Annotated in this window: 335 protein-coding genes, 2 pseudogenes and 1 riboswitch (1 of these 338 running past the window's edge); of the genes and pseudogenes, 144 read left to right on the forward strand and 193 right to left on the reverse strand. The window is 66.6% G+C overall.

Annotation, left to right across the window (positions count from 1 at the left end; translation table 11 throughout):
• From gshB to ACSQ3Q_RS22855, 7 genes are all read right to left on the reverse strand, one after another.
• A protein-coding gene (gene gshB, locus ACSQ3Q_RS22825) for a glutathione synthase (protein ID WP_436136587.1) crosses the window boundary here: on the reverse strand, window positions 1–714 show its 5' portion. Its footprint begins 246 nt before the window's first position; the window shows 714 of its 960 coding nt (coding positions 1–714); the start codon lies at window positions 712–714; its stop codon lies beyond the left edge, outside the window.
• A gap of 127 nt (window positions 715–841) precedes the next feature.
• Entirely contained in the window at window positions 842–2,029 is a 1,188-nt protein-coding gene (locus ACSQ3Q_RS22830) for a benzoate/H(+) symporter BenE family transporter (RefSeq protein WP_436136588.1), read from the reverse strand.
• A 138-nt stretch (window positions 2,030–2,167) separates the two neighbouring features.
• Window positions 2,168–4,036 (reverse strand): potassium transporter Kup, encoded by a 1,869-nt coding sequence (locus tag ACSQ3Q_RS22835; protein ID WP_436136589.1) that lies wholly within the window; start codon window positions 4,034–4,036, stop codon window positions 2,168–2,170.
• A 297-nt stretch (window positions 4,037–4,333) separates the two neighbouring features.
• Complete coding sequence (gene gshA / locus ACSQ3Q_RS22840; protein WP_436136590.1) at window positions 4,334–5,629, reverse strand: glutamate--cysteine ligase; 1,296 nt, start codon at window positions 5,627–5,629, stop codon at window positions 4,334–4,336.
• A gap of 131 nt (window positions 5,630–5,760) precedes the next feature.
• A complete protein-coding gene (locus ACSQ3Q_RS22845) occupies window positions 5,761–7,227 on the reverse strand; it encodes a TrkH family potassium uptake protein (protein WP_436136591.1) in 1,467 nt (488 codons plus the stop codon).
• Window positions 7,228–7,248: 21 nt separating this feature from the next.
• A complete protein-coding gene (gene trkA, locus ACSQ3Q_RS22850) occupies window positions 7,249–8,703 on the reverse strand; it encodes a Trk system potassium transporter TrkA (protein WP_436136592.1) in 1,455 nt (484 codons plus the stop codon).
• 60 nt (window positions 8,704–8,763) lie between these two features.
• Entirely contained in the window at window positions 8,764–10,044 is a 1,281-nt protein-coding gene (locus tag ACSQ3Q_RS22855; protein WP_436136593.1) for a glutamate-5-semialdehyde dehydrogenase, read from the reverse strand.
• 89 nt (window positions 10,045–10,133) lie between these two features.
• On the opposite strand from ACSQ3Q_RS22855, the gene ACSQ3Q_RS22860 reads away from it, so the two are divergent.
• Window positions 10,134–10,418, forward strand: coding sequence for a hypothetical protein (locus ACSQ3Q_RS22860; protein WP_436136594.1), 285 nt, complete (start codon window positions 10,134–10,136; stop codon window positions 10,416–10,418).
• A gap of 186 nt (window positions 10,419–10,604) precedes the next feature.
• Here ACSQ3Q_RS22860 and holA read toward each other — a convergent pair whose 3' ends face one another.
• Window positions 10,605–11,663, reverse strand: a complete 1,059-nt coding sequence (gene holA, locus ACSQ3Q_RS22865; RefSeq protein WP_436136595.1) for a DNA polymerase III subunit delta — start codon at window positions 11,661–11,663, stop codon at window positions 10,605–10,607.
• Window positions 11,664–11,924: 261 nt separating this feature from the next.
• Between holA and rocF the strand changes: the two genes are divergently transcribed.
• Window positions 11,925–12,878: an arginase gene (gene rocF / locus ACSQ3Q_RS22870; protein WP_436136596.1), complete on the forward strand. Its 954-nt coding sequence runs from the start codon at window positions 11,925–11,927 to the stop codon at window positions 12,876–12,878.
• Window positions 12,879–13,184: 306 nt separating this feature from the next.
• Here the strand turns inward: rocF and ACSQ3Q_RS22875 are convergent, their stop codons facing one another.
• The 6 genes from ACSQ3Q_RS22875 to ACSQ3Q_RS22900 form a co-directional block, all read right to left on the reverse strand.
• Window positions 13,185–13,682, reverse strand: coding sequence for an LPS assembly lipoprotein LptE (locus ACSQ3Q_RS22875; RefSeq protein WP_436136597.1), 498 nt, complete (start codon window positions 13,680–13,682; stop codon window positions 13,185–13,187).
• 171 nt (window positions 13,683–13,853) lie between these two features.
• Window positions 13,854–16,565: a leucine--tRNA ligase gene (gene leuS / locus ACSQ3Q_RS22880; RefSeq protein ID WP_436136598.1), complete on the reverse strand. Its 2,712-nt coding sequence runs from the start codon at window positions 16,563–16,565 to the stop codon at window positions 13,854–13,856.
• Window positions 16,566–16,710: 145 nt separating this feature from the next.
• On the reverse strand, window positions 16,711–17,169 hold the full coding sequence (locus tag ACSQ3Q_RS22885; protein ID WP_436136599.1) for an ExbD/TolR family protein: 459 nt from the start codon (window positions 17,167–17,169) through the stop codon (window positions 16,711–16,713).
• Entirely contained in the window at window positions 17,166–17,921 is a 756-nt protein-coding gene (locus tag ACSQ3Q_RS22890) for a MotA/TolQ/ExbB proton channel family protein (RefSeq protein WP_436136600.1), read from the reverse strand. Before ACSQ3Q_RS22890 ends, ACSQ3Q_RS22885 begins: the two co-directional genes overlap by 4 nt.
• A 21-nt stretch (window positions 17,922–17,942) precedes the next feature.
• Complete coding sequence (gene dapB, locus ACSQ3Q_RS22895; protein ID WP_436136601.1) at window positions 17,943–18,779, reverse strand: 4-hydroxy-tetrahydrodipicolinate reductase; 837 nt, start codon at window positions 18,777–18,779, stop codon at window positions 17,943–17,945.
• A 59-nt stretch (window positions 18,780–18,838) separates the two neighbouring features.
• On the reverse strand, window positions 18,839–19,399 hold the full coding sequence (locus tag ACSQ3Q_RS22900) for an outer membrane protein assembly factor BamE (RefSeq protein WP_436136602.1): 561 nt from the start codon (window positions 19,397–19,399) through the stop codon (window positions 18,839–18,841).
• 87 nt (window positions 19,400–19,486) lie between these two features.
• Here ACSQ3Q_RS22900 and fur point away from each other — a divergent pair, with 87 nt between their 5' ends.
• Entirely contained in the window at window positions 19,487–19,903 is a 417-nt protein-coding gene (gene fur / locus ACSQ3Q_RS22905; protein WP_436136603.1) for a ferric iron uptake transcriptional regulator, read from the forward strand.
• Window positions 19,904–20,219: 316 nt separating this feature from the next.
• Here the strand turns inward: fur and hprK are convergent, their stop codons facing one another.
• From hprK to ACSQ3Q_RS22925, 4 genes are all read right to left on the reverse strand, one after another.
• Window positions 20,220–21,176, reverse strand: coding sequence for an HPr(Ser) kinase/phosphatase (hprK, locus tag ACSQ3Q_RS22910; protein WP_436136604.1), 957 nt, complete (start codon window positions 21,174–21,176; stop codon window positions 20,220–20,222).
• 44 nt (window positions 21,177–21,220) lie between these two features.
• Entirely contained in the window at window positions 21,221–21,688 is a 468-nt protein-coding gene (locus ACSQ3Q_RS22915) for a PTS sugar transporter subunit IIA (RefSeq protein WP_436136605.1), read from the reverse strand.
• Between the two features lie 111 nt (window positions 21,689–21,799).
• Window positions 21,800–22,135, reverse strand: coding sequence for a ribosome hibernation-promoting factor, HPF/YfiA family (gene hpf / locus ACSQ3Q_RS22920; RefSeq protein ID WP_056411430.1), 336 nt, complete (start codon window positions 22,133–22,135; stop codon window positions 21,800–21,802).
• A gap of 255 nt (window positions 22,136–22,390) precedes the next feature.
• Complete coding sequence (locus tag ACSQ3Q_RS22925) at window positions 22,391–23,659, reverse strand: MFS transporter (RefSeq protein ID WP_436136606.1); 1,269 nt, start codon at window positions 23,657–23,659, stop codon at window positions 22,391–22,393.
• A 271-nt stretch (window positions 23,660–23,930) separates the two neighbouring features.
• Between ACSQ3Q_RS22925 and ACSQ3Q_RS22930 the strand changes: the two genes are divergently transcribed.
• Window positions 23,931–24,854: a phosphoribosylaminoimidazolesuccinocarboxamide synthase gene (locus ACSQ3Q_RS22930; RefSeq protein ID WP_436137060.1), complete on the forward strand. Its 924-nt coding sequence runs from the start codon at window positions 23,931–23,933 to the stop codon at window positions 24,852–24,854.
• Window positions 24,855–24,892: 38 nt separating this feature from the next.
• Here the strand turns inward: ACSQ3Q_RS22930 and ACSQ3Q_RS22935 are convergent, their stop codons facing one another.
• Together ACSQ3Q_RS22935 and trxA are read right to left on the reverse strand one after the other, a co-directional pair.
• Complete coding sequence (locus ACSQ3Q_RS22935; RefSeq protein ID WP_436136607.1) at window positions 24,893–25,648, reverse strand: META domain-containing protein; 756 nt, start codon at window positions 25,646–25,648, stop codon at window positions 24,893–24,895.
• Window positions 25,649–25,772: 124 nt separating this feature from the next.
• Window positions 25,773–26,681 carry a thioredoxin gene (trxA, locus tag ACSQ3Q_RS22940; protein ID WP_436136608.1) on the reverse strand — a complete coding sequence of 303 codons (909 nt, stop codon included), beginning with the start codon at window positions 26,679–26,681 and terminating at the stop codon, window positions 25,773–25,775.
• Between the two features lie 160 nt (window positions 26,682–26,841).
• Between trxA and purE the strand changes: the two genes are divergently transcribed.
• The 4 genes from purE to ACSQ3Q_RS22960 all read left to right on the forward strand — a co-directional run bounded on the left by purE (window position 26,842) and on the right by ACSQ3Q_RS22960 (window position 30,644).
• Window positions 26,842–27,333 (forward strand): 5-(carboxyamino)imidazole ribonucleotide mutase, encoded by a 492-nt coding sequence (gene purE / locus ACSQ3Q_RS22945; RefSeq protein ID WP_436136609.1) that lies wholly within the window; start codon window positions 26,842–26,844, stop codon window positions 27,331–27,333.
• Window positions 27,334–27,412: 79 nt separating this feature from the next.
• On the forward strand, window positions 27,413–28,585 hold the full coding sequence (locus ACSQ3Q_RS22950) for a 5-(carboxyamino)imidazole ribonucleotide synthase (RefSeq protein ID WP_436136610.1): 1,173 nt from the start codon (window positions 27,413–27,415) through the stop codon (window positions 28,583–28,585).
• Window positions 28,586–28,592: 7 nt separating this feature from the next.
• Entirely contained in the window at window positions 28,593–29,609 is a 1,017-nt protein-coding gene (locus ACSQ3Q_RS22955) for an L-threonylcarbamoyladenylate synthase (protein ID WP_436136611.1), read from the forward strand.
• Window positions 29,610–29,690: 81 nt separating this feature from the next.
• Entirely contained in the window at window positions 29,691–30,644 is a 954-nt protein-coding gene (locus ACSQ3Q_RS22960) for an SGNH/GDSL hydrolase family protein (RefSeq protein ID WP_436136612.1), read from the forward strand.
• A 101-nt stretch (window positions 30,645–30,745) separates the two neighbouring features.
• On the opposite strand, the gene ACSQ3Q_RS22965 is transcribed toward ACSQ3Q_RS22960, so the two are convergent.
• The 3 genes from ACSQ3Q_RS22965 to dacB all read right to left on the reverse strand — a co-directional run bounded on the left by ACSQ3Q_RS22965 (window position 30,746) and on the right by dacB (window position 34,007).
• A complete protein-coding gene (locus tag ACSQ3Q_RS22965; protein WP_436136613.1) occupies window positions 30,746–32,047 on the reverse strand; it encodes a lipase family protein in 1,302 nt (433 codons plus the stop codon).
• A 138-nt stretch (window positions 32,048–32,185) separates the two neighbouring features.
• Entirely contained in the window at window positions 32,186–32,455 is a 270-nt protein-coding gene (locus ACSQ3Q_RS22970; RefSeq protein ID WP_436136614.1) for a SemiSWEET transporter, read from the reverse strand.
• 76 nt (window positions 32,456–32,531) lie between these two features.
• Window positions 32,532–34,007, reverse strand: a complete 1,476-nt coding sequence (gene dacB / locus ACSQ3Q_RS22975; RefSeq protein WP_436136615.1) for a D-alanyl-D-alanine carboxypeptidase/D-alanyl-D-alanine endopeptidase — start codon at window positions 34,005–34,007, stop codon at window positions 32,532–32,534.
• Window positions 34,008–34,119: 112 nt separating this feature from the next.
• Between dacB and ACSQ3Q_RS22980 the strand changes: the two genes are divergently transcribed.
• From ACSQ3Q_RS22980 to corA, 5 genes are all read left to right on the forward strand, one after another.
• Window positions 34,120–35,118 carry a DMT family transporter gene (locus ACSQ3Q_RS22980; protein WP_436136616.1) on the forward strand — a complete coding sequence of 333 codons (999 nt, stop codon included), beginning with the start codon at window positions 34,120–34,122 and terminating at the stop codon, window positions 35,116–35,118.
• Between the two features lie 46 nt (window positions 35,119–35,164).
• Window positions 35,165–35,872 carry a tRNA (adenosine(37)-N6)-threonylcarbamoyltransferase complex dimerization subunit type 1 TsaB gene (tsaB, locus tag ACSQ3Q_RS22985; protein ID WP_436136617.1) on the forward strand — a complete coding sequence of 236 codons (708 nt, stop codon included), beginning with the start codon at window positions 35,165–35,167 and terminating at the stop codon, window positions 35,870–35,872.
• A complete protein-coding gene (gene rimI / locus ACSQ3Q_RS22990; RefSeq protein ID WP_436136618.1) occupies window positions 35,869–36,351 on the forward strand; it encodes a ribosomal protein S18-alanine N-acetyltransferase in 483 nt (160 codons plus the stop codon). The genes tsaB and rimI overlap by 4 nt, the downstream gene beginning before the upstream one ends.
• Before the next feature lie 29 nt (window positions 36,352–36,380).
• Window positions 36,381–37,178, forward strand: a complete 798-nt coding sequence (locus tag ACSQ3Q_RS22995; protein WP_436136619.1) for a uracil-DNA glycosylase family protein — start codon at window positions 36,381–36,383, stop codon at window positions 37,176–37,178.
• Between the two features lie 413 nt (window positions 37,179–37,591).
• The gene (corA, locus tag ACSQ3Q_RS23000; RefSeq protein ID WP_056166718.1) at window positions 37,592–38,581 is read left to right on the forward strand and encodes a magnesium/cobalt transporter CorA; all 990 of its coding nucleotides are present in this window, start codon (window positions 37,592–37,594) and stop codon (window positions 38,579–38,581) included.
• A 377-nt stretch (window positions 38,582–38,958) separates the two neighbouring features.
• Here the strand turns inward: corA and ACSQ3Q_RS23005 are convergent, their stop codons facing one another.
• From ACSQ3Q_RS23005 to ACSQ3Q_RS23050, 10 genes are all read right to left on the reverse strand, one after another.
• Window positions 38,959–39,747 carry a 5'-methylthioadenosine/adenosylhomocysteine nucleosidase gene (locus ACSQ3Q_RS23005; RefSeq protein ID WP_436136620.1) on the reverse strand — a complete coding sequence of 263 codons (789 nt, stop codon included), beginning with the start codon at window positions 39,745–39,747 and terminating at the stop codon, window positions 38,959–38,961.
• Window positions 39,748–39,824: 77 nt separating this feature from the next.
• Complete coding sequence (locus ACSQ3Q_RS23010) at window positions 39,825–41,504, reverse strand: long-chain-fatty-acid--CoA ligase (RefSeq protein WP_436136621.1); 1,680 nt, start codon at window positions 41,502–41,504, stop codon at window positions 39,825–39,827.
• Window positions 41,505–41,831: 327 nt separating this feature from the next.
• Window positions 41,832–43,256, reverse strand: coding sequence for an NAD(P)(+) transhydrogenase (Re/Si-specific) subunit beta (locus tag ACSQ3Q_RS23015; RefSeq protein WP_436136622.1), 1,425 nt, complete (start codon window positions 43,254–43,256; stop codon window positions 41,832–41,834).
• Entirely contained in the window at window positions 43,253–43,579 is a 327-nt protein-coding gene (locus ACSQ3Q_RS23020) for an NAD(P) transhydrogenase subunit alpha (protein ID WP_436136623.1), read from the reverse strand. The genes ACSQ3Q_RS23015 and ACSQ3Q_RS23020 overlap by 4 nt, the downstream gene beginning before the upstream one ends.
• A 24-nt stretch (window positions 43,580–43,603) precedes the next feature.
• Entirely contained in the window at window positions 43,604–44,143 is a 540-nt protein-coding gene (locus tag ACSQ3Q_RS23025) for a phenylacetic acid degradation protein (RefSeq protein ID WP_436136624.1), read from the reverse strand.
• A gap of 34 nt (window positions 44,144–44,177) precedes the next feature.
• Window positions 44,178–44,924, reverse strand: coding sequence for a hypothetical protein (locus ACSQ3Q_RS23030; protein WP_436136625.1), 747 nt, complete (start codon window positions 44,922–44,924; stop codon window positions 44,178–44,180).
• Window positions 44,921–46,036 carry a Re/Si-specific NAD(P)(+) transhydrogenase subunit alpha gene (locus ACSQ3Q_RS23035; protein WP_436136626.1) on the reverse strand — a complete coding sequence of 372 codons (1,116 nt, stop codon included), beginning with the start codon at window positions 46,034–46,036 and terminating at the stop codon, window positions 44,921–44,923. Before ACSQ3Q_RS23035 ends, ACSQ3Q_RS23030 begins: the two co-directional genes overlap by 4 nt.
• 189 nt (window positions 46,037–46,225) lie before the next feature.
• Window positions 46,226–47,290 carry a class II fructose-bisphosphate aldolase gene (gene fba, locus ACSQ3Q_RS23040; protein WP_436136627.1) on the reverse strand — a complete coding sequence of 355 codons (1,065 nt, stop codon included), beginning with the start codon at window positions 47,288–47,290 and terminating at the stop codon, window positions 46,226–46,228.
• Window positions 47,291–47,369: 79 nt separating this feature from the next.
• On the reverse strand, window positions 47,370–48,761 hold the full coding sequence (locus ACSQ3Q_RS23045; RefSeq protein ID WP_436136628.1) for a histidine kinase dimerization/phospho-acceptor domain-containing protein: 1,392 nt from the start codon (window positions 48,759–48,761) through the stop codon (window positions 47,370–47,372).
• A complete protein-coding gene (locus ACSQ3Q_RS23050; RefSeq protein WP_436136629.1) occupies window positions 48,758–49,462 on the reverse strand; it encodes a response regulator transcription factor in 705 nt (234 codons plus the stop codon). Before ACSQ3Q_RS23050 ends, ACSQ3Q_RS23045 begins: the two co-directional genes overlap by 4 nt.
• A 76-nt stretch (window positions 49,463–49,538) precedes the next feature.
• Between ACSQ3Q_RS23050 and ACSQ3Q_RS23055 the strand changes: the two genes are divergently transcribed.
• Window positions 49,539–50,264, forward strand: a complete 726-nt coding sequence (locus ACSQ3Q_RS23055) for a phosphatase PAP2 family protein (RefSeq protein ID WP_436136630.1) — start codon at window positions 49,539–49,541, stop codon at window positions 50,262–50,264.
• A 70-nt stretch (window positions 50,265–50,334) separates the two neighbouring features.
• Here ACSQ3Q_RS23055 and pyk read toward each other — a convergent pair whose 3' ends face one another.
• The 3 genes from pyk to ACSQ3Q_RS23070 all read right to left on the reverse strand — a co-directional run bounded on the left by pyk (window position 50,335) and on the right by ACSQ3Q_RS23070 (window position 54,217).
• Window positions 50,335–51,771, reverse strand: a complete 1,437-nt coding sequence (gene pyk, locus ACSQ3Q_RS23060; protein WP_436136631.1) for a pyruvate kinase — start codon at window positions 51,769–51,771, stop codon at window positions 50,335–50,337.
• 242 nt (window positions 51,772–52,013) lie between these two features.
• On the reverse strand, window positions 52,014–52,799 hold the full coding sequence (locus tag ACSQ3Q_RS23065; RefSeq protein WP_436136632.1) for a CPBP family intramembrane glutamic endopeptidase: 786 nt from the start codon (window positions 52,797–52,799) through the stop codon (window positions 52,014–52,016).
• Window positions 52,800–52,819: 20 nt separating this feature from the next.
• On the reverse strand, window positions 52,820–54,217 hold the full coding sequence (locus ACSQ3Q_RS23070; protein WP_436136633.1) for an aminopeptidase P N-terminal domain-containing protein: 1,398 nt from the start codon (window positions 54,215–54,217) through the stop codon (window positions 52,820–52,822).
• A gap of 148 nt (window positions 54,218–54,365) precedes the next feature.
• Here ACSQ3Q_RS23070 and ACSQ3Q_RS23075 point away from each other — a divergent pair, with 148 nt between their 5' ends.
• The 5 genes from ACSQ3Q_RS23075 to ACSQ3Q_RS23095 all read left to right on the forward strand — a co-directional run bounded on the left by ACSQ3Q_RS23075 (window position 54,366) and on the right by ACSQ3Q_RS23095 (window position 58,870).
• A complete protein-coding gene (locus ACSQ3Q_RS23075) occupies window positions 54,366–54,878 on the forward strand; it encodes a hypothetical protein (protein ID WP_056411365.1) in 513 nt (170 codons plus the stop codon).
• Window position 54,879: 1 nt separating this feature from the next.
• Window positions 54,880–55,551, forward strand: a complete 672-nt coding sequence (locus tag ACSQ3Q_RS23080) for a PspA/IM30 family protein (RefSeq protein WP_436136634.1) — start codon at window positions 54,880–54,882, stop codon at window positions 55,549–55,551.
• Window positions 55,548–56,180 (forward strand): YqiJ family protein, encoded by a 633-nt coding sequence (locus ACSQ3Q_RS23085; protein WP_056170875.1) that lies wholly within the window; start codon window positions 55,548–55,550, stop codon window positions 56,178–56,180. The genes ACSQ3Q_RS23080 and ACSQ3Q_RS23085 overlap by 4 nt, the downstream gene beginning before the upstream one ends.
• Before the next feature lie 52 nt (window positions 56,181–56,232).
• The gene (locus tag ACSQ3Q_RS23090) at window positions 56,233–57,936 is read left to right on the forward strand and encodes a flotillin family protein (protein WP_436136635.1); all 1,704 of its coding nucleotides are present in this window, start codon (window positions 56,233–56,235) and stop codon (window positions 57,934–57,936) included.
• Window positions 57,937–58,105: 169 nt separating this feature from the next.
• Window positions 58,106–58,870, forward strand: a complete 765-nt coding sequence (locus ACSQ3Q_RS23095; RefSeq protein ID WP_436136636.1) for a hypothetical protein — start codon at window positions 58,106–58,108, stop codon at window positions 58,868–58,870.
• A 34-nt stretch (window positions 58,871–58,904) separates the two neighbouring features.
• On the opposite strand, the gene ACSQ3Q_RS23100 is transcribed toward ACSQ3Q_RS23095, so the two are convergent.
• Complete coding sequence (locus ACSQ3Q_RS23100) at window positions 58,905–59,687, reverse strand: nucleotidyltransferase family protein (RefSeq protein ID WP_436136637.1); 783 nt, start codon at window positions 59,685–59,687, stop codon at window positions 58,905–58,907.
• Window positions 59,684–60,097 (reverse strand): S-adenosylmethionine decarboxylase family protein, encoded by a 414-nt coding sequence (locus tag ACSQ3Q_RS23105; RefSeq protein ID WP_436136638.1) that lies wholly within the window; start codon window positions 60,095–60,097, stop codon window positions 59,684–59,686. The genes ACSQ3Q_RS23100 and ACSQ3Q_RS23105 overlap by 4 nt, the downstream gene beginning before the upstream one ends.
• Before the next feature lie 134 nt (window positions 60,098–60,231).
• On the opposite strand from ACSQ3Q_RS23105, the gene tkt reads away from it, so the two are divergent.
• The 4 genes from tkt (at window position 60,232) to gap (ending at window position 64,964) form a co-directional block, all read left to right on the forward strand.
• Entirely contained in the window at window positions 60,232–62,283 is a 2,052-nt protein-coding gene (tkt, locus tag ACSQ3Q_RS23110; RefSeq protein ID WP_436136639.1) for a transketolase, read from the forward strand.
• A gap of 356 nt (window positions 62,284–62,639) precedes the next feature.
• Entirely contained in the window at window positions 62,640–63,116 is a 477-nt protein-coding gene (locus ACSQ3Q_RS23115; RefSeq protein WP_436136640.1) for a hypothetical protein, read from the forward strand.
• A 17-nt stretch (window positions 63,117–63,133) separates the two neighbouring features.
• Entirely contained in the window at window positions 63,134–63,922 is a 789-nt protein-coding gene (locus tag ACSQ3Q_RS23120; protein ID WP_436136641.1) for a hypothetical protein, read from the forward strand.
• Window positions 63,923–63,965: 43 nt separating this feature from the next.
• Window positions 63,966–64,964 (forward strand): type I glyceraldehyde-3-phosphate dehydrogenase, encoded by a 999-nt coding sequence (gene gap, locus ACSQ3Q_RS23125; RefSeq protein ID WP_436136642.1) that lies wholly within the window; start codon window positions 63,966–63,968, stop codon window positions 64,962–64,964.
• Between the two features lie 132 nt (window positions 64,965–65,096).
• On the opposite strand, the gene ACSQ3Q_RS23130 is transcribed toward gap, so the two are convergent.
• Window positions 65,097–66,251, reverse strand: a complete 1,155-nt coding sequence (locus ACSQ3Q_RS23130) for a mechanosensitive ion channel family protein (RefSeq protein ID WP_436136643.1) — start codon at window positions 66,249–66,251, stop codon at window positions 65,097–65,099.
• A 521-nt stretch (window positions 66,252–66,772) separates the two neighbouring features.
• Here ACSQ3Q_RS23130 and ACSQ3Q_RS23135 point away from each other — a divergent pair.
• Together ACSQ3Q_RS23135 and ACSQ3Q_RS23140 are read left to right on the forward strand one after the other, a co-directional pair.
• On the forward strand, window positions 66,773–67,150 hold the full coding sequence (locus ACSQ3Q_RS23135; RefSeq protein WP_436136644.1) for a DUF4398 domain-containing protein: 378 nt from the start codon (window positions 66,773–66,775) through the stop codon (window positions 67,148–67,150).
• Window positions 67,151–67,209: 59 nt separating this feature from the next.
• A complete protein-coding gene (locus ACSQ3Q_RS23140; protein WP_436136645.1) occupies window positions 67,210–68,130 on the forward strand; it encodes an OmpA family protein in 921 nt (306 codons plus the stop codon).
• Window positions 68,131–68,259: 129 nt separating this feature from the next.
• On the opposite strand, the gene ACSQ3Q_RS23145 is transcribed toward ACSQ3Q_RS23140, so the two are convergent.
• The 3 genes from ACSQ3Q_RS23145 to ACSQ3Q_RS23155 are packed head-to-tail and all read right to left on the reverse strand — an operon-like array spanning window position 68,260 to window position 70,346.
• Window positions 68,260–69,279, reverse strand: coding sequence for an aldo/keto reductase (locus ACSQ3Q_RS23145; protein WP_436136646.1), 1,020 nt, complete (start codon window positions 69,277–69,279; stop codon window positions 68,260–68,262).
• Between the two features lie 45 nt (window positions 69,280–69,324).
• Window positions 69,325–69,717, reverse strand: coding sequence for an iron chaperone (locus tag ACSQ3Q_RS23150; protein ID WP_436136647.1), 393 nt, complete (start codon window positions 69,715–69,717; stop codon window positions 69,325–69,327).
• A gap of 20 nt (window positions 69,718–69,737) precedes the next feature.
• On the reverse strand, window positions 69,738–70,346 hold the full coding sequence (locus tag ACSQ3Q_RS23155) for a YdeI/OmpD-associated family protein (protein ID WP_436136648.1): 609 nt from the start codon (window positions 70,344–70,346) through the stop codon (window positions 69,738–69,740).
• Between the two features lie 204 nt (window positions 70,347–70,550).
• Between ACSQ3Q_RS23155 and ACSQ3Q_RS23160 the strand changes: the two genes are divergently transcribed.
• On the forward strand, window positions 70,551–70,985 hold the full coding sequence (locus ACSQ3Q_RS23160) for a hypothetical protein (protein ID WP_436136649.1): 435 nt from the start codon (window positions 70,551–70,553) through the stop codon (window positions 70,983–70,985).
• On the opposite strand, the gene ACSQ3Q_RS23165 is transcribed toward ACSQ3Q_RS23160, so the two are convergent.
• Window positions 70,977–72,020, reverse strand: coding sequence for an N-acetyltransferase family protein (locus ACSQ3Q_RS23165; protein ID WP_436136650.1), 1,044 nt, complete (start codon window positions 72,018–72,020; stop codon window positions 70,977–70,979). The two genes, ACSQ3Q_RS23160 and ACSQ3Q_RS23165, sit on opposite strands and share 9 nt — an antisense overlap.
• Before the next feature lie 204 nt (window positions 72,021–72,224).
• Here ACSQ3Q_RS23165 and ACSQ3Q_RS23170 point away from each other — a divergent pair, with 204 nt between their 5' ends.
• Together ACSQ3Q_RS23170 and map are read left to right on the forward strand one after the other, a co-directional pair.
• Window positions 72,225–72,479, forward strand: a complete 255-nt coding sequence (locus tag ACSQ3Q_RS23170; protein ID WP_436136651.1) for a ParD-like family protein — start codon at window positions 72,225–72,227, stop codon at window positions 72,477–72,479.
• Window positions 72,479–73,270, forward strand: a complete 792-nt coding sequence (gene map / locus ACSQ3Q_RS23175) for a type I methionyl aminopeptidase (RefSeq protein ID WP_436136652.1) — start codon at window positions 72,479–72,481, stop codon at window positions 73,268–73,270. The genes ACSQ3Q_RS23170 and map overlap by 1 nt, the downstream gene beginning before the upstream one ends.
• A gap of 183 nt (window positions 73,271–73,453) precedes the next feature.
• Here the strand turns inward: map and ACSQ3Q_RS23180 are convergent, their stop codons facing one another.
• The 9 genes from ACSQ3Q_RS23180 to ACSQ3Q_RS23220 form a co-directional block, all read right to left on the reverse strand.
• Window positions 73,454–74,416 carry a Gfo/Idh/MocA family oxidoreductase gene (locus ACSQ3Q_RS23180; RefSeq protein WP_436136653.1) on the reverse strand — a complete coding sequence of 321 codons (963 nt, stop codon included), beginning with the start codon at window positions 74,414–74,416 and terminating at the stop codon, window positions 73,454–73,456.
• 1 nt (window position 74,417) lies between these two features.
• Window positions 74,418–75,284, reverse strand: a complete 867-nt coding sequence (locus ACSQ3Q_RS23185; RefSeq protein ID WP_436136654.1) for a class III extradiol dioxygenase subunit beta — start codon at window positions 75,282–75,284, stop codon at window positions 74,418–74,420.
• A gap of 2 nt (window positions 75,285–75,286) precedes the next feature.
• A complete protein-coding gene (ligA, locus tag ACSQ3Q_RS23190; protein WP_436136655.1) occupies window positions 75,287–75,751 on the reverse strand; it encodes a protocatechuate 4,5-dioxygenase subunit alpha in 465 nt (154 codons plus the stop codon).
• 4 nt (window positions 75,752–75,755) lie between these two features.
• Complete coding sequence (locus ACSQ3Q_RS23195; protein ID WP_436136656.1) at window positions 75,756–76,688, reverse strand: amidohydrolase family protein; 933 nt, start codon at window positions 76,686–76,688, stop codon at window positions 75,756–75,758.
• A 16-nt stretch (window positions 76,689–76,704) separates the two neighbouring features.
• Entirely contained in the window at window positions 76,705–77,694 is a 990-nt protein-coding gene (locus ACSQ3Q_RS23200) for a Bug family tripartite tricarboxylate transporter substrate binding protein (protein WP_436136657.1), read from the reverse strand.
• Between the two features lie 120 nt (window positions 77,695–77,814).
• The gene (locus tag ACSQ3Q_RS23205) at window positions 77,815–78,828 is read right to left on the reverse strand and encodes a Bug family tripartite tricarboxylate transporter substrate binding protein (protein ID WP_436136658.1); all 1,014 of its coding nucleotides are present in this window, start codon (window positions 78,826–78,828) and stop codon (window positions 77,815–77,817) included.
• 192 nt (window positions 78,829–79,020) lie between these two features.
• Window positions 79,021–79,704, reverse strand: coding sequence for a 4-carboxy-4-hydroxy-2-oxoadipate aldolase/oxaloacetate decarboxylase (gene ligK / locus ACSQ3Q_RS23210; protein ID WP_436136659.1), 684 nt, complete (start codon window positions 79,702–79,704; stop codon window positions 79,021–79,023).
• Between the two features lies 1 nt (window position 79,705).
• Window positions 79,706–80,740, reverse strand: coding sequence for an amidohydrolase family protein (locus ACSQ3Q_RS23215; protein ID WP_436136660.1), 1,035 nt, complete (start codon window positions 80,738–80,740; stop codon window positions 79,706–79,708).
• Window positions 80,741–80,933: 193 nt separating this feature from the next.
• Window positions 80,934–81,593, reverse strand: a complete 660-nt coding sequence (locus ACSQ3Q_RS23220; protein WP_436136661.1) for a substrate-binding domain-containing protein — start codon at window positions 81,591–81,593, stop codon at window positions 80,934–80,936.
• Between the two features lie 240 nt (window positions 81,594–81,833).
• On the opposite strand from ACSQ3Q_RS23220, the gene ACSQ3Q_RS23225 reads away from it, so the two are divergent.
• Window positions 81,834–82,754 (forward strand): LysR substrate-binding domain-containing protein, encoded by a 921-nt coding sequence (locus ACSQ3Q_RS23225; RefSeq protein ID WP_436136662.1) that lies wholly within the window; start codon window positions 81,834–81,836, stop codon window positions 82,752–82,754.
• Window positions 82,755–82,761: 7 nt separating this feature from the next.
• On the opposite strand, the gene ACSQ3Q_RS23230 is transcribed toward ACSQ3Q_RS23225, so the two are convergent.
• The 8 genes from ACSQ3Q_RS23230 to ACSQ3Q_RS23265 all read right to left on the reverse strand — a co-directional run bounded on the left by ACSQ3Q_RS23230 (window position 82,762) and on the right by ACSQ3Q_RS23265 (window position 90,708).
• Window positions 82,762–83,664 carry a DUF1932 domain-containing protein gene (locus ACSQ3Q_RS23230; RefSeq protein WP_436137061.1) on the reverse strand — a complete coding sequence of 301 codons (903 nt, stop codon included), beginning with the start codon at window positions 83,662–83,664 and terminating at the stop codon, window positions 82,762–82,764.
• 60 nt (window positions 83,665–83,724) lie between these two features.
• A complete protein-coding gene (locus ACSQ3Q_RS23235) occupies window positions 83,725–84,702 on the reverse strand; it encodes a tripartite tricarboxylate transporter substrate binding protein (RefSeq protein ID WP_436136663.1) in 978 nt (325 codons plus the stop codon).
• Window positions 84,703–84,720: 18 nt separating this feature from the next.
• Complete coding sequence (locus tag ACSQ3Q_RS23240; RefSeq protein WP_436136664.1) at window positions 84,721–85,449, reverse strand: ABC transporter ATP-binding protein; 729 nt, start codon at window positions 85,447–85,449, stop codon at window positions 84,721–84,723.
• Complete coding sequence (locus tag ACSQ3Q_RS23245; protein WP_436136665.1) at window positions 85,442–86,215, reverse strand: ABC transporter ATP-binding protein; 774 nt, start codon at window positions 86,213–86,215, stop codon at window positions 85,442–85,444. The genes ACSQ3Q_RS23240 and ACSQ3Q_RS23245 overlap by 8 nt, the downstream gene beginning before the upstream one ends.
• Window position 86,216: 1 nt before the next feature.
• The gene (locus tag ACSQ3Q_RS23250) at window positions 86,217–87,212 is read right to left on the reverse strand and encodes a branched-chain amino acid ABC transporter permease (RefSeq protein WP_436136666.1); all 996 of its coding nucleotides are present in this window, start codon (window positions 87,210–87,212) and stop codon (window positions 86,217–86,219) included.
• 1 nt (window position 87,213) lies between these two features.
• The gene (locus ACSQ3Q_RS23255) at window positions 87,214–88,086 is read right to left on the reverse strand and encodes a branched-chain amino acid ABC transporter permease (protein ID WP_436136667.1); all 873 of its coding nucleotides are present in this window, start codon (window positions 88,084–88,086) and stop codon (window positions 87,214–87,216) included.
• Window positions 88,087–88,476: 390 nt separating this feature from the next.
• Window positions 88,477–89,667, reverse strand: a complete 1,191-nt coding sequence (locus ACSQ3Q_RS23260) for an ABC transporter substrate-binding protein (protein ID WP_436136668.1) — start codon at window positions 89,665–89,667, stop codon at window positions 88,477–88,479.
• Between the two features lie 261 nt (window positions 89,668–89,928).
• A complete protein-coding gene (locus tag ACSQ3Q_RS23265; protein ID WP_436136669.1) occupies window positions 89,929–90,708 on the reverse strand; it encodes a GntR family transcriptional regulator in 780 nt (259 codons plus the stop codon).
• 277 nt (window positions 90,709–90,985) lie between these two features.
• Between ACSQ3Q_RS23265 and ACSQ3Q_RS23270 the strand changes: the two genes are divergently transcribed.
• Together ACSQ3Q_RS23270 and ACSQ3Q_RS23275 are read left to right on the forward strand one after the other, a co-directional pair.
• Window positions 90,986–92,041: an aromatic ring-hydroxylating dioxygenase subunit alpha gene (locus tag ACSQ3Q_RS23270; protein ID WP_436136670.1), complete on the forward strand. Its 1,056-nt coding sequence runs from the start codon at window positions 90,986–90,988 to the stop codon at window positions 92,039–92,041.
• Window positions 92,038–93,003 (forward strand): PDR/VanB family oxidoreductase, encoded by a 966-nt coding sequence (locus ACSQ3Q_RS23275; protein ID WP_436136671.1) that lies wholly within the window; start codon window positions 92,038–92,040, stop codon window positions 93,001–93,003. The genes ACSQ3Q_RS23270 and ACSQ3Q_RS23275 overlap by 4 nt, the downstream gene beginning before the upstream one ends.
• Window positions 93,004–93,321: 318 nt before the next feature.
• Here the strand turns inward: ACSQ3Q_RS23275 and ACSQ3Q_RS23280 are convergent, their stop codons facing one another.
• The 3 genes from ACSQ3Q_RS23280 to ACSQ3Q_RS23290 form a co-directional block, all read right to left on the reverse strand.
• The gene (locus ACSQ3Q_RS23280; RefSeq protein ID WP_436136672.1) at window positions 93,322–93,672 is read right to left on the reverse strand and encodes an HPF/RaiA family ribosome-associated protein; all 351 of its coding nucleotides are present in this window, start codon (window positions 93,670–93,672) and stop codon (window positions 93,322–93,324) included.
• Window positions 93,673–93,900: 228 nt separating this feature from the next.
• A complete protein-coding gene (locus ACSQ3Q_RS23285) occupies window positions 93,901–95,982 on the reverse strand; it encodes a CHASE2 domain-containing protein (protein WP_436136673.1) in 2,082 nt (693 codons plus the stop codon).
• Window positions 95,954–99,535, reverse strand: coding sequence for a TonB-dependent receptor domain-containing protein (locus ACSQ3Q_RS23290; protein ID WP_436136674.1), 3,582 nt, complete (start codon window positions 99,533–99,535; stop codon window positions 95,954–95,956). Before ACSQ3Q_RS23290 ends, ACSQ3Q_RS23285 begins: the two co-directional genes overlap by 29 nt.
• Before the next feature lie 289 nt (window positions 99,536–99,824).
• Between ACSQ3Q_RS23290 and ACSQ3Q_RS23295 the strand changes: the two genes are divergently transcribed.
• The 3 genes from ACSQ3Q_RS23295 to ACSQ3Q_RS23305 all read left to right on the forward strand — a co-directional run bounded on the left by ACSQ3Q_RS23295 (window position 99,825) and on the right by ACSQ3Q_RS23305 (window position 103,121).
• Entirely contained in the window at window positions 99,825–100,700 is an 876-nt protein-coding gene (locus ACSQ3Q_RS23295; protein ID WP_436136675.1) for a gamma-glutamyl-gamma-aminobutyrate hydrolase family protein, read from the forward strand.
• Window positions 100,701–100,971: 271 nt separating this feature from the next.
• Entirely contained in the window at window positions 100,972–102,255 is a 1,284-nt protein-coding gene (locus ACSQ3Q_RS23300; protein ID WP_436136676.1) for a putative DNA modification/repair radical SAM protein, read from the forward strand.
• Window positions 102,256–102,266: 11 nt separating this feature from the next.
• Window positions 102,267–103,121 (forward strand): TIGR03915 family putative DNA repair protein, encoded by an 855-nt coding sequence (locus ACSQ3Q_RS23305; RefSeq protein ID WP_436136677.1) that lies wholly within the window; start codon window positions 102,267–102,269, stop codon window positions 103,119–103,121.
• Window positions 103,122–103,173: 52 nt separating this feature from the next.
• Here ACSQ3Q_RS23305 and ACSQ3Q_RS23310 read toward each other — a convergent pair whose 3' ends face one another.
• Together ACSQ3Q_RS23310 and ACSQ3Q_RS23315 are read right to left on the reverse strand one after the other, a co-directional pair.
• Window positions 103,174–104,175, reverse strand: coding sequence for a pyridoxamine 5'-phosphate oxidase family protein (locus ACSQ3Q_RS23310; RefSeq protein ID WP_436136678.1), 1,002 nt, complete (start codon window positions 104,173–104,175; stop codon window positions 103,174–103,176).
• Window positions 104,172–104,813: a glutathione S-transferase family protein gene (locus ACSQ3Q_RS23315; protein WP_436136679.1), complete on the reverse strand. Its 642-nt coding sequence runs from the start codon at window positions 104,811–104,813 to the stop codon at window positions 104,172–104,174. The genes ACSQ3Q_RS23310 and ACSQ3Q_RS23315 overlap by 4 nt, the downstream gene beginning before the upstream one ends.
• A gap of 108 nt (window positions 104,814–104,921) precedes the next feature.
• Here ACSQ3Q_RS23315 and ACSQ3Q_RS23320 point away from each other — a divergent pair, with 108 nt between their 5' ends.
• Both ACSQ3Q_RS23320 and ACSQ3Q_RS23325 read left to right on the forward strand, forming a co-directional pair.
• On the forward strand, window positions 104,922–105,845 hold the full coding sequence (locus tag ACSQ3Q_RS23320; RefSeq protein WP_436136680.1) for a LysR family transcriptional regulator: 924 nt from the start codon (window positions 104,922–104,924) through the stop codon (window positions 105,843–105,845).
• A gap of 305 nt (window positions 105,846–106,150) precedes the next feature.
• Window positions 106,151–106,681, forward strand: coding sequence for a response regulator (locus ACSQ3Q_RS23325; RefSeq protein ID WP_436136681.1), 531 nt, complete (start codon window positions 106,151–106,153; stop codon window positions 106,679–106,681).
• Between the two features lie 101 nt (window positions 106,682–106,782).
• On the opposite strand, the gene ACSQ3Q_RS23330 is transcribed toward ACSQ3Q_RS23325, so the two are convergent.
• From ACSQ3Q_RS23330 to ACSQ3Q_RS23340, 3 genes are all read right to left on the reverse strand, one after another.
• Window positions 106,783–107,340, reverse strand: coding sequence for a prolyl hydroxylase family protein (locus ACSQ3Q_RS23330; RefSeq protein WP_436136682.1), 558 nt, complete (start codon window positions 107,338–107,340; stop codon window positions 106,783–106,785).
• Window positions 107,341–107,373: 33 nt separating this feature from the next.
• Window positions 107,374–107,850, reverse strand: coding sequence for an FKBP-type peptidyl-prolyl cis-trans isomerase (locus ACSQ3Q_RS23335; protein ID WP_436136683.1), 477 nt, complete (start codon window positions 107,848–107,850; stop codon window positions 107,374–107,376).
• Window positions 107,851–108,010: 160 nt separating this feature from the next.
• Window positions 108,011–109,012 (reverse strand): pirin family protein, encoded by a 1,002-nt coding sequence (locus ACSQ3Q_RS23340; protein WP_436137062.1) that lies wholly within the window; start codon window positions 109,010–109,012, stop codon window positions 108,011–108,013.
• A 631-nt stretch (window positions 109,013–109,643) separates the two neighbouring features.
• On the opposite strand from ACSQ3Q_RS23340, the gene ACSQ3Q_RS23345 reads away from it, so the two are divergent.
• Window positions 109,644–110,354, forward strand: a complete 711-nt coding sequence (locus ACSQ3Q_RS23345) for a hypothetical protein (RefSeq protein ID WP_436136684.1) — start codon at window positions 109,644–109,646, stop codon at window positions 110,352–110,354.
• Between the two features lie 183 nt (window positions 110,355–110,537).
• Here the strand turns inward: ACSQ3Q_RS23345 and ACSQ3Q_RS23350 are convergent, their stop codons facing one another.
• The 4 genes from ACSQ3Q_RS23350 to ACSQ3Q_RS23365 form a co-directional block, all read right to left on the reverse strand.
• Window positions 110,538–110,906 carry a DUF1428 domain-containing protein gene (locus ACSQ3Q_RS23350; RefSeq protein WP_436136685.1) on the reverse strand — a complete coding sequence of 123 codons (369 nt, stop codon included), beginning with the start codon at window positions 110,904–110,906 and terminating at the stop codon, window positions 110,538–110,540.
• A 91-nt stretch (window positions 110,907–110,997) separates the two neighbouring features.
• Window positions 110,998–111,480 (reverse strand): DUF1579 domain-containing protein, encoded by a 483-nt coding sequence (locus tag ACSQ3Q_RS23355; RefSeq protein WP_436136686.1) that lies wholly within the window; start codon window positions 111,478–111,480, stop codon window positions 110,998–111,000.
• A 45-nt stretch (window positions 111,481–111,525) separates the two neighbouring features.
• A complete protein-coding gene (locus tag ACSQ3Q_RS23360) occupies window positions 111,526–111,873 on the reverse strand; it encodes a GFA family protein (RefSeq protein WP_436136687.1) in 348 nt (115 codons plus the stop codon).
• Between the two features lie 5 nt (window positions 111,874–111,878).
• Window positions 111,879–112,307 carry a VOC family protein gene (locus ACSQ3Q_RS23365; RefSeq protein ID WP_436136688.1) on the reverse strand — a complete coding sequence of 143 codons (429 nt, stop codon included), beginning with the start codon at window positions 112,305–112,307 and terminating at the stop codon, window positions 111,879–111,881.
• A gap of 112 nt (window positions 112,308–112,419) precedes the next feature.
• Here ACSQ3Q_RS23365 and ACSQ3Q_RS23370 point away from each other — a divergent pair, with 112 nt between their 5' ends.
• The gene (locus ACSQ3Q_RS23370; protein WP_436136689.1) at window positions 112,420–113,085 is read left to right on the forward strand and encodes a TetR/AcrR family transcriptional regulator; all 666 of its coding nucleotides are present in this window, start codon (window positions 112,420–112,422) and stop codon (window positions 113,083–113,085) included.
• Between the two features lie 27 nt (window positions 113,086–113,112).
• Here the strand turns inward: ACSQ3Q_RS23370 and ACSQ3Q_RS23375 are convergent, their stop codons facing one another.
• Both ACSQ3Q_RS23375 and ACSQ3Q_RS23380 read right to left on the reverse strand, forming a co-directional pair.
• On the reverse strand, window positions 113,113–114,567 hold the full coding sequence (locus tag ACSQ3Q_RS23375; protein ID WP_436136690.1) for a metal-dependent hydrolase: 1,455 nt from the start codon (window positions 114,565–114,567) through the stop codon (window positions 113,113–113,115).
• Window positions 114,568–114,768: 201 nt separating this feature from the next.
• The gene (locus ACSQ3Q_RS23380) at window positions 114,769–115,827 is read right to left on the reverse strand and encodes a helix-turn-helix transcriptional regulator (RefSeq protein ID WP_436136691.1); all 1,059 of its coding nucleotides are present in this window, start codon (window positions 115,825–115,827) and stop codon (window positions 114,769–114,771) included.
• 132 nt (window positions 115,828–115,959) lie between these two features.
• Between ACSQ3Q_RS23380 and ACSQ3Q_RS23385 the strand changes: the two genes are divergently transcribed.
• From ACSQ3Q_RS23385 to ACSQ3Q_RS23410, 6 genes are all read left to right on the forward strand, one after another.
• Window positions 115,960–116,820 (forward strand): NIPSNAP family protein, encoded by an 861-nt coding sequence (locus ACSQ3Q_RS23385; RefSeq protein WP_436136692.1) that lies wholly within the window; start codon window positions 115,960–115,962, stop codon window positions 116,818–116,820.
• 39 nt (window positions 116,821–116,859) lie between these two features.
• On the forward strand, window positions 116,860–117,495 hold the full coding sequence (locus tag ACSQ3Q_RS23390) for a glutathione S-transferase family protein (protein WP_436136693.1): 636 nt from the start codon (window positions 116,860–116,862) through the stop codon (window positions 117,493–117,495).
• Between the two features lie 82 nt (window positions 117,496–117,577).
• Window positions 117,578–118,123 carry a hypothetical protein gene (locus ACSQ3Q_RS23395; protein ID WP_436136694.1) on the forward strand — a complete coding sequence of 182 codons (546 nt, stop codon included), beginning with the start codon at window positions 117,578–117,580 and terminating at the stop codon, window positions 118,121–118,123.
• Window positions 118,124–118,356: 233 nt separating this feature from the next.
• Window positions 118,357–119,001, forward strand: coding sequence for a (2Fe-2S)-binding protein (locus tag ACSQ3Q_RS23400; RefSeq protein WP_436137063.1), 645 nt, complete (start codon window positions 118,357–118,359; stop codon window positions 118,999–119,001).
• Window positions 118,998–120,086 (forward strand): FAD binding domain-containing protein, encoded by a 1,089-nt coding sequence (locus ACSQ3Q_RS23405; RefSeq protein ID WP_436136695.1) that lies wholly within the window; start codon window positions 118,998–119,000, stop codon window positions 120,084–120,086. Before ACSQ3Q_RS23400 ends, ACSQ3Q_RS23405 begins: the two co-directional genes overlap by 4 nt.
• On the forward strand, window positions 120,083–122,428 hold the full coding sequence (locus tag ACSQ3Q_RS23410; protein WP_436136696.1) for a xanthine dehydrogenase family protein molybdopterin-binding subunit: 2,346 nt from the start codon (window positions 120,083–120,085) through the stop codon (window positions 122,426–122,428). The genes ACSQ3Q_RS23405 and ACSQ3Q_RS23410 overlap by 4 nt, the downstream gene beginning before the upstream one ends.
• A 61-nt stretch (window positions 122,429–122,489) precedes the next feature.
• Here ACSQ3Q_RS23410 and ACSQ3Q_RS23415 read toward each other — a convergent pair whose 3' ends face one another.
• The 3 genes from ACSQ3Q_RS23415 to ACSQ3Q_RS23425 form a co-directional block, all read right to left on the reverse strand.
• Window positions 122,490–122,909 (reverse strand): hypothetical protein, encoded by a 420-nt coding sequence (locus ACSQ3Q_RS23415; protein WP_436136697.1) that lies wholly within the window; start codon window positions 122,907–122,909, stop codon window positions 122,490–122,492.
• A 14-nt stretch (window positions 122,910–122,923) separates the two neighbouring features.
• Window positions 122,924–123,952, reverse strand: coding sequence for an SDR family oxidoreductase (locus tag ACSQ3Q_RS23420; RefSeq protein ID WP_436136698.1), 1,029 nt, complete (start codon window positions 123,950–123,952; stop codon window positions 122,924–122,926).
• Between the two features lie 279 nt (window positions 123,953–124,231).
• On the reverse strand, window positions 124,232–125,131 hold the full coding sequence (locus tag ACSQ3Q_RS23425) for an oxidoreductase (protein ID WP_436136699.1): 900 nt from the start codon (window positions 125,129–125,131) through the stop codon (window positions 124,232–124,234).
• Window positions 125,132–125,317: 186 nt separating this feature from the next.
• On the opposite strand from ACSQ3Q_RS23425, the gene ACSQ3Q_RS23430 reads away from it, so the two are divergent.
• Window positions 125,318–126,313, forward strand: a complete 996-nt coding sequence (locus ACSQ3Q_RS23430; RefSeq protein ID WP_436136700.1) for a LysR family transcriptional regulator — start codon at window positions 125,318–125,320, stop codon at window positions 126,311–126,313.
• A gap of 33 nt (window positions 126,314–126,346) precedes the next feature.
• Here the strand turns inward: ACSQ3Q_RS23430 and ACSQ3Q_RS23435 are convergent, their stop codons facing one another.
• Entirely contained in the window at window positions 126,347–127,135 is a 789-nt protein-coding gene (locus tag ACSQ3Q_RS23435; protein ID WP_436136701.1) for an SDR family oxidoreductase, read from the reverse strand.
• A 145-nt stretch (window positions 127,136–127,280) separates the two neighbouring features.
• Between ACSQ3Q_RS23435 and ACSQ3Q_RS23440 the strand changes: the two genes are divergently transcribed.
• Window positions 127,281–128,204: a LysR family transcriptional regulator gene (locus tag ACSQ3Q_RS23440; RefSeq protein ID WP_436136702.1), complete on the forward strand. Its 924-nt coding sequence runs from the start codon at window positions 127,281–127,283 to the stop codon at window positions 128,202–128,204.
• Between the two features lie 53 nt (window positions 128,205–128,257).
• On the opposite strand, the gene ACSQ3Q_RS23445 is transcribed toward ACSQ3Q_RS23440, so the two are convergent.
• Window positions 128,258–128,854, reverse strand: a complete 597-nt coding sequence (locus ACSQ3Q_RS23445; RefSeq protein WP_436136703.1) for an exopolysaccharide biosynthesis protein — start codon at window positions 128,852–128,854, stop codon at window positions 128,258–128,260.
• A 314-nt stretch (window positions 128,855–129,168) separates the two neighbouring features.
• Here ACSQ3Q_RS23445 and ACSQ3Q_RS23450 point away from each other — a divergent pair, with 314 nt between their 5' ends.
• Window positions 129,169–130,221, forward strand: coding sequence for a serine hydrolase domain-containing protein (locus ACSQ3Q_RS23450; RefSeq protein WP_436136704.1), 1,053 nt, complete (start codon window positions 129,169–129,171; stop codon window positions 130,219–130,221).
• Between the two features lie 105 nt (window positions 130,222–130,326).
• Here the strand turns inward: ACSQ3Q_RS23450 and ACSQ3Q_RS23455 are convergent, their stop codons facing one another.
• On the reverse strand, window positions 130,327–130,899 hold the full coding sequence (locus ACSQ3Q_RS23455) for a DUF1439 domain-containing protein (RefSeq protein ID WP_436136705.1): 573 nt from the start codon (window positions 130,897–130,899) through the stop codon (window positions 130,327–130,329).
• Window positions 130,900–130,995: 96 nt separating this feature from the next.
• Here ACSQ3Q_RS23455 and ACSQ3Q_RS23460 point away from each other — a divergent pair, with 96 nt between their 5' ends.
• Both ACSQ3Q_RS23460 and ACSQ3Q_RS23465 read left to right on the forward strand, forming a co-directional pair.
• Window positions 130,996–131,898, forward strand: a complete 903-nt coding sequence (locus tag ACSQ3Q_RS23460) for a helix-turn-helix domain-containing protein (RefSeq protein WP_436136706.1) — start codon at window positions 130,996–130,998, stop codon at window positions 131,896–131,898.
• Between the two features lie 73 nt (window positions 131,899–131,971).
• Window positions 131,972–132,886, forward strand: coding sequence for a DMT family transporter (locus tag ACSQ3Q_RS23465; protein WP_436136707.1), 915 nt, complete (start codon window positions 131,972–131,974; stop codon window positions 132,884–132,886).
• 62 nt (window positions 132,887–132,948) lie between these two features.
• Here the strand turns inward: ACSQ3Q_RS23465 and ACSQ3Q_RS23470 are convergent, their stop codons facing one another.
• Window positions 132,949–133,200 (reverse strand): hypothetical protein, encoded by a 252-nt coding sequence (locus ACSQ3Q_RS23470; protein WP_436136708.1) that lies wholly within the window; start codon window positions 133,198–133,200, stop codon window positions 132,949–132,951.
• Between the two features lie 188 nt (window positions 133,201–133,388).
• Window positions 133,389–133,874: a GNAT family N-acetyltransferase gene (locus ACSQ3Q_RS23475; RefSeq protein ID WP_436136709.1), complete on the reverse strand. Its 486-nt coding sequence runs from the start codon at window positions 133,872–133,874 to the stop codon at window positions 133,389–133,391.
• Window positions 133,875–134,157: 283 nt separating this feature from the next.
• On the opposite strand from ACSQ3Q_RS23475, the gene ACSQ3Q_RS23480 reads away from it, so the two are divergent.
• The gene (locus ACSQ3Q_RS23480; protein WP_436136710.1) at window positions 134,158–134,823 is read left to right on the forward strand and encodes a DNA-3-methyladenine glycosylase; all 666 of its coding nucleotides are present in this window, start codon (window positions 134,158–134,160) and stop codon (window positions 134,821–134,823) included.
• An 88-nt stretch (window positions 134,824–134,911) separates the two neighbouring features.
• On the opposite strand, the gene ACSQ3Q_RS23485 is transcribed toward ACSQ3Q_RS23480, so the two are convergent.
• On the reverse strand, window positions 134,912–135,787 hold the full coding sequence (locus tag ACSQ3Q_RS23485; protein WP_436136711.1) for a PA4780 family RIO1-like protein kinase: 876 nt from the start codon (window positions 135,785–135,787) through the stop codon (window positions 134,912–134,914).
• A 185-nt stretch (window positions 135,788–135,972) separates the two neighbouring features.
• On the opposite strand from ACSQ3Q_RS23485, the gene ACSQ3Q_RS23490 reads away from it, so the two are divergent.
• Window positions 135,973–136,824: a hypothetical protein gene (locus ACSQ3Q_RS23490; protein WP_436136712.1), complete on the forward strand. Its 852-nt coding sequence runs from the start codon at window positions 135,973–135,975 to the stop codon at window positions 136,822–136,824.
• A 124-nt stretch (window positions 136,825–136,948) separates the two neighbouring features.
• On the opposite strand, the gene ACSQ3Q_RS23495 is transcribed toward ACSQ3Q_RS23490, so the two are convergent.
• The 3 genes from ACSQ3Q_RS23495 to ACSQ3Q_RS23505 all read right to left on the reverse strand — a co-directional run bounded on the left by ACSQ3Q_RS23495 (window position 136,949) and on the right by ACSQ3Q_RS23505 (window position 139,024).
• On the reverse strand, window positions 136,949–137,365 hold the full coding sequence (locus ACSQ3Q_RS23495; protein WP_436136713.1) for a hypothetical protein: 417 nt from the start codon (window positions 137,363–137,365) through the stop codon (window positions 136,949–136,951).
• Between the two features lie 217 nt (window positions 137,366–137,582).
• Entirely contained in the window at window positions 137,583–138,419 is an 837-nt protein-coding gene (locus ACSQ3Q_RS23500; RefSeq protein WP_436136714.1) for a tRNA-uridine aminocarboxypropyltransferase, read from the reverse strand.
• Window positions 138,416–139,024 carry a class I SAM-dependent methyltransferase gene (locus ACSQ3Q_RS23505; protein WP_436136715.1) on the reverse strand — a complete coding sequence of 203 codons (609 nt, stop codon included), beginning with the start codon at window positions 139,022–139,024 and terminating at the stop codon, window positions 138,416–138,418. The genes ACSQ3Q_RS23500 and ACSQ3Q_RS23505 overlap by 4 nt, the downstream gene beginning before the upstream one ends.
• A gap of 124 nt (window positions 139,025–139,148) precedes the next feature.
• On the opposite strand from ACSQ3Q_RS23505, the gene ACSQ3Q_RS23510 reads away from it, so the two are divergent.
• Both ACSQ3Q_RS23510 and ACSQ3Q_RS23515 read left to right on the forward strand, forming a co-directional pair.
• The gene (locus ACSQ3Q_RS23510) at window positions 139,149–140,384 is read left to right on the forward strand and encodes a helix-turn-helix domain-containing protein (RefSeq protein ID WP_436136716.1); all 1,236 of its coding nucleotides are present in this window, start codon (window positions 139,149–139,151) and stop codon (window positions 140,382–140,384) included.
• A 67-nt stretch (window positions 140,385–140,451) separates the two neighbouring features.
• Window positions 140,452–141,174: a Vgb family protein gene (locus ACSQ3Q_RS23515; RefSeq protein ID WP_436136717.1), complete on the forward strand. Its 723-nt coding sequence runs from the start codon at window positions 140,452–140,454 to the stop codon at window positions 141,172–141,174.
• A 13-nt stretch (window positions 141,175–141,187) separates the two neighbouring features.
• Here the strand turns inward: ACSQ3Q_RS23515 and ACSQ3Q_RS23520 are convergent, their stop codons facing one another.
• The gene (locus ACSQ3Q_RS23520; protein WP_436136718.1) at window positions 141,188–141,568 is read right to left on the reverse strand and encodes a VOC family protein; all 381 of its coding nucleotides are present in this window, start codon (window positions 141,566–141,568) and stop codon (window positions 141,188–141,190) included.
• A 297-nt stretch (window positions 141,569–141,865) separates the two neighbouring features.
• Here ACSQ3Q_RS23520 and ACSQ3Q_RS23525 point away from each other — a divergent pair, with 297 nt between their 5' ends.
• Window positions 141,866–142,441, forward strand: coding sequence for a flavin reductase family protein (locus ACSQ3Q_RS23525; protein WP_436136719.1), 576 nt, complete (start codon window positions 141,866–141,868; stop codon window positions 142,439–142,441).
• A 203-nt stretch (window positions 142,442–142,644) separates the two neighbouring features.
• Here the strand turns inward: ACSQ3Q_RS23525 and ACSQ3Q_RS23530 are convergent, their stop codons facing one another.
• Entirely contained in the window at window positions 142,645–144,054 is a 1,410-nt protein-coding gene (locus ACSQ3Q_RS23530) for a DUF2130 domain-containing protein (protein WP_436136720.1), read from the reverse strand.
• Window positions 144,055–144,246: 192 nt separating this feature from the next.
• Here ACSQ3Q_RS23530 and ACSQ3Q_RS23535 point away from each other — a divergent pair, with 192 nt between their 5' ends.
• Window positions 144,247–145,395 (forward strand): Fic family protein, encoded by a 1,149-nt coding sequence (locus ACSQ3Q_RS23535; RefSeq protein WP_436136721.1) that lies wholly within the window; start codon window positions 144,247–144,249, stop codon window positions 145,393–145,395.
• 30 nt (window positions 145,396–145,425) lie between these two features.
• Here ACSQ3Q_RS23535 and ACSQ3Q_RS23540 read toward each other — a convergent pair whose 3' ends face one another.
• The 5 genes from ACSQ3Q_RS23540 to ACSQ3Q_RS23560 form a co-directional block, all read right to left on the reverse strand.
• On the reverse strand, window positions 145,426–145,983 hold the full coding sequence (locus tag ACSQ3Q_RS23540; protein ID WP_436136722.1) for a Fic family protein: 558 nt from the start codon (window positions 145,981–145,983) through the stop codon (window positions 145,426–145,428).
• Between the two features lie 62 nt (window positions 145,984–146,045).
• The gene (locus ACSQ3Q_RS23545; protein WP_436136723.1) at window positions 146,046–146,249 is read right to left on the reverse strand and encodes a hypothetical protein; all 204 of its coding nucleotides are present in this window, start codon (window positions 146,247–146,249) and stop codon (window positions 146,046–146,048) included.
• An 11-nt stretch (window positions 146,250–146,260) separates the two neighbouring features.
• Window positions 146,261–147,769 carry a hypothetical protein gene (locus ACSQ3Q_RS23550; protein ID WP_436136724.1) on the reverse strand — a complete coding sequence of 503 codons (1,509 nt, stop codon included), beginning with the start codon at window positions 147,767–147,769 and terminating at the stop codon, window positions 146,261–146,263.
• Window positions 147,770–148,669: 900 nt separating this feature from the next.
• Window positions 148,670–148,942, reverse strand: coding sequence for a hypothetical protein (locus ACSQ3Q_RS23555; protein WP_436136725.1), 273 nt, complete (start codon window positions 148,940–148,942; stop codon window positions 148,670–148,672).
• Between the two features lie 214 nt (window positions 148,943–149,156).
• Window positions 149,157–149,921: a tyrosine-protein phosphatase gene (locus ACSQ3Q_RS23560; RefSeq protein ID WP_436136726.1), complete on the reverse strand. Its 765-nt coding sequence runs from the start codon at window positions 149,919–149,921 to the stop codon at window positions 149,157–149,159.
• A 114-nt stretch (window positions 149,922–150,035) separates the two neighbouring features.
• Between ACSQ3Q_RS23560 and ACSQ3Q_RS23565 the strand changes: the two genes are divergently transcribed.
• Entirely contained in the window at window positions 150,036–150,893 is an 858-nt protein-coding gene (locus ACSQ3Q_RS23565; protein ID WP_436136727.1) for a helix-turn-helix domain-containing protein, read from the forward strand.
• Here ACSQ3Q_RS23565 and ACSQ3Q_RS23570 read toward each other — a convergent pair.
• The 6 genes from ACSQ3Q_RS23570 to ACSQ3Q_RS23595 all read right to left on the reverse strand — a co-directional run bounded on the left by ACSQ3Q_RS23570 (window position 150,854) and on the right by ACSQ3Q_RS23595 (window position 157,006).
• Window positions 150,854–151,192 carry a DUF2834 domain-containing protein gene (locus ACSQ3Q_RS23570; RefSeq protein WP_436136728.1) on the reverse strand — a complete coding sequence of 113 codons (339 nt, stop codon included), beginning with the start codon at window positions 151,190–151,192 and terminating at the stop codon, window positions 150,854–150,856. The two genes, ACSQ3Q_RS23565 and ACSQ3Q_RS23570, sit on opposite strands and share 40 nt — an antisense overlap.
• 305 nt (window positions 151,193–151,497) lie before the next feature.
• A complete protein-coding gene (locus tag ACSQ3Q_RS23575) occupies window positions 151,498–151,848 on the reverse strand; it encodes a DUF4124 domain-containing protein (RefSeq protein WP_436136729.1) in 351 nt (116 codons plus the stop codon).
• A 249-nt stretch (window positions 151,849–152,097) separates the two neighbouring features.
• On the reverse strand, window positions 152,098–152,715 hold the full coding sequence (locus ACSQ3Q_RS23580) for a YbhB/YbcL family Raf kinase inhibitor-like protein (protein WP_436136730.1): 618 nt from the start codon (window positions 152,713–152,715) through the stop codon (window positions 152,098–152,100).
• Between the two features lie 229 nt (window positions 152,716–152,944).
• On the reverse strand, window positions 152,945–153,721 hold the full coding sequence (locus tag ACSQ3Q_RS23585) for a helix-turn-helix transcriptional regulator (protein WP_436136731.1): 777 nt from the start codon (window positions 153,719–153,721) through the stop codon (window positions 152,945–152,947).
• Window positions 153,722–153,860: 139 nt separating this feature from the next.
• A complete protein-coding gene (locus ACSQ3Q_RS23590) occupies window positions 153,861–154,082 on the reverse strand; it encodes a hypothetical protein (protein WP_436136732.1) in 222 nt (73 codons plus the stop codon).
• Entirely contained in the window at window positions 154,079–157,006 is a 2,928-nt protein-coding gene (locus ACSQ3Q_RS23595) for a DNA topoisomerase III (protein ID WP_436136733.1), read from the reverse strand. The genes ACSQ3Q_RS23590 and ACSQ3Q_RS23595 overlap by 4 nt, the downstream gene beginning before the upstream one ends.
• Window positions 157,007–157,154: 148 nt before the next feature.
• Between ACSQ3Q_RS23595 and ACSQ3Q_RS23600 the strand changes: the two genes are divergently transcribed.
• The 3 genes from ACSQ3Q_RS23600 to ACSQ3Q_RS23610 all read left to right on the forward strand — a co-directional run bounded on the left by ACSQ3Q_RS23600 (window position 157,155) and on the right by ACSQ3Q_RS23610 (window position 159,516).
• Complete coding sequence (locus ACSQ3Q_RS23600; protein ID WP_436136734.1) at window positions 157,155–157,787, forward strand: SET domain-containing protein; 633 nt, start codon at window positions 157,155–157,157, stop codon at window positions 157,785–157,787.
• Window positions 157,784–158,713, forward strand: a complete 930-nt coding sequence (locus ACSQ3Q_RS23605; protein ID WP_436136735.1) for a biotin--[acetyl-CoA-carboxylase] ligase — start codon at window positions 157,784–157,786, stop codon at window positions 158,711–158,713. The genes ACSQ3Q_RS23600 and ACSQ3Q_RS23605 overlap by 4 nt, the downstream gene beginning before the upstream one ends.
• 65 nt (window positions 158,714–158,778) lie before the next feature.
• Window positions 158,779–159,516: an SPOR domain-containing protein gene (locus ACSQ3Q_RS23610; protein ID WP_436136736.1), complete on the forward strand. Its 738-nt coding sequence runs from the start codon at window positions 158,779–158,781 to the stop codon at window positions 159,514–159,516.
• A 268-nt stretch (window positions 159,517–159,784) separates the two neighbouring features.
• Here ACSQ3Q_RS23610 and ACSQ3Q_RS23615 read toward each other — a convergent pair whose 3' ends face one another.
• Both ACSQ3Q_RS23615 and ACSQ3Q_RS23620 read right to left on the reverse strand, forming a co-directional pair.
• Window positions 159,785–160,780, reverse strand: coding sequence for a tripartite tricarboxylate transporter substrate-binding protein (locus ACSQ3Q_RS23615; protein ID WP_436137064.1), 996 nt, complete (start codon window positions 160,778–160,780; stop codon window positions 159,785–159,787).
• Between the two features lie 220 nt (window positions 160,781–161,000).
• Window positions 161,001–162,044, reverse strand: a complete 1,044-nt coding sequence (locus ACSQ3Q_RS23620; protein ID WP_436136737.1) for an MBL fold metallo-hydrolase — start codon at window positions 162,042–162,044, stop codon at window positions 161,001–161,003.
• Window positions 162,045–162,152: 108 nt separating this feature from the next.
• Between ACSQ3Q_RS23620 and ACSQ3Q_RS23625 the strand changes: the two genes are divergently transcribed.
• On the forward strand, window positions 162,153–163,625 hold the full coding sequence (locus tag ACSQ3Q_RS23625) for a M20 family metallopeptidase (RefSeq protein WP_436136738.1): 1,473 nt from the start codon (window positions 162,153–162,155) through the stop codon (window positions 163,623–163,625).
• Window positions 163,626–163,782: 157 nt separating this feature from the next.
• Complete coding sequence (locus ACSQ3Q_RS23630) at window positions 163,783–164,649, forward strand: lysophospholipase (RefSeq protein ID WP_436136739.1); 867 nt, start codon at window positions 163,783–163,785, stop codon at window positions 164,647–164,649.
• 16 nt (window positions 164,650–164,665) lie between these two features.
• Here the strand turns inward: ACSQ3Q_RS23630 and ACSQ3Q_RS23635 are convergent, their stop codons facing one another.
• The 4 genes from ACSQ3Q_RS23635 to ACSQ3Q_RS23650 form a co-directional block, all read right to left on the reverse strand.
• On the reverse strand, window positions 164,666–165,160 hold the full coding sequence (locus tag ACSQ3Q_RS23635) for a hypothetical protein (protein WP_436136740.1): 495 nt from the start codon (window positions 165,158–165,160) through the stop codon (window positions 164,666–164,668).
• Window positions 165,141–165,575: a DUF2628 domain-containing protein gene (locus ACSQ3Q_RS23640; RefSeq protein WP_436136741.1), complete on the reverse strand. Its 435-nt coding sequence runs from the start codon at window positions 165,573–165,575 to the stop codon at window positions 165,141–165,143. The genes ACSQ3Q_RS23635 and ACSQ3Q_RS23640 overlap by 20 nt, the downstream gene beginning before the upstream one ends.
• Window positions 165,576–165,789: 214 nt before the next feature.
• The gene (locus tag ACSQ3Q_RS23645; protein ID WP_436136742.1) at window positions 165,790–166,665 is read right to left on the reverse strand and encodes a YidB family protein; all 876 of its coding nucleotides are present in this window, start codon (window positions 166,663–166,665) and stop codon (window positions 165,790–165,792) included.
• On the reverse strand, window positions 166,580–167,761 hold the full coding sequence (locus tag ACSQ3Q_RS23650; RefSeq protein ID WP_436136743.1) for an MFS transporter: 1,182 nt from the start codon (window positions 167,759–167,761) through the stop codon (window positions 166,580–166,582). Before ACSQ3Q_RS23650 ends, ACSQ3Q_RS23645 begins: the two co-directional genes overlap by 86 nt.
• A 186-nt stretch (window positions 167,762–167,947) precedes the next feature.
• Here ACSQ3Q_RS23650 and ubiU point away from each other — a divergent pair, with 186 nt between their 5' ends.
• From ubiU to ACSQ3Q_RS23690, 8 genes are all read left to right on the forward strand, one after another.
• Complete coding sequence (gene ubiU / locus ACSQ3Q_RS23655; protein WP_436136744.1) at window positions 167,948–168,997, forward strand: ubiquinone anaerobic biosynthesis protein UbiU; 1,050 nt, start codon at window positions 167,948–167,950, stop codon at window positions 168,995–168,997.
• 297 nt (window positions 168,998–169,294) lie between these two features.
• Window positions 169,295–170,203, forward strand: coding sequence for a U32 family peptidase (locus ACSQ3Q_RS23660; RefSeq protein ID WP_436136745.1), 909 nt, complete (start codon window positions 169,295–169,297; stop codon window positions 170,201–170,203).
• A gap of 157 nt (window positions 170,204–170,360) precedes the next feature.
• Window positions 170,361–170,903, forward strand: a complete 543-nt coding sequence (ubiT, locus tag ACSQ3Q_RS23665) for a ubiquinone anaerobic biosynthesis accessory factor UbiT (protein ID WP_436136746.1) — start codon at window positions 170,361–170,363, stop codon at window positions 170,901–170,903.
• Between the two features lie 5 nt (window positions 170,904–170,908).
• Complete coding sequence (locus ACSQ3Q_RS23670) at window positions 170,909–171,325, forward strand: putative zinc-binding protein (RefSeq protein ID WP_436136747.1); 417 nt, start codon at window positions 170,909–170,911, stop codon at window positions 171,323–171,325.
• Window positions 171,318–171,914, forward strand: coding sequence for a UbiX family flavin prenyltransferase (locus tag ACSQ3Q_RS23675; protein ID WP_436136748.1), 597 nt, complete (start codon window positions 171,318–171,320; stop codon window positions 171,912–171,914). Before ACSQ3Q_RS23670 ends, ACSQ3Q_RS23675 begins: the two co-directional genes overlap by 8 nt.
• A gap of 65 nt (window positions 171,915–171,979) precedes the next feature.
• Window positions 171,980–173,467 (forward strand): 4-hydroxy-3-polyprenylbenzoate decarboxylase, encoded by a 1,488-nt coding sequence (ubiD, locus tag ACSQ3Q_RS23680; RefSeq protein ID WP_436136749.1) that lies wholly within the window; start codon window positions 171,980–171,982, stop codon window positions 173,465–173,467.
• Window positions 173,468–173,630: 163 nt separating this feature from the next.
• On the forward strand, window positions 173,631–175,265 hold the full coding sequence (locus ACSQ3Q_RS23685; protein WP_436136750.1) for a long-chain-fatty-acid--CoA ligase: 1,635 nt from the start codon (window positions 173,631–173,633) through the stop codon (window positions 175,263–175,265).
• Between the two features lie 68 nt (window positions 175,266–175,333).
• Window positions 175,334–176,581, forward strand: coding sequence for a branched-chain amino acid ABC transporter substrate-binding protein (locus ACSQ3Q_RS23690; RefSeq protein WP_436136751.1), 1,248 nt, complete (start codon window positions 175,334–175,336; stop codon window positions 176,579–176,581).
• A gap of 103 nt (window positions 176,582–176,684) precedes the next feature.
• Here ACSQ3Q_RS23690 and ACSQ3Q_RS23695 read toward each other — a convergent pair whose 3' ends face one another.
• Complete coding sequence (locus ACSQ3Q_RS23695) at window positions 176,685–177,512, reverse strand: SOS response-associated peptidase (RefSeq protein ID WP_436136752.1); 828 nt, start codon at window positions 177,510–177,512, stop codon at window positions 176,685–176,687.
• A 196-nt stretch (window positions 177,513–177,708) separates the two neighbouring features.
• Here ACSQ3Q_RS23695 and ACSQ3Q_RS23700 point away from each other — a divergent pair, with 196 nt between their 5' ends.
• Both ACSQ3Q_RS23700 and ACSQ3Q_RS23705 read left to right on the forward strand, forming a co-directional pair.
• On the forward strand, window positions 177,709–178,263 hold the full coding sequence (locus ACSQ3Q_RS23700) for an acyl-CoA dehydrogenase family protein (protein ID WP_436136753.1): 555 nt from the start codon (window positions 177,709–177,711) through the stop codon (window positions 178,261–178,263).
• Window positions 178,264–178,468: 205 nt separating this feature from the next.
• Window positions 178,469–179,287, forward strand: a pseudogene (locus ACSQ3Q_RS23705) (acyl-CoA dehydrogenase family protein); the annotation flags it as partial.
• 167 nt (window positions 179,288–179,454) lie between these two features.
• On the opposite strand, the gene ACSQ3Q_RS23710 reads toward ACSQ3Q_RS23705, so the two are convergent.
• The 3 genes from ACSQ3Q_RS23710 to ACSQ3Q_RS23720 form a co-directional block, all read right to left on the reverse strand.
• A complete protein-coding gene (locus ACSQ3Q_RS23710) occupies window positions 179,455–180,606 on the reverse strand; it encodes a diguanylate cyclase (protein WP_436136754.1) in 1,152 nt (383 codons plus the stop codon).
• Window positions 180,607–180,854: 248 nt separating this feature from the next.
• Entirely contained in the window at window positions 180,855–181,610 is a 756-nt protein-coding gene (locus ACSQ3Q_RS23715; RefSeq protein ID WP_436136755.1) for a 16S rRNA (uracil(1498)-N(3))-methyltransferase, read from the reverse strand.
• A gap of 82 nt (window positions 181,611–181,692) precedes the next feature.
• Window positions 181,693–182,868, reverse strand: coding sequence for an aminoglycoside phosphotransferase family protein (locus ACSQ3Q_RS23720; RefSeq protein ID WP_436136756.1), 1,176 nt, complete (start codon window positions 182,866–182,868; stop codon window positions 181,693–181,695).
• A 104-nt stretch (window positions 182,869–182,972) separates the two neighbouring features.
• On the opposite strand from ACSQ3Q_RS23720, the gene ACSQ3Q_RS23725 reads away from it, so the two are divergent.
• From ACSQ3Q_RS23725 to rsmA, 3 genes are all read left to right on the forward strand, one after another.
• Window positions 182,973–185,393 carry an LPS-assembly protein LptD gene (locus ACSQ3Q_RS23725; protein WP_436136757.1) on the forward strand — a complete coding sequence of 807 codons (2,421 nt, stop codon included), beginning with the start codon at window positions 182,973–182,975 and terminating at the stop codon, window positions 185,391–185,393.
• A gap of 11 nt (window positions 185,394–185,404) precedes the next feature.
• Window positions 185,405–186,826: a peptidylprolyl isomerase gene (locus ACSQ3Q_RS23730; RefSeq protein WP_436136758.1), complete on the forward strand. Its 1,422-nt coding sequence runs from the start codon at window positions 185,405–185,407 to the stop codon at window positions 186,824–186,826.
• A gap of 133 nt (window positions 186,827–186,959) precedes the next feature.
• Complete coding sequence (gene rsmA / locus ACSQ3Q_RS23735; RefSeq protein ID WP_436136759.1) at window positions 186,960–187,739, forward strand: 16S rRNA (adenine(1518)-N(6)/adenine(1519)-N(6))-dimethyltransferase RsmA; 780 nt, start codon at window positions 186,960–186,962, stop codon at window positions 187,737–187,739.
• Window positions 187,740–188,128: 389 nt separating this feature from the next.
• Here rsmA and ACSQ3Q_RS23740 read toward each other — a convergent pair whose 3' ends face one another.
• The 6 genes from ACSQ3Q_RS23740 to ACSQ3Q_RS23765 all read right to left on the reverse strand — a co-directional run bounded on the left by ACSQ3Q_RS23740 (window position 188,129) and on the right by ACSQ3Q_RS23765 (window position 195,540).
• On the reverse strand, window positions 188,129–188,554 hold the full coding sequence (locus ACSQ3Q_RS23740) for a barstar family protein (protein ID WP_436136760.1): 426 nt from the start codon (window positions 188,552–188,554) through the stop codon (window positions 188,129–188,131).
• 136 nt (window positions 188,555–188,690) lie between these two features.
• On the reverse strand, window positions 188,691–189,098 hold the full coding sequence (locus ACSQ3Q_RS23745; protein WP_436136761.1) for a ribonuclease domain-containing protein: 408 nt from the start codon (window positions 189,096–189,098) through the stop codon (window positions 188,691–188,693).
• Window positions 189,099–189,340: 242 nt separating this feature from the next.
• Window positions 189,341–191,689: an NADP-dependent malic enzyme gene (locus tag ACSQ3Q_RS23750; protein ID WP_436136762.1), complete on the reverse strand. Its 2,349-nt coding sequence runs from the start codon at window positions 191,687–191,689 to the stop codon at window positions 189,341–189,343.
• Between the two features lie 238 nt (window positions 191,690–191,927).
• Window positions 191,928–193,448: a CoA-acylating methylmalonate-semialdehyde dehydrogenase gene (locus ACSQ3Q_RS23755; protein ID WP_436136763.1), complete on the reverse strand. Its 1,521-nt coding sequence runs from the start codon at window positions 193,446–193,448 to the stop codon at window positions 191,928–191,930.
• Window positions 193,449–193,520: 72 nt separating this feature from the next.
• Window positions 193,521–194,879 (reverse strand): aspartate aminotransferase family protein, encoded by a 1,359-nt coding sequence (locus ACSQ3Q_RS23760; RefSeq protein ID WP_436136764.1) that lies wholly within the window; start codon window positions 194,877–194,879, stop codon window positions 193,521–193,523.
• Between the two features lie 175 nt (window positions 194,880–195,054).
• The gene (locus tag ACSQ3Q_RS23765; protein WP_436136765.1) at window positions 195,055–195,540 is read right to left on the reverse strand and encodes a PaaI family thioesterase; all 486 of its coding nucleotides are present in this window, start codon (window positions 195,538–195,540) and stop codon (window positions 195,055–195,057) included.
• Window positions 195,541–195,635: 95 nt separating this feature from the next.
• Between ACSQ3Q_RS23765 and ACSQ3Q_RS23770 the strand changes: the two are divergent.
• From ACSQ3Q_RS23770 to ACSQ3Q_RS23780, 3 genes and pseudogenes are all read left to right on the forward strand, one after another.
• Window positions 195,636–196,563 (forward strand): annotated as a pseudogene (locus tag ACSQ3Q_RS23770) (LysR substrate-binding domain-containing protein).
• A gap of 37 nt (window positions 196,564–196,600) precedes the next feature.
• Window positions 196,601–197,554 (forward strand): LysR family transcriptional regulator, encoded by a 954-nt coding sequence (locus tag ACSQ3Q_RS23775; RefSeq protein ID WP_436136766.1) that lies wholly within the window; start codon window positions 196,601–196,603, stop codon window positions 197,552–197,554.
• A gap of 94 nt (window positions 197,555–197,648) precedes the next feature.
• Window positions 197,649–197,954, forward strand: coding sequence for a flagellar basal body protein (locus tag ACSQ3Q_RS23780; RefSeq protein ID WP_436136767.1), 306 nt, complete (start codon window positions 197,649–197,651; stop codon window positions 197,952–197,954).
• A gap of 263 nt (window positions 197,955–198,217) precedes the next feature.
• Here ACSQ3Q_RS23780 and ACSQ3Q_RS23785 read toward each other — a convergent pair whose 3' ends face one another.
• A complete protein-coding gene (locus tag ACSQ3Q_RS23785; RefSeq protein WP_436136768.1) occupies window positions 198,218–198,487 on the reverse strand; it encodes a DUF2061 domain-containing protein in 270 nt (89 codons plus the stop codon).
• 409 nt (window positions 198,488–198,896) lie between these two features.
• On the opposite strand from ACSQ3Q_RS23785, the gene ACSQ3Q_RS23790 reads away from it, so the two are divergent.
• The 5 genes from ACSQ3Q_RS23790 to ACSQ3Q_RS23810 all read left to right on the forward strand — a co-directional run bounded on the left by ACSQ3Q_RS23790 (window position 198,897) and on the right by ACSQ3Q_RS23810 (window position 205,610).
• Window positions 198,897–199,952 carry an SPFH domain-containing protein gene (locus ACSQ3Q_RS23790; RefSeq protein ID WP_436136769.1) on the forward strand — a complete coding sequence of 352 codons (1,056 nt, stop codon included), beginning with the start codon at window positions 198,897–198,899 and terminating at the stop codon, window positions 199,950–199,952.
• Between the two features lie 106 nt (window positions 199,953–200,058).
• On the forward strand, window positions 200,059–201,570 hold the full coding sequence (locus ACSQ3Q_RS23795) for a DUF4178 domain-containing protein (protein ID WP_436136770.1): 1,512 nt from the start codon (window positions 200,059–200,061) through the stop codon (window positions 201,568–201,570).
• Between the two features lie 88 nt (window positions 201,571–201,658).
• On the forward strand, window positions 201,659–201,880 hold the full coding sequence (locus ACSQ3Q_RS23800) for a DUF350 domain-containing protein (protein WP_370627755.1): 222 nt from the start codon (window positions 201,659–201,661) through the stop codon (window positions 201,878–201,880).
• Between the two features lie 225 nt (window positions 201,881–202,105).
• Window positions 202,106–203,764 (forward strand): polyamine aminopropyltransferase, encoded by a 1,659-nt coding sequence (locus tag ACSQ3Q_RS23805; protein ID WP_436136771.1) that lies wholly within the window; start codon window positions 202,106–202,108, stop codon window positions 203,762–203,764.
• Between the two features lie 142 nt (window positions 203,765–203,906).
• The gene (locus ACSQ3Q_RS23810) at window positions 203,907–205,610 is read left to right on the forward strand and encodes an FAD-dependent oxidoreductase (protein ID WP_436136772.1); all 1,704 of its coding nucleotides are present in this window, start codon (window positions 203,907–203,909) and stop codon (window positions 205,608–205,610) included.
• Between the two features lie 25 nt (window positions 205,611–205,635).
• Here the strand turns inward: ACSQ3Q_RS23810 and ACSQ3Q_RS23815 are convergent, their stop codons facing one another.
• Window positions 205,636–205,887 (reverse strand): hypothetical protein, encoded by a 252-nt coding sequence (locus ACSQ3Q_RS23815; protein WP_436136773.1) that lies wholly within the window; start codon window positions 205,885–205,887, stop codon window positions 205,636–205,638.
• A gap of 247 nt (window positions 205,888–206,134) precedes the next feature.
• Between ACSQ3Q_RS23815 and ACSQ3Q_RS23820 the strand changes: the two genes are divergently transcribed.
• The 4 genes from ACSQ3Q_RS23820 (at window position 206,135) to ACSQ3Q_RS23835 (ending at window position 211,700) form a co-directional block, all read left to right on the forward strand.
• Window positions 206,135–206,701, forward strand: a complete 567-nt coding sequence (locus tag ACSQ3Q_RS23820; protein ID WP_436136774.1) for a L,D-transpeptidase family protein — start codon at window positions 206,135–206,137, stop codon at window positions 206,699–206,701.
• Between the two features lie 223 nt (window positions 206,702–206,924).
• Window positions 206,925–209,051, forward strand: a complete 2,127-nt coding sequence (locus ACSQ3Q_RS23825) for a TonB-dependent receptor (RefSeq protein WP_436136775.1) — start codon at window positions 206,925–206,927, stop codon at window positions 209,049–209,051.
• A gap of 250 nt (window positions 209,052–209,301) precedes the next feature.
• Window positions 209,302–210,663, forward strand: a complete 1,362-nt coding sequence (locus ACSQ3Q_RS23830; RefSeq protein WP_436136776.1) for an esterase-like activity of phytase family protein — start codon at window positions 209,302–209,304, stop codon at window positions 210,661–210,663.
• A 335-nt stretch (window positions 210,664–210,998) separates the two neighbouring features.
• Window positions 210,999–211,700, forward strand: a complete 702-nt coding sequence (locus ACSQ3Q_RS23835; RefSeq protein WP_436136777.1) for a riboflavin synthase subunit alpha — start codon at window positions 210,999–211,001, stop codon at window positions 211,698–211,700.
• 98 nt (window positions 211,701–211,798) lie between these two features.
• On the opposite strand, the gene ACSQ3Q_RS23840 is transcribed toward ACSQ3Q_RS23835, so the two are convergent.
• On the reverse strand, window positions 211,799–212,212 hold the full coding sequence (locus ACSQ3Q_RS23840) for a nuclear transport factor 2 family protein (RefSeq protein ID WP_436136778.1): 414 nt from the start codon (window positions 212,210–212,212) through the stop codon (window positions 211,799–211,801).
• 158 nt (window positions 212,213–212,370) lie between these two features.
• On the opposite strand from ACSQ3Q_RS23840, the gene ACSQ3Q_RS23845 reads away from it, so the two are divergent.
• Window positions 212,371–212,886, forward strand: a complete 516-nt coding sequence (locus ACSQ3Q_RS23845; RefSeq protein WP_436136779.1) for a GNAT family N-acetyltransferase — start codon at window positions 212,371–212,373, stop codon at window positions 212,884–212,886.
• A 15-nt stretch (window positions 212,887–212,901) separates the two neighbouring features.
• Here ACSQ3Q_RS23845 and gcvA read toward each other — a convergent pair whose 3' ends face one another.
• On the reverse strand, window positions 212,902–213,777 hold the full coding sequence (gene gcvA, locus ACSQ3Q_RS23850) for a transcriptional regulator GcvA (RefSeq protein ID WP_436136780.1): 876 nt from the start codon (window positions 213,775–213,777) through the stop codon (window positions 212,902–212,904).
• Between the two features lie 79 nt (window positions 213,778–213,856).
• On the opposite strand from gcvA, the gene ACSQ3Q_RS23855 reads away from it, so the two are divergent.
• Window positions 213,857–214,792, forward strand: coding sequence for a DMT family transporter (locus ACSQ3Q_RS23855; RefSeq protein ID WP_436136781.1), 936 nt, complete (start codon window positions 213,857–213,859; stop codon window positions 214,790–214,792).
• Window positions 214,793–214,870: 78 nt separating this feature from the next.
• Entirely contained in the window at window positions 214,871–215,359 is a 489-nt protein-coding gene (locus tag ACSQ3Q_RS23860) for an NUDIX hydrolase (RefSeq protein ID WP_436136782.1), read from the forward strand.
• 26 nt (window positions 215,360–215,385) lie between these two features.
• Here ACSQ3Q_RS23860 and ACSQ3Q_RS23865 read toward each other — a convergent pair whose 3' ends face one another.
• Together ACSQ3Q_RS23865 and ACSQ3Q_RS23870 are read right to left on the reverse strand one after the other, a co-directional pair.
• Window positions 215,386–216,384: a Bug family tripartite tricarboxylate transporter substrate binding protein gene (locus tag ACSQ3Q_RS23865; protein WP_436136783.1), complete on the reverse strand. Its 999-nt coding sequence runs from the start codon at window positions 216,382–216,384 to the stop codon at window positions 215,386–215,388.
• Complete coding sequence (locus ACSQ3Q_RS23870) at window positions 216,369–217,289, reverse strand: N-formylglutamate amidohydrolase (protein WP_436136784.1); 921 nt, start codon at window positions 217,287–217,289, stop codon at window positions 216,369–216,371. The genes ACSQ3Q_RS23865 and ACSQ3Q_RS23870 overlap by 16 nt, the downstream gene beginning before the upstream one ends.
• A 107-nt stretch (window positions 217,290–217,396) precedes the next feature.
• Here ACSQ3Q_RS23870 and ACSQ3Q_RS23875 point away from each other — a divergent pair, with 107 nt between their 5' ends.
• Window positions 217,397–218,338, forward strand: a complete 942-nt coding sequence (locus ACSQ3Q_RS23875; RefSeq protein WP_436136785.1) for a LysR substrate-binding domain-containing protein — start codon at window positions 217,397–217,399, stop codon at window positions 218,336–218,338.
• 96 nt (window positions 218,339–218,434) lie between these two features.
• On the opposite strand, the gene ACSQ3Q_RS23880 is transcribed toward ACSQ3Q_RS23875, so the two are convergent.
• Together ACSQ3Q_RS23880 and ACSQ3Q_RS23885 are read right to left on the reverse strand one after the other, a co-directional pair.
• Window positions 218,435–219,580 carry a DUF1501 domain-containing protein gene (locus tag ACSQ3Q_RS23880; protein ID WP_436136786.1) on the reverse strand — a complete coding sequence of 382 codons (1,146 nt, stop codon included), beginning with the start codon at window positions 219,578–219,580 and terminating at the stop codon, window positions 218,435–218,437.
• Window positions 219,581–219,585: 5 nt separating this feature from the next.
• Complete coding sequence (locus tag ACSQ3Q_RS23885; RefSeq protein ID WP_436136787.1) at window positions 219,586–220,944, reverse strand: DUF1800 domain-containing protein; 1,359 nt, start codon at window positions 220,942–220,944, stop codon at window positions 219,586–219,588.
• Window positions 220,945–221,100: 156 nt separating this feature from the next.
• On the opposite strand from ACSQ3Q_RS23885, the gene mnmA reads away from it, so the two are divergent.
• From mnmA to ACSQ3Q_RS23920, 7 genes are all read left to right on the forward strand, one after another.
• Window positions 221,101–222,222: a tRNA 2-thiouridine(34) synthase MnmA gene (gene mnmA, locus ACSQ3Q_RS23890; protein ID WP_436136788.1), complete on the forward strand. Its 1,122-nt coding sequence runs from the start codon at window positions 221,101–221,103 to the stop codon at window positions 222,220–222,222.
• A gap of 315 nt (window positions 222,223–222,537) precedes the next feature.
• The gene (gene bcsD / locus ACSQ3Q_RS23895; protein WP_436136789.1) at window positions 222,538–223,014 is read left to right on the forward strand and encodes a cellulose biosynthesis protein BcsD; all 477 of its coding nucleotides are present in this window, start codon (window positions 222,538–222,540) and stop codon (window positions 223,012–223,014) included.
• Between the two features lie 40 nt (window positions 223,015–223,054).
• Complete coding sequence (gene bcsP / locus ACSQ3Q_RS23900) at window positions 223,055–223,648, forward strand: cellulose biosynthesis protein BcsP (protein WP_436136790.1); 594 nt, start codon at window positions 223,055–223,057, stop codon at window positions 223,646–223,648.
• Window positions 223,645–224,427 carry a cellulose biosynthesis protein BcsQ gene (gene bcsQ / locus ACSQ3Q_RS23905; protein WP_436136791.1) on the forward strand — a complete coding sequence of 261 codons (783 nt, stop codon included), beginning with the start codon at window positions 223,645–223,647 and terminating at the stop codon, window positions 224,425–224,427. The genes bcsP and bcsQ overlap by 4 nt, the downstream gene beginning before the upstream one ends.
• Window positions 224,424–226,610 (forward strand): UDP-forming cellulose synthase catalytic subunit, encoded by a 2,187-nt coding sequence (gene bcsA, locus ACSQ3Q_RS23910; protein WP_436136792.1) that lies wholly within the window; start codon window positions 224,424–224,426, stop codon window positions 226,608–226,610. Before bcsQ ends, bcsA begins: the two co-directional genes overlap by 4 nt.
• Window positions 226,611–226,641: 31 nt before the next feature.
• On the forward strand, window positions 226,642–228,957 hold the full coding sequence (gene bcsB, locus ACSQ3Q_RS23915; protein ID WP_436136793.1) for a cellulose biosynthesis cyclic di-GMP-binding regulatory protein BcsB: 2,316 nt from the start codon (window positions 226,642–226,644) through the stop codon (window positions 228,955–228,957).
• Window positions 228,958–229,111: 154 nt separating this feature from the next.
• A complete protein-coding gene (locus ACSQ3Q_RS23920) occupies window positions 229,112–233,455 on the forward strand; it encodes a cellulose synthase subunit BcsC-related outer membrane protein (protein ID WP_436136794.1) in 4,344 nt (1,447 codons plus the stop codon).
• A 210-nt stretch (window positions 233,456–233,665) separates the two neighbouring features.
• Here the strand turns inward: ACSQ3Q_RS23920 and ACSQ3Q_RS23925 are convergent, their stop codons facing one another.
• The 5 genes from ACSQ3Q_RS23925 to ACSQ3Q_RS23945 all read right to left on the reverse strand — a co-directional run bounded on the left by ACSQ3Q_RS23925 (window position 233,666) and on the right by ACSQ3Q_RS23945 (window position 239,296).
• The gene (locus ACSQ3Q_RS23925; RefSeq protein WP_436136795.1) at window positions 233,666–235,306 is read right to left on the reverse strand and encodes a hypothetical protein; all 1,641 of its coding nucleotides are present in this window, start codon (window positions 235,304–235,306) and stop codon (window positions 233,666–233,668) included.
• Window positions 235,307–235,692: 386 nt separating this feature from the next.
• The gene (locus ACSQ3Q_RS23930; protein ID WP_436136796.1) at window positions 235,693–236,406 is read right to left on the reverse strand and encodes a Bax inhibitor-1/YccA family protein; all 714 of its coding nucleotides are present in this window, start codon (window positions 236,404–236,406) and stop codon (window positions 235,693–235,695) included.
• A 90-nt stretch (window positions 236,407–236,496) separates the two neighbouring features.
• On the reverse strand, window positions 236,497–237,069 hold the full coding sequence (locus ACSQ3Q_RS23935) for a hypothetical protein (RefSeq protein ID WP_436136797.1): 573 nt from the start codon (window positions 237,067–237,069) through the stop codon (window positions 236,497–236,499).
• A 302-nt stretch (window positions 237,070–237,371) separates the two neighbouring features.
• On the reverse strand, window positions 237,372–237,947 hold the full coding sequence (ssb, locus tag ACSQ3Q_RS23940) for a single-stranded DNA-binding protein (protein ID WP_436136798.1): 576 nt from the start codon (window positions 237,945–237,947) through the stop codon (window positions 237,372–237,374).
• Window positions 237,948–238,117: 170 nt separating this feature from the next.
• Window positions 238,118–239,296 (reverse strand): MFS transporter, encoded by a 1,179-nt coding sequence (locus ACSQ3Q_RS23945; protein ID WP_436137065.1) that lies wholly within the window; start codon window positions 239,294–239,296, stop codon window positions 238,118–238,120.
• Window positions 239,297–239,566: 270 nt separating this feature from the next.
• Here ACSQ3Q_RS23945 and uvrA point away from each other — a divergent pair, with 270 nt between their 5' ends.
• From uvrA to ACSQ3Q_RS23960, 3 genes are all read left to right on the forward strand, one after another.
• Window positions 239,567–242,644, forward strand: a complete 3,078-nt coding sequence (uvrA, locus tag ACSQ3Q_RS23950; RefSeq protein WP_436136799.1) for an excinuclease ABC subunit UvrA — start codon at window positions 239,567–239,569, stop codon at window positions 242,642–242,644.
• 396 nt (window positions 242,645–243,040) lie between these two features.
• On the forward strand, window positions 243,041–243,481 hold the full coding sequence (locus tag ACSQ3Q_RS23955; protein ID WP_436136800.1) for an acyl-CoA thioesterase: 441 nt from the start codon (window positions 243,041–243,043) through the stop codon (window positions 243,479–243,481).
• A complete protein-coding gene (locus tag ACSQ3Q_RS23960) occupies window positions 243,478–244,437 on the forward strand; it encodes an EamA family transporter (RefSeq protein ID WP_436136801.1) in 960 nt (319 codons plus the stop codon). The genes ACSQ3Q_RS23955 and ACSQ3Q_RS23960 overlap by 4 nt, the downstream gene beginning before the upstream one ends.
• A 100-nt stretch (window positions 244,438–244,537) precedes the next feature.
• Here ACSQ3Q_RS23960 and ACSQ3Q_RS23965 read toward each other — a convergent pair whose 3' ends face one another.
• The 11 genes from ACSQ3Q_RS23965 to def form a co-directional block, all read right to left on the reverse strand.
• Window positions 244,538–245,731, reverse strand: coding sequence for an ABC transporter substrate-binding protein (locus ACSQ3Q_RS23965; RefSeq protein ID WP_436136802.1), 1,194 nt, complete (start codon window positions 245,729–245,731; stop codon window positions 244,538–244,540).
• A 184-nt stretch (window positions 245,732–245,915) separates the two neighbouring features.
• Window positions 245,916–246,932: a succinylglutamate desuccinylase gene (locus ACSQ3Q_RS23970; protein ID WP_436136803.1), complete on the reverse strand. Its 1,017-nt coding sequence runs from the start codon at window positions 246,930–246,932 to the stop codon at window positions 245,916–245,918.
• Window positions 246,929–247,918: a Bug family tripartite tricarboxylate transporter substrate binding protein gene (locus ACSQ3Q_RS23975; RefSeq protein ID WP_436136804.1), complete on the reverse strand. Its 990-nt coding sequence runs from the start codon at window positions 247,916–247,918 to the stop codon at window positions 246,929–246,931. Before ACSQ3Q_RS23975 ends, ACSQ3Q_RS23970 begins: the two co-directional genes overlap by 4 nt.
• Window positions 247,919–248,152: 234 nt before the next feature.
• Window positions 248,153–249,055, reverse strand: a complete 903-nt coding sequence (locus ACSQ3Q_RS23980) for a LysR family transcriptional regulator (protein WP_436136805.1) — start codon at window positions 249,053–249,055, stop codon at window positions 248,153–248,155.
• A gap of 63 nt (window positions 249,056–249,118) precedes the next feature.
• Window positions 249,119–249,946: an orotidine-5'-phosphate decarboxylase gene (gene pyrF / locus ACSQ3Q_RS23985; RefSeq protein WP_436136806.1), complete on the reverse strand. Its 828-nt coding sequence runs from the start codon at window positions 249,944–249,946 to the stop codon at window positions 249,119–249,121.
• A gap of 83 nt (window positions 249,947–250,029) precedes the next feature.
• Window positions 250,030–251,220 (reverse strand): phosphoglycerate kinase, encoded by a 1,191-nt coding sequence (locus ACSQ3Q_RS23990; RefSeq protein WP_436136807.1) that lies wholly within the window; start codon window positions 251,218–251,220, stop codon window positions 250,030–250,032.
• A gap of 228 nt (window positions 251,221–251,448) precedes the next feature.
• Window positions 251,449–251,784, reverse strand: coding sequence for an AzlD domain-containing protein (locus ACSQ3Q_RS23995; RefSeq protein WP_436136808.1), 336 nt, complete (start codon window positions 251,782–251,784; stop codon window positions 251,449–251,451).
• A complete protein-coding gene (locus ACSQ3Q_RS24000) occupies window positions 251,781–252,605 on the reverse strand; it encodes an AzlC family ABC transporter permease (RefSeq protein ID WP_436136809.1) in 825 nt (274 codons plus the stop codon). Before ACSQ3Q_RS24000 ends, ACSQ3Q_RS23995 begins: the two co-directional genes overlap by 4 nt.
• On the reverse strand, window positions 252,602–253,591 hold the full coding sequence (gene fmt / locus ACSQ3Q_RS24005; RefSeq protein ID WP_436136810.1) for a methionyl-tRNA formyltransferase: 990 nt from the start codon (window positions 253,589–253,591) through the stop codon (window positions 252,602–252,604). Before fmt ends, ACSQ3Q_RS24000 begins: the two co-directional genes overlap by 4 nt.
• 22 nt (window positions 253,592–253,613) lie before the next feature.
• On the reverse strand, window positions 253,614–254,087 hold the full coding sequence (locus ACSQ3Q_RS24010; protein WP_436136811.1) for a hypothetical protein: 474 nt from the start codon (window positions 254,085–254,087) through the stop codon (window positions 253,614–253,616).
• Window positions 254,088–254,122: 35 nt separating this feature from the next.
• Window positions 254,123–254,632, reverse strand: a complete 510-nt coding sequence (gene def / locus ACSQ3Q_RS24015; RefSeq protein ID WP_436136812.1) for a peptide deformylase — start codon at window positions 254,630–254,632, stop codon at window positions 254,123–254,125.
• Between the two features lie 198 nt (window positions 254,633–254,830).
• Here def and ACSQ3Q_RS24020 point away from each other — a divergent pair, with 198 nt between their 5' ends.
• Window positions 254,831–256,051 carry a LysM peptidoglycan-binding domain-containing protein gene (locus ACSQ3Q_RS24020; RefSeq protein WP_436136813.1) on the forward strand — a complete coding sequence of 407 codons (1,221 nt, stop codon included), beginning with the start codon at window positions 254,831–254,833 and terminating at the stop codon, window positions 256,049–256,051.
• A gap of 75 nt (window positions 256,052–256,126) precedes the next feature.
• The gene (gene dprA, locus ACSQ3Q_RS24025) at window positions 256,127–257,314 is read left to right on the forward strand and encodes a DNA-processing protein DprA (protein WP_436136814.1); all 1,188 of its coding nucleotides are present in this window, start codon (window positions 256,127–256,129) and stop codon (window positions 257,312–257,314) included.
• 75 nt (window positions 257,315–257,389) lie between these two features.
• Here the strand turns inward: dprA and ACSQ3Q_RS24030 are convergent, their stop codons facing one another.
• From ACSQ3Q_RS24030 to ACSQ3Q_RS24050, 5 genes are all read right to left on the reverse strand, one after another.
• Window positions 257,390–259,738, reverse strand: a complete 2,349-nt coding sequence (locus tag ACSQ3Q_RS24030) for a DUF1631 domain-containing protein (RefSeq protein WP_436136815.1) — start codon at window positions 259,736–259,738, stop codon at window positions 257,390–257,392.
• Window positions 259,739–259,755: 17 nt separating this feature from the next.
• Window positions 259,756–260,706: a protein translocase subunit SecF gene (gene secF, locus ACSQ3Q_RS24035; protein WP_436136816.1), complete on the reverse strand. Its 951-nt coding sequence runs from the start codon at window positions 260,704–260,706 to the stop codon at window positions 259,756–259,758.
• A gap of 12 nt (window positions 260,707–260,718) precedes the next feature.
• On the reverse strand, window positions 260,719–262,602 hold the full coding sequence (gene secD, locus ACSQ3Q_RS24040) for a protein translocase subunit SecD (protein ID WP_436136817.1): 1,884 nt from the start codon (window positions 262,600–262,602) through the stop codon (window positions 260,719–260,721).
• Window positions 262,603–262,765: 163 nt separating this feature from the next.
• Complete coding sequence (gene yajC / locus ACSQ3Q_RS24045) at window positions 262,766–263,101, reverse strand: preprotein translocase subunit YajC (protein WP_436136818.1); 336 nt, start codon at window positions 263,099–263,101, stop codon at window positions 262,766–262,768.
• Between the two features lie 302 nt (window positions 263,102–263,403).
• On the reverse strand, window positions 263,404–266,979 hold the full coding sequence (locus ACSQ3Q_RS24050) for an indolepyruvate ferredoxin oxidoreductase family protein (protein ID WP_436136819.1): 3,576 nt from the start codon (window positions 266,977–266,979) through the stop codon (window positions 263,404–263,406).
• 190 nt (window positions 266,980–267,169) lie between these two features.
• On the opposite strand from ACSQ3Q_RS24050, the gene ACSQ3Q_RS24055 reads away from it, so the two are divergent.
• From ACSQ3Q_RS24055 to ACSQ3Q_RS24080, 6 genes are all read left to right on the forward strand, one after another.
• Window positions 267,170–267,652, forward strand: coding sequence for an Lrp/AsnC family transcriptional regulator (locus tag ACSQ3Q_RS24055; RefSeq protein WP_436136820.1), 483 nt, complete (start codon window positions 267,170–267,172; stop codon window positions 267,650–267,652).
• A gap of 381 nt (window positions 267,653–268,033) precedes the next feature.
• Window positions 268,034–270,991, forward strand: coding sequence for a DUF2339 domain-containing protein (locus ACSQ3Q_RS24060; RefSeq protein WP_436136821.1), 2,958 nt, complete (start codon window positions 268,034–268,036; stop codon window positions 270,989–270,991).
• A complete protein-coding gene (locus ACSQ3Q_RS24065; protein ID WP_436136822.1) occupies window positions 270,988–272,484 on the forward strand; it encodes a DUF3999 domain-containing protein in 1,497 nt (498 codons plus the stop codon). Before ACSQ3Q_RS24060 ends, ACSQ3Q_RS24065 begins: the two co-directional genes overlap by 4 nt.
• Window positions 272,485–272,660: 176 nt before the next feature.
• Window positions 272,661–274,427, forward strand: a complete 1,767-nt coding sequence (locus ACSQ3Q_RS24070; RefSeq protein ID WP_436136823.1) for an MFS transporter — start codon at window positions 272,661–272,663, stop codon at window positions 274,425–274,427.
• A 100-nt stretch (window positions 274,428–274,527) separates the two neighbouring features.
• Complete coding sequence (locus ACSQ3Q_RS24075) at window positions 274,528–274,992, forward strand: bifunctional diaminohydroxyphosphoribosylaminopyrimidine deaminase/5-amino-6-(5-phosphoribosylamino)uracil reductase RibD (RefSeq protein ID WP_436136824.1); 465 nt, start codon at window positions 274,528–274,530, stop codon at window positions 274,990–274,992.
• Window positions 274,989–275,498, forward strand: coding sequence for a hypothetical protein (locus tag ACSQ3Q_RS24080; protein WP_436136825.1), 510 nt, complete (start codon window positions 274,989–274,991; stop codon window positions 275,496–275,498). The genes ACSQ3Q_RS24075 and ACSQ3Q_RS24080 overlap by 4 nt, the downstream gene beginning before the upstream one ends.
• Before the next feature lie 240 nt (window positions 275,499–275,738).
• Here ACSQ3Q_RS24080 and ACSQ3Q_RS24085 read toward each other — a convergent pair whose 3' ends face one another.
• A complete protein-coding gene (locus tag ACSQ3Q_RS24085) occupies window positions 275,739–277,703 on the reverse strand; it encodes a DUF2868 domain-containing protein (protein ID WP_436136826.1) in 1,965 nt (654 codons plus the stop codon).
• 63 nt (window positions 277,704–277,766) lie between these two features.
• Window positions 277,767–278,993 carry a murein transglycosylase A gene (mltA, locus tag ACSQ3Q_RS24090; RefSeq protein ID WP_436136827.1) on the reverse strand — a complete coding sequence of 409 codons (1,227 nt, stop codon included), beginning with the start codon at window positions 278,991–278,993 and terminating at the stop codon, window positions 277,767–277,769.
• Between mltA and ACSQ3Q_RS24095 the strand changes: the two genes are divergently transcribed.
• The gene (locus tag ACSQ3Q_RS24095; RefSeq protein ID WP_436136828.1) at window positions 278,926–279,126 is read left to right on the forward strand and encodes a hypothetical protein; all 201 of its coding nucleotides are present in this window, start codon (window positions 278,926–278,928) and stop codon (window positions 279,124–279,126) included. The two genes, mltA and ACSQ3Q_RS24095, sit on opposite strands and share 68 nt — an antisense overlap.
• A gap of 203 nt (window positions 279,127–279,329) precedes the next feature.
• The gene (locus ACSQ3Q_RS24100; RefSeq protein ID WP_436136829.1) at window positions 279,330–279,980 is read left to right on the forward strand and encodes an OmpA family protein; all 651 of its coding nucleotides are present in this window, start codon (window positions 279,330–279,332) and stop codon (window positions 279,978–279,980) included.
• Between the two features lie 106 nt (window positions 279,981–280,086).
• Here ACSQ3Q_RS24100 and ACSQ3Q_RS24105 read toward each other — a convergent pair whose 3' ends face one another.
• From ACSQ3Q_RS24105 to ACSQ3Q_RS24120, 4 genes are read right to left on the reverse strand one after another with little or no spacing between them, the layout of a single operon-like run.
• Complete coding sequence (locus tag ACSQ3Q_RS24105) at window positions 280,087–280,716, reverse strand: response regulator transcription factor (protein ID WP_436136830.1); 630 nt, start codon at window positions 280,714–280,716, stop codon at window positions 280,087–280,089.
• Window positions 280,716–282,770 (reverse strand): two-component system sensor histidine kinase NtrB, encoded by a 2,055-nt coding sequence (locus ACSQ3Q_RS24110; RefSeq protein WP_436136831.1) that lies wholly within the window; start codon window positions 282,768–282,770, stop codon window positions 280,716–280,718. Before ACSQ3Q_RS24110 ends, ACSQ3Q_RS24105 begins: the two co-directional genes overlap by 1 nt.
• Window positions 282,767–283,582 (reverse strand): carbon-nitrogen hydrolase family protein, encoded by an 816-nt coding sequence (locus ACSQ3Q_RS24115; protein WP_436137066.1) that lies wholly within the window; start codon window positions 283,580–283,582, stop codon window positions 282,767–282,769. Before ACSQ3Q_RS24115 ends, ACSQ3Q_RS24110 begins: the two co-directional genes overlap by 4 nt.
• Window positions 283,582–287,772 carry a YhdP family protein gene (locus ACSQ3Q_RS24120; protein ID WP_436136832.1) on the reverse strand — a complete coding sequence of 1,397 codons (4,191 nt, stop codon included), beginning with the start codon at window positions 287,770–287,772 and terminating at the stop codon, window positions 283,582–283,584. Before ACSQ3Q_RS24120 ends, ACSQ3Q_RS24115 begins: the two co-directional genes overlap by 1 nt.
• Before the next feature lie 98 nt (window positions 287,773–287,870).
• On the opposite strand from ACSQ3Q_RS24120, the gene glnE reads away from it, so the two are divergent.
• From glnE to ACSQ3Q_RS24195, 15 genes are all read left to right on the forward strand, one after another.
• A complete protein-coding gene (glnE, locus tag ACSQ3Q_RS24125) occupies window positions 287,871–290,645 on the forward strand; it encodes a bifunctional [glutamate--ammonia ligase]-adenylyl-L-tyrosine phosphorylase/[glutamate--ammonia-ligase] adenylyltransferase (RefSeq protein ID WP_436137067.1) in 2,775 nt (924 codons plus the stop codon).
• Between the two features lie 119 nt (window positions 290,646–290,764).
• Window positions 290,765–291,490 carry a TetR/AcrR family transcriptional regulator gene (locus ACSQ3Q_RS24130; RefSeq protein WP_436136833.1) on the forward strand — a complete coding sequence of 242 codons (726 nt, stop codon included), beginning with the start codon at window positions 290,765–290,767 and terminating at the stop codon, window positions 291,488–291,490.
• Entirely contained in the window at window positions 291,487–292,926 is a 1,440-nt protein-coding gene (locus ACSQ3Q_RS24135; protein WP_436136834.1) for an efflux transporter outer membrane subunit, read from the forward strand. The genes ACSQ3Q_RS24130 and ACSQ3Q_RS24135 overlap by 4 nt, the downstream gene beginning before the upstream one ends.
• A gap of 65 nt (window positions 292,927–292,991) precedes the next feature.
• Window positions 292,992–294,212 carry an efflux RND transporter periplasmic adaptor subunit gene (locus ACSQ3Q_RS24140; RefSeq protein ID WP_436136835.1) on the forward strand — a complete coding sequence of 407 codons (1,221 nt, stop codon included), beginning with the start codon at window positions 292,992–292,994 and terminating at the stop codon, window positions 294,210–294,212.
• Between the two features lie 12 nt (window positions 294,213–294,224).
• Entirely contained in the window at window positions 294,225–297,335 is a 3,111-nt protein-coding gene (locus ACSQ3Q_RS24145; RefSeq protein WP_436136836.1) for an efflux RND transporter permease subunit, read from the forward strand.
• A 108-nt stretch (window positions 297,336–297,443) separates the two neighbouring features.
• On the forward strand, window positions 297,444–298,655 hold the full coding sequence (locus tag ACSQ3Q_RS24150) for an HD-GYP domain-containing protein (protein ID WP_436136837.1): 1,212 nt from the start codon (window positions 297,444–297,446) through the stop codon (window positions 298,653–298,655).
• 355 nt (window positions 298,656–299,010) lie between these two features.
• Window positions 299,011–299,607 (forward strand): glutathione peroxidase, encoded by a 597-nt coding sequence (locus ACSQ3Q_RS24155; protein WP_436136838.1) that lies wholly within the window; start codon window positions 299,011–299,013, stop codon window positions 299,605–299,607.
• Window positions 299,608–299,851: 244 nt separating this feature from the next.
• Window positions 299,852–301,159: an NAD(P)/FAD-dependent oxidoreductase gene (locus ACSQ3Q_RS24160; protein WP_436136839.1), complete on the forward strand. Its 1,308-nt coding sequence runs from the start codon at window positions 299,852–299,854 to the stop codon at window positions 301,157–301,159.
• Window positions 301,156–301,989 carry a DUF1365 domain-containing protein gene (locus ACSQ3Q_RS24165; protein ID WP_436136840.1) on the forward strand — a complete coding sequence of 278 codons (834 nt, stop codon included), beginning with the start codon at window positions 301,156–301,158 and terminating at the stop codon, window positions 301,987–301,989. The genes ACSQ3Q_RS24160 and ACSQ3Q_RS24165 overlap by 4 nt, the downstream gene beginning before the upstream one ends.
• Window positions 301,990–302,010: 21 nt before the next feature.
• Complete coding sequence (locus tag ACSQ3Q_RS24170; protein WP_436136841.1) at window positions 302,011–303,288, forward strand: class I SAM-dependent methyltransferase; 1,278 nt, start codon at window positions 302,011–302,013, stop codon at window positions 303,286–303,288.
• 26 nt (window positions 303,289–303,314) lie between these two features.
• Entirely contained in the window at window positions 303,315–303,887 is a 573-nt protein-coding gene (locus ACSQ3Q_RS24175; RefSeq protein ID WP_436136842.1) for a chalcone isomerase family protein, read from the forward strand.
• Complete coding sequence (locus ACSQ3Q_RS24180) at window positions 303,884–305,203, forward strand: MFS transporter (RefSeq protein WP_436136843.1); 1,320 nt, start codon at window positions 303,884–303,886, stop codon at window positions 305,201–305,203. The genes ACSQ3Q_RS24175 and ACSQ3Q_RS24180 overlap by 4 nt, the downstream gene beginning before the upstream one ends.
• A complete protein-coding gene (locus ACSQ3Q_RS24185) occupies window positions 305,200–305,745 on the forward strand; it encodes a DUF3833 family protein (RefSeq protein WP_436136844.1) in 546 nt (181 codons plus the stop codon). The genes ACSQ3Q_RS24180 and ACSQ3Q_RS24185 overlap by 4 nt, the downstream gene beginning before the upstream one ends.
• Window positions 305,742–306,524, forward strand: a complete 783-nt coding sequence (locus ACSQ3Q_RS24190; RefSeq protein ID WP_436136845.1) for an SDR family NAD(P)-dependent oxidoreductase — start codon at window positions 305,742–305,744, stop codon at window positions 306,522–306,524. The genes ACSQ3Q_RS24185 and ACSQ3Q_RS24190 overlap by 4 nt, the downstream gene beginning before the upstream one ends.
• 5 nt (window positions 306,525–306,529) lie before the next feature.
• Window positions 306,530–306,985, forward strand: a complete 456-nt coding sequence (locus ACSQ3Q_RS24195; RefSeq protein WP_436136846.1) for a nuclear transport factor 2 family protein — start codon at window positions 306,530–306,532, stop codon at window positions 306,983–306,985.
• A gap of 15 nt (window positions 306,986–307,000) precedes the next feature.
• Here the strand turns inward: ACSQ3Q_RS24195 and ACSQ3Q_RS24200 are convergent, their stop codons facing one another.
• The 8 genes from ACSQ3Q_RS24200 to ACSQ3Q_RS24235 all read right to left on the reverse strand — a co-directional run bounded on the left by ACSQ3Q_RS24200 (window position 307,001) and on the right by ACSQ3Q_RS24235 (window position 314,417).
• The gene (locus ACSQ3Q_RS24200; RefSeq protein ID WP_436136847.1) at window positions 307,001–307,906 is read right to left on the reverse strand and encodes a sugar phosphate isomerase/epimerase family protein; all 906 of its coding nucleotides are present in this window, start codon (window positions 307,904–307,906) and stop codon (window positions 307,001–307,003) included.
• Window positions 307,907–307,937: 31 nt separating this feature from the next.
• Complete coding sequence (locus tag ACSQ3Q_RS24205) at window positions 307,938–308,837, reverse strand: 4-hydroxyphenylpyruvate dioxygenase (protein ID WP_436136848.1); 900 nt, start codon at window positions 308,835–308,837, stop codon at window positions 307,938–307,940.
• A 37-nt stretch (window positions 308,838–308,874) separates the two neighbouring features.
• On the reverse strand, window positions 308,875–309,783 hold the full coding sequence (locus tag ACSQ3Q_RS24210) for a shikimate dehydrogenase (protein ID WP_436136849.1): 909 nt from the start codon (window positions 309,781–309,783) through the stop codon (window positions 308,875–308,877).
• Window positions 309,784–309,838: 55 nt separating this feature from the next.
• Complete coding sequence (locus ACSQ3Q_RS24215; RefSeq protein WP_436136850.1) at window positions 309,839–310,843, reverse strand: TRAP transporter substrate-binding protein; 1,005 nt, start codon at window positions 310,841–310,843, stop codon at window positions 309,839–309,841.
• Window positions 310,844–310,921: 78 nt separating this feature from the next.
• Window positions 310,922–312,202: a TRAP transporter large permease subunit gene (locus ACSQ3Q_RS24220; RefSeq protein WP_436136851.1), complete on the reverse strand. Its 1,281-nt coding sequence runs from the start codon at window positions 312,200–312,202 to the stop codon at window positions 310,922–310,924.
• 25 nt (window positions 312,203–312,227) lie between these two features.
• Complete coding sequence (locus ACSQ3Q_RS24225; RefSeq protein WP_436136852.1) at window positions 312,228–312,815, reverse strand: TRAP transporter small permease; 588 nt, start codon at window positions 312,813–312,815, stop codon at window positions 312,228–312,230.
• Between the two features lie 197 nt (window positions 312,816–313,012).
• Window positions 313,013–313,744: a TetR/AcrR family transcriptional regulator gene (locus ACSQ3Q_RS24230; protein ID WP_436136853.1), complete on the reverse strand. Its 732-nt coding sequence runs from the start codon at window positions 313,742–313,744 to the stop codon at window positions 313,013–313,015.
• Window positions 313,745–313,802: 58 nt separating this feature from the next.
• Window positions 313,803–314,417, reverse strand: coding sequence for a glutathione S-transferase N-terminal domain-containing protein (locus tag ACSQ3Q_RS24235; protein WP_436136854.1), 615 nt, complete (start codon window positions 314,415–314,417; stop codon window positions 313,803–313,805).
• A gap of 134 nt (window positions 314,418–314,551) precedes the next feature.
• Between ACSQ3Q_RS24235 and purB the strand changes: the two genes are divergently transcribed.
• The 3 genes from purB (at window position 314,552) to ACSQ3Q_RS24250 (ending at window position 317,679) form a co-directional block, all read left to right on the forward strand.
• The gene (gene purB / locus ACSQ3Q_RS24240; protein WP_436136855.1) at window positions 314,552–315,931 is read left to right on the forward strand and encodes an adenylosuccinate lyase; all 1,380 of its coding nucleotides are present in this window, start codon (window positions 314,552–314,554) and stop codon (window positions 315,929–315,931) included.
• Window positions 315,932–315,975: 44 nt separating this feature from the next.
• Window positions 315,976–317,007, forward strand: a complete 1,032-nt coding sequence (locus ACSQ3Q_RS24245; RefSeq protein ID WP_436136856.1) for an acyltransferase family protein — start codon at window positions 315,976–315,978, stop codon at window positions 317,005–317,007.
• Window positions 317,008–317,118: 111 nt separating this feature from the next.
• On the forward strand, window positions 317,119–317,679 hold the full coding sequence (locus ACSQ3Q_RS24250) for a YaeQ family protein (protein WP_436136857.1): 561 nt from the start codon (window positions 317,119–317,121) through the stop codon (window positions 317,677–317,679).
• 94 nt (window positions 317,680–317,773) lie between these two features.
• Here the strand turns inward: ACSQ3Q_RS24250 and ACSQ3Q_RS24255 are convergent, their stop codons facing one another.
• The gene (locus ACSQ3Q_RS24255) at window positions 317,774–318,079 is read right to left on the reverse strand and encodes a DUF2007 domain-containing protein (RefSeq protein WP_436136858.1); all 306 of its coding nucleotides are present in this window, start codon (window positions 318,077–318,079) and stop codon (window positions 317,774–317,776) included.
• Window positions 318,080–318,157: 78 nt separating this feature from the next.
• The gene (locus ACSQ3Q_RS24260; protein WP_436136859.1) at window positions 318,158–318,601 is read right to left on the reverse strand and encodes a DUF3717 domain-containing protein; all 444 of its coding nucleotides are present in this window, start codon (window positions 318,599–318,601) and stop codon (window positions 318,158–318,160) included.
• A gap of 496 nt (window positions 318,602–319,097) precedes the next feature.
• On the opposite strand from ACSQ3Q_RS24260, the gene ACSQ3Q_RS24265 reads away from it, so the two are divergent.
• The 3 genes from ACSQ3Q_RS24265 (at window position 319,098) to ACSQ3Q_RS24275 (ending at window position 320,921) form a co-directional block, all read left to right on the forward strand.
• Window positions 319,098–319,832 carry a TerC family protein gene (locus tag ACSQ3Q_RS24265; protein ID WP_436136860.1) on the forward strand — a complete coding sequence of 245 codons (735 nt, stop codon included), beginning with the start codon at window positions 319,098–319,100 and terminating at the stop codon, window positions 319,830–319,832.
• Between the two features lie 75 nt (window positions 319,833–319,907).
• Window positions 319,908–320,363, forward strand: a complete 456-nt coding sequence (locus tag ACSQ3Q_RS24270) for a hypothetical protein (protein WP_436136861.1) — start codon at window positions 319,908–319,910, stop codon at window positions 320,361–320,363.
• A gap of 204 nt (window positions 320,364–320,567) precedes the next feature.
• Window positions 320,568–320,921 carry a phage holin family protein gene (locus ACSQ3Q_RS24275; protein WP_436136862.1) on the forward strand — a complete coding sequence of 118 codons (354 nt, stop codon included), beginning with the start codon at window positions 320,568–320,570 and terminating at the stop codon, window positions 320,919–320,921.
• Here ACSQ3Q_RS24275 and ACSQ3Q_RS24280 read toward each other — a convergent pair.
• Window positions 320,889–322,406, reverse strand: a complete 1,518-nt coding sequence (locus ACSQ3Q_RS24280; RefSeq protein ID WP_436137068.1) for a M48 family metalloprotease — start codon at window positions 322,404–322,406, stop codon at window positions 320,889–320,891. The genes ACSQ3Q_RS24275 and ACSQ3Q_RS24280 overlap by 33 nt on opposite strands.
• Window positions 322,407–322,548: 142 nt before the next feature.
• On the opposite strand from ACSQ3Q_RS24280, the gene moaC reads away from it, so the two are divergent.
• The gene (gene moaC / locus ACSQ3Q_RS24285) at window positions 322,549–323,046 is read left to right on the forward strand and encodes a cyclic pyranopterin monophosphate synthase MoaC (RefSeq protein WP_436136863.1); all 498 of its coding nucleotides are present in this window, start codon (window positions 322,549–322,551) and stop codon (window positions 323,044–323,046) included.
• Window positions 323,047–323,110: 64 nt separating this feature from the next.
• Here the strand turns inward: moaC and ACSQ3Q_RS24290 are convergent, their stop codons facing one another.
• From ACSQ3Q_RS24290 to sucC, 9 genes are all read right to left on the reverse strand, one after another.
• Window positions 323,111–323,929, reverse strand: a complete 819-nt coding sequence (locus tag ACSQ3Q_RS24290; RefSeq protein WP_436136864.1) for a TfpX/TfpZ family type IV pilin accessory protein — start codon at window positions 323,927–323,929, stop codon at window positions 323,111–323,113.
• A 125-nt stretch (window positions 323,930–324,054) separates the two neighbouring features.
• Window positions 324,055–324,603 (reverse strand): pilin, encoded by a 549-nt coding sequence (locus ACSQ3Q_RS24295; protein WP_436136865.1) that lies wholly within the window; start codon window positions 324,601–324,603, stop codon window positions 324,055–324,057.
• Window positions 324,604–324,800: 197 nt separating this feature from the next.
• Complete coding sequence (locus ACSQ3Q_RS24300; RefSeq protein ID WP_436136866.1) at window positions 324,801–325,592, reverse strand: MBL fold metallo-hydrolase; 792 nt, start codon at window positions 325,590–325,592, stop codon at window positions 324,801–324,803.
• Window positions 325,593–325,621: 29 nt separating this feature from the next.
• Entirely contained in the window at window positions 325,622–327,841 is a 2,220-nt protein-coding gene (locus ACSQ3Q_RS24305) for a CHASE2 domain-containing protein (RefSeq protein WP_436136867.1), read from the reverse strand.
• Between the two features lie 106 nt (window positions 327,842–327,947).
• Window positions 327,948–328,598: an FHA domain-containing protein gene (locus ACSQ3Q_RS24310; protein ID WP_436137069.1), complete on the reverse strand. Its 651-nt coding sequence runs from the start codon at window positions 328,596–328,598 to the stop codon at window positions 327,948–327,950.
• A 43-nt stretch (window positions 328,599–328,641) separates the two neighbouring features.
• A complete protein-coding gene (locus tag ACSQ3Q_RS24315; RefSeq protein ID WP_436136868.1) occupies window positions 328,642–329,430 on the reverse strand; it encodes a Stp1/IreP family PP2C-type Ser/Thr phosphatase in 789 nt (262 codons plus the stop codon).
• Between the two features lie 17 nt (window positions 329,431–329,447).
• Window positions 329,448–332,162 (reverse strand): CHASE2 domain-containing serine/threonine-protein kinase, encoded by a 2,715-nt coding sequence (locus tag ACSQ3Q_RS24320; RefSeq protein ID WP_436136869.1) that lies wholly within the window; start codon window positions 332,160–332,162, stop codon window positions 329,448–329,450.
• 287 nt (window positions 332,163–332,449) lie between these two features.
• Complete coding sequence (gene sucD, locus ACSQ3Q_RS24325; RefSeq protein WP_436136870.1) at window positions 332,450–333,346, reverse strand: succinate--CoA ligase subunit alpha; 897 nt, start codon at window positions 333,344–333,346, stop codon at window positions 332,450–332,452.
• Between the two features lie 15 nt (window positions 333,347–333,361).
• A complete protein-coding gene (gene sucC / locus ACSQ3Q_RS24330) occupies window positions 333,362–334,522 on the reverse strand; it encodes an ADP-forming succinate--CoA ligase subunit beta (protein WP_436136871.1) in 1,161 nt (386 codons plus the stop codon).
• Between the two features lie 204 nt (window positions 334,523–334,726).
• Here sucC and argC point away from each other — a divergent pair, with 204 nt between their 5' ends.
• Window positions 334,727–335,677 carry an N-acetyl-gamma-glutamyl-phosphate reductase gene (gene argC / locus ACSQ3Q_RS24335; RefSeq protein WP_436136872.1) on the forward strand — a complete coding sequence of 317 codons (951 nt, stop codon included), beginning with the start codon at window positions 334,727–334,729 and terminating at the stop codon, window positions 335,675–335,677.
• Between the two features lie 248 nt (window positions 335,678–335,925).
• Here argC and recX read toward each other — a convergent pair whose 3' ends face one another.
• A complete protein-coding gene (recX, locus tag ACSQ3Q_RS24340; protein ID WP_436136873.1) occupies window positions 335,926–336,405 on the reverse strand; it encodes a recombination regulator RecX in 480 nt (159 codons plus the stop codon).
• A gap of 392 nt (window positions 336,406–336,797) precedes the next feature.
• Window positions 336,798–337,874, reverse strand: coding sequence for a recombinase RecA (gene recA / locus ACSQ3Q_RS24345; protein WP_436136874.1), 1,077 nt, complete (start codon window positions 337,872–337,874; stop codon window positions 336,798–336,800).
• Between the two features lie 140 nt (window positions 337,875–338,014).
• Between recA and ACSQ3Q_RS24350 the strand changes: the two genes are divergently transcribed.
• Window positions 338,015–338,536, forward strand: a complete 522-nt coding sequence (locus ACSQ3Q_RS24350) for a MarR family winged helix-turn-helix transcriptional regulator (RefSeq protein ID WP_436136875.1) — start codon at window positions 338,015–338,017, stop codon at window positions 338,534–338,536.
• 54 nt (window positions 338,537–338,590) lie between these two features.
• Here the strand turns inward: ACSQ3Q_RS24350 and ACSQ3Q_RS24355 are convergent, their stop codons facing one another.
• The 3 genes from ACSQ3Q_RS24355 to ACSQ3Q_RS24365 form a co-directional block, all read right to left on the reverse strand.
• Entirely contained in the window at window positions 338,591–339,088 is a 498-nt protein-coding gene (locus tag ACSQ3Q_RS24355) for a Clp protease N-terminal domain-containing protein (RefSeq protein ID WP_436136876.1), read from the reverse strand.
• Between the two features lie 22 nt (window positions 339,089–339,110).
• A complete protein-coding gene (locus ACSQ3Q_RS24360; protein WP_436136877.1) occupies window positions 339,111–339,332 on the reverse strand; it encodes a helix-turn-helix domain-containing protein in 222 nt (73 codons plus the stop codon).
• Window positions 339,333–339,403: 71 nt separating this feature from the next.
• A complete protein-coding gene (locus ACSQ3Q_RS24365) occupies window positions 339,404–340,381 on the reverse strand; it encodes a LysR substrate-binding domain-containing protein (RefSeq protein WP_436136878.1) in 978 nt (325 codons plus the stop codon).
• A gap of 109 nt (window positions 340,382–340,490) precedes the next feature.
• On the opposite strand from ACSQ3Q_RS24365, the gene ACSQ3Q_RS24370 reads away from it, so the two are divergent.
• The 4 genes from ACSQ3Q_RS24370 (at window position 340,491) to ACSQ3Q_RS24385 (ending at window position 344,936) form a co-directional block, all read left to right on the forward strand.
• The gene (locus ACSQ3Q_RS24370; protein WP_436136879.1) at window positions 340,491–341,456 is read left to right on the forward strand and encodes a tripartite tricarboxylate transporter substrate binding protein BugE; all 966 of its coding nucleotides are present in this window, start codon (window positions 340,491–340,493) and stop codon (window positions 341,454–341,456) included.
• A gap of 204 nt (window positions 341,457–341,660) precedes the next feature.
• Window positions 341,661–342,590 (forward strand): N-formylglutamate amidohydrolase, encoded by a 930-nt coding sequence (locus tag ACSQ3Q_RS24375; RefSeq protein ID WP_436136880.1) that lies wholly within the window; start codon window positions 341,661–341,663, stop codon window positions 342,588–342,590.
• Window positions 342,591–342,729: 139 nt separating this feature from the next.
• Window positions 342,730–343,404, forward strand: a complete 675-nt coding sequence (locus ACSQ3Q_RS24380) for a response regulator (protein WP_436136881.1) — start codon at window positions 342,730–342,732, stop codon at window positions 343,402–343,404.
• An 80-nt stretch (window positions 343,405–343,484) separates the two neighbouring features.
• Window positions 343,485–344,936: a sensor histidine kinase gene (locus ACSQ3Q_RS24385; RefSeq protein WP_436136882.1), complete on the forward strand. Its 1,452-nt coding sequence runs from the start codon at window positions 343,485–343,487 to the stop codon at window positions 344,934–344,936.
• A 433-nt stretch (window positions 344,937–345,369) separates the two neighbouring features.
• On the opposite strand, the gene ACSQ3Q_RS24390 is transcribed toward ACSQ3Q_RS24385, so the two are convergent.
• Both ACSQ3Q_RS24390 and otnI read right to left on the reverse strand, forming a co-directional pair.
• Window positions 345,370–346,620 carry a GGDEF domain-containing protein gene (locus ACSQ3Q_RS24390; protein WP_436136883.1) on the reverse strand — a complete coding sequence of 417 codons (1,251 nt, stop codon included), beginning with the start codon at window positions 346,618–346,620 and terminating at the stop codon, window positions 345,370–345,372.
• 296 nt (window positions 346,621–346,916) lie between these two features.
• Window positions 346,917–347,807, reverse strand: coding sequence for a 2-oxo-tetronate isomerase (otnI, locus tag ACSQ3Q_RS24395; RefSeq protein WP_436136884.1), 891 nt, complete (start codon window positions 347,805–347,807; stop codon window positions 346,917–346,919).
• Window positions 347,808–347,980: 173 nt separating this feature from the next.
• Between otnI and ACSQ3Q_RS24400 the strand changes: the two genes are divergently transcribed.
• Both ACSQ3Q_RS24400 and ACSQ3Q_RS24405 read left to right on the forward strand, forming a co-directional pair.
• A complete protein-coding gene (locus ACSQ3Q_RS24400) occupies window positions 347,981–348,436 on the forward strand; it encodes a MerR family transcriptional regulator (protein ID WP_436136885.1) in 456 nt (151 codons plus the stop codon).
• Between the two features lie 82 nt (window positions 348,437–348,518).
• A complete protein-coding gene (locus ACSQ3Q_RS24405; protein ID WP_436136886.1) occupies window positions 348,519–349,172 on the forward strand; it encodes an NAD(P)H-dependent oxidoreductase in 654 nt (217 codons plus the stop codon).
• Here ACSQ3Q_RS24405 and ACSQ3Q_RS24410 read toward each other — a convergent pair.
• From ACSQ3Q_RS24410 to ACSQ3Q_RS24425, 4 genes are all read right to left on the reverse strand, one after another.
• Window positions 349,153–350,286, reverse strand: a complete 1,134-nt coding sequence (locus ACSQ3Q_RS24410; protein WP_436136887.1) for a glycerophosphodiester phosphodiesterase — start codon at window positions 350,284–350,286, stop codon at window positions 349,153–349,155. The two genes, ACSQ3Q_RS24405 and ACSQ3Q_RS24410, sit on opposite strands and share 20 nt — an antisense overlap.
• A gap of 68 nt (window positions 350,287–350,354) precedes the next feature.
• On the reverse strand, window positions 350,355–350,939 hold the full coding sequence (metW, locus tag ACSQ3Q_RS24415) for a methionine biosynthesis protein MetW (RefSeq protein WP_436136888.1): 585 nt from the start codon (window positions 350,937–350,939) through the stop codon (window positions 350,355–350,357).
• Window positions 350,936–352,066 (reverse strand): homoserine O-succinyltransferase MetX, encoded by a 1,131-nt coding sequence (gene metX, locus ACSQ3Q_RS24420; protein ID WP_436136889.1) that lies wholly within the window; start codon window positions 352,064–352,066, stop codon window positions 350,936–350,938. Before metX ends, metW begins: the two co-directional genes overlap by 4 nt.
• Window positions 352,067–352,223: 157 nt before the next feature.
• On the reverse strand, window positions 352,224–352,877 hold the full coding sequence (locus tag ACSQ3Q_RS24425; protein WP_436136890.1) for a TMEM165/GDT1 family protein: 654 nt from the start codon (window positions 352,875–352,877) through the stop codon (window positions 352,224–352,226).
• 4 nt (window positions 352,878–352,881) lie between these two features.
• Window positions 352,882–353,073, reverse strand: a riboswitch (yybP-ykoY riboswitch).
• Window positions 353,074–353,396: 323 nt separating this feature from the next.
• Here ACSQ3Q_RS24425 and ACSQ3Q_RS24430 point away from each other — a divergent pair.
• A complete protein-coding gene (locus ACSQ3Q_RS24430) occupies window positions 353,397–353,801 on the forward strand; it encodes an RNA recognition motif domain-containing protein (protein ID WP_436136891.1) in 405 nt (134 codons plus the stop codon).
• A 276-nt stretch (window positions 353,802–354,077) separates the two neighbouring features.
• Entirely contained in the window at window positions 354,078–354,653 is a 576-nt protein-coding gene (locus ACSQ3Q_RS24435; RefSeq protein ID WP_436136892.1) for an RNA recognition motif domain-containing protein, read from the forward strand.
• 171 nt (window positions 354,654–354,824) lie between these two features.
• Here the strand turns inward: ACSQ3Q_RS24435 and ACSQ3Q_RS24440 are convergent, their stop codons facing one another.
• The 4 genes from ACSQ3Q_RS24440 to ACSQ3Q_RS24455 form a co-directional block, all read right to left on the reverse strand.
• On the reverse strand, window positions 354,825–355,607 hold the full coding sequence (locus tag ACSQ3Q_RS24440) for an SDR family oxidoreductase (RefSeq protein ID WP_436136893.1): 783 nt from the start codon (window positions 355,605–355,607) through the stop codon (window positions 354,825–354,827).
• A 54-nt stretch (window positions 355,608–355,661) separates the two neighbouring features.
• Window positions 355,662–356,282, reverse strand: a complete 621-nt coding sequence (gene lptC / locus ACSQ3Q_RS24445) for an LPS export ABC transporter periplasmic protein LptC (RefSeq protein WP_436136894.1) — start codon at window positions 356,280–356,282, stop codon at window positions 355,662–355,664.
• A gap of 91 nt (window positions 356,283–356,373) precedes the next feature.
• Window positions 356,374–356,922 carry a KdsC family phosphatase gene (locus ACSQ3Q_RS24450; protein ID WP_436136895.1) on the reverse strand — a complete coding sequence of 183 codons (549 nt, stop codon included), beginning with the start codon at window positions 356,920–356,922 and terminating at the stop codon, window positions 356,374–356,376.
• A gap of 121 nt (window positions 356,923–357,043) precedes the next feature.
• The gene (locus tag ACSQ3Q_RS24455) at window positions 357,044–358,045 is read right to left on the reverse strand and encodes a KpsF/GutQ family sugar-phosphate isomerase (protein WP_436136896.1); all 1,002 of its coding nucleotides are present in this window, start codon (window positions 358,043–358,045) and stop codon (window positions 357,044–357,046) included.
• Window positions 358,046–358,172: 127 nt separating this feature from the next.
• On the opposite strand from ACSQ3Q_RS24455, the gene ACSQ3Q_RS24460 reads away from it, so the two are divergent.
• The gene (locus tag ACSQ3Q_RS24460) at window positions 358,173–360,158 is read left to right on the forward strand and encodes a monovalent cation:proton antiporter-2 (CPA2) family protein (protein WP_436136897.1); all 1,986 of its coding nucleotides are present in this window, start codon (window positions 358,173–358,175) and stop codon (window positions 360,156–360,158) included.
• A 123-nt stretch (window positions 360,159–360,281) separates the two neighbouring features.
• Here ACSQ3Q_RS24460 and ACSQ3Q_RS24465 read toward each other — a convergent pair whose 3' ends face one another.
• Window positions 360,282–363,335, reverse strand: coding sequence for an EAL domain-containing protein (locus ACSQ3Q_RS24465; RefSeq protein WP_436136898.1), 3,054 nt, complete (start codon window positions 363,333–363,335; stop codon window positions 360,282–360,284).
• Between the two features lie 219 nt (window positions 363,336–363,554).
• Between ACSQ3Q_RS24465 and ACSQ3Q_RS24470 the strand changes: the two genes are divergently transcribed.
• Window positions 363,555–364,109 carry an adenine phosphoribosyltransferase gene (locus ACSQ3Q_RS24470; protein WP_436136899.1) on the forward strand — a complete coding sequence of 185 codons (555 nt, stop codon included), beginning with the start codon at window positions 363,555–363,557 and terminating at the stop codon, window positions 364,107–364,109.
• A gap of 62 nt (window positions 364,110–364,171) precedes the next feature.
• Here the strand turns inward: ACSQ3Q_RS24470 and ACSQ3Q_RS24475 are convergent, their stop codons facing one another.
• The 7 genes from ACSQ3Q_RS24475 to rpmH all read right to left on the reverse strand — a co-directional run bounded on the left by ACSQ3Q_RS24475 (window position 364,172) and on the right by rpmH (window position 370,271).
• On the reverse strand, window positions 364,172–365,134 hold the full coding sequence (locus ACSQ3Q_RS24475; RefSeq protein ID WP_436136900.1) for a hypothetical protein: 963 nt from the start codon (window positions 365,132–365,134) through the stop codon (window positions 364,172–364,174).
• Window positions 365,135–365,245: 111 nt separating this feature from the next.
• Window positions 365,246–365,737 (reverse strand): Crp/Fnr family transcriptional regulator, encoded by a 492-nt coding sequence (locus tag ACSQ3Q_RS24480; protein ID WP_436136901.1) that lies wholly within the window; start codon window positions 365,735–365,737, stop codon window positions 365,246–365,248.
• Window positions 365,738–365,909: 172 nt separating this feature from the next.
• Entirely contained in the window at window positions 365,910–367,355 is a 1,446-nt protein-coding gene (gene mnmE / locus ACSQ3Q_RS24485) for a tRNA uridine-5-carboxymethylaminomethyl(34) synthesis GTPase MnmE (protein WP_436136902.1), read from the reverse strand.
• A gap of 164 nt (window positions 367,356–367,519) precedes the next feature.
• Window positions 367,520–369,229 carry a membrane protein insertase YidC gene (yidC, locus tag ACSQ3Q_RS24490; RefSeq protein WP_436136903.1) on the reverse strand — a complete coding sequence of 570 codons (1,710 nt, stop codon included), beginning with the start codon at window positions 369,227–369,229 and terminating at the stop codon, window positions 367,520–367,522.
• Window positions 369,226–369,528 carry a membrane protein insertion efficiency factor YidD gene (gene yidD, locus ACSQ3Q_RS24495; RefSeq protein WP_436137070.1) on the reverse strand — a complete coding sequence of 101 codons (303 nt, stop codon included), beginning with the start codon at window positions 369,526–369,528 and terminating at the stop codon, window positions 369,226–369,228. The genes yidC and yidD overlap by 4 nt, the downstream gene beginning before the upstream one ends.
• Window positions 369,525–370,073 carry a ribonuclease P protein component gene (locus ACSQ3Q_RS24500; protein ID WP_436136904.1) on the reverse strand — a complete coding sequence of 183 codons (549 nt, stop codon included), beginning with the start codon at window positions 370,071–370,073 and terminating at the stop codon, window positions 369,525–369,527. The genes yidD and ACSQ3Q_RS24500 overlap by 4 nt, the downstream gene beginning before the upstream one ends.
• Window positions 370,074–370,136: 63 nt before the next feature.
• Window positions 370,137–370,271, reverse strand: coding sequence for a 50S ribosomal protein L34 (gene rpmH / locus ACSQ3Q_RS24505; RefSeq protein WP_005798102.1), 135 nt, complete (start codon window positions 370,269–370,271; stop codon window positions 370,137–370,139).
• Window positions 370,272–370,760: the final 489 nt, after the last annotated feature.

Raw genomic sequence — 370,760 nt, forward strand, 5'->3', positions numbered from 1 at the left:
CGCCGCCAGATTGCCGCGCACTTCAGTGCCTTGCGGAATCCGCGCCAGGCAGTAAGGGACAGGCTTGCCGCCGATGACGAGCACCCGCTTGTCCCCCTCGGCGATCTCAGGCAGAAACTTCTGCACCATCACGCTTTGCGCGCCATTGCGATTGAGCGTCTCCGTGATGCTGCCGAGGTTGAGCCCGTCTGGCCCCACGCGGAAGATGCCCATGCCACCCATGCCGTCGAGCGGCTTGAGGATGATGTCCCGGTGCTCGGCATGAAAACGCTTGATGTCTTCCGGGTTGCGCGTGACAAGCGTAGGTCCGATGAACTGGGGAAACTCCATGATCGCCAGCTTTTCCGGATGGTCTCGCAAGGCGCTGGGCTTGTTGAACACCTGCGCCCCTTCACGCTCGGCCTGTTCTAGCAGATGGGTGGCATAGAAGTACTCGCTGTCGAACGGCGGGTCCTTGCGCATGAGCACCGCGTCGAACTCCACCAGCGCAGCGGTGCGTTCGGGCTGCGCCTCGTACCAGTGGGTGGTATCGCCAGTCAGGCGGATGTCGATCACCTGCGCCGTCACCTTGCCGCCCCGCTGCCAGGAGATGTGCTGGGGCTCGCAGACCGCCAGCGTGTGCCCGCGCCGCTGCGCCTCGCGCATCATGGCGAAGGTCGTGTCCTTGTAGATCTTGAAGCTGTGCAGGGGGTCGGCGATGAAAAGCAGTTTCATGGTGTCGGATCAGAGAGCGCTAGGGAACACGGCTTGCGCCGCGCCCCTATCTATATAGAGAGACAAACACGGCAACCTCAAAACCTGATCTGTCCACCCGCGCCGCCAGTGGCAACCCGGGCTCGCGTCAGGCACCTCGGGCCGGCGAACGCCTGTACTGTTGCACAAATAACGCGAAGCTGCCCGCGACCACGCCCCAGAAGGCGGACCCCACACCGCCGATCACCACCCCACTGAGCGTGACGAGGAAGGTGATCAGCGCCGCCTCGCGGTGCGACTCGTCGCGAACCGCTGCCGCGAGGCCATTGCCGATGGTGCCCAGCAGGGCCAGCCCCGCAATCGCCACCACCAGCTCCTTGGGAAAGGCCGTCAGCAAACCCGTGATCACCGCGCCGAAAAGGCCAATCAACACATACAGCGCACCGCACGACACCGCGGCCGTGTAGCGCCGGCGGCGGTCTTCGTGCGCCTCGGGGCCCATGCACATGGCGGCGGTGATGGCGCTGAAGCTCAGCGAGAACGCGCCAAAAGGGGCCAGCACCAAGGTAGCGAGGCCTGTGAGCGTGAGAAGGCGAGATATGGGCAGCTCGTACCCCGATGAACGAATCACCGCCACACCTGGCAGGTTCTGCGACGCCATGGTCACCACACAAAGGGGGATGGCCAGGCTGATCACGGCCGACAGGCTGAACTCGGGCGCCGTGAACACCGGCAAGGCCAACTCAAGGCGCACGGCCGACCAGACCATCTGCCCTTGCAGCGCGACAAAAACCACCGCCACCGCAAGGGTGACCACCACCGCGTAGCGCGGCGCGAACTTGCGCGCGAAGAGATACACCACCAGCATGGTCAGCACCAGCGGCAACGCCGTCTGTGCCGCGGCAAACGCCTGCAGGCCAAACCGCGCGAGCACGCCTGCCAACAGGGCCGCAGCGATTTCCATCGGAATGCGGTTCATGGCCCGCTCGAACCAGCCGGTCATGCCCGCCAGTGCCACCAGCACCGCGCTGACCATAAAAGAGCCCACCGCCTCGCCCATGCTGAAGCCGCCTGCAAGCCCCGCCGTGGCCAACACCGCCGCCCCGGGCGTGGACCAGGCGATCATCACGGGCTTGCGCAGCACCAGCGATGGCACCAGTGTGGACAGCCCCATGCCCAGCCCCAGCGCCCAAATCCAGGAGGTGATTTGCGCCGGCGTGGCGCCAAAGGCCTGCGCGGCCTGGAAAACAATAGCCACCGAGCTGGTGAAGCCCACCAGCACCGCCACGAAGCCTGCGGTGAAGGCCGACAGGCTCAGGTCTTTGAAAAATTGCATGGGCTGGATTCTGGCACCGCGCCAGCGCCGCAACCTCTGACAACGCCTTCAAACCGCCCGCGGATCAACTGCTATAGTTTTTATAGCTATAAACGCTTTATAGACAAGCGCTGGAGCCCAAAAAGACTTGGATATTGATCAGATTTCAATCTTCGAACCTAGCTCCACGACCGCATTGTTCGGGAGGTGCAGGAAGTCCGCCGCGCCGCTCGCGTTGTGGTGCATCTGGGCAAACAGCTTTTCGCGCCAGGGCGCCATGCCACCACCCATGGTAGGGATGACCGTGTCGCGCGACAGGAAGTAGCTCGTGGTCATGGGCTCCAGTTCGCAGCCCCGGCCGCGTAGCAGCTCCAGCGCGCGCGGCAGATCCGGGTCGTTCTTGAATCCGTAGTGGATAACCACCTGCCAGCAGTCATGGCCGAGCGGCTCTACCTGCAGCCGCTTGTCGAGCCCGATCCACGGCGTCTCATGGTTGTGCACGGTGACGAACAGGTTCTGCTGGTGCAGCACCTTGTTGTGCTTGAGGTTGTGCAGCAGCGCGTTGGGCACCGCACCGGCCTCGGCAGTAAGGAACACCGCGGTGCCTTCCACTCGGGTGGGTGGGCTCACGAACACCGATTCCAGAAAATCCTTGAGGTCGATCGCATCGGCACGCAGCTTGTCGTTGAGCAGGCGGCGCCCTTCCTTCCAGGTCATCATCAAGGCGAACACGATGCCGCCAATCAACAGTGGGAACCAGCCACCCTGGAACAACTTGAGCAGGTTGGAGGCAAAAAACGCCAGGTCCACCACAAAGAAGCAGCCCGTGGCGGCGATGCACAGCGCCAGCGGGTAGCCCCAGCCGTAGCGGATCACGAAGAACGTGAGCGTGGTGGTGATCAGCATGTCGAGCGTGACGGCAATGCCATAGGCGGCGGCCAGATTGCTGGACGAGCGGAACATCACCACCGCCAGCACGATGGCGGCAAACAGACCCCAGTTGACCAGCGGCATGTAGATCTGGCCCGTGTCGCGCACGCTGGTGTGCTGGATGTTCAGGCGCGGCAGGTAGCCCAGCTGGATCGCCTGCTTGGTGACGCTGAACGCGCCGGTGATCAGCGCCTGCGACGCGATCACCGTGGCCATGGTGGCCATGATGACCAGCGGGATCAACGCCCAGTCGGGCGCCATCATGTAGAACGGGTTCTTGACGGCTTCGGGCTCGGCCAGCAGCAGCGCGCCCTGGCCAAAGTAATTGAGCGTGAGGGCCGGCATGGCCACACAAAACCAGGCCAGGCGAATGGGCCGTTTGCCAAAGTGGCCGAGGTCGGCGTACAGCGCTTCGGCACCGGTCACGCACAGCACCACAGCACCCAGGATGATGAAGCTCGTGCCCGGGTTGGCCCACATGAAGCGCAGGGCATGGTGCGGGCTCATGGCCCAGAGGATTTCGGGGTGGCCGACGATGTGCGACACCCCCAGCAGCGCGATGCTGATGAACCAGATCAAGGTGATCGGGCCGAAGAACTTGCCGATGCCCCCCGTGCCGCGCTTTTGCACCACAAACAGGCAAAACAGCACCACCAGGGTGATGGGGATCACGTATTGCTTGAAGTGGGGCGAGACGACTTCGAGCCCCTCCACCGCCGACAACACCGAGATGGCCGGGGTGATGACCCCATCGCCGTAGAACAGCGAGGTGCCAAAGATCCCCACCGCCAGCAGCACCCCGCGCAGCCGGGGCTTGTCTTTGACGGCCTGCGAGGCCAGCGCAAGCATGGCTATGAGCCCGCCCTCGCCGTGGTTGTCGGCGCGCAGCACCAGCACCACGTACTTCAGCGAGACGATGACCGTCAGGGTCCAGAAAAAGATGGAAAGAATGCCGTAGATGTTGTCCTGCGTGAACGGCACATGGCCGGACCCGAAGACCTCCTTGACGGCGTACAGCACGCTGGTGCCGATATCGCCATACACAACACCGATGGCGCCCAGCGTGAGCGCTGAGAGCGAGGATTTGGAGCTTTGCACTGACCGCGCCGGCACGTGGGGGCTGCCGGGTTCCGTTACTTTTGGGAACGCTATTGTGCTCCCACGCGGGTGCCGCAGCGCACCAGCGCAGGGCATGTTGCAGCGCAGCAACTTCCCTCTGGCGCGCCCCTGGCAGACGTGGCAGGGAGCCCGCCCAGACGCCACTGGTCGATCTCTTTAGAGGGAAAACCTCATACGAAAGAGCTCCCAGCCGGATCAACCCGAAGTGAGCCCAGGCTTACCGCAACAGCGCAACAGCGCGACGGCAAGTGGGATCGACAGGTGCGTCGACACGCCTCAGTCGTAAACCTCGGCGTCGGGATTGGTGGCTTCCAGCTCGTAGCTGGCCGCCAGCATCGCCAGGCGCGCGACCACGCCGTACATGTAAAAGCGGTTGGGCGCGCTCACCCCCGGGCGCACGCCCGGCTGGGGCATGTGCGTGCTGTGCTCAAACGCCAGCGGCACAAAGCTCGCGCCGGGGGCGTTCAGGTTCTCGTCCACGCCGCGCTCGGCGTGCATGCGATAGAAGCCGCCCACCACGTAGCGGTCCATCATGTAGACCACCGGTTCGGCCACGGCCTCGTGCACGCGCTCCTGCGTCAGCACACCCTCCTGGATGATGAGGTCACTGATCGGCTGGCCGTCCTTGATGATGGCCATCTTGTTCTTGGTCTTGCGGTTCACCGCGTCGAGTTCCTTGGCGTCGCGCACGGTCATGATGCCCATGCCATAGGTGCCGTTGTTCGCCTTGACGATGACGAACGGCTTCTCATTGATGCCGTAATCCTTGTACTTGCGGCGCACCTTGGTCAGCAGGGCGTCGACCGAGGTCTGGAGCTTGTCCATCCCCGTGCCTTCGGTGAAATCCACCCCGTCGCACTGGCTGTACATCGGGTTGATGAGCCAGGGGTCGATGCCCAGCATCTTGCCGAAGCGCTTGGCCACTTCTTCGTAGTTCTTGAAGTGGGTGCTTTTCCTGCGCACGCTCCAGCCGGCATGCAGCGGGGGCAGCAGGTACTGCTCGTGGATGTCTTCCAGGATGCCCGGCGGCCCGGCGGAGAGATCGTTGTTGAGCAGGATGGTGCAGGGGTCGAAGTTCTTGAGGCCCAGCCGGCCCTTGGTGCGCACCACTGGTTCCAGCGTCACGGTGTCGCCATTGGGCAGCTCGATCAGGGTCGATTTCTTGATCTCGGGGCTGATGGAGCCCACGCGCACATTCAGGCCCGCCATGTTGAAGATGCGCTGCAGCTGCACCACGTTGGCCAGGTAGAAGGTGTTGCGCGTGTGGTTCTCCGGGATGATCAAGAGGTTGCGCGCCTCGGGGCAGATCTTCTCGATGGCAGCCATGGCGGCCTGCACTGCCAGGGGCAGCATTTCCTTGGTCAGGTTGTTCCAGCCGCCGGGGTAAAGGTTGGTGTCCACAGGGGCAAGCTTGAAGCCGGCATTGCGGATGTCCACCGAGGTGTAGAACGGCGGCGTGTGCTCCATCCACTCCAGGCGGAACCAGCGCTCGATGGCGGGCATCGAGTCCAGCACACGCTGTTCAAGTTCGTTGATCGGCCCGGTGAGGGCCGTGATGAGATGCGGAACCATAAATGCCCTCGGCAAGCGAATTGCGACGAATTGTAGGGAGTTGGGGCCGCCGCCCGATTTCGCAAGGCGGCGCGCGCTCTTCGCGCTCCTATGCGGCCCTCATACCCCGCTCACACCGCCCTCACGCCACCTCAACGGCGCCAGAACGCAGGCGTCAGCAGCGCCATGAAGCTCAGTATCTCCAGCCGCCCCAGCAGCATGCCGAGCGTACACACCCAGATCTGAAAATCCGTGAGCACGGCGTAATTGGAGGCCGGCCCCACCAGGCCCAGCCCCGGCCCTGCGCAGTTGACGCTGGCCAGCACCACCGAAAACGCGGTGACCGGGTCCAGGTCGGTGAGCAACATCACCATCGACAGCCCAAACACCGTGCCGCCGTACACCAGCATGAAGGCCAGCACCGAGAAGATCACCCGGTTGTCCACCACCGCGTCGCCCAGGCGCACTGGCTGCACGGCGCGCGGGTGCACTAGGCGGTTCATCTCGCGCCGCGCCTGCTTGAGCAGGATGAGCATCCGCACCATCTTGATGCCACCGCCCGTGGAGCCCGCGCTGGTAGCCACCCCCGACAGCAGCAGCATGAACACGGGTGCAAACACCGGCCAGGCCAGGTAATCCACCGTGGCAAAACCCGTGGTGGTGGCCAGAGAGACCGTGTTGAACATGCCGTGGCGCAAAGCGGCAAGCGGCTCGTACACGCCCTTGGCCCACAGCAGCAGCGACACCAGCAGGCCGCCCGCGATCAATGAAAACAGCGTGGCGCGCAACTCGGGATCGCCCCAGAACCCGCCCCAGTGTCCTTTTCTGAGGGCCACGAAATAGAGCGCAAAGTTGCAGCTGGCCACGAGCATGAAAAAGATGCAGATCGCCTCCAGCAGCGGGGACTGGAACTGCCCGAAGCTCGCGTCGTATGAGGACAGCCCGCCCAGGCTGACGGTCGCAAACATGTGCATCAGCGCGTCCAGCGGCTGCATGCCCCCGGCCCAGAACGCCGCCCCGCAGGCCACCGAGAACATCGCGTACACACCCCACAATCCCTTGGCCGTGCCGGTCATGCGCGGCGTGAGCTTGGAATCCTTGAGCGGCCCCGCCGCCTCGGCCTTGAAGAGCTGGCTGCCGCCCACGCCCAGCAGCGGCAACACGGCCACCGCCAGGATCAGGATGCCCATGCCACCCATCCACTGCAAAAAGGTGCGCCACACGTTGATTGACACCGGCAGCGTGTCGAGCCCCGCCAGCACCGTGGAGCCCGTGGTCGTCAGCCCCGACACCGCCTCGAAGTACGCATGGGTGAACGACATCGGCCGCCCAATGTGGTGGCCGGCCAGCATCAGCGGCACCGCGGCCGACAAGGGCAGCAGCAGCCAGACCAGCGACACCAGCATCACGCCGTGGCGCGGCTGCAGCTCTTGCCGGAACAAACGCAGCCGCCACCACAGCCACGCGCCCACGGCCAGCGTGGCCACCATCGCCATGGGGTACACATGCCACACCCCGTCGCGCGTCCACAGCGACACCGCCAGCGGCACGCCCAGCGACAGCGAGAAGATCATGACCAGGATGCCCAGTACGCGCAGGACGGGAAACATGTCCGTCATTGGGTATGCCTTGCCAGGTGATCAGAAGAAAGTGGCGCTCACGCGGAAGAGCTTTTCCACGTCGCGCACCAGCCGCTTGTGCGGCAGGAAGAAGACCACGTGGTCGTTGCTCTCGATGACGGTGGAGCTGCGCGGGATGATGACCTCGGGCTCGCGCAGGTCCTGCACGGCACCCTCGGTGGCATCGGGCAGGCCGCGCACGATCAGGCCCATGTGCACGTCGCGCGGCAGCTGCAGCTCGCTCACCTTGCGGCCGATCACGCGCGAGCTCTTCCTGTCGCCGCGCGCCACGATCTCCAGCGCCTCGGCCACGCCCCGGCGCAGGCTGTGCACCGCCTGCACGTCGCCCTGGCGCACATAGGCCAGCAGCTCGCCCAGCATCGCCTGCGCGGGCGACAGTGCAATGTCGATCTGCGTGCCGTGCATCAGGTCGGCATAGCTGCGCCGGTTGATGAGCGCCAGCACCCGGCTGGCGCCCATGCGCTTGGCCAGCAGGCACGACATGATGTTGTCCTCGTCGTCGTCGGTGAGCGCGAGGAACAGGTCCACCTCTTCGATACCCTCGTCGCCGAGCAAATCCTCGTCGGTGGTGTCGCCCTGCAGCACCAGCACATTGGTGGGCAGGGCCGAGGCCAGCTCCACGCAGCGATCCGCGTGGTCTTCGATGATCTTGATGTTGAAGCGCCCCGGCGACTGCGCCAGCTGCCGCGCCAGGCGCAGCCCCACGCGGCCGCCACCCGCGATCATGATGCGGCGCACGGGTTGGGACGGCTGTGTGCCCGGGCGGTGCAGGGCGCCGAGCACGGCGGCAATGTGCTCCTGCGCGGCCAGCACAAAAACCTCGTCGCCCGGCTCAATGCGGGTGCGGCCATCGCAGGCAATGAAGCGGTCGGGCTCGTCGGCAAAGCGGCGGTAGATGGCCACCATGCGCATCGCCAAGTCGGGGGAGTTCTCGCGCAGATCGCCGATCACCTGGCCCACCATAGGGGCGCCGGCGCGCGCACGCACTGCCACCAGACAGGCACGGCCGCCGGCAAACTCGCGCACCTGCATCGCCTCGGGGTAGTCGATGAGCTTGCCGATGTAGCGGGTGAGCGATTCCTCGGGGCAGATGATGCGATCCACCGCAAAACCCTCGGGGCCCACCAGGCGCTCGTCGCACTCAAGTCCCGTGGAGCGCACACGCGCGATGCGTTTGGGGATGTTGAAGAGCAGCTGTGCCATCTTGCAGCACACGAGGTTGGTCTCGTCCTGCGCGGCGCAGGCGATGAGCAGATCCGTGTCTTGTGCGCCGGCCTCGGCCAGCACGCTCGGCTCGATGCCGCTGCCCACCACGCCGCGCAGGTCGTAGCGCGACTCCAGGTCGCGCAGGCGCTCGGCGTCGGTGTCGATGACGGTGATGTCGTTGCGCTCGGACACCAGGCTGTCGGCCACGCTCTGGCCCACGCGGCCCGCTCCGAGGATGATGATTTTCATGTGTTTTTGGCTGCTACCGCTTGACTATGGTGCGCCAACAGCTATCAAAACAAGAGCAAATCAAGCCCGGACTTCGCCGTCGCCCAGCACCACGTACTTGAGCGACGTTAGCCCCTCCAGCCCCACCGGCCCGCGCGCATGGAATTTGTCGGTGCTGATACCGATCTCGGCGCCCAGCCCGTACTCGAAGCCGTCGGCAAACCGCGTGCTCGTATTCACCATCACGCTGGCCGAATCCACCCCGCGCAAAAAACGCTGGGCGTGCACATGGTTGGTGGTCAGGATGGCGTCGGTGTGGTGGCTCGAATAGCGGTTGATGTGCGCGATCGCCTCGTCCACGCCGGCTACGACCTTCACGCTGATGATGGGTGCAAGGTATTCCTCACTCCAGTCCTTCTCGGTGGCCTGGGCCAGCAGGGCGCCGGGCACGTTCTTCAAGATGGCCAGCGACTCGGTGCAGCCGCGCATCTCCACGCCCTTGGCGGCATACACGGCGCCGATCTTTGGCAAGAAGTCGGCCGCCACACCGCGCGCCACCAGCAGGCCTTCGCTCGCGTTGCAGGGGCTGTACTTGTTCGTCTTGGCGTTATCCGCCACCTTCACCGCCATGGCGATGTCGCAGGGGTCGTCCACATAGGTGTGGCAGTTGCCGTCCAGGTGCTTAATGACTGGCACCTTGGCATCGCGGCTGATGCGCTCGATCAGGCCCTTGCCGCCGCGCGGAATGATCACGTCCACGAACTGCGGCATGGCGATGAGCTGGCCCACGGCCTCGCGGTCGGTGGTCTGCACCAGTTGCACAGCGTCTTGCGGCAGGCCGGCTTCGGCCAGCGCCTGCTGCACCAGCTTGGCCAGGGCCTTGTTCGAATCGATGGCCTCGGAGCCGCCGCGCAGGATGCAGGCGTTGCCGCTCTTGATGGACAGCGACGCGGCCTCGATGGTCACGTTGGGCCGGCTCTCGTAGATCATGCCGAACACGCCGATCGGCACGCGCATCTGGCCCACGCGGATGCCGCTGGGCTGCTGCTTCATGCCCAATATCTCGCCAATGATGTCGGGCATGGCGGCGAGTTGTTCGCAGCCCTCGGCGCAGGTCTCCAGCACCTTGGGGGTCAGCTTCAAGCGGTCCACCATCGGCTCGGCCAGGCCAGCGGTGCGGGCACGGTCCAGGTCCCGGGCGTTGTCGACCTGCAGCGCATCCACGTTCTCGCGCAGCAGGCGGGCCAGCGCCTTGAGCGCTTTGTTTTTGATAGCTGCCGGCGCTTTGGCCATCAGCGCCGAGGCCGTTTTGGACTGCAGGCCGAGGGTGTGCGTGTATTCAGCGACGTTGAGGGCGTTCATCCAGCGATTTTGCCGCACTTGGCCTTGGCCGCTTTTGGCGCGGCGCAGGGCTGCTTTACCCTTGGGCCTTAAAAATTCGTCTGCCGCCGATGACCGACACACCCCAAACCGAACTTGCCACCTTGTCCGAAGCCCTGCAGGCCTTCGCGCGCGGCGACTGCACCGCTGCCCACCTGAGCACCCTGGCCCGCGAGCAAACCACCGCGCTCGCCGCCCTGCCGCCGCGCTACACCGAGGTGCTGCTGAACCTGCTGGACCGCCTGGAATCGAGCGCGTTGTTTTCGGAGGAAAGCTGCTCGTTCAGCCAGAAGGACCTGGTGGCGAGTTTGCAGATGTGGGTGGACAAGGCACGCACAGCGCTGGACGCTGCGTGAACGATTGCTCCTGTTTCGATAGCTACAAGCGCTTGATAGATAAGCGCTAGGGCTATTTTTGGCTTGATACCGGCTTCGTTTGGCAACTCCAGCCGGTGTCGACACACCGTGGAAGCGACGTCGCCACCGATGGTGCCCCCTCACAGGGAGGGCCTCGAAGCTGGCGTCAGAGGGAAGCCGCCTCCCTCACCGCGCCGCTTGCTGCGTCAACCTGCACATCTGAAACGCCAACCGCTGCAGCGCCTGCCAGCCGTTCTGCGGCCAATCGGGCACCTTCAGTCCTTTGACGATGCCGTCCACCGTGTGGGCCGACTGCAGCAGGCGCGCCAGCGCGGCGTCGCTGACCTTGGGCAGTATGCGTTCGTACAGGCGCTCCTTGGCGCCCCAGACGCGGTTTTCGCGCAGTGCCATGGGCAGGGGGCGGCCAGCGTTCATCGCGTCCTTCACGCGCTTGAGGGCGCGGATGTCTTCGGCCAGCGCCCAGTGCACCAGCACTTCCGCCTCGCCCTCGGCCTGCAGGCCGTCGAGCATGCGCTGCACACGCGCGGTCTGGCCCGACAGCACGGACTCGGACAGCTTGAACACGTCGTAGCGCGCCACGTTGAGCACCGCCGCCTCGACCTGGGCCTGGCTCAACTCCCCCGCCGGGTGCAGCAACGCCAGCTTGCTGATCTCCTGGTGCGCGGCCAGCAGGTTGCCCTCCACGCGGTCGGCAAAGAACTGCAGCGTGCGCTGGCCCTCCTCGCCCGCCACCACGCGCTGGCCTTGTGCGGCCAGGCGCTGGGCAATCCACTGCGGCAGCATGCCGCGCTCGATGGTGTCGATCTGGATGGAGGTGCCGTGGCCCTCCAGCGCCGCAAACCAGGCGCCGCTGCGGGTGGCCTTGTCCAGGCGCGGCAGCATCACCAGGGTGAGCGTGCTGTCGTTGCCCCGGGCCGATTCGGCCACCTGCTGCAGCGCCACGCTGCCGTCCTTGCCGGGTTTGCCCGAGGGGATGCGGATCTCCACGATCTGCTTGTCGGCAAACAGGCTCAAAGACCCGCCCGCCGCCAGCACCGCGCTCCAGTCGAAGTGCGCGCCCGCCACGGTGTAGCTGCTGCGCTCGGTGTAGCCCTGGGCCCGCGCCGTGGCCCGAATGGTGTCCGCCGCCTCCTGCTGCAGCAGGGGTTCGTCGCCGTGCAGCACGTACAGCGGCGACAGGCCCTTTTGGAGATGGGTGGGAAGTTGGGCCAGGGCGAGTTGCATGCGGCAAAGTTTATCGCCTCGCCCGGACGTGCTTTACCCCCGCAGTATTGGGCGGGAGCGTGTGCAGAGGGCTTTTGCGATGACCTGCGCTGAGGCCACTGCGCAGATCGCCAGCAGCGGCCCTCACATTGCGCAGCCCGCGCGCCCGATTGCGCAGGTGTCTTACTTTGCATTGGCGCCCGCTGCGCAGACAATGCCGCCACCACGGCAGGCCCGACCCGGGCGTGCCGCCCGTTCAGCTCCCCACAAAGGCCTTCGCCCATGACCCCGACCCTCTCCCCTTCCCCGGCGCGTGCCGTCAGCCTCATTGGCGCCCCCACCGACGTGGGCGCGGGCGCACGCGGCGCGTCCATGGGGCCCGAGGCGCTGCGCGTGGCGGGCCTGCAGCCGGCGCTTGAGAGCCATGGCCTCACGGTGGTCGACCGCGGCAACCTCAACGGCCCCGCCAACCCCTGGCAGCCGCCCGAATCGGGCTACCGCCACCTGGCCGAAGTGGTGGCGTGGAACCAGCACGTGTTCGACGCGGTCTCTGCCGAGCTGAAACTCGGCCACCTGCCCATCCTGATGGGCGGCGACCACTGCCTGGGCCTGGGCAGCATCAGCGCCGTGGCGCGCCATTGCCTGGATGTGGGCAAGACCTTGCGCGTGCTGTGGCTTGATGCGCATGCCGACTTCAACACCAGCGCGCTCACCCCCAGCGGCAATGTGCACGGCATGCCCGTGGCCTGCCTGTGTGGCTTTGGCCCGGTCGAGCTCACGCAGCTGGCGGGCATGCCCGGCGGCGCCCCCGCGCTGCGGCCCAACCAGATCCGCCAGATCGGCATCCGCAGCGTGGACGCGGGCGAGAAGCGTTTTGTGCACGAGCAGGGCCTGGAGGTCTTTGACATGCGCTACATCGACGAAGTGGGCATGCGCGCCACCATGCAGCAGGCCCTGGCGGGTGTGGACGAGAACACTCATTTGCACGTGAGCTTCGACGTGGACTTTCTGGACCCGGAGATCGCCCCCGGTGTGGGCACCCTGGTGCCCGGTGGCCCCACCTACCGCGAGGCCCAGCTGTGCATGGAAATGATCGCCGACAGCGGGCGCCTGGCCTCGCTGGACATCGTGGAGGTCAACCCGGCGCTGGATGTGCGCAACCGCACGGCGGTGCTGGCGGTGGACCTGGTGGAGTCGCTGTTTGGCAAGAGCACGCTGGTCAGGCGATCGATATGAGGCGATCCCCCTGAGCGGCTGCGCCGCTTCCCCCTTCTCTCGAATCGCTGCGCGATTCGGGAAGGGGGACATGCCCTCGCTGCGGGGCGGCCCTTGCTAGGCATCCTTCGCGTTGGGGGCGCGCCAGTTTTTACGGGCAGGGGCAACACAGCAATTCCGGGCGGTCAGCACTGCACAAATGGACGCTCACATTGAAATGCAAGCTTATTGAGCCTTCGCGTGGGGCGTGCCGTTTTGTTTTTATAGCAGGGCCTAAATACAGAACCAAACCCTGTCCGCGCCGAGGCGCTGCAGTTCAGAAAAGGCTCAAAGCCGCACGACCGCCAAGCGGCGCAACAGCTGCTGCACGATGTCCGTGCGCATGTTGCGGTAGAGCAGTGCCTCTTCCGCTTCCTTGGCCAGGGCAATGGTTTCGTTGTAGCTGATGTCGCGCTGCTGCAGGATTTCCGTCTCGGGGATCAACTCGGTGCCGGCCAGGGTGCGCAGGCGGAACTTCACGCGCAGGCGCAGCTGCAGTTCGCGCACCTGGCCCGACGCGCTTTGGCCTACCACCACGCGCTCTTGCTGCTCTTGCAGCAGGTCCATGATGGCCTGGGCCGTGGTCATGCCGGCAGCATCGCGCAGCACCCGGAGGTTGCCGCCCGAGCCGGCCAGCGTGCGCTCCAGTTCGCGCGCCAGTGGCGAGCTGGGGGGCGCGGCGATGTAGAGCGTCTCAAAGCCGAACTCCGGCACGCCCCGCAGGCGAAAGCCGCAGCCTGCCAGCAAGGCAACGGGGGCGAAGGTCAGCAGCGTGCGTCTTTGCATATCAGTTTTCCATTGCGTTCACGCGACCACAGCCCTGAAGCTGGCGCGGCCCAGGCCAAAAGCGCATTGGAGCGCCATGGCACTGTTGGGGCGGGCCACCGGCGCCGCGCCCTGTCTCCGCGCTCGGCGCGAGAGACGGGAAACGGCGCAGAGCCCACGGGTTTCGGCCCACTAGATCACCACGTTCACCAGGCGGCCCGGCACGATGATCACGCGCTTGGGGGCTGCGCCCGCCGCCTGTGCGGTGAAGGCAACGCTTGCCAGCGCCACGCGCTCGATCTCGGCTTTGTCGGCCTGGGCCGGCACGTGGATGGAGCCACGCAGCTTGCCGTTGACCTGCAGCATGAGTTCGATCTCGTCCTGCACCAGCGCGCTGGCGTCGACCTGCGGCCAGGCCGCGTCGAGCAGGTCGCCCAGGTGGTTGGAGTAGCCCAGGCTGCTCCACAGGGTGTGGGCGATGTGCGGCGTGGCGGGGTACAGCACGCGCAGCAGTATGCCGAAGCCTTCGATCAGCGCGACCTGGGCGCCGGCGGAGTCGGCGGCCTTGAAGTCCTCCAGCGCATTGATCATCTTCATCGCGCCGGAGACCACGGTGTTGTACTGCATGCGCTGGTAGTCGTAGTCCACCTGCTTGAGCACGTTGTGGATTTCCAGGCGCAACGCCTTGGCCTCTTTGCCAAATTCAACGTCTTTTAGGCTGCTAGCGCTTGCTACGCTTGCACTGGCTGCTTCCATATCCATAGCAGACAGCTTGAAGCCGAAGTTCCACACGCGGCGCAGGAAGCGGTAGCTGCCTTCCACCGCGGCGTCGTTCCACTCCAGCGTGGCCTCGGGCGGGGCGGTGAACATGGTGTACAGGCGGGCCGTGTCGGCGCCGTACTTGGCGATCAGGTCCTGCGGGTCGACGCCGTTGCGCTCGGTCTTGCCCATCTTGCCGACACCGCCGTATTCCAGCACCAGGCCTTGCGGGTACGGGCCTTCGGCCTCGGTCAGCTTGCCACCCACGATGCGGCCCTGCGCATCGAGCACCTGCGTGACGGCCTCGGGCGGGAAGTAGTTCTTGCCGCCCTTTTCATCGCGCCAGTAGTAGATGTGGTTGAGCACCATGCCCTGCGTGAGCAGTTGCGCAAAGGGCTCGTCCACCGTCACCAGGCCCAGGTCGCGCATGACCTTGGTCCAGAAGCGCGCGTACAGCAAGTGCAGGATGGCGTGCTCGATGCCGCCGATGTACTGGTCCATGCCGGCGCCGCCGGTGGCCGACTTCTGGTCGCGCATCCAGTAGGCCGTGCCTTCGCCCACCATGGCACCGCTGTTCTTCGGGTCGCAATACCGCATGAAGTACCACGAGCTGTCCACGAAGGTGTCCATGGTGTCCGTCTCGCGGCGCGCGGCCTTGCCGCACACGGGGCAGGTCACGCCGGCATGGAAGCCCTCGTGCTTGTGAAGCGGGTTGCCGGAGCCGTCGGGGATGCAGTCCTGCGGCAGCACGACGGGCAGGTCCTTCTCGGGCACGGGCACGGCGCCGTGCTCCTCGCAGTGGATGATCGGGATCGGCGTGCCCCAGTAGCGCTGGCGGCTCACGCCCCAGTCGCGCAGGCGCCAGGTGGTCTTCTTCTCGCCCAGGCCCTTGAGTTCGAGCGCATGGGCCACGGCGTTCACGGCGTCCTTGAAGGACAGGCCGCTGAAGCTGTCGGAGTTGATGGTCACGCCGCGCTGCTTGTCGCCGTACCAGTCTTGCCACTGGTGGTAGTTGAAGCTCTCGCCGTCGACCAACACGACCTGCTTGATCTCGATGCCGTACTTGAGGGCAAAGGCGAAGTCGCGCTCGTCGTGCGCGGGCACGCCCATCACGGCGCCATCGCCATAGCTCATCAGCACGTAGTTGCCGACCCAGACCTCGACCTGCTCGTCGGTCAGCGGATGGGTGACGAACAGGCCGGTGCGCAGGCCCTTCTTCTCTTGCGTGGCGAGCTCGGCTTCGGTGGTGCCGCCGTTCTTGCATTCTTCGATGAAGGCTGCGAGCGCAGGGTTGCTCTTGGCGGCATGCGCGGCCAGCGGGTGCTCGGGCGCCACGGCGCAGAACGTCACGCCCATGATGGTGTCGGCGCGCGTGGTGAACACGTACATCTTGCCGTCGCCGATCAGCGCGCCGTCGTCGCCGCGAACGTCGTGCGTGAACGCAAAGCGCACGCCTTCGCTCTTGCCGATCCAGTTCTCCTGCATCAGCTTCACGCGCTCGGGCCAGCCGGCCAGCTTGTCGCCGGTCACGAAGTCGAGCAGCTCGTCGGCGTAGTCGGTGATCTTGAGGTAGTAGCCCGGGATCTCGCGCTTTTCGACCGTGGCGCCGGTGCGCCAGCCCTTGCCGTCGATGACCTGCTCATTGGCCAGCACGGTCTGGTCCACCGGGTCCCAGTTCACGACCTGGGTCTTGCGGTAGGCAATGCCCTTGTCCAGCATCTTCAAAAACAGCCACTGGTTCCACTGGTAGTACTCGGGGTCGCAGGTGGCGATCTCGCGGCTCCAGTCGATGGCCAGGCCCATGGCCTGCATCTGCTGCTTCATGTACGCGATGTTCTCGTACGTCCACTTGGCGGGCGGCACGCCGTTCTTGAGTGCCGCGTTTTCGGCCGGCAGGCCAAAAGCGTCCCAGCCCATGGGCATCAGCACGTTGTGACCATTCATGCGCAGATAGCGCGCGAGCATGTCGTTGATGGTGTAGTTGCGCACATGGCCCATGTGCAGCTTGCCGCTGGGGTAGGGCAGCATCGAGCAGGCGTAGAACTTCTTCTTGCTCGTATCTTCCGTCACCCGGTAGGCGTCGGTGGCGGTCCAGTGGTCGTGCGCGGCGCGTTCGACGTCTTGGGGAGAATATTTGTCTTGCATGGGGGCTCGGGGTGAGAGGGGGGTGCAGCCGCGTGCTGCGCTGCGCGGATTTTAGGCGGTCATGCGCCCAGGGTTGCCGCGCGCGGCCCACCGCACGGGGCGCGCGCCGTGCGGTGGGCGATCCGAGGGCGTATGTACGATCTTTTCAGGGGGTGCTGGGCGGCTGCGTGGCGCGGGCTGGACCACTGCTGGGCGCAGGCTCGGCCACAAAGCCGATGCGCTGCAGGCCCGCCAGGTGTGCGGCGCCCATGACTTCGACCACCCTGCCGTAAGGTACTGCGGCGTCGGCCCGCAGCTGCACCTCGGTGTCGGGCCGTTCGGCGCCGATGCGGCGCAGGCGCTCGGCCAGCGCGGCCTGCCCCAGGGGCTGGTCATCCAGATAGGCCTGGCCCTGGGCATCAACCACCAGCGTGACGAATTGCGGCGCAGTGCCCGGCACGGCCCCGTCGCTGCGCGGCAGGTCCAACCGGATGGAGCTGGCCAGCAGCGGCGCAGTCAGGATGAAGATGACCACCAGCACCAGCATGACGTCTACGAGCGGCGTCATGTTGATGTCGCTCATGGGCTGGGGCCCGGTGGTGCGCTCGAGCCTGCCAAAACTCATGCCCGCATGCTCCCCGCTGCGTGGGGTTCGCCGCCGCCCAAGGGGCGGCTTTCCGTGGCGCCGGCCGTGCTCTGGGGGTGCGCCGTGTCGATGAGCAGTTCGCGCAGGTCGCGCGCAAAACCTTCCAGGTCGGCCTCGATGCGCCCGATCAGGCGACCGAAGACGTTGTAGGCCAACACGGCCGGGATGGCGACAGCCAGGCCCGCAGCCGTCATCACCAGCGCCTCGCCCACGGGGCCCGACAGCCGGTCGATGGTGATCTGCCCTGCCCCGGCCATGGCCGTGAGCGCATGGTAGATGCCCCACACGGTGCCGAGCAGACCGACAAAGGGGGCGGTGGAGCCCACGGTGGCCAGCATCACCTGGCCAAACTGCAGCCGCCCCAGCACGCGGTGCAAGGCGTCGCGCAGGACGCGCGTGAGCTGCTGCGACAGGCTGCCCTGTGTGGCCAGGCTGCGGGGGGCGGCGGAGCCTGCTTCGGACCCTGGGGGATTTGCTATTGAATTTGCAGCAACCACCAAAGGAAGGACCAGCACCTCCCGGTCAAAAGACTCCAAACGCTGCGCCGCCAGGGTAAGCGACGGCGCCTGCCAGAACGCGGCCGTGCAACGCGCCACGTCGGCGCTGGCGCGGCGCATGAGGCGCAGCTTCCAGACGATGACAACCCAGCTCGCCACCGACATGGCCAGGAGCAGCAGCGCGGTGCTTTGCGTCACCGCATCGCCCTGTCGCCACCAGTGCAGAGCGTCCATGGTGCTATTGCGCCCGGGGTGTCAGTGCAGATCGAGCACGTCGAACATGTCGAACATGCCCGTCGTGCGGCCCACCAGGAAACGCACCGCGCGCAGGCTGCCCTGTGCGTAGCCTGAGCGGTTGGAGGACTTGTGCGAGATCTCGATGCGCTCGCCCACGCCGGCAAACAGCACGGTGTGGTCGCCCACGATGTCACCGCCGCGGATGGCCGCGAAACCAATGCTCGACGGGTCGCGCTCGCCGGTCACGCCTTCGCGGGCGAACACAGCGCAGTCCTTGAGGTTGCGGCCCATGGCCTCGGCGATGACTTCGCCCATCTTGAGCGCGGTGCCCGAGGGCGCATCCACCTTGTGGCGGTGGTGTGCCTCGATGATCTCGATGTCGTAGCCGCTGGACATGGCCTTGGCCGCCATCTCCAGCAGCTTGAGCGTGACGTTCACGCCCACGCTCATGTTGGGCGCCATCACGATGGAGGTGCGCTGCGCGTGGGCCGCGATCTCGGCCTTTTGCGCATCCGAGAAACCCGTGGTGCCGATGACGGCCTTCACGCCCAGCTCGCTGCACACGGCCAGGTGGGCCAGCGTGCCTTCGGGGCGGGTGAAGTCGATGAGCACATCGGCGTTCTTGAGGCCTGCTGCGATGTCGGCGGTGATGGCCACGCCGCTGGCGTGCCCAAGGAATGCCGTGGCATCCGAGCCAATGCCCGGGCTTGCGGGCACGTCCATGGCGCCCGCGAGCACCAGGTCGTCAGTGGCGCGGATGGCTTCGATGAGCATGCGGCCCATGCGGCCGGACGCGCCCGCCACGGCCACACGGCAAGGGGCGGTGGCGCCAGCGGGTGTCAATGTCCCAGTCATGAGAGTCCTGTACGTTGGTGCAGCGCAGGCCGTGCCGCGCGCTGCAGTTGCCAGTCTGGTCAGCGCGCAGGCGATTCCAGAGGCGGGTAACTGACGGAGCCGGGCTCCAGGGGTGCCGCGGTGGGCGGCGTGGTGGGGCGTGCCGACGCAGGGAAACGGGCCAATTGCTCGGGCGTGGCTTCGAGCGCGGGCACCTTGCCCTTGGCACCTTTGGAGCCCAGCGTGGCCACGAACTCGGTCTCGGTGGGCATGGTGTCGCCTTCGGAGCGCTCGAGCGCATCGCCCTTGAAGAACACGGTCAGCTTGCGCGTCTGCACTTCTTCGCCAGGGCGTTTGAGTGTGAACACGTATTCCCAGCGGTCGGCATGGAACAGGCTGGTGAGCAGCGGCGTGCCCAGGATTTCGCGCACTTGCTGGCGGCTCATGCCGGGCTGCAAGGCCTCAACCTGCTCGCGCGACACGAAATTGCCTTGGACAACGTCAATCTTGTACGGGGTGACGATATTGGCGATGCGGGTGCTGGCGCCGTTGAAGCTACCGCACCCGGCCAGGGTGGCCACGCCGGCACCGATCAACAGGACCAGGCCCAGGCGGGCGCTGCAAGTGGCTTTGACGGGCATGGATAAAAGGGCAGAGGATATGATCGCCCCATTGTAGCGGCAGGCCCTTTGGACACCAGGCCAAGCCGGCATTCCGAAAGACCAGCCATGACCAACATCGACGAACTCAAAAGCACGGGACTCAAGGCCACGCTGCCCCGCCTGAAAATTCTGGAAATCTTCCAGAAGGGCGGCCAACGCCACATGACGGCCGAAGACGTGTTCCGGGTGCTGCTCGAAGAACGGTCGGACATCGGCCTGGCCACCGTCTACCGGGTGCTCACCCAGTTCGAGCAGGCCAGCATCCTGATCCGCAGCAACTTTGAAAGCGGCAAGGCGGTGTACGAGCTCAACGAAGGCCAGCACCACGACCATTTCGTGTGCACCTCGTGTGGCAAGGTGGAAGAGTTCTACGACCCTGAGATTGAAAAGCGCCAGCAGGCGGTGGCCAAGGCCAAGGGCTGGCTGGTGCAGGATCACACGATGGCGCTGTACGGCCAGTGCGCCGATTGCGCTAAAAAATAAGCCCCCCTGAGTCGCCTTCGGCGCCTTCCCCCGAGGGGGACGCACCCGGTGGCCCGGCAAAGCCGGTTCCACGGGTGCGCTGGCGTCGGGGGCGCGCCAGTTTTTACGGACTGGGTCGCAAATGGGTCGTGGCGCTCAGGCTTGAGGCTTGAGGCTTGATGCCTTCGCGCTGGGGGTAGGACGTACCCGTGATCCGCGAATCCCAGGGCAATGTTCGGTAGGCCGAGGCACGCTGACCAGGCACAATTTGAATCAAAACAGGCCCTAGCGCTTATCCATCAAGCGCATGCAGCTACTAAATCAATAGCAAGCTAGCCTAGCCGCCGGTGTCGCGCTCCATGGCGCGGCGGTGGCGCTCCACGAATTCCTGGTAGGTATCGATGCCGCGCAGCTGCAGGATGGTGTTGCGCACGGCGGCTTCGACCAGCACGGCGATGTTGCGGCCAGCCACCACCTGAATCACCACCTTGAGCACGGGCACGCCGAGCACGTCCTGTGTGAGCGGCTCGTACGGCAGGCGCTCGTAGTCGCGCTCCAGCGTTTCCTTGCGCACCAGATGCACGATGAGCTTGAGGCGCATCTTGCGGCGCACGGCGGTCTCGCCAAAGATCGCGCGGATATCGAGCAGGCCGATGCCGCGCACTTCCAGCAGGTTTTGCAGGAGCTCCGGGCACTTGCCTTCGATGGTGGTCTGGTTGATGCGGTACAGGTCCACCGCATCGTCGGCCACGAGGCCGTTGCCGCGGGAGATGAGTTCGAGCCCCAGCTCGCTCTTGCCCAGGCCAGATTCACCCGTGATCAGCACCCCCAGCCCCAGGATGTCCATGAACACGCCGTGCATCGTGGTGCGGTCGGCAAAATGCTTGGACAAATAAGCACGCAGCACGTCGATGACAAACGCCGAGGACTCGTGCGTCGAAAACATCGGGATCTGCGCGCGCTCGCACATCGATACCAGGGCGTCGGGCGCGGTCTGGTTGTCGGCCAGCACCAGCACTGGCGGCTCCAGGGTCACGATGCGGGCGATGCGGCGCTTGCAGTCGTCGGGTGAGGCGCTGCTCAGGTAAGCGATTTCGCGCTCGCCCAGGATCTGAACCCGATAGGGGTGGATGTAGTTGAGGTAGCCGACGAGATCGGCGCCAGAGCGTGCGGACCGTACGGCGACTTCATCGAAGCGGCGCTCGGAGGCCCCCAGGCCTGCCACCCATTCCCACTTCAGGGGGCCGCGGAATTCCTCGAACAGGACATCGGCACTGACAACATTGGGTTTCACGGCGTACGCGGCTGGCGGTGGAGGTTTGCAGCGCCGGGGGCGGCTCAGGCGGTCTGCGTGGACTGCCAGCCTGCAATCATTCCGTGCAGCTCGGCGGCATCGGTGCAGGACTTGAGTCTTTCGCGCAGCGCGGAATCGCTCAGCAGTTCTGCGATCTCGGAGAGGATCTCAAGGTGTTTTTGGGTGGCGGCTTCGGGCACCAGCAGAAAAATCAGCAGCCCCACAGGTTGCTCATCCGGCGCATCGAAGCCGATGGGCTGCAGCAACTGAAACACCGCCGCCATGGGGGCCTTGAGCCCCTTGATCCGGCCGTGGGGAATGGCCACGCCATGGCCGAGGCCGGTAGAGCCCAGCCGCTCGCGGGCAAACAGGCTGTCGGTGATCAGCGCACGCGAGAGGGCGTGCTGGCTCTCGAACAGGAGACCCGCTTCTTCAAAAGCACGCTTCTTGCTGGTGGCGTCGACGCTCACGAGCACTTGAGCGGAAGGCAGGATGGAGGCGAGTCGGTTCATGGTCAAGGGTAACAATTATGCACATGTTGGCGAAAACCCTGATGGAAAGGCAACAGGCAACAAAAAAACCGCCCAGTGGGCGGCTGCGATGCCAGGCTCAGGGCTGGCGCATCACGCGTGCAGTTCGCGCTTGGCGGCTTCGTGATGATGGTCCTGCAGGCGATCCTTGTGGCGCACGACTTGGCGATCCATTTTGTCGACCAGCTCATCCACCGCAGCGTACAGGTCCGAGTGGGAACTTTCGGCAAAGAGGTCGTTGCCCTTCACGTGGATGTTGCATTCCGCTCGCTGTCTCTTTTCCTTTTCCTTTTGCTTCTCTACCGTCAGCAGTACCTTGACATCGACAACCTGGTCAAAATGGCGGGTGATCCGATCTAGCTTGGTGGTGACGTAACTGCGCAAGGCGGGGGTAACTTCGAGATGGTGACCGCTGATCGTCAAGTTCATAAATAAGTCTCCTGTAGCACTCTCAGTGGAAAATGCCGCCCTGGATCAGAGAAGCGGCTCGGGAACCTGGATGCATCCGTCAACGTGAGTTCACTATGCCCCTGCCCTCCCCGAAAAGCAATCCCATACCGACCTTCGCCGCTGGGTTATGGCCGCGCAGGTGCCAAGCGCCCCAAAAGGGCGCACAATGGAAAAGTCAGCCCCGAGCCGGCTAGCGCGCAGCCCGTGCAGGGACTGCAGCCCTTGTAGACACGCTCAGCGCGCCGACGGTGTCGCACCATGCAGCGTGAGGCGCCCCACCACCACCATCGACAGCACACTGGCTGTGATGCCCACCGCGGCGGACATCCAGTAGTTCTGCACCATCCCCTGCGCATCCCGGCTGATCAATAACCCGCCCACCAGCGATGCCACGCCCATGGCCGCCGATTGGACGGAGGCGTTCAAGGTCATGAAGGTGCCGCGCACCGAGGGCTGCGCGGCGGACGAGATGATGGCCATGCCCGGAATCATGCGGCCGCTCATGAGCGCAAACATCAGCGTCGACACGGCCAGCACGCCCCACAGCGGCACGCCGCGCACCAGCGTGATGCCCATCAGCGGAAACGCTCCCGCCACGGCCAGGCAGCGGAACACCAGCACCTTGCCCCAGCGGTCCGTGAGCACGCCAAACAGGCGCGCCGTGAACAGCGTGACCACCCCGCCGCACAGGTAGACCAGCGGAATCTGGTCGGGCCGCACGCCCGCATTGGCCTGCATGTAGATCGTGATGTAGGGGATGACCGTGAAGCCGGTGAACATGATCAACCCCGAGAACAGAAACGCCCACCGATGGTTGGGGTCCCGCAGCACCTGGGCGATGCCGCCAAAGACCGTGCGGCCACGGGCGGCATGCACATGGGCCGTCATCGTTGGCATGGTGCTGGCGGCCAGCACGGCCAATATGCCCACCAGCACCGCGATGGCGATGAACGGCAGGTGCCAGCCACCGTAGTCGGCCAGCAGCAAGCCCAGCGGCACACCCGCTACGGTGGACAGCGAAAACGAGGTCATCACAATGCCCATGGCCCGGCCGCGCCGCTCGAACGGCACCACATCGGCCACGATGGTCTGCGACAGGGCCGACAGCACCCCGCCGAATGCGCCGGCCAGCACCCGCGCCACCATGAGCGTGAGGTACGTGGGCGCAAGGCCGCAGGCCAGCGTCGCCAGGCCGAACAAGACATACAGCGTCAGCAGCAAACGCTTGCGGCCAAAGCGGTCGATGTAGGTGGACGCAAGAAGCCCCGAGGCACCGGCCGACAGCGTATACGCCGACACCAGCAAGCCGAACTGCGCATCGCTGATGCCGAACAGCTGCGTCAACTGCGGCCCCAGCGGCATCATGATCATGAAGTCCAGGATGTGCGTGAACTGGATGCCGGCCAGGGTCAGCAGCAGCCACAGCTCGCGCCGGGGTGTGAGTGCGGGAGCGGGAGAAACCGGGGCGGTGGCTGGGGATGGTGCGGGCGAGGAAGATGCCACAGAAAGTCGCGCGGGGCGGCCAGGTGAAACGGGCCGCACAGTGTGCCGCAACGTGGTGAAACAAGCGAGTCATTCGGTATGCGCCGTGAGCCGCAGAGTCTGCAATTGGCAGCTTGGACGCACCTCCGTCCAAGACAGTCGTCCCGGCCAGCCTTGGCCTTGGCGCGTAAAATCCGCAGGTTGCGCGGAATGCTCCCGCATCTCCCCACGTTGTAAGTTTCACCGGCCTGCCCGTGGCGGACACGACATGATCGACCGCCCCCACCGAACCATGACCCAGCCCAGCTCCACCGCCCTGCACACCTCCGCCCTCACGTCGCTGCCTTTGCTGGCCCGCGGCAAGGTGCGCGACAACTACGCCGTGGGCGATGACCGCATCCTGATGGTGGCCAGCGACCGCCTGTCGGCGTTCGACGTGATCATGGGCGAGCCCATCCCCGGCAAAGGCGAGCTGCTCACGCAAATGGCGCTGTTCTGGTTCGACAAGCTGGGCTACATCTGCCCCAACCACCTCACGGGCGACGCACCGGAGAGCGTGGTCAGCGCCGAAGAGGTGGCGCAGGTGCGCGGCCGCTCAATGCTGGTTCAGCGCCTGAAGCCCATCCCGGTCGAAGCTGTGGTGCGTGGCTACTTGGCTGGTAGCGGCTGGAAGGAATACCAAGAATCCCGCGCGGTTTGTGGCGTGCCCCTGCCCGAAGGACTGACCAACGCCGCCAAGCTGCCCGCCCCCATCTACACGCCTGCGGCCAAGGCCGCCGCGGGCGAGCACGACGAGAACATCACGTTCGAGCGCACCGTGGAGATGATTGGCCTGGACTTAGCCACGCGCATCCGCGACTTGAGCATTGCCATCTACGAGGCGGCGGCCGCGATTGCTTTACGCAAGGGCATGATCATTGCGGACACGAAATTCGAGTTCGGCCTGGCACCGGACGGCGCGCTTGTGCTGATGGACGAGGTGCTGACCCCCGACAGCTCGCGCTACTGGCCGGTCGAAGGCTACGCCGACGCGCTGGCCCGCGGCGAAAACCCCCCGAGCTACGACAAGCAGTTCGTGCGCGACTGGCTGGAACAGGCCCAGGTCAACGGCAAGCCCTGGGACAAGACGGCCCCCGCGCCCCGCCTGCCGCGCGATGTGATCGAGAAGACGGCGGCCAAATACCGCGAGGCGCTGGAGCGCCTGGCAGCGCAGTAACTGGAACCTGGGGCGCGCTGGACGCGCCCCAGAAACGCCTATTTCAACGGTGTCTCGGCCGCTTCAAAACGCAGCAGGGGGTTGCCTTGCGCATCGCGCAACAACAGCTGCGTGCCCTGCTGGCGAAAGCTCGCCACGCCTTCCAGTGCAGTAAAAAAGCGCGTTTCCAGCGCTGCGCTGTCCAGGCAGAGCGCAATGTTGGACACCGCCCGGCCAAAGTACAGCTGCGCGCCGTCCAGGGCGTAGTCGGTCAGGAAGCGGTTGCAGCCCCCAAACCCCGTGGCGCGCGCCTCGTCCGTCTGCAGCACCAGGTGCGGCGGCGTGCCGCCTTCTGCCGCGCGCGGCACTGCCTCTTCTTCTATCGAGACAAGGCGCCAGTGCGTGAGGGCCAGGGGCACACCCGCGTCGGCCACAGCTGCCAACGGTGGCTGGCGCCGCAGCTGCACATCCACATGGCGATAGGCGGCGTCCTGCGGCACGGGATGGCGCGCCTGGGTGGCCAACAGCAGGCGGCCGTCCAGGGTCACGGTGGCGCGGACCTCGTAGCGCCCCTTGGGCAAAAAACGCACCGTGGGGTAGGGGATTTGCAGCGCATAGGGCGGCTGGCCTGCGGGCTCGCGGCGCTGGCGGCCCAGCACCACCGGGGGCGCTTCGGGCTGGCTCACGTCCAACAGCGTGGCCTCAAAGACTGCCTCGGGGGGCAGCACCACACGTTCGCGCGACAAGGCCACGCCGGTGACCACCGCATCGGGCTGCGGGGGGCGCGTGCCACAGCCAGCAACCAGCAGGGACAAGGCCGCAGCCGTCAGCAGCAGGCGCGGGGGAACCTTGGTAGTCAGAGCCCTGCTCCCTCGGGGATCGGACCACGCTCGGGGCATCGACAACATCAGCCCTCCCGCGCCAGCCCAAGGGCAAAGGTCAGCTCAACACCACGCTCGACAGCCGGCGGCGGTAGGTGGCGACCACCGGGTCGTCGGGCGGGATCTGGCCATCGGCCACCTTGACCTTGGGCGGCTCGATGATCTCGAGGATGGCCACATAGGTCTTGCGGGCGAGTTCTTCGCTCCAGGCCTTGTCGCGCATCAGGATTTCGAGCAGTTCGTCCATCGCCTCGGTCCAGCGCTGGTGGGCCATGAGCCAGCGGGCGCGGGCGTAGCGGGTGTCAAAGTCGCGCTTGTTGGCGGCGATTTTTGCATCAAAATCGGCCCCAGCGCTTTCTCCATAAGCGCTAACAGCTACAAAATCGATAGCATCCATCCAAGCTTTGAGCGCACCCAGCTTGCGCGAGCCCGGGGCCTTGGCGATCACCGGCGCAAAGGCCACCTTGGCGTCGTCCTCGCGGCCCAGTTGCAGCAGCAGCTTGACGTAGTCGAAGCGCGCGTCATCGTTGGCAGGATCGGTCACCACCGCGTGCTGCAGTTTTTCCAGCGCGGTGTCGGTGTCGCCGTCGGCCAGGGCCTCCAGCGCCTCCTCTTCCTCGGCCTCGGCCACCAGTTCGTCGGCGGAGGGCACGTGTTTGTCGAGGAAAGCGCGCACCTGGCCTTCGGGCAGCGCGCCCATGAAGCCGTCTACCGGCTGGCCGTTCATGAGCAGGACACAGGTGGGGATGCTGCGGATGCCGAACATGCCCGCCAGTTGCTGCTCCTGGTCGGAGTCGATTTTGACGAGCTTGAAGCGGCCGGCGTATTCGGTTTCGAGTTTTTCCAGCACGGGGCCGAGCGACTTGCAGGGGCCGCACCAGGGCGCCCAGAAGTCCACCAGGACGGGCACATCCATGGAGGAGGCAACGACCTCGGCTTCAAAATTCTCTACGGTGACGTCAATCATGATGGGGGGCCGGGCCAGGCCGGTACAGCGGGTGGATTCGCGCTATTTTGTCCCATCGAAATGCCCGGCCGCCGCGAAGGGGAGCGCAAAAAGTAAAATCGCGGGTTCCACCTACAGCCGTGCAGCGGGCGCAACCCGCTGCCGCGCACCCCCAAACCACATGAAACCCATCCAGATCGGCGTGGTCATGGGCTCCAGCAGCGACTGGGACACCATGCAGCATGCAGTGCAGATTCTTGAACAGTTCGGCATCGCGCACGAGGCCCGCGTGGTCTCGGCCCACCGCATGCCCGACGACATGTTCGCGTACGCCGAAGCGGCTGCCGGCCGGGGCCTCAAGGCCATCATTGCGGGTGCGGGCGGCGCGGCCCACCTGCCCGGCATGATCGCGGCCAAGACCACCGTGCCGGTGCTGGGCGTGCCGGTGGCCAGCCGCCACCTGCAGGGGGTGGATTCGCTGCACAGCATCGTGCAGATGCCCAAGGGCATTCCGGTGGCGACCTTTGCCATCGGCACGGCCGGGGCTGCCAATGCGGCGCTGTTTGCAGTGGCCTTGCTGGCCAACGAAAGCCCGGAGCTGCGCGCGCGGCTGGACGCCTTCCGCGCCGAGCAGACCGAGGTGGCGCGCAACATGACCTTGCCACCTGCATGAACAAGACCCTCACGCTCCACCGCTGCGCGGGTCGCTGCCCTTCGAGAGGGCCGTTTTTTCATCTTGGGGCGGCCCGGTGATGAAAAAATTCACCCACCAGCCTCTTCTGCCCGGTAGCACGCTGGGCGTGCTCGGCGGCGGCCAGCTGGGCCGCATGTTTGTGCATCAGGCCCAAGCCATGGGCTACTTCACGGCGGTGCTCGATGCCGACCCCGACAGCCCTGCCGGCCTGGTGAGCCACCACCACATCCAGACCGGCTACGAAGACCCGGCGGGCCTGGCCGAGCTGGCCCGCGTGTCGGACGCGGTGACCACCGAGTTCGAGAACGTGCCCGCCACTGCACTGGCCACGCTGGCCGGCGAGCGCCCGGTCTCGCCCACAGCCAGCGCCGTGTCGGTGGCGCAGGACCGCGCGCGGGAGAAGGCGCACTTTGTCGGCTGCGGCGTGCCCTGCGCGCCGTATGCCGTGATCGAGACGGCGGAGCAGTTGCAAGCCATCTCCCTCGACCTGCTTCCGGGAATATTGAAAACCGCCCGCATGGGCTACGACGGCAAGGGCCAGGTGCGCGTGAAGACCGCCGCCGAGCTCGCAGCTGCGTGGGATGCCGTGGGCAAAGTCCCTTGCGTGCTCGAGAAAATGCTGCCGCTGGCGCTCGAATGCTCGGTGATCGTCGCGCGCGGTGCCGATGGCGTGGCGGTGCACCTGCCCGTGCAGCGCAACCTGCACCGTGACGGCATCCTGGCTGTGACGGAGGTCTATGAACAAAATCTGCCTCCAGCGCTTGCCACACAAGCGGTAGCCGCTGCGAAATCTGTAGCAGAAGGCCTGCAATACGTCGGCGTGCTGTGTGTGGAGTTTTTTGTGCTGCAGGACGGCAGCCTGGTGGTCAACGAGATCGCCCCACGCCCGCACAACAGCGGCCACTACAGCCAGAACGCCTGCGACGTGTCGCAGTTTGAGCTGCAGGTGCGCACCATGGCCGGCCTGCCGCTGACGCAGCCGCGTCAACACAGCCCGGCCGTGATGCTCAACCTGCTGGGCGACCTGTGGTTTGCACAAGGCGATATGCAGCAGACCCCGCGCTGGGCCGACGTGCTGGCCCTTCCCGGCACCCACCTGCACCTGTACGGCAAGCGGGACGCGAAGCGCGGCCGCAAGATGGGCCACCTGAACATCACCGCGGCCACGCCCGAGACGGCGCGCGCCACTGCCCTGCAGGCTGCCGCGCTGCTGGGCATCGCGCCTTTCTGAGCAAGCCATGATTCTGGACGGCAAAGAGCCCGGATCCATCGCCACCGCCGCCCGCGCCGTGCGCAGCGGCGCGCTGCTGGGCCTGCCCACCGAGACGGTGTACGGCCTGGCGGCAGACGCCAGCAGCGATGCCGCCGTGGCGCAGATTTTTGCCGCCAAGGGGCGCCCCAGCGACCACCCGCTGATCGTGCATGTGGCCAACGCCGAGGGCATCCGGCACTTTGCCAGCGATGTACCGGCATTTGCCCAGGCCCTGGTCGACGCGTTCTGGCCCGGCCCGCTCACGCTCATCCTTCCGCGCCTGCCCGGTGTGGCCAACGCCGCCACGGGCGGCCAAGGCAGCGTGGGCCTGCGCTGCCCGGCCCACCCCGTGGCGCATGCCCTGCTGGTGGCTTGCGCCGCCCCCGGCGACAGCGCCGAGCTGGGCGGCCCGCCCGTGTGGGGTGTGGCAGCCCCCAGCGCCAACCGCTTTGGCCGCGTGAGCCCCACCACGGCGCAGCATGTGCAGGATGAGCTCGGTGCCGACCTGCTGGTGCTTGACGGCGGCCCCTGCGCGGTGGGCATTGAAAGCACCATCGTGGACTGCACACGCGGCGTGCCCGTGCTGCTGCGCCCGGGCGCCATCACGCGCGAGCAGATTGCGGCCGCGTGCGGCACCGCGCCGCTGTCTAAAGAAGACCTGCCCGACCACACACCCCGCGCCTCTGGCACGCTGGAAGCGCACTATGCCCCCGCCGCCAAGGTGCGCTTGATGGACGCCAAGGCCTTGCAGACGGGGCTGGACCTCCTGGGCTCGGAAGCCGCCAACATCGCGGTGTACGCACGGGCCATCCTGCGTACCAAGTCGTCCAGGCTGGTCATGCGCCGCATGCCGGACGACGCGGCCGCCACGGCGCAGCAGCTTTTTGCAGTGCTGCGCGGCTTTGACGATGACGGCGTGAAGCTGATCTGGATCGAAACCCCGCCACCTGACCCCGACTGGGAAGGCGTGCGCGACCGCCTGCAGCGCGCCGCCGCGGCCTGAGCCAGGGGCGGGGCCAGGGCCGCTTTACATGGCTTGACCTGGCGCCGCTAAACTACCCCTCACTTTTCTGGAGAAATATACATGGCAGCAAATTGGATGCGCCGCACCGTACTGGTCGCCGCATGTGCGTCGGCCGCGTTGCTTGCGGCTTGCGGTTCCAGCACCACCGAATCGGCCATCACGCCGGAACGATTCATTGCGTTTGGTGACGCCAACAGCGACATCGGGCAAAAGGGCTCGCGCTACACCGTCAACGACGGCAGCGTGAACAACTGGACCCTGCAAGTCGCTGCCAACTACGGCAAGCCCCTCGCGGCCGCCTCGGCAGGTGGCAAGAGCTATGCCGTGGGCAACGCCCGCGTCAAGGCCAAGCCCGATGCCGCGGGCAACACCAGCACGGCCACCATCACCGAGCAGATCGACACCTTCCTGGCCAGCAATACCTTTGGCGCCAGCGATGTGGTCTTCATCAGCGGCGGCATCAGCGATGTGATTGCTGGCATGGCCGCCGTACAGGCCGGTACGCAGACAGAAGCCGCCATGGTGGCCGCCTCCCGCCAAGCCGGTGAAGACTTGGCGGCCCAAGTGCGCCGCCTGGTGACCGCCGGGGCCAAGTACGTGGTGGTCACAGGCACCTACGACCTGAGCAAGACGCCCTGGGCCAAGACCATCAACCGCGAAGCCCTGCTGACCAACGCCAGCAGCCGCTTCAACGATGGCCTGCTGGTGAACATCGTGGACCTGGGCGCAAATGTCCTGTACATCGACTCGGCGTACTACGTGAACCTGTACACCGGCGTGCCCGCCAACTACGGCTTCAACAACGCCACGGCGCCGGTTTGCACTTCGGTCGATGCGTCGAACGGCATCGGCATCGGCGCGGGCCAGGTCAACTCGGCCCTGTGCAATACCTCCACTCTCGTGTCGGGCGCCAGCCAGAACTCGTTTGTGTTTGCCGACCCGGTCTACCTCACGCCGTCGGCGCAGCGGCAGTTCGGTACCTACGCTTACGACCGCCTGCGCGCGCGCTGGTAATTCGCCGCCGACTCTGGTGTCAAGCTGCCGCCCCGTGATGGGACCGGTGGCCCCACAAAAAAGCCGACCCTGGGGTCGGCTTTTTGCTTGGGGGGCTTGCCTTACTTGACCGTATCGAAGACGGCCCGGGCCTGCGCGTGGCAGAAGGGCGGCTCGTAGGTGCCGTGGTAGGAACCGTAGTACGTGGCGAACGCCGCAGAGGTCGGGTCCGTGGGCGCAGCGCCACCGGTTCCGAACGTGGCCTGAATGGCAGCGTCCACATCCACCGACGTCACGTTGGTCAGGCCGCGGCTGTCGAAGTCGGCCTTCATGACTTGCTGGTGGATGGCTGGGGGAACGGTCGGGTCACCGGCGCCGCCACACAACAGCACGCGTGCCTTGGGGTTCCAGCCCAGCAGGTCGTTCTTTTTGGCGGCCAGGTACAGCGGGTGGGTGGTGCTGGTCTGGGAGCCGGTGATGAAGTCGGACTGGAACAGCGCATCGCGCGCCTGGTTGGGCGTGCCCGCCGGCAAGGTGCCCGACGTGAGCAGCGTGGTGTAGTTCAGCGTAGGGTTGGGCAGCAGGTTCTCGATGTAGCCCGAATACGGCGCCTTGAAGACCTGCTTTACGTCCGTGTAGACGTCGCCGTACACCTTCTGCCATGAGGTGACCAGGTAGGGCACAAAGAACTGCACGCCGGCAATCGCGTTGGGAATGCGCAGCGATCCCGACAAGTTGTACGGGCCCGCCAAGTGGGCGCCTGCAACCACATTGAATTCACTGCCGTAGTCGCGCTCTGCCGCGCGCTGTGCCGCCATCGACGAATGCCCGCCCTGCGAGTAGCCCGTGAACATGACCTTGCCCGACAGGCTGGCGCCCACCGTGCCCGCCGCATTGCGGGCTGCGCGCACGGAATCGATCACTGACGTGGCTTCGGAATCGGCATGCAGGTAGGGGTGGTAGCTGTAGCCGGACTTGGCAAAACCCAGGTAGTCGGTGGCCACCACGGCATAACCCTGGGCGGCGTACATCGCAGCCAGCAAGAAGGTTTCGCTGTCTTGCGGGTTGGCCAGGGTGCGGGGCTTTTGCACGTCGGTGCCCTTGGCATAGGCAATGAGCGGTGCGGCGGCGGCCGCGCAGCTGCCGGCGGGCACGAGCATCACGCCCGAGGCATTGGTGTTCTCGCCACCCTTGGCGCCCACGGTGGCGTAGTTCAACGAGACCACCTTCACGTCGCATTTGGCCTTGCCACTGATGGCCTGCAGGCCACTGCTGTTGGTTCCCGCATCGATCTGCGCCGCGGTCAGCGTGGTGAGCACCGCAGGCGGGTCAATCAACGCGCCGCGATCGGGGTCGTCAGAGCCCCCGCAGGCAACAAGCAGGACCGCAGCGGCGGCAACACAGGTAAGGCGGAAATACGTCATGGATGGATACCTCAGGTCGTAAAGAACGACGCATCGTGCGCGCACCTGCACTGCAGCAGCATTGGGGATAACGAGAGCCCCACCGCGCACCGGTGACACCTAGGCGACAGAGCCGCGCCGGGCCTGAAGCGCCGCCGTTCAGCGTGGGCCGCGCGCCCCGTAGATGACCTTCATCCCCAAAATCGTGCCGGCCAGGGCCAGCGTGATGGCATTGGCCGCCACGATGGGCCAGGCCCCGAGCGCCAGCCCGTAGGCCAGCCACAGCGCAACGCCCAGAGTGAACACGCTGTACATGCCCAGCGAGATGCCGCCCACGTCGCGGGTGCGGAAGGTGTGCAAGGCCTGCGGCACAAAGCTGCAGGTGGTGAGGGCGGCGGCTAGGTAGCCGATGAGATCGTGAAGGGTCATGGCAGGGGTCAACAGGGCCAGGGCACATGCCCACGGCAGAGAGAAGTGAAAACCAGCGGGTACCGGACCAGGCCGTTCATTGGTCGCGCGCGGTCCAGTCGACCAGGCTGTCCAGCACCGGCCGCGCAGCGCCGGCATTGGCATGGTTGACCACGGCCACCAGCACATAGCGCCGGCCGCTGGCGGCATGCACGTAGCCGGCCACCGCCATCACATCGCGCAGGCTGCCGGTCTTGAGGTGGGCCGCGGCGCGGCTTTGGGTGCGCCGGAGCGTGCCGTCCACGCCCGAGATGGGCAGCGAGGCGACCAAGTCCGGCATCACGGGCGACTGCCAGGCCACCTGCAGCATGCGGGCCAGTGCCTGCGCCGTCAGCCGCGCATCGCGGCTCAGCCCGGCGCCGTTGTCGGCCTGGGGCAGCTCGGCGTCGCCCATGCGCGTGAGCCACCACTGGCGCAGGGCTTCGCGCGCGCCGTCGAACGTGGCCACGCCATTCTTCTGCAGCGCCAAGGTCAGGAAGACGTGCTGCGCCATCACGTTGTTGCTGTACTTGTTCACGTCGCGCACCACCTCTGCCAGCGCTGGTGACGTAGCCACAAACGCGGGCTTGAGCCCGGGGGGCACCTTGCCATCGCGCACGCTGCCGGTGAGCTTGCCGCCGAGCTCGCGCCACATGCCTTCGACCGCACGCGCCGCAAAGCCGCGCGGGTCGGCCGCTGCCACGGGCCACACACGCTCGCCACAGGTCGCCGGGTACACGCCTTGGAAAACCACCTTGGTGGGGTCTGCCAGTTCGGCGCGCAGGGCGCCGCGCCAGTCGCCACATTCGGCGCCGGACGCAGCCAGCGCCACCGTGGCCTGGCGCTGCACGCCGGCCAACGGCGGGTCGTACTGGATGCGCGCCAGCCCGGCAGGCACATCGGGCACAAAGGTCATCACCGACGACTTGTAGTTGAGCAGCAGCGCATCGGGCGACGCGTTGTAGGGACGCAGGGGCTCGCCGTCGAAGCGCGCCGGGTCGTGCTCAGGCACGTCGAAGGCCGTGCGATCCAGCACGATATCGCCCACGATCACCTGGATCCCCTGGGCCTGCAGGCGCCGCATGAGCAGCCACAGCCGCTCCATCACCAGCTTGGGGTCGCCCTGGCCCTGGATGTAGACGTTGCCGCGCAGGCTGCCGTCCTGCACCGTGCCCTGCACGTACACCGGGGTGTTCCAGACATAGGCGGGGCCCAGTTGCTCCAGCGCGGCATAAGTGGTCACCAGCTTCATCACCGAGGCGGGGTTCACAGCCACCTGGGCACGGTGCGCCAGCCGCGCCTGCGCCCTGCCGCCCTGGGCGTCCACCACCATCACGGCCAGCGCTTCGCGCGGAATCTTGGCCCGCGCCAAGGCCGCGTCGACCTCTGGCGGCAGCGGCGTCTGGGCCGCTGCAGGGCCGTTCTGGGCCCACCCAGCGCCGGGCACACCCGCCCAGCTGGCACACACCACAGCCGCCACCAGGGCGCCACGCACCGCCGGGCGACGCCAGAAATCGTTAAGAACACTCAGCATGTCGGGAGTCTATCGTCCGGCCCAACCCCATTGCCCACCGCAGCATCCAGCAGGTTCGCGCGAGCGACGCGCCCTTGACGGCCCGGCTCCCGGCGGCACCGATAATCCCCGGATGCGTTTTTCTCCCCGTGCCGCGGGCCTGCTGGCGGCTGTCGTGACCGTCACCATCTGGACAGGCTTCATCGTCATTGCCCGCGCCTCGGCGCAGCGCACCCTCACCCCGTTTGACATCGCGCTCTTGCGCATCGTTGGCGCCAGCCTGGTGCTGCTGCCCTGGGGCTGGTGGATCGTGCGGCGCCGCGCGGCGGCCCTGGGCGCTGCGGCGCCGGCCTCCAGCCTGGCAGGCATCTCCCCGCTGCCCTGGCGCACCACGGCGCTGCTCGGCACGTTTGGCGGGCTGCTCTACGCGATGCTGGCCTATGCGGGCTTTTTCCATGCGCCGGCCACCCACGCAGCCGTGCTCATGCCCGGCAGCCTGCCGTTATGGACCGCACTGCTGGCCGCCGTGCTGCTGCGCGACAACATCACGCCGCTGCGTGCCGCCGGGCTGGCGCTGATCGTGGCGGGCGACCTGCTCGTGGGCGGCAGCAGCCTGCTGGCCGCCTTCTCGGGCGGAGATGTATGGAAGGGGGATCTGCTCTTCATGGCGGCAGCGGCCTGCTGGGCCACCTACAGCGTGATGGCCCGCCGCCACGCGGTGGATGCGGTGCAGGCCACCATCGCGATCACCGCGTTTGCGTTCTTGGTCTACGTGCCGTCGTATGCGCTGCTCGCGGGCCTGGGCGCCGTCGCCAGCCGCCTCACGCTGGCGCCGTGGAACGAGATCCTGTTCCAGATGGTGTTCCAGGGCGGTGGTTCGGTGGTGATCTCGGGCATCGCCTTCACGCGCATGATCCAGCACTTCGGCCCGGTGCGTTCGACCATGATCACGGCGCTGGTGCCGGGGCTTTCGGCCATTGGCGCGGTGATCTTTTTGGAGGAGCCGATGCACTGGAACCTGGTGGCCGGGCTGCTGCTGGTGACGGCGGGTATCCTGCTGGGCGTGCTGCGCAAAGCCCCGCCGGCGCCGGCCACCCTGCCCACATCGGCGCCCAGCCGCACCACCCCGTGATCCAAACCGACCCGCCTTCCCACACCCGCGCCACGTACTCCCGCCCATGAACCTGCTTGCCTTCGACACCAGCACCGACACCCTGTCCATCGCCGTGCAGCGCGGCGGTGATGCCGTGCTGCTGCACCAGGGCCCCGGCGGGGCGCAGGCCTCCGCCACGTTGATCCCTGCGGTGCGCAGCCTGATGGCGCAAGCGGGCATCACCTTCGACACCTTGGATGCGGTGGTCTTTGGCCGCGGGCCGGGCTCGTTCACCGGCCTGCGCACGGCCTGCGCCGTGGCGCAGGGCCTCGCTTTTGGCGCGCGCGGGGGCCAAGGCGTGCCGGTACTGCCCGTCGACACCTTGCTGGCCGTGGCCGAGGAGGCCCGCGTGCAACATGGCTGCACCCAGGTCGTCGCCGTGCTGGATGCGCGCATGAACGAGGTCTACCACGCGCAGTGCGAATGGATCCCCGCCGAGGCACGCTGGCACACCGACGCAGACTTTGGCCTGGGCGCCCCGGAAACCGTGCAGCCGCCCCCGGGCTGGACCGTGGCCGGCAACGCCCGCACGCCCTACGGCGAGCGGCTGGCCCCGGCCGCAGCGCATGTCGTGGCCCTGCCCACGGCAGCTGCGCTGCTGCGTTTGGCCCCGGCGCTGCTGGCTGCGGGTGGCGGGGTGGCTGCCAGTGATGCGCTGCCGCGCTACATCCGCGATAAAGTGGCGCAAACCACGGCCGAGCGCGCCGCCCAGCGCGCTGCCTCTGCACCATGAGCGCCCAGCCCAGCAACCCCAACCCCGATGCGCCTGAGGCGCGCTTTGAACACCTCACGCTGGCGCGGCTGGATGCCGTGCTGGCGGTGGAACAGCAGGCCTACACGCACCCCTGGACGCGGGGCAATTTCACCGACGCCTTGGCCTCGGGCTACCAGGCCCAGGTGCTGATGGCTGGCGACCACCTGCTGGGCTACTTCGTGGCAATGCTGGGCGTCGACGAGGTGCACCTGCTCAACATCACCGTGACCCCCGCATACCAGCGCCAGGGCTGGGCGCGTGTGCTGCTCGACGCGCTGGCCCTCTGGTCCCGCGGGCGCGGAGCCCAATGGCTGTGGCTGGAGGTGCGCACCAGCAACCAACGCGCCCAGCAGATCTACCAGGTCCACGGTTTTCGCCGCGTGGGCGAGCGCAAGCGCTACTACCCCGCCGCCGATGGCCAGCGCGAAGACGCGGTGGTCATGAGCTTTGCGCTATGAACCCGGCCATCTCCCGGCCCCATCTTCTTATGAGTCTTCACCTCGATGCGCGGCAGCGCGCCATGCTGCAGGAAATGGGCGTCACCGTCTGGGGCCCGCCAGAGCCTGCAGAAGTTGCACCGCCCCGGGCAGGCAGCACGGCCGCTGCGCAGGCTGCGCCGGTGGGCGCGGCGCCGGCGCCGTCCACACAGGTCACCGCCGCTGTGCCACAACCGGCCAGCCCTGCGGCCGCCCCTGTGGCCTCCGGCGCCCGGGCTTCGGCGCAACCACCTGCCCCCGCCGCAGGTGCTGCCGCGGGCACCATGGCGGCGGCGCCCGCGTTGCGGATGCACCCTGCGCAGGCACTCTACGCACAGGCCGATCCCGGCAAGACGCCGACCGAGCTGGGCGCTGGCTGGCTCATCGTCACCGAAAGCACGACCCCCGCCGATCCGCTCTCCGGCGACGCGGGCAAGCTGCTCGACAACATGCTGCGCGCCATGCAGCTGCACAAACATCCCCGGGTGTTTGTTGCTGCGCTGGAGCGCGCTCCCGCTGGCACGGCTGGCACCGCCGGCAGTGACAGCATCCCCGACGACCTGGCCGCAATCGTTGCCCAGCTCCAGCCTGCCATGGTGCTGGTGCTCGGCCATGTCGCCGCGCGCGCGGCGCTAGGCCGCACCGAACCGCTGGGCCGCCTGCGGGCGGAGATGCACCAGCTGGCTGGTTGCCCGGCCGTGGTCACCTACGACCCGGCCTTTCTGCTGCGCTCGCAGGACGTCAAGGCCGCCGCCTGGGCTGACCTGTGCCGGGCGCTCGCCACCGTGCGCGCCGGCCAAGGGGGCTGACCCCGCGGTGTTCCCGCTAGGGCACCGGGCAACTACCGTGTCCGCAGGGCAATGAAGCTGCCGCCCCCGAGTGCGCGGCCCGTGAGCGTTGGCTGCGCAGGGACGACATTCGTCAAATGACCAGCGCTTGCGCGCCCTCCACAGGGGGGCCCATGCCCCTTCAGTACGGAGCGTCATCTCCCCGCCGGGGTTGAAAACCGCACTGCCGGTGGTCCCGCCAGCCCTGTGTCCGGTGCCATAATCCGCCGCTTGCCGAATTTTTCGGCACGTTTGTATTTGTGTATTTGACTTACGGAGAAAGCTCCTTGGAAACCTACCCCAGTTGGTAGCTTTCAGCTCCCCGGCCTGCCGTGGGGTTTGAAAGCACCCCATGCCCCCCCACCGCAGATGCCACATAACAAGGGAGTGAGCCCATGCTCAACATCTTTTCGCTCGCCAATGGCCGGCTGGTCCAGGAAGAAATCGAATCCCTGGAAGAGCTGACCCGCTTCCAGCCGATCTGGGTGGACCTGGAAGCCCCCACCCTCGAAGAAAAACGCTGGATCAAGCAGCACTACGGCCTGTCCATCCCCGAGGATGCGATGGACGAGGACATCGAGGAATCCGCCCGCTTCTACGAGGAAGACAACGGCGAGCTGCACATCCGCAGCGACTTCTTGATCGACGACGATGAAGACCCCCGCTCGGTGCGCGTGGCCTTCATCCTGAACCAGCACAACGCCAACCTCAAGAGCCGTGGCGTGCTGTTTTCCATCCACGACGAAGACGTGCCCGTGTTCCGTCTCTTGCGCATGCGCGCGCGTCGCGCCCCGGGGCTGATCGAAGACGCCAAGGAAGTGCTGCTCAAGCTGTTCGACGCCGACGCGGAATATTCGGCCGACACGCTCGAGAACATCTATGACGAGCTCGAAAAGGTGAGCAAGCAGGTGCTGGCCGGCGACGTGACCGACGCCCTGGCCGGCGAGGTGCTGGGCGCCATCGCGCGCCAGGAAGACTTGAACGGGCGCATCCGCCGCAATGTGATGGACACCCGCCGCGCGGTGAGCTTCATGATGCGCAGCAAGATGCTCAACTCCGACCAGTTCGAGGAGGCCCGCCAGATCCTGCGCGACATCGAGTCGCTGGACAACCACACGGCGTTCCTGTTCGACAAGATCAACTTCTTGATGGACGCTACGGTCGGTTTCATCAACATCAACCAGAACAAGATCATCAAGATCTTCTCGGTGGCCAGCGTGGCGCTGCTGCCGCCCACGCTGATTGCGAGCGTGTACGGCATGAATATGAAGTTCCCCGAGCTCGAACTGCTGGGGCCAGCGGCTTATCCGTATGTGATCGGGCTCATGCTGGCCAGTGCACTTGGGCCCATGTGGTACTTCCGCAAGCGGGGCTGGTTGAAGTAGCCCCCCTGTGGCGCTGCGCGCCTTCCCCCTGAGGGGGACGCCTCCAGCGGCCCGGCGGAGCCGGTTCCGCGGTGGCGCTGGGATTGGGGCGCGCCGGTTTCTACGGACGGTTGGCGATGGGCTCCACAAGTCTTGGGCAGAGTCGCGGGATAAACCGTCCAGGGCAAAGCCTGAAACGTCATGGGACCATGTGGCTGGCCAGTGGGCCGGGCGCCTGAATTGGCTGCGTTGCCCGGCCCCTCGGCAATTCTGGTCGAGCCGTTGCTCTTTTGGTAGCCCTTCGGCCGGCCCGTGGTGACACGCCTGGCCTGGGGCGATCAAAATAGAGCCAAATTGGCCTCTAGCGCTTATCTATCAAGCGCTGACAGCTACACATTTCATAGCATTCGTAGCAAACCCAGCACCATGTGCTCCGCATACCGGCTGGCCACGGTCTGCACGAACAGGGAGAAGTCCACGTGGGCGGTGTCGTCGGCGCGGTCGGAGATGGTGCGCACGGCGGCAAAGGGCAGGCCGTAGTCGTGGCAGACCTGGGCGACGGCGGCGCCTTCCATTTCGACCGCCAGGATGTCGTGGCCGGCTTCGCGCAAGGTGCTGCGCAGGCGGTGCACTTCTTCTGCGCCGGACACGAACCGGTCGCCGCTGGCAATCAGGCCGTGGTGGACGCAGCGCGCTGCGCGCACGTGGCCAAAAGCCGGCCCACCAGAAGCAGGCCGCGCCTCGGATTTCAAGCCAAATTGGCCTCCAGCGCTTGATATACATGCACTAGCTGCTTCCAAAATCAGAGCAGACAGTGCGCCATCACAAACAAGGCGGCTGCGGCCATAGCCCGGGACCTCCCAGCACGGGAACAGGGGCGATGCGTCCATGTCGTGCTGGATGTAGTCCTGGGCTACCACCACGTCGCCCACATTCACCCCATCACCCACTCCACCCGCCACGCCGGTGAACACGATGCGCGCGACGCCAAAGCGCTCGATGAGGGCCGTGGCCGTGGTGGCCGCGGCCACCTTGCCGATGCCCGAAAGCGCCAGCACCACCGGCCGGCCCTGCAGCCCGCCCGACCAGAAAGCGCGGCCCGCGTGCACTACGCGCTGGGGGTTTGCCAGGTGCTGGATCAGCGAGCTTTGCTCTTCAGGCAGGGCACTGAGGATGGCGGTGGTCATGCAAACGGTTCTCCAAAAACACGAAGGCGGCCGAAGCCGCCTGCGATCATGAGCGGGGCGTCCGCCCCAGCCCATGGCTACTTCTTGTCGCGCAGCTCGCGGCGCAGGATCTTGCCCACGGGCGTCTTGGGCAGCTCGGTGCGGAACTCAATCACGCGGGGCTGCTTGTAGCCGGTGAGTTCGGCGCGGCAGAACTCCTTGACCTGGGCTTCGGTGAGCGCCGGGTCCTTCTTCACGATGACAAGCTTCACGGCCTCGCCAGTCTTCTCGTCAGGCACGCCGACCACCGCGCATTCGAGCACGCCGGGCATTTGTGCCACTACGTCCTCGACCTCGTTCGGGTACACGTTGAAGCCCGAGACCAGCACCATGTCCTTCTTGCGGTCCACGACCTTGAAGTAGCCGCGTGCGTCCATCACGCCGATGTCGCCGGACTTGAAGTAGCCGTCCTCGGTCATAACCTTGGCGGTTTCATCGGGGCGCTGCCAGTAGCCCGCCATGACCTGCGGGCCCTTGATGGCGATCTCGCCGGGCTGGCCGAGGGTGGTGACTTCGCGGCCTTCGTCGTCCAGCAGCTTCATGTACGTGCCGGGGATGGGCACGCCGATGGTACCGGTGTACTCGGTGCTGGTGGTCGGGTTGCAGCTGGCCGAGGGGCTGGTCTCCGACAGGCCGTAGCCTTCGCAGATGGGGCAGCCGGTCTTCTCCAGCCACAGCTTGGCCACGGCGCCCTGCACGGCCATGCCGCCGCCCACGGACACCTTGAGGTTCTTCCAGTTGACGGTGTTGAAGTCCGGGTGGTTCGCCAGGCCGTTGAACAGCGTGTTCACGGCCGGGAAGCTGTGGAAAGTGTGCTTGGACAGCTCTTTGAGCACCGCGGGCAGGTCGCGCGGATTGGGGATCAGGATGGTCTTGCCGCCGGTGCGCATGCTCAGCATCATGTTCACGGTGAACGCGAAGATGTGATACAGCGGCAGCGCGCAAATGCTGGTGGGCTGCTCGCCGGCAGGCACCTTCTTCATCACGGGGTCGTTCCAGGCTTCGGACTGCAGCACGTTGGCGATCACATTGCGGTGCAGCAGCACGGCACCCTTGCTCACGCCCGTGGTGCCGCCGGTGTACTGCAGCAGCGCGATGTCGTCGGGCTTGATGTCGGGCTTTTTCAGCGTGCCGCGCGTGCCCTGGGCCACGGCGTCGTTGAAGCGCACGGCGCCCGGCAGGTTGTATGCCGGCACCATCTTCTTGACGTTGCGCACCACGTAGTTGACGAGCGCACCCTTGAGCAGGCCCAGCTGATCGCCCATGGCGCACAGCACCACGTGCTTGACCGGCGTATTGGCGATGCAGTTTTGCAGCGTGGTCGCAAAGTTTTCGATGATGACGATGGCTTTGGCGCCCGAATCCTTGAGCTGGTGCTCCAGCTCGCGCGGGGTGTACAAAGGGTTCACGTTGACCACCACAAACCCAGCACGCAGGATGGCCGCCACCGTGACGGGGTACTGCGGCACGTTAGGCATCATGATTGCGACCCGGTCACCCTTGACCAGGCCCAGGCCTTGCAGGTAAGCCGCAAACGCACTGGAGAGCGAGTCGGTCTGGGCATAGGTCACGTCCTTGCCCATGAAGCTGTAAGCCACGCGGTCGGCGTACTTGGAGAACGCCTCGTTCATGAGGGCCACGAGGGACGGGTATTGCGAGGGGTCGATGTCTGCGGGGACGCCTTGCGGATAGGCGGCCAGCCAGGGGCGGTCGGTCATGGTGCGTGTCTCTCCAAACTCTTCTGAACGGAATGCAATGAAACCCCGGCATTGTCCCTGCCGGTGTGGGTCCGTGGATGTGTGGTTTCCCTAGGGATAACCTGCACAAACCTGGCGTGTCGGTGGTGGGGCGAATCAGGATGGGCCACAAGGCGCTTTTGCAGACGACAGCCTGGCTCTTAGCTATCGGCTAGTGGCAACAAAAGCACCGCAGTGGACCGCCCGAGCGCGCCGTCACGGACCGCAGGGATTCATTCGTGCAGGCCACCCGAGCGCGGTAGGCTCTGTGGGGCGCCTTACCGAGGGGGGCGGGAAACCGGGGTTCGTTTACTCGATGGCCTTGCCGATGTCCTCGACAACCTTCTTGGCGTCGCCGAAGACCATCATGGTCTTGTCCATATAGAACAGCTCGTTGTCCAGGCCGGCATAGCCCGCCGCCATGGAGCGCTTGTTCACGATCACCGTCTTGGCCTTGTAGGCCTCCAGGATAGGCATGCCGTAGATGGGGCTGCCCTTGGTGTGCGCGGCGGGGTTCACCACGTCATTGGCACCGAGAATGATGGCCACGTCGGCCTGGCCGAACTCGCCGTTGATGTCTTCCATCTCGAACACCTGGTCGTAAGGCACTTCGGCCTCGGCCAGCAGCACGTTCATGTGGCCGGGCATGCGGCCCGCCACGGGGTGGATGGCGTACTTGACGGTGATGCCCTTTTCAGTGAGCTTGGCTGCGAGTTCTTTGACGGCATGCTGGGCGCGTGCCACGGCCAGGCCATAACCGGGCACGATGACGACTGTCTCGGCGTTGCCCAGCACGAAGGCCGCATCGTCCGCGCTGCCGGTCTTGACGGGGCGCTGCTCGGTAGAGCCCGTCGCCGCACTGGTCGCGTCGCCGCCGAACCCGCCCAGGATCACGTTGAAGAACGACCGGTTCATCGCCTTGCACATGATGTAACTCAGGATCGCGCCCGAGCTTCCCACCAGTGAGCCGGCAATGATCAGCATTGAGTTGTTGAGCGAGAAGCCAATGCCCGCCGCCGCCCAGCCCGAGTAGCTGTTGAGCATCGACACCACCACCGGCATGTCGGCCCCGCCGATGGGGATGATGATGAGCACGCCGAGCACAAACGACAGTGCCAGCATCGCGAAGAACGCCGTCCAGTTCTCGGTGAACATGAACACCAGGCCCAGCCCCACTGTCGCTAAGCCAAGCACGAGGTTGAGCATGTGTTGCCCGGCAAACTGCACCGGCGCGCCCTGGAACAGGCGGAATTTGTACTTGCCCGAGAGCTTGCCAAACGCAATGACCGAACCGCTGAACGTGATGGCACCGATGGCGGCACCGAGGAACAACTCCAGCCGGTTGCCTGCCGGAATAGGCTGGCCCTTGGCCACGATCTGAAAAGCCCAGGGCTCGGCCACGGCGGCAATCGCAATGAAGACTGCGGCGAGACCAATCATGCTGTGCATGAAGGCCACGAGCTCAGGCATCTTGGTCATCTCGACCCGGTTGGCCATGAAGGCGCCCGAGGCGCCACCGACCACGAGCGCAGCCAGCACGTAGACCATGCCTTGCGCCTTGCCACCCGACAGCTCCACGATGAGTGCGGCGGTGGTGATGATGGCGATCCCCATGCCGATCATCCCGAAGAGGTTGCCGCGGATGGACGTGGTGGGATGCGAGAGCCCCTTGAGCGCCTGGATGAAACAGACGCTGGCCACCAGGTACAGCAGCGTGACAAGGTTCATGCTCATGCTTGGCCTCCTTCAGCCTGGGGGGCTGCCTTCTTCTCTTTTTTCTTGAACATCTCGAGCATCCGGCGCGTCACAAGGAAGCCGCCGAACACGTTGACCGCCGCCAGTGCCACCGCCAGCACCCCCATGGTTTTGCCCAGCGTGGTTTCGGTGAGGGCCGCGGCCAGCATGGCGCCTACGATCACGATGGCCGAAATCGCATTCGTCACGGCCATCAGCGGCGTGTGCAGGGCCGGCGTCACCGTCCACACCACGTGGTAGCCCACGTAGATCGCGAGCACGAAGATGATCAGGTTGATGAGGGTCGGGGAGACGGCGTCCATGAAGAGTCCTTCGTTCAGTGCGTTTCAGGAAGACCAGGGGCCAGAAGACGCGTTCTTCTTGGCAAAGTAGGCGCTCACCGCGTCGATGAGCTGCTGCTGGGCGGCGTTGATGGGTGGCTCCACCATTGCAGCGCCGCGCATCACGGCTTGCAGCGTCTGCACGTGGTAGTCGGTGAATTTGTCGGCACTGCGCTCTAGCAATGCAGGCAACTCGCGCACATCCAGGGCCCGGCTGCGCAGCAGGTGCGCGCTGGCCAGCCAGAGGCTGCCCGCGTCCGATTCGCTCAGCTTTAGATGCTCTTGCAACAGGGCCTGGACGCCGGACTTTTGCTGGACCGTGATGGCACCGGTGGTTTGCACCGTGGCCAGGGCCAGCACCGCCACGACGTCGACCGGGTGATCCAGCGCATACAGCGGCGGCGTCTGCACCTTCTTGCGCCAGGCTCTGCGGTGGAAAAAGGTCAGGGGATTGAGCCATCCCACATCAATGCCGAAGCGGCGCAGTGCCTCCATCGCCATCGTGAATGTGATCACCAGCCCCAGAATCTGCAGAACGACACCCATATTGAAAGCTCCAGTCGGGACGGTGTGGCTCGGATCAGTTCGGCACGGCGAAAGGAAATGGCGGAACAGCAAAGAAGCCGTCGACCATGCCGGTGCTCAGCCGGGCCGCCTCAGCCACCTTGTGGCTCCACTCCTGAGCGGGGTAGCCTGCACGCAGAAACTCCTCGTTGTTGCTGGTCTTGGGCCGCAGCAGGCGCTGGTCGACCATGGCGTTGACCTCGACGTACGAGCCGCCTTGCGTCGCAAAGCGATAGTTCAGGTGCGAATAAGGCTGCTGCAGCGTTGCCTTGTGCTCCGCCATCCAGCGCACCACGCCGGGATGGTTTTTCTCCATCCAGTCGGCGTTGTTGGCCCAGCGTTTGAATCGCAGGCAGTCGATGCGTACCGGGCTGCCCGCCGTGGTGTCTTCCACCGTCATACCTTGCTGAAGAGGGCAGCTGCCCGTCCAGAGCGTGGGGTCGCGCGGAATGTCCGTGCGGTTGGTCTGCACCAGCATCACTGCCAGCAATTCGCGCTTGTCGCCGCGCAGTGCCACAGCGCGCGTCTGCAGTGGAAAGGCCCCAGGCAGTGGGTGCAGAGGGAAAGCTTCGTTCGTTGCGCCCAGGTCCTCCCACGCCACAGAGGGCAGCACCACCCGCGTGCGGCCGGCGCTGTACTCGGCGGGGCCCGCCGGAATGGGCGCGCAGCCGCTGACGGCGAATACGCCACAGGCGGCCAGCAGCCATGCAGCATGGCGCTCTTTGGCAGACAACATCTTTTGCAAATTCTTCAGCAGACTCATGCGCGCTTTACCGTGCCCTCGTGCGCCATGAGGCAGGCGGCAACGATGTCGTCCTGCAGGTCCATGTGCAGGGCACCTTCCTTATTGATGATAAGTTTGAGAAAGTCGAGCACGTTGCGCGCATACAGCGACGACGCATCGGCCGCGACCAGCGCGGGCAGGTTGGTTTCCCCGACCAGCGTCACGCCGTGCTTGACGACTGTTTGGCCCGCTTCGGTGAGCGGGCAGTTGCCCCCTTGCGGGGCGGCGATATCAACGATGACGGACCCGGCCTTCATCGACTTGACCATGTCCTCGGTCACGAGCACTGGCGCAGCACGGCCGGGGATCAGCGCGGTGGTGATGACTACGTCAGCCTGGGCCACGCGCTTGGCAACTTCTGCCTTCTGACGGTCCAGCCAGCTTTGCGGCATGGGGCGGGCGTACCCGCCCACGCCTTCGGCGGCGTCTTTTTCTTCCTGCGTTTCGTACGGCACGTCGATGAACTTGCCGCCCAGCGATTCGACCTGCTCCTTGACGCTGGGGCGAACGTCTGAGGCCTCGATCACCGCGCCCAGGCGCTTGGCCGTGGCGATGGCCTGCAGACCCGCGACACCCACCCCCAGGATCACCACGCGCGCGGCCTTGACGGTTCCGGCTGCGGTCATGAGCATGGGGAAGAAGCGCTGGTAGCGGTCTGCCGCAATCATCACGGCCTTGTAACCCGCGATGTTGGCTTGCGAAGACAACACGTCCATGCTTTGGGCGCGCGTGGTGCGGGGGGCGGCTTCCAGCGCATAGGCCGTGACGCCGGCCGTGGCCAGCCGCTGCAGGCCCACGGCGTCAAAGGGGTTGAGCATGCCCACCACCGTGGACCCTCCGCGCAAGCGCGGGGCTTCCGCCTCCGAAGGGCAACGGACCTTGAGCACCAGATCGGCACCCCAGGCGCCAGAAGCATCGGAAATCTCGGCGCCGGCCGCCTCGTAGGCGGCATCGGTCACGCTGGCGGCAACACCTGCGCCTGACTCGATGCGCAGGGTGTGGCCCTGCGCCTTCAGCTTCTTGACCGTCTCGGGCGTCACGGAGACCCGGGTCTCTCCTGCCATCGATTCCGCAGGCACACCAATCAGCATGTCATCTCCTCGGGAGGGGGTCAGTGGAATTACTTACTGACCGCGAGCTTACATGAAGAATTTCTCATGACTGTCGCCTTTGTCTGATGTAGAGGGAACTCCCCAGGTTGGAAATGAATCTCGGCCCGCAAAAAAAGCCCGGCGCGCATTGCACAGCCGGGCTTGCATCAACAGGCGCAGCCTGGCCGCTCAGTGCACCACCTGGGCCAGCGTGCCCGCCGCGTACTGCCGGGCCACGTCCTGCAGGCTGTGGCCTTTGATCTTGGCGCCCTGGCCTTCGCAGCCGAACTCGAGGTAACGTTGCTTGCACACGGCCTTGGCAGCTTCGCGTGCGGGCTTGAGCCATTCGCGCGCGTCGAACTTGTCGGGGTTCTCGGCCAGGAATTTGCGCACCGCACCGGTCATGGCCAGGCGGATGTCGGTGTCGATGTTGATCTTGCGCACGCCGAACTTGATGGCTTCCTGGATCTCCTCGACCGGCACGCCGTAGGTTTCCTTCATCTTGCCGCCGTACTGGTTGATGATGGCCAGCAGCTCGGCAGGTACCGACGACGACCCGTGCATCACCAGGTGGGTGTTGGGAATGCGCTGATGGATTTCCTTCACGCGGCTGATGGCGAGGATGTCGCCCGTGGGCTTGCGGCTGAACTTGTAGGCGCCGTGGCTGGTGCCGATGGCAATCGCCAGGGCATCGAGCTGGGTGGCCTTGACGAAAGTGGCGGCCTCTTCGGGGTCGGTCAGCATCTGGCTGTGGTCGAGCTTCACGTCGGCGCCGATGCCGTCTTCCTCGCCGGCTTCACCGGTTTCGAGGTTGCCCAGGCAGCCCAGCTCGCCCTCCACCGTCACGCCGACCTTGTGGGCCATCTCCACGACCTTGCGGGTCACTTCCACGTTGTATTCGAAGGACGAAGGCGTCTTGCCGTCTTCCATCAGCGAGCCGTCCATCATCACGGAACCGAAGCCCAGGTCGATGGCGCCCGCGCAGATCTTGGGCGAGGTGCCGTGGTCCTGGTGCATCACAAGCGGGATGTGCGGGAAGGCTTCGACCGCCGCCTGAATCAGGTGCTTGATGAACGGCTCGCCCGCGTACTTGCGCGCACCGGCGCTGGCTTGCAGGATGACCGGTGCGCCCACTTCATCGGCGGCGGCCATCACGGCCTGGACCTGTTCCAGGTTGTTGACGTTGAAGGCAGGGATGCCGTAGCTGTGGGCGGCGGCATGGTCGAGCAGTTCGCGCATCGAAACGAGGGGCATGGTCGTGGTGTCCGTTGAGAGTGGAAGGAAGGCGCTGTCAGCCTGGCTGGCGGTGGTAACCGCTTGGTAACTCGCAATTTTAACCGGCGGCCGTGACAGCGCCCGCAGGCAAATCCAGCCGGTAGCAGGTGGTCCAAGGCGCCGGGGAGGAGGTCGGGCCAAACCTGCCGCCGTGGATATCGGCCACCCGGCGCAGGATTTCGTGCCCCAGATGCAGCCCATCCTTGGACCGCCCCGCCTTGCCCGCGCCGCTGCCGCCCACCAGTCTCGCCCCGTCGTCGCAAACCTGCAGCCAGGCCCCGGATGCTTCCGTGCCCCCCAATTGCACCGCGACGGCCGTGCCTTCGGGGGTGTGCTTGAGTGCGTTTTCGATCAGGTTGCGCAGCGCCATCTCCAGCAATACGGCGTGGCCGGGCACCACCAGCGCCTCCGGGGCCAGCAACGCGATCTCGCTGCCCCGTTGCCAGGCTGCCTGGGCATAGTCGGCGCATACGGCGCGGGCCAGCGCGACCAGATCGACGGGTACCTTGGCCTCCTGCAACTCCGCCCTGCTGGCCCGCGCCAGGGATAACAGCTGGTCGAGCACATGGCCCGCCCGCAGCGCATCCTCGCCAATGCGCGCTACGGCTTGCTGTCTGGCTGGTGGTTCCATTTCACCCCCCAATGCCTTCGCCTGCAGGGCGATGGATGACAGCGGTGTGCGCAGCTCGTGGGCGACCTCATTGGCCAGGCGGCGCTCGCGCACCAGCGCAGCCTGCTGACGGTCGAGCAGGGTATTGATGGACGCCACCACCGACTCGAACTCGCTCCACGCGTGGCGCGATGCCAAGCGCTCGGTGCTCGTGGGCTCCAGCGCGGCCACATCGGCCGACAGTGCATACAAGGGCCGCAACCCGCGCCAAAGCGCCAGCCCCAGCGCCAGTGACACGACAGGCAACAGCCACAAGCCGGGCTCGATCATCTGCTCGGCAATGTCCTGAGCGAGCTCGTCGCGCTCGCGCAGCTCCAGCAGCACAGTGATCCTGCGGGTGCGGGCTACATCCCACTGCGAGAAGCTGCGCCACACCGTGGCCTCGGGGCCCAAGGTTACGTTGGCAAACCCGTCGGCACTGCTGAACGGCGGCAGCGGCGCTGTACCCGTGTGGTGCACAAGCTGGCCCTCTGCGTCCCACTGCATCACGCTCAGTGACTGCTGGTAGTCGTGCGACTTGAGCCAAGGAGTAGGCACACGCTGGGTGGTGAGCGCCTGTGGCGCGGCCTCTACCGCGCGCAGGTTGAGCAGCAACGCCGCCACGCTGGCCAGATGGCCGTCGGTCAGCTCATCGGCCTCGTGCACACCCGTCTGATAGCCGATGACCACAAAGCTGACCCACACCAGGCCCAGCGCGCCCAGCGACCACAGCAGCAGTTGCCGGGTCAGCGACCCTCTGCGGCCACGGGGTGGCACGCCGGCAGGCTGGGCGCCGCTCATGGGGCCACGTCCTGCGGCATGAAGTAGCCCACGCCCCGCATGGTCTGTATGCACGCGCTGCCCAGCTTGCGGCGCAGATGGTGAATGTGGACCTCCACCGCATTGCTTTCGATGGCCGCGTCCCAGCTGTACAGGCGTTCCTCAATCTGCGGGCGCGACAGCACACGGCCCCGCGCCTGCAGCAGCACCAGCAACACCGAAAACTCCCGGGGCGACATCTCGACAGGCCGGCCCTGCAGGCGCACCGTGCGGGCAGCGGGGTCTACTTCGACATCGCCATAGCGGATGGTGGGCGACGCCCGGCCCACCGCGCGGCGCAGCAGCGCACGCAAACGCGCGTCGAGTTCGTCCACGTCAAACGGCTTGGCGAGATAGTCGTCAGCCCCCTGGTCCAGCCCTGCGATGCGCTCGTGCACCTGGTCGCGGGCGGTGACGATGAGCACGGGGGTCGAGGGATCGGGCAACGCTTCGGCGGCGGCGTTTTCGGCCGCCGGGCTAAGTCGCAGGCGCCGCAACAACTCGCCGCCGTCCCCGTCAGCAAGCCCCAAGTCGAGCAACACCGCATCAAAACGCTCTGCACGCAGGGCGCTCCAGGCACTGGCGACAGAGTCGCACACATCCACGGCATAGCCGCGCTGCTGCAGGTTGGTTCGCAGGCCACTGGCAATGCCCACATCGTCTTCCACCACGAGGATTCGCATGCGGACATTGTCGCCCGACCGTGCCACTTAGCCGCTTATTAAGACCGCGTTAAGTGCGTCCCCTTACGGTCCACGCATGCATTCCACCGCCCCAAGTCGTACATCTGCGCGCTCGCAGTACCGCAAGATCTGCTTCTGGACACTGGGGGCGCTGGCCTGTGTGGTGTTATGGGACGCGGCCGGGCTGGACCTGGCGGCAGCCCAATTGTTTGGATCGGCCGCAGGTTTTCCCCTGCGCGACCATTGGCTCCTGGTCCAGGTCATGCACGAAGGTGGACGCTACCTGGCCTGGTTGCTGGTGCTTGCGCTCACGCTCGGCGTGTGGTGGCCGCATGGAGTGCTGCGGGATCTGGACGTGGTAGGGCGCCTGCAGCTTGCGGCCAGCGCACTGCTGGCGCTAGCTGTGGTCAGCCTGACCAAAAACCTGAGCGCGACCAGCTGCCCTTGGGACTTGGCGGAGTTTGGCGGCGTGGCGCGCCACATCTCGCACTGGGCGCTGGGCACGGTGGACGGCGGAAGCGGCCGCTGCTTCCCTGCCGGTCACGCATCGGCGGGCTTTGCATTTGTCGGGGGGTACTTTGCACTGCGCCGCACTGCCCCCCGTGCAGCGCGGTGGTGGCTGGGCGGCGCTGTGGTGGCGGGCCTTGTCCTCGGCGTTGCGCAGCAAATGCGGGGGGCTCACTTCATGAGCCACACACTCTGGACCGGCTGGCTGTGCTGGGCCACCGGTGGGGCCTGCGATATCGCGGCCACCGTGCTGCGCCCGCATCTCACACTCGGGGCGGGCGAGCCTCTGTCCTGAAACCAATACCTGCCAGGGGCAAACTCACCTGTCAGTCGGCCCGCTCCGCCTTTTCCCCCTCGGGGCTCGTTCAGCTAGCGACGCAAATCTTCAGCATGTTGGTGCCTCCGGGTGCCCCCATGGGCTCTCCGCAGGTGATGGCGTAAACGTCGCCCTTTTGCACGATGTTGCGGGTCTTGAGATGCCGCTCAGCCTGCTCCAGCGCCGTGTCGCGGTCTGCGCTGGTGTCCATGAGCAAGGGGCGCACGTTGCGGTACATGGCCATCTTGCGCTGCGTCGCCACCTTGGGCGTGAGCGCGTAGATCGGAATGTCGATGCTGTGCCGGCTCATCCACAGCGCCGTCGCGCCGCTGTCCGTCATCGCCACAATAGCCTTGGCGCCCAGGTGGTGGGCCGTGAACAGCGCGCCCATGGCGATGGACTGGTCGATCCGGCCAAAGGTCTGGCCGGTGAAATCGGCGTCGAGTTGATGGTCTTCGGCGGCTTCTGCGGCCGCGCAGATGGTGGCCATTTCTTCCACCGTTTCCAGCGGATAGCGGCCGGCAGCAGTCTCGGCGCTCAGCATCACCGCGTCGGTGCCGTCGAGCACAGCGTTGGCCACGTCGCTCACCTCGGCGCGGGTGGGCACGGGGTTGGTGATCATGCTTTCCATCATCTGCGTGGCCGTGATCACCACCTTGTCCTGCACGCGCGCCATGCGGATCATCTTCTTTTGCAGCGCAGGCACCGCTGCGTTACCCACTTCCACGGCCAAGTCGCCACGTGCAACCATGATGCCGTCGCTCACGCGCAGGATGGCTTCCAGGTGCGGGATGGCCTCGGCCCGCTCGATCTTCGCGATCAAGCCCGGCTTGTGCCGGTACTCCGACGCGGCCACATTGCACAGCTGGCGCGCCATTTCCATGTCTGTGGCATTCTTGGGAAAGCTCACCGCCACATAGTCGGCCTGGAAGCTCATCGCCGTGCGGATGTCTTCCATGTCCTTGGCCGTCAGCGCAGGCGCCGTGAGCCCCCCGCCCTTCTTGTTGATGCCCTTGTTGTTGGACAGCTCGCCGCCGACCTTCACGGTGGTGTGCACTTCCTCGCCGCGCACGGCATCGACGGTCAACACAATGAGGCCATCGTTGAGCAGCAACAGGTCGCCGGCCTTCACGTCGCGCGGCAGTTCCTTGTAGTCCAGGCCCACGCCGTCGATATCGCCCAGTTCGGTGCGCGAGGCATCCAGCACAAACTTGGCGCCGTGCTCCAGTTGCACCTTGCCCTCAGCGAACTTGCCCACGCGGATCTTGGGGCCCTGCAGGTCGGCCATGATGGCCACCTCGCGGCCTGCACGCTGGGCCGCGGCGCGCACGGAAGCTGCGCGGTCGATGTGGTCCTGCGCCTTGCCGTGGCTGAAGTTCAGCCGCACCACGTTGACGCCCGCGCGGATCATGGCCTCCAGCAGCGCCGGGTCGCTCGATGCGGGGCCAAGGGTGGCAACAATCTTCGTGGCGCGGCGGGTAGGCATGGCTTGTCTCTTTCTTTAGATATGTAATCGAGTTTCAATTCTCACACGAAGCGGTTACAGGCCGATTACCAGTTGCTCTGCTGTACCGCCACGGCGGGCCGCCTACGAAAAAAGGCGAACCATCTCGTGTTCGTCGGAGAGAGTGCTCAGTTTTAAAAAGCAATCAATCCAGGGTGGCTGCTCTGGCATCCGCCGCGCCACCGGCAGGCCTGCCACGCTTAGCGCTATGCGGCCCGCCGTGATCAAACGAATGGGTGCGACAACGCGTGCGTCAGCACGTGTGCCAGGATGGCAGCCTCAAGTCCGCGCCGCGCGTACAGCCAGCCCGCCACCAAGCCGAACGCGGTGTTGCCTACCAGCACGAAGACCACCACCGAGGGTGTTAGCGCCCCCGATATGGCCTGGGCTGCCGGCAAATGCCCGAGGGCAAACAGCAGCGCACTGCCCACTATTGCCATCGCCGTGACGGCACTGCCCGGTGCGCCTCGCCCGCGCTGCGCCAAGCGCCAGCCCAGCCACAACAGCAAGCTCATAACGCCCCAGCGCACCATCAATTCCTCAGTCAGCCCACCATAGAGCAGCTTGACCCAGAGGGTCGCGGCACCCGCCGGATCCGACGGGCGCAGCACATCGGGGGCGACCAGCGACAACCCCCACAGCCACACTGCACCCGCGAGTCCGCCCAGCAATCCGGGAATCCATTGGCGCCGCAAAACAGGCGCCACGGGCTGGCCCTGAAGCCACGCCGATACCGCAGGCGCTGCCAATCCCACGCGGGGAGCCAGCGCGACGCCGAGCGCCACACACAGTCCCAGCAGCACTGCCGTCTGCAGACCGCTGAGCAGCACCGTCGCCCACAGCGGCAGTGGCAGCAGCGCCTGGTGTGCGGCCAGCGGCGGCACCAAGGCCCAGACCACAGCCACTACACCAGGCATGCCCAGCAGCCACAGCGCAGAACCGATGCGCCACTTCAGCGCGCGCGATGTCGGGGTGGACACGGACGGCAACACTGCAATGTCAGCACTCATGGTTGACTCCGGGTGCTGCCTCAACCACGCATCAGCGCTTCGATCTCATCCGCCTTGACCGGCACACCACGGGTGATCAGTTCGCAGCCCGTGTCCGTGACGATGGCATCGTCCTCGATGCGGATGCCGATGCCATGGAACTGCTCGGGCACGCCCTCTGCTGGCCGCACATAGATGCCCGGTTCGATGGTGAGCACCATGCCCGGGCGCAGCACGCGGCTGGGCCGGTTGGTGATGGTCTCGCCCGAGAGCGGATCCTTGCGCTCGCTCACCTGGCCCACTTCGCCGGGCTCCACGTAGCTGCCGCAGTCGTGCACGTCCATGCCCAGCCAGTGACCGGTGCGGTGCATATAGAACTGGAAGTAAGCACGCTTGTCGATCACGTCCTGCGCCGTACCCACTTTGTTTTTATCGAGCAGGCCCAGGTCCAGCATGCCTTGGGCAAGCACCGCCACGGTAGCGTCGTGTGGGTCGTTGAAGCGCGCGCCGGCCTGGGTGGCAGCCACTGCAGCGTCCTGGCTGGCCAGCACCAAGTCGTACAGCGCACGCTGGGGTCCGGTGAAGCGGCCATTGGCCGGAAAGGTGCGGGTGATGTCGCTGGCGTAGCTGTCGAGCTCGCAGCCTGCGTCGATGAGCACCAGCTCGCCGTCACGTACCGGGGCGGCATCCGCGCGGTAATGCAGCACACAGGCATTGGCCCCTGCGGCCACGATGGACGTGTAGGCGGGGTACTGCGAGCCGGCTTCGCGGAAGGCATGCAGCAACTCCGCGTCCAGGTGGTACTCACGCACGTCCTCGCCTGCGCGCAACATGCGGGCCGAGCGCTGCATGGCGCGGATGTGCGCCTTGGCACTGATGTCGCTGGCGCGCCGCATGATGTCCTGCTCGTGCGCATCCTTGATGAGGCGCATCTCATCGAGCAGCGTGCAGACATCGTTCTGCTCGGCCGGGCACAACGCGCCGTAGCGCACACGCGCCCGCACCGCGTTGAGCCAGCCTTCCACCCGCGCCGCCAGGCCGCTGTGGATGGCAAACGGGTACCAGACGCAATTGCGGTTCTCCAGCAGCCGGGGCAGTTTGGTGTCCAGCTCGGCCATGGAATGGGCAGCGCCCACGCCCAGCGCGCCCGGTGCAGCGGCAGGCCCCAGGCGGTAGCCGTCCCAGATCTCGCGCTCCAGATCCTTGGGTTGGCAAAACAGCGTGCTGCCACCGTCATGGGTCAGCACCAGGCAGGCGCCAGGCTCCGTGAAACCCGTCAGGTAATAAAAGTAGCTGTCGTGGCGGAACAGAAAGTCCGTATCCCGATTGCGCGGGCGCTCCAGGGCGGTGGGGATGATCGCTATGCCCCCGGCGCCCAACTGGGCAGCAAGGTGCGCGCGGCGCTGGGCGTAGATGGAATGCGAGGACGTTGAGCTCATCCGCTATTTTTATCGCGAAACCATGGCCGAACGCGGGGGAGTGACATCCAACGATCCAACAATTCCAAAAATCCCTCGGCACCGCATGGCCGTTGACAAATGAATTCAAATGAATACCATCGCATTCAACACTGCCTGAGGTTCACCCATGTCCGCCACCCCCACCACCACGATGGAGCCCCTCTCCGCCCGGATACCGAGCGACCTCTACTTGTGGCTGGCCCAGCTTCAGGTGGAGGGAGCCACCACCAATAGCGACAAGCTGCGCGTGCTGCTGGGCCAGCTCAAGCGCCACCACGACGGTGCGCTGGACTATGTCGCCGCCCATGCTTGGGCCCGGGACATCACGGGGCGGCTACGCGAATCGCTGGTGCGCACCGAAGGCCAGACGGGGCGGCATTCCGATGTTCTGAACGCCATGCTGGACCATGTGACCACCTGCCTGGCGATCATCGTGAGCAACGCCCCGGCCTCTGAGCAGGAGGCCGCCCGGCTGGAAGACCTGCTGGTGCGCCGGGGCTTCGCGCTCAGTGAGATGCTGCTGCGCCAGGCGACCACGAGCCAGGCCAGCGCCTACGATCCGGCCGTCGTGCAGCGGCATGCGGCCGCGACGCTGGAGCTGGCCCACACCATTCACCCCCCTGTTTCAAAAGGAGCTTGAGATGGCAGATTCACTGAAGACCCGCGTTGGACGCGTGATCACCGGCAGCGTCCACGCGCTGGTGGACCACCTGGAGAACCAGGCCCCCGTGCCCGTGATGGAGCAGTCGCTGCGCGAGGCCGATGCCGTCATCGGCGAGGTTCGCCACGAACTGGGCTTGGCCAGCGCCAACCGGCACCTGGCCCAGCAGCAGCACGCCAACCTCAACGGCCAGCACGGCAAACTCGGCGAGCAGATCGAGCAGGCCCTGGCCGCCGGCCGCGAGGACCTGGCGCGAGCTGCGGTGGCCCGCCAGCTCGACATCGAAGCGCAGATCCCGGTGCTGGAGACCACGCTGGCAGAACTTGCGCGGCAGGAGAGCGAGCTCACCGGCTACGTGGCCGCGCTGCTGGCCAAGCAGCGCGAGATGACGGAAGCGCTCGAAGCCTTCCGCAAGAGCCGCGCTAGCGCCGTGCCGTCTGCCGCTGCGCAGCCTGGCGGTGCCAACCCGGCGCAGCGCATGGAGGCGGTGGCTGGCGCGTTCGACCGCGTCTACGCCCGCCAGACCGGTCTGTCGGGCACGGATCGCAGCAACACGCTCGACCAGGCGGCCAAGCTCAAGGAGCTCGATGACCTCGTGCGCGACAACAAGATCGCCGAGCGCATGGCGCAACTGAGGGCCATCAAGCCGTGATCGTCGGCCTGTTCACCGCCCCGGAGACCTGGCCCTTTGGCGTGGCCTTTGCGCTCATCGTCGGCATTGCGCTGATCGAGGGCCTGGGCATGCTGATTTCGCTGAGCCCCAGCAACTGGATCGACGACCTGCTGCCCGACGTGCACGGAGAAAGCGGCCTAGACCGGGTGCTGGGCTGGCTGCACCTGGGCAAGGTGCCTTCGCTGGTGCTGATGGTGCTATTCCTCGCGGGCTATGCCGTGTTCGGCTACAGCCTGCAGAAGGTCGCGCACGGCCTGCTGGGCTTTTACCTGCCGGTGTGGGTCGCAGGCCTTGCGGCCGTGGCCCCGGGCATGGCCACGGTGCGCAGCCTGGGCGCGCTCATCGCCCACATCATCCCGCGCGACGAGACCTCGGCCGTGAGCGAGATGTCGCTCATCGGCCGCCCGGGCGTCGTCTCCGCCGGAGCCGCGCGCCGGGGCCTGGCCGCGCAGGCCCGCGTGCGCGACACGCATGGCCGCACCCACTACCTGATGGTGGAGCCCGATGTGGATGACGAGGTCTTCGACGAAGGCGCGCAGATCCTCATCGTGCGCAAGGTGGGCGCCTTCTACCGCTGCATCGCCAACCCGCATCCCGCGCTGATGTAGACCCGCCGAAACACCCAAATCCAACAGACAACCAAAGAGGGAGAACCTAGGAATGACCAACCTGATCGAAATGGGCACCATCGCAGGCATTGCCCTGCTGGCCCTGCTAACTATTGGCATCGTGTTTTCGCGCCTGTACAAGCGCTCCACCAAAGAGACTGCCTTCGTGCGCACGGGCCTGGGCGGCCAGAAGGTCATCATGGACGGCGGCGCCATCCTGCTGCCGGTGTTCCACGAGCGGGTGCTGGTGAACATGAACACCCTGAAGCTCGAAGTGGTGCGCCGCGCCAAGGAAAGCCTGATTACCAAGGACCGCATGCGCGTGGACGTGACTGCCGCCTTCTTCGTGCGCGTCAAGCAGACCGAAGAGGCCGTGAGCATCGCCGCCCAGACGCTGGGCGCCCGCACCATGAGCCCCGAGGAACTCAAGGCGCTGGTGGAAGACAAGTTCGTCGACTCGCTGCGCGCCACCGCCGCCACCATGACCATCCAGGAGCTGCAGGACAAGCGCCGCGACTTCGTGCAGGCCGTGCAGAACGCCGTGGCCGAAGACCTGGAGAAGAACGGCCTGGAGCTTGAATCCGTCTCGCTGACCAGCCTGGACCAGACCGAAAAGCAGTTCTTCAACCCCAACAACGCCTTCGACGCCGAGGGCCTGACGCGCCTGACCGAGCAGACCGAGGCACGCCGCAAGCAGCGCAACGACGTGGAGCAGGACACCGAGGTGCAAGTGCGCACCAAGGACCTGGAAGCCACCCGCCAGAAGCTCACCATCGAGAAGGACCAGGAGTTCGCGTCGCTGTCGCAAAAGCGCGAGATCGAAAACTCCCGCGCCGAGCAGGCCGCCCTCATTGCCACGCAACAGGCCGAGCGCAGCCGCGAGGCCGAGGCCGCCAAGATCGAAGCCGAGCGCCAGGTGAGCCAAAAGCGCATCGAGGCCGAGCGCGAGATCAAGGCCGCCGAGATCGAGAAGAACCTGGTCATCCAGACCCGCGAAATCGAACTGGAGCGCCACACCGAGACCAAGCGCGCCGAGCAGCGCAAGCAGGTGGAAATTGCCCGCCAGGACACGCAGATCGCCATTGCCACCAAGTCGCGCGAACAGTCGGATGCGGACGCCGCCGCCAACCTGGCGCGCGCCGAGGCCGTGAAGGCAGAAGAAGCCGTGAACACCGCACGCCAGGTGGCCGTGGCGGAGCGCGACAAAAGCATCCAGCTGATCGAGGCGTCGAAAGACGCCGAGCAGAACGCCATTGCGGTAAGGGTGTCAGCGTCGGCCGAAAAAGAAGCCGCGATGGACCGCGCCGAAGCCATCACCATCGAAGCCCGCGCCCGCCAGGCAGCGGCCCTGGCCGAAGCCGAGGGCAAGCGCGCACTGAACGAAGCGCTCAACACTTTGTCTGCAGCGCAGGTGGACCTGCAGGTGCGTAGCCTGCTGCTGCAGCAACTACCCCAGATCATCGAGCAGGCCGTGCGCCCCATGGAGAAGATCGACTCGATCCGCATCGTGCAAGTGGGCGGCATGCCCGGCAGCCAGGGCTCAGCGGCAGTCGGCACCGGGGCGCAGGGCACCTTCCCGGAGCAGGTCATGAACTCGGCCCTGCAATACCAGATCGCCAAGCCCATCGTGGATGCGGTGATGAAGGACGCAGGCTTGTCCAACGAAGGCATCACCGGCATGGCGCAGAGCCTGGCAGGAATGCTGGGCAATCGTGCGGCTCCGGTAGAACAGGCCACTGCGCGGTCGGACGGCTAAGCAGGCGGCCAGCGGACATCCGCAGTCGCGCCGCTCCATCCGCGGCATGACTGCCATGCCGCGTCGATTTGCTCGGCGCTGAAACGCTCTGCGGCACGTGGCAGACTTGCACATTGCCCCCTGCCATCGTCTCGCGCTTTTTGAGCGCTCTGCCCCTTTTGTGCACTCCATGCTCCAACCCCTCACCACCCTGCTGCACTTCATCGTGGCCACCTTGTTGCCCGTGTTCGGCGTGCTGCTGACGAGTGCACTGCTGATCTACGCCATGTATGTGCGCTGGGTCGACATCCCGCAGAAGTGGCTGCTCACACGCCGGGCGCTTCTGGCGGCGTGTGGTGTAGCGGTGGCGTGCAATGCATTGCTGGGCCTGCGGCTCTATCTGTCGCACAGCGCCAAGGCGGCGCGGCAGGATGGCGCGGTGGTCCGGGCCAGCAGGGAACGGTTTGTGCTGCCGCAGGACTTCCAGTACGGCGAGCTGGTGATCCCTGCAGGGAGCTTCATCAACCGCAACGATCCCTTTGACAAGGGCGAGCCAGGTCGGGCGCTGGCGCTGCATGGATTGGAAGCGGTGCGCTTCGAGCAACCGGTGCAGGTGGCGAACGTCTGGGCGAGCGCATTGCAGGTTTCGCCGCTGCGGCTGGAGCTGGCCGAGGACCAGCGGGTGGGGCCGCTGTACCGTTTCGACAACGCGAGCCAGACCTGGGTGCCGAACAAGGTGGTGCCGGCCTTGGCGTGCAAAAAGGGGCAGCTCGCCCTGTTCCAGGTGCCACACATCCCCTACGACGTGCAGGCCGAACTGGGCAAGCCCGCGCCCGACGGGCCGCAGGCGCGCTTCCTGCCCAGTCAGTGGTTGTTCCGCGGGTGTGAGAACGGTCCACCCATCGTGGTGCAGCCCGCGTTTGCCGGCGCGGCTGCGGCTACGAAGGCGCCCTGACGCGGTGCTGCGTTGCGCAGCGCTCTCGGTGGGTTCAGCGATTGAGTTCGGCCAGGCGCTCGGGCGTGCCGACATCGGTCCAGCGGCCCGTGTACAACGCGGCGCTGACACGGCCCTGGTCCATCGCGCGGCGAAGCAAGGGCGCCAGCGCGGCCTTGGCGCCCATCGGGTTGCCGGCCGGTATGTCGCACCAGGGCGGCGCAAACAGCTCAGCCCGCAGCAGGGCGATGGTGCTGTAGGTGTAGCGCGGCGCAGGGTCGCCCGGCGCCAAGTTGAGTGCCAGACCGTCCGCCGACAGGCCGAAATCGCCTTTGGCGTTGTGCGCGGGGTTGGGCACCAGCCACAGGTGGGCCAGGCGGTCGCTGGCGGCAAAGGCCTGCACCGCGGCGCGCTCGAACACGAAGTCAGGGGCAAATACATCGCCGGCGGCAAGCCAGAAGATGGGGCCCAACTGCGGCAACGCGCGGGCAATTCCGCCCGCGGTCTCCAGCGCGCCACCAAAATCCACACCCTCGTGCGAGTATGAAATTGATAGCTGCCCACCCTTATCAGTCAAGCGCTGGAGGCCAAAAAGACTTGAAAAATGCTCGCTGATCTGCGCTCCGAGCCACGCGGTGTTGATCACCACCTGCTCGACACCCGCGCTGTGCAGCGCCTGCAGGTGCCACTGCAGCAGGGGCTGGCCCTGGACCTGCAGCAGGGGCTTGGGCATGGTGTCGGTCAGGGGGCGCATGCGTTCGCCGCGGCCGGCGGCCAGCAGCAGTGCGGGGACTTGTCCACCGATATCAAACGCACCTACGGCCTCAGCGGCGCTCATGCCCCAACCTCATGCACAGTCACTGACACGGCGTGCGGCACGGCCCCACGCTGCAGCGCGTGGCGTTGTACGGTGGTGGGCTCAAACAAGGCCAGCAGCGCGTCGAGCAGTGCCTGCGCTTTGCCCGAATGGTCGGCGCCAAAATTGCACACGTAGACGTCGAGCGTGACGGCCCGCTGCTCAGGCCAGGTGTGTACGCACAGATGCGACTCCGCTAGCAAAATCGTAGCTGTCACCCCGCCAGGGCCCTGCGCTGTGGCAGGGAAACCATGGAACAACTGGCCTACTGCCTGGAGGCCCGCTGCGCGCACGGCGTGCGCGCAGGCCTTGCCGAGCGCGGCGGAATCCAGCAGCCATTCGGGGGCGCAACGGCAGCCGTGGAGGTCGGCGGTGAGGTGCAATCCTTGCATGGGCCGCACTGTAGTGCATCGCCGCTACGGGCCCGCCTATCCGCGCGCCGCCGGGGCCCGGATCTGGCGGGGGGGAGCCACCTCGGTAAAATGCCGGGTTTCCCCTGAACCTCCCACCCCCGAACCCTCCCCCCATGGCCAACACCCAGCAATCCCAACAGATGGCAAATGCGATCCGCGCATTGGCCATGGACGCCGTTCAACAAGCCAACTCCGGCCACCCCGGCGCCCCCATGGGCATGGCCGACATGGCCGTCGCGCTGTGGGGCCGTCACCTCAAGCACAACCCCACCAACCCCCAGTGGTTTGACCGCGACCGTTTTGTGCTCTCTAACGGCCACGGCTCGATGCTGCTGTACGCGCTGCTGCACCTGACCGGCTACGACCTGCCGATCAGCGAACTCAAGAACTTCCGCCAGCTGCACAGCAAGACACCCGGCCATCCTGAAGTGGGTTACACGGCTGGCGTGGAAACCACCACCGGCCCGCTCGGCCAGGGCATCACCAACGCTGTCGGTTTTGCGCTGGCTGAGAAGCTGCTGGCCAGCGAGTTCAACCGCGAAGGCCACGCGGTGGTGGACCACAACACCTACGTCTTCCTGGGCGACGGCTGCCTGATGGAAGGCATCAGCCACGAAGCCGTGTCCCTGGCCGGCGCCTGGAAGCTCAACAAGCTGATCGCCCTGTACGACGACAACGGCATCAGCATCGACGGCCAGGTCGCCCCCTGGTTTGCCGACAACACCCCTCTGCGCTTTGTGGCCAGCGGCTGGAACGTGATCGGCCCCATCGACGGCCACGACGCCGACAAGGTGGCCGCCGCGATTGCAGAAGCCAAGAAGCAGACCGAGCGCCCCACCCTCATCGTGTGCAAGACGCACATCGGCAAGGGCAGCCCCAACCGCGCCAACACGGCCAAGGCCCACGGCGAGCCGCTGGGCGCCGAGGAAATCAAGCTCACGCGCGAAGCCCTGGGCTGGTCGAGCGAGCCCTTCGTGGTCCCTGACGACGTGTACGCCGGCTGGGACGGCAAGGCCAACGGCCAGAGCGCGGAAGCCGAGTGGAACGAGCGTTTTGCGGCCTACCGCACCGCCTTCCCGGAGCTGGCCGCCGAACTGACGCGCCGCATGCACGGCGACCTGCCCGCCAACTTCGCGCAAGTGGCGGTGGACACCGTGGTCGCCGCCCACACCAAGGGCGAAACCGTGGCCAGCCGCAAGGCCAGCCAGCTGGCGCTGGAAGCCTTTACGGCCGCCTTGCCTGAGCTGCTGGGTGGCAGCGCCGACCTGACGGGCTCCAACCTCACCAACACCAAGAGCACGCCCAACCTGCGCTTTGACATGCAGGGCCACGTGGTGCAGACCGAAGTCGAAGGCGGCCAAAAAATCGGTGGCCGCCACATCAACTACGGCGTGCGCGAATTCGGCATGGCCGCGATCATGAACGGCATCGCGCTGCACGGTGGATTCATCCCTTACGGTGGCACGTTCTTGACCTTCAGCGACTACAGCCGCAACGCCATCCGCATGGCCGCGCTGATGAAGCAGCGCGTGATCCACGTGTTCACGCACGACTCCATCGGCCTGGGCGAAGACGGCCCCACCCACCAGTCCATCGAGCACGCCGCCAGCCTGCGCCTGATCCCCAACCTCGATGTGTGGCGCCCCGGCGACACCGCCGAAACCGCCGTGGCATGGAGCGTTGCCCTTTCCAACAAGGACAAGCCCACCGCGCTGCTGCTCTCGCGCCAGAACCTGCCCTACGCGCCCAAGCGCGACCTGGGCGACATCAGCCGCGGCGCGTACGTGCTGTCCGAGCCCGCCGACGTGGGCCTGAACAAGAAGGCCGTGGCCGTGATCATTGCCACTGGCTCCGAAGTGCAACTGGCCCTGAAGGCTCAGCGCCTGCTGGCCGACAAGAAAGTGGCTGTGCGCGTGGTCTCCATGCCGAGCAACACCACGTTCGACCGCGAAGACGCCAAGTACAAGAGCAGGGTGCTGCCGGCCGGTGTGCCCCGCGTGGCCGTGGAAATGGGCGTGACCGACGGCTGGTGGAAATACGGCTGCGCCGCTGTGGTCGGCATTGACACCTACGGTGAGTCCGCTCCCGCGCCGGTGCTGTTCAAGCACTTCGGCTTCACCGAAGAGAACGTGGCAGCGACCGTGCTGGCCGTGCTAGAGCGCTAAGTCAGAAGCGGCCAGGAATATATGCTCTAACGTTACGCCACGAATGCAAACAGTTTTACTCGATGAATTGCGAGTCGCCCGCTTGCGAAAACAGCGGGGTGCTGGTTTTGCGGCAGTGACACGAAGCAGTCACTGCTCAAAATCGAGGTGAGTGGATCATCTTTGCGGACTACAAACCGTAAGATGCGCTGTCGCGTCCAAAAGGGTTAGCGTATTTTTGCGCTGAACACCTGCCCCTCGCTCGACAGTTAGCGCATTTGCGCTCACAAAAAGCTCTTTCAAGCTTCCAAGTTGATCCCTCTACCGTTCATTCGAACGACAAAATCGATCTTGACCGGTCTTCAGATACGACCTACATGGAATCACTTAGCACAACCCAACGGAAAATAGCCAAGATATTTTCTTTTAGCGTAATTGGGGGCATTTTTGGTTACGCTCTTTTTTTCGTTTTAGCTTGGTCGACTTTCGAGGTTAGCGGTATTGAACGCAATTCACTGACCTTTTACTTTGCAGCACCCAACCATTTAAATTCCGTTGAATTGATAGGCGAATGCGAAAAGCCAAAGTACCAATGGAAAGGCCGCGATGGCGAAGGCGTTCCATTCAGCTCAATTGAATTCGGCAGTACCTCATCAATCGCTCAAATATCTGATTTTTATGAAACAGTATTTAGCAAGCAAATTTGCAAATCGGCAAACCCCAAAACCGCCTCCAACTCAAAGTTATTGCTAGATTTTAACTGCAAAAACGAATCATTTGTTTCTGTTAAAGTTTTCATCGACACAAAAGTTGGATGCAAAAACGTTACCATTGACTTTGTTGAAAATAATTGATTAATTGAGTTGGCAATATGAGTCTACGCGAACATATTTTAGATGGATCGGATGCCATCAGCAAAGATTTTGGCCTTATTTACACATGCAATCTTGGATGGCTTGATCTGGGACATATGAATCCTAACTCTACGAGGGCGCATACCGGGGCTGCGACATTGTGGAGAGAGATAAGTGCTGGCGGACCTGATGTTAGACACTGCAATGGAGCTCATAAGCAGATCTGCACAATGCCGTCCAGAACGAAGGAATTTCCCGCAGCTACTTTTGCTGATAAAAAAACAACCGGGTTCAAAATTACGCATAAGCAAGAGCAGTTTGCGTTCAAAATGAAGCTCTCGACGGGCATACGGCGCGAATATATAGTTCGCCACAATTTGACTGTCAAAGAAAGGAAATCAGTTGCACTCGCCATATTCATGGAAGTAAGCTTGGAATTTGAAGAGCATCAAGATCTATTTCCAAAATTCCTTACTGACAGCGGTTTTAGTCAAGAAGATCTCGTTTCCAACCTGATCGGATTTCATATCGCGGTTGGCACCGTCACCAAGGCTGAAGTTTTGGCAATGGCAAAGCCCGTATCACAGGCCGCAGCCTTTGCAATTTGGGATCGAAATGGTCCTGTTGGGAGCAACAAGAACAGGGGTTTTCAACCGCTGTTCAATCCAACGAAATGCGCCACGGAAGACAAGAAGTGCATCGACGAATGTAGAGGGATTGTTCCACGCCCCCCCGATTTTTTGAATAGCATTTTACCAGCAAAGAAAGGGGAGCTGTTTGTAAACAACATACTGGGCAGTTCCTAGGTTTAGATTATCATTCGACGCGTTTCATTATTAAGGAAGCTATATGACGATCAAAATTGGTATTAACGGCTTTGGCCGCATCGGCCGCAACGTGCTGCGCTCCGCCGTCCAGAACTTCAGCGACATCGAAGTCGTGGGCATCAACGACCTGCTGGAGCCTGACTACCTGGCGTACATGCTTCAGTACGACTCGGTGCACGGGCGCTTCCAGGGCACTGTGTCGGTCGAGGGCAATACCCTGATTGTCAACGGCAAGAAGATCCGCCTGACGCAAGAGCGCGATCCTGCCAACCTCAAGTGGAACGAGGTCGGCGCCGACGTGGTGATCGAATCCACCGGGCTATTCCTGGACAAGGTCACCGCACAAAAGCACATCGATGCCGGCGCCAAGAAGGTCATCCTGTCGGCTCCGTCGAAGGACGACACGCCCATGTTCGTGTTCGGCGTGAACCACGACACCTACGCCGGCCAGGCCATCGTGTCCAACGCATCGTGCACCACCAACTGCCTGGCCCCCGTGGCCAAGGTGCTCAACGACAAGTGGGGCATCAAGCGCGGCCTGATGACCACGGTGCACGCAGCCACCGCCACGCAAAAGACCGTGGACGGCCCGTCCAACAAGGACTGGCGCGGCGGCCGCGGCATCCTGGAAAACATCATTCCTTCGAGCACTGGCGCTGCCAAGGCCGTGGGCGTGGTGATCCCTGCGCTGAACAAGAAGCTGACCGGCATGTCGTTCCGCGTGCCGACCTCCGACGTGTCGGTGGTCGACCTGACCGTGGAACTGGAAAACGCCGCCACGTACGAAGAAATCAAGGCCGAGATGAAGGCGCAGTCCGAAGGCGCGCTGAAGGGCGTGCTGGGCTACACCGAAGACAAGGTGGTGGCCACCGACTTCCGTGGCGATACCCGCACCTCGATTTTTGATGCCGACGCCGGCATCGCGCTCGACGGCACTTTCGTGAAGGTCGTGAGCTGGTACGACAATGAGTGGGGTTACTCGAACAAGTGCCTGGAAATGGTCCGAGTGGTTTCCAAGTAAGCGAGCCACACGCAAGCATCACCGTTGAAAATGAAGAAGCGCTAGAAGCAACTACCCTGTTCAAGCCGGTCGCCTGCAAAGGCCGCCGGCTTTTTTTTGTTCTATCACGCCGACAGCGGCTACGGCCTCTGTTCAGCGTGCCGCCGCTGGCGAACTCATTGCTGCGGCAGCAGCAACTGCAGCAGCGAGCGGCGCCATGGCGGGTGTTTGCGGTGGCGCGCTCGCGATGTGAACCGTGCTGGTCGGAAACGCAAACTCCACCCCCATGGCCTTGAACTCGCGCATCAGGCCGAGGTTCAGCGACTGCTGTAGATCCATGTACAGGTTGAACGCCGGGTCAGTCACGATGTAGACCACCTCGTAGTCGAGTGAACTTGCGCCAAACGCCTTGAAGTGCGCGCGGTCAAAACGCAGTTGCGGGTGGGCTTCGACGAGTTTGCGCACTACGCCGGGGATCGCCTCGGCCTGCTCGGGCGTGGTGTCGTACGACACGCCAAAGTTGAACACGATGCGGCGGGTCTCCAGCATGCGGTAGTTGCTGATGGTCTGCTTGAGAAGGTCGGTGTTGGACATCACGATCTGCTCGCCTTGCAGACTGCGCACGCGCGTGGTCTTGAGCCCGATGACCTGCACCGTGCCCGAGACGCTGCCCACGACAATGAAGTCGCCCACTTCAAAGGGCTTGTCCACCGCGATGGCGAGCGAGGCGAACAGGTCACCCAGAATGTTCTGCACCGCCAGCGCCACGGCGATGCCGCCCACCCCGAGGCTCGCGATGAACGCGGTGATGTTCACGCCCACGTTGGACAAGATGGCCAGCACCACAATGCTCCACAGCAGCGTGCGCAGCCCCCACGACAGCAGCGTGGCCGACGCCGAGACCTGCGTCATGCCCGACGATGAATGCCGCTCCACATAGCGCCGCACGCCCATCCCAATGGCCCGCATGCCCCACAGCCCCATCTGCAGGGCCACGGCGACGAACCACAACTGGCTGAGCCGGCTCTCCCACCGGCCGGGCAGGTCCAGCAGGTTGGCACCGACCAGCAAAGCCACGAGCAACACCAGCAGGCGGCTGGTGCCCGCCAGCACCTCTGCTGCGGCATGGGCCATGGCACTGTCGGACTGTGCAGCCCACGCCTTGGTGCGGTGCCTGAGCACCCGCAACACCACCCGGATCCCGACATACGTGGCCACGGCAGCGGCCAGTGCTATCAGCAAGCTCCACAAGGGAATGCCGATGAAGGTGGTCTCCTGAACCCAAACCATGAATAGGGAATCCTGCATGCTGGAACTGCTCCTCGGTAGGTATGAAAGGGGTTTTGCATCGCGACGACTAATGCGTCGCGTACTGGCAGACAAGAGCGGAGCGCCGCCAGTGGGGCGAGCAGATGCCCAAGCGGGTGTCCGTGGCCCCGGGCAGCTGCCCTGGACAGTGCGGCCTCGGATTGGAGGCTCTTGCTGCACGCACGTCCTGCGAGTGGTTCACCACGGCTGCGCCCCGGGGCACTGCGCTGCCGCAAGGTTCGCAGATTGCCATAGGGCCCTTCGCACACCCGTAGGACTTGGCCGCAGCGCTCCACTGTTTCGCTCCTGCGACCGCAGTGCTGCGCAGCAATTGCAAGTGTTCGTAAGACCCGGCCCACACGGATACAGAGGTCGAGCCTACGCCCCGGCCCTGCGGCTGCACCCAACATCGACCCCACGCTGGGCAAAGCCCCGGCCGACTCCGTGGCAGCACTGCACTGCGCGTTCCGCGCCCGTCGCTGCCACGACACCCGCTTCAATTTAGAGGAGTTCACACCACCATGCCCTCAACCGCACTTTTCCGAATCTCCGCCGCGGCGCTGGCTCTTGGCGCACTCGCTGCCTGTTCTTCCACACCCGCGCCCACTGAGCAGATGGCCGTCACCCGCACCACGGTGAGCCGTGTGGCAGCGACCCCGACCGTGGCCGCCAGCGCACCCGTGGACCTGCAACGCGCGCAGGAAAAACTGATCCAGGCCGAGCGCGCCATGGCACAAGGGGACTACAAGACAGCCCGCCGCTTGGCCGCCGAAGCCGAAGTTGACGCACGCGTGGCCGAGACCCGCGCCGATGCGGCCCGCAACGCCAGCAATCTCGCGCAGGTGCAAGACAGCATTCGCGCGCTGCAAGAAGAAATCAACCGCCGGTCACCCCGCTGAGGCCGCGCCTCGCTGCGCCCATCCGCCGACCGCTTTTGACTTTGAAAGGAATACACACCATGCGCCAACTCATCCACCGCACCACCGCCCTGTGCACCGGCCTCATCGCCGTGGGCCTGCTCGCCGCTTGCGCGAGCACCATGCCACTTCCCGCACTGGAGCAAGCCCGCTCCGCCGTGTCCGCCGCGGCCGGCGATCCGGTTGTGAACCAGTACGCCCAGGTGGAGCTCAAGCAAGCCACTGACGCGCTGGCCCGTGCCGACCGTGAATGGGCCGACGACCGCGACGAATCCGAGACCAACCACCTCGCCTACATCGCCCGCCAGCGCGCCGAGATCGCCACCAACGCCGCGCGCTCGCGCCAACTGGACGCCAACATCCAGCAAGCCGGCAGCGAGGCCGACCGCATTCGCTTGCAGGCCCGTACCCAGGAGGCCGACCAGGCCCGCCTGCGTGCTCAACAAGCCCAGGCCCAGGCCATGAGCGCCGAACAGCGCGCCGCACAGCAGCAGGCCAACGCCACCGCCGCTCTCGCCCAGGCCAGCGCCGCGCAGGACCGCGTGCGCGCCCTCGAAGCGCAACTGCGCGACCTGGAAGCCCAGCAGACCGAGCGTGGCCTGCTGGTGACCTTGGGCGATGTGCTGTTTGCCTTCAACAAGGCTGAGTTGTCGGCGCAGGCCGCACCGCGCCTGGACAAGCTGGCCAACTTCCTCAAACAGTTCCCAGACCGCAAGCTGCTCATCGAGGGCTACACCGACAGCGTGGGTTCCGACGGCTACAACCGCGAGCTCTCGGAACGCCGTGCTCAGGCCGTGCGCGATGCGCTGGTCCAGCGCGGCGTGGACGGCAGCCGCATCGCTGCGTTCGGCTACGGCAAATCCCACCCAGTGGCCGACAACGCCTCGCCCGAAGGCCGCGCGATGAATCGTCGTGTGGAAATTGTGATTGCCGACGACAAGGGCAATCTGCGCGGAAGGTAGAGCGCCCCCGCACGCGCCAGGGAGGAGCCGCCCGAGTGGCTTAACGGCTCCTAGCGCGGCTGCCGCTGGCGTGAGCCATCGGACTTTTACAGCGAGCGATAGCAATGAGCCGAACGAAGACCGCGCTGCCTAGGCTGCGCGGTCTTCAAACGTTTCGGTATCCACTTCGCCCGCGCTCTGAGCACTGTAACGGGCTCCCGTCACGGTGCGTTCATTGATCAACGCGTTCAGCCTCTCCATCACAGCGGCGTCGAGCCGCACACCGGCCGCACCCACATCGTCCAGCAGGTGCTCCACGCTTGTCGTGCCGGGGATCGGGATGATGTGCTCGCCACGGTGCAGCAGCCACGCCAGCGCCAGCTGAGCGGGGGTGCAGCCCACCTCGCGCGCGATGGCCTGGTAGCCAGCCAGCAGTTGCAGGTTGGCGGCGTAGGCTTCGGGTGCAAAACGCGGCATGGCGCGGCGGATGTCCTTGGCGTCGAGGGTGCTGACGTCGGTGAGTTCGCCGCACAGAAAGCCCCGCGCCACCGGGCTGAAGGCCACGAAGGCGGTGCCCAGGTCGCGGCAGGCGTCGAGCACGGCAATCTCGGGGTTGCGCGTCCACAGCGAATACTCGGTCTGCACTGCCGTGATCGGAAACTCGGCATGCGCGCGGCGCAGCGTGGCAGCAGATACCTCGCTCAGCCCCACGGTGCGGATGTGTCCGCGCCGCACCAGCTCACCCAATGCGCCGACGCTTTCTTCAATCGGCACGCGCTTGTCCCACCGGTGCAGGTAGTACAGGTCGATCACATCGGTCTGCAGGCGGCGCAGGCTGTCCTCGCAGGTCTTGCGCAGCGTCTCGGGCCATCCATCGATCACGCGCACCAGCTTGCCGTCACCGTTCACATCCACGCCCTGCATGCCGCATTTGCTGGCCAGCGTGAAGCGGCTGCGGTGGTTCTTCATCACGCGACCCACCAGCGTTTCATTGGCGCCAAAACCGTACAGCGTGGCGGTGTCAAACAGCGTCACGCCTGCATCCAGCGCGGCGAGCAGCACGCGTTCGCCCTGCTCGGCCGACACGGGCGCGCCGTAGGCGTGCGAGAGGTTCATGCAGCCCAGGCCAATGGCCGAGACGGAGAAAGGTCCAAGGGTTCTTTGTTGCATGCGGCAAGCTTACGCCAAGCTTTTCGCCCGGCGGCGCCGACGTGGCTACGGCGCTTCCCAGAAGCCGTCAGTCGTGCGTTCGCGCACGCGCTTGACGCTGTATTCGGCGATGTGCCGGATCAGCGCGACGGGCAGCGGCTTGCCGTACGGCAGCACGATGGTGCCCTTCGTGGTCTTGATGTCCTGCAGCGCCTCTTTGAAATGCTCCAGGGCTGCAGCCGGTGGCGCAAAACTGGCATGCGCCTTGTGCGCTGAGAACGCGCAGACAAAACGCGGCTCGATGAAGAACGGGGTGCCCCACTTGATGGCCTCCTCGGCCTCTGGCGCCGCCTGTTTCAGGATGGCGTACAGCTCTTTCAACACCGGGTGTCCCGCTGCAGGGGCGGCCTCGATGTAGTCAGCGATGGTGGTGGGTTTCGACGCTGCGGTCCGGGCCATGGTGCCAGTCTCCTTTCACACTAGAGGGTTGTGGTTGCACGGCCCTCGGCTGGGCGCTTCGTCCACAGGTCGATCCGCTTGCCCGCTGCGCAAGCCGCCAGCAGCTGTGCGAACCGCGCCGCCCGGGTCTCGGGCCGCTTGGCCGACGTCAACCAATGCAGCATGGTCTTGCGGTAGCCGGGCGGCGTAGCCTCAAAGAACTGCCATGCCTTTTTGTCGCGCTTGAATTCGCGCAACTGCGGCGCAGGCAGCTCGGCCGCAGCCGCCTGCTCGTGCGAATAGATCGCCGATTTGTGGTCCTTGCGGTGGCCAAAGGCCACCAGCCCTGCGGGCGTCATGCGGCCGGTGGCCTGCAACTGCTCCATCTTGGCAATGTTCACTGCGCTCCAGATGGACGAAGGCTTGCGCGGTGTGAAGCGGATGGAATAGGCGTGCTCATCGATGCGCCGGCGCACACCGTCGATCCAGCCAAAACACAGGGCCTCGTCCACCGACTCGGACCACGTCATGCAGAGGCGGCCCGAACCGACCTTGTGAAAACCCACCAACAGCTCACTCGACTGCGCGGCATGCTTTTGCAGCCATCGGCGGAAGGCGGCGGGCGTGGCAAAGAAGGTGGGGGTGGACATGGCGGGCCATTGTTGCCAACAACTGCGGCGCTGTATAGCCAGCGAGCGCTCTGCAGGCCATACAGGGGTTTGAGCAGGCCGCGCTTGCGCCGTCTAAGGGCTCAAAAAAGCACGCGACCGACCGCCCTGCCGGAATACATTACGCAAGGCCGCATGAAGCCACGCGAGCCCCACAACGGCGACCCCCAGCCCAGGAGAAGTGCCATGCCCTCCGCCATCTACCCAGCCTTGTTCTTCACCGTCGCCATGCTGGTCAACACAGGCTACTTTCTACTGGGCGGCCTGCCGCTGCTGATCCTCAAGCACGATGAGCCGCTCGATGCACGCTTTGTCCGCGGTTTTTTCAACGTGTACTACCAGGCGGCCTTCTGGGTGGCGCTGGGCGCCGCGGTCAGCTACGCGCTGTGGGGCCGGTTGGTGTTTGCACTGGGTGCTGCGGTGCTGGCCGCCATCGCCACCATCTTGCGCAGGCGCCTCCTGCCGGTGATGCTGCAGCTGGGCGCCCAGATCGAAGCGGGCAAGGCAGGGGCGGTGCAGCAGTTTCGCCGCATGCATGCCACGGCGCTGCTGCTCAACCTGGTGCAGCTGGTCGTGGTGGTGTGGGGCCTCATCGCGCTGTCGCGTTCGCTGTCAGCTTAGCGGCGAAGACGCGGTGGGCACGGTGGCCGCGCTTGCTGGAGCGTGGGTTCCACCCAGGTCCAGCGGCTTTCGGAACACACAATTGCGCTGCTCCACGACGAAGCCACAGTCTTCATACACGCGAAGGGCGCCGCTCGCGTTCTCGCTGTCCACGCCCAGCCCGGATTCCTGCATGCCCGCATGGGCCTGCGCCTGCAGGCTGCGCGAGATCAGCGCCCGGGCCAGGCCGCGGCGACGCCAGCGCTCGCTCACGCTGATGAACTCCGTCCAACCGCGCTGGCGGCCATTGCCCGCATTCCACGTGGCGTCGATGTAGGTGCGCACCTGGCCCGCGACTTCGTTGGTCTGCACATCCCAGGCGACCTGCCACAGATGCGGCTGGAAGACCGGGCTGGCCAGCCAGCGCTCGTAGTCTGATTCGTCGGGCGGCACATAGCCCCAGTGCGACTGGAAAGCGCGGGCGTGTGCATCCCAGATGGTGCGGTAGTGCTCGGGCTGCACAGTGCGCACTTCCAGGCCGGCGGGCAGCGCAAAGTCTGCGATGTCGTTCAGTGTGGGGCGCCCCATGGTGAAGAAGTAGCGCTCGGGCCGGTAGCCGGCTTTCTCCAGCAGCGCCGCGCGCGCGGTTTCGCCCTGGGTGACGAAGGCGTGGTGCGCGTGCTGGGCACTGCTGCCGTGGGCCGCCGCCATCTCGCGCTGCCGCGCCTCCAGCCACGCGTGCAGCCGTGCCCCGATGCCCTGGCGGCGCCACTGCGGCGCAACCACGGCAAACTGCCCGTAAAGCCGCAGCCCATCGGCTTGCGTCCAATGCCAGGCACGCACATAGCCTGCGATCTCTTCGCCAGCCTGCGCAATCCACACGTCCTGCTGTGGCACGCAGCTGGTGAACGCGGCATAGTCGCGCGCCACCTCTTCCACTGTGCGAAAGAACCGGGTCTGATCGGCCGCAAAACTTGCGTTGGCGCAGGCGACCATCGCCGGGTAATCGGCGGGCCCGGCGAAGACCCTGAATGTCACGTGCTGTGGTGGTTCCATCCGTGTCCGGCCTTGATGGCTGTTGATTTTTGTCATGGCCTCCGATTTTGGCGAAACGATCCTGCGGCCCAGCTTAAGGAACGGCTGCCAGCACCGGCAGGCCCGCCACAGCGCCACAACCACCCCGAGCGGATCAGCGGACAGCGACATCCGTCGCTAAACGTTTTATATATAATTCGTATACGTTTTATTTAGAGATTGACCATGGGTATCGTCAAAATTTCCGACCAGATGCACGAAAACCTGCGTGTCGCAGGCACGGCCTTGAGCCGCTCCATCAACGCGCAGGCCGAGCACTGGATGCGCGTGGGCATGCTCACCGAGATGCACCCGGAGCTCGACCACCGCGAAATCTGCCAACTTCTGGTCCGGGCTGAACTGGCAGGCGGCCTCGACCTCGCCATGGCAATCGACGGGCCGCCCGCCAAGCCCGGGGCCTCGGCGAAGGGGAAGCACTGATGGGGCGCGGCGTACCCATCAAGTCTGCCGACGAACTTGCGATGTCGCGGCGCGCCGGGCAGCTGGCGGCCGAGGTGCTGGCCATGATCGAACCCCACGTGGTGCCCGGCATCAGCACCGAGGCACTCGACCGCATCTGCCACGACCACATCGTGAACGTGCAGGGGGCGACACCGGCCAATGTGGGCTACCAGGGATACCCCAAGACCATCCTCACCTCCGTCAACCAGGTGGTCTGCCACGGCATCCCGTCGGCCGACAAGATCCTGAAGAAGGGCGACATCGTCAACATCGATGTGGCGGTGATCAAGGACGGCTGGTACGGCGACACGAGCCGCATGTATTTCGTTGGGCCGCCCAGCACACTCGCCCGGCGCCTGGTCGAGGCCACGTACGAAGCGCTGCGTGCGGGCATCCGGCAAGTGAAGCCCGGCGCCACGCTCGGCGATATCGGCCATGCAATCGAGTCGGTGGCAAAGCGGGAGCGCTTCAGCGTGGTGCGCGACTACTGCGGGCACGGCATCGGGCAGGTCTACCACGACGAGCCGAACGTGCTGCACTACGGGCAACGCGGCGAAGGCCTGGTGCTGGAGGCGGGCATGGTGTTCACCATCGAGCCCATGCTCAACGCCGGCAGGCACGAAACCAAGGAGCTGGCCGACGGCTGGACGGTGGTGACGAAGGACCGATCGCTGTCCGCCCAGTGGGAACACATGGTGGCGGTGACGCCCGAGGGCTACGAAGTATTGACCGCGTGGCCCGGCGGCACAGGCACCTACGCGCCGATGTGACGCTCAGGGTGCAACGGGTTGCCGGTGTGCAGCCTTGGTGCCCAGCGCGCGGAGGCGTTGAAAGCAGCCCCCCGGGCGGTTGCGTATCCACCGGCCGGCAGATGCACCATCACCCTGGTTGCTATTAACTTAGTAGCTATTAGCGCTTACCCATCAAGCGCTAGAGGCCAATTTTGCTTGAAATCAGCCCGCGTTGAGCTGCTGCTCCAGGTCGTGCAGCACCTGGTAGCACGGCAGCACCTGCGCCACGCTGGCGTTGGGTTCGCGGCCTTCGCGGATCGCGGCGAAGAACTCGCGGTCCTGCAGCTCGATGCCGTTCATGGACACGTCGACCTGGCTCACGTCGATCTTTTCTTCCTTGCCGGTGAACAGGTCGTCATAGCGCGCCAGGTAGGTAGCGGTGTCGCCGATGTAGCGGAAGAACGTACCCAGCGGGCCGTCGTTGTTGAACGAGAGCGACAGCGTGCAGATCGCGCCGTTGGCGGCCTGCAGCTGGATGCTCATGTCCATCGCGATGCCCAGGTCCTTGTGGATGTGCCCCTGGATGGCATTCGCCTTCACCACGGGGCTGCCGGCCTGGTAGGCGAACAGGTCCACGGTGTGCGCGGCGTGGTGCCACAGCAGGTGGTCCGTCCAGCTGCGCGGCTGGCCCAGCGCGTTCATGTTGGTGCGGCGGAAAAAGTAGGTCTGCACATCCATCTGCTGGATGTTGAACTCGCCCGCTTTGATCTTGTGGTGCACGTACTGGTGGCTGGGGTTGAAGCGCCGCGTGTGGCCACACATGGCGACCAGGCCGGTCTCCTTTTGCAGCGCCACGACTTCCTGCGCGCCCTTCAAGCTGTCGGCCAGCGGGATCTCGACCTGCACGTGTTTGCCGGCCTTCATGCACGCAATGCTCTGCTCGGCGTGCATCTGCGTGGGCGTGCACAGGATCACCGCGTCCACCTCGGGCAGGGCCAGGCTGTCGGCCAGCTCGGTGGTGACATGGCCAATGCCGTACTTCGCCGCCACTTCCTTCGTCTTGTCCAGGTCGCGGCTGATCAGCGAGACGACTTCGACGCCGTCGATGTTCTTGATGCCGTCCAGGTGCTTGATGCCGAAGGCGCCAGCGCCCGCCAGCGCTACTTTGATGGTCTTGTCAGTCATGTCAGGTGTTCTCCAGAATCAGGTGGCCCACCGCGGTGTTGGAGGCGGGCACATGGTAGAAGCGGTGCGCCACCCTGGGGGGCTTGCCGCCGTTCACGTCGGCCATCGCGCCGCGTGCGATGAGCCACATCACGAGCTCGATGCCTTCACTGCCCGCTTCGCGCACGTAGTCGATGTGCGGGATGCTCGCGGCGGCCTCGGGGTCGCTCACGAGCTTGTCGAGGAAGGCGTTGTCGAACTCCTTGTTGATCAGGCCGGCGCGCGGGCCCTGCAGCTGGTGGCTCATGCCGCCCGTGCCCCAGATGTGCACATTGAGGTCTTCGTCGTAGCTCTCTACCGCACGGCGGATGGCCTGGCCGAGGTTGTAGCAGCGCCGGCCGCTGGGCACGGGGTACTGCACCACGTTGACCGCAAACGGAATCACCGGGCAGGGCCACGCGCCCTGCGCAGGGTCTTGTTCGCCACACATCAGCGACAGCGGCACGGTGAGGCCGTGGTCCACCTCCATCTTGTTCACGATGGTGAGGTCAAAGTCTTGCTGGATGACCGACTGCGCGATGTGCGCGGCCAGGTCCGGGTGGCCAACCACCTTGGGCACCGGGCGCGGGCCCCAGCCTTCGTCGGCGGGCTGGTACTCGGCCGCGGTGCCGATGGCAAACGTCGGGATCATCTCCAGGCTGAAGGCGGTGGCGTGGTCGTTGTAGACGAGGAAGACGACGTCGGGCTTGTTGTCCTTCATCCATTGTTTGGAGAAGTCGTAGCCGGCAAAGAGCGGCTTCCAATAGTCCTCTTGCGTCTTGCACAGGTCCAGCGCGGCGCCGATGGCGGGCACGTGCGAGGTGAAGACGGAGGCAGTGATGCGTGCCATGGTCAGGTTCCTTTCTTTGCCGCTGCGGCTTGCTGCAGCGCGTGGCTCTTGCCTTGCGGCTGGCGGTGCGCCTGTGCGTCGCCGTCCTCGCCGAGCACGCGGTTGCCCTGGGCCGAGCGCCCGCCGCCGATCATCATGTTGCGGTACTCGTCTTCGGTCATGCCGGTCATGCTGCCCGCCATCTGCTGAAAACTGCGCCCGTCGGTCGCGCCGATCTTGGCCAGGAAGTAGATGTTGCCGCCCAGGCGAATACACCAGTTCAGGTCGCGTGCAAGCACGGCCTGCTTTTGCTCTTCGGTCATCGCCCACTCGTCCAGATAGGCGCGCTCGTCGGCCTTGAAGCGCGTGCGGTTGTCGGCCTTCATCAGGCTCATGCAGAACTGGTTGAGCCAGTAGCCCTTGCGGCTTTGTTCTGCATCAAAGATGGTCGTGCCGGGCACGTCCAGATAGGGTTTGTCGAGTGGCATGGCGTCAGCCTTTCTTTGTCGCTTCTTCTTCAGGCCAGTACAGGCGCATGGGGTTAGTTACCAGCAGCTTCTTTTGCAGCTCGGCCGTCACCGCCACATGCGGGATGAAGTCCACCAGCAGGCCATCGTCGGGCATGTGGTCCTTGAGGTTGGGGTGGGGCCAGTCGGTGCCCCAGAGCACGCGGTCGGGGAACTCCTCGACCACCTTGCGCGCAAAAGGCACCACGTCCTGGTACGCGGCCTGCTCGCCGTTCAGGGCCTTGGGGCCGGCCACCGACAGGCGCTCAGGGCAGCTCACCTTGCTCCACACATTGGGGTGCTGGCGCATGAACTTCAAAAACAGCTCGAACTCGGGCCCATCCACCGGCTTGCTCACATCGGGGCGGCCCATGTGGTCCACCACCACGGTGGTGGGCAGCTGGGTGAAGAAGTCCCACAGCTCCGGCAGGTCCACCGCTTCGAAGTAGATCACCACATGCCAGCCGAGCTTGGCGATGCGGCCGGCAATCTCCATCAGCTCGTCCTTGGGCGTGAAATCCACCAGGCGCTTGACGAAGTTGAAGCGCACGCCGCGCACGCCGGCGGTGTGCAGCGCCTGCAGCTCGTCGTCGGTGATGCTGCGGCGGACGGTGGCCACGCCACGTGCCTTGCCGCCCGAATGCACCAGCGCATCGACCATGGCGCGGTTGTCCGCACCGTGGCAGGTGGCCTGCACCACCACGTTGCGCGCAAAGCCGAGGTGGTCGCGCAGGGCGTACAGCTGGTGCTTGGAGGCATCACACGGCGTGTATTTGCGCTCGGGCGCATAGGGGAACTCGTCGCCCGGGCCAAACACGTGGCAGTGCGCGTCGACAGCGCCCGCAGGCACCTCAAAGCGCGGCGTGCTCGGGCCGGCGTACCAGTCCAGCCAGCCAGGGGTCTTGGTGAATGTGCTCATGCGGGGCTCCTGCTGTTCAGTCGGGTTTGATGCCGGTCTCGCGGACCAGCTTTTCGTAGCGTTGCCGCTCGGACCGCACCAGCGCCGCAAACTGCGCCGCGGTGCCGGGGGTCACTTCGCCGCCCACGCTCTGCAGGCGCGTCTTCACCTCGGGCGTGGCCAGTGCCTTTTGCACTTCGGCATGCAGCTTGTCGACCACGGCCTTGGGCGTGCCCGCAGGCGCCACCAGGCCGTACCAGACGGACGCCTCAAAGCCGGGGAAGCCGGACTCGGCGATGGTCGGCGCGTCGGGGAAGATGCTGGTGCGGTTGACGCTCAGCGCCGCCAGGATCTTGAGCTTGCCGCTCTTGACGTGCGGCAATGCCTCGAGCGCGTTGACCGCCACCAGCGGCACCTGCCCGCCAATGGTGTCCGTGATGGCCTGCGAGCCCCCGCGGTAGGGCACGTGCTGCAGCGAAATGCCGGCAGCCTTGGCAAACAGCTCCACCGCCATGTGCGGCGTGGCGCCGTTGCCGGGGCTGGCAAACGCCACGGCGCCGGGCTTGGCCTTGGCCGCCGCGATGAGCTGGGCCACGGTGTCGTACGGTGCTGCGGCGTTGGCGGCAATCACCACCGGCACGCGGCCCACTTGTGCGATCAATGCCAGGTCGCGCTCGGCGTCAAACGGCGCGGGCTGGTACAGCGCCATGTTGGCCGCCAGCGCATTGGCCGCCAGCATCAGGGTGTAGCCATCGGGCGCCGCGTCGATCACCGACTTGACGGCAATGTTGGTGCCCGCTCCGGGCTTGTTCTCGACCACCCACGGCTGGCCCATGCTGGCCGACAGGCTCTGCCCCACCGTGCGCGCAATGATGTCGACCGCGCCGCCAGCCGAGTAGCCGACGACCAGCTTGACGGGCTTGCTGGGATAGGCCGGCTGCTGCGACCAGGCGGGTTGCACCAGGCACAGCGCTGCCGTGGCGACGGCCAGCAGCGTGCGGCGGGTGCGGGCGGTGATCGGGTTCATGGTGATGATTCCTTGCAATGGGTGGGACGTCACACGCGCCCCACGGGCGTGCGGCAACACAGACCGGCGGTTACAGCGGCGGGCGGCAACGTGGTTCGCACCATGGCAAGCATGTGTTCCTCAATCCAGCGAAACATTCGCCTTCTTGATCACGTCGCCAAAACGCTGGCTTTCGTCTTTGACGAACTGCGCGAACTGAGGGCGCGTGGTCGGGAACTGCTCGTAGCCAAAGGTCTTGAACTTTTCGGCCACGTCGGGGCCGGTCAGGGCCTGCTCGATGTCGCGCTTGATCTTGTCGGTGATGGCGGCGGGCAGGCCCGGGGGCACGGCAATCGCGTTCCAGCCGGTCACGGCAAAGTCTTTGGGGCCACCGGCTTCGGCCACGGTGGGCACGTCGGGGAACTCGGCCGAACGCTGCGGGCCGGCAAAGGCCAGCAGGCGCAGCTTGCCGGCGCGGTACAGCGGGCCGGCCGTGGCGGCGCTGCCCAGCGCAAAGTCGATTTCGCCCGTGGCGACCGAGGTGTAGAGCTGCGTAGTCTCCTTGAAGATCACATGCTCCATCTGCGTGCCGGTGGCGGATTCGAACAGCTCCGAGCCCAGGTGCACCGGGTTGCCCACGGACCACGAGCCGTAGTTGAGCTTGCCGGGGCGGGCCTTGGCGTCGGCCACGATGTCGCCCACGGTCTTGTACTTGCTGCCCGTGCCCACGGTGAAGAAAAAGTGGGTCTTGAACAGCGGCAGCAGCGTGTCGAAATCCTTGGCCACGTCGTAGGGCAGTTTCTTGAACAGGCTGGGGTAGGCTGCTAGGTGCACGTTGTCCAGCACGATCAGGTCATGGCCGTCCTTGGCGCCGCGCTTAAAGGCATCGATGGCGATGAAACCGTTGCCGCCGGGGCGGTTCTCGACCACCACGGGCTGGTTCCAGATGCGGCCGAGCTTCTCGGCCACGATGCGCGCCACGCCGTCGGGGCCACCGCCCACGGGGAAGGGCGTGATGATGCGCACGGGCTTGGTGGGGAAGGACTGGGCATGCGCGCCGTGGGGCGCGAGGCCCAGGACGGTAGCCAGGCCGAGCGAGGCAAAGGACGCGAGGCCGAGGCTGCGGCGCAGGGGGGAGAAGGTGGTGACTTTCATAAACCAAGAAAAACGAACTACTACAAAAATGATAGCTACCAGCGCTTATTCAACAAGCGCTGGCGGCCTAAAACATTCAAAACCTGAAGCGCGCACGGCCGGCATTTCGCCGCAGGCCGCCTCCGATCCGCTGGCAGCGCCGCCGCGCCACAAGGAGCTTTGCTGACGGGGCCAGCGGGACGGCACACCGCCTCAGTCGATGTACCGCAGCCCCGCCTTTTCGAGCGCGGGGCGCATGTTGTACATGTCGAGGCCCAGCACGCCGCTGGCCAGCTTGGCGCGCTTTTCGCCTTCAAAGCTTTCGCGCTTTTGCGCGGCAGCCAGCGTCTCGGCCGCGCGGGCGGCGGGCACGCACACCACGCCGTCGTCATCGGCCACGATCACATCGCCCGGCGTGACCAGCGCACCGGCGCACACCACAGGGATGTTCACCGAGCCCAGCGTGGCCTTGATCGTGCCCTTGCTGCTGATGGCGCGGCTCCACACGGGGAAGTTCATCTCCTGCAGCGTCTTCACGTCGCGCACACCGGCGTCGATGATCAGCGCGCGCGCACCGCGCGACTGGAAGGATGTGGCCAGCAGGTCGCCGAAGTAGCCGTCGGTGCATTCCGAGGTGACGCCGGCGACCACGATGTCGCCGGGCTGGATCTGCTCGGCCGCCACATGCAGCATCCAGTTGTCTCCGGGCTGCAGCAGCACGGTCACTGCCGTGCCGCTGACCTGCTGGCCGCCGTAGATGGGGCGCATGTACGGCTTGAGCAAGCCCACGCGGCCCATGGCCTCGTGCACGGTGGCCGAGCCCAGCGCAGCCAAGCCGTCGGCGGCCGCGCGGTCCGCGCGGGTGATATTGCGGTAGACAACGCCGAGTTCGTACATGTCAGAGCCCCTTCGCCTTCAGGCGTGAATCAAGTCGGGAGAACACGCGGCGCACATTGCCTTCGTAGACCTGGTGCTTGTCTTCTGCGCTCAGGATCTTGGACGCTTCGATGTAGCGCTTGGTGTCGTCGTAGTAGTTGCCGGTCTGCGGGTCGATGCCGCGCACGGCGCCGATCATCTCGCTGGCAAACAGCACGTTCTTCACCGGGATCACCGTGTTGAGCAGGTCGATGCCGGGCTGGTGGTACACGCAGGTGTCGAAGAACACGTTGTTCATCACATGGTCGTCCAGCAGCGGCTTCTTCATCTCCTGCGCCAGGCCCCGGAACCGGCCCCAGTGGTAGGGCACCGCGCCGCCGCCGTGCGGGATCAGGAACTTGAGCGTGGGGAAGTCCTTGAACAGATCGCCCTGGATCAGTTGCATGAAGGCCGTGGTGTCGGCGTTGAGGTAGTGCGCGCCGGTGGTGTGAAAACACGCGTTGCAGCTGGTGCTCACGTGGATCATTGCGGGCAGGTCGTACTCCACCATCTTTTCGTAGATGGGGTACCAGTGCTTGTCGGTCAGCGGGGGGCTGGTCCAGTGGCCGCCTGAGGGGTCGGGGTTCAGGTTGATGCCCACGGCGCCGTATTCATGCACGCACTTTTCCAGCTCGGGGATGCAGGTCGCAGGATCGACACCGGGCGACTGCGGCAGCATGGCCACGGGCACGAAGTGGTCGGGGAACAGCGTGGAAACCCGAAAGCACAGCTCGTTGCAGATGGCGGCCCAGGTGCTCGACACGTTGAAGTCGCCGATGTGGTGGGCCATGAAGCTCGCGCGCGGGCTGAAGAGCGTGATGTCGCTGCCGCGCTCCTTCATCAGCTTGAGCTGGTTGGTCTCGATGGACTCGCGCAGCTCGTCGTCGCTGATCTTCAGGTCCGCCACATTGGGCATCTGTGCGGGGTCCTTGATGCCGGCGATCTGCGCGTTGCGCCAGTTTTCCAGCGCCTTGGGGGCCGTGGTGTAGTGGCCGTGGCAGTCGATGATGAGGCTCATGCTCGTTCTCCTTATGTCTATGTCAGTTCTTCACACCGGCCTGCAAGGCCCGCAAGCCTTGCCGCTGGCACGGCGCCATCGCGAGGGACGCCAAGCAAGGGCCGCCCCGCAGCGAGGGCGTCGTCCCCCTTCCCGCAGCGCGTAGCGATGCGAGAGAAGGGGGAAGGCGCGAAGCGCCTCAGGGGGATGTACCTCATACAGGGGTCATGCCCTGCTTGCGCTTGGCGTCCGCCGCTTGCGGCGACGCCATGTAGGCCAGCAGTTCGCGGGCCGCGTCGGCCTGTTGCGACAGTGCGCCGATACCGGCGGAAAACGTGGTCGTGATCTGGATCGCGGGCGGCAGCGGCCCGACGATGGCGATGCCCTGCACGTGCAGCAGTTCGCTCAGTTGCTGAAAACCCAGCTCCACTTCGCCCTTGGCCACCAGCGAGCCCACGGGCACGCCGGGCGGTGCCTGCACCATGCGGCCAGCAATCTCGTCCGCGATACCCCAGCGCTCGAACAGTTTTGCCAGCGCCACGCCGCTCGGGCCGGTGGAATAGCTGATGCTGCGCGCCGCCAGCACGGCCTGGCGCACGGCGTCCTCGGAGCTGATGTCGGGCAGTGGTGCGCCCGCCGGCACGGCCACCGCCACGCCCGAGTGCACCAGGTCCACCACGCTGCCGGGCACGATGCAGCCCGCGGCCAGCAGCTTGGCGATGGCGTCGGAGGCCAGCACCACGACGTCGAAAGCCTCGCCGTCCAACACGCGCTTGGCGGCGTCCACGCCGCCCACCGCTTCGATGCTGGCGCGGTGACCCTCGGCCTGCTCAAAGCCGGCAGTCAGCTCGGCCAGCACTTGGCGGGTGGCCATGGAGGAGATTCCGCGAAGGTGTTGGGGCATGAGGGAGAGAGGTGGATGAAATAGGGGTGAGCGATGGCTCTGGTGGCTGCTATCGCTGCCGGGCGCAGGGCCAAAGCGCAGGCGGCAGGACGCTGCCTTGGCCCGATTCTGGGCGAACAGGAGCTATATAAAAAGTAGGCACTCCATCTAGCAGGTATATCATTTACCGATAGGAAACACCTCCTCTCCAGCCCCTTCCCAAACCACGCCATGGACCTCAAACAGCTCGAATACTTTGTGCGCGTGGCCGAGTTGGGCAGCTTCACCCGCGCGGCCGCGGCGCTGGACGTTGCGCAGTCCGCGCTGAGCCGCCAGATCCGCCTGCTGGAGGTGGAATTGCGCCAAAACTTGTTGGTGCGCAACGGCCGGGGCGCCACGCCCACCGAGGCGGGCCGGCTGCTGGTGGAGCACGGGCGCGGCATCCTGCACCAGATGGCACGCGCGCGGGAGGACATGGACCGCATGCGCGGCGGGCTGTCGGGCCGCGTGGCCATCGGCCTGCCCAACAGCGTGGCGCGGGTGATGACGGTGCCGCTGACCCGCGCCTTCCGCCAGGAGCTGCCCGAGGCGCGCCTGTCCATCAGCGAAGGGCTGTCGGGCGCCATCCTGGAGGGCCTGGTCAGCGGCCGCCTGGACATCGTGGTGCTCTATAACGCCCAGCCGTCGCGCGACATCGATGTGTCGCACCTCATCGACGAGGACTTGGTGCTGGTGCGTGCGCGCCCGCCGGGCCTGGCCGAGGATCCCCCCCCTGGCCCCATCCCGCTGAGCGAGATAGCGCGCCTTCCGCTGATCATCCCCTCGCGCCCGAACGCGATCCGCATGCATGTGGAATCCGAGATGGCCAACATCGGCTGCCGCCCTGAGGTGGCGCTGGAGATCGACGGTGTGTCCGCCATCCTGGACCTGGTGGCCGACGGCGCAGGCTCTGCGGTGCTGTCGCGCAATGCGCTGCTCAACTCCCCGCGGCCTTCGGCCTACACGGCCCAGGTGATCGGCAGCGCGGGCACGCCCCCGCTGCGCATCGCACTGTCGCTGGCCACCAGCCTGCAGCGGCCAGCCACGCAGGTGCAAAAGGCGGCGCTGGAGCTGATCCAGCGCACGGTGCCCCAGGTGTTCAAGCCCACGTGAGCCGCGACTACGTGGGCGTGCGGGCCGCCAGCAAGGCGTCTGCGTAGTCCTGCCAGCGCGCACCCTGGGCCACGTCGGCAAAAGCACCTGCGGCGGCCAAATCGGCCACCCACTGCTGTTTGGCGGCAATGGCCGAGGCCATTACGGGCTCCATGCCCGCCTCGCGCACGGTGTGGGCGGACTCGCGCATTTCTTCGGCGCGGCGCTGTCCGTGCTGCACCACGCGGCTCAGAAAGTACGCGCCCTGCGCGCTCCAGTCGATGCCCGGAAAGGTCTCTTGGAGCGTGGGCAGCACCTGGTCTTCCACGCCGTAATGGCGGGCGGTGGCGTAGCTCTCGGCCACCAGCGCCTCCAGGCCCTTGATCATGATGCTGCGGCACATCTTGATGGCGCTGGCCACGCCGAGTTGGTCGCTGACCGGCTTGGCATCCATGCCCCAGCGGCCCAAGACCGCTGCCAACGCGACGGCCTGCGCGCCGCCCAGCAGCATCGGGACTCGAATGCCGTAAGGCGGCACCGAGGTCATCACCCCCGCCTCCACATAGTGGGCGCCGCGCGCATCCACCAGCGCGGCGGCCTGCTGCTTGGTACCGGGCGATGCGGAGTTGAGGTCCAGGAACACCGTGCCCGCGCGCAGGTGTGGCGCGGCGGCTTCCGCCACGGCCAGCGTGCTGGAGGCAGTGACGGCGGAGATGATGAGGTCGGAGCGCTCGCACAGTTCGCGCATCGATGCGGCGGCCACGACACCGGCCTGGTCTGCATGCCGGCGCTGCGCGTCGCCCCCAAGGGCATCGGCAAACTTCAAGTCCCAGGCGGCGATGCTCGACACGCCGGGCTGGCCCTGCAGGTCCGCGCCAAAGGTTGTGCCCACTTCGCCGTAGCCGACGAGGCCGATGTTTTCAATCTGCAGGTTCAACTTTGCCTCCGTGTCGAAGTAGCCCCGGCGCACCACACGCCTCGCGGCAGCGCACTATTGCCGCGCGATCTTCGCCCGTGTGATCACATCGCCCCAGCGCTTCACATCCGCCGCCAGGTGTTCGCCGGCCTGCGCGGGTGTGCTGCCCTGGGCCTGCAGGTTCAGCTCCAGCAGGCGCTTTTTCACATCGGGCTGGGCCAGGGCGGCCTGCACCTCGCGCGAGAGCCGCTCCACCACGGCGGGCGGCGTGCGCGCGGGCACGGCCAGGCCGTTCCAGGACGTGACGTTGAAGCCCGCCAGGGGGCCGCCGCTTTCGCGCACCGTGGGCACGTCGGGCAGCTGCGGCGCGCGCTGGGCGCCCAGCACGGCCAGCGGGCGCAGGGCCTTGGAGCCGATCTGCGGCATCAGAGCGCCGAGGATGTCCACCATGGCGTCCACCTCGCCGCCACGCACCGCCGTGATGACCGGCGGCGTGCCGTTGAAGGGCACCACCTGGGCGTCGATGCCGGCGGTCACCTTGAAGAGTTCGGCCGCCAGGTTCTGCGTGGTGCCGATCTGCGGCGTGCCGATGTTGAGCTTGCCCGGGTTGGCGCGGCCATAGGCCAGCAGCTCGGCCAGCGTGTTGAAGCGCCCGCCTTCTCGCACGACGATGGCCAGGTCGAACGTGGCCAGCAGCGACACCGGCGCGAAGTCCTTCAGCGTGTCGAACGGCAGCGTGTTGAACAGGGCGGCGCTCACCGCCGTGCCGCTGCTGATGAGCAACAGCGTGTGGCCATCGGGCTCGGCGCGCGACACCAGCTCGCCGGCCACGATGCCGCCCGCGCTGGGCTTGTTCTCAATCACCACGCTTTGCCCCAGCGGGCCTGCGATCTTCTGGCCTACGGTGCGCGCCGTGATGTCGGCCGCGCCACCCGCTGCGTTGGGCACCACGATGCGCAAGGGACGCGAGGGAAACGCTGGCTGCGCCTGGGCGCCTGCTCCGCCCGCGGCGGCCGCGATGAAAACCAGGAGGCTTCTGCGGTGCAGGTGCATGGCGGTATCCTCGGCAACTCAGCGGGCGACACCCAGCAAACGGTCGAGCAGCTCAGGCTGCGCGCTGAGTTCTGCGGCAGTACCTGCGTGCACCACCGTGCCCCGGTCCAGCACGGCGGCCTGGTCCGAGATGGCCAGGATGGCCTGCGGGTGCTGCTCGACGATGATGGCCGACAGGCCTTCTTCGCGCGTGATGCGGCGGATGGCGCGCAGCAGCTCTTCCACGATGATGGGCGCCAGGCCTTCGAGCGGCTCGTCCAGCAGCAGCAAGCGCGGGTTGAGCACCAGCGCGCGGCCCACGGCCAGCATCTGCTGCTCGCCACCCGACAGCTGCGTGCCCAGATTGGTCTTGCGCTCGGCCAGGCGCGGGAACATTTCGTACACGCGCTCGGGCGTCCACGGGCGCGCGGTGGAGCCCTTGCGGCCGGGGCGCGCCACAGCCGTGAGGTTCTCGTGCACGGTGAGCGACTTGAAGATGTTGCGCTCCTGCGGCACCCAGCCGATGCCCGCGGCCGCACGCTCGTGCGCGGGCAGCTTGTGCAGCGCCGCACCGCCGAGCATCACCGTGCCGCCGTGCTGGCGCGTGGCGCCTGCCAGCGTGTTGATGAGCGTGGTCTTGCCCGTGCCGTTGCGGCCGAGCAGGGCCAGGGTGTCGCCTTCGGCCAGCGAGAGCGAAATGCCCTGCAGCACCACCGCTTCGCCATAACCGGCGCTCAGTTTGTCAATTTGCAGCAACGCCTCAGACATGCGCGTTCTCCCCATGGCCGAGATACACGGCTTTGACCTGCGGGTCATTGGCAATCGTGTCCGGGTCGCCCTCGGTCAGCACCGTGCCGTTGACCAGCACCGTCATGCGGTTGGCAAAGCTGAAAACCAGGTCCATATCGTGTTCGATCAACAGCACCGAGACATCGGCGGGCAACGCTGCCACGGTCTGCAGCAATTCTTCGCGCTCGCCCGCAGGCACGCCGGCCACGGGCTCGTCGAGCAGCAACACGCGCGGCTCGCAGGCCAGGGCGATGGCGATCTCCAGCAGGCGGCGCTTGCCGTAGGCCAGCACCCGCGTTTCCTCGGCCATCACCGAGGTCAGGTGGAACTGCTCTAGCAGCTGCTCGCAGCGCTCGGTGACGGCACGGCGAGCGCCCAGCGGCTGCCACCATTTGCCGCCCAGGCCCTGGTGCTGCGACACGGTGAGCGCCAGGGTCTCCAGCGGCGTGAGGCTGTCGAACAGCTGGTTGATCTGGAAGGTGCGCACCATGCCGCGCGCCACGCGCTGGTGCGGCGCCAGGCGCGTGATGTCCTGGCCTTCGAGCACGATGGAGCCTTCGGTGGGCTCCAGCACGCCGGTCAGCAGGTTGATCAGCGTGGTCTTGCCCGCGCCATTGGGGCCGATGAGCGCATGGCGTGCGCCCTTTTTCAAGTCCAGCGTGACGTTGTTCGTGGCGGTGATGCCGCCGAAGCGCTTGACCAGGCCCTGCGCCGACAGCACGGTGGTGGAGGTTGTCGTGTTCATATCAATGGCCTCCCGCGCTGGAGCTGGCGCCGGGCTTGCGCCCGGCCCCGAACCAGGTCCAAGGGCGGAACAAGCGGTCGCGCCCGACCAGCACCAGCACCACGAGGAACAGGCCGATCCAGAACGTCCAGTACTGCGGCGTGACGGACGAGATCACGTCCTGCAGCAGCTTGAAGCCCACGGCACCCAGGATGCCGCCGTAGAGCCAGCCCACGCCGCCGATCACCAGGATCAGCATCACGTCCGCCGAGCGGTGGAACTCGAACAGGTCGAGCGACGCAAAGCCCGTGGTCTGCGTGAGCAGCGCGCCCGCAGCACCCGCCAGCGCGGCCGCCAGCGTATACACCTGCGCGAGCTTGGCCGTGACCGGGATGCCGATGGCCATGGCGCGCAGCCGGTTGTCGCGGATGGCCTTGAGCGTGGCCCCGAACGGCGACTGCACGATGCGCCGCGCGATGAGGAAGAACACCAGCAGCACGGTGAGCGAATACCAAGCCGCCGTGCGGCCGTACAGGTCAAACTCGAATTGGCCGAGCACGGGGCCCATCACCACGCCTTGCAGGCCGTCGGCACCGCCCGTCAGCCAGTCAAGCTTGTTGGCCAGCTCCAGCATGATCAGGCCCACGCCCAGCGTGACCATGAGCCGCGTGAGGTCCGTGCCGCGCATGATGGTGAACGAGGCCACTGCCCCCAACACCGTAGCTGCCGCAATGCCCACCGCCAGCCCCACCAGCGGGTCGGGCATCACATGCTTGGCAAACAACGCCGCCGCATAGCCCCCCATGCCAAAGAAGGCTGCGTGGCCCAGCGACACGATGCCGGTGTAGCCCAGGATCAGGTCCAGCGAGATGGCAAACAGCGCCACGATGGCGATCTCGTTGATGATGAGCGCGTGGCTGGGCAGGGCCAGCGGCGCGACGAAGGCCAGGATCCAGAAGATGGGTTCCCACCAGCGAAAGCGCCGGGCCTTTAGAAGGATGGAGGTCTGAGCGTTCATCTCATTTACCTCCCTTGCGGACAAACAGGCCCTGGGGCCGCCAGATCAAGATCACGATCATGAGGCTGTACACGATGAAGGCGCCCAGCTTGGGGATGTAGTACTTGCCCGCCACGTCGGCAATGCCCAGCAGCAGCGCGGCCAGCAGCGGGCCGGTGATGGACGAGGTGCCGCCCACCGCCACGACGATCAGGAAATAGATCATGAACTTGAGCGGAAAGCTCGGGTCCAGGCCCAGCACCTCGGCCCCCAGCGCACCGCCCAGCCCCGCGAGGCCCGAGCCGAACGCAAAGGTGGACAGGAACACGATGTTCACGTTGATGCCCATGCCCGCGGCCACGCGCTGGTCATCCACGGAAGCACGCAGGCGGCTACCAAAACGTGTGCGGGTCAGCACGTACTGCAGCGCCACCGTGAGCGCCGCGCACACCGCGATGATGAACAGCCGGTAGTGCCCCATGCCCAGCATGAAGGCCCCGCTGCCAATCTCGGTGCGGCCCTTGAGCCATTCGGGCAGCTGCATGATCTGCTGCGTCGAGCCCACGAAATAGTCCACGCTGGCCACCGCCATGAACACCAGGCCGATGGAGAACAGCACCTGGTCCAGATGGGCCTTGTGGTACAGCGGCCGGTAGAGCGTGCGCTCCAGCACAGCCCCCAGCAACGCCGTACCCACGAACGCGATGGGCAGGCACACCAGAAACGGCACACCCAGCCGCTGCATCAGCAGCACCGTGATGTACCCGCCCGCCATGGCAAAGGCACCGTGCGCCAGGTTGATGAAGTTCATCAACCCCATGGTCACGGCCAGGCCGACTGCCAGGATGAACAGCAGCATGCCGTAGGCAACGCCGTCGAAAAGAATGGTCAGCATGAAATCACTTCAATGAAGACGAACAAGAGTCATGGGCCCGTACGCGGCGCCCTGGCTTCGACAAGCTCAGCCCGAACAGGTAGTGCCTCTCGACTGAACAGCAGCGCCCCGGCTTCGACAGGCTCAGCCCGAACGGGTGGTGCGCTGGCTTCAACTGTCTGAGGCTGCACGTAACGCCATGGTTTCGACAAGCTCAACCCGAACGGATGGCGGAAGAAAGCCGCGCCCCAAAAACTGGCGCGCCCCGCAACTGATTAAAAACACCCCGCCCGCGAAAAACGGCGCGCGCTAAAGCCAGTGCCACCGTGGAACTGGCTCTGCCAGGCCACCGGTGGCGTCCCCCTCCGGGGGAAGGCGCGAAGCGACTCAGGGGGGCTTCCTATCCCGGGGTTACTTAGTCTTGCCGGGGTCCTTCACATCCTTGATCACATCAAACTCCACGTTGTAGAGCTGGCCGTTCACGCGCTCCACCTTGCGCAGGTACACGTTCTGCACGATGTCGCGCGTTTGCGCGTCGATGAACACCGGGCCGCGGGGACTCTCGAACACCTGGCCCTTCATGGCGGCCAGCAGCGCGTCGCCGCCGCCAGCACCCTTGCTGGTCTTGAGCGCTTCATAAATCACGCGCATGCCGTCGTAGCCGCCCACGGCCATGAAGTTGGGGCGCAGGCCCTTGTTGGCTTTCTCAAACGCGTCGACAAACTTCTTGTTCAGCGGCGATGGGTGTGCGGCCGAGTAGTGGTGCGAGGTCACCACGCCCAGGGCGCCGTCGCCCATGTCGTTGAGCTGGTCATCATCGGTCACGTCGCCGGTGGCGATCAGCTTGATGCCGGCCTTGTCCAGGCCGCGCTCCAGGAACTGCTTCATCACCGCGGCGCCCGCGCCCGAGGGCACGAAAACGAACAGCGCGTCAGGCTTGCCGTCGCGCACCTTCTGCAAAAACGGGGCGAAGTCGGGGTTGCGCAGCGGCACGCGCAGGGCCTCGGTCACCTGGCCGCCGTTGAAGGTCAGGCGCTGGTTGAAATACTTTTCGGCGTCGATGCCAGGGCCGTAGTCGCTGACCAGGGTCACGACCTTTTTGATGCCATTCTTCGGTGCCCAGTCGGCGAGGGCCACCGACACCTGGGGCAGCGTGAAACTCGTGCGCACCACATAGGGCGAGGCCTCGGTGATGCTGGACGTGGCCGCCGCCATCACCACCAGCGGGGTCTTGGACTGCGTGGCCAGCGGCGCAGTCGCCATGGCCGAGGGCGTGATGCCCATGCCGGCCAGCACGTTCACCTTGTCGTTCACCACCAGCTCCTGGGCCAGGCGGCGCGTCACGTCGGGCAGGCTGGTGTCGTCCTTGATGATGAGCTGCACCTTCTTGCCGGCCACGGTGTCGCCGTTCTGCGCCATGTAGAGCTTGGCGGCCGCTTCGATCTGGCGGCCGGTGGTGGCCTGCTGGCCGGTCATGGGGAGGATGAGGCCGATCTTGAAGACGTTGTTGTCTTGGGCGGCGGCGGGCAGCGCTGCCAAGCCCGTGGACAAGACCATGGCAGCAGCCGCGGAGGCACGCAGAAGGTGGCGTTTGGTGGGCATCGATGTCTCCTGGAAATATCGTTGTATACAGAACAATGCTGGCCGCAGTGTGAAGCGCGTCCCTTGCTTCTACAAGCGGGCTTTCCCACTTTTAGATATCTAAGAATGGGATATCACCCCCCTGAGTCGCCTGCGGCACCTTCCCTCTCTCTCGCGCTGCGCGCGGGAGGGGGCCGCAGCCAGCGGCCTGGCGAAGCCACTTCCGCGGCTGCTTGGCGTGGGGTCGCGCTCTTCGCAATCGCCGCGGTATCCAGACGATTGCTACCCGCGCTCGCGAATCAGTTGCACGCCGGGCAGGCCCTCGACCTGAGCGGCTTGGACTGCAGCCAGCAGGTTGCGCCGCGTGATGCGGGAGTGCTCGCGCATGATGGCTTCGGCCCGTGCGCCCTCGCGGCGTTCGATGGCGTCGAGCGCCTGGCGGTGCTGGTCTTGCGCCACGATGAGCATGTCGCGCGCCTCGTGCGAATGGGTCTGCACCACGACAAAGGCTGAGGGCGAGGCGAACGGCAAGCCCTTGACGCGGTCGAGCTCGCGCGCGATCACGTCGCTGCCCACCATGCGGCTGAGCAGCAGGTGAAAGCGGGCGTTGAGTTCCACATAGCGCGAGAAACCCTCATCGTCCAGCGTGCGCGGCGCCAGGGCGGCATCGATGGCGTCCAGGCAGGTTTGGGCTTCGGCCAACACGGCGGCCTCCACGCCGCGCTCGGCCGCCAGGCGCGCCGCCAGCCCTTCCATGGTGCCGCGCAGCTCAATGGCGTCGGCCACGTCGGTCTCTGAAAACGTGCGCACCGCATAGCCGCCACCGGGCAGGCGGTGCAGCAGCCCCTCCTGCTCCAGCCGCATCAGCGCGGCGCGGATGGGGGTGCGCGACACGCCGAGCTTTTCCACCAGCGTGAGCTCCGCTATGCGCGCGCCGCCGGGCAGCTCGCCGGCCAGGATCATCTCGCGCAGACGCAGCTGCGCCTTGACGGCCTGCGAGGTGGCGGCGTCGCCAGCTGGCGGTGAAAGGGTTGCGATCTGCGGATCGTCGGTTGGGTGCATGGGCTGGCGGGACGGGTGGAAGGAGGAAGGCAAGCCGACTGGGCCGCAACGAGCCCAGAATGTATACACAAACACACGTCAAATCCAGGCGCCGCGAATGCAACCCGATTCAAAACAACGACTTACAAGGTATGCCGGCGTGCGATAGCTGGTTTTCAGTATTTTTATGTATACAGCGCACCGCCCATTTCGCACAATCCGCTGTATCCCAGTACGCGGCTTTCCGGGCGCGCACTGGCCCTACGAACAAGCCATCGACACCCACGAGACAACCCCTATGTATCCCAAGAACGCCTGGTACGTTGCCTGCACCCCCGACGAGATTGCCGAGAAGCCGCTGGGCCGCATGGTCTGTGGCGAGAAGATCGTGTTCTACCGCCCCGCCCCCGGCAAGGTCGCCGCGCTGGAGGACTTCTGCCCGCACCGCGGCGCGCCGCTGTCGCTGGGCAAGGTGTGCGAGGGCGAGCTGATGTGCGGCTACCACGGCCTGCGCGTGGGGTGTGACGGCAAGGCGGTGTCCATGCCCGGCCAGCGCGTGCAGGGTTTTCCGCGCACGCGCAGTTTTCCGGTGGAGGAGCGCTACGGCTTCATCTGGGTGTGGACGGGCGATCCCGCATTGGCCGACCCCGCCAAGATCCACCACCTGTCCTGGGCCGAAAGCGACGAGTGGGCCTACGGCGGCGGGCTGTACCACATTGCCTGCGACTACCGCCTGATGATCGACAACCTGATGGACCTGACGCACGAGACGTACGTGCACTCCAACAGCATCGGCCAGAAAGAAATCGACGAGGTGCCCTGCAAGACCCGTGTCGAGGGCGACGAAGTCATCACCAGCCGCTTCATGGAAGGCATCCAGGCGCCGCCCTTCTGGCAGATGGCGCTGCGCATGAACGGCCTGCCCGACGACCAGCCCGTGGATCGCTGGCAGATCTGCCACTTCTCGCCACCCAGCCACGTGCTCATCGAAGTGGGCGTGGCGCTGGCCGGCCACGGCGGCTACGACGCGCCGGCGGACAAGAAGGCGTCGAGCATCGTGGTGGACTTCATCACGCCCGAGACCGAGACCTCCATCCACTACTTCTGGGGCATGGCGCGCAACTTCAAGCCGCAGGACCCCGAGCTGACCGCCAAGATCCGCGAAGGCCAGGGCGGCATCTTTGCCGAGGACCAGGAGATGCTGGAAAAGCAGCAGCACAACCTGCTGCGCTACCCCGACCGCAAGCTCTTGATGCTCAACATCGACGCAGGCGGCGTGCAGTCGCGCAAGGTGCTGGACCGCGTGCTGGCGGCCGAGCGCGCACCCGCCGCACAGCCAGTGGTGGCCGCATGACCGCGCAAGAAACATTCGAAGTCCGCGTGGTCACAAAGACCGCGGAGGCCGAGGGCATCGCCAGCTTTGAACTCGCGCGCCTGGACGGGCAGCCCCTGCCGCCCTTCGGCGCAGGCTCACACATCGATGTGCATGTGCCCGGTGGCCCGGTGCGCCAGTATTCGCTGTGCAACGCATCGCACGAACAGCACCGCTACCGCATCGCCGTACTGCGCGACCCGGCCTCGCGCGGCGGCTCGGTGGGCATGCACGACCGTGTGGACGAAGGCGATGTGATCACCATCAGCACGCCGCGCAACCACTTTGCGCTGCACCCGGCGCAACACACACTGCTGCTGGCGGGCGGCATCGGCGTGACACCGCTCTTGTGCATGGCCGACCGGCTGGCACGCACCGGTGCGGACTTTGCGCTGCACTACTGCACGCGCTCTGCCGAGCGCACGGCCTTTGCTGCGGAGATCGCGGCCTCGGCCATGGCGCCGCATGTTCACTTTCACTTTGACGCTGGCGCCGCCGAGCAAAAACTCGACCTTGCCGCCGTCCTGGCGGCGCCCGGCGCAGACAAGCGGGTGTACGTGTGCGGCCCGGCAGGCTTCATCGACCATGTGGTCACTACAGCCAAAGGCCTGGGCTGGGCGCAGGACCGCATTCACCTGGAATACTTTGGCGCGCCTGTGCAGGACACCTCGGGCGACGAGGGCTTTGAAGTGCGCATTGCGAGCACCGGCAAGACCTATGCGATTGCGCCGGATGTCTCGATCGTGGAAGCGCTGCGCGGCCAGGGCATCGAGATCATGACCTCGTGCGAACAAGGCGTGTGTGGCACCTGCATCACCCGCGTGCTGGAGGGCGAGGTGGACCACCGCGACATGTACCTGACCGATGAAGAGAAGGCGGGCAACGAGCAGTTCATGCCCTGCTGCTCGCGCGCACGCAGCAAGTTGCTGGTGCTGGACCTTTAAGCACCTGCGCGCCTGGCCCCCTGCGCGGGACAGCGGCGCGCAGGGACCGTATGGGTGGGTGAGGGGGGAAGGCGCACCTGCCCAATGCAGGCGCCGCCTTCGGGTTGCTATTTTATTTATAGCAACAAAACATTGCCAAACAAGCGCTAGCGGCCATTTACATCCAATTTGTGCGTCCTGAATCCGTGGGGAGTGGCTGCGTGGCCTGCGCGGACCGCCGCAAGTCGCGCTCTGGCACAGCCCATAACTGCCGCATGCGACCGGCTCCAGCTTGCGCTGCGCTCCGGTCGGTTCGGCCGCTCGGCTGCGGCGTCCGTGTCATTCCGCTTCAGCCGTCCGGATGGTGTCGCGGCCGTGCTTGTCTTTCAACCGACCCAGGTCGGTGTCGAGGGCGCGGGAGAGCTTGTCCGCCGCTGCGATGAAGGCATTGGCCATCTTGTCGGCCTCGGCCGTCACGGTGACGGGCTGGCGGCCGGTCACGCGGGCTTCGATGCGGCAGCGCTTGTCGTTGGCGCCCGACTTGCCCGCATCGAGATCGCTCAGGAACACCTCCAGCCGCGTGACATGGTCCTGAAAGCGCGACAGCCGGCTCGTGGCCTCCGCCGTGATCCACTGGCTGAGCGATTCGCCGCCTTCAATGTGGTCGTCGGTGTTGACTTGTACTTGCATGGTGTGTGCTCCTTGGAGAATTCAAGCAAAGGGCCGGGTCCTGCCGTCCGGCGGGGTGGCCGTCCCGTGAAGCCCCATCGTCGCACCATCGGGCTTGCGCGCCCGTAAGAACCTGTTAGCTGGCGGGTCTTACGTCATGGTGCGGCGGCTGCCGCCGGGTGCGGTGCTTAAGCGGAGAAGGCCTCCGTGCCGGGCGCCACGCCATCCAATGACGGCGGCACGCGGCGCTCAGAGCTTGTCGAGCGACACCGCCGGCGACCACGGTGCGCCGTCGGGCAACGCGCGCGCCAGCGCCACGCGCTCCTGCAGGCGCAGCGCCGCCATATCGTCCGGCAGCCATTGCAGGATCTGCGCGAGGTGCTGGTCGGCCGCGTTCCAGTCCCGCGCATGAAACGCCTGCAGCGCGCTTTGGCTGGCCACACACACCGCGGCGTCGCCACACGGCGTGAACACGCGCACGGGCTCGGTCTTGCCCTTCACGACCACATCGTCCAATGCACGCAGCGCCAGCGTGGCCGGCAACTGCGCCGCCGTGGTGGCCGACAGCAGGATGCCCGTGCCAAACGCCTTGTTCGCGCCTTCCAGCCGCGCCGCCAGGTTCACCGCATCGCCGATGGCGGTGTACGAAAACCGCTGCTCGGAGCCGACATTGCCCACCACCACGCGGCCCGTGTGCAGGCCGATGCGCATGTGGATGGGCGGCAGCCCGCGCGCTGCCAGATCGGCCACCAGCGGCTGCATGGCCTGCTGCATGGCGATGGCCGCGCGCACCGCGTGTTCGGCGTGCTGCGCATCGTCGAGCGGTGCGCCCCAGAAGGCCATCACCGCATCGCCAATGAACTTGTCCACCGTGCCGCCCGAGGCATGCACGATGGGTGTCATCGCGTTGAAGTAGGCGGTGAGCACCTCGACTGTCTGCTCTGCGGAGAGTTGCTCGGACAGCGTGGTGAAGTTGGCCAAGTCGGTGAACATGAGCGTGACCTCGCGCGCCTCGCCGCCCAGGCGCATCAGCTCGGGCTGTGCGATCAGGCGCGACACCACGGCCGGCGGCGTGTACTGCGCAAACATCGCGCGGATCTGCCGCGCGCGCTGGCGCACGATGGCGTAGCCCACCAGCGCCGCCGCGCCATACACGGCCACCGCGGCCATGGCGGGCAGCAGCGGCGGCCACCAGATGCGCTGCTGCGCAAACAGCCACCACGACGCCGCCGCCATCGCCGCCACCAGCCCCGCGGTGAGCGCGGCCGCGCCCCCGGGATGCAGCCGGCGGCTGGCCCAGAGCAGCAGGGGCAGCAGCAGCGCCGCGAGCGCCAGGTTCCAGCCGTCGAACACGCTGCGAAGCCCGCCGCCGGTCAGGTAGTTGTCCACCAGCGTGGCCTGCAGCTCCACTCCCGGGAACAACCGGTCGCCGGAGGCCGCGCCGCCGCCCAGGGTGCCAAACGGCGAATTGAACAGATCGGCCTGCGAGCGCGACAACTCGGTCGCTGTGCGTGCCGAGCGCCCCACCAGCACGGTCTTGCCCTTGAAGAAACCGGGCGGCAGCAGGCCGGGCTCGAGCGCCTGGTAGTACGAGCGCGTGTCAAACGTGCCGCGCGGTCCGCGGTAGCCGATCCAGTCGAAGTGGTGCAGCACCGGCGCGCGGCCCCGCGCCTCGGCCGCGCGCTGCGCGAGCCGCAGGGCAAAACCTTCGCGCGCCAATGGCGCACGGCGCACCACAAAATCGTCGTCCGGATCGACGCCGGCATCGCCCGCATCGGCCCCTGCATCCAGCAGGCGCTGCAGGGGCATCACCTCCATCCACAGCGATGCATTGCCGCTTTCGATCTTCTCGCGTGTGGACGCCAGCACGACGGGGAGCGTCCCGGCGCCTGGGCCGGCATGGGCCCCGGTACGGGGGTTTGCGCCAGCCTCGGCAATCGCGCGCGCCAGCGCCGCATCCTCCGCTTCGGCCGTGGGCTCGGCAAACACCACGTCGAGCCCCACGGCGGCGGCGCCCTCGTCGTGCAGGCGCTCCAGCAGCCGCGCGTGCACGCTGCGCGGAAAGGGCCAGGACTGCTGCAGCTCCTGGAAGGTCGGCTCATCGATCGCGAGGATCACCACCGGCACCGCACTGCGCTGCGGCGCCGTCAGCGCAGTGAGTACATCAAAGGTCTTGAACTCTAGCGCGTGCCAGGGCCGGCTGAAGCTGGCCGCCACCACCAGTGCCAGCGCCAGCCCGGCCGCCGCCACGGAGAGCAGCCGCTGCCGGCGCCGCGCGGCGGGGGCGGCAGCTGGCACGGGCTTAGAAGCGGTAGCGCGCATCCAGGACATAGCGGGTCTTGCGGCGGTCTGACTTGGGGGCCCACAGGTTCATGGCGGCCACGCCGACGACCCAGTGTTTGTCCTGCGACTCCCAGAAGCCCATCAGGTCCACGCCCCAGCCCGGCGCGATGCGCGTGAGGTTTTCGGCGTCCTCGAACCGCTCGGACCGGTACACCGCCCGGCCGCTCAGGTACAGGCGCTGCGGCCCCGCCCAGGTGGCGCCCACCACGGCGGTATGCCGCGGAATGTAGGGAATGCGGCCCACTGGCACGTCTGCGTCAAAGCTGCGGCTTTCGCTGCCCTGATAGAGGTACTTCGCATAGCCCGACCAGCGCCGGCTGAACATGTGGTTGACGCCCGCGCCCAGCGTCTTGAGCGTGCCGGTGTCAAAGCTGGGGGTGTCTTCCAGCAGGTCGGTAGTCGAGAGGTTGATGAGCTGGACATTGCGCATCTCTTCGAGGAACGGCAGGCTCGGTGTGCGCAGGTCGACGCCCACCGTGCCCGGGTTGCGCACCCGCAGGTGGTCGGCGCGCAGGCTCACAAAGGTGTTGGCACCCAGCTCCATGCCCACCTGGGCCACGGCGCGCTTGTGGCGGCCCCCGGCCTCGACCAGCCGGTCTTCGACAGGAATGCCCGCCGTCTCGACGCTGGTAAGCGTGGAGACGCTCAGGGGCCGCATCCAGTCCTGGTAGGCCATGCGCACCGTGGTGCCGGCAGCGGGTTGCCACACCACGCCCACCCGCGGCGTGACCACACGTTCCATCTCCGCGCGGCGCGCTGCGTCTTCGTTGAACTCATCCAGGTTGACCAGGTAGCTGCGCGTCAGCCCGTCGACGCGGTGGCGGATTTGTTGCCACCCGAGCGCGGCGTCCACGGTCAAAGCGGTATTCAGGCGCTGGGTGGTCGCCAGGGTCAGGGCGGTGTAGCGCCGGTCGACATGGTTGTACCCATCCACAAGGAAAACGTCGCGGTACGTACCCAGCCCCGGAATGTCGGCCGACACCGCCGCCGCGCCGCTGATCAAGTTGTTCTGGCGCTCGCGCACGTGCTCCAGCGCAAGGCTCCAGCGGCTGCCGGGCGCCGTATCCACGGTGTGGCGCAGTTGCAGGTCGCTGAACTGCTTCTTCGGTTCGCTGCCCACGCCCATCAGGCTCACGAACGGCGGCGCCAGGTACACCGTGGGGTAGTCGCGCAGCACGATGTCCTCCACGCTGCGGCCCAGCTTGATCCAGGTCTGCTCGGTCGGGCCCCACCGGTACGCCAGCCCGAGCGATCCCTGGGTGCTCTTGTTGTCCATGGCGGTTTCAAAGTCGAACCGGTTCTGCCCGCGCAGGCGCATGTCGAACTGGTTCACGTAAGCGAACAGGTTGATGCGTTCGGTGGGCTGCATGCCCACGCCCACCGTGACCGCCCGGGCGCGCACGTCGGCCGCGCCGGCCCGCACGGCCGGCAGGCCATTGACCTGCAGGTCGAACGGGAACTCGCTGGCGTTGGCCGACTGCGCCTTGAAGAACCACGACACCGGCACATGGGTGTTGTTCATGCCGTTGAGCGTGACGGCGGGCGCATGCATGCGGTACAGGTCGCGGTCCACCGTCACCCCCACCGACCCATGCGCTCCTGGCTGCTGCAGCAGCGACGAGTACCGCTGGCTCGCGCCAAACGCCATCGGGTCCGTGAGGAAGCCCTGGAACAGCGCGGAGTTCTTGTTGAACTCGCCCGGGTAACGGTCGGCCAGAAAGAGGTGGCTACCGCCCCAGTACGGGTAGAAGCTTTGCTGCGCCAGCTCCAGCGCCCAGTCTTCCATGCCAAAGAAGGCCATGGAGGCGCCCAGGTTGGCGCTACCCTTCTGGTCGTTGGCCACCTGGTTGAGCGACTTCAGATACGGCATGCGCTGCACTGCGGCGCGGGCCGCTTCCACCGCTTCGCCGGGCTGGAAAAGGTCGGTGTGGATTTGCGCCAGCAGCATGTAAGGCACGGGGTCCTTGTCGTCGAGGCTGCTCGCCTGGTGCAGCGTGGCCAGTGCATCTTGATGGCGGCCCAGCTGGTAGTACGCCACGGCCGTCCAGGTCTTGGCGCGGGCGTAGCGCGGCTCCATCACGCCGGCGCGCAAGAAGACATCCAGCGCCTGCTGCGGCTCGCCGCGCTTCAAGTGCAGCAGCCCCTGGCCGGTGAGCGCCACATAGTCCGCCGGGTTGTCGCCCAACGCCGCAGCAAAGGCCGCGTCGGCTTCGGTGAACTGGTTGACAAAGGTCTCGAGCGTGCCGAGCTCGCCATAGGCGCCCGTGGCCTGGGGCGATATCGCCAGTGCGCGCTGGAGGCTCTCGCGTGCAGGGCGGGGGTCTTCGCGCTCGGTGTGTGCGCTGCCCAGGCCCTGCCAGGCGCGCGCGTCGGCCGGGGCGCGTTGCGTGGCATCGGTGTACGCGGCCAGCGTGGCTGGCGCATCGCCGCGGCGGCGCGCCAGCTCGGCCCGCACCAGGGCCAGCTCGGCGTGGGCCGTGCCTTGCGCTGGCGCGAGCGTGGCGGTGGCCTCGTCCACGCGGTCGCTCAACATCTGCACGCGCGCCAGCTGGGCGACGAGCGCAGGGTGGGCGGCCCAGTGCTGCAACGCTGTGCGCAGCGTTTGCACAGCGGCGGCGCCTTCGCCGTCCATGAGCTGCAGATCCGACTGCATCAGCCAGGCCGGCAGCGGTGCGGCAGCGGGCGTGTTCTGTGCCACCTGGCGCGCGAGTTGGTCGCGGGCTGCGAGTACGTCGCCAGCTTGCAGCGCAATGGCGGCTTCCATCACCGCCACCCAGGGCGCGGGCGCCTGGCCCCTTGCCGAAGCCAGCGCGGTACGGGCCGCAGCGAGGTCGCGCCGCGCCAGGGCCGCGCGCACGGGCGCCAGCGCCTCAGGCATCGGCTCGGCCGCCAGGTGGGGCAGCGGGTCGGCGCGCAGGGCGTTCACCCACTGGATGCGGTCGCGCGGCTGGCTCAGCACGAGCTTGATCGGGGCTTTGCCGACCTCGGCCAGCGCAGCTTCCTTGGGGCCCACCATCACCTGGCCCTGCGCGTTGAAGAATTCCACCGTGCCCGAGAGCACGGTAAGCAGCGTGCGGCCGTCGTCTTCGACACTCAGGTCCCAGTCGGTGCCGCGGATCGCGGCGGTGGCGGCGGGGGTTTCCAGGTTCAGACGGCTGCCGTCGGGGCGGCGGGTCTGGGTCCAGGCACGGCCGGCGTTGAGCAGCAAGGTCGTCACCGGCTGGGCCGGCGTGGCCACGCCCTTGACCTGCAGCACCGTGTTCTGGTGCAGCCGCAGTTGCGTGTCGTCGGCAAACAGCAGGGCCATCTTGGCGGCCTGGCGTGTGCGCACAAAATCGCCGGTGCCCAGCGCCTGGGCGGGCCGCGCGGGCAGCCAGTCTGCGGCCGCCGCGGCACGCTGGTCGCCTGCACCTTGCAGGCTGATGATTTCTGCCGCGGCGCCTGCGGGCACGGCGGCGTGGGATGCAAGTGGCCAGGCCAGGGCCGTGAGCGCCGCCAGCGTGGTGAGCGCAGGCAGGCGGCAGTTCTTCTTGTCGGGCATGTCGTGGGCTTTCCGGGAGTCAAAGGACAGGCGTGCACCGGCCGCCCCTCCCAGGCGCCGGTGACCAGAAATTATCGCGAGCACACCGCGCCGCGGCACCCGCTGCGGCAGGCGATGCCGGCGCGTTTCATGAAGAAAGCCACATTTCGTTGCATTCTCCCGGGGTGCGGGGGCTGTCGGAGGGCACTACGCCGCTCTCCTACAGACGCACCGGGGCCCCGGTGCTACAACTTCAATCTCCCCTACAACGCATTGGTGTCGCGCTGCCAGCGGACGCCCGCTTGAACCCATGCCTGCCGCCCGTCGACTCAAAATTGGCCTGTCTGCCTGCTTTCAACACGCCGACCCCACCCGCCCCCTGTTCACCAACAAGACGCTGCAATACGTCGAGCAGTCCATCGCGCACTGGATCATGTCGGCCGGCGCCATGGTGGTGATGGTGCCCTGCCCCACGGGCGAGACCGCGCGCGGCGACGTCACGCTGGCGCACTATGCCGACTGGCTGGACGGCGTGGTCATGCACGGCGGCGCCGACGTGTGGCCGGGCAACTATGGCGAGGAGCCGCTGCGCGAAGAGTGGATCGGCGACCGTGTGCGCGACCTCTACGACCTGGCCGTGGTCAAGGCCTTTGCCGAGGTGGGCAAGCCCATCTTTGGCGTGTGCCGCGGCTTGCAGCTGATCAACGTGGCGTTTGGCGGTGCCCTGTACCAGGATCTGCAGACCCAGCACCCCGGCGCGCTGCAGCACCGCAACGCCAGCACCTACGACCAGCATTTTCACGACATCGAGATCGTGAAAGGCACGCACCTGTCCGAGCTTTACCCCGACAAGCCGCGTGCCCGCGTCAACAGCATCCACCACCAGGGTATCAAGCGCGTGGCGCCTGACTTTGTGGTCGAAGCACTGAGCGAACCCGACGGCGTGCCGGAAGCGATCCGCCTGCAATCCGCGCCGGGGCGTGGCTACATTGCCGCCACCCAATGGCACCCTGAATTCCACAAGGCGGGGTCGAACACGCTGGACGACACCGCCATCCTCGAAGACTTTTTGGCCGCGTGCGAGAAGGCCAAGGGCAACCCGCGCAGCACCGTGCACCATATGACGTCGCCGCTGCGCGAGCGGGCGTCGCGGCTGCTGCGGCGGGCGCTGGCGCGGCAGCGGTAGTTGGACAGCGGCGCCTGGGATGGTGGCCACGGCCAAGCCGCAACTGGGGCCGGGGCGAGCGGCTGCCGCCAGCCAGCGGGCGACTGTTGCTGCGAGCCATCGCCGGATGTGGGTCGGCACAGAACCACGCCTGCGGCGCAAAGAATATTTGGTTTTATTGGTGCCTAGCGCTTGTCCAGCAATCCTTTATTGCTATCAATTTTGATATTCCGCTGCAGGACATTTGCCCCCTCGCTAGCGTAGGACTCCCAAATAACTGTAAATTCATCCAGTGAATTTACAGTCCAAGCTCGCCATCCTGGCCGACGCCGCCAAGTACGACGCCTCATGTGCATCGAGCGGCGCCGCGCCGCGAGACTCGGTCGGCGGGCGCGGCATGGGCTCCACCGAAGGCATGGGCATCTGCCACAGCTACGCACCGGACGGCCGCTGCATCTCGCTGCTCAAGATCCTGCTCACCAACTTCTGCCAGTACGACTGCCTGTACTGCGTGAACCGCGTTACCAGCAACGTGCCCCGCGCACGCTTCACGGTCGATGAAGTGGTGCAGCTCACGCTCGACTTCTACCGGCGCAATTGCATCGAGGGGCTGTTCCTCTCCAGCGGCATTATCCAAAGCCCCGACTACACCATGGAGCAGGTGGTGGAAGTGGCGCGCGTGCTGCGCGAGGAGCACGACTTTCGCGGCTACATCCACCTCAAAACGATTCCCGATGCGTCGCCCGAGCTGATGGAGCGCGCGGGCCGGTTTGCCGACCGGCTCAGCATCAACGTGGAACTGCCCACGCCCGAAGGCCTTGCCGCGCTGGCGCCACAAAAGGACAGCACGGCGATTGAGCGATCGATGGCGCGCATGGCAGTGCACATCGAGTCCGCGCGGCAGGCGCGCAAGGAGCAGGCCGCCGCCAAGGTGGTGTCCATGCCGGCGTCCCGGCGCGGCATCACGCGGCGTGCCGCTGCGCCGCAGTTCGCCCCGGGCGGGCAGAGCACGCAGATGATCATCGGCGCCGACGCCACTGACGACCGCACCATCCTTGCCACCAGCGCGGGCCTGTACGGCGTGCACCGGCTGCGGCGCGTGTACTACTCGGCCTTCAGCCCCATCCCCGACGCGGCGCGCGCGCTGCCGCTCATCGCACCGCCCACCGTGCGCGAGCACCGGCTGTACCAGGCAGACTGGCTGATGCGCTTTTATGGCTTCACTCACGGCGAGATCGTGCCCGCCAGCCAGGGCGGCATGCTGGCGCTGGACATGGACCCCAAGCTCGCCTGGGCGCTTGCGCACCGCGAGCGTTTCCCGGTCAACCTGAACACCGCCCCGCGCGAACTGATGCTGCGCGTGCCGGGTTTTGGCGTGCAGACGGTGGACCGCCTGCTGGCTGCGCGCCGCGTGCGCCGTCTGCGCCATGCGGACCTGGCGCGGCTGCATGTGCCGCTCAAGAAGGTGCTGCCGTTTGTGGAGGCTGCCGACTACCGGCCCGGCCGCGCGCTCGACGCTGCCGACCTGGCCGCCCGCCTGGCCCCGCCGCCCGCGCAGCGCGGGCTGTTCGACTGAGCGACTCGGTCATGGGCCCCCACGCCGTCACCCTCGCGCATGCCACCGACTGGGCGGGTTTTCGCCAAGCCGCGCGCGCCCTGGTGCAGGCCGGTGTGCCGCCGCAGGAGGTCGATTGGTTCACCACCCAAGGCGCCGCGCAGGATTTGTTTGCGAGCCCTGCGGGTGCACCGCTCCACCTGGCCACACTGCCACCCGGCACCCGCACCGCAGCGCCGCGGGTGCCCGAAGACTTTGTGCGCCTGTGCGAGCGCCTGGTGCTGCACCGCAACCCCGCGCGGTTTGCGCTCATGTACCGGCTGCTGTGGCGCATCACCCACGAGCCCGCACTGCGCCACGACCCGCTCGATGCCGACCGCCTCCAAGCCCACCACATGGTGCGCGCCGTAGCGCGCGACATGCACAAGATGCACGCCTTTGTGCGCTTTCGCCCGGTGACCGACAGCGACGGCCATACCGTGCAGGTCGCCTGGTTCGAGCCCGACCACTACATCACCGAGGCCAACGCGGGTTTCTTTGTGCGGCGCTTCACGCAGATGCACTGGGCCATCCTCACGCCCGACGCCAGCGTGCGCTGGGACGGCACCACGCTGCACGTAGGCCCCGGCGGCCAGCGCAGCGATGCCCCCCCGCCCGACGCCGGCGAGGCGCTGTGGTTGACCTACTACCGCCACATCTTCAACCCCGCACGGCTGAAGACCGACATGATGAAAAAGGAAATGCCCCAGCGCTACTGGCGCAACCTGCCCGAGGCCGCGCTCATCACCGAACTGACCCACGGCGCGCACGAGCGCAGCGGGCGCATGGTGGAGGCCGAGGCGACCACCCCGCGCAAGCGGATCGCGCCGATGCAGCGCGTGGGATGAACCGGGCGGCGCCGCGGGAGGGTGCACGCCCTTCTATACCGCCAGCCTTCAGCTACCGCGCCGCAAGCGCACGCAGGGCACTGAACTGCGGCGCAGCCTGCGCCGGCGTCCAGCGCCACGGCAGTGCGCGGGCGCGCCAGACCCCGCCCTGCACCACGAGCCGCAATACACGCTGCGCGCCCGGCCAGTGCGCTCGGGAGGCATCGTCCCAAAGCAGTTCAGCGCGGGCCGCCACGTGCAGCAGGCCGCCGCCCTCGTAGTCCACCCACAGCAGCCCCGCCAGCGGGTGCAGCGCGAGGTTGCCCAGGGTGTTGAAGAACAGGTTGCCAGGCAGGTCGGGCAGTGAGAGCACCAGGCCATCGGCCGTGTGCTCCACCCGCACAAAACCGGGCTCACCGCCACGGTGCGACACGTCCACGCCATCGTTGCGCGCAGCGCCGGGCTGTGCGGCCGAGGCGCTGGCGATGAACATCGTGTCGCTGCGTGCAATCAACGCCAGCGCGGCGGCGTCGAGCGCGGAGCCCAGTGTGTGCGGCGGCGCGGGGGGCGTCACCACCTCCCGCAGCCCGGGCGCGCGGGCCTGGATGTATTTGGGGCAGTTGCCAAAGCTTTGCGCCACGTCCACCGCCAGGCCCTCAACGCCGAATGTGGCCACGCGCCCGTTCATGCGGTTGCGCCGGCGCGTGTGCGGCTCCAGGCCCAGCACGCCCACCGGCGCGCCCGGTGTCAGTTGCGCGAGAGCCGGGTCGGCTGCGTCGGGGGACACGGCGATCCACATGCTGCGCGCATCGGGCGTCTGCACAAAACCCGGCGGGCCGGCCACCATGGTCGCCCAGGGCTGGCCGGTGGCGTCGAGCGCGCCCAGCAGCAGCGTGGGCAGTTGTTCGAACAGCTCCCGGTGCTGGTCGGGCATGTGGTCGCGCAGCACCAGGGGGCCCACGGCGGCCATGCGCTCGCGCACGCCGACGCGGTCCTGCAGGGCTTGCTCGCCAGCGTGGAAGGCGGCCGCAGCGGTTGCGGTTGCGGTTGCAGCAGGTGGCGGTTCGGTCGTCATGCAGGTACCGCCGAAGCGGCCTCGGGCAGGCGGTCGGCCAGTGGCACATAGCCGGGCAGCGCCTCCATGCGCGCCACCCAGGCGGCCACACGCGGGTGGGCCGCCAGCGGCAACCCGCCGATGGGCGCCTGCGAGATGTAGCTCACCATCGCAACATCGGCCAGCGTGGGCGCATCGCCCAGGAGCCAGGTGCGGCCCTGCAGCTCGCCCTCCATGAAGGTGAGCAGGCGCTGGCCGATGGCCTGGGCGGCTTCGCTCACCGGGCGGCCGGTGATGGCGGCAAACCGCGGCGCCGCCACGCCCGGCGCCAGCAGGCCCGCGGCCAGGCTGAACCAGCGCTGCACCAGCGCCTGACCCGCCGGGTCCTGCGGCATCCAGGCGCTGCCGGGGGCGTAGCGCTGCGCCAGGTACACGAGGATGGCCGTGCTGTCGCTCAAGACAGTGCTGCCGTCCACGATCACCGGCACCTGGCCCAGCGCGTTCAGCGCCAGGTGTTCTGCGCGCTGGTGTTCGCCGCGCAGCAGGTTCACTTCGACCAGCGTATGGGGCAGGCCCAGCAGCGACAGCAGCAGCTCGACCCGGTGGCAGTGGCCCGACACGGCCATGCGGTAGAGCTTGATGGGTTGGGAGGGGGTCATGGGAACGTCCTTTGAGGCGGGTGACTGGTACAAGCCCGGACCTTATCTATTGCGCACGACGCTGTGAATGGCGATAGTGCGACTTTCATAATTGCGCGAACCGAAACAATGGACCATCTGGAAACCCTGCGCTGCTTTGTGGCGGTGGCCGACGCGGGCGGCTTTGCGGTGGCGGGGCGGCGGCTTGGTTGCTCGGCCGCGGCGGTCACGCGTGCGATTGCGGCGCTGGAGGCGCGCCTGTCGGTGCTGCTGTTTCAGCGCAGCACGCGTTGGGTGCGGCTGACCGAGGCGGGCGAGCGTTTTCTGGCCGACTGCCGGCCCCTGCTAAACGACTTGCACGAGGCCGAGCAGGCCGCCAGCGGCGCCCAGGCCGAAGCGCAGGGCCTGCTGTCCATCACCGCGCCGCAGATGTTCGGCATCCAGCATGTGGCGCCCATCGTGCAGGGCTTTCTGCAGGCGCAGCCGCGTGTGCAGGTGCGCACGCTGTTCGTCAACCGGCTGGTGCACCTGCTCGAAGAAGACATGGACGTGGCCGTGCGCATTGCCCAGTTGCCGGACTCGGGCCTCACGGCCGTGCAGGTGGGCGCGCTGCGCCGGCTGGTGGTGGCCTCGCCCGCGTACCTGGCAGAGCATGGCGAGCCGCACCACCCGAACGAGCTGGGTGCGCACCGCGCCATCGGCTTCTCGGTCGACGCGCGCACGCCGACACCCTGGAAGTTCAAGGACAACCTCACTGCCCAGCCGCAGTTTGCGTGGATCAGCAACAGCAACGAGGTGGACATTGCGGCGGCCGAAACGGGCGTGGGCCTGACCCGCTGCCTGGCCTACCAGGCCGCCGCCAGCCTGCGCGCCGGCCGCCTGCGCGTGGTGCTGGCCGACTACGAACTACCGCCGGTCCCGGTGCACATCGTCTACCCCGCCGGGCGCCGCGCGCCGGCCAAGGTGCGGGCGTTTGTGGAATTTGCGCGGGAGCGGCTGGCCGCCGAACCCGTGCTGCGCGGGCGCGGGCTGGTGCGCGGGCAGTCCCGCTAAAACTTTCAGTGTTTTTGGCCTCTAGCGCTGGTCCATCAAGCGCTGATTGCTATTAATTTTGATAGCGCCCCGCCACGGCCCAGAAGCTTCGGGATGCGGCTGCGTTCCTACTGCGGACGGAGGCTTGGCACAGGCAGCGCCGGGCGGGCACGCGGCATCTGGAATACTCCCGCCCTGTGGAACCGGACTGTGCGACACGCCCGCGGCCCCGGCAAAGCGCAGGCAGGGCTTGGCGGTCCGCTCGACAACCGCCGCGTTCACCCCCCCGGCGGACGCCCATCAAAAGAAAGAACCGAGGCAGCACCATGAGTATCTTCGACCGGCTTTTGGCCAGTGTGCGCAAGCCGACAGACCGGCCCGAAGCCCACCCCGCACAAGCCGCTGCGCCCGTGGAGCGGCGCCAGCGCAAGCGCGTCAACGCGCGCGCGGGCACCCGGGTGCTGATCATTGACGACTCGCCGACCGTTGTTGCCGTGCTGCGCAAGGCGTTGCGCTCGGCAGGCTACAGCACCCGCGCGGCGGCGGACGCCGAAGAGGGCCTGACCCTTATCGCCCAGGACCCGCCCGAACTGATTTTTCTCGACATCATCCTGCCGGGCATGAACGGGTTCAACGCGCTGCGCACGATCCGCAAGATGCCTGAATGGCAGCACATCCCGGTGATCATGATCAGCGGCAACGAGCACGCCACCGAGCAGTTCTACGCCAACCGCATCGGCGCGGACGACTTCATGAAAAAGCCGTTCTCGCGGCATGAGATTTTTGCCCGCATCGAGATGTTGCTCGACGCGGACTTCATCCCCCGGCGCAGAGGCGAGGCTGCACTGGCGCCCTAGCGTTCGGTGGCGGTTGACCCCAACCGCGCGACGCGCTGGCCACGGCGCATTGGCGGCGCACAGAGATTCGGACGGTATTGCGGTCGCTGCAACGGCGTCCGTTAAGCCTCCGCCGCACCACCGGGGCCATAGAGCACGTCCGATCGAAGCACGTACTTCGTGCCCTCGGTCACCGCCGCGCCTTCGTGCCAGGTATCGTGAATGAACAGCAGGGCAGAGCCCGTGCGCGGCTCCACCACAAACTCTCTGAAGTCGGTCTTGCCACCGGAAAAATCTTCGTTCAAGTACACCAGCAAGGTCAGCTGGCTCGTCCGGCCCGACTCCATCCATGGGCCGTCCTTGTGCATCTTGAACCGCTGGCCCGGTGAATATTTGTAGAACCGCAGATCCTTGGGAAGCCCCTGCGCCAGCTGCGCACCCACGGTCGGCAGCGTCACCTGGCCGAGCCGCTGCCACAGCAGCGCCACCCAGTCGGGCGCCTCGACCATCACCCGTTCGTTGTTGCGCACCAGGGGCATGGCCTTGGGCCCCCCGGTGGTGCGCACGCCTGAGGTGCTGAAGCCACCCGCCTCAGCCAGTTCGACCAGCTGCGCGCATTCCTCGGCCGAGAGAAAGTCTTGCAGCGAGAAGGCCCGCCCGGAGTGCCGGATCAGTCGCATGGGTCGTGCACGGCGGTGAGCTGCTTGCCTTGATCAGTGCTGGTGACCGTGCGCCCCATGCACGTGCCGGTGGGCAATTTCTTCCGCACTCGCTGCGCGCACTGCCGTGACCTTGCAGCTGAAGGTGAGCGCCTGGCCCGCCAGCGGGTGGTTGCCGTCCAGGTGCACTTCGGGGCCCTTGATCTTGACCACGTTGAAGAACGCGGGCTGGCCGTCGGTGCCCACGCCTTGCAACTGGCCGCCGACTTTCACGCCCGGGGGAAACTCGCTCTTGGGGATGGTGCGCACCAGGCCTTCGTCGCGCACCCCGAAGGCGTCTTCCACCGCCAGTTGCAGCGTGGTGGTGAAGCCGACGGTCTGGCCTTCAAGCGCAGCTTCGACCTTGGGAAAGATGTTCTCGTAACCGCCGTGCAGGTAGGCCAGGCTGCCGCCGTCGAGCGGCTTGCCTTCGGGCGTGGTCACCTTGTAGGTGATGGTGACGGCGGAGTCTTTGGTGATGGTGGTGCTCATGGCTGGGCTTGCGCTTTCATCTTGTGGTCAAAGGGCGCGGCGCAGCGCGATGCCTGTGGGCCCGAGCCCTGGCAGCGCTGCGCGCATCGAAAGCCTGGATTGTCCACGAGCTGCCCGGCGCCGGCCGGGCCGCCCCGGCGACCCCACCGGGCGAAGGTGTTCAGCCCTGCACCACTGCAGCCGCCTCGGCCGGGCGCTCTTCCTCGGCCTGGCCGGGGTACCGCGCAAACCGCCGCGCCTCGGTGCCATGCACCGGGTCCTGCGCATCCCAGGGCCAGCCGCCGAACTGGGTGCGGCGGTAGTCGTTCATGGCCTGCATGATCTCGGCCTGGGTGTTCATCACAAACGGGCCGTACTGCGCCACAGGCTCGCCGATGGGGCGGCCCTGCAGCACCAGGCATTCCACGGTGGTGGGCCCCGTGTTGGTCAGCAGCCAGTCCTCTTGCGGGCGCACCTGCAGCGCGGCGTGGCGGTCCACGTCCTGCGGGCCGATGCGCAGGCTGTCGCCGACAAAGAAGTACAGCATGCGCTGCGTGCCTTCGCCTTGCGCGGCGGGCAGGGTCCATTCGGCGCCCGGGTCCATGCGCAGCGTCCAGATGGCCACATCGCCCTCGGGCTGCGAGGCCCAGGATTCGGGCGGCGGCGACAGCGGATCCGGCGCGCCCGGCAGCGCACCTGCCACCACGGTGACGGTGGTGGCGCGGCCTGCGGCGTCGTTGTGCACTAGGCGCGGGATGCGCTCGTTCCACAGCATGGTGAAGTGCGGGTCCACCATCTTGTTGCGGGCGGGCAGGTTCAGCCAGATCTGGAACAGCTCGAGTGGGTTGGGCTCGGTGGCGTTGAGCAGCGGGAACATTTCGGAATGCACGATGCCCTTGCCCGCCGTGACCCACTGCACATCGCCGCCGCCAAAGCGCGCAGCCGCGCCCAGCGAGTCGGAGTGGTCAATGAGGCCCTTGCGCACCAGCGTCACCGTCTCGAAACCGCGGTGCGGGTGGCCCGGAAAGCCCGGCACGGTGTCACCGTGGTACATGCTCCAGCCGTCCTTGCGGCTGAAGTCGCTGCCTATCTGGCGATCGTCCAGCGGTACGGCCGGGGCAAAGGCGCCGTTGCCTGCCGGGTAGGCATCGTCGTGGTGGGCACAAAAAAGAAATGGGTCCATGGTGGGCCACTGCGGGCCGAGCAGCTGGGCGCGCACGATGGGCACCAGGGTGGCGGTTTCAGCAGTAGCAGCAGGTGTGGACGACGACATACGAAGGCTCCTCGTGTGGTGCACCGCCACTATCGGGCGGTATGCCTGTTGAATATGGAGCCAATGGTGCCTGAGCAAAAGTGCGGCCGGTAGAACAGTGCGGTGCGGCAGGCAGGACAGTGGGGGGCTCTGCGTCGCCTGTTCTGCCACAGAAACTTAGGAAATTCGGCTCCAGCGCTTGCCTGATAAACGCTGATAGCTATAGTTTTGATACTGATGCACCTATCGCGATCCTCGCGCTTCTCACCATGCCTCGGGCCCCACGGATTCTTTGTGAAGCGCTCGCGCGGGAGCGGCGGTGAAGACGGAGGGCGAGCGAGTGCGCACAAGCGGCGTTGGAACTCGGTGCGATGCGCATTCTTCGCAAGCATTCCGCGATCAATCGATTGGATTGCGGTAGTCCGCAGGGGCGAAGTTCTGGCAGGTCATTGGGGCTATCTCTACCATTGAGACAAGCGTTTGCGAGACCGGTGGCTGGGCGTTAAATCGGGCGCTTACGGTCCGGAACGGAAATTGGCAAGACGGTGCTAACGTCAATTCCATGCTTGAGGACTATTTCTCCCTTCAATTGAAATTTGCCATGTGCTACGCGGTAAATGCGGCAGTGCCTGTCGACGTCGCCATTGACCGTTGTACCAACTTGCGACGCAGGCTGAATCTGTGGGGGGACACTGGCGCGAGTAGGTGGGCTCTTTTTCTGGACAGGGTAAAAAGCGCAGTCGATGACCATGCCGAGCAAGTCGCTTTATGTGCCGAGTTCCAACGACCTCTTTCCTACGTCGAAGTCAAACGGTCGTTCGGCTGTTTCTCCTACGATCCGCCCGATGCACACGGTACCTTGCGCATCCACTTTGTTGCGCCAGATGGAATCAGTTCCAGTCCGCTGGCTATCGAGAATTCCAGTGCGAGGAGGGCCGAATTACAAGATCTGATTTCGTATGTTCAGCGCACCGAGCTAAGCGTTACGACCGTGCGCGGCGTTTCTTGGCTCTACAACCTGCAGGCATACAGGCGACTCTTTCCAGCGGCCTACAGCGCTTCGGTTCAGTCCGCACGGTTTCCTTTGCACTTGAACGGCAGTTCAACCTGGGGCCAGGTACTGAACTGGCGGCAGGAGGTGAAACCGGCTGTACGAGATCAATTGTTAGTTCGCCTCCGTGACATGGAGGTCGCAACTCCTTGGCTGGTCTTTCCGCTCCAAGCTTTGGTCGCTACAAGCCAGATTGAGGTGTTTTATGACCAGCTCACATGAAGCTTGTCAAATTTCGGACCGTGCCCTTTGCAACCCCACGCATGCGCCGTAAGCAGCGTAGCAGGCTAACAGCGTGCAAGTTGCAATGGGACTTGCTACTGCCAGCCTCCGCTTTGCACCGAGAAGGCGAGCGCCAATCGCCACTCCGTGCGCGGGCGCAGGCTGCGCGAGGTCGACGGCCGCTCAAGCCTTCACTTCGACCACCGGCACGAACCCACCGAAGATCATGCGTTTGCCATCAAATGGCATGGGCGGGTTGCCGGGTGTGGACGGATCCATGCGCGGGTCTTCCATCATCTTCTTCATGCCCGCGTCGCGCGTGGCCTTGTCCGGCCATTCGACCCACGAAAAGGCCACTGTCTCTTCGGCCGTCGCCTGGACCGCGCGGCGGAAATCGGTGACTTTGCCGTCGGGGACGTCATCGCCCCAGCCCTCGATCACTCGGAGGGCGCCGAGCTCGAGGAATATTGGGTCGAGCTGGCGCGCGTGCTCAATGAACTTCTGCTTGTTGGCGGTGGGGACCGCGATCACGAAACCATCGATGTAGGACATGACTTGACTCCTGTGAGGTTGACTATTCGACGTGCCCAACTGTGGGCGTCTCTCGTTCACTCGACCCAGCGGACCGGGGCCCGCTCGGCCGTCACTTGCGGCGATAGGTCGCCTGCATCATCTGCGACCAGCTCCCATCCGGCTGTTGGCTGAAGGAGGTCAGGGTGCGTTCGTTAGCACTCAGCAGCGTGATCACGTCGCGGTAGCGGGCCGTCTTGCCATCGCCCTTGAAGCTGGGGCCTTCCGTCTCCAGCGTCAACACCTTCTGGTCGGCGTCGAGCATGCCGCGGTAGATCCACATGTGGGTCATCATGGAGCCCACCCAGGTGCCCAGAAACTCGTTTTTCTCCGGGTCGTAGCCCAGCGTCATCTGCATGCTGGCCTGGCCACCGCCGGGCATGGTGCCGCTGCCATCGAGGACCACCCACAGGTCGCCCAGCGCGCGCCCGTGTTCGGCGCCTACGGATTGTTCACCCGGCTCGCCGGGGCCACCGTCGCAGGCCGAGGTGCTGGTCCAGTCGCCCAGCAGTTGGTGCAGCCAGCGGTGCTGGGCTTGGGGTTCGGCGTTCATCATGGCTTGTCTCCTTGTTGATCTTGTTGATGGGGGTGGTGCCTCATCTCAGGCCGCGCGGCCGTCGTAGTGGTGCACGGGCACGGCGTCCAGATCCACACCGGCCAGGCAGCGCAGGTTGACCGCCGCCACGCGGTTGCCTTTCGGGTCCACGCCTTCGCCAAACGGGTGGATGCCGCAGGTGGGGCAAAAGCGGTGCTGGATCACGTGTTTGTGAAAGGTGTACGTGGCGGCATCGGCCTCGGGCGTGGTCAGCCGCAGCGCGTCGCGCGGCACAAACCACAGCAGCGACCCGCGCCGGCCGCACATGCTGCAGTTGCAGGCCAGGCCGCTGTCGATGGTGCCTTCGACTTCAAACGCCACCTTGCCGCAATGGCAGCTTCCTTGGTATCGCATGGCGCTCATTCCGGCGCCACCACCATCCACGACACGCCAAAGCGGTCGGCCACCATGCCGAAGGCGCGCGAGAAGAAGGTCTTGCCCAGCGGCATCTGCACCTGGCCGCCATCGGCCAGCGCGTCAAACAGGCGCTTGGCCTCGGCTTCGTCCGCAGGGCTGAGCGCCAGCGAGATGCCCTCGAACCTGGGCTTGCCCGACCCCATGCCATCCGACGCCATGAGCTGCGTGTCACCCACAGTGAACGCCGCGTGCATGACCATCTCGGGCGTGGGCCCCGGGCCGCCGCCTTCGGCGCAGCCTTGGCCTGCCGCGGGCTCGGGGTTGTCCTTGTAGCGCATGAGCATGGTGACTTGTGCGCCCAGGGCACTGCGGTAGAAGCCGAGGGCCTCTTCACAGCGGCCTTCAAACATCAGGTAGGACTCAACTTTCATGGGGGTCTCCTTGGGGGATAGGGGTCTCGAAATAAAGGGTTGGCGCACAATTGTGAACACCGTCCACAAACAATACCAAAGATAATGGACAGTGTCCACATCCCGTCCCACCATGTCCGTAACCACTCGCAACACGCCCGCCTCCACCAGCCCTCCTGCCGCCCGCAGCACCTACCGCCACGGGGACCTGCGCCGTGCGCTGCTCGACGCCGGCATCGAACTGGCCCGCCAGGGCGGCCCCGATGCGGTGGTGCTGCGCGAGGCCACGCGCCGCGCGGGCGTGGCCCCCAACGCCGCCTACCGCCACTTTGCCAACCGCGACGACTTGCTGGGCGCCGTGCGCGCCGCCGCCGTGGCGGCGGTGGCCGAAGCCATGGAGGCCGAACTGACCCAGGTGCCCGCCACGGGCACGCCCACCGAGCAGGCCCACGCCAAGGTGCGCGCCGTGGGCGCCGGCTACCTGCGTTTTGCGCACGCCGAGACGGGGCTGTTTCGCACCGCGTTTGGCGGCCGCTTTACTGTGGAGCAGCAACCGGACCCGGCCATGGGCGGCGCTACGGGGCTCAACCCTTTTCAGCACCTGAGCGCGGCGCTCGACGACCTCGTCACCGCCGGCGCGTTGCCGGCCGAGCGCCGCCCGGGCGCCGAGTACCTGGCGTGGTCCACCGTGCACGGCATGGCGCTACTCGCCATCGACGGCCCGCTGCGCGGCAGCCCGGAGCCGATGATGGCAGCGCTGGGGCAGCGGCTGCTGGACATGGTGGCGCGGGGGCTGTAGCGCAGTTGCCCCCGGGGGCTGCGCACTTCACAGCACCCGGGAGAGACACCATCCCATCCCGCGCAGCCAAGCCAGCGGCACACAGCGCCACAGCGGCGCCCATGTGGACAGCGGAATGCGCCCCCGCACGACCACGCCGTAGTCGAGCGATGGAGGGTGGGGGAAGTAATCGGGCTTGCAGGCGACGACGGTGCGAAAGCCCTTGCGCCAGTAGTAGCGCAGCTGCGGGTCCTGCGGCACGCCCCTGCGCAGCGTGCGCACGTAGGACTGCACACAACCCTGGGGCTCGCGTTCACGCCACCGTGCCAACCCGGGCACGGGCGAGCCCAGGTAGATCTGGCGCCACCCGGCCTTGAGCGCCTGGGGCCAGAAGAATGCAAACATGGCATCCACCGCGTCGGGGCTGATGCTGCTCAGGCTGATGCCGAAAAGGTCGCGGCACGGGGTGGCCCTGCCGCCCTGGTCTGCGCGGCTGCCGCCGGCCACCTCGGCGCAATCGGCCCAGGTGCGGGCGCTGTGCAGTTGCACTTCAGAGATGGGCTTGAGGAACAGTGAAGCGAGGGCCGCGCCTGTGTGGCCACAAAACGCGCCTAGGCACAGATGCGGGTTCGCCAGCAGCCGCTGCGCCATTGCGTCGGCACTGGCGGCCTGGCCTTCGCTCCACTTGGTGTGTTCCAGCACCAGCAGGCGCGGGATGTCTTGGGCTTGCAGCAGCCGGACTACCAAGCGCCCAGTGCGCGGCGCCGGGGCAAGCCAGCGCAGGGGCAGGCCGTAGCCGCACCACCGCACCGCCATGCGTGCCAGGCTCCCGCCGTGCCGCAGCCCAAAACCGGCCGCAGACCGCATGGCACTGCTCCAGGTCAGCCGCCCGTGCGCGCGGTCGGTGGCAAAGAAGCTTGCGATGTGCCGCCCCACGTCGGCCAGCAGGATCAGCGACGCCAGCCCGTACAGCACCACCCGGCGTGCGTAGCCCATCTGGCCCACCGCCCCAAGCAGGCGCAGCGCCACGCCGTGGTGCGCCACCTCTTCGGTGCAGTGCCAACGCCACAGGGTGGCTTGGCGCGAGCCGTCGTCCACCAGCCAGCCGGCCAGTGCCTGGCGGGAGACCAGCGCAGTGAGGAATTCCAGCGCCGCGGCCAGCGCCAGGCGCTCTTGCCAGCCCAGGGTGCAGTCAAGGCGATCGACCGCGCGCTCTATGCGCGCCTCCAGCGCCGCGGCCTCATAGCCCTGCTGCGCCAACTGCGCGTTGTACTGGCGGTGGGCGCGCTGGTGCGCACGCTCTTCACGCACGAACTGCACCACCTCGTCCCGCAGCGGGGTGCCTAAGGGGAGGTGTGCCGCAGCGTCTTCCATCGCGCGGACCACAAACTGCTCGCCCGCGGGCAACAGCAGCGAAAACGCATTGAACAGATACGACCCGAACGGCGTCCGATTCCAGAACCGCTCAGGCTCCCCGGGCATGCCCGCTTCCAGTGTCTCCATCGCCGTTGCCGCCCTCTGTCAAAGACGCCGAAGCTACTGGTGCGACGTGTCGCGCATGTGACACATCAAGGTCACCTGGAGTTGGCGTACCGGGGTTGCAAGCCATCCGGGCCAGCCGTCAATTTGACCAAATTTCGCATCAAACAACGCCCTGGCGCTTGTCTGTATTGCACTGGTAGCTATGACTTGTATAGCAACCGTTCAGCTACACACTAGCCCATACAACCGCGCCGTCTCCCGCAGCCGCGCCACCAGCGCCCGCCGCAGGGCCGCGGGCCGCAGCACCTCTACCTGCGGCGACAGGCGCATCAGCTGCCCACAGGCGTGCTCGACGGACTCGATCGGCATGTCCACCCGCAACCGCCCATCCGCGCGGCGCACGGGTTGGGCGCGGGCCTGTGCCACCGCCCGGGCCACAGTGCTGCTCAGCCCGCGCAGCGCCTGCAAGCCTGCGGGCGTGGCCAGCACCTGGGCGGTGCCGGTGTACAGGCTTGTCTCAAAGCGCCGGATGGACTGTGCCCAGTACCCCGGCAGATCAAACCGCGCGGGGCGGCGCACGGGCAGGTCGGTGGGCTGCGCGGCCAGGATGTTGGAGACGCGGTAGGTGCGCGGGCCGCCGTCGCCCTTGCTCACGTTGCTGCTGCCGGTTTTCCCGCCACCTTGGCCGGACCTCGCTCCGTCGCCCGCCCCCTTGTCCGCAGGCAGCGCCACTAGGTACCACACGCCTGCCTTGAGTACCAGGCCCAGCGGGCTCACGGTGCGCTCCACGGTGTCGGCCCAGCTCTCGTAGCGCAGGGTGACCTGGAGCCCGCTCCACACCGCGGCCGCCACCGTGGGCAAGTGGGGCGTGGGGTCGCTTTCGCGGTACCAGTCCACGGGGTCGAGGTGCAGCCGCGCGCTCACGCGCTGGGCGTCTTCGCGCCACGACGCGGGCAGGGAGGCCAGCAACTTCAGCCGCGCGCCCTCCACGTCACCGCCCAGGCCCAGGTCTTGCGCAGGGCCGGGCAGGCCGCTCAGGAAGACGGCCTGCGCCTCGGACGGCGTGAGCCCGGTGAGCGTGGTCTTCCAGCCCGGCAGCAGCGCAAAACCGCCGTGGCGCCCGCGCTCGGCGTAGATGGGCACGCCGGCCGCGCTCAGCTGGTCCACATCGCGGTAGAGCGTGCGCACCGAAATCTCCAGCGCATCGGCCAGCACCTGCGCGCTCATGCGGCCCTGGGTCTCAAGCAGCATTTGAAGGGAGAGCAGGCGACTGGCGCGCATGGGAGGTGGGTGGAGCGTTTACGTGGAGAAGCGAGTTTGCTGAAGATATCTTAAATACCTGCCACGCCTTGGCAGGTATTGCGGCGCAGACTGCAGGCGTCCCCCATCGATGAACGCCCACCGAGGAAACCCATGCACGACGACACCGCCCTGGCCGCTCCGCCCGCCACCACCCACGCCACCACCCACGCCACATCCCCCGCCGCGTCGCACCCCACCGCGCTGGATGCCGCCGCACCCGCTACAGCCATACCCAGCGCAAGCCCACCCTCCGCAGAAGACTGCGCCGTGGTCGAGCTGCGCCAGTACACGCTGCACCCGCACCAGCGCGATGTGCTGATCGACCTGTTCGACCGCGAATTTGTCGAGTCCCAGGAGGCCCACGGCCTGCGCGTGCTGGGCCAGTTCCGCGACCTGGACCGGCCGGACCTGTTCGTGTGGCTGCGCGGATTTGCCGACATGGAATCCCGCCGCCGCGCGCTCGAAGGCTTCTACGGCGGGCCCACCTGGGCCGCGCACCGCAACGCCGCCAACGCAACGATGATCGACTCGGGCAACGTGCTGCTGCTGCGCCCCGCGTGGCCCGGCGCCGCCGCCGCACTGCCCCAGCACCCCCGCCCCGCCCCGGGCGCCAGCGGCGCGGCGCCGGGCGTGCTGGCCGCCACCGTCTTCTACCTGCGCGAGGCCGCCACGCCTGCGCTGCTGGATTTTTGCCGCCACCGCATGGCACCCACGCTGCAGCGCGGTGGCGCGCGCCAGGTGGCCTGGTACTGCACCGAGACCAGCGCCAACACCTTCCCGCGGCTGCCGGTGCGCGAAGGCGAACACGTGCTGTTGGGCCTGGCCCTGTTCGGCCGCGAGGCGGCACTCGACGCCTTTGCCACCAGCACCGCGTGGGCGCGCGGCGTAGCGACCGACCTCAGCCCCTGGCTGGCGCGCGAGCCCGAAACCCACCGCCTGCAGCCCACGGCGCGCTCGGCCTGGCACGCCTGAGGTGGCGGCCTGAGCGACCCCATTTATGGACACCTGCGCATGACCCCATCGCTCTCCACCTCGCCTGCGCTGCTGCTCTACGGCAACGAGGATTCGGGCCACTCGTACAAGGTCCGCTTGCTGCTGTTGCTGTCGCACGTGCCCCACCGCTACCAGCCGATTGCGCTCGACATTCCCCGCGCCGAACGGCCCGCTGACTTTGTGGCCGCCAGCCGGTTCGGCGAGGTACCGGTGCTCATCGACGGCGGCGTGGCCCTGTGCCAATCCAATGCGGTCTTGCTGCATGTAGCGCAGCGGACGGGCGCTTTTGGCGGGACACCGGACGAGCACAGTGCCGTTCTGGAATGGCTGTTCTGGGAGGCCAACCGCATCGGCTTCAGCGTGCCCAACCTGCGTTTTTCACTCCGTTGGGCGCCCCAGCCCGCCGAGGTTCTGGCGTACCTCCGGGCGCGGGTTCTGGCGGATCTGCAGACGCTGGACGAGACGCTGGCGCGCACCGAGTTTCTGTTGCCCTCTGGCCCGACCATTGCGGACATCGCCTGCGCGGGCTACCTCTTCTGGCTGGACCAGGCCGGCATTGCTGCGCCCGATTTTTCGAACGTGGCGCGGTGGCTGAAGTCCTTGAGCGCACTGCCAGGCTGGGACCACCCGGACAAGGCCCTCGCGGCGCCTTGAACCAGGCCCCAACAGCAGTCCATCGCCATGCCGACTCCGACGCAGCCATCACCCAAATTTCCAACCCCAACCCGCCATTACCATGACCTCCACTCCCACCGCAGTTCCACCCCCCAACCTCGCCACGTCCGCCACCGGCCCCACCGGCGCCCGCGACTTCGACTTCCTCATGGGCCCCTGGCATATCCGCAACACGCGCCTGGTGCAGCGGCTGGCCGGCTGCACCGAATGGGAGACCTTTGATGCCACGGGCTATGCACGGCCGCTGCCCGGCGGCATTGGCAACTACGACGATTTCATTGCCGCCGCCTGGAAGCCAGGGTATGTGGGCATGTCGCTGCGCGTGTTCAGCCCGGCTGCGCAGCGCTGGAGCATCTACTGGCTGGACAACGCCACGGGCGGCGTGGACGCGGCCACGGGCTTGCTGCAGCCGCCGGTGGTGGGCGGTTTTGCGGACGGCAAGGGCATCTTCAACGGCCGCGATGTGCTGGGCGGCCGGCCGATCCTGGTGCAGTTTGAGTGGTCGCTGATGCACACCGGCGCGCCACGCTGGCAGCAGTCGTTTTCGGCCGACGAGGGCCACACGTGGGAGATGAACTGGGTGATGGAGTTTTCGCGCCCGGTGTGACCGGCACTCCGCCGGCGTCCTGGTGCCAGGAGGCTCGGCAAGGCCGGCGCCGGTGCATGCAAGCAGCCGGCCGCGATAGAGGCTCCGTCCGACAGCGCACTCGCCAACAAACTCCAAAAATGGGCCGCTGATCCTCCCGGACCGGCCGGGCGGCGCCCCCGATGGAGACCCGCATGCACACTTACGCACCGCCCTCTTCGCCTCCTGCCGGCGGGCAGGCACTGACAGACGCTATGGCGCCTCCCCCGCCGGCCCAGCTCGTGCGCCTGCGGGTCAACGGAGAGCACCGCACGCTGCAAATCGAACCCTGGGTGAGCCTGCTCGATGTGCTGCGCGACCGGCTCAACCTCACCGGCACCAAAAAAGGCTGCGACCACGGCCAATGTGGCGCGTGCACGGTGCTCATCGATGGCGAGCGCATGCTGTCGTGCCTGACGCTGGGGGTGATGCGTGACGGCTGCGAGGTGACTACGGTCGAGGGGCTCGCCCACCTGCACGCCACCACCGTGGAGGATGAGAGCACTGCGCGCGATGTGGCCATGCCAGCGGACACGGCGCAGGGCGTGTTGCAGGCCCCGCAGGAGCGGCATGAAGTGCACGCGCTGCACCCGTTGCAAAAAGCGTTCATGCAGCACGACGCGTTCCAGTGCGGCTACTGCACACCCGGGCAGCTGTGTTCTGCGGTGGGCCTGATCCGCGAAGGTGAAGCCCAGACGGTGGACGAAGTGCGTGAGCTGATGAGCGGCAACCTGTGCCGCTGCGGCGCCTACCCGCTGATCACTGCGGCGGTGTGCCAGGTGGCGCTGGGCCTGCAGGGCGATGCAGCCGCGTCGCGCACGGCGCACGAACCCGTCGTGACGGGAACGGTGCCGGCATGAACCCGTTCCACTTCCACACCGCCACCTCGGTCCAGTCGGCCATTGCCGCGGTGGGCATGGCCAGCCCGCTGCCCCCGTCCACCACCGCTGCGGGCAACGCCCGGCTGGTGGCGGGCGGCACGAACCTGCTGGACCTGATGAAGGAAAACGTGATGCGGCCCGCGACGCTGGTCGACATCAACCGCCTGGACCTGGCCATGATCGAAGAGCTTCCCGACGGCGGGCTGCGCCTGGGCGCCCTGGCGCGCAATGCCGCCACGGCCTACCACCCGCTGGTGCGCAGCCGCTACCCGCTGCTGTCGTCCGCGATCCTGGCCGGCGCGTCGCCGCAGATCCGCAACATGGCCAGCAATGGCGGCAACCTGCTGCAGCGCACGCGCTGCGTGTACTTCTACGACACGGCCACGCCGTGCAACAAGCGCGAGCCCGGCAGTGGCTGCTCGGCCGTGGGCAACATGGCGCGCCAGCACGCCATCCTGGGCGCCAGCGCCCACTGCATCGCCGTGCATCCCTCCGACATGTGCGTAGCGTTGGCCGCGCTGGAGGCGGTGGTGCATGTGCAAGGCCCCGACACCCCGCGGACGATCGCATTCAGCGATTTCCACCGCCTGCCCGGCGACCAACCCGACCTGGACACCGTGCTGCGCCCCGACGAACTGATCACCCACATCGACCTGCCCGCGCCGGGCGGCTTTGCCAGCCACTCTGTCTACCTCAAGCTGCGCGAGCGCGCGTCGTATGCCTTTGCCCTCACCTCGGTAGCTGCCGCGCTGGAGCTCGATGGCGAAGGACGGATTGGCCGCGCGCGCATCGCCCTGGGGGGCGTGGCGCACAAGCCCTGGCGGCGCCCCGAAGCAGAAGCCCTGCTGGAAGGCCAGGCCCCGGGCACGGACGTGTTCGCAGCCGCTGCGGCGCAGGTGCTGGAAGGCGCGGTGCCACAGGGCACGGGCCTGGGCCACAACGGGTTCAAGATCCCGCTGGCACGCCGCGCCATCGTGCGGGCGCTGACCACGGCCGCAGCCGGCACGGTGTCCAACGTGCGGCCGATCAAGATGTCTCCCACGCCGTCCGGAGCTGCAGCATGAACCCCTACTTCCATTCTGTAGAGCCGGTGCAGCCCATCGCACCGCCCGGCACCGGCCCGGTGGCGCTGGGCGACGCGCTGCCCCGCATCGATGGTGTGGCCAAGGTCACGGGCCAGGCCCGCTATGCGGCCGAGTACCCCACGGCCGACCTGGTGTGGGGCGTGGTGGTCAGCAGCACCGTGGCACGGGGCCGCATCACGGCCATCGACCTGATGAAGGCGCGGGCTGTGCCGGGCGTGCTCGACGTCCTCACGCACGAGAACCGGCCCCACATCCGCAAGATGGACCTGTTCTACAAGGACATGACGGCGCCCGCGGGTTCGCCTTTCAAGCCGCTGGCGAGCGACGAAGTGCTCTACAGCGGCCAGCCGGTGGCGCTGGTGCTCGCAGAGAGTTTCGAGGCAGCCCGGTACGCCGCCTCGCTGGTGCGCCTGCACTACGAAACGGTGCCCCACGAGACCAACCTCGTGGCCCATCTGGACCGCGCCAAGGAGCCGTCCACGCTCAAGGCGGGCTACTCGCCGCCGCCCAAACCCACGGGCGATGCCGACGGTGCCTTTGCGCAGGCCGCCGTCAAGGTGGATTCGGAGTTCTACAGCGGCGTGGAGCACCACAACCCCCTGGAGATGCATGCCAGCACCGTCATCCTGGGGGACGACGGGCACCTGACCATCTACGACAAGACCCAGGGATCGCAGAACTGCCGCTGGGTGGTTTCGCGCGTGTTCGGTCTGGGCAAACGCAAGGTCACGGTGAAGAACCCGTTTGTGGGCGGTGCGTTCGGCTCGGGGCTCAGGCCGCAATACAACCTCATCCTCGCGGTGATGGCCACGCTGCACCTCAAGCGCTCGGTGCGCGTGGTGCTCACGCGCCAGCAGATGTTCACCTTTGGCCACCGGCCCGAAACCTGGCAGCGCGTGAAGCTGGGCGCAGCGCCCGACGGCACCCTGCAAAGCGTGGTGCACGAGGCCATCGCAGAGACCTCGCGTGCCGAGGACTACTGCGAGGTGGTGGTGAACTGGTCCGGCCAGCTGTATCACTGCCCCAATGTGCGGCTCGACTACAAGCTGGTGGAGCTGGACCACTTCACGCCCATGGACATGCGTGCGCCCGGCGCGGCCCACGGCGTGCATGCGCTGGAGGTGGCGATGGACGAACTGGCCTGCGCGCTGGCGATGGACCCGCTGGCCCTGCGCCTGAAAAACTATGCCGAGCGCGACGCTGCCAAGGACCTGCCCTATTCCACCAAGGAGCTGCGCGCCTGCTACCAGCAGGCGGCCGAGCGGTTTGGCTGGGCAGCGCGCAACCCCGAGCCGCGCAGCATGCGCGAGGGCCACGAGCTGATCGGCTGGGGCATGGCCACGGGCCAGTGGGACGCGATGCAGATGTTTGCCCGCGCGCAGGCCGTGCTGCATGCCGACGGCCGGCTGGAGGTGGCGAGCGCCGCCACCGACATTGGCACCGGCACGTACACGGTAATGGCGATGATCGCGGCGGCGGCCATGGGACTGCCGCTGGAGCAGGTCACGTTCCGCTTGGGCGATTCGCGCCTGCCGGTGGCGCCGATCGAAGGGGGCTCGTCGCACGTGGCTACCGTGGGCTCGGCCGTGCAAGGCGTGTGTGAGAAGCTGCAAAAACAGCTCTGGAAGCTGGCCCGCGCCCTGCCCGGCTCGCCCCTGGCCGGCTCGCGGCTTGGGCAGGTGGAGTTTGTGGGCGGCGGCATCCAGCTGCGCGATGTGCCCGCGTCGCACATGCCTCTGACACAGGTGATGGCGGCGGCCGGGCACGAGCGCATCGAGGACAAGTACCTGATGCTGCCCCACATCCTCACGCAAAAAAAATACGTGCGGGCCACCCATTCGGCGGTGTTCTGCGAGGTGCGGGTGGATGAGGAATTTGGCACCGTGCGTGTCACGCGCGTGGTGAGCGCGGTGGCTGCCGGCCGCATCCTGAGCGCGCAGACCGCACGCAGCCAGATCGTGGGCGGCATCGTGTGGGGCATCAGCCAGGCCCTGCACGAAGAAACCCTGTGCGACCACACCCAGGGCCGGTTCATGAACCACAACCTCGGTGAATACCACGTGCCGGTGAACGCCGACATCCACGACATTGATGTCATCTTTGTGGAGGAAGACGACCGCATCGTGAGCCGCCTGGGCGCCAAGGGCGTGGGCGAGATCGGGATCGTGGGCGTGGCGGCGGCCGTCAGCAATGCCATCTACCACGCCACGGGCCGGCGCCTGCGCTCCACCCCCATGACCCCGGACAAGGTAATGGCGCCAGGCGATGGTTGGGCGGCGGGCGATACGGCAGTGCTGCCAGTGGCCGCGCGGGGTGTGTGAAAAAGCGGCCCCGTGCCGCTTTTTTCGCCCTGTGCCGCAATTGTGGGAAGGCGACGCTGATCTACACCTGCGTGTCGATCATCTTCTCGCCGCGGCCAAGCGGGTCCAGCGTCACCTCGAGCCGGGGCGCATCGGCCAGGTCAGGCCGCTCGGTGCCGCCCAGGTCTTCGAGTGCGGTGAACTGGCCGTCCAGGAACAGAAAGCTGGTCGTCTGCGCGATGTGCGCCAGCGCCTCTTGCGCATCGGCAAAGCCGCTGCCCGTGGCCTTGTCGCCGTCGAGCAGATAGGAATACGTGCCGCCCTGCCCGTCGGGCTTGAGGCGGCCCAGGTCCACCAGCTTTTGTTTGACGTTGCTGGCGTACACCCGGCCCTGGAGTGCGTACAGCACAAAGGGCACGCCCGCGGGCGCCGAGGCGGCTTCAGCCGTGGCGGTGTCAGCCACGGAAGAAGATGGCGAAGAGGAAGGGGCAGAACTGTTCATAAGAAAACTCCTTGCTATGGACGGCGGCGGGCAGCCCACACGCCGACTACGAGCCCGGCCACGCCCAGCGCGGCGACCAGGCCCACGCTGTGGCGCTGCGCGCGGCGCTGGCCGCCATCGATGCTGGTGCCGCGCGAGGGCACAAAAAGGTTGCCATCGCTCTCGGGCACGGGGCGTGCGCTGCGCAGCGCGCGTTCGGTCACCCAGCGCATCACGGCGCCCAGGCGCTGCGGTGCGATGGCATGGACCAGGCGGCCGGGTGCCGCAGCCGCGCCCAGCCAGGTCACGGCGCGGGGCCGGTCGGCCAGGGCGGCCACGGCGTTGGCCACACGTTCAGGGTCCAGCAGCGGGATGCGCGGCTGCAGGTTGCGGCCGGTGTAGTTAGCGCCGTGCGAAAGCCCGGGCGAATCGACAAACGTCGGCGCCACATCGCACACATGGACCTCTGGCAGGTGGGACACCTCGGCGCGCAGCGCTTCGGACAAGCCCCGCAGCCCGAACTTGCTGGCGGTGTACGCCGCCGCGTAGGGCGAGGGCACCCAGCCGCCGGCCGAAATCATGTTGATGAGCGTGCCCCGGCCGCGTTCGCGAAAGTGGCGCAGCGCCACATGCGCGCCATGCAGGTGGCCGAGCAGGTTCGCCTCGACCACGCGGCGGTGCGCGGCCAGCGGCGTCTGGTCAAACCGTCCCACGGCGCCCACACCCACGCCGTTCACCCATACGTCGATGCGGCCGTAGTGGCGCAGGGCGGTATCGGCCAGGCGCGCCACCGCGTCGGCATCGGTCACATCGGTGGGGACGCCCAGGGCTGCCGTGGCGCCGGCCTCGCGGCAGGCCATGGCCACGGGGGCCAGGGTGTCGGCATTGCGCGCCGCCAGCACCAGGCGTGCGCCGCGGCGTGCAAACGCCAGCGCGGTGGCGTGGCCGATGCCGCTGGAGGCGCCGGTGATGACCACCACCTGCGCGGAGCCGGTGCTGGGTGACGCAGCATGGGGCGGAGGATCTGAGGAAGAGGACGAAGCAGATTTCGACAAAAAAGCCATGGATTCGATCGAAGGGAAAACGCAGGTTGCAGTGGCCGGCCCACCGGGCCGCGGCCCCGGGGCGGGGCCGGCAGGGCTGGCCGGCGTGTGGGAGCTTGGCCACGCCCTGTCCCGGTTGTAGTCCGCCTGTGCCGCCGGGGGTGTAGGACGGCGGCCAGAAGCCGGCCCGGAGCCCGTGCCACCGCGCGCGGCGCCGTGCGCAGTCTGATTTCAAGCAAAAATGGCCGCCAGCGCTTTATCCATATAGGTTTTGTGCTACATATTGAATAGCAAACCTTTTCAAGCCGCTTTTTGCTCCGCTTCTTTCGGGAAATCCGTCGACGCCGCCAGCACACGCCACTGCGCGGTTTCCTTCTCCACAAAGACGTGTTTGTCGGCGATGGTCTGCAGCGTGTCCGTGCCCAGTGGCAGGCGCAGCGGCGGGGTGGCGCTGGCGGCGAGCTGCATCACGGCCTGGGCCAGGCGCACGGGGTCACCGGGCTGGTTCAGGTTGATGCGGCGCGCGGCCTCGCGCACGGCGCCGGCGGTGGGCGCGTAGTCGTCCAGCACGCGGGGCGATACGGCCAGCGATGCCCCATCCAGGAACTCGGTGCGAAAGTAACCCGGCTCCACCACCGTGGTGTGGATGCCCAGCGGCGCCAGCTCGGCATGCAGGGCTTCGCTGATGCCTTCCACCGCGAACTTGGTGGAGCAGTACAGGCCAAAACCTGCGGCCGACTGCACCCCGCCCAGCGACGAAATGTTGATCACATGGCCCGAGCGCTGCGCGCGCATCGCGGGCAGCACCGCACGCGTCACGTGCAGCAGGCCGAACACGTTGGTGTCGTACAGGCGCCGCACCTCGTCGGCCGTGGCCTCCTCCACCGCGCCCAGCAGGCCGTAGCCCGCGTTGTTGACCAGCACGTCGATGCGGCCAAAGCGGTCGAGCGCAGCACCCACAACATTGCGTGCCTGGGCTTCGTCGGTCACGTCGAGCGCCAGGGGCAACAGCGCCTTCTGTACGCCAAAGCGCTTTTCGATGGACGCGGCATCGCGGGCCGTGGCGACTACCACATCGCCCTGCGCGAGCGCGGCCTCGGCAATGCGTGCGCCGATGCCGCGCGAGGCGCCGGTGATCAGCCAGACGCGGGATGACGTGGATGGTGAGGAAGTGGGCAAAGAAGAAACAGCAGCAGTCATGGTGAATCCTTGAGGCAGGTCGATGGCAAATGGATAGACGGATGGATGGGCCTGGCAGGGCTGCGAAGGCAGCGCCAGTCCGGTGCCCATGGCGGTGAAATGTAGGCACCCTATTGGCATGCGACTAGCCCATAATTGGTGGATTCATTCGCAAGCACAGCTTGTCAATCCCCCAAGCCCCCCACCATGGCCATCAATGAACTGCGCGCCATCGCCAACTTTGTCAAAGCGGCCGAACTGGGCAGCCTGCGCCAGGCCGCGGGCGCGCAAGGCATCACGCCCCAGGCGTCCAGCCAGCTGCTGGTGCAGCTCGAATCGCACCTGGGCGTGCGGCTGTTTCACCGCACCACGCGCAGCCTGAGCCTGACCGAAGAGGGGCAGCAGTTTCTGGTCTCGGCCCAGCCCGGCCTGGCCACGCTGCAGCAGGCGGTGCACGGCGCACGGCGCGGGCGTGAGGAGATGGCGGGGCCGCTGCGCATCGTGGCGCCACGCTCCATCCTGCTCGAGGTGATCTGGCCCGTGCTCGACGAGTTCTGCCGCCGCCACCCGCGGGTTGAGCCGGACGTGCAGCTCGACGACCGCATCGGCAACTGGGTGGAAGACCGCGTGGACGTGGGCTTTCGGTCGGGCTACCCGCCCGAGGGCGGCGTGGTGGCGCGGCGGCTGCTCACGCTGCAGCTGCTGGTGTGCGCCGCGCCGGCCTACATCGCGCGGCACGGCGCGCCCGCCACGATCGAAGAGCTGGCCCAGCACCGCTGCACGGGCTTTCGCCATGCGGCCACGGGCAAGTCGATGCCCTGGGAGTTTCAGGTGGGGGACGACATCGTGGCGCACAACATTGCCCCGGCCTTTTGCACCAACGACATCGAGGCCGAAGCCCGCGCCGTGGTGGGCGGCCACGCGGTGGGCCAGCTGATCGGCATCACCGCCGCGCCGCTGGTGCGCAGCGGGCAGCTGGTGCCGCTGCTCACGCAGCACGTGGCCGAGCACTTGGCGCTGTACGTGTACTACGGCAGCCGCACCGCGCAGCCGGCGCGGGTGCGGGCGTTCATCGACCTGGCGGTGGAGATGGTGGCCAACAACCCGGCGTACACGCTGGCGCCGCACGAGCTTGCGGCTGCGGCAGCAGGCACCAAGCGGCGCCCGCGCCGCAGTAGCACGGCGGCCAGCAAGGCGCGCTGAGGCCACGCGTGGCCGCAGGCGGCCCGCAGTGGATCAGGCCGCAAACCCGCCGTCGATGAGCAAACTCGCGCCCGTCACCATGTCCGACTCCGGCCCGGCCAGATAGGCCACCATGCCCGCGATCTCGTCGGGGTGTGCATGCCGAGACAGCGCCATCATCGAATGCATGTTGCCTGCCAGCGGGCCGTGGGCGGGGTTCATGTCGGTGTCGACCGGGCCGGGCTGCACGTTGTTCACGGTGATGCCGCGCGGCCCCAGGTCGCGCGCCAGGCCCTTGGTCAGGCCGACGATGGCGGCCTTGCTCATGGCATACACGCTAAAGCCCGCCCATGGCACGCGGTCCGAATTGGTGCTGCCCATGTTGATGACGCGGCCGTAGGCGCCGCCCTGGCCCATGTGGCGCACGGCGGCCTGCGTGGCGACGAACACGCCACGCACGTTGACGGCCACCGTGCGGTCGAAGTCGGCCAGCGCATAGCTTTCAAAATCGCCCGCCACCGCGACACCTGCGTTGTTGACGAGGATGTCCAGGCGCCCGAACGCGCTGGCTGCAGCATCGATGGCGGCCTGGACCGCAGCGGCATCGGTGCTGTCGGCGCGGATCGCCAGCGCGCGGCCACCGTCTGCTTCGATGGCTGCGGCCAGCTCCTTGGCCGGTGCATCGGAGCTGCTGTAGGTGAACGCCACGGCAGCGCCGTCGCGCGCCAGGCGCCGTACGATGGCGACGCCAATGCCGCGTGCGCCGCCGGTGACAAACGCGGCCTTGCCGGCGAGCTGGCCGCTGGCGGGGTGGGAAGAAGGGGTCACGGAAACGCTGGTCATGGGGCTCTCCACAAGGTGTTGAAAAAGCGAAGCAAAAGACGACAACACCTGCAGTGTCGAAAAACTATTGCATTGGCGGTAGCCATGAATCGGCTGTGGCGCTTACAACCCTGGGTTGAAAATACAAGGCGCCACAATCGCCCGCATGCAGCCCCTCAGCCACCTCGAATCATTCGTGAAGTCCGCCGAGTCCGGCAGCTTTTCTGCCGCCGCGCGGCTCATGGGCCTGACGCCCGCAGCGGTCAGCAAGAACGTTGCGCGGCTGGAGGCGGGGCTGGGAGTGCGGCTGTTTCAGCGCAGCACAAGACGCCTGGCGCTCACAGAAGGCGGGCAGCGCCTGCTCGCGCAGATCAGCGCGCCGCTGGTCGCACTGGCCGACGCGGTGGACCACGCGGCCGAGGCCGAGCAGCAGCCTGCGGGCACGCTCAAGGTGAGCATGGGCCAGGCGTTTGGCCGGGCCTACCTGGTGCCGCTGCTCGGTGAGTTTTTGCAGCGCTACCCGGACATCCAGCCCGACTGGCGTTTCGAGAACCGGCAGGTCGACCTGATCGCCGAGGGGTTTGACGCGGGCATTGGCGGCGGTGTGAACCTGCACCCGGACATGGTGGCGCGCACGCTGGGCCCGGTGCACCTGGTGGTGGTGGGCGCGCCCGCGCTGCTCCACGGCCGCAAGGCGCCGCGCCAGCCGGCGGACCTGGCGCAGTGGGACGGCATCGTGCGCCGCGCCATCCGCACCGGGCGCGTGCCGGTGACCACGCTGCGCAACAAGGCGGGCGATGCCGGCGTGGCCGAACTGCGCCCGCGCATCGTGTTTGACGACCCCGAGGCCATGTGCCAGGCCGCGCTGATGGGCCTGGGGCTGGCCGTGCTGCCCATGCCCTTTGTACAGCCCTGGCTCGCGCGCGGGGACCTGGTGCGCGTGTTGCCCGGCTGGTGGGTGGACAGGGGGCCGGGATCGATCTACTACCCGAGCAAGAAGCTGCTGCCCGCGCGCACCCGGGTGTTCGTCGACTTTGTGGTGGAGCAGTTTGCGCAGCGTGGCTATGCCGAGCGGGTGCGCGGCGACTGACGCGGTTGGGGCGAAATGGGCGTTGAAAGGCGTTGAGAGGCGTGGGGCGCGTGTCAGAACACCAGCGAGACCAGCAGCCACACCGCGCCACCGGCCAGCAGCGAAGCCAGCACCATCAGCGCGCCATCGCGCACCAGCAGCGCCAGCCCGATCAGCGCAATCGCGCCCATGGGCGCCGAACTGGCAAACGGAAACAGCTCCAGCGGCGGCACCAGCATCGCCAGCGCAATGCAGGCCAGCGCCGCCACACGCACGCCCACGCCCGAGGTGAGCGCACGCAGACGGCCGTGAAACCACCGGTCCACGCGCTCTGCCATGGGCCGCACGGCCGCCACCAGCCGCGTAAGCCGCGGCGCAGCCAGGCCCCGCCGCGCGACCCAACCGGGCATCCACAAGCGCCGGCGCCCCAACAGCATCTGCACCGCAAACAGCGCCACCAGCGCGGCCAGGGCCGTCGGCACGCCGGGCACGCCGCCGATGGGCGACAGCTCAATCAAGGCCGGCACGATGAGGAACGGCCCGTAGCTGCGCGTGCCCACGGCATCGACCATATCGGCCACGGCGACGCGGCTCTCTTGCTCTGCAAGTTCTTCAAACCGGTCGAGGATGTCGCCCAGGCTTTCCGGGCCGGGCACGTGGGAGGGCGTCATGCGGTGAGCATGCGCAGGCCGCAGTGGCGCCAGTGCCAGACAGGGGCGCATGGTGGTGTGGGAGGTGCTGGCGTCACAGTGCGCGTCCCGCTGATCGCCCCATCGCACAGTCACCCGCCATCTGTTCCTATCCCGTACCCGCACGCGCCGCGGAACCACGCAGCATGACCGCCCGGACAGCACGCTGCCCGTTGCCGCCGCAGCCGAGGCAGCGCGCGTGCTGCAGGGTGCCGTGGTGGCTGCCTTTGGCTCACGCAAAGCTGCCCGCTTCTACACTGCGGCACCATCTGCTTCACCGCTTGAAGGAGCCCCGCATGCACCCTCGCTGGACCTGCCTTTCCTCCCACATCGCCGCAAGCCTGCTGGCCTGCCTCGGCCACGCCGCCGTGCTGGCCCAGCCGGCCACCACCGGCGCCTGGCTGTGGCGTGAGGCACCGACCGCGGCCGAGCAGGTGCTCGACATTGCGGCCTTCCAGGCGGCAGACACCGCACTAGCCCAACAGTTCACCGACGTGCACAGCGCCGTGGTGGTGCAGCGCGGGCGCGTGGTGTATTCGTTTTACCGCGATGGCGACGCGGCCCGGCTACGCGACACGCAGTCGGCCGCCAAGAGCGCGCTGTCGGTGCTGCTGGGCACAGCCCTCGCGCAGGGCCGCATCGCCAGCGTGGACCAGCGCGTGCTGGACCTGGTGCCGGACTGGGCCGCCGCCAACTCCGACCCGCGCGCCGCGGGCATCACGCTGCGCCACTTGCTCACGCTCACGGCCGGCTTCGCGGTGAACGACGCCGGCGGCACCGCCCCAGCGCTGGCGCCGCGCGATGCCTGGGCGCGCCCGCTGGCCAGCGAGCCGGGCAAGACGTTTGCGTACGACAACTCGGTGGTGCCGCTGCTCAGCGCCGTGCTCGAGAAGGCCACGGGCATGCCGTTGGCCGACTACGCGCGCCAGCAGCTCATCGGCCCGATGGGTTTTGCCGAGCCTTCGTACCAGCGCGGCCTCCACCTGCGCACGCTGGACATGGCCAAGCTCGGCCAGCTGTACCTGCAGCGCGGGCAGTGGAACGGCCAGCCGCTGGTGCCCGAGGTGTTTGCCGATGCCTCGGTGAAGGTGCAGAACGCGGGCGGGCCGCCGGTGGGCCTGTCGTACGGCTACCTGTGGTGGGTGGTGCCGTCGGCCGAACCGCGCCCAACCTTCATGGCCAGCGGGTACGGCGGCCAGTTCATCTGGGTGTACCCGCCGCTTGATCTGGTCGTGGCGACCACGTCCGGCGTGTCGGGCGGCAGCCAGCAGCGCGGGCATGCGCTGCAGTGGATCCGCACGCAGGCGTTTGGGGCGGCGCAGAAACGCGCGCAGAGCGAGCCGCGCTAACGGCTTCAGGTTGTGCGGGCCGCAATTTGAATCAAATAGGCATCTAGCGCTTATTCAGCAATCGCTATTAGCTACACAATCAATAGCAAACTCTCGCCACCCAGATCATGGCTGCTTGTTCACAAACGCCACCGTCAGCCCCTTGGCCGTCACGGTAATCGGCCCGGGCTGCAGCCCCATGCCGTCGAACACGGCCGTGTCCTGCGGGCGCAGCTGGTGCAGCGTGACCTCGCCCAGCGACTGCGCGGCCAGCACCGGGCCGTAGGCGTTGATCAGCTCGTTGACGGCAGGCTTGAGGGTAGGGAAGTCCAGCCGCCCGAGCTTGATCTGGTGCGCGCGCAACGTGCGGTCGCTGGGCTCGTAGCGCAGCGCAAACTCCACATCAAAACTGCCCGCGTGGCTGCGGCGCAGGGCGGCGCCCGCGGCGTCCACGGCCATCAATGCGCCGATCCGGTTGACCTCGGGCAACAGGCGCAGGCGTGGGGCCTGCAGGGTCAAGTCCAGCAAGCCCTGCACCGGCACGCTGCGCGGAAACTTCTGCGCTACCGCCTCCTGCAACTGCTCCAGCGGCACGGTGTAGCTGGGCTGGGCATAGGCCGCCTGCAACCCGGCCAGCGCCGTGGCGCCAACGGCCAGGCTGCGCAGTGCGGTGCCCAAAAAACGTCTGCGGTACACCATGGAGAGAGGTCCTTTGTGGGGTGGAGAGGGCCGGGCTCGGCGCGGTTGCGGCGGCGGTCGCAGTGGCAAGGGCGGAGCCCCGCAATAATCTGCGGCATGACGCAGCCACCCCTTCACCAGCGCCAGGTTTTCGCATCGCCCTGGCAAGGTGTGTACTGCACACAGGCTGAAAGTTCCCGCCACTACGGCCGGCACTGGCACGCAGTCTACGGGCTGGGCCTGCTGGACCACGGCGCGCAGAGCTCGGCCAGCGGGCGCGGCCAGGTGGATGCCTACGCGGGCGACCTCATCACCACCAACCCGGGCGAGGTGCACGACGGCCAGCCGCTGGGCAGCACGTCGCGCCGCTGGCGCATGCTTTACGTGGAGCCCGGCGCGCTGCACGCGCTGGCCGCCGAGGAGCACGGTGGCGCGGCGGGCCAGGGCGACATCGCGTTCACGCGCCCGGTCATCCAGGATGCCGCCCTGGCCCAGGCGCTGCACACGCTGGTCACCCGCGTGGCGCACTGGAATGCGCAGGGCTTGCTCGCCCCGCACGGACCGCCTCCGGCCACCGCGACCAGCGCCGTACACCGCCTGGCCTGCGAGGAATCGCTGGCCCAGACCTGCGCCCTGCTGCTGCGCCACCACGCCAACCTGGCCCCGGTGCCGGATGGCACGGTCCACGCAGCCACGGCGCTGCAGCAGGTGCGCGACTGGCTGGCAGATGCCCCGTTGGCGCCCCCCACGCTGGCGCAGATGGCCGCGTGGGCGGGTCTGAGCCGCTACCAGCTGCTGCGCCGGTTTGCCGACGCTTACGGCCTGCCACCACACGCATGGTTGCTGCAGCAGCGCGCCGAACGCAGCCGCCACCTGATCCGCCGCGGCGCCAGCCTGGCCGATGCCGCAGCCGCCAGCGGCTTTTCCGACCAGAGCCACATGACGCGCATCTTTGCGCGGCAGTTCGGCTTTACGCCCGGCGCGTGGCAAAAGGCGCATCGGGCATTGCGCGCGCAATAACGTTCAAGACCCAGGGCGCCCAACCTTCGAGACTGCCCGCTGATTTCTCATCACTTCAGCAAGGGTGTCGTTCATGTCGGATTCATTCAAGGGCCAGCTGCTGTGCAGCCTGGCGATGGTGCTTGTGGGCAGCACGGTGGTGGTCAGCAAGATCATCGGGCAGGACATCGAGCCGTTTCTCGCCACCGTGTTGCGGCACGCGCTGGCACTGCCAGTGTTTTTTGCGCTGATGCGCTGGCGCGGCCAGCGGCTGCCGCGCGTGGGCCGGCGCGACGCGGTGCTCCTCACCGTGCAGGCGGCGGCCGGCAGCGTGGGCTATTCGGTGCTGCTCATCCTGGGCGTGACGCTGGCCAGCGCGTCCGACGCCGGCATCGTGGCCGGCACGCTGCCTGCGGCAGCGGCGCTGTTCTCGACCCTGCTGCTGGGCGAGCGGCCCGGCGCGCGGCTGATGGTGGCGATTGCACTGGCCACGCTGGGCGTGATGGCCGTGGCGTTCACGCCCGAGGCCGGCACCGGCCCGGCTGCGGGCGCCACGCGGCTCACCGGCATTGCGCTGGTGCTGGCCGCTGTGGCGTGCGAGGCGGTGTTCATCCTCGCCAACAAGCGCCTGTCGCGGCCCATCCCTGCGCTGGCGATGTCCACGCTGATGTCGGCTGGCGGGTTGGTGCTGTCGTTGTTGCCAGCCTGGTGGCTGGCGCGCGGCAGTGGGGCCGCATCCCTCATCGCCACGCCCGCGCCAGCGTTGTGGGGGGTGCTGTACTACGCGTGGGTGCCCACAGTGGGAGGGTTCTTGCTGTGGTACGCGGGCAGCGCCTGCACCAGCGGCGTGCGCGCGTCGCTCGCCACGGTCTGGCTGCCGGTGTCGGCGCTGCTGCTGTCCGTGGTGGTGCTTGGCGAGTCGGTGCGCGCCTGGCAGTGGGCGGGGCTCGGTTGTGTGCTGGTGGCGATGGTGCTGGCGGCGACTGGCAGAGCCGTGCGGGAGCGCTGACACAGCGCTGCCTGCAGCGTGCAGCGCCCGAGAGTCCGGCCGGTGCGCGCCGGACCAGGCAGTTACCGCCCTACCACCGACCAGCCCGCTTTCTGGTTGTTCCTGTCGTTCTCGTATTCCCACGCCGTACCGCAGCGGTCGCACACGTAGCGGGTGATGGTGACGGTGCCGTCGCCGCGCTCTTCCTGGCGGTTGCCGCGCTGCACCAGCTCGGCGTGGCCGGGCGCCTTGCGCCAGTTGCGCTGAATGCCCTGGCAGGGCTCGCACAGCGACATGGGTTTGAGTTCGTTCTGGCGCGCGAGGTCTTTCGTCATGGGAGGCTTTCTTTTGTCGTGTTCGAAGGGGCGGTTGGCGGCCCGGCTGGGGGGATGACTGTAGTGCGAACCGGGGCCGGGCAGTGGTCCGCCCGGGTGGTGGTGCCGCATTGCCACGGCATTTTTGAGGCTCCAGAGGCCTCCAGCGCTTTATCTGTAAGCACTGATAGCTATTAAATATATAGCGGTCAGCTCTGGGCGAGAGTTTTGTCCATGAGCGCGTTGCGCAGCACCACGCCCGCACGCTCGACTTCGCGGCGCTCTTGCACGGTAAAACCCTGTGCCGCAAAAAACGGCTCGGCCGTGAGGCTCACATGCGCCCACAGCCGCGGGATGCCGCGCTGCCGCGCCTGCGCATACAGGTGGTCCATGAGCGCACGCGCCACGCCCTGCCCGGCAAAGGCCGGGGACACAAAAAACTGGTCGATGTAGCCTGTGGGCTGCAGGTCGGCAAAGCCTGCCAACGCCTCGCTGCCGTCCATCTGCGCGACGTAGGGCTGGTTGGCCTGCATGCGCTCGGCCCACTGCGCGGGGTCGTGCTGCTGGGGCGCCCAGGCGTCGCGCTGTTCAGGGGTGTAGTGCTGGCGGGCCAGGCCGTGCACCGACGCATGGAAGACGGCGCGCAGCGCGGCCTCGTCGCCGGGGCGGAAATTGCGGATGAGGATCGAGGGCATGGGCAAAAGGTGAAGGCGGATCGGACGGGGCAGCGACCGGCTGGGCGCACGGCGCCAGGCGGCGGCACGGGGCACAAGGAGGCCACGCGCACTGCGCCGAAAAGGGCGCGATTGTGCCGCAAGGCGCCGGCCGCGCTGCTCCATGCAGTTCCAGGCACTGCGTAGCCCGCAGACGGGCCTGGGCGCGGTGGCTGACAGAGACCGACCGCGTAGGCCGTGGCGCACAGCAGCTTGGGCGCGCCACCACCGCGCCGGCCCGCACCGTGCCGATAGCATCGGCCGCATGCCCGCTAGCCCCGCTCCCGCCAAGTCCTCCACGCCAGCCACCGCGCCCAGCCCGTCGCCCCTCGTGCTGGCCGCCATCGATTTCGCCGCCCCGGCGCACGAGGTGGCGCAGCGCCTGATCGGCGTGACCTTGCTGGTCGATGGCGTGGGCGGCCGCATCGTGGAGACCGAGGCCTACGACCAGGCCGATGCGGCGTCGCACACCTTTGGCGGGCCCACCGCGCGCAACGCGGCCATGTTCGGCCCGCCCGGGTGTGCGTATGTCTACCGCTCGTACGGGCTGCATTGGTGCGTGAACACCGTGTGCCGCGAGGCCGGGCACGGCGCTGGCGTGCTGCTGCGCGCGCTGGAGCCCACCCATGGCATTGATGCCATGCGGGCGCGGCGCGGGCTAGAGGACGTGCGCCTGCTGTGTGCAGGCCCGGGGCGCCTGGCGCAGGCGCTGGGCATTGATGCCGGTTTCAACGGCCGGCCACTGCACCTGCCGCCGTTTGCGCTGCTGGAGCCCGAGGCAGCATTCCCGCTCGATGTGGTGACCGGCCCGCGCATCGGCATTTCGAAGGCGGTGGATGTGCCCTGGCGTTTTGGCCTGCGCGGATCGCGCTATCTGAGCCGGGCGTTTGGGGCGCCCGGCGGCCGCACCCAAGCCAGCGGCGCGGCCTGAGTCCAGCTAGGAGCCGGCACGAGACCGGTTTGTCGCGCGTTGCAGCCGATGCTCCTTCTGCCGCGCAGGCTCCCAGATGGCGCCACGGTCAGCCCGCAGCCATGCGCAGCCTGCGCGCGGCGTCTTCGTCCCGCGCGTCGTCAATCTCGCGCAGCACGGCCTGCATGTCCACATCGACGTGGGTGGGCGCATAGCGGCCGGTGAGCGGGGTCTCGTTGGTCAGCAGACCGCTTTGGTACAGGCTCCAGATCTCGGGGCCGTACTGCGTGCTGCGCAGCTCGGGCGCGAACTGGCCGAAGAATTCGCGCAGGTTGGCCACGTCGCGCAGCAGCATGCGCTGGGCGTGGTTGTTGCCGGCGGCATCCACCGCCTGCGGCAGGTCTATGATGACCGGGCCGTCGGCGCCGGGCTCACCGTCAGCGCCTGGCAGGTGGGCCAGCAGGATGTTGAACTCGGACAGGTCGCCATGGACCACGCCGGCGCACAACATGCGCACCACCTCGGCCACCAGTGTCGCGTGGTGGGTGCGGGCGTCCTCGGGGCTGAAGCTCACGTCGTTCAATCGTGGGGCCGCGTCGCCGTGGGCGTCGGTCACCAGCTCCATGAGCAGCACGCCGTCGTGAAAGTTGAAGGGCTGCGGCACCCGCACGCCCGCGGCGGCCAAGCGGTAGAGCGCATCGACTTCAGCGCTTTGCCAGGCGGCTTCTTGTTCTTGCCGGCCAAACTTGCTGCCCTTGGCCATGGCGCGGGCCGAGCGCGAATTCTTGACCTTGCGGTTCTCGGTGTAGTCGACCGCCTGGCGAAAACTGCGGTTGTTGGCCTCTTTGTAGATCTTGGCGCAGCGGGTTTCGTCGCCAATGCGCACCACGTAGACCATGGCCTCCTTGCCGCTCATGAGCTGCCGAACCACGGTGTCGATCAGGCCTTCCTCGATCAGGGACTGCAGGCGGGGAGGTGCTTTCATCGGTCGTGTGCGCAAGAGGGAGAACTGGCCATTGTCGCTGCAGGGTGCTGCGAGGGCCTTCAGGACCCCAAGAGAAGGCCTGGCGCGGGCCAGGGTTGAACGACAATCCGCCGGGCCCGCGGGGGCAGTGCCAAGCCCGCGCGGTCGCGTCAGCGCCCCCCTTCTTCTCTTCAGGAGTTCCCTTCATGCCCTTCCCCATCGCGCACGCTGCGCGCGCTGCCCGCCCATCCCTCTGGCTGGCCTGCTGCGCCCTGGCTGCGTTGCCTGTGATGAGTGCGGCAGCCGCGGGGTTTCGCCCCGGCGCCTACGCCGCCGAACTGGGCACCACGCCGGTGGTGTGCGTGACGCAGCAGCACATGGCCAGTCTGACAGCGACAGCCTGGAAGCAGGCCATGCAACAGCGCGGCACCACCTGCACCATCAGCGAATCCGCCCGCCCGATGCCCGGTCACGAAACCTGGAAGGCCAGCTGCACCGGCCCCGCCCAGGGCGCCGTCGGCAGTGCCGTACAGCTGTACCAGTTTACGGTGCACGCCGACGGCGAGAAGCTCGTGATCGACAGCGGCGCGCAAACCCCGGCCGGCACGCAGGTGTTAAAGAAGGCCTTGTTCGGCACCTACCAGGGCGCATGCGCACCGGGCACACCGCCGCTGGATGTGTGGGCGTACCTCGACAGCCAGCACCAAAGCCAGGTCGCGCCCGCGCAGGCCGCCGCACGCAAGGCCGTGGCCATCGACCTCATCCGCTGCGGCAATGTGTTCAACGGGCTGTCGCTGAGCGTGGTGAAGAACCGGCAGGAGGGCATGCGCTCGGCAGCCGCGGCAGTGATCGGTGCCGCGGTGGAGCTGCACCCTAGCGAGGGCGATTTCCACCTGGACACGCTGAAGAAATCCGCGCCCGAGGTGTCGGCCGAGCTGGTCGGTGCATCGCCCGAGAAGCGCTTTGCGCTGTACCAGTCGTGCAGCCCGTACCTGGAGCCGGACGGTATCGACAAGGCCGTGCAAAACCGCATTGCGGCAGGTGCTGCTGCGCGCTGAGGCGGGGCCACTGCGGCGAACACTGCGCGCCAGCCTGGCCGCTTAACGGCACCCACAAACACCAACGCCCCGCACCACACAAGCGGTGTCGGGGCGTTGGGTACGCGAGCCGCAGGGCTGCCGCCTACTGGTCCAGCTTGGCGGCCAGCATGTCCCAGCTGGGGTAGGAAGTGGCGTCCAGGGTGATCGCACCCTTGCCCGCAGAAAACCTGAAATCGGTGGTGCCGGTGCGGGCAAATTCCAGCGTCTTGAGTTTGCACACGGCCGCTTTGGACGGGGCATCGTTGCAGTGGCGCGGACTGTTGTCGACGATGACGCCAGCGGCGTTGCGCACTTGGCGCAGTTGGTCGACGGTTTGAAAGCTGCCCTGCTTCACATGCATCTTCACATGGCAGCCGCACGACTGCTTGAGGGTGCTGGCGGCGGTCTTGACGGCAGGAACCACCTCCGCGGTGTAAAAGTCGCGCTCGGCTTTGCCGGCGTGGGCCAACGATGCGGCGGCCAGGCCGAGGATTGCAATCAACAGAGTGTGTTTTTTCAAGGTGCTCTTTCAATGATGGCTTGAAGCCTGTTCTTGGAACTTGCGGCCGCTGCCCCTCCCTGGCAATGCGGCGCAAGCGCTTCAAATTGTGCTGCCAACACCGCCGCGCACTGGCCGTGCCGGGCCCACGCAGCCATGCATTTTTGGCAAGACGTCATGCAGGCGCAGGCCCCGGAAAGCCCGCCCCTCAGCGCTGCCTTGTGGCGCGCGCTGGTCCTTATGAGCCCACGGACGGGTCGTGCGTGCTGCCGTCCATCACCACCCTGCGCAGCCGCTGGTGCAGCGCATCAGCCCAATCCACCGGCAGCTGGTGTTTGGACTGCAGGTAGTGGTGCGTGAACACGTCGAGGTACGCCTCTAGTGCCTGCGCCGCATGCGTCTCGCCCGCGAGCTCCAGGCACAACGATGCGACCTCGGACGTGCAGAAATGGTCGTCGCGCGTGGAGCGGCGCAGCCGATAGCGCGAGATCTGTTCGCTCTGCAAACTCAGCACCGGAAAGCGGTCGAGGTACGGGCTCTTGCGGAACATCTTGCGTGCCTCGGGCCAGGTGGCGTCGAGCAGGATGAAGAGCGGGCGCGGTGCGGCACCTGCGGCTGTAATTGCGACATCGCCCACCGCAAGATCATCGGCCGGCGGCAACTGTGTCACCACGCGCGCCGCATCGACAAACTCGCCCGGGAACACCACATACGGCTGCCACTGCGGGTCGGCCAGCAGCGCTAGCAGACCGGGCTGCACTTCGGTGCGCGCCCAGCCAAAGGCAAACGTGTCGGGCACCACGTCGGCGATCAGCCAGCCTGTGTTGCTGGGCTTGAGCGGCTCGATGTCAGCCATGAGCAGGCACATGCCCGCGCGGGTGGGCACCACGGGGCGCACACTGCACAGGCAATGGCTGGGCACCAGGCGGCAGCCCGGACACCGCTCGCCCTTGATGCCGCCGCGCGCCAAAAAGGGCTTGGCGCTGCGGGCCAGACGCTCAGTGCGCAAGCGGGATACGGCGTGCGGTAGGGCATGCCGCGCGAAGGCGTTCAAGTTGGGATCGAGCGCCGTCACTGCCCGCCCGCTTGTTCGAGCGCAAACAGCGGCAGGTCGGCCTTGCGGCTGAGCCACACTCCGCCGCCGAGCTCGATCGCGCCCTCTTGCAAGCCGCGCCGGTACAGCTCGGCGCGGTGGCGGAACACGCGGTTGTCGGTCAGGTCTTCGTCGATGATGTCGCGCTCGTAGTCCTCGCGCGAGACGGCCTCGACGTACAGCGCGCCTTTGCTCAGGCGGCCCAGGTTGTGCAGTGCAGTTTTCAGGTCGGGCGGGCTCAGGTAGGGCAACACGCCCTGGCAAATCACCAAGTCAAATGGCTCGCTGGCCGCATAGTCCACCACCGAACCCTGCTGCCAGCCAAAGCGTTCGCACAGGTAGGGGCTGATCTCCACGCCCTGGTAGCTGGCCAGCGGAAAGTGCTGCGCCATGATGTCCTTCCACAGGCCAATGCCGCAGCCTACGTCGAGCACCCGCTTGACCGGCACGCGCAAATACTTGAGGTAGCTGCACACAAAAGTGCCCAGGCGCTCCATGTGCGCCGGGTCCACCACGCTGGTCTTCTTGTCGAAGTAAAAGCGCTGGTAGTAGGCCTCGTCGAAGGTGGTGGCGCTGGCGGATTTCAAAGGCGGGTCCTCGTGTCTTTGGGGGATGCGCACCACCCGGTGGGCGGCAAAGCGAAGCGGCCAAGTATCCCCCACGCATGCTGGCGTGCCATCGCAGCGGCACGCTGCGGTAGTCTGTCGCCCCATGGATTCGCTGATCTCCGCCGCCGCCCGCGCGCTGGCCGCTGGCGATGCACTCACCGCCTTGCAGCGCGTGGCCCTGCGCGACGACCCACCGGCCCTGGCTTTGCGCGGCATTGCCATGGCCCAGCTGGGCGAGCACCCACGCGCCCGCGAACTTTTGCGCCGCGCCGCTCGCGGCTTTGGCGCGCACGAGCCCGTGGCCCGCGCGCGCTGTGTGGTGGCCGAGGCGGAGGTGGCCTTGGCCCTGCGCGACCTGGCCGGTCCCACCCACACGCTGATGGCTGCCGCCGCGATCCTGCAGGCCCACGGTGACATTGCCAACGCGCTGCAGGCCCGGCTGGTGGCGGCGCGCAAGCTGATCTTGCTGGGCCAGCTGGACGACGCCTCGGCTGCGCTGGCAAGCGCTCAAACCGCCGATCCGGCAACACGACGGCCCGCCTCGCTTGTCGCAGTGGCCGAACTGGCCGCCGCAGAATTGGCGCTTCGCTCATTGCACATCGATGCGGCTCGCACAGCCTTGCAGCGCGCGCAACTGGCGGCGGACCAATCGGGCGTGCCCGCCCTGCTGGCCGAGGTGGCGCAGGCCCATGCATTGCTCCACCAGCCCGCCGCTCGCCGCCTTGCCAATGGCGCTGAACAGATGCTGCGGCTGGACGACGTGGCAGCGCTTCTGGCATCCCCCATGCAGATGGTGGTGGACGCCTGCCGGCATGGCGTGCGCGCAGGCGAGCTACGGCAGCCGCTGGCGCGCCGCCCCGTGCTGTTTGCACTGGTGCGTGCACTGGCCGAGGCGTGGCCCGGCGATGTGGACCGCGAAGCCTTGATCGCCAACGTCTTCCGCACGCGCCACCCCGACGAAACTCACCGCGCCCGACTGCGCGTGGAAATCGGCCGACTGCGCGCATTGATCGCGCCGCTGGCTGGCATAGAGGCCACGCCGCGCGGCTTTGTGCTGCGGCCCCACGGTGGGCGCGATGTGGCCGTGCTGGCGCCGCCGGTGGAGGGCGAACAGGGCGCGCTGGTGGCGCTGCTGGCAGACGGCGCGGCCTGGTCCACATCCGCCCTGGCGCTGGCCCTGGGCGACAGCCAGCGCACCGTGCAGCGCGCATTGGCCGACCTGGAAGCCACCGGCCGCGTGCGCGCCATCGGAAAGGCGCGGGCCCGGCGCTGGCTGGCTGCGCCGCTGGTGGGATTCACGACGATCTTGTTACTCCCTGCTGCGCAGCCGTTTGCCTAAAGTGGCTTCACCGCCCAACGCACACGCCCATTGCCGTGCACCGGACACCCACCCAGGAGCCACCGACATGACCACAGCCACCCACGACACCGCCTGCAGCAGCGACCTTGCCGGCACCCCGCCATCCCACCAATACCTGCCCATCGCGGCCCGTGCCCCCGCCGAGGTGGTGCGCGAATACGGCCCGTTTGACAAAGCCAGCGCCATCCACGGTGTGACCTACGACGGCCAGCGCGTGTGGGCCGCCACGGGTGAACAGCTGGTGGGTTTTGACCCGGCGAGTGGCGCCACCACGCGCACGCTCAACGTGGTCTGCGACGCAGGCACGGCGTTTGACGGCACCCACATCTACCAGATCGCTGAATCGCGCATCGACAAGATCGACCCCGCCACCGGCCAGGTGCTAGCCACCATTCCCGCGCCGGGCGGCGGCAATGATTCCGGCCTGACCTGGGCTGAAGGCAGCCTGTGGGTGGGCCAATACCGCGATCGCAAGATCCACCAGATCGACCCCGCCACGGGCACCATCCGCCGCACCATTGAATCCGACCGTTTTGTGACCGGTGTGACCTGGGTGGAAGGCGAGCTGTGGCACGGCACCTGGGAGGGTGAAGAAAGCACGCTGCGCCACATCAACCCTACCAGCGGCGCGGTGCTGCAGCAGCTCGACATGCCGCAGGGCATGGGCGTGAGCGGGCTTGAATCCGATGGCGCCGACCTGTTCTACGCCGGTGGCGGCGGCAGCGGCAAGGTGCGCGCCGTGCGCCGGCCGAGGGCGCCCAGCGCCTGAGCCGCCGGAGTCATCACTTGGGCGGGCGGTGCAGTGCGCAGAGCTTGTTGCCATCCGGGTCGCGCAAGTACGCCAGGTACAGCTTGCCCGACGGACCTTCGCGCCAGCCCGGCGGGTCTTCGCAGGTGGTTCCGCCGTGGGCCACACCTGCAGCATGAAAGGCGTCGGCCTGCTCGGGCGACTGCATCGCAAACCCGATGGTGCCGCCATTGGCAAACGTGGCGGCCTCGCCGTTGATGGGGGTGGAGATGCAGAAGGTGCCGCTGGGACCGCGGTAGAAATAGCGGTTCTTGTTGGCCACGCCGGGTGGCACGCTCAAGGTGCCGAGCAGCGCGTCGTAGAACTTCTTGGACACCTCCAGGTCGTTCACTCCGACCATCACATGACTGAACATATTGCTTGTCTCCGTTAGCGCCCCGATGGGGGCAGGTTGTGTGCGGGGGGATGTTACGTGCTGGCCGGTGCGCCGCGGCGTCGTCGGTATATTGGCCGCCGCGCTTGGCTACGCGGCGGACCGCAGCGGTCCGAGGCTGCAGCGGGGCCAAATTTGAAGAAAAAATGGCCTCCAACGCTTATTCAACAAACGTTTATAGCTATTAAATTGATAGCGTTTAGAAAAACGCGTCATCCGGAAGCGCACCCGCCGCCACAGCCCACGACTTCTTTGCGTCCACTGCACCAACCGCATCCCATGCCACCCAACCTGCACTTCACCCCCGTCCCGCTCGACAAGGCTTACCGCCTGCTCAACCACGGCCCCACCGTGCTGGTGTCGGCGGCACATGCTGATCAGCACAACGTGATGGCCGCAGCCTGGGCCTGCGCGCTGGATTTTTCACCGCCCAAGGTGACGGTGGTGCTCGACAAGGCCACCCGCACGCGCGAGCTGGTGGAGGCCAGCGGCGAGTTCGCGATGCAGCTGCCCACGGTGGCCATGGCCGCGATGACCGTGGCGATTGGCACCGACAGCGCCAAGACCCATCCCGACAAACTGCAGCAGCACGGCGTGGAGCTGTTTCACGCGCCCGGCCACGCTACACCGCTGGTGCAAGGCTGCGCCGGCTGGCTGCTGTGCCGCGTGATCCCCGAGCCGCACAACCAGCAGGCCTACGACCTCTTCATCGGCGAAGTGGTGGCCGCCTGGGCAGACGAGCGCGTGTTCCGCAACGGGCACTGGGAGTTCGACAGCGCACCCGATGCACTGCGCACGCTGCACTACGTGGCGGGCGGGCAGTTTTATGCGACGGGGGCGTCGGTGCGGGTGTAGGGACCCGGTCCGATGCCCGGGGAGCAACGGTGATGCAGCCGCGGCTGCAGTCATGGGGCAGCGGTGCCGTTGAGACGTGCGCCGCAGCAAGCTGCATCCACCCCGGAACAGCCATCGCACAGCGTGTGCCCTTCCCTGTGATTAGCAGCAGCTTGCTGCACCATATCAAGATTGGCCTCTAGCGCACCGGCCGGCCCTCCCCCTCACTCCCCATCCGAAATCCGCACCTGCTTGAGTTCCGCAAACTGTGCCGCCATCGTCGGGTTACCGCGGGTCAGCTTCTTGATCGTGAGATCTTCGGCCTTGTCGTTGGCCAGGCGCAGATTGTTGGCCGACTTGTGCAGCGCTTCCTTGGTTTTCTCCAGGTCCTTGATGGCCTCATCAATGCGCTTGATGGCCTCCTCGAACCCGTCCGACGCGAGGCGCCAGTTGCGCCCGAAGGCGCCTTTGAACTCTTCCAGCTGCGACTCGAACTTGGTGATGTCCAGGTTCTGCGCCTTCACCAGCGCCAGCTCCGACTTGTACTGCAGCGACTTCATGGAAGCATTGCGCAGCAGCGTGATGATGGGGATGAAGAACTGAGGACGCACCACGTACATCTTGGGGTAGCGGTAGAACATGTCCACGATGCCGGTGTTGTACAGCTCGCTCTCAGGCTCCAGCAGCGACACCAGCACCGCGTACTCGCAGCCTTTTTCAATACGGTCCTTGTCCAGCTCTTTCAAAAAGTCTTCGTTGCGCTTTTTGGTCGCGGTCTCGTCGTTCTCGTTCTTCATCTCGAACATGATCGAGACGATCTCGTTGCCCGACTCGTCCAGGTCGCGAAAGATGTAGTCGCCCTTGCTGCCGCTGCGTGCATCGTTGTCCTTCTCGAAATACGCGCGGGGAAACGCCGTGGCGCGGATGCGGTTGAACTCCGTCTCGCAGTGCTGCTCCAGCGTCTCGCCCACCATCTTGGTCGACAGGCGCGCCTTCATGTCCCGCAGCCGCGCAATCTCGCCGTCGCGGTCACGCAACTGCAAGGCGTACTGCTCCTTGATGGCGGCCTCCTCCAGCTGCTTTTTCATCACCACCAGGTTCAGGTCGTTCTTGAATTCATCGCGCTCCCGGGCCACCACCGTGACCGCCTCGGACACTGCCAGCCTGCGCACCACCTCGCCCGCCTCCAGCTTCGATTGGAGCTGCTGGATCTCGGCGTCCTTTCTGGCGGCCACGCCTTGCAGCTCCTGCGCCAGCCGGGCTTCTGCCAGCTGGGCCGCTGTTTGCTGCGCTTGCCGCACGCGCTCCAGCTCATTCGCCATGGCATCGCGCTGCTTTTCCACCGCGCTCAGGGCCTGCGCCACCGCCAAGTCGCGCTCCATTGCGCCCGCACCTAGCTGGGCCTTCAGGGCTTGAATCTCGGTGTCTTTGGCCGCCGCCGACTTCTGCAGCTCATTGGCCACCTGTGCCTGCGCCAGCGCCACCGCATTGCGCTTGTCCTGCTCGGCCAGCTCCAGCCGCTCGTGCAACTGCTCGTTGAAATCCGCGTCGCGTACCTGCTTGAGGATGTCGGCATACCCGGTTTCGTCCACCTTGAACGCCTTGTTGCAGTGGGGGCAGATGATGTCGTGCATGGCGGCTACCGTGAGTCGTGTTTCGTTGGTGGGGGAGCATAGCGGGCACTTGGCAAAGCAATGTGGCGCGGTATACGCGCATGCTTCTGGCAGCACGGCTTTTCACGCAGTTGCCTCTGTGCGTTAGCAATGCGGTAAAACGCATACCTATTCACCGCACATTTTGCGGCGAATAACCTCCATAATCACCGCATGTGGACCGAAAAGCCCCTCCGCCCCCGTACCTATTTGTGGCAACGCCCCGACTGGCCGCAGTGGCGTTTTGACGCGGCAGCGCTGGCCGCCCCGCTGGCCGAAGTGCACCGCGCCCAGGGCCACCTGGCCGGGCGCATGGCCGACGTAGGGCTGCCGCAGCGCGACCAGGCCACGCTGCAAGCACTCACGCAAGAGGTCATCACCACCAGCGCCATCGAAGGCGAAACGCTGGATTTGGACGCCGTGCGCTCCTCCATCGCGCGCAGGCTGGGTGTGGATATTGGGGCATTGGCGCCCGCAGACCGGCATGTGGACGGCGTGGTGGACATGGTGCTGGACGCCACCCAGCACCACAGCCAGCCCCTGACCGCCGAGCGCCTGTTTGGCTGGCACGCCGCCCTGTTCCCCACCGGCTACAGCGGCCACACGCGCATCCAGGTGGGCGCGTGGCGCAAAGATGCAGCGGGGCCTATGCAAGTTGTGTCTGGCCCCGTGAGCAGAGAAAAGGTGCACTATGAAGCCCCGCCCGCCGCGCAGCTGCCCGCCAAGACCGCCGCGTTTCTTCAGTGGTTCAACAACACCCCGCCAGTGGGCGACCCGTTGATCCACGCCGGGCTGGCCCACCTGTGGCTCGTCACCCTGCACCCCTTTGACGACGGCAACGGCCGTATCAGCCGCGCCGTGAGCGACATGGCACTGGCGCGCGCCGAAGGTTCAGCACAGCGCTTTTACAGCCTGAGCGCGCAAATCCAGCGCGAACGCAAGCACTACTACGACCAACTCGAGACCACCCAGCACGCCCCGCTGGACGTGACGCCGTGGCTAGACTGGTTTCTGGGCTGCCTGCTGCGCGCTGTACAGGGCGAAGAAAGCTTGCTGGCCGGAGTGCTCGGCAAAGCGCAGTTCTGGCAACGCTGGGCCGATGTGCCAATGAACGCGCGGCAGACGCTGGTGCTGAACCGCGTGCTGGACGGCATGGAAGGCAAGCTCAACAACGCCAAGTGGGCAGCGATTGCCAAATGTTCATCGGATACGGCGCTGCGGGATATCAACAACCTGCTGGCGCAAGGTGTGCTCCAGAGGCTGGATGGAGGCGGGCGCAGTACGGCATACATTTTGGTCAAAACAGGCTCTAGCGCTTTATAGATGACCGCTAGCAGCTATCAAATTTGTAGTTCAATCTGCAGCCTGCGCCCGCCACGCCGCAGACTCCGAGGGCCGCAACCCATAGCGCGCTAACACACCTTCGTGCAGACGGCGCAGTTCATCCACCGTGATGGACAACACAGCGGCGCGGTCCGGCTCGGGCACCCGGACGGCCACTGCCTGAGTCACAAGAGGCATGGCATCCTCGCCCGGGCGCATCACCACCGCGTGAACGGTCTGCTTGATCACATCGCGGTAGGCAAGGCGAATGGGGTCGGGCTCGGCCAGGTCTTGCTTGATGGCCAGGTACTCCTGTGTAGACCGCTCGTACGCCCACACAAACACATCGCGCAGCAGCTCCACGCGGGTCAACTCGTACACACCCAAAATCGCGCGGCTGTAGGCGGCCTCGGGCACATCCACAAAGGTCAGCGGGCACAGGTTGGCGCGAAACAGCGGCAAGTTGGCGATGAGCCGTGAGGTGCGCTTGTTGATATCGGCAAAGGGCTGCAAATACGGCACGTGCACCAGCATAAAAAACGCCTGCTCAAACGGGTCGCCCATCTGGCTGGCCTTCGTCAGCAGCATTGCCAGTGCCTCGTCGATTTGCGGCGGCACCGACAAGGGGCGAAACACGCTCTTGCCAATCTCTACGATGTGCTGACGAACGCGCCCTTCGTCCGCCTGGTTGGGCAGCGGGTCTCAGACAACGCAAGGCTCATCAGCGTGTAGCGGTCAAACCCGGCAGCGCTCTCACTGCCCTGCCGCTCCACACAGAAATGCCGCGTGGCGAATTCAAAGCCATGCTCGGCGTGAGCGACCGGGGCGCCACTGATGCACTGGGCGTTGGTCAAGCGCGTCCTGCTCAAGTCCGACTAGCCGATCTTTTGTTTCCGGCTGGTGCATCAGTCGAGGTCAGGGGGTCACTTGCAGGCGCCCGTTTCTTTGGTACTTTTCGCGTGGGCGAATCCTTAGATGCCTTCGACGAGGAGGCCTTTATATCTTCAGGAACTCCCGCCTTTCTCTCTCCATTATTAAATTCCGCTTGAGTGGCTTCCACAGCCTCCGTTTTATGCCGAATTGATTCGGATATGAATGAAATGCCATAAATTTTCTCATAGGCACCTAAAAAATCTGGAGACTCTCGAAATTTGTAGAATAAAGGCCAATCGTGATATGAAAGCTCATCCAGAATTTCCCCTCGACGACCAATCGAGAGCATCAACTCCGCCGCCTCTGAAAACTTATCAGACAATACTAAAATTGCCAACTGAAAATCACGCAAAGAGGCCGTCCAATCAAGCGATCCAATAATTTTTCTGCAAGAATCTTCGTCTCCAGAGAATTTAGCCGCTATTGCGCAATTTATACTTCTAATCCGCAAATCAATATCAGAAATTTTTTCCTTCATTGGGCTGGTTAGAGCAAATTCAGCCATTGCTTTTGCCGTTTTCCACCGCTTATCCCTGAGGATGTCATACAGCGCCGAGTTTGCTCCTTCATGTGCAATTTCCCTCTCACTCGGAAATAGTTTTCGCCAAAGTGTATGGCATAACATGAAGGCAACCTTTGATACAACAATAATTGCTCGTGAAAAATAATCACCATTTAGCGAAAGAGCCTCGCCAACTCTAGGGCGCTCTACAAATTTATAATTTTCCTTATCGCAAACTAGCAAATATTGATCACTAACGACACCTCCGTTGTGCACAATCAAATTTCTTCGCTGGGACAATTCAATAAAATCACCCCATTCCGGGAAGTCCTTCAACTTCATTCCAAATTTAGACTCCAGCGATGTAAATTGGTCCACATAACTATTACGCCTGAAAGTTTCGACTTCTTTCTCGAGCATGTCAAATTTTATCGCATTCAAATCTTCGTAATTTAAGAGATCTCCAAAACTAACTTGCCTAGAAATCCCTTTAAGAAGCTCACTTTTTCTTGTATAAATAACTTTTAAAAGGGCGCCGACGAAAGCGTCATATTCTGAAAAAAGTTGAGTAAACAGACTTCGTTGAAGCGTCTCAGGAATTTTCATACCACCAAGGCCATCTAGGTCGCGGATAGCCCGAAACATTTCGGAAGCTTGATGTGCAGATACCGCGCGGTATATGCTCTCTCCGTTGTCGGTACGTGAGGTATATTTCGCCAGTTTTTTCGCGCTCGTTTCGTGTTGATCTTTTAGCCAATCAAAAACATGAGGCAAAACGACTCTTCGAGTCATTTGGATAGATCTCACATTAGACAGAAAATCCATCAGAACCATATTCATAGGATGATTGCTGTGGCTTAAATTCGGCGGATTTGCGGGTGTCGCCTGTACAGATTTCTCATTGCTTTCTATTTGAATTGGCATATCTCTTTCATCCATTGCATTCCACCCGGAATTGTCGGAAATATAATAATTCGCACCACTGATCTATAAGCGCATTTTTATATTCAAGTTGCGCTCAGGGCAAATCCAGCAAATACACGTCTCCAACGATTGCTCAATGTTGTGTGCGCATTTGTAAATGCACTGTATGGGACGTCAGCGCAGGGCGCAACTTATCAATGACACGCCAACCAAGACAACCAGTGGCACGGACTACTGGTGTCCGCACCACCTAAAGGCAAACAGTTCAAAACCAAATAGCCGCCAGCGCTCATTCACCAAGCGCTGTCAGCTATCAAAACGATATCAAACCAACTACACAGCGTCATAACCCGCCGACGCTTGCCACCCCCTGGAATAAATTGCTCCGCATACTCCACCCTCCCGCAGCCACCTCCACCGCCGCCCCGACATCCCTCATCGATTCCGCCCAAGCCGCCCGGCGCCTGCTGACCACGCTGGGCCTCGTAGTGCTGGGCGCAGCAGCATGTACGTTGTGTCCGTGGTGCTGCCCGCCGTGCAGGCCGAGTTTGGTGTGGGCCGCGCGGATGCCTCCCTGCCCTAGCTGATGACGGTGTACCTGGGGCTGGGCGGGCTGTGGACGGGGCGCATGGGCGACTGCCATGGGCTAATGCCGGTGCTGTGCGTGGAGGCGGTGGCGGTGTGTGGCGGCTTGTGTGGGCGGGGCTGTCGGGCAGCAGTTGGGGTTTAGGCTGGCTCATGGGTTGATGGGGCTGGTGGGCAGCTCGGCCACGTTTGCCGTTGGTTGCCGCCACGGCGCTGTGGTGGAACCGGCGGCGCGGCATTGCGGTGGCGATTTGCACCAGTGGCAACCACATTGCGGGGTGCGCTGTGGCCGCCCAGCATGCAGCACGGCATCGATAGGCGCGGTGTGCTCTAAGCCCCGTCGTTCAGCTCACGAAAGTAGCGCACGCCGCGCCACAACCCATACCCAAAAGCAACTGCGCCCAGCGCCAAACACCCCCAGGCGTTCCACGCGAAAGCGGTGGCATTTGGCCCTGCGGCGTACGCGACGAACGGTGGGGCGCCACGTGACCGCACGATGATCTCGCCGCTGATGCTGAACACCAGCAGTGTGATGCCCACGATGAGCAAGGCGGCGGTGCCCATGTGGGCACGCAACGCAGACTTCGCATGGAATTCAGGCATACGCGCTCTCCCTTTGTTGCTCACTGCACAGCAGCTCGCCCGCATGTGACGGCGGCACTTGAGCGGCACCGGCTAGACAAAGGGCGGCGGCGCTGGTCTTGGTGCAGGTAGTGCACGGCAAGCTGCGGTCTCGGCAAACGACTGGCGGGGCCGGCACGCAGGCCTTGCCGGCCGTACGACTACCGCCGACCTAGACAGTCATCGCAACGGCCCATCAACCAGCCGCATCCCCCTGCAGATACCGCCCCGCCAGCTCCTTCTGCGCCGCCGCATCCACCCCCAGCACCTCCACCAGGTACGCCTGCACGCCGCCAAAGTCGTTGTCCACCATGTGCAGCGCGGCGTCCAGAAACTCCTCCTGCACGCGCCACAGCACAGCCAGTACTTCCTCGGGCGCATGGCTGCCCATGCCTTCGGGGCGGCGGTACAGGGTGTTGGTGAGCAGGTAGTCCTGCATGACCACGTCGCGTGGCACGCCCAGGGCCAGGAGGATGAGGGCGGCGGCAAAGCCGGTGCGGTCTTTGCCGGCGGTGCAGTGGAACACCGTGGGCGCATCGCTGGCGAGCAGCAGGCGGAACAGTTCGGCAAAGCGCGGCGCGTTGTCGTGCACAAAGCCGCGGTAGGTGTCTTGCATCAGCACGACCGCGTCTTGTGCGGTGAGCTGGCGGCCGGTGCGCTGCAGCTCCAGCGCGCGTTGCACCACGGTGGGTTCGATGGTGAGCGGGTGGTAGGCGATGCCGGGCAGCGCGTAGGCAAACGCGGCGCTCTCGGCCTTGCCGCGAAAGTCGATGGCGCGGGCTACGCCCAGGTTGGCCAGCACGGCCTGGTCCTCGGCGGTGAGGCTTGCCAAGTGGTCCGAGCGGAAGATGCGCCGCCATTTCACCGGGCGCCCGCCGTGGCCGATATAGCCGCCCAGGTCGCGGAAGTTGGTGGCGCCGGCGAGGGGGAGGGAGCGGGTGGGTGCGGACTCTTGCTGCATGGTGCGTGGCACAGGCGTGCGGTGGGTAGGGATGCGGAAGCCACAAGGATAGTCGGGCGGTACGGCAGGCGCATGTCGCCCGGGCGGTTGAAGGAACGCAGGAGCGGCGACGGCATGCAGAATCCGGCCATGCAGCGATACGTGCCCGTACCCCCTGATCTACAGCCCTGGCTGATGGCAGGAGTGGTGGTCGATGCCCCTGGGGCGCTGGCGCAGTCACATTTCCCGGCGATGGTGTCGAGCATGCTGGTGGTGCGGCTGGCGGGACAGGTGCGGTGCGGGGGCGAGCTGGTGCCGGCATCGGCCTGGATCAGCGCCAGCACCACGGCCACGGTGTACGAACACGGCGGGCCGGTGCGGGCCGTGGGGCTGGTGCTGCAGCCGGAGGCCGCGGCGGCGCTGTTTGCCGGCGCGCGCGGGCTGGTGAACACGCTGCGGCCCTTGGCGGAACTGGTGGGGCCAGAGTGGGCCGAGGTGGAACATGGCGTGCTGGCAGCGGCAGACGATGCCGCGCGGCTCACGGTGTTGTGCCAGTTCGTCCGGCAACTGGTCGCACCGCCGTCACCTTGTGAAGCACGGCGGCAGCAAGCCCTGGCCTTGCTGCATGCGGCCAGCGACGACGCCAAGGGCGCGGACCAACCCATGGGCCTGAGCAGGCGGCAGTTGGAAAGGCGCTTTGTGGCGCATTGGGGCTTGGCGCCCAAGCAGTTTCAGGTGATTGCACGGCTGAACAGCACGCTGGGCAACGCCCTCGCCGCGCCCGGCGGCCCGGTGGTGGACCTGGCGGTCGACCAGGGTTACTACGACCAGTCGCACATGGCGCGCGATGTGCGCAGGCTGGCGGGCCACCCGCTGCAGGCCCTGGTACAAGGCACGCGCAGCCCGCTCACCGCGCACTGGCCCCTGCAGATCGGTGCGCAGACCCTACCGAATCAAGCAGCCCCATCCTCGGAGCCCACGCGCAGGCGCTGAGCCAGATACAGCGGCAGCACAAACGCGAGGCCTATGCCAAAGCAGGCGACGATGTAAGCCCAGCGCCATGCGCCCAGGCTCCTGTCCGCCGCCACCCAGGCCGAGAACGCCACGGCGGCCAGGTACACGTCGCAGGTGATGCCGGTGGTGAGGGGATTGGCAAAGGCATCGCGCCAGAAGACATCGGGCATCACGCTGCCGCCTGTCAAAAAGTACACGGTGTTGAAGTACCAAGGGATGGCCAGGCCCAGGGCGGCCAGCACCAGAAAAAATGCGCGCAGATGTTTTGGGTTTTGCATTGGTGGTTGCAGCCCCGCTCCTGCCAAGTCGCGTTCCACAACACCCGAGCCGCCCACGCTGAGCCAGTTGTCGAAGCGATGCGCACGGCATCGACAGCGGGCTCAGCCCGGACGGCGTGGGATGTGATGGAACGCGAATTCGTATCGAGGGACTGGTGGAAGTGAATCAATGTCCCGATTGAATCCGCGCAGCCCGCTGGCAGGCTAGGAAAAAAACGACATGCCGCGCGGACCGGCGGGCCTGTCGCTGTCTGGCATCTCCCTGGACCAGGGCAACGCCGCCCGATGCGTTGGGTTCGCCGCTGTTACTGCGCGCGCGGCAGCGAGGTCACGGCGCCATCCACCGGCAGCTCCTGCGTGCCCTTGGGGCAGGGCTGGTCGGTGTAGATGGTGCGGCCGTCCTTCACGCATTTGCGCGGCTCTGGCGCCAGCGGTTCGGATGCACTGCCGCGGGCGCCGCGCGCCTGCCCGACGGCTGGCTGTTTGCCGGGCGGAAGACTCTCAGGGCCGGGCCGTGTGACCTTGCGCCAGGCCTGCTCGGTCCAGGGCCCCGCCTGGGGCAGCCACTGATCGGCCGTCCACCAGGCAGCAACTGCTGCAGCCAGCAACACCAGGGCCAATACAGACCAGAAGGCACGTTCTCGGGGGCTGCGCATGGGTGGGCTCGGTGGATGGCGGGATGAAGAAGCCCGCGCCAGGGCGGGGCCAGAAGACGCAGAGTTTAGGGAAATCTGCGGCGGCACGGCAGCCGCAGTGGCGCTGCGCCCTGGCGGAGCGCTGCTGATCCGCTTTGGCTTTGGCTTTGGCTTTGGCTTTGGCTTTGGCTTTGGCAGCAGGCTCCGCCCAATCGATGACCGCTATGCCAAAGGTGCGGGCACGTCAGGCCCAACGCGCCCCCTCGACCGTCACTTGGCGGCAGCGCCCTTGGCGGGCCGCCCATAGCGCGCCGTGACTGTGGCCTTGCCCAGGCTGTTGGCGTTGATCATGTAGCCCGCCAGCGCGGCTGTGGCGTCGGCGGGCAGGTCCAGACGCGGCACCTTGAGCGCATGCACGGTGAAGATGTAGCGGTGGGGCGCGTCGCCCTCGGGCGGGCAGGCGCCGCCCCAGGCGGCCACGCCGTAGTCGATGCGCACATGGCTGGCACCGGCGGGCAGCTTGGCACCGCCGGCAGCACCTGCGTCGGGCCGAAGCTCGTTAACGCTTGCGGGGATGTTCACCACCGACCAGTGCCACCAGCCGGAGCCGGTGGGTGCGTCGGGGTCGTACGCCGTCACTGCAAAGCTCTGCGTCCCCGCGGGCGCGCCGCTCCAGCGCAGGGCGGGGGATTGGTTGTCGCCCGCGCAGCCAAAGCCGTTGAACTCAAAGCGCTGGGGCAGCGTGGCGTTAGCTGCAAAGTCGGGGCTGCTGAGCGTGAAGGCCTGGGCATGGGCGGCGGTGATGGCGAGGTTGCTGGCGGCCAGTGCGAAGCCCAGCGTGGCGATGGCGGTCAGAACGCGGTGGTGACGGGATGAAAGTTGTGGCATGGACAAGGCTCCTTGGGATGGCAGTGTGAAACAAGACCTTGATGGTGCTGCGCGCGGCGCTCAAGCGCTGGCCTAGCGGCGTCAATGGCTGTGCGCCGCGCGTCATCCCCTTGTGCGCTCATCCACACCCAATCCAGTCGTGCTGAGCCTGTGGAAGCACTGCGCGGCGCATCGACTGCGCTCAGTGAACGGTTTTGCTTTTTTGCGTGCCGATCGGTCAGGCGCAGCGTCAGGGCCGCAGCTGCGACGGCGGGAAGCCGAAGCGTTCGCGGAACGCGGCGCTGAAGCGGCTGTGCGATTCATAGCCGCAGCGGCTGGCGATCTCGGACACCTGCAGCGTGGAGCTTTGCAGCAGCACGAGGCCCGTCTCCAGCCGCACGTCGCGCAGGCACTGGCTGACAGTTTCGCCCTCTTGCGCCAGGCGGCGCTGTAGCGTACTGGGGCTGGTGGCAAAGGCCGCGGCAATGCGCTCGACCGTCCAGTCGGCGTCGGGGCTGGGGCCCACCAGGCGGCGCAGGCGCTCGGCCCAGCCGAGCTCGCCGGGCGCAGGCAACACCACGCCGGCTTCGGCCAGCATGAGCAGCACTTCGAGCGCGCGGTGTTCGCGCAGCAGGTGCGAGCTGGTGTCGCTCTCCAGCGCAGTCACGGCGCGCATGAAGCTTTCTTCAAAAGCAGCATCGGGGTCAAAACCCGCACAGCCCTGCACGGGCGCCACCGCCGCAAACTGGCCGAACTGGCGGTGGAACTGCTCGATGAGTTCGGGCGTAAAACACAGCAGCCGCGCTACGTAGCGGCCTTGCGGGGCCGGGTCGTTGACGACCTCCCACTGGGCGCCGCGCGGCAGCACAAACACCTGGCCGGCGCGATACCGGTGGCTGCCGCCGGGCGTGACCAGGTGCTTGGTGCCCGAGACCACCCAGCCCACCGAATCCATGCGCACCGTGACGGTGTGGATGCGGTGGTGCACCGTGGTGGCTATCTGCAAGGACAGTGCGGGTTCGCCCATCATTCATTCCCCTGCGGCTCAGGTTCAGTCATCGACCGTGCAGGCCAGGCTTGTAGACGCGCCACCTTGGGGGCGGCCTTCGCGCGGGTGCAGCCGCTAGGGCCAACAAGGGCTTTGTGGCACACCGCGCCTGAGCACCTTAGCGCGAGCGCTCCCGCGTCACGTTCACATCGATATCGCCAAACACGGTCACGCCGCTGGCGCCCTTCTGTGGCTGCTGGGTTGCGGGGTCGCTGGAGCGCGCAGAACTGGAGGTGCGGCTGCAACCCGCCAGCCCAGCCGCGACAGCGAGGGCCACCAGCGCGGTGCGCCAGAAACCCTGCACAGGCGATGCTGGAGATGCAGCGCGTTGCGACTTCATCCTTCGCCACCCAGGTGATTACCCAAGATGCCCGCCAGCTCGAACATGCCCGCGCTGTCCTTGCCAAACACCGCGCGCAGCTTGTCGTCGGCGACGATGGTGCGCTTGTCCTTGGGGTCCTGCAGGTTGTGGGCCTTGATGTATTCCCACAGCTTCTTCACGGCCTCGGGGCGGGCCACCGGCTCGGTGCCGATCACGGCGGCCAAGGCGGCGCTCGGGGCCTTGCCGGCTGCGGCTTTGCGCGGGGCCTTGGCGGCGGCGGTCTTGGTGGCCGGGGCCTTCTTGGCGGCAGCAGGTTTAGCGGCTTTTGGGGCTCCAGCGCTTGTTTTACCTGCCTTGGCTGCTATTGATTTTGCAGCAGCGCCGGGGCGCGGCGGGAACTTGCTCGGCGCAAACTCGAAGTTGACCTTGCCCGCTTCCTTGTCCCACGCCAGGTGGGCCTTGAAGGCGCGGCGGGTGCGCATGCTCACAAACTTGTCGAGCAGGTCGGTCTTGCCGGTGGAAAGCAGCTTGGTCATCTGCTCGCGCTCCACGGGCTGCTGCAGGATGATCTTGCCGCTCTTGAAGGTGCAGCTGGGCGTGGGCTGCGCGGCGGTCGGCACGGCCTTGCTGCACACGTAGTTGCTGCCGTGCTCGTGCACCTCAGCGCCGCAGATGGGGCAAGGGCCGAGCGCGGCGTCTTCAAACTCCACGAGCTCGCCGGACTCCTCGCCCTTCTTGTCGTCGCCAAAGTCGAACTCGAGCTTGTAGTTGTGCGCCTCGTCGTCGTACTTGATGATGATTTCGGAGGTGAACGGCCAGCCGGCCTTGGAGCGGAAGCCTTCCAGCGGGCCGATCTTTTTGTCGCGCAGCAGGGCGTTGGCCTCGGCCCTTTCAAACGTGCGGCCCGCGGGCGACTTGCCGAAGCTGAAGCCGCAAGGCTCTGCGCCCGGCTTGCCTACGCAGGCAAAGCGGCGGTAGTTTTCCTTCACCACGCCGCCGCAGTTGGGGCACGGCGATTCGAGCGTGGCGTAGTCGCCGGGGATGGTGTCGCGGTCGTATTCCTTGGCCTTCTTGACCATGCGCTCGGTCATGGTGGCAATGCCAGCCATGAAGGATTCGCGCGTGAGCAAGCCCTTTTCCATTTGCGAGAGCTTGAACTCCCACTCGCCGGTCAGGTCGGCGCGGCAGAGTTCGTCGACTTCCAGCCCGCGCAGCAGCGTCATGAGCTGAAACGCCTTGGCGGTGGGGATGATCTCGCGGCCTTCGCGCAGCATGTACTTTTCGGTCAGCAGGCCTTCGATGGTGGCCGCGCGCGTGGCAGGCGTGCCCAGGCCTTTTTCCTGCATGGCCTCGCGCAGCTCGTCGTCGTCGATCTGCTTGCCGGCGCTTTCCATAGCGCCCAGCAGCGTGGCTTCAGAGTACCGCGCAGGCGGCTTGGTCTTGAGGCCCTTGGGGTCCACGGCGACGGTGTTGACGCTTTCGCCGGGTTTGACGGGCACCAGGTTCTGGCCCTTGTCGCCGTCCTTGCCGCCTTCGACTTCTTCCGCGGCTTCCTTGCCGTAGATGGCCAGCCAGCCCGGCTTGACCAGTACCTTGCCTTCGGTCTTGAAGCTGTGCGGTGCCACGGTGCTGATGCGCGTGGTGACCGTGTATTCAGCGCTGGGGAAGAACACGGCCATGAAGCGGCGCACGACCAGGTCGTACAGCTTCTGCTCGGCTTCAGACAGGCCGCTCGGTGCCTGCAGCGTGGGGATGATCGCAAAGTGATCGCTCACCTTGCTGTTGTCAAAGATGCGCTTGGACGGGCGCACGTAGTTGTTGTTCAGCGCCGTGAGCGCGTGCGGCGCCAGGTGCCGCATGCCGCTGTCGGCCAGCATCTCGAAGGTCTGCTTTGCCACCGGCAGGTAGTCCTCGGGCAGCGCGCGCGAGTCAGTCCGCGGGTAGGTCAGGGCCTTGTGGCGCTCGTACAGGCTTTGCGCCAGGGCCAGCGTGGTCTTGGCCGAGAAGCCGAACTTGCCGTTGGCCTCGCGCTGCAGGCTCGTCAGGTCGAACAGCAGGGGCGACGCCTGTGTGGTGGGCTTGCTCTCTTCGGTGACGGTGGCCTGCTTGCCGCGCACGGCGTTGGCGATGGCCGTGGCTTCGGCGGACGACCACACGCGGTCAGCGCGGGCTTCGACGTCTTCCGATTTCTTCCACTTGGGGTCGAACCACTTGGCGGGGTACTCGCCGGCTTCGGCGCCGAAGGTGGCGTGGATTTCCCAGTAGTCACGGCTGATGAACTTGCGGATCTTTTCTTCGCGCTCCACCACCAGCGACAGCGTGGGCGTCTGCACCCGGCCCACGGTGGTCAAGAAGAACCCGCCATCGCGCGAGTTGAACGCCGTCATGGCGCGCGTGCCGTTGATGCCCACCAGCCAGTCGGCCTCAGAGCGGCTGCGGGCGGCGTGTGCTAGGCCCGCCATCTGCTGCTCGGTGCGCAGCGCGTCAAAGCCGTCGCGGATGGCCTGGGGCGTCATGGACTGCAGCCACAGGCGCTTGACGGGTTTGCCCAGCGGCTTGGCACCACCGGCGTACTGCTCGATCAGGCGGAAGATTAGCTCACCCTCGCGGCCCGCGTCACAGGCGTTGATGAGTTGCGTCACGTCTTTGCGCTTGGCCTGCTTGACCACCGCGTTCAGGCGCGTCTTGGTCTTGTCCACGGGCTTCAAGTCAAAGTACGGCGGGATGACGGGCAGGTGGGCAAAGCTCCACTTGCCGCGCTTGACGTCAAACTCTTCCGGCGCCTGGATCTCCACCAGATGGCCCACGGCGCTGGTGACCACATAGCGGTCGTTCTCGAAATGGTCGTCGTGTTTGTCGAACTTGCCCGCCACGGGCGTCAGTGCACGCACGATGTCCTGCGCCACGGAGGGTTTTTCTGCAATTACCAGGGTCTTGGTCATTTTCTTGGAAGGCTCTTGCCTGTCGTCGTCATTCGGTCTGAGCGTCCGGGTCCGGCCCGGGCGCTTCTACAATTCGGGTTTCGCGCGCATACACACATACGCGCACGCACACACGTGTGTGCACTATCAAGTTAACAGAGTTTTTGCCATGCCCCGCTTTGCATCGCCCGCCGCCCCCACCACCGCACCGGGCCGCCGCATCCAGACCCGGCACTCGGCAGTCCACGGCAACGGCGTGTTTGCCGTGCAGGACATCGCCGAGGGCGAGGTGCTGGTGGAGTACACCGGCGAGGTCATCACCTGGCAAGAAGCGCAGGACCGCCACCCCCACGATCCCCTGCAACCCAACCACACGTTTTACTTCCACGTGGATGAAGACCGCGTGATCGACGCAAAGTTCGGTGGCAACTCCTCGCGCTGGATCAACCACAGCTGCAACCCCAACTGCTACGCCGACGAACGGGATGGGCGCATTTTTATCACCGCGCTGCGCAATATCTCTGCGGGCGAAGAGCTCAACTACGACTACGGCCTGATCATCGAAGAGCGCTACACGAAGAAGCTCAAGGCCGAATACCCCTGCTGGTGTGGCAGCGACAACTGCCGCGGCACGCTGCTGGCACCCAAGCGTGGCTGGGCGCCGCCCGTGCCGCGCAGCACGGTCAAGGCGGCCGCGAACCTCGCCAAACCTGCGAAGCCCGCCAAACCGCCCAAGCCTGCCCAATCTGCCAAGGCCCTCACCAAGCCAGCGCAACCCGCCCAGAAAGGCCGCGGCCGGTGAACAGCATTCCCATCCGCTGGCCCGCCGAGGCCGTGTGGGAGGCCGTCTCACCGCTGTTACCGGGCTTTACCGTCGAGGTGCTCCCCAGCATCGATTCGACCAATACCGAACTGATGCGCCGCGCGCGCGCCGGCCAGTGCGAACCCACGCTGCTGGTGGCCGAGCAGCAGACCGCAGGGCGGGGCCGCATGGGGCGGGCATGGCAAAGCGGCGAGGCTGAGGGCAGCGCCGGCAGCCAAGCCGCCGGCACGCGCGCTGTGCCGTCGCTGATGATGTCGCTGGGCCTGCCGCTGGCGCCACGCGACTGGTCGGGCCTGTCGCTGGCCGTGGGCGTGAGCGTGGCCGAGAGCCTGCAACCCGTGCTGCCGCCGCTGGGCGCCGGCCAGCCTGCGCGCGTGGGGCTCAAGTGGCCCAACGACTTGTGGCTGGGCGGTGCGGGCGGTGACCGCAAGCTGGGCGGCATCCTGGTGGAGACGGCGAGTTTTGTGTCGCCGCAGCAAGCGCCATCGCTGCCACAGCCCCCAACAGCCCCACCGCACCCGGGCGCCCCCAGCACCGCACGCTACGTGGTGGTGGGCATTGGCATCAACGTGCTGCCGCGCAGCGGCGAGGGCATGAGCATGCCGCCCGGCAGCCTGCAAGACGTGGAGCCCGGGCTGGATGCGCCCACGGCACTGCTGCGCATCGTGCCGCCGCTGGTGGCGCTGCTGCGCTCGTTCGAGGGCTACGGCTTTGGCCCCATGCAACCGCGTTTTGCGGCCCGCGACGTGCTGCAGGGCCGCGCCGTGACGCTGAGCGACGGCACCGCCGGCACGGCCCATGGCGTGGGCGAAGACGGTGCGCTGCTGGTGCACACGGCCGGCGGCATGCAGGCCATCACCAGCTCCGAGATCAGCGTGCGCCCCACGGCTGTGCCGCCGGTGTGACCGGGGAGCGCGATGGCCACTCTCCCGATTTTTTACGACCCCTCCGATGTGAAAGGCCAAGCACCATGCTGCGACTTGCCGTGATCGTGCTGCTGCTGGCCAACGCGGGCTACTACGCGTGGTCGCAGGGCTTGCTCAAGGACTGGGGTTTTGCCCCCGAGGAGCAGGCCGAGCCCCAGCGCATGGACCAGCAGATCCGCCCCGAGACGCTGCAGATCCTGCGGGTCACCCCGGGCAAGGCGTCCTCGTCGTTGCCCTCTTCCCCTTCCTCCTCGGCCGCGCCCGCAGGCCCGGCGTCGGCCGATGCGTCTGCGATTTCGTCGTCTTCTGCCCCCTCCACCCCGCCCTCCGCCGACACCGCCGAATGCCTACAGGCCGGCGTGTTTGACGAGCGCCAGGCCGAGGCGCTGCGCACCGCCGCGGCCAGCCTGCCGCAGGGCAGCTGGGTGCTGGACCCCACGCCCGTGCCGGGCCGCTGGATGCTCTACATGGGCCGCTTCGAAGACCAGGAAGCGCTGGATCGCAAACGCGCCGAGCTGCGCGCCCGCAAGGTGGACCACGACCGCGCGGGCGGCACGCTGGAGCTGGGCCTGTCGCTGGGCCGCTTCACCTCGAAGGACGCCGCCGAGCGCGAGCTGGCCAACCTGGGCACCAAGGGCGTGCGCACCGCCCGCGTGGTGCAGGAGCGGCCCGACACGGCAGGTTTCACGCTGCGCTTGCCGTCGGTCAACGACGCGCTGCGCCCGCAGCTCGATGCACTGCGCACGGCAATGGCGGGGAAGACGCTGCGTACTTGCGGCTAGTGGGCGAGCCAGCGTTGCGGGCGGTGATTGCCGAATCGCTATAAAAACAATAGCTTATAACGCTTACAGGACAAGCGCTGGCGGCCAAAATGATTCAATTTCTGAGCGGAAAGTGCATCCGCCAGCGCGCCAGCCCTTTCACGCCACTGCCCCGGCCCGCGCAGCAAGTCCACGCAAGGCCGGCGCAGCAGCCATCTGCAGCACCTGCCCCCCGCGCAACGCTCCCACGCCGGGACCTCCTGCGACCTGCCGCAACCGCCGGCGCCACTCAATCCAGCGTGATGCGCGCAAACCGGCTCACGCGGCGCATCTTTTCGACCTCCTTGCGGATCTGCGCGGCAAACTCGTCCGGCAGGCTGCCCGAGGCAAACAGCCCCTGCTCGCCCAGGCGCGCCAGCACGCCGGGGTCGCGCAGCACCGTGGCGACGGCGTCGCGCAGCCGCCGCGCCGCGGCCGATGGCATGCGCGCCGGGGCGACCAGGCCAAACCACGAAGGGTCGTTGTTGGAGAACAGGCTCAGCTCGGCATACGTCGGCACCTCGGGCAACACGGCCAGGCGCTGGTTCCACGACACGGCCAGCGCGCGCAGGCGCGCCGCCTGGATGTGCGGCAGCGACGACGCCACCTGGTCAAAGTACACCGGCACCCGGCCCGCCAGCACCTCGGCCAGGGCGGCCGCCGCACCGGCCTGCGGTACATGGTTCAGGCGCACATTGGCGCTGCTCTTGAGCAGCTCACCCCACATGTGGCCGATGGTGCCGTTGCCGGGCGAGGCATAGGCCAGCTGGTCCGGCCGCGCCTTCACATGCTGGATGAACTGGGCAAAGTCCTGCGCGGGCAGGCTGGGGTGTACCACCAGCACGCCGGGCGCCTTGACGATTTCGGTGATCGGGGTGAAGCCGTCGAGCGCGTGGTACGGCAGCTGTTTGTAGACGGCCGGGTTCACGCCGTGGGTAGACAACGTGGCGACGCCCAGCGTGCTGCCGTCGGGTGCGGCGGCCGCCACCTCGGCCATGCAGGTCGCACCCGCGGCGCCGGGGCGGTTCTCTACCGTCACCGGCACGCCCAGCAGCAGCGCCAGCGGCCCGGCCAGCGTGCGCGCGGTGATGTCGGTGGCGCCGCCTGCGGCAAAGGGCACGAGCAGGCGCACGGGCCGCGCACCGCCCGCGGGGGAGGATGCGGGGGGAGTCAGCGGCTGGGCGTGCGCCCGGCCCAGGCAGGCCGCGGCCGCGGCGGTGGAGATCAGCAGCTTGCGTCGTTGCATCGTCATCGTGGGTGTCCTCGCCTCGCGGCATGTGCGGCCCATTCTGGACAGGCACCGCCGCGCTGGCTAACGACGTTTGGAACTCATCCCATTCCGGGGCGGAATGTGCCGCGCCGGACCGCCTTGTGCGGGTACTCGCGGGCCCGCACGCAAGCAGGCGCGCAGCCCGCCGAACGGAGCCGCATCGGGCCACACCCTCGCTGCGGGCGCAGCGGCGGGGTCAGCCGTGCAGCGGAATCGCCCGCGTCTCGCCCTGGCGCAGCAGCCACACGCGCTCGGGTGGGATGCCGCGCGCTGTCAACGCAACGGCCAGGTCGCGCGGCGGGTGGTCGAACGCCTCCTGCGTGAGCATGAAGGTGCCCCAGTGCACGCCCATGGCCTGGCGCGCCTGCACATCCAGCATCAGCTGCACGGCGTCGTCGGGGTTCACATGCATGGGCTTCATGAAGTCGCGTGGCAAATAGGCACCGATGGGCAGCGCCAGGAAGTCCACTGCACCCAGGCGCTGGCGGATGGCCTTGAAGTCGCCGCTGTAGCCCGTATCGCCCGGGAACAGAAAGCGCCACGGTGCGGCGGCGTGGGGCCGCGTCCACTCCAGCAGAAAACCGCCCCACAGCGTGGCGTTGGTGTCGGCCAGGCTGCGCCGGCTCCAGTGCTGCGACGGCGTGAAGTGCACGCGCACGCCCGGTGCGATGTCGGTGTGCTCCCACCAGTCCATCTCCGTCACGGGGCCCATGCCGCGTTTCACGAACCACGCACCCAGCCCCTGCGGCACCACAAAACGCGGGGCCTGGCCCGCGGCGTGCAGGCGGCGCAGCGTGGCGTAGCACAGGTGGTCGTAGTGGTTGTGCGAGACCAGCACCACGTCGATGCGCGGCAACTGCTCGGGCGTGAGCGGCGCGGGCACGCGGCGTGCCGCGCCAAAGCGGCCCAGCGGTCCCGCAAAATCCGCGAGCGTGGGGTCGATGAGGATGTTCAGCCCCGCCACCTGCAGCAGCATCGAGACATGGCCGAGCCAGGTCACCACCGGGGCGTCGTGGCGCTCGGCCAGGCGGGCGTGGTCCACCGGGGCGCTCCACTGCTGCGCAAACGCGGCATAGCCGCCGGCCGGTGCACTGCGCGGCTTGAAGTCACCGCGCAATGAGCGCCACAGCATCTCGTACCAGGGGAAGTTGCCGATCACCACACCCGGGTCGGTGTTGGCAAAGCGGCGCGCGGTGGCCGGGGGCGGGGCGGAAGGGGGTGAACCGGGCAGTGATGGCATCGCCGCGGCGCGCTGGGCTTTTCCCTGACGTGCGTGGGGCCGGTCGTTGTGTTGGAATGGCGGTTTGGGTCCACGAGACCCACCCCACCGATTTCAGGAGAGCCGCTTATGAACGCCCGCGTCCCCACCCAAGCCCTGCAACCCGCCCTGGCCCTTGAAAGGGTCAGCCAGGCGTGGGACAACGACATCGTTCGCCAGCTCACCGACTACATCGCCATCCCCGCCAAGTCGCCCATGTTCTCGCCCGACTGGGCCGAGCAGGGCCTGCTCGACACCGTGGTGCGCAACGCCGCCGCGTGGGTCGAGGCGCAGAAGGTCGCAGGTCTCACGCTCGAGATCGTGCGCCTGGAAGGCCGCACCCCCGTGCTGTTCTTCGAGATCGAATCCACGCAGGCCGGCTCCACCGACACCGTGCTCATGTACGGCCACCTCGACAAGCAACCCGAGTTCAGCGGGTGGCGCAACGACCTGGGCCCATGGACCCCCAAATACGAAGACGGCAAGCTCTATGGCCGCGGCGGCGCCGACGACGGCTACGCGGTGTATGCCAGCGTGGCGGCCGTGCAGGAGCTCAAGCGCCAGAACGTTCCGCACCCGCGCATCGTCGGCCTGATCGAGACCTGCGAGGAAAGCGGCTCGCGCGACCTGCTGCCCTACATCGATGCCCTGAAGCCCCGCATGGGCAACGTGGCGCTGGTGGTGTGCCTCGATTCGGGTGCGGGCAACTACGACCAGCTGTGGCTTACCACCAGCCTGCGCGGCATGGCCACCGGCACGCTCAAGGTCGAGATCCTCACCGAGGGCATCCACTCCGGCGATGCGTCGGGCCTGGTGCCCTCGTCGTTCCGCATCATGCGGCAGGTGCTGGACCGCCTCGAAGACAGCGCCACGGGCCGCCTGCTGCCCCAGAGCTTCCACTGCGAAGTGCCCGCCGACCGCGTTGCCCAGGCCCATGCCACGGCCGCCATCCTGGGCGAAGAGGTGTACAAGCGCTTCCCCTGGGCGCACTACGACTGCGGCGGTGCCACCACCTTTGCGCTGCCCACCACCACCGACCCGCTGCAGGCTTTGCTCAAGCGCACCTGGGAGCCCACGCTCAGCGTGACCGGTGCCGAGGGCTTTCCGGCACTGCAGGATGCCGGCAACGTGCTGCGTCCCTACACCGCGTTCAAGCTCAGCCTGCGCCTGCCGCCCCTGGTCGACGCGGCCCAGGCCGTGCAGGAGCTCAAGGCACTGCTCGAAGACAACGCGCCCTACCAGGCCAAGGTCACCTTCCAGGGCACCAGCGGCGCCACCGGCTGGAACGCGCCCAGCACCACACCGTGGTTCGAAAACGCGCTCAACGCAGCATCGCAGGCCCACTTCGGCGCCTCCTGCGGCTACATCGGCCAGGGCGGCACCATCCCGCTCATGAACATGCTCAGCGAAGGCTTCCCCACCGCGCAGATGATGGTCTGCGGCGTGCTCGGCCCCAAGAGCAACGCCCATGGCCCCAACGAGTTTTTGCACGTGCCGTATGCGAAGAAGCTCACGGCGGCGGTGGCGCAGGTGATTGCTGCCTTGCCCGTGACCACGGCCTGAAGCGCTGCGCTTTACCCTTTCTGCCGGACCGCTCGCGTGGCTCGGTGAGAGGGCGGCGCCCCCGCTGCGGGCGGCGTGCTGGCACTGCCGGCGTTGCCCCTTGCGGGTGCCACCCCCCACTCCCATGTTGACTGCGTATTTCTTTTTTCCAAATTCCATGTCCGAACTCGCCGTCTCGACCCTGCGCACCTTCACCGCCGCCGATGGCGAGAACCTCGCCATCCACGACTGGGCCCTGGCCCCTGGTGAACGGGTGCGCGCCACGGTGCTGCTGGTGCACGGTCTGGGCGAGCACGTGGGCCGCTACGACGCCGTGGCGCGCCGCTTAAATGACTGGGGGTTTGCGGTGCGCGGCTATGACCAGTACGGCCACGGCGAGTCGGGTGGACCGCGCGGTGGGCTCACGTCCGACACCCGGCTCTTGGACGACCTGGCCGACATGGTGGACGCCACCCGCGCCCGCATGCCCGCGGGCCAGCCGCTGGTGCTGCTCGGCCACAGCATGGGCGGCCTGGTCGCCTCGCGTTTTGTGGCGCTCCACCTGCGGCCCGTCGATGCGCTGGTGTTGTCATCTCCCGCGCTCGACCCCGGCCTGAACGCTGTGCAAAAGCTGCTGCTGGCCACGCTGCCGCGCATTGCGCCCGACCTGCGCGTGGGCAATGGCCTGGATGCCCAGTACCTGTCGCATGACCCGGCCGTGGTCGCGGCCTACCTGGCCGACCCGCTGTGCCACGACCGCATCAGCGCGCGCCTGGCCCGCTTCATCGCCACCGGCGGCCCAGCCACCGTAGCCCGCGCCGCACACTGGACCGTGCCTACGCTGCTGCTGTGGGCCGGCAGCGACAAGCTGGTCAACCCCGCCGGCAGCCGCGCCTTTGCCAGCGCAGCGCCCAAGGGCGTGGTGCAGTCGCACTGCTTCGAACCCTTGTTCCACGAGCTCTTCAACGAAAGCCCCGAACTGGCCGACCCGGTGTTCGAGCGGCTGCACCACTGGCTGGTGCAGCGTTTCCCAGCGGCGGCGTAGGGCGGGGCAGCCGTCCCTAGGGTGTCGCGCTGCGGTTTTGCCTGTGCCAGGCCACGGTGCCATACAGACCTGCGGCATAGATACACACCATGACTGCTGCGGTGACCAAGCCTCCGCTCAGGCAGGCATCCAGGCTGTCGGCGACATCGGCCCAGGCCACGCCGTCGTTGTCCTGCAGCAGCAGGTCGTTCCACACCCAGAGCGCCTTGGCCACCACGAAATAGGCCAGCATCAATCCGGCCGCCACCCGGCTGCGCCAATAGATGCCCGCCGTCAGGCCCGCAGGGATCAGCACATCGAGCAGCATGGGCCACGTAAAGGACACACCATTCGTGCCCATCGCAGCGCCTGCCGTGAAGGCGCTGGTGAGCACGGTGGTCAGCAGCCCTGTGGCTGCGGCAGCATGAATGCAGCGCTGCGCCCTTCGCAAGGCCGGTGACGCTGGCGCTGGCTCCTGCGGCGGTGGGTGGGAAGTTGCCTGCGCAGGCAGTTCAAAACCACCCGTTGTCATGGAGCATGACCTTCTTGTAGTAGTCGCGGTTGGCCATCACGCCGAACAGCCCCGCCCAGGCACCGCCGTAGTGCATGCTGCTCAGGATGTGCCCAAATCCGGCCAGCGAGATGATCAGCTCCAGCAGCACGATGCCTGCAATCGCCAATCCCCAATAGGTCAGCCCGCGCTTCCACATGCCCTTGGCCATGTAGTAGAACGGGCCGAAGAGGGCCGCCACAAAGTTGAACGTACAGGTCATCCGCTCGCCAAAGCTCAGCTCCTTGAGCTGGGGCATCTTAAAGCCGCCTGCGCGTTCGATCAGCGCAAAGCGCTTTTTCCAGGTCTCCGACAGCTCGGCGCTTTCGACGGTGGTGGCTTGGGCGGCCGAGATGGCGGGGTGCGGACTGGCGTGTTCGGTGTGGTGTTGGCTCATGAAGTGACTCCCTCTCTTTGTTGCGTCGCGATGCTCGCCTGGTCCGCCCCGGAGGGGCGCGGCGGCACGCGATGCTAAGAGCACCCTCTCGGCGGGGGTTGTGAGAACTTCTCTGAGCTGTGAGCAAGGGTAACGAGACCTGCATCCAGGCCCCTGGAGCTCTGATTTGCACAGAAATGTGCTGCAGCGCTTGTCAATCAAGCGCTGATAGCTACTATTTTTGTAGCAAACCGCCCAGCATCCCGAAGAGGTCGTTGGTATTGCCAAACCCCGCCTGCGGCGCCTGGCCCTGGGGGCTCAGCTGGTCCACCAGACCGGGGAGCACCTGGGCGAGCTGCCCTGCTGCCGCGCCGGAGCCCACACCCAGCTGCGCCGCGATCTGCGACAGCGGGCCGCTGCCCAGCACCTCGGAGAGCTGCTCACCCGAGATCGCCTGGTTGGGTCCCGAGCCGAGCCACGAGGCAATCACATTGCCCAGCCCGGCCTGCTGGAACTTGGCCATCAGCCCCGGCAATCCGCCCACGGGGCCGTCGTTGCTGATCAATGACATCACCGCCTGGATGAGCTGCGGGTTCTGTGCAGCCAGGCTCAGCAGGCCACCCAGGCCACCGGCCGCACCGCCCGGGCCAGACGCGTGTGCGCCGCCTTGCGAGGCGTTGTTGATGACGGCACCGAGAACGGAATCGAGCAAACCCATGGTGATCTCCTGCGGAAACAAGGGGAAAACGAAACAAGACGCCGCTGGCGGCGCGGGGCCGATACGCTGCGGTTGCGGCCCCGGAACCCAGGATGGTACGCAGCTGGCCCGGCGCCCACGGTGAACAATGGTCAACTGCCAGTACGGGAATCCGGCGCGCCGACCACCGATGCCTGACCCAGCAAGGACATCCGCCAACTGGCTCCTCTTTCGAAAAGCCCTGCTGATCGCTGTACCCGGCCTCCCCGCCGCCGGCACCCCGGCGCCCGAGCGGCGCCCTGCCCAGCGCACCCGCCGGCAGGGGCGGTTACCGGCTGGCAGCGCGCCGCCGCTGCGCTGCCAGCCACAGCAGCGCCAGGCCCGTGAGCACAATAGGCACCAGCGATCCCGCATTGAGCAGCGTCCAGCCCTGGGTGGTGACCAGTACCCCGGACGAGAACGAGCTCAACGCCAACGTGGCAAAGACACAGAAATTGATGGCCGCCTGGGCGCGGTCCTTCTCCTCCGGCCGGTAGGCCGTCATCGACAGCGTGGTCGCGCCGGTAAACAGAAAATTCCAGCCCACGCCCAGCAAGAACAGCGCGGCGCCGAAGTGGTGCAGCTCGATGCCCGTCAGCGCCACCGCCACGCACGCAAAGTTCAGCAGCACGCCTGTGCCCATCACCGGCAGCACACCAAAGCGCTTGATGAGGTGCCCGGTGACAAAGCCCGGCGCGAACATGCCGATCACATGCCATTCCAGCACCAGTGCCGAGGCGTCGAAATCGAAGCCGCACACCTGCATCGCCAGCGGCGTGGCGGCCATCAGCAGGTTCATCACGCCATAGCCCAGCGCTGCACCCAGGATGGCCACGGCAAACGCGGGCTGGCGCATCAGCTCGGCCAGCGAGCGGCCCTGCTTGGGCAGCCCAGCAGCGTTGAGTACGACGGACTGCGCCTCGAAACGGATGGCGGCCATGCACACCATGGACAGCAATGCCACGCCCATGAGCGCGACATACGCCCCCGCAAAAGGCACGGGAAACCACATGCGCGTGGCGCTCGCCAGGTTCGGCCCCGCCACCGCGCCCAGCAGGCCCCCCGCCAGCACCAGCGACACGGCCTTCTCGCGGTAGTCCTTGGTGGTCAGCTCGGCCGCGGCGAATCGATACAGCCCGCCGTTGGCGCTGTAGTAGCCCGCAACCACCGTGGCGGCGCACAACAGCCAGAAGCTGGCACTGAATGCGGCCCAGGCACACAGGCCGCACGACACGATGGCCACCGCCAGCCCGATTTGGAACGACACCTGCCGCCCCCAGCGCCTCTGGGTGCGCGCCACCAGCGGGGTGGACAGCGCGCCGCCCACCACATAGCCCATCACCGGCAACGTGGCCATCCAGCCGAAGGGCGCGAGCTGCAAACCCACCAAGCCGTTGATGGCAATGAAGACGACGTTGTTGGTGAGGAAAAGGCCCTGGCACAGGGCCAGCAGCCACAAATTCTTGTTCACGGTGAAGCGGGCGTTGGGGTGGTGGAGGCCGGTGGTGGGGCGCAGGTTCCTAGGTCAAAGCCCTGCTGCGTGGCCGGCATTGTGCACTTCGGTTGATGAAGATCAGCCGGCGATCACGGTGGCGTGGGTATGGTGCTGCAGTGCTTGGGCGCCCACCGGGGCCAGCGCTTTTTTTGAACCGATGTGATGGAACCCCTGAACCCCACAGAGGCCGCGGCGCCCGCGGCCGCGCCATGCCTTGAACTGGTTTGCCCCGCTGGCAGCCTGCCCGCGCTCAAGGCCGCGGTGGACCATGGCGCCAGCTGTGTTTACCTGGGCCTGCGCGACGCCACCAACGCGCGCAATTTTGCGGGCCTCAACTTCGACGAGGCGGCGATGGCCAGCGGCATTGCCTACGCGCATGACCGTGGCTGCAAGGTCTTCATGGCACTCAACACCTACCCACAGGCTGCCAACCCCGGCCCGTGGCGCAGCGCGCTCGACCAGGCGGTGGACCTGGGGCTGGATGCGGTCATCCTGGCCGACCCGGGCCTCATGCAGTACGCGGTGCGGCGCCACCCGGGGCTGCGGCTGCACCTGTCGGTGCAGGGCTCGGCCACCCACTACGAGGCCATCAACTTCTACCGCGAGCAGTTCGGCATCGTGCGCGCCGTGCTGCCGCGCGTGCTGTCGATGGAGCAGGTGCGCCAGGTCATTGACCGCACGCCGGTCGAGATCGAGGTGTTTGGCTTTGGCAGCCTGTGTGTGATGGTCGAGGGCCGCTGCGCGCTGTCTTCGTATGTCACCGGCGAATCGCCCAACACCCACGGCGTGTGTTCGCCCCCGAAGGCCGTGCGCTGGGTCGAGACGCCCGCGGGCCGCGAGTCGCGGCTGAACGGCGTGCTCATCGACCGCTACGCGCCCGGCGAAAGCGCGGGTTACCCCACGCTTTGCAAGGGCCGGTTTGACGTGGGCGATGACGAGAACTACTACGCGATCGAAGAGCCCACCAGCCTCAACACGCTGGAGTTGCTGCCCCAGCTCGTGAAGATGGGCGTGCGTGCCATCAAGATCGAAGGCCGCCAGCGCAGCCCGGCGTACGTCGCCCAGGTCACCCAGGTCTGGCGCGAGGCCATCGACCAATGCCTGGCCAGCCCACACCGCTATGCGCCCAAGACACACTGGATGGCGCGCCTGGACGCGGTGGCCGAAGGCCAGCAGCACACGCTGGGCGCCTATCACCGCCCCTGGAAGTGAAATGATCAGGCGACCACCCCCTGAGGCGCTGCGCGACCCGGCACCGCCGCCAGAGGCAGCGGCTCTTGCGGCACGTCCAAGCCTGCGCAGGCAGGCTTGGAGCCGCGGCCCTCAGCCCCTTCTCTCTACGCGCTTCGCGCCAGGGGAAGGGGGACGACGCCAGCGCACGCCAGCGAAGCGCCGCATACGCGGCTTGGCGGCCCTTGCGCGGCGTCCCTTGGCCTGGATCGCGCCAGATCGAAGGTCGGTGCGCCGCCTTGAATCCGAAATGCCCCACGAAATCCCGGAAACCGCACCATGAAACTTTCTCTGGGACCGCTGCTGTACTACTGGCCGCGCGACACCGTGCTGGCCTTCTACGAGGCCATGGCCGCCACGCCCGTTGACGTGGTGTACCTGGGCGAAACGGTCTGTTCGCGCCGGCATGAGCTGCGCCTGGCGGACTGGCTGGCGCTGGCGCGCATGCTGCGGGACGCGGGCAAACAGGCCGTGCTGTCCACGCAGGTGCTCATCGAATCGACGGCGGAAGTGGGCCTGTTGCACAAGGTCGCGGACAACGGCGAGTTCCTGGTCGAGGCCAACGACATGGGCGCGGTGCATTGCCTGCTGCGCACACCCGGCGGGCCCAAGGCCTTTGTGGCCGGGCCGCACCTCAATCTGTACAACGCGGACTCGCTGCGGTGGATGGCGCAGTTGGGCGCTACGCGCTGGGTGATGCCGCTGGAGATGTCGCACGATGCGCTTTCCGCCCTGCTGGCGCAGCGGCTCGAGGGGTTGGAGACGGAGGTGTTTGCCTACGGGCGCATGCCGCTGGCGTACTCGGCGCGCTGCTTCACTGCGCGCCACCGCAACCTGCCCAAGGACGACTGCCAGTTCAGCTGCCTGCAGCATCCAGACGGCCTGCCGCTGCGCACGCGCGAGGGCGAGGGTTTCCTGGTGCTCAACGGCACACAGACGCAATCGGCGCGCGTCTACAACCTGGCCAACGAAATGTCCGCCCTGCGCGCTGCGGGGGTAGACGTGCTCCGCCTGAGCCCGCAGGCGCACGGCATGGCCGAAGTGGTTGCCGCCTTTGACGAAGCCCGGCGTGATGGCGCCACCACGCCAGCGGCCATCGACTTTGTGGAGCGCATGCAGCCGCTGATGCCGGACCTCCCCTGCGACGGCTATTGGCGGGGCCGCCCGGGCCTGGAGCAGGGCGGTTGAGATGCAACGCGCACCGATGGCGTTCCCCCAGCGGCGGCACGGCCCGGCCGCGCTCTGGCGTGCAGCTGTACCACTTAGCGATACCGCTTGCGGCTGCTCTGAGAAGCAGCGTCCACGGCGTTTCGCTGTGCAATTTGACGTCACCTGAGAGGCTGCCATGACCCCGTCTTCCCGTTCCCCATCGCCTGATTCGCGGGTGTTGCCCTCTGCGCTGGGGGCGCTGCTCTCGCGTTTGCCCGCGTACCCCGGCTCAATCCTGCTGGTGACCGCGCTCAACCTCGCGCTGGCGCGGCACCTGCCTGCCGATGTGGGGCGCCTGCTGCAGCACAAGAAGATGCGGGTGCAGGTGCGTGATGCGCGCTGGGTCTTCGACTTTGCGTGGGACGGCCAGCGTTTTGCGCCCCACGCACCGCTGGCCGCGCCGGCGGTGGCCGACCTGACGCTCAGCGCCACGGCGCACGACTTCCTGTTGCTCGCGCAGCGCAAACAGGACCCCGACACGCTGTTCTTCAGCCGCCGCCTGTCGATGGAGGGCGACACCGAACTGGGCCTGGTGGTCAAGAACGCGCTCGACGCGATCGAGGTGCCCGTGCTGGACCCGCGCCAGTGGGCGCAGCACCTGGCCCCGCGCGCGGTGCTGCGCCGCCTGCAACGGCAGGGGGTGCGAAGTGGCGCCCCAACGCACACCCCACGGGCGTGAACACCATGGCCACCCCTCCTGACAACCCCATCGTCTATTCCTGCTCGGGCTGCTCCAGCGCTGCGCAGCTCGCCAACCATGTGGCGCTGCAGCTCGACCGGCGCGGCGTGGCCGAGATGTCGTGCATTGCAGGCGTGGGCGGCGACGTGCCGCACCTGCTGAAAACCGCGCGCTCGGGCCGGCCCATCATTGCGCTCGATGGCTGCCCGCTGGTCTGCGTCAAAAGCACACTGGCGCGCCACGGCATTGCGCCTGACAGGCACTACCAGCTGCAGCAGTACGGCGTCAAAAAACGTGCGCATGAAGACTTCGATCCGGTGCAGGCCGCGCGGGTGCTGGCGCAGGTGGAGGCCGACCAGCGGACGCAGCCACTGGCGCGCCCGGCCCTGCAGCCCCAGGCCACGGAGCCCTCGCATGGCTGATGCCGCAAACCTGCGCCGCGTCATCGTTGGCATCTCGGGCGCCAGCGGCGCCGTCTACGGCGCGCGCATGTTGCAGGTGCTGCAGGGCCAGAGCGGCATCGAAACGCACCTCGTGGTCTCTGACGCGGGCTGGCGCAACCTGCGCCACGAGCTCGACATGGACCGCCCCGCCGTGGAGGCCCTGGCGCACCGCGTGCACGATCTGCACAACGTGGGCGCGGCGATTGCCAGTGGCTCGTTCGACTGCCATGCGATGGTGGTCGCGCCCTGCTCCATGCGCACCCTGGCCGCCGTCGCACACGGCCTGGCCGACAACCTGCTCACCCGGGCGGCCGACGTGGCGCTCAAGGAGCGCCGCCGGCTCGTGCTGATGGTGCGCGAAACACCGCTGCACCTCGTCCACCTTCGCAACATGGTCACGGTGACCGAGTTGGGCGCCATCGTTTGCCCGCCGCTGCCCGCCTTCTACCTGCGCCCGACGACGCTGGGCGACGTGGTCGACTACAGCGTGGCGCGGGTGCTTGACCTCATCGGCGTGGCGCACCAGATCGCGCCGCGCTGGGAGGGGCTGGACATTGATGCTCCTTGATTGATAGCTAATAGTGCTTATGAAATAAGCGCTAGCGGCCAATTTGATTCAAAAATTGCATTGACATGGCCTACCGCGACCTGCGCGACTTCATGGCCCAGCTGGAAGCCACGGGTGACCTGCGCCGCGTGCAAGAACCCGTCTCGCCCCACCTGGAGATGACCGCGCTGAGCGACCGCGTGCTGCGCGCCGGCGGGCCCGCGCTGCTGTTCACGCAGCCCGCGGGCCACACGCTGCCGGTGCTCACCAACTTGTTCGGCACCCCCGCGCGCGTGGCCCGGGCCATGGGCGTGGCCGACCTCACCGGCGTGCGCGCGCTGGGCGAACTGCTGGCCACGCTGAAGGAGCCCGAGGCGCCCCGGGGTTTGAAGGACATGCTCGGCATGGGCCAGCTGCTCAAGACGCTGTGGAACATGGCGCCGCATACCGTGGCCCGCGGCGCGCCCTGCCAGCAAGAGGTGTGGGAAGGCCCGGATGTCGACCTGGCCCGCCTGCCCGTGCAGCACTGCTGGCCCGGCGATGTGGCGCCGCTCATCACCTGGGGCCTGACCATCACGCGCGGCCCGCGCAAGGCGCGTCAGAACCTGGGCATCTACCGCCAGCAGGTGCTCTCGCGCAACCAGGTCATCGTGCGCTGGCTCGCCCACCGGGGCGGCGCGCTCGACTTTGCCGACCACTGCGCCGCGCACCCGGGCCAGCCCTACCCCGTGGCCGTGGCGCTGGGCGCGGACCCGGCCACGCTGCTCGGCGCCGTCACGCCCGTGCCCGATGCGTTGAGCGAATACCAGTTCGCCGGCCTGCTGCGCGGCGCGCGCACCGAAGTCACGCCCGCGCTGGGCGTGCCGCTCTCGGTGCCCGCCACGGCCGAGATCGTGCTCGAAGGCCACATAGAGCCCGATGCCCGCCACGCGAGCGGCTGGCAGCATGCGCTGGAAGGGCCCTATGGCGACCACACCGGCTACTACAACGAATGCGCCGAGTTTCCTGTTCTGACCATCGACCGCATCACCCTGCGCAAGGACGCGATCTACCACAGCACCTACACCGGCAAACCGCCTGACGAGCCCGCTGTGCTGGGCCTGGCGATGAACGAGCTGTTCATCCCGCTCTTGCAAAGGCAGTTCCCCGAGATCGTGGATTTCTACCTGCCACCTGAAGCCTGCAGCTACCGGATGGCCGTGGTGAGCATCAAGAAGGCTTACGCAGGCCACGCGCGCCGCGTGATGATGGGCGTGTGGAGCCACCTGCGCCAGTTCATGTACACCAAGTTCATTGTGGTGGTCGATGACGATGTCGATGTGCGCGACTGGAAGGAAGTGATCTGGGCCATCACCACCCGCATGGACCCGGCGCGCGACACCCTGCTGGTGGAGCACACGCCCATCGATTACCTGGACTTCGCCTCGCCCGTGAGCGGATTGGGCAGCAAGATGGGGATGGATGCGACGAACAAGTGGCCGGGGGAGACGCAGCGGGAGTGGGGGAGGCCGATGGCCATGGACGCCGCCGTGCAGGCGCGCATGGACGCGCTCTTTACTGCACTGGGCCTTTAGCTCCCTCCGTGCACCACGGCGGTGTTGTGCACCCCAGTCGCGCAGAAGACAAGCACGCCCCGCGTTGTTTGCGACGATGCGCCAGCCCCGTAAAGAGGGCGTTGCACCGGCACCACCGATGCCGCGATGCAGCAAAAGTGCACATCCCAAGGAGACGACAGCAATGCAGCAGCCCGGCAGCATGATGGACCGGCCGTTATTGGTTTCGGCCATCCTCGAGCATGGTGAGAACCAGTACGGCGACCAGCAGATCGTCTCGCGCGACACCGATGGCAGCTTGCACCGGTACCGCTTTGCCGATCTGGCGCGGCGCGCCCGGCAGCTGGCCAACGCGTTGCAGGCCCTGGGGCTGCGCCCGGGCAGTGTGGTGGGCTCGCTGGCCTGGAACAACCACCGCCACCTGGAGGCGTACTACGCCGTCTCCGGCAGCGGCATGGTCATGCACACCTGCAACCCGCGCCTGCACCCCGAGCAGCTGGCCTACATCGTCAACCATGCCGACGATGAGGTCGTGCTGTTCGACACCACCTTCGCGCCGCTGGTGCGCGCCATCGCGGCGTCGTGCCCGCGGGTGCGGCACTGGGTGGCCTTGTGTGGTGCCGAAACGCTCAGCGCCATCGACCTGCAGGGGGTGCCCGGCGTCGAGGCCTACGAACCGCTGATCGCCCGCCAAGGCGACACCTTCGCCTGGCCCGAGTGCGATGAAAAGACCGGCGCGGCGCTGTGCTACACGTCGGGCACCACCGGCAACCCCAAGGGCGTGTTGTATTCGCACCGGGCGCTGACGCTGAGTGCCCTGTCGGCCTGCATGCCGAGCGTGCTGAGCATCAGCGCGCAGGAAGCCGTGTTGCCCGTGGTGCCCATGTTCCACATCAACGCCTGGTGCCTGCCGTATGCGGCGTTGATCGGTGGCGCCAAGCTGGTCCTGCCGGGGCCCCGGCTCGACGCGGCCAGCCTGTACGAGTTGATGGAAACCGAGCGCGTCACGGTCAGTGCGGGCGTGCCGACCATCTGGATGGGGCTGATCCAGTACGTGGAGCAGCACCAGCTGCGCTTTACCACCATGCGGCGCACGGGCGTGGGCGGCTCGGCCATGCCCAAGGCACTGATTGCCAAGTTCAACGACGTGTATGACGTGGAAGTGCGCCACGGCTGGGGCATGACCGAGACCACGGCGATTGCCACCATGAGCACCCTGGGCGCGGCCGACGCCGAACTGCCGGCCGAGGAGCGCCACGCCCTGGTCGCCAAGCAGGGCAAATCGGTGTTTGGCATTGAACTCAAGCTGGTGGACGAAAACGGCGCCAGCCTGCCCCGCGACGGCGTTGCACAGGGCGAGCTGATGGTGCGCGGCCAGTGGATCGTGTCCCGGTACCACAAGGCCGAGCGCTCGGCGCTGGTGGACGGCTGGTTTCCCACGGGCGACATCGCCACCATCAGCCCGCAGGGCGTGGTGCAGATCCGCGACCGCACCAAGGACGTGATCAAGTCGGGCGGCGAATGGATCAGCTCCATCGACCTGGAGAACGCGGCCATGGCGCACCCGGCCGTGGCCATGGCGGCCGTCATCGGGGTCAAGCACCCCAAGTGGGACGAGCGCCCCCTGCTCTTCATCGTGCGCAAGGCCGACCAGCCGCTGGACAAGGCGCAGATCCTGGACTTCCTTGCGCAGCGCGTCGCCAAATGGTGGCTGCCGGACGACGTGCTGTTTGTGGACAGCCTGCCGCTGGGCGGCACCGGCAAGGTCCAGAAAAACGAGCTGCGGCAGCGCCATGGCGCGGTGTTCAGCGGTGACTGATTGGCTGGCTGACTGACCGGTCGACGTTGACGGAACTCCCCCCAATACCAACCCCGAAGGAGACAGACATGACGATGGTCCACAGGCATTGGCTCAAGGCGTGGGTATGCGCCGCGGCCCTGGCGACGGCAGCCCAGGCCGGTGCTGCCGAGACAGTGAAAATCGGCTTTATCGATCTGCTGTCCGGGCCCTTCGCCCTCACGGGCCAGAGCTCGCTCAACCAGCTGCGGGAGGTGGTGCTGCAGGTCAACGCCAAGGCAGGCCCGAACGAGCCCAAGTTCGAGGTGGTGGACTTTGACAACAAGGGCACGCCGCAGGAAAGCCTCAACGCGCTCAAGGCCGCCACCGACCGGGGCATCCGCTACATCACCCAGGGCGGTGGATCGGGGGCTGCGCTGGCGCTGGTCGATGCACTCAACAAACTGGCCGAGCGCGACCCGGAGCGGGCCACGGTGTACCTCAACTACGCCGCCATGGACCCGCAGCTCACCAACGAGCGCTGCAGCTTCTGGCACTTTCGCTTTTACCCTTCGAGCGAGATGAAGATCGAGGCGCTGACCACCTACCTGCAGGGCCGCAAGGACGTCAAGCGCGTGTACTTGCTCAACCAGGACTACACGCACGGCCGCCAGGTCTCCAAGGCCGCCAAGCAATACCTGGCCCGCAAACGGCCCGACATCGAGATCGTGGGCGACGACTTCGTGCCCATTGCCCAGACGCGCGACTTCGCGCCCTACGTGGCGAAGGTGGCCGCCGCCAAGGCGGACACGGTCATCACCTCCAACTGGGGCAGCGACCTGACGCTGCTGTTCAAGTCGTCCCGCGACTACGGGCTCAACATCAACTACTTCACGCTCAATGCCAACAACCCCGGCACCCCCGCGCAGCTCGGGGCCTGGGGCGATGGCAAGGTGGGCGTGGTCTGGAACTGGGTCCACAACGCACCCACGCCAGAGCTGGAGAAGATCTACGTCGACTACAAGAAGAAGTACGACGATGAGTTCATCTTTGCCGCGCACTGGAACACCATGCACATGCTGCGCGAAGCCATGCGCAAGGCGCAGTCCACCGACGCGAAGAAGGTGGCCTTTGCGCTGGAAGGCATGGCCTACACGAGCCCCGTCGGCGAGGTGCGCATGCGCAAGAGCGACCACCAGCTCGAAGCCCCGCTGTACCTGGGCATCTGGGCCAAACAAGGCAGCAAGGGCGTGAAATACGACGCCGAGAAAACCGGCTACGGCTTCCGGTCTGAAGTGGCGTGGGACTCGTACGTCAGCGCCCAGCCCACCTCGTGCCAGATGAAGCGGCCTTCCTGAGCGCCCTGCGGGGCGGCGCACATGCCGCCCTGGCCTCTACCGTCGCGCGGTGTCCGTCAGCACCTCGCATTGGTTCGACCCACTCAGCCCGGACGGTCAACGTTCAACCCAGCAACCCCTTGGGCACCTTGTCGGCCTTGGTCTCCACCGGGTTGGCGGTGAGCCACTGCGGCGCGTACTGGCGCATGAACTCCTTGGCCTTGTCCTGGCGGGCCGTGAGCCACGCGTCGTAGGCGCCTTCGTTCAGGATGGCGGGCATGCTCTTTTCGCTGCCGGGCTGCTGGTAGCGGTGCAGCAAAGAGTGGTTGTTGGCATTCACCGTGAGCAGGCAATAGCTCACGATCACCTCGCCATCGGCGCCTTGCCAGCGCGCCCACAGGCCGGCCACGCCCATCGGCTTGCCGTCGATGCGCGAGATGCGCGTGGGCAGCGCCTTGCCGGAGCGAAAGTCGTCTTCGTAAAACGCCATCATGGGCACGATGCAGCGCTGGCCCTTGAGCCACGCATCGCGAAACGCGGTGCCGGTGGAGGCGAGGTCGGACTTGGCGTTGACCAGCTTGGGCGCGCGCAGCTTGGCATCCGACGCCGACTTGACCCAGTGCGGCACCAGGCCCCACTGCGCGGGCACCAGCACGCGCGTGGCGGGGGCCGCTGAGGTGGCCGGTTCGTCCGCTGCGGGTGCGGCGTCGTCCATTTCAGTGGCGGGTGATGAGGGTGGGGGCGACGGCGCAGGTTCGGCTGGCTGCTCGGGTTCGGCGGCGCCGGCCGGGTGGGCAGCCTGGGCCAGGGCGGCCGCCGTGGCCGCGTGCACGATGAAAAAGCCCGGCTTGCGTGGCCACAGGTGGCGTTCGCCCAGCGCCAGCGGCGGCTCCACCGCAAAGCCCTCGCGGTAGGTGTCGGCGTGGGGCAGGGTTTCGTAATGGGTGCTCATGCTGCAATGGTACCTGTGTGGGCCCGGTTCGAGCATAAAAACAGGGCCTGGCGCTTGATTGATAAGCGCTGAATGCTATCAATAGTGAAGCGTTTGTGCAGCGGGCAGACCTGCGGTGGTTACCGCGCCGTGATGCGCGTCAAGCCGGTTGTCGCCTGCGTTGAGACGGCGCCCGCAGCGGTTTTGACAATGGCGCATGGACTTCACACCTTCTCCCCGCGCCCACGATATGCGTGCGCGCCTGCTGGCCTTCATGGACCGATACCTGCTGCCGTACAACGCGGCCTGGCATGCGGCGGTGCTGGCAGGCAACTACCCACCACCGTTTCTGGAGGACCTCAAGGCCCTGGCGCGAGAAGAGGGCTTGTGGAACCTGTTTCTGCCGGCCCTGCGCGAGGACGAACCTGGCACGCGGCTGTGCAACCTCGACTACGCCCCGCTGGCCGAGGCCATGGGCTGCCTGCCCTGGGCGGCCGAGGTCTTCAACTGCCATGCGCCCGACACCGGCAACATGGAGCTGCTGCACCGCTTTGCCACACCAGCGCAGCGCCAGGGCTGGCTCGTGCCATTGGTGGAGGGCCGCATGCGCTCGGCCTTTGCGATGAGCGAGCCCGACGTGGCTTCGTCGGACCCGACCAACTTGCAGACCACCGTGCGGCGCGAGGGCGACGGGATGGTGCTCAGCGGACGTAAGAACCTGTTCAATGTCTTTTTGGAGTCGCACAAGTACCTTGCCGGGATGGACTGCTAGGCGCGGTGCGCAGCCAATAGCTCGGCTATTGGCAAGCGCCGCAACGCCGCAGACCGCCCGGCAAGGCACTTGCCCGAAGGGTTGGAGTGAAATCGGGCGATTGGACGCCCCGGCTGCTTGCATGGGCATGAGCCCATGCGGCGCACCCGAAGCATCCACTCATTCCGATTGCACTCCAATGCGATCTCCAAAAAGACATTGAACAGGTTCTCAGTGGTTCATCACCGGCGCGGCGCATCCGAACTGCAAGTTGCTCATCGTGCTGTGCCGTAACGACGGTGACGACGCGGCAGCCGGCGGCGACGCGGCCAACCACCACCATCGCCACAGCATGGTGCTGGTGCCCGCCGATGCGCCGGGCGTGCAGATCGTGCGCAATATCAGCGTGCTGCACCACCACGCGCCCGAAGGGCACTGCGAGATCCTGCTGCGAGGCGTGCGTGTGCCAGCCGACCACCTGCTGGGCGATTGGGGTGCGGGCTTTGCCATGGCGCAGGCGCGCCTGGGGCCCGGGCGCGTGCACCACTGCATGCGCACCATCGGCCAGTGCGAACTGGCGCTGCGCCTGGCCACCGAACGCGCACTGGAGCGCAACGCCTTCGGCAAGCCCTTGGCCGAGCAGGCCAATGTGCAGGAATGGCTGGCCGAGTCGCGCATCGAGATCGACCAGGCGCGGCTCTTGGTGTTGCACGCCGCCTGGCTGCTCGACCAAGGCAGCGCTGCCGATGCGCGGCAGGTGCGCGCTCAGGTGGCGGCCATCAAGGTGGTGGCCGCGCGCCTGCAGCAGCGGGTGGTAGACCGCGCAATGCAGATCTTTGGCGCCATGGGCCTGTCGCCCGACACGCCGCTGGCAGCCTTCTGGACCTGGGGCCGTGCATTGCGGCTGATGGACGGGCCCGACGAGGTGCACCTGCGCACCGTGGCGCGCCACGAGCTGGCCCGGGCGCGGGTGCAACTGGGGGAGTCGGCGGCTTACTTCACCACGCCGGAGCAAATGCGTGCGCCGCCGCGTTTGAGTGCCTGAGCCGCTGGACTGCTTGGTGGCCTAAGCGCTTGATGGTTTGAGCGGGCCTCCGCGCCCAATCAGGGTTGCGCCCTGGCACGCAGGGGCGCCGGTTCTGGTTGTGGAGCGGCGTCAGGGGTGCGGGCCGACCAGAGCTTCGCCGTTGCCGGGATCTGCGCGCCAGGCCTTCAGGACGCTGCGGACGCCCGCGCGGCACGCTGGCCCGTAGGCGCCACGACCACGCGGTTGCGGCCCAGCGACTTGGCGGTGTAGAGCGCCTGGTCCGCGCGCTCCAGCGTGAGCTCTACCGTGTCGCCCGGCAGGTGCAGCGCCAGGCCGGCCGACACCGTCAGCCGCAGCACGCCGCTGGCGTGTGGGATCTCTATCGCCGCGACCGCAGTGCGCACCCGCTCAAGCAGTTCGCGGGCGTCTTCCACCTGCGTGTCCGAGAGCATCAGCACGAACTCCTCACCGCCCCAGCGGGCCAGCACGTCGGTGTCGCGCACGCTGGCGCGCACCACGCCGGCAAAGGCCTGCAGCGCCCGGTCGCCGGTGGCGTGGCCGTGGCTGTCGTTCACACGCTTGAAGTGGTCGATGTCGAGCTCGGCCAGCAGCATGGGGCGGCCGCTGCGCAGGCTGCGGCGGTGCTCCAGGTCCATCAGGTCCTGCATCGCGCGGCGGTTGGGCAGGCCAGTGAGTTCATCGCGCGTGGCCAGTTCGCGGTTGACTGCGAGGGCGTGCGCCAGAGCCTCGCGCTGTTCACGCAGGCGCGACCGAATGCGCTGGATGCGCAGGTTCAGCGCAATGCTGCCGCCCAGCACGATGAGCACCATCAGCGCGTAGGCCGTGTCCAGGTAGCCAAACGGGCTGGCGTTGACGCGGGTGGTTGCGGCCACCGCGCAGGCAAAAGCCAGCAGCGCATACACACCGATGCCCATCACCTCGGCAACCGTCAGGCCAAAGGTGCCGAAGAACAGGATCATGGCCAGCACGCTGGGCACCACGCCGCGCGCGTCGCCAGCGATCACATAGGCCACGGCGCCGCTGGTGATGGTCCAGACCATCTGCGGCACGGTGAGGGAGGGGTCGTTGAGTCGGGCGGTCTCGCCCGACCGGATGAAGGCCGTCATCACCAGCAGGCCGCCGACGGAGATAGCGGCCCACCACTGCACGGCGGCGCGGTTCACTTCGCTGCTGGCCATGGCCACCAGCAGCATTACGCCCGCGCTGCTGGCCATGAGCACCAGCGCCAGCAGCGCCATGCTCACCAGCGTGCGCCGCCGTGGGTCGGTGGAAAGAACCACGTCCCTGAGGCGTTGCCAGCGGGAGGTTTTACGCAAGATGGAGCTCTCCTGCCAGAACGGGGAATGCGCGAATTGCGGGGCCGGCGGTACGTGCGGATCAACACGCGGCGGCCAGTACGTCGCGGGATTTTAGGGGGATGTGTGCTTGGCGTACAGCACGGAAGATGCTCTGCCAAGCGCCTTCACGGGGGTCAAGGCGATGTGCAACAGAGGTAACAAAAGACGTGTAGCGTGGCACTCACGAACGGGCGGACGTGACAGGTCAGCCCGCGCTCTTTGTTTTCTTACTGCAGGGTCAGCGCGGCCAGTGCCGCCAGCGGCGCCGTCTCGGCACGCAACACGCGGGGCCCGAGCGTGACAGGCGCAAAGCCATGCTGCAGAGCAAGGTCCTCCTCCGCGCTGCTCAGCCCGCCCTCGGGGCCCGACAGGAACAGCACCGGCCCGCCGGCCGCGGCCGCGGTGTGCAGCGGCGCGGTGCCGGCGCGCAGTGACAGCAACAGCCGTTGCGCCGCGCCGGGCGTGCCCGCCGCGCCGCCAGCGGCATGGGCGCGCACCCAGCCGGCCAGGTCGATGGCGTCGTGCACCACGGGCACGCGGTTGCGGCCGCATTGCTCGCATGCGGCGGCGGCCACGGCCTGCCAGTGGGCGAGCTTTTTCTCGGCCCGCTCGCCTTTGAGCTTGAGCACGCTGCGCTCGGCCACCAGCGGGGTGATGCTGGCCACGCCGAGCTCGGTGGCTTTCTCCACCAGCCAGTCCATGCGCTCGTTGGCGGTGATGCCCGCCAGCAGGTGCACCGCGCGCGGCGCCTCGCGCTCGACGGCGTGGTGCGCGCCCACCATCACGCGCACGTCGCTGCGGCCCATGCGCAGCACGGTGGCGTCGAATTCGCCGCCGGGCGCGCCTTCGCCCTGCCCGCCATCAAAAAGCGTGATGCCGTCGCCGGGCTGCAGGCGCAGCACCTGCACATGGCGCGCGGCGCCCGGGGGCAGGTCCAGTTCGGATCCGGTGGCCAGGGGCGCAGGGCAGTGGAATCGAGGCATTTGCTATTGTTTTGGTAGCTACAAGCGCTTGATGGATAAGCGCTGGAGGCTGTTTTTGCTCAAAATCGACATCAAACCGTGGCTACATGCGGCCGTAGGCAAAGCCCACAGCGGGCTCGGTGCCTTCGATCTGGTCGAGCATCTTGAGCAGCGGGCCGAGCTGCCGGTACCGGTTGGCGGTGGCGCGGATGTAGGCCATGAAACGCGGCGCATCGGCCAGGTACTTGGGCTTGCCGTCGCGCAGCGTCAGCCGCGCAAAGATCCCGGCAACCTTGAGGTGGCGCTGCAGGCCCATCCATTCGACGCTGCGATAGAACTCGCCGAAGTCGTTGCCCCAGCCGCTGGCGCTGTTCGCACCCAGCAGGCCAGCCTTGCGCGCCTTTTCCCAGTAACGCACCGTAATGTCGATGACAAACTCTTCTTCCCAGCTGATGAACGCATCGCGCAGCAGGCTCGCGATGTCGTAGGTGATTGGGCCGTAGACCGCGTCCTGGAAGTCCAGCACGGCCAAGTGTGATTTGTGGTCGCTCGGGGTCGCGGTCGTTGCGGTCGTGTGGCCCGGCGCCACCATCAGATTGCGTGTCATGAAGTCCCGGTGCACGAAGACGCTGGGCGCGGCCAGGTTGTGCGCCACGATGGCATCCAAGGCGCTCTGCAGCGTGGCCTGCTGCGCAGCATCCAGCCTCACGCCGCGGTGCTGGCCGAGGTACCAGTCGGGGAACAGCGCCAGTTCGCGGCGCAGCAGCGCCTCGTCATACGCAGGCAACACGCCGGGCTGCGAGGCCTTTTGCCAGTCTAGCAGCACGTCGGTGGCGCCCTGGTACCAGGCGTAGGCATCCTGCGGCCGGGCCGGGTCGAGCAACTCGATCAATGTCTGGTGGCCCATGTCGGACAGCAGCATGAAGCCGCCCGCCTCATCCCACGCCAGGATCTGCGGCACGTTCAGCCCCGCGCCGGCCATCAGCGCCTGCACCTGCACGAAGGGGCGGCAGTTCTCCTTGTCGGGCGGCGCGTCCATCACGATGCGGCTGTCGCCGGTGGTGGTGTCGATGCGCAGATAACGCCGAAAGCTCGCATCGGCCGAGGCCGGGCGCAGCGTGGCAGGCAGCAACTGGTGGCTGGTGGCCAGGGGGGCGAGCCAGGCTTCAAAGGCCGCTTGCCGCGCTGAATCCGGCCAGGTGACAGGGGAAGTGGGCGAAGCTGCGGTAGCCACGCCAGAGGGCAGGCTGGCGGGCGAGGGGGAGGATGGGTGGCTCATGGATAATCCGATTTTACAAACCCGCCCCCGGCTCCCCGGGGGCGGTCCTTTCTTTACCTGTCCCCAGCCCACCGCCCCACGTGCCACGCTGCAAGCCCCCCACCGTGCAGACCCCCTCCCTGCGGACCCGGCCGACCACGGCACAGGCCGCGGCGCTGCGCCCCCCCGTGCCCCGGGCTCTGGCCTATGGCGTGGCGCTGGCCTGGTGCGGGTTGCCACTTTCCGTGCTGGCCCAGGCGGGGGGCGCCCCGGCACCCAGTGCCTGGGACGCGCCGCCCGCCCTGCGCACCTCGCCCCTGCTGCAGGAGAAGATCCCGGACGCCGTGCGCCCCCAGCTGCCGGTCTTCGTCAAGGGTGACCACATCAGCGGGCAGACCGACCTCAACGCGGTCATCGAAGGCAATGCCGAACTGCGCCGGGGCGACACCGTCATCCGCGCAGACCGGCTCGACTACGACGTGCCCGAGGACCTGGCCAAGGCCAAGGGCCAGGTGCGCATCAACCGCGCAGGCAATGTGTATGAAGGCACGGCGCTGGAACTGCGCGTGGATGCGTTCGAGGGTTTTTTCAGCGACGCCCGCTACCGCTTTCTGGCCACGCAGGCCCACGGCGAATCCACACGCCTCGACTTTATCGACAAGGACCGGGCCGTGGTGCACAACGCCACCTACACGACCTGCGAGCGCGGCAATGAGGCGAGCTGGCAGCCCGACTGGGTGCTGCGCGCCGGCACCATCCGCATCGACAACGAAGAATCCGTCGGCACGGCCGAAGACGCGGTGCTGGAGTTCAAGGGCATCTCGGTACTGCCCATTCCGTACATCACTTTTCCGCTGTCGGACAAGCGCAAGTCGGGCTTGCTGCCGCCCACCATTGCCCTGGACAGCCGCGATGGCGTGGCCTATTCGCAGCCCTACTACTGGAACATCGCCCCCAACCGCGATGCCACGTTGCGGGCCGCGCTGATGACCAAACGCGGCGCGAACCTGGGGGGCGAGTTCCGCTACCTGGAGCCGACCTACAGCGGCGAGATCAGCGGCGATGTGATGCCCGCCGACCGCCTGCGCGACCGCATGCGCTGGGGCTATTCGGGCAAGCACCAGGGCAGCTTCAACACCGGCATGGGCGCCCTGGGGCTCAACATCAATATCAACCGCGTGAGCGACGACAACTACTGGCGCGACTTCGGTCGCGCGTCGGAGCCGCTGCGCCAGCGCCTGTTGCCCGGCGATGCCACGCTGTCATGGGGCGCCAACGACATGACCGCCGTGGTGCGCACCCTCAAATGGCAGACGCTGCAGGACGTCACGTCGCCCATCGTGCCGCCGTACGACCGCATGCCGCAGCTGCAGTGGCGCTACGTGCCGTCCCAACTGGGTGGCGGGTTTGATGCCAGTGTGGAGCTGGACACCACACGCTTTCAGGCAGCGCGCGCACTGACCGGCCAGCCCAACGCCGACCGCAGCTACGCCATGGCGCAGATCAGCCGGCCGTTTCTGGCGCCCGGTGGCTTTGTCACGCCGCGGGTGCAGTTGCATGCGACCACGTACCAGTTTGATACCGCGCTGTCCAACGGCGCGCGCTCGGCCAGCCGCACCTTGCCGACCTTCAGCCTGGACAGCGGCCTGGTCTTCGAACGCGACGCTGCGTACTTCGGCCGGTCTTTTCTGCAAACGCTGGAGCCGCGTGCGTTCTACACCTACACGCCCTACCGCGACCAAAGCCGCCTGCCGGTGTACGACACGGCGGCCAACGACTTCAACTTCGCCACGATCTATACCGAGAACGCGTTTGGTGGCAACGACCGGATTGCCGACAACAACCTGCTCACGCTGGGCGTGACCACCCGTTTGCTGGACCCGAACAGCGGCGCCGAGGCCGCGCGCTTTGGCATCGCCCAGCGCGTGCGCTTTTCGGACCAGCAAGTGACGCTGCCCGGCGGGACACCCGTGAGCGAGCGGCTGTCGGACCTGTTGCTGGGCGCTGGCATCAGCTGGACGCCGCAGTGGGGCTTTGACTCCACCGTGCAGTACAACCCCAAGACCGGCCGCTCCATCCGCTCGACCATCGGCGCGCGCTACAGCCCCGGCAACTACCGCACCGTGAACGCGGCGTATCGCCTGCAGCGCGGCACCAGCGAGCAGATCGACATCGGCTGGCAATGGCCGCTCAACGACCTGTGGGGCGACAAGGGCAAGGACCTGGGCCCTGGCCGCGGCCAGGGCGGCGGGCGCTGGTACACCGTGGGCCGCCTGAACTACAGCTTGCAGGACCGCAAGCTCGTGGACACCGTGGTGGGCTTTGAGTACGACAGCTGCTGCTGGATCGGCCGCGTCGTGCTCGAGCGCCTGCAAAGCGGCGTGGCCACGGCCAACACCCGCCTGCTCTTTCAGATCGAATTCGTGGGCTTCTCCCGCCTCAGCCTCGGCTCCAGCCCGCTGGAAACCTTGCAGCAGCACGTGCCGCGCTACCAGAACCTTCGGGGTCAGGTCGCTACGCCGAGCCGTTTCAGCAACTACGACTAACGCACACCGCCATGAATCACCGTGTCATCGCATTGGCCATCGCCGCCCTGGCTTCCCTGATGTCCGAGGGCGCTCTGGCCCAGGGCCTGCGTCCCTCGGGCGCGCCCGCCGGCAAAGGGCTGACCGCCCGCCCGCCGGCGACCCCGTCGATCACGCTGCCGGCTCCGGATGCAGCGGGCAGCACCAGCGCCGGCTCGGCCACGCGCCAGGCCGATTTCATCGTGGCCGTGGTCAATTCGGAGCCTGTGACCAACAACGAAGTCCGCTCGCGCCTGGCCCGCGCCGAGGCCCAGATGGCGCAGCAGGGCGGTGCCGTGCCGCCGCGGGATGTGCTGGCGCGCGAAGTGCTCGAGCGCATCATCCTTGAGCGTGTGCAGCTGCAGCAGGCCAAGGAGTCCGGCGTCAAGGTCGACGATTTCGCCGTGTCGCAGGCCGAACAGGGCGTGGCCCGCCAGAACAACATGACGACCGAAGACCTGTACCGGCGCCTGGGCCGCGACGGCATGGGCCGCGATCGCTTCCGCGAGGAGTTGCGCACCCAGCTGCTGCTGCAGCGCCTGCGCGAGCGTGAGGTCGAGGCGCGTGTGAAGGTCACCGATCTGGACCTCGACCAGTACCTGCGCGAACAGCAAAAGGGCAACGATGTCGCGTCCATGGAAATCAACCTGGGCCACGTGCTGGTGGTGGTGCCCGAGAACGCCAGCCCCGTGCAGGTGGCCGAGCGCCAGGCCCGTGCCCAGCGCGCTGCCGACCGCGTGCGGGCCGGCGAGGAATTTGCCACGGTGGCGCGCGAGCTGTCCGACGCACCCGAAGGCCAGCGCAACAACGGCCTGCTGGGCCTGCGCCCGGCCGACCGCTACCCCGAGCTTTTCGTGAACTCCACCCTGGGCCTGCCCGTGGGCAGCATCGTGGGCCCCGTGCGCTCGCCTGCCGGTTTTCACGTGCTGAAGGTCGTCGAACGCGTCACCGCCGGCGTGCCCACCAACGTGGTGCAAAGCCATGCGCGCCACATCCTGCTGCGCACCGGGCCCCAGCTGTCCGAGTCTGCAGCCGCTGCCCGCCTGGCCGACTACCGCCGCCGCGTGCTGGCGGGCCAGGCCGACTTTGCCGCACTGGCGCGCGAGCATTCGCAGGACGGCAGCTCCAAGGAAGGCGGCGATCTGGGCTGGGCCAGCCCCGGCCGCTATGTGCCCGAGTTCGAGCAGGCGTTGAATGCACTCAAGCCCGGCGACATCAGCGAGCCCCTGGTGTCGCGTTTCGGCGTGCACCTGATCCAGCTGCTGGAGCGCCGCGAGGCCAAGCTCACGCAGCGCGAGCAGCGGGAGATGGCGCGCGACACCGTGCGCGAGAAGAAGCTCGACGAAGCCTACGCCACCTGGGCGCAAGAGCTGCGCGGCCGCGCTTACGTCGAGTATCGCGATCCGCCGCAATGAGGATGGAGTACTTGCCCCTGAGGCGCTGCGCGGCGGGTCGGCCCTTGCGCGGCCGCCGCGGGTCTGGATGGCGCCCCTTGCAGAGCTCGCCTGCCGTCGTTCGGCACATCGAAAATACCAGCGAGCCAACGGCATGAAACACATCCCCCGCAAGCGCTTCGGGCAGCATTTCCTCTCTGACAAAAGCATCATCGAAGACATCGTTCAGGCCATTGCGCCCCAGCCGGGCCAGCCCATGGTCGAGATCGGGCCGGGTCTTGCAGCGCTGACCCAGCCCCTGGTGGAGCGCCTGGGCCGCTTGACGGTGATCGAGCTCGACCGCGACCTGGCGCTGCGCCTGCGCCTGCACGGCCAGCTCGACGTGATCGAATCCGATGTGCTCAAGGTCGATTTCACGCAATTGGCGCAGGAGTTCCGAACCCGCACCGGACTGCCGGATTTGCGGCTGCGTGTGGTGGGCAACCTGCCCTACAACATCTCCACGCCCATCCTGTTCCATCTGCTGGACCATGTGCAGGTCATCGAAGACCAGCACTTCATGCTGCAAAAGGAAGTGATCGACCGCATGGTGGCCAAGCCCGCTACCAGCGATTACGGCCGCCTGTCGGTGATGCTGCAGTGGCGCTACGCCATGGAAAACGTGCTGTTCGTGCCGCCCGAGAGCTTCGATCCACCGCCGCGGGTGGACAGCGCCGTGGTGCGCATGGTGCCGCACGCGGAGCCCGCGCCCTTGTCGATGCCCTTGCTGGAAGAACTGGTGCAGGTGGCCTTCAGCCAGCGCCGCAAGCTGCTGCGTCACACGCTGGGCCGCTGGCTCGAAACACGCCAGTTTGCCGGCACGTTCGACACCCAGCGCCGCGCCGAGGAAGTGCCTGTGGCCGAATTTGTGGCCCTGGCACAGGCGTGCTCATAAATCAATAGCTGCCAGCGCTTGATGGGTAAGCGCTAGGCACCAATCAGGTCGCTAATCTTGAAAACTGGCGCGACCCATGCGAGAACCGCCGCGCAAGGGCCGCCCCGCCGCGCTGGCGGTGTCCCCTTTCCCGAATTGCGCAGCAATTCGAGAGAAGGGGGAAGGCGCGCAGCGCCTCAGGGGGATGGTCCGAATTCAAGCAGCCGAAAGCCAGTAGCCCGAATTGAAGGGGCTGCTCATGCGCAACGCCATGGGCGATACGTCCACGAGCTTGTCCGTCGGCATCTTTTCTGCGGTGGGATCAGCGCTGCTGATCTCAATGCCTTCGACACCTTGGGTGCCGGTAGCCTCGTTAGCCCGTTCTGCTTGGCTGGTGGATGCAGAACGGGCTACAGAAAAGAATAGAAACACCGGAAGGGGATTTTCCGGTCCCCCCAGTAGTCTGCGGCGTCGCGGAAGATGTCGAGCAGCTGCTCGCGGGCTTCCTTGTCGAACTTGCCGGTGGCGGGGATCTGCTCAAGCACCACGATGAAGCCGGGCTGCGGGCCCGATTTGTGCAACGGGTCTGTCATGCAGTCGTACAGGGCATCGAAGTTCTTGCCGAAGTGCGACGGGAAGGTGAATTGCCCGGCAATCAGATCGAGCACATCCTGCTTGGACTGTGCGTGGGCCAGGTTGGCGTACAAGAAATGGTGGCCCATGGAGGTCGCGGCATCCTGCAAGTCCTGCACGCGGAACGCGCGAATGGACTGCACGATGTTCGTGCGCACGCCACGAAGTGGCGTCTCTGGGTGTTTAAGAAGTGGCGTCTGCATCTCCGCTACTCTTTCTTTTTAAAGTCCACAAACTTCTGGCATTTCGCAAGGCAGCACCAAGGCCGCCTGCGGGTGGGGAATTCAATGGGATACGGAACACATCGCCAAGTTCATGGCGTGGTGCACCGAAGCGGGGTCACTCAACGATTTCGCGAAAACTGGCGTAGTGGTCGCTGGTGTAGTAGCAGGCGTCCGGAATACGGGGCTTGCCGCCGCACACGATGCGCCGGGCTCCCCGGTCGCGCGATCCTGGCGTTCTGACGGTGTATTCACGGTAGTAGCCCCGCTGGTGGGCGGGCAACAGCCGCTCGCGATTGCCGAAAACCGAGCCGTCCTTGTCGTACGGAAATGGCCCACCCTCATGGATCAGCGCATAGGTTGCGCGCCCCTCTCGGGGCAGCTCGGCCAATGCGATGGGAGTGAGAGAACCGCCGGGTGACGGGGATTTCCGGGCGTGCCCCGCAACCGGGGACAACACGAACGCAACACCCAAAACACACAAAAACCCTGCTTTGCGCGCCTGGGTGGCTACAGCCTTCAGCATCAACGAAACCTTTCACACGACTTATGCAATCCGGGACAAGCAGATCGCCTATCCCTGAAGACGCACTTCATGCACCCTTGCTTGCATAAGTCCAGACTCCAGAAACCTACGGGTTAACCCGAAATTTCGACCCGCTAGTGTGACTCAATGGCCCCCAAAAAGCAAGCGTCTGCACAAAGATTGGGCAGACGCTGAACGGGGATGAAGGCCTTTTAAGTTAGCGCTTGCTATCTATCCATGGCTCACCGAGACACGTTGGCATCGGCCACCGTGAGGGCTGTCATGTTCACGATGCGGCGTACCGTGGCGCTCGGCGTCAGGATATGCACCGGCTTGGCGGCGCCCAGCAGCACCGGCCCGATGGCGATGCCCCCGCCCGCGGCGGTTTTGAGCAGGTTGTAGGCGATGTTGGCAGCGTCGATGTTGGGGAACACCAGCAGGTTGGCGTCGCCCGTGAGTTCGCTGCTGGGCATCACGGCCGCGCGGGCCTTGCCGTCCAGCGCCACGTCGCCATGCATTTCGCCGTCGACTTCGAGCCACGGCGCCTGCTGGCGCAGCAGCTCCAGCGTCTGGCGCATCTTGATGGCGCTGGGGCTGTTGCTGGTGCCGAAATTGGAGTGCGACAGCAGCGCGGCCTTGGGCTTGACGCCAAAGCGCAGCATCTCTTCGGCGGCCAGCACGGTGATCTCGGCCAGCTCCGCGGGCGCGGGGTCGTAGTTGACGTGCGTGTCCACCAGAAACACCTGGCGGCCGGGCAGCATCAGGCCGTTCATGCAGGCGTACACCGGCACGTCCTGCGCCGTGCTGTCGGCGCCGCCGGCGTGTTTGCCGATGACTTGGTCGATGTACAGCAGGTGGTTGTGCGTGGTGCCCCAGGTGCCGCAAATCAGACCGTCGACCTCGCCCTTGTGCAGCATCATGGCGCCGATGAGCGTGAGGCGCCGGCGCATCTCGATCTTGGCAACCTGCTGGGTGATGCCCTTGCGTTCCGTCATGCGGTGGTAGGTCTGCCAGAAGTCGCGGTAGCGGTGGTCGAAGTCGGTGTTGACCACGTCGTAGTCCACGCCTTCCTTCAGGCGCAGGCCGAATTTTTCGATGCGCTGGGCGATGATGGCGGGGCGGCCGATCAGCGTGGGGCGCGCCACTTTTTCGTCCACCACGATCTGCGCAGCACGCAGCACGCGCTCTTCTTCGCCTTCGGCGTAGGCCACGCGCTTCTTGGCGGCAGTGCGGGCGGCGTCAAAGATCGGCTTCATCGTCGTGCCCGACGCGTAGACGAAGGTCTGCAGGCGGTCGCGGTACGCGTCCATGTCGGCGATGGGGCGCTGTGCCACGCCGCTGTCGGCGGCGGCCTGGGCCACCGCCGGCGCGATCTTCATCATCAGGCGCGGGTCGAACGGCTTGGGGATCAGGTACTCGGGGCCAAAGGACAGCTTTTCGCCCACGTAGGCTGCGGCCACGACTTCGCTCTGCTCGGCCTGGGCCAGTTCGGCAATCGCGTGGACCGCGGCGATCTCCATCTCATCGGTGATGGTGGTGGCGCCGCAGTCGAGGGCACCGCGGAAGATGTAAGGGAAGCACAGGACGTTGTTGACCTGGTTCGGATAGTCCGAACGCCCCGTGGCCATGATGATGTCGCTGCGCACGCTGTGGGCCAGTTCGGGCAGGATCTCGGGGTTGGGGTTGGCCAGCGCGAAGATCACCGGGCGCTCGGCCATCGAGGCGACCATTTCGGGCTTGAGCACATTGCCGGCCGACAGGCCCAGGAACACGTCCGCGCCCACCATCACCTCGGCCAGCTTGCGCGCGTCTGTCGGTTGCATGAACTGGCGCTTGTCGTCGTCCATCAGCTCTTCGCGGCCTTCGTAGACCACGCCGGCCAAGTCCGTGACAAACACGTTCTTGCGCTGGATGCCGACCTTGAGCAGCAGGTTCAGGCAGGCCAGCGCTGCGGCGCCCGCGCCGCTGGTCACGAGCTTCACGTCCTCGATCTTCTTGTCCGCCACCTTCAGCGCATTCACGATGGCCGCGGCCACCGTGATCGCCGTGCCGTGCTGGTCATCATGGAAGACCGGAATCTTCATGCGTTTGCGCAGCTCGCGCTCTACATAAAAACAATCAGGCGCCTTGATGTCTTCGAGGTTGATGGCGCCGAAGGTCGGCTCCAGCGCGGCAATCACTTCCACCAGCTTTTGCGGGTCCTTCTCATCGATCTCGATGTCGAACACGTCCACGCCGGCAAACTTCTTGAACAGGACGGCCTTGCCTTCCATCACCGGCTTGGAGGCCAGCGCGCCGATGTCGCCCAGGCCCAGCACGGCGGTGCCGTTGGTGATGACGGCGACCAGGTTGCCGCGCGAGGTGTAGCGGAACGCATTGGCCGGGTCTTTGACGATTTCTTCGCAGGGCGCTGCCACGCCGGGCGAGTAAGCCAGCGCCAGGTCGTGCTGGTTGATCATCTGCTTGGTGGCGGCAATCGACAGCTTGCCGGGCTTGGGAAACTCGTGGTACTCGAGAGCGGCACGGCGCAACTGGGCGCGCTTGTCAGATTCGTTGTTGTTGTTGTTCTGGTCCGTGGTGTTCTCGGGCATTCAGTGTCTCCAACTCAAGGTGGTGCAAAAAACCATGCTGCAGCGGCTCCGCGCGCGTTGCTGTCAGCTTTGTAAGGGTCCGCGATTGTAGGACGACGCCGGTAAAAACCCTAGTAAGCAAATCTGCTTAGATGGGTCATGTTCGCCCTGGCAAAAACACCGCCATCTCCCGGCTTCGCCAACAAAAACGCCCCGCAGCCGAAGACTGTGGGGCGTGGCAGGTGAAACCGAGGGAGGGTCAGCGGCTGCTGGGGAAGGCGAACACTGCGCCCTCGCGCACACCGGCCGACGGCCAGCGCTGGGTGATGGTCTTGCGTTTGGTATAGAAGCGCACGGCATCCGGCCCGTAGGCATGCAGGTCGCCAAACAGGCTGCGCTTCCAGCCGCCGAACGAGTGATACGCCACGGGCACGGGCAGGGGCACGTTCACGCCCACCATGCCGACCTGGATGTGGTCGGTGAAGTAACGCGCCGCCTCGCCGTCGCGCGTGAAGATGCAGGTGCCGTTGCCGTATTCGTGGTCGTTGATGAGCTGCATGGCTTCCTGCAGCGTCTTCACGCGCACCACGCCGAGCACGGGGCCGAAGATTTCCTCCTGGTAGATCTTCATGCCCGGCTTGACGTTGTCGAACAGGCAGGCGCCCAGGAAGTAGCCTTGCTCGTGGCCCGCAGCCACCTTCACATCGCGGCCGTCCACCACCAGCGTCGCGCCTTCGGCCACGCCCTGGTCCACATAGCCCTTCACCTTCTCGAAGTGCTGCTTGGTGACCAGCGGGCCCATGTCGTTGCCGTTGTCCGTGCCGGGGCCGACCTTCATCTTGGCGATTTCGGTCTTGAGGCCCGCAATCACGGCGTCTCCCACTGCGTCGCCCACTGCCACCAGCAGCGGGATGGCCATGCAGCGCTCGCCGCACGATCCGTACGCCGCGCCCATCAGGGCGCTCACCGCGTTGCCCACGTCCGCGTCGGGCATCAGCACGGCATGGTTCTTGGCGCCGCCCAGGGCCTGCACGCGCTTGCCGTGCTTGCAGCCTTCGGCGTAGATGTACTCGGCAATGGGGGTGGAGCCCACAAAGCTCACGGCCTTGACGCGCGGGTCCTGCAACAGCGTGTCCACGGCCGTCTTGTCGCCGTTGACGACATTGAGCACGCCCGGTGGCAGGCCGGCTTCCAGCGCCAGCTGGGCGATGAACAGCGTGGAGGAAGGATCACGCTCCGACGGCTTGAGAACAAAGGTGTTGCCGCAGGCCACGGCCATGGGCCACATCCACAGCGGCACCATGGCCGGGAAGTTGAAGGGCGTGATGCCCGCCGCCACGCCCAGCGGCTGGAATTCGCTCCACGAGTCGATGCTGGGGCCGACGTTGCGGCTGTGTTCGCCCTTGAGCAGCTCGGGCGCATAGCTCGCGTATTCCACGTTTTCGATGCCGCGCTGCAGCTCGCCGTGTGCGTCGCTCAGCACCTTGCCGTGTTCGGCGGTGATCATGGCGGCGATCTTGTCGGCGTTGTCTTCGAGCAGGACCTTGAGCTTGCTCATCACCCGGGCGCGCTTCAAAGGCGGCGTGTTGCGCCAGGCCGGGAAGGCGGCCTCGGCCGATGCAATGGCGGCCTCGACCGTGGCCTTGTTCGCCAGCGCCACGCTGGTGGTGGACTGGCCGGTGGCCGGGTTGAACACCGGCTGCGTGCGTTCGGTGTCGGCAACGATCTTGCCGTCGATCAGGTGGCCGACGGTGGTGGTGACGTTCTTGTCGTTCAACATAGTGGTAATTTCAAGCAAAAAGTGCCGCCAGCGCTTGATGGTAAAGCGCTAGCAGCTATCAAAATAGGAGCGTCAGGCAGTTTCGGTCAACGCATCGCCGAGCGCACTCACCAGGCGGTCGATCTCGGCCTCGGTGCTGATGAACGGGGGTGCCAGCTGAATCGTGTCGCCGCCGTAGCGCACGTAAAAGCCTTTTTCCCAGCATTTCATCGCGATGTCGTACGGGCGGCGGGCGGGCTCGCCGGGCAGCGCGCTGATGGTGATACCTGCCGCGAGGCCGTAGTTGCGGATGTCCGCCACATGCTTGGCGCCCTTGAGGCCGTGCACTGCGTTCTCAAAGTACGGCGCCAGGGCTTTCACGCGGCCGGGCATGTCTTCCTTTTGCAGGATGTCCAGCACTGCATTGCCGGCAGCGCAGGCGACGGGGTGGGCCGAGTAGGTATAGCCGTGCGGGAACTCGAGCATGTACTCGGGACCGCCCTGGTTGATGAAGGTGTCGTAGATCTCCTTGGTGGCGATCACGCCGCCCAGCGGCTGCGCGCCGTTGGTGACCTGCTTGGCAAAGTTCAGGATGTCGGGCGTCACGCCAAAAGCCTCGGCCCCCGTCCAGGTGCCGCAGCGGCCAAAGCCGGTGATCACTTCATCAAAGATCAACAGAATGTTGTTCTGCGTGCAGATCTCGCGGATGCGCTCCAGGTAGCCCCGGGGCGGGATCACCACGCCGGCCGAGCCTGAAAACGGCTCCACGATCAACGCGGCAATGTTGGATGCGTCGTGCAGCGCGATCACGTCCAGCAGCTTGTCAGCCAGCGCACGGCCGCCGTCCTCGGCCATGCCCTTCTGAAAGGTGCCGGCCGGTGGCTGCGTGTGGGGAATGTGGTCCGCCTCGATGCCCTGTCCGAAGGTCTTGCGGTTGCCCACGATGCCGCCCACCGAGATGCCGCCGTAGTTCACTCCGTGGTAGCCCTTCTCGCGGCCGATCAGGCGGGTCTTGCTCGCCTGGCCTTTGGCGCGCCAGTACGCGCGGGCCATCTTGAGTGAGGTGTCAGCCGACTCGGAGCCCGAGCCGGTGAAGAACACGTAATCCAGGCCCGCGGGCGTCAGCTCCTTGAGCTTGTTGGCCAGTGCGAACGACGCCGGGTGGCCGAACTGGAAGGCTGGCGAATAGTCGAGCGTGGCAGCGGCGCGGCCGATGGCCTCGGCCACCTCCTTGCGGCCGTGGCCGAGGCCCGAGCACCACAGGCCCGAGAGGCCGTCAAAGATCTTGCGGCCTTCGGAGTCGGTGTAGTAGGCGCCCTGGCCGCTCACGATCATGCGCGGCTTGGCCTTGAAATTGCGGTTGCCGGTGAACGGCATCCAGTGGGCTTCGAGCCAGGCAGCGTCGGTGCGCACGGCGGCTGCGGGGTTGGGATCGATGACGGCAAAGGACATGGCGATTTCCGTGGGAGGGAGAAAACGCCATTGTTGGTTTGCTGGTTAATTTCTCAAAGCATCAAATATCCATGTTTACTTGCCTGTTTATGCAAGTAACAGCGCGGCGTTGCGGATGCTCCAAATCCGTTCGAGAGTCGATCTACCCCGTGGGGCGGTTGTGCTTGTTTGTGCCTCAGCGGCCTTGGGCATGCGCGTCGCGCAGCGTCATCACCGTGCTCGCCATCCTGGCCACGGGTTTGCCGTCTTCGCGCTCGATGTCGCAGCGGTAGTGGCTGATCGTGCGCCCGCGGTGCTCGGCCCACGCCCGGGCACACAGCCGCGACTGCCAGACCGGCCGCAAAAACGTGGCCCGAAGATCGATGCTGGTGAAGCTCTCGCCCGGTTGCATCAACGTGGAATGGGCCGTGCCGATGGCGGCGTCGGCCAGCTCGCACAGCAAACCGCCGTGCACGGTGCCCTGCTGGTTGCCATGCAGGGCGGCGTCGGCCTGCAACTCGATGCTGGCCGTGCCCTCGCCGATGGCGACGATGCGAAACGCCAGCAACGCGGAGATCGCTGTGGGGTAACGCATGTGGGTGGCGTCGCCGGGGGCCAGCGTGCCCGCCAGCTGGCGCTGCAGGTAATCCAGCACGGAAAGCTGGCGAAGGGCGGGAGTCATGCGGAGTCCTTTCAGGGCTGGTAACAACCTCGATTAAAGGCAGGGGCGGCCTGTGCTTCAATCGATCTTTTCTCCTCTTCGCATGCGCCATGAGAATGCGACTTCCCCTCCCGCTGGTTCAACTGCCCCCGCTCGACATGGTGCGTGGCTTTGTCGCGGTAGGGCGCCGCATGAGCATCACGCAGGCAGCGCAGGACCTGTGCCTTACCCAGTCGGCGGTCAGCCGGCAGGTTGCGGCGCTCGAGGCGCAGCTGGGCGTGCGGCTGCTGGTGCGTGGCCACCGCAGCATCGCCTTCACCCCCGAGGGCGAGCGGCTTTTTCGCAGTGCCGACGGAGCCCTCCAGCAGCTGCAGGATGTGTTGGGGAGCATCAGCACGCGGGGCGTGCCCCGCCCCGACGCTGAGCGCCTCCATCGGCGTGACCGGCCTGTGGCTGTTGCCACGCCTGAGCCGGCTCCAGCAGCTCCATCCCGGGGTGGATTTGCGGGTGTCTGCCAACAACCGCGTGGCGGACCTGCGCAGCGACGGCATCGACTTGGCCATCCGCTACGCCACTGCCGAGGACGCGCCGGAGGGCGCGCGCCGGCTGTTTGGCGAGACCGTGGCGCCTGTGGCGTCGGCATCGCTGGCCTGTCGGTCGATCTGCGCGGCCGAGGATCTGCAGGCGCTGAACCTGCTCGAGTTCGATGCGCCCGAACACCCCTGGCTGCAGTGGCAGGGCTGGGCGTCTGCCATGGGCTGGCCCTCTGTCCGGCCCAGTGGCGTTCTGCGCTTCAACCAGTACGACCAGGTCATCCAGGCCGCGCTGGCCGGGCAAGGCGTTGCGTTGGGGCGGCTCGAACTGATCCGCCCGCTGCTTGACGAAGGCCGGCTGGTGCTGGCCGGGCAGGCCCAATGCACGGTGCAGACGGCGCACGCCTACTGGCTCCTACAGGCGCAACCCCATCCGCCCGACGACGTGCGCGGCGTCGCCGCGTGGATCGAAGCCGAGGCGGGGGCCGAGCGCGCCGGGCCGCTTTCATAATCGGCCTACCGCCCTCGCCCGCCCTCCACCGCTCCTCATGCAGACCCGCCCCGTGCCCCCCGCCTCCGCCCCGCGCCCCCGCGCCGTGCTGGGCCAGCTTTCCGACATGGACCTGCGCCTGCTGCAGGTTTTCAAGGCGGTGGTGGAGTGCGGTGGCATGGCGGCGGCCGAGCTGGAGCTCAACATCGGCACCAGCACCGTGAGCCGCCACGTCAAGGACCTGGAAACGCGCCTGGGCCTGACGCTGTGCCGCCGGGGCCGCGCGGGCTTTGCCCTCACGCCCGAGGGCCAGCGCGTGTACGACGAAACCCTGCGCCTGCTGTCGGCCGTGGATGCGTTTCGCAGCAGCATCGACGACATCCACCGGCGCATGGGCGGCCGGCTGGAGGTGGCGGTGTTCGACAAAACCGCCAGCAACCCGGCCGCGCACATTGGCGACGCGATTGCGCTGTTTGCCAGCCAGGCGCCCGAAGTCAGCCTGCAGATGCACGTGGCGTCCATCCCGGCCATCGAGCGTGGGCTGATCGACGGCACGTTTCATGTCGGCATCATCCCCGCGCACCGCACGTCGCAAAGCCTGGTCTATGCCGACCTGTTCGCCGAAACCATGCTGCTCTACTGTGGGGCACGCCACCCGCTGTACGGCACCGACCATGCCGCGCTCACCTGGGAATCGCTGCGCGCCTACCAGTTTGCGGGCCTGGGCTACCACTCGCCCAATATGGAACTGAGCCACAGCACCCGCCTGCCGCGCAAGGCCACGGGGTTCGACCAGGAGTCGATTGCCACCCTGATCCTGTCGGGGCGCTACCTGGGTTTTTTGCCCGACCACTACGCCGAAAGCTTCGAGCGCCAGGGGTTGATGCAGGCGGTGCTGCCGGCGCAGTTCCATTACCGGTGCCAGTTTGTGAGCGTGCTGCGCAAGTCGCCCCAGCCACCGCGGGCGGCGCAGGCGTTTGCGCAGTGCCTGGTGCAGGCGCACGGGGCTTGAACGCACGCCACGCTCTTGCGGGCGCAGCCGTGCAGGCGGACAATCGGGCGTTCGGTTTCCCCATCCACCCCCAACGCCTCGCGCGGAGCACATGATGGCAAGCATTTCTTCCATTGGTAGTTCGGGCCTGCAGGCCGCCCAGCTGCGGCTGGACGCATCGGCCAACAACGTGGCCAACATGAACACCCCCAACTACCGCCGCCAGGTGGTGGCGCAGGAAGAAGCCGCCGACAGCGCTGGCGTGCGGGCCACGGTGCAGCGCCAGCAAGAGGCTGAAGGGGTGGCGCTGGAGAAAGAGGCGGTGGAACAGATGTCGGCCACCTACGCTTTCAAGGCCAACCTGCAGACCATCAAGACAGAGGACCAGATGATGGGGTCGCTGCTCGACATCAAGGCCTGACGGCCAGCGCGCAGCGCACCTCGCGCCCGGGCATTCGTCCCGACCCTTCGCCGCTCCATGCCCCGCCTGCCGGGGCATTCGGTTTTCTGGGCGGGCGGTTTTGATCTTTGTTCAGTGCGCCGGTGCCATCCGGGCCAGGCGGTTGACCAGCCAGCGCTGAAAGGCCAGGCCCGCCGCCGAACGGCTGTGCAGGGGAATTTTGTACATGGCGAACTCCTTGGTTGCGGTATTGCTGTTGCGTAACCCAGTAGGGCGGCCCTTGCTCAACCGGCTTGAGGGGCCAGCGCGGCGTTGGGGCCTGAGCGGACCGCAGCGGCCGACTTTTGCGCCCTGCGGTCCCAGGCCTTTTCGTGGAAGAAAAAGGCCACGGCCTGGACCGTAGGCTCCAGCAGGCTGAGCGTGAGCGACGCCCAGAAATTGCCCGTGACCGCGTAGGCCACCATCGCGGCCACGCAAATGTGGACCAGGTAGTAGCTGCCGGTTTTCATGAGCATGTGCTTGTTCTGGTGGGCGGCGTGGCGGATGCGGGACATGGTGGGCTCCTGGGGTGGGATGGCGGGTCCTGACTCTTTAGAAGACGGACAAAGGACTGCATGGGTAAATGGTAGGCATTCGCAATAGCGCGGGCCAATTGATTGCCGCTACCGCGGAGATAGCCGCGGGCCTGTGCCACCTGCATTGAAGGGCTCGGGGCGGGTTGCTGCGTGGAGATGGCTGGCCATCGCCACGGCAGTCGCCCTGGCGGCGCTTCAAGCTCCTCAGCCCGGCCCGATCTGCGTGCCCACGCGATGCGCGATCGTGAAGCGCCTGCCTAGCGCAAGTCGCGCCGCCCAGTGTGTGAACTACTTCACGCCCGCCGCCTGAAAAAAGCCCCTGGGCGCCACAGCCCCGTTGCTATGATGGCCGCTCTTTTCAACCCCCCCTTTTGCTTTGGGAGCACACATGGCCCTCATGGACTTCATCAAGAAACAGTTCATTGACATCCTTCAATGGACCGAAGAGGGGGACGGAACCCTGGCCTGGCGCTTCCCCATGGCCGGCATGGAAATCCAGAACGGCGGCACGCTGGTGGTGCGCGAGTCGCAGATGGCGATCTTCGTCAACGAAGGCCAGGTGGCCGACGTGTTTGGCCCCGGCACCTACAAGCTCACGACGCAGACCCTCCCGGTCCTGACGTATCTGAAGAACTGGGACAAGCTCTTCGAGTCCCCCTTCAAGAGCGACGTGTACTTCTTCAGCACGCGCCAGCAGATCGACCAGAAGTGGGGCACGCCCCAGCCCATCACGATCCGCGACAAGGACTTCGGCGCCGTGCGCCTGCGCGCCTTCGGCAACTACGCCTTCCGCATTGCCGACCCCAAGCTGTTCCACACCGAGATCTCGGGCACGCGCGAGTCTTACCCCGTGGCCGACCTGGAAGGTCAGCTGCGCGGCATGGTGCTGCAAAACATCAGCAACGCAATTGCCAGCAGCGGCCTGCCGTTCCTGGATCTGGCGGCCAACCAGGTGATGTTTGCCGACGCGCTGGTCAAGGAACTTGCGCCCATCTTCGCCAAGCTGGGCATCTTGATCGAGTCGCTCACGGTGCAGAACGTCTCGCTGCCCGAAGAGCTGCAGAAGATCCTCGATCAGAAGATCGGCATGGGCATGGTCGGCAACGACATGGGCAAGTTCATGCAGTACCAGACGGCGCAGGCCATCCCCAAGTTTGCCGAAGGCTCGGGCAATGGCGGCGGCGGGATTGCCGGCGACGCCATGGGCCTGGGCGCGGGCGTGGCGCTGGGCCAGGTGCTCGCGCAGAACCTGCAGCAGGGCCTGCAGACGCCCGTGGCACCCGCGGCCGCAGCAGCGGCGCAGGCCGCCGCGACGCCCCTGGGCGTCAAGCCCGAGGACGTGATGGCCACGCTCGAGAAGCTCGGGGACCTCAAGTCCAAGGGCATCCTGACCCAGGAAGAGTTCGACGCCAAGAAGGCCGAACTGCTCAAAAAGCTGATCTGACGCGGTTGCTATCAAAAAAATAGCTGCAAGTGCTTGAGGGACCAGCGCGGGAGGCCAAAAAGGCCTTGAAACCGCGCTGAAAAGGCGCAGGCAGACACACCACACGATGGCCACCGACCCGACACAGCGGTACTACCGCGCGCCCTGCCCTGGCTGCGGCGCGCCGGTTGAATTCAAAAGCGCCCAGTCCACCCACGCCGTCTGCGGCTACTGCCAGAGCACGGTGGTGCGCAATGGCGACGTGCTGCAGCGCCTGGGCAAGATGGCCGAGCTGTTCGACGACCACAGCCCGCTGCAGCTCATGGCCAGTGGGCGCATCGAGCTCGACGGCAAGGACATCCCCTTCACCCTGGTGGGCCGCCTGCAATACAAGGGTGCCGCGGGCGTCTGGACCGAATGGGCGGCTTTCCTCAACGACGGCACCCTGGCTACGCTGGGCGAGGACAACGGCGCCTATGTCTTCACCCGCACCATCGACCCGGGCCGCGAGATGCCCGCAGCCGAGCGCTTTCGGGTGGGCAGCACCACGGCGATCAACGGCAAGCCCTACAGCGTGGCCTACACCGGCCAGGCATCGCTCATCTCCGCCCAGGGCGAGCTGCCCAAGCTCCCACCACTGGGCGAGCCCTTTGGCATGGTCGAGCTGCGCAGCGCCGACGGCGAAGTGGTCAGCATCGACTACGGCCACACGCCGCCCAATGTGGAGCGCGGCAAGTCCGTGTTGCTCGAAGACCTGCAGCTCCAGGGCCTGAAGGACGAATCCGCCAAGGACGAAAAAGGCCGCCAGTTCAACTGCCCGCACTGCGGCGCGCCGGTGCAGGTGCAGCTGTCCAGTACCAAGAGCATCACCTGCGGCTCCTGCGCCAGCATCATCAACCTCGATAGCGGCGTGGGCGCCGAGCTCAGCTCGGCCGAGCAGGACGAGCCGGTGCAGCCCCTCATTCCGCTCGGGGCTAAAGGCCAGTTGCAAGGCGTGCACTGGCAGGTGGTGGGCTTTCAGCACCGCATGGGCGTGGAGCCCGGCGACGACGAGCACTTCGGCTGGAGCGAATACCTGCTCTACAACCAGAAGCGTGGCTTCGCCTTCCTGGTCGATTCGGAAGAAGGCTGGAGCATGGTGCGCCCCACCACGGGCGCGCCGCAACTGGGCGGCACCGGCAGCACGGCCACTTACCTCGGCACTCCGTACAAGCTCAAATACAGCTACGAGGCCGAGACCACCTACGTGCTGGGCGAGTTCTACTGGCAGGTCACGCGCGGACAGAAGACAAGCAACCGCGACTATGAAAGCAGCAAGGGCGTGCTGTCGATGGAGCAAAGCCCGAACGAGATCACCTGGTCTGCCGGCGACAAGATCGCCAGCGACGCGGTGGCCAAGGCCTTCAAGCTCGACGACAAGGCGGACGCCCTGAAGCGCGATGACACCGGCCCGTTCGTGGCCAAGTCGGGCCTGGGCTGCGGCACCATCATCCTGATTGCGGTGGTGATCCTGGTCCTGCTGATCCTGCTCAGCCGCTGCTCGCGCTGCGACCCGCGGGTAGAGAACTGCTCCTCGTCCAGCTCCCGCAGCTCGGGCGGATCGTATGGCGGGTATTCCTCGGGCGGCAGCCACAAGTAGGCCGGGCGCGGCAGACAGACCCGCTGGCGCCCGCCGCACACCCTTTTTCAATCGACAGACAGACAACCGTTTTCAAGGAGATCACATCATGATGGGAATCGAATGGCTCAGGCCCGCGGCGTTCCTCGGGTCCATCCTGTACGCACTGATCGGCGTGGTCATCTTCTGGCTGTGCTTCGTCATCGTGGACAAGATCACGCCCTACGACCTGTGGCGCGAAATCGTCGAGAAGCAGAACCAGGCGCTCGGGCTGGTGGTCGCAGCGATGTGCCTGGGCATCAGCATCATCGTGGCGGCGGCGATCCACTGACGAACGCGCGCGGGGCGGGTGCTGTGCGCCGCGCCAGCCTCTGGGTTGCCACGTTCCGAGCGCCCCGGCCTGCCGCCGCATGAACGCGCGCCCTTGCCAATCACTGGCCGCAAGGGACTCCCCAACAGCCCCGCAGCATGGGTGACGCACCCGCCCTGCCGCACCCGCACCACCATCTCCTCGCCGGGCGGCTGATCACCCCGCGCGGCACAGCAAAATAGCCGCTTGTCCCCGAACCCCACCCTTCCCCCTTCCTCGGCCCGCCCCATCGACATCGCGCTGCTCATCAGCGTCTTCGTCGTGGCCGCTTGCGGCTTGCTGTACGAACTGGCCGCCGGGGCGCTCGCGTCCTATGTGCTGGGCGATTCGGTGCTGCAGTTCTCCACCATCATCGGCACCTACCTGTTTGCCATGGGCGTGGGCTCGTGGCTGTCGCGGTACTTCGAGCGGCAGCTGCCCGCGCATTTCTTGCGCATCGAGCTGCTGGTGGCGCTGGTCGGCGGCGCGCTGCCGGCCACGCTGTTCCTGGCCAATGCGTACACGCCCGGCGCCTTTCGGTTCTTGCTGTACGGCATGGTGATGGTGGTGGGCACGCTGGTGGGGCTGGAGATCCCGCTGGTCATGCGCATCTTGAAGCGCAACGTGGCGCTCAAGGACCTGGTCTCGCAGGTCCTCACCTTCGACTACCTGGGGGCGCTGGCGGTGTCGCTGGCGTTTCCGCTGCTGCTGGTGCCGCACCTGGGGCTGATCCGCACGGGGCTGCTGTTTGGCATCATGAATGCCGCCGTGGCGCTGTGGGCCGTGTGGCTGTTTCGGCACGAGCTGCGGCGCCTGCGCGCGCACGTGGCGGCGTGTGCGATGGTGCTCAGCCTGTTGCTGGCGGGCTTTGCGGGGGCCGACCACATCACCAGCTTTGCCGAAGACAAGTTCTACCAGGACCGCATCGTCTTCAGCACCGCATCGCCCTACCAGCGCATTGTGGTCACGCAGGGGCGCCTCGGACACCGGCTGTACCTCAACGGCAACCTGCAGTTTGCCCAGGCCGACGAGTACCGCTACCACGAGGCGCTGGTGCACCCGGCCATGTCGGCCCATGGGGCGCCCAAGCGGGTGGCGGTGCTCGGCGGTGGCGACGGCATGGCCGTGCGCGAAATCTTGAAGTACCCCTCGGTGGAGTCCGTGACGCTGGTGGAGCTCGACCCGGCGATGACGCGCATCTTCAGCGAGAACCCCATGCTGGCGCAGCTCAACGGCCATGCGCTGCGCGACCCGCGGGTGAAGATCGTCAACGCCGATGCGTTTGGCTGGCTGCAAGGCGGCGGGGCAGACGCGGCAACACCGGCCAGCGGCGATGCGAAGGCGGCCACGGCGGGCGACCGCCCTGCCGTCAAACCACCGGCAACGTCATCCACAGCCGCAGCGGCGGCCACCGAAACCCTTGCCAACGAACTCTTCGACGTGATCGTGGTGGACTTCCCCGACCCCACCAACTTCTCCATCGGCAAGCTCTACACCAACAGCTTCTATGCGCTGCTGGCCAACCGGCTGGCGGCCAGCGGTTATGCCGTCGTGCAGACCACCTCGCCGCTGGTCGCGCGCAAGAGCTTCTGGACCGTGGTGCAGACCATGGAGTCGGTGGGCCTGCAGACGGCGCCGTACCACGCCCATGTGCCGAGTTTTGGCGAATGGGGTTTTGTGGTGGCCAGCCGCCGCCCTTGGCGCCTGCCCGAGACGCTGCCGGACAACCTGCGCTTTCTCACGCTGAATTCGCTGCCGCTGCTGTTCGACTTTCCGCGCGACATGGCCAGGGTGCCGACGGAGGTGAACCGGCTGTCGAACCAGGCGCTCGTGCATACCTATGAACGCGAGTGGGGAAAACATTGAGAACTCTTCAGAGCCGTTTTGCGGCGCCCTCCACGTTGCGCCACCACCTGTGCCCTGGCGGAGCCCGTTCCACGGGCGCACGGGCTCGGGCAGCGCCCGTGGCGTGCGCCGCGCCCTGAGTCGCTAACGCAGAATCTGCCCCATGCAACGCCGCCACTTCCTTGCCACCGCTGCCGCGTCGGCCACCACGGCCGTGCTGCTGCCGGGGTGCGACGAGGCCCCGCGTGTGCTGCAGGGCGGCTTTGCGGGTATCGACATGGCGCGGGGCCATGCGCTGCGCGACCTGCTCAAGACCGGCACCCTGCCCGAGCCCGCGGTGGTGCGCCGCGCGCAGGTGATCATTGCCGGCGGCGGCGTGGCGGGTCTGGCAGCAGCGCGGTCGCTGCGGCTGGCCGGGGTGGATGATTTTGCGCTGCTGGAGCTGGAGGACCGCGCCGGCGGCAACAGCCGGGGCGGGGCGGTGAGCGGCATTGCCTGCCCGCTGGGCGCGCACTACCTGCCCGTGCCGGGCGACGACGCGCGCGAGGTGCAGGACTTGCTCGAAGAACTCGGCCTGCGCCAGCGCGTGTCGGGCCGCTGGCGCTATGACGAGCGCCACCTGTGCCACAGCCCGCAGGAGCGCCTGTTTTTTGAAGGCGAATGGCAAGACGGCCTGCTGCCTGTGCACGGCGTGCCCGACACCACGCTAGCCCAGTACCGCCGTTTTGCAGAGGCGGTGGACGACGCTGCCAAGGCCGCGCGTTTCACCATGCCGGTGATGCGCTCGCTGGCCCCGGGCAAGCCGCTTGCCAAGGCGCACCAGGCGCTCGACGCCGTGACCTTTGCGGCCTGGCTGCAGCAACAGGGCTTCGACGACGAGCACCTGCTCTGGTACCTCGACTACTGCTGCCGCGACGACTACGGTACGGGCGCAGCCGGGGTGTCGGCCTGGGCGGGCATCCACTACTTTGCCAGCCGCCATGGGTTTCATGCGCCGGGCGAGCCTGCGGACGAATCGCGCGAGAGCGTGCTCACCTGGCCCGAGGGCAATGGCTGGATCACCCAGCGCCTGGCCGCACCACTGGCGTCCGGAGGCCAGCTGCGCACCGCCACCAGCGTGCTGCGCATCACCGAGGGCCGCCACGGCGTCGAGGTGGACGCGTACAACCACGCCACCGACAGCGTCGAGCGCTGGCAGGCGCCGCGCTGCATCGTGGCGCTGCCCGTGATGATCGCGGCGCGCGTGGTGCGCAACCCGCCAGCGTTCCTCACCGGCGCCGCGCAGCGCCTGTCGTGGGCGCCCTGGCTCGTGGCCAACATCCACATCGACGGACCGCTGGCCGACCGCCCCGGCGCCGCGCCCGCCTGGGACAACGTGCTCTACGCCGACCCCACGCCCGGCGGCCTGGGCTATGTCGACGCCGGACACCAGCGCCTGGACACGCGCGCCACGCTGGCCGGCCCCACGGTGCTGACCTACTACCAGGCTCTTGGTGGTGCGAGCAGCGTGCCCGACGCCCGCCAGCAGCTGGCGCAGCAGCCCTGGCAGCATTGGGCCGACGCCGTGTTGGAGGCACTGTCGGTGCCCCACCCCGACCTGCGCCGCCGCGCCACGCGCGTCGAGATCACGCGCTACGGCCACGCCATGGCGGTGCCCACGCCGGGTTTGCTCACGTATTTAAGCCAAATCGGCCTCCAGCGCTTGCCTGACAAGCGCAAGCAGCTATCAAAAGCAGAGCAAACGCCGTGGATCCCCACGCCGGCCACGGCGCGCCTCGCGTTTGCGCACAGCGACTGGTCGGGCTACTCGGTGTTTGAAGAAGCCTTCACGCGCGGACACGGCGCGGGGCTGGCGGTGGCGGGGTGAAAGGGGGAGCGCAAAAAGCGCACCGCTATGCCTGCCGCGCATCCCACCACAGGCCCAGGCACAACGCCACCCCCACCGCATACAGCAGCCACGTGACCGGAACGGCGTAGGGGTAGAACATCAGGGCCACGCCCCACCAGCGCGTACGCCGTCGCGCGGACTTCTTGCCATGCCAGTACGCGGCCATGCCGATGAGGCCGAACACGATCGCGCCCGCAATGTAGGCCGGGCTGGGCAGTTCGAGGCCAAGGGATTGCAATGCAGAAAGGGTTTCCATGGGGTGGGTCCGGCGGTGGGGGGCGGTGGGCGTGCATGCGGTGGGCCCGGTGTGATCCCCCAAACCGGCAAAAGCTCCCTGCGCGATCCGGGGCATGCCATGCTGCCATTGCGCCGGGCTGGCAGCGCTGGTGGCAAATCAACCTGCAGCGTTTGACAACACAGCACTGGTAGCTATCAAATGCAGAGCAAATGTTCTGTACGTTGGCACCCATCATCACAGCCCGCCGGGCGTTCGACGGCTTGGCATGCGGCCGCGGCGCCGGGCGGGTGTTGGCGGGTTGATCGTGGTGGCGGACACCCAACTGCACATCGACGTCGCGCTGCAGCGGCTGGACCTGGTGATCGCCGGAGCCATTGAGCGCAGCTACACGGTGTCGACTGCGCTGAACGGGGTGGGCGAAGTCCACGGCAGCGGCTGCACCCCGCGCGGCCTGCACCGCGTGCGCGCCAAGGTGGGGGCGGGCTGCGCGCCCGGTACGGTGTTCGTGGGCCGGCGGCCGACGGGCGAGGTGTACTCCGAGGCCCTGGCCCAGCAGCACCCGGGGCGCGACTGGATCCTCACCCGCATCCTCTGGCTCACCGGGTGCGAGCCCGGCACCAACCGTGGCGGCGCGGTGGACACGCTGCGCCGCTTCATCTACCTGCACGGCTGCCCCGACGGCACCCCGCTGGGCGTGCCCGCCTCGCACGGCTGCGTGCGCATGGCCAATGCCGACGTGACCGATCTGTTCGACCGGGTCGCCGTCGGCACGCTGGTGCACATTGATGACGGCATCGCCGGGCGCCGTGCAAGCCATCTTCAGGTCAGATAGGCTGCTAGCGCTTATTGTTAAATGGTTTTCTGCTATCAAATTGAGAGAACCTGCTCTGGCAGATTTTTCTTCTGAGCGGTGGGGCCGCAGCGGGTGGGGCGCCCGCTGAATCCGGCCTGCCCCGCGGCGCGTATTGGCTTCAACGCCGCAGCAGCCGCCAAGCCACGCCATGCGACGCGGCCGGCCCGATCCACCCACGCACCCAGTGCGCCCGAGTCCCCACATGCAGCTCGCTCCCCGCCCCGATCCGCGCCCGTGCCTTGCCCTGCGCCCGCACGCGCTGGTGCTCGTTCTGTGCTTCTTGGGGGCCCATGGCGCCCGGGCGCAGCAAACCACCGCGCCGAGCCACTTGCCCGAGGTGGAGGTCAGCGGCCCGCGCGACGCGGCCATCGGCGTGGCCGACAGTGCCAGCGAAGGCGCGGTCGAGCGGGAGTCGTTCCGGGCGCGCCCCAAGCTGCGGCCGGGCGACATCGTGGAGGCGGTGCCCGGCGTGGTGGCCACCCAGCATTCGGGCGACGGCAAGGCCAACCAGTACTTCCTGCGGGGCTTCAACCTGGACCACGGCACCGACTTCGCCGTCACGGTCGATGGCATGCCCGTGAACATGCCCACGCACGGCCATGGCCAGGGGTATGCCGACCTGAACTTCCTGATCCCCGACCTGGTCTCCGGGGTGCGCTACCGCAAGGGGCCGTACTTTGCCGACAACGGCGATTTCTCATTGGCCGGCAGCGCGTCGCTCGACTACCTGAGCGCCCTGGACGCACCCTTTGTCGAGACCACGCTGGGCGCCCACCGCCTGCGCCGGCTGTTGGCAGCAGGCTCACGCACGCAGGGCGACCAGACATGGCTGGGCGCCATCGAGCTGGAGGGCAACGACGGCCCCTGGGACGTGCCCGAGCGGCTGCGCAAGATCAACGCCGTGGTGCGCTACTCGCAGGGCTCGCCCGCGCAAGGCTTCAGCATCACCGGCATGGCCTACCGCAGCCGCTGGAACGCCACCGACCAGATCCCCGAGCGGCTGATCGACAGCGGCGAGCTGCCCCGGTTCGGCTCGCTCAACCCCACCGATGGCGGCAACACCCGGCGCCTGAGCCTGTCGGGCAAGTGGTTCGACAACGGCCCCAACGGCCGCACGCAGTTCAGCGCCTATGCCATTGACTACCGCTTCGCGCTGTATTCCGACTTCACGTATTACCTGAACAACCCGGCCCTTGGCGACCAGTTCGAGCAGACCGACCGGCGCCGTGTCTTTGGGGCGCAGGTCTCACACAGCCTGCCCAATCGCGTTGCCGGGCTGGACGGCCTGCTGAGCTTCGGCGCGCAGTGGCGCGGCGACCGCATCAGCGAGGTGGGCCTGTACCCCACGGCCGCGCGCCAGCGCCTCGCCACCGTGCGCAATGACAAGGTCGCGCAGGACCTGGTGTCCCTGCATGTCCAGCAGTTCGTCACCCTCAGCGAACGCTGGCGCGGCTACGCGGGCCTGCGGGGCGATGTGCTGCGCTACGACGTGTCAGGCCGTGAGCCGGTATACGGCGCCGCCAACAGCGGCCGCGGCAGCGACGCGCAGCTGAGTCCCAAGGCCGGTCTGGCATTTGCGGTCGCGCCTGCGCACGAGCTGTACCTCAACGCAGGCGTCGGTTTTCACAGCAACGACGTGCGCGGGGCCACCATCCGCACCGACCCGCAATCGGGCCTGCCTTCTGATCGCGTGCCCGCGCTGGCCCGGGGCAAGGGTGCAGAAATCGGCTGGCGCTTTCAGCCCGATGACGGTTTGAGCGTGACCGCCGCGCTGTGGCAGCTCCAGCTCGATTCGGAACTGCTGTACGTGGGTGATGCCGGCACCACCGAGCCCGGCCGTGCCAGCCAGCGCCGCGGCGTGGAGGCCACGGTGCGCTGGAAGGCCAGCCCGCGCTGGCGTTATGAAGCCGACGCGGCGGTATCGCGCGCGCGTTTTCGCGGCGTGGCGCCCGCGGGCGAGGGCAACTACGTGGACAACGCGGTAGAGCGCGTGTTTGCTGCGGGCGCCATCTATACCGACGGCCCCTGGACCACATCGCTGCGCCTGCGCTACATGGGCCCGCGCGCGCTGAACACCTTGAACAGCGTGCGTTCGCGTGCCAACACCCTGCTCAACGTGGGCGCCCGCTATGCCGTCAGCCGCGAGCTCACCCTGGGGCTGGACGTGTTCAACTTGGCGGGCAAGAAGGCCAATGACATCGAGTACCTGTACGCATCCTGCACCGCGAGCGAGGTGGCGCGCGGCGAGTGCGGCAGTGGCATCGAGGGGCGGCACGTGCATCCGATGGAGCCGCGCAGCGTGCGCATCAGTGCGAAATGGACGTTCTAGAGGCCTCCAGCGCTTTATCCATAAGCCTTTATTGCTATGAATATAGTAGTAATGGCAGTGGGCGTGAGGCGGGCAGAGCAGACCGCCTGACGACCTGCCAAGGGGTGAACCAACAATCAGCGGTGGCACGGGGATGCCGTGAGGTTCCCCTGAATGGCCCGGCCGCTGGCGCGGCCCGTGGCGGTTTCACAGCCGCGTCACGCGGCGCGGGCATGGTGGCGGCTTCTCCGTTCTCCCACTGCCAAACCCCATGCCCCGACTTTCTGCCCTTGCCGCGTGCGCCTTGCTGGTGTGCACCGCCGCTGTCTCCACCACCACCCTCGCCCAGCAGGCCTACCCTGCCACGCTGGCCGGCCACGCGGTGTTGCCCGCCTTCACCGTCATTCCGGCCCCCAAGGACGCGCCCCAGGACCTGCAGGTCAGCGGCAAATTCACCACCCCGCGCCGCGTGGAGGCCATCGGCACGGTAATGGGCCAGTCGGGCGGGCGCGACACGGGCGTGTCGCTGCCCTTCAAGGGCCAGCCGATCCAGGGCCACTCGGGCATCAAGCGCATGGCCGATGGATCGTTTTGGATCCTGACCGACAACGGCGCGGGCGCGAAGGCCAATTCGGCCGACTTCATGCTGTACCTGAACCACTACACGGTGGACTTCCAAAGCGGCCAGTTCAACCGCCACAAGACCGTGTTCCTGCACGACCCGGACAAGAAGGTGCCGTTTCGCATCACGCAAGAAGGCACGGACCAGCGCTACCTGACTGGCGCCGACTTTGACCCGGAGAGCTTCCAGTTTGCTGGTGGCGCGCTGTGGATCGGCGACGAGTTCGGCCCCTACCTCATCAAGGCGGATTTGAACGGCAAGGTGCTGGGCGTGTTCGAGACCAAGGTCGATGGCAAGTTGGTGCGCTCGCCCGACGCTGCCGGCGTGCTCATGCCCGGCGCGCCCGACGCCAAGCCCACGCCGTTCGAAGTCAAGCGCTCCAAGGGGTACGAGGGCATGGCGTCCAGCAAGGACGGCAGCAAGCTCTACGCCCTGCTCGAAGGCGCGCTGTGGAACGAAGAGGCCAAGGCGTACGAGAACGTGGGCGGCAAGCAATACCTGCGCGTTCTGGAATTCGACGTGAAGAGCGAGCAATGGACCGGCCGCCACTGGAAGTACGTGCTGGAGGCCAACCACCATGCCATCGGCGACTTCAACATGATCGACGGCAACGCGGGCTTGATCATCGAGCGCGACAACGGCGAAGGCACGGCCGACAAGACCTGTGCCGAAGGCCAGAAGCGCACGGATTGCTTCCACGACCTCGCCAAGTTCAAGCGCGTGTACAAGGTCGAGATGAGCGATGCGAATGTGGGCGGCGAGGTCCGCAAGGTCGGCTACATCGACCTCATGAACATCCAGGACCCCAAGCGCCTGGGCAAGAAGCCGCTGACCAACGGCGTGCTCACCTTCCCGTTCTTCACCATTGAGAACGTGGATGTGGTGGACGGCACGCACATCGTCGTGGGCAACGACAACAACCTGCCGTTCAGCAGCAGCCGCGAGCCCAACAAGGCGGACGACAACGAGCTAGTGCTGCTAGAAGTGGGCGAGCTGCTGCGCGCAAAGTAGGGTGACACCCCCCTGAGACGCTTCGCGCCTCGGTGCTGGCCGCCAGAGGCGGCAGCTCTTCAGGCCGTCAAACCTGCACATGCAGGCTTGGAGCCGCGGCCCTCAGCCCCCGCTCTCGCATCGCTGTGCGATGCGGGCAGGGGGACGCAGCCCCGGCTTCGGGGCGGCCCTTGCTTGGCTGCCCTGGCTCAGGCTGCGCCAGTTTTAGGCGCTACTGACGGATGCGATGCCTCAGAAAGAGCGGTGCTTGGGGGGCCAACCCTTGCGTCACCCATGAATTCCGCGGGTGGCAAAATTCCCGGTCCCATTCCAACGCACCCGGAAGCCGCGCCACCATGTTCACAGGCATCGTCCAAGCCACGGCAGGCATTGCCGCCATCCACGACCGCGCAGGCCTGCGCACCTTCACGCTCGACTTCCCCGACGGCTTCTGCCAGGACCTCGCCATCGGCGCCAGCGTCTCGACCGATGGTGTGTGCCTCACGGTGACCGAGATCCTCTCGCCCACGCAGGCCAACTTCGACGTGATGCAACAAAGCCTGAACATCACCACGCTGGGCAGTTACGCCGACGGCGACCGCGTGAACGTGGAGCGCGCGGCCAAGGACGGTGCAGAGATCGGCGGCCACCCGCTGTCGGGCCATGTGGACTTCACCGGCACGCTGGTGCAGCGCCGCGAGTTCGACAACAACCTGGTGTGGCGCGTGGCGGTGCCCGAGGCGTTTCGCCGCTATATCTTCGCCAAGGGCTACATCGCCATCCACGGCGCAAGCCTCACGGTGGCCGAGGTGAACCGGCAAGAGGGCTGGTTCGAGATCTGGATGATCCCCGAGACACGCCGCGCCACGGTGTTCGAGAACAAGCAGGTGGGCGACCGCCTGAACATCGAGATCGAGCGCAGCACGCAGGTGGTGGTGGATACCGTGCGCGAGGCCGTGCAGGAAAGCCTGGGCCGCCTGCAGCCCGTGCTGGAGGCGCTGCTGAAAGAGAAGGGCCTGTCGCTCGATGACTTCGTGCAGCCGCCGACGTTGAAGTAAGTTCCCGGGCCGCACCGCAAGCTCGGGCGCGCGAGGTGCAAGGTCGGCGGGCTCCGCGCAGCGCTGCGCGATGAGGAACCCCGAATGAAGAACCTGGCTCAAGCCCCTGCGACGTAGTCCAGGAAACCCGTCACCCGCCGCATGCGGCCGTGCGCATCCAGTTCGGCCACGTCGGTGCCACGCGCCACCGGCTCGGCGCCCTCGGCCGCCAGGGCCCACGAAAAGCGCACGACATCATGGTGCCCCTCGGGCGTGCCCAGCAGCGTGAAGCGGTGGCCCGCAAACCGCTGCTGCGCCCCGGTGATCAGGGCGGCCAGGCCGTCGTGGCCCTGGCCTTCCATCATCGGGTCGCGGTACTCCACATCACTGCTGAACGTGCTGCGGACCAGGTGGTCGCGCTGCGCGCCTTCGGTCGCGTTCCAGGCGGCGATATAGCGCGCGGCCAGTTCAGGCGCGGCGGTTGCGGCGGTGGGGAGGGTGGTGGAATGTGCTGCGGTTTCAACGGTGTTCATGGCAAGGCTCCTGTGGGTGGGACGGGCCGTCTGCAACGTTGCGGGCGGCTGGGGGTCATTGTTCCGAGGCCACTGCGCACCGTCGATAACCTCGCAGGTCATGGGCCGTGCCCTTGCCTATCATTCGGGCCGACAAATTGATGAACACCTTGGCTGCGATGCATTCCCTCCCACCCGTTGTCCGCCCGCTCACCGTGTCCGACTTGCCGGGCCTGCTCGCAGTGCAGCTGGCCTGCTACGGCGAAGGTTTTGTAGAGAGCGCCGAGGTCTTCGCGCGCCGCCTGGCTAGCCCGGTCCATTGCTCGCTGGTGCTCGAGCGCGCAGGCGTGGTCTGCGCGTACCTGGCGGCCTACCGGTCGGTGCGGGGCAAGGTGACGCCGCTGCACGGCGACTTTGAGGCCACGCCACACGTCGACACGCTCTACCTGCACGACCTCGCAGTGCGCCCCGATTGCGCGGGCCAGGGCTTTGCGCGGGCGCTGCTGGAGCCGATGTGGAGCCAGGCGCCGAAGGAGGGCCTGCAGCACACGGCGCTGGTGTCGGTGCAGGGCTCAGAAGCCTACTGGCAGCGCCACGGCTACACCGCCCAGCCGCTGGCCGATGCGGTGCAGCGTGCGCGGCTGGCGGGCTATGGCGACGGGGCGGTGTACATGGTGCGAACGCTTGACGCATAGCGGCCACCACGGCCCCTACCCACTGCTGCGTTGCGCCATGATCCAGTCGCGAAAGCGCCGCAGCGCGGGATCAATCAGGGCTTCATGGCGGTACACAAGGCGGTAGGCCAGCGGTGTCGGCAGGGGTTTGCAATGCACGGCCACCAGTTCGCGCGCATCCAGTTCCTGCTGCACCAGCGCGCGACGCACCAGCGCAAATCCCCGGCCGGCCACCGCGGCCTCGATCGCGGCGTTGTGGGCGAACACGATGCCGCCGTCGCCATCCACGCCCGCCACGCCATGCGCCTTGCACCACAGGCGCCAGTCGCCGCGGTGTTCGTCGTGCAGCAGCCGGGCACTGGTGATGTCGGTCACGCGCGCCGTGCGGCGTGGTACCAGCAGGCGCGGGCTGCACACGGGCACCAGGTCGTCGGCCACCAGCACCTCGGCCTGCAGGCCCGGGTAGGCGCCCTGCCCGTGGCGCACCGCAAAGTGCACGCCCTCGGCCGCCAGGTCCACCGCGCGGTTGGTGCTGCCCACGTGCACATCCATGTCGGGGTGTTGTTGCAAAAAGCCGTGCAGGCGCGGCACCAGCCATTGCACGGCGAAACCCGGCGTGCAGCTCACCAGCACGGCCTGGCGGCGCTGGGTGGCTGCGATGCGCGAGGTGGCGTGGCCGATCACGGCCAGCCCCTCGGCACATGCGGCCTGGTAGTCGCGCCCGGCGGCCGTAAGTGTGAGGCCGCGGGCTTGCCGCTCAAACAGTGCGCAGCCCAGAAAAGCTTCAAGCTTGCGCACCTGTTGAGAGACAGCCCCAGGGGTGACGTGCAGCTCCTCGGCCGCGCGCCGCACGCTGGCGTGGCGCGCAGTGGCTTCAAAGAACCGGATGGCAATCAGCGGTGGCAAGCGCATGGCAAACGTATAGCGTGGCTAAACAGCGGGTGAGGATAAATGGTTTGCCGCAGCTCCTTGCTGCCATGAAGATGGGCGCATGAATTTACCCAGCCTGCTTCGCTTCCTTGCCCTGGCTGCCCTGTGGGGCGGCAGCTTTTTGTTCATGCGCATTGCCGCGCCGGTGTGGGGCGCGGTGCCCACCGCGTTTGGCCGTGTGGTGCTGGGGGCCGCCGGGCTGCTGGCGCTGTTGGCCGTGGTGCGGCTGCGGCCCGCATACCAGGGCAAGCTCGGCGCTGCGCTGCTGCTGGGCGTCTTTAATTCGGGCATCCCTTTTTTGATGTTTGCGCTCGCGGCGCAGGTGCTGCCCGCGGGGTACAGCGCCATCCTCAACGCCACCACGCCGCTCATGGCCGTGGTGATTGGCGCGCTGGCGTTTGGCGAGCGCATCACAGCGGCCCGCGTGGGCGGTGTGCTGCTGGGCATGGCGGGGGTGGCGGTGCTGGCGCAGGCAGGGCCCGTGGCGCTGACCGCGCCAGTGCTGGGCGGCATCGCCGCATGCCTGGTGGCCACGGCGTGCTACGGCCTCTCGGGCTTCCTCACGCGGCGCTGGATCACCCAGCGCGGCGGGCTGGACAGCCGCCTGGTCGCGCTGGGCAGCCAGTGGGGCGCGGTGCTGGCCCTTGCGCCGTTTGCGCTGTGGGAGGCGGCGCATCGCCCGGCGGCCGCGTGGCTCTCGGCCGGCCCCACAGTGTGGGGCGCCATGCTCGCGCTGGGTCTCTTGTGCACCTCGCTGGCGTATGTGCTGTACTTTCGGCTCATTGCCGACGTGGGGCCGGTCAAGGCGCTCACTGTGACCTTTTTGATCCCGCTGTTTGGCGTGGCCTGGGGCTGGCTGGTGCTCGGCGAGGTGGCCACGCTGGCCCACGCGGCGGGCGGCGTGCTGATCGCACTGGCGCTGTGGCTGGTGCTGCGGCCCGCGCCCGCTGGGGCGGTGCCTGCATCCGCGTCTGCAGGTTCTGCGGTACGGCGTTGATCTGAGCAAAGCTGCGCCGACGGGGCGGGAGCCACGGGGTGCCTGCACGCGTCATGGCCCCTCGTCATAATGCGCGCCATGCCCCACCGCTGGAAACCCAACGTCACCGTGGCCGCGCTCGTCGAGCGCGAAGGCCGCTTTCTGCTGGTCGAGGAAGAGACCACCGACGGCCTCAAGCTGAACAACCCCGCCGGCCACCTGGACCCCGGAGAGTCGCCTATCCAGGCCTGCGCGCGCGAAGTGCTGGAGGAAACGGCCCACGACTTCGAGCCCACGGCCCTGGTGGGTGTGTACCTGAACCGATTCACCAAGACCCGCACTGGCGACGACATCACCTACATGCGTTTTGCGTTCGCGGGCACGCTCGGCACGCACCACGACTGGCGCTCGCTGGATGCCGGCATCGTGCGCACGGTGTGGATGACGCCCGACGAGATCCGCGCCTGCCCGGGACGCCACCGCAGCCCGCTGCTGCTGGCCTGCCTGGAGGACTACCTGGCAGGCCAGCGTTTTCCGCTCTCGCTGGTGCATACCGACATCTCGGTGACCGAACCTGCCGCGCAGTAGGGCAGTAAGGCGCCCGCAAAGGACCGCTACTGGTCCACCGCGATCTTGTGGGTCTTGACGATGTTCTTGTAGAACTGGATGCGCTGCTGGATCTCCTTGCGGAATTCGGCGGGCTTGACGGTTTCGGGAAGCATGGCGCCCCGATCGTTCCACGCCTTGAGCGTTTGCGGGTCGCGCAGCACGGTGCGCATCGCTTCGTAGAGCTGCGCAATGATCGATTCGGGCGTCTTCGCGGGCGCTGCCAGGCCCGTCCACGACGTGAGGTTCAACTCCGGCAGTTTCAGCTCGTCAAACGTCGGTACCTCGGGCAGCTGCGGCGCGCGGATCGGGGACGCCACCGCCAGGGCGCGCAGGCGGCCGGTCTGCACCATGTTGAGGTTGGACGACAGGTTGTTCCAGGTCATGTGCACCTGGCCCGCTTGCAGGTCGGTGAGCGCGGGGCCTGCGCCTCGGTACGGGATGTGGGTGATCGCCAGCCCCAGCTTGGCCTTGAGCAGCTCCATGCTCAGGTACGCCAGCGAGCCATTGCCTGACGAGGCGTAGTTCAGCTTGCCCGGGTTGTCTTTGACGTACTTCACGAACTCGGCGAAGGTCTTGACCGGCAGGCCAGGGGTGACCAAAAGCACGTTGGCCAGGCGATCGATGAGCGTAATCGGCGCGAAGTCGTTGACGGCGTCATAGGGCAGGCTGGGCGCCAGCGCGGGATTGATCACGTGGGTGGTCTGCGAGGTCAGGATCAGCGTGTAGCCATCGGGTGGTGCCTTGGCCACCTGGGTGGAGCCGATGGTGCCGCCAGCGCCGCCTTTGTTTTCGACAATCACGGTTTGCCCCAGCACCCGGCCCAGCCTGTCGGCCATGGCCCGTGCGGAGTTGTCTGCCGAGCCGCCGGGGGGAAACGGCACCACCAGCGTGATCGGGCGTGAGGGATAGCGGTCCGGCGTCTGGCCCAGGGCGGGCAGGGCCATGGCGCCCGTCACGGCGCTGGTGGCGGCCATAAAGCGGCGGCGGTTCAGGGGGATGGGCATGGTCGGTCCTTGGTGTGGCTGTCAGGGTGGGTGGGGCAGGCGCTGCGGATGTAGATGGCAATGTCGTGCAGCAGGTCGGCGATGTCTTCGCGCACGCGGCTTGCGCGGGGCAGCAGTTCGCGCGTGTGTTCGTCCAGGTAGATCGCCCGGTTGATTTCGATCTGCAGGCTTTCATGCCCTTGCGAAGGCGCGCCGAATTCGCGCAGCAGGTCTTGGCCCGCGTAGGGGTCGTTGATGGCCACGCTATAGCCCCGTTGGCGAAAGGCCTGGGCGACACACTGGGTGAAAGCGCCGCTGCAGCTGCGCCCGTGCAGGTCGCCCAGCACCACGTCGGCCAGGGGGCCCGGGGCCACGCGGCCAAGACGCTCGTAAGCGTTGCTGGGCATGGAATGCAGGTTTAGATGCCAGCGGGGGCCCCGCGGGGCCGCAGCCTCCAGCGCCTGCGCCACCGCACGCCGGTAGGGGCGCCAGTAATGTGCGATGCGGTGCGCCACCTCTTGCGCAGACAGCCGGCGTGCGTAGATGGGCTGGTGGGTCGGGGTATGGCTGGGGACGAGACCCATGCCCAGCTCCAGCGTCCGCGCGGTGGGGGTGGTGGCGCCCGGCCAGGCGTCGGCCAGCATGGCGGGGTCGATGTCCTGCTCATCGCGGTTGGGGTCGATGTAGCTGCGCGGGAAGGTGGCGTGCACCAAGGTGCCGCCCACGCGCGGCACGGCATCCCACAGCCAGTGCACGTGGGTGTCTTCGCACCTGCGCAGGTCGGCGGTGGCCACGGCATAGCCAAAATCCGTGGGGTAGTCGGTTCCGCTGTGTGGCGAGTCGCAGACCAGCGCAAGGGCTGTGTCGGTGTCTGGGTGGAGCACCTGGACGGGTGCTGCGGGAAAAAGCGGGTCGGAAAGCTGCATGGCGTTCTTGGCTTGGACGGGAGGACAGATAGGCCAAGCGTAGGGAGCCCTGTGCGTGCGGGCAAACGACAATTTGATCTGCGCTGATAACCGGATGTAATCAGTCCATGCAGTTCAAATCCCCCTCCCTGCCCGAGTTGCACGCCTTTCTGGCGGTCTGCCAGCTGGGCAGTTTTCGGCAGGCGGCGGGTGTGCTCTTTGTGACCCAGGCGGCCGTGAGCCGGGCGGTACAGCGCCTGGAGCAGCGGCTGGAATGCACGCTGCTGGACCGCTCAGGCCCGCGCGTGTTGCCCACGGCGCGGGGCCGAGAGTTTCAGGTGCTGGTAGAGGCCCATGTGGCGGGGCTCGAGACGGCCGTGAGCCAGTTCGGCGTGCGCAGGGCGAAACGCAGGCTGCGCGTGAGCGTGGTGCCCACATTGGCCACACGCTGGCTGGTCCCCCGGCTGGGGCAGTTTCGCGCCCTGCACCCCGACATCGAGATCGAGCTGCGGCCGTTTCACCACGATGAGGACTTCACGCGCGATGACGTGGACTTGTGGATCGATGTGAAGCGCCCATCGCGGGCCTGGCCGCGCGGTGTGCGCGCGCGTTACCTGCTGGGGCGGGAGATCCAGCCGGCTTGTACCCCCGCCGTCGCGGCGCGCCTGCGCCAGCCCCGTGATCTGCTCAAGGCAACGCTGCTGCAGCACATCAACTTTCCCGGCAACTGGGCGCTGTGGTTGCAAAAGGCCGGGGGCGTGGACCTTCCCCCCACTTTGGGCCCGGGGTTCGACTTGGGCAACAACCTGATCGTTGCTGCCTGCGCGGGCATGGGGGTGACCGTGGTCCAGCCGTTGCTGATCGAGGCGGAGTTGGGCTCGGGCCAACTGGTGCTGCCGTTCGGCCCGGCCGTGAACACAGGCCGCGGCTACTTCCTGTGCAGCCGTGCGGCGCTGGCCGGGAACGAAGATGTGGTGCAATTCACGGCGTGGCTGCTGGAGGCATCAAAGGCCAGCAGCGAACGGCTCGGATTTTCGCCGCGGGGTGCCACTGCGCGAACAACGGCTTGACCACCGAGCAGCGTTTGTTATCGACCTGCGTGAGCACCATTTCTCTTCCGGGCATCAGGCCTTTTCGTACGATTCATCCGGGCGAGTACGTCCCCATCACGTGCGCAACAGCTTCGTGAAAGCCTTGGCGGGTGTCCCGTGCGGGAACAGCACACGGTGCAGCCGTTCCGGCTCCACTCCAAAGCTCTCGGAGCAAGCCGCAGCCACCAGCGCGTCCAAGGCCATCGTGGGTCGGAGATCGCGCCCATCCAGCAGGGCCGCGGGCGCAAGGCCTGGCCAATCGGCCACGGTGCGGCCCCCCTGCACCGCGCCCCCGACCAGCATGGCCACCGCGCCCGTGCCGTGGTCGGTGCCGCCCGTCCCGTTGGCTGCCACCGTGCGGCCAAACTCGGTCGCCACCAGCACTACGGTGTGCGCCCACACAGGGCCCAGCCCCTCCTGCAGCCCGGCAATCAGGCTGTCGAGGCCCCGCAGCTGGTTGGCCAGGCGCGCGTTCTGGCCGCTGTGCGTGTCCCAGCCATCTGTCTCGATCATGGCGACGCGTGGGCCGTCGCTGCGCGCAAGGAAGCCCGCCGCCATGCGGCCCAGCGCTGCCGCATCCTGCCGGCGTGCACCACCCTCCATCCCGCCAGCCATGCCGCGCGCCTCCAGTGCGGAGGACCACAGGGCATGGAGCTGCCCGTCGTTGGCGTACAGCTGGCCCACCCGCATCATCAGGTCCTCGTTGGCCTGTGGCAGCGCCGAAGGCGCATACGACGTGACCTCGACGGCGCCCCGCAGCGCCAGCGGCACCCCCGGCGAGAAGGCCACCGCAGGTTTTCCGGCACGCGGCAGCACGCCCAGCAGCCGGTTCATCCAGCCGTCCTTGATCTGGTAGGGCGCGTTGCCGCCGGTCTCCAGCACGTTCTGCCCGTCGAAATGTGAACGGTCGCGGTACGGCGACGCCACGGCGTGGAAGAAGCTCGCCTGGCCGGCGCCATACAGCGCATGGAGATGGGCCAGCGACGGGTGCAGGGCGAAGCTTCCTTCCAGCTTCAGCGCGCTCGCGCTGTCGATCGCCAACGCGCCCCGGGCGCTGGCGTACGCCGGATCTGCATACGGGATGACGGTGTTCAAGCCGTCCGCTGCGCCGCGCTGGATGATGAAGATGAAGCGCCGCTCGGTAGCGGCCTGCGCGAACAGAATGCGCGGTGCCGCCAGCAGCGTGGTGGTTCCCAGGAAGTGGCGTCGGTCCAGGCTCATGTCGGTTATCTCCTCAAGAACTCGGGCGAGACCAGCAACAGGGCCAGCGCCGTGCTGCCGCTTTCGGCGCGGGCGATTGCGGCAGCTGTGGCTTCGGTCAACGCGCCGCCGGGCAGCAAACGCGGCGCGAGCGCCCGCGCGTCGACGGCATTGCCCGCCTGCGTGGCGATGCGCTGCGCCACCTCGACACGCCGCAGCAGCGCGTCCGGCGCGGCCCAGGTCGCGGCGCCGTCGTCGTAGCCCGCGGGGGAGCCGGGCCGCCATACCGGCTGGCCGAGCTGGTTCATCAGGCCTGATGGCACCTCGCTGCGCCCCAGGGCCCGGTAGGTCGAAATGGCCCAGTCCCAAGGTGACTTGAACTTGGCGCCCCCAGGCTGCCATGCTTCTGGTGCCGCGACCAACTCGCGGTACAGGCTGGGCAGGTCGCCACCCGTGCGCGAGAAGGTAGCTGCCAACCGCTCCACCAGCGCGCGCGGCGGATCGTCGGCCACGAAATGGCGCGCGAGCTTTCTTGCGATGTGCCGGGCGGTGGCTGGGGACGTCGCGAGCTGGTGAAGGATGTCGCGGGCCTGCTGCTCGCCGCTGTCGGCAAAACTGCGGCCGAGCACCGTTCGGGGCCCCGGCTCGTGCAGGGCCGGCGCAAACCGGAAGGTCCCGGAGGCCCCGGCTGCGCTGTCATCGGCGGGCAGCGTCCAGCCCGTGAGCGCGCGCGCAAACTCGGTCACGTCCTCCTGGGTGTAGCCGCTGCGCACCCCGAGCGTGTGCAGCTCCAGGATTTCCCGTGCCAGGTTTTCGTTGAGGCCCCGCCTGCGCAACGGCTGCCGGTCTTGCGCACGTTCGCCTGCGCGGCTTGTCGGTCCGATGGATTGCGCCTGGTCCAGGTAGAGCAACATTGCGGGGTGGCGCACAGCGGCGAGCAACAGGTCTTCGAAGCGTCCGAGCACGTGGGGGCGGATGGCGTCGGCTTCAAAGCCACCGGCCAGACCGACCACCAGCAGCTTGTCCACCGACACGGCAAAGTGGTTGGACCAGAAATGCACCAGCCGCTCAACAAACGGCGTGGATGTCTGCAGCGCACTGGTGGCGCGGGCGCTGGCCGCTGCCACGTATTCCTCGCGGCTACTGCGTAGGTAGGCCTCACGGATGCCTGCGCGCCGACCTTCAGGCGCCTGCCGCACCGCACGTTGCTGAGCGAGCCATGCGTCCACCAGGGCCGGCGTTCGGGACACCGGCTTCCAGGGCGCGGGCAGCGGGTCGTACGGGGCGATTTGCGCCAGCAGCCAGCGCTGCGGGTCGGCCGGCACCGGCTCGTCGGGCCGGGCGCCGAGGCCGAATCGGTTCAAGGCAACTGCTGCGGAATTCATGCGTGAAATTCTCGCGCCCCGAGGCGCAACACTTTGTTTCCCCAAGGTGTCCACTGCGTAAAGCACCGGGGTCGGGCGGTTCAGTAGTCTGCCCAGGTCGCGGGCATCTCATCCTCAGCCTCAAGGCGGCTGCGGCAAAAAAATACAATCGAGGCAATGACTGCCCATACCAAACACCGCGTTGTCGTAGGCCTCTCGGGCGGCGTGGACTCCGCCGTCACCGCCCACCTGCTCAAACAGCAGGGTCACGAGGTGGTCGGCATCTTCATGAAGAACTGGGAAGACGACGACGACAGCGAGTACTGCTCGTCCAACATCGACTTCGTAGACGCCGCCGCCGTGGCCGACGTGCTGGGTATCGAGATCGAACACGTCAACTTCGCGGCCGACTACAAGGACCGGGTGTTCGCCGAGTTTCTGCGCGAATACCAGGCCGGCCGCACACCCAACCCCGATGTGCTGTGCAACGCCGAGATCAAGTTCAAGGCCTTTCTCGACCATGCCATGCGCCTGGGCGCGGAGAAAATCGCGACGGGGCATTACGCACGCGTGCGCCAGAACGCAGCCACCGGCCTCTTCGAGCTGCTCAAGGGGCTCGACCCGTCCAAGGACCAGAGCTACTTTTTGCACCGCCTGAACCAGGCCCAGCTCTCCAAGACGCTGTTCCCGGTGGGCGAGCTGCACAAGACCGAGGTGCGCCGCATCGCCGAAGAGATTGGCCTGCCCAACGCCAAAAAGAAGGACTCCACCGGCATTTGCTTCATCGGCGAGCGGCCGTTTCGGGAGTTTCTCAACCGCTACATCAGCCATGCGCCCGGGCCCATCCAGGACGACCAGGGGCGCACCGTGGGCAAGCATGTGGGTCTGAGCTTCTACACCCTGGGCCAACGGCAGGGCCTGGGCATTGGCGGCATCAAGGAAAAAGGCGCCCAGCGCGGCGGGGGCGAGCACGCCCCCTGGTTTGTGGCGCGCAAGGAGCTGGAGAAGAACACGCTGCGCGTGGTGCAGGGGCACGACCACCCGTGGTTGTTGTCCCAGGCCTTGGTGGCGCAGGACGCCAGCTGGACCTCTGGCCAGCCGCCGGCGCCCGGCGTCTACGGTGCCAAGACCCGCTATCGGCAGCAAGACGCGGCGTGCGACATCACCAATGCCGAGGGTGCGGGGTTCGAACTCCAGTTCCCTCAAGCGCAATGGGCCGTCACACCCGGCCAGAGTGCGGTGTTGTACGACGGGGACGTGTGTCTGGGCGGCGGGGTCATCCTGAGCGCGACACACTGACACAACTGTCTTTAAGGTCTGGCGATGAGATTGGGGAAAAACACAGCCTTTTTCATAGTTGTCAGCTATCAGTAGACTTATTCAATAGTTGAATCTTGGGCCCATGTGGCGTGACGTCCACAAACTGGGCCCCATCCGCTGCAGTTGAACAAAGTTGACCTTTGGTTTGCAGTTGGGAAATCGATCTTTTCGGGTGGGCCTCCTAAAATTCTGACTCCTGTTTGAAACCACTTGTATCAGCCGATGCGGGGGTTCCATCTCTGAATTCACTCGCGACGGCCGCTGATGCGGGCCCGATGCTTGCTTTTGCACGCCATGTCTCACACCGCCTCCCTGCCCACAAGCCCTGAAATCATCCAGCACCTCGCCCAGCAACAGTGCGCCGCGCAATGGCGGGGGTTTTTCCAGGCTCTGTCGGCAGAGTTTGCGGCGGCGCTGCCCCCCGAGGACCTGCGCGCGCTGATGGCACGGGTGGGCGCCCGGTTCGCCGCCGACCACCCGCTGCCCGCATGCGCCACGCTGGATGAGCTGCAGGGCCACATGACGCAGGTCTGGGAACGCATCGACTGGGGCTGGGTTCGCCTCTCCCAAGAAGTTGCGCATGTCGACATCCAACACAGCGTTTCGCCCGTATCTGCTGCCTTTGGGCCCAACCACGCGCAATGGTCGGGCGGGTTCCTCGAAGGTGTGTACCAAGTCTGGTTCGAGCAGGCCGGTGCGGGCCAGCTCAAGGTGAGCGAGGCCGCGCCCGGCGATGCCTGGGGCAGTGTGCATCTTCAGTTGGCGCGCTGAGCTCCTGGGGTTCCTGATTTTTTAGTTTTGGCGGTGACCCATGAAGCACTCAGACGACATCGTGAATCTCTTTCAGCAGTTCGGTGGCAAGGCCGACCCCTATCTAGAGTTGGCGCGCAAGCAGGAGCACAGGCTCTCGGGTGAGCGCTGGCCTCTGGTGTCCGCCGTCCGCGGCGCCGTGGGCGACGACGTGCCCGCAGTGGACCGCCGTGCGGGCCCCACCCTGGCCGCGGTGAACCCCCATCCCCAGGGACCGGCCCCTGTTGGGACCGAGCCCACAGGCTGGGCGCAGCGCAGCGCGCCGCTGGCTGCCGACATTCCTGCGGCTTTATCACCTGCACCCGCAGTCAGCGCGGCCCCCGCACCTGCCGTGGTGCCGACACCTGCACCAATAACTATGCCCGTCGCCGACCGCCTGCCCCCGTCTGCCGCACTGTCCGCCCGTTCGCCTCTGGCCGGCCTGGCGGGACTCCGCGCAGCGGCCACGCCCGTGCAGTCGGACCCGGCCGCCACGCAGCCAGCCGCGCTGCCGGTCGATCTGCCTTCGGTTTTTGCGCGCCTGGGAGGCGCATCAGCACCCGCTGAGACGGCGCCCCCGCCAGCACCCTGGCAGCCGCGCAAGGGCCATTCATGAAAGTGATTGCCATCGTTTCGGCCAAAGGCGGCGTGGGCAAGACCACCCTGACAGCCAACCTGGCCACTGCCCTGGGGCGCCAGGGCGTGGCGACCCTGCTGGTCGTCGATATGGACCCGCAGAACGCGCTGGGCCTGCACTTTGGCGTGGATCCCCGTTCGCTGTCGGGTGTGTCCCGCGCAAGCCTGGCAGGGGATGACTGGAGTTCGGTCTGCGTCCAAAGCCCTTCGGGCGTGCATGTGCTGCCCTATGGCGTGGTGAACGAGTCCGACCGCGTGGCTTTCGAGCGCCATCTGGATGCGCAACCTGACTGGCTGGTGCGGCAGTTGGAGAGCCTGGGCCTGCCGCCCGACGCGGTAGTGCTGATCGATACGCCGCCCGGCCCGTCGGTCTACATGCAGCAGGCATTGACGGCAGCCCAGGTGGTCGTCATCGTCAGCCTGCCGGACGCGGCGTCTTATGCATCGCTGGCCCTCATGCAGCGCCTGGTGCACACGTATTGCGCGCCACGCCCTGATTTTGCAGAAGCCGTCTACGTGCTGAACCAGGCCGACTCCGCCAGGCAGTTGTCCAAGGACATCACGCGCGTGATGCATGACAGCCTGGGCGAGCGCCTGATTGGCGTGATCCATGAAGACCAGGCCGTGCGCGAGGCGCTGGCCTATGAGCAGGGCTTGCAGGACTACGACGTACACGGGCAGGCTGCCGATGACCTGCGCAAGTGCGCGCGGGTGCTCGCCCAGCGCCTGGGCCTGCCGCTGACGGGAGCCGTTCAATGAGCGTGGACCAGCGTCCCCAGGCCGACGAAGTCGCCGACGCCGACTCACACAGCCCGCAGGCGCACTGGCGCACCGTGGTGCATGCCATCACCGGCTGGGAGCTCTGGCAGCATCCACTGGCCCGGGTGGCGGCGGTGGTGTTCAGTGCCATGCTCATGGGCCTGGTCATCAGCGTCCCGCTGGACCTGCAGGGCCAGGTCCTCTTTTCGCTCGGTTCGTTCGGCGCTGCGCTGCTGCTGAGCAAGACCCCCGGCCGCTTGTCGACGCTGGCGATGATCGTGCTGTCGATCTCGGCGTCGTCGCGTTATATCTACTGGCGCTTTACCGACACCATCGGCTTTACCAATCTGCTCGATGCGGCGTTTGGCTACGGGCTGGTGCTGGCCGAGTTGTACGCGTTCGCCGTGCTGCTCATCGGGTACTTTCAGACGGCCTGGCCGCTGCAGCGCCGCCCGGTCCCCATGCCTGCGGATGTGGACTCTTGGCCCAGCGTGGATGTGTTCATCCCCTCGTACAACGAACCGCTGGAAGTGGTGCGCCAGACCGTGTTTTCGGCCATGAGCCTCGACTGGCCTGCGGACCGGCTCCACGTGTACGTGCTCGACGACGGCCGCCGGGCGGAGTTCCGGGAGTTCTGCGAAGAACTGGGCGTGGGCTATCTGGTTCGCGACAACAACCACCACGCCAAGGCCGGCAACATCAACGCGGCGCTGAAGGTCACGCACTCCGAATACATCGCGATCTTCGACTGCGACCACATCCCCACGCGCTCCTTCCTGCAGGTCTGCATGGGCTGGTTCTTCAAGGACAAGAACCTGGTGATGCTGCAGACGCCGCACGTGTTCTTCTCGCCCGACCCGTTCGAGCGCAACCTCGATACCTTCCACCGCATGCCCAACGAAGGCGAGCTCTTCTACGGCATCGTGCAGGACGGCAACGACCTGTGGAATGCTGCGTTCTTCTGCGGCTCCTGCGCCATCATCCGCCGCAAGGAGCTATTGGAAGTGGGCGGCATCGCGGTGGAGACCGTGACCGAGGACGCCCACACCGCCCTCAAGCTCAGCCGCCTGGGCTACAACACCGCCTACCTTGAAGTCCCCCAGGCGGCAGGCCTGGCCACCGAAAGTCTTTCTGGCCACGTGGGCCAGCGCATTCGCTGGGCGCGGGGTATGGCGCAGATCGCGCGCACAGACAACCCGCTGTTCGGCAAGGGCCTGCACTTTGGCCAGCGGCTGTGCTACCTGAACGCGATGCTGCACTTCTTCTATGGCCTGCCACGGCTGGTGTTTCTGACGGCGCCGCTGGCCTACCTGTTCTTCGGCGCCCAGGTCTTCCAGGCCACCGCGCTGATGATCACCGCCTATGCCTTGCCCCACCTGGCGCACGCCAGCGTGACCAACTCGCGCATCCAGGGGCGCTTTCGGCATTCGTTCTGGAACGAGGTGTACGAGTCCGTACTGGCCTGGTACATCATGCGCCCGGTGATCGTGGCCTTCATCAACCCCAAGCTGGGCAAGTTCAACGTGACGGCCAAGGGCGGGGTGATCGAGAAGGCGTACTTCGACTGGACCATCGCGCGGCCGTATGTCGTGCTGCTGCTCATCAACCTGGTGGGGCTGTCGGTGGGCATCTGGAAGCTGTTCTCGTCCGTCGGGGACGAAAGCACGACCCTGGTCATCAACATGATCTGGACGGTCTACAACGTCATCCTGCTGGGGGCCAGCGTGGCGGTGGCCAGCGAAACCCGCCAGATCCGCGGCACGCCCCGTGTGGCGGCTTCGCAGCCGGCGGTGATCCGCTTTGAAAACGGGCGCACGCTGGTGTGCAAGACCGAAGACTTTTCGCAGCATGGCCTGGGGCTGGCGGTGCCGGCGGACACGAACGTTCCCATGGGCAGCCGCCTGTCGGTGTCGCTGTTCCGGTCCGAGGAAGAAGGTGTCTTCCCGGCCATCGTCACGTTCAGCGGCAACGGGCGCCTGGGCGTCAAGTTTGACAACCTGAGCCTGCACCAGCAGGCCGAGCTCGCGTCGCTCACCTTTGCGCGGGCCGACGCCTGGATTTCCAGCTGGGGCACGGGCCAGCGCGACAAGCCGCTGCGCTCGCTCAAGAGCGTGATCGTGATCGGGCTGCGCGGGGTCGGGCAGCTTGCGGCGTCCGCCATCAAGTCCCTCAAACCCCGCTAAGCCTTTCCCTGTTTTCCTGAGATTCCACACGATGATTTCCAAAAAACATCCGACAGCGCGGCTGCCGCGCCAGCGCATGCTGCCTGCCATGCTGGCCTTGGTATTGGCAGGGACGGCCGTGCCTGTTTCGCAACTCGCTGCAGCCCCCGCACCTGCGGCAGCGGCGGCAACGGCCGCGGCCCCAGCCGAGAGCGGTGTGCGCGTGCACCGCACCAGCTTCAAGGATCTGGGCGCATTGTTCCCGCTGCAACTGCGCGGGGTGGACGGCACCAGCGGCGTGGCCTTCAGCGTGCGCAACGACGAGGTAGTTACCGGTGCCCGCCTGAAGCTGAACTACTCGTACTCGCCAGCACTGATCACCAGCCTGTCCCATATCAAGGTGATGGTGAACGAGCAGGTGGCCGCGACGATCCCGGTGACCACACAGCAGGCGGGTGAGAACCTGCAGCGCGAAATCGTCATCCCCCCGCGCCTCATCACCGAGTTCAACCGGCTGAACCTGCAGCTCATCGGCCACTACACCATGGAGTGCGAGGACCCCCTGCACTCCAGCCTGTGGGCCAACGTGGGCAACGACAGCGTGCTGGAGCTGACGGTCGCGCCCATCGCGCAGACCAACGACCTGGCGCTGCTGCCCCAGCCGTTCTTTGATCGGCGCGACGTGCGGCCACTGGAACTGCCCATCGTGTTTAACAGTTCGCCCAATCCGGGCACGTTGCAGGCCGCGGGCACGATGTCGTCGTGGTTTGGCGCGCTGGCCGGTTTCCGCGGCGCGAAGTTCCCATCCTTGATCGGCGAACTGCCGGCCCGTGGCAACGCGGTGGTGATGGTGGCCGGCCGGGCGAAGGCACCCGCGGGCCTCACGCTGCCCGACATCCAGGGCCCCACGGTGGCCGTGGTCAGCCACCCGGCGGACCGCAATGGCAAGCTGCTTTTGGTCATGGGGCGTGACGAGGCCGAACTGGCAGTGGCCGCCAAGGCCCTGGCCGTGGGCTCCTCCGCGCTGTCCGGCCCGATTGCGCGGATTACCGAGGTGACCGAGCTCAAGCCCCGCAAGCCGTACGACGCGCCCAACTGGTTGGCCAACGACCGGCCGGTGAAGTTTGGCGAGCTGGTCGAAGCCCAGACGCTCAATGTGTCCGGCTACGCGCCCGACCTGATCCGCGTCAACTTCTTCCTGCCGCCCGACCTGTTCGCGTGGCGCCAGAACGGCATTCCGGTGGACCTGCGCTACCGGTACACGCCGCGCCCCAATGCAGACAAGTCCACGCTCAACATCAGCGTGAACCAGCAGTTCCTGAAGTCCCTGCCGCTGCATGCCGTGAACCATGAGCAGTTGGGCACGCTGGACCGCCTGCTCAACAAGGTGCTGCCGTCGACACCCTCGGGCCCGGAGCGCGAGAAGTTCCACATTCCGCTGTTCAAGCTGCCGGCCCAGTCGCAGCTGCAGATGCACTACTTCTATGACGTGGTCAAACAAGGGGCCTGCAAGGACGTGCCGCTCGACAACGTGCGCGGCTCGGTCGAAGCCGACTCGACCATCGACATCTCGCACTTCCCCCATTTCATGGCGATGCCGGATCTCGCGGCGTTTGGCAATGCCGGCTTTCCGTTCACGCGCATGGCCGACCTGTCGGAGTCGGCCGTGGTGATGCCGGACAAGCTCGGTGTGCAGGAGGTGGGGACCTACCTGGGCCTGATGGGCATCATGGGCCGCGTCACCGGCTTCCCGGCGCTGGGCGTGACCGTGGCCCAGGCGGCTCAGGTGGACCGCCTGGCCGACAAGGACCTGCTGGTCATCTCCTCCGGTGGAGACACACAGCCACTGCTCAAGCAGTGGGCCAGCGCCATTCCTGCGGCATTGCAGGGCGATGCCAAAAGCTTCCAGATGGCCGATTTCGCCCACCGCGTGTTGCGTTGGTGGGGTTTTGAGGAAGAGTCGGAAACCCGCACACGCCGCAATCAGGTCGCGTTCTCCAGCGCCAGCACCGATGCCTTCGTTGCCGGGTTCGAGTCGCCGCTGAAGAGCAGCCGCAGCGTGGTGCTGGTGGCCAGCAACCAGCCTGCCGGCCTTGCGCAAGTCATGGATGCCTTGCTCGACGCTGAAGCGGTCAAGCATGTGCAGGGCAGCACCACGGTGATCCGTGGCAAGCAGGTCGACAGCCTGATCGCCGAGAAAAACTACTATGTGGGCAAGCTCGGGCCGCTGCTGTACGCGCAGTGGTTCCTGTCGCGCAACCCGCTGCTTTTGATCTTGCTTGGGGTATCCGCGGCAATGCTGGTGGCGGTCATCATGTACCTGTCGCTGCGGGCGCGCGCGCGCGGCCGGCTCAAGCAAAAGGGCTGAGAACACGGCGGAGAGTCGCAGAGTGCGAGAAGCACTGAGACAAGAGTAATCAAGGGTTGAGAAGGGGCTGGGCGGTGTCGCCCGGCCTTTTTCGAATCACGCAACATATTCCCGGTGGTTGACCGCCGGGGCCCCTCGCAGGGAGAAGGAAGGCATGTCCTCCAAACGTCGTCATCACCACACACTGGCCATGGGGCTGCTGGCCTCGCTGATGGCACCGTCTGCCGCCTGGGCGCAGACTGGGGCCGAGCAGACCCTGCTGGACCAGGGGCAGTACTGGCAGGAACGCGGCGACACGCAGCGTGCGGGCGAAGCGTGGCAAAAACTGTTGCGCATCAACCCCCAGAACGCCCAAGCGCTTTACGGCATGGCCCTGGTTGAGCTGAACGGCCAGCGCGCCGAGGGCGCACAGCGCTACCTGAACCAGCTGCAGGCGGCGCACCCTCGCAGCCCGCTGGTCGGCCGGCTGCAGGAGTCGATCCGCACCGGGCGCAGCGCACCCCAGATCGAGACCGCGCGCCAGCAAGCCCGCAGCGGCCAAGCCAACCAGGCGCTGAGCACCTACCAAGCCGCGCTGGGTGACCGTGCCCCCACGGGCCCGCTGGCGCTGGAGTACTACCAGACGCTCGGCGCCACCGCAGGCGGCTGGGACGAAGCACGCCGCGGCCTGAGCCGCCTGGCGCAGGAATCGCCCGAAGATCCGCAGATTGCCCTGGCCCTGGCCCAGCACCTGACCTACCGCGAAGCCACCCGCCGCGACGGCATTGCCCAGCTGGCCCGTCTGGCCGGGCGCCCCGACGTGGGCAAGGCGGCGACTGAAAGCTGGCGCAAGGCGCTGGCCTGGACCGGCAACCGCTCGGCCGACATCCCGCTGTACCAGGACTTCCTGCGCGCCAACCCCGGCGACACGGCGGTGCAGACACGGCTGGTGCAGGCGCAAGCCCTCCAAAAACAATCCCAGGCCGCCCCGGTCCGGACTGCCGACCCGCTGCGCCAGCGCACTACCGCAGGGTTCCAGGCGCTGGACGATGGTGAGCTCGACGCCGCCGAAGCGGCCTTTTTGAACGTGCTCGAATCGCGCCCGGCCGATGGCGACGCGCTGGGTGGCCTGGGCATTTTGCGGCTGCGCCAGGAGCGGTTTGCCGACGCCCGCGGGCTGTTGGAGCGTGCCTCGCGCGCCGGCTCGGCCAGCCGCTGGAAGCAGGCGCTCGACAGCGCCACCTACTGGAGCCTGGTCGAGCAGGCCACCTCCGAGCGCGAGCGCGGGGACACAGCCGCCGCCCGCCGCTCGCTGGAACAGGCCGTGCGCCTGAACCCCACTGAGGTGACGGCGCAGACCGATCTGGCCGACCTGCTGGTCGAAGACGGGCAGTACGACGCGGCCGAAGCGGCCTACCGGCGCGTGCTGGCGCGCCAGGCCGACAACCCCGATGCCGTGCGCGGCCTGGTGGGCGTGCTCGCGCAGAACAACAAGGCGGCTGAGGCGCTCGCGCTGGTCGAAAAACTTTCTCCCTCGCAACAGGAAAAGGTCGGGGCCCTCGGCCGCCTGCGTGCCGCGCAGGCGTTGGGCCAAGCCCGCGCCGCCACAGAGCGCGGCGACACCGCTGCCGCCCGTGCTGCGCTGGAGGACGCGCTGCTGAACGACCCGGCCAGCCCCTGGGTGCGGCTGGACCTGGCGCGGCTGTACCTGCGCATGGGGGCCGTGGCCGAAGCGCGCGGCGTGATGGACGGCCTGCTCCTGTCCAACCCCAACATGCCCGAGGCGCTGTACGCCGGTGCACTGTTGGCCTCGGAGGCCGGCGACTGGCCCGGCGCACTCGCGCTGCTGGACCGCATCCCTGAAAAACACCGCACGCGCGATATCGCAGCGCTGCAAAAACGCGTCTGGGTGCATGTGCAAGCCTCGGCCGCATCCGCCCTGGCAGCGGAGGGCCGGCAAGCCGAAGCACAGGCCGTGCTGGCCCAAGCTGAATCCTTTGCCACGCAAGACCCCGAACTGCTCGGCGCCATGGCGCTGGCCTACGCCGATGCGGGCGATCCGCAGCGCGCCCTGGGCATGGTGCGCCAGGTGCTGGCGCGCACCCCGCGGCCCGATGTCGGCCTGCGCCTGCAGTACGCCGCCACCTTGCTCAAGACCCAGCAGGACGTGGAGCTCGCAGGCATCCTGCGGCAGCTGCAGACCGCGCCCATGAGCGACCGCGAGCGCAAGAGCTTCAGCGACATCCGCCGCGCCTACATCGTGCGCCAGGCCGACGGCCTGCGTGAAGCGGGCGATCTGGTGGGCGCGTACGACACGCTGGCACCGCTGCTGGCTGAGCAGCCCGACGAGCCCCAGGCGATGGCGGCGCTGGCCCGCATGTACGCTGCCAACAACGACTATGCCCAGGCTCAGGCGCTGTATGCGCGGCTGCTCGACAAGTCGCCCAACGATGTGCCGCTGATCCTGCAGACCGCCGCGATGGCCACCGGGGCCAAGGACTATGGCTATGCGGAGTCGCTGCTGTCGGTCGCGCTCGCCCGCGCCCCGCGCGACCCGGAGGTGTTGACCGCCGCCGGCCGCCTCTACCGCGCGCAAGGCAAGAACTCCAAGGCCACCGAGTTCTTCACCGCGGCCGTCGCTGCAGAAAATTCGCAGCGCGATGCCGTGCTGGCGGCCAGCGGTGTGCCTGCGGGGCCGGCACGGTCGGGCAATCCGTTTGCCCAGCGCATGGCAGTGCAGCAACGCGCTGGCGGTGGCCTGTCGGTACCAAGCACCGCCACCACGGCAGTCCGCTCGCCGGTCGGCTATACCCCGCTGCAATATGCACCCCAGCCAGTGGCGCGCAGCAACGCGCCGTCCGGCCTGTATATCCCTGACCCGGCAGGTGCCAGCCGTTTTGGCACGGCGCCGCAGGCCTATGCCCAGGCTGCGCCGATGACGCCTGCCAGCTATTACCCCGAGGCTGCAAGCCCGGGAGGGATGGCCGATGCCTCGCCCACCGCCACGTCCAGTGCCACACGGCGTGCGATACCCACGGCGCGCAATGCAGGGCCGTTGCCCGCGGCCACACGGTCCGCGGCTGGCGCTTCAGCGCTGTCCGGCAATGGCGCAATCCCCGCGTCCGCGTCCGCCTACGTACCACCGGCGCAGCAGGCGCCTGCCGCTGGCGGCTACCTCACGCCGGCACAGGCGTACGGCGGCTACGCTGCAGCGCCCCAGCCTCTGCCGCAGCAGCGCATGGGCGTGGCGCCCGCTGCAGCACCGTCGGCGTGGTCCACCGCTGGCCTGGGCAACACCGCGCCCGACCCCACCCGGCCGCGCACGGCGCGCGACGAGCTGCGTGAAGTGCAGCAGAGCCAGATATCGAGCTTCTCGGTGGGCGCCACCGCACGTGCCCGCCAAGGCGAAGCGGGCATGAGCCAGCTGTCCGAAATCCAGGCGCCCGTGCAGCTGAAGATGAGCGTGGGGGACGGGCATGTGCTGCTGGGCGTAACGCCCACGGGCGTGAGCGCTGGCTCGCCAGGCTCGCCCTACGGCACAGTCAGCCGCTTTGGCGGGGGCCCCGTCACCGCGCTGGACATGCCCGAGCGTGGCGCTGGCTCGCAGAGCGACAGCGGCGTGGGGCTGAGCGTCGGCTACGAGAGCGGCAGCTTCAAGGCCGACATCGGCAGCACCCCGCTCGGCTTTGGCCAGTCGGACGTGACGGCCGGCGTGAAGTACCGCATGGCGGTCACCGACAACCTCACCGTGGCGGCTGATCTGTCGCGCCGCCCCGTGACCGACAGCCTGCTGTCGTTCGCCGGCGCCCGCGATGCGCGCACGGGGGACCGCTGGGGCGGCGTGTCGGCCACCGGCGGGCGCATCGATATGACCTGGGATGACGGGGAGCTGGGTGTATACGGCTACGGCTCGCTGCACGGCCTGACCGGCACCCGCGTACGCAGCAATGCGCGCGCTGAAGCGGGCGGCGGCATGTACTGGCACGTGCACCGCACGTCCAACGCCGACCTCACTGCCGGCCTGAGCTTCTCGGGCCTGTCGTACCAGCGCAACCTGCGCTACTTCACCGTCGGCCACGGCGGCTACTTCAGTCCGCAGCAATTCGTGTCGTTCGGCATCCCCATCGAATGGGCGCAGCGCAATGGTCGCCTGTCCTACCAGCTCAAGGGCTCGGTCGGCGTGCAGTACTTCAAGGAAGACGCAGCGCCGTACTTCCCCAACAGCCCTTCGCGGCAGGTGTCGGCCGTCCAGGCCGCCGCCGACGCGCTGGCATTTGGCGAAACCGGCGCCACCGCCATCTACCCCGGCCAGTCGCGCACCGGCCTGGGCTACAACCTGGGCGCGGCCATGGAATACCAGATGCACCCGCAGGTGTTCCTCGGCGGGCACCTGGCGCTCAACAACGCACGCAACTACCGCGAGTTTGCGGGCGGCCTCTACGTGCGGTATGCATTCCAGCCGTACAACGGCCTGCAGACCTTCCCAGTGAATCCGCTGCGGTCGCCTTACGCCTATTGAGGACGCGGGGCTTTTCGCCCCTCGAACCCTGGGCCGTCGGCGAAACTTCGATCCTTTGCGCCCATCAAAAAAGCCCGTCGCACAGTGAGTGCGACGGGCTTTTTCTTTTGGGGGGTGGTCCACATCCGTCGAGCCCACCGCGCCTCATCCTGCGTGGTTTGCACCGGTTGCGGCCCGCACTGCGCAGGATCAACCGGCGCTGCCTGCGTATTAAGGCGCCACCTGCTTGGCGCCCACAAACACGGTGTGGGCCCGCGTGCCCGCCACCGACAAGCCCGCCGTGAGGATGCGCAAGCCCACGACATTGCCGTTGGCATCGAATTGCGCGGCTGCTGAACCCGATTGCGCCGGACCGGACGACAGGCCACAGGTGATGGGCGCGTTCGGGCTGTTGAGGTAACCGAAGGCTTCGACGCGGTACAGGTTCAAGCCGCTGCCCAGCTCGCCCAGGAGCTTGCCGGCGACCTCGCAGCCGCTCGTGGTCAAGCCCGTGATGGCACCATCGGCAAAGACCGTGAGCGTTGTGGTGTCACCGCCAAAGCCCGCGCCCGCCATCTTGTAGGTGCCGACGATCAGCGCCGGGTTGGGCACCTTGCCGCTGGGCAGGGCGTACAACGGGTCGGGCGTGACGCTGAATCGCGTGGGTGCGCCGCCGGGCTGTGTGGGGTAGCTGAAGGTGCCGCTGAACAGGCTGGCCGTGCTGGAGCCCGGGGTGCTTTGCAAGGTGCCGTCGATCAGCACCGACTCGTTGTACGCGCCGGTGTTGGCCAGCAGGCGGTTGAAGAACACACCATCGTTGGCGGTCACGAAACGGTTGTTGGTCGCGTTGTTCTCATACCGGATGAGCCGGCCGTACAGCGCGTTGTGGTTGATGCTGCTGTTGGTATAGAAGAACAGGCCGCCGTCGGGCAGCACGCTGCCCCAGACCGAGGTGTCACCGATCACGCCCGCAGGCAGCGTGAACGAGCCCTGCCAGTTGCCCGCCACGGACAGCGGCGTGGCAGACGGCGGTGTGACGGTGCGCGGGTCGGAAATGCCGTTGAGGACGTAGGTGTTGTCGGGGCCCGTCGCATTGCGCGTGAACGCCCAGATGCCATTGGGCGTGCCCGCCGCGTCAAACCGGAGCACGGCGATGCCGGACTGCTGGGTACCGCTGGCGCCACACGAGGTCGTATCGCCAGAAAGATTGAGCGTGAGCGAATACAGCGGCGAGCCTGCCGCGCGCGGCGTGGCCGAGCCCGCCACCAGGCAGCCGCCAATGCGGCCCGAAAGCTGGCCCTGCGGCGTGACGGTGAGCACCCAGCCGCCACCAAACAGCCCGGTGCCGCGGTACGTGCCTTCGATCAGGCTTGCCGTCGCGGTGTGAAAGTTGAGGCTGCTGTACGAGAGCTTGATAGGCACCACGGCCCCGGACGCGGCTGCCGTCTGCACCGGGTCGCTGTAGTTGCCGCTGATGCCGTCGGTGCGCCCGATCTTGCCGCTGTTCGACGCCGTGCCGCGCAGGGTGAGGCCCGTGGCAAATTTGCCGTCCTGCACCGAGTGGTAGGTGACGCCTGTGGCCAGCACCGCGGTGACGTTGACGTTGAGGCGCCCGTACAGCGCATCAAAACCGGCTGCGCCCGGCGCTTCGCGCGCCAGGTAGAACTCGCCGCCGGTCCCCAGCGGGCCCGGATCGATGTAGCCCACCACCTGCCGCTGCGCTGCGCCGGTGCCCACCGTGCCTTCCCACACGCCCCCAGGGAACTGCTGCACGCCCGGTGTCGGTCCCACGTCCTCCCCGTCGGAGGAGCCGCCGCCACAACTGGCGAGCAGGGCCGCACAGGACAAAGAGAGCCAAAGAGATTTGCGCATGATGGACAACAGGGGATCTAGTGTGGGGTTCGGACGGCGCGGACGCCGACGCCAGGGGGTGAGGCCCGGGCCACCAGCAGCGCCAGCGCGCCGCACAGGGCTGTGTCCAATTGTGCCAGCAGCGGCAGGCAAGGCGTTTCGCGCGGCGCTTTCAGTACGGCTTTGCGGGAGCAGTTGCCTCGCAGGTACAGGCCTTCGGGCCTCCGCGCAGCCGCAGCGTGTGAGCCTGAGAAGCCAATGCTATCAAAAATATAGCTAAAAGTGCTTATATATCAAGCGCTGGAGGCCGATTTGACTGCAAAAATGAACCGGCAGCAGCAAAAAAGGCCGGGTCCCTTGCAGAACTCGGCCTTGCATGAGGCATGTCGCCGCAGTGGGCGCCGGCCTCAATCGTCGTTGGTTGCCAGGCTGATCAGGATGCGCAGCACGTACCAGAGCATCAGCGCGATGGACGCGAACAGGTGCAGCGCCGCGCCCGCGGGGCGGTCGGCGGGGTAGTCGTGGATGATGCGCGAGGTGTCGTACAGCACGCAGGCGCCGGCAAACAACACCATGATTCCCGAGAACCAGATGCCCAGCTTGAAGCCGAAGATGGCGCCGGCCACGATGGTGCCCAGGGCCACGAGGCCGCCCACCTTGAGGATGCCGCCCAAAAACGAGAAGTCGGACTTGCTGGTGAACGCTGTCCAGGTGAGCGCGCCCACCAGCAGCAGCGTGATGAACGCGGCCGCGCCGATGGCGCCAGGGGCCACGATCTGCGCGATGCCGAACATGGGCGCAAAGATCAGGCCTTCGGCCAACACATAAATGCCCAGGCCCATCAGCTGCGTCTGGGGGTTCTCGGAGTTGTCGGCCATGTAAGAGGCCAGCCAGCCCACCAGCATGAACGCACCCATCACGCCCAGCCAGATGAATTTGTTGCCGCTGCCCAGCAGCATCTTGGCAGTGGTGCCCGAGAAGCCGGACACCATCAGCACAGTGGACAGCAACACGAAGGCGAGCATGGCCGCGCCAAGGTGCTTATAGGTAGAGACGATGAAGTCGCGCCGTTCGAACGGAGCGCCTTCTGGCGTCGATGGGGTCAATGCGTTGGGGTTCATGGTGATTCCTCCACGGGGTTGTTGTGAATGTGGGAAGAGCGCGCCCTCGCGCTGCTCCTCCCTCCCTCTCTCTTTTTATCCAGATGGCGCTCAGGCGGCACTGAGCTGCGCAGCGTCGGCCGCGCGCAGCTTGCGGTTGGACCACAGGCCTGCGGCGCCGATCAGCGTCAGGAAGATCGCGAAAATCCAGGTGCCTGCGCCGCTGAAAGACTGTGCGGACGCGGCGGCTTCGGTCTGCAGGCGCTGCTTGGTGGTCTCATAGCTGATCACGGGCTTGCCATTGACGGCCACCTCGTACACCAGGTCGCTGTCGCTGCTGTCCACCAGCGCGGTGACTTTTTCATCGATCAGGTCGGACACCAGGTCCTGGGGCGTGCTGTGGTCGATGCGCAGTTTGCGAACTTCAGCAGGCAGCGCGTCGGGCTTCACATCGATTTCGTAGTATTTCTTGGTGGCGCGGCGCTTGCGCTTGACCGTTACCTCCGATGCCTGCGTCACCGTGCCGGAGACGCTCTGCAGGCTTTCCTTCGCGGCGTAGGCATGGTCGCCGTCGGCTTTCCAGTTGCTGTAGACCGACAGGGCGATCAGGCCGGGGCCAGCCAGCAACAGGAGCCAGGCGTAGCCGGTGATGAAAATCAGAATCTTGCGAATGAATCCGGGCATATCTTTCCCTCTCTCTTCTCTGTTGTGTGTTGAATTTGTAGAGCAAGCCCGCCGCGGCCGGCGCTGGGCCGTGGGTGGACAGGTCGACACTATGTTCGAGGTTGGTGTATTCGATGTAAGAAAGTGTTGGGTTCGTTGCGCCCGGGCCGCAATGGACAAATTGGCCGGGCGGGCAGGTCGCGGGCTGGTGTAGGCGATGCATCTCTGCCGCAGTTACTGCCGCTGGCGCCTCGCTCGGGCACAACAAAAAAAAGCCCGCTCCCCTTGCGAGGAGCGGGCTTCGCCAAAAGCCGGCGCGTCAATTAAAACGGGATGTCGTCATCCATGTCGTCAAAGCCCGAAGCGGCTCGTGGGGCCTGGGCTGCGGGCGCCGGGGCCGGGCGCTGCGCTGCGGGGGCACCCATCGGGCGCGCGGCCGGTGGCGCTGCGCGGCGTGGCGGCGGGGCTTGGTCGTAGCCGCCACCCTGGTCACCGCCGCCGTAGCCGCCATCGTCATAACCACCGCCAGGCTGGCCACCGCCGCCACCCTGTCCGCCCATGCCCTGGCGGCTGCCCAGCATCTGCATCTGGTCGGCACGGATTTCGGTGCTGTACTTTTCCACGCCGCTCTGGTCGGTCCATTTGCGGGTGCGCAGCGAGCCTTCCACGTACACCTGCGAGCCCTTGCGCAGGTACTGGCCGGCGATTTCAGCGAGGCGGCCGTTGAAGACCACACGGTGCCACTCGGTGGCTTCGCGCATCTCGCCAGACTGCTTGTCCTTCCACTTGTCGGTGGTGGCAATCGTCACGTTGGCCACCTGGTCGCCACTGGGGAAAGTGCGCATCTCGGGGTCGCGGCCCAGGTTGCCGACGATGATGACTTTGTTTACGGATGCCATGGTGCTGTCTTTGCCTTAAGGAAGTAATGAAGCGCCGGATTTGAGGAGTTTCCGCGCGCCAAACGCGCCATTGTGCCGCAAGCAGTTGGCAATGGAAGCCCCCTGCCGCGCGCCGGTAACCGGGCCACGCCCAGCCCGCCACGCCGTGCGGCGCTGCGTTATCTGCCCCCTCAGTGCCCGCCGCGCCCCACCGGGCGCAGCGGCCAGGTCAGCACCAGCCACAGCGCCGTCAGTACCGCCGTCACCGCAAACAAGCCGGGCGCGCCGGCCCATTTCACCAGGGCCCCGCCCAGCGCGCCGCCGGCAAAAAGGCCCAGCGACTGCAGCGTGTTGTAGCTGCCCAGTGCCGCCCCGCGCAGCTGCGCCGGCGCCATGCGCGATACCAGGCTGGGCTGGCTCGCCTCAAGCGCGTTGAACCCGCAAAAGAAGACAAACAGCAGCAGCCCCAGCGCCCACAGCGTCGGCGCCCCCTGGCCCGCCGCCAGCACACCCAGGCCCACCTGCACCAGCAGCACCAGCGCAATGGCACCCAGCAGCGCCGCGCGCAGCTTGCCCGCGCGCTCCAGCGCAAACAGCCCGCCCATGGCGGCAAACGACAGCACCACGGCCGGCAGGTACACCTGCCAGTGGTGGTCTTTGGCAAGCCCGGCCTGCACCAGCAGCGCGGGCACCGCAACCCACATCGACAACTGCACGGTATGCAGCACGAACACACCCAGGTTCAGGCGCAGCAAATCCGGATGGGCCCACACGTCGGCCAGGCGCCCACGCGGCGCGTCCTTGTGCAGTGCGGGCTCGGGCGGAACCCACCACACCACCACCGCTATGCCGGCCAGCGCCAGCGCACACGTCAGGCCGAACAAGCCCGCGAGGCCAATGTGCGCGGTCAGCAGCGGGGCCGCCACCAGCGCCACCGCAAACATCAACCCGATGCTTCCGCCCACCAGCGCCATGGCCTTGGTGCGCACGGCGTCACGCGTCTGGTCGGCCAGCAGGGCCGTCACGGCGGCCGACACGGCACCCGCACCTTGCAGCGCGCGGCCAGCCAGCAGCCCTGTGAGTGAATCAGCCAGCGCGGCCAGCAGGCTGCCGGCAGCAAATACCAAAAGGCCGAGCACGATCACGCGCTTGCGCCCAAACCGGTCGGAGGCCATGCCCAGCGGCAACTGCAGCACCGCCTGCGTAAGGCCGTAGATGCCCATGGCAAGTCCGACCAACGCCGGGTCATCGCCGCCAGGGTATTTGCGGGCCTCCAGCGTAAACACGGGCAGCACCATGAACAGACCAAGCATGCGCAGGGCGAAGATCAGCGCGAGGCTGACGCTGGAGCGGCGCTCCAGCGGGGTCATGGACCCCGCGGAGATGGTGGGCGCGGTGTTTGGTGAGGCGGCGCTTGAAGAGGGAGGGGACATGTCCGGCACGGTGGTGCTCAAGGGCCAAGTGAAAGGGGTGATTTTCCCCTATCGCGGAAGTGCGCCGGTCGGCCCACGCAGATTTGCCCACGTATTGCTGACCGATTCACGGCCAGCCGGCCTGGCTGGGCCGTTGATTCGACGCTGCCGCGGCTAGGGCTCCCGCAGCGTCAACGCGATGCGTGCGGCAACGGCGCTTGTCCTATCATGCCCGGTTACCCCGAACTTTCCGACTCTGTGACCGACGCCACCGCCTTTCCCGAAGAACGCCCCGCCGAAGGCGCCTACCTCGCCCGCGTCCTGCGCGAGCAGCGCATCAGCATCCGCGGCGCGCGCACGCACAACCTCAAGAACATCGACCTCGACATCCCGCGCAACCAGCTGGTGGTGATTACCGGGCTGTCGGGTTCGGGCAAGTCGAGCCTGGCGTTCGACACGCTCTACGCCGAAGGCCAGCGGCGCTATGTGGAAAGTTTGTCGGCCTACGCCCGGCAGTTCTTGGGGCGGCTGGACAAGCCCGACGTCGACCTGATCGAAGGCCTCTCGCCGGCGATTTCCATCGAGCAAAAGGCCACCAGCCACAACCCGCGCTCCACCGTGGGCACGGTGACCGAGATCCACGACTACCTGCGCCTGTTGTATGCCCGCGCCGGCACGCCGTATTGCCCCGACCACGGGGAGCCGCTGGCCGCGCAGACCGTGAGCCAGATGGTCGATGCGGTGCTGGCCTTGCCCGAAGACACCAAGCTCATGCTGCTGGCGCCCGTGGCGCGCGAGAAAAAAGGCGAGTTCACCGAGCTCTTCACGCAGATGCAGGCGCTGGGGTACATCCGCTTTCGGGTGGACGGCACCATCTACGAATACGAGAGCCTGCCCGCCCTCAAGAAGACCGAGAAGCACAGCATCGACGTGGTGATCGACCGCCTGAAGGTGCGCCCCGAGATGCAGCAGCGCCTGGCCGAGAGCATCGAGGCCGTGCTGCGCGTGGGCGGCAACGACGGCAACGGCCGCGTGCTGGCGCTGGAGATGGATTCGGGCCAGGAGCACCTGTTCAGCTCCAAGTTTGCGTGCCCGGTGTGCAGCTACTCGCTGGCCGAGCTGGAGCCACGCCTGTTCTCGTTCAACTCGCCCATGGGCGCCTGCCCGGCGTGCGACGGCATCGGCCAGCGCGAGGTGTTCGATGCGGCGCGCGTGGTGGCGTTTCCTTCGCTGAGCCTGGCCAGCGGCGCCATCAAGGGTTGGGACCGGCGCAACGGCTACTACTTTGCGATGCTCGAGAGCCTGGCGCGGCATTACCACTTCGATGTGGAAGCGCCGTTCGAATCGCTGCCGGCCACGGTGCAGCACGCGGTGCTGCACGGCTCGGGTGAGGAAGAAATCCCCTTCAGCTACATCCTCGACAGCGGCGCCAACAAGGGCAAGGTCTACACCAAGAAGCACCCGTTCGAGGGCATCCTGCCCAACATGTCGCGCCGCTACCGCGAGACGGATTCGGTGGTGGTGCGCGAGGACCTGGCGCGCTTTCGCAGCAGCCAGCCCTGCCCCGAATGCCACGGTACCCGCCTGCGCCGCGAGGCCCGGCATGTGAAGGTCGGTGAAGGCGAGCAGGCCCGCGCCATCTATGAAGTGAGCCACGCCACGCTGAACACGGCCCATGCCTGGTTCAACGCGCTCAAGCTCACGGGCGCCAAGGCCGAGATTGCCGACAAGGTCGTGCGCGAGATCGCCACGCGACTACAGTTCCTGAACGATGTGGGACTGAACTACCTGAGCCTCGACCGCAGCGCCGAGACGCTCTCGGGCGGCGAGGCCCAGCGCATCCGCCTGGCGTCACAGATCGGTTCGGGCCTGACGGGTGTGATGTACGTGCTGGACGAGCCCAGCATCGGCCTGCACCAGCGCGACAACGACCGCCTGATCGCCACGCTGCAGCACCTGCGCGACATCGGCAACAGCGTGATCGTGGTCGAGCACGACGAGGACATGATGCGCGCCGCCGACCACGTGATCGACATGGGCCCGGGGGCCGGGGTGCATGGTGGCCGCGTGATGGCGCAGGGCACGTACGACGCCGTGCGCAACCATCCCGAATCGCTGACGGGCAAGTACCTGTCGGGCACGCTGTCCATCCCGGTGCCCAAGCGGCGCACGCCGTGGCTGCCGGTGGTGGCCGAGGCCGCACCGGCGCCTGCGCCAGCCAAGGGCAAGTCGCGCTTTCCGCAGACCGAGGCCAGCAAGCGCCGCGCCGAGCGCATGGCCGAGCACCACGCGCGCCAGGGCGCAGTGCAGTCGCTGCGCGTGGTCGGTGCCACGGGCAACAACCTGAAGGACGTGAGCGTGGACTTCCCCGTGGGGCTGCTCACCTGCGTGACGGGCGTGTCGGGCTCGGGCAAGAGCACGCTGGTCAACGACACGCTGTACGCCGCCGTGGCGCGCCAGATCTACCGCGCGCATGAAGAGCCGGCCGCGCACGACGAGATCGTGGGCATCGAGTACTTCGACAAGGTCATCAACGTCGACCAGTCGCCTATCGGCCGCACGCCGCGCAGCAACCCTGCGACTTACACGGGGTTGTTCACGCCCATCCGCGAGCTGATGGCCGAGGTCAACACCGCCAAGGAGCGTGGCTACGGCCCCGGGCGCTTCTCCTTCAACGTGGCCGGCGGCCGCTGTGAGGCCTGCCAGGGCGACGGCGTGGTGAAGGTGGAGATGCACTTTTTGCCCGACGTCTACGTGCCCTGCGACGTCTGCCACGGCGAGCGCTACAACCGCGAAACCCTCGAAGTGCTGTGGAAGGGTAAGAGCATCGCGCAGATCCTTCAGCTCACGGTGGAAGACGCGCATGCGTTCTTCAAGGACGTGCCGGCCATAGCGCGCAAGCTGCAGACGCTGCTGGACGTGGGCCTGTCGTACATCCGCCTGGGCCAGGCGGCTACCACGCTGTCGGGCGGCGAGGCGCAGCGCGTGAAGCTGGCGCAGGAACTGAGCAAACGCGACACCGGCCGCACGCTCTACATCCTGGACGAGCCCACCACCGGCCTGCACTTTGCCGACATCGACCTGCTGCTCAAGGTGCTGCACCAGCTGCGCGATGCGGGCAACACCATCGTGATCATCGAGCACAACCTCGACGTGATCAAAACGGCTGACTGGCTCATCGACATGGGCCCGGAGGGCGGCGCGGGCGGCGGCAGTGTAGTGGGCGTGGGCACGCCCGAGGACCTGGCGGCCAACCCGGCGAGCCATACGGGGCGGTACCTCGCACCGTACCTGCGCAAGCCATAATTTGAAACAAATTGGCCGCTGGCGCTTGATATATAAGCGCTTATAGCTACTAATTTTGGGGCATACTTGCCGATGAGGCAGTGTTTCCACCCGCTGCGATCTTGCCGGCCGAGCCACGGCATCACCATCACCCCCGGTCGTCGTCGCGTGCGTGGCCAGCGCGGGGCGTGGGCGGGAAGATGCCACTGTCGACGTGGTGCTGGGCCCTGCCGCCTGCCGCAACGGTGACGCCACGGAGCCGCCCCACTGCGCGGCGGGTTGGCCTCCGTACAACCGTGGGGCTGTGCGCCCGAGCACTATGGACGTGCATGGCTGGCCCGTGGTCTGCGGCGCACCACGGCGTTCAGCAGGGTGGCTGGGGAATAATCCGTTCCACCCCCCCCACGGAGCCTCCGCATGCAATCCATCACCCTGCGTTTTCTGGCCTCTCAAAGCACGCTGCCCCAGGCCGGCCGTGTGCCAGGCGGCACGGTGCTGCGCTGGGTCGATGAAGCGGGGTTTGCCTGCGCCAGCGCCTGGGCCAAGGGGCCTTGCATTACCGAGTTTGTGGGCGGCGCAAATTTTGTGCACCCTATCCGCCCGGGCGACCTGGTGGAAGTGCATGCCCGCCTGGCGTTCACCACCGGGGCGTCCATGCACCTTGCTGTGGAGGTGCGCAGCGGCAGCATCCACGGCCAGGCGCAGCAAGACGTGCTGCACTGCGTGGCGGTCTACACCGCGGTGGATGCCGACGAGCAGCCCCGCACCGTCGACCGGTGGACGCCCGAAACCCCGGGCGACATGGCGCTGGCGGAGCGCGTGAAGGCGCACATCGACGCTGCGCGCGCGGCGCAGTGACAGCCCCGCTGCCGTCTGCGGCCCCGGCTACCACGGGCCCGCTGCGGCCGCGCGATCTGTTGATTGCGCTGGTCGTGGTCGTGCTGTGGGGTGTGAACTTCGTCGCGATGAAGTGGGGGCTGCGCAGCTTCACGCCGTTTCAGCTGGGCGTGGCGCGTTATGTGTTTGCGGCGCTGCCGCTGCTGTTGATGGTCCGGCCGCCGCGCGTGCATTGGCGCTGGGTGCTGTGGTTCGGTCTGTTCCAGGGCGTGGGGCAATTCGGCTTTCTGTTCATCGGGCTCAAGGTGGGCATGACGGCCAGCCTGGCCAGCGTGCTGCTGCAGACGCAGGTGTTCTTCACGGCACTGTTTGCGTTTGCGCTGCTGCGCGAAAAGCCCGGCCGGCCGCTGCTGTGGGGCATGGCGCTGGCGGCGCTGGGCCTCGCGTGTTTTGCGATGAACTATGTCGGGCCCGGCGCGGGCCTGGGTGTGGCGGGCGCCACCACGATGGCGGGCCTGCTGCTCACGATATGCGCTGCCGCGTTGTGGGCCGCGTCGCACATCGTGGCGCGGCTGGCGCAGAACGCCAGCCCCGGCTATGACCCGCTGGCTTTCGTGATCTGGAGCAGCGTGGTGCCGATCGTTCCGTTCGTCGCGCTGTCCGCGGCCTTCGACCCCGACGCCGCCCGCTGGCTGCACTGGGAGGCGCTGGCCAGCGTGCCGCTGTCAGGCTGGGCTGCCGTCGCCTACCTGGGCTGGGCCGCCAACACCGTGGGCAACGCGCTGTGGACGCAGTTGCTCCAGCGTTACCCGGCCAACCGCGTCGCACCCTTCAGCCTGGCCGTGCCGGTGGTGGGCCTCACGGCCGGCATGCTGCTGCTGGACGAAGGCGTCGCGCCCTGGCAGTGGGCGGGCATTGCGCTCATCGTCGCCGCGCTCGCCTGCGTGGTGCTGGGGCCCAAGTTTCGAGCCAAATAGGCCGTCAGCGCTTGATTGGTAAGCGCTTTGTGCTATCAAAAATATAGTATTGAAGTTTCTGTAGCGCGGCGCCGCACCCACGGGCCGCTGTTTATGACGATCAGTTGATCGGCCTGCCGTTGCGCCCGATCATGGTCATGTCCACGAAGTCGGAACCGTTGTGGTTGCCGGGGCTGAAGCTGACTTCGAACCCGCCGACATCCACCTTCATCTGGGACAGCGTCTGCAAAAAGCCCACGCGCGTCGGGGCCGGTCCGGTGCGCTTCAGTGCTTCGCAGAACACCTTGGCGGCGATGAAGCCCTCCAGCGAGATGTAGTCGGGCTGGGCGCCGGCCGCTCTGCCCTTGAGCAGGCGGTTGTATTCCTTGCTCACTTCCACCACCTGCTTGAAGGGGTTGGGCACCAGCTGGGTGACCGAGATGCCGAAAGCCTGGTCGCCCAGCTCCTGCGCCAGTTGCCGTGCGCCGACGAGGCTGCGGGCGTAGTACTGCGCCTTGCGGCCGGTGGCGGCTTCGTAGCCTTGGATGAACGACACGGCGTCGGTGCCCGACACGCCCAGCAGCACGGCCTGGGCCTCGACGGGTGCGAGCTGCCGGATGGCGTCTTTCGGCTGGGCGGAGTTGTTGGCCATGCTGCCGGTGCCCACCAGGGTGGCGCCGTATTTCTTCAGCAGGGGTTCCAGCTCGGCGAGCAACTCGTCGCCCGTCTTGCTGGTGTAGCGCACGAACGCAATCCTGCGGATGCCCAGCGTGGTGACGTGCCGGATGATCGCCTCCAGCTCGGCATGAAAGCTGGCGCGCACGGTGAAGACCATAGGGCTGCTGGCGCGGTACACGTCGCTGGCACCTGTGTACGGCGCAAAGAAGGGCACTTTGTACTTCGTCGCCACCGGAATCACCGCGCGGGCCACCGGCGTCCAGGTGTAGTGGGTCAGCGCGAAGGCACCGTGCTGCTCGATGAGCTTGATGGTGTTCTCCACCGCCAGCTCGGGCTTGTACTGGTCGTCGAGCGACACCAGGCGGATCTTGCGCCCATGGATGCCGCCGCGGCGGTTCACCTCGTTCAGGTACAGCAGCGCGCCGTCGCGGTACGCCGCCGCCTGGCTGGCAAAACTGCCGGTGAAGGACGCCGACTGGCCCAGGACGATTTCGTCCTGGGCACCTCTTGCGCCGCGGCAAACAACGGGGCGAGCAGCAGCCCCACGACCAGCAACCAGACTTTCATGGCGATGTCCTTGGATTCGTCGGAAAACAGTGCGCCCCATGACGCCGGGCTGTTCGTCACAGCGGGTCATGCAGCGGGCATGGGACGGGGTGAGGCCGCCCGCAGCGGGGACGCATGCGGGTGGGTTGGCAGCCGTGCGGTTGGAAGCTGCACGGCGTGGCGATGGCACTGGCCAAGCGTTGCCAAGCGCCAGCCATGGGGTGTGCGAGAGCGCCTGTGCGCCCTGCGCACGGACGGTGCCAAAGGGGGGCGGGCTAGGTCAGTGCTTTGCGGCGCGCAAAGCGCACCACCGTGACGCCCGCTCGCGCCTGGCGCACCGAGGGCATCACCAGCACGCAATCGTCGTACGGTGTGGTCACCGGCACGCCGTCGTTGTCGCCGATGACGGTGCCTGCTTTCTCAAACACCTCCAGGCCGGTGTAGGGCGCCACGAACTTGAACGCGCTGCTGGTGGCCACGACCGGGCCGGTCACTTCCAGCGCCCACTGGCGGGGCGCATCGGGCAGGCGCCAGCCGGGTAGCTGCGCTGCCAGGGCGGCGGGACTGATCACGCCGGACTGCTCCAGAAAGCGCACGCACTGGTCCTGCGCCACGGCGCGGCTGGCCGGATCGCCATGGAAGCCGCATTCGACCAGCAGCGAGCGGGTGTCGGCGGCTTGGCCCTCGCTGTCCGGCAAGCCGAACCGGCCGTAGTCGCGCATGCGCACGCCGTCCTTGTGGCCCGCGTCCACCACGATGTGCTCGGGGGAACGCATCGCGCGCGCCAGATCCAGATTGCGCGGCTGGATGCCGGTGAGCAGCAGCGGCGCCGAGGGTTCGTGCATGGAATGGATGTCGAGCAGCCAGTCCGCACGCGCGACGAAGGGGCGCAACGCGGCGGCACGGCGGCGTTCTGCCGTGTTCCCGGCGTCGATGCGCTCGTCGAGCCATTGGCGGTTGAGGTCTTCATCGGTGAAGCGCGAAGCATCGTGGCTGCTGGCGTCGAAGCGGTCGAACGCGTCGAGGTTGCAGAACGCGAGCGTGAGCGTGCCCTCCTGGGGGCGCACACCGGCCTCCAGCAGGCCCTTGAGCGCCCAGGCGCCGCACAGCTCGTTGCCGTGCACCAGAGCGCTGATCATCACGTGGCGGCCGGGTTGGCCGGAGTCGAAGTGCCACACGCCTTCGGTGCCGGTGTTGCCGGCGCGCCAGGCGCTGATGTCGGGGGCGGGCAGTTCGAAGGTGAGCGGTGGCTCAGCGGCGTTGGGGCTGTGGGTCTCGGGGGCCGCGTTCATTCTTCGATCCTGGCGAATTCAACGATCTTTTTGTACTTGGCCACTTCGGTGGCCAGGTACTGGTCGATGTTCACGGTGGTGGCCGCGACGGTCGAGCCGGTGGCTTCCATCTTCTTTCGGAAGTCGGGCGACTGCAGGCTGTCGTTCAGGGCTTTCTTCACCTTGTCGAACACCGGCTTGGGCAGATTGGCAGGCGCCATCAGCGCAAACCACACGCCGATGTCGACGTTCTTGTACTGCGCGGTTTCGGCCAGGGCAGGGATGTCGGGGGTGGCTGCCGAGCGCTTGGCTTCGGTGGTGCCCAGGGCGATCACCTTGCCGCTCTTGATGTGCGGCAGGCCGCTGGAGAGCACGAACACGCCGTACTCCAGGTTGTTGCCCATGAGGTCGTTGGTCAGCGGTGCCACGCCGCGGTAGGGGATGTGCGTCATGAACAGCTTGCCCTGCTCCTTGACCATCTCGCCGGCCAGGTGCAGCGATGTGCCCACGCCCGAGCTGCCGTAGCTGAACTTGCCGGGGTTCTTGGACACCTTCTGCGTGAACTCGGCCAGGTTCTTCACGCCCGAACCGGTGGAGGCCACCAGCACGAGCGGCTGCGAGGCGATGAGGCCGATGGCGGTGAAGTCCTTCACGTCGTACTTCACCTTCTTGGTCACCAGCTTGTTGATGGCGATCTCGTTGCTGGCGCCCACCAGCAGCGTGTAGCCGTCGGGCGCCGCGCTGGCCACCTTCTGCGCGCCGATGGCGCCGCCGGCGCCGCCGATGTTCTCGATCACCACCGGCACACCGAGCTTGTTGCCCAGCTCGGTCGCCACGGTGCGGGCGGTCAGGTCGGTGCTGCCGCCGGGTGGATAGCCCACGACGATGGTGATGGGCTTGGAGGGGTAGGCGTCCTGCTGTGCCCAGGCGGGGGCCGCGGCGAGGGCCGCGAGGGTGCACAGCAGCGCGGTGCGGCGCACGGGGGAAGACAAAGACAGGTGGTGCATGGTGTGGGGCCGGGTCGAGGGTGTGGGGGCTGCTGCGCGCCGCGGCGGGTGAGGAGTACGGAGCCGCCTGTGGCGGGGCGGTGTGGCACCGTAAAACTTCCTGCGGCGTGCACTATTGTCGAAAACACGATCTGCCGCGTTGGTGCCGAAACAGCACCAACCGTTGCGAATCCGTACCGCATACACAGGGAAAACCCCTGCGTCAGGTCCCGGACCGGCGGTATGTCACGCGGATCAATGCTGTGAAAGCGCCGTCCACAGGGCCTCGGCCAGTGGCCCCAGGCGGCGCTTGGGCCGGTAAAGGCGCACGTCGAATCGCACTTCCATGCGCGCGTCGCCCGCGGGCGCGAGGCGCCGCGCCTGGCAATCGGCATGGACCATGGACCAGGGCAGCCAGGCCACGCCCAGGCCTTTTTGCACGTACTCGTAATGCGCATCCGCCGAGTCGCACTCCACCACCCGCTGCAGGCGCGGGGCATGCGGGTTGTGCGCCAAGTGGTCTTCCACCAGCCGGCCCAGGGCCAGCTGCGGCGCGTAAGCGAGGTAAGGCACGGCGTCGGTGGTACCCGGCGGGCCGAAGCTGTACAGCGCGTGGCCCTGCACGGTGGCGCGCGACACCGGCACCAGCCGGTCCGAGGCCACGGTCAGGTGCAGAAACTGCCGCGCGTCGAGCCGGATGGCGAGCGCCGGGTGGTGGTACACGAGGGAGAAGTCGGCCTCGTTGCGCTCGAGCAAGGCCACCGTGTCGGCCAGCGCGCGGGTGCGGATGCACAGCTCGCCGCCCTGCAGCAGCGGCTGCAGGCGCACCAGCCAGTCGGCCACCACGGTGCGCGCCAGGGTGCGGCCCGTGGCCAGCGTCACGGTGCGCGCCTGCCGGCCGGCCAGGCTTTGCAGTTCCTCGTGCGACTGGGCGAGGTTGCGGGCCAGCTGGCCTGCGGTTTCCAGAAAGCTGTGCCCGGCCGGTGTCAGGGTGACCGGGCCACCGGTGCGCTCGACCAGTGGCGTGCCCGCCCAGGCTTCCAGCGCCCGGATGCGGCGGCCAAAGGCCGGATGGGTGACATGCCGCAGTTCGGCCGCGCGGGTGAAGCTGCGTTCCTGCGCGAGGACGATAAAGTCTTCAAGCCATTTGAGCTGCATGGCGGTGGGGCGCAGGCCGGCAGGTGCTGGTGCTGGTGCTTCGGCCTCGGGCTCCGCGCAGCCCTAGCGGCTGCGCGAGGCTTCGAGCACGGCGCGGGTGCGCTGCGCCTCGGTGCGCGCTGCGGCCGCAAAGTCGTCGCCCTTGGAGGCGTACAGGATGGAGCGCGATGAGTTCACGATGATCGGCCCGCCCTCGCGCAGCCCCGCGCGCACGGTGGCTGCGGCGTCGCCGCCCTGCGCACCGACGCCCGGGATCAGCAGCGGCAGCGTGGGCGCAATGGCGCGCACGCGTTCGATCTCCTGGGGGTAGGTCGCGCCCACCACCAGGCCGAGCTGGCCGTTCTTGTTCCAGGGCCCCTGCGCCAGGCGCGCCACGTGTTCGTACATCAGCGGCTGGCCTTCGACGCTGGCCAGGCGCTGGGTCTGCAGGTCGTCGCCGCCCGGGTTGGAGGTGCGGCACAGCAGGAAGGCGCCCTTGCCGTGGTAGGCGAGGTAGGGCTCGATGGAGTCAAAACCCATGAAGGGCGAGAGCGTGACCGCATCGGCGCCGTAGCGCTCAAACGCCTCCTTGGCGTACTGCTCGGCGGTGGAACCGATGTCGCCGCGCTTGGCATCCAGGATCACCGGCACGTGCGGTGCGTTGGCTCGCATGTGCTGCATCAGGCGCTCGAGCTGGTCTTCGGCGCTGTGCGCGGCAAAGTAGGCGATCTGGGGCTTGAAGGCACAGACCAGGTCGGCCGTGGCGTCCACGATGGCCGCGCAGAAGTCATAAATCTTGTGCGCATCGCCCTGCAACCCCGCAGGAAACCGCGTGGGCTCCGGGTCCAGGCCCACGCACAGCAGGGAGTTGTTCTGCGCCGTGGCGTCGCGCAGCATGTCGGTGAAGGTCATGGGGCGTGATTTTAGGTGGGCGGCGCAGGGGAGCTGCGCTCTCGGCCACGTTGGCCAGCCTCTGCGGGTCCCCGCCCCAGACGTCAACCCGCGCGTTTTTCCAATATTTCGAACGCGGGCAGTGTCTTGCCCTCCAGCATTTCGAGGAATGCGCCCCCCCCAGTAGAGATATACCCGACCTGCTTTTCTATGCCGTATTTGGCAATCGCAGCCAAGGTGTCGCCGCCGCCTGCGATGCTGAATGCGGGGGATTCTGCAATCGCCTTGGCGATTTCGCGGGTGCCGTTTTCGAAGGCGGCAAACTCGAAAACACCCACCGGCCCGTTCCAGACGATGGTGCCGGCGGACTTGAGCTGGTGGGCCAGGCGAGCTGCCGTCTCGGGGCCGATGTCCAGGATCAGGTCGTCCTCGGCGACGTCTTTGGCCGCCTTGACCGTTGCGGGCGCATCGGCTGCGAAGGCCTTGGCGGTGACCACGTCGGTGGGGATAGGCACCTCGGCGCCGCGGGCCTTCATTGCGGCGATCACTGCGCGGGCCTCATCCAGCAGGTCGGGTTCGGCCAGGCTTTTGCCGATGGGCAGGCCGGCGGCCAGCATGAACGTGTTGGCAATGCCGCCGCCCACGATGAGCTGGTCGACCTTGTCGGCCAGGCTCTTCAGGATGGTGAGCTTGGTCGATACCTTGGAGCCCGCCACGATGGCTGCGAGTGGTCGCTGGGGCTGGGCCAGGGCTTTGGTCAGGGCGTCGATCTCGGCTGACAGCAGCGGGCCGGCGCAGGCGATGTGGGCGAACTGGGCGATGCCGTAGGTCGTGCCCTCGGCGCGGTGGGCGGTGCCGAACGCGTCGTTCACGAAGATGTCGCACAGGGCGGCCAGCTTGCGCGCCAGGTCTTCCTTGTTCTTCTTCTCGCCCACGTTCAGGCGGCAGTTTTCCAGCAGGACCACCTGGCCGGGCGCCACGGTCACGCCGTCGACCCAGTTGGACACCAGCGGCACCTCGCGCCCCAGCAGTTCCGACAGGCGCGCGGCCACGGGGGCGAGCGAGTCTTCAGGCTTGAACTCGCCTTCGGTCGGGCGGCCCAGGTGGCTGGTCACCATCACCGCGGCGCCTGCGTCCAGCGCCAGGCGGATGCAGGGGATCGAGGCGCGGATGCGCGTGTCTTCGGTGATGCGGCCGGCGTCGTCCTGCGGCACGTTCAGGTCGGCACGGATGAAGACGCGCTGGCCTTGGGCCTTGCCCTGGGCACACAGATCGGAGAAGCGGAGGATGTTCATGGCAGGAGGAAGAAGTGAATCGGGCGGCTTGAGGGGAGCCATTTTAGTGATCGCAGCCCCTGCAGCCGGCCTGCGGCCCGTGAACGCGTTGCTCAACCGTCTGAGTGAGCAGGTCCTGTGTGGCCGGCTCGGCCAAGGCCAGCAGACCCCTTGGAACTGGCTTTGCCAGGCCACTGGCGCCATCCCCCTGTGAGGAAGCCGCGCAGCGGCTCAGGGGGAGCTACTGTTTCACCAGCCCCAGCCGATGTGCAGCGGCAGGTACACAGCCATGCCCACGACGATGGTGCCCAGGATGCCGCGCTTCCAGAAGTAGTACGCGCTGGCGCACAGTACTGCGGGGATGCGGGCGTCCATGAAGGTGTCGATGAGTTCGCCCTTCGTCATCAGGATCTCGGGCGCAAGGACCGCGGCCAGCGCTGCCAGCGGCGCGTACTTGAGCCCGCGCTGCAACCAGTCGGGCAGGGGCAGTTCGCGTTCGGGGATCATGAAGAACGACCGCGACACCATCGTGATGACGGCCAGTCCAAAGATGGCAATGGCCGGCTCGACCCAGGAGAAGTTCATGGATGGCGTTCCTCGCGCAGCGGCACTACGTCGCCCGCCTTGAGGTGCTCAAGCTCCTCGGGTGGCAACACGCTGTCGGCCGGCAGCAGCACCACGGTGGGCTTGTGGCGCCGGCGGTCCACGGCTTCCATCAGCAGGCCGGCGGCCACGGCGGCCGCGATGGCGACCAGGATGTTGAGCTTGAGCGGCAGCGCAAACGCCGCGATGGCCGCTGTGCTGGCCACGCCCGTGGCAAGCCACGTCGCGCGGTCGAACAGCAAAGACAGCAGCACGCCCAGCAGGGCCAGCACCCCCGCGAACCCCAGGCCCCAGGACAGGGGCACAGTGTTGGCCAACAAGATGCCTGCAATGCACGGTATCTGCCAGGCAAGCCAGTTGGTGCTGGCGGCACCACAAAAGTACGGCACCTGTTCGGGCGCGGGCCGGCCTTCAGGAAAACGCTTCATGAACGCCACGTAGATCACGTCGCCGCTGAAGTAGCCCACGGCGAGCCGCTGGCGCAGCGGAAGGTGCGCGAAGTAGCCGCGCCACATGCTGCTGAAGATCACGAAGCGCAGGTTCACGCAACTGGCCGTAAGCCAGATCACCCACAGCGGCGCGCCCACGGACATCAGCGGAATGACTGCCAACTGCGCACTGCCTGCATACACCACCAGCGACATGAACAGGGCCAGGCCCACCGTCAAGCCGCTTTTGACCATGACCACGCCGGTGACCAGGCCCCAGGCCCCGATGCCCACGGAAGTGCCCGCCATGTCGATGAAGCCGGCCCGAAAGGACGGGTGGCGCAGCGTTTGGGCGATGGAGGCGATGCGGCTCATGCAGGCGCCGGGGCTGTGGCCGGCGCAGGGCCCAGCACCATGCCGGGCTGCAGGTCAAAGCCGCGCAGAAAATCCGCGGCCGCCAGCCGCTTGCCACCCGCGCGCTGCAGGGTGGTCAGGCGCAGGGCGCCGTCACCGCAGGCGACGGTCACACCGTGGTCATTGACAGACAAAATATGGCCCCAGCGCTTGTCTGTCGTAGATTTTTTGCTATCGATTTTGCAGCGCCAGATCTTGATGGCTTCGCCGGCGCATTCAGTGCTCGCACCGGGAAACGGGTCGAACGCGCGGATGCGCTGGTCGATCACGTGGGCAGGCAACGACCAGTCGATGCTGCTTTCGGATTTCTCGATCTTGTGGGCGTAGGTCACGCCTTCTGATGGCTGGGGCACGGCCGCCAGGCCGCCGCAGGCTGCCAGCTCCAGCGCTTCAACGATCATGCGGCCGCCCAGGAGTGCCAGCCGGTCGTGCAATGCGGCGGTGGTGTCGTCCGGCGCAATCGCGATGCGTTCGGTCAGCAGTATGTCGCCCGTGTCCAGGCCCGCGTCCATCTGCATGATGGTCACGCCGGTGTGGGCATCGCCCGCCTCGATCGCGCGGTGGATAGGCGCCGCACCACGCCAGCGGGGCAAGAGGCTGGCGTGAATGTTCAGGCAGCCGCGGGCTGGCAGGTCGAGCGTCCACTGCGGCAGGATCAGCCCATAGGCCGCGACGACCATCACGTCAGCCTGTGCGGCCAGCAGGGCGTCGCGCGCTGCGGTGGCGTCTTCGGGGTATTTGCCGTCCAGGCGCAGGCTGCGGGGCTGCGCCACGGCAATGCCATGGGCCTGCGCGCATTGCTTGACCGGCGATGCCTGCACCTTCATGCCGCGGCCGGCGGGGCGGTCAGGTTGGCTCAGGACAAGCGGCACGGTGAAACCGGCGGCCAGTAGTTGTTCCAGCGCCACGCGCGCGAAATCCGGCGTGCCGGCAAAAATGACTCTCATGGAAACCGTGTCGATGGCGCGTTCAGTCGCGCGTGTTGTCAAAGTTGGGCAACTCGTCCGTGAACATGACGAGCCGCACCACGCCCTGGCGGTCCAGGTGGACGTGCGCCAGGCGCGGGTCGGAGTTCTGGCGGAAACGATAGGTCCAGATGTCGCCGTCAAACCGCGCCACCCTTTCCACCCGCAGGGGCGGGCCAAAGGTGCGCTGGACGTCTGTCTGGGTCCACACGCCGACGGGAATGGTCTCAAACCGCGTCTGGGTGAGCACCTGCTCGTTGCGCACCAGCCGGCCGTTGGCGTCAAAGTCGAGGTTGTAGGCCGCAAACCCTGCCGGCAGTTCGGAATAGAGCCAGCGTTCGCCCGCTGCCAGGGGATAGGTCGCAGTCGGCGGACCCAGCCGGGCTAACACCTCAGCGCGTTCCGCCCCGGGCGTCTCTCGGGAGGGAAAAGCGCAACCTGCAAGCAGCCCCACCAGCGCGACGAGCGCTGTCAGCACTCCGACGCCCCACCGGGCGCGAAGCGCTGTGGGCCTCACTCGCGCGTCCCCCGCTGCTGTTTGAGCATTTTTGTCTTGATGCGATTGCGCTTGAGCGGCGACAGGTATTCCACGAATACCTTGCCCAAGAGGTGGTCCATCTCATGCTGGATACACACGGCGAGCAGGCCGTCGGCCTCGATCACGCGCGCCTGGCCGTCAGCGTCCAGCGCGCGTACGTGCACAGCGTCAAACCGCTCCACCCCGTCATAGATTCCGGGGACCGACAGGCACCCTTCCTCATTGAGATGTTTTTCCGCGCTGGCCCACACGATCTCGGGGTTGATCAGCACCAAGGGCTGGTTGCGTTCCTCGGACACGTCGATCACCACCAGGCGTTCATGCACATCCACCTGCGTGGCGGCGAGGCCAATGCCGTGCGCGTCGTACATCGTGGCGAGCATGTCGGACACCAGCGTGCGCATGCGTTCATCGACAGCCTCGACGGGGCGGGCGACCTTGTGGAGCCTGGGGTCCGGGTAACAGAGAATGGGAAGGATTGCCATGGATGCAGGTAAGAGATGTCGCTATTTTCGCCACTTTTGCCGCCTGCCGTGGCCCGGCAGGCCAATAATCGTTGCCGAATCAAGGGCTTGAGCAGAGAATCTAAGAAGGTTTGTAACGAATTTTGCCGGGTGTTCGCGTGCCGCGAGTCCCGTGCGCCAGTGAGGGGGCGTTTCACAATGCATGAGAAGAGGAACAACATGACGGCATTCACCAGCGTGCGGCGAACCGCCCTGGGTGCGCTCACCCTGATCGCTGGCGCCATCCTGGTTGCCTTGCCGGCACAGGCGCAAAACTATCCCATCTCCGGAACCCAGCGCGCCACCGCGCAAGAGGTGTCCGAACGTGGCATCCCCCTGGCTGAACTGGCGCCCAACGCCCCAGACACCTATGTCGTCAAGCGCGGCGACACGCTGTGGGGCATTTCGGGCATGTATCTCAAGCGCCCCTGGCGCTGGCCCGAGCTGTGGGGCATGAACATCAAAACCATCCCCAACCCGCACCTGATCTACCCCGGTCAGACGCTGTATCTGGACAAGGACGGTGGTTACGCCCGCCTGCGCACTACGCCGCCGGGCACGCTGGAGACTGAAAACCAGACGGTGCGAGTGTCTCCCCGCACGCGCAGCGACAGTCTGGCCGACATTGCACTTCCCACTCTGAAACCTCACCTGATCGAGCCTTTCCTGGTCGAGCCTCTCGTGGTGGATGCGCAGGAACTGCTGCGCGCGCCCCGCATCGTGGCCACCACCGAAGATCGCGTGCTCATGGCCAGCGGCGACCGCGCCTACGTCCGTGGCGACGCGGCCGCCCCTGTGCGAGCAGAGCCCGGCGAACCACGCTTTTTCCGTGTGTTCCGTGAGGCGGTGGCATTGAAAGACCCGATCTCTGGAGAAATCCTGGGCTACGAGGCACAGTATCTGGGCAAGGCTGAGTTGGTGCGTGGTGAATCTTTTGAAGAGATTCCCGATAGCAAGGGCGGCCGCACAGCTGAATACATTCCTGCCACGGTGGATTTGTCCAGCACCAAAGAAGAGATTCGCGCTGGGGACCGTTTGCTGCCAGCACCCGCCCGGGCTTTTACCAGCTACACGCCACGTGCACCACAGATCGAAGTGAACGCCAGAGTCGCCTCCATCTACGGCAGTTTCTCGGCTGCCTACGCGGCCCAAAATCAAGTGGTTGCCATCAACAAGGGCTCGCGCGACGGCATCGAGCCAGGCCATGTCCTGACGCTGCTGACCAAGGGCGATCGCATCAAGGATTCCACCGACAGTTCCAAGGCCACCATCAAGCTGCCCAGTGAGAACAACGGTACCGCCATGGTGTTCCGCACCTTCGACCGCGTGTCCTATGTGCTGCTGCTGGAGATCCGGGGCGGGGTTCGCGTCGGCGACCGTCTGGTCAACCCGCAGCAGTAAGACCTGCTCGACCACGCGCTCCGCATCCACCGGTGCCGGGCGGCGTATTGACGGTTTTATTCTCCTTATCTATCCATGGACCGTGACGAGCTCGGAGCTTGGCTGCGCTTGACGCTCTCCCAAGGCGTGGGCAACAGTGCCGCGCGGCGCCTGCTGGCACGCTTCGGCCTGCCGCAGGAGATCTTCCTGCAACCCGAGGCTGCGCTCCAGCATTGCGTGACGCCGGCCCAGGCCAAAGCGCTCTGCACGGTGCCCAAAACCTGGGAAACACTGCTCGAAACCACCTGGCAATGGCTGGGTGCTGCAGACCCTCAAGGGCCGGCGCGGGACGTGGTCACGTTGGGTGATTCGCGGTATCCGCAGTCGTTGCTGGACACAGAGGATCCACCGCTGCTGATGTACCTGATCGGCCCGGCGGCGTTGGTCAACCACCGCCCGTTTTCCCCGGACCGCTGTCTGGCCGTGGTGGGCAGCCGCAATCCCACCGCGCAAGGCGCCGAGAATGCTCGGCTGTTTTCCCGGGCATTGCGAAACGCCGGGTTCACCATCGTCTCGGGTCTGGCCTTGGGCGTGGACGCTGCAGCGCACGAAGGCGCGCTGGACGTGGCGGCAGGCGCAGAGGAGGACACTGCCGCGACCATCGCTGTCGTGGGTACCGGCCTCGACCGGGTCTACCCGCGCAAGAATCTGGAGCTGGCGCACCGCATAGCAACGCGCGGATTGCTGGTCAGCGAATACCCACTCGGCACGCCGCCGCTGGGACCCAATTTCCCCAAGCGCAACCGGATCATCTCCGGCCTGTCGCAAGGCACGCTGGTGGTCGAGGCGGCCCTGGCCTCAGGTTCCCTCATCACGGCCCGGATGGCTGCAGAGCAGGGTCGCGAGGTGTTCGCCATTCCGGGCTCCATCCATGCACCACAGTCCCGGGGTTGCCATGCCTTGATACGCCAAGGGGCCAAGTTGGTGGAGTCTGCGCAGGACGTCCTGGAGGAGCTGCGCATGCCCTTGGGCTCTGCGCCGGGGCGGGCCGAAGATGCCCTTCCTGAAGAGGGCGATGCGGAGGCTGAAGGTGACGGCACGGCCCCGGACACCCAAAGCCCGTTGCTGCGGGCGCTGGGTTTCGATCCCATGGGTGTCGACGCCCTTGTAGCGCGCACGGGCATGAATGCGTCGTCGCTGCAGGTGGAGTTGCTGGAGCTGGAGCTTGATGGCCAGGTGGCGCGGTTGCCCGGGGGGCTGTTCCAGCGACTCGGGCGGGGCTGAGGGGCCCACCGCTGGCGGGCCCGGTGTTGTGGCCAGTGACGCTGGCTGCTGACCCCCAGACCGCCGGGCTGAATTTCAGTCCAGCAATCGCTCTGGATTGGCGTCCAGCTTGGCCAGGGCTTCGCGGGTGGCGCGCAAGGTGATGCCCTCCTCGTCCTGGGCCACCAGCAAGCCTGCCTGCAGATAGGCCGCCAGCCTGCGCAATTGAATGAGGTAGCTGCTGCCATCGGTGGCAGCAAACAGGTGCAGCTGTTTGCGCTGGCTTTGCCAGGCGTATTGCACCTGGGCCGAAGCACCGTTGTGGTCCAGCGTGTACCAGGTGCCGGGGCGCAGCTCCTGGGCCCACGCCACCATGTCGTCCTGCACGGGAGCGCCGTTGTCCGCCACCACGTGGATGGACGACGCATCGATGCCCAGCATCATCTCGATGTTGTCGGCGTTCAGCGGCATATCGCCCAGTGTGGCATCGCCGATGAAGTCTTCCAGGTTGGCCAGGCGCTTGGCCATGGCATCGATGTGCGCCTGCGGAATGGACGCGGTCTTCGACAGGAAGGCGTCGGCCAGCGTGTCGGTGAGTATCTTGATCTGCGCGTCCTGCGGCGGGCCATTGATGCCCATGAGGATCAGCCCTTGGCGCAGGCGCTGCAGCAGACCCGGAAGGTTTTGGATGACCTGGGAGCGGTCGCTGCGGTTGGGCTTGGCACTGGCGGCCCATACGAGGTCTGCGGCCGTGCGCTTCAGGGAAATCGTGTCCTCGTGCTGGGGGCCATCGCGCACTGCCGACAGGGCCAGCACTTCAGCCCAGGTCTTGAAGAGAAATTCGCGGATCTCTTCGCGCACCGGCATGTCGCGCAGCATGGTCCGCAGCTCGATGGTGTACTGGATCGCCAGGGTTTCCTTTTGCTCGACCTGCTGGGCCACCGTGACAAGGCGCGAAGTGGCCTGCTTTTCGGTGAGGAACTTGGAGAGGAATTTTTCGAACTCGTCGTACACCAGCTGGAACACGCGCCGGCCGGTTTCGGGGTACTGCTCGATCACCTGCACCACGCGGCGGATCTCCGCCTCCAGCGCGCTGCCATTGATGCTGGTCGCGTCAAAACCCATCACACAGGCGCCCATCCGGTCGATGAGCTGGCGCGCGGGGTGGTTCAGGTTGCTGAAGAATTCGGGCTCGGCCAATGCCACGCGCAGCACGGGCACCTGCAGCCGCGCAAACCACACGCGCACCGCAGACGGAATCCGGTCTTCGGCCAGGATGCTCTGGAACATCAGCGCCACCACCTCGATGATGGCTTTTTCACCCGCCGTCGACGCTTTCTTCTTGAGCTCGGTCGAGCGCTCGCGCACGGCGCCTGCCAGCTGCACCACCGCAGCCGGGCTGTAGTCTTCGATCAGCGACGCCACGCCGCTGTAGTAGGTGTCGGCCTGGACGCGGTGGGCGGTAAGCGCATGGGCCAGCGCGGCCGATGCCGGCGGCGCGTTGACCATGTCAAACCCGGTGGCCGGTTGCGTCAGCAGCCGCCGCAGCTGCCCCATCACACCCTGGGCCCGTTGGCGCGCCCGTGCCAGCGGCGTGATGCCCGTGGCAAAACCGGTGGGCATGCCGTGCCGCGGGTAGCCCGGCGGCGGCATGCGGTTCAGCTGCTGGGGCACGCTGCCGCGCGTGGCCGCAGCGGCCATGGCATCACGGGTCTGGGCCAGCGCCTGGGACGCCAGCCCGCCGGAGCCGGACTCGTTGGTGCTGCCACCGGTCGGCGTACCGCCCGAGGTGCGGCGCACGCGCGATTTCAGGTCGGTCTGGGGCGTGACGCCCTGCTCCACGTAGAACACGTTGACCGCCTGGTACTGCTTTTGCACCAGGTTGGCCACTTCGCGCTGCAATGGGTCCACCACAGTCAGCAGATCGGTGCGGGGAAGGCCTGCCTCCACCCATTGCTCCACCAGGATGAGGCAAACGGCCTCGGGCCGCAGGATGTCATTGCTGTCGAGCTCCTGGCCTTCCAGCGACTGGGTGCGCTGGCGCAGGGTGTCGAACTGGGGGCCCACCTGCTCGCTGACCGTGAGGGCCATGCGCGAGGCGAGGATCTTGTTTTCCACCACATCGTCGCTCAGCAGCTCGAACTGGGGCCCGGGGCCGTTGCTGGCCAGGCTGGCGCTGTTGGTGCTGACGTGCGGCGCCAGCGCTTCACGCCAGGCCTTGCCCGTGCGGTCGGTCCAGGCCGCATGGTGCTGCTGGTACAACATCCAGGCATCGCGGTGCGACTGCATCTGCCGCGCTGTGCCCGTCTGGGTCATCAGCGTGGTGAGAAAGTCCATCACCACCTTGTCCAGGTCCGGCAGCCCGGCGCAGAGGCCCTCCACGAACCGCTGGCGCGCCTGGCGGGCCAGGCGGCGCTGTGGAACCGAAGGGGGCGTGGGTTGCATGGACCGATATTAGCGGGTCAGACGGCGGCTCCGGCATGGGGATCGTTCGGATCCTCGTCCTTTTTAGCAGGCTTGATCAAGTCTTCGCGCTTCACGCCCAGCCACATGGCGATGGCCGCGGCCACGAACACCGACGAGTAGATGCCGAACAGGATGCCGATGGTCAGCGCCAGCGCAAAGTAGTGCAGGCTGGGGCCGCCAAAGAAGAACATCGACAGCACCATCGCTTCGGTGGAGGCGTGGGTGATGATCGTGCGGCTCATGGTGCTGGTGATGGCGTGGTCGATCACCTCGTGGGTGGTCATCTTGCGGTATTTGCGGAAGGCTTCGCGGATCCGGTCGAAGATCACGACCGACTCATTGACAGAGTAGCCCAGCACCGCGAGCACGCCCGCCAGCACGGCGAGCGAAAACTCCCACTGGAAGAACGCGAAGAAGCCCAGGATGATCACCACGTCGTGCAGGTTGGCGATGATGGCCGCGACGCCGTACTTCCACTCGAAGCGGAACGCCAGGTAGATCACGATGCCCACCACCACCATGGCCAGCGCCATGAGGCCGCCGTGCACCAGTTCTTCGCCCACCTGCGGGCCCACGAACTCGGTGCGGCGCAGCGTGACTTCAGGGTTGGCGGCCTTGAGGGCACCCAGCACCTGCTCGCTCTGCTGCGCGGACGTCACGCCTTTTTGCACGGGCAGTCGGATCATCACGTCGCGCGCGGTGCCGAAGTTCTGCACCTGCACGTCTGGGTAGCCCAGGCCCGACACGGTCTCGCGGACCTTGGCCAGTTCAGCCGGCTGGCTGTAGGCCACTTCCATGACGGTGCCGCCCGTGAACTCCACCGACAGGTGCAGCCCGCGCGTGAGCAGGAAGAACACTGCCAACGCAAAGGTGAGGAAGGAGATCGCGTTGAAGATCAACGCGTGCTTCATGAAAGGGATGTCTTTTCGGATGCGGAAGAATTCCATGGTCTTCCTCCTTTAATTCGTTTTGGCCACAGCGGTGTCGGGTTCAGGCTTCCACACCTGGCCGATCGACACGCTCTTGAGCTTTTTCTGGCGGCCGTACCAGAGGTTCACCAGGCCGCGCGAGAAAAACACGGCGGAGAACATGCTGGTCAGGATGCCGATGGTGTGCACCACGGCAAAGCCGCGCACCGGGCCGGAGCCAAACGCCAGCAGCGCCAGGCCTGCGATCAATGTGGTCACGTTCGAGTCGAGGATGGTCGCCCAGGCGCGCTCATAGCCCGCGTGGATGGCCGCCTGCGGCGACACGCCCGCGCGCAGTTCCTCGCGGATGCGTTCGTTGATCAGCACGTTCGAGTCGATGGCAACGCCCAGCGCCAGCGCCATGGCGGCAATACCGGGCAGCGTGAGCGTGGCCTGGAGCATCGACAAAATGGCCAGCAGCATCAGCACGTTGACGGCCAGCGACACAGTGGAGAACACGCCGAACAGCGCGTAGTAGATGCACATGAAGACGGCAATCGCCACCATGCCCCAGACCACGCTGTTGATGCCGCGCTCGATGTTGTCGGCGCCCAAGCTTGGGCCGATGGTGTATTCCTCGATAATTTCCATGGGCGCGGCCAGCGAGCCGGCGCGCAGCAGCAGCGCGGTGTCGTTGGCTTCCGCCGTGGTCATGCGGCCCGAGATCTGCACCCGGCCGCCAGCGATTTCGCTGCGAATCACAGGGGCCGTCACCACTTCGCCCTTGCCCTTTTCAAACAGCACGATGGCCATGCGCTTGCCGATGCTCTCACGCGTGATGTCGCGGAAGATGCGCGAACCCTTGGCATCGAGCGTGAGGTTCACCGTCGGTTCCTGCGTCTGGCCGTCAAAGCCCGGCTGGGCGTCGGTGAGGTTCTCGCCGGTCAAAACGACTTGCTTCTTCACGATGATCGGCTGGCCGCTGCGTTCCAGGTAGCGCTCAGAGCCGAATGGCACCGGGCCGCGGCCGGTTTCGGCGGAGCGGGCTTCGGTGCCCTCGTCCACCATGCGCACTTCCAGCGTGGCGGTGCGGCCCAGGATGTCCTTGGCCTTGGCCGTGTCCTGCACGCCGGGCAGCTGCACCACGATGCGGTCCAGGCCCTGCTGCTGAATCACCGGCTCGGCCACGCCCAGTTCGTTGATCCGGTTGTGCAGCGTGACCATGTTCTGCTTGAGCGCCTGCTCCTGCACCTTGCGCGTGGCTTCGGGCTTGATGGCGGCGCGCAGCTTGAACTCGCTGCCTTCCGGCGTGCTGGTGACCAGCAGATCGGGGAACTGGTCGGCGATCACATTGCGCGTGGCCGTGAGCGTGGCCTCGTCGCGCACCTTGATGTCGATGTTCTGGCCGTCGCGGGTGATGCCGCCATGGCGGATGGTCTTGTCCCGCAGCGCGCTGCGGATGTCGCCCGCATACGACTCGGCCTTCTTGGTCAGCGCCGCCTGCATGTCCACCTGCAGCATGAAGTGCACGCCGCCGCGCAGGTCCAGGCCCAGATACATGGGGTTGGCGTGCAGCGCTTTCAGCCACAGGGGCGAGCGCGACACCAGGTTGAGCGCGACGATGTACGACGCATCGTTGGCATCGGGCACCAAGGCCTTTTGCAGAGCGTCCTTGGCCTTGAGCTGGTTGTCGGGCGTGTCGAAGCGCGCACGCACCGAGTTGCCTTCCAGCGCCACGAAGTCGGGCGTCACGCCAGCGGCCTTGAGTGTCTCTTCCACCCGCTGCTGCATGGCGGCGTCCACCTTGATGGTGGCCTTGGCCGACGAGACCTGCACTGCAGGCGCCTCACCGAAGAAATTGGGCAGGGTGTACAAGGCCCCCACCAGCAGCACGATCACCAGGATCGCGTACTTCCAGACCGGATAACGGTTCATGATCGCGCTCTTATCTCAGTTGTCCATGGCGCATCGCGCCGACCCCTGCCAGGGATGCCGTGGAGCTGGCTTTGCCAGGCCACACCGGCATCGTCCCCCTTCCTGCGCTCAAGCAGCGAGAGAAGGGGAAAGGCGCGCAGCGCCTCAGGGGGTTGTTCATTGATTACTTGACCGAGCCCTTGGGCAGCACCTGAACCACCGCGCTGCGCTGCATCTGCACTTCCACGCCGTTGGCGATCTCGATGTGCAGGAAGCCTTCGGACAGGCGCGTCACCTTGCCGACGATGCCGCCGGAAGTCGCCACTTCATCGCCCTTGGCGATGGCTTCGATCATGGCGCGGTGTTCCTTCTGGCGCTTCATCTGGGGGCGGATCATGACAAAGTACAGCACCACGAACATGAGCACCAGGGGCAGCATGCCGGTCAGCGAAGACATGAGGCCACCACCACCTGCGGCTGCGGCGGGTGCGGTCTGGGCAAAAGCGGAAGAAATAAACACGGGTGGAACTCCACAACGGATGGTCAAAATACACAAAAACCGCCAGCAACCGGCGCCACGGGCGCCCGCCAGGGCGGAACAGAGCATTGTATGCGGGGCCCCGCCCACGCCCCAAGGGGTGAAGACCCAAGCACGCGCGGGTGTTTGCTGGCGCGGTGCGACGGGGGCGTGGCGGCAGAAAAATATGAGTCAAAAGTGCCTCTAGCGCTTGATGCATAAGCGCTGTTAGCTCCTCAATTAATAGCAAAAGGCCCACGCACTGCACGGGCCTTTTGTCCAGGCTGCGGCCACAAGGCCAGACGTCAAGCCGCCTGGCGCTGCGCCGGGGCGGCGGGGCCGCTGCGCCACTGGGCCATCAGGCCGTCCCATTTGGGGCGTGCTGTCTTCAGGTGGCGTTCCTTCACGTGGCCGTAGCCGCGGATCTCTTCCGGGATGCGGGCGATCTCCACCGCCAGCGCGTGGTTATCGGCTGTCAGGCTTGCCAGCAGCTCGTCGATGCACGCGCGGTATTCCACGATCAAGGCGCGTTCCATGCGGCGCTCTTCGGTTTTTCCGAAGATGTCCAGCGCGGTGCCGCGCAGGCCCTTGAGCTTGGCCAGCACGCCGAAGGCGCTGCGCATCCAGGGGCCAAACGGCTGCTTGACGAGTTCGCCCTTGTCGTTTTTCTTGGCCGTCATCGGGGGCGCTAGGTGGTGCACCAGCTTGTAGTCGCCCTCGAACATGTTCGCGATCTTGTCCGTGAAGGCCTTGTCGGTGTGCAGGCGCGCCACCTCGTACTCGTCCTTGTACGCCATCAGTTTGAACAGGTAGCGGGCCACGGCCTCGCTCAGGCGCGTGCCGATGTCCAGGCGGGACTCGGCGGCTTTGACCTTCTCGACGAAGGCGTGGTAGTCGGCCGCGTAGGCTGCGTTCTGGTAGCCGGTGAGGAAGTCCACGCGCTTGGTGATGGTCTCGGCCAGCGACGGCTTCTTGACGAACTGGATCACCTGCGCGGCCTGGAACAGCGTCTGCACCGACGCCAGGTCGTGCGCGCAGCGGCGGCCCCATTCGAACGCGGCCTTGTTGTTGTCGACCTGCACGCCGTTCAATTCCATGGCGCGCATCAGCGATGCAAGGCTCAAAGGCACGCGGCCCTTTTGCCAGGCGTAGCCCAGCATCAGCGGGTTGGTGTAGATGCTGTCGCCCAGCAGTTGGGTGGCCACCTGCTCGGCGTCGAAGCTGCCCACTCCGCCCGCGCCCACCGCGGCAGCGATGGCGCTGTCGCAGTTGGCACCGGGGAACTGCCAGTCCGGGTTGGTCACGAAGGCCGCCGTGGGCGTGCCGTGCGTGTTCAGCGCCACGAAGGTGCGGCCCGGCTGCATCACAGCCAGCGTGTACTTGTGCGCCGCCACGATGGAGTCGCAGCCGATCACCAGGTCGGCCTTGGCGGTGTCGACCTTGGTGGTGTAGATGGCCTCGGGCCGGTTGGCGATCTGGATGTGGCTCCAGGTGGCGCCGCCCTTTTGCGCGAGGCCGCCGGCGTCCTGCGTGATGACGCCCTTGCCATCGAGGTGCGCGGCCATGCCCAGCAGCGAGCCGATGGTGATCACGCCCGTGCCGCCCACGCCGCCGACCACAATGCCCCAGGCTGCTTCGGCCACGGGCAGGACGGGCTCCGGGATGGCCGGCAGGCTGGCCAGGTCGCCCTTCTTTTCCTTCTTGGGCTTCTTGAGCTTGCCGCCTTCCACCGTGACGAAGCTCGGGCAAAAGCCATTCACGCAGGAGTAGTCCTTGTTGCAGGTGCTCTGGTTGATGCGGCGCTTGCGGCCGAATTCCGTCTCCACCGGCTCCACGCTCAGGCAGTTGGACTTGGTCGAGCAGTCGCCGCAGCCCTCGCACACCAGGTCGTTGATGACCACGGTCTTGTCGGGCGTGGCCAGGGTGCCGCGCTTGCGGCGCCGGCGCTTTTCTGTCGCGCAGGTCTGGTCGTAGATGATGACCGTGCAGCCCTTGATCTCGCGGAACTGGCGCTGCAGGGTGTCGAGCTCGTCGCGGTGGTGCACCGTCACGCCCTCGGCCAGCGGCACGCCGTCGTACTTCTGCGGCTCATCGGTCACGATGATGAGCTTGACCACGCCTTCGGATTTGAGGCTGTTCATGATCTGCAGCACCGAATGGCCTTCGGGCCGCTCGCCCACCTGCTGGCCGCCGGTCATGGCCACGGCGTCGTTGTACAGCACCTTGTAGGTGATGGTGGTGCCCGCGGCGATGCTCTGGCGAATGGCCAGCAGCCCGCTGTGGAAGTAAGTGCCGTCGCCCAGGTTGGCGAACACGTGCTGGTCGGTGGTGAACGGTGCCTGGCCCACCCACGTCACGCCCTCGCCACCCATCTGCGTGAAGGTGGAGGTGTTGCGGTCGGGCATCCAGTTGGCCATGTAGTGGCAGCCAATGCCGGCCACGGCGCGCGAGCCCTCGGGCACGCGGGTGCTGGTGTTGTGCGGGCAGCCGCTGCAGAACCAGGGAGCGCGCTCGCCCGTGTCCACCTTCAGTTCAGTCATCGCGCGCTCGCTGGCTTCGATGACGGCGATGCGCGAATCCATGCGCGCGATGATGTCGCTCGACACGCCCAGCTTCTTGAGCCGCTTGGCAATCGCCTTGGCGATGATGGCGGGCGTCAGGTCGGCCTTGGCGCGCAGCAGCCAGTTCTGGCTGGGGTTGGGCATGGACCATTCGCCGCCGGTGGCATCGCCCTCGGGCTCGTCGAACTTGCCCAGCACGTGGGGGCGCACGTCCGAGCGCCAGTTGTACAGCTCTTCCTTGAGCTGGTATTCGATGACCTGGCGCTTTTCCTCCACCACCAGGATCTCCTGCAGGCCCTGGGCAAAATCGCGCGTGATGGTGGCTTCGAGCGGCCAGACCACGTTGACCTTGTGCACGCGGATGCCAAGCTGGCGGCAGGTGTCGTCGTCCAGCCCCAGGTCCACCAGGGCCTGGCGCGTGTCGTTGTAGGCCTTGCCGCTGGCGATGATGCCGAAGCGGTCGTTCTTGCCTTCGATCACGTTGTAGTTGAGCTTGTTGGCGCGCACATAGGCCAGGGCCGCGTACCACTTGTAGTCCATGAGGCGCGCCTCCTGCTCCAGCGGCGCATCGGGCCAGCGGATGTGCAGGCCGCCGGGCGGCATCACGAAGTCCTCGGGCATCACGATCTTCACGCGGTCGGGGTCGATGTTGATGCTGCTGGAGGACTCCACAACCTCCTGGATGGTCTTCATGCCCGACCACACACCCGAAAAGCGGCTCATGGCGAAGGCGTGCAGGCCCATGTCCAGGATTTCCTGCACGCTGCTCGGAAAGAACACCGGCGTGCCGCAGGCCTTGAAGATGTGGTCGCTCTGGTGGGCGGCCGTGCTGCTCTTGCTGATGTGGTCGTCGCCCGCAATGGCGATCACGCCGCCGTGCTTGGCGGTGCCGGCCATGTTGGCGTGCTTGAACACGTCCGAGCAGCGGTCCACGCCCGGTCCCTTGCCGTACCAGATGCCGAAGACGCCGTCGAACTTCTTGCTTTGCGGGTACAGGTCGAGCTGCTGCGTGCCCCAGACCGCCGTCGCGCCGAGTTCCTCGTTCACGCCGGGCTGAAAGACGATGTTGTTGGCGGCCAGGTGCTTCTTGGCGGCCCACAAAGATTGGTCATACGTGCCCAGCGGCGAGCCCCGGTAGCCGCTGATGAAGCCGGCGGTGTTGAGCCCCGCCATCGCATCGCGCTGGCGCTGCAGCATGGGCAGGCGCACCAGGGCTTGCACCCCGCTCATGAAGGCTCTGCCGCTATCTAAAGAATATTTGTCATCCAGCGTGACGGTCTCAAGGGCCTTGCGGATGTGCTCGGGCAGCGGTGCGTTCATGGCTATGTCTCCAATGGCTTTTTTGTGGGGCCGCGCCTTGTGGGCCCGGTGGGGTCGGAGCCCCTCCGCCCGTTTAGGGCAGCGACTCCAGTGTGCAGAGAAGTGTATGTCTGCGTAGCTGATATGTCTTTGCGTTCTGTGCCGTGTTTGGGCTATTCTGAGAAAGGATCTTTCTCCAGACGGCCCATTTGTGAACACTCTCGACAAATTCGACATCGCCATCCTCAACGAGCTGCAGGCCGATGCCCGCCTGACCAACGCCGAACTGGCCCAGCGCGTAGGCCTCTCGGCCGCGCCTTGCTGGCGCCGCGTGCGCGCGCTGGAGGAGCAAGGCTTCATCAAGGGCTACCGCGCAGAGATCGACCGGCACAAGATCGGCCTGGGGGTGCTGGCCTTCGTGCGGCTCGATGCCGACCGCAACACCGGGGGCCTCACGCTTGCCATGGAAGAGGCGATCCGCAAGATCCCCGAGGTGGTGTCGTGCCACTACATCAGCGGCACCGGCACGTTCGAGCTGCAGGTGGTGGCGCGCGACTTGGACAGCTTTTCGCAATTTGCACGCGATGTGCTGCTGAACCTGCCCAATGTGAAAGACATGCACACCAGCTTCTCGCTGGGCGAGGTCAAGGCCAGCAGCGCGCTGCCGCTCACGCACCTGGCGCATGCCAAATGACGAATGCTATTCATTTAATAGCTATAAGTGCAATATAGATAAGCGGTAGAGGGCTATTGGAGCCTCAATCGGTGCGTCGCTCGTGTCCCTGTGTTGCGCCCGGCGCACCGCCCGGCCCAACGCCATGCCCCAAGGGGTCCGCGCGTGGATCCACCGCATGGTGTGTTGTATAAGCCTGCTGAACCACAGCGGGACCACCACGGCTCCGCGCGCCGCATCCACCACACGCCCTGCAGGCCATTCGCCCCGTCCCCACAGCCGGGGCGCTTCGGTGCAGCGCACGGGGTGCGAACGGTTTTTTGTGGATCTATAAATAACTACGGACCCCTTCGGACGCAGGCACTTTGCCCGTCGAGGGGGCCCAATGAGGGAGCGGTCGGCATGATCTTCTGGGGCATTTTTTGGGGCGCAGTGCTCGGCTGGGCGCTTCCGGGCTACCGCTACAGCGACTTGGCGCCATTCGTGGGCGGTTTCCTGGGACTTTTTGCCGGACTTTCGCTGCGCTGGGTGGTCCGCTCTGCCATCCGCAGCGAGCTCCAGGCGCATGCCGCCAAGCAAGTGGCCCGCCCCGCACCGGTGGCCGCGGCTGCAGCCGCGCCGCCCACCCTGGCCGAAGACTGGGCGCCGGGCGCACCCTCCGCCGCCGTGGTAGCCCCCGTCCGTGTGCCGGCCGCGGCTGCGCCCGCCGCCCGGGAAGAACTGCTTGAGGTGCCTGATGCCCCCGCGATGGGAGGCCTCACACCGCAGGGCCTGCCGCCCATCGAGGCATCTGCCCCGCCGCCCCGTCGCCCTGCACCGCCCAGCACGCCCAACGCCATCGAGCAGGCCGTGCTGGCCGCCAAAAACTGGTTCCTCGGCGGCAACACCATCGTGCGCGTCGGCCTGGTGATCCTGTTCATCGGCCTGTCCTTCCTGGCGCGCTACGCGGCCTCTGCCGGATTGCTCCCGGTCGAGTTCCGCCTGGCTGCGATTGCCGGCGTGGCCATCGCGCTGCTGGTGGTCGGTTTCCGCAAGCGTGTGGACAAGCCTGCCTTCGCGCTGGCCCTGCAGGGCGGCGGCGTGGCGGTGATGTACCTCACCGTGTTTGCGGCCTTCCGGCTCTACGGGCTGCTGCCGCCCATGCTCGCCTTTGGTCTGATGATCGCGGTCTGCGCCACCAGCTGCGCGCTGGCGCTGCTGCAGGACTCGCGTTCGCTGGCGGTGGCAGCGTTTGCCGGTGGCTTTGCGGCGCCCATTTTGCTGTCCACCGGGCAGGGCAGCCACGTCGGCCTGTTCAGCTACTACACCCTGCTCAACCTGGCCATTCTGTTCATCGCCTACAAGCGCTCCTGGCGCGTGCTGAACGTGGTGGGCTTCGTGGCGACCTTCGGCGTGGCCTCGGCCTGGGGCGTGCTCAAGTACGTGCCCGACCAGTACGCCAGCACCCAGCCCTTCCTCGCGGTCTTCGTGCTCATCTACCTCTTCGCCGCCATCCTGTACGCACGCAATACGCCCACCAAGCTGGGCAACGCGGTCGACACCATGCTGGTGTTCGGCACGCCGCTGGTGGGCTTTGGCCTGCAGGCCGGGCTGGCGCAGCCGTTCGAGCTGGGCGCCGCCTTCTCGGCGCTGGCCTTTGCCGCGCTGTACCTGCTGGCCGCCATGGTGCTGGTGCGCCGCGCGCTCGAGAACTACCGCCTGCTGATCGAATGCTTCATCGCCATTGGCGTGGGCTTTGCCACTTTGGCCGTGCCGCTGGCGCTGGACGCGCAATGGACATCGGCGGTGTGGGCACTGGAGGGCGCTGGCGCCTTCTGGGTCGGCATGCGCCAAGCCCGCTGGATGCCACGCGCCTTTGGTATCGTGCTGCAGGGTGCGGCGATGCTGGCCTTTATGGACGGCGTCTCCAGCATCTCGCGCCTGCCGCTGGTCAACCCGGCCTTCCTGGGCGCCTTGCTGATCGCCCTGCCGGCCCTGCTGCTGGCCTGGTGGCTGCGCAAGCCGCTGCCGCACAGCGGCTCCACCTGGGCCAAGGCGTATGCAGGTGTCGAAGCGCGCTTGTCCAGCCCCGCGTACCTCTACGGTTTTGCCTTCTGGTGCCTGGCCTGGGTGCTGGAGATCACACGGCGCGTGCCCAGCCTTGAAGCCAACCAATGGCCCGTGGCAGTGTTCTCCGAACGCATCACCGAACTGCTGATCATGCTGGCCGTCGTGCTCAGCGCCGCCCTGTCGATGGTGCTGGGCCTGCGCACGCGCTGGGCCGTGGCCACCTGGCCGGCGCGCGGCACCATCGCCGTGCTGGCAATGGGTTTTGTCGCGCAGGTGGGCGACGGCTACCGCGTACTGGCCACGCCCGCCTGGGCCGTGTGGCCGGTCGTGCTGGCGCTGCATGTGTGGATGCTGCGGCAGACCGACCGCCTGCAGGCAGCGGCCGATGCGGACGGCAAGCCCGCAGCGGGTGCCTCGGCCTTCGGCTGGTTCCATGCCGCCACGGCGTGGCTGGTGACCTTTCTGCTGGCCGACTGCCTGTGGTCTGGCATCGGCAAGGCCGAGCTGTGGCGCACCTCGTGGGCCGGCGTGGTCATGCTGGTCAGCGCGATTGCGGTGCTGATGCTGCTGGCGCTGTGGGCGGGCCGCGGCAACCGGCCTGCGGCGCGCGCAGCGCTGCCCTGGCCGCTGAACCCGCATGCCGAGGCCTACTACTGGCTGGCGGCGCTGCCGCTGGCGGTGCTGGTGTTCTGGGGCTCGCTGCTGGCGGCTGTGCACTCGTCGGGCCACACTGCGCCGCTGCCCTACATCCCGCTGCTCAACCCCACCGACCTGACCCTGGCGCTGGCGCTGGGCAGCCTGGTGTTCTGGCGGCGGGTGCTGGTGTCGGCGCTGCCGCCGCCGGCCAAGGCGGGTTGGGTCACCGGCCGCCATGCGCTGGTGGCGCTGGCCCTCTTGGTGTTCATCGCGATCAACACGGTGTGGTTGCGCGTGGCCCACCACTTCTTCGGCGTGCGCTGGGATGCGTCGGCGCTGTTCGACAGCTTCGTCGTGCAGACCGGCTACGCCATCCTGTGGACGCTGCTGGCGCTCAGCATGATGGTGCTGGCGCACCGCCGCGCGCAGCGGCCGCTGTGGCTGGTGGGCGCGGGCCTCCTGGGGCTGGTGGTGGTCAAGCTGCTGCTGATCGATTTGTCCAACGCGGGGGGTGCCGAACGCATCATTGCGTTCATCGCGGTGGGCGTGCTGATGCTGGTGGTGGGCTACTTCGCGCCGCTGCCGCCCAAGGCGGCGCCCCGTGCGGTACCTGACGCTCCGCCGGTCTCACCTGCGGCGCCCGTGGCACCTGTGCAAGAGGAATCACTGCCATGAAATCTGTCCGTCACCACCTGCCGCGGCCCGTAGCCGCATGGCTGGCCGCTGCCGCACTGGTCCTGTCCGTTGGCGGTGCCCACGCTGCGGCCGATGCCAACAGCCCGGCCGCCTACGCCATCCGCATCCCCGTCACGCTGGCGGGGGATGCGCCGCTGCAGCGCGTTCTGCTGCCCGCCGAAGTGCTGGTGCGCCTGCAGCACCCGGGCTATGCCGACGTGCGGCTCTTCAACGGCGCAGGCCAGCCCGTGCCCATGGCGCTGGCCGGCGTGGCGGCGGCCAGCGCGCAAGAGGAATCGGTGGTGTTGCCGGCCTATCCCATCCTGGGCGGGCCCGGCACGTCAGGGCAGGCCGGGCTGGAAGGCCTGTCGCTGCGCATCGAGGAGCAACAAGGCCGGCGCGTGGTGCAGATCGACACCACCGGTACGCCAGGCACAGCAGGCCCTGCCGGCGCGCAAACGGTCCGAGGCGCGCTGCTCGATGCGCGCGGTCTCCAGCTGCCCGCGGCCCGCATGGCGCTGGACGCTGATCTGCCCGCCGGCCAACCGGTGACCTTCACGGTGCAGGCCAGCCGCGACCTGAAGAACTGGCAGTTGCTGGCCGAGACGGTGCTGTACCGCGCCGACGCTGCGGCCACACCTGCGACGCCGGGCCGGCTGGGCAATGAGCAGATCGACCTGCAACGGGCGGACCTGAAAGACCACTACCTGCGCGTGACCTGGGGCGATGCCGCGGTGACGTTCCGTGGTGCCACGCTGGTCACCTCGCGCGGCATGGGTCCGCGCGAGCGCGTCAGCGCCAGCATGGCGGTGCCGCCACTGGGCAACAACCCGCGGGAGCTGGTGTTCGCCCTGCCGTTTGCCACACCGGTCGCTGCGCTCAAGATCACGCCGCAGGGCAGCAATGTGCTGGTGCCGGTGCGCGTGCTGGGCCGCAACCACCGCGAACAGCCCTGGTCGCATCTGGCCAGCGCCACGGTCTACCGCATGTCCACAGGCGGCAAGGAGCAGACCAACGCACCGGTCGAGCTGGGCGGCGCCTCGGTGCGCGAGATCAAGATCGAGGCCGACGCCCGGTCGGCCGGCTTTGCCGCCGCGCCCGACATCGCGCTGCAGTTCGAGCCGGCGCAACTGGTCTTCCTGGCCAGCGGGCAGGGCCCCTTCACCCTGGCGGCCGGTTTCCCCGGTGCCGGTGCGGCTGCGAGCGCGTTCCTGCCCCTGGCGAGCCTGGTGCCGGGCTACCAGTCCCAGCAGGAGAACACCCTGCCCCTGGCGCTGGCCGATGTGGCCCGGGCCGACATCACCGGCGGAACACCAGCGGGAGGCCCGCTGGTGGCCGCTGCCGCAGCCAGCGACGGCCTGTCCACGCGCAGCTGGGTGTTGTGGGCGGTGCTGCTGGCAGGTGTTGCGGCGCTGGGGCTCATGGCCTGGTTGCTGATGCGCCAGACGAAGCCGGTAAGCCAGGCGCCGACTTCGCCGCCCGATGCGGGGTGATGCTGCATCCCGGCTTTTGCGCGGCTCGGTCGACGGCCTGTTGAACGCCCTGGACTAGTAGAGTCCGGACGCCGGACGCCAGCATCCGGTGACCGCGCCCGTGCGAGCCCAGCAAGCAGGTGGCTATTCTTTCCTCTACGCACCATGCCGCTCCAACCGTCGCACAATGTGCAGACATGCCACCTTTGCCGTCCCACGAAAGCACGCGCAGCGTTGCGCCCCCGCCCCCTCCTGACCTGAACCCTGCGGCCGATGCTGCGGCGCGCGGGCCGACCGCCGGCGCACACGCCGCCGCAGACCGTGCCGCGCTCGCGCAAGGCACCGAAGAATCCGTCGCCGCGCAGCTCGACGAAAGCGCGGCGCAGCTGAAGCAGGCCGCATCGCTCTCACCGTTTGCCCCCCTTTCAGTGCCGGTGTTCCGCATGTTGTGGCTGACCTGGGTGGCGGCCAACACCTGCATGTGGATGAACGATGTGGCGGCCGCCTGGCTCATGACCACGCTCACCAGCTCGCCCATCCTCGTGGCGCTGGTGCAGTCGGCCTCCACCCTGCCGGTCTTTTTGCTGGGCCTGCCCAGCGGTGCGCTGGCCGACATCCTCGACCGGCGGCGCTACTTCATCGCCACGCAGTTCTGGGTGGCGGCCGTGGCGCTGGTGCTGTGTGGGTTCATCCTGGCCGGCGGCATGACGGCGCCACTGTTGCTGGCGCTCACGTTTGCCAACGGCATTGGCTTGGCGATGCGCTGGCCGGTGTTCGCCGCCATCGTGCCCGAGCTGGTCAGCCGCCCGCAGCTGCCCGCGGCGCTGGCCCTCAACGGCGTGGCCATGAACGCATCGCGCATCATCGGCCCGCTGCTGGCTGGCGCCATCATCGCCAGCGCTGGCAGCGCCTGGGTGTTCGTGCTCAACGCCGTGCTGTCGGTCCTCTCGGGCCTGGTCATCATGCGCTGGAAGCGCACCCACGTGCCCAGCCCGCTGGGCCGCGAAAAGCTGCCCAGCGCCATGCGCGTGGGCGTGCAGTTTGTGCGCCAGTCGCCGCGCATGCGCGCCGTGCTGTGGCGCATCTCCATCTTCTTTTTGCACGCCACCGCGCTGCTGGCCCTGCTGCCGCTGCTGGCACGCGGCCTGGAAGGCGGCGGTGCGGGCACCTTCACGCTGCTGCTTGCGTCGATGGGCGCGGGCGCCATCACCGCCGCCATGTTTTTGCCGCGGCTGCGCCAGGCCATGGCGCGCGATGTGCTGGTGATGCGCGGGACCATGCTGCAAGCCGCCGCCACGGGCGTGATGGCCGTGGCGCCCAACGTGTACGTGGCCGTGCCCGCGATGTTCGTGGCCGGCATGGCGTGGATCACCACGGCCAATTCATTGAGCGTATCGGCCCAGCTCGCCTTGCCCAACTGGGTGCGGGCGCGTGGCATGTCGATCTACCAGATGGCCATCATGGGCGCCACGGCGTTTGGCGCCGCCGTGTGGGGCCAGGTGGCCACGGTGAGCGACGTGCACATCAGCCTCGGCATCGCCGCCGGTACCGGCGTGGTGGCCATGGCGCTGGTGCAGCGCCTGGTGGCCGACCGCAGCCTGGAGGAGGACCTGAGCCCCTCGAGCGCCTTCACGGCCCCCGTGGCCGACGTGCCGCCGGGCTCGGGGCATGTGGTGATCACGATCGAATATTTCATCGACCCGGCCCGCGCCGCCGAATTTCGCGCCGCCATGCAGGAAAGCCGCCGCAGCCGCCTGCGCCAGGGTGCCCTGGGCTGGCAGCTGCTGCACGACATCGGCCAGCCCGCGCGGTATGTGGAGCGGATCGAGGATGAGTCGTGGACGGAGCACCTGCGCAGGTTTGACCGCGTGACGGCTTCGGACGTGGCCCTGCGGGACCGCAAGCTGGCGTTCCACGTGGGGGATGCGCCGCCGCAGGTGACGCGGTGGACGGTGGAGTCGTGAAGGCCCGGGGCCCCCTGCACTGCGGCTGAATCACAATACCCACCCTGCGCGGCACGGCCCCGGCAGGTAGGCCCGCTTCTCTATCCCAACGATTTCGACCATGTCCGCTTCCGACGAAGATTTCATGCGCCTTGCCCTGGCGGAGGGCTGCAAAGCCTTGCCGGCCTGTCTGCCCAACCCGCCCGTGGGCTGTGTGTTCGTGAAAGATGGGGCCGTGATGGCGAGCGGGTTCACCCAGCCGCCCGGCCAGCACCACGCCGAGGCGATGGCGCTGTCTCAGTGGCCTGGCGACCTGGCCGGTGTGACGGCCTACGTCACGCTGGAGCCGTGCTCCTTCCATGGCCGCACGCCGTCGTGTGCGAAGGCGCTGGTGGCGCGTGGAATCCAGCGCGTGGTGGTGGCCATGCTCGACCCCGACCCGCGCAACGCAGGCGCCGGAATCGACATCCTGAAGGCCGCGGGCGTCGAGGTGTCGGTGGGTGTTTTGGAAAGCAGCGCAGTGGCGGACATGGGCGCCTACCTGGCGCTGAGCGCGAACGCCACCGCCCAGGGAGGCGCGGCATGAAGCGCATCACGCCCACCTTGTTGCTGTGCCTGGCCGCTGCCGCGCCGTGCGGCCACGCCGCCAACACTCCCAATGCCGTGAGCGCTGCGAGCGCTTCCAGCGCCGCCAGCTCACCAAGCGCCCCCAGCGCCGACGCTGGCCTGCTCGGGTGCTGGCGTGCCGCCAAGATCGTTCTGTACGTGCAGGACGGCACCCAAGCCGAGGACACCTCGGGCCGTTGCACGCTGCAGTTCAAGCAGACCCTGTTCGAGTCCACCTGCAAGACCACCACCGGCACGTCCACCACCGTGTACCGTTACCAGGTCGTGCGGCCCCGGGTGTACGCGGCCACCATGGCGACCAGCACGTTCAAGACGGACATGATCGGTTCGACGCGCGAGTACGAATACCGCATCGACGGCGACCGGCTGCGCACCGTGAGCGTGCCGCCCGCCAAGCCGCCCGAGCCCCCGGCGGTGGCGGCCCCCCGGGTGGAGACCGAAGCGGCCAGAACGCCATGTCTTTGAATGGCACGATTGCTACTGAATTGATAGCTATTGGCGCTTGAATAGCAAGCGCTAGGGATCCTCTGCACGAATCAGCGGCAAGTGGGCGCTGTGGATCGGGAGGGGCTGCAAGGCGCAAAACGCAGCAATAGCCGCAGCTATTGCGAGTATTTGCAACGCCGCAGACCGCCCGAGACCGCAGATGCACACGGCGCGATGATGCGTGCAGAGGGTCGCTAGGGGCTCAAAAGACTTGGATCTTCAGGTCGTGTGGACCGCCGGAGCCGTGGCGGTTGCGCCGCCGCCCGCGGCCACAAAGCTGCGCTGCAGGATCCCCATCAGCATCGTCCGCAGCAGCGCCTGCACGGCGCCATCGCCAGCCCCGCTTTTCAGCGCGGCGGCCAGATCGTCGCTGTGAGCGGCCACGGTGCCGGTGACCTCGGCGCGCCAGCGGGCGCCCAGGTCCGCCGCGTTGCCCGGCGGCACGCGCTGGTGGTGGGCGATGACGAGGTAGTGCGTGCAGGCCGCCTCGGCCGCGTGGCGCAGCAGGTCGTCGCCGTCGCCCTTTTTCTGGAGCGAGCGCAGCGCCCACGCCGTGGTGCCGCCCAGCAGCGCGCCCAGGGCCGTGCCTGCGCCCAGGGTGAGGCCGCCCGTCCCGATATCGATCAGCGCGCCCGCCTTGGCCCCGGCCGCCGCGCCCGCAGCCGCGCCTGCAGAAGTGCCCACGGCCAGGGCTGTTCTGTCGGCCCGACGGAGTGTTGGCAAGGTCGATGTTTCGCGCTGCGGTGCGGCATCCCGCAAAGCTGGCGCGGGCGGCTGGCCGTGCAGCGCGCGCAGTGCGGCATCCAACCCCTGCACCTGCTCGGCGTACTGGGCTGCCGCATCGCCGCCGGGGCTCAGGTGCACACAGGTGCGCAAATGCTGCGCCAGCGCCTGCAGCGATTGGCCAAAGCGCAGTTCATTGCGTTCCACCCAGGCCGCGCGCAGCCGCGCAAGGGCGTGGCGGTGCGGGGGCAGCGCGGTGCTGAGCTGGTCGAACAGCGCGGGCTCCAGTATCCAGCTGGCGCCAAAGTCGTCCCCGCGCAGCGCAAGCAGGGGCGCGGTTTGCCACGCGGGCGGCAGGGCATCGCTGGCGGTCCACGCCAGCACCGCATCCACCGGCTGGCCGGTATCGGCAAAGGCAAATTGCAGGCGGTCGCCCTGCGCGGTCTGAATTGCAGCGCCCTGCAGTACCTCGGCCTCTGGGCCGTGCAGGCCGATGAGGAGGTCACCCGGCAGTGCGGCGCGCAGCCCGGCGAAGGCCGCGTCTTCCGGGTCGATGTGGCCGTGCCAGCGCGCCTCGCGCCAGCGTGCCCAGGCGGCCAGGGCGAGGCGGGGCAGCATCACCACCAGCGCGAGCAAGCCCACGTACATCCACACCCAGCGCCCGCCGGCGGCGCCTTCGCCGGCAAAGTTTTGCGTGGCCGCGATCTCTTGCAGCGTGAAGGGCGCCAGGCCCCCCAGCATGGTCAATGGCCAGAACAGCACCGATACGAGGGCGTGCACCTGCGCGGCGTCGAGGAAGGTGCTCTCCCACCCAAACTGATAGCGCACCACCAGCCCGCGCAGCAGCAGCGACAGCGCAATGCCCGCGCCCCAGGCCGCCGCACACAGGTGCAGCACGCGCGCGCCGCGCTGGGCCAGCAGCTCGGCGGCGTGGGCCCACCAGCGCGCACCAAAGTCCGCCGCGATGCGCGCGCCGAGCCCGCGCCCCCGGCCGGGCCGATGGAGATGGCGCAGGCCCTGCAGCCACGCCGCGCGGGTGGGCGGGCGCCACACCTGCCAGGCGATCAGCAGGTACACGGCCAGATTCCACGCCAGCACGATCAAGAGCGGCGGCGAGAGCAGATCCACCCGGTGCGCATTGGCAATGCGGTCGGTGGCCAGCCCCAACAGCAGGGCCAGCAGCGGCAGGCCGCGCGCCGACCAGCGCCACCATGCGCCGGGCTGGCGCAGTGCGGCCACGGTCGTATCCCGCCCGCTGGCGCGCTCGGCGATGGTGTGCGCGCGCTCCAGCACCACGTCGGCTGCGCCCACACGCTGTGCGCCGCGCTGGCGGGCGGCGGCCACGGCGCTGCGCGTGGCCTCGTCCCACTCGGTCTGGCTGACCAGGGTGCGCGCCGTGTCCATGTGCTCGACGGCCTGGGCGAGCAGCACGGTGCGCAACTGGGGCTCGGTCACGCGCATGGATGCTCCTGATTTAATAGCTATTGGCGCTTGATGAACAAGCGCTGGAGGCCATTTTGATCATTATTTTGGCCACAACACCCACAGCCGCAGGTTCTGCTTGAGCCGCCCGGCAATGTCGCCCGCCTCGGGGCCCCAGCCGGTGAAGAAGTCCGCGCGCACCGCGCCAAGGATGGCGCTGCCGGTGTCCTGCGCCAGCACCATGCGGGCGAGCTGCACCTGCGGCCCGCTGGAGGCCAGCCACACCGGCGTGCCGTAGGGGATGCTCTGGCGGTCTACCGCGATGGAGCGGCCGGGCGTGAGCGGCACGCCCTGCGCGCCGCGCGGGCCAAAGCCGGCGTCAAGCGGGCTCAGGGCCTCTTCGCGGAAGAACACATACCGCGGGTTGGTCCACATCAGCTCGTTGGTGCGCTGCGGGTTGGCCGCCAGCCAGGCGCGGATGCCGGGCCAGGTGGCGTCGCGGGTGTAGCCCTGGTCAAGCAGCCAGCGGCCGATGCTGCCGTAGGGCTGGTCGTTGGTGCCGGCGTAGGCCACGCGCACCAGCGTCACCGTGCCATCCGGCTCGGTGATGCGCAGCCGGCCCGAGCCCTGGATGTGCAGCACCATCGATTCGACCGGGTCGCGCAGCCAGGCAATCGCCCGGCCAGCCAGCGCAGCCTGGGCTTCGGGCAGGGTGTCGATCTGCTGGCGCGTGTACCAGGGCTTGCGCGCGCCCAGGGTGGCGGGCACGCGGTAAATGGGCACGGTGTAGCCGTTGCCGGGCTGGCGGGCGCCTTCCATCATCGGCTCGTAGTAGGCGGTGAGCAGCCCGTCGGCATTGCCATCGTGCGCCTCGACGCGGTAGGGCTGCAGCCGCGCAATGAGCCAGGCGCGCTGCTCTTCGCCGGTGGCGATGCTCAGCTGGCGCACTTCGCCGCACAGCGCGGTGAAGGGCGGCGCGGAGCGCTCGCAGCTTTTGATCCAGGCGTTCCAGGCCTCGTGCAGGGCGTCGTCTGTAAAGCCCGGCAACTCGGCCCAGCGCACGGGCACCCAGCGGCTCTTGGCCTGCGCCAACGGTGGGGGCAGCGGACCGGTGTCACCGGGCAATACCACCGCGCCGGGTGACGGCAGCGGCGCAGGGATGGCCGGGGGGCGTGAGGGGCTTGGGGGCGGCGGGGTCGAGCAGGCGGCCAGCGTTCCTACAATCAGCGCCGTTCCCACAGCGCGCAGGAGTGTCAATTTCATGGGTCTGATTTTGCTTGAAGCGCTGCTGGCGCTCGTGTTGCTGGTGGCCATCGTCTGGTGGACCATGTTCTCAGGGCGCAAGGGGGGCGAGTTGCACAAGCCCAGCGAGGATGCGCCACCCCCGCCCCAAATGCCACCCGCCGCAACACCTCCTGTGCCGGGCCCCACCCCGCCGGCTCCACCACCCGGCTCTCCTTGACTGCTTGAGGCCCTTGCGCACAGGTTGCAGGCGATACCGTCCTACAGCCAAGGGGCCCCTGTGCCGATGGTGTGACAGCGCGCACCACACCACCATGGCGGATCAGCTGGGCGCTACCGAGGCTGCCGCCAACGACAGGCTGCAGTCCCTGATCGGAACTCCCGCAGCGCCCAGCTCCCGATGATTTTTCAAGGAGCACACACATGCGCAAAAACATTCTCTGGGGCGCCACCGCCGCCGTCGTCATCCTGGCCTCTGGCTGCGCCAGCATGGACGACACCCAGCGCCGCACGGCCACAGGCGCCGGCGTAGGAGCCATCGCCGGGGCGGTGATCGGATCGGCCACCGGCGGCAATGCCGGCACCGGCGCCGTGGTGGGTGCAGGTGTGGGGGCGTTGGGCACCTACATCTGGTCGCAGAACATGGAACGCCAAAAACGCGAGATGGAGCGCGCCACGCAAGGGACCGGCATCGCCGTAACCCAGACGGCCGACAACCAGCTCATGCTCAACATCCCGAGCGACATCTCCTTTGCCGTAGGCCGCTCGGACATCCAGCCCAACTTTGCGCCGGTGCTCGACCAGTTTGCGGCAGGGCTGCGCAACAACCCGAACACGGATGTGCGCATCGTGGGCCACACGGACAACACCGGCAGCGACGCCGTCAACAACCCGTTATCGGTAGACCGCGCTGCCAGCACGCGCAGCTACCTCACCATGCGCGGCGTGGACGGCCGCCGCATCGCCATCGACGGCATGGGAGAGCGTTATCCGATTGCCAACAACGAGTCGGCCGATGGCCGGGCGCGCAACCGGCGTGTCGAGATCTTTGTGGGCGAACGTCCCCGCGGTTGATCCTCGGGGCTGACAGCCCGAGCGCCATGGCGTCTCGGGCGCGCCCCGCGCAAACGCCTGAGCCATTGCGCACGCCGCGCAGCCGCTCAGCCGCTCAGGCCAGGCCTCACTGGCCGGCGCGCAGCAGGTTGGCCAGCTCTACGGCCGACTTGACCTGCATCTTGTCGAACACACGTGAGCGGTGCACCTCGACCGTGCGCACGCTGATATCCAGCTGATCGGCAATCAGCTTGTTGGGCAGGCCAGCCACCACCAGGTCCATCACATCGCGTTCGCGGTCGGTCAGGTCGGTCAGCCGCACCTGCAGGTCGCTGCGCGCACGCAGCTGGGCCAGGCGGCTGGCGGACTGGGCCAATGCCTGCTCCACGCGGTCCACCAGCGCGTTGTCTGAAAACGGCTTCTCGCAAAAATCAAAAGCGCCGCGCTTGACGGTGTCCACCGCCGTCGGCACGTCGGCGTGGCCGGTGAGAAAAATCACCGGCATGGTCGCCAGGTCGCCACGCACCGCCAGCAGATCGAACAACGCCAAGCCGCTCATGCCCGGCATGCGCACATCCAGCAGCAGGCAGCAGGGCTGGCGCTGCGTGGGGCGGACCTTGAGCATGGCATCGAAAGCCTCCGCACTGTCAAACGACTCGGAAAGCAGCCTGCGCGAGCGCAGCAGCCAGGCGAGCGCCTCGCGCACGCTGGCGTCGTCGTCCACGATGTACACGGTGGCGTTGGTGACGGGTTCCATCAGGGTCTGGCAGCAGAAGAAGGGGGAGAGACGGGCAGCGTGAAGGTAAACACCGTACCACGCGGCTCGTGGGGGGCAAATCCGAGAAAACCACCGTGCTGCTCGATGACCGTGCGGCACAGCGAGAGGCCCAGGCCCATGCCCTCGGGCCGGGTGGTGAAGAACGGCGTGAACAGCCGCGCACCCACCTCGGGGGGGATGCCCGTGCCCACGTCGGTGACGGCAAATTCGATCCATCCGCTGTGCTGGTTGGACGCCGCGCGGCGCACGCGGATGTCCAGCACCCGGTCGCGGATGGCCGGGTCGTCCATGGCTTGCATGGCGTTGCGCGCCAGGTTGAGCAGCACCTGCTCGACCATGGTGCGGTCGCACAGCACGGGCGGCAGGCCGGGCTCCACCATGGTGTTCACGCGCACGGCCAGCTTGCGGGCCTGCAGGATGGCCAGCGGCAGGATGGCGTCGATCAGCTGCTGGGCTGGCACCGCCTCGCGCGCCTGGTCGCGGCGGCGCACGAAGTCGTGCACGCTCTTGATCACCTTGCCCGCGCGCTCGGCCTGCCGCGCGATCTGCTGCATGGCCATCCGCACGTCCTCCAGGCTCTCGGGCGCGGGCATGCTGCCGGCTCCGGCGGGGGCTTCGAGCAGGTTCATCGAGCCCGTGGCGTAGCTGGATATGGCGGCCAGCGGCTGGTTGAGTTCGTGGCTCAGCAGCGAGGCCATCTCGCCCACGGTGGCCAGGCGGGCCGTGGCCTGCAGGCGCTCCTGCGATGCGCGCGAGAGCTCTTCCACCCGCCGCTGCTCGCTGATGTCCAGGAACGCGCTCATCCAGCCGGTGTGCTGGCCTTGGGCGTTGATGAGCGGCGCTTCGATGATCAGCACCGGAAAGCGCGTGCCGTCCTTGCGCATGAAGACCGACTCGAACCCCTCGCGCGGCGGTATGTGCTGGCCCGCCAGCCGGATCGCCTGGCGCTGGCGGTACTCGTCCACCAGCTCGGGCGGCCAGTAGGGGGCAGATGCACTCTGGCCGAGCAGCTCCTGCGCGCTGAACCCCACCATCGCGCAGAAGGCCGGGTTTACGTAGGTGATGCGGCCCTCCAGGTCGCGCGCGCGCAGGCCGGTGACGAGCGAGTCCTCCATCGCCTTGCGAAACGCGAGCGCGTCGGCCAAATCGCGCTCGGCGCGCAGGCGCCGGCGATTGTCGCGCACCAGCACCACCATCACGGTGACAAGAGCGATCGACATGGCGGTGACCAGCGCAGTGAGCACGTTGGGAAACAGGCTGGGCGCGCTGTGCCAGGTGTCCATGCGCAGCACGAGCGTGCTGCCGGGCAGGTCCAGCAGGTGCGTGGCGGTGAACATGCGCGAGCCCCGGCGCGCGGCGCCCAGCACGGCCAGGCGGGTACCGTCGGCTTCGGTGAACGATGCCTCCTGGCTGCGCGTGAGGTTGTGCGCCACCAGGTTCACGAGCACGTCTTGCAGCGAATAGGTGACCACCAGAAAACCCGTGTGCCGGCCGCCGGCGGTCAGCGGCAGGCACAGCTCCATCATCTCGGAGCCCAGGCCGTCGCCGTGGGGCTGGAAGTAGCTGCTGGAGTACGCGGGGCTGCTCAGTCGGCGCGCATTGGCGCAGGCAATGGCCGCGTCCGATTGCTGGCCCTCGCGCAGGCGCGCATCCCAGGCCACCGGGCGGTAGGGCGACTGCGCATGGGTGCGCACCCGCAGGTGGGCGTCGCGCCACTCGATGCGCACCAGCTCGCGCCGGTTGCGCAGCAGCTCGGCGGCATCGACCTCCCATGCGAGCTGGCCCGGGTCGCCCGCATGCAGCGCCTGCAGGCTCTGCAGGTTGCGTGTAAGCGCCACGCGGATGTCCGACACCGCATCGGCCGTGTCGCGCTCCAGGCGCGTCTGCACCTGGCTGGCCTCATAGCGGCCTGCCAGCCAGACCATGGTGGCCAGCATGGAGATCACCAGCAGCACCAGCAGCGTCCAGAGCGACCAGCGCCGCCACGCGCCGCGCCAGCGCCGCAAGAGGGTGCGTTGCTGGGGAATCTTCACAGCACGCGGTGCGACAGTGACGGCAGTTGCAGGCGCAGGTTGCGCAGGCGTTCGGGGTCGAGGCTGCCGGCGACCACGCCCGCGCCCTGTTCCAGCTGGGACTGCACGGTGCCCCAGGGGTCGACCAGCATGCTGCGGCCCCAGGTGTGGCGTCCGTTCTCGTGCACGCCGCCCTGCGCGGGGGCGAGCACGTAGGCCAGGTTTTCGACGGCGCGGGCGCGCAGCAGCACTTCCCAATGGGCCTGGCCGGTGGTGTGGGTGAACGCGCTGGGCACGAGCAGCAGGTCTGCGCCCGCGCTGGCGTGCGCGCGGTACAGCTCCGGAAAACGCAGGTCGTAGCACACCGACAAACCCACGCGCCAGCGGTGGCCGCTGCGCGACGGCAGGTCGAACTGCACGGGCCTGTCACCCGCCTCGATCACGCGGCCTTCGTGGTATTGCTCGCGGCCGTTGTCAAAGTAGAAGAGGTGGATCTTGTCGTAGCGCGCCACACAGGCGCCGCTCGGGTCAAACACCAGGGTGGTGTTGCGCACGCGGTCGGGGGTGCTGGTCTGCAGGGGCAGCGTGCCTCCCACCACCCACATCTGCAGATCGCGCGCGGCGGTGGACAGGAACCGCTGGATCATGCCCTCGCCCGCAGCTTCGCCCAGTGCAAGCTTGTCGGTGTCCTTGTGGCCCATCACGCAAAAATATTCGGGCAGCACGGCCAGCTCGGCACCGCCCTGGGCTGCCTGCTCCAGCAGCGCCCGGGCGCTCGCCAGGTTGTCCTCCAGCCGGGTGCCCGACACCATCTGGATGGCTGCGACTTGCATCATGACGCTTCTCCTGTTTTTTGCTGGGGGCTGCTGCTGCGAGGTGGGGCGTCGGCGCCGGGCGGGGCGGCCTCGCGCCCACGGCGCGGCACACGCACCACGCGGGGGTCGGACCAGGTGCCGTCGATGCGGAACTCCTGCGTGGCGGCCTCGATGAGCGGGCCACGCAGGAACACCTGGGCCAGGAAGCTGCCCAGGCCGATCACCGGGTTGATGGCCGTGGCCACCAGCGATGCGGTCATGGCGTTGATCTCGGGCACCACCACCACGCGCAGATCCTGCGTCTCATGGTCGATGTTGGCGCTGCCCTCCATCAGCACGGCCGCATTCACGCCCTTCATCTGCAGGTTGTTGGTGGTGGCCACGCCCTGTTCGATGCGCACGTCGCCGCGCACGAAGTCGAACGCAAAGCCTTCGCTGAATACGTCGCGGAAATCGAGCGTCAGGCGCCGCGGCAGCGACTGCAGGCTGAGCACGCTCAGCAGCTTGGCCAGGCCCGGATCGGCCTTGAGGAATTGGCCGGCCTCGATGTTCACGTTGATCTGCCCCGTCATGGAGCGGTAGTCCGGGCTGAAAGGCGCGCCCACCCAGGCCACCTGGCCTTCCATGCGTCCCTTGCCGCGGCGCACCACGCCCGGCATGGCCATGCGCGCGAGCAGGTCGCCCGAGTCGCGGATGTCCAGCTTGAAGCTAAGCACCGTGCGCCGCTCGGGCGTGCGCGGCCCCCCGGCAGCGGCGTTCATCACGGCCCAGTTGCCGTTGGCCGTGAAAATCGCCTCGGGCGCGCTGATGTTGAACTTGGACAGGCGCCATTCGCGCTGCGTGCCATCGCCGCCGCGGTTCTGGGCTTCGATCTCCACGCGTCCCAGGCGCTTGCCGCGCAGTTCGAAGTCGTCCACCACAATGTCCAGCGCGGGTAGCGCACCGGGCTGCTCGTCGAGCAGTGCCTCGACCTGGTTCGCATCGCTTTGCGGCATGTTCACGCGCGACAGCCGCGCAAACAGTCGGCCATTGGGGTGGTCGGCCGCGCCCGGCTGGCGGTACTCCAGGTAGCCGTTGAGCTCGGTGGCATCCAGGTTGGTGCGCCAGGTGGTGCCGTCGCGCAATGCGCCGGCGACGATGTTGTGCAGCGTGCGGCCCTGCAGCGTAAGTTCACGCGCGCGCAGGGCGAGTGTGGTGGGCAGGTAGTCCTGTGCGAGGCTTTGCGCGTTGGCGATGACCGGTGCGGCGGGCGGTGTCGTGGACGTAGCTGCGCGGCCTGGAGCTTCCGGGCCGGCGGTGGCTTGTGTCAGCACGTCCTCCCAGGCGTCGACATCGAGCTTGCCCTGGTTGATGTTGGCGCCCACGCCCTGCGCCGGCATGGGCGCCGATTCGCCACCCGACAGCCCGATGCCGATGGTGCCGCGCAGCACCTTGGGCTGCGGCCCGCTGATGTCGCGCACGTACATGGCCGACCCCAGCGAGCCCAGGTCCAGGGTGATCTGGTCGCGCAGCGGCGGGGCTTCTGCGCCCTGCCCGTTGCCGTTGTTGCCCTGCGTGAGCCCTGCAAGGGATTCGCGTGCAACCTGCGTTTCAAACCGCACCGGGAGACTGGCTTCAGCGCCCTTGCCCATGGGCGGCGGCAGGGCCAGGGCCAGCCCCAGCAGGCTGGTCGACACCTGCACCTCGGGCACGCCCCGGCGAAACGCCAAGGTCATCGTATACGGTGTACTGCCCGTGGCGCGCCGTGCCAGCTGCGACAGCATGCCCAGCGGCGCCTGCTGCAGTCCTTCGGCCGTCGCGGTGCCCTGGGCACGCAACTGCACCGCCGACTCGGTCGCTGGCGCATTGGCCGGCAGCGACCGCATGCCGCCCTCCAGCTTTACGCTGCCACCCAGCGCCTGGGCCTGCACGCCCTGGAGCGAAAAGCCCCCTTCGGTGAACTGAACCACGCCGCGCACGCGGCTGAGCGCTGGGGTGTCAGGGGTGATGCGGAGGTCGTTGCCTGCCATCGTCACACTGCCCTGGACCTTGGATTTGTTGATGTCGCTGATGGGCAGCGACAGGCGCAGCTGGAAGTCGGCGTTGCCCGCGCCACTGGCCTGGTCGAGCGCGCCGCCCGTCATGCGGCCCAGGGGCGAGGTGGTCATGAGGGCCAGCAGCTCGGGCAGCGGTCCGCGGGCATCGGCGTTGACGCTGACCACGGTGTGGGCCAGGTCAGGAATCTTCGCGTCGACTTTGGACAGCCGTAGGCCCTGGCGGCCGGCAAAACTACCGACGGCGCCGCGCACCTGCATCGACGACCGCTCGAAGATCAGCTCGCCCGAAAGCTCGGTCAGCGCGGGCCAGGGCAGGGTGCCCGCCGGCTGCAAGCTCGGTGGCACGTATGCATAGGTCACGTCCTTCACGCGCGCGGCAATGCGGAATTCGCCCAGCTTGGGGTCGTCGAAGGGCAGGTGGTGCAGGTCGCCCTTGACGCGAAACTGCACACTGCTGGCGCTGCCTGCGACCACTGCATCGCGCACGTAGTGCCGCGAGGCCGCAGGTATCGACAGCGGCAGATAGCGGTGCACGCGCGTGCCATCGGCGCGGTTGAGGGTGCCGCTCAGGTCCAGCACGCCCGGAAACCGCGACTGGTGGGGCACCTTGGCGGCATCGCTGGTGTGCCAGGTGGCCCGCGCCTCGCCCTGGGCGTCGGCGTTGGCAAACTGCACATCGTTGGCCTGCACCGCAATGCGGCTGCCTTCCAGCTGCCAGCGCACGTCGGCGCTCAGGCGATCGAGCGGCAGCACCGGGTCTTCGAACACGCCGGGCAGCAGCAGTGCGCCCGAGGCAATGGTCAGCGCCGCCTTGCCGCCGCCCTGGTTCATGTCGATATCCACCGTGGCACCGCGCAAGCCCAGGTGGGTGGGCGCGCCGCCGCCGGCATCGCCCGCCAGTGCCAGCCCGCGGATGCGGCCCCGCACCTGGTACTGCTGCAGTTTTTCGAGCGGGCCTTTCCAGGTGGCCTGGATCTCGTCCACCAGGCCATGGGGCGAATAGGTGCGCACTGCGTCGTGGGCCGTGGCGCCCAGGGGCAGTCGGCTGGCGATCTGCGCGAGCGCGGCCAGGTCCAGGCGGTCGGCGCGGAACTCGCCTTGCGCGGGCGCCTTGCCGGTGGCATCGGTATACAGCAGCCGCAGATTGCCCCCGGGCCAGGTGAGGCCGTCATCGGTCTGGAAATGCAGGGACTGGGTGGTGAACTCAAAACCTCCGCTCAGGCGCCGGCCGCCGAGCCGCCCCTGAATGGACGGCAGGGCCAACGCTTGCAACTGGGGCCCGAGGGTCGCGTTGACGTCGGCCAGTGCCAGGTCGGCCGTGCCGCCCACGATCTGCCCGCGCTGCACATCCGCCCAGGCGCGCAGCGCGCCGCGGCCCTGTGCCACCTCCACCCCCAGGTCGGCATACTGGCGCAGCCGGGACGCATCCACGCGCGCAAAGTGGGCAAACAGCTGGCCGCTCCAGTGCTTCCAGTTGCCGTCGCGCGCACGCAGCAGGGGGGCGCGGAACAAGCCCACCAGCGTGAAGCGGTCGCCCCAGGCCTCGGGCGGGGTGGCATCCAGCCGCAGGTGGTGGTGCCAGTTGCCGTTGCGCAGGAGCAAGTCCACCTTTTCGAGCGCGACTTCGGGGGCACCGCGCTGCTCGTCGGTCCAGCGCACGGTGCCGCCCTTGACAAACACCTCGCCTTGCGAAAACAGCCAGTCGGCTGCGGCATGGCTGTCCCCCTGCTCCTGGGTGAAATCAAGCCCCGCGACCGAGATGCGGCCCTGCGGGTCGCGCCGGACGTCCAGATCGGGCTCTTCAATATAGAGTTGCTCGAAGCCCCCGTTGAGCAGCGAGCGCGGCGAAAGCGCGACCACCACCCGGGGCAGCCGCAATGCCGCGCGGCCTGCGCCATCGAGCAGCGTGAGGTCCGAGAGTTCGATCGACGGGATCAATCCTTCGGTCTTGGCCGTGAGGGCGCCGATCCGGACCGGAACCCCCAGGGCCCGTGCGGCATGCGCCTCCAGCTGCGGGCGGTAATCACCGATTCGCGGCACAATCCAGCCATGAAGTGCCCCCCACGCGATGGTCAGCAGCAGCCAGAAGGCCAGCAGCAAGCCCAGTGACCACCGCGCGAGACCTGCCACGAATTTCAGCAGGCGGGTGGGGTGCGTGGAGGGAGCGATCATGGTGGGATTGAATGTGGCAGGAATTATGACCCGCAGCCCTGGTGCGGGTTCACTACGAACGAGTGTCCTTATGTATGCGGTCCCCTGCGATGTCTGAGATGCCGTCGCCCTCCGCTGATTCCCCTTGCCACCAGCCCCGGCCCGAGGGTCCGCTGGCCGAGCACTCGCGGTTTTACCAACGCCTGCACCGCCGCTACGGTGCCGACTTGCCTTTGCTGCCGCCCGGCCCGCCGGTGCTGGCCACGATGGAGCAGGCCTACGATGCCCTGCGCGCGCGCGGCTCGGACACCGGCACGGCGCTGCGTGTGGTGCGGCAGCTCGTCATGGAGCGGCTGATACAGCTCGATTGCGACCAACAGGCGCCATTGGCCGAAGTCACCCGTGCAGTGACCGAGCTGGCCGAACTGGCCCTGGACCGCGCCTGCCAGCAGGCCCGCCAGGAACTGGATGAACGCCATGGGGCGCCGCGCGGACCGGACGGCCAGCCCGTGCAGCTGTGGATCATCGGCATGGGCAAGCTTGGCGCACGCGAACTCAATGTCTCCAGCGACATCGACCTCATCTATGTGTATGAGCACGATGGCGAGACGGCCGGCAACGCCGAGGGCCGGGGACGCATTTCCAACCACGAATACTTTGCGCGCGCCGTCAAGTCCATGTACGGCCTGGTGGGCGACACCACCGAGCACGGCTTCGTGTTTCGCGTGGACCTGGCGCTTCGGCCCAACGGCAACTCGGGGCCTTCGGCGGTGTCGCTGGCAGCACTCGAGGAATACCTGCAGCTGCATGGCCGCGAGTGGGAGCGTTTTGCCTGGCTCAAGAGCCGTGTCGTGGCGCCGCGCGACTGCATTGCCAGCACGGAAGTGCAGGCCCTGCGCGGCGTGGTGCTGCCCTTTGTGTTCCGCCGCTACCTCGACTACAGCGTGTTCGACGCGCTGCGCTCCCTGCACCGCCAGATCCGCGACCACGCTGCCAAGCGCAGCGCCGGCCACCCGGAGCGCGCCAACGACGTGAAGCTCTCGCGCGGGGGCATTCGCGAGATCGAATTCACTGTGCAGCTGCTGCAGGTGGTGCGCGGCGGGCAATTCCCCGAGTTGCGCCGCCGCCCCACGCTGGACGCCTTGCCGCGCCTCGCGCAGGCCGGGCTGATGCCGCAGGAGACTGCCGATGCGCTCGCGCGGGCCTATGTCTTTTTGCGCCGCGTGGAACACCGCATCCAGTACCTCGATGACCAGCAGACCCATGTGCTGCCCACGCGCGACGACGACCTGGCCTGGATCGCCTTCACCCTCGGCTACCCCGACTGCTGTGCCTTTCTGCATGAACTCGATGCGCACCGCGAGCTGGTGGCCCAGGAGTTCGACACGCTGCTGGGCGGCAGTGGCAAGAAGCAGTGCAACGGCGGCGGCTGTGGCGGCCCGCGGGCTGCTGCGCCACCGCCACCCGAACTGGAAACTTTGCTTGAGCAACTGCCTGCGGGGTTTCGGGCGCGTGTGGCCGAATGGCGCAATCACCCGCGCGTCGAAGGCCTGCGTGACGAAGCGCGCGACCGCCTGTTCCGCCTGGTGCAGCGCACGGCGCGCTGGCTGGCCGAAGGCAAGGTGAATGAAGACGCGGCAGTGCGCCTGGTGGGCTGGCTCGAGCCGCTGCTGCGGCGCGAGAGCTACCTCGCGCTGCTGCTCGAGCGCCCTTCGGTGCACGAGCATTTGCTGCACCTGCTGGGCGCGGCCAAGTGGCCCGCCCGCTACATGCTGCAGCACCCCGGCGTGATCGACGAGCTCGCCGGCGATGCCCTGCTGTCCGAACGCTTCGTGGTGGCAGATTTCGAGCGCGAGCTGACCGTGCGCCGGGCCTCGCTGCAGTCCACCGGTGAGGACGACGACGAGACCCTGCTGAACCTGCTGCGCCGCGCCCAGCATGCGGAAACCTTCCGCACCCTGGCACGCGATGTGGAGCGGCGCATCACGGTCGAGCAGGTGGCGGACGATCTGTCTGCGCTGGCTGACAGTGTGCTGCGCATCACGGCACAGTGGTGCTGGAGCCGGCTCAAGAACCGCCACCGCGAGAGCCCGCAGTTCGCCATCATTGGCTACGGCAAATTGGGGGGCAAGGAGCTTGGCTACGGCAGCGACCTCGACATCGTCTTCGTGTTCGATGACGATGACGAACGTGCCCCCGAGGTGTACGCGGCCTTTGTGCGCAAGCTCATCAACTGGCTCACCGTGAAGACCGGCGAGGGCGACCTGTACGAGATCGACACTGCGCTGCGCCCCAATGGAAGCTCGGGCCTTCTGGTCACGAGCTTCGAGGCCTACGCCAACTACCAGCAGCGCCGCGGCAGCAACACCGCCTGGACCTGGGAACACCAGGCCATGACACGTGCACGTTTTGTGATGGGCAGCGATGCGCTGCAGGCGCGGTTCGACGCCGTCCGCGAGGCCGTCATCACGTCCGAACGCGACCCAGTGGCTTTGCGCGACGAGATCGTGCTGATGCGCGAGAAGGTGCGCTCGGCCCATCCCACCAAGGACGGGCGCTTCGACGTCAAGCACAGCCCCGGCGGCATGGTGGATGCCGAGTTCGCGGTGCAATACCTCGTGTTGTCGCAGTCCGCAACCCATCCCGAGCTGCGCGGCAACGTCGGCAACATCGCGCTGCTGCAGCGTGCCGAGCAGGTGGGGCTGTTGCCCGAGGGCGTGGGCACGGCGGCGGCCGATGCCTACCGTGAACTGCGCCGCGTGCAGCACGTGGCGCGGCTGGACGAGGCGCCAACCCAGGTGATGCCACCCGCGCTGCAGGCCGAGCGCGATGCCGTGCTGGCGCTGTGGCTGGCGGTGTTCGGCGCGGGCATGGGGTTGCCGCGGCGTCCCTGAAACGGTTTATGCCGGGACAGGGCGAAGTGACAAATGGTTGCATTTGCAGGCGCATTGCGCTTCGGAAAAACTCAGTAATTCAAACAACTGTTTGAATTCTGGTGGTCTAATCCGGGGCCATGAGTTTTGGCGCCCATTTCATTCCCGCAGCCCAGCGCACCGCCCGCAGTGACGGCGAGGACACCCGCGCACGCCTGCTGCAGGCAGCCCTTCAGCTGTTCTCTGAAAAGGGCTTTGCCCAGACCTCGGTGCGCGCCATTGCCGAGGCTGCCAGCACCAACGTCGCGGCCATCGCTTACCACTTTGGCGACAAGGCGCAGCTGTACACCGCCACGTTCTACGAGCCCTTTGGCAGCAGCAGCGACCTGATCCCGGTGTTTGCCGATCCGGCCCTGAATCTGGAGGCTGCGCTGCGCAGCTACTTCAGCGGGTTTTTGGAGCCGCTCAAGCACGACGACCTCGTGACCCAGTCGCTGCGCCTGCATGTGCGCGAACTGCTTGACCCCACCCACGTGTGGCCCGAGCTCATCGAGCGCGAATGCCGCGCGCCCCACCTGGCATTGGTGCAGGTGCTGTGCCGCCACATGGACGTGGCCGAGGTGGACGATGACATGCACCGGCTCGCCTTCTCGCTGGCGGGCTTGATCATGCAGCTGTGGACACAGCGCGACCCGCTGCAAGTCATAGCGCCCCAGCTTGCCGACTCCAGCGCCGTGGACCAGTGGGTAGAACGCCTCACGGGCTACGCGCTGAGCATGGTGCTCGGCGAGATCACCCGGCGGCGGGCCACACCCCGGCCCGCACGCCGGACCCCACGGACTTCGCACAAGGAATCCAAAGCATGACCCTGAACTCCACCCGATTCTTCTGGGCGGCCTTTTTGCCCCTGGCCTTGGGCGCCTGTGCCGTGACGGCACCGCCCCCGCAGGTGCCGACAACGCCGCCCGTGGCGTGGCAGGCACCCTTGCCCCACCAGGGCTCGCTGGGGGACCTGGCGCGCTGGTGGACGCAGCTCGGGGACCCGCTGCTGGTGGAGCTGATCGATGCCGCACAAGCCATCAGCCCCGGCGTGGCGCAGGCCCAGTCGCGCATTGCGCAGGCCCGTGCCACGCAGGTCACGAGCCGGGCCGCGCTGCTGCCGGCGCTCGACGGCCAGGCCAACGCCAGCCGCGGCTTCAATGAACAGTTGGCCGGCATCGCTACCACGGCACAGGCGGGGCTGCAGGCCAGCTGGGAGATCGATCTTTTTGGCGCGAACCGGGCCACCAAGGCCGCGGCCGATCAACGGCTGGCCGGAGCCCAGGCGTTGTGGCACGAGGCGCGCGTGAGTGTGGCAGCCGAGGTGGCGCTGCAGACCAGCAGCCTGCGCACCTGCCTTGAACAGTTGCGCGTGGCTGAGCGTGACGCGCAATCGCGCGGTGAGACCTCGCGCCTGTCGGACTTGAGCGAGCGTGCGGGCTTTACCGCACCCGCCACCGCAGCGTTGGCCCGCGCCAGTGCCGCCGAAGCGCAGGCCCGCGCGTCGCAGCAGCGCATGCAGTGCGATGTGGAGACCAAGACCCTGGTGGCCCTCACAGGCTGGGAAGAGCCCGCACTGCGCGCACGTCTGACGGCGCCCGCGGCCGCGGCGCCCGACACCCTGTTCAGCATTGCGTCCCTGCCCGCGCAGGTGTTGGCTCAGCGCCCCGACGTCTACAACGCCGAGCGCGAAGTGGCAGCCGCCAGTGCCGACGTCGGCAGCGCGCAGGCGCAGCGCTACCCGCGCCTGTCGCTCAGCGGATCGGTGGGCACGGCCTGGGTGCGCAGCGGGGGTGTGACGACCGACCTGAACACCTGGACCATCGGCCCGCTGGCACTGACTGTGCCGCTGTTCGACGGTGGCCGGCGCGGCGCGCAGGTGGATGCAGCGCAGGCACGTTATGACGAGGCTGCGGCGCTGTACCGCGCCAAGGTGCGACAGGCGGTGAGCGAAGTCGAGCAGGCGCTGGTGCGGCTGCAGAGCACGGCCGAGCGCAACACCAGCGCACGCGTGGCTGCGGGCGGCTACCGCGCGTCGTTCGACGCTACCGAAGCGCGCTGGCGCGGCGGCCTTGCCAGTCTGGTGGAGCTGGAAGACGCCCGGCGCACCTCGCTGGCGGCCGAGAACGCGCTGATTGCGCTGCAGCACGAGCGCCAGGCCGCCTGGGTTTCGCTGTACCGCGCAGCCGGCGGCGGATGGGACGGGCAAAGCACCACCACGACGGCAACTTCCACTTCTGCTGCGGCCACCGCCGCACGCTGATATGACGGGGTCGGGCCGATCGCCCGCCCTATTTTCCTGACACCGACTGGATGAACGGATCGACCATGAAGACGCGACATTTCAAGCTCTCTCCCACCGCCCTCGCCGTGATCGCTGCCTGCGTGCTGGCCACCGGTGGCGCCCTGGTTTTCTCGGGCGCATCGCGCGCCGCCGATGAACCCAAGGCCAACCAGCCGCGCCCCGCGCTCACGGTGAGCACGGCCCAGCCGCAGCGCACGTCCGTGCCCCTGCGCCTGGCGGCCAACGGCAACGTGGCCGCGTGGCAGGAGGCGAGCATCGGCGCCGAGAGCAATGGCCTGCGGCTGACCGATGTGCGCGTGAACGTGGGCGACGTGGTCAAGGCCGGCCAGGTGCTGGCCACCTTCTCGGCCGAGACCGTGCAGGCCGACGTGGCGCAGATGCGCGCGAGCCTGCTGGAAGCGCAGGCCAACGCGGCCGAAGCCGCGGCCAATGCCGACCGGGCCCGCTCGCTGCAAACCACCGGCGCTTTAAGCCAGCAGCAGATCCAGCAATACACCACGGCCGAGAAGACCGCGCAGGCCCGCGTGGAGGCTGCGCGTGCCACGCTCAACGCGCAGCAACTGCGCCTGAAATACACGCAGGTGGTGGCGCCCGACAGCGGCATCATCTCGGCCCGCACCGCCACCGTGGGTGCGGTGGTGGGCGCAGGCACCGAGCTGTTTCGCATGGTGCGCAAGGGTCGGCTGGAGTGGCGTGCCGAGGTCACCTCGACCGAGCTGCGCCGCATCCAGCCGGGTGCCAAGGTCAGCGTGACGGCCGCCAGCGGCGCCGCGGCCGAAGGCACGGTGCGCATGATTGCGCCGACGGTCGACCCGCAGACGCGCAATGCGCTGGTGTACGTGGACCTGCCCGCTCAGAGCGATTTCCGCGCCGGCATGTTTGCGCGCGGCGACTTCGCGCTGGGCGCGAGCGAGGCGCTCACCGTGCCGCAAGAGGCGCTGGTGGTGCGCGATGGTTTCTCGTACGTGTTTGTCGTGGGCGCTGAGCAGCGCGTGCAGATGCGCAAGGTGCAGACCGGCCGCCGCGTGGCCGACCGGGTCGAGGTGTTGTCGGGCCTGGACGCCAACGCTTCGGTGGCGGTGCGCGGCGCGGGCTTCTTGAACGACGGCGACCTGGTGCGGGTGGCGAACACGCCGGCTCCGACCGCGGCTCCCGCGGCCAGCAGCACCACGTCCCAGTTGCCGGATTTCAAGCAAAAAATGGCTTTAGCGCTTGTAGATAAAGCGTTTGCAGCTATCAATTAAGGAGCATTCCACATGAATGTATCCACCTGGTCCATCAAGAACCCGATCCCGGCCTTGATGCTGTTTGTGCTGCTGACCTTCGGCGGCCTGCTGTCCTTCAACGCCATGAAGGTGCAGAACTTCCCGGACATCGACCTGCCCACGATCTCGGTGACCGTGGCGCTGCCCGGCGCCTCGCCCGCGCAGCTTGAAAACGACGTGGCGCGCAAGATCGAGAACAGCATCGCCACGCTGCAGGACCTAAAGCACATCTACACCAAGGTGCAGGACGGCGGCGCCACCATCACGGCCGAGTTCCGGCTTGAAAAGCCCACGCAGGAGGCGCTGGACGATGTGCGCTCCGCCGTGGCCCGCGTGCGCGGCGATCTGCCGGGTGACGTGCGTGACCCCATCGTGACCAAGATGGACCTGGCCGCCCAGCCGGTGCTGGCGTTCACCATTGCCTCGACCCGCATGGACGACGAGGCGCTGTCGTGGTTTGTCGACGACACCGTGGCCAAGAAGCTGCTGGCCGTGCGCGGCGTGGGTGCGGTCAACCGCGTCGGCGGCGTGCAGCGCCAGGTCCATGTGGCGCTCGACCCGGTGAAGCTGCAGGCGCTCAACGCCTCGGCGGCCGACATATCGCGCCAGCTGCGCCTGGTGCAGACGGAAAGCGCCGGCGGCCGCACCGACCTGGGCGGCAGCGAGCAGCCCGTGCGCACGCTGGCCACCGTGCAGTCGGCGCAGGAGCTGGCGGACCTCACGCTGTCCCTGTCGGACGGCCGCCATGTGCGGCTCGACCAAGTGGCGACGGTGACGGACACGATTGCCGAACCGCGCGCGCTGGCCCTGCTCAACGGCAAGCCCGTGGTGGGCTTTGAGGTGGCGCGCAGCAAGGGCGCGAGCGAGATCGAAGTCGGCGGCGCGGTGCAGGCTGCACTCAAGGACCTGCGCGCCCAGCACCCCGACCTCGAGATCACCGAGGCCTTCAACTTCGTGCAGCCCGTGCAGGAGGAATACGACGGCTCCATGCACCTGCTCTATGAAGGCGCGCTGCTGGCCGTGCTGGTGGTGTGGCTGTTCCTGCGCGACTGGCGTGCCACGTTTGTCTCGGCTGTGGCGCTGCCGCTGTCGGTGATCCCGGCGTTCATCGGCATGCACCTGCTGGGCTTTTCCATCAACGTGATCACGCTGCTGGCGATGTCGCTGGTGGTGGGCATCCTGGTGGACGATGCCATCGTGGAGGTGGAGAACATCGTGCGCCACCTGCGCATGGGCAAGACGCCCTACCAGGCGGCCATGGAGGCGGCGGACGAGATTGGCCTGGCGGTGGTTGCCACCACGTTCACGCTGATTGCGGTGTTCTTGCCAACGGCGTTCATGAGCGGCATCGCCGGCAAGTTCTTTAAGCAGTTCGGCTGGACGGCGTCGCTCGCGGTGTTTGCCAGCCTGGTGGTGGCACGGGTGCTCACGCCCATGATGGCGGCGTACATCTTGAAGCCCATCGTGGACGACCACAAGGACCCGCGCTGGATGACGGTGTACCTGCGCTGGGCGGCATGGTGCGTCAAGCACCGCTGGATCACCTTCATCGCGACGGCAGCGTTTTTCATCGGCTCGCTGGCGCTGATCCCACTGCTGCCCACCGGCTTCATTCCACCGGACGACAACTCGCAAACCCAGGTGTACCTGGAGCTGCCGCCCGGCGCCACGCTGGCGCAAACCCGGGCCGTGTCCGAAGACGCGCGTGCGCGCATCGCCAAGGTCGAGCACGTGCAGAGCGTCTACACCACCATCGGCGGGGGCTCGGCGGGGGCCGACCCCTTCATGGGCGGCGCGGGCGCAGAGACGCGCAAGGCGACGCTCACCATCTTGCTGGCCGAGCGCGGCGACCGGCCGCGCAAGCAGGGCATTGAGAACAAGATCCGCAGCGCGCTGGAAACGCTGCCGGGCGTGCGCAGCAAGGTCGGCCTGGGCGGATCGGGCGAGAAATACGTGCTGGTGCTCACGGGCGATGACCCGCAGGCGCTGACCACGGCGGCGCTGGCGGTCGAGAAAGACCTGCGCACCATTCCCGGCCTGGGCAGCGTGGCTTCCACTGCCAGCCTGGTGCGCTCCGAAATCGCGGTGCGCCCCGACTTTGCGCGCGCCGCCGACCTGGGCGTGACCAGCAGCGCCATCGCTGAGACTTTGCGCATCGCCACCGTGGGCGACTACGACGTGTCGCTGCCCAAGCTCAACCTGGCCTCGCGCCAGGTGCCTATCGTGGTCAAGCTTGACGACGATGCGCGCCAGGACCTGTCGCTGCTCGAGCGCCTGGCGGTGCCGGGCAGCAAGGGCCCGGTGATGCTCGGCCAGGTGGCCACGCTGGAGTTCAGCGGTGGCCCCGCCGTGGTGGACCGCTACGACCGCGCCCGCAACGTGAACTTCGAGATCGAGCTCTCGGGCCAGCCGCTGGGCGACGTGACCAAGGCCGTCGAGGAGCTGCCCTCCATCAAGAACCTGCCGCCCGGCGTGCGCCAGATCACGATTGGCGACGCCGAAATGATGGGCGAGCTGTTTGCCAGCTTTGGTTTGGCCATGCTGACTGGCGTGCTGTGCATCTACATCGTGCTGGTGCTGCTGTTCAAGGACTTCCTGCACCCGGTGACCATCCTGGCGGCACTGCCGCTGTCGCTGGGCGGGGCGTTCGTGGGCCTGCTGATCGCGCAAAAGAGTTTTTCGATGCCTTCGCTCATCGGGCTGATCATGCTGATGGGCATTGCCACCAAGAACTCCATCCTGCTGGTCGAATACGCGATCCTGGCGCGGCGCGAGCACGGCATGACGCGCTTCGAGGCGCTGATCGACGCGTGCCACAAACGCGCGCGGCCGATCATCATGACCACGCTGGCCATGGGGGCGGGCATGATGCCGATTGCGCTGGGGATTGGCGCGGCCGACTCGAGTTTCCGCTCGCCCATGGCGGTGGCGGTGATTGGTGGTTTGATCACCTCAACGCTGCTGAGCCTGCTCGTCATTCCCGCCGTGTTCACGGGGGTGGACGATGTCGGCCAGTGGTTTGGGCGCACGCTGCGCCGGCTGCGGGGCGCCCACCATGAGCACCCGCCTGCGGTGCCGCAGACACCGCCACCGGCGCAGTGACGGTGATTGCGCTGCCTGACGGAGTTCCTTTCGGCAGAAAAGCCGGGAAATCACCCGGCAGGCAGACGCTTTGGCTGCGGGTAGGCGTTAGATAATGTAACGAGCACCATGAACCTCGTCAGCCTCGACATCGAATCCATCCAGCTGGGCCAACCGCTGCCGTTTGTGCTGCGGGGCTCGGATGGGGTGTTGCTGGCGCAAAAGGGCTACGTCATCCGCACCCGCGAAGAGTTAGCCACGATGGTCGCCCGGGGACGCCAGCTGTGTGTGGACACCGACGAATCGGGCGGCAGCCACCGGGCTTACCTGGCGCAGCTGCAGCGCATGCTGATGGCGGACACCAACTTGGGCGAGATCGCCGCCATGAAGATGACGGCCGCCGAGGACCCGGCCAGCCGCGGCCGGGGCGGCCGGGCACTGCCCGACTGGCCCGAGTTGCAGTTGCGCGCCACCCAGGTGTTGCGCGCGCCCTCGCCCACCGACTTTGGCGGGCGCTTCCAGTCGCTGCACGACGAACTGGCCCGCCATTGCGAACACATACCCGATGCCACGCTGCTCGGGCTGGTTTATTTGTCGACGCAAGAGACGCGCATGTACAGCGCCACCCACGCCATGCTGGTCAGTTGTGTGTGCATGGTCGTCGCGCGCGAGATGCTGCACTGGCCTGCCGCGCGCGTGCAGCAGCTGGGGCATGCGGCGCTCAGCATGAACATCTCCATGACGGAGCTGCAGGACCAGCTGGCCCAGCAGACCCATCCGCTCACGGCCCAGCAAATCTCCGCGGTCGAGGACCATGCCGCCCGGTCCGAAGCGCTGCTCCGCACGCTGGGCGTGGCCGACCCGCTGTGGCTGGAGGCGGTGCGCTGCCACCACCACCGCTCCCCCGGCCCGCTGGCCAAAAAGACCGAGGCCCAGCAAATGGCGCGGCTGCTGCAGCGCGCCGACATCTTTGGCGCCCGCCTGGCACCGCGCGCTGCCCGCCTGCCCATGCCCGTCACGGCCGCCATGCAGGCCAGCTATTACGACGAGGACCACCAGGTGGACGAAGCTGGCTCCGCCCTCGTCAAGACCCTGGGGGTGTATCCCCCGGGTGCCTTTGTGCGGCTGGCGAGCCAGGAGGTGGGCGTGGTCGTGCGCCGGGGCACCACGGCCACCACCCCACGCGTGGCGGTGGTGACCAACCGCGAAGGCATGCCCACGGGGGAGCCCATTCCGCGCGACACCGGCATGCCGCCCTGGAAAGTTACCGGTGTGGTGGCTTTCAAGGACGTGCGCGTCAAGCTTTCGCTCGATCGCCTGCTGGGCCTGAGCCTCAGCTAGGCGCGTCGCGCTGCCGGCTGCAACACCCGCACGCCCGCTCTCGCTCTCGCCCGCCAACGGGCATCCCCCGTGGACCGCTCGACGCCGATGCGCCGCTTAGCAGCGCGTGTCGGCAGATACCTCCAGCGTTGCGCACGGCAGCGCGACGCTCCCCACACCTTTTCAGCGGTTCGCCGCCGCCCAGCCCGGCCGCCTGCTCCGGGCCGTCGTGCGTCAACCCCCCGCCGCCTGTCCAAAAAAACATGAATCCAAAGTACTGCGCGCAACGTATACCGATCAGTACAAATAAAAACTCATGTGGACAAAAAATAATGAAACGGTTAAATTGGCGCTGAACCCCCACGCTGGATGTCCGATGAAAACGCTCTCCCGCCGACTCTTTCCCGCTGCGAGCCTCGTGCTTGCCGTGGCCCTTGCGCCCGCGGCCTGGGCGCAGCAGCCGCCAGCGGCGCAGGCGGCCAGCTGCCCGGCCACGCTGCAGCACACCGTCCTTCGGCTGCAAGATGAAAAGCCGCAGTCGCTGTGCCAGTACAGCGGCAAGGTGGTGCTGGTGGTCAACACCGCCAGCTTCTGTGGCTTTACCGGACAGTACAAAGGACTGGAAGAGCTGTACGCCCGCTACAAGGACAAAGGTCTGGTGGTGCTGGGCTTCCCCTCCAACGATTTCTCGCAAGAGACCGGAAGCAACCAGCAGATTGCGGATTTCTGCGAGAACACCTTCGGCGTCAAATTTCCGATGTTCGCCAAGACCAGCGTGAAGGGCGCGGACGCCTCGCCCTTGTTCCGACAACTCACCGAGCTGTCAGGCACGGCACCCCGCTGGAACTTCCACAAATACCTGCTAGCGCGTGACGGCAAGCTGGTCGACCAGTACTCCAGCCTCACCGCCCCCGACAACAAGGGGCTGGTGCGCGCCATCGAGCAGCAACTTGCTGTTGCCCCAGCACGCTGATTGCAATGATTTCTTTACGTTTCTTTAAAAAAAATGCAGCGAAGGGCTGGAACTTCGCCGGCGGGCCCTCACTCTATTTACGGCGCAACGCAATTGCGCACCGTTCAGTTTTAGTGTTGCGAAGCCTTTCGGTCCCCCGGGTTCCGACTGACCTCCTGGAGCGCTTCTCCTCCCTCCCTCTCTTATTCGTTTCGGGACGCTTCGCAACCTTTTTATTCCATGAACCGGCCAGAGGGAGCCGGCCATGAAGATCGCCATCATTGGCTCCGGCATCTCCGGGCTTTCCGTCGCGCACCGGCTGCGCGGCCAGGCGGACATCACCCTCTATGAGGCAGGCGACTACTTCGGCGGCCACACCCACACGGTGGACGTGACGCTGCCCGATGCGTCAGGCAGGCCCGTGAAGCACGGCGTGGACACCGGCTTCCTGGTGTTCAACGAGCGCACCTACCCGCACCTGATCCAGCTGCTGGCCGACCTGGGTGTCGAGACGGCCCAATCGGACATGTCGTTCTCGGTGCAGGTGCCGGGCGCTCTGGGCGGGCGCGCGCTGGAGTGGAGCGGCACCAACCTCAGCACCGTGTTTGCCCAGCGCAGCAACCTGCTCAACCCCCGCTTCTTGGGCATGCTGCGCGACCTGCTGCGTTTCAACAAGCTGTGCACCCGCATTGCACAGGCGCAGGCTGAGGCCGCGCTGATGCAGCCCCTGGGCGACTTCTTGCGCGAGCACCGCTTTGGCGACGCCTTCCGCGACTGGTACTTTTTGCCCATGCTCGGCTGCATCTGGAGCTGCCCCACCGACCAGATGCTCAAGTTCCCCGTGGCCACCATGATCCGGTTTTGCCACAACCATGGGCTTATCCAGGTGAGCAACCGCCCGCAGTGGTGGACGGTGGCCGGTGGCGCGCGCCACTACGTGGACAAGATCGTGGCGGGCATGACCGACAAGCGCCTGTCCACCCCCGTGCGCCGCGTCGAGCGCGATGCGGCCGGCGTGCGTGTGGTCACCCACGGCGCGGTAGAGCACTTCGACCAGGTGGTGCTGGCCACCCATTCCGACCAGTCGCTCGCGCTGCTGGGCCAGCCCACCACGCAGGAGCGTGCCGTGCTGGGCTCGATCCGCTACCAGGCCAACCGCGCCGTGCTGCACACCGACACCTCGGTGCTGCCCGCGCGCCGCGCCGCCTGGGCAGCGTGGAACTACGAACGCGCCCCACAGCGCAGCCGCGAGTCGGCCCGCGTGTGCCTGCACTACCTCATCAACCAGCTGCAGCCCGTGCCATTTGCGCAGCCGGTGGTGGTGTCGCTCAACCCGGTGCGCGACATTGCGCCCGAACATGTGATCGGCAGCTACGAATACGCCCACCCCGTGTTCGACATGGCCGCCATCCGCGCCCAGCAGCAACTCTCGCGGATCCAGGGGCGCGAGCGCACCTGGTACTGCGGCGCCTGGACGGGCTACGGCTTTCACGAAGACGGTCTCAAATCGGGCCTGGCTGTGGCCGCGCAATTGCTCGCGGCCGTCCCCGCACCGTTGGCGGAGGCCGCGTGAGCCACGCCGCTGCGCTTGGTATTCCGACCTCGCCCCTGATCGGCTTCGGTCAGGTGCGCCACACCCGGCTGCGCCCGCAGCGGCACGCGTTTGCCTACCCTACGTTCTTCCTGATGCTGCCGCTGACTCACCTGGCCGCAGCACCGGGCGCGCTGGCCGTCAACCGCCGCGGTCTCATCAGCTTTCATGACGCCGACCACGGCGATGGCCGCAGCGCCGCCGAGGGCGGGGCGCTGGCCTGGGTGCGCGAGTTGCTGCGCGCCGAGGGCATTGCCGATGCGGACGGAGAGGTCTGGCTGCACTGCTATCCGCGCGTGCTGGGCTACACCTTCAAACCCGTCAGCTTCTGGTATTGCCACCGCGCCGACGGCAGCCTGCGCGCCATCGTGGTGGAGGTGAACAACACTTTCGGGGAGCGCCATTGCTATCTGCTGGACGCGCCACGCTACGGCGTCGAACAACAGGCGCGCAAGGTGTTCCACGTGTCGCCGTTCTGCGAGGTCAGTGGCGACTACCGCTTTCGTTTTCTGCGCACGGCGGCCACTGGCGCCACTGGTGCTGATGCATCTGCCGACGCACCCGCAAATGTTGTGGGCCGCACCGTGGTGCGCATCGACCACGACGACGCGGCCGGCCCGCTGCTGCAGACCAGCGTGAGCGGCAGCCTGTACGCCGTCACCCCCGAAACCCTGCGCCGCGCGCTGTGGGGCTACCCGGCCATGACGCTGGCCATCATCGCGCGCATCCACTGGCAGGCCTTGCGCCTGTGGCTCAAGCGCGTGCGTTTTCACACCAAGCCCGAGGCGCCCGCCTCGCCCGTGACCCGTTGACCCATGCCCGACGAGACCGCCATGAACACGACCACGACCACCAGCGCCCCCCACCTGCGCACGACCCTGCCCGCCGGCATACCGGCTGCCGCGCGCACTGCGCTGCGGCTGCTGCAGGGGCTGCAACACGGCAACCTCACGGTGCAGCTGCCCGACGGCACGCTGCAGCACTTTGGCCAGGGCGGCGGGCTCTCGGCGGCCATCACGCTCAAGAACTGGAACGTGTGCAGCGCCGCGCTCAAGTCGGGCGACATCGGCTTTGCCGAAAGCTACATCGCGGGCGACTGGACCACACCGCACCTCACGGACCTGATCAAGCTCTTCATCGCCAACCGCCAGCAGGTGGAAGGCGTGATCTACGGCAGCTGGGCCGGCCGTTTGCTGTACCGCATCAAGCACCTGCTCAACCGCAACACGCGCGCCAACAGCCAGAAGAACATCCACGCGCACTACGACCTGGGCAACGCGTTCTACGAGCTGTGGCTGGACGACACGATGAACTACTCGTCGGCGTGGTTTGAGGGCAATGCGGCCGGCGACATGCGCATGGCGCAGCACGCCAAGGTGCGCCGGGCGCTGCAGCAAGCAGGGGTCAAACCGGGCGACCGCGTGCTCGAAATCGGCTGCGGCTGGGGCGCGCTGGCCGAGATGGCGGCGACCGAATTCGGCGCCTCGCTCACGGGCGTGACGCTCTCGACCGAACAGCTGGCGTTTGCCCAACGGCGCATGGCGCAGCACGGTGTGGGCGGCCAGGGTGCGGCGGCCCCACAGGTGGGCGCCGCCGGCAAGGGCGTCACCTGCGAGCTGCGGCTGCAGGACTACCGCGATATCCATGACGCGCCGTTTGATGCGATCTGCTCCATCGAAATGGTCGAAGCCGTGGGCCGCGAGTACTGGCCGACGTATTTCCAGTCCATCCACCGCCTGCTCAAAACCGGTGGCAAGGCCTGCATCCAGAGCATCGTCATCGACGACAGCTTGTTTGATCGCTACATCAGCTCCACCGACTTCATCCAGCAGTACATCTTTCCGGGCGGCTGCCTGCCCTGCCCGCGCGAGTTCCGCCGCGAAGCCGCGGCCGCGGGCCTGCGCGTGGTGGACGAGTTCGCGTTTGGCCAGGACTACGCCGAAACGCTGCGGCGCTGGCGCGAGCGGTTTCTGTCGCAGCGCGCGCAGATCCTGCAGCTCGGGTTTGACGAGCGCTTCATGCACATCTGGGAGTTCTACCTTGCGTACTGCGAAGCCGCCTTTGCGATGCGCAACATCGATCTGGTGCAGTACACGCTGGTCAAGGACTGACGCGGTGGCGTTTGCCAGGGCACATCATGAATGCTATTAAAAAGATAGCTATCAGCGCTTGTCTAATAAGCGCTGGAGCCGGTTTTTGCTCAAATTTTGCCGCTGCGCAGGAGCCTGAAGCCAGCGGGCCTCTGGCCGGTGCGCGGATGGTCGGCCAGGGCACGCTGCGTTTCCTGGGCTTTGATGTCTACCGCGCGCGGCTGTGGGCAGCGCCGGGCTTTGAAGCTGCCGACTACGCCGCCCACCCGCTGGCGCTGGAGCTGACCTACCACCGCAGCTTCACGGCCGAGGCGATTGCCAAGCGCTCGCTGGAGGAAATGCGCCGCGTCGGCAGCTTCACGCCCGAGCAGGCCGCGCGCTGGCAACAGGCGCTGCAGGCCGCGCTGCCCGACGTGAAGCCCGGCGACCGCCTGCTGGGTGTGTACCGGCCCGGTGCCGGTGCGGTGTTCCGCATGGGCGGGCGCGTGGTGGGCGAAGTGCCGGATGCCGAGTTCGCGCGCCTGTTCTTCGGCATCTGGCTGTCACCGCAGACGTCGGAGCCCGCGCTGCGCCAGGCGCTGATCGCCCCGCCGCGCAGCGCAGCAGGGTCGCCGCCATGACCGCGCCCCCCCCGCAGCCACTCGGCGCCCGCCAGGGTCTCGCCTATGGGCTGCTGGGACTGCCGCTCGCTTTTGTGGCGCTGCCGCTGTATGTGCTGCTGCCCAACCACTACGCGCGTGAGTTCGGCATGTCGCTGGCCACGCTGGGCGCGCTGCTGCTGGCGGCGCGGCTCCTCGATGCCGTGTCCGACCCGCTGCTGGGCCGGCTGTCGGACCACTTGTTTTCCCGCTCCGCCCGCGCCGTTCTGGGAGTGGGCGCGGTGTCAGCCTGCGTGATGGCGCTGGGGCTGGTGGGCCTGTTTTTTCCGCCGGTGCAAGGGACCGGCGCGCTCGCTGCCTGGGCCTTCGCGGCCCTGGTGGTCACTTACCTCGCGTACAGCCAACTGGGCATTGCGCACCAGTCCTGGGGCGCCCGCCTGGGCGGTGACGAGCTGCAGCGCAGCCGCATCGTGGCGTGGCGCGAAGGTGCCGCACTGGTCGGCGTGGTGCTGGCGTCGCTGCTGCCCGCGCTGGCGGGGCTGCCGGCCATGCTGGGGGTGTTTGCGCTGGCGCTGGGCCTGGGCTGGTGGGCCTGGAGTCGGGCGCCACGGCCTGCGGCACACAGCGCCGCCATGGCGGGGCAACCGGTGGGGCCCGCAGCGCATGTGGCGCTCTGGCATCCGTGGCGGCGCCCGGCGTTTCGCCGGCTGCTGGCGGTGTTTGTTCTCAACGGCATCGCCAGCGCCATCCCGGCCACGCTGGTGCTGTTCTTTATTCAAGACCGGCTGCAGGCCCCGCCCGCACAGGAGCCGCTGTTTCTCGGCATCTATTTCGTGTGCGCCGCGCTGTCGATCCCGCTGTGGCTGCGGGCCGTGGCGCGTTTTGGCCTGGGCCGCACCTGGCTGGCCGGCATGGTGCTGGCCATTGCCGCGTTCTCTGGCACGGCCGGGCTGGGCGCGGGGGATGTGTGGCCGTTTGCGCTGGTGTGCGCGCTCTCGGGCGTGGCACTGGGCACCGACCTGGCCCTGCCCAGCGCGCTGCTGGCCGGCGTGATCGCGGCCGAAGGCGACAGCGGCCGGCACGAAGGCGCGTACTTCGGCTGGTGGAACCTCGCCACCAAACTCAATCTGGCCCTGGCCGCCGGCCTGGCGCTGCCGCTGCTCGGCGGGCTGGGCTACACACCTGGCACGCGCAGCGAGGCCGGCCTGCAGACGCTGAGCGTGGCCTATGCGGTGCTGCCCTGCGCGCTCAAGCTGCTGGCCGCCACCGCGCTGTATGCCCTGATATTGCGCCGTCCCCGGGCTGGCGCAGCCCTTCCCCTGCGAGGTACCCCATGACACTGAACCGACGCCACATCCTCGCCGCCGCCGTGGCCAGCCCCGCGCTGTTGGCAGGCTGCGCGAACCAGAACCTTGCGGGCTACGCGAGCGAAAAGCCCGTGCTCGACCTGGCGCGCTACTTCAACGGCACCATCGACGCGCACGGCATCTTCCAGGACCGCAGCGGTCAGATCGTCAAACGCTTCACCGTGGTGATGGTGTGCACCTGGGCGGGCGACCAGGGCGTGCTGGACGAAGCCTTCACCTATTCGGACGGCAGCACGCAGCGGCGCGTCTGGCGCCTCACGCGCCACGCCGACGGGCGCTACACCGGCACGGCCGATGACGTGATCGGCGAGGCCGTCGGACAGACACAGGGCAATGCCTTTCGCTGGAACTACACGCTGGCACTGCCAGTGGACGGCACGGTCTACCACGTGCAGCTGGACGACTGGATGTACCTCATGGACGACCGCGTGATGCTCAACCGCGCCACCATGAGCAAGTTCGGCGTGCGCCTGGGTGAGATCACCCTGTCGTTTACCAAGCGCGCCCCATGAGGCTGAACCCTCCCCAGCGCGATTGGCACGGCCGGCGGGCCTGGCTCATCGGCGCCTCCAGCGGCATCGGGCGGGCCACGGCTTCTGCGCTGTACGCCCGGGGGGCGCGCGTGGTGGTGTCCGCGCGCGATGCACACGCGCTGCAGGACTTTGTGCACGCCCACCCCGGCAGCGAGGCGCGGCCGATGGATGTCTCCGCCCCAGACCAGGTGCAAGAGACCGCGGCGCAGGTGTTGGCAGGCGGGGAGCTTGACCTGGTGTGTTACTGCGCCGGCACCTACCGCGAGATGCGCGCCACCGAGTTCGACCTGGCCGACATGCTGCGCCACCAGCAGACCAACTACACCGGCGTGCTCCACGTGCTGGCCGCCGTGTTGCCCGCCATGCTGGCCGCGGCGGGGCGCGGCCAGCCGGGGCACTTGAGCCTCATCAGCAGCGTGGCCGGTTTTCGGGGCCTGCCCAAGAGCCTGGCCTACGGGCCCACCAAGGCGGCGCTTATCAACCTGGCCGAGGCGCTGTACCTGGACTTGCACGATGTGGGCATGGGCGTGAGCCTGATCAACCCTGGTTTCGTGTCTACCCCGCTCACTGCCGGCAACAACTTCCGCATGCCCGCCCTCATCACGCCGGAGGCGGCCGCGGCAGCCATCCTGCAGGGGTGGGACGAAGGCCGGTTCGACATCCACTTCCCCAAGCGCTTCACGCGGGTCATGAAACTGCTGCGCGTGTTGCCGTATCGGTGGTACTTTCCGGCGGTCCGCCGCTTCACAGGTTTGTGAGTCCCATGCAGTTCCCCGATCCCGTCCTTTCCACCGAAGACGCCGTCACGCGCGTGGTGGCGTTCTTCGAACAGCTGTCGCCTGCCGACGTGGCGGCCCTGGGGGACATCTACGCACCACTGGCGCGCTTCAAGGACCCGTTCAACGATGTTCAGGGCATCACCGCCATCCAGGGCATTTTTGCCCACATGTTCGAGGCGCTGGAGCAGCCGCGGTTTGTGGTCACCGGCCGCGTGGTGCAGGGGCCGCAGTGTTTCCTGACCTGGGATTTTCTGTTCGCCTTCAAGAGTTTTGACAAAGGCGTGACCCAGACGGTGCGCGGCGCGTCGCACCTGGTGCTGGACGATCAAGGCAAGGTCACGCTGCACCGGGACTATTGGGATGCGGCCGAAGAGCTGTACGAAAAACTGCCCTTGGTGGGCGGGCTGATGCGCTGGCTCAAGAGGCGCGCCGCCCGTTGATCCTGGCTGCGTGGATCAGGCCACGGCTTTGATCCGCGGGTGCCCCGGCAGCGGCACCGCGCGCTGCAGCACACCTTCTGCCAGCCACAAGGCGCTGTTCCACGCGCGCTGCGCCACAAACGGCAGCGGCAGCTGCTGGTAGTCGTCATTGAAGACCTCAAAGCTGTAGTCGCCTTGGTAGCCCATGCCGTCGAGCGTGCGCACCAGCTCGGCCAAGGCCTGGCTGTGCACTCCCTCGCCGGGAAACACGCGGAAGTGCCGTGCGGTGTCGATGCGCTCCTGCACGGTGCGCGTCTCTTGCCACATGAAGTCCGACAGCTGCACCAGGTAGATCTTCTCCGGGTCCACGTCGCCCAGCGCCGACAGCGGCGTGCTGGTGGCGAACTGGTGGTACGAGTCGATGGCCAGGCCGAGGTTGGGGCAGTCGGCCTGCTCGACCGCGGCCCAGGCCTGGTGCACCTCGTTGATGTGCCGGCCCCAGGACAAACCTTCAAAAGCGATGCGAATGCCGTGGGGCAGTGCCAGCAGCGCCAACTTGCGCAGGTCGCGCGCAATGGCGTCGGCGTCTGCCGTGGCGTGGGACGAGGTCGAGCTGCAGGCCAGCAGCACCGGCGCGCCCAGGTCGCGCGCCATCAAAATCATCTGCTTGGCAATGTCCACCTTGTAGCTGTGCAGGTGGCCCGACAGGCCCTCGAAGTCACGCAGCACCTGAAAACCCGTGACGCGCAGCCCGCTGCTGCGCACCGCATGCACGGCGGCTTCGATGCCCTCTGGGTGGCCCACGATGTCGCGCGCGGCCAGCATGATCTGGCCAAAACCTGCGGCCTTGATGGCGGCGAGCTTGGCCTCCAGCGGCCCGGCCAGGCTGATGGTGTCCATGCCGAAATCGGCGACGTTGCGTTGCATGGTGGATGTGCGCATGGCAGGCTCCGGGGGGCAGAGGGTCGGCGGATCAGCGGGCGTCCAGCACCAGCTCGAAGCTGGGCGCGCCGGCCTGCGCCCGCGTGAGCGCGCCGCGTGCCTCGGTGTGCACACCGGTGGGCGACTCCACGAAGTCCACGCCGCGTGCGCGCAGCGCAGTCACGGTGGCCAGCACATCGGGCGTGCCAAAGGCCACGCGCTGCAGCAGCTCCTCGGGGTCGGCATCCAGGGCATCCACCAGCGGCTCGATGAGCTGCCAGTGCAGCGTGCCGCAGGGGCTGGCCAGTATGCGGCCATGCGTGAGCACGCCGAAGGATTTGTCCGGGGACAGCTCGGCGAACCCGAAGAGCTCGCCGTAGAAGTGCGTCCAGTCTTGCGCGCGGCCCAGACCGATGTACTGCACCACGCCGAACAGGTGCAGTCCCTGCAGGGAGGGCGGGTGGGGCTCCACCGTGGGGATGGGCACAAAGTCCACGTCGTAGATCGAAAAGTCTTCCCAGCGGTCTACAAAATAGATGCGGCTCGCGCCCACGCCATGGATGGCGGGGATGTTCAGCTCCATCACCTCGACCTCGGTGTGCACCGCCCAGGCGCCCAGGTCGAGCACACGGCGGTACGCGGCGGCAGCGTTGCCCACGCGGAAGGCCACGGCGGTGATCACCGGGTTCTCCGTCAAGGCCGCGGGTGCGTGCACGCCCGAGCGCTCCTCGTCCTGGTGCGCGTTCACGATGATGTTCATGCCGCCCTGGCGGTACAGCAGCACCTCGCGCGAGCGGTGGCGTGCCACGGGCTTGAAGCCCATGCGTTCGAGCGCCTGGCCCAGCGCCTGCGGGCGGCTGGTGGCGTATTCGATGAACTCGACGCCCTGCAGGCCCAGGGGGTTGGGCAGCTCGCCCAGCGCTTCGCGCGCGGCCATCATCGGGGTGCTCATGGGTTCAGCTCCTTGGGGTTGCAGCGGCCAGGCACGCTCAGCGGGCGCTGACGAGCCGGCGGAAGTGGGCGTCCATGCGCGTGGCGTCCGGCGCTTCGCCCGTGAACAGCTCGAACGCGCCCACGGCCTGGCCCACGGCCATGCCGCCACCGTCCGAGACCCGGCAGCCCAGCGCGCGCGCCGCTTTGACCAGGGCGGTCTCGAGCGGGAAGTACACGACCTCAGATACCCACATCGCCGGGCGCAGCAGGCCCACGTCCAGGGGCAGTCCCGGCAGCTTGTCCATGCCCGTGGGGGTGGCGTGGATGAGGCCGCTGGCCTGGGCCATGGCGGCACTGAGGTCCGCTGCGTGCGCGCGGTCGCCGTACAGCGCATTCACATCGGCCGCCAGTTGCGCGGCGCGTTCGGGCTGGGCATCGACGATGCTCAGCTGCTGTGCGCCCAGGCGCAGCACCGCATGGGCGATGGCCGCGCCGGCGCCGCCCGCGCCCAGCAGCACCACGTGCGACAGGTCTGCGCGGGGCAACGCACGGGTGAAACCCCAGGCCCAGCCGGAGCCGTCGGTGTTGTGGCCCACCAGCTTGCCGTCACGCACCACGACGGTGTTCACCGCGCCCATGGCCTGGGCCTCTTCAGACAGGCTGTCCAGGTGCGGGATCACGGCCTGCTTGCAGGGGTAGGTCACGTTGCAGCCCGCGTAGCCCATGATGCGCGCGGCGGACAGCAGCGTGGGCAGCTGCGCAGGCGACGAGGCCGAGCGGTCCAGGTCGATGAGCTGGTAGTGCAGGCGCATGCCGTGGTGCTGCGCCTCTTCTTCATGCAGCGCTGGCGACAGCGATTTCTGGATGCCGGCGCCGATCAGCCCGATCAGCACCTTGCGGGGGCTTGTGGTCGGCATGGTGGTCTCGAAGTGCGCAGTCGGGGGATCGGGGAGCAGGGTGCTCATGGGGCAAGGAGGTGGGCGCGCCGCGGGGGCAGCGCGCCGGGTGGGGAAGGTGGGACTACTTGGCGCCGCGCAGCTTGGCCAGCGTGGAATAGACCTCTTGCACGGTCTCGGCGCCGACCTTGTCGCTGTGCTTTTCGACCACGGGCTTGACCTTGGCACGCAGCTTGTCGATCTCTGCCGCAGGGAACTCGCTGACCTGCATGCCCGCCTTCTTGAGGTCGTCCAGCGCCACATTGGCCTGCACGCGCGACACGGCGCGCTGGAAGGTGGTCGCTTCGGCCATGGCGTCCGTCAGAGCCTTCTGGTCGGCGGGGGACAGGCTGTCCCAGAACTTCTTGCTCACGATCACGGCCTGCGGGTTGTACATGTGGCGCGTGATGGTCAGGTGCTTCTGCACCTCGGCGAACTTGGACGACAGGATGGTCGAGACCGGGTTTTCCTGGCCGTCCACTGCCTTTTGCTCCAGGGCGGTGTACAGCTCGGGGAAGGGCATGGGCACGGCGTTGGCGCCGAGCGCATTGAACATGTCGATGTAGATCGGCGACTGGATCACGCGGATCTTGAGGCCGGCGATGTCCTCAGCCTTGGTGATGGGGCGCTTGCTGTTGGTCAGGTTGCGAAAACCCAGTTCCCAATAGCCGAGGCCCACCAGGTTTTTGGCCTGCAGCTTGTCGAGCAGCTTCTTGCCGAAGGGGCCATCGGTGACCGCGTCGGCTTCCTGCGGCGATGCAAACAGGAACGGGAAGTCGTAGATGCCGAATTCCTTGGACTGGGCGGCTAGGATGCCGGCGTTGAGCACGGTCATCTCCACCGTGCCGCCTTGCAGCGCCGACACAGTCTGCAGGTCGCCGCCCAGCGTTCCGCCGGGGAACAGCTTCACGGCAATGCGGCCGCTGGTCTTGGCCGCCACGAGGTCGGCAAACTTCTGCGCGCCCTGCGCCTGCGGGTGGTCCTTTTGGTTCTGGAACGCGAACTTGATCGTGCGTTCCTGCGCCTGGGCTGTGGACAGCAGCGACGCAGCGACGAGGGCGGTGGCCAGCAGGGTCTTCAAGAGTTTCATGGTTGTCTCCTTGGGTTTTTGGGCGTGGCAGAAGCGAGGGCGAAAGCAAAGGGGAAGGTGGGAGCGCGACGCAGCGGATCAGCCGCTGAGCCAGCGCAGCGGCACGGTGACGAGCGCCGGGAACATGACCAGCAGGAACATCACCACGAACTGCGCCAGCATGAAAGGCATCACCCCGCGCGTGACCTGGCCCATGGAGATGCGCCCCACGCCAGCCACCACGTTGAGCACCGTGCCCACGGGCGGCGTGATGAGGCCGATGGAGTTGTTGATGATGAACAGCACGCCGAAGTACACCGGGTCGATGCCCGCGGCCTTGACCACCGGCATGAGCACGGGCGTCATGATGAGGATGGTGGGTGTCATGTCCATGGCCGTGCCGATGACCATCACCAGCAGCATGATGGCCACGAGCAACAGCGTGGGATTGCCCATGAGCGGCTGCAGCAGGCCGATGACCTTGGAGGGCAGGTCGGCCACGGTGATAAGCCATGCCGAGACCATGGCGGCAGCCACCAGGAACATGATCACGGCGCTGGTGCGTGCAGCGGTCTTGAAGATGACGATGAGCTGGCTCCAGGAGAGCTCGCGGTACACCGCCATCGAGACGACCAGCGCGTACACCGCTGCCACCACGGCAGCCTCGGTGGGCGTGAAGACGCCCATGCGCAGGCCCACCAGAATGATGATGGGCAAGCCCAGCGCCCAGGCGGCTTCGCGCAAGGCCAGCTTCAGCTCGGCCCGCGTGGCGCGCGGCGGCGGGGTGACGTTTTCGCGGCGGCCCAGCCACCACCAAGTGAATGCGAGCGAGAGGGCCAGCAGCAGGCCCGGCAAGATGCCCGCGAGAAACAGCTTGCTGATGGACACGTTCGCGGCCACGCCGAAGATCACAAATCCAATCGACGGCGGGATGATGGGGCCGATGACCCCGGCCGACGCGATGAGGCCTGCCGAACGCTCCTTGCTGTGGCCCGCGACGATCATCATGGGCAGCAAGAGTGAGGTGAGCGCCGCAGCATCAGCCACCGCCGAACCCGACACCGCCGACAGGATCACCGCCGCCATGATCACCACGTAACCGAGGCCACCCGGGATGTGGCCCACCAGCGCCAGCGCGAGCTTGACGATGCGCCGCGAGAGGCCGCCCACGTTCATGATCTCGCCCGCCAGCATGAAGAACGGCACGGCGAGCAGCGGGAAGCTGTCGGCACCGTTGATCACGTTCTGCGCCAGGATCTGGGCATCGAACAGGTCGAGGTGCCACATCAGCGCCACGCCACTGAGCAGTAGTGCGTAGGCGATGGGAATGCCGATGGCCATGGCCAGCAGCAGGGAGCCGAGGAAAATTGCGACGGTCATGGGAGGGTGTCCGAAGAGGGAGGCATCAGGGCTTGGTAGCGCCCTGGACGGGGGCTGCGGCTTGTGCGTCGCGCTGGATCTGCTCCAGTGCGGCAGCCTCCTCGCTCTCCTGCACCATGATCAGTTCGTGGTCGGCCAGCGGCACGAACAGCGTGCGCAGCAGGTCGCGCAGCAAGATGGCAATCGCCGAGGCGCCCATGAGCACACCGCTGGCGTAGAAGATGCCGACCGATGCGCCGGTGACGGGGGCTTCGGTCTCCCAGTTGATGACCGTCTGCGCCCAGCTGCCTGCGAGCAAGAGCCAGGAAACGTAAAGCATCGCAACCTGTGCGAGCACGAGGCATATCTTCTTGCCCACCCTGGGCAGGCGCGAGACCAGGGCATCTACGCCCAGGTGGCCGTGTTCACGCAGGGCGACAACGGCGCCCATGAAGGTCAGCCACACGAACAACCAGCGCGAAAGTTCTTCCGAAATGGTGATGCCGGAATTGAACGCATAGCGCAGCACCACGTTGCCAAAAACAAGAACCACCATGACGGCCAGGCACAGACCCGTCAGTGCATCCAGCGCGTGGGTGTATCCCCGCAGCACGCGGTCGGCCAGTGCGAACATGGTGTCTCCAGTCGTTGTAGTGAAAGCCTGGAAGAATTTTGTACGAACTGGTTAGTATTTGATCTAGGTGCAAACCCTGGCAGTTTTTTTGCGCGTGGAACGCCGCGATGGCGCCTGCATTGGGCGCGCAGTGCACGTTTCGGCGGAGGTCTGAAGGTGGCTGGCAGCCCGGGCTGCACGTGGCCTGAGGCCAGGAATCAAGGGCGCAGGAAGCGCACGACCATCTCGATGATCGATTCGCGGCGCTGGGCGGTGGCCGCGGGGGTGTCGAGGGAGCGCTTGAAGATCACGCCAAAGGTGTGGCGGTTGGAGACGTTGAAGAAGCACAGGGCCGAGATCGACATGTGCAGGTCGACTGGGTCGACGTCGGGACGGAACACCCCGGCGGAAACGCCGCGCTGGTACACGTTGTGCACCGCGTGGATCACCGGGATGTTGAGCTCCTGGATGGTGGCAGAGCGCGTGATGAACTCGCCCCGGTGCATGTTCTCGTTCATCACCAGGCGGATGAAATCAGGGTTGGCCAGCTGGTAGTCCACCGTGAAGCCGACCAGCGTGCGCAAGGCCTGCTCGGGCGGCAGGTCTTCGAGGTGCAACTCCGCTTCGATGCGCCGGATGCGCCGGTAGGCCTCCTCCAGCACCGCCACATACAGACCTTCCTTGCTACCGAAGTAGTAGTAGATCATGCGCTTGCTGGTGCTGGTCAGCGCGGCGATCTCGTCGATGCGCGCGCCGGCCAAGCCTTTGTCGGCAAATTCTGCCGTGGCCACCTGCAGGATGTTGGCCATGGTCCGGTCGGGATCGTTGATGCGCACCCGCTCAGCCCCGGGCGTGGCAGCGGCGTCGCGCGCGGCGCGCTGCCGGCCGGCGCGGGTCTCTGGGCGAATGTCGGCGCCCTTCGGCTGCGGTTTTTGAACCATCTCGTTCATCGCTGCGAGCATACGCCACGCGGTGGCTGTGCCGAGCGAAACGCCCGGACCAGAGCGGTCAGGAAGGCTTGGTGTCGGCGAAGCTCGGGCGCAGCATCAGCTTGTCGAGCAGGCGGCCGAGGTTGGGGTACTCGCTGCGCCACGCGATCTCGGGGAAGCGGAACTCCAGCCAGCCGAGCGCGCAGCCCACGGCGATGTCGGACAGGCTCAGGTGGATGCCGCTGCAAAACGGCTTGTCGCCCAGGCCCTGGCTCATGGACTTGAGGCTGTCGTTCACCTTGCGCAGCTGCCGGTCGATCCAGGCTTGGCTGCGTTCGCTGTCCTTGCGGTGCGCCCAGGTGGCTTCCAGGCGCGCGAGGATCGCGGCGTCCGCCACGCCATCGGCCAGCGCTTCCCAGGTCTTGACCTCGGCCCGTTCTCGGCCCTGGCTGGGGATGAGCTTGCCCACGGGCGACAGGGTATCGAGGTATTCCACGATCACGCGGGAGTCGAACACGGCTTCGCCACCTTCCATCACCAGGCAGGGCACCTTGCCCAGCGGGTTGGATGTTGCAATGCTGGTGTCGTCCGCCCAGACGTTCTCTTGCACGAACTGGTAGTCGAGCTTTTTTTCAGCCATCACGACCCGCACCTTGCGGACGTAAGGGCTTGCAGCGGCTCCGATCAATTTCATGGTGTGGCTTCCAGTGCGCAGTGGTCTGAACAATCGACTTTGATTCTATCGGCTGCCGCCTTAGCGCCTGCTGACGGGTCGCCCACCCCTGTGGCGGGGGGCCTACAGTGGGCCAACACCTACAATTGCGCGCCATGAGCCTGTCCACCATCACCGCCCTGTCGCCGCTTGACGGCCGTTACGCCAGCAAACTTGCCGCCCTGCGCCCGATCATGAGCGAACACGGCTACATGCACCGCCGTGTGCAGGTTGAAGTGGCCTGGTTCATCGCCTTGTCGGACGCGGGGTTTGCCGAGTTCAAGCCCCTGACCACGGGCGCACGCGCCTACCTGCTGGGCCTGATCAAGAATTTCTCCGAAGCCGACGCCACGGCCATCAAGGAGATCGAAAAAACCACGAACCACGACGTGAAGGCCGTGGAGTACTGGATCAAGAGCAAGTTCGAAGCGCGTCCCGAACTCGAAAAAGCCTCCGAATTTGTGCACTTTGCCTGCACCAGCGAAGACATCAACAACACCAGCCACGCGCTGCAACTGCGCTCGGGCCGCGATCAGGTCATCCTGCCTGGCCTGGACCGCATCGTGCTCAAGCTGCGCGAAATGGCGCACGCCTATGCGGACGTGCCCATGCTCAGCCGCACCCACGGCCAGACCGCCAGCCCGACCACCGTGGGCAAGGAAATGGCCAACGTGGTCATGCGCCTGCAGACGGCGTGTGAGCGCGTGGCCGCAGTCAAGATCATGGGCAAGATGAACGGCGCCGTGGGCAACTACAACGCCCACCTGTCCGCCTGGCCCGATTTCGACTGGGAAGCCTTCAGCAAGAAGGTCATCGAAACCCCCGAGCCGCTGGGCCTGGGACTGACCTTCCAGCCGTATTCGATCCAGATCGAGCCGCACGACTACATGGCCGAGCTGTTCGATGCCGTGGCGCGCGCCAACACCATCCTGATCGACCTGTCGCGTGACATCTGGGGCTATGTGAGCCTGGGCTACTTCAAGCAGCGCCTGAAGGCCGGCGAGATTGGTTCCAGCACCATGCCGCACAAGGTCAACCCCATCGACTTTGAAAATGCCGAAGGCAACCTGGGGCTGGCCAACGCGCTGCTCAAGCACCTGTCCGAGAAGCTGCCCATCAGCCGCTGGCAGCGCGACCTGACTGACAGCACCGTGCTGCGCAACATGGGCGTGGCCCTGGGCTATGCCGCGCTGGCCTATGCGTCGCTGTTGACCGGCCTGAACAAGCTCGAACTGAATGAAGAGAACCTGGCCGACGACCTGGACGCTGCGTGGGAAGTGCTGGCAGAGCCGATCCAGACGGTGATGCGCCGTTTTGGCGTGCAGGGCGCTTACGAGAAGCTCAAGGAAGTCACCCGCGGCAAGACCGTGACCGCCGAAGCGCTGCACGGGCTGATCCACTCGCTAGAAATTCCCCAGGCTGAAAAAGACCGCCTGCTGGCGATGACGCCGGGCAGCTACGTGGGCAAGGCTGCGGAGCTGGCGCGCCGGGTCTGAAGCGGCGCCACGTCACTTGTTACTCGGCACCTTGCCTCGGACCCATGGAAGGAATTCATCACCGAGCGAACAATTTCGATGCATTGCGCGTCGCTGCTGCACTTCTGGTTATTTGGAGTCATCAATTTGCATTAATGGGGAGGCCAGTGCCGCTGGTTTTCGGCAACGAACCGGGGGCGTTGGGCGTGGTGCTTTTTTTTGCGATCAGTGGGTATCTGGTCACGCAGTCCTGGATCGCAGACCCCAATCTGCCCCGCTTTGCGCTAAGGCGGGCACTTCGAATTTGGCCAGGGCTTACGGTCTTAGTAGTTCTATCCGTTTTTATATTGGGGCCGATGCTGACGGAGCTGCCTTTGCAAGATTATTTTGATCACTCTGTCACGCATCAACATCTCTTCAATCTCGTCCTGAAAACCCAAACCAGTCTGCCGGGCATCTTTACCTCGAACCCTCATCCGGGTTCTCTGAACGGCCCGTTGTGGACTATTCCTTTAGAGGTGGGCTGCTATATAGGGCTCGCCTTTGCGGGGGTGTTGGGATTGATGCGTTGGCGCTGGTATCCATTGGTCATATTTGCTGTATTAGCTGCCATCTTGCAACTGCGCTATAGCACCCCCTCGCCCCCACAGTGGTCATTTGGACTTCAATACGCAATGATCTTTGCACTTGGAGCCTCGCTTTCCCGATGGAGTTTTTTCTGGTTTCAGTACCCGTGGCGTACCGCTGGAATCGTGTTGAGCGCTTGCAGCCTGCTGTACTACTATGGTCCGGCCCCTTTAAATGGCCAGAGTCCGCTGTTTGCGTTAGCGGGGTTGAGCGTGGTGTGGGGAAGTTCTCGCACACCAGGGGCCGCCTCTGCTGGGCGCTTTGGCGATTTTTCGTATGGCCTGTACATCTACGGGTTCCCAGTTCAGCAGATCGTCATTTGGGGTTTTGCGAACCAGCTACCTTTTCCCGTTGCTCTGTCACTGAGCTTAGGTGGTGCGTTGTTTTGCGCTGCGTTGTCCTGGCACTTTATTGAGAAGCCAGCGCTGCGATGGAAGCCGCGACGCCCTTCTATACTGCCGAGCTCCTGATTACAGCCAAATATGCTCGGTTGAGCAACACTCCAAGTCCTGCGCGCTAACCGCTATTTGTGCCGGCCATTCTCCCCGCCTTGCCACGGGGCATTTGTATTCCTTCGCATCATGGCCATCAAATCCACCATCTTCAAGGCGAACCTCGCGATCGCCGATATCGACCACGGCTACTACGCCGACCACGCCCTCACGCTGGCGCGCCATCCCAGCGAGACGGATGAACGCATGATGGTCCGGTTGACCGCTTTGGCTATTGCTGCGCACCAGCTCAACGACCTTTGCAATGGCGACGCCACGCTGGCATTTGGCGCGGGCCTGTCGGATCCCGATGACCCGGATGCCTCGGTGACGGACTACACGGGCCGCAAGCGCGTGTGGATCGAAGTCGGCCAGCCGGAAGACAAGCCCCTGACCCGGGCCTGCAGCAAGGCCGATTCCGTGATCGTCTACTGCTTCAACCACGCGGCTGAGATCTGGTGGAAGGGCATCGAGACCAAGCTTTCGCGGCTCGAGAGGCTGCAGGTGTGGCGCATCCCCACCGAGGCGTCCCAGGCGCTGGCACAGCTGGCCGAGCGCAGCATGCAGCTGCAGGCCACGGTGCAGGAAGGTGCGATCACGCTGAGCAGCACGCAGGGCAGCGTGCATGTGGAGCCGGTGCGGTGGAAGTGAAGCCCGAATATTGAGCCAAATCGGGCTCTGCCGCTTATCCCACAATGTTTTATTGCTATGAATTTAGGAATTGTGGTTGATTGATCAGCCCTGATCAATCGCGCGGCATAAGCGTGCCGCATTGCCAGCACTGCTCAAAACCGCCCTCCACCGTCTCACCACAGCGGCACACCCAATGGCGCTGCGGTAAATCCTCCAGGGCCTGCAGCAGGCTGCGTGCCCGACCGGCGTGTTCGTCGTACTCCAGCCAGATCTCGGGCAGGCACTGGTCCGGCGGCAGGTGGCCCGCCGCGGCCCCCAGGTATTGGCGCTGCACCGACGCCCTCATGCCCGCTTCACACAACAAGTCTGCCCAGAGCGTGGCAATCGCGATGTTCGGGGCTTGGGTGAGGCGCAGCATGGGCCCACCATACCGGTTTGGGCACTGGGCGTACAGCTTCTGCGGGCGACAACGCTGCCGACCGTTGACGGTACGGAGCTACCGCGCGGGTTCGGCCGGGGCGCCGGGGGCAGAAACACCCTCGGCCGCGCGTTCGGCATAGCGGTTGAAGCGCCACGCGGAGTGTTCCAGCGTGATGCGGCGCCACACCGAGCGCTTCTGCGCCGGGCTAAAGGCCGGCCAGAACTGCACTTCGTCAAATGTGCGCCCACATCCCTTGCACAGATCGTCGCCTTGGCTGGTCGAGCAGATGGCAATGCAGGGGGTGTCGGGCGTGGTGTCGTACCACGCCTGCCAGGCGGCCAAGGCCTCGGGCGGTAGCCCGTCTTCTTTGATTTCATTCACACGGCCGTACACCATGAGCGCGTACACCTCCCCCAGCGCGTTCAATTCGGGCGCCAGCCTCACACCATCGGGCGAAGGCGCGCGGCGGCGCCAGTGGTTAATGGCGGCTTCGATGTCGGTGATGTGAATGGCGGCCATGGGGCGGGGTGCGGGAGGGGCTGGATCATAGCTGCCCGGTGCGGGACCTTTTTGGTGGGGGTGTCTTTGCCGCTGTGGTACCCGCGGGCCGGGCCGCCGGGCATCTGCGCGAAACCGTTGTAAGCAATAACCACAACCCTGCCGCACTTGCACGCCGGCGCTGGCGATGTTCCAATCGCTGCTTCGAAGGGGAGTAGCTCCCGACTTGTCAGCAAGTGCCAGCCCCCTGGCTGCGGACAAGGCATCGGAACCGTCGTCAATACGAAGCAAAACACTGCTTCCGGCGGTCCGGGCATGGCGCGCAACACACAGGCGCCACGCTGAGCAAGACCTTTGATGGGCCCTGCAAGGGCTGATCAAGGCCGTCCTTCGCATCTGTGATGCCCGTTGCAGGCAGGCCCTTGATTCTCTTTGCAGGCCCTCTATCCCTTGGACGGGCTCGGCGCTACAGTGGCGACGCAACCCTCCTTTCGCGCGCACCGACACAGAGGAATTTATGGAATTTTTGGCATCGCCCGAATTCTGGCTCGCACTGGGCCAGATCATCATCATCGACATCTTGCTGGGCGGCGATAACGCGGTGGTCATCGCGCTGGCCTGCCGCAAGCTGCCCCCCGCTCAGCGGACCAAGGGGATCATCTGGGGCACAGCCGGTGCCATCGTCCTGCGGGTGATCCTCATCGCCTTTGCGATGACGCTGCTCGCACTGCCGTTCCTCAAGTTCATCGGCGCGGTGCTCCTCGTGTGGATTGGTGTGAAGCTGCTGGCCCCCGATGAAGACGGCCACGGCGACGTGCAAGGCAGCGACAAGCTGCTGGCCGCCATCAAGACCATCATCGTGGCCGACCTGGTGATGAGCGTGGATAACGTGATCGCCATCGCCGGTGCTGCGCAGAACGCGGGCGAGCATTCCTTCCTGCTGGTAGTGCTGGGTCTGCTGATCTCGATCCCGATCATCGTCTGGGGCAGCCAGCTGGTGATCAAGCTCATGGAACGTTTCCCGATGATCATCACGCTGGGCGGCATGCTGCTCGGCTGGATCGCCGGTGGCATGCTGGTGTCCGACCCCGCCTTCGCCAACCCCGACAAGTGGCAATGGATGCTGAAACTGCCCCAGACCGACCTCATCAAGTACGGTGCCAGCGTGGCCGGCGCCCTGCTGGTGCTGTTGGCCGGCAAGTTCATCATGTCGCGCCGTGCCGCGTCGGCCCCCGCCGAGCAGCAAGGCTGATCGCTCTAAGGCCTTTTGGAATCGACAGAGGTTGGGGCTTGCGCTCTGGCCTCTGGCAAGTCAACAGGAGACGGTATGGACAGAGTCATCGTGTATGTGGACGACGCGGCCTACGCGCAGGAAGTGCTTGCACCCCTGTTCGCCCGCGGTATCACGACCCAGACAGAGTGGGTGCTGGTGGCCTGTGCCCCCCGCATGACCCATCGCATCAGCAAGTGGGTGAGCCACAGCGCACGGGAGAACTGGCGTACCAAGTGGGCCGACAAGCTGTTTGCCCAGATCCTCCCAGCGCTGCGCGCCCCTGCCAGCAGCGTGACCACGGTGATTGCCAAGGGCCCGCTGGTCGAGCTCACGGAACAGTTGCAGGCTGCCCAGTCGGCAGCCGCGCAGGTAGTGGACGCGCGCCGTCCCAAGTCTGACAACCCCGAGGAGAGTCAAGTGGGCCGCCGTTGGTCCTCGCCGAGGCCTGGCACGCTGCTGGGAAGCCTGCTGACGGGTTTCAGTGCTGTCTGGATGCTGGCCCTCGAGTGAGGTTTGGCCGGGCTTTCCCTCTCGACGGGTGGAGTGATCGCTGCGATCGACTGTGATCTAGCGCAACGAGGGGTCGTAGCGAGCATCCGTACCCGCGGTGAGGATCGTCCGACGAGTAGGCAGCGGCGATGCTCAATGTGCAGTCGGACGAAAAGGCCCTTTGGGGCCTTTTTAGTTGTCTCAGGCCGGTGCTATTCTTTCGCCATGAAACTCCTCCTCAAATGGCTGCTCAGTGCGGCATCCTTGCTGTTCGTGGCCTACGTCTACAGCGGGGTCGAAGTCAAAAGCTTCCCGTCCGCGTTGATTGCAGCCTTTGTCATCGGGCTTTTCAACGTCGTGCTGAGACCGATATTGGTGGTGTTGACCCTGCCGGTCACCATCGTCACCGTAGGGCTCTTCCTGTTTGTGATCAACGCCCTGATGTTCTGGGCAGCAGCCAGCGTCCTGGACGGATTTCACGTGCAGGGCTTCGCCGCCGCCCTGATCGGGTCGCTGATCTACTCGCTGCTGGGTTTGCTGATCGAATCAGCGCTCGGCGGCCTGTTCACGAAGAAGTAGCTCGACGGCACGCAGGCGCGTGTCAATGATTGACGCTTCGATGTGGTCCACCTGCGGGCCACCGCGCCGCGCCAGATCCTGGCCAGCCTTGAAGCGGTCGACGGCCGCCGCGTAGTCGTAGCGTGCAGCCTGCGCTTCTGCCTCAGCACGCACGGCGCGCAGTGGCTGGCCTTGGGCTTGCCAGGTCGACGCAAGGAGTTGCCACACAGTCGCATCCTTGGGATGTGTAGCGACCCAGGTCTGCAGTGCCCCTGTCCCCTCAACTGCGCGTCCCGCACGCAACAGCGCCTGGGTGCGCAAGACAAGCTCCGGGCGGCGGATGCTGCTCGCCGCGGAGTTTGTGTCGCTGCTGAGTACGGTCACCGCCGCAGCGGCATCGCCGCCTGCCAACTCGATCTCGGCCATCAGCCACCTTGCCAGCCGCTGGGCTGCCGGATCGTGACGCACCAATTCGTCCAGTTTCTTAGCGATTGAGCGCGCGCCCGCGGTGTCTCTGAGCTGGCTGCTTCCCAGTGCGGCGGCGTATAGCACCGCCGCGCGGCGAGTGGCGGGCTGGCCGGCAAAGCCTGTGCTCTGAGGTTCAGCAATCCATTGGCGCAGCGTGTCCACTCCGGGGTTCGACAGCACACGGGCACGCGCCGCGATCATGGCGTGCTCCAGGGTAGCTGCCATGGCAGCGGGAGGCGCGCCCCCCGGGGACATGCGCGAGTGCATGTCCGCCATCCGCTCGCTCGTCAACGGGTGGCTGCGCAGATAAGGCCACGAACCGTTGTCATTGAGCCGGTTGGCCTGCTGAAGTTTGTCGAACATGCTCACAAAACCCTGCGGCGCAAAGCCTGCCGGGGCCATCAGGCCATAGCCGATCCGATCCGCCTCGCGCTCCATGTCGCGCGAGAAGTTGAGCTGGTTCTGCATGGCCAAGGCCTGCCCGCCAACGACGAGCGCCTGCGTTGCCCCTGGGTTCTTGCTGGCAGCCAACGCCCCTAGGATCATTGCGCCTAGCAACAGTGGCGTCTGCTTGCTTTGCTGAGTGAGCAGGCGCGAGATGTGGCGCTGCGTAACATGACTGAGTTCGTGGGCCAGCACCGAAGCGAGCTCATCGCGGCTGGTGACCACGCCGATCAGGCCCAGATGCACGCCAAGATAGCCCCCTGGCAAGGCAAATGCGTTCACCGTCCGGTCGCGTCCCAGGAGGATCTCCCAGGCGAAACGCTCGTCGAGCTCAGGTGAGAGTTCGCCGCGCGCTTTCGCGGCGGCTACTAAAGGTTGCCAGATACCCTGCACGTAGTCGGCGACTACTGCATCGTCGATATAGTCGGGGTCGCGGTAGAGTTCGCGGATGATGCGGTCACCAAGGCGGCGCTCGGCGCTCGTGGTGAGATCGCTGGAGTCGCCTAGGATGGGGAGGCTGATCTGGGCAAAAGCATGGGGTGACCCAAAAACGCAAACTGCTGCGAAAAATATAGCTATTTGCGCCTGATAGATAAGAGCCAGAGTCAGTTGGGGCTTGAATTTCGGCACGGATCTCCTTTGTTTGGCAGGCGGGTCGCCTATTTTGGTCGGCTAGTGCTAGCGCCGTATGATGCCTCCGCTCCCGAATATTTCGCTCAACCGCTTTGCCCACGCTATGTCCACGCCCACCTCGCCCCTCACCCACTTCAACGCCCATGGCCAAGCCCATATGGTGGATGTTGGAGCTAAGCCGTCTACCCACCGAGTGGCGGTTGCCACGGGACGTATCGAAATGCGGGCGGAAACGCTGGCAATCATCGAGGCGGGCAGTACCAAAAAGGGCGACGTGCTGGGTGTAGCCCGCATTGCCGGAATCCAAGGCGCCAAGAAAACCAGCGATCTGATCCCGCTATGTCATCCGCTAGCACTGACGCGGGTCGCTGTGGAGTTCGAACTGCTATCCGATGCGAACGCTGTGCAGTGCACTGCCACTGTGGAGTCAGTAGGGCCGACAGGCGTGGAGATGGAGGCGCTGACCACCGTGCAGGTGGCACTACTGACTATCTATGACATGTGCAAGGCGGTCGACCGAGGTATGTCTATCCATGGAGTGGGCGTGCTAGAGAAGCACGGAGGCAAATCGGGGAGCTTTGTGGCGGAAAAGTCAAATTGAATCAGCTTTCGGCAAGAACCCCATCTTCCGGGCACCCTTGCGAAACCTAGCATCACCGCTCTCGTTAAAACCCGTCTAGGTGAATGTATCCTCGTATGCGAGCGGTCACTGGATCTATCAAAACGACCCAGTCCGAGGCATGGCGACTCACCAGCGGTAGCCAGCGCAGTGTGGCGGGGGCGTTGGTTTCCCCTGGTTGTAAATTGGTGATGGTGTTGGACGCGGCCGCTTCGATGAGTGCCGCATGCGCCGGGTGCTTGGTACGTAATGAAGCCAAGTCGTGGGATCGCTGCAACACTTGCGGCACACTGAGTGCGTACTCCTGCCACCAGCTAGGCTTCTGACTGGGTTCTATGCCTTGCATCGAGGCTTCAATGCTAGAGATATTTTCTTCAAGGGTTGCAGCAGGCCGTATTCCAATAGTGGGAGGGCGGGAAAAACTCAGGGGCTTTGCCCAGCTGGGAGTGTCGTCAGCTTCAGCCTCGTCAATGTCCGCAACTGACACTACTCGGAAGCGATCAACTTCATATACCAGCGCCACAGGGCGGGCGTAGCTAAGGGTATGTATGCCGTACCCCAAAACCAGTAATTGGATGGCGGCCACCATCGCTAAGTCACGGCGCAATTCGGATTGCGGTTTGGTAGGGTTAAAAACTACCATTGTGAGTAAAGGGCCGCAAACTATATCGACGCTAACAATCAGCCAGAACAACTCAGCACCGCCACTTAGCTGACGTAGCGGCCCCGGAAACCAGAAACCGAAGACCAACAATGCCACGATCGCGACCACTGCAGCCGAAAGCGACAGGTGAAAGGCGGCAGCACGCAAGGCCCTTGTGGCTCGATAGGGCAAAAAATATGTGAAAAAGGAGGCGATGGTCATAAAACACACTCGACACCGATCAATAAGAACCCCTGCGACCAATAATTTAAACTTGCGGCTAAAAAAAAGAGCGCAGAGCGCTCTTTTTACTGCATACCACTAAGCGGTATGCATACTGTGCCGAATTAGAAGCGGCAATTGGCGGGTACGTACTTGTAAAGAGCCGTGCCACCGGTTGGCGCAGCTTGCGTTGCGCCAACGGTGCAGCCCCAAACCACGGGTGCGCCAGAAACCATTGCAGCAGTGGGCAATCCTGTGGTTGCAGAAATACCGCCGCTACCAGGGGTGAGACCGATGAACATAGCGCCCGCACCAGTTGCTGCAGCGTAGTTTATGGTAACGCGGCCCGAACCGATTGCCGGAGCTACAGGAATTGCAGCAATGGACATTCCAGAGACATACTTCGTCGGTGTGAATTGATATCCAAAACCGCCAGCAACTGGCAAAGCAGTACACGGACTCGCACAAGCGGCAATAGCGGTGCCATTGTTTGCTGCATACGTTTCAGTAACGGCCAATTTCGGCGCAGCAGCCAAGCTCAAACCTTCCGTCACACGCGCACGAACGGTGTAGTCCTGATAGGCAGGCAGCGCCACAGCAGCCAAAATACCAATAATCGCTACCACGATCATCAGTTCGATCAGGGTAAAACCTTTTTGCAGGGTACGCTTCATAAAATTCTCCTCGGGGTCGGTTAACAAGTTCGCACCTGTCGAACAGTTCGCCAGGTTGGCTGAAGAGCAGCACATTACGTGCCAGCATGGTGTTAAGCAATCGTTGGAGTTCTTGAGGGCAACCAGGGCAAAACGGCTTCAAACGTCACCTTTTGTGACATTTTTGTTTTGCCATCATTGTCGTTGGAAGTCGGTGGCTACAAATCGAAGATGTCTCCCGCTCGCAACCACCGTATGTCGTGTGCCGTCGCTGCACTGCCCACCGGCGCAGTTTCGAAGCGGCGAATTTCATCCATGATGAGCTCGGTCTCCGAGGGCTTTGTGTGGGTGATGTAGATGGGAAACGCTCGGTCAGTACGCAGCTGGGCGAGTTCTTGGGAAAGCGTGATGGGGGAGAGGTGCAGGCTTCTCGCTGCCAAGCTGCTTTCGCGATTGCTGAATGCGGTTTCGATCACCAGTTGGCATACAGGTCGAGCATTGATCCAGCTCCAGAATGCCGGGTTTCTTTCTGTATCCCCGCTGAAAGCCCACCATCCGGTATTTCCGAGCAGTGCGAATGCAACAGCCGGCACGCTGTGCACCGCAGGTAGCACTTCCAACACGCGCCCATCAATGGTGACCTGCTCCCCCACTGCAATGGGGCGATACCGAAGAAATGGCTGTTCCGCCGTTGGAATGGTGCTGAAGTCCGGCCAGATGACATTGTTAAAAATGTGTGCCTGCAATGCGTCGATGGTCTGCGGCAACGCATGAACTTCAACCGGGATATCACGCAGCGAAGAAACAGCATCTAGCATCAGCGGCAACGCAGCAATGTGGTCTAAATGTGAATGCGTGAGATACACATGATCGATCTTGCGCATCTCTTCCAGCGTCAAGTCACCCACTCCGGTGCCTGCATCGATCAGGAGGTTGTCGCCAATCAGAAAAGACGTCGTGTGGCAGTCTTTGGCGATGGAGCCGGAGCATCCGAGCACACGAACCTTCATAAGATGGCTTTCAGGGTTGATTGACTCAATTACTTGCTGTCGAAATTGGTAGCACCGTCCCAGTTCGGGTCAAATGACTGCTGCCGCAGGCGCTCTACTCGTTGTTCGTACAGGGCGTACAGCGGGCTGCCGGGGTTGTAGTTTTGCAGTCGCACTTGGCAATCGTCACATTGTGCCCACTCCTGCGCTCGGTAGGCAGTGAGGAACTGGCCCCACACTTCCAATTCCAATAATTGCGACTCAACAAACGCGTCGGATTTGGTTAATGGTGAAAAAATGGCCACTGCTTGCGCCTTGCCTTTCACCCGCACTAGATCCAGTTGCTGCCATGAAAACTGCTGCGCCAACAGCTTGGTACTCTCACTCACGACGATGGAAGTGCCATAGTGCTTGGATAGTCCTTCAAGACGGGAGCAGAGATTGACAGCGTCGCCAATTACGGTGTAGCTGCGCCGGAGATTCGAGCCCATGTCTCCCACACACATGCTGCCGGTGTTCAGGCCAATGCCGACACCTATCTCTGGAAGCCCACACACGCGGTGGCTTTCATTAATTTGTGCAATGGCTGCCGCCATTTCGATGGCGGCGGAGACGGCAAGGCGGGCGTGATCAGGGGTGGTTACGGGGGCCCCCCAAAACGCCATTACACAGTCCCCCATGTACTTGTCGATAGTGCCCCTGTGACTGCGGATGACATGTGTTAGCCGACTAAATACGTCGTTGAGCAAGGCCTGCAGTTGCAACGGCTCCATCTGCTCCGACATGGCGGTGAACCCTCGCATGTCGCAGAACATGACAGTCAACTCGCGGTTCGCAGCCTGCATGCTATAGCTCTCCGGCTGTTTAACCATCTCGTTCACCAGTTCCGGAGGAACATAGGTGCCGAAAAGAGCAGCCAGCTCTCGCTTGGAGCGGCTTTCCACAAAATAGCCGTAGACCATGTTGAGTGTGAAAGCCAGCACTGTCATCACGATTGCCGTAGCGAGTGGCATTGCCAAGCCGTGACCGAGGTACAGCCACAAGTTGGCGGTGATCAGCGTGGCGACGCTGCCCAGGCTGAGAAGCACGGCCGAAGTTGCAGAAAGCGCGGGTAGCGCAAACGCCAGCAAAAAACCCGTCGCGATCAACTGCACTGCGTCGAAGCCAACGGCATAGTCAGGCCGCACAATGTTCTTGCCATCCAGAAAAGCAGAGAGCATATTGGCATGGGTTTCAACGCCAGGATAGGTGCGGCCAACCGGGGTCGCGCGCAAATCCAGCAAGCCGGGAGTTGTCGAGCCGACCAGTATCAACTGGCTCTCCAAACTTTTCGGCGGCAGCTTGCCCTCCAGAATGTCGGAAGCGGAAATGTAGCGGAACGATCCGCCGTTGACGTCGCCGGGGCCACGGAAAGGGATGAGCGTGGCAAGCTTGTCGTCGACCGGCAGCGTCAACGTGCGGCCATCTTGGCGTAGCAAGATGCTTTGTAGGGTGTCGTAGCCGCCTTGGGTATTGGTGGGCCCGGCAAAGCCAGGGTGAACCTCCGGCAGCCCCATTGCCGTGCGATACATCGCCAGCGCGAGCGATTCGTAATACTTCCCTTGGTACTCCGCAAGCAAAGGCAGCGACCTAACGACTCCATCGTCATCCGTGATGGAGTTAAAAAAGCCAGCGACGGGCACGGCCTTGGCCAACTCTTCAATATTGCTGCCGTATCCACCCCATGAGGTCGCCCGCAATGGCAGGCCGCGCAGACGCTCAGCGGGCAAAGCCGGTACCGGCAACACCCCTTTCGTTCGGCCGTCGCGATCGCTGGTCAGGTAGTAGCCCAGAACCACTGGCCTACCCTGAAGCGAATGGGCAAACAACGCGTCGTAGTCCAGCGTTGGGGCCAAGCGCGCGAGCTGCTTCTTGAACTCGACTTGATCGCGTAGAAGGCCTTGGGCCAATCGCTCGAGGTTGGGGAGGCCAGAACTTCCGTCTGTCTCTGCGAAGAGGACGTCGAATCCAACGACCGCAACATGTTGGCGCTCAAACAACTCTCGGGTCAGTGCGGCGAGCTTGTCCCGTCCCCAGGGCCAGTGCCCCACCCGCTCCAGGCTTTTCTCGTCTATGTCGACAATGACAATGCGCTCGTCCAGTGTGCGAGGCATCGTGGCGCGCAGCCGGGTGTCATAGATGATGTTTTCGAGGCGCTCCAGCACCTGGAGGTGAAGGATGCCGGAGATATGCAGCAGCGCAAAAACCAGCGGGACCAACGTGACCGCCATGCGCCGCCCGTGGCGCCCGAACAGATTTGAGAGCCGGCGTAACACAGAGGGCTGTGGCAAGGGGCTGAAATAAACCGCCTAGAGCCGCGCAGCCTGTTCGCGGTGATCAGGTTTGTTCGAACTGCATCTCGGTACCAGCCAACTCCAGGCGGTCGCCGTTCTTGAGTGGAACCGGTGAGGCGCCGATGGAAGCGCCGTTGAGCAGCGGCATGTCGGGGCCCTCCACATGGGCCAAAACGAAGCCCTGATGCCGCTTGGTGATCGACGCGACAGCGACACCTGGCTTGCCAATGGTGGTGACCACCTTTTGCAGAGAGACTTCCCGCCCGGCCGCTGCGCCAGACATTACGCGGATCACCGCTGAAATCGCTGCGGCAGCTGGCGCCAATGGCGCGGGCCGGGATGCAGTGCCCAGTGGCGGCAACATGCCCGGCTTGAATATCATGGTTTTTTCGAAGTTCTGACCCTCGGCTTCGTGCAAGAAGCGAATCTTGTACTTACCCACTTCGATGGTGTCGCCGTTGCGCAATTCCTGCCGCTTCACGGCCTTCGCATTCACGTGGGTGCCGTTGGTGCTGCCCAGGTCCTCGATTTCGACGTCCTGGCCCAGCATGTGGATCACCGCGTGCTCGCCGCTGACCGCAAGGTTGTCGATCACGATATCGTTGTAAGGCCGACGGCCGACCGTAGTCCGCTCCTTGGTCAGTTGCACTTCCTTGATCACAACCCCGTCGATTGAAACGATCATTTTCGGCATGATCCACTCCTGATGTAATGAATAATTGTTGTGGTCGGGACCATCACGCGGCCCCAAGCAATCGGGACATAAGGCCGCGCTTCTTGCCTCCCGCGGCGGCTTGCACCAGCAGTACGCTCACATTATCACGGCCGCCATTTGCGTTGGCTGTATCGATGAGCAGTGTGGCTTTTTCCTCTAGCGGCAGCGGCGCACGCACCAGCTCGGCGAGATCTGCATCAGCGACCATGTCCGTGAGCCCGTCCGAGCACATGAGGAACAAGTCGTTTGGTGCCACCTGGAACTCGTTCACTTCCATCATGACGTTGGGCTCAACGCCGAGCGCGCGCGTGACCAGATTCCGGTTGGCTGAGAGGGCAGCTTGCTGCGCCGTCAGCAAACCTGCGTCCACCTGCTCCTGCAGCCATGAGTGGTCGCGTGTGATTTGTTGCATGGTGCCGTCGCGCAGCCGGTAGCAACGGGAGTCGCCGATATGCCCCAGTATCAGTCGGCTGCCATGGAACACGCCCACCACCAGCGTGGTGCCCATGCCGGCATATTGAGGGTTGGATAGCGATGCACCCAGGATGGCGTGATTGGCGTTTTCGACGCAGATCTCCAAGGCGCGCCGCACGTCCGTAGATTGCGGTGCCGTGCCTGCTTGTCCCAGCCAGCGGGCCATCTCGGTCCGGATAAAGGTCGTGGCCATCCCGCTGGCCACTTCTCCGGCGTTGTAGCCGCCCATTCCATCAGCCAAGATGGCTACTTGCGCATCACGGTCGACCGCCACAGCATCTTCGTTGTTGGTGCGCACGCGGCCTTTATCGGTCCGCGAGAAGAATTCATAGGTCATGGAGGTAGGGGCGAGCGTCATCGAGCGCCAGAAATCGGCGGAGATGCCGCACCCCGTCCAGCGGGGGATTCCATCACAGTTTGCTGATAATCCGCCATTTCAAGCCCTGTTGCATCGCGGTCCGCATCATAGACGACTGCTTCCGCCCGGGGTGCCTGGCCCGTCGCAGCGGCTGCCTCCCGCAGATCGGCGGCAAATTGCCGTCCAGTTTGGTAGCGCGCCTCGGGTTTTTTCTCCAGTGCCAGCGCCAACGCGCGCGCTACAGCTGGTGAGAGCTCCGGTCTCAGCTGACGTATGTCCGGCGCGTTCACACTGGCGATCTTGTGCATGAGTTCGGTCATCGATTCGCCGCGAAGCGGCAGCGACCCGGCCAGCAACTGGAACAGGGTCACGCCCAGAGAGTACAGATCCGATCTGCCGTCTACCTTCTTGCCCGCGAGTTGCTCAGGTGACATGAAGCTGGGGGTCCCGAGCACAAGCCCTGTGCGTGTCTTGCTCGAATCCGTGATGCGCGCGATGCCGAAATCAGTCACCTTCACAGAGTCTGTGGCGGCGTCGAACATGATGTTGGCGGGCTTGATGTCGCGGTGCACCACGTTGTGGGCGTGGGCATAGTCCAGCGCTTCGGCCACGCGCGCGCCGATGGACAGCACTGTCGCGACCGGCAAAAGCTGCGCAGCATGGCACGCCTGCGTCAGGTCGGCGCCTTTGAGGAATTCCATGGCGATGTAAGCCAGATCGTGCTCTTCCCCGGCGTCGAAAATCGTCACAATGAAGGGATGCTGCAGGCGCCCCGCAGTCTCTGCCTCGCGGAAAAAGCGGGCCCTGGCGTCCACGAGCGCATCGCCCTCGAACTCTTCCCCCAAAGCCAATGTCTTGATGGCTACAATCCGCCCGATTTTCGGGTCGCGCCCGAGGTACACCACGCCCATCGCTCCCTTGCCAAGCTCCTTGTCAATCTGATAGCGCCCCAGCATGGGAATGCCGGCGGCCACATCGCCAGGCAGGTGCGGAATCGACGTCGTCAGCGGCGGGAGTGACGACGGCGGCGTGCTGCTGGGCATATCTGCGTTTTGCAGATGGGCCCGAACGCGCTTGTACCGCGCGCGTGCATCCTTGTAATCGCGGTTGTGCTGCAGGATGTGCTTGTACACCGCCTTGGCTTTGGCGAAGTTGCGTTTGCGTTCAAAGTCCTGCGCCAAGTGATAGAGGTTGTCCATCAACGCGTCACTGGGTGGCACCTTGCGCAAGCGATCAAATGCCATGTCCAGCTGGCCTTGCCCCTGTAGCGCCAGCCCCATCATGCGGTCCGTTTCGGCGGTTTCAGCGGACGAGTCCGACGCGCCGCCACCGCCCAGCATGCGCAGGGCGGTCAGCGCCGCTGCGCCCGCGGCCAATGCAAGTGCAGCGGGTGCCAACTGGGCCGCCAGCCCAGCGTAGCGCAGCAGGCTCCATTCAGTTCCCATCACCAAGAGCAAAAGGGATCCGCTCGCCACCCACGCTGTGGGCTGGGAGAACCTGGGGAGGACCAGCCCCACCCACAACAGCGCGCCCAACAATGCGCCCCACGAGGCCAGCGGTGCCCAGGAGGGGCGCTGCACGGTCAGCCCCTGGCGCATGGCCGACACCGTGTGTGCGAGCAGCACAACGGGGTGCATCGTCCGTGGGCTGGCTTGGCCCCACGGAGCATTTTGGGACTCGCTGGTCTCGCCGATGAGCACAACCTTGTCTTTAAAACCCTGCAGCGGTACCTTGCCCCCGACCACCTGCGCGAACGATGTCACCGGAAATGGCAAGGCTCCGCCAGGAGCGGCATAAAAGCGGGGTCGCATGACAGCCGAGGCGTCCGTAGCTATGTGTAGCCCACCCATGCGGACACCGGAGCGGTCATCTGCTACCCGCAGCTCGTTCTGGCCAATATGCAGGCTGTGCGCCGCGACAAGGAGCGCCAGCGACGGCACTGCGACGTTGTCGTACTGCAGAAGGAGGGGGATCTCGCGGACCTGGCCGTCGTCGTCGGCTTGCGCAAGGTTGTGGCCAACGCCCGCTGCTGCGGCCCCGATGGCCGCCAACGGATATTGGGTCGAAGTTGCGGGCACCGAAAAACCTGCTGGCGCCGGCACGTCGCTGCGGTGGGCATAGGCGGGCAGCGCGGTCCGCGTCCCGCCGGTCAGTGCGTATCGAGAGGCCAGAAACACATTGCCAGCCCGCCTGATACTGGCTGCAAGCGCCGCATCGGTGTCCAGCGCTTGCTCGGCCTCTGCTGTAGTTCGGTTCAGCTCCGCAGCGAGCGGTGAGCCGTCGCCCGCCCGCGCAAGCGCCTCCCGAATCTTGCGGATATAGGTCAGGCTGCGATCAGACTGTGGTTCGGCGAACGAGGAGGTGAGGACAATGCTTTTGGCGCCCGCAGCGGAAAGCTGATCAATCAGCTTTGCGTGTACATCGCGGGGCCATGGCCAGGGGCCCAAAGTGGCCAGACTGGCGTCGTCAATGCCGATGATGGCAATTTCGCCCAGGGGCTGCGGTGCGGCAACGCTGGTTGCCGCATCGTACAGGCGGTGTTCCAGCGATTGGAAGACGCCAGTCGCTGCTGCTAAGGCAACCACCGCGGTCGCAATCAACGCACCTCGGAAACCCTCGGTACGCCAAATGCCAAGCCGCCGTCCCGAGGTTGTTCGTCCCACTTGTTGTTGTTCCGCTCTCTGTATTGGAAAATTGGAAGCAATATCCACGCCCAAACCGGGTCAAGCCCACGAGGGCGACGGGCGTGGAGTTGCTGGCCGCCGGGGTGGCTGTATGCCCTTCTTGTCGTCTTGGGCAGCTGGGGCTCGGCATGGTTGCCAATTTTGTCAGGCTGCCTACAACACCCTTGACCCACAGGCTGTGGGCAGGATCGGCGCGCCAAAAACAAAGCGCCCGGAACCTGAGTTCCGGGCGCTTTGTTTGAGGTCGGATGGCTCCCGGGTTCGGGAACTATCACGCTGCCACTGCGCCGACAAGCGACGCTGCGGGGGGCGCTTTACTTGAGCTGAGCCTTGAGCAGCTTGCCCAGTTCCGACGGATTGCGGGTGATGATGAAACCCGACTCTTCCATGATGGCCAGCTTGGCATCGGCCGTGTCGGCACCACCGGAGATCAGGGCACCTGCGTGGCCCATGCGCTTGCCGGGAGGGGCGGTCACGCCAGCGATGAAGCCCACGATAGGCTTCTTCATGTTGGCCTTGCACCACTGGGCGGCTTCGGCTTCGTCAGGACCGCCGATTTCGCCGATCATGATCACGGCATCGGTGTCCGGGTCGTCGTTGAAAGCCTTCATCACGTCGATGTGCTTCAAGCCATTGATGGGGTCGCCACCAATGCCCACGGCGCTCGACTGGCCCAGGCCCACTTCGGTCAGCATGGCCACGGCTTCGTACGTCAGCGTGCCGGAACGGCTCACCACGCCGATGCGGCCCTTGCGGTGGATGTGACCGGGCATGATGCCGATCTTGATTTCGTCGGGCGTGATCAGGCCGGGGCAGTTGGGGCCCAGCAACAGCGTGCGCTTGCCGCCTGCGGCTTCCTTGGCCTTCATCTTGTTGCGCACTTCCAGCATGTCGCGCACTGGGATGCCTTCGGTGATGCAGATCGCCAGATCCAGGTCGGCTTCCACAGCTTCCCAGATGGCGGCAGCAGCGCCTGCGGGCGGCACGTAGATCACCGACACGGTGGCGCCGGTCTGCGATGCGGCTTCCTTGACGGAGGCGTAGATCGGGATGTTGAAGATCGACTCGCCAGCCTTCTTGGGGTTCACGCCGGCCACGAAGCAGTTCTTGCCGTTCGCGTATTCCTGGCACTTTTCAGTATGGAACTGGCCCGTCTTGCCCGTGATGCCCTGGGTGATGACCTTGGTGTCTTTGTTGATGTAGATCGACATGTGTGTTCTCCGGGCTTACTTGACGGCAGCAACGATCTTGGTCGCTGCTTCGGCCATGGTGTCTGCGGCGATGATGGGCAGGCCGGACTCGGCCAGCATCTTCTTGCCCAGCTCTTCGTTCGTACCCTTCATGCGCACGACCAGTGGCACGTTCAGGTTCACGGCCTTGCAGGCGGTGATCACGCCGGTGGCAATGGTGTCGCACTTCATGATGCCGCCGAAGATGTTGACCAGAATGCCTTCGACCTTCGGGTTCTTCAGCATGATCTTGAAGGCTTCGGTGACCTTCTCGGGGGTGGCACCGCCGCCCACGTCCAGGAAGTTGGCCGGCTCGCCGCCAAACAGCTTGATGGTGTCCATGGTGGCCATGGCCAGACCTGCGCCGTTCACCAGGCAGCCGATGTTGCCATCCAGGCTGATGTAGGCCAGGTCGAACTTGGAGGCTTCCACTTCGGCCGGATCTTCTTCGTCCAGATCGCGGAAGGCCACGATTTCGGGGTGGCGGAACAGTGCGTTGGCGTCAAAGTTGAACTTCGCGTCCAGGGCCATCAGGTTGCCCTTGGAGTCGCAGTTCAGCGGGTTGATTTCCACCAGCGATGCGTCGGTCTCCATGTAGCACTTGTAGATCTTGGCGAAGATGTCTACGGCCTGGTCGATGGAAGCGCCGGTCAGTCCGATGGCGGCTGCGACCTTCTTGCTTTGCTCGGTGGTGATGCCTGCAATCGGGTCGATCATCTCGGTGATGATCTTCTCGGGCGTGGAGTGGGCCACTTCCTCGATGTCCATGCCGCCTTCGCTCGAAGCGATCAGCGCGACCTTCTGCGTGCCGCGGTCGGTGACCAGGGACACGTACAGTTCGTTCTTGATGTCGGCGCCGTCTTCGATGTACAGGCGGCGGACCTTCTGGCCTTCGGGGCCGGTCTGGTGCGTCTTGAGCTGCATACCCAGGATTTCGCCAGCGATACGCTTGACATCTTCAATGGTCTTGGCAACCTTCACGCCGCCGCCCTTGCCACGGCCACCAGCGTGGATCTGGGCCTTCACGACCCACACGGGGCCGCCGAGCTTCTGGGCTGCTTCGACGGCTTCTTGCACCGTGAATGCGGGAATGCCGCGCGGAACGGGCACACCAAAATTGCGCAAGATTTCCTTGCCTTGGTATTCGTGAATCTTCATGAGGTCTCTCTCAGGGAAGGGTGGTGGTTACCCGTTTACCATGAACAACAAAATGTCTGGCCGCGGGCTAGGGACATGGCAACCCGCGACTGTATCATGTTGCAATGCACCATTCTTGTGCATAACTGACGGCACGGCCGCCTCTGAAGGAGGCTGTTTTCAGCCCTGTTGTGCGTATCCTCGGCAGACTTTGCCACCCCTTTTTTGCAGGAGCACCACCCCATGTCCAGAGTCTTTATCGATGGCGAAGCCGGCACCACGGGCCTGCAGATCCGCGAACGCCTGCAGGCCATGCCGCAGATCGAATTGGTCAGCATTGCGCCCGAGTTGCGAAAGGACCCGGCCGCCAAACGCGACCTGATTGCCGGCGTGGACCTGGTGATCCTGTGCCTGCATGACGACGCCGCGCGCGAGACCGTGGCCATGGTGGATGCGATTGCGCAGAGCACCGGGCGCAAGGTCAAGGTGATCGATGCCAGCACCGCCCACCGCACGGCGCCCGGCTGGGTGTTTGGGTTTCCGGAGTTGGCTGCTGGCCAGCGCGAGGCCGTGGCCCAGGCGGACCGCGTGTCCAACCCCGGCTGCTATGCCACGGGCGCGATTGCGCTGCTGCGCCCCCTCGTGGATGCAGGCTTGGTGCCCAAGGATTTCCCGCTCGCGCTGCCTTCGGTCAGCGGCTACTCGGGCGGCGGCCGTCCCATGATCGAAGCGTATGAAGCCGGCACGGCGCCGCTGTTCGAGGCCTACGCGCTGACCCTGCAGCACAAGCACCTGCCCGAAATCATGCGCTACACGGGCATCACCCGCCGGCCCATCTTCGTGCCCTCGGTGGGCAACTTCCGCCAGGGCATGCTGGTGCAATTGCCCCTGCACCTGGACCTGTTGCCCGGCGCCCCCAAGGCTGCCGATCTGCACGACGCACTGGCCGCCCACTACGCCAAGAGCAACACGCCCGAGCAATGGGTCAGCGTGCTGCCCCCGACGGCCGACGGCAAACTCGACGCGACGGCGCTCAACGACACCAACAAGCTCGAATTGCGCGTGTTTGCCAACGAAGAGCATCGGCATGCCGTGCTGATCGCGCGCCTGGACAACCTGGGCAAGGGCGCCAGCGGTGCCGCGGTGCAGAACCTGCAGCTCATGCTGGGCGTCTGAGACTTCGCACATTCCCCTTGCGTGCGCTTTGCCGCACGCCTCCAACGCGTCCAACGGGCGCGTTTTTTTCTAGCGTGCCCTTGTGCCATCGCCGCGCACTGGCCTGGGTCGCAGCCGCCAGAGCAGGGCAAGGCACGCCGGCTGCGCGCGGCCGTCGGCGTGCTGGCGCCTATCGCGCCCATGTAGAACCGATCTGGTGACCGACCCGGAGTGGTCCGGGCTCTCACGCGTCGGCGGCCTCGGAGCGATCATTTGCCGCCGAGATCTTCGCCGTCCAAGTCTTCGCCGGTCTCGCCCCGAATCGCTTTTTGAATCGCAAACATCGTGAAACCACGCGCCATCAGAAAACGGACCTGGCGCGAGCGCTCCTTCACATCCTGCGGCGCCTCGCCAAACTTGCGCTGCCACACGTCGCGGGCGCGCTGCACCTCGGTGGCCAGCAGCGGGGCGGTGGCTTCGCGCACCAGGTCGTCAGACACGCCCTTTGTGCGCAGCTCCTGGGCGAGGCGGGCGGCGCCCAGGCGCGGGCCGCGGCGGTGTACCAGGGACTGGGCGGCGCGCTGGTCGCTCAGCCAGTCGTGCTCCACCAGCCAGTCCAGCAACGCCGTCAGCTCCTCGGGGCTCTCGGCATGCGGCGCCAGCTTGGTGGACAGCTCGCTGCGCGAATGCTCCCGCTGGCTCAGCAGGCGCAGCGCCCGGCCCTTGAGTGACAGCGTGGTGAACCCCATGGCAGGCTGATTGCTCCTAAATTAATAGCTATAAGTGCTTGATTAGCAAGCGATGGAAGGCATTTTTGCTTAAAAATGAGCTGCGATGGCCCCGGGGGGCGCGGCTGCGGTTGCCGCGTCGGGCTGCAAGGCCCTGGGCGCCCGCTCAATGCGGGTCTGCCCGGCGTCTGCGCACCTTGTGGCTTCGCAACTGCGATCGCTCCCAGTTCATGCCTTGTCTGCCGCAGGGTGGAGAACAACGCGGCGAGCAGCCTTGAAAAGAAGAGCTGCTCGCCGCTTTGTTGACCGATCCGCCGGACTTGAACCCATCTGCAGCCTGCCCGTTGCCAGTGCTGTCGGCAGCGGTGCACGCCCCGCCCTCGCGCCTTGCTTTATCACAGCGGCGCCTCGGCTTAGGCTTCAGCAGCAGCCTTGGCCGGTGCCAATGCGGGCGGCAGCAGCGCAATGCCCAGGCTCTCGCGCACCTTGTTCTCGATCTCGCGGGCGAGGTCCGAGTTTTCGCGCAGGAATTCGCGTGCGTTATCGCGGCCCTGGCCGATCTTCTCGCCGTTGTAGGCATACCAGGCGCCCGACTTCTCGACGATCTTGGCGGTTACGCCCATGTCGATGATCTCGCCCTCGCGGCTGATGCCCTCGCCGAACAGGATGTCGAACTCGGCCGTCTTGAACGGGGGCGATACCTTGTTCTTGACCACCTTCACCTTGGTCTCATTGCCGATGGCTTCGTCGCCCTTCTTGATGGTGCCGGTGCGGCGGATATCGAGGCGCACGGAGGCGTAGAACTTGAGCGCATTGCCGCCGGTGGTGGTTTCGGGGCTGCCGAACATCACGCCGATCTTCATGCGGATCTGGTTGATGAAGATGACCATGCAATTGGTCTTCTTGATCGTGGCGGTCAGCTTGCGCAGCGCCTGGCTCATCAGGCGAGCCTGCAGGCCGGGCAGGCTGTCGCCCATCTCGCCTTCGATTTCGGCCTTGGGCGTGAGCGCGGCAACCGAGTCGACCACGATCAGGTCCACAGCGCCGGAGCGCACCAGGCTGTCCACGATTTCCAGCGCTTGCTCGCCGGTGTCCGGCTGGCTGATCAGCAGGTCGGACAGCTGCACACCCAGCTTTTGGGCGTACTGCACATCCAGGGCGTGTTCTGCATCGACAAACGCGCAGGTGCCGCCTTGTTTTTGCATCTCGGCAATTACCTGCAGCGTGAGCGTGGTCTTGCCCGACGATTCCGGGCCATAGATTTCCACCACGCGGCCACGGGGCAGGCCGCCCACGCCCAGGGCGATGTCCAGGCCCAGCGAGCCGGTGGACACCACCTGGATGTCTTCGATAACCTCGCCTTCACCCAGGCGCATGATCGTGCCCTTGCCGAACTGCTTTTCGATCTGGGCCAGCGCCGCCGCCAAAGCCTTCGCCTTTTCGGTGTTCACTGGCAATGCGGGGTTGGTGCCTTTGACTGCGACGTCCATGAAAAACTCCTTGAGAAACAACAGGTTAGATGCTTGCATCGCTCTGCGGTTAATCACAGGCTGGATGCTTGAACAGTATTTTATGCGAGCCGTTGCAATGCATTCAAGCATAATTTAGTCAGTTTGCCTGACCAAATTCCATGTCTGAAAAAATCCTTCTCACACCTGCCGACGACGGCTGGCGCCAGACCCATCTGGGCCGCCTGTTCGGCCATGCGATGCGGCGGTTTGACGCGCGGGTGTTGCAGCTGATGGCACGCAACGTCGAAGTGCCGCTGGCGCTGTCCAACCTGGCGGCGCGCGACCAGGTGACGGCCGCCCATGTGCACATCACCCGCCACCTGGCGCTGCAGGGCGACCGGCTGACCGACCTGGCCCAGCGCGCGGGCATGACCAAGCAGGCCATGGCCAACCTGGTGGACCAGTGCGAAGCCTGGGGGCTGGTGACGCGCGAGGCGGACCCCCTCGATGCGCGCGCCCGGCGCGTGCGGTTCACGCCCACGGGGCTGGCCTGGCTGCAGGCGTTCCGTGACGCGGTGGCGCAGGCCGAAGCCGAGTTCCGCGCCGAAGTGGGCAACGACGTGGCCACCGTGGTGGCGATCGGGCTTGAGGCGTATGCGGGCGGCGACGCACAGTGGCCCGGCCCCAGCCGCACGGACTGACTGGCCGGTGCGCGACCCCACGCCCTTGGACTAAGAAGTCGCGGCGATCTGCGTCTAGGCCTGGGCCTCGGCCCGGGCGGCAGCGGCCAGTTGCGAAGCATCCAGCTGCATCGCCCGCAGCGTGCGCGCGGCCACGCCCTGCGGCATGTCGGCGACCAACGCCACCACGTGTGCGCCGCGCAGCGGCCCGGGCTGCCCCTTGCGCGACTGGGCCAGCGCCTGCACCAGCTCCTCGCCCGAAGGCTGGGCTCGGTAGAGGTTTGGCCGCGCAGCGGTGGTGGGCACGGCCTCCGGCAAGGGCGCCTCAATTCCCAGGCCTTGCAGTGCATCGCGGTACTGCTGCTCGATGGCGGCGGGCACGGCGGCAGGATCGGCGCCCAGGCGCTCGAACGCGCGGCGCGCCGAGCCGTCGGGCAGATCCAGCGCGGCCAAGAGGAAGTGCTCGGCCCCGGGCGCACGGCTGCCGCGGGTGCGGGCGTGGTCCTCGGCGCCAGTACACAGGCGCTGCAGGGTGCGCATGCTTTGCAGGTGGTCACGGATGCGTTGGAACATGGGAATCACAACTCCTTGCGGTTCAGGGGGATGGGGGACGGCCGACCTGGCCTGCCAAGCGCTTGTGGGCGGCCTGTTTGCTCACGCCCAGCGCCTGCGCAATCTGGGCCCACGACCAGCCTTGCTGCAGCGCCGACGCCACGGCCGCCGCTTCAAGCCGGTCGGCCATGAGGCGCAAGGCCACCACGGCCGCCAGCGCGGCGTCCGGGTCGTCGGGGGAGGGGAGTGCGGGCGGGGTCTGCATTCGTCAACTGTAGTTGACGAATGCGCATGGCGTCAACAACCGTTGACGATGGGCTTGCCTTCAGCAGCGGATCACAGCGGGGCGAACGCGCTGGGCCCTGTGCCCGGTGCGGGCGAAGGAAGCGCGCTCTCGCCTGCGGGCGACGCGCAGGCCAGCAGCCACTGCCGAAAACACTGCAGCGCGTGCAGCTGCGTACGGCCTTCGGGGTAGCAAAACCAGTAGCCCATGTCGCTCTGGTAGCCGCCCCGCAGCGGCTGGTCGGCCAGCGGCTCGCGCACCAGCCCGGCGTTGATCTCGTCCTGCACCAGGCAGCGCGGCACCAGGGCCAGACCCATGCCAGCCATCACCGCGCGGATCATGGTCTGGAACTGGTCAAACTGCGGCCCGGCCAGCGGGTCGATGGTGCCCGCCACACCCTGGGTTTCGCTCCAGCGCAGCCAGGCCTCGGGCACCGTCACGTGGCGCATCAGCGTGTGGCTGGCCAGGTCCTGCGGGGTGTGGATGGGCCAGTCGGCCACCCGCGTGCGCGGGGCGATCAGCGCCACGCCGTGGCCGGTGATGTAGTGGGCGTGCGCGCCGGGCCAGTGGCCATCGCCGAAGAGGATGGAGCAATCGAGCTCCGGCCGCTCGAAGTCGTAGCTGTGCACATAGGGCACAAAGTGCAGCGTGACCTGCGGGTGCTGCTGCTGAAACTGCGGCAGCCGCGGGATGAGCCACTTGGCGGCAAACGTGGGCAGGCTTGAGAGGTGCAGCGCGCCGCCCCCGTCGTCGCTGGTGATCAGCTCCAGCGTCGCGGCCTCCAGCTGCGCCAGCACGGCGCGCACGGCTTTTTCGTAGCGCTCGCCGGCGGGGGTCAGCGCCAGGCGCTTGCGGCAGCGTTCAAACAGCGCAATGCCTACCCAACCCTCCAGCTCCTTGATCTGCTTGCTCACCGCGCTTTGCGTGAGGTGCAGCGCCTCGGCCGCGCGCGACACACTGCCAAACCGCGTCACGGTGGAGAACGCGCGCAGCAGGTGCAAAGGGGGTGAAAGCCGGCGCAGAGAGGACATGACAGCGGGGGAAAGATTATTCCAGTCTGGAATGTTATCAGGCATATCCATTGCTTGGAAGTTGGGAAGGCCTCGCTTAACCTCAAGCCACTTCATAGGAGAAACGCCCGTGCAACGCCGTCATTTGCTCTCAGCCCTGGCTGCAGTATCTTTCGTTCCTGGAATGTCTTTGGCGCAAGAAGGCAAGCCCCTGCGCATCATCGTGCCCTTCCCGCCCGGCGGCGCCACCGACATCACCGCCCGCAGCCTGCAAGAGTCGCTCAGCCGCATCCTGAAACAGCCCGTGGTGCTGGAAAACCGCGGCGGCGCAGGCGGCTCCATTGGCATGTCCGAAGTGGCCCGCGCCCCGGCCGACGGGCTGACCCTCGGCGTAGCCACCCTGTCCACCCATGGCGTGAACCCGGCGGTGTTCAGCAAGCTGCCCTACAACCCCACCAAGGATTTCGTCGGCGTGACCGAGATCGTGAAGGCGCCCGGGGTCATCGTAATCAACCCGGCAGTTCTGCCGGTCAAGGACTTCGCCGACCTGGTCAAGCACCTCAAGGCCCACCCCGGCAAGGTCTCGTACGCCACACCCGGCAACGGCACCATCGGCCACATGTGGGGCGAGCTCTTCAAGAGCAGCACCGGCACGGCCATGGTGCACATCCCCTACCGCGGCGCGGGCCCGGCCGTCAACGACGTGCTGGCCGGCCAGGTGGCGGTGTACTTCGACCAGGTGGCCTCGTCGCTGCCGCACATCAAGTCCGGCAAGCTCAAGGCGCTGGCCGTGTCGTGGCCCGAGCGGCTGGATGTGCTGCCCGAGGTGCCGACCTACGCCGAACTCAGCTTTCAGCAGGCCAACGAGCCCTCGTGGTTTGGCCTGGTGGCCCCCGCCGGCACGCCGCCCGCTGCGGTGGAGCGCATCCAGCAGGCCGTCGCCCAGGCGCTCAAGGAGCCGGCCGTGCGCGAGCGCCTGGCGGGCCAGGGCCTGTACCCCTCGGGCACCACGCCCAAGGATTTCACCGCGCAGATCGGCCGCGAGATCGACAAGATGAAGCGGGTGGCTGGGTACGCCAAAATTTCACTCGACTGACCGGCGGCGGGGGGGACGCCTGACATCCAGGCCGCCACTTGCCACTTGCCCTTGTCAACGCACTGCTTTTGAACTGACACCCTGATGCCGGGCGACAAGCCCGGCGGCCACCCCCGGTTGACCCCTTTCCCGTTCGGGATAACCATGGTCTTCTTCGGGTCTGGGCGGCTTGGCCTGCCGCCCCCCTTTGCGCACACTCTGCCTATGCATGCAGCCTTGAAAATCATCCACCACCGATTCCTGCAGGCCCAGCCGGGCGCCACCGGTTCCCCTGGCACTGCAAGCCCGCCCGAGCCCATGGTCACCTCCGTCGCCGGCACCAGCCCCCTGGTGCTCGACTCGCCGCACAGCGGCACGCGCTACCCGGCCGACTTCCGCTCCGCCTGCGACCTGCCCACCCTGCGCCGCGCCGAAGACACCCACGTCGAGAAGATCTACGCCTTTGCCCCCGCCCTGGGCGCAGCCTGGGTCGAGGCGCACTTTCCGCGCATCTATCTGGATGCCAACCGCGACACCACCGAGCTCGACACCTCGCTGCTCGACGCCGAATGGCCCGATCCGCTCTCGACCGATCCCAAGGTGCTCAGCAAGGTGCGCCTGGGCAAAGGCCTGGTCTGGAAGTTCACCGACGAAGGCGAGCCCATCTACAACCGCCAGCTCACCGTGGCCGAGGTGCGCGCGCGCATCGACCGCTGCTGGCGCCCGTACCACGCGGCGGTGGCCCAGGCCATTGACGCCGCCCACGCGCGCCACGGCTACAGCATCCACCTCAACTGCCACTCGATGCCCGCCGTGGCGGGGCGGTTTGCCACCGAGTTCCCGGGGCTTGAGCACGCCGACTTTGTAGTGGGCGACCGCGACGGCACCACCGCCAGCCCGGCGCTGTCGGCGCTGATCTGCGAACACCTGCGCGGCTGCGGCTACAGCGTGGAATACAACCACCCCTACAAAGGCGTGGAGCTGGTGCGCCGCTACGGCCACCCCGCAGAGCACCGCCACAGCATCCAGGTCGAGATCAACCGCAGGCTCTACATGGACGAGCGCACGCTCGCCCAGCACCCCGAGGGCATGGCGCGGCTGCAGGCGGACCTCAAGACCCTGGTGCAAAAGCTGCTGGCGCACGACCCGCGTTGAGGGCGCGGGCACGGCCTTGCCTGCTGGCGCCGCGGGTGGCCCGGCGCTGCGGGCCGCGGTCTGCCTCGCCGCGCCGCGCCGCCTAGAATCGGCACAAGGCGCGGCGCCAGACCGCCGCCATCCACCAGGAGACACCCGCATGCGCATCCTCATTGCCGAAGACGACCAGGTGCTGGCCGATGGGCTGCTGCGCACCCTGCGGGCCTCGGGGGCCGTGGTGGACCATGTGGCCAGCGGCACCGAGGCCGACGCCGCCCTCCTCACCAACAACGAATTCGACCTGCTCATCCTGGACCTCGGCCTGCCCAAGATGCACGGCCTGGAGGTCTTGAAGAAGCTGCGCAGCCGGGGCTCGGCGCTGCCGGTGCTCATCCTCACCGCGGCCGACAGCGTGGAAGAGCGCGTCAAGGGCCTGGACTTTGGCGCCGACGACTACATGGCCAAGCCGTTTTCGCTGCAAGAGCTCGAAGCCCGCGTGCGGGCCCTCACACGCCGCGGCATGGGCGGCACCAGCAGCGCCATCAAACACGGCCCGCTGGTGTACGACCAGGCCGGCCGCGTGGCCACCATCGACGGCAAGATGATCGAGCTGTCGGCGCGCGAGCTGGGCCTGTTGGAAGTGCTGCTGCAGCGCGCCGGCCGCCTGGTGAGCAAGGAGCAATTGGTGGAGCGCCTGTGCGAATGGGGCGAAGAGGTCAGCAACAACGCCATCGAGGTCTATATCCACCGCCTGCGCAAGAAGATCGAGGGCGGACCCATCCGCATCGCCACCGTGCGCGGCCTGGGCTACTGCCTCGAGAAAATTGCGAGTTGACTATAAAAATGATAGCTAGTAGTGCTTATGGAACAAGCGCTGGCGGCCATTTTTATTCATAAACAGCCGCGGCGGCCGCCTTGAAAATCTTCCAGCGCGAGCAGCGCTCCCTGTTCGGCGAAATCCTCGACTGGATGCTCACGCCGCTGCTGCTGCTGTGGCCGGTGAGCCTGGCGCTCACCTGGCTGGTGGCGCAGGGCCTGGCCAACAAGCCCTTCGACCGCGCGCTCGAATACAACGCCCACGCCCTCGCCCAGCTGGTGTCCGTAGCGGGCAACAAGGTCCAGTTCAACCTGCCCCAGCCCGCCAGCGAGATCCTGCGCGCCGACGACTCCGACATCGTCTACTACCAGGTCATCGGCCCGGGCAGCGAATTCCTGTCGGGCGAGCGCGAGTTGCCCGAGCCGCCCGGCGATGAAGTGGCCATGCCCGGCGAAGTGCGCCTGCGCGACGCCGAGATGCGCGGCATCGAGATCCGCGTGGCCTACATCTGGGTGCGCTTGCCGCTCAACGGCACCCCCATGGCGCTGGTGCAGGTGGCCGAGACGCGCGAAAAACGCAGCGTGCTGGCCACCGAAATCATCAAGGGCGTGATGCTGCCGCAGTTCGTCATCCTGCCGCTGGCGGTGCTCCTGGTGTGGCTGGCGCTGGCACGGGGCATCCAGCCGCTCAACCAGCTCGAGCAGCGCATCCGCGCGCGCAATCCTGACGACCTCTCGCCGCTGGACGACCGCACGGTGCCGCTCGAAGTCGCGCCGCTGGTCTCGTCGGTGAACGACCTGCTGCGGCGGCTCAACGACTCGCTGGCCACGCAAAAACGCTTTCTGGCCGACGCCGCGCACCAGCTCAAGACCCCACTGGCGGGCCTGCGCATGCAGGCCGACCTGGCCCAGCGCGAGGGCACCAGCACCGAAGAGCTCAAGCGCTCGCTGCAGCAGATCGGCCGGTCCAGCATCCGCGCCACGCACACCGTCAACCAGCTGCTGGCCCTGGCGCGCGCCGAAGGCAGCGGGGTGGGCATCACGCGCCAGCCGTGTGATCTGGCCCGGCTGGTGATCGAGGTGGTGCGCGACTCGGTGCCGCGTGCGCTCGAGAAACACATCGACCTGGGCTACGACGGCGCCGAGCCCGGCTCGCCCGGCGTGCTGCTCGATGGCAACCCCACGCTGCTCAAGGAGCTGGTGCGCAACCTGCTCGACAACGCCATCAACTACACACCGTCCACCCCCGCCAAACCCGGCGTCGTCACGGCCCGCGTGCTGGCCGACACCTTCGGCCATGTGCTGCTGCTACAGGTCGAAGACTCCGGCCCCGGCGTGCCCGAGGCCGAGCGCGAACTGGTGTTCCAACCCTTCTACCGGGCCCTGGGCAGCGAGGCCGATGGCTCGGGCCTGGGCCTGCCCATCGTGCTGGAGATCGCGCGCAAACACGAGGCCGAGGTCACGCTCGAAGACGCACGCCCCGGCCACCACCCGCCCGGCGCGATCTTCAGCGTGCGGTTTGCGGCGCGGGATGTGGTGGCGGGCAGTTAGAACCTGTTCAAGATCTTTTCGGGGTCGCGCAAGTGCCTTGCCGGGCTGGATGCAAGGCGCGGGGCGCAGTGGATAGCCGGCTATCCACAAGCGCCGCAACGCCGCAGACCGCCCGGCAAGGCACTTGCCCGAAGGGTTGGAGGGAAATCGGGCCGATGAACTTGGTAGTGCGTGGCGCCCCGGCTGCTTGCATGGGCATGAGCCCATGCGGCGCATCCGAAGCATCCATTCATCCCGATTGCACCCCAACGCGATCCCCGAAAAGATCTTGAACAGGTTCTTCGCAACGGGCAGGGCAGCCAGGCTGCGCCGCCGCCCCCGGCCCCTGTGCATGATCGTGGGGCGAACTGCCGCGCGCTGCCCCGCGGTCCGGGGCGCTGCGGCATCATGCAAGCCCCACCCCCTCAGCGCTGCCCGCGGCGCTCAGTAGCGCTCAGTATTGGGACGTGGGATGGGTCTCGGGGTTGTCGCGTGCGGCGACCTGCGATACCGGGCGGCGCAGCGTGGTGGCCACCTCGACCCGGTTACGGCCATTGCCTTTGGCCTGGTAGGCCGCGCGGTCGGCAGCGGCGATCAGCATGTCCCAGCTGTCGCCGGGCTCCAGGCGTCCGCCAAAGACACCAATGCTCACGGTGACGGCGATGCTCACGCCGCTGTCCGCATCGGCAGCGCCGGGCGCCGCGACGCGGCAGCGGGATTCCTCCACCGCCTGGCACAGCGCGCTCGCCAGCTGCTCGGCGCCCGCCAGCGTGGTGTCGGGCAGCACCACCATGAACTCCTCGCCGCCATAGCGCCCCACGAGGTCCTGCGCGCGCACGCGCCGGCGCAGCACGTCGACCACGTTGCACAGCACCTGGTCGCCCGCGGGGTGGCCGTAGCGGTCGTTCACGTGCTTGAAGTGGTCGATGTCCACCATCATCAGCGCGATGGATTCACGGGTGCGCACCGCGCGCGAGACATCGCGGTCGAGCGCCGCGATCAGCGAGCGCCGGTTGGCCACGCCGGTGAGCGAGTCGATCGCCGCCATGACGCGGTTGTTCTCATCGGCGCGGTCGCGCGACATGAAGACAAAGCCCACCGAACTGACGAGCACCACCGAGAAGGTGCCCATGAAGGTGAGCGTCTGCAGCGTGCTCGATTGCAGGATGCTGGCGGCGCCGTCAGCGGGGTTCAGCGCCAGCACCAGCAGCGCACGGCCGCCCAGCACCACGGCCTCGAGCCCCAGCCCTGCCACCAGCAGCCATTGCCCGCGCCCCACGGTGGCGTGGCGGCGCTCCAGCGCCGCGGCCAGCGCCCACACGGCCTGCAGGCCGATGACCAGGCCCACAAAACTGGCGCGCGCCGGGAAGTTGTCCATGAACGCCATGACAAAACCCGTGACGAGCACGGGCGGGGTCAGCAGCAGCGGCCAGCGCACGGCGCGGCCCTGGAACTGGTAGATGGCGCCGATCATGCCCACGAAAACGCAGGACAGCAGCAGGTTGCCCACCACCACCGACAGCACATCCGGCACCACGCCGCGCAGCATGACCAGCATGTGCCCGACGGCATTGACCAGGAGCGCACCGGCCCATCGCCCCAGCCCGTCGCGCCGGCTGCGACCGCCCACCACAGCCATCGACGCCGCCATCATGAGCGAGCTGACGATGATCATCGCCAGCATGGTGGGGACGTGGGCGGTCATGGCGCGTCAGAGGGGTTCATCACCCCGCGCTGTCCGGCGGGGTGCCGCCAGCGGGGTGCGTGCCGCGGGCCCGCCGCCGGTGCCCGGGTGGCGGGCGCGTGCAGCGCGGCAAGGGCAAGATTCCGGGGGAGGGATGCATCGGTGTGGGAACGCCGGGCGGATGGATGGGGAATCGGACCAGCATAAACGAAGGTTCCGCCCGCGAGAAATACTGATTAACCATCGCCCCCCACGCCATCGGGCTCCGTCGATCCGCATCGGCCATCCGCAGGTGCGCAGGCACCCGCAGCGCCGCTTCAGCGCACCGGGGCGGCGTGGACGGGCACGCCGCTCGGCTCCTGCGCGGCAAGGTCCGCCTCAGCGCGGGCCGCAGATGCCGCCAGCGCCCGGCCGCGCCAGCCCAGGCCGCCCGAGGTACTGGCCGCCGGCCGGTACTCGCAGCCCACCCAGCCGCGGTAGCCCAGCGCGTCGAGGGTGTCAAAAAGGTAGGGGTAGTTCAGCTCGCCGGTGTCGGGCTCGTGGCGGCCCGGCACGCCAGCGACCTGGATATGCGCGACGCGGCCGGTGGGCAGGTAGCGCTGCAGCTTGGTGGCCACGTCGCCTTCCACGATCTGGCAGTGGTACAGGTCCATCTGCACTTTGAGGTTATCGGCCTGCACGGCGTCGAGCAGCTCGTGGGCGTGGTCCTGCCGGTTAAGGAAGTAGCGCGGCACGTCGCGCAGGTTGATGGGCTCGATCAAAATCTCGCGCCCTGCACGTGCCGCTTCGTCGGCGGCCCAGCGCAGGTTGCCTGCGCACAGGTCCTTGAGCGACTCGCGCTCCATGCCGGCCGGCACGATGCCCGAGAGCACGTGGATGCGCGGGCAATCGAGCGCTTCGGCATACCGCAGCGCCTCGTGCACGCCGGCGCGAAACTCGGCCTCGCGCCCTGGCAGCGCGGCTGTGCCGCGCGCGTTGTGGTCCCACGCTGCGGCCATGCCGGCCAGGTCGGTGCCACCGGCCGGGGCGTTGAAGAGCACGAGTTGTAGCCCGTGGCCGCGCAGCCGCGCCGCGATGTCCGCCGGCGCAAACGCGTAGGGAAACTGGAACTCCACCGCCGTGAAGCCGTCCTGTGCAGCGGCGCCAAAGCGCTCCAGAAAGGGCAGCTCGGTGTACATCAGCGTCAGGTTGGCGGCAAACTGGGGCATGGCGGGCGGGCAACGGCGTGAAAAGACAGGCGGCAGCTTATCGCGCCCGTTAGGGTCCACAGCACCTGCGGCGCGCAGAATATGAGCCAAAATGGCCTCTAGCGCTTGATATATAAGCGCTTACAGCTATTAATTTTATAGCAATCGAATGTGACGCCTGCTGAGGACCACCCATGCGCATCGGAGAACTCGCCCACCGCACCGACACCACGCCCAAGGCCATCCGCCTGTACGAGGCGCGGGGCCTGCTGGGCACGGTGGCCCGCGCGGGCAGCTACCGCGACTATGGCGAGGCCGATGTGGCGCGCGTGTTGCTCATCCGGCGTGCGCAGGCGCTGGGGTTTCGGCTCTCGCAGCTCACCGGCTTGCCGGCGCTCGATTCCCCCGAAGGTTGGGAGGACGTGGCCCAACTCGTCAGCAGCCGCCGCGCTGCCGTAGCCCAGGAGCGCGCCCGCCTGGCGGCGCTGGACGCCGAACTCGCCCTGCTGGAGGTCGAGCTGCGTAGCTGCGACGGCGCCCAGGCCACGTCCGCCAACGCGAGCGCGCAGGCCTGTGCAGCACCTGCCACATCGCCCCCGCGGGCCCCGCAGATGCAGACCCAAAACCCCCGCTTTCTCGCCAGGGTTTGATCGCGCCGCTTGACTCTGCCCCGAGGGTCAAGGTGACCCTGCCTCCATCAACAACAAACGCCGAGCAGGCGATGGAGGTTTTGTGGCAGCGCAACGTATTCTGGTCATCCTGGGCCACCCGGCCGCCAACAGCCTGTGCGCCGGCATGGCCCACGCCTATGCCGACAGCGCGCGCGAGGCCGGCGCCGAGGTGCGGTTTTTGGACGTGGGGCGGCTCGTGTTCGACCCGCTGTTCGCAGGCTACGGCGCAGCCCAGGCGCTGGAGCCCGACCTGCTGGCCGCGCAGGGCGACATCGCCTGGGCCAGCCACCTGGTGTGGGTGTATCCGATCTGGTGGGGCGCCATGCCGGCGCTGCTCAAGGGTTTTATCGACCGCGTGTTCCTGCCGGGCTACGCGTTCAAGTACCGCCAGGGTTCGTCCCTGTGGGACAAGTTGCTGGCGGGCCGTTCGGCCGAGTTGCTGGTGACCATGGACTCCCCGCCCTGGTACTTCCGCTGGGTCACGCGCATGCCGGGCCACCACCAGATGAAGAAGGCCATTTTGGAGTTCTGCGGCATCCGGCCGGTGCGGGTGCACAGCTTTGGGCCCGTGCGCTCGGCTCGCAAGGAGCGATTGGCAGAGTGGGTGAACCGCGCGCGGCAGCTGGGCACGCGGCAGGCGCAGCGGGCTGTGCCCCGCGGCGGCGCTCGGCCCGCCGGACTGGCGGCTACTTCTGCTACTTCTGGAGCGCCGTGAAAGCCCGCACCGCGGCACGGCCCACAGCCGGGTCGTCGGTGAAAAAGCCATCGATGCCGGCGCGCAGGTAGGCCGTGATCTCGGCCACGCTGTCGCCGCGCTGCGTGCCATCGCTTGCAGGGGCTTTCTTCAGGCCCGCGGGCAAGAACGCGTTTTCGGGCCGCAAGGTCCAGATGTGCACGCCCAGGCCGGCGGCGCGCGCACGCTCCACCAAGCCCGTGGGCTCACCCAGCACACCGTCCTTGACCGGCACCACCAGGGTCTTGAACGGGCCGATCGCGTTGGCGTAAGCCGCTACCTGCTGCAGGCCCTCGGGCGTGATCAGGTCGGCATAGCTGCGCGTATTGGCCGCGCCCTGCGCCACGAAGTCGTAAGGCCGGCCCGAGGGGGCCACCAGCTGCACCAGGCGCACGCTGCTTTGCTTGCGAATCGCTTGCAGGTTGGTCACTTCGAACGACTGCACGAACACCGGTGCGTCCTTGTGGTTCCAGCCGTTCTTCTCGAGCACGGCCAAGAGCGGTGCCTCCAGCGGCTGACCGATGGACTGGAAGTAGGTGGGGTGCTTGGTCTCGGGGTAGATGCCGATCACGCGGCCCGTCTTGGCGCTTTGTGCCTTGGCCAGGTCGATCACCTCCTGCAGCGTGGGGATCTCGAACTGCCCGTTGTAGGCCACGTTGGCCGGGCGCTGCGCAGGGATGCGTTCGCGCGCGCGCAGGGTTTTCAACTCGGCCAGCGTGAAGTCCTCGGTGAACCAGCCGGTGATGGCCTGGCCGTCGATGGTTTTGGTGGCTTTGCGCGCGGCGAACTCGGGGCGGTCGACCACGTCGGTGGTCGCCTCTTTCACGGATCCATCAGGGCCCAGGATGGCAATGGCGTTTTCATGGCGCGCGACCAGCACGCCGTCTTTGGTGATCACAAGATCGGGCTCGATGATGTCGGCGCCGTCTTCAATCGCCTTCTGGTACGCAGCCAGCGTGTGCTCGGGCCGCAGGGCCGAGGCGCCGCGGTGGGCGATGACGGTGGGCGTGGGCGGCCAGGCCTGCGCGGCGGCGCCCAGGGCCCAGGTGGCGAGCAGGGCGGTTGCGGCCACGGCGCGCAGCGAGATGCGGTTCATGCGGGTCTCCTACAAACAGAGCCCGCACCTTAGCCGATGCGCTTGACAGCGGCGTGTCGCGAGGAAGCCTAGGCGTGTTCGAAGTGGAACACCGCCGTGCCCGCGCGCGCGTTGGGCAGCCAGCGCACCTCCTGCCCGTCCTGCAGCCCGAAGGAGTCCAGGATGCGCAGGCTATTCTTGGTGGCCAGCACCTCGAAGTCCTTGTAGGTGCCCACGCGGATGTTGGGCGTGTCGTACCACTGGTAGGGCAGGCGCCGCGTGACGGGCATGCGCCCACGCAGGACGGACAGGCGGTTGGGCCAGTGCGCAAAGTTGGGGAAGGCCACGACGCCGGTGCGGCCCACACGGGCCGTCTCGCGCAACATTACCTCGGCATTGCGCAGATGCTGCAGCGTGTCGATCTGCAGCACCACGTCAAACGAGTTGTCGTCGAACATCGCCAGCCCCTCGTCGAGGTTGAGCTGCAGCACCTGCACGCCGCGCTGCACGCAGGCAAGCACGTTGGCATCGGCAATCTCCACACCGTAGCCGCTGCAGCCACGCTCGCGCTGCAGATAGTCGAGCATGGCGCCGTTGCCGCAGCCCAGGTCGAGCACACGCGAGCCCCGCGGCACCAGGCGGGCCAGCGCTTCCATGGCGGCTTTATCGGTCATGGCTGCACCTCCTTGGCAATGCTATCGAAGTAGGAGCGCATCACGCCCATGTAGCGGGCGTCGTCGAGCAAAAAGGCATCGTGCCCATGCGGCGCGTCAATCTCGGCGTAGCTCACGCTGCGGCGGTTGTCGAGCAGGGCCTTGACGATCTCGCGGCTGCGCTTGGGCGAAAAGCGCCAGTCGGTGGTGAAGCTCACCAGCAGGAACCGCGCCGTGGCCCGCGCCAGCGCTCGGGTCAGATTGCCGGCGTGGGCATACGCGGGGTCGAAGTAGTCGAGCGCACGGGTGATCAGCAAATAGGTATTGGCGTCGAAGTAATCGCTGAACTTGTCGCCCTGGTAGCGCAGGTAGCTTTCGATCTGGAATTCGATTTCTTGTGTGCTGTATTTCAGCTCCAGGCCTTCTCGCAGCTGCCTGCCAAATTTTTCGTTCATCACGTCGTCGCTGAGGTACGTGATGTGGCCAATCATGCGGGCAATGCGCAGCCCGCGCTTGGGGATCACGCCGTGGCGGTAGAAGTGCCCGCCATGGAAGTCCGGGTCGGTCACGATGGCGCGGCGGGCCACTTCGTTGAAGGCGATGTTCTCGGCCGTGAGGTTGGGCGCGCTGGCCACTACCACGGCGTGGCGGACACGGTCGGGGTATTGCAGCGTCCACGACAGGGCCTGCATGCCACCCAGGCTGCCACCCAATACGGCGGCCAGCTGCTGGATACCCAGGCGGTCGAGCAAACGTGCCTGGGCGTTGACCCAGTCTTCCACCGTCACCACCGGAAAGTCCGCGCCGTAGACCTCGCCGGTGTCAGGGTGCGTATGCATGGGGCCGGTGGAGCCGAAACACGATCCCAGGTTGTTCACGCCGATGACGAAGAAACGGTCGGTGTCTACGGGTTTGCCCGGGCCGATCATGTTGTCCCACCAGCCTTCGCTTTTGTCCTGCCCCTCGTAGACGCCTGCCACGTGGTGCGACGCGTTGAGGGCGTGGCACACGAGCACGGCGTTGGAGCGGTCGGCATTGAGCGTGCCGTAGGTCTCGTACGCCAAGTCGTAGTTGCGGACGGTCGAGCCGCTTTGCAGCGGCAGCGCATCCGGGAAGTGCAGGGTCTGAGGTGTTGCGATGAACGACATAGTTAGAACTGGTGAGCCCCCATGTTCCACCGCTTGCACGCGCCGCTGCTCCGCAAGGAAGCCGCTTTTGCCTGGAGACCGCCCCCAGGCCAAAAAAATACCCGGCGTCGCTAAAAACGAGGCCGGGCACATACGTCGGACGGGTCTTTAGCAGAATTTATAAAGCGCCCGCAAGCTGTGGCAAATCGGCGCGTTCGGCAAATATACCAAAAGCACCTGCGGATGGCTCCCCTATTTCGCGCGGGTCAGCGATCGCGGTGAAGATTGCGAGCAGCCCGAGCACCAGGAAGATGACAGCAGACACCACGTGCACTGCCCGGATCGGCACCCGGCGCGTGATGCGCTCGCCCAGCCAGACCACCGGCGCGTTGGCGATCATCATCCCGAGCGTGGTGCCGGCCACCACCCAGAGGTACGCGTTGTACTGCGCAGCCAGCATGACGGTGGCGATCTGCGTCTTGTCGCCCATCTCGGCCAGAAAGAACGCGACCAGCGTGGTGCCGAACACCCCCCAGCGCGGCGAGCCATCGGCTTCGCCTTCATCGAGCTTGTCGGGGATCAGCATCCACACGGCCATCGCGATGAACGACGCCCCGAGTATCCAGCGCAGCACCTGGGGGCCCACAAAGCTGGTCACCCACGCGCCCAGGGCACCCGCCAGGCCGTGGTTGACCAGCGTGGCTACCAGGATGCCAAGCACGATGGGCCAGGGTTTTCGAAAGCGAGCGGCCAGTACCAGCGCCAGAAGCTGCGTCTTGTCGCCCATTTCGGCGAGCGCGACGATGGCGGTAGAGATGAAAAACGGTTCCATGTGGGGGTCCTGTCCGGCCGGATGTTTTCGAAACGCATTGACTGCACCCCGACTCCGGCCAATTGGATCGGCATGCAGTCAATGGTCTCGCCCAGCTCAAGAACCGCATGCACCATAGGTTCACCGAACCCAAGTTTGTTGACGCATGCCCCCGGTGCGTTGCGCACCGGGCGGGCTACTCCCCAAAGACTGGCGGATTTTATCCGATGCCCGCTATTGACCGTGGATTTGCCTTGCGACGGGCACCGGCTGTCCCCAGTCCCGCTTTGGCCTAGGGGTTTCCCCGCAAATTAACGCGAATGTCCCTGTAGGCAACAGCACTTTGTTACGTTTGGGCAAAACGAATCGCAAATAAAGCCCCACAGCTCAGCAAAGTGACTGATAATGACTTCGCTTTTCTGCTTGCAGGAGAGCAGTTAGCTTAGCGGTGAATGGTCAGTTTCGCGTCTTTGAAGTCGTCACAGGTTTGTTGATTGCGTCGGGCTCCATCGCGTTTTCATGTTTTTTCAGGAGTCCTCCATGGGCAACAAACTTTACGTGGGCAACCTGCCCTATTCTTTCCGTGACCAAGATCTGGAACAAACCTTCGGCCAATTCGGCTCCGTGGGCAGCGCCAAGGTCATGATGGAGCGCGACACCGGCCGTTCCAAGGGCTTCGGCTTTGTGGAAATGGGCAGCGACGCAGAAGCCCAAGCCGCCATCCAAGGCGTGCATGGTCAAAATTTTGGCGGCCGTGACCTCGTGGTCAACGAAGCCCGCCCAATGGAGCCACGCGCTCCACGTAGCGGCGGCTTCGGCGGCGGCAGCGGTGGTGGCGGCGGCTACGGTGGCGGCGGTGGCGGCGGTGGCGGTTACGGCGGTGGTGGTGGCCGTAGCGGCGGCGGTGGTGGCGGTGGTTACGGCGGTGGCCGTAGCAGCTACTAAGCACAAGACCTCACCGGCAGACCTTCAGGTCTGCCCCAAGGCAAAACAAGGAGCCCCTGGGCTCCTTTTTTCATGTCCGCGCGGTATCCCCACCACACCGCGCAATGGCGCTTGCTTTTTCAACAAAAGTGTGGAGCATAGTGGGTTGCGGGGCTTGCCCTCGCTTCCAAAGTTTGCGGTGATCCGTCAGTTTCACGCTGAGAGCGTCATTGAGATTAGCTGGCTGCGTTTTCGGGACTCCATCGCTTTATCCATGTGTTTTTGAGGAGTCCCTCGATGGGCAACAAACTGTACGTCGGCAACCTGCCGTACTCGGTGCGCGACAGCGATCTGGAACAAGCCTTTGGCCAATTTGGCTCCGTGACCAGTGCCAAGGTCATGATGGAACGCGACACAGGGCGCTCCAAGGGTTTTGGCTTTGTGGAAATGGGCAGCGACGCAGACGCCCAGTCTGCGATCAGCGGCATGAATGGCCAGCCCCTGGGCGGCCGAAGCATCGTGGTCAATGAAGCCCGTCCGATGGAAGCCCGCCCACCCCGCAGCGGTGGATTTGGCGGCGGTGGATTTGGCGGCGGTGGTGGTGGAGGCGGTTACGGCGGCGGGGGCGGCGGCGGCCGCAGTGGTGGCGGTGGCTACGGCGGCGGTCGTGAAGGCGGCGGCGGTGGCGGCTATGGGGGTGGTGGTGGCAGCCGCGACGGTGGTGGCGGCGGATATGGCGGCGGTGGTGGTGGCGGCCGTGGTGAAGGGGGCTTCCGCAGCCCCTACGGTTCGGGATCCCGCAATGGCGGCGGTGGCCGCAATGGTGGCGGCGGTGGTGGTGGTTACGGTGGCGGCGGCAACGGCGGCTACTGAATCTGCACCCAGGCGTCTTGTAATGCCTTCATGAAAGAAGCCCCCGCGGGGGCTTTTTCCGTTTCTGCGCTTCGACGTGGCAACCGGCGGCCTGCTGCAAACCGACCCACCGAAGAGTGACGCCGATCAGGTCAGCCGCACTTGCAAACCCCCGGGGTAACCCGCAGCGACTTACCGCGCCTCGGTTTCCCGCCGCTTGCGCGGGCGCCCGGCAAGCAACTTGTCGAACACCGGATTGGGCAGCAAGCGCAGAAGCTTGGCCACCACACCCATCTGCCAGGGAATGACCCTGTAGCTCACGCCCGCGGCAATGGCACGGTAGGCGCGGTCAGCAAAATCCTCAGGCTGCATCAAAAACGGCATGCTGTAGCGGTTTTGCTGCGTGAGCGGAGTGTCGATGTAGCCCGGTGAAAGGGTGACCACGCGCACCCCGTGCGGGCGCATCTCGCCGCGCAGGCTCTCGCAGTAGCTGATGACCGCGGCCTTGCTGGCGCAATAGGCGCCGTGCCCCGGCAGGCCGCGGATCCCGGCCACGCTGCCGATGCCCACCAGGGTGCCGCTGCCACGTTGCACCATCGCATCCACAAACGGATGGAACGTGGCGGCCATGCCGAGGTTGTTGGTGGCAAAGGTGCGCGCCATCACGTCGAGGTCGCCCTGCACCGCGGTGTCCATGCCCACGCTGATGCCGGCGTTGGCAATCACCACGTCGGGCACGCCCTGGCGCTGCAGGCAGTCGCGGCCTGCGGCGACGATGCTCTCGGTCATCGCAACGTCTGCGCTATATATTTCATAGCTATCAGCGCTTATTCCTTGAGCGCTAGCCCATGTTTTGACCTCTGAAGTGCGGCGAGCGGCCAGTGCCAGGCGGTAGCCGGCCCGGTGAAAGCGCAGCGCGAGCGCCTGGCCAATGCCGCTGGATGCGCCGGTGATGAAAACAAGGGGGGTGGTCATGCTGGCTCCAGCGGAATGGATATGGCAGCAGTGGCGCAGCGGGTGCTGGCGCGACTACTTGGCGGCGCCCGGCTGGAGCACGCCACGCACGCGGCCGCGCAATTGCACCACCTGGTCGAGGTTGTCGTAGTCCATGCCGTCGGCGGTAAAACGGTCGCTGCCACGGGTGAGGGTGACGGGTTTGTCCGAGCGCACGCGTTCGGTGTTGGTGTAAGCGTGCAGGAAGTCGCTGCGGAACTCCAGGCGGGGCTGGGCCGGCACGCCGGCCCGGGCGGGCAGGGGCTCACGGGTGACGATGGCGTTGCCAAAGAGCTGCACCTCGGAGCCGTCCGCGTTGGACAGCGCCCGATCCGCCGTGGCCACCGTCACACGGCCTTCTGGCGTGACCGAGCGCATGCGGACCTGATCGACTTCCATGGTGTCGGTGTCGGGGTAATGCCGCCCCACCTTGCCCTGCACCTCGCTCTGAAGGCGGCCAGTCGCGTCAAAGCTCTTCACCGAAAAACCCTTCATGAAGTAGTCCGGCTGGTGCCCTTGCGGGCGTTCGATAGACGGCAGCAGCGGGGCGGGCGCATTGCGCACCAGCCACCAGGTGCCCAGTGCGAGCAAGCCCATGAGCACCACCGGCAAGTAGAGCGAGAACTGGTCCCAGCCCTGACGGACAACCCGGTTCACAAAGTCTCCTCCCCAACATGGCAAGCGCAGCAGGTGCACCTTGAGCAACACAAGAAAGCAGGCAGCCAGCCAAGGCTCACAGGCGCGCGCCTCATGCGGTGTATTCCGCCAGCAGCGCTGCGTAGCGGCCCGTGGCCACAAGCAGCAAGTCGCACAGCTCGCGCGCCGCGCCTTCGCCGCCGCGCGCCTGGGTGACAAAGTGCGCCGCGTGGCGCACCTCGGTCTGGGCATTGGCAGGGGCACAGGCGAACGCGCTGCGGCGCATCACGGGCAAATCGGGCCAGTCGTCACCCATCGCCGCAGCCTGCGCCCAGGTCAGGCCCAGCCGCGCCAGGATGTCCTCGGCCGCCGGGCGCTTGTCCTCGGTGCCAAACACGGCGTGCTCGACACCCAGCGCCTTCAGCCGCACGCGCAGCGGGGCGGAATCACGGCCCGTGATCACGGCCGGCGTGATGCCGGCCTTCTGCAGCAGCTTGAGCCCATGACCGTCGAGTGTGTTGAAACGCTTGATCGTCTCGCCAGCCTCGCTGAAATTCAGCCCGCCGTCGGTGAGCACGCCGTCCACGTCGAAGAACGCCACGCGCACGCCCTGGGCACGCAGCAGCAGCTCGGGGGGAAATTGCAGCACAGGCGAAGTCATTTCAATAAGACACACGGCAGATGGAACAAGCACGGCGCAAACCAGCGCACCCGTGGAACCGGCTTAGCCGGGCCACCGGGTGCGTCCCCCTTAGGGGGAAGGCGCGAAGCGACACAGGGGGTCATATAACTTTCGCCCGCATGAGGTCGCCAATGTGCACCACGCCCACCAGCACGCCGGCGGCGTCCACCACCAGCACGCTGGTGATGGCATGGGCTTCCATCATCTCGGCGGCGTCCACCGCGAGAGCGTCGGGTGCAATGCGGCGCGGCCCCGCGTGCATGACCTCGGCCGCAGTGGCAGCGCGCAGGTCCGCACCGGCCTCGATGCGCCGGCGCAGGTCGCCGTCGGTGAAGATGCCCAGCACCTGGCCTGCCGGGTCCACGATGGCTGAGGCGCCCAGGCCCTTGGCGCTCATCTCGCGCATGAGGTCGCTGAACGTCGCCTCGGGCGCGACGCGCGGGATCTCGCTGCCGGTGCGCATCACGTCGCTCACATGGGTGAGCAGCTTGCGGCCCAGCGCGCCGCCGGGGTGCGATCGGGCGAAATCTTCGGGCCGGAAACCGCGTGCGTCGAGCAGGGCCACGGCGAGCGCATCGCCCATGGCCAGCTGGGCTGTGGTGCTGGCAGTGGGCGCCAGTTGCAAAGGACAGGCTTCGCGCTCTACGCCGCTGTCCAGCACGATGTCTGCGTGTTTGGCGAGGGTGGATTTCGGCCGTCCCGTCATCGCAATCAAGGTGGCACCCAGGCGCTTGATAACGGGCAGGAGGGTGGTGACCTCATCCACCTCTCCACTGTTGGACAGGGCCAGCACGATATCAATGGACTTGATCATGCCCAGGTCGCCGTGGCTGGCCTCCGCCGGGTGCACGAACATGGCCGGTGTTCCGGTGGAGGCGAGGGTGGCGGCGATCTTGCGCCCGATGTGGCCGCTTTTGCCGATGCCCATCACCACGACGCGCCCCTGCACAGACAGGATCGCCTGCACGGCCTGCGCAAAGGGCTCGCCGACGCGGGCCTTCAGTCCCTGAATGGCAGCCGCCTCAATGTCAAAGGTCTCACGGGCCAGGCGCAAAGCCTGTTCAGCATCAAAAGGGGGCAGCGCGGCCGGGGCGGGAGTCATCTGGCGATTCTATCGACCGGGCAGGCTGCACCGCCGACGGTGCGGCCGATGGGAGCCCATGGCGCAGGGCCTATCCACCGCACAAAAGAGCGTGAACCGACCCTGAGCCTCGGATAGCATCGAAGCCATGTCTTCGCTCGCCCTCACCCTGCTGTATTTGCTGGCCGCCGTGTTGGGGGTGGTGACTTGCCGCAGCCTCAAGCTGCCGCCCATGCTGGGCTATCTGGCCGCAGGGGTTCTGATCGGGCCACATGCGCTGGCGCTGGCGCAGAACTCCGAGGGCGTGCGCCACCTGGGCGAGTTCGGCGTGGTGTTCTTGATGTTCGCCATCGGCCTGGAGTTCAGCCTGCCCAAGCTGCGCGCCATGCGCCGCGAGGTGTTTGGCCTGGGGCTGATGCAGGTGGTGGTGACGATGGCGGTAGTGGGCGCAGTGGCGCTGCTGCTGTCGCGCTTTGTGGGCGGCGTGTGGGACATGGGCTGGCAGACGGCGCTGGCGCTCGCGGGCGTCACCGCCATGAGCAGCACGGCCATTGTGGTCAAGCTGATGTCCGAGCGCGCCGAATTGGAAAGCGAGCACGGGCGCCGGGTCATGGGCATCCTGCTGTTCCAGGATCTGGCGGTGGTGCCGCTGTTGGTGCTGATCCCCGCGCTGGGCTCTTCGCCCGACCAGCTGTTCACCTCGCTGGGCTGGGCCCTGGTCAAGGCCACGGCCCTGGTGGCGCTTTTGCTCACCGGTGGGCAGCGGCTGATGCGCTGGTGGCTCACGCTGGTGGCGCGGCGCAAGAGCGAAGAGCTGTTCATGCTCAACCTGCTGCTGATCACGCTGGGGCTGGCGTGGTTGACTGAAATCGCGGGGCTGAGCCTGGCGCTCGGCGCCTTCATCGCGGGCGTGCTGGTGTCCGAGACCGAATACCGCCACCAGGTGGGCACGGACATCCGGCCTTTCCATGACGTGTTGCTGGGCCTGTTCTTCATCACCATCGGCATGATGCTGGACTGGCACATCCTGGTGGACCGCTGGGCCCTGGTGCTGGGGCTGCTGGCCGTGCCGCTGGTGCTCAAGCTGGTGATCATCCTGGTGCTGGCGCGGGGCATGGGGGCCACCACCGGCGTCTCGCTGCGCACGGGGCTGTACCTTGCGCAGGCGGGCGAGTTCGGTTTTGTGCTGCTGTCGCTCACACAGGCCAATGGCCTCGTGCAGCCGGCGCTGATGAACCCCATCCTGGCGGCCATGGTGCTGTCGATGTTGGCCACGCCCTTCCTCATCATGTACAGCAACCGCATCGTGATGAAGCTGGTGGCCAGCGACTGGCTGCAGCAGTCGCTGCAGATGACGACCATCGCGCGCAAGTCCATCAACACCAACAAGCACGTGATCATCTGCGGCTACGGCCGATGCGGCCAGAATCTGGCGCGCATGCTGGAGCAGGAAGGCATCCCCTACATGGCGCTCGACCTGGACCCGGACCGCGTGCGCCAGGCCGCTGCCGCTGGCGACTCGGTGGTGTATGGCGACGCCACCCGGCTGCAGGCGCTGATGGCCGCCGGCCTGGTGCGCGCCAGCGCCGTGGCCGTGACCTACATCGACGTGCCCGCCGCCCTGAAGGTGCTGGCCAACACGCGGTCCCACGCGCCGCAGGTGCCGGTGGTGGTGCGCACGCAAGACGACGCAAACCTCGACAAACTGCAGGCCGCTGGCGCGACCGAGGTCGTGCCCGAGGCCATCGAGGGATCGCTGATGTTGGCCAGCCACGCGCTGGCGCTGGTGGGCGTGCCCATGCGCCGCGTGCTGCGCCTGGTGCAGGACCAGCGCGATGCGCGCTACAACCTGCTGCGCGGATACTTCCACGGTGCGGACGATGACACGGCCAACGAGCGCGACCAGGAGCGCCTGTTCACCATCAGCCTGCCCCCCGGCGCCACGGCGCTGGGCCAAAGCCTGGGGCAGCTGGCGCTGTCGGCCATGGGCGTGCGCGTGGTCAACCTGCGCCGCAGCAACGGCCACATGAGCTCGGCGGTGGACGGGGCGCTGCTGGCTGCGGGCGACACCCTGGTGCTCTCGGGCCAGCCTGCCGCGCTGATCCTGGCGGAGGACAAGCTGCTGCGCGGATAAGGCGGGGTGACCCCATCAGCGGCGGCACCGCGTCCCACAAAGTCGCGCCGAGCAAAAAATTGAACAAAATTAGGCTCTAGCGCTTGTCCAATAAGCGCTTTAAGCTATGAATTTAATAGCAAACTAGAGCAGCTCTGCCGGTCCAGGCCGTCCGAAGAGATAGCCCTGGAACCGCTGGCAGCCGTTGCGCAGCAGAAAGGCGTGCTGCCCTTCGGTCTCCACGCCCTCGGCCACCACATCGAGCCCCAGGCTGTGGGCCAGCGTGATGATGGTGCAGGCGATGGTGGCGTCGTTGGGGTCGGTGAGCACGTCGCGCACAAAGCTCTGGTCGATCTTGAGCTGGTCCAGCGGCAGGCGCTTGAGGTAGCTGAGCGACGAGTAGCCCGTGCCGAAGTCGTCAAGCGAGAAGCCCACGCCGTGCGCACGCAGTGCCTGCATCTTGAGGATGCTGTCCTCCACGTCGTGCAGCAGCAGGCTTTCGGTCAGCTCGAGCTTGAGCCGGCGCGGGTCGGCACCACAGGCGCCCAGCACGCCGAGCACCTCTTGCACGAAGTCGGCCTGGCGGAACTCTTGCGCGCTCACGTTCACGGCCACGCTCCAGTGCGCGGTCTGCGGCGCGGCGGCCCAGCGCGCCAGCTGGCCACAGGCCATGGCCAGCACCTGCCGGCCCAGCGGCAGGATGAGCCCGGTCTGCTCCGCCAGCGGAATGAAGTCGCCCGGCGACACCATGCCGCGCTGCGGATGTTTCCAGCGCACCAGGGCCTCGGCGCCCAGCACCTGGCCGGCCTGGTCCACCACCGGCTGGTAGTGCATCAGGAATTCGCTGCGCACGATGCCCTGGCGCAAATCGCCTTCCAGCGCCGAGCGGGCCGACGCCGCAGCCTGCATGGCCGGGTCAAAAAAGCACAGCGTGTTGCGCCCCTGCGCCTTGGCTTGGTACATGGCGAGGTCTGCGCGCTTGAGCAGCTCTTGCACCGGCAGCTGCACATCGCGAAACAGCGCAATGCCGATGCTGGGCGTGCTGTGCACCTCGCTGCCCTGCACCACATACGGCTGGTTCAGCGCGGCCAGCACTTTTTGCGCGACGGCTTCGGCTTCGGCGGCCGCGGCCTGCACATCGGTGTCCAGGCTCTGGACCACCACGACGAATTCGTCGCCCCCCAGGCGCGCTACCGAGTCGGTGGCGCGCACGCTGGCGCTGATGCGTCCGCCCACCTGCACCAGCAGCTGGTCGCCCCAGTCGTGGCCCATGGTGTCGTTGACGCCCTTGAAATTGTCCAGATCGAGGAACAACAAGGCCCCATGGCTGCCCTCGCGCGCGCAGGTGTTCGCGGCGAGTTCCAGCCGATCCATCAGCAGCCGCCGGTTGGGCAGGCCCGTGAGCTCGTCGTAGAACGCCAGGCGCTGGATTTCTGCCTCGGCCAGCTTGCGCTCGGTGATGTCGCGCGCCACGCCGCGGTAGCCGGTCAACCGCCCTTCGCCGTCAAAGATGGGCTCGCCGCTGATGGACACCCACACGGGCCGGCCGTCCTCGGCAAAGCGCTGCATCTCAAAGTCGTGAAAGACCTCGTGCGCCTCCAGCTGCCTGCGGTGCTCGCGCCACTGGGCTTCGCTCACCACGGTGTTGGGCAGCTCCCAGCGTGTGCGGCCGTAGTGCATGTCCTCGGGCACGCCGACTTCGCGGTACGGGTTGCCATCGAGCCGCACAAAACGAAACTCCGCGTCCTGCTCCCAGTACCCGTCGGACGACAGCTGCGTGAGGCTGCGCCAGCGGGATTCGCTCAGCCGCAGGGCCTCCAGCGTGCTCAGGTAGTCGGTGACGTCGGTGAATGTGCGCACGCGACCGCCCGGCTCCAGGCGACGGGTGCGCACCTCGATGTAGCGGCCGGTGCGGGTGCGCCGCACATAGGCATCCGGCATGGTGAGCTTGCCGCCGTGCGAGGAGTATTCGGCCGCGACGTAGCCGCGCGCCGCGGACTCGATGAGCTGGAACTCGGTGCCGAAATCGCCGCGCTCGGTTTGAAACCGCACCACGTCTTCCACTTTCGGCTGGCTGGCGAGCAGGGCTTCAGGCAGGTCCAGCAGCTCCAGGTAACGCCGGTTGTAGACGCGGATCCGTCCGTCGACATCGACATTGGTGATGCCTTGCGACACGCTGGCCAGCGTGCCCTCGAGCGCGCGGGTTTTGTCAGCCAGCAGGGCGCTGGTGCGCTCCAGTTCGGCCTCGACGGCACGGCGGGCCAGCTCTGCGCGGCGCGCCATCTCAAGCTGGCCCACGGTATTCAACAGGGGCTGCAGAAATTCCACGTCCGCGGGCGAATAGCCTTCACTGCGGTTGGCCAGGCCGACCATGGCCACCAGCTCGCCGGCGGCGTGGATGGGAAGCCCCAGGTAGGTGCGCAGCGGCGGATGCCCTCGGGGCGTGCCGGCGCTGCGCGCGTCGTGGCCTGCATCGTTGCTGAGCACGGGCTCGCCCGACACCAGCGCGGCGCCCACCAGCGAATGCATGTTGTCGAACACCATGCCTTCTTCGGCGTGCAGGTCGTAAAGCGCCTTGGACTCGGCATCCCAGCTGATGTCGGTCATCGCGTGCACGCGCAGGTAGGGGTGCCCATCGGCCGCGCGCTGCACTTGGCCGACGATGCCGAATTCGCTTTGGGTGAGCTCCATCAGCTCCTTGAGCAGGGCCTCGAATGCAGCCCGGGGCCCGGAGCTCGCGATGAACATCGCCTGGGCCAGCGAGATCGCCTGCAGCAGGCGGTGCTGCCGCGCCAACTTCGCCTCGGCCGCCAGGCGCGCCCGTGCGCTGGAGCTGCGCTCAAGCACGGAGTCGATCTGCGCGGGCAGCGAGAGCAGGTATTCGAGCGCCGGGTCCTGCACTGCAAAGTCATCAAAGCCATAGCGCATGGCCTGGGCCGCGTGCGTCTCGGCCCCCATGCGCACGATGATCATCACCGGGATGCCACTGAGCAGGCGCAGCAGATCGAAGGCGGAGCCATCCACCGTGCGCTGTGCAGCAAGGACGATGTCGGGACGGTCCCGCGCAAGGTGCTCCCGTGCGCTCGCCAGCGACGTGACCACATCCACGCGCCAGCCAGACCAGGGATCGGCCAGCGCCTCGGCCACTGCCTGCGCGTGTTGCGCGTCACTTTCGATCAGCAAAATGGAGGTGGACATGGCCGATCAGCAGGGGATTGAATCAGGAGCGACAGCACAGAAGATGTAACAGCACTGAAACATTATGAGGGGTCGGCACCGCAGCGCCTGTCCCACAGAGGCCAACGCGTGTCTCTATACACTGTGCCACGCCAAAGCGGCGCACGTCGAAAGACCCCTTTTTGTGCGCCGCGTTTCGCCACTTACGGCCGCTCGCGGCCCCTCCCTCACTTCATTGCCATGCAGCCACTCAGCGTCAACGAATACCTTCGCCAGCACATCCGTACGGTGCCCGACTGGCCCGCGCCGGGCGTGCAGTTCCGCGACATCACCCCGCTGCTGCAAGACCCCAAGGTCTTTCGCGTGTTGATCGACGCGTTTGTACACCGGTACATGGACAAGGCGCTGCGCCCGGACGTCGTGGCGGGCCTGGACGCGCGCGGGTTCATCCTGGGCGCAGTGGTCGCGTATGAGCTCAATGTGGGTTTCGTGCCGATCCGCAAAAAGGGCAAGCTGCCGTTCACGACGGTGGAGGAGACCTACGAGCTCGAGTATGGGAGTGCGACGGTGGAGTTGCACACCGATGCGGTGAAGGCGGGCGACCGCGTGCTGCTCATCGACGACCTGATCGCCACCGGCGGCACCATGATGGCAGGCCGAAGGCTGCTGGAAAAGCTGGGCGCCACCGTGACCGAAGGCGCGGCGATCGTGGACCTGCCCGAGTTGGGCGGATCACAGCGCCTGCGCGAATCGGGTCTGCCGCTGTACACGCTGGTGGACTTTGCCGGCCACTGAGCGGACAAAGCGCCCGGGTCACCGCGCGCTTCGTGCAGCGGGGGCGCCGCTCGGTGCGCCCCTCAGTTCAATTCGCCGTACTGCGTGCTGCTGAGGTCGGGCGCCGGGCTGTCGGAACCGGGCATCTCGGTGTCCTCGAAGCCCGTGGACTGAGAAGAGGGTGGCAACAGCGGGCCCGAGCGGACGGGCACGCCGGGTTTGGCCGCTGCAGCGGGTGCTGCCGCGGCAGACCCTGCGGCCGTGGCCAGGGCACGCTTGAACGCAGCCACCTCGTCGGCCTCGATGGGTTCGTAGCGCGGCGCGGCGCGCGGTGCGGCCGCCGGAGCCAGGGGAGCGGCCGGCGCGGAAACTGGGGCAGCCGGGGCGGCCACTGGCGCTCTCACCGGGGCCGCGACAGGCGGACGCAGCGCCGCTGGCGCGGGGGCCGCAGCCACCGGCACCGGTGCGGCGGGACGGACTGGGGCCGCCACGGGGGTTGCCACTGGCGCGGGCGCTGCGGCGGCCGGCAGCGGCCGGCGGGCCAGCGGGGGTGTACCCTGCAGCGACGCACCTTGGGGTGCCACGCCCTTCTGGGGGATGCCGACTGCCACGTGGTCGTTGATGCGCCAGTACACGGCGGTCACCAGGATGTCGTAGCGTGTCTTGGCGGTCTGGGCGATCAGCGCCTCGATCTCGGACAGGCGCACAGTCTCGCCGCCGTATTCACGCGCCAGGTCCATCATCACCAGGAACTGTCGCCCCCGCTGGTCCAGCGAAAGCACCTTGAATTTGTAGCTGGCTGACAGCACGCCGGCGCGCACCATGGCATCGCGCACCACGGTGTAGAGCAGCTCGCGGCGCTCCATGCGCTCGTTCTTGCGGTTGGCGGCGTGCTCGGGTGGCAGGGCGTCGGCCATCGGCCTGCCGGGGCGTCCTGGAGCCAGCGGCACCGTGGCGTCGGCATTCAACAGGCCCGAGGGTTGTTCGGCCATGGGCCGGGGTTTGGGGGGGGCGGGCTTGCGGCTGAACCAACTGAACAGGGACATGGCTTGCTTTCTACGGGACGGCGCCGGGAAAATCCAATTTGAGTGTAACTTGCTGTACACCCCATCTTGCCCCGCAAAAGCCCGCAGGCCGCCTGCGCCCGGTGCTGTCTGTCAGGTTGCCGCAACGCGGCGGCGGCGATTGCCCAGGCGCTTGGCCAGTACGGCACCTGCCGCCATCACCAGGCCGAGCGCAATGGCGGGCTGGCGGTTGGTCAGCTCGGTGAACCGCAAGGCCGGCAAGCTCCATAGTTTGGTGGGTGCGCTGGCCTGCACCGTGGCACTGCGCGCGCGGTGCGAGAAAAAAGCCCCCTCGCCCACCACAGACCCCGGGCCCACGATGGCCAGGCGCAAGCGCTCTTTCTCGTCCTGGTAATGCACGCTCAAACTGCCGCTTTCCACCAGGTACAGCGTGCGGTCGGTGGCGCCCTGGGTGAAGAGCACCTGCCCGGCGGGCATGACCACCGGCAGCAGGTAGGACGAAAGGATGTCCCACTGCGCCGACGTGAGGGGGTTGGTCATGCTGTCATCGGCACTGGCCTGGGCGATGGCATCGATCAGACCTTGCAGGTCCACCTTGGAAACAACGGGCGCGGGTACGTTCATGGTGCGCCGAAAGTACCCTTGTTACAGTTTCGACACAAGCGCTGTTTACGTCCGTTTACAACATTCGGGACAGACGGGCGCATGCGGCTAGTGGCCGGAGTTCGAGAGCCTATTTACAGGGCCAGTGGGAAGGCCTTTGGGCGCATTTTTCCCGGGCCGTGGGTGGCCCCGATCACTTGCCGATGCAGAAGCTCGAGAAGATCACGCCCAAAAGGTCGTCCGAGGTGAATTCCCCGGTGATCGCGCTCAACGCGTTCTGCGCCAGGCGCAGCTCCTCCGCCAGCAGATCGAGCGCGGGGCCTTGGGCGGTGAGCTGGTCGGCGGCTTCCCCCAGGTGGGTGCCGACGGTCTGCAGCGCCTCCACGTGCCGGGCGCGCGCGATGTAGATGCCTTCCGGTGCGGACTGCCAGCCCGCCACATCCAACAGAGCCCGGCGCAGGCGGTCCAGACCTTCGCCGGTGCGGGCCGAGAGGCGTACGCCGGGCCTGGCGCTGCCGTCCTGCTCAACCGGCCCACCCAGCCCGCCCGGTGCGGGCAGCGCGGCGCGGTCCAGCTTGTTCCAGACGTCGATAACAGGGATGGTTTTGGGCAGTTTTAAGGCCAGCGCGCTTGCTATATCTGCCTCTGCCGCTATGTATTCAGGAGCATTGACCCGCTCCAGATCGTGCAGGAACAGCACGGCGTCGGCGCCGGCGATCTCGTCCCAGGCGCGGGCAATGCCGATGCGCTCCACCTCGTCGTCGCTGTCGCGCAGGCCGGCGGTGTCGATGATGTGCAGCGGCACGCCTTCAATCTGTATCGTCTGCTGCACCTTGTCGCGCGTGGTGCCCGCAATGGGGGTGACGATGGCCAGCTCGGCCCCCGCCAGCGCGTTGAGCAGCGAGCTCTTGCCCGCGTTGGGCTGGCCCGCGATGACCACCTTGATGCCCTCGCGCAGAAGCGCGCCCTGGCGTGCGCGCTGCATCACGGACGCCAGCGTTTGCTGCAGTTTTGATAGCTGTCCGTGCGCATCCGCCTTGCGCAGGAAGTCAATTTCTTCTTCAGGGAAGTCCAGCGTGGCCTCCACCAGCATACGCAGGTGAATAAGCGCATCGCGCAGGCCATGGATTTCGGCCGAGAACGCGCCGGTGAGCGACCGGCTGGCGCTGCGCGCCGCGGCCTCTGTGCTGGCGTCGATCAGATCGGCAATCGCCTCGGCCTGGGCCAGGTCGATCTTGTCGTTGAGGAACGCACGTTCGGTGAACTCGCCCGGTTGCGCCACACGCAAACCGGGCAGGCAAGGCTTGCCGGTGGCGGGGTGGGTGGACGCACCCGCCTCCAGGCAACGGGCCAGCAAGAGCTGCAGCACCACCGGGCCGCCGTGGGCCTGGAGCTCCAGCACGTCCTCGCCGGTGTAGCTGTGCGGGCCGGGGAAGAACAGCGCCAGCCCCTGGTCGATGGCTTGGCCCCCTGCATCACGAAAGGGCAGGTAGGTGGCCTCTCGGGGCCGCAGAGCGCGGCCGCACAGCGCCTGCGCCAACGCCACCAGCCCCCGCCCCGACACCCGCACGATGCCGACAGCTCCGCGCCCGGGGGCAGTGGCGATAGCAACGATGGGGTCGTGGTGGCGGGCAAGCATGGTGGCGACTGTACAAGGTGAAGAAAAGCGAGAAAGGCATTCGCGCGCACTCGGCGCGGACGCGGTCTCCTCAGGGGGCGTTGCCTTCGTTCTGCGGCGGCGGCGCGATGAAAAAAGGCCGCTTGCGCGGCCTTCGGGATTCGTGCTGTCTCAGCGACTCGACGTCACTTGAAGCTTGGCAAGTTGAACTGCGGTGGCACGCCCATCCGGGTGTTGATAAGCCACTGCTGCGCGATCGACAAGATATTGTTGGTCAGCCAGTACAGCACCAGGCCGGCCGGGAAGAAAAAGAACATCACGCTGAAGATCAGCGGCATGAACCACATCATCTTGGCTTGCATCGGGTCTGGCGGCGCGGGGTTCAGCGCCGTCTGCAGCAGCGACGAAAGGGTCATCAGCAGCGGCAGGATGAAAAACGGATCCGGTGCGGACAGGTCGCGGATCCAGCCGATCCACGGCGCGTTGCGCATTTCCACGCTGGACAACAGCACCCAGTACAGCGCGATGAACACGGGGATCTGGATCATGATGGGGAAGCAGCCGCCCATCGGGTTGACCTTCTCCTCGCGGTAGATGCGCATCATCTCCTGCTGCATCTGCTGCGGCTTGTCCTTGAGGCGCTCGCGCATTTCCATGATCTTCGGATTCACCGACTTCATCTTGGCCATGCTCGCGTACGCCTTGGCATTGAGCCAGTAGAACGCGATCTTGAGCAGCAGCACCAGGGCCACGATGGACCAGCCCCAGTTGTTCAACAGCTTGTGCAGCTGGTCCAGCAACCAGTACAGCGGCTTGGACAGGATGGTGAGCCAGCCGTAGTCCTTGACCAGTTCCAGGCCGGGGTACAGCTTTTCCATCATGGTCTCGACCTGCGGGCCAGCGAACAGGCGCGCATCCACGGTCTTGCTCTTGCCGGGCTCGATGGCGCCCAGCGAGGTGAGCATGCCCACGGAATACAGGTTGGTGTCGACCTTGCGCGTGAACAGTTCACGCTGCGTGCCGTCGGCCAGCAGCCAGGCGGTGGCGAAGTAATGCTGCACCATGGCCACGTAGCCGTTGGGCGAATCCTTGGGGATGTCGACCTTGCCGCCTTCGATGTCCTTGAACTCGACCTTCTGGTACTTCTTGGCTTCGGTGTAGACCGCGGGGCCGGTGAAGGTGGAATAGAACGACGACTCGCCCGGCGGCTTGTTGCCGTCGCGCACCAGCTGGAAGTACAGCTGTGGCGAGACCGCGGCGCTACCTGTGTTGACCACTTCGTGCTTCACGGCGATGTCGTAAGAGCCGCGCTTGATCGTCCAGGTCTTGGCCAGCTTCAGGCCACCTTGGTCGGGCGACTCGAAGCGGACGCTGATCTCATCCTCGCCATCCTTGAGCTCGCGGGCGCCTGGCACAGCCGTCATTGCCGTCTTGTGCGTGGGGAAGTTGCCGCCGATCAGCCCGGTCTGTGCCACGTAGACACGCTGGGCGCTTTCGTCGAGCAGCAGGAAGTTGCGCTTCTTGTCGTCCATGTCGGCGTGCTGGAGCAGCTCGGCATGGGTGAGCGAGCCGCCTTCGCTGTCGAATGTCAGGCGGTACAGGTCGGTCTTCACCTCCACGCGCTCGCGGGATGCGGGGGCCGCTGCAGGTGCAGGCTGGCCTGGGACCGCCGAGGCACCTTGGGCGCCTGCGGCTGCCACAGGGGCCGTGGACGACGGCACACTGGCCGCGCCCGCCGCGCCGGATGCATTGGCAGCAGGTGCAGGGGCAGCTACCTCGGTGGCGCTGGGGAAAAAGGTGGCCTTGTTGCCGTTGTGCAGTTGCCACTTGTCCCACAGCAGAACCATGGAAAAGCCAAAAATCACCCACAGGATGGTGCGGCGAATGTCGTTCATGAAGACTTCTTTGGTGAGGATGGTTGGGTGTTGGAATCAGAGAGCCGCGAAAACAACCGCAGGCTGCGCGGCATTTCATGGGGGCCCGGAGGAACCGGATCGTGGCCCCCGTCACACCAGGGGTGGCAGCGTACCAGCCTGCGCACCGTGAGGTAACTTCCCCGGGCGGCGCCGTGCAATTCGAGCGCCTGGAGGGAATAGACCGAGCAGGTGGGCTCGAACCGGCAGGCGGACCCCAGCCAGGGGCTGAGGAACAGCCGATAGCCCTTGACCACGCCGATGAGCAGGCGCTGCATCAGCACGGCGCGGGCACCTTGGCCTGGGGCGTGGGTGAGAGCGGCGCAGTCGATGCAGCTGCAGACGTGGCCGCCGCCGCACCTGCCCGCCGCGTCGCATGGCCAAACAGTTGCAGCAGTTCGGTGCGCACGGCTTGCTTGAGCTGGTCGGACGTGGCGCTCACGAACTGCTTGCGGTCAAAGGCCGAACGCAGACGCACCACATGGGCAGACTGCGGCGCGACCTGTTCAAGCCGCGCCTCAAAGGTGGAGCCCACTGTGTAAATCTGCCGCTTGATGGTGTTGCGGGTTACAGCGCGGCGCGCCCAGCGCTTGGGCACCATGGCACCCAGCCAGACACCGCTTTGAACGGCAAACAGGGCCTGCGGCCCTTGCACTGGAGGCAAGGAGCCGGGCCCTGTGGGTGCCACACTGGCTGGCGGGTCCGCGGTAGCAACGTTGCTTTCGGCATCCAGCACCAGGCGGTGCAGCACAAAGTGCGCTGTGCGGGAGATCGTGCCCCCCGCCATGGCGGCCTGGAACTGCGGACGGGTTTTCAGCCGTTGCATGCAAGCGCCCCGTTTGGTACCTGACGGTGCAAACCGGGGTGCAGGCCCAAGACCTTGTCGGCCTTAGACGGCCAGGCGCTTGCGGCCCTTGGCGCGGCGTGCGTTGATCACGGCACGGCCGCCGCGGGTCTTCATGCGGACGAGGAAACCGTGGGTGCGTGCGCGGCGCGTCTTGGAGGGTTGGTAAGTGCGTTTCATGATGCTATTCCTTGAGGTTCAGTTCCGGATGCTGCTCTTAAGCCCCCTGCAGCCTGCGCCCGCTGAGCTATCGAAACAGCACTTTGGCGGCAGACCGGCGGGGCGCAATTTAAGGCGCGCCGGGTCAAATCACCCTGAACACATTCAGGGAAACCCAAAATTATCGCAGGCTTGCCGGGTGCTGGCAATGCCTTTCGGCACGGCGGGCCTTATTCAGCCGGTATGGGGCCGCCCAGCGCGGCCCAACTTGGGACACGTTCTTGATTGTTTATAGGAGCAGGCACAGTGACCGCAGCTTATGCCTACCGTCGGACATCCACCCTGAAAATCCCTGGCCGCAGCCTGTCCGCAAATTGTGGATAACTCTTTGAGCGAGCTACAATCCCCGGCCCAACCCGTTCCTCTATCCACAACTAGAATTCCCCAGAAATGACCGAGGAACCCTCCCGCAGTCCCCACCCATCCCAAGGCTCAGACGCCGGTCAGGGC

The sequence above is a fragment of the Acidovorax sp. LjRoot129 genome, assembly GCF_964253765.1.
Taxonomy (GTDB): Bacteria; Pseudomonadota; Gammaproteobacteria; order Burkholderiales; family Burkholderiaceae_C; genus Acidovorax.

Coding starts and splice junctions, on each gene's coding strand:
- ACSQ3Q_RS22830 (WP_436136588.1), bottom strand. CDS start 2,029: ATGCAATTTTTCAAAGACCTGAGCCTGTCGGCCTTCACCGCAGGCTTC.
- gshA (WP_436136590.1), bottom strand. CDS start 5,629: ATGGTTCCGCATCTCATCACGGCCCTCACCGGGCCGATCAACGAACTT.
- ACSQ3Q_RS22845 (WP_436136591.1), bottom strand. CDS start 7,227: ATGACGGACATGTTTCCCGTCCTGCGCGTACTGGGCATCCTGGTCATG.
- trkA (WP_436136592.1), bottom strand. CDS start 8,703: ATGAAAATCATCATCCTCGGAGCGGGCCGCGTGGGCCAGAGCGTGGCC.
- ACSQ3Q_RS22855 (WP_436136593.1), bottom strand. CDS start 10,044: ATGAACGCCCTCAACGTCGCTGAATACACGCACACCCTCGGCCTGCAG.
- ACSQ3Q_RS22860 (WP_436136594.1), top strand. CDS start 10,134: ATGACCGACACACCCCAAACCGAACTTGCCACCTTGTCCGAAGCCCTG.
- holA (WP_436136595.1), bottom strand. CDS start 11,663: ATGCAACTCGCCCTGGCCCAACTTCCCACCCATCTCCAAAAGGGCCTG.
- rocF (WP_436136596.1), top strand. CDS start 11,925: ATGACCCCGACCCTCTCCCCTTCCCCGGCGCGTGCCGTCAGCCTCATT.
- ACSQ3Q_RS22875 (WP_436136597.1), bottom strand. CDS start 13,682: ATGCAAAGACGCACGCTGCTGACCTTCGCCCCCGTTGCCTTGCTGGCA.
- leuS (WP_436136598.1), bottom strand. CDS start 16,565: ATGCAAGACAAATATTCTCCCCAAGACGTCGAACGCGCCGCGCACGAC.
- ACSQ3Q_RS22885 (WP_436136599.1), bottom strand. CDS start 17,169: ATGAGTTTTGGCAGGCTCGAGCGCACCACCGGGCCCCAGCCCATGAGC.
- ACSQ3Q_RS22890 (WP_436136600.1), bottom strand. CDS start 17,921: ATGGACGCTCTGCACTGGTGGCGACAGGGCGATGCGGTGACGCAAAGC.
- dapB (WP_436136601.1), bottom strand. CDS start 18,779: ATGACTGGGACATTGACACCCGCTGGCGCCACCGCCCCTTGCCGTGTG.
- ACSQ3Q_RS22900 (WP_436136602.1), bottom strand. CDS start 19,399: ATGCCCGTCAAAGCCACTTGCAGCGCCCGCCTGGGCCTGGTCCTGTTG.
- fur (WP_436136603.1), top strand. CDS start 19,487: ATGACCAACATCGACGAACTCAAAAGCACGGGACTCAAGGCCACGCTG.
- ACSQ3Q_RS22915 (WP_436136605.1), bottom strand. CDS start 21,688: ATGAACCGACTCGCCTCCATCCTGCCTTCCGCTCAAGTGCTCGTGAGC.
- hpf (WP_056411430.1), bottom strand. CDS start 22,135: ATGAACTTGACGATCAGCGGTCACCATCTCGAAGTTACCCCCGCCTTG.
- ACSQ3Q_RS22930 (WP_436137060.1), top strand. CDS start 23,931: ATGACCCAGCCCAGCTCCACCGCCCTGCACACCTCCGCCCTCACGTCG.
- trxA (WP_436136608.1), bottom strand. CDS start 26,681: ATGATTGACGTCACCGTAGAGAATTTTGAAGCCGAGGTCGTTGCCTCC.
- purE (WP_436136609.1), top strand. CDS start 26,842: ATGAAACCCATCCAGATCGGCGTGGTCATGGGCTCCAGCAGCGACTGG.
- ACSQ3Q_RS22950 (WP_436136610.1), top strand. CDS start 27,413: ATGAAAAAATTCACCCACCAGCCTCTTCTGCCCGGTAGCACGCTGGGC.
- ACSQ3Q_RS22955 (WP_436136611.1), top strand. CDS start 28,593: ATGATTCTGGACGGCAAAGAGCCCGGATCCATCGCCACCGCCGCCCGC.
- ACSQ3Q_RS22960 (WP_436136612.1), top strand. CDS start 29,691: ATGGCAGCAAATTGGATGCGCCGCACCGTACTGGTCGCCGCATGTGCG.
- ACSQ3Q_RS22965 (WP_436136613.1), bottom strand. CDS start 32,047: ATGACGTATTTCCGCCTTACCTGTGTTGCCGCCGCTGCGGTCCTGCTT.
- ACSQ3Q_RS22970 (WP_436136614.1), bottom strand. CDS start 32,455: ATGACCCTTCACGATCTCATCGGCTACCTAGCCGCCGCCCTCACCACC.
- dacB (WP_436136615.1), bottom strand. CDS start 34,007: ATGCTGAGTGTTCTTAACGATTTCTGGCGTCGCCCGGCGGTGCGTGGC.
- ACSQ3Q_RS22980 (WP_436136616.1), top strand. CDS start 34,120: ATGCGTTTTTCTCCCCGTGCCGCGGGCCTGCTGGCGGCTGTCGTGACC.
- tsaB (WP_436136617.1), top strand. CDS start 35,165: ATGAACCTGCTTGCCTTCGACACCAGCACCGACACCCTGTCCATCGCC.
- rimI (WP_436136618.1), top strand. CDS start 35,869: ATGAGCGCCCAGCCCAGCAACCCCAACCCCGATGCGCCTGAGGCGCGC.
- ACSQ3Q_RS22995 (WP_436136619.1), top strand. CDS start 36,381: ATGAGTCTTCACCTCGATGCGCGGCAGCGCGCCATGCTGCAGGAAATG.
- corA (WP_056166718.1), top strand. CDS start 37,592: ATGCTCAACATCTTTTCGCTCGCCAATGGCCGGCTGGTCCAGGAAGAA.
- ACSQ3Q_RS23005 (WP_436136620.1), bottom strand. CDS start 39,747: ATGACCACCGCCATCCTCAGTGCCCTGCCTGAAGAGCAAAGCTCGCTG.
- ACSQ3Q_RS23010 (WP_436136621.1), bottom strand. CDS start 41,504: ATGACCGACCGCCCCTGGCTGGCCGCCTATCCGCAAGGCGTCCCCGCA.
- ACSQ3Q_RS23015 (WP_436136622.1), bottom strand. CDS start 43,256: ATGAGCATGAACCTTGTCACGCTGCTGTACCTGGTGGCCAGCGTCTGT.
- ACSQ3Q_RS23020 (WP_436136623.1), bottom strand. CDS start 43,579: ATGGACGCCGTCTCCCCGACCCTCATCAACCTGATCATCTTCGTGCTC.
- ACSQ3Q_RS23025 (WP_436136624.1), bottom strand. CDS start 44,143: ATGGGTGTCGTTCTGCAGATTCTGGGGCTGGTGATCACATTCACGATG.
- ACSQ3Q_RS23030 (WP_436136625.1), bottom strand. CDS start 44,924: ATGAGTCTGCTGAAGAATTTGCAAAAGATGTTGTCTGCCAAAGAGCGC.
- ACSQ3Q_RS23035 (WP_436136626.1), bottom strand. CDS start 46,036: ATGCTGATTGGTGTGCCTGCGGAATCGATGGCAGGAGAGACCCGGGTC.
- fba (WP_436136627.1), bottom strand. CDS start 47,290: ATGCCCCTCGTTTCGATGCGCGAACTGCTCGACCATGCCGCCGCCCAC.
- ACSQ3Q_RS23045 (WP_436136628.1), bottom strand. CDS start 48,761: ATGAGCGGCGCCCAGCCTGCCGGCGTGCCACCCCGTGGCCGCAGAGGG.
- ACSQ3Q_RS23050 (WP_436136629.1), bottom strand. CDS start 49,462: ATGCGAATCCTCGTGGTGGAAGACGATGTGGGCATTGCCAGTGGCCTG.
- ACSQ3Q_RS23055 (WP_436136630.1), top strand. CDS start 49,539: ATGCATTCCACCGCCCCAAGTCGTACATCTGCGCGCTCGCAGTACCGC.
- pyk (WP_436136631.1), bottom strand. CDS start 51,771: ATGCCTACCCGCCGCGCCACGAAGATTGTTGCCACCCTTGGCCCCGCA.
- ACSQ3Q_RS23065 (WP_436136632.1), bottom strand. CDS start 52,799: ATGAGTGCTGACATTGCAGTGTTGCCGTCCGTGTCCACCCCGACATCG.
- ACSQ3Q_RS23070 (WP_436136633.1), bottom strand. CDS start 54,217: ATGAGCTCAACGTCCTCGCATTCCATCTACGCCCAGCGCCGCGCGCAC.
- ACSQ3Q_RS23075 (WP_056411365.1), top strand. CDS start 54,366: ATGTCCGCCACCCCCACCACCACGATGGAGCCCCTCTCCGCCCGGATA.
- ACSQ3Q_RS23080 (WP_436136634.1), top strand. CDS start 54,880: ATGGCAGATTCACTGAAGACCCGCGTTGGACGCGTGATCACCGGCAGC.
- ACSQ3Q_RS23090 (WP_436136635.1), top strand. CDS start 56,233: ATGACCAACCTGATCGAAATGGGCACCATCGCAGGCATTGCCCTGCTG.
- ACSQ3Q_RS23095 (WP_436136636.1), top strand. CDS start 58,106: ATGCTCCAACCCCTCACCACCCTGCTGCACTTCATCGTGGCCACCTTG.
- ACSQ3Q_RS23100 (WP_436136637.1), bottom strand. CDS start 59,687: ATGAGCGCCGCTGAGGCCGTAGGTGCGTTTGATATCGGTGGACAAGTC.
- ACSQ3Q_RS23105 (WP_436136638.1), bottom strand. CDS start 60,097: ATGCAAGGATTGCACCTCACCGCCGACCTCCACGGCTGCCGTTGCGCC.
- tkt (WP_436136639.1), top strand. CDS start 60,232: ATGGCCAACACCCAGCAATCCCAACAGATGGCAAATGCGATCCGCGCA.
- ACSQ3Q_RS23115 (WP_436136640.1), top strand. CDS start 62,640: ATGGAATCACTTAGCACAACCCAACGGAAAATAGCCAAGATATTTTCT.
- ACSQ3Q_RS23120 (WP_436136641.1), top strand. CDS start 63,134: ATGAGTCTACGCGAACATATTTTAGATGGATCGGATGCCATCAGCAAA.
- gap (WP_436136642.1), top strand. CDS start 63,966: ATGACGATCAAAATTGGTATTAACGGCTTTGGCCGCATCGGCCGCAAC.
- ACSQ3Q_RS23130 (WP_436136643.1), bottom strand. CDS start 66,251: ATGCAGGATTCCCTATTCATGGTTTGGGTTCAGGAGACCACCTTCATC.
- ACSQ3Q_RS23135 (WP_436136644.1), top strand. CDS start 66,773: ATGCCCTCAACCGCACTTTTCCGAATCTCCGCCGCGGCGCTGGCTCTT.
- ACSQ3Q_RS23140 (WP_436136645.1), top strand. CDS start 67,210: ATGCGCCAACTCATCCACCGCACCACCGCCCTGTGCACCGGCCTCATC.
- ACSQ3Q_RS23145 (WP_436136646.1), bottom strand. CDS start 69,279: ATGCAACAAAGAACCCTTGGACCTTTCTCCGTCTCGGCCATTGGCCTG.
- ACSQ3Q_RS23150 (WP_436136647.1), bottom strand. CDS start 69,717: ATGGCCCGGACCGCAGCGTCGAAACCCACCACCATCGCTGACTACATC.
- ACSQ3Q_RS23155 (WP_436136648.1), bottom strand. CDS start 70,346: ATGTCCACCCCCACCTTCTTTGCCACGCCCGCCGCCTTCCGCCGATGG.
- ACSQ3Q_RS23160 (WP_436136649.1), top strand. CDS start 70,551: ATGCCCTCCGCCATCTACCCAGCCTTGTTCTTCACCGTCGCCATGCTG.
- ACSQ3Q_RS23165 (WP_436136650.1), bottom strand. CDS start 72,020: ATGGAACCACCACAGCACGTGACATTCAGGGTCTTCGCCGGGCCCGCC.
- ACSQ3Q_RS23170 (WP_436136651.1), top strand. CDS start 72,225: ATGGGTATCGTCAAAATTTCCGACCAGATGCACGAAAACCTGCGTGTC.
- map (WP_436136652.1), top strand. CDS start 72,479: ATGGGGCGCGGCGTACCCATCAAGTCTGCCGACGAACTTGCGATGTCG.
- ACSQ3Q_RS23180 (WP_436136653.1), bottom strand. CDS start 74,416: ATGACTGACAAGACCATCAAAGTAGCGCTGGCGGGCGCTGGCGCCTTC.
- ACSQ3Q_RS23185 (WP_436136654.1), bottom strand. CDS start 75,284: ATGGCACGCATCACTGCCTCCGTCTTCACCTCGCACGTGCCCGCCATC.
- ligA (WP_436136655.1), bottom strand. CDS start 75,751: ATGCCACTCGACAAACCCTATCTGGACGTGCCCGGCACGACCATCTTT.
- ACSQ3Q_RS23195 (WP_436136656.1), bottom strand. CDS start 76,688: ATGAGCACATTCACCAAGACCCCTGGCTGGCTGGACTGGTACGCCGGC.
- ACSQ3Q_RS23200 (WP_436136657.1), bottom strand. CDS start 77,694: ATGAACCCGATCACCGCCCGCACCCGCCGCACGCTGCTGGCCGTCGCC.
- ACSQ3Q_RS23205 (WP_436136658.1), bottom strand. CDS start 78,828: ATGAAAGTCACCACCTTCTCCCCCCTGCGCCGCAGCCTCGGCCTCGCG.
- ligK (WP_436136659.1), bottom strand. CDS start 79,704: ATGTACGAACTCGGCGTTGTCTACCGCAATATCACCCGCGCGGACCGC.
- ACSQ3Q_RS23215 (WP_436136660.1), bottom strand. CDS start 80,740: ATGAGCCTCATCATCGACTGCCACGGCCACTACACCACGGCCCCCAAG.
- ACSQ3Q_RS23220 (WP_436136661.1), bottom strand. CDS start 81,593: ATGGCCACCCGCCAAGTGCTGGCCGAGCTGACTGCCGGCTTTGAGCAG.
- ACSQ3Q_RS23225 (WP_436136662.1), top strand. CDS start 81,834: ATGGACCTCAAACAGCTCGAATACTTTGTGCGCGTGGCCGAGTTGGGC.
- ACSQ3Q_RS23235 (WP_436136663.1), bottom strand. CDS start 84,702: ATGCACCTGCACCGCAGAAGCCTCCTGGTTTTCATCGCGGCCGCCGCG.
- ACSQ3Q_RS23240 (WP_436136664.1), bottom strand. CDS start 85,449: ATGTCTGAGGCGTTGCTGCAAATTGACAAACTGAGCGCCGGTTATGGC.
- ACSQ3Q_RS23245 (WP_436136665.1), bottom strand. CDS start 86,215: ATGAACACGACAACCTCCACCACCGTGCTGTCGGCGCAGGGCCTGGTC.
- ACSQ3Q_RS23250 (WP_436136666.1), bottom strand. CDS start 87,212: ATGAACGCTCAGACCTCCATCCTTCTAAAGGCCCGGCGCTTTCGCTGG.
- ACSQ3Q_RS23255 (WP_436136667.1), bottom strand. CDS start 88,086: ATGCTGACCATTCTTTTCGACGGCGTTGCCTACGGCATGCTGCTGTTC.
- ACSQ3Q_RS23260 (WP_436136668.1), bottom strand. CDS start 89,667: ATGCCCACCAAACGCCACCTTCTGCGTGCCTCCGCGGCTGCTGCCATG.
- ACSQ3Q_RS23265 (WP_436136669.1), bottom strand. CDS start 90,708: ATGCACCCAACCGACGATCCGCAGATCGCAACCCTTTCACCGCCAGCT.
- ACSQ3Q_RS23270 (WP_436136670.1), top strand. CDS start 90,986: ATGTATCCCAAGAACGCCTGGTACGTTGCCTGCACCCCCGACGAGATT.
- ACSQ3Q_RS23275 (WP_436136671.1), top strand. CDS start 92,038: ATGACCGCGCAAGAAACATTCGAAGTCCGCGTGGTCACAAAGACCGCG.
- ACSQ3Q_RS23280 (WP_436136672.1), bottom strand. CDS start 93,672: ATGCAAGTACAAGTCAACACCGACGACCACATTGAAGGCGGCGAATCG.
- ACSQ3Q_RS23285 (WP_436136673.1), bottom strand. CDS start 95,982: ATGTCCTGGATGCGCGCTACCGCTTCTAAGCCCGTGCCAGCTGCCGCC.
- ACSQ3Q_RS23290 (WP_436136674.1), bottom strand. CDS start 99,535: ATGCCCGACAAGAAGAACTGCCGCCTGCCTGCGCTCACCACGCTGGCG.
- ACSQ3Q_RS23295 (WP_436136675.1), top strand. CDS start 99,825: ATGCCTGCCGCCCGTCGACTCAAAATTGGCCTGTCTGCCTGCTTTCAA.
- ACSQ3Q_RS23305 (WP_436136677.1), top strand. CDS start 102,267: ATGGGCCCCCACGCCGTCACCCTCGCGCATGCCACCGACTGGGCGGGT.
- ACSQ3Q_RS23310 (WP_436136678.1), bottom strand. CDS start 104,175: ATGACGACCGAACCGCCACCTGCTGCAACCGCAACCGCAACCGCTGCG.
- ACSQ3Q_RS23315 (WP_436136679.1), bottom strand. CDS start 104,813: ATGACCCCCTCCCAACCCATCAAGCTCTACCGCATGGCCGTGTCGGGC.
- ACSQ3Q_RS23320 (WP_436136680.1), top strand. CDS start 104,922: ATGGACCATCTGGAAACCCTGCGCTGCTTTGTGGCGGTGGCCGACGCG.
- ACSQ3Q_RS23325 (WP_436136681.1), top strand. CDS start 106,151: ATGAGTATCTTCGACCGGCTTTTGGCCAGTGTGCGCAAGCCGACAGAC.
- ACSQ3Q_RS23330 (WP_436136682.1), bottom strand. CDS start 107,340: ATGCGACTGATCCGGCACTCCGGGCGGGCCTTCTCGCTGCAAGACTTT.
- ACSQ3Q_RS23335 (WP_436136683.1), bottom strand. CDS start 107,850: ATGAGCACCACCATCACCAAAGACTCCGCCGTCACCATCACCTACAAG.
- ACSQ3Q_RS23340 (WP_436137062.1), bottom strand. CDS start 109,012: ATGGACCCATTTCTTTTTTGTGCCCACCACGACGATGCCTACCCGGCA.
- ACSQ3Q_RS23345 (WP_436136684.1), top strand. CDS start 109,644: ATGCTTGAGGACTATTTCTCCCTTCAATTGAAATTTGCCATGTGCTAC.
- ACSQ3Q_RS23350 (WP_436136685.1), bottom strand. CDS start 110,906: ATGTCCTACATCGATGGTTTCGTGATCGCGGTCCCCACCGCCAACAAG.
- ACSQ3Q_RS23355 (WP_436136686.1), bottom strand. CDS start 111,480: ATGATGAACGCCGAACCCCAAGCCCAGCACCGCTGGCTGCACCAACTG.
- ACSQ3Q_RS23360 (WP_436136687.1), bottom strand. CDS start 111,873: ATGCGATACCAAGGAAGCTGCCATTGCGGCAAGGTGGCGTTTGAAGTC.
- ACSQ3Q_RS23365 (WP_436136688.1), bottom strand. CDS start 112,307: ATGAAAGTTGAGTCCTACCTGATGTTTGAAGGCCGCTGTGAAGAGGCC.
- ACSQ3Q_RS23370 (WP_436136689.1), top strand. CDS start 112,420: ATGTCCGTAACCACTCGCAACACGCCCGCCTCCACCAGCCCTCCTGCC.
- ACSQ3Q_RS23375 (WP_436136690.1), bottom strand. CDS start 114,567: ATGGAGACACTGGAAGCGGGCATGCCCGGGGAGCCTGAGCGGTTCTGG.
- ACSQ3Q_RS23380 (WP_436136691.1), bottom strand. CDS start 115,827: ATGCGCGCCAGTCGCCTGCTCTCCCTTCAAATGCTGCTTGAGACCCAG.
- ACSQ3Q_RS23385 (WP_436136692.1), top strand. CDS start 115,960: ATGCACGACGACACCGCCCTGGCCGCTCCGCCCGCCACCACCCACGCC.
- ACSQ3Q_RS23390 (WP_436136693.1), top strand. CDS start 116,860: ATGACCCCATCGCTCTCCACCTCGCCTGCGCTGCTGCTCTACGGCAAC.
- ACSQ3Q_RS23395 (WP_436136694.1), top strand. CDS start 117,578: ATGACCTCCACTCCCACCGCAGTTCCACCCCCCAACCTCGCCACGTCC.
- ACSQ3Q_RS23400 (WP_436137063.1), top strand. CDS start 118,357: ATGGCGCCTCCCCCGCCGGCCCAGCTCGTGCGCCTGCGGGTCAACGGA.
- ACSQ3Q_RS23405 (WP_436136695.1), top strand. CDS start 118,998: ATGAACCCGTTCCACTTCCACACCGCCACCTCGGTCCAGTCGGCCATT.
- ACSQ3Q_RS23410 (WP_436136696.1), top strand. CDS start 120,083: ATGAACCCCTACTTCCATTCTGTAGAGCCGGTGCAGCCCATCGCACCG.
- ACSQ3Q_RS23415 (WP_436136697.1), bottom strand. CDS start 122,909: ATGAACAGTTCTGCCCCTTCCTCTTCGCCATCTTCTTCCGTGGCTGAC.
- ACSQ3Q_RS23420 (WP_436136698.1), bottom strand. CDS start 123,952: ATGGCTTTTTTGTCGAAATCTGCTTCGTCCTCTTCCTCAGATCCTCCG.
- ACSQ3Q_RS23425 (WP_436136699.1), bottom strand. CDS start 125,131: ATGACTGCTGCTGTTTCTTCTTTGCCCACTTCCTCACCATCCACGTCA.
- ACSQ3Q_RS23430 (WP_436136700.1), top strand. CDS start 125,318: ATGGCCATCAATGAACTGCGCGCCATCGCCAACTTTGTCAAAGCGGCC.
- ACSQ3Q_RS23435 (WP_436136701.1), bottom strand. CDS start 127,135: ATGACCAGCGTTTCCGTGACCCCTTCTTCCCACCCCGCCAGCGGCCAG.
- ACSQ3Q_RS23440 (WP_436136702.1), top strand. CDS start 127,281: ATGCAGCCCCTCAGCCACCTCGAATCATTCGTGAAGTCCGCCGAGTCC.
- ACSQ3Q_RS23445 (WP_436136703.1), bottom strand. CDS start 128,854: ATGACGCCCTCCCACGTGCCCGGCCCGGAAAGCCTGGGCGACATCCTC.
- ACSQ3Q_RS23450 (WP_436136704.1), top strand. CDS start 129,169: ATGCACCCTCGCTGGACCTGCCTTTCCTCCCACATCGCCGCAAGCCTG.
- ACSQ3Q_RS23455 (WP_436136705.1), bottom strand. CDS start 130,899: ATGGTGTACCGCAGACGTTTTTTGGGCACCGCACTGCGCAGCCTGGCC.
- ACSQ3Q_RS23460 (WP_436136706.1), top strand. CDS start 130,996: ATGACGCAGCCACCCCTTCACCAGCGCCAGGTTTTCGCATCGCCCTGG.
- ACSQ3Q_RS23465 (WP_436136707.1), top strand. CDS start 131,972: ATGTCGGATTCATTCAAGGGCCAGCTGCTGTGCAGCCTGGCGATGGTG.
- ACSQ3Q_RS23470 (WP_436136708.1), bottom strand. CDS start 133,200: ATGACGAAAGACCTCGCGCGCCAGAACGAACTCAAACCCATGTCGCTG.
- ACSQ3Q_RS23475 (WP_436136709.1), bottom strand. CDS start 133,874: ATGCCCTCGATCCTCATCCGCAATTTCCGCCCCGGCGACGAGGCCGCG.
- ACSQ3Q_RS23480 (WP_436136710.1), top strand. CDS start 134,158: ATGCCCGCTAGCCCCGCTCCCGCCAAGTCCTCCACGCCAGCCACCGCG.
- ACSQ3Q_RS23485 (WP_436136711.1), bottom strand. CDS start 135,787: ATGAAAGCACCTCCCCGCCTGCAGTCCCTGATCGAGGAAGGCCTGATC.
- ACSQ3Q_RS23490 (WP_436136712.1), top strand. CDS start 135,973: ATGCCCTTCCCCATCGCGCACGCTGCGCGCGCTGCCCGCCCATCCCTC.
- ACSQ3Q_RS23510 (WP_436136716.1), top strand. CDS start 139,149: ATGGATTCGCTGATCTCCGCCGCCGCCCGCGCGCTGGCCGCTGGCGAT.
- ACSQ3Q_RS23515 (WP_436136717.1), top strand. CDS start 140,452: ATGACCACAGCCACCCACGACACCGCCTGCAGCAGCGACCTTGCCGGC.
- ACSQ3Q_RS23520 (WP_436136718.1), bottom strand. CDS start 141,568: ATGTTCAGTCATGTGATGGTCGGAGTGAACGACCTGGAGGTGTCCAAG.
- ACSQ3Q_RS23525 (WP_436136719.1), top strand. CDS start 141,866: ATGCCACCCAACCTGCACTTCACCCCCGTCCCGCTCGACAAGGCTTAC.
- ACSQ3Q_RS23530 (WP_436136720.1), bottom strand. CDS start 144,054: ATGCACGACATCATCTGCCCCCACTGCAACAAGGCGTTCAAGGTGGAC.
- ACSQ3Q_RS23535 (WP_436136721.1), top strand. CDS start 144,247: ATGTGGACCGAAAAGCCCCTCCGCCCCCGTACCTATTTGTGGCAACGC.
- ACSQ3Q_RS23540 (WP_436136722.1), bottom strand. CDS start 145,983: ATGCTGCTGACGAAGGCCAGCCAGATGGGCGACCCGTTTGAGCAGGCG.
- ACSQ3Q_RS23550 (WP_436136724.1), bottom strand. CDS start 147,769: ATGGATGAAAGAGATATGCCAATTCAAATAGAAAGCAATGAGAAATCT.
- ACSQ3Q_RS23555 (WP_436136725.1), bottom strand. CDS start 148,942: ATGCCTGAATTCCATGCGAAGTCTGCGTTGCGTGCCCACATGGGCACC.
- ACSQ3Q_RS23560 (WP_436136726.1), bottom strand. CDS start 149,921: ATGCAGCAAGAGTCCGCACCCACCCGCTCCCTCCCCCTCGCCGGCGCC.
- ACSQ3Q_RS23565 (WP_436136727.1), top strand. CDS start 150,036: ATGCAGAATCCGGCCATGCAGCGATACGTGCCCGTACCCCCTGATCTA.
- ACSQ3Q_RS23570 (WP_436136728.1), bottom strand. CDS start 151,192: ATGCAAAACCCAAAACATCTGCGCGCATTTTTTCTGGTGCTGGCCGCC.
- ACSQ3Q_RS23575 (WP_436136729.1), bottom strand. CDS start 151,848: ATGCGCAGCCCCCGAGAACGTGCCTTCTGGTCTGTATTGGCCCTGGTG.
- ACSQ3Q_RS23580 (WP_436136730.1), bottom strand. CDS start 152,715: ATGCCACAACTTTCATCCCGTCACCACCGCGTTCTGACCGCCATCGCC.
- ACSQ3Q_RS23585 (WP_436136731.1), bottom strand. CDS start 153,721: ATGGGCGAACCCGCACTGTCCTTGCAGATAGCCACCACGGTGCACCAC.
- ACSQ3Q_RS23590 (WP_436136732.1), bottom strand. CDS start 154,082: ATGAAGTCGCAACGCGCTGCATCTCCAGCATCGCCTGTGCAGGGTTTC.
- ACSQ3Q_RS23595 (WP_436136733.1), bottom strand. CDS start 157,006: ATGACCAAGACCCTGGTAATTGCAGAAAAACCCTCCGTGGCGCAGGAC.
- ACSQ3Q_RS23600 (WP_436136734.1), top strand. CDS start 157,155: ATGCCCCGCTTTGCATCGCCCGCCGCCCCCACCACCGCACCGGGCCGC.
- ACSQ3Q_RS23610 (WP_436136736.1), top strand. CDS start 158,779: ATGCTGCGACTTGCCGTGATCGTGCTGCTGCTGGCCAACGCGGGCTAC.
- ACSQ3Q_RS23615 (WP_436137064.1), bottom strand. CDS start 160,780: ATGCAACGACGCAAGCTGCTGATCTCCACCGCCGCGGCCGCGGCCTGC.
- ACSQ3Q_RS23620 (WP_436136737.1), bottom strand. CDS start 162,044: ATGCCATCACTGCCCGGTTCACCCCCTTCCGCCCCGCCCCCGGCCACC.
- ACSQ3Q_RS23625 (WP_436136738.1), top strand. CDS start 162,153: ATGAACGCCCGCGTCCCCACCCAAGCCCTGCAACCCGCCCTGGCCCTT.
- ACSQ3Q_RS23630 (WP_436136739.1), top strand. CDS start 163,783: ATGTCCGAACTCGCCGTCTCGACCCTGCGCACCTTCACCGCCGCCGAT.
- ACSQ3Q_RS23635 (WP_436136740.1), bottom strand. CDS start 165,160: ATGACAACGGGTGGTTTTGAACTGCCTGCGCAGGCAACTTCCCACCCA.
- ACSQ3Q_RS23640 (WP_436136741.1), bottom strand. CDS start 165,575: ATGAGCCAACACCACACCGAACACGCCAGTCCGCACCCCGCCATCTCG.
- ACSQ3Q_RS23645 (WP_436136742.1), bottom strand. CDS start 166,665: ATGCGGGATCGCTGGTGCCTATTGTGCTCACGGGCCTGGCGCTGCTGT.
- ubiU (WP_436136744.1), top strand. CDS start 167,948: ATGGAACCCCTGAACCCCACAGAGGCCGCGGCGCCCGCGGCCGCGCCA.
- ACSQ3Q_RS23660 (WP_436136745.1), top strand. CDS start 169,295: ATGAAACTTTCTCTGGGACCGCTGCTGTACTACTGGCCGCGCGACACC.
- ubiT (WP_436136746.1), top strand. CDS start 170,361: ATGACCCCGTCTTCCCGTTCCCCATCGCCTGATTCGCGGGTGTTGCCC.
- ACSQ3Q_RS23670 (WP_436136747.1), top strand. CDS start 170,909: ATGGCCACCCCTCCTGACAACCCCATCGTCTATTCCTGCTCGGGCTGC.
- ACSQ3Q_RS23675 (WP_436136748.1), top strand. CDS start 171,318: ATGGCTGATGCCGCAAACCTGCGCCGCGTCATCGTTGGCATCTCGGGC.
- ubiD (WP_436136749.1), top strand. CDS start 171,980: ATGGCCTACCGCGACCTGCGCGACTTCATGGCCCAGCTGGAAGCCACG.
- ACSQ3Q_RS23685 (WP_436136750.1), top strand. CDS start 173,631: ATGCAGCAGCCCGGCAGCATGATGGACCGGCCGTTATTGGTTTCGGCC.
- ACSQ3Q_RS23690 (WP_436136751.1), top strand. CDS start 175,334: ATGACGATGGTCCACAGGCATTGGCTCAAGGCGTGGGTATGCGCCGCG.
- ACSQ3Q_RS23695 (WP_436136752.1), bottom strand. CDS start 177,512: ATGAGCACCCATTACGAAACCCTGCCCCACGCCGACACCTACCGCGAG.
- ACSQ3Q_RS23700 (WP_436136753.1), top strand. CDS start 177,709: ATGGACTTCACACCTTCTCCCCGCGCCCACGATATGCGTGCGCGCCTG.
- ACSQ3Q_RS23715 (WP_436136755.1), bottom strand. CDS start 181,610: ATGCCTCGATTCCACTGCCCTGCGCCCCTGGCCACCGGATCCGAACTG.
- ACSQ3Q_RS23720 (WP_436136756.1), bottom strand. CDS start 182,868: ATGAGCCACCCATCCTCCCCCTCGCCCGCCAGCCTGCCCTCTGGCGTG.
- ACSQ3Q_RS23730 (WP_436136758.1), top strand. CDS start 185,405: ATGAATCACCGTGTCATCGCATTGGCCATCGCCGCCCTGGCTTCCCTG.
- rsmA (WP_436136759.1), top strand. CDS start 186,960: ATGAAACACATCCCCCGCAAGCGCTTCGGGCAGCATTTCCTCTCTGAC.
- ACSQ3Q_RS23740 (WP_436136760.1), bottom strand. CDS start 188,554: ATGCAGACGCCACTTCTTAAACACCCAGAGACGCCACTTCGTGGCGTG.
- ACSQ3Q_RS23745 (WP_436136761.1), bottom strand. CDS start 189,098: ATGCTGAAGGCTGTAGCCACCCAGGCGCGCAAAGCAGGGTTTTTGTGT.
- ACSQ3Q_RS23750 (WP_436136762.1), bottom strand. CDS start 191,689: ATGCCCGAGAACACCACGGACCAGAACAACAACAACAACGAATCTGAC.
- ACSQ3Q_RS23755 (WP_436136763.1), bottom strand. CDS start 193,448: ATGTTGAACGACAAGAACGTCACCACCACCGTCGGCCACCTGATCGAC.
- ACSQ3Q_RS23760 (WP_436136764.1), bottom strand. CDS start 194,879: ATGTCCTTTGCCGTCATCGATCCCAACCCCGCAGCCGCCGTGCGCACC.
- ACSQ3Q_RS23765 (WP_436136765.1), bottom strand. CDS start 195,540: ATGACTCCCGCCCTTCGCCAGCTTTCCGTGCTGGATTACCTGCAGCGC.
- ACSQ3Q_RS23775 (WP_436136766.1), top strand. CDS start 196,601: ATGCAGACCCGCCCCGTGCCCCCCGCCTCCGCCCCGCGCCCCCGCGCC.
- ACSQ3Q_RS23780 (WP_436136767.1), top strand. CDS start 197,649: ATGGCAAGCATTTCTTCCATTGGTAGTTCGGGCCTGCAGGCCGCCCAG.
- ACSQ3Q_RS23785 (WP_436136768.1), bottom strand. CDS start 198,487: ATGTCCCGCATCCGCCACGCCGCCCACCAGAACAAGCACATGCTCATG.
- ACSQ3Q_RS23790 (WP_436136769.1), top strand. CDS start 198,897: ATGGCCCTCATGGACTTCATCAAGAAACAGTTCATTGACATCCTTCAA.
- ACSQ3Q_RS23795 (WP_436136770.1), top strand. CDS start 200,059: ATGGCCACCGACCCGACACAGCGGTACTACCGCGCGCCCTGCCCTGGC.
- ACSQ3Q_RS23800 (WP_370627755.1), top strand. CDS start 201,659: ATGATGGGAATCGAATGGCTCAGGCCCGCGGCGTTCCTCGGGTCCATC.
- ACSQ3Q_RS23810 (WP_436136772.1), top strand. CDS start 203,907: ATGCAACGCCGCCACTTCCTTGCCACCGCTGCCGCGTCGGCCACCACG.
- ACSQ3Q_RS23815 (WP_436136773.1), bottom strand. CDS start 205,887: ATGGAAACCCTTTCTGCATTGCAATCCCTTGGCCTCGAACTGCCCAGC.
- ACSQ3Q_RS23820 (WP_436136774.1), top strand. CDS start 206,135: ATGCGGCCGCGGCGCCGGGCGGGTGTTGGCGGGTTGATCGTGGTGGCG.
- ACSQ3Q_RS23825 (WP_436136775.1), top strand. CDS start 206,925: ATGCAGCTCGCTCCCCGCCCCGATCCGCGCCCGTGCCTTGCCCTGCGC.
- ACSQ3Q_RS23830 (WP_436136776.1), top strand. CDS start 209,302: ATGCCCCGACTTTCTGCCCTTGCCGCGTGCGCCTTGCTGGTGTGCACC.
- ACSQ3Q_RS23835 (WP_436136777.1), top strand. CDS start 210,999: ATGTTCACAGGCATCGTCCAAGCCACGGCAGGCATTGCCGCCATCCAC.
- ACSQ3Q_RS23840 (WP_436136778.1), bottom strand. CDS start 212,212: ATGAACACCGTTGAAACCGCAGCACATTCCACCACCCTCCCCACCGCC.
- ACSQ3Q_RS23845 (WP_436136779.1), top strand. CDS start 212,371: ATGCATTCCCTCCCACCCGTTGTCCGCCCGCTCACCGTGTCCGACTTG.
- gcvA (WP_436136780.1), bottom strand. CDS start 213,777: ATGCGCTTGCCACCGCTGATTGCCATCCGGTTCTTTGAAGCCACTGCG.
- ACSQ3Q_RS23855 (WP_436136781.1), top strand. CDS start 213,857: ATGAATTTACCCAGCCTGCTTCGCTTCCTTGCCCTGGCTGCCCTGTGG.
- ACSQ3Q_RS23860 (WP_436136782.1), top strand. CDS start 214,871: ATGCCCCACCGCTGGAAACCCAACGTCACCGTGGCCGCGCTCGTCGAG.
- ACSQ3Q_RS23865 (WP_436136783.1), bottom strand. CDS start 216,384: ATGCCCATCCCCCTGAACCGCCGCCGCTTTATGGCCGCCACCAGCGCC.
- ACSQ3Q_RS23870 (WP_436136784.1), bottom strand. CDS start 217,289: ATGCAGCTTTCCGACCCGCTTTTTCCCGCAGCACCCGTCCAGGTGCTC.
- ACSQ3Q_RS23875 (WP_436136785.1), top strand. CDS start 217,397: ATGCAGTTCAAATCCCCCTCCCTGCCCGAGTTGCACGCCTTTCTGGCG.
- ACSQ3Q_RS23880 (WP_436136786.1), bottom strand. CDS start 219,580: ATGAGCCTGGACCGACGCCACTTCCTGGGAACCACCACGCTGCTGGCG.
- ACSQ3Q_RS23885 (WP_436136787.1), bottom strand. CDS start 220,944: ATGAATTCCGCAGCAGTTGCCTTGAACCGATTCGGCCTCGGCGCCCGG.
- mnmA (WP_436136788.1), top strand. CDS start 221,101: ATGACTGCCCATACCAAACACCGCGTTGTCGTAGGCCTCTCGGGCGGC.
- bcsD (WP_436136789.1), top strand. CDS start 222,538: ATGTCTCACACCGCCTCCCTGCCCACAAGCCCTGAAATCATCCAGCAC.
- bcsP (WP_436136790.1), top strand. CDS start 223,055: ATGAAGCACTCAGACGACATCGTGAATCTCTTTCAGCAGTTCGGTGGC.
- bcsQ (WP_436136791.1), top strand. CDS start 223,645: ATGAAAGTGATTGCCATCGTTTCGGCCAAAGGCGGCGTGGGCAAGACC.
- bcsA (WP_436136792.1), top strand. CDS start 224,424: ATGAGCGTGGACCAGCGTCCCCAGGCCGACGAAGTCGCCGACGCCGAC.
- bcsB (WP_436136793.1), top strand. CDS start 226,642: ATGATTTCCAAAAAACATCCGACAGCGCGGCTGCCGCGCCAGCGCATG.
- ACSQ3Q_RS23920 (WP_436136794.1), top strand. CDS start 229,112: ATGTCCTCCAAACGTCGTCATCACCACACACTGGCCATGGGGCTGCTG.
- ACSQ3Q_RS23925 (WP_436136795.1), bottom strand. CDS start 235,306: ATGCGCAAATCTCTTTGGCTCTCTTTGTCCTGTGCGGCCCTGCTCGCC.
- ACSQ3Q_RS23930 (WP_436136796.1), bottom strand. CDS start 236,406: ATGAACCCCAACGCATTGACCCCATCGACGCCAGAAGGCGCTCCGTTC.
- ACSQ3Q_RS23935 (WP_436136797.1), bottom strand. CDS start 237,069: ATGCCCGGATTCATTCGCAAGATTCTGATTTTCATCACCGGCTACGCC.
- ssb (WP_436136798.1), bottom strand. CDS start 237,947: ATGGCATCCGTAAACAAAGTCATCATCGTCGGCAACCTGGGCCGCGAC.
- ACSQ3Q_RS23945 (WP_436137065.1), bottom strand. CDS start 239,296: ATGACCCCGCTGGAGCGCCGCTCCAGCGTCAGCCTCGCGCTGATCTTC.
- uvrA (WP_436136799.1), top strand. CDS start 239,567: ATGCCCGGTTACCCCGAACTTTCCGACTCTGTGACCGACGCCACCGCC.
- ACSQ3Q_RS23955 (WP_436136800.1), top strand. CDS start 243,041: ATGCAATCCATCACCCTGCGTTTTCTGGCCTCTCAAAGCACGCTGCCC.
- ACSQ3Q_RS23965 (WP_436136802.1), bottom strand. CDS start 245,731: ATGACCCGCTGTGACGAACAGCCCGGCGTCATGGGGCGCACTGTTTTC.
- ACSQ3Q_RS23970 (WP_436136803.1), bottom strand. CDS start 246,932: ATGAACGCGGCCCCCGAGACCCACAGCCCCAACGCCGCTGAGCCACCG.
- ACSQ3Q_RS23975 (WP_436136804.1), bottom strand. CDS start 247,918: ATGCACCACCTGTCTTTGTCTTCCCCCGTGCGCCGCACCGCGCTGCTG.
- ACSQ3Q_RS23980 (WP_436136805.1), bottom strand. CDS start 249,055: ATGCAGCTCAAATGGCTTGAAGACTTTATCGTCCTCGCGCAGGAACGC.
- pyrF (WP_436136806.1), bottom strand. CDS start 249,946: ATGACCTTCACCGACATGCTGCGCGACGCCACGGCGCAGAACAACTCC.
- ACSQ3Q_RS23990 (WP_436136807.1), bottom strand. CDS start 251,220: ATGAACATCCTCCGCTTCTCCGATCTGTGTGCCCAGGGCAAGGCCCAA.
- ACSQ3Q_RS23995 (WP_436136808.1), bottom strand. CDS start 251,784: ATGAACTTCTCCTGGGTCGAGCCGGCCATTGCCATCTTTGGACTGGCC.
- ACSQ3Q_RS24000 (WP_436136809.1), bottom strand. CDS start 252,605: ATGAGCCGCATCGCCTCCATCGCCCAAACGCTGCGCCACCCGTCCTTT.
- fmt (WP_436136810.1), bottom strand. CDS start 253,591: ATGAGAGTCATTTTTGCCGGCACGCCGGATTTCGCGCGCGTGGCGCTG.
- def (WP_436136812.1), bottom strand. CDS start 254,632: ATGGCAATCCTTCCCATTCTCTGTTACCCGGACCCCAGGCTCCACAAG.
- ACSQ3Q_RS24020 (WP_436136813.1), top strand. CDS start 254,831: ATGACGGCATTCACCAGCGTGCGGCGAACCGCCCTGGGTGCGCTCACC.
- dprA (WP_436136814.1), top strand. CDS start 256,127: ATGGACCGTGACGAGCTCGGAGCTTGGCTGCGCTTGACGCTCTCCCAA.
- ACSQ3Q_RS24030 (WP_436136815.1), bottom strand. CDS start 259,738: ATGCAACCCACGCCCCCTTCGGTTCCACAGCGCCGCCTGGCCCGCCAG.
- secF (WP_436136816.1), bottom strand. CDS start 260,706: ATGGAATTCTTCCGCATCCGAAAAGACATCCCTTTCATGAAGCACGCG.
- secD (WP_436136817.1), bottom strand. CDS start 262,602: ATGAACCGTTATCCGGTCTGGAAGTACGCGATCCTGGTGATCGTGCTG.
- ACSQ3Q_RS24050 (WP_436136819.1), bottom strand. CDS start 266,979: ATGAACGCACCGCTGCCCGAGCACATCCGCAAGGCCCTTGAGACCGTC.
- ACSQ3Q_RS24060 (WP_436136821.1), top strand. CDS start 268,034: ATGATCTTCTGGGGCATTTTTTGGGGCGCAGTGCTCGGCTGGGCGCTT.
- ACSQ3Q_RS24065 (WP_436136822.1), top strand. CDS start 270,988: ATGAAATCTGTCCGTCACCACCTGCCGCGGCCCGTAGCCGCATGGCTG.
- ACSQ3Q_RS24070 (WP_436136823.1), top strand. CDS start 272,661: ATGCCACCTTTGCCGTCCCACGAAAGCACGCGCAGCGTTGCGCCCCCG.
- ACSQ3Q_RS24075 (WP_436136824.1), top strand. CDS start 274,528: ATGTCCGCTTCCGACGAAGATTTCATGCGCCTTGCCCTGGCGGAGGGC.
- ACSQ3Q_RS24080 (WP_436136825.1), top strand. CDS start 274,989: ATGAAGCGCATCACGCCCACCTTGTTGCTGTGCCTGGCCGCTGCCGCG.
- ACSQ3Q_RS24085 (WP_436136826.1), bottom strand. CDS start 277,703: ATGCGCGTGACCGAGCCCCAGTTGCGCACCGTGCTGCTCGCCCAGGCC.
- ACSQ3Q_RS24095 (WP_436136828.1), top strand. CDS start 278,926: ATGGGTCTGATTTTGCTTGAAGCGCTGCTGGCGCTCGTGTTGCTGGTG.
- mltA (WP_436136827.1), bottom strand. CDS start 278,993: ATGGTCCACCAGACGATGGCCACCAGCAACACGAGCGCCAGCAGCGCT.
- ACSQ3Q_RS24100 (WP_436136829.1), top strand. CDS start 279,330: ATGCGCAAAAACATTCTCTGGGGCGCCACCGCCGCCGTCGTCATCCTG.
- ACSQ3Q_RS24105 (WP_436136830.1), bottom strand. CDS start 280,716: ATGGAACCCGTCACCAACGCCACCGTGTACATCGTGGACGACGACGCC.
- ACSQ3Q_RS24115 (WP_436137066.1), bottom strand. CDS start 283,582: ATGCAAGTCGCAGCCATCCAGATGGTGTCGGGCACCCGGCTGGAGGAC.
- ACSQ3Q_RS24120 (WP_436136832.1), bottom strand. CDS start 287,772: ATGATCGCTCCCTCCACGCACCCCACCCGCCTGCTGAAATTCGTGGCA.
- glnE (WP_436137067.1), top strand. CDS start 287,871: ATGCCGTCGCCCTCCGCTGATTCCCCTTGCCACCAGCCCCGGCCCGAG.
- ACSQ3Q_RS24130 (WP_436136833.1), top strand. CDS start 290,765: ATGAGTTTTGGCGCCCATTTCATTCCCGCAGCCCAGCGCACCGCCCGC.
- ACSQ3Q_RS24135 (WP_436136834.1), top strand. CDS start 291,487: ATGACCCTGAACTCCACCCGATTCTTCTGGGCGGCCTTTTTGCCCCTG.
- ACSQ3Q_RS24140 (WP_436136835.1), top strand. CDS start 292,992: ATGAAGACGCGACATTTCAAGCTCTCTCCCACCGCCCTCGCCGTGATC.
- ACSQ3Q_RS24145 (WP_436136836.1), top strand. CDS start 294,225: ATGAATGTATCCACCTGGTCCATCAAGAACCCGATCCCGGCCTTGATG.
- ACSQ3Q_RS24150 (WP_436136837.1), top strand. CDS start 297,444: ATGAACCTCGTCAGCCTCGACATCGAATCCATCCAGCTGGGCCAACCG.
- ACSQ3Q_RS24155 (WP_436136838.1), top strand. CDS start 299,011: ATGAAAACGCTCTCCCGCCGACTCTTTCCCGCTGCGAGCCTCGTGCTT.
- ACSQ3Q_RS24160 (WP_436136839.1), top strand. CDS start 299,852: ATGAAGATCGCCATCATTGGCTCCGGCATCTCCGGGCTTTCCGTCGCG.
- ACSQ3Q_RS24170 (WP_436136841.1), top strand. CDS start 302,011: ATGAACACGACCACGACCACCAGCGCCCCCCACCTGCGCACGACCCTG.
- ACSQ3Q_RS24175 (WP_436136842.1), top strand. CDS start 303,315: ATGAATGCTATTAAAAAGATAGCTATCAGCGCTTGTCTAATAAGCGCT.
- ACSQ3Q_RS24180 (WP_436136843.1), top strand. CDS start 303,884: ATGACCGCGCCCCCCCCGCAGCCACTCGGCGCCCGCCAGGGTCTCGCC.
- ACSQ3Q_RS24185 (WP_436136844.1), top strand. CDS start 305,200: ATGACACTGAACCGACGCCACATCCTCGCCGCCGCCGTGGCCAGCCCC.
- ACSQ3Q_RS24190 (WP_436136845.1), top strand. CDS start 305,742: ATGAGGCTGAACCCTCCCCAGCGCGATTGGCACGGCCGGCGGGCCTGG.
- ACSQ3Q_RS24195 (WP_436136846.1), top strand. CDS start 306,530: ATGCAGTTCCCCGATCCCGTCCTTTCCACCGAAGACGCCGTCACGCGC.
- ACSQ3Q_RS24200 (WP_436136847.1), bottom strand. CDS start 307,906: ATGCGCACATCCACCATGCAACGCAACGTCGCCGATTTCGGCATGGAC.
- ACSQ3Q_RS24205 (WP_436136848.1), bottom strand. CDS start 308,837: ATGAGCACCCCGATGATGGCCGCGCGCGAAGCGCTGGGCGAGCTGCCC.
- ACSQ3Q_RS24210 (WP_436136849.1), bottom strand. CDS start 309,783: ATGAGCACCCTGCTCCCCGATCCCCCGACTGCGCACTTCGAGACCACC.
- ACSQ3Q_RS24215 (WP_436136850.1), bottom strand. CDS start 310,843: ATGAAACTCTTGAAGACCCTGCTGGCCACCGCCCTCGTCGCTGCGTCG.
- ACSQ3Q_RS24220 (WP_436136851.1), bottom strand. CDS start 312,202: ATGACCGTCGCAATTTTCCTCGGCTCCCTGCTGCTGGCCATGGCCATC.
- ACSQ3Q_RS24225 (WP_436136852.1), bottom strand. CDS start 312,815: ATGTTCGCACTGGCCGACCGCGTGCTGCGGGGATACACCCACGCGCTG.
- ACSQ3Q_RS24230 (WP_436136853.1), bottom strand. CDS start 313,744: ATGAACGAGATGGTTCAAAAACCGCAGCCGAAGGGCGCCGACATTCGC.
- ACSQ3Q_RS24235 (WP_436136854.1), bottom strand. CDS start 314,417: ATGAAATTGATCGGAGCCGCTGCAAGCCCTTACGTCCGCAAGGTGCGG.
- purB (WP_436136855.1), top strand. CDS start 314,552: ATGAGCCTGTCCACCATCACCGCCCTGTCGCCGCTTGACGGCCGTTAC.
- ACSQ3Q_RS24245 (WP_436136856.1), top strand. CDS start 315,976: ATGGAAGGAATTCATCACCGAGCGAACAATTTCGATGCATTGCGCGTC.
- ACSQ3Q_RS24250 (WP_436136857.1), top strand. CDS start 317,119: ATGGCCATCAAATCCACCATCTTCAAGGCGAACCTCGCGATCGCCGAT.
- ACSQ3Q_RS24255 (WP_436136858.1), bottom strand. CDS start 318,079: ATGCTGCGCCTCACCCAAGCCCCGAACATCGCGATTGCCACGCTCTGG.
- ACSQ3Q_RS24260 (WP_436136859.1), bottom strand. CDS start 318,601: ATGGCCGCCATTCACATCACCGACATCGAAGCCGCCATTAACCACTGG.
- ACSQ3Q_RS24265 (WP_436136860.1), top strand. CDS start 319,098: ATGGAATTTTTGGCATCGCCCGAATTCTGGCTCGCACTGGGCCAGATC.
- ACSQ3Q_RS24270 (WP_436136861.1), top strand. CDS start 319,908: ATGGACAGAGTCATCGTGTATGTGGACGACGCGGCCTACGCGCAGGAA.
- ACSQ3Q_RS24275 (WP_436136862.1), top strand. CDS start 320,568: ATGAAACTCCTCCTCAAATGGCTGCTCAGTGCGGCATCCTTGCTGTTC.
- moaC (WP_436136863.1), top strand. CDS start 322,549: ATGTCCACGCCCACCTCGCCCCTCACCCACTTCAACGCCCATGGCCAA.
- ACSQ3Q_RS24290 (WP_436136864.1), bottom strand. CDS start 323,929: ATGACCATCGCCTCCTTTTTCACATATTTTTTGCCCTATCGAGCCACA.
- ACSQ3Q_RS24295 (WP_436136865.1), bottom strand. CDS start 324,603: ATGAAGCGTACCCTGCAAAAAGGTTTTACCCTGATCGAACTGATGATC.
- ACSQ3Q_RS24300 (WP_436136866.1), bottom strand. CDS start 325,592: ATGAAGGTTCGTGTGCTCGGATGCTCCGGCTCCATCGCCAAAGACTGC.
- ACSQ3Q_RS24305 (WP_436136867.1), bottom strand. CDS start 327,841: ATGGCGGTCACGTTGGTCCCGCTGGTTTTTGCGCTGCTGCATATCTCC.
- ACSQ3Q_RS24310 (WP_436137069.1), bottom strand. CDS start 328,598: ATGCCGAAAATGATCGTTTCAATCGACGGGGTTGTGATCAAGGAAGTG.
- ACSQ3Q_RS24315 (WP_436136868.1), bottom strand. CDS start 329,430: ATGACCTATGAATTCTTCTCGCGGACCGATAAAGGCCGCGTGCGCACC.
- sucD (WP_436136870.1), bottom strand. CDS start 333,346: ATGTCGATCTACATCAACAAAGACACCAAGGTCATCACCCAGGGCATC.
- sucC (WP_436136871.1), bottom strand. CDS start 334,522: ATGAAGATTCACGAATACCAAGGCAAGGAAATCTTGCGCAATTTTGGT.
- recX (WP_436136873.1), bottom strand. CDS start 336,405: ATGGGGTTCACCACGCTGTCACTCAAGGGCCGGGCGCTGCGCCTGCTG.
- recA (WP_436136874.1), bottom strand. CDS start 337,874: ATGGACGTCGCAGTCAAAGGCACCAACCCCGCATTGCCAGTGAACACC.
- ACSQ3Q_RS24350 (WP_436136875.1), top strand. CDS start 338,015: ATGTCTGAAAAAATCCTTCTCACACCTGCCGACGACGGCTGGCGCCAG.
- ACSQ3Q_RS24355 (WP_436136876.1), bottom strand. CDS start 339,088: ATGTTCCAACGCATCCGTGACCACCTGCAAAGCATGCGCACCCTGCAG.
- ACSQ3Q_RS24360 (WP_436136877.1), bottom strand. CDS start 339,332: ATGCAGACCCCGCCCGCACTCCCCTCCCCCGACGACCCGGACGCCGCG.
- ACSQ3Q_RS24365 (WP_436136878.1), bottom strand. CDS start 340,381: ATGTCCTCTCTGCGCCGGCTTTCACCCCCTTTGCACCTGCTGCGCGCG.
- ACSQ3Q_RS24375 (WP_436136880.1), top strand. CDS start 341,661: ATGCATGCAGCCTTGAAAATCATCCACCACCGATTCCTGCAGGCCCAG.
- ACSQ3Q_RS24380 (WP_436136881.1), top strand. CDS start 342,730: ATGCGCATCCTCATTGCCGAAGACGACCAGGTGCTGGCCGATGGGCTG.
- ACSQ3Q_RS24390 (WP_436136883.1), bottom strand. CDS start 346,620: ATGACCGCCCACGTCCCCACCATGCTGGCGATGATCATCGTCAGCTCG.
- otnI (WP_436136884.1), bottom strand. CDS start 347,807: ATGCCCCAGTTTGCCGCCAACCTGACGCTGATGTACACCGAGCTGCCC.
- ACSQ3Q_RS24400 (WP_436136885.1), top strand. CDS start 347,981: ATGCGCATCGGAGAACTCGCCCACCGCACCGACACCACGCCCAAGGCC.
- ACSQ3Q_RS24410 (WP_436136887.1), bottom strand. CDS start 350,286: ATGAACCGCATCTCGCTGCGCGCCGTGGCCGCAACCGCCCTGCTCGCC.
- metW (WP_436136888.1), bottom strand. CDS start 350,939: ATGACCGATAAAGCCGCCATGGAAGCGCTGGCCCGCCTGGTGCCGCGG.
- metX (WP_436136889.1), bottom strand. CDS start 352,066: ATGTCGTTCATCGCAACACCTCAGACCCTGCACTTCCCGGATGCGCTG.
- ACSQ3Q_RS24425 (WP_436136890.1), bottom strand. CDS start 352,877: ATGGAACCGTTTTTCATCTCTACCGCCATCGTCGCGCTCGCCGAAATG.
- ACSQ3Q_RS24430 (WP_436136891.1), top strand. CDS start 353,397: ATGGGCAACAAACTTTACGTGGGCAACCTGCCCTATTCTTTCCGTGAC.
- ACSQ3Q_RS24435 (WP_436136892.1), top strand. CDS start 354,078: ATGGGCAACAAACTGTACGTCGGCAACCTGCCGTACTCGGTGCGCGAC.
- ACSQ3Q_RS24440 (WP_436136893.1), bottom strand. CDS start 355,607: ATGACCACCCCCCTTGTTTTCATCACCGGCGCATCCAGCGGCATTGGC.
- ACSQ3Q_RS24450 (WP_436136895.1), bottom strand. CDS start 356,922: ATGACTTCGCCTGTGCTGCAATTTCCCCCCGAGCTGCTGCTGCGTGCC.
- ACSQ3Q_RS24455 (WP_436136896.1), bottom strand. CDS start 358,045: ATGACTCCCGCCCCGGCCGCGCTGCCCCCTTTTGATGCTGAACAGGCT.
- ACSQ3Q_RS24460 (WP_436136897.1), top strand. CDS start 358,173: ATGTCTTCGCTCGCCCTCACCCTGCTGTATTTGCTGGCCGCCGTGTTG.
- ACSQ3Q_RS24465 (WP_436136898.1), bottom strand. CDS start 363,335: ATGTCCACCTCCATTTTGCTGATCGAAAGTGACGCGCAACACGCGCAG.
- ACSQ3Q_RS24470 (WP_436136899.1), top strand. CDS start 363,555: ATGCAGCCACTCAGCGTCAACGAATACCTTCGCCAGCACATCCGTACG.
- ACSQ3Q_RS24475 (WP_436136900.1), bottom strand. CDS start 365,134: ATGTCCCTGTTCAGTTGGTTCAGCCGCAAGCCCGCCCCCCCCAAACCC.
- ACSQ3Q_RS24480 (WP_436136901.1), bottom strand. CDS start 365,737: ATGAACGTACCCGCGCCCGTTGTTTCCAAGGTGGACCTGCAAGGTCTG.
- mnmE (WP_436136902.1), bottom strand. CDS start 367,355: ATGCTTGCCCGCCACCACGACCCCATCGTTGCTATCGCCACTGCCCCC.
- yidC (WP_436136903.1), bottom strand. CDS start 369,229: ATGAACGACATTCGCCGCACCATCCTGTGGGTGATTTTTGGCTTTTCC.
- ACSQ3Q_RS24500 (WP_436136904.1), bottom strand. CDS start 370,073: ATGCAACGGCTGAAAACCCGTCCGCAGTTCCAGGCCGCCATGGCGGGG.
- rpmH (WP_005798102.1), bottom strand. CDS start 370,271: ATGAAACGCACTTACCAACCCTCCAAGACGCGCCGCGCACGCACCCAC.